General features: G+C 63.9%; 399 protein-coding genes, 1 tRNA gene, 2 other RNA genes, 9 pseudogenes and 1 riboswitch (1 of these 412 cut by a window edge). Of the genes and pseudogenes, 230 read left to right on the forward strand and 181 right to left on the reverse strand.

Annotation, left to right across the window (positions count from 1 at the left end):
• The first annotated feature begins 215 nt into the window (after positions 1-215).
• The 4 genes from IVA93_RS08110 to IVA93_RS08120 all read left to right on the forward strand — a co-directional run bounded on the left by IVA93_RS08110 (position 216) and on the right by IVA93_RS08120 (position 2,411).
• Positions 216-677, forward strand: coding sequence for an Hsp20 family protein (locus IVA93_RS08110; protein ID WP_018454031.1), 462 nt, complete (start codon positions 216-218; stop codon positions 675-677).
• A gap of 133 nt (positions 678-810) precedes the next feature.
• Complete coding sequence (locus IVA93_RS08115) at positions 811-1,146, forward strand: hypothetical protein (protein ID WP_018454032.1); 336 nt, start codon at positions 811-813, stop codon at positions 1,144-1,146.
• On the forward strand, positions 1,146-1,271 hold the full coding sequence (locus IVA93_RS40750; protein WP_018454033.1) for a hypothetical protein: 126 nt from the start codon (positions 1,146-1,148) through the stop codon (positions 1,269-1,271). The genes IVA93_RS08115 and IVA93_RS40750 overlap by 1 nt, the downstream gene beginning before the upstream one ends.
• Before the next feature lie 27 nt (positions 1,272-1,298).
• A complete protein-coding gene (locus tag IVA93_RS08120; RefSeq protein ID WP_018454034.1) occupies positions 1,299-2,411 on the forward strand; it encodes a trypsin-like peptidase domain-containing protein in 1,113 nt (370 codons plus the stop codon).
• A 105-nt stretch (positions 2,412-2,516) separates the two neighbouring features.
• Here the strand turns inward: IVA93_RS08120 and IVA93_RS08125 are convergent, their stop codons facing one another.
• Positions 2,517-3,416: a LysR substrate-binding domain-containing protein gene (locus tag IVA93_RS08125; RefSeq protein WP_018454035.1), complete on the reverse strand. Its 900-nt coding sequence runs from the start codon at positions 3,414-3,416 to the stop codon at positions 2,517-2,519.
• A 198-nt stretch (positions 3,417-3,614) separates the two neighbouring features.
• On the opposite strand from IVA93_RS08125, the gene IVA93_RS08130 reads away from it, so the two are divergent.
• On the forward strand, positions 3,615-4,412 hold the full coding sequence (locus IVA93_RS08130; RefSeq protein ID WP_018454036.1) for a fumarylacetoacetate hydrolase family protein: 798 nt from the start codon (positions 3,615-3,617) through the stop codon (positions 4,410-4,412).
• Between the two features lie 188 nt (positions 4,413-4,600).
• Here IVA93_RS08130 and IVA93_RS08135 read toward each other — a convergent pair whose 3' ends face one another.
• Positions 4,601-5,452, reverse strand: coding sequence for an HpcH/HpaI aldolase/citrate lyase family protein (locus tag IVA93_RS08135; protein WP_026232655.1), 852 nt, complete (start codon positions 5,450-5,452; stop codon positions 4,601-4,603).
• Positions 5,452-5,955, reverse strand: a complete 504-nt coding sequence (locus IVA93_RS08140) for a MaoC family dehydratase (protein ID WP_346016064.1) — start codon at positions 5,953-5,955, stop codon at positions 5,452-5,454. Before IVA93_RS08140 ends, IVA93_RS08135 begins: the two co-directional genes overlap by 1 nt.
• A 179-nt stretch (positions 5,956-6,134) precedes the next feature.
• Between IVA93_RS08140 and IVA93_RS08145 the strand changes: the two genes are divergently transcribed.
• Positions 6,135-7,301, forward strand: a complete 1,167-nt coding sequence (locus IVA93_RS08145) for an acyl-CoA dehydrogenase family protein (protein ID WP_007613843.1) — start codon at positions 6,135-6,137, stop codon at positions 7,299-7,301.
• A gap of 69 nt (positions 7,302-7,370) precedes the next feature.
• Here IVA93_RS08145 and IVA93_RS08150 read toward each other — a convergent pair whose 3' ends face one another.
• The 3 genes from IVA93_RS08150 to IVA93_RS41130 all read right to left on the reverse strand — a co-directional run bounded on the left by IVA93_RS08150 (position 7,371) and on the right by IVA93_RS41130 (position 10,302).
• Positions 7,371-8,954, reverse strand: coding sequence for an AMP-binding protein (locus tag IVA93_RS08150; protein WP_018454039.1), 1,584 nt, complete (start codon positions 8,952-8,954; stop codon positions 7,371-7,373).
• A 33-nt stretch (positions 8,955-8,987) separates the two neighbouring features.
• On the reverse strand, positions 8,988-9,623 hold the full coding sequence (gene upp / locus IVA93_RS08155; RefSeq protein ID WP_018454040.1) for a uracil phosphoribosyltransferase: 636 nt from the start codon (positions 9,621-9,623) through the stop codon (positions 8,988-8,990).
• A 478-nt stretch (positions 9,624-10,101) separates the two neighbouring features.
• Positions 10,102-10,302, reverse strand: a complete 201-nt coding sequence (locus tag IVA93_RS41130; protein WP_371258506.1) for a hypothetical protein — start codon at positions 10,300-10,302, stop codon at positions 10,102-10,104.
• A gap of 487 nt (positions 10,303-10,789) precedes the next feature.
• On the opposite strand from IVA93_RS41130, the gene IVA93_RS08165 reads away from it, so the two are divergent.
• The 6 genes from IVA93_RS08165 to IVA93_RS08190 all read left to right on the forward strand — a co-directional run bounded on the left by IVA93_RS08165 (position 10,790) and on the right by IVA93_RS08190 (position 18,938).
• Entirely contained in the window at positions 10,790-10,879 is a 90-nt protein-coding gene (locus IVA93_RS08165; RefSeq protein WP_018454042.1) for a K(+)-transporting ATPase subunit F, read from the forward strand.
• Between the two features lie 31 nt (positions 10,880-10,910).
• Positions 10,911-12,614 carry a potassium-transporting ATPase subunit KdpA gene (kdpA, locus tag IVA93_RS08170; protein ID WP_026232658.1) on the forward strand — a complete coding sequence of 568 codons (1,704 nt, stop codon included), beginning with the start codon at positions 10,911-10,913 and terminating at the stop codon, positions 12,612-12,614.
• A gap of 49 nt (positions 12,615-12,663) precedes the next feature.
• Positions 12,664-14,778 carry a potassium-transporting ATPase subunit KdpB gene (gene kdpB, locus IVA93_RS08175; protein ID WP_018454044.1) on the forward strand — a complete coding sequence of 705 codons (2,115 nt, stop codon included), beginning with the start codon at positions 12,664-12,666 and terminating at the stop codon, positions 14,776-14,778.
• A gap of 110 nt (positions 14,779-14,888) precedes the next feature.
• Positions 14,889-15,491, forward strand: coding sequence for a K(+)-transporting ATPase subunit C (locus IVA93_RS08180; RefSeq protein WP_018454045.1), 603 nt, complete (start codon positions 14,889-14,891; stop codon positions 15,489-15,491).
• Positions 15,492-15,528: 37 nt separating this feature from the next.
• Complete coding sequence (locus IVA93_RS08185) at positions 15,529-18,252, forward strand: DUF4118 domain-containing protein (RefSeq protein WP_247337735.1); 2,724 nt, start codon at positions 15,529-15,531, stop codon at positions 18,250-18,252.
• Positions 18,249-18,938, forward strand: a complete 690-nt coding sequence (locus tag IVA93_RS08190) for a response regulator transcription factor (RefSeq protein WP_018454047.1) — start codon at positions 18,249-18,251, stop codon at positions 18,936-18,938. Before IVA93_RS08185 ends, IVA93_RS08190 begins: the two co-directional genes overlap by 4 nt.
• A gap of 144 nt (positions 18,939-19,082) precedes the next feature.
• On the opposite strand, the gene ku is transcribed toward IVA93_RS08190, so the two are convergent.
• Positions 19,083-19,967, reverse strand: coding sequence for a non-homologous end joining protein Ku (gene ku, locus IVA93_RS08195; protein ID WP_018454048.1), 885 nt, complete (start codon positions 19,965-19,967; stop codon positions 19,083-19,085).
• 116 nt (positions 19,968-20,083) lie between these two features.
• Here ku and ligD point away from each other — a divergent pair, with 116 nt between their 5' ends.
• A complete protein-coding gene (gene ligD, locus IVA93_RS08200; RefSeq protein WP_018454049.1) occupies positions 20,084-22,771 on the forward strand; it encodes a DNA ligase D in 2,688 nt (895 codons plus the stop codon).
• 103 nt (positions 22,772-22,874) lie between these two features.
• Here ligD and IVA93_RS08205 read toward each other — a convergent pair whose 3' ends face one another.
• The gene (locus IVA93_RS08205; RefSeq protein WP_018454050.1) at positions 22,875-23,039 is read right to left on the reverse strand and encodes a DUF3309 family protein; all 165 of its coding nucleotides are present in this window, start codon (positions 23,037-23,039) and stop codon (positions 22,875-22,877) included.
• A 186-nt stretch (positions 23,040-23,225) separates the two neighbouring features.
• On the opposite strand from IVA93_RS08205, the gene IVA93_RS08210 reads away from it, so the two are divergent.
• On the forward strand, positions 23,226-23,543 hold the full coding sequence (locus tag IVA93_RS08210) for a polyhydroxyalkanoic acid system family protein (protein ID WP_026232659.1): 318 nt from the start codon (positions 23,226-23,228) through the stop codon (positions 23,541-23,543).
• Between the two features lie 3 nt (positions 23,544-23,546).
• Here the strand turns inward: IVA93_RS08210 and treY are convergent, their stop codons facing one another.
• From treY to IVA93_RS08240, 6 genes are read right to left on the reverse strand one after another with little or no spacing between them, the layout of a single operon-like run.
• A complete protein-coding gene (treY, locus tag IVA93_RS08215) occupies positions 23,547-26,333 on the reverse strand; it encodes a malto-oligosyltrehalose synthase (protein WP_018454052.1) in 2,787 nt (928 codons plus the stop codon).
• A gap of 1 nt (position 26,334) precedes the next feature.
• Entirely contained in the window at positions 26,335-28,089 is a 1,755-nt protein-coding gene (treZ, locus tag IVA93_RS08220; RefSeq protein ID WP_026232660.1) for a malto-oligosyltrehalose trehalohydrolase, read from the reverse strand.
• A complete protein-coding gene (glgX, locus tag IVA93_RS08225; RefSeq protein ID WP_018454054.1) occupies positions 28,086-30,164 on the reverse strand; it encodes a glycogen debranching protein GlgX in 2,079 nt (692 codons plus the stop codon). The genes treZ and glgX overlap by 4 nt, the downstream gene beginning before the upstream one ends.
• A 3-nt stretch (positions 30,165-30,167) precedes the next feature.
• Entirely contained in the window at positions 30,168-32,306 is a 2,139-nt protein-coding gene (gene glgB, locus IVA93_RS08230) for a 1,4-alpha-glucan branching protein GlgB (protein WP_018454055.1), read from the reverse strand.
• Positions 32,299-35,592 (reverse strand): maltose alpha-D-glucosyltransferase, encoded by a 3,294-nt coding sequence (gene treS, locus IVA93_RS08235; RefSeq protein WP_018454056.1) that lies wholly within the window; start codon positions 35,590-35,592, stop codon positions 32,299-32,301. Before treS ends, glgB begins: the two co-directional genes overlap by 8 nt.
• A gap of 11 nt (positions 35,593-35,603) precedes the next feature.
• Entirely contained in the window at positions 35,604-37,550 is a 1,947-nt protein-coding gene (locus IVA93_RS08240; RefSeq protein WP_247789742.1) for a maltotransferase domain-containing protein, read from the reverse strand.
• A 204-nt stretch (positions 37,551-37,754) separates the two neighbouring features.
• Between IVA93_RS08240 and malQ the strand changes: the two genes are divergently transcribed.
• A complete protein-coding gene (gene malQ, locus IVA93_RS08245; protein WP_018454058.1) occupies positions 37,755-39,716 on the forward strand; it encodes a 4-alpha-glucanotransferase in 1,962 nt (653 codons plus the stop codon).
• A gap of 42 nt (positions 39,717-39,758) precedes the next feature.
• Positions 39,759-41,561: a glycoside hydrolase family 15 protein gene (locus tag IVA93_RS08250; RefSeq protein WP_018454059.1), complete on the forward strand. Its 1,803-nt coding sequence runs from the start codon at positions 39,759-39,761 to the stop codon at positions 41,559-41,561.
• Between the two features lies 1 nt (position 41,562).
• On the opposite strand, the gene IVA93_RS08255 is transcribed toward IVA93_RS08250, so the two are convergent.
• Genes IVA93_RS08255 through IVA93_RS08280 form a run of 6 tightly spaced genes read right to left on the reverse strand, consistent with a single transcriptional unit; the run spans position 41,563 to position 49,077 of the window.
• Positions 41,563-42,375 carry a Cof-type HAD-IIB family hydrolase gene (locus IVA93_RS08255; RefSeq protein WP_018454060.1) on the reverse strand — a complete coding sequence of 271 codons (813 nt, stop codon included), beginning with the start codon at positions 42,373-42,375 and terminating at the stop codon, positions 41,563-41,565.
• A 34-nt stretch (positions 42,376-42,409) separates the two neighbouring features.
• The gene (locus tag IVA93_RS08260; RefSeq protein ID WP_026232661.1) at positions 42,410-42,940 is read right to left on the reverse strand and encodes a gluconokinase; all 531 of its coding nucleotides are present in this window, start codon (positions 42,938-42,940) and stop codon (positions 42,410-42,412) included.
• Complete coding sequence (gene pgl / locus IVA93_RS08265) at positions 42,927-43,679, reverse strand: 6-phosphogluconolactonase (protein ID WP_026232662.1); 753 nt, start codon at positions 43,677-43,679, stop codon at positions 42,927-42,929. The genes IVA93_RS08260 and pgl overlap by 14 nt, the downstream gene beginning before the upstream one ends.
• Entirely contained in the window at positions 43,676-45,187 is a 1,512-nt protein-coding gene (gene zwf, locus IVA93_RS08270; RefSeq protein ID WP_247789743.1) for a glucose-6-phosphate dehydrogenase, read from the reverse strand. The genes pgl and zwf overlap by 4 nt, the downstream gene beginning before the upstream one ends.
• 28 nt (positions 45,188-45,215) lie before the next feature.
• On the reverse strand, positions 45,216-46,214 hold the full coding sequence (gnd, locus tag IVA93_RS08275) for a phosphogluconate dehydrogenase (NAD(+)-dependent, decarboxylating) (RefSeq protein ID WP_018454062.1): 999 nt from the start codon (positions 46,212-46,214) through the stop codon (positions 45,216-45,218).
• A 13-nt stretch (positions 46,215-46,227) separates the two neighbouring features.
• A complete protein-coding gene (locus IVA93_RS08280) occupies positions 46,228-49,077 on the reverse strand; it encodes a bifunctional transaldolase/phosoglucose isomerase (protein WP_018454063.1) in 2,850 nt (949 codons plus the stop codon).
• Positions 49,078-49,385: 308 nt separating this feature from the next.
• Here IVA93_RS08280 and IVA93_RS08285 point away from each other — a divergent pair, with 308 nt between their 5' ends.
• From IVA93_RS08285 to IVA93_RS08300, 4 genes are all read left to right on the forward strand, one after another.
• Positions 49,386-50,036, forward strand: a complete 651-nt coding sequence (locus IVA93_RS08285; RefSeq protein WP_018454064.1) for a hypothetical protein — start codon at positions 49,386-49,388, stop codon at positions 50,034-50,036.
• Between the two features lie 299 nt (positions 50,037-50,335).
• Positions 50,336-52,279, forward strand: coding sequence for a PrkA family serine protein kinase (locus IVA93_RS08290; protein WP_018454065.1), 1,944 nt, complete (start codon positions 50,336-50,338; stop codon positions 52,277-52,279).
• 19 nt (positions 52,280-52,298) lie between these two features.
• The gene (locus IVA93_RS08295; protein ID WP_247789915.1) at positions 52,299-53,576 is read left to right on the forward strand and encodes a YeaH/YhbH family protein; all 1,278 of its coding nucleotides are present in this window, start codon (positions 52,299-52,301) and stop codon (positions 53,574-53,576) included.
• Positions 53,573-55,108 (forward strand): SpoVR family protein, encoded by a 1,536-nt coding sequence (locus IVA93_RS08300; protein ID WP_018454067.1) that lies wholly within the window; start codon positions 53,573-53,575, stop codon positions 55,106-55,108. The genes IVA93_RS08295 and IVA93_RS08300 overlap by 4 nt, the downstream gene beginning before the upstream one ends.
• Positions 55,109-55,323: 215 nt before the next feature.
• On the opposite strand, the gene IVA93_RS08305 is transcribed toward IVA93_RS08300, so the two are convergent.
• The 6 genes from IVA93_RS08305 to IVA93_RS08330 all read right to left on the reverse strand — a co-directional run bounded on the left by IVA93_RS08305 (position 55,324) and on the right by IVA93_RS08330 (position 57,966).
• Positions 55,324-55,761 carry a DUF1801 domain-containing protein gene (locus IVA93_RS08305; RefSeq protein WP_026232664.1) on the reverse strand — a complete coding sequence of 146 codons (438 nt, stop codon included), beginning with the start codon at positions 55,759-55,761 and terminating at the stop codon, positions 55,324-55,326.
• Positions 55,762-55,763: 2 nt separating this feature from the next.
• Positions 55,764-55,982, reverse strand: a complete 219-nt coding sequence (locus IVA93_RS08310; RefSeq protein WP_026232665.1) for a hypothetical protein — start codon at positions 55,980-55,982, stop codon at positions 55,764-55,766.
• Between the two features lie 44 nt (positions 55,983-56,026).
• Positions 56,027-56,458 carry an SRPBCC family protein gene (locus IVA93_RS08315; RefSeq protein WP_247789744.1) on the reverse strand — a complete coding sequence of 144 codons (432 nt, stop codon included), beginning with the start codon at positions 56,456-56,458 and terminating at the stop codon, positions 56,027-56,029.
• Positions 56,455-56,781, reverse strand: a complete 327-nt coding sequence (locus tag IVA93_RS08320) for an ArsR/SmtB family transcription factor (protein WP_018454071.1) — start codon at positions 56,779-56,781, stop codon at positions 56,455-56,457. Before IVA93_RS08320 ends, IVA93_RS08315 begins: the two co-directional genes overlap by 4 nt.
• 82 nt (positions 56,782-56,863) lie before the next feature.
• Positions 56,864-57,313: a DsrE family protein gene (locus IVA93_RS08325; RefSeq protein WP_018454072.1), complete on the reverse strand. Its 450-nt coding sequence runs from the start codon at positions 57,311-57,313 to the stop codon at positions 56,864-56,866.
• A gap of 32 nt (positions 57,314-57,345) precedes the next feature.
• Positions 57,346-57,966, reverse strand: a complete 621-nt coding sequence (locus IVA93_RS08330; protein WP_018454073.1) for a hypothetical protein — start codon at positions 57,964-57,966, stop codon at positions 57,346-57,348.
• Between the two features lie 303 nt (positions 57,967-58,269).
• On the opposite strand from IVA93_RS08330, the gene IVA93_RS08335 reads away from it, so the two are divergent.
• On the forward strand, positions 58,270-59,820 hold the full coding sequence (locus IVA93_RS08335; RefSeq protein WP_026232666.1) for an SUMF1/EgtB/PvdO family nonheme iron enzyme: 1,551 nt from the start codon (positions 58,270-58,272) through the stop codon (positions 59,818-59,820).
• A 17-nt stretch (positions 59,821-59,837) separates the two neighbouring features.
• Positions 59,838-60,281, forward strand: a complete 444-nt coding sequence (locus IVA93_RS08340; RefSeq protein ID WP_018454075.1) for a DUF4399 domain-containing protein — start codon at positions 59,838-59,840, stop codon at positions 60,279-60,281.
• 4 nt (positions 60,282-60,285) lie between these two features.
• Here the strand turns inward: IVA93_RS08340 and IVA93_RS08345 are convergent, their stop codons facing one another.
• The 10 genes from IVA93_RS08345 to pqqA all read right to left on the reverse strand — a co-directional run bounded on the left by IVA93_RS08345 (position 60,286) and on the right by pqqA (position 70,287).
• Positions 60,286-61,341 carry a 2-oxoacid:ferredoxin oxidoreductase subunit beta gene (locus IVA93_RS08345; RefSeq protein WP_018454076.1) on the reverse strand — a complete coding sequence of 352 codons (1,056 nt, stop codon included), beginning with the start codon at positions 61,339-61,341 and terminating at the stop codon, positions 60,286-60,288.
• Entirely contained in the window at positions 61,338-63,185 is a 1,848-nt protein-coding gene (locus IVA93_RS08350; RefSeq protein WP_018454077.1) for a 2-oxoacid:acceptor oxidoreductase subunit alpha, read from the reverse strand. The genes IVA93_RS08345 and IVA93_RS08350 overlap by 4 nt, the downstream gene beginning before the upstream one ends.
• Positions 63,155-64,954, reverse strand: a complete 1,800-nt coding sequence (locus IVA93_RS08355) for an FAD-dependent oxidoreductase (protein ID WP_018454078.1) — start codon at positions 64,952-64,954, stop codon at positions 63,155-63,157. The genes IVA93_RS08350 and IVA93_RS08355 overlap by 31 nt, the downstream gene beginning before the upstream one ends.
• Positions 64,955-65,186: 232 nt before the next feature.
• The gene (locus tag IVA93_RS08360) at positions 65,187-65,864 is read right to left on the reverse strand and encodes a DUF4286 family protein (RefSeq protein WP_018454079.1); all 678 of its coding nucleotides are present in this window, start codon (positions 65,862-65,864) and stop codon (positions 65,187-65,189) included.
• 12 nt (positions 65,865-65,876) lie between these two features.
• Positions 65,877-66,863, reverse strand: a complete 987-nt coding sequence (gene pip / locus IVA93_RS08365; RefSeq protein ID WP_018454080.1) for a prolyl aminopeptidase — start codon at positions 66,861-66,863, stop codon at positions 65,877-65,879.
• The gene (pqqE, locus tag IVA93_RS08370) at positions 66,853-68,052 is read right to left on the reverse strand and encodes a pyrroloquinoline quinone biosynthesis protein PqqE (RefSeq protein WP_018454081.1); all 1,200 of its coding nucleotides are present in this window, start codon (positions 68,050-68,052) and stop codon (positions 66,853-66,855) included. The genes pip and pqqE overlap by 11 nt, the downstream gene beginning before the upstream one ends.
• Positions 68,049-68,360 carry a pyrroloquinoline quinone biosynthesis peptide chaperone PqqD gene (gene pqqD / locus IVA93_RS08375; protein WP_007613770.1) on the reverse strand — a complete coding sequence of 104 codons (312 nt, stop codon included), beginning with the start codon at positions 68,358-68,360 and terminating at the stop codon, positions 68,049-68,051. The genes pqqE and pqqD overlap by 4 nt, the downstream gene beginning before the upstream one ends.
• A 10-nt stretch (positions 68,361-68,370) precedes the next feature.
• Positions 68,371-69,138, reverse strand: coding sequence for a pyrroloquinoline-quinone synthase PqqC (gene pqqC / locus IVA93_RS08380; RefSeq protein WP_018454082.1), 768 nt, complete (start codon positions 69,136-69,138; stop codon positions 68,371-68,373).
• Positions 69,139-69,158: 20 nt separating this feature from the next.
• Entirely contained in the window at positions 69,159-70,088 is a 930-nt protein-coding gene (gene pqqB / locus IVA93_RS08385; protein ID WP_085361488.1) for a pyrroloquinoline quinone biosynthesis protein PqqB, read from the reverse strand.
• A gap of 118 nt (positions 70,089-70,206) precedes the next feature.
• Positions 70,207-70,287: a pyrroloquinoline quinone precursor peptide PqqA gene (pqqA, locus tag IVA93_RS08390; protein WP_007595659.1), complete on the reverse strand. Its 81-nt coding sequence runs from the start codon at positions 70,285-70,287 to the stop codon at positions 70,207-70,209.
• Positions 70,288-70,537: 250 nt separating this feature from the next.
• Between pqqA and IVA93_RS08395 the strand changes: the two genes are divergently transcribed.
• The 5 genes from IVA93_RS08395 to tarD all read left to right on the forward strand — a co-directional run bounded on the left by IVA93_RS08395 (position 70,538) and on the right by tarD (position 74,347).
• On the forward strand, positions 70,538-70,795 hold the full coding sequence (locus IVA93_RS08395) for a DUF6894 family protein (protein WP_007613759.1): 258 nt from the start codon (positions 70,538-70,540) through the stop codon (positions 70,793-70,795).
• 104 nt (positions 70,796-70,899) lie between these two features.
• Entirely contained in the window at positions 70,900-72,300 is a 1,401-nt protein-coding gene (locus IVA93_RS08400; protein ID WP_026232668.1) for an amidase family protein, read from the forward strand.
• A gap of 2 nt (positions 72,301-72,302) precedes the next feature.
• Positions 72,303-72,779 (forward strand): glutathione peroxidase, encoded by a 477-nt coding sequence (locus tag IVA93_RS08405; RefSeq protein ID WP_018454085.1) that lies wholly within the window; start codon positions 72,303-72,305, stop codon positions 72,777-72,779.
• Positions 72,776-73,033, forward strand: a complete 258-nt coding sequence (locus tag IVA93_RS08410) for a DUF3297 family protein (protein ID WP_007613756.1) — start codon at positions 72,776-72,778, stop codon at positions 73,031-73,033. Before IVA93_RS08405 ends, IVA93_RS08410 begins: the two co-directional genes overlap by 4 nt.
• Positions 73,034-73,177: 144 nt before the next feature.
• Complete coding sequence (tarD, locus tag IVA93_RS08415; RefSeq protein WP_247789745.1) at positions 73,178-74,347, forward strand: D(-)-tartrate dehydratase; 1,170 nt, start codon at positions 73,178-73,180, stop codon at positions 74,345-74,347.
• Between the two features lie 189 nt (positions 74,348-74,536).
• Here the strand turns inward: tarD and IVA93_RS08420 are convergent, their stop codons facing one another.
• Positions 74,537-75,889, reverse strand: coding sequence for a malonyl-CoA decarboxylase (locus tag IVA93_RS08420; protein ID WP_085351884.1), 1,353 nt, complete (start codon positions 75,887-75,889; stop codon positions 74,537-74,539).
• A 171-nt stretch (positions 75,890-76,060) separates the two neighbouring features.
• Positions 76,061-76,912: an AraC family transcriptional regulator gene (locus IVA93_RS08425; protein ID WP_026232669.1), complete on the reverse strand. Its 852-nt coding sequence runs from the start codon at positions 76,910-76,912 to the stop codon at positions 76,061-76,063.
• A gap of 59 nt (positions 76,913-76,971) precedes the next feature.
• Here IVA93_RS08425 and IVA93_RS08430 point away from each other — a divergent pair, with 59 nt between their 5' ends.
• Together IVA93_RS08430 and IVA93_RS08435 are read left to right on the forward strand one after the other, a co-directional pair.
• Complete coding sequence (locus tag IVA93_RS08430) at positions 76,972-78,144, forward strand: MFS transporter (RefSeq protein WP_018454089.1); 1,173 nt, start codon at positions 76,972-76,974, stop codon at positions 78,142-78,144.
• A gap of 433 nt (positions 78,145-78,577) precedes the next feature.
• Positions 78,578-80,845 carry a cation:proton antiporter domain-containing protein gene (locus IVA93_RS08435; protein WP_247542057.1) on the forward strand — a complete coding sequence of 756 codons (2,268 nt, stop codon included), beginning with the start codon at positions 78,578-78,580 and terminating at the stop codon, positions 80,843-80,845.
• Here the strand turns inward: IVA93_RS08435 and IVA93_RS08440 are convergent.
• Together IVA93_RS08440 and IVA93_RS08445 are read right to left on the reverse strand one after the other, a co-directional pair.
• Complete coding sequence (locus IVA93_RS08440; RefSeq protein ID WP_018454091.1) at positions 80,842-84,000, reverse strand: efflux RND transporter permease subunit; 3,159 nt, start codon at positions 83,998-84,000, stop codon at positions 80,842-80,844. The two genes, IVA93_RS08435 and IVA93_RS08440, sit on opposite strands and share 4 nt — an antisense overlap.
• A 24-nt stretch (positions 84,001-84,024) precedes the next feature.
• On the reverse strand, positions 84,025-85,218 hold the full coding sequence (locus IVA93_RS08445) for an efflux RND transporter periplasmic adaptor subunit (protein ID WP_085385343.1): 1,194 nt from the start codon (positions 85,216-85,218) through the stop codon (positions 84,025-84,027).
• 255 nt (positions 85,219-85,473) lie between these two features.
• Here IVA93_RS08445 and IVA93_RS08450 point away from each other — a divergent pair, with 255 nt between their 5' ends.
• Positions 85,474-86,268, forward strand: a complete 795-nt coding sequence (locus tag IVA93_RS08450) for an ABC transporter substrate-binding protein (protein WP_018454093.1) — start codon at positions 85,474-85,476, stop codon at positions 86,266-86,268.
• Positions 86,269-86,304: 36 nt separating this feature from the next.
• Here IVA93_RS08450 and IVA93_RS08455 read toward each other — a convergent pair whose 3' ends face one another.
• From IVA93_RS08455 to IVA93_RS08470, 4 genes are all read right to left on the reverse strand, one after another.
• Positions 86,305-87,480 carry a YncE family protein gene (locus IVA93_RS08455; RefSeq protein WP_018454094.1) on the reverse strand — a complete coding sequence of 392 codons (1,176 nt, stop codon included), beginning with the start codon at positions 87,478-87,480 and terminating at the stop codon, positions 86,305-86,307.
• Between the two features lie 154 nt (positions 87,481-87,634).
• On the reverse strand, positions 87,635-88,708 hold the full coding sequence (locus IVA93_RS08460; protein ID WP_018454095.1) for a hypothetical protein: 1,074 nt from the start codon (positions 88,706-88,708) through the stop codon (positions 87,635-87,637).
• A 102-nt stretch (positions 88,709-88,810) separates the two neighbouring features.
• Positions 88,811-90,301, reverse strand: a complete 1,491-nt coding sequence (locus IVA93_RS08465; protein ID WP_247789746.1) for a flavin-containing monooxygenase — start codon at positions 90,299-90,301, stop codon at positions 88,811-88,813.
• A 106-nt stretch (positions 90,302-90,407) separates the two neighbouring features.
• Positions 90,408-90,857 carry a cupin domain-containing protein gene (locus tag IVA93_RS08470; RefSeq protein WP_018454097.1) on the reverse strand — a complete coding sequence of 150 codons (450 nt, stop codon included), beginning with the start codon at positions 90,855-90,857 and terminating at the stop codon, positions 90,408-90,410.
• Positions 90,858-91,044: 187 nt separating this feature from the next.
• Here IVA93_RS08470 and IVA93_RS08475 point away from each other — a divergent pair, with 187 nt between their 5' ends.
• Positions 91,045-92,064 carry an AraC family transcriptional regulator gene (locus IVA93_RS08475; RefSeq protein ID WP_018454098.1) on the forward strand — a complete coding sequence of 340 codons (1,020 nt, stop codon included), beginning with the start codon at positions 91,045-91,047 and terminating at the stop codon, positions 92,062-92,064.
• A 176-nt stretch (positions 92,065-92,240) separates the two neighbouring features.
• Here IVA93_RS08475 and IVA93_RS08480 read toward each other — a convergent pair whose 3' ends face one another.
• Together IVA93_RS08480 and IVA93_RS08485 are read right to left on the reverse strand one after the other, a co-directional pair.
• Positions 92,241-94,100, reverse strand: coding sequence for an ATP-binding protein (locus IVA93_RS08480; protein WP_039798950.1), 1,860 nt, complete (start codon positions 94,098-94,100; stop codon positions 92,241-92,243).
• 142 nt (positions 94,101-94,242) lie between these two features.
• Complete coding sequence (locus IVA93_RS08485; RefSeq protein WP_018454100.1) at positions 94,243-94,875, reverse strand: cupin domain-containing protein; 633 nt, start codon at positions 94,873-94,875, stop codon at positions 94,243-94,245.
• A gap of 216 nt (positions 94,876-95,091) precedes the next feature.
• On the opposite strand from IVA93_RS08485, the gene IVA93_RS08490 reads away from it, so the two are divergent.
• From IVA93_RS08490 to IVA93_RS08520, 7 genes and pseudogenes are all read left to right on the forward strand, one after another.
• Positions 95,092-96,783, forward strand: a complete 1,692-nt coding sequence (locus IVA93_RS08490) for a peptide ABC transporter substrate-binding protein (protein ID WP_018454101.1) — start codon at positions 95,092-95,094, stop codon at positions 96,781-96,783.
• Positions 96,784-96,810: 27 nt separating this feature from the next.
• Complete coding sequence (locus IVA93_RS08495) at positions 96,811-97,761, forward strand: ABC transporter permease (protein WP_018454102.1); 951 nt, start codon at positions 96,811-96,813, stop codon at positions 97,759-97,761.
• Positions 97,762-97,763: 2 nt separating this feature from the next.
• The gene (locus tag IVA93_RS08500) at positions 97,764-98,639 is read left to right on the forward strand and encodes an ABC transporter permease (RefSeq protein WP_026232671.1); all 876 of its coding nucleotides are present in this window, start codon (positions 97,764-97,766) and stop codon (positions 98,637-98,639) included.
• A gap of 58 nt (positions 98,640-98,697) precedes the next feature.
• Positions 98,698-100,026, forward strand: a complete 1,329-nt coding sequence (locus IVA93_RS08505; protein WP_018454104.1) for an NAD(P)/FAD-dependent oxidoreductase — start codon at positions 98,698-98,700, stop codon at positions 100,024-100,026.
• A 13-nt stretch (positions 100,027-100,039) separates the two neighbouring features.
• Positions 100,040-100,966 carry a 2-hydroxyacid dehydrogenase gene (locus tag IVA93_RS08510; protein WP_247542063.1) on the forward strand — a complete coding sequence of 309 codons (927 nt, stop codon included), beginning with the start codon at positions 100,040-100,042 and terminating at the stop codon, positions 100,964-100,966.
• A gap of 9 nt (positions 100,967-100,975) precedes the next feature.
• Positions 100,976-102,845, forward strand: a pseudogene (locus IVA93_RS08515) (ABC transporter ATP-binding protein).
• A gap of 270 nt (positions 102,846-103,115) precedes the next feature.
• The gene (locus IVA93_RS08520) at positions 103,116-104,042 is read left to right on the forward strand and encodes an AraC family transcriptional regulator (RefSeq protein ID WP_018454107.1); all 927 of its coding nucleotides are present in this window, start codon (positions 103,116-103,118) and stop codon (positions 104,040-104,042) included.
• Positions 104,043-104,045: 3 nt separating this feature from the next.
• Here IVA93_RS08520 and IVA93_RS08525 read toward each other — a convergent pair whose 3' ends face one another.
• Positions 104,046-104,972, reverse strand: a complete 927-nt coding sequence (locus tag IVA93_RS08525; protein WP_018454108.1) for a catalase family peroxidase — start codon at positions 104,970-104,972, stop codon at positions 104,046-104,048.
• Between the two features lie 562 nt (positions 104,973-105,534).
• Between IVA93_RS08525 and IVA93_RS08530 the strand changes: the two genes are divergently transcribed.
• Positions 105,535-106,050, forward strand: a complete 516-nt coding sequence (locus IVA93_RS08530) for a hypothetical protein (RefSeq protein WP_018454109.1) — start codon at positions 105,535-105,537, stop codon at positions 106,048-106,050.
• Between the two features lie 317 nt (positions 106,051-106,367).
• Positions 106,368-109,697 (forward strand): adenylate/guanylate cyclase domain-containing protein, encoded by a 3,330-nt coding sequence (locus IVA93_RS08535; RefSeq protein ID WP_018454110.1) that lies wholly within the window; start codon positions 106,368-106,370, stop codon positions 109,695-109,697.
• 127 nt (positions 109,698-109,824) lie between these two features.
• On the opposite strand, the gene IVA93_RS08540 is transcribed toward IVA93_RS08535, so the two are convergent.
• Positions 109,825-111,048, reverse strand: a complete 1,224-nt coding sequence (locus IVA93_RS08540) for a polyhydroxyalkanoate depolymerase (RefSeq protein WP_018454111.1) — start codon at positions 111,046-111,048, stop codon at positions 109,825-109,827.
• A 170-nt stretch (positions 111,049-111,218) separates the two neighbouring features.
• Between IVA93_RS08540 and IVA93_RS08545 the strand changes: the two genes are divergently transcribed.
• Positions 111,219-111,875 (forward strand): glutathione S-transferase family protein, encoded by a 657-nt coding sequence (locus IVA93_RS08545; protein ID WP_018454112.1) that lies wholly within the window; start codon positions 111,219-111,221, stop codon positions 111,873-111,875.
• Positions 111,876-112,154: 279 nt separating this feature from the next.
• Here IVA93_RS08545 and IVA93_RS08550 read toward each other — a convergent pair whose 3' ends face one another.
• Positions 112,155-112,379 (reverse strand): hypothetical protein, encoded by a 225-nt coding sequence (locus IVA93_RS08550; protein ID WP_018454113.1) that lies wholly within the window; start codon positions 112,377-112,379, stop codon positions 112,155-112,157.
• Positions 112,380-112,561: 182 nt separating this feature from the next.
• Between IVA93_RS08550 and IVA93_RS08555 the strand changes: the two genes are divergently transcribed.
• Positions 112,562-112,918, forward strand: coding sequence for a hypothetical protein (locus tag IVA93_RS08555; RefSeq protein WP_018454114.1), 357 nt, complete (start codon positions 112,562-112,564; stop codon positions 112,916-112,918).
• Between the two features lie 9 nt (positions 112,919-112,927).
• On the opposite strand, the gene IVA93_RS08560 is transcribed toward IVA93_RS08555, so the two are convergent.
• On the reverse strand, positions 112,928-114,031 hold the full coding sequence (locus IVA93_RS08560; RefSeq protein WP_018454115.1) for a mandelate racemase/muconate lactonizing enzyme family protein: 1,104 nt from the start codon (positions 114,029-114,031) through the stop codon (positions 112,928-112,930).
• Positions 114,032-114,208: 177 nt separating this feature from the next.
• Between IVA93_RS08560 and IVA93_RS08565 the strand changes: the two genes are divergently transcribed.
• The 4 genes from IVA93_RS08565 to IVA93_RS08580 all read left to right on the forward strand — a co-directional run bounded on the left by IVA93_RS08565 (position 114,209) and on the right by IVA93_RS08580 (position 118,478).
• Positions 114,209-115,042, forward strand: coding sequence for an AraC family transcriptional regulator (locus tag IVA93_RS08565; protein ID WP_018454116.1), 834 nt, complete (start codon positions 114,209-114,211; stop codon positions 115,040-115,042).
• A 135-nt stretch (positions 115,043-115,177) separates the two neighbouring features.
• Positions 115,178-116,104 carry an SMP-30/gluconolactonase/LRE family protein gene (locus IVA93_RS08570; RefSeq protein ID WP_018454117.1) on the forward strand — a complete coding sequence of 309 codons (927 nt, stop codon included), beginning with the start codon at positions 115,178-115,180 and terminating at the stop codon, positions 116,102-116,104.
• A gap of 117 nt (positions 116,105-116,221) precedes the next feature.
• The gene (locus tag IVA93_RS08575; RefSeq protein WP_018454118.1) at positions 116,222-116,815 is read left to right on the forward strand and encodes a GNAT family N-acetyltransferase; all 594 of its coding nucleotides are present in this window, start codon (positions 116,222-116,224) and stop codon (positions 116,813-116,815) included.
• A 16-nt stretch (positions 116,816-116,831) separates the two neighbouring features.
• Positions 116,832-118,478 (forward strand): GMC family oxidoreductase, encoded by a 1,647-nt coding sequence (locus tag IVA93_RS08580; RefSeq protein WP_018454119.1) that lies wholly within the window; start codon positions 116,832-116,834, stop codon positions 118,476-118,478.
• Between the two features lie 408 nt (positions 118,479-118,886).
• Here IVA93_RS08580 and IVA93_RS08585 read toward each other — a convergent pair whose 3' ends face one another.
• Positions 118,887-119,729, reverse strand: coding sequence for an AAA family ATPase (locus IVA93_RS08585; RefSeq protein ID WP_007600695.1), 843 nt, complete (start codon positions 119,727-119,729; stop codon positions 118,887-118,889).
• 248 nt (positions 119,730-119,977) lie between these two features.
• Between IVA93_RS08585 and IVA93_RS08590 the strand changes: the two genes are divergently transcribed.
• The 3 genes from IVA93_RS08590 to sseA all read left to right on the forward strand — a co-directional run bounded on the left by IVA93_RS08590 (position 119,978) and on the right by sseA (position 122,683).
• On the forward strand, positions 119,978-121,153 hold the full coding sequence (locus IVA93_RS08590; RefSeq protein ID WP_018454121.1) for a vWA domain-containing protein: 1,176 nt from the start codon (positions 119,978-119,980) through the stop codon (positions 121,151-121,153).
• Between the two features lie 42 nt (positions 121,154-121,195).
• Positions 121,196-121,609 (forward strand): rhodanese-like domain-containing protein, encoded by a 414-nt coding sequence (locus IVA93_RS08595; RefSeq protein ID WP_018454122.1) that lies wholly within the window; start codon positions 121,196-121,198, stop codon positions 121,607-121,609.
• A 222-nt stretch (positions 121,610-121,831) separates the two neighbouring features.
• The gene (sseA, locus tag IVA93_RS08600) at positions 121,832-122,683 is read left to right on the forward strand and encodes a 3-mercaptopyruvate sulfurtransferase (protein ID WP_018454123.1); all 852 of its coding nucleotides are present in this window, start codon (positions 121,832-121,834) and stop codon (positions 122,681-122,683) included.
• Between the two features lie 2 nt (positions 122,684-122,685).
• On the opposite strand, the gene IVA93_RS08605 is transcribed toward sseA, so the two are convergent.
• On the reverse strand, positions 122,686-123,528 hold the full coding sequence (locus IVA93_RS08605) for a hypothetical protein (RefSeq protein ID WP_018454124.1): 843 nt from the start codon (positions 123,526-123,528) through the stop codon (positions 122,686-122,688).
• A 321-nt stretch (positions 123,529-123,849) separates the two neighbouring features.
• Between IVA93_RS08605 and IVA93_RS08610 the strand changes: the two genes are divergently transcribed.
• Entirely contained in the window at positions 123,850-125,040 is a 1,191-nt protein-coding gene (locus tag IVA93_RS08610) for a L,D-transpeptidase family protein (RefSeq protein WP_018454126.1), read from the forward strand.
• Between the two features lie 156 nt (positions 125,041-125,196).
• On the forward strand, positions 125,197-126,165 hold the full coding sequence (locus tag IVA93_RS08615; RefSeq protein ID WP_018454127.1) for an NAD-dependent epimerase/dehydratase family protein: 969 nt from the start codon (positions 125,197-125,199) through the stop codon (positions 126,163-126,165).
• 4 nt (positions 126,166-126,169) lie between these two features.
• On the opposite strand, the gene IVA93_RS08620 is transcribed toward IVA93_RS08615, so the two are convergent.
• Together IVA93_RS08620 and IVA93_RS08625 are read right to left on the reverse strand one after the other, a co-directional pair.
• The gene (locus IVA93_RS08620) at positions 126,170-127,132 is read right to left on the reverse strand and encodes a D-2-hydroxyacid dehydrogenase family protein (protein WP_247337742.1); all 963 of its coding nucleotides are present in this window, start codon (positions 127,130-127,132) and stop codon (positions 126,170-126,172) included.
• A gap of 104 nt (positions 127,133-127,236) precedes the next feature.
• Complete coding sequence (locus tag IVA93_RS08625) at positions 127,237-127,452, reverse strand: hypothetical protein (protein ID WP_018454129.1); 216 nt, start codon at positions 127,450-127,452, stop codon at positions 127,237-127,239.
• Positions 127,453-127,684: 232 nt separating this feature from the next.
• Between IVA93_RS08625 and ettA the strand changes: the two genes are divergently transcribed.
• Both ettA and IVA93_RS08635 read left to right on the forward strand, forming a co-directional pair.
• Positions 127,685-129,334 carry an energy-dependent translational throttle protein EttA gene (ettA, locus tag IVA93_RS08630; RefSeq protein WP_018454130.1) on the forward strand — a complete coding sequence of 550 codons (1,650 nt, stop codon included), beginning with the start codon at positions 127,685-127,687 and terminating at the stop codon, positions 129,332-129,334.
• A gap of 7 nt (positions 129,335-129,341) precedes the next feature.
• Positions 129,342-130,568: a lytic murein transglycosylase gene (locus tag IVA93_RS08635; protein ID WP_018454131.1), complete on the forward strand. Its 1,227-nt coding sequence runs from the start codon at positions 129,342-129,344 to the stop codon at positions 130,566-130,568.
• Between the two features lie 100 nt (positions 130,569-130,668).
• Here IVA93_RS08635 and IVA93_RS08640 read toward each other — a convergent pair whose 3' ends face one another.
• On the reverse strand, positions 130,669-130,953 hold the full coding sequence (locus IVA93_RS08640; RefSeq protein WP_007613695.1) for a hypothetical protein: 285 nt from the start codon (positions 130,951-130,953) through the stop codon (positions 130,669-130,671).
• A 211-nt stretch (positions 130,954-131,164) separates the two neighbouring features.
• On the reverse strand, positions 131,165-131,509 hold the full coding sequence (locus IVA93_RS08645; RefSeq protein ID WP_018454132.1) for a hypothetical protein: 345 nt from the start codon (positions 131,507-131,509) through the stop codon (positions 131,165-131,167).
• 133 nt (positions 131,510-131,642) lie between these two features.
• Here IVA93_RS08645 and IVA93_RS08650 point away from each other — a divergent pair, with 133 nt between their 5' ends.
• From IVA93_RS08650 to bfr, 3 genes are all read left to right on the forward strand, one after another.
• On the forward strand, positions 131,643-131,942 hold the full coding sequence (locus tag IVA93_RS08650; protein ID WP_018454133.1) for a hypothetical protein: 300 nt from the start codon (positions 131,643-131,645) through the stop codon (positions 131,940-131,942).
• 161 nt (positions 131,943-132,103) lie between these two features.
• Positions 132,104-132,376, forward strand: a complete 273-nt coding sequence (locus IVA93_RS08655) for a (2Fe-2S)-binding protein (protein ID WP_026232673.1) — start codon at positions 132,104-132,106, stop codon at positions 132,374-132,376.
• Between the two features lie 133 nt (positions 132,377-132,509).
• On the forward strand, positions 132,510-132,998 hold the full coding sequence (gene bfr, locus IVA93_RS08660; RefSeq protein WP_018454135.1) for a bacterioferritin: 489 nt from the start codon (positions 132,510-132,512) through the stop codon (positions 132,996-132,998).
• Positions 132,999-133,081: 83 nt separating this feature from the next.
• On the opposite strand, the gene IVA93_RS08665 is transcribed toward bfr, so the two are convergent.
• From IVA93_RS08665 to IVA93_RS08680, 4 genes and pseudogenes are all read right to left on the reverse strand, one after another.
• Entirely contained in the window at positions 133,082-133,684 is a 603-nt protein-coding gene (locus tag IVA93_RS08665; protein WP_026232674.1) for an MSMEG_1061 family FMN-dependent PPOX-type flavoprotein, read from the reverse strand.
• A 51-nt stretch (positions 133,685-133,735) separates the two neighbouring features.
• Positions 133,736-133,927, reverse strand: a pseudogene (locus IVA93_RS08670) (hypothetical protein); the annotation flags it as partial.
• 67 nt (positions 133,928-133,994) lie between these two features.
• Positions 133,995-134,339, reverse strand: coding sequence for a hypothetical protein (locus IVA93_RS08675; protein ID WP_018454137.1), 345 nt, complete (start codon positions 134,337-134,339; stop codon positions 133,995-133,997).
• Between the two features lie 145 nt (positions 134,340-134,484).
• Complete coding sequence (locus IVA93_RS08680; protein WP_018454138.1) at positions 134,485-135,576, reverse strand: alpha/beta fold hydrolase; 1,092 nt, start codon at positions 135,574-135,576, stop codon at positions 134,485-134,487.
• 126 nt (positions 135,577-135,702) lie between these two features.
• Between IVA93_RS08680 and IVA93_RS08685 the strand changes: the two genes are divergently transcribed.
• Both IVA93_RS08685 and IVA93_RS08690 read left to right on the forward strand, forming a co-directional pair.
• The gene (locus tag IVA93_RS08685) at positions 135,703-135,969 is read left to right on the forward strand and encodes a DUF2277 domain-containing protein (RefSeq protein ID WP_018454139.1); all 267 of its coding nucleotides are present in this window, start codon (positions 135,703-135,705) and stop codon (positions 135,967-135,969) included.
• A gap of 96 nt (positions 135,970-136,065) precedes the next feature.
• Complete coding sequence (locus IVA93_RS08690) at positions 136,066-136,281, forward strand: hypothetical protein (protein WP_018454140.1); 216 nt, start codon at positions 136,066-136,068, stop codon at positions 136,279-136,281.
• Positions 136,282-136,290: 9 nt separating this feature from the next.
• Here the strand turns inward: IVA93_RS08690 and IVA93_RS08695 are convergent.
• The 3 genes and pseudogenes from IVA93_RS08695 to IVA93_RS08705 all read right to left on the reverse strand — a co-directional run bounded on the left by IVA93_RS08695 (position 136,291) and on the right by IVA93_RS08705 (position 138,149).
• Positions 136,291-136,804: pseudogene (locus tag IVA93_RS08695) on the reverse strand (collagen-like protein).
• A gap of 111 nt (positions 136,805-136,915) precedes the next feature.
• Positions 136,916-137,164 carry a helix-turn-helix domain-containing protein gene (locus IVA93_RS08700; protein ID WP_018454141.1) on the reverse strand — a complete coding sequence of 83 codons (249 nt, stop codon included), beginning with the start codon at positions 137,162-137,164 and terminating at the stop codon, positions 136,916-136,918.
• A 217-nt stretch (positions 137,165-137,381) separates the two neighbouring features.
• The gene (locus tag IVA93_RS08705) at positions 137,382-138,149 is read right to left on the reverse strand and encodes an SDR family NAD(P)-dependent oxidoreductase (protein WP_018454142.1); all 768 of its coding nucleotides are present in this window, start codon (positions 138,147-138,149) and stop codon (positions 137,382-137,384) included.
• 111 nt (positions 138,150-138,260) lie between these two features.
• On the opposite strand from IVA93_RS08705, the gene IVA93_RS08710 reads away from it, so the two are divergent.
• Both IVA93_RS08710 and IVA93_RS08715 read left to right on the forward strand, forming a co-directional pair.
• Positions 138,261-138,746: a molecular chaperone DnaJ gene (locus IVA93_RS08710; protein ID WP_018454143.1), complete on the forward strand. Its 486-nt coding sequence runs from the start codon at positions 138,261-138,263 to the stop codon at positions 138,744-138,746.
• A 61-nt stretch (positions 138,747-138,807) separates the two neighbouring features.
• Positions 138,808-139,350: an REP-associated tyrosine transposase gene (locus IVA93_RS08715; RefSeq protein ID WP_247789747.1), complete on the forward strand. Its 543-nt coding sequence runs from the start codon at positions 138,808-138,810 to the stop codon at positions 139,348-139,350.
• Positions 139,351-139,580: 230 nt separating this feature from the next.
• Here IVA93_RS08715 and IVA93_RS08720 read toward each other — a convergent pair whose 3' ends face one another.
• Complete coding sequence (locus IVA93_RS08720; protein ID WP_007613673.1) at positions 139,581-139,841, reverse strand: hypothetical protein; 261 nt, start codon at positions 139,839-139,841, stop codon at positions 139,581-139,583.
• Between the two features lie 151 nt (positions 139,842-139,992).
• On the reverse strand, positions 139,993-140,379 hold the full coding sequence (locus tag IVA93_RS08725; protein ID WP_018454145.1) for a RidA family protein: 387 nt from the start codon (positions 140,377-140,379) through the stop codon (positions 139,993-139,995).
• A 449-nt stretch (positions 140,380-140,828) separates the two neighbouring features.
• Here IVA93_RS08725 and IVA93_RS08730 point away from each other — a divergent pair, with 449 nt between their 5' ends.
• Complete coding sequence (locus tag IVA93_RS08730; RefSeq protein WP_018454147.1) at positions 140,829-141,263, forward strand: hypothetical protein; 435 nt, start codon at positions 140,829-140,831, stop codon at positions 141,261-141,263.
• 117 nt (positions 141,264-141,380) lie between these two features.
• A complete protein-coding gene (locus IVA93_RS08735; RefSeq protein WP_026232675.1) occupies positions 141,381-142,109 on the forward strand; it encodes an SDR family oxidoreductase in 729 nt (242 codons plus the stop codon).
• On the opposite strand, the pseudogene IVA93_RS08740 reads toward IVA93_RS08735, so the two are convergent.
• Positions 142,106-142,759 (reverse strand): annotated as a pseudogene (locus IVA93_RS08740) (glutathione S-transferase N-terminal domain-containing protein). The gene IVA93_RS08735 and the pseudogene IVA93_RS08740 overlap by 4 nt on opposite strands.
• A 264-nt stretch (positions 142,760-143,023) precedes the next feature.
• Between IVA93_RS08740 and IVA93_RS08745 the strand changes: the two are divergent.
• Positions 143,024-143,461 (forward strand): VOC family protein, encoded by a 438-nt coding sequence (locus IVA93_RS08745; RefSeq protein ID WP_018454150.1) that lies wholly within the window; start codon positions 143,024-143,026, stop codon positions 143,459-143,461.
• A 193-nt stretch (positions 143,462-143,654) separates the two neighbouring features.
• Here the strand turns inward: IVA93_RS08745 and IVA93_RS08750 are convergent, their stop codons facing one another.
• From IVA93_RS08750 to IVA93_RS08785, 8 genes are all read right to left on the reverse strand, one after another.
• On the reverse strand, positions 143,655-144,167 hold the full coding sequence (locus IVA93_RS08750; protein ID WP_018454151.1) for a mismatch-specific DNA-glycosylase: 513 nt from the start codon (positions 144,165-144,167) through the stop codon (positions 143,655-143,657).
• A 296-nt stretch (positions 144,168-144,463) separates the two neighbouring features.
• Positions 144,464-144,772: a hypothetical protein gene (locus tag IVA93_RS08755; RefSeq protein WP_018454152.1), complete on the reverse strand. Its 309-nt coding sequence runs from the start codon at positions 144,770-144,772 to the stop codon at positions 144,464-144,466.
• Positions 144,773-144,895: 123 nt separating this feature from the next.
• Entirely contained in the window at positions 144,896-146,794 is a 1,899-nt protein-coding gene (gene thiC, locus IVA93_RS08760; protein WP_018454153.1) for a phosphomethylpyrimidine synthase ThiC, read from the reverse strand.
• A gap of 202 nt (positions 146,795-146,996) precedes the next feature.
• Positions 146,997-147,605: a thiamine phosphate synthase gene (locus IVA93_RS08765; protein ID WP_018454154.1), complete on the reverse strand. Its 609-nt coding sequence runs from the start codon at positions 147,603-147,605 to the stop codon at positions 146,997-146,999.
• A complete protein-coding gene (locus IVA93_RS08770) occupies positions 147,592-148,374 on the reverse strand; it encodes a thiazole synthase (RefSeq protein ID WP_018454155.1) in 783 nt (260 codons plus the stop codon). The genes IVA93_RS08765 and IVA93_RS08770 overlap by 14 nt, the downstream gene beginning before the upstream one ends.
• Positions 148,375-148,546: 172 nt before the next feature.
• A complete protein-coding gene (gene thiS / locus IVA93_RS08775; protein ID WP_018454156.1) occupies positions 148,547-148,744 on the reverse strand; it encodes a sulfur carrier protein ThiS in 198 nt (65 codons plus the stop codon).
• On the reverse strand, positions 148,735-149,760 hold the full coding sequence (locus IVA93_RS08780) for an FAD-dependent oxidoreductase (protein WP_018454157.1): 1,026 nt from the start codon (positions 149,758-149,760) through the stop codon (positions 148,735-148,737). Before IVA93_RS08780 ends, thiS begins: the two co-directional genes overlap by 10 nt.
• A riboswitch (TPP riboswitch) is annotated at positions 149,748-149,876 on the reverse strand. It overlaps the preceding gene by 13 nt.
• Before the next feature lie 53 nt (positions 149,877-149,929).
• Positions 149,930-150,478, reverse strand: a complete 549-nt coding sequence (locus IVA93_RS08785; RefSeq protein WP_018454158.1) for a lytic transglycosylase domain-containing protein — start codon at positions 150,476-150,478, stop codon at positions 149,930-149,932.
• 235 nt (positions 150,479-150,713) lie between these two features.
• Here IVA93_RS08785 and IVA93_RS08790 point away from each other — a divergent pair, with 235 nt between their 5' ends.
• Both IVA93_RS08790 and IVA93_RS08795 read left to right on the forward strand, forming a co-directional pair.
• The gene (locus tag IVA93_RS08790; RefSeq protein ID WP_018454159.1) at positions 150,714-150,929 is read left to right on the forward strand and encodes a hypothetical protein; all 216 of its coding nucleotides are present in this window, start codon (positions 150,714-150,716) and stop codon (positions 150,927-150,929) included.
• Between the two features lie 372 nt (positions 150,930-151,301).
• Positions 151,302-151,847, forward strand: coding sequence for a PRC-barrel domain-containing protein (locus IVA93_RS08795; protein ID WP_018454160.1), 546 nt, complete (start codon positions 151,302-151,304; stop codon positions 151,845-151,847).
• Positions 151,848-151,948: 101 nt separating this feature from the next.
• On the opposite strand, the gene IVA93_RS08800 is transcribed toward IVA93_RS08795, so the two are convergent.
• From IVA93_RS08800 to IVA93_RS08835, 8 genes are all read right to left on the reverse strand, one after another.
• Positions 151,949-153,160, reverse strand: a complete 1,212-nt coding sequence (locus IVA93_RS08800; RefSeq protein WP_018454161.1) for an ABC transporter substrate-binding protein — start codon at positions 153,158-153,160, stop codon at positions 151,949-151,951.
• Positions 153,161-153,317: 157 nt separating this feature from the next.
• Positions 153,318-154,148 (reverse strand): ABC transporter permease, encoded by an 831-nt coding sequence (locus IVA93_RS08805; RefSeq protein ID WP_018454162.1) that lies wholly within the window; start codon positions 154,146-154,148, stop codon positions 153,318-153,320.
• Positions 154,145-155,407: an ABC transporter permease gene (locus tag IVA93_RS08810; protein ID WP_247337743.1), complete on the reverse strand. Its 1,263-nt coding sequence runs from the start codon at positions 155,405-155,407 to the stop codon at positions 154,145-154,147. Before IVA93_RS08810 ends, IVA93_RS08805 begins: the two co-directional genes overlap by 4 nt.
• 32 nt (positions 155,408-155,439) lie before the next feature.
• Positions 155,440-156,489, reverse strand: coding sequence for an ABC transporter substrate-binding protein (locus IVA93_RS08815; protein ID WP_018454164.1), 1,050 nt, complete (start codon positions 156,487-156,489; stop codon positions 155,440-155,442).
• A gap of 79 nt (positions 156,490-156,568) precedes the next feature.
• Positions 156,569-157,708, reverse strand: coding sequence for an ABC transporter ATP-binding protein (locus IVA93_RS08820; RefSeq protein WP_247337744.1), 1,140 nt, complete (start codon positions 157,706-157,708; stop codon positions 156,569-156,571).
• Between the two features lie 135 nt (positions 157,709-157,843).
• Positions 157,844-159,412: a DUF4403 family protein gene (locus IVA93_RS08825; RefSeq protein ID WP_018454166.1), complete on the reverse strand. Its 1,569-nt coding sequence runs from the start codon at positions 159,410-159,412 to the stop codon at positions 157,844-157,846.
• Positions 159,413-159,549: 137 nt separating this feature from the next.
• The gene (locus tag IVA93_RS08830) at positions 159,550-160,188 is read right to left on the reverse strand and encodes a Vgb family protein (RefSeq protein ID WP_018454167.1); all 639 of its coding nucleotides are present in this window, start codon (positions 160,186-160,188) and stop codon (positions 159,550-159,552) included.
• Positions 160,189-160,218: 30 nt separating this feature from the next.
• Entirely contained in the window at positions 160,219-161,439 is a 1,221-nt protein-coding gene (locus tag IVA93_RS08835) for a hypothetical protein (RefSeq protein ID WP_018454168.1), read from the reverse strand.
• Between the two features lie 147 nt (positions 161,440-161,586).
• On the opposite strand from IVA93_RS08835, the gene IVA93_RS08840 reads away from it, so the two are divergent.
• Together IVA93_RS08840 and IVA93_RS08845 are read left to right on the forward strand one after the other, a co-directional pair.
• Positions 161,587-162,381 (forward strand): DUF899 domain-containing protein, encoded by a 795-nt coding sequence (locus IVA93_RS08840; RefSeq protein ID WP_018454169.1) that lies wholly within the window; start codon positions 161,587-161,589, stop codon positions 162,379-162,381.
• The gene (locus tag IVA93_RS08845; protein WP_039798961.1) at positions 162,374-162,667 is read left to right on the forward strand and encodes a hypothetical protein; all 294 of its coding nucleotides are present in this window, start codon (positions 162,374-162,376) and stop codon (positions 162,665-162,667) included. The genes IVA93_RS08840 and IVA93_RS08845 overlap by 8 nt, the downstream gene beginning before the upstream one ends.
• On the opposite strand, the gene IVA93_RS08850 is transcribed toward IVA93_RS08845, so the two are convergent.
• Entirely contained in the window at positions 162,643-163,053 is a 411-nt protein-coding gene (locus tag IVA93_RS08850) for a c-type cytochrome (protein WP_247542068.1), read from the reverse strand. The genes IVA93_RS08845 and IVA93_RS08850 overlap by 25 nt on opposite strands.
• A 113-nt stretch (positions 163,054-163,166) precedes the next feature.
• Complete coding sequence (locus IVA93_RS08855) at positions 163,167-163,874, reverse strand: L,D-transpeptidase (protein WP_018454172.1); 708 nt, start codon at positions 163,872-163,874, stop codon at positions 163,167-163,169.
• Between the two features lie 273 nt (positions 163,875-164,147).
• On the opposite strand from IVA93_RS08855, the gene IVA93_RS08860 reads away from it, so the two are divergent.
• The 3 genes from IVA93_RS08860 to IVA93_RS08870 all read left to right on the forward strand — a co-directional run bounded on the left by IVA93_RS08860 (position 164,148) and on the right by IVA93_RS08870 (position 166,705).
• A complete protein-coding gene (locus tag IVA93_RS08860) occupies positions 164,148-165,200 on the forward strand; it encodes a glycosyltransferase family 4 protein (RefSeq protein WP_247453872.1) in 1,053 nt (350 codons plus the stop codon).
• Positions 165,201-165,230: 30 nt separating this feature from the next.
• Positions 165,231-165,920, forward strand: a complete 690-nt coding sequence (locus tag IVA93_RS08865; RefSeq protein WP_026232678.1) for a class I SAM-dependent methyltransferase — start codon at positions 165,231-165,233, stop codon at positions 165,918-165,920.
• 125 nt (positions 165,921-166,045) lie between these two features.
• Positions 166,046-166,705, forward strand: coding sequence for a hypothetical protein (locus IVA93_RS08870; RefSeq protein WP_018454175.1), 660 nt, complete (start codon positions 166,046-166,048; stop codon positions 166,703-166,705).
• Between the two features lie 221 nt (positions 166,706-166,926).
• On the opposite strand, the gene IVA93_RS08875 is transcribed toward IVA93_RS08870, so the two are convergent.
• Positions 166,927-168,591 (reverse strand): aminotransferase class III-fold pyridoxal phosphate-dependent enzyme, encoded by a 1,665-nt coding sequence (locus IVA93_RS08875; RefSeq protein WP_026232679.1) that lies wholly within the window; start codon positions 168,589-168,591, stop codon positions 166,927-166,929.
• A gap of 35 nt (positions 168,592-168,626) precedes the next feature.
• Between IVA93_RS08875 and asd the strand changes: the two genes are divergently transcribed.
• Positions 168,627-169,490 (forward strand): archaetidylserine decarboxylase, encoded by an 864-nt coding sequence (gene asd / locus IVA93_RS08880; RefSeq protein ID WP_018454177.1) that lies wholly within the window; start codon positions 168,627-168,629, stop codon positions 169,488-169,490.
• A 66-nt stretch (positions 169,491-169,556) separates the two neighbouring features.
• Positions 169,557-170,123 (forward strand): NUDIX hydrolase, encoded by a 567-nt coding sequence (locus tag IVA93_RS08885; RefSeq protein ID WP_018454178.1) that lies wholly within the window; start codon positions 169,557-169,559, stop codon positions 170,121-170,123.
• A 189-nt stretch (positions 170,124-170,312) separates the two neighbouring features.
• Here the strand turns inward: IVA93_RS08885 and IVA93_RS08890 are convergent, their stop codons facing one another.
• On the reverse strand, positions 170,313-171,752 hold the full coding sequence (locus tag IVA93_RS08890) for a FecR family protein (RefSeq protein ID WP_039799018.1): 1,440 nt from the start codon (positions 171,750-171,752) through the stop codon (positions 170,313-170,315).
• 319 nt (positions 171,753-172,071) lie between these two features.
• On the reverse strand, positions 172,072-172,842 hold the full coding sequence (locus IVA93_RS08895; RefSeq protein ID WP_247454770.1) for a DUF2147 domain-containing protein: 771 nt from the start codon (positions 172,840-172,842) through the stop codon (positions 172,072-172,074).
• Between the two features lie 193 nt (positions 172,843-173,035).
• Between IVA93_RS08895 and IVA93_RS08900 the strand changes: the two genes are divergently transcribed.
• From IVA93_RS08900 to IVA93_RS08940, 9 genes are all read left to right on the forward strand, one after another.
• The gene (locus tag IVA93_RS08900; protein WP_247789748.1) at positions 173,036-173,848 is read left to right on the forward strand and encodes a DUF2147 domain-containing protein; all 813 of its coding nucleotides are present in this window, start codon (positions 173,036-173,038) and stop codon (positions 173,846-173,848) included.
• 340 nt (positions 173,849-174,188) lie between these two features.
• Positions 174,189-175,379 carry an extensin-like domain-containing protein gene (locus tag IVA93_RS08905; protein ID WP_026232685.1) on the forward strand — a complete coding sequence of 397 codons (1,191 nt, stop codon included), beginning with the start codon at positions 174,189-174,191 and terminating at the stop codon, positions 175,377-175,379.
• Positions 175,380-175,699: 320 nt separating this feature from the next.
• On the forward strand, positions 175,700-176,998 hold the full coding sequence (locus tag IVA93_RS08910) for a M20 family metallopeptidase (protein WP_018454213.1): 1,299 nt from the start codon (positions 175,700-175,702) through the stop codon (positions 176,996-176,998).
• Positions 176,995-177,834, forward strand: coding sequence for an ABC transporter permease (locus tag IVA93_RS08915; protein WP_085349106.1), 840 nt, complete (start codon positions 176,995-176,997; stop codon positions 177,832-177,834). Before IVA93_RS08910 ends, IVA93_RS08915 begins: the two co-directional genes overlap by 4 nt.
• 29 nt (positions 177,835-177,863) lie before the next feature.
• Positions 177,864-178,871, forward strand: coding sequence for a taurine ABC transporter substrate-binding protein (locus tag IVA93_RS08920; RefSeq protein ID WP_247542070.1), 1,008 nt, complete (start codon positions 177,864-177,866; stop codon positions 178,869-178,871).
• A 62-nt stretch (positions 178,872-178,933) separates the two neighbouring features.
• Positions 178,934-180,328 (forward strand): amidase family protein, encoded by a 1,395-nt coding sequence (locus IVA93_RS08925; RefSeq protein WP_247294884.1) that lies wholly within the window; start codon positions 178,934-178,936, stop codon positions 180,326-180,328.
• Positions 180,329-180,360: 32 nt separating this feature from the next.
• Positions 180,361-181,089 carry a Crp/Fnr family transcriptional regulator gene (locus IVA93_RS08930; protein WP_018454215.1) on the forward strand — a complete coding sequence of 243 codons (729 nt, stop codon included), beginning with the start codon at positions 180,361-180,363 and terminating at the stop codon, positions 181,087-181,089.
• 285 nt (positions 181,090-181,374) lie between these two features.
• The gene (locus IVA93_RS08935; protein WP_085385390.1) at positions 181,375-181,563 is read left to right on the forward strand and encodes a hypothetical protein; all 189 of its coding nucleotides are present in this window, start codon (positions 181,375-181,377) and stop codon (positions 181,561-181,563) included.
• Positions 181,564-181,789: 226 nt separating this feature from the next.
• Positions 181,790-182,575 (forward strand): potassium channel family protein, encoded by a 786-nt coding sequence (locus tag IVA93_RS08940; protein ID WP_018454216.1) that lies wholly within the window; start codon positions 181,790-181,792, stop codon positions 182,573-182,575.
• Between the two features lie 152 nt (positions 182,576-182,727).
• Here the strand turns inward: IVA93_RS08940 and IVA93_RS08945 are convergent, their stop codons facing one another.
• Together IVA93_RS08945 and IVA93_RS08950 are read right to left on the reverse strand one after the other, a co-directional pair.
• Positions 182,728-183,063, reverse strand: coding sequence for a DUF6665 family protein (locus IVA93_RS08945; protein WP_018454217.1), 336 nt, complete (start codon positions 183,061-183,063; stop codon positions 182,728-182,730).
• A 53-nt stretch (positions 183,064-183,116) separates the two neighbouring features.
• A complete protein-coding gene (locus IVA93_RS08950; RefSeq protein ID WP_018454218.1) occupies positions 183,117-183,752 on the reverse strand; it encodes a TetR/AcrR family transcriptional regulator in 636 nt (211 codons plus the stop codon).
• Between the two features lie 194 nt (positions 183,753-183,946).
• Between IVA93_RS08950 and IVA93_RS08955 the strand changes: the two genes are divergently transcribed.
• The 5 genes from IVA93_RS08955 (at position 183,947) to IVA93_RS08975 (ending at position 191,807) form a co-directional block, all read left to right on the forward strand.
• Positions 183,947-185,263: an HlyD family secretion protein gene (locus IVA93_RS08955; RefSeq protein ID WP_026232689.1), complete on the forward strand. Its 1,317-nt coding sequence runs from the start codon at positions 183,947-183,949 to the stop codon at positions 185,261-185,263.
• A gap of 25 nt (positions 185,264-185,288) precedes the next feature.
• Entirely contained in the window at positions 185,289-186,875 is a 1,587-nt protein-coding gene (locus IVA93_RS08960; protein WP_026232690.1) for a DHA2 family efflux MFS transporter permease subunit, read from the forward strand.
• 326 nt (positions 186,876-187,201) lie between these two features.
• Positions 187,202-189,001, forward strand: a complete 1,800-nt coding sequence (locus IVA93_RS08965; protein ID WP_247337753.1) for an ABC transporter ATP-binding protein — start codon at positions 187,202-187,204, stop codon at positions 188,999-189,001.
• A gap of 64 nt (positions 189,002-189,065) precedes the next feature.
• Positions 189,066-190,469, forward strand: a complete 1,404-nt coding sequence (locus IVA93_RS08970; protein ID WP_247542071.1) for an MATE family efflux transporter — start codon at positions 189,066-189,068, stop codon at positions 190,467-190,469.
• A gap of 69 nt (positions 190,470-190,538) precedes the next feature.
• On the forward strand, positions 190,539-191,807 hold the full coding sequence (locus IVA93_RS08975; RefSeq protein WP_018454223.1) for an O-antigen ligase family protein: 1,269 nt from the start codon (positions 190,539-190,541) through the stop codon (positions 191,805-191,807).
• Here the strand turns inward: IVA93_RS08975 and IVA93_RS08980 are convergent.
• The gene (locus IVA93_RS08980) at positions 191,804-192,547 is read right to left on the reverse strand and encodes a sulfite exporter TauE/SafE family protein (protein WP_018454224.1); all 744 of its coding nucleotides are present in this window, start codon (positions 192,545-192,547) and stop codon (positions 191,804-191,806) included. The genes IVA93_RS08975 and IVA93_RS08980 overlap by 4 nt on opposite strands.
• A gap of 228 nt (positions 192,548-192,775) precedes the next feature.
• Here IVA93_RS08980 and IVA93_RS08985 point away from each other — a divergent pair, with 228 nt between their 5' ends.
• The gene (locus IVA93_RS08985) at positions 192,776-193,033 is read left to right on the forward strand and encodes a hypothetical protein (protein ID WP_018454225.1); all 258 of its coding nucleotides are present in this window, start codon (positions 192,776-192,778) and stop codon (positions 193,031-193,033) included.
• A 7-nt stretch (positions 193,034-193,040) separates the two neighbouring features.
• Here IVA93_RS08985 and IVA93_RS08990 read toward each other — a convergent pair whose 3' ends face one another.
• Positions 193,041-194,411, reverse strand: a complete 1,371-nt coding sequence (locus IVA93_RS08990) for an aminotransferase-like domain-containing protein (RefSeq protein ID WP_018454226.1) — start codon at positions 194,409-194,411, stop codon at positions 193,041-193,043.
• A 49-nt stretch (positions 194,412-194,460) separates the two neighbouring features.
• Between IVA93_RS08990 and IVA93_RS08995 the strand changes: the two genes are divergently transcribed.
• Positions 194,461-194,925 (forward strand): DUF983 domain-containing protein, encoded by a 465-nt coding sequence (locus IVA93_RS08995; protein WP_449257540.1) that lies wholly within the window; start codon positions 194,461-194,463, stop codon positions 194,923-194,925.
• Positions 194,926-194,997: 72 nt separating this feature from the next.
• The gene (locus tag IVA93_RS09000; RefSeq protein ID WP_018454228.1) at positions 194,998-195,711 is read left to right on the forward strand and encodes an alpha/beta fold hydrolase; all 714 of its coding nucleotides are present in this window, start codon (positions 194,998-195,000) and stop codon (positions 195,709-195,711) included.
• Positions 195,712-195,766: 55 nt separating this feature from the next.
• Here the strand turns inward: IVA93_RS09000 and rnpB are convergent.
• Positions 195,767-196,246, reverse strand: an RNA gene (gene rnpB / locus IVA93_RS09005) — RNase P RNA component class A.
• A 149-nt stretch (positions 196,247-196,395) separates the two neighbouring features.
• Between rnpB and IVA93_RS09010 the strand changes: the two genes are divergently transcribed.
• Both IVA93_RS09010 and IVA93_RS09015 read left to right on the forward strand, forming a co-directional pair.
• Positions 196,396-196,749 (forward strand): YciI family protein, encoded by a 354-nt coding sequence (locus IVA93_RS09010; protein WP_018454229.1) that lies wholly within the window; start codon positions 196,396-196,398, stop codon positions 196,747-196,749.
• 22 nt (positions 196,750-196,771) lie between these two features.
• Positions 196,772-198,004, forward strand: a complete 1,233-nt coding sequence (locus tag IVA93_RS09015; RefSeq protein WP_018454230.1) for an RNA polymerase sigma factor — start codon at positions 196,772-196,774, stop codon at positions 198,002-198,004.
• A 117-nt stretch (positions 198,005-198,121) separates the two neighbouring features.
• On the opposite strand, the gene IVA93_RS09020 is transcribed toward IVA93_RS09015, so the two are convergent.
• Positions 198,122-198,904 carry an N-acetylmuramoyl-L-alanine amidase gene (locus tag IVA93_RS09020; protein ID WP_018454231.1) on the reverse strand — a complete coding sequence of 261 codons (783 nt, stop codon included), beginning with the start codon at positions 198,902-198,904 and terminating at the stop codon, positions 198,122-198,124.
• 524 nt (positions 198,905-199,428) lie between these two features.
• Between IVA93_RS09020 and rsmH the strand changes: the two genes are divergently transcribed.
• The 19 genes from rsmH (at position 199,429) to ligA (ending at position 225,365) form a co-directional block, all read left to right on the forward strand.
• A complete protein-coding gene (rsmH, locus tag IVA93_RS09025) occupies positions 199,429-200,418 on the forward strand; it encodes a 16S rRNA (cytosine(1402)-N(4))-methyltransferase RsmH (RefSeq protein ID WP_018454232.1) in 990 nt (329 codons plus the stop codon).
• A 3-nt stretch (positions 200,419-200,421) separates the two neighbouring features.
• Positions 200,422-200,814, forward strand: a complete 393-nt coding sequence (gene ftsL, locus IVA93_RS09030) for a cell division protein FtsL (protein WP_018454233.1) — start codon at positions 200,422-200,424, stop codon at positions 200,812-200,814.
• The gene (locus IVA93_RS09035) at positions 200,811-202,565 is read left to right on the forward strand and encodes a peptidoglycan D,D-transpeptidase FtsI family protein (RefSeq protein WP_018454234.1); all 1,755 of its coding nucleotides are present in this window, start codon (positions 200,811-200,813) and stop codon (positions 202,563-202,565) included. Before ftsL ends, IVA93_RS09035 begins: the two co-directional genes overlap by 4 nt.
• Positions 202,566-202,649: 84 nt before the next feature.
• Complete coding sequence (locus tag IVA93_RS09040) at positions 202,650-204,122, forward strand: UDP-N-acetylmuramoyl-L-alanyl-D-glutamate--2,6-diaminopimelate ligase (RefSeq protein ID WP_018454235.1); 1,473 nt, start codon at positions 202,650-202,652, stop codon at positions 204,120-204,122.
• The gene (locus IVA93_RS09045) at positions 204,119-205,498 is read left to right on the forward strand and encodes a UDP-N-acetylmuramoyl-tripeptide--D-alanyl-D-alanine ligase (RefSeq protein ID WP_018454236.1); all 1,380 of its coding nucleotides are present in this window, start codon (positions 204,119-204,121) and stop codon (positions 205,496-205,498) included. The genes IVA93_RS09040 and IVA93_RS09045 overlap by 4 nt, the downstream gene beginning before the upstream one ends.
• Positions 205,499-205,659: 161 nt before the next feature.
• Positions 205,660-206,763, forward strand: a complete 1,104-nt coding sequence (gene mraY, locus IVA93_RS09050; protein WP_007600847.1) for a phospho-N-acetylmuramoyl-pentapeptide-transferase — start codon at positions 205,660-205,662, stop codon at positions 206,761-206,763.
• 7 nt (positions 206,764-206,770) lie between these two features.
• The gene (murD, locus tag IVA93_RS09055) at positions 206,771-208,171 is read left to right on the forward strand and encodes a UDP-N-acetylmuramoyl-L-alanine--D-glutamate ligase (protein WP_018454237.1); all 1,401 of its coding nucleotides are present in this window, start codon (positions 206,771-206,773) and stop codon (positions 208,169-208,171) included.
• A gap of 238 nt (positions 208,172-208,409) precedes the next feature.
• Positions 208,410-209,561, forward strand: a complete 1,152-nt coding sequence (gene ftsW, locus IVA93_RS09060; protein ID WP_018454238.1) for a putative lipid II flippase FtsW — start codon at positions 208,410-208,412, stop codon at positions 209,559-209,561.
• 111 nt (positions 209,562-209,672) lie between these two features.
• Positions 209,673-210,773, forward strand: a complete 1,101-nt coding sequence (gene murG / locus IVA93_RS09065; protein WP_018454239.1) for an undecaprenyldiphospho-muramoylpentapeptide beta-N-acetylglucosaminyltransferase — start codon at positions 209,673-209,675, stop codon at positions 210,771-210,773.
• A 138-nt stretch (positions 210,774-210,911) separates the two neighbouring features.
• Positions 210,912-212,315, forward strand: a complete 1,404-nt coding sequence (murC, locus tag IVA93_RS09070) for a UDP-N-acetylmuramate--L-alanine ligase (RefSeq protein ID WP_026232694.1) — start codon at positions 210,912-210,914, stop codon at positions 212,313-212,315.
• 4 nt (positions 212,316-212,319) lie between these two features.
• Positions 212,320-213,240 carry a UDP-N-acetylmuramate dehydrogenase gene (gene murB / locus IVA93_RS09075; protein ID WP_247337758.1) on the forward strand — a complete coding sequence of 307 codons (921 nt, stop codon included), beginning with the start codon at positions 212,320-212,322 and terminating at the stop codon, positions 213,238-213,240.
• A 22-nt stretch (positions 213,241-213,262) separates the two neighbouring features.
• The gene (locus IVA93_RS09080) at positions 213,263-214,249 is read left to right on the forward strand and encodes a D-alanine--D-alanine ligase family protein (protein ID WP_018454242.1); all 987 of its coding nucleotides are present in this window, start codon (positions 213,263-213,265) and stop codon (positions 214,247-214,249) included.
• Positions 214,250-214,599: 350 nt separating this feature from the next.
• On the forward strand, positions 214,600-215,628 hold the full coding sequence (locus IVA93_RS09085; protein ID WP_026232695.1) for a cell division protein FtsQ/DivIB: 1,029 nt from the start codon (positions 214,600-214,602) through the stop codon (positions 215,626-215,628).
• Positions 215,625-216,947 (forward strand): cell division protein FtsA, encoded by a 1,323-nt coding sequence (gene ftsA / locus IVA93_RS09090; protein WP_018454244.1) that lies wholly within the window; start codon positions 215,625-215,627, stop codon positions 216,945-216,947. Before IVA93_RS09085 ends, ftsA begins: the two co-directional genes overlap by 4 nt.
• 87 nt (positions 216,948-217,034) lie before the next feature.
• The gene (ftsZ, locus tag IVA93_RS09095) at positions 217,035-218,840 is read left to right on the forward strand and encodes a cell division protein FtsZ (protein ID WP_018454245.1); all 1,806 of its coding nucleotides are present in this window, start codon (positions 217,035-217,037) and stop codon (positions 218,838-218,840) included.
• A gap of 357 nt (positions 218,841-219,197) precedes the next feature.
• On the forward strand, positions 219,198-220,160 hold the full coding sequence (gene lpxC / locus IVA93_RS09100) for a UDP-3-O-acyl-N-acetylglucosamine deacetylase (protein ID WP_026232696.1): 963 nt from the start codon (positions 219,198-219,200) through the stop codon (positions 220,158-220,160).
• Positions 220,161-220,456: 296 nt separating this feature from the next.
• Positions 220,457-221,362: an outer membrane protein assembly factor BamD gene (gene bamD, locus IVA93_RS09105; protein WP_026232697.1), complete on the forward strand. Its 906-nt coding sequence runs from the start codon at positions 220,457-220,459 to the stop codon at positions 221,360-221,362.
• Positions 221,363-221,375: 13 nt separating this feature from the next.
• Positions 221,376-223,049 (forward strand): DNA repair protein RecN, encoded by a 1,674-nt coding sequence (gene recN, locus IVA93_RS09110; protein WP_018454248.1) that lies wholly within the window; start codon positions 221,376-221,378, stop codon positions 223,047-223,049.
• Between the two features lie 162 nt (positions 223,050-223,211).
• Positions 223,212-225,365: an NAD-dependent DNA ligase LigA gene (ligA, locus tag IVA93_RS09115; RefSeq protein WP_018454249.1), complete on the forward strand. Its 2,154-nt coding sequence runs from the start codon at positions 223,212-223,214 to the stop codon at positions 225,363-225,365.
• A 174-nt stretch (positions 225,366-225,539) separates the two neighbouring features.
• Here the strand turns inward: ligA and IVA93_RS09120 are convergent, their stop codons facing one another.
• The gene (locus IVA93_RS09120) at positions 225,540-226,814 is read right to left on the reverse strand and encodes a multidrug effflux MFS transporter (RefSeq protein ID WP_018454250.1); all 1,275 of its coding nucleotides are present in this window, start codon (positions 226,812-226,814) and stop codon (positions 225,540-225,542) included.
• Between the two features lie 371 nt (positions 226,815-227,185).
• Positions 227,186-229,015 carry an aminopeptidase P family protein gene (locus tag IVA93_RS09125; RefSeq protein WP_018454251.1) on the reverse strand — a complete coding sequence of 610 codons (1,830 nt, stop codon included), beginning with the start codon at positions 229,013-229,015 and terminating at the stop codon, positions 227,186-227,188.
• A gap of 188 nt (positions 229,016-229,203) precedes the next feature.
• Between IVA93_RS09125 and IVA93_RS09130 the strand changes: the two genes are divergently transcribed.
• A complete protein-coding gene (locus tag IVA93_RS09130) occupies positions 229,204-229,383 on the forward strand; it encodes a hypothetical protein (RefSeq protein WP_018454252.1) in 180 nt (59 codons plus the stop codon).
• Positions 229,384-229,407: 24 nt separating this feature from the next.
• Here the strand turns inward: IVA93_RS09130 and IVA93_RS09135 are convergent, their stop codons facing one another.
• Positions 229,408-230,295 (reverse strand): 50S ribosomal protein L11 methyltransferase, encoded by an 888-nt coding sequence (locus IVA93_RS09135; protein WP_018454253.1) that lies wholly within the window; start codon positions 230,293-230,295, stop codon positions 229,408-229,410.
• A gap of 162 nt (positions 230,296-230,457) precedes the next feature.
• Here IVA93_RS09135 and IVA93_RS09140 point away from each other — a divergent pair, with 162 nt between their 5' ends.
• Positions 230,458-230,613 (forward strand): Flp family type IVb pilin, encoded by a 156-nt coding sequence (locus IVA93_RS09140; protein WP_085395715.1) that lies wholly within the window; start codon positions 230,458-230,460, stop codon positions 230,611-230,613.
• Positions 230,614-230,888: 275 nt separating this feature from the next.
• Here IVA93_RS09140 and IVA93_RS09145 read toward each other — a convergent pair whose 3' ends face one another.
• Positions 230,889-232,499 carry a phytoene desaturase family protein gene (locus IVA93_RS09145; RefSeq protein ID WP_018454255.1) on the reverse strand — a complete coding sequence of 537 codons (1,611 nt, stop codon included), beginning with the start codon at positions 232,497-232,499 and terminating at the stop codon, positions 230,889-230,891.
• Positions 232,500-232,667: 168 nt separating this feature from the next.
• On the opposite strand from IVA93_RS09145, the gene IVA93_RS09150 reads away from it, so the two are divergent.
• The gene (locus IVA93_RS09150; protein ID WP_018454256.1) at positions 232,668-234,947 is read left to right on the forward strand and encodes a spermidine synthase; all 2,280 of its coding nucleotides are present in this window, start codon (positions 232,668-232,670) and stop codon (positions 234,945-234,947) included.
• 9 nt (positions 234,948-234,956) lie between these two features.
• On the opposite strand, the gene IVA93_RS09155 is transcribed toward IVA93_RS09150, so the two are convergent.
• Positions 234,957-235,904: a glycerophosphodiester phosphodiesterase gene (locus IVA93_RS09155; protein ID WP_247789749.1), complete on the reverse strand. Its 948-nt coding sequence runs from the start codon at positions 235,902-235,904 to the stop codon at positions 234,957-234,959.
• Positions 235,905-236,124: 220 nt separating this feature from the next.
• Here IVA93_RS09155 and IVA93_RS09160 point away from each other — a divergent pair, with 220 nt between their 5' ends.
• The 3 genes from IVA93_RS09160 to IVA93_RS09170 are packed head-to-tail and all read left to right on the forward strand — an operon-like array spanning position 236,125 to position 239,499.
• The gene (locus IVA93_RS09160; protein WP_245288380.1) at positions 236,125-237,084 is read left to right on the forward strand and encodes an acyl-CoA desaturase; all 960 of its coding nucleotides are present in this window, start codon (positions 236,125-236,127) and stop codon (positions 237,082-237,084) included.
• 44 nt (positions 237,085-237,128) lie between these two features.
• Entirely contained in the window at positions 237,129-238,511 is a 1,383-nt protein-coding gene (locus IVA93_RS09165; protein ID WP_018454259.1) for an MBOAT family O-acyltransferase, read from the forward strand.
• A 25-nt stretch (positions 238,512-238,536) separates the two neighbouring features.
• Entirely contained in the window at positions 238,537-239,499 is a 963-nt protein-coding gene (locus IVA93_RS09170) for a hypothetical protein (protein WP_018454260.1), read from the forward strand.
• A 6-nt stretch (positions 239,500-239,505) separates the two neighbouring features.
• Here the strand turns inward: IVA93_RS09170 and IVA93_RS09175 are convergent, their stop codons facing one another.
• From IVA93_RS09175 to IVA93_RS09185, 3 genes are read right to left on the reverse strand one after another with little or no spacing between them, the layout of a single operon-like run.
• Positions 239,506-241,206 carry a fatty acyl-AMP ligase gene (locus IVA93_RS09175; protein WP_026232700.1) on the reverse strand — a complete coding sequence of 567 codons (1,701 nt, stop codon included), beginning with the start codon at positions 241,204-241,206 and terminating at the stop codon, positions 239,506-239,508.
• 24 nt (positions 241,207-241,230) lie between these two features.
• Entirely contained in the window at positions 241,231-241,704 is a 474-nt protein-coding gene (locus tag IVA93_RS09180) for an acyl carrier protein (RefSeq protein WP_245288381.1), read from the reverse strand.
• A 5-nt stretch (positions 241,705-241,709) separates the two neighbouring features.
• Complete coding sequence (locus IVA93_RS09185) at positions 241,710-242,516, reverse strand: L,D-transpeptidase (RefSeq protein ID WP_085349071.1); 807 nt, start codon at positions 242,514-242,516, stop codon at positions 241,710-241,712.
• A gap of 305 nt (positions 242,517-242,821) precedes the next feature.
• On the opposite strand from IVA93_RS09185, the gene IVA93_RS09190 reads away from it, so the two are divergent.
• Positions 242,822-243,145: a hypothetical protein gene (locus IVA93_RS09190; RefSeq protein ID WP_026232701.1), complete on the forward strand. Its 324-nt coding sequence runs from the start codon at positions 242,822-242,824 to the stop codon at positions 243,143-243,145.
• 48 nt (positions 243,146-243,193) lie between these two features.
• Here the strand turns inward: IVA93_RS09190 and IVA93_RS09195 are convergent, their stop codons facing one another.
• Positions 243,194-243,955, reverse strand: coding sequence for an ABC transporter permease (locus tag IVA93_RS09195; protein WP_018454266.1), 762 nt, complete (start codon positions 243,953-243,955; stop codon positions 243,194-243,196).
• Entirely contained in the window at positions 243,952-244,875 is a 924-nt protein-coding gene (locus tag IVA93_RS09200) for an ABC transporter ATP-binding protein (protein WP_018454267.1), read from the reverse strand. The genes IVA93_RS09195 and IVA93_RS09200 overlap by 4 nt, the downstream gene beginning before the upstream one ends.
• 280 nt (positions 244,876-245,155) lie before the next feature.
• On the opposite strand from IVA93_RS09200, the gene IVA93_RS09205 reads away from it, so the two are divergent.
• Entirely contained in the window at positions 245,156-245,869 is a 714-nt protein-coding gene (locus IVA93_RS09205; protein WP_018454268.1) for a hypothetical protein, read from the forward strand.
• A gap of 410 nt (positions 245,870-246,279) precedes the next feature.
• Entirely contained in the window at positions 246,280-247,269 is a 990-nt protein-coding gene (locus IVA93_RS09210; protein WP_026232702.1) for a zinc-binding metallopeptidase family protein, read from the forward strand.
• Between the two features lie 22 nt (positions 247,270-247,291).
• Here IVA93_RS09210 and IVA93_RS09215 read toward each other — a convergent pair whose 3' ends face one another.
• Entirely contained in the window at positions 247,292-248,143 is an 852-nt protein-coding gene (locus tag IVA93_RS09215) for an alpha/beta fold hydrolase (RefSeq protein WP_247789750.1), read from the reverse strand.
• A gap of 124 nt (positions 248,144-248,267) precedes the next feature.
• Here IVA93_RS09215 and IVA93_RS09220 point away from each other — a divergent pair, with 124 nt between their 5' ends.
• Complete coding sequence (locus tag IVA93_RS09220) at positions 248,268-248,885, forward strand: CGNR zinc finger domain-containing protein (RefSeq protein WP_026232704.1); 618 nt, start codon at positions 248,268-248,270, stop codon at positions 248,883-248,885.
• A gap of 128 nt (positions 248,886-249,013) precedes the next feature.
• A complete protein-coding gene (locus tag IVA93_RS09225) occupies positions 249,014-249,946 on the forward strand; it encodes a LysM peptidoglycan-binding domain-containing protein (protein WP_018454272.1) in 933 nt (310 codons plus the stop codon).
• 336 nt (positions 249,947-250,282) lie between these two features.
• Here IVA93_RS09225 and IVA93_RS09230 read toward each other — a convergent pair whose 3' ends face one another.
• From IVA93_RS09230 to IVA93_RS09245, 4 genes are all read right to left on the reverse strand, one after another.
• Positions 250,283-250,522 (reverse strand): hypothetical protein, encoded by a 240-nt coding sequence (locus tag IVA93_RS09230; RefSeq protein ID WP_018454273.1) that lies wholly within the window; start codon positions 250,520-250,522, stop codon positions 250,283-250,285.
• A gap of 26 nt (positions 250,523-250,548) precedes the next feature.
• Positions 250,549-250,866, reverse strand: a complete 318-nt coding sequence (locus IVA93_RS09235; RefSeq protein ID WP_018454274.1) for a hypothetical protein — start codon at positions 250,864-250,866, stop codon at positions 250,549-250,551.
• 117 nt (positions 250,867-250,983) lie between these two features.
• On the reverse strand, positions 250,984-251,439 hold the full coding sequence (gene hspD / locus IVA93_RS09240) for a small heat shock protein HspD (protein ID WP_018454275.1): 456 nt from the start codon (positions 251,437-251,439) through the stop codon (positions 250,984-250,986).
• A gap of 199 nt (positions 251,440-251,638) precedes the next feature.
• Complete coding sequence (locus IVA93_RS09245) at positions 251,639-252,712, reverse strand: tartrate dehydrogenase (RefSeq protein WP_247789751.1); 1,074 nt, start codon at positions 252,710-252,712, stop codon at positions 251,639-251,641.
• A gap of 134 nt (positions 252,713-252,846) precedes the next feature.
• Between IVA93_RS09245 and IVA93_RS09250 the strand changes: the two genes are divergently transcribed.
• A complete protein-coding gene (locus tag IVA93_RS09250; protein ID WP_018454277.1) occupies positions 252,847-253,764 on the forward strand; it encodes a LysR family transcriptional regulator in 918 nt (305 codons plus the stop codon).
• Between the two features lie 37 nt (positions 253,765-253,801).
• Complete coding sequence (locus IVA93_RS09255) at positions 253,802-254,626, forward strand: aspartate dehydrogenase (RefSeq protein WP_018454278.1); 825 nt, start codon at positions 253,802-253,804, stop codon at positions 254,624-254,626.
• A 3-nt stretch (positions 254,627-254,629) separates the two neighbouring features.
• Here IVA93_RS09255 and IVA93_RS09260 read toward each other — a convergent pair whose 3' ends face one another.
• The 9 genes from IVA93_RS09260 to IVA93_RS09300 all read right to left on the reverse strand — a co-directional run bounded on the left by IVA93_RS09260 (position 254,630) and on the right by IVA93_RS09300 (position 262,954).
• A complete protein-coding gene (locus tag IVA93_RS09260; RefSeq protein WP_018454279.1) occupies positions 254,630-255,934 on the reverse strand; it encodes a PQQ-dependent sugar dehydrogenase in 1,305 nt (434 codons plus the stop codon).
• 142 nt (positions 255,935-256,076) lie between these two features.
• Complete coding sequence (locus IVA93_RS09265; RefSeq protein ID WP_018454280.1) at positions 256,077-256,286, reverse strand: hypothetical protein; 210 nt, start codon at positions 256,284-256,286, stop codon at positions 256,077-256,079.
• Between the two features lie 145 nt (positions 256,287-256,431).
• Positions 256,432-257,058: a methyltransferase family protein gene (locus tag IVA93_RS09270; protein ID WP_007600907.1), complete on the reverse strand. Its 627-nt coding sequence runs from the start codon at positions 257,056-257,058 to the stop codon at positions 256,432-256,434.
• 30 nt (positions 257,059-257,088) lie between these two features.
• On the reverse strand, positions 257,089-258,120 hold the full coding sequence (locus IVA93_RS09275; RefSeq protein WP_018454281.1) for an NAD-dependent epimerase/dehydratase family protein: 1,032 nt from the start codon (positions 258,118-258,120) through the stop codon (positions 257,089-257,091).
• A gap of 29 nt (positions 258,121-258,149) precedes the next feature.
• Positions 258,150-258,686 carry an Mpo1 family 2-hydroxy fatty acid dioxygenase gene (locus tag IVA93_RS09280; protein ID WP_018454282.1) on the reverse strand — a complete coding sequence of 179 codons (537 nt, stop codon included), beginning with the start codon at positions 258,684-258,686 and terminating at the stop codon, positions 258,150-258,152.
• A gap of 154 nt (positions 258,687-258,840) precedes the next feature.
• Complete coding sequence (locus IVA93_RS09285; protein WP_018454283.1) at positions 258,841-259,512, reverse strand: OmpA family protein; 672 nt, start codon at positions 259,510-259,512, stop codon at positions 258,841-258,843.
• A complete protein-coding gene (locus IVA93_RS09290) occupies positions 259,512-259,928 on the reverse strand; it encodes a hypothetical protein (RefSeq protein WP_018454284.1) in 417 nt (138 codons plus the stop codon). Before IVA93_RS09290 ends, IVA93_RS09285 begins: the two co-directional genes overlap by 1 nt.
• Before the next feature lie 88 nt (positions 259,929-260,016).
• Positions 260,017-260,307: a type II toxin-antitoxin system HicB family antitoxin gene (locus tag IVA93_RS09295; RefSeq protein WP_018454285.1), complete on the reverse strand. Its 291-nt coding sequence runs from the start codon at positions 260,305-260,307 to the stop codon at positions 260,017-260,019.
• Between the two features lie 7 nt (positions 260,308-260,314).
• Complete coding sequence (locus tag IVA93_RS09300; protein WP_018454286.1) at positions 260,315-262,954, reverse strand: ATP-dependent helicase; 2,640 nt, start codon at positions 262,952-262,954, stop codon at positions 260,315-260,317.
• Positions 262,955-263,195: 241 nt separating this feature from the next.
• Between IVA93_RS09300 and IVA93_RS09305 the strand changes: the two genes are divergently transcribed.
• Entirely contained in the window at positions 263,196-263,369 is a 174-nt protein-coding gene (locus IVA93_RS09305; protein ID WP_007600914.1) for a DUF1328 domain-containing protein, read from the forward strand.
• 5 nt (positions 263,370-263,374) lie between these two features.
• Here the strand turns inward: IVA93_RS09305 and IVA93_RS09310 are convergent, their stop codons facing one another.
• The gene (locus tag IVA93_RS09310; protein WP_018454287.1) at positions 263,375-263,881 is read right to left on the reverse strand and encodes a thioesterase family protein; all 507 of its coding nucleotides are present in this window, start codon (positions 263,879-263,881) and stop codon (positions 263,375-263,377) included.
• Positions 263,882-263,968: 87 nt separating this feature from the next.
• Here IVA93_RS09310 and IVA93_RS09315 point away from each other — a divergent pair, with 87 nt between their 5' ends.
• Together IVA93_RS09315 and IVA93_RS09320 are read left to right on the forward strand one after the other, a co-directional pair.
• Positions 263,969-265,393, forward strand: a complete 1,425-nt coding sequence (locus IVA93_RS09315) for an FAD-binding oxidoreductase (protein WP_018454288.1) — start codon at positions 263,969-263,971, stop codon at positions 265,391-265,393.
• Positions 265,394-265,443: 50 nt separating this feature from the next.
• Complete coding sequence (locus IVA93_RS09320; protein WP_026232706.1) at positions 265,444-265,806, forward strand: hypothetical protein; 363 nt, start codon at positions 265,444-265,446, stop codon at positions 265,804-265,806.
• Between the two features lie 6 nt (positions 265,807-265,812).
• Here IVA93_RS09320 and IVA93_RS09325 read toward each other — a convergent pair whose 3' ends face one another.
• The 4 genes from IVA93_RS09325 to IVA93_RS09340 form a co-directional block, all read right to left on the reverse strand.
• A complete protein-coding gene (locus IVA93_RS09325) occupies positions 265,813-267,480 on the reverse strand; it encodes a SulP family inorganic anion transporter (RefSeq protein ID WP_018454290.1) in 1,668 nt (555 codons plus the stop codon).
• A gap of 162 nt (positions 267,481-267,642) precedes the next feature.
• Positions 267,643-267,909, reverse strand: coding sequence for a hypothetical protein (locus IVA93_RS09330; protein WP_018454291.1), 267 nt, complete (start codon positions 267,907-267,909; stop codon positions 267,643-267,645).
• Positions 267,903-268,184 (reverse strand): GCG_CRPN prefix-to-repeats domain-containing protein, encoded by a 282-nt coding sequence (locus IVA93_RS09335; protein WP_143273231.1) that lies wholly within the window; start codon positions 268,182-268,184, stop codon positions 267,903-267,905. The genes IVA93_RS09330 and IVA93_RS09335 overlap by 7 nt, the downstream gene beginning before the upstream one ends.
• A gap of 106 nt (positions 268,185-268,290) precedes the next feature.
• Positions 268,291-268,605: a hypothetical protein gene (locus IVA93_RS09340; protein ID WP_247789752.1), complete on the reverse strand. Its 315-nt coding sequence runs from the start codon at positions 268,603-268,605 to the stop codon at positions 268,291-268,293.
• 171 nt (positions 268,606-268,776) lie between these two features.
• Here IVA93_RS09340 and IVA93_RS09345 point away from each other — a divergent pair, with 171 nt between their 5' ends.
• Together IVA93_RS09345 and IVA93_RS09350 are read left to right on the forward strand one after the other, a co-directional pair.
• On the forward strand, positions 268,777-269,487 hold the full coding sequence (locus IVA93_RS09345; protein WP_018454293.1) for a response regulator: 711 nt from the start codon (positions 268,777-268,779) through the stop codon (positions 269,485-269,487).
• Between the two features lie 18 nt (positions 269,488-269,505).
• Positions 269,506-270,852: a sensor histidine kinase gene (locus IVA93_RS09350; protein WP_018454294.1), complete on the forward strand. Its 1,347-nt coding sequence runs from the start codon at positions 269,506-269,508 to the stop codon at positions 270,850-270,852.
• On the opposite strand, the gene IVA93_RS09355 is transcribed toward IVA93_RS09350, so the two are convergent.
• Both IVA93_RS09355 and IVA93_RS09360 read right to left on the reverse strand, forming a co-directional pair.
• Positions 270,846-272,342: a caspase family protein gene (locus IVA93_RS09355; protein WP_247542079.1), complete on the reverse strand. Its 1,497-nt coding sequence runs from the start codon at positions 272,340-272,342 to the stop codon at positions 270,846-270,848. The genes IVA93_RS09350 and IVA93_RS09355 overlap by 7 nt on opposite strands.
• 43 nt (positions 272,343-272,385) lie before the next feature.
• Positions 272,386-272,700, reverse strand: a complete 315-nt coding sequence (locus IVA93_RS09360; RefSeq protein WP_026232707.1) for a hypothetical protein — start codon at positions 272,698-272,700, stop codon at positions 272,386-272,388.
• 68 nt (positions 272,701-272,768) lie between these two features.
• Between IVA93_RS09360 and IVA93_RS09365 the strand changes: the two genes are divergently transcribed.
• Genes IVA93_RS09365 through IVA93_RS09375 form a run of 3 tightly spaced genes read left to right on the forward strand, consistent with a single transcriptional unit; the run spans position 272,769 to position 276,675 of the window.
• Positions 272,769-273,800 (forward strand): TRAP transporter substrate-binding protein, encoded by a 1,032-nt coding sequence (locus IVA93_RS09365; protein WP_018454297.1) that lies wholly within the window; start codon positions 272,769-272,771, stop codon positions 273,798-273,800.
• 7 nt (positions 273,801-273,807) lie between these two features.
• The gene (locus IVA93_RS09370) at positions 273,808-275,685 is read left to right on the forward strand and encodes a TRAP transporter large permease (RefSeq protein WP_018454298.1); all 1,878 of its coding nucleotides are present in this window, start codon (positions 273,808-273,810) and stop codon (positions 275,683-275,685) included.
• A gap of 12 nt (positions 275,686-275,697) precedes the next feature.
• The gene (locus IVA93_RS09375) at positions 275,698-276,675 is read left to right on the forward strand and encodes a hydroxyacid dehydrogenase (protein ID WP_018454299.1); all 978 of its coding nucleotides are present in this window, start codon (positions 275,698-275,700) and stop codon (positions 276,673-276,675) included.
• 6 nt (positions 276,676-276,681) lie between these two features.
• Here IVA93_RS09375 and IVA93_RS09380 read toward each other — a convergent pair whose 3' ends face one another.
• The gene (locus IVA93_RS09380) at positions 276,682-277,848 is read right to left on the reverse strand and encodes an ABC transporter substrate-binding protein (protein WP_026232708.1); all 1,167 of its coding nucleotides are present in this window, start codon (positions 277,846-277,848) and stop codon (positions 276,682-276,684) included.
• A 316-nt stretch (positions 277,849-278,164) separates the two neighbouring features.
• Here IVA93_RS09380 and IVA93_RS09385 point away from each other — a divergent pair, with 316 nt between their 5' ends.
• The 3 genes and pseudogenes from IVA93_RS09385 (at position 278,165) to IVA93_RS09395 (ending at position 284,684) form a co-directional block, all read left to right on the forward strand.
• Entirely contained in the window at positions 278,165-280,555 is a 2,391-nt protein-coding gene (locus IVA93_RS09385; protein ID WP_018454301.1) for a bifunctional diguanylate cyclase/phosphodiesterase, read from the forward strand.
• Between the two features lie 100 nt (positions 280,556-280,655).
• Positions 280,656-281,948 (forward strand): MFS transporter, encoded by a 1,293-nt coding sequence (locus IVA93_RS09390; RefSeq protein WP_018454302.1) that lies wholly within the window; start codon positions 280,656-280,658, stop codon positions 281,946-281,948.
• 151 nt (positions 281,949-282,099) lie between these two features.
• Positions 282,100-284,684: pseudogene (locus IVA93_RS09395) on the forward strand (sensor domain-containing protein).
• A gap of 65 nt (positions 284,685-284,749) precedes the next feature.
• Here the strand turns inward: IVA93_RS09395 and IVA93_RS09400 are convergent.
• Positions 284,750-285,034, reverse strand: coding sequence for a hypothetical protein (locus IVA93_RS09400; protein ID WP_143273233.1), 285 nt, complete (start codon positions 285,032-285,034; stop codon positions 284,750-284,752).
• A gap of 417 nt (positions 285,035-285,451) precedes the next feature.
• On the opposite strand from IVA93_RS09400, the gene IVA93_RS09405 reads away from it, so the two are divergent.
• From IVA93_RS09405 to IVA93_RS09420, 4 genes are read left to right on the forward strand one after another with little or no spacing between them, the layout of a single operon-like run.
• On the forward strand, positions 285,452-285,643 hold the full coding sequence (locus IVA93_RS09405; RefSeq protein ID WP_018454304.1) for a hypothetical protein: 192 nt from the start codon (positions 285,452-285,454) through the stop codon (positions 285,641-285,643).
• A 24-nt stretch (positions 285,644-285,667) separates the two neighbouring features.
• Positions 285,668-286,633 (forward strand): cupin domain-containing protein, encoded by a 966-nt coding sequence (locus IVA93_RS09410; RefSeq protein ID WP_018454305.1) that lies wholly within the window; start codon positions 285,668-285,670, stop codon positions 286,631-286,633.
• The gene (locus tag IVA93_RS09415; protein ID WP_018454306.1) at positions 286,621-288,897 is read left to right on the forward strand and encodes a glycosyltransferase family 4 protein; all 2,277 of its coding nucleotides are present in this window, start codon (positions 286,621-286,623) and stop codon (positions 288,895-288,897) included. The genes IVA93_RS09410 and IVA93_RS09415 overlap by 13 nt, the downstream gene beginning before the upstream one ends.
• Positions 288,898-288,941: 44 nt before the next feature.
• On the forward strand, positions 288,942-290,246 hold the full coding sequence (locus IVA93_RS09420; protein WP_026232711.1) for a glycoside hydrolase family 130 protein: 1,305 nt from the start codon (positions 288,942-288,944) through the stop codon (positions 290,244-290,246).
• 95 nt (positions 290,247-290,341) lie between these two features.
• On the opposite strand, the gene IVA93_RS09425 is transcribed toward IVA93_RS09420, so the two are convergent.
• Both IVA93_RS09425 and IVA93_RS09430 read right to left on the reverse strand, forming a co-directional pair.
• Entirely contained in the window at positions 290,342-291,145 is an 804-nt protein-coding gene (locus tag IVA93_RS09425; RefSeq protein WP_018454308.1) for an isocitrate lyase/PEP mutase family protein, read from the reverse strand.
• A gap of 56 nt (positions 291,146-291,201) precedes the next feature.
• Complete coding sequence (locus tag IVA93_RS09430) at positions 291,202-292,110, reverse strand: alpha/beta fold hydrolase (RefSeq protein WP_026232712.1); 909 nt, start codon at positions 292,108-292,110, stop codon at positions 291,202-291,204.
• A 120-nt stretch (positions 292,111-292,230) separates the two neighbouring features.
• On the opposite strand from IVA93_RS09430, the gene IVA93_RS09435 reads away from it, so the two are divergent.
• Together IVA93_RS09435 and IVA93_RS09440 are read left to right on the forward strand one after the other, a co-directional pair.
• Positions 292,231-292,719 carry a MarR family winged helix-turn-helix transcriptional regulator gene (locus tag IVA93_RS09435; RefSeq protein ID WP_231190451.1) on the forward strand — a complete coding sequence of 163 codons (489 nt, stop codon included), beginning with the start codon at positions 292,231-292,233 and terminating at the stop codon, positions 292,717-292,719.
• Between the two features lie 114 nt (positions 292,720-292,833).
• Entirely contained in the window at positions 292,834-293,289 is a 456-nt protein-coding gene (locus IVA93_RS09440) for a hypothetical protein (RefSeq protein ID WP_026232713.1), read from the forward strand.
• Positions 293,290-293,365: 76 nt separating this feature from the next.
• Here IVA93_RS09440 and IVA93_RS09445 read toward each other — a convergent pair whose 3' ends face one another.
• The 4 genes from IVA93_RS09445 to IVA93_RS09460 all read right to left on the reverse strand — a co-directional run bounded on the left by IVA93_RS09445 (position 293,366) and on the right by IVA93_RS09460 (position 295,559).
• Entirely contained in the window at positions 293,366-293,788 is a 423-nt protein-coding gene (locus IVA93_RS09445; protein WP_018454312.1) for a hypothetical protein, read from the reverse strand.
• A 22-nt stretch (positions 293,789-293,810) separates the two neighbouring features.
• On the reverse strand, positions 293,811-294,164 hold the full coding sequence (locus IVA93_RS09450; RefSeq protein WP_026232714.1) for a hypothetical protein: 354 nt from the start codon (positions 294,162-294,164) through the stop codon (positions 293,811-293,813).
• A gap of 59 nt (positions 294,165-294,223) precedes the next feature.
• A complete protein-coding gene (locus tag IVA93_RS09455) occupies positions 294,224-294,760 on the reverse strand; it encodes a hypothetical protein (RefSeq protein WP_018454314.1) in 537 nt (178 codons plus the stop codon).
• A 187-nt stretch (positions 294,761-294,947) separates the two neighbouring features.
• Positions 294,948-295,559 (reverse strand): TetR/AcrR family transcriptional regulator, encoded by a 612-nt coding sequence (locus IVA93_RS09460; RefSeq protein ID WP_018454315.1) that lies wholly within the window; start codon positions 295,557-295,559, stop codon positions 294,948-294,950.
• A gap of 127 nt (positions 295,560-295,686) precedes the next feature.
• Between IVA93_RS09460 and IVA93_RS09465 the strand changes: the two genes are divergently transcribed.
• From IVA93_RS09465 to IVA93_RS09485, 5 genes are all read left to right on the forward strand, one after another.
• Entirely contained in the window at positions 295,687-296,916 is a 1,230-nt protein-coding gene (locus IVA93_RS09465) for a cytochrome P450 (protein ID WP_018454316.1), read from the forward strand.
• A gap of 139 nt (positions 296,917-297,055) precedes the next feature.
• Entirely contained in the window at positions 297,056-300,679 is a 3,624-nt protein-coding gene (locus tag IVA93_RS09470; protein ID WP_018454317.1) for an AsmA family protein, read from the forward strand.
• Positions 300,680-301,005: 326 nt separating this feature from the next.
• The gene (locus IVA93_RS09475) at positions 301,006-302,124 is read left to right on the forward strand and encodes a DUF2336 domain-containing protein (protein WP_018454318.1); all 1,119 of its coding nucleotides are present in this window, start codon (positions 301,006-301,008) and stop codon (positions 302,122-302,124) included.
• Positions 302,125-302,182: 58 nt separating this feature from the next.
• On the forward strand, positions 302,183-302,425 hold the full coding sequence (locus IVA93_RS09480) for a hypothetical protein (protein WP_018454319.1): 243 nt from the start codon (positions 302,183-302,185) through the stop codon (positions 302,423-302,425).
• Positions 302,426-302,694: 269 nt separating this feature from the next.
• Positions 302,695-303,180, forward strand: coding sequence for a YkgB family protein (locus IVA93_RS09485; RefSeq protein ID WP_018454320.1), 486 nt, complete (start codon positions 302,695-302,697; stop codon positions 303,178-303,180).
• A gap of 15 nt (positions 303,181-303,195) precedes the next feature.
• Here IVA93_RS09485 and IVA93_RS09490 read toward each other — a convergent pair whose 3' ends face one another.
• A complete protein-coding gene (locus tag IVA93_RS09490) occupies positions 303,196-303,693 on the reverse strand; it encodes a GNAT family N-acetyltransferase (protein ID WP_018454321.1) in 498 nt (165 codons plus the stop codon).
• Positions 303,694-303,836: 143 nt separating this feature from the next.
• Here IVA93_RS09490 and IVA93_RS09495 point away from each other — a divergent pair, with 143 nt between their 5' ends.
• On the forward strand, positions 303,837-305,012 hold the full coding sequence (locus IVA93_RS09495; protein ID WP_018454322.1) for a GAF domain-containing sensor histidine kinase: 1,176 nt from the start codon (positions 303,837-303,839) through the stop codon (positions 305,010-305,012).
• 319 nt (positions 305,013-305,331) lie between these two features.
• The gene (locus IVA93_RS09500; protein WP_247542081.1) at positions 305,332-306,993 is read left to right on the forward strand and encodes a hypothetical protein; all 1,662 of its coding nucleotides are present in this window, start codon (positions 305,332-305,334) and stop codon (positions 306,991-306,993) included.
• A 169-nt stretch (positions 306,994-307,162) separates the two neighbouring features.
• Here the strand turns inward: IVA93_RS09500 and feoB are convergent, their stop codons facing one another.
• From feoB to ssrA, 7 genes are all read right to left on the reverse strand, one after another.
• Positions 307,163-309,034: a ferrous iron transporter B gene (gene feoB, locus IVA93_RS09505; protein WP_018454324.1), complete on the reverse strand. Its 1,872-nt coding sequence runs from the start codon at positions 309,032-309,034 to the stop codon at positions 307,163-307,165.
• 20 nt (positions 309,035-309,054) lie between these two features.
• Positions 309,055-309,330: a FeoA family protein gene (locus IVA93_RS09510; protein WP_018454325.1), complete on the reverse strand. Its 276-nt coding sequence runs from the start codon at positions 309,328-309,330 to the stop codon at positions 309,055-309,057.
• 140 nt (positions 309,331-309,470) lie between these two features.
• Positions 309,471-309,725, reverse strand: coding sequence for a ribbon-helix-helix domain-containing protein (locus tag IVA93_RS09515; protein ID WP_018454326.1), 255 nt, complete (start codon positions 309,723-309,725; stop codon positions 309,471-309,473).
• Entirely contained in the window at positions 309,722-309,910 is a 189-nt protein-coding gene (locus tag IVA93_RS09520; RefSeq protein ID WP_018454327.1) for a DUF4169 family protein, read from the reverse strand. Before IVA93_RS09520 ends, IVA93_RS09515 begins: the two co-directional genes overlap by 4 nt.
• A gap of 276 nt (positions 309,911-310,186) precedes the next feature.
• Complete coding sequence (gene fumC, locus IVA93_RS09525) at positions 310,187-311,632, reverse strand: class II fumarate hydratase (RefSeq protein ID WP_244561280.1); 1,446 nt, start codon at positions 311,630-311,632, stop codon at positions 310,187-310,189.
• Positions 311,633-311,731: 99 nt separating this feature from the next.
• A complete protein-coding gene (locus IVA93_RS09530; RefSeq protein WP_018454329.1) occupies positions 311,732-312,247 on the reverse strand; it encodes an SspB family protein in 516 nt (171 codons plus the stop codon).
• Positions 312,248-312,361: 114 nt separating this feature from the next.
• Positions 312,362-312,728, reverse strand: a transfer-messenger RNA (tmRNA) gene (gene ssrA, locus IVA93_RS09535).
• An 84-nt stretch (positions 312,729-312,812) separates the two neighbouring features.
• Between ssrA and IVA93_RS09540 the strand changes: the two genes are divergently transcribed.
• The 11 genes from IVA93_RS09540 (at position 312,813) to IVA93_RS09590 (ending at position 322,511) form a co-directional block, all read left to right on the forward strand.
• Positions 312,813-313,430: a chromate transporter gene (locus IVA93_RS09540; protein WP_018454330.1), complete on the forward strand. Its 618-nt coding sequence runs from the start codon at positions 312,813-312,815 to the stop codon at positions 313,428-313,430.
• Positions 313,427-313,957 (forward strand): chromate transporter, encoded by a 531-nt coding sequence (locus IVA93_RS09545; protein WP_018454331.1) that lies wholly within the window; start codon positions 313,427-313,429, stop codon positions 313,955-313,957. The genes IVA93_RS09540 and IVA93_RS09545 overlap by 4 nt, the downstream gene beginning before the upstream one ends.
• A gap of 95 nt (positions 313,958-314,052) precedes the next feature.
• A complete protein-coding gene (locus tag IVA93_RS09550; protein WP_018454332.1) occupies positions 314,053-314,814 on the forward strand; it encodes a tripartite tricarboxylate transporter TctB family protein in 762 nt (253 codons plus the stop codon).
• A gap of 7 nt (positions 314,815-314,821) precedes the next feature.
• Positions 314,822-316,387 carry a tripartite tricarboxylate transporter permease gene (locus tag IVA93_RS09555; protein WP_018454333.1) on the forward strand — a complete coding sequence of 522 codons (1,566 nt, stop codon included), beginning with the start codon at positions 314,822-314,824 and terminating at the stop codon, positions 316,385-316,387.
• A 221-nt stretch (positions 316,388-316,608) separates the two neighbouring features.
• A complete protein-coding gene (locus tag IVA93_RS09560) occupies positions 316,609-317,403 on the forward strand; it encodes a thymidylate synthase (protein WP_007613362.1) in 795 nt (264 codons plus the stop codon).
• A 5-nt stretch (positions 317,404-317,408) separates the two neighbouring features.
• Positions 317,409-317,894 carry a GNAT family N-acetyltransferase gene (locus IVA93_RS09565; RefSeq protein WP_018454334.1) on the forward strand — a complete coding sequence of 162 codons (486 nt, stop codon included), beginning with the start codon at positions 317,409-317,411 and terminating at the stop codon, positions 317,892-317,894.
• Positions 317,894-318,403: a dihydrofolate reductase gene (locus IVA93_RS09570; RefSeq protein WP_018454335.1), complete on the forward strand. Its 510-nt coding sequence runs from the start codon at positions 317,894-317,896 to the stop codon at positions 318,401-318,403. Before IVA93_RS09565 ends, IVA93_RS09570 begins: the two co-directional genes overlap by 1 nt.
• Before the next feature lie 153 nt (positions 318,404-318,556).
• The gene (gene hflK / locus IVA93_RS09575) at positions 318,557-319,693 is read left to right on the forward strand and encodes an FtsH protease activity modulator HflK (RefSeq protein WP_007600977.1); all 1,137 of its coding nucleotides are present in this window, start codon (positions 318,557-318,559) and stop codon (positions 319,691-319,693) included.
• Positions 319,690-320,586 (forward strand): protease modulator HflC, encoded by an 897-nt coding sequence (hflC, locus tag IVA93_RS09580; protein ID WP_018454336.1) that lies wholly within the window; start codon positions 319,690-319,692, stop codon positions 320,584-320,586. The genes hflK and hflC overlap by 4 nt, the downstream gene beginning before the upstream one ends.
• A 71-nt stretch (positions 320,587-320,657) precedes the next feature.
• A complete protein-coding gene (locus IVA93_RS09585) occupies positions 320,658-320,864 on the forward strand; it encodes a DUF2065 domain-containing protein (RefSeq protein WP_018454337.1) in 207 nt (68 codons plus the stop codon).
• A 144-nt stretch (positions 320,865-321,008) separates the two neighbouring features.
• Positions 321,009-322,511 (forward strand): Do family serine endopeptidase, encoded by a 1,503-nt coding sequence (locus IVA93_RS09590; protein WP_018454338.1) that lies wholly within the window; start codon positions 321,009-321,011, stop codon positions 322,509-322,511.
• Positions 322,512-322,633: 122 nt separating this feature from the next.
• Here IVA93_RS09590 and serB read toward each other — a convergent pair whose 3' ends face one another.
• Positions 322,634-323,539: a phosphoserine phosphatase SerB gene (serB, locus tag IVA93_RS09595; protein WP_018454339.1), complete on the reverse strand. Its 906-nt coding sequence runs from the start codon at positions 323,537-323,539 to the stop codon at positions 322,634-322,636.
• An 11-nt stretch (positions 323,540-323,550) separates the two neighbouring features.
• Between serB and miaA the strand changes: the two genes are divergently transcribed.
• From miaA to IVA93_RS09650, 11 genes are all read left to right on the forward strand, one after another.
• Complete coding sequence (gene miaA / locus IVA93_RS09600) at positions 323,551-324,507, forward strand: tRNA (adenosine(37)-N6)-dimethylallyltransferase MiaA (RefSeq protein WP_018454340.1); 957 nt, start codon at positions 323,551-323,553, stop codon at positions 324,505-324,507.
• 330 nt (positions 324,508-324,837) lie between these two features.
• Positions 324,838-326,613: an acetolactate synthase 3 large subunit gene (locus tag IVA93_RS09605; RefSeq protein WP_018454341.1), complete on the forward strand. Its 1,776-nt coding sequence runs from the start codon at positions 324,838-324,840 to the stop codon at positions 326,611-326,613.
• A 5-nt stretch (positions 326,614-326,618) separates the two neighbouring features.
• Positions 326,619-327,602 carry a threonine dehydratase gene (locus IVA93_RS09610; protein WP_026232715.1) on the forward strand — a complete coding sequence of 328 codons (984 nt, stop codon included), beginning with the start codon at positions 326,619-326,621 and terminating at the stop codon, positions 327,600-327,602.
• Between the two features lie 23 nt (positions 327,603-327,625).
• Positions 327,626-328,168, forward strand: a complete 543-nt coding sequence (ilvN, locus tag IVA93_RS09615; protein WP_007613340.1) for an acetolactate synthase small subunit — start codon at positions 327,626-327,628, stop codon at positions 328,166-328,168.
• Positions 328,169-328,171: 3 nt separating this feature from the next.
• A complete protein-coding gene (locus tag IVA93_RS09620) occupies positions 328,172-328,861 on the forward strand; it encodes a class I SAM-dependent methyltransferase (protein ID WP_007613338.1) in 690 nt (229 codons plus the stop codon).
• A 69-nt stretch (positions 328,862-328,930) separates the two neighbouring features.
• Positions 328,931-329,806 carry an EamA family transporter gene (locus IVA93_RS09625; RefSeq protein ID WP_018454343.1) on the forward strand — a complete coding sequence of 292 codons (876 nt, stop codon included), beginning with the start codon at positions 328,931-328,933 and terminating at the stop codon, positions 329,804-329,806.
• 7 nt (positions 329,807-329,813) lie between these two features.
• Positions 329,814-330,416, forward strand: a complete 603-nt coding sequence (locus IVA93_RS09630) for a LysE family translocator (RefSeq protein WP_018454344.1) — start codon at positions 329,814-329,816, stop codon at positions 330,414-330,416.
• A 147-nt stretch (positions 330,417-330,563) separates the two neighbouring features.
• Entirely contained in the window at positions 330,564-331,583 is a 1,020-nt protein-coding gene (gene ilvC, locus IVA93_RS09635; RefSeq protein WP_007600992.1) for a ketol-acid reductoisomerase, read from the forward strand.
• Positions 331,584-332,055: 472 nt separating this feature from the next.
• Complete coding sequence (locus IVA93_RS09640; RefSeq protein WP_018454345.1) at positions 332,056-332,907, forward strand: SDR family oxidoreductase; 852 nt, start codon at positions 332,056-332,058, stop codon at positions 332,905-332,907.
• A gap of 62 nt (positions 332,908-332,969) precedes the next feature.
• Positions 332,970-333,260 (forward strand): DUF1330 domain-containing protein, encoded by a 291-nt coding sequence (locus IVA93_RS09645; RefSeq protein ID WP_018454346.1) that lies wholly within the window; start codon positions 332,970-332,972, stop codon positions 333,258-333,260.
• Positions 333,261-333,492: 232 nt separating this feature from the next.
• Positions 333,493-335,205, forward strand: coding sequence for a sulfatase-like hydrolase/transferase (locus IVA93_RS09650; RefSeq protein ID WP_018454347.1), 1,713 nt, complete (start codon positions 333,493-333,495; stop codon positions 335,203-335,205).
• Between the two features lie 56 nt (positions 335,206-335,261).
• On the opposite strand, the gene IVA93_RS09655 is transcribed toward IVA93_RS09650, so the two are convergent.
• Both IVA93_RS09655 and IVA93_RS09660 read right to left on the reverse strand, forming a co-directional pair.
• The gene (locus tag IVA93_RS09655) at positions 335,262-336,821 is read right to left on the reverse strand and encodes a glycine betaine ABC transporter substrate-binding protein (RefSeq protein ID WP_247542083.1); all 1,560 of its coding nucleotides are present in this window, start codon (positions 336,819-336,821) and stop codon (positions 335,262-335,264) included.
• Positions 336,818-337,600 carry an ATP-binding cassette domain-containing protein gene (locus tag IVA93_RS09660; protein ID WP_018454349.1) on the reverse strand — a complete coding sequence of 261 codons (783 nt, stop codon included), beginning with the start codon at positions 337,598-337,600 and terminating at the stop codon, positions 336,818-336,820. The genes IVA93_RS09655 and IVA93_RS09660 overlap by 4 nt, the downstream gene beginning before the upstream one ends.
• A gap of 146 nt (positions 337,601-337,746) precedes the next feature.
• Here IVA93_RS09660 and IVA93_RS09665 point away from each other — a divergent pair, with 146 nt between their 5' ends.
• Both IVA93_RS09665 and IVA93_RS09670 read left to right on the forward strand, forming a co-directional pair.
• Complete coding sequence (locus IVA93_RS09665) at positions 337,747-338,565, forward strand: ABC transporter ATP-binding protein (protein ID WP_026232716.1); 819 nt, start codon at positions 337,747-337,749, stop codon at positions 338,563-338,565.
• A complete protein-coding gene (locus IVA93_RS09670; protein WP_018454351.1) occupies positions 338,565-339,350 on the forward strand; it encodes an ABC transporter permease in 786 nt (261 codons plus the stop codon). The genes IVA93_RS09665 and IVA93_RS09670 overlap by 1 nt, the downstream gene beginning before the upstream one ends.
• Positions 339,351-339,395: 45 nt before the next feature.
• Here the strand turns inward: IVA93_RS09670 and IVA93_RS09675 are convergent, their stop codons facing one another.
• Positions 339,396-339,845, reverse strand: coding sequence for a cupin domain-containing protein (locus IVA93_RS09675; protein ID WP_018454352.1), 450 nt, complete (start codon positions 339,843-339,845; stop codon positions 339,396-339,398).
• A 138-nt stretch (positions 339,846-339,983) separates the two neighbouring features.
• Between IVA93_RS09675 and IVA93_RS09680 the strand changes: the two genes are divergently transcribed.
• From IVA93_RS09680 to IVA93_RS09720, 9 genes are all read left to right on the forward strand, one after another.
• Complete coding sequence (locus IVA93_RS09680; RefSeq protein WP_018454353.1) at positions 339,984-341,009, forward strand: ABC transporter substrate-binding protein; 1,026 nt, start codon at positions 339,984-339,986, stop codon at positions 341,007-341,009.
• A gap of 29 nt (positions 341,010-341,038) precedes the next feature.
• Complete coding sequence (locus IVA93_RS09685) at positions 341,039-341,743, forward strand: hypothetical protein (RefSeq protein WP_018454354.1); 705 nt, start codon at positions 341,039-341,041, stop codon at positions 341,741-341,743.
• Between the two features lie 95 nt (positions 341,744-341,838).
• A complete protein-coding gene (locus IVA93_RS09690) occupies positions 341,839-343,161 on the forward strand; it encodes an ABC transporter substrate-binding protein (RefSeq protein WP_247371923.1) in 1,323 nt (440 codons plus the stop codon).
• A gap of 31 nt (positions 343,162-343,192) precedes the next feature.
• Positions 343,193-343,963, forward strand: a complete 771-nt coding sequence (locus IVA93_RS09695) for an ABC transporter ATP-binding protein (protein WP_018454356.1) — start codon at positions 343,193-343,195, stop codon at positions 343,961-343,963.
• A complete protein-coding gene (locus tag IVA93_RS09700) occupies positions 343,963-344,667 on the forward strand; it encodes an ABC transporter ATP-binding protein (RefSeq protein ID WP_018454357.1) in 705 nt (234 codons plus the stop codon). The genes IVA93_RS09695 and IVA93_RS09700 overlap by 1 nt, the downstream gene beginning before the upstream one ends.
• 13 nt (positions 344,668-344,680) lie before the next feature.
• Positions 344,681-345,562 (forward strand): branched-chain amino acid ABC transporter permease, encoded by an 882-nt coding sequence (locus IVA93_RS09705; protein ID WP_018454358.1) that lies wholly within the window; start codon positions 344,681-344,683, stop codon positions 345,560-345,562.
• Positions 345,559-346,578, forward strand: a complete 1,020-nt coding sequence (locus IVA93_RS09710; RefSeq protein WP_026232717.1) for a branched-chain amino acid ABC transporter permease — start codon at positions 345,559-345,561, stop codon at positions 346,576-346,578. The genes IVA93_RS09705 and IVA93_RS09710 overlap by 4 nt, the downstream gene beginning before the upstream one ends.
• Positions 346,538-347,497, forward strand: coding sequence for a polyphosphate kinase 2 family protein (locus IVA93_RS09715; RefSeq protein ID WP_018454360.1), 960 nt, complete (start codon positions 346,538-346,540; stop codon positions 347,495-347,497). The genes IVA93_RS09710 and IVA93_RS09715 overlap by 41 nt, the downstream gene beginning before the upstream one ends.
• A gap of 1,040 nt (positions 347,498-348,537) precedes the next feature.
• Entirely contained in the window at positions 348,538-350,859 is a 2,322-nt protein-coding gene (locus tag IVA93_RS09720) for a mechanosensitive ion channel domain-containing protein (RefSeq protein ID WP_018454361.1), read from the forward strand.
• A gap of 334 nt (positions 350,860-351,193) precedes the next feature.
• Here IVA93_RS09720 and IVA93_RS09725 read toward each other — a convergent pair whose 3' ends face one another.
• Together IVA93_RS09725 and IVA93_RS09730 are read right to left on the reverse strand one after the other, a co-directional pair.
• Positions 351,194-351,913 carry a hypothetical protein gene (locus IVA93_RS09725; protein ID WP_018454362.1) on the reverse strand — a complete coding sequence of 240 codons (720 nt, stop codon included), beginning with the start codon at positions 351,911-351,913 and terminating at the stop codon, positions 351,194-351,196.
• A gap of 106 nt (positions 351,914-352,019) precedes the next feature.
• On the reverse strand, positions 352,020-352,994 hold the full coding sequence (locus IVA93_RS09730) for a zinc-dependent alcohol dehydrogenase family protein (protein WP_018454363.1): 975 nt from the start codon (positions 352,992-352,994) through the stop codon (positions 352,020-352,022).
• A gap of 126 nt (positions 352,995-353,120) precedes the next feature.
• Between IVA93_RS09730 and IVA93_RS09735 the strand changes: the two genes are divergently transcribed.
• Positions 353,121-353,594: a winged helix-turn-helix transcriptional regulator gene (locus IVA93_RS09735; RefSeq protein ID WP_018454364.1), complete on the forward strand. Its 474-nt coding sequence runs from the start codon at positions 353,121-353,123 to the stop codon at positions 353,592-353,594.
• Between the two features lie 449 nt (positions 353,595-354,043).
• On the opposite strand, the gene IVA93_RS09740 is transcribed toward IVA93_RS09735, so the two are convergent.
• A complete protein-coding gene (locus tag IVA93_RS09740; protein ID WP_247285483.1) occupies positions 354,044-355,264 on the reverse strand; it encodes an IS701 family transposase in 1,221 nt (406 codons plus the stop codon).
• 154 nt (positions 355,265-355,418) lie between these two features.
• Between IVA93_RS09740 and IVA93_RS09745 the strand changes: the two genes are divergently transcribed.
• The 9 genes from IVA93_RS09745 (at position 355,419) to IVA93_RS09785 (ending at position 365,551) form a co-directional block, all read left to right on the forward strand.
• Positions 355,419-356,414 carry a tripartite tricarboxylate transporter substrate-binding protein gene (locus IVA93_RS09745; protein ID WP_247789753.1) on the forward strand — a complete coding sequence of 332 codons (996 nt, stop codon included), beginning with the start codon at positions 355,419-355,421 and terminating at the stop codon, positions 356,412-356,414.
• 313 nt (positions 356,415-356,727) lie between these two features.
• A complete protein-coding gene (locus IVA93_RS09750; protein ID WP_083926483.1) occupies positions 356,728-358,380 on the forward strand; it encodes an NAD-dependent malic enzyme in 1,653 nt (550 codons plus the stop codon).
• A gap of 261 nt (positions 358,381-358,641) precedes the next feature.
• Complete coding sequence (locus tag IVA93_RS09755; RefSeq protein WP_018457458.1) at positions 358,642-359,034, forward strand: BlaI/MecI/CopY family transcriptional regulator; 393 nt, start codon at positions 358,642-358,644, stop codon at positions 359,032-359,034.
• Entirely contained in the window at positions 359,031-361,547 is a 2,517-nt protein-coding gene (locus tag IVA93_RS09760) for a M56 family metallopeptidase (protein WP_018457459.1), read from the forward strand. Before IVA93_RS09755 ends, IVA93_RS09760 begins: the two co-directional genes overlap by 4 nt.
• 171 nt (positions 361,548-361,718) lie before the next feature.
• On the forward strand, positions 361,719-363,170 hold the full coding sequence (locus tag IVA93_RS09765) for a DUF1800 domain-containing protein (protein WP_018457460.1): 1,452 nt from the start codon (positions 361,719-361,721) through the stop codon (positions 363,168-363,170).
• Between the two features lie 2 nt (positions 363,171-363,172).
• Positions 363,173-364,423: a DUF1501 domain-containing protein gene (locus IVA93_RS09770; RefSeq protein ID WP_018457461.1), complete on the forward strand. Its 1,251-nt coding sequence runs from the start codon at positions 363,173-363,175 to the stop codon at positions 364,421-364,423.
• 30 nt (positions 364,424-364,453) lie between these two features.
• Positions 364,454-364,675, forward strand: a complete 222-nt coding sequence (locus tag IVA93_RS09775) for a hypothetical protein (protein ID WP_026233375.1) — start codon at positions 364,454-364,456, stop codon at positions 364,673-364,675.
• 93 nt (positions 364,676-364,768) lie between these two features.
• Entirely contained in the window at positions 364,769-365,284 is a 516-nt protein-coding gene (locus tag IVA93_RS09780; protein ID WP_018457463.1) for a septal ring lytic transglycosylase RlpA family protein, read from the forward strand.
• A gap of 111 nt (positions 365,285-365,395) precedes the next feature.
• A complete protein-coding gene (locus IVA93_RS09785) occupies positions 365,396-365,551 on the forward strand; it encodes a hypothetical protein (protein WP_018457464.1) in 156 nt (51 codons plus the stop codon).
• A gap of 19 nt (positions 365,552-365,570) precedes the next feature.
• Here the strand turns inward: IVA93_RS09785 and IVA93_RS09790 are convergent, their stop codons facing one another.
• The 3 genes from IVA93_RS09790 to IVA93_RS09800 form a co-directional block, all read right to left on the reverse strand.
• Complete coding sequence (locus IVA93_RS09790) at positions 365,571-365,876, reverse strand: hypothetical protein (RefSeq protein WP_018457465.1); 306 nt, start codon at positions 365,874-365,876, stop codon at positions 365,571-365,573.
• Positions 365,877-365,964: 88 nt separating this feature from the next.
• Positions 365,965-366,237 carry a hypothetical protein gene (locus IVA93_RS09795; RefSeq protein WP_018457466.1) on the reverse strand — a complete coding sequence of 91 codons (273 nt, stop codon included), beginning with the start codon at positions 366,235-366,237 and terminating at the stop codon, positions 365,965-365,967.
• A gap of 128 nt (positions 366,238-366,365) precedes the next feature.
• Positions 366,366-369,056, reverse strand: coding sequence for a flavin-containing monooxygenase (locus IVA93_RS09800; RefSeq protein WP_026233376.1), 2,691 nt, complete (start codon positions 369,054-369,056; stop codon positions 366,366-366,368).
• 191 nt (positions 369,057-369,247) lie between these two features.
• Between IVA93_RS09800 and IVA93_RS09805 the strand changes: the two genes are divergently transcribed.
• Both IVA93_RS09805 and IVA93_RS09810 read left to right on the forward strand, forming a co-directional pair.
• Complete coding sequence (locus IVA93_RS09805; protein WP_018457468.1) at positions 369,248-369,493, forward strand: hypothetical protein; 246 nt, start codon at positions 369,248-369,250, stop codon at positions 369,491-369,493.
• An 81-nt stretch (positions 369,494-369,574) separates the two neighbouring features.
• Positions 369,575-371,035, forward strand: coding sequence for a carboxylesterase/lipase family protein (locus IVA93_RS09810; protein WP_247789754.1), 1,461 nt, complete (start codon positions 369,575-369,577; stop codon positions 371,033-371,035).
• Between the two features lie 15 nt (positions 371,036-371,050).
• On the opposite strand, the gene IVA93_RS09815 is transcribed toward IVA93_RS09810, so the two are convergent.
• Complete coding sequence (locus IVA93_RS09815) at positions 371,051-371,230, reverse strand: hypothetical protein (RefSeq protein ID WP_007601069.1); 180 nt, start codon at positions 371,228-371,230, stop codon at positions 371,051-371,053.
• Between the two features lie 158 nt (positions 371,231-371,388).
• On the opposite strand from IVA93_RS09815, the gene IVA93_RS09820 reads away from it, so the two are divergent.
• Positions 371,389-372,186 carry a DODA-type extradiol aromatic ring-opening family dioxygenase gene (locus IVA93_RS09820; RefSeq protein WP_247294809.1) on the forward strand — a complete coding sequence of 266 codons (798 nt, stop codon included), beginning with the start codon at positions 371,389-371,391 and terminating at the stop codon, positions 372,184-372,186.
• Positions 372,187-372,230: 44 nt separating this feature from the next.
• Here IVA93_RS09820 and IVA93_RS09825 read toward each other — a convergent pair whose 3' ends face one another.
• Genes IVA93_RS09825 through glgC form a run of 3 tightly spaced genes read right to left on the reverse strand, consistent with a single transcriptional unit; the run spans position 372,231 to position 375,242 of the window.
• Positions 372,231-372,491, reverse strand: coding sequence for an SWEET family sugar transporter (locus tag IVA93_RS09825; protein WP_018457471.1), 261 nt, complete (start codon positions 372,489-372,491; stop codon positions 372,231-372,233).
• 37 nt (positions 372,492-372,528) lie between these two features.
• On the reverse strand, positions 372,529-373,983 hold the full coding sequence (gene glgA / locus IVA93_RS09830) for a glycogen synthase GlgA (protein WP_018457472.1): 1,455 nt from the start codon (positions 373,981-373,983) through the stop codon (positions 372,529-372,531).
• Complete coding sequence (gene glgC, locus IVA93_RS09835) at positions 373,980-375,242, reverse strand: glucose-1-phosphate adenylyltransferase (protein ID WP_007613273.1); 1,263 nt, start codon at positions 375,240-375,242, stop codon at positions 373,980-373,982. The genes glgA and glgC overlap by 4 nt, the downstream gene beginning before the upstream one ends.
• A gap of 335 nt (positions 375,243-375,577) precedes the next feature.
• On the opposite strand from glgC, the gene IVA93_RS09840 reads away from it, so the two are divergent.
• On the forward strand, positions 375,578-376,009 hold the full coding sequence (locus IVA93_RS09840) for a hypothetical protein (protein ID WP_247789755.1): 432 nt from the start codon (positions 375,578-375,580) through the stop codon (positions 376,007-376,009).
• Positions 376,010-376,213: 204 nt separating this feature from the next.
• Here IVA93_RS09840 and IVA93_RS09845 read toward each other — a convergent pair whose 3' ends face one another.
• Positions 376,214-376,393 carry a hypothetical protein gene (locus tag IVA93_RS09845; RefSeq protein ID WP_018457475.1) on the reverse strand — a complete coding sequence of 60 codons (180 nt, stop codon included), beginning with the start codon at positions 376,391-376,393 and terminating at the stop codon, positions 376,214-376,216.
• A gap of 202 nt (positions 376,394-376,595) precedes the next feature.
• Here IVA93_RS09845 and IVA93_RS09850 point away from each other — a divergent pair, with 202 nt between their 5' ends.
• A complete protein-coding gene (locus IVA93_RS09850; RefSeq protein WP_247294805.1) occupies positions 376,596-379,667 on the forward strand; it encodes an ATP-binding protein in 3,072 nt (1,023 codons plus the stop codon).
• A 5-nt stretch (positions 379,668-379,672) separates the two neighbouring features.
• On the opposite strand, the gene IVA93_RS09855 is transcribed toward IVA93_RS09850, so the two are convergent.
• Entirely contained in the window at positions 379,673-380,767 is a 1,095-nt protein-coding gene (locus tag IVA93_RS09855) for a catalase family protein (protein ID WP_026233377.1), read from the reverse strand.
• Positions 380,768-381,148: 381 nt separating this feature from the next.
• On the reverse strand, positions 381,149-382,129 hold the full coding sequence (locus tag IVA93_RS09860; protein WP_247542086.1) for an ABC transporter substrate-binding protein: 981 nt from the start codon (positions 382,127-382,129) through the stop codon (positions 381,149-381,151).
• A 475-nt stretch (positions 382,130-382,604) separates the two neighbouring features.
• On the opposite strand from IVA93_RS09860, the gene IVA93_RS09865 reads away from it, so the two are divergent.
• The 8 genes from IVA93_RS09865 (at position 382,605) to IVA93_RS09900 (ending at position 390,675) form a co-directional block, all read left to right on the forward strand.
• Positions 382,605-383,708, forward strand: coding sequence for an ABC transporter substrate-binding protein (locus tag IVA93_RS09865; RefSeq protein ID WP_085360713.1), 1,104 nt, complete (start codon positions 382,605-382,607; stop codon positions 383,706-383,708).
• The gene (locus IVA93_RS09870) at positions 383,686-384,708 is read left to right on the forward strand and encodes an ABC transporter permease (protein WP_247294801.1); all 1,023 of its coding nucleotides are present in this window, start codon (positions 383,686-383,688) and stop codon (positions 384,706-384,708) included. Before IVA93_RS09865 ends, IVA93_RS09870 begins: the two co-directional genes overlap by 23 nt.
• Complete coding sequence (locus tag IVA93_RS09875) at positions 384,702-385,502, forward strand: ABC transporter ATP-binding protein (RefSeq protein ID WP_018457482.1); 801 nt, start codon at positions 384,702-384,704, stop codon at positions 385,500-385,502. The genes IVA93_RS09870 and IVA93_RS09875 overlap by 7 nt, the downstream gene beginning before the upstream one ends.
• Complete coding sequence (locus IVA93_RS09880; protein ID WP_018457483.1) at positions 385,496-386,668, forward strand: acyl-CoA dehydrogenase family protein; 1,173 nt, start codon at positions 385,496-385,498, stop codon at positions 386,666-386,668. Before IVA93_RS09875 ends, IVA93_RS09880 begins: the two co-directional genes overlap by 7 nt.
• A 29-nt stretch (positions 386,669-386,697) precedes the next feature.
• Positions 386,698-387,798 carry an LLM class flavin-dependent oxidoreductase gene (locus IVA93_RS09885; protein ID WP_018457484.1) on the forward strand — a complete coding sequence of 367 codons (1,101 nt, stop codon included), beginning with the start codon at positions 386,698-386,700 and terminating at the stop codon, positions 387,796-387,798.
• 405 nt (positions 387,799-388,203) lie between these two features.
• On the forward strand, positions 388,204-389,049 hold the full coding sequence (locus tag IVA93_RS09890; RefSeq protein WP_247294798.1) for a CmcJ/NvfI family oxidoreductase: 846 nt from the start codon (positions 388,204-388,206) through the stop codon (positions 389,047-389,049).
• Between the two features lie 102 nt (positions 389,050-389,151).
• On the forward strand, positions 389,152-389,463 hold the full coding sequence (locus tag IVA93_RS09895; RefSeq protein ID WP_026233379.1) for a septal ring lytic transglycosylase RlpA family protein: 312 nt from the start codon (positions 389,152-389,154) through the stop codon (positions 389,461-389,463).
• A gap of 42 nt (positions 389,464-389,505) precedes the next feature.
• The gene (locus IVA93_RS09900; protein ID WP_026233380.1) at positions 389,506-390,675 is read left to right on the forward strand and encodes a Gfo/Idh/MocA family protein; all 1,170 of its coding nucleotides are present in this window, start codon (positions 389,506-389,508) and stop codon (positions 390,673-390,675) included.
• Between the two features lie 270 nt (positions 390,676-390,945).
• Here the strand turns inward: IVA93_RS09900 and IVA93_RS09905 are convergent, their stop codons facing one another.
• The 10 genes from IVA93_RS09905 to IVA93_RS09950 form a co-directional block, all read right to left on the reverse strand.
• Entirely contained in the window at positions 390,946-392,256 is a 1,311-nt protein-coding gene (locus IVA93_RS09905) for an ABC transporter substrate-binding protein (protein WP_018457488.1), read from the reverse strand.
• 153 nt (positions 392,257-392,409) lie between these two features.
• Positions 392,410-394,923 carry an excinuclease ABC subunit UvrA gene (uvrA, locus tag IVA93_RS09910; RefSeq protein WP_026233381.1) on the reverse strand — a complete coding sequence of 838 codons (2,514 nt, stop codon included), beginning with the start codon at positions 394,921-394,923 and terminating at the stop codon, positions 392,410-392,412.
• Positions 394,924-395,098: 175 nt separating this feature from the next.
• The gene (locus IVA93_RS09915; RefSeq protein WP_026233382.1) at positions 395,099-396,340 is read right to left on the reverse strand and encodes an ABC transporter substrate-binding protein; all 1,242 of its coding nucleotides are present in this window, start codon (positions 396,338-396,340) and stop codon (positions 395,099-395,101) included.
• 41 nt (positions 396,341-396,381) lie between these two features.
• Positions 396,382-397,863, reverse strand: a complete 1,482-nt coding sequence (locus IVA93_RS09920; protein WP_026233383.1) for an ATP-binding cassette domain-containing protein — start codon at positions 397,861-397,863, stop codon at positions 396,382-396,384.
• Complete coding sequence (locus IVA93_RS09925; RefSeq protein WP_018457492.1) at positions 397,863-398,789, reverse strand: branched-chain amino acid ABC transporter permease; 927 nt, start codon at positions 398,787-398,789, stop codon at positions 397,863-397,865. Before IVA93_RS09925 ends, IVA93_RS09920 begins: the two co-directional genes overlap by 1 nt.
• Position 398,790: 1 nt before the next feature.
• Positions 398,791-399,666: a branched-chain amino acid ABC transporter permease gene (locus tag IVA93_RS09930; RefSeq protein WP_018457493.1), complete on the reverse strand. Its 876-nt coding sequence runs from the start codon at positions 399,664-399,666 to the stop codon at positions 398,791-398,793.
• A 104-nt stretch (positions 399,667-399,770) separates the two neighbouring features.
• Positions 399,771-401,012 carry an ABC transporter substrate-binding protein gene (locus IVA93_RS09935; RefSeq protein WP_026233384.1) on the reverse strand — a complete coding sequence of 414 codons (1,242 nt, stop codon included), beginning with the start codon at positions 401,010-401,012 and terminating at the stop codon, positions 399,771-399,773.
• Positions 401,013-401,262: 250 nt separating this feature from the next.
• A complete protein-coding gene (locus tag IVA93_RS09940; RefSeq protein WP_018457495.1) occupies positions 401,263-402,366 on the reverse strand; it encodes an NAD(P)/FAD-dependent oxidoreductase in 1,104 nt (367 codons plus the stop codon).
• Positions 402,367-402,376: 10 nt separating this feature from the next.
• Positions 402,377-403,555 (reverse strand): calcium-binding protein, encoded by a 1,179-nt coding sequence (locus IVA93_RS09945; protein WP_026233385.1) that lies wholly within the window; start codon positions 403,553-403,555, stop codon positions 402,377-402,379.
• A gap of 198 nt (positions 403,556-403,753) precedes the next feature.
• Positions 403,754-404,974 carry an SMP-30/gluconolactonase/LRE family protein gene (locus IVA93_RS09950; protein WP_018457497.1) on the reverse strand — a complete coding sequence of 407 codons (1,221 nt, stop codon included), beginning with the start codon at positions 404,972-404,974 and terminating at the stop codon, positions 403,754-403,756.
• Between the two features lie 276 nt (positions 404,975-405,250).
• Here IVA93_RS09950 and IVA93_RS09955 point away from each other — a divergent pair, with 276 nt between their 5' ends.
• The 5 genes from IVA93_RS09955 (at position 405,251) to IVA93_RS09975 (ending at position 409,774) form a co-directional block, all read left to right on the forward strand.
• The gene (locus tag IVA93_RS09955; RefSeq protein WP_018457498.1) at positions 405,251-405,514 is read left to right on the forward strand and encodes a hypothetical protein; all 264 of its coding nucleotides are present in this window, start codon (positions 405,251-405,253) and stop codon (positions 405,512-405,514) included.
• Between the two features lie 429 nt (positions 405,515-405,943).
• Positions 405,944-407,506, forward strand: coding sequence for a 2-isopropylmalate synthase (locus IVA93_RS09960; RefSeq protein WP_018457500.1), 1,563 nt, complete (start codon positions 405,944-405,946; stop codon positions 407,504-407,506).
• Between the two features lie 170 nt (positions 407,507-407,676).
• Complete coding sequence (locus IVA93_RS09965) at positions 407,677-408,681, forward strand: TRAP transporter substrate-binding protein (protein ID WP_018457501.1); 1,005 nt, start codon at positions 407,677-407,679, stop codon at positions 408,679-408,681.
• Between the two features lie 193 nt (positions 408,682-408,874).
• Entirely contained in the window at positions 408,875-409,498 is a 624-nt protein-coding gene (locus IVA93_RS09970; RefSeq protein WP_018457502.1) for a Spy/CpxP family protein refolding chaperone, read from the forward strand.
• A gap of 200 nt (positions 409,499-409,698) precedes the next feature.
• Positions 409,699-409,774 (forward strand) — tRNA-Lys (locus IVA93_RS09975).
• 61 nt (positions 409,775-409,835) lie between these two features.
• Here IVA93_RS09975 and IVA93_RS09980 read toward each other — a convergent pair.
• Positions 409,836-410,858 carry a tyrosine-type recombinase/integrase gene (locus IVA93_RS09980; protein WP_247294793.1) on the reverse strand — a complete coding sequence of 341 codons (1,023 nt, stop codon included), beginning with the start codon at positions 410,856-410,858 and terminating at the stop codon, positions 409,836-409,838.
• A 706-nt stretch (positions 410,859-411,564) separates the two neighbouring features.
• Here IVA93_RS09980 and IVA93_RS09985 point away from each other — a divergent pair.
• On the forward strand, positions 411,565-414,915 hold the full coding sequence (locus IVA93_RS09985) for an adenylate/guanylate cyclase domain-containing protein (RefSeq protein WP_247789756.1): 3,351 nt from the start codon (positions 411,565-411,567) through the stop codon (positions 414,913-414,915).
• Between the two features lie 143 nt (positions 414,916-415,058).
• Here IVA93_RS09985 and IVA93_RS09990 read toward each other — a convergent pair whose 3' ends face one another.
• A complete protein-coding gene (locus IVA93_RS09990; RefSeq protein WP_247542089.1) occupies positions 415,059-416,372 on the reverse strand; it encodes a patatin-like phospholipase family protein in 1,314 nt (437 codons plus the stop codon).
• 1,355 nt (positions 416,373-417,727) lie between these two features.
• Between IVA93_RS09990 and IVA93_RS09995 the strand changes: the two genes are divergently transcribed.
• From IVA93_RS09995 to IVA93_RS41135, 4 genes are all read left to right on the forward strand, one after another.
• The gene (locus IVA93_RS09995) at positions 417,728-418,198 is read left to right on the forward strand and encodes a Cif family virulence factor (RefSeq protein ID WP_018460466.1); all 471 of its coding nucleotides are present in this window, start codon (positions 417,728-417,730) and stop codon (positions 418,196-418,198) included.
• 383 nt (positions 418,199-418,581) lie between these two features.
• Positions 418,582-418,890: a type 1 periplasmic-binding domain-containing protein gene (locus IVA93_RS10000; RefSeq protein ID WP_157643160.1), complete on the forward strand. Its 309-nt coding sequence runs from the start codon at positions 418,582-418,584 to the stop codon at positions 418,888-418,890.
• Entirely contained in the window at positions 418,887-419,225 is a 339-nt protein-coding gene (locus IVA93_RS10005; protein ID WP_018460464.1) for an ABC transporter substrate binding protein, read from the forward strand. The genes IVA93_RS10000 and IVA93_RS10005 overlap by 4 nt, the downstream gene beginning before the upstream one ends.
• Before the next feature lie 787 nt (positions 419,226-420,012).
• On the forward strand, positions 420,013-420,252 hold the full coding sequence (locus IVA93_RS41135) for a hypothetical protein (protein WP_083926619.1): 240 nt from the start codon (positions 420,013-420,015) through the stop codon (positions 420,250-420,252).
• A 269-nt stretch (positions 420,253-420,521) separates the two neighbouring features.
• Here the strand turns inward: IVA93_RS41135 and IVA93_RS10010 are convergent, their stop codons facing one another.
• Positions 420,522-420,737 carry a hypothetical protein gene (locus IVA93_RS10010; protein ID WP_247294782.1) on the reverse strand — a complete coding sequence of 72 codons (216 nt, stop codon included), beginning with the start codon at positions 420,735-420,737 and terminating at the stop codon, positions 420,522-420,524.
• A 1,384-nt stretch (positions 420,738-422,121) separates the two neighbouring features.
• A complete protein-coding gene (locus IVA93_RS10020; RefSeq protein ID WP_094183477.1) occupies positions 422,122-422,520 on the reverse strand; it encodes a hypothetical protein in 399 nt (132 codons plus the stop codon).
• A 1,026-nt stretch (positions 422,521-423,546) separates the two neighbouring features.
• Between IVA93_RS10020 and IVA93_RS10025 the strand changes: the two genes are divergently transcribed.
• Positions 423,547-423,771: a hypothetical protein gene (locus IVA93_RS10025; protein WP_247789757.1), complete on the forward strand. Its 225-nt coding sequence runs from the start codon at positions 423,547-423,549 to the stop codon at positions 423,769-423,771.
• 1,436 nt (positions 423,772-425,207) lie between these two features.
• Here the strand turns inward: IVA93_RS10025 and IVA93_RS10035 are convergent.
• From IVA93_RS10035 to IVA93_RS10050, 4 genes are all read right to left on the reverse strand, one after another.
• Positions 425,208-425,420, reverse strand: coding sequence for a hypothetical protein (locus IVA93_RS10035; RefSeq protein WP_204512002.1), 213 nt, complete (start codon positions 425,418-425,420; stop codon positions 425,208-425,210).
• 480 nt (positions 425,421-425,900) lie between these two features.
• Positions 425,901-427,646: an ATP-binding protein gene (locus IVA93_RS10040; protein WP_231190465.1), complete on the reverse strand. Its 1,746-nt coding sequence runs from the start codon at positions 427,644-427,646 to the stop codon at positions 425,901-425,903.
• Positions 427,647-427,651: 5 nt separating this feature from the next.
• Positions 427,652-428,809 carry an FIST signal transduction protein gene (locus IVA93_RS10045; RefSeq protein WP_247299815.1) on the reverse strand — a complete coding sequence of 386 codons (1,158 nt, stop codon included), beginning with the start codon at positions 428,807-428,809 and terminating at the stop codon, positions 427,652-427,654.
• A gap of 610 nt (positions 428,810-429,419) precedes the next feature.
• Positions 429,420-431,633, reverse strand: coding sequence for a VCBS domain-containing protein (locus IVA93_RS10050; protein WP_247789758.1), 2,214 nt, complete (start codon positions 431,631-431,633; stop codon positions 429,420-429,422).
• 295 nt (positions 431,634-431,928) lie between these two features.
• Between IVA93_RS10050 and IVA93_RS10055 the strand changes: the two genes are divergently transcribed.
• Together IVA93_RS10055 and IVA93_RS10060 are read left to right on the forward strand one after the other, a co-directional pair.
• Positions 431,929-432,549 carry a FecR family protein gene (locus IVA93_RS10055; RefSeq protein ID WP_026234035.1) on the forward strand — a complete coding sequence of 207 codons (621 nt, stop codon included), beginning with the start codon at positions 431,929-431,931 and terminating at the stop codon, positions 432,547-432,549.
• A 23-nt stretch (positions 432,550-432,572) separates the two neighbouring features.
• Positions 432,573-433,370, forward strand: coding sequence for a tetratricopeptide repeat protein (locus tag IVA93_RS10060; RefSeq protein ID WP_245288580.1), 798 nt, complete (start codon positions 432,573-432,575; stop codon positions 433,368-433,370).
• A gap of 749 nt (positions 433,371-434,119) precedes the next feature.
• Here the strand turns inward: IVA93_RS10060 and IVA93_RS10065 are convergent.
• The 4 genes and pseudogenes from IVA93_RS10065 to IVA93_RS10085 form a co-directional block, all read right to left on the reverse strand.
• The gene (locus tag IVA93_RS10065) at positions 434,120-435,259 is read right to left on the reverse strand and encodes an FAD-dependent oxidoreductase (protein ID WP_083926610.1); all 1,140 of its coding nucleotides are present in this window, start codon (positions 435,257-435,259) and stop codon (positions 434,120-434,122) included.
• 202 nt (positions 435,260-435,461) lie between these two features.
• A complete protein-coding gene (locus IVA93_RS10070; protein ID WP_026234034.1) occupies positions 435,462-436,247 on the reverse strand; it encodes a hypothetical protein in 786 nt (261 codons plus the stop codon).
• 390 nt (positions 436,248-436,637) lie between these two features.
• Positions 436,638-437,749 (reverse strand): annotated as a pseudogene (locus IVA93_RS10075) (IS3 family transposase); the annotation flags it as partial.
• 764 nt (positions 437,750-438,513) lie between these two features.
• Positions 438,514-439,098 (reverse strand): annotated as a pseudogene (locus tag IVA93_RS10085) (Hsp70 family protein); the annotation flags it as partial.
• On the opposite strand from IVA93_RS10085, the gene IVA93_RS10090 reads away from it, so the two are divergent.
• Positions 439,094-439,600: a protein-L-isoaspartate O-methyltransferase family protein gene (locus IVA93_RS10090; RefSeq protein WP_083926605.1), complete on the forward strand. Its 507-nt coding sequence runs from the start codon at positions 439,094-439,096 to the stop codon at positions 439,598-439,600. The pseudogene IVA93_RS10085 and the gene IVA93_RS10090 sit on opposite strands and share 5 nt — an antisense overlap.
• A gap of 1,445 nt (positions 439,601-441,045) precedes the next feature.
• On the opposite strand, the gene IVA93_RS10095 is transcribed toward IVA93_RS10090, so the two are convergent.
• Positions 441,046-442,026 carry a LysR family transcriptional regulator gene (locus IVA93_RS10095; RefSeq protein WP_018460432.1) on the reverse strand — a complete coding sequence of 327 codons (981 nt, stop codon included), beginning with the start codon at positions 442,024-442,026 and terminating at the stop codon, positions 441,046-441,048.
• 102 nt (positions 442,027-442,128) lie between these two features.
• Between IVA93_RS10095 and IVA93_RS10100 the strand changes: the two genes are divergently transcribed.
• The 12 genes and pseudogenes from IVA93_RS10100 (at position 442,129) to IVA93_RS10155 (ending at position 451,449) form a co-directional block, all read left to right on the forward strand.
• A complete protein-coding gene (locus IVA93_RS10100) occupies positions 442,129-443,073 on the forward strand; it encodes a ketopantoate reductase family protein (protein ID WP_026234030.1) in 945 nt (314 codons plus the stop codon).
• 4 nt (positions 443,074-443,077) lie between these two features.
• Positions 443,078-443,464, forward strand: coding sequence for a VOC family protein (locus IVA93_RS10105; protein WP_026234029.1), 387 nt, complete (start codon positions 443,078-443,080; stop codon positions 443,462-443,464).
• A gap of 13 nt (positions 443,465-443,477) precedes the next feature.
• On the forward strand, positions 443,478-443,948 hold the full coding sequence (locus IVA93_RS10110) for a MaoC family dehydratase (protein WP_018460428.1): 471 nt from the start codon (positions 443,478-443,480) through the stop codon (positions 443,946-443,948).
• Positions 443,945-445,171: a CaiB/BaiF CoA transferase family protein gene (locus IVA93_RS10115; RefSeq protein ID WP_018460427.1), complete on the forward strand. Its 1,227-nt coding sequence runs from the start codon at positions 443,945-443,947 to the stop codon at positions 445,169-445,171. Before IVA93_RS10110 ends, IVA93_RS10115 begins: the two co-directional genes overlap by 4 nt.
• A gap of 3 nt (positions 445,172-445,174) precedes the next feature.
• Positions 445,175-446,002: a shikimate dehydrogenase gene (aroE, locus tag IVA93_RS10120; protein WP_018460426.1), complete on the forward strand. Its 828-nt coding sequence runs from the start codon at positions 445,175-445,177 to the stop codon at positions 446,000-446,002.
• Between the two features lie 15 nt (positions 446,003-446,017).
• Positions 446,018-446,872 (forward strand): shikimate dehydrogenase, encoded by an 855-nt coding sequence (locus tag IVA93_RS10125; protein ID WP_247299819.1) that lies wholly within the window; start codon positions 446,018-446,020, stop codon positions 446,870-446,872.
• Between the two features lie 51 nt (positions 446,873-446,923).
• Entirely contained in the window at positions 446,924-447,592 is a 669-nt protein-coding gene (locus tag IVA93_RS10130) for an amino acid ABC transporter permease (protein ID WP_007601261.1), read from the forward strand.
• 12 nt (positions 447,593-447,604) lie between these two features.
• Entirely contained in the window at positions 447,605-448,261 is a 657-nt protein-coding gene (locus IVA93_RS10135) for an amino acid ABC transporter permease (protein ID WP_018460423.1), read from the forward strand.
• A 51-nt stretch (positions 448,262-448,312) separates the two neighbouring features.
• Positions 448,313-449,140, forward strand: a complete 828-nt coding sequence (locus IVA93_RS10140; RefSeq protein ID WP_018460422.1) for a transporter substrate-binding domain-containing protein — start codon at positions 448,313-448,315, stop codon at positions 449,138-449,140.
• 62 nt (positions 449,141-449,202) lie between these two features.
• On the forward strand, positions 449,203-449,949 hold the full coding sequence (locus IVA93_RS10145; RefSeq protein WP_018460421.1) for an amino acid ABC transporter ATP-binding protein: 747 nt from the start codon (positions 449,203-449,205) through the stop codon (positions 449,947-449,949).
• Between the two features lie 13 nt (positions 449,950-449,962).
• Positions 449,963-450,409: a type II 3-dehydroquinate dehydratase gene (gene aroQ, locus IVA93_RS10150; RefSeq protein WP_018460420.1), complete on the forward strand. Its 447-nt coding sequence runs from the start codon at positions 449,963-449,965 to the stop codon at positions 450,407-450,409.
• Between the two features lie 6 nt (positions 450,410-450,415).
• A pseudogene (locus tag IVA93_RS10155) lies at positions 450,416-451,449 on the forward strand (Gfo/Idh/MocA family protein).
• 1,316 nt (positions 451,450-452,765) lie between these two features.
• Here IVA93_RS10155 and IVA93_RS10160 read toward each other — a convergent pair.
• Positions 452,766-453,959, reverse strand: a pseudogene (locus IVA93_RS10160) (IS256 family transposase).
• Between the two features lie 265 nt (positions 453,960-454,224).
• Between IVA93_RS10160 and IVA93_RS10165 the strand changes: the two are divergent.
• Positions 454,225-455,477, forward strand: the 5' portion of a protein-coding gene (locus IVA93_RS10165) for an ABC transporter substrate-binding protein (RefSeq protein ID WP_018460419.1). Its footprint extends 49 nt past the window's final position; the window shows 1,253 of its 1,302 coding nt (coding positions 1-1,253); it begins with the start codon at positions 454,225-454,227; the stop codon falls past the right edge of the window.

The raw sequence follows: 455,477 nt of genomic DNA on the forward strand, positions 1-455,477 counted from the left end.
GCCGCGTCCTGCCGGTCGGCCTCTGCGCCCGAAAAATTTTTCGAGGGGCCCTCTTGAAGTCGACTTGCGTTCTTCTAAATCATTTTCGCCGCGAGAGCGGTGTGCCGGGTGCCCGCGAGGGGCCCGGAGCGGGCGCCGGGCCGGTGTCTTTGGACCCGTCTAAAACCCTGTCCTGCGCTCCTTCGTATCCATCTTGCTCTTTGGAGGACTTGGTTATGAGGACCACGTTTGACTTCGCGCCCCTGTGGCGCTCCACCGTCGGCTTCGATCATCTGGCCGGTCTCGTCGACAGCGCGCTGCGCCAGGCGAGCGAAGACAACTATCCCCCCTATAACATCGAACGCTCCGGCGAAGATCACTACCGGATCAGCCTCGCAGTGGCGGGCTTTGGCGTCAACGATATCACGGTGACGGCCGAACAGAATGCGCTGACCGTCGAGGGCAAGAAGCCCGAAGGTGCGACGGGCGAATATCTGTACCAGGGTATCGCCGCACGGCCGTTCCGGCGCGTGTTCAACCTGGCCGATTATGTCCAGGTGAAGCAGGCGTCCTTCCAGGACGGCCTCTTGATCATCGACCTCGTCCGTGAGGTTCCGGAAGCGATGAAGCCGCGCCGGATCCAGATCGCGGGCGCGGCCTCTCCTGCAACTCAGATCGAGCAGAAGAAAGCAGCCTAAGCGCTCGATCGAGGGGAATGGTGGAACGCGGCGCTCAGATATGCGCGCCGCGCTCCCACATGCATGAGAGAACGGCCATTCGATCATCAGCACATCCATCCCTTCGAAAGGAGCGTCAGGGGAGGCCCAACCGATGACAAACGTGAATACGAATTCCGGAAATCTCAACCCGCTGTTTCATCCCGCGGTTCACTACGGTTCGCCCGCGGATGTCCTGAATGCAAAGGAGCTCTCCACGCCGGAGAAGCGGATCATTCTGTCGTCATGGGCGTCCGACATGTACGCCGTCGAATCCTGTCCCGCTTTGCGTGAAATTCCCGGCATGAACCGTACGATTCGGCTCGCCGATATTCTCGCGGCCCTGCGCCGGCTCGACGGCGACAATGACGACGACGACCCGCCGCGCGGCGGCGGTGTCCCGATGCGCTTGCGGCGGCCTTGGGCCGCCGCAGAACGGCGAGGCGCGTGATGCTCACGCAGGCCGTTCTTGCTCTGGTGCTGGTCGGCCAGGTCTCCGCGGCCTGGGCCATTCCATTTCTAGCCTTGCAAGGCTGGCTCGACGTGCCGCCAGACAAACGTGAAGCGGCCCTCTGATTTCAATCTCAGACGATGCGACTGGTCATGAAGACGATTGCTATGCGTTCGTTCTCGCTTGCGTTGCTGGTGCTGATACTGACGGCGTCACATCCCGCCGCAGGCCAGATCCCCGATCTGAAGCCGGGCGGCTCGGTGCCGACTTTGGCGCCTCTGGTTCGGCAGGTGACGCCGGCGGTGGTCAACATCTCGGTGCACGGCCGGGTACGCGAGGACAATCCGCTCTATCGTGACCCGCTGTTCCGCGAATTCTTCGACGTTCCGAGGCAGATCGAGAAGGAAGTCAGCGCGACCGGCTCCGGCGTGATCGTCGATGCCCGGAGCGGCTACGTGCTGACCAACAACCACGTGGTCGAAGGCACCTCCGCCCTCCAGATCACGACCAAGGACGGCCGGCAGTTTTCCGCAAAGGTCGTCGGCCGCGACTCGCCGACGGACGTCGCCGTGCTCCAGATCCAGAATCCGACCGGACTGAAGGCGCTTCCCCTCGGTGACAGCGACGCACTGGAAGTCGGGGACTTCGTGCTCGCGATCGGCAATCCCTTCGGCCTCGGCCAGACGGTGACGTCGGGCCTCGTCAGCGCCCTAGGCCGAACCGGCCTCGGCAAGCAGGGTTATGAAGACTTCATTCAGACCGACGCCGCTATCAATCCCGGCAATTCCGGCGGCGCGCTGGTCAGCCTGCAGGGCGAACTGGTCGGCATAAATTCGGCCATCATCTCGCCCGCTGGCGGCAATGTCGGTATTGGCTTTGCCATTCCCGTCAACATGGCGCGCAAGGTGATGGAGCAGATCATCGCCACCGGCAGGGTCGAGCGCGGTCGCATCGGCATTTCGCTGAAGGACCTCCACCCGTCCGTCAACAAGGGACGCACCGAAGGCGCGCTCATCGCCGAAGTTGCCGCGGATTCGCCGGCCGAGAAGGCTGGCCTGCACAAGGGCGACATTGTCACCACGGCGGAGGGCCGCCCGATCCGCACCGCCGCGCAGCTGCGCAATACCATTGGTCTTGCGCGGGTCGGCGACGAGGTGAAGCTCGCTCTGCTGCGCAACGGCACACCGCTCACGGTCCTCGTCCGAGTGGCTCCAGCAACCGAGCCGCGCAATGCCAATGCAGGAAGCAACCGCCTCGTTCGCTAGGCCAATCAAAGAGGATATCACCGCAGCAAGCCGGTCGCTCTTTGTCTGCGATCGTGGACCCGGGACGCAGTTTGGGACGACCACTGCGCGAACGTCCGGATGGCTTTATCCCAGCTCGATCGGCTCGCCGCGGCCGCTGAGCTCCTCGTCGAGGCGCAGATAGTGCGCGAGATAGTCGTGCAAGGCGGTCGCCGCCTTCGAGGTCGCGCCGCTCGACTTGTAAAGCAGCAGCTCGATCTTCGGCAGCGGCGGCAGGCCCTCGTTCGGGCCGATCTCGCGCATCGCCGGCACCAGCGCGCTGCGGCCGAGTACGGTCACGGCCATGCCGGCGAAGGCCGCCGCCTGGAGGCCGCCGACGCTTTCGCTGACGCAGGCGATGCGCCAGCGCAGATTCGCACGTTCCAGCGTGTCAATCGCGTAGTCGCGATAGATGTTGCCGGGCGGCAGCAACGCCAGCGGGATAGGCCGTTCCTGGTGCGCGGAGGACTGCTCGCCGGTCATCCAGACCAGTTGCTCGCGCCGTACCACCTGGCCGCCCGTAAAATCGTTCATGCGGGTGACGAGCGCGATGTCGACATCGCCGCGCTTGACGAGGCCCACCAGCGGCGTCGAGAGCGCGCAATTGAGCTCGACCTGGACGCGCGGGAATGATTTTCGGAACACGCTGAGGATCTGCGGCAGCATGAAGGCGGCATAGAGGTCGGGCGTGCCGAGCACGACCTGACCCTCGATCTCCTGTGACGCCAGCTGCGAAATCAATTCGTCATGCAACCTCAGGATGGATTTGGCGTAGGTGAGAACCGTGGTGCCGTCCTCGCTCAGCGTGAGCCGGCGCCCGACATGCTCGAACAATTGCTTGCCGGTGAGCTCCTCCAGCCGCTGCAATTGCAGAGTGATCGCCGGCTGAGTGCGGCCCAGCCGCCGCGCGGTCTCGGTGATGCTGCCGGTCTCGACCACGGAGATCAGCGACCGGAGCATGCGGATATCGAGGCTGATGAGGTTCATGCGGCGTCCATGTCGCCCAGAATTTATGCAAGTTCCATGCTAGGGCGAAAGGGAGCGGGTTTCGGAAGGCTCGGCTGCAGCCGGCCTGTTCTCAATTAGACGACCTGCCGGTCCAGCATTGCTGGCATACTGAATATTGATTATCAGGCGGCTCGGCGCGCATGATGCGCCCAACGAACATAAAAAGGGAGCACAACCATGAAAGAGACATCAGCAACGCGACGGGAACTGCTCGCAATTGCCGCGGCGGCAAGTGCTGCCTCAATCGCGGAAGTTGCGCCGGCCGCGGCGCAGGCAGGGCCGAAGCCGATCTTTCCGGTGCCGATGGTCACCATCCCGATCGTCGGCGAAACCCAGGTGTTCCAGGTCCGCCGCATCTACTGCATCGGGCGCAACTATGCGGCGCACGCGATCGAGCGCGGCTCGGACCCGAACCGCGAGCCGCCGTTCTTCTTCCAGAAGCCGACCGACGCGATCCAGAACGTCGCTGTGGGCGAGGTCGCCGATCATCCCTATCCGTCGCTGACCAAGAACTATCACCACGAGGTCGAACTGGTCGCCGCGTTGAAATCCGGCGGCAGCAACATCCCGGCCGAGAAGGCGCTCGACCATGTCTATGGTTATGCGCTCGGCCTCGACATGACCCGGCGCGATCTCCAGAACGGCATGGCCGCGGAGAAGAAGCCGTGGGAGATCGGCAAGAGCTTTGACCACGCCGCGGTGATCGGTCCGATCCACCCGGCCAGCAAGACCGGGCATTTCGACAAGGGCGCCATCTCGCTGGCGATCAACGGGACGGTGAAGCAGAACTCGGATCTCAGCAAGATGATCTGGAGCGTGGCCGAGCAGATCGCAAAACTGTCGGAAGCGTTCGAGCTCAAGGCCGGCGACATCATCTATTCCGGCACGCCGGAGAATGTCGGCCCGGTCGTGAAGGGCGACGTGCTGTTGTGCAAGCTCGACGGCTTGCCGGATATGTCGATCAAGATCGTCTAACGCTCCCCTCTCCCCGCCTGCGGAAAGTGAGGGGCCGGACGTTTTCGCTTCGTCATGCCCGGGCTTGTCCCGGGCATCCACGTTTTGGGTGCCGGTTGCGTGGAAGCCCGTGGATCGCCGGGACAAGCCCGGCCACGACGACGCTGAGAGTGGCTTCGATCCCATCTGTCGCAGCGCGGCGTCCTGATCTAACTCTGGCCGAGGATCTTCTTTGCGGCGCGAAGATGCGGCTTGTCGATCATCTGGCCGTCGAGGCGCAGCGTGCCGGAGTTCGGATTGCTCGCGAACGCCGCGATCACCTTCTCGGCCCAATTGCGCTCGGCCTCGGTCGGCTCGAACGCCGCGTTGACCACGTCGACGTGCTTGGGATGGATCAGCGCTTTCGCCGAAAAACCGTCACGCCGCGCCGCGCGCGTTTCCTGTTCGAGTCCGGTGAGATTGTCGATGTCGGTAAAGACGGTGTCGATCGGCGCGACCTCGGCCGCGGCGGCCGCCATCAGGCAGAGATCGCGGGCCAGACGATAAGGGCTGTGGAACACGCCGCCCGCCGCTTTCTCAGTCGCGCCGAGCGAGGCCGAGAGATCTTCCGCGCCCCACATCAGGCCCGCGAGGCGAGGAGAGCAGCCCTTGTAGCTGCCGAGCCCGAAGATCGAAGCTGCGGTTTCGGTCGCGACGCAGACGATGCGTGTTGAGCCAATGGCGATACCAGCCGCAGCTTCCAAAGCTTCCAGCCAGGTCGCGACCTGTCGCACGTCGTCGCCGCCCTGCGATTTCGGCAGCACGATGCCGTCGGGCTGGCCCGGAATCACCGCGGCAAGGTCGGCGAGCGTCATGCCGGTGTCGAGCGCGTTGACGCGGACATAGAGCTGGTGGGGCTTGTTGCGGCCCTTCAGCATCGTCAGCGTCAACCCGCGCGCCTCCGGCTTCTTGTCGGTGACGACGGAATCTTCGAGATCGATGATCAGCGCGTCGGCGTTGCCTTCGCTGGCCTTCTCGAATTTGCGCGGGGAGTCGCCCGGCACGAACAGCATCGAACGCATCAGACCGGCCTCTTGTGCATCATCGCCATGCGGCGGCATTTGCCGACGATCTCGTCGTTCTGGTTGAGAGCGTGGTGCTCGAACTCGACGATGCCCGCCTTGGGGCGCGATTTGGATTCCCGCAACGAAAGCACCTTTGTCGTCGCCCGCAGCGTATCGCCATGGAAGACCGGTTTCGGAAAAGTGACGTCCGTCATGCCGAGATTGGCAACGGTGGTCCCCATGGTCGTATCATAGACCGTCATGCCGATCATGATGCCGAGGGTGTAAAGGCTGTTGAAAATGCGCTGGCCGAACTCGGTCTGGGCCGAAAAATGTGAGTCGATGTGCAGCGGCTGCGGATTGAGCGTCAGCAGGCTGAACAGGGTGTTATCCATCTCCGTGACGGTCCGCGTCAGGGGATGCCTGAACTCCTGGCCCACCGAAAACTCCTCGAAATAAAGTCCGGCCATCGCGGTTTCCTCCCTGCGAAATAACGGCGCGCTCGCATCCTCGCGCCGCATGACCCTATGCATGCTACACACAGTTGATAGGGAAATTCACGTATCTGTACCCTGCTTTTCAAGTTAAAGAACGCAAGCGAAGGCACGTTCGGGCGCACCAATCCGCCACGGCCTTCGCGTGGGGAACGCGACGAGGGGGAGATTGCGCGTTCGCTTCTCCCAAGAAGGAGATCAAGAATATGGATTTCGCGCTCACCGCTCAGCAGGAAGCCATTCGCGACGCCGTCGCAAAGGTTTGCGAAGACTTTCCCGACGCCTATTGGCTGAAGAAGGACCACGACGGCGGCTTCCCGCACGACTTTCACAAGGCCATGGCGGACGCCGGCTGGCTCGGCATCTGCGTGCCGGAGGAATATGGCGGCTCCGGCCTCGGCATCACCGAAGCCGCGATCATGATGCGCGCCATCGCGGAATCCGGCGCCGGCATGTCCGGCGCCTCCGCGGTGCACATCAACGTGTTCGGTCTCAATCCCGTGGTCGTGTTCGGCACCGAGGAACAGCGCAAGCGCATGCTGCCGCCGATGGTCGAGGGCCGCGAGAAGGCGTGCTTTGCCGTGACCGAGCCCAACACCGGCCTCAACACCACACAGCTCAAGACCCGAGCGGTGGCCAAGAACGACCGCTATATCGTCAACGGCCAGAAGGTGTGGATCTCCACCGCGCAGGTCGCGCACAAGATCCTGCTGCTGGCGCGCACCACGCCGCTGGAGGACGTGCGCTCGCCGACGCATGGGCTGAGCCTGTTCTATACGGACTTCGACCGCAACAGGATCAAGGTCCACGAGATCGAGAAGATGGGCCGCAAAGTCGTCGATTCCAACGAGCTGTTCTTCGAGGACTTTGAAATCCCGATGGAGGATCGCATCGGCGAAGAGGGCAAAGGCTTCCAGTACATTCTCGAAGGCATGAACCCCGAGCGCATTCTCATCGCCGCGGAAGCCGTCGGCCTCGGCAAGCTCGCGCTGTCGCGCGCGACCGAATACGCCAAGACCCGCGTGGTGTTCAACCGGCCGATCGGCAAGAACCAGGGCATTCAGCATCCGCTGGCTGTAAACTGGGTCGAGCTCGAGGCGGCCTGGTTGATGGTGATGTCGGCGGCCTGGCAATACGACAAGGGCATGCCTTGCGGTGGCGCCGCCAATGCCGCGAAATACATTGCGGGTGAGGCCGGATATCACGCCTGCGAGCAGGCGGTGATGACCCATGGCGGTTTTGGCTATGCCAAGGAGTTTCACGTCGAGCGTTACTTGCGTGAAGTTCTGATCCCGCGCATCGCGCCGGTCAGCCCGCAGCTTGCGCTGAGCTTCATCGCGGAAAAGGTGCTTGGACTGGCCAAGTCATACTAAGCTCGAACACGTACCATTGCCGGGCGCCGCGATATTCGCGCCCGATCACCGCGACGCGCTACGGCAGAGCTATTCGGCCGCGATCCGCTCCATCGCCATGGCCCGAAGTCGGGCGCGCTGGATCTTGACGCCGTTGGCGCTGTCGGTGACGGGGAAGGCCTCCACGACATAGATCCGCGCCGGGACCTTGTAGCCGGCGAGCCGCTCGCGCAGGCGGGCGATCAACGCGTCCTGCCGCGGCGGCTCGTGGGGTTGCTGGGCGGGGATCACGAAGGCAACGCAGCGGGCGTTTCCCTTCAGATCGACCGCGACGACCTGGGCGTCGGCCACGCCAGCGCACGATTTGAGTTCGTCCTCGATCTCGCCGGGCGCAACCAGGAAGCCGCCGAGCCGCATGGCGTCGCCCGCGCGGGTTTCGTAGACGAAGGAGCGGTCGCCGCGCAGCTGGCCGATATCGCCGGTGCGGAAGAAGCCGTCCGCGGTGAAGGCGTCGCGCGTCGCGTCGGGATTGTTGTAGTAGCCGAGAAAGAGTGATGGCGCACGGATCTCGATCTCGCCGGAGACGCCGCGAGGGGCGAGTTCGCCGGTCTCGGTGTCGCGCACCCGGACCTTGGCCTCCGGCGACATCGGCCAGCCGCCGCCCTCGATGCGATCGGCGAAGCCATCACTCGAGCGTGCGATCGAGAACAGCGCCTGCACCTCGCTCGAACCGTAGAGGCCGTGCAACGGCATGCCGCGCGCTTCGGCCTCCGCCGCAAGCTCGCGCCAGCCGGGCTGGAACGCGGCAAAGCCGCATGCCTCGAGATGCGGAAATGGATGCGGCGCGTCGGTGAGGGCGAGGATGCGGCGGAACATCTCGTCGGAACCAAAGGCGTGCGTGATCCCGCACTTGCGGAGAATCTTTAGCGCCGGCGCGGCCTCGAAGGCGTCGAGCGCATGGACGGCCGCGCCCGCTGCGACGAAGCCGAGCAAGCTCGTCATGCCAAAAGTGCCGCAGAACGGCAGCATCGCCAGCAGCGCATGGCGCTGCGGCGAGAGCTTGAGCGCCTTGGCAACGGCGGCGGCGTGCGTGGCCAATGTTCGCTGTGAATGCGCGACAAGCTTCGGTCCCTTGGTGGTGCCCGACGTCGTGTAGAGCAGCAGAGGCAGATCGACGTCCTCCTCCTCCGGCGTAGCCGGCGGATAAGGCTTGTCGAAGGCGTCGAAACGTACGCATGGCCATTGGGCGGGAATCTCATCCGCGCCGACCACCGCGAGTTCTCGCAGCGCGGGCACCTCGTCCTTGGCGACGTCGGCGAGAATAGCGGCAAAGTCGATCGAGCGGAACGCGGCTTCGATCACCATCACACGGGCGCCGGACAGCTTCAGGAGATGCGCGACCTCCGCGCTGCGGTAGCGTGTATTGACGGCGGCGACGATTGCCCCACGCCGGGCGGCGGCGAACAGCAGTGCGATCCATTCGATTCGGTTGACCAGCCAGACCGCAACGACGTCGCCCTTGCCGATACCCTGCGCGGCAAGCCAAGCGGCGGTCTGCTCGATCTTTTCCGAGAACTCCGCGCGCGAGACCGGCGTGCCGTCGAACACGAAGGCGGGATCGGCGGCGGCCTCGGCCCGGATCAGCGATTGCTGCGAAAATTCGTTGGCGCCCATGGCAATCGAACTAACCCGATCGCGCGCACCTGTCTACTTGGTGCCGAACATCCGGTCGCCGGCGTCGCCCAGCCCCGGCACGATGTAGCCGTGGTCGTTGAGCCGCTCGTCGATCGCGGCGGTCCAGACCGGCACGTCCGGATGCTCGCTCTGGAACTGCGCGATGCCCTCAGGCGCGGCCAGAAGGCAGACGAAGCGGATGTCGCGGGCGCCGCGCGCCTTCAGCAGCGATGCGCCGGCACAGGCCGAATTGCCGGTCGCCAGCATGGGGTCCATCAGGATCACGGTGCGATCCGACAGGTCCTGCGGCGCCTTGAAGTAATACTCCACGGCCTGCAACGTATCAGGATCGCGGTAGAGCCCGATATGAGCGATGCGCGCCGAGGGCATCAACGCCAGCATGCCGTCGAGGAAGCCGACGCCGGCGCGCAGGATCGGCGCCAGCGTGAGCTTCTTGCCGGCGATCTTGGGCGCCCGCATCGGCGCAATCGGCGTCTCGATCTCGACCAGCTCCAGCGGCAGGTCGCGCGTCACCTCGTAGCCGAGCAGCATCCCGATCTCGTTCAGGATTTCGCGAAAGCTCTTGGTCGAGCGGTCCTTCTCCCGCATCAGGGAGAGCTTGTGCTGGACCAGGGGATGGGCGACCACGTTGACGTTGCTGATGCTCATGAAACCGATCTACACGGTTCCGTGAAACTGCGCCAGATCGGCCGAGTGTTTTTGGTGCGGGAGACGTGCCCTCAGCCGGGCGTCGCGACCGCGCTGCGGAGCCGGTTGCTCGCCCCGTAGGCAGCCATGGTCAATTCGCGGTCGATGGGCGTGACGGTTTATGCTCCGAGCCCGCGCGCCACGAGTGTGATGACGAGCGTCAGGACCGCGCCCACTAGCCGAAATTTTCGCAGCCTACCGGCTCGTAGAGCGGGTCAGGCGCGGGGCGAACAGCGGGAACACTCGGACGCGAAACTTCCAGGGCCAATGCCCGACCCTCGATGAAAGCCGACAGCAGTGCGAGCGCGAGAGGAGTAGCGCGCCTCGACCGCGGCGTCGAGCCAGTCCGGCAATTCGCGCTCGCGCGAGAGAGCGCAATGCCATTCACCCTCGTCATAGGCGATGCGGCGGACTTGCCAGAGCGGCAGCTCCAGCTCCATCAGTGCGCGGCATCGGCCCAGGCCTCTGCTTCGATCAGGCGCGTGACGCGCGCGGTGGGCTCGATCTGTCCGAGCGAAGGGAAGTGCCGACACGCCTTGTCGATGATCTCGAGCATCAACGGTTGCGTCATCACCTGCGCATTGCGCAAGCGGTTGCCAAGTGACGGTGGATCGTAGTGTCGGAGAGCGGCGGTGGTCATGTCAGGCCTCCTGGAGGTGGCGTCGGTCAGTCGGCGGGCCTCTCCAAGATGGCCAAAACGGCATTTGAAAACGAGATGGGGGCGGGCGGGAGATATAGGGATTTCATAAGTGCGGGATGGGGGCGGTCGCGCGCCATTCTCCGCCTTCGCCGGGACGACGATGTGATGTGCCTCGCGAGCGTTGTCCGACCAGGCCAGCCTCGGCCTTTTATGAGATTCCTATAACTTCGCCACGGCCCTCGTCTCGAAAACCTATGCCTGGGGTGGCACTTCAGCACGGTCAAAGGTCCCGGTGGGCGCGGTGGAAATGCACTGGCATTTCCTTTCACGCGCCGACCGGGTCTCCCGAGAAACGGTTGCGTCCAAATCAATGGCGCAACGAGGAGTATCTCCATCATGGACATTCTGATGCTGGCGCTGGGCTTCGGCTTCTTCGCCCTTGCGATTGGCTACACCTACGCCTGCGAACGGCTTTGAAGGAGCGGCCATGATCTTCGATTATTCGCTCGCCGGCGCCGTTTCGCTCGGCCTCCTGTTCTACCTCACTTACGCGCTGCTGCGGCCCGAGCGGTTCTGACCGTGCTCACGAAGCCTGAAGGGTTGATATCATGACTATGATCGGTTGGCTCCAGATCATTCTCTTTTGCGTCATTACCGTCGCGCTCACAAAACCGCTCGGCTGGTACATGACGCGCGTGTTCAACGGCGAGCGGACCTTCCTGTCTCCGGTGCTGCGTCCGATCGAGGCCGGCATCTACCGGTTCTCCGGCGTCGACGAGAAGCGCGAGCAGCATTGGCTGACCTATACGGTCGCCATGCTGTTGTTCCATGTCGGCGGCTTCCTCATCATCTACGGCGTGATGCGGTTGCAGGCCGTCCTGCCGTTCAATCCGGCCGGCCAAAGCGCTGTCGCCGCGGATCTCTCCTTCAACACCGCGATCTCCTTCATCACCAACACCAACTGGCAGAATTACGGTGGAGAGAGCACGCTGTCCTATCTCGTGCAGATGCTCGGCTTGACGCACCAGAACTTCTTGTCGGCGGCAACCGGCATCGCGCTGGCGGTCGCCCTGATCCGCGGCTTCTCGCGCGCGTCGGCGCGCACCGTCGGAAATTTTTGGGTCGACGTCACCCGCTGCAGCCTCTATGTGCTGTTGCCAATCGGTATTGTCTATACGCTGTTCCTGGTCTGGCAGGGCATCCCGCAGACGCTCGGTGACTATGTCGAGGCCACCACGCTCGAGGGTGCCAAGCAAACCATCGCGGTCGGCCCGGTCGCCTCCCAGGTCGCGATCAAGATGCTCGGCACCAATGGCGGCGGCTTCTTCAACGCCAATGCGGCGCATCCGTTCGAAAATCCAACCGCGCTGTCGAACTTCGTGCAGATGCTGTCGATCTTCGTGCTAGGTGCGGCGCTGACCAACGTGTTCGGTCGCATGGTCGGCAACGAGCGCCAGGGCTGGTCGATCCTGTCCGTGATGGGCGTGCTGTTCGTCGCAGGTGTCGTCATCACCTATTGGGCGGAGGCCAACGGTACTTCGACCCTGCACGCGCTCGGCCTGACCGGCGGCAACATGGAAGGCAAGGAGGTTCGCTTCGGCATCATCGCGTCCTCCCTGTTCGCCGTGATCACGACGGCCGCCTCCTGTGGCGCGGTCAACGCCATGCATGACAGCTTCACGGCGCTCGGCGGCATGATTCCCCTGATCAATATGCAGCTCGGCGAAATCATCGTCGGCGGCGTCGGCGCCGGCCTTTATGGCATGCTGCTGTTCGTCGTGCTCGCGATCTTCGTGGCAGGCCTGATGGTCGGCCGCACGCCGGAGTATGTCGGCAAGAAGATCGAGGCGCGCGAAGTGAAGATGGCGATGCTCGCGATCCTGGTGCTGCCGCTGATGTATCTGGGATGGACCGCGGTCGGCGTGGTCTATCCGGCGGCGGTCGCCTCGATGGCGAATGCCGGGCCGCATGGCTTCACCGAGGTGCTCTATGCCTTCACCTCGGCGACCGGCAACAACGGCTCGGCATTCGCGGGCCTTACCGGCAACACCTTCTTCTACAATCTCACGCTCGCAAGCGCGATGTTCGTCGGCCGCTTCTTCATGATCATCCCGGCGATGGCGATCGCGGGTTCGCTGGCCGCCAAGAAATCGATCCCGCCGTCCGCGGGCACCCTCCCGACCACGGGCGGGCTGTTCGTCGGCCTCGTCGTCGGCGTGATCCTGATCATCGGCGGCCTCACCTTCTTCCCGGCCCTCGCCCTCGGCCCCATCGTCGAGCATCTCGCGATGAACGCCGGCCAGGTGTTCTGAACGACTAGTGTTCTGATCGACCGCCTTCTGATTGTTTGGAGGGACCTCCATGGATACCACGAAACTGCAAAAACGCGCGTCCGTCTCGGCGATGCTCGATCCCAAGATCGTCGTGCCTGCGATCCGCGCGTCCTTCATCAAGCTCGATCCGCGCTTGATGATCAAGAATCCGGTGATGTTTGTGGTCGAGATCGTGGCCGCGCTCACCACTGTGATCTTCCTGCGCGATCTCCTCACCGCCGGTGAGAATCTCGGCTTCACCTTCCAGATCATCGTCTGGCTCTGGTTCACGGTGCTGTTTGCCAACTTCGCCGAAGCGGTGGCCGAAGGCCGCGGCAAGGCGCAGGCGGAATCGCTGCGCAAGACCCGCACCGAGAGCCAGGCCAAGCTACTGACCGGCTCTGACCGCACCTTCAAGTTGGTGCCCGGCACCAGCCTCAAGGTCGGCGACATCGTGCTGGTCGAGGCCGGCGATACCATTCCCTCCGATGGCGAGGTGATCGAGGGCGTCGCGTCCGTCAACGAGGCCGCCATCACCGGCGAGTCCGCACCCGTGATCCGCGAATCCGGTGGCGACCGTTCGGCGGTGACCGGCGGCACCCAGGTGCTGTCCGACTGGTTTCGCGTGCGGATCACGGCAGCGCAGGGCTCGACCTTCGTCGACCGTATGATCAAGCTGGTCGAGGGCGCCGAGCGGGCGAAGACTCCGAACGAGATCGCGCTCAACATCCTGCTGGCGGGCCTCACCATCATCTTCGTGTTCGCCACCGTCACCATCCCGAGCTACGCGGCCTATGCCGGCGGCTCGATCTCGGTGGTTGTGCTGGTCGCGCTGTTCGTGACGCTGATCCCGACCACGATCGGCGCACTGCTGTCGGCGATCGGCATCGCCGGCATGGACCGTCTGGTCCGCTTCAACGTGCTGGCGATGTCCGGCCGTGCGGTCGAGGCCGCCGGAGACGTCGACACGCTACTGCTCGACAAGACCGGAACGATCACGCTCGGCAACCGCCAGGCGACCTCCTTTCGCCCGGTGCGCGGGGTCACCGAGCAGGAGCTGGCGGACGCGGCCCAGCTCGCCTCGCTCGCCGACGAGACCCCGGAGGGCCGTTCGATCGTGGTGCTGGCCAAGGAAAAATACAGTATCCGTGGCCGCGACATGGCCGAGTTGGGAGCCACCTTCATCCCGTTCACGGCGCTGACCCGCATGAGCGGCGTCGACGCCGGCGGCTCGTCGGTGCGTAAGGGCGCGGTCGATGCGATCCTCAACTATGTCGGTGGCGGTAGACCGCTGGTGGTCGCCTCCGGCAACACGGCTCGTTCCATCCAGCCCGCCGGGCTCTCGGACATCGGCCGCGAGATTCAGACCATCGCCGACGACATATCGAAGGCCGGCGGCACGCCGCTGGCGGTCGCCCGGGACGGCAAGCTGCTCGGCATCATCCAGCTCAAGGACATCGTCAAGGGCGGTATCCGCGAGCGCTTTGCCGAGCTGCGACGCATGGGCATCCGCACCGTCATGATTACCGGCGACAATCCCATGACGGCGGCCGCGATTGCAGCGGAAGCCGGCGTCGACGACTTCCTGGCGCAGGCAACTCCCGAGGACAAGCTCAAGCTGATCCGCGACGAGCAGGCCAAGGGTAAGTTGGTGGCGATGTGCGGCGACGGCACCAACGATGCGCCGGCGCTCGCGCAGGCAGATGTCGGTGTCGCCATGAACACGGGCACCCAGGCGGCTCGCGAGGCCGGCAACATGGTCGACCTCGACTCCAATCCGACCAAGCTGATCGAGGTGGTCGAGATCGGCAAGCAGCTCCTGATGACGCGCGGCGCGCTGACTACATTCTCGATCGCCAACGACGTCGCGAAATATTTCGCGATAATCCCGGCGATGTTCCTGGCGTTCTACCCCCAGCTCAATGTGCTCAACATCATGAATCTGTCGAGCCCGCAGAGCGCCATCCTGTCGGCGATCATCTTCAACGCGCTTGTTATCATCGCGCTGATCCCGCTGGCGCTGAAGGGCGTCGCCTATCGCGCGGTCGGGGCCGGCGCACTGCTCCGGCGCAACCTGCTGATCTACGGCCTCGGCGGAATCGTCATTCCCTTCATCGGCATCAAGGCGATCGACCTCGTGGTGACCGCTTTGCATTTGGCCTAACCCCGTCATTGCGAGCGAAGCGAAGCAATCCAGAATTCTTGCCGCGGCTGAGAGACTGGATTGCTTCGTCGCTTCGCCCCTCGCAATGACGAAAGAAATAGGAGAAACACATGCTCAGAGAAATCCGCCCCGCCATCGTCCTGCTGCTGGTGCTCACCGCCATCACTGGCTTAGCCTATCCGCTCGCGATGACCGCTATTGCCGGCGCGATCTTCCCCGCGCAGGCGCAGGGCAGCCTGATCGAGCGCGACGGCAAGGTGGTCGGCTCCGCCCTGATCGGGCAGGAGTTCAAGGACGACAAATATTTCCACGGCCGTCCCTCGGCGACGGTGGCGCCGAATCCGAACGATTCGACCAAGACGGTACCGGCGCCCTACAACGCCGCGAATTCGGGTGGCTCAAATCTCGGCCCGACCAGCAAGGCGCTGGCCGACCGGCTGCAGGAAGACGTGGACAAGCTCAGGGGCGAGAATCCGAATGCCGCCGTGCCGGTCGACCTCGTGACGACCTCAGCCAGTGGCCTCGATCCGGATATCTCGCCGGAAGCGGCGCAATTCCAGGTGCCGCGCGTCGCGAAGGCGCGAAACGTGCCGGAGGATCAGGTCAAGCAACTGGTGGCTTCCAACACCCAGGGCCGCCTGCTCGGCCTGATCGGCGAGCCCCGGGTCAACGTGCTGACTCTGAATCTCGCGCTCGATCGTGCCACGAAGTAGTCTAGGCTGGGTCCGCGCGGATGATTATATTGATCTGATGGTCCGAGAGCGCCGCGATCCCGAACAACGTCCTTCGCCCGAGGCGCTGCTGGAGGCCGCGCGCCGGGAGGAGGGCGTGAGCGGCAAGCTGAAAATCTTCGTCGGCGCCGCTCCCGGCGTCGGCAAGACCTACGAGATGCTGCAAAGCGCCCACGCCAAGCGCAAGGCCGGCATCGACCTCGTGGTCGGCTTCGTCGAGACCCATGGCCGGGCCGAGACAGAGGCGCTGGTGCGTGGGCTGGAAGTGATCCCGCGCAAGAAGCTCGACTACCGCGGCCAGATTGTCGAAGAAATGGATCTCGACGCCGTGATCGCGCGCCGCCCGAAAATCGCGCTGGTCGACGAGCTCGCCCACACCAATGCTCCCCTTTGTCGCCATCCAAAACGCCATCTCGATGTCGAGGAGCTGCTGTCCCACGGCATCGACGTCTACACCGCCGTCAATATCCAGCACATCGAGAGCCTGAACGACGTTGTCGCGCAGATCACCCATGTGCGGGTGCGCGAGACCGTGCCGGATTCGGTGTTCGACCGCGCAGACGCCATCGAGCTGATCGACCTCACGCCCGACGACCTGATCCAGCGCCTGAAGGAAGGCAAGGTCTATGTCCCCAGGCAGGCCGAGCGGGCGCTGGAGCATTATTTCTCGCCGGGCAACCTGACCGCGCTGCGTGAACTCGCGCTGCGGCGCACGGCCGAACGGGTCGACGAGCAGCTACTCAGCCACATGCAGGCGAACGCGATCGCCGGTCCCTGGGCCGCAGGCGAGCGCATCCTCGTCTGCATCAGCGAAGATCCGCGCGCGGCCAGCCTCGTGCGTTACACCAAGCGGCTGGCCGACCGGCTGCACGCGCCGTTTATCGCGGTGTCGATCGAGACGCGGCGGTCCCTGCAAATGTCCGATGAGGAGCGCGACCGGCTCGCCGATACGCTGCGGCTCGCGGAATCGCTCGGCGGCGAGGCACTGACGATTCCGGGCGTCGGCCGCCGCCTCGCCGACGACGTGGTCAACTTCGCGCAGGGCAACAACGTCACCCAGATCGTGATCGGAAAGTCCACGCGCTCGCTCTGGTTCGAGATGACGCGCGGCTCCGTCGTGCGCGATCTGGTGCGCCGCGCCGGTAACATCAGCGTGCATGTCATCCCTGGCGACGAATTCACGAACGAGCCGCCGCCGAAGACGGCGGTACAGACCGCAACGCGATCGGACCCGTTCGATGGGCGGCCCTATCTGAAGGCGGTCGGGATCACCGCGCTTGGCCTCGCTGCCGCCGTGGCGATCAAGCCGTATTTCGGCATTGAGAACGTCGACCTGATGTTTCTGACCGCCGTGGTGACGGTTGCCGTGCGCTACGGATTGTGGCCGTCGTTGCTTGCGAGTGTCGCGGCGTCCCTCGCCTACAATTTCTTCTTCCTGCCGCCGGTCTATACCTTCACCATTACCGATCCGACCAATGTCGCGGCGTTCTTTTTCTTCATGCTGATTGCGTTCGTGGTGTCGAATGTGGCGGGGCGGGTCCGCACCCAGGCTGATGCTGCGATCGGCCGCATCCGGACCACCGAGCAGCTCTATGCTTTCAGCCGCAAGCTCGCCGGCACCGGCACGCTCGACGACGTGCTGTGGGCGACCGCCTACCAGATCGCGCTGATGCTGAAAGTCCGCGTGGTGCTGCTGTTGCCGGACGAAGGGCTGCTCACGGTGAAGTCGGGCTATCCGCCCGAGGACGATCTCGATCAGGCCGACCTTGCGGCCGCCAACTGGGCCTGGAGCAATGACCGGCCTGCAGGCCGCGGCTCGGACACGCTGCCTGGTGCAAAACGGCTATTCCTGCCGATGCGCACCGGGCGCGGCCCGATCGGGGTCATCGGAATCGACAACGACCGCACCGGTCCCTTGCTGACGCCGGACCAGCGCCGGCTGCTCGACGCGCTGGTCGACCAGGGCGCGCTGGCGATCGAACGCGTGCTGCTGGTCGAGGACGTCGATCGCGTCAAGCGCTCCGTCGAATCCGAGCGGCTGCGTTCCGCATTGTTGACCTCGATTTCACACGACCTGAAGACGCCGCTCGCATCCGTGCTGGGTGCGGCCTCGACCATGCGCGATCTCGCCAGCGCGCTCTCCGACACCGAGAATCGCGACCTGCTCGCGACGGTCATCGACGAATCCGAACGGCTCAACCGCTTCATCGCCAATCTGCTCGACATGACCAAGCTCGAATCCGGCGCCATCGTGCCCAACGCTGCGTTGCACGATCTCGGAGAGATCGTCGGCAGCGCGCTCCGGCGGGCAGCCAAGATCCTCACCGCCCACAAGGTGGAGCTGGAGTTGGCCGCAGACCTTCCTATGCTCCAGCTCGATGCGGTGCTGTTCGAGCAGGTGCTGTTCAACCTGCTCGACAACGCCGCCAAATATTCGCAGCCCCACGCGACGGTCTCGATCCGCAGCCGGCGCGACAGCGATCATGTGGTGCTCCAGATTGCCGACGAGGGCGACGGCATTCCGTCTGAGGAGCTCGAGAGGGTGTTCGACAAGTTTTATCGCGTGCAGAAGGGCGACCATGTCCGTCCCGGCACCGGGCTCGGGCTCGCCATCTCCCGCGGCTTCGTCGAGGCGATGCGTGGCACGATCTCGGCGGCGAATCGCAGCGACCGGAGCGGCGCGGTTCTGACCATCCGTCTGCCCATTCCCGCCCGGACCCGTGCATTGGATACCGCCGCATGAGCGCCGCCCCGATCAAAGTGCTGGTCATCGACGACGAGCCGCCGATCCGCAAATTGCTGCGGATGGGGCTCTCGACGCAAGGCTATGAGATCCTGGAGGCGTCGAACGGCAAGACCGCGCTGGAGAAGCTCAGCGAGGATCCCGCGCTGATCATCCTCGATCTCGGCCTGCCCGACATCCAGGGCCATGAGCTGTTGCGTACCATCCGCGCCCGCAACGAAGCTGTGCCGATCGTGGTGCTGTCGAGCCGTGGCGATGAGGCCGGCAAGGTGCAGGCGCTGGATCTGGGTGCCGACGATTACCTGACGAAGCCGTTCGGCATGGACGAGCTGCTGGCGCGCCTGCGCGCCGCGCTGCGCCACCAGCTTCAGATCCAGGGCGAACGGCCGGTGTTTCGTGCCGGCGATCTCTCGGTCGATCTGGTGCGCCGGGTCGTCAGGGTCGGCGAGCGCGACGTCAAACTGTCGCCGAAGGAATATGACCTCCTGCGTGTGCTGGTGCAGCACGCCGGCAAGGTGCTCACCCACCGCTTCCTGCTGAGGGAGTTATGGGACGAGCTGACCGACGCGCAATATCTCCGCGTCTATGTCCGCCAGCTCCGGCAAAAGATCGAAGCGGATCCGGAACGGCCGCAACATGTGCTGACGGAGACGGGGATCGGCTATCGGCTGAAGGCGGGGGATTGACGCTGCATCCCTCATCCTGAGGAGCGCGGAACGCGCGTCTCGAAGGATGAAGGTCCCGACTGTTGCAGCGAGGCCTGCATGGTTCGAGACGGCGCTTCGCGCCTCCTCACCTTGAGGGAAGAGAGTGAGGTGCGCGGTGGAGAGCTAACCCGCCTTCCTCTGCCGCGCTGTCGACCGATGCGTCTTCTTCGCGGCGCCCGTTCGCCCCGACGCCCGGCGCGCATGGGACTTCGCCGCCGTCTTCTTCCCGCCGCGTCCCTTCAAGCTCTGCTTCAGCGCATCCATCAGGCTGACCACATTGCTCGGCTTCTCCTCGGGCTCCGGCAGTTCGATTGTCTTGCCGCTGGCCTTGCGCTTCACCAGGGCCTTCAGCGCGGTCTCGTAGTCGTCCTTGAACTTGCTGGGATCGAAATGGGAGGTCTTGGTCTGGAGGATATGGCCGGCGAGCTCAACCATGTCCTTGGTGATCTTCGGGCTCTTGATGTCGTCGAAGAACTGGTCCTCGTCGCGCAGTTCGTAGGGGAAGCGCAGCGTGGTGCCGAGCAGGCCCTTGCCGAGCGGCTCGATCGCGATGATGTGCTCGCGATTGGTGAGCACGATCTTGGCGAGCGCGACGCGATCCTGGTCCTTCATGGCGTCGCGGATCACGGCAAAAGCATCGACCGCGGCCTTGCCGTCGGGCGCGATGTAGTAGGGGTGGTTGAGATAGCGCTGGTCGATCTCGTCGCTCGGCACAAAGCTCTCGATGTCGATGGTGTGGTTGCTCTCGATCTGGACCGCTTCGAGCTCCTCCGGCTCGATCTCGACATATTTGCCCTTGCGCAGCTCGTAGCCGCGCCCCTTCTGGTCGCTCTCGACGACGTCGCCGGTCTCGGCGTCGATCATCTGCTGCTTCAACCGGTTGCCGGTCTCCCGGTTGATCATGTGAAACCGCGTCTTCTCGGCCGCGGTGGTCGCCGGATAAAGCACAACGGGGCAACTGACCAGCGAGAGCTTCAACGTTCCCTTCCAATAGGCGCGCGGTGCCATTCCGTTCTCCAGCGTCTGCGAGTCATTTTGGAACCCCAACCGTCCCGCGGGGTTTTGGTTCCGGGTGGGATGCGGGCCGTGATAGGCTTCACGCCAAAGAGAATCCGGGACCAGTCGTGCTGCAAAAGCTCTCCAAGTATCGACAGAAACGTGATTTCGAGAAGACGCCCGAGCCATCGGGCAAGACCGCGGTGGCGCCGTCGAAGCAGCGCCGCTTCGTGATTCAGAAGCATGACGCTTCGCGGCTGCACTACGATCTGCGGCTCGAGTTCGATGGCGTCTTCAAGTCCTGGGCGGTGACAAAAGGGCCCTCGCTCGATCCGCACGACAAGCGGCTGGCCGTCGAGGTCGAGGACCATCCGCTCGACTATGGCGACTTCGAAGGCACGATTCCGGAAGGCCAGTACGGCGGCGGCACGGTCATGCTGTGGGATCGCGGCACCTGGGAATCCGATGATCCCGAACGCGGTTTCAAGAAGGGCGATCTGAAGTTCACGCTGCACGGCGAGAAGCTGCACGGCAGCTGGGTCCTGGTGCGCATGCGCAACGACCGCACCGGCGGCAAACGGACCAATTGGCTCCTGATCAAGCATCGCGACGAATATGTTCGCGAGGGCGCAGACAACGACATTCTGGAGGAGGACAAATCGGTCGCCTCCGGCCGCGCGATGGATCAGATCGCCGAAGGCAAGGGCCGTGCGCCAAAACCGTTCATGCTGGCGAAGGGCACCAAGGCCAAGGCCGACGCGGTCTGGCAGTCCAACCGGGCGGACGAGGCGAAAGAGCGCACGGTCAAGCCGGCGCCCCGCGCGGCGTTGAAAACCGGCAAAACAGTCAAGAAGAAAGCGACGACCGCGACGACCGCGAACAAGGCGGCGGAGATGCCGGATTTCGTGGCGCCGCAGCTCTGTACGTCGGTCGAGCGCCCGCCGGGCGGCGACGGCTGGTGCCACGAGATCAAGTTCGACGGCTACCGCGTGCAGCTGCGGGTCGAGGGCGGCAAGGCGACGTTGAAGACGCGCAAAGGCCTCGACTGGACCGAAAAATTCGCAACTATCGCGAAGGAGGCGGGCGCGCTGCCGGATATGATGGTCGACGGCGAGATCGTCGCGCTCGACCACAATGGAGCACCCAATTTTTCGTCGCTCCAGGCGGCGCTGTCGGACGGCAAGACCGAGGAGCTCATCTTCTTTGCGTTCGACCTGCTGTTTGCGGAAGGCCTCGATTATCGCCGGCTGCCGCTCGGCGAGCGCAAGGCGCGGTTGAAGGAGCTGCTGGAAGCGCGTAAGCGCAAATCGAGCCAGATTCGCTATGTCGAGCATTTCGAAAGCGGCGGCGACGCCGTGCTGCAATCCGCCTGCAAGCTCGAGCTCGAGGGCGTGGTGTCGAAGAAGCTGGACGCGCCCTATCGTTCGGGGCGGACAGAAAGCTGGACCAAAGCAAAATGCCGCGCCGGCCATGAGGTCGTGATCGGCGGTTACAAGACCACCAATGGCAAATTCCGTTCGCTGATGGCCGGCGTGCACCGCGGTGATCATCTCGCCTTCGTCGGCATGGTCGGCACCGGCTTCGGCGCGGACAAGGTCAAGCGCATCATGCCGTCCTTGAAGGCTATGGAGGCGAAGCAAAGCCCCTTCGGCGGCAAGAACGCACCGAAAAAGACGCGCGAGGTGCACTGGCTGAAGCCGGAGCTCGTGGCGGAGATCGAGTTCGCCGGCTTCACTGCCGACGGCAATATCCGCCAGGCCGCCTTCAAGGGTCTGCGGCAGGACAAGCCGGCGGAGGAGGTCGAGGCCGAGACACCGGTCGATACCGAGCTTGCCGAGCCCTCGACGAAGCAGCGCGCGAAGCCGCGCGCGCAAGCGAAGACCGGTGCACGAACAGCGCAAGCCGGCACTGCCGAAGTGATGGGTGTCGTGCTCTCGAAGCCGGACAAGGCGCTGTGGCCGGACGACGGCAATGGCGATCCCGTTACCAAGCTGGATCTCGCGCGCTACCTCGAAGCCGTCGGCGAATGGATGATCGTGCATCTCAAGGGCCGGCCGTGCTCGCTGATCCGCGCCCCTGACGGCATCAAGGGCGAATGCTTCTTCCAGCGCCACGCCATGCAGGGCACCTCGAACCTTCTGGAGCTCGCGCGGGTCTCCGGCGACCGCAAGCCCTATTTGCAGATCGACCGCATCGAAGGGCTCGCGGCCGTGGCGCAGATCGGCGGCGTCGAGCTGCATCCCTGGAATTGCGCGCCCTACGCCTACGATACCCCGGGCCGGCTGGTGTTCGATCTCGATCCCGCGCCCGACGTCGTCTTCGCCGAGGTCGTTGAGGCCGCCAAGGAGATGCGGCAGCGGCTGACCGACATCGGCATGGAAAGCTTCTGCAAGACCACCGGCGGCAAAGGTCTGCACGTCGTGGTCCCGCTGCGTCACGGCGCGCGCGACCAGGTGAGCTGGAAGGAGGCCAAGGCCTTCGCGCAAGGCGTCTGCCAGTGGATGGCGGACGACGCTCCCGAGCGCTATCTGCTCAACATGTCGAAGAAGCTGCGCAACGGAAAGATCTTCCTGGACTATCTGCGCAACGATCGGATGTCGACGGCGGTGGCGCCGCTGTCGCCGCGTGCGCGAGATGGTGCGACTGTGTCGATGCCGGTCACGTGGGCGCAGGTGAAGAGCGACCTCGATCCGAAGCGGTACACGGTGCGGACGGTGCCCGGCTTGCTGGCGCGATCGAAGGCGTGGGATGGTTATGACGATGCAGCCGCGTCGATCAAGGCGGCGATCAAGAAGCTCGCCGGGAAAACGAAGTAGGGTGGGTAAAGTGAAGCGTGCCCACCATCTTCTCTCAGCCGAGCAAAAAGGTGGGCACGGCGCATTGCGCCTTTGCCCACCCTACTAGATCTTCGTTTGGTGGCTAGATCCGTCCCAGCAGGAGCAGGATCAGCAGGATCACGATGAGGAGCCCGAGACCGCCGCCGCCGTAATAGCCGGTGCCGTAGAACGGGCCGCCGCCGATGCCGCTGAAGCCGCCGAGCAGCGCGATGACCAAAATGATCAGAATGATCGTACCGATAGACATGCGGAAATCTCCTCCAGCCCTTCGTTAGAAGGGTCGTTTGCAACCTGTCCCGTGGTGCGAGGGCAACTTGCCGCAGGTTCTAAAGTTCCGCCAATGAAACACCGGGTGCACGCGCAACTTGCATGGAACCTTTGTGGTACCGCCGGGCATGACTATGTGAGGTTCAATCACTAACCGGGCAGAGCCATGTCAGCACCGCTTGTCGTCTCCATTCCCCACCGCTTGGGCCGCGAGGAGGCGGTGCGCCGGCTCAAGACTGGGCTAGGCCGCGCTGCGGCGAGCATTCCCGTGATGCAGGTCGAGGAGGAGAGCTGGAGCGGCGACAGCATGAATTTCCGCATCCGCGCGCTCGGGCAGATCGCGACGGGGCAGGTCGACGTCGCCGACGACAATGTCAAGGTGCAGGTGGTGCTGCCTTGGCTGTTGCAGCGTTTTGCGGAGATGGCGCAGGCCACGATCCGCAAGCGCGGCCAGCTGCTGTTGGGCAAAGACACGAAAAGTTAGCGCTCAAGCGCGGGCGCGCTGCCGCACCGGCTTCGCCGCACCCGCGGGGCGCGCCGGGATCACCGAAGCTGGAAAACCGCGAAGCGCCTGCGCGAGCGGCAGATCGTTGCCGGCGAAGCCCGGCACGTTATAGCCCGTAACGTCGATGGTGGCGTCGGCCCCATCGAGCGCCGGCCATTCGCGTCCTGCTTGCGTGAAGGGTGCGAACTGGCGCCCGACCGCGACGATCGCCGCAGCCCGGCCGTGGCGGCGGGCAAACGCTACGACATGGTCGGCATGTGCGCCCCGCACCTGAAGCGGCTGGTAGTCACCTCGCGCGAAGACGTCGGGCAGCTCGTTGCGCAGCTTGAGTAGGTGCCGCGTCCAGGCCAGCTTGAGCTGACCGTCCGGCCAGCTCTTGATTAGGTGATTCCAATCCGGATTCTCCAGCCTGCCCAGCGCCGCATGTCGCGCGGAAAAATCCACCGGGCGGCGGTTGTCGGGATCGACCAGCGACAGGTCCCAGAATTCGGTGCCTTGGTAGAAGTCGGGTACGCCCGGCAATGTCGCCTTGAGCGTGAGCTGGCTCAGCGCGTTCAGCGCGCCGAGCAGCGCGACGCGGCGAGCCAGCGTGTTCAGCGCCTCCAGGAATTCGCCTGATTGCGCGGGATCGAGGATCTTCGCAATGAAGCTCTTGACGCCGTTCTCATAGGCCTCGTGCGGGTTGAGCCAGCTGGTCTCCTCCTTGCCCTCGCGCGCGGCCTTGAGCGCGTAGGCCTGGATACGCGCGACGAAACCGGCATCGGCCGGCTCCTGGAGGGAGCAGGCGCCGAGCAGCGTCTGGTAGAGCATGTATTCGAACGTTGCCGACGGAGCGCGCAGATTGCCGTCGAGCGCGAGGTGCGGCGCGTTCAGGACTTTCCAGCGTGCCACGGCGCTGGTCCATTCGCCGGGAATTTCACTTAAGGCAGCAATCCGCGCGCGGGCGTCCTCGCCACGTTTGGTGTCGTGCGTGGCGGTCGCCGTCATCCCTTGCGGCCATTCCCTGGCGCGGGCCTGCATGGTCTCGTGGAAAGCGGGAATGGTGAGGCCCTTGCTCGCGGGATCGCCGCCGACTTCGTTCAGGGCGAGCAGCCGGTGGAATTGATAGAAAGCGGTGTCCTCCAACGACTTCGCCATCATCGGCCCGGTGAATTGCTGCACCTTCAGCGCAAAGCGGCGCACCCGCGGGGCGCTGTGCGGGGGACGACCGGGCTTGAGCAGGTCCATGGTGAGGGCGTCGCGCAGGAAGTCGAAAATGCCTTCGTCCGCGGCGAACCATTCCCGGCGAGCGTGCTCGATGGTGTTGTCGATCAGCTTACGATCGTTCGCCGTTGGCGCGCTTGTCGTCAAATAGGTGCGGTACACCGGGAAATGCAGCACATAGAGCTCGAGCGCCTGCCGCAGGCTGTCAGCGGAAAAGTCGCGGGTCGAGTAGTGCCCGTTGGCGATGCGCGCAAGCAGGCGCGTCAGAACCGTGAATTCGCTGGTCAGCAGCGTCTCCAGCACGCGCCGTTTGGCGTCCTTGACGTAAGGCGCGAGCCGCGGCGGCCGGTTGCTGATCTGCCGCCAGGTCTCGTCCATGGCCTCCAGCCCCTTGGCGTCGACCAGAACGTGAGTGATGGCGTTCATCCACTCATAGCCGGTGGTGCCCTGGACGCCGGCGAAATGCGGCAGGCGCTCGTGCTCGCACAGGATTTTCTCGATCACCGTATAGAACGGCTTTGTGGTGCCCTGAGCGTCGCGCACCAGCCGGCGCAGCCGCTGGCAATATTGCGCGGGATCGCGCAGGCCGTCGATATGATCGAGCCGGATGCCTTGCAGTTTGCCGTCGGCAATGAGTTGCTTCACCAGCCGGTGCGTGGCGGCGAACGTGCCGGGATCCTCGACGCGCATGCCGGCGAGCCCGTTGACGTCGAAGAAACGTCGATAGTTGATGTCGCTGGAGGCAAGCCGCCAGTGCCCCAGCTTGTAGTGCTGGCGCTCCAGCAAATGATGCAGCGCCAGCGTCTGCGCGGGACGGTCCTTGGCCGCGCGATAGGCGCCGAGGCCGCGCCCGATGATATCGGCGCTGCCTGCGATCTCCCTGAGCTCCGCCTTGAAGCCGGGTGCTTCCTTGCGGTTGGGGCGGCGCAGTCCCGTGTAGCGCGCCGCGAGCGACAGCAGGCGCTTGCCCGTCTCGGTCTCGGCGGCGTCGGCGTCCTTCACGATCATCCGCAGCACCTCGCCATAGCGCTCCGGCGCGATCGGCAATCGATGTTCGAAATACCAGGCGGAAAAACTACCTTCGTTGGGATCGTAGCGCAGCTCGATATCGCCGCTCTCGAGCGCTTCGCCATAGGACGCTCCGAGGATCGGCAGCAGCACGCCGCCGCGGGCGCGGAAGGCCAGTTGATCCCAGTCGATATCGAAGGAGACGGCGTGCGGCGAGGCCTGGCCCCATTCCAGCACGTCTAGCCACCAAGGATTGTCGGCGAAGTGCACGCCGACATGGTTCGGTACGAAGTCGATGATGAGGCCGAGGTCGTGTCGCGTCAGCGCCTCGCTCAGCCGCGCGAAGCCGGCCTCGCCGCCGAGCTCCGGATTGAACTGGCTGTGGTCGACGGTGTCATAGCCGTGCGTCGAGCCCTTGCGGGCCTTCATCACCGGCGAGGTGTAGAGATGCGTGATTCCCAGCGCCTTCAGGTAGGGCACCACCGCGGCGGCCTTGTCGAAGTCGAAATCCGCGGTGAGCTGAAGCCGGTAGGTTGCGAGAGGAATGGCTGGAGCCATCTCAACCTCCGAGGCGCCAGACCACCGACCAGCGCGCAAGCCGGTCGCCGGCCGCGCCGCCCCAGATCAGGGTCCCCACACCGGCGTCGGAACACGCGATGTCCTTGTCGGAGAGATTGGCCACGAGGCGCAACGTCGCGCCATCTCCCATGTGCCAATGTGCGGTGAGCAGGCCGCTATCGGCCACGGCGGCATCACCGAAGCGCGCACCTTTCAGTCGTGGCGCGATCTCCTTGTGGCGGAGTGCGAGCAGCTCCCGCACCAGCGCGAGACGCGCATCCTGCTCCGGCGTGTGGTCGGTCCAGTCGAGCACGGCCGATTGCAGTGTTGCCGGATCGAGCGGGTCGGGCACCTCGTCGCCGTACTTTTCATAGGCCCAGGCGTATTCCTGCCTGCGCCCCTTGCGGACGGCATCAGCCAGTCCGCCCTGGAAGTCGCAGAAGAACGGGAAGGGCGCGATGGAGCCCCACTCCTCGCCCTGGAACAGCATCGGCACCATCGGTGCGAGCAGGGTCACCGCGAGTGCGGCTTCGATCTGCTCGGGCGATGCCAGGCTTTCGAGCCGGTCGCCAAGCGGCCGGTTGCCGATCTGGTCGTGGTTCTGCAGGAAGTTGACGAAGGTTGCCGGCGGCAGCTCGCCGCTGTTCTCGCCCCGCGGCTTCTTGCCCCAGAATTCCGAGATCTCGCCCTGATAGACGAAGCCGGAGGCGAGCGCGCGTGCGAGATCGAGCCGCGGCGTTTGATAGTCCGCATAATAGCCGGCGAGCTCGCCCGTCAGCATCACGTGCCAGACGTGGTGGTAGTCGTCGTTCCACTGGCCGCGATATTTGCCGTTCGGAGGCTCCTGCGCCGCGTCGAGCAGGCTCGCGCGGTTGTCGCCGTTCTCCAGCACGAGATGGATATGGCGCTCCGTCGCCTTGGCAAGCTCGCCCGCGGCGACGCTAAGGTCTTGCAGCATCGATTGCTCGCCGGGGATCGCCATGATGTGATTGGCGGCATCGAGCCTCAGGCCGTCGAAGCGATAGTCGCTGAGCCACGACAGCGCGTTCTCGACGGCAAAAGCGCGAACCTGCGGCACGCGATAATCGATCGCACTGCCCCATGGCGTGTGCGCGTCGGTGAAGAAGGCCGGCGCGTAGCGGCCGAGGTAATTTCCCTCGGGGCCGAAATGATTGTAGACGACGTCGAGGAACACCATCAGCCCGCGCAGATGGGCTTCGTCGATCAGCGTCTTCAATTCATCGGGATGACCATAGGCGCTGTCGGGCGCGTACCACAGCACGCCATCATAACCCCAGCCGCGGCGACCGGCGAAGTCAGCCAGCGGCATCAGTTCGATCGCGGTGATGCCGGTCGCGACGAGATGATCGAGCTTGTCGATCATCGCACGATAGGTGCCTTCCGCAGTGAAGGTGCCGACATGCGTCTCGATCAGCACCGTCTCTTCCCAGGGGCGGCCGCGCCAATCGGATGCGCGCCAGTCGAAGGCGTCATGATCGATCACCTCGCTCGGGCCGAACACGTCGTCGGGTTGGAATGCAGACGCCGGATCGGGCACGTCGATCTCGTCATCGATCCTGAATTTGTAGTTGCTGCCGACGGGCAGATTGGCAATCTCGGCGACATACCAGCCATCCTGCCGGCGCTGCATCGCGTGTCGTCTGTCGAGCAGGAGATCGACACGGCGCGCGGCAGGCGCCCACAGCCGGAACGATACGCCGTCCCTCGTCGGCCTCGCCCCGAAGGATGGCCTCATAGCGCCCCCGCGAAAGCGAGCACGGAGCGCGGCGGCGCCTTGCTGTCGCTCCCGGGCTGGAAGTCGATCGTATTCAGCTTGGCGTCGGTCGTGTTCAGGATCTGCTGCCAGCTCTTGTATTCAGTCATTTTTGGCAATTTGAATGCGATCTCTTCGGGGGCTGCGTTGAGTACGATAAAGATCGCGGCGCTGCCCGGTTCCATCGGCCCCATCACATAGGAGAGGAACCGCCCTTCCGGGAATTTCCAGTCGCTTTCCGTCATTTCGTCGCCGGCCGGCGTCAGCCACAGCGCGCCATAGGAGATGCCGTCCTTGGGGCGGCCGTCGAGCCAGCGATGGCTGCGAAGCTGCGAGAACCGGCGGCGGATATCGGCGAGTTCGGCGACAAAACCGACCATGTCGTCGCCGTCCTTGCCGAGATTGTCCCAGCCGACCCAGCCCACCTCGTTGTCCTGGCAATAGGCGTTGTTGTTGCCTGATTGCGAATTCCCGACCTCGTCGCCTGCGAGGATCAGCGGAATGCCCTGCGCCAGCATGAGGCAGGCCAGTACGTTCTTGCGAAGCTGCCGGCGCAAGCTGACGATTTGGGGATCGTCGGTCGGACCCTCGACACCGCAATTGTTGCTGTGGTTGTCGTTGGAGCCGTCGCGATTGTCCTCGCCATTGGCCTCGTTATGCTTCTCGTTGTAGCTGAAGAGATCGGCCAGGGTGAAGCCGTCATGCACGGTGATGTGGTTGATGCTGGCGCGCGGCCGCCGTCCGTCGTGGTTGAACAGGTCGGAGGACGCCGTCATGCGGCTGGAGATATCGCCGATCAGGCTGCCTTCGCCGCTCCAGTAGCGGCGCATGGCGCTGCGGTAACGGTCGTTCCACTCCGACCATTGCGAGGGAAATGCGCCCACCTGATAGCCGCCAAGGCCGAGATCCCAGGGTTCGGCGACGAGCTTGACGCTCGCCAGCACCGGGTCCTGGCGGATCGCGGTCAGGAACGAGCTGCCTCGATCATAACCGTTCGGTCCGCGGGCCAGCGTGGTGGCGAGGTCGAAACGGAAGCCGTCGACGTGGCAGACCTCGACCCAGTAGCGCAGTGAATCCATCACCATCTGCAGCACGCGCGGGTGGGTGAGGTTCACCGACGAGCCGCAGCCGGTAAAATCGTCGTAGTAGCGCGGGTTTTCGCGGTTCAGCCAGTAATAGGAGGCGTTGTCGATGCCGCGATAGCACAGCGTAGGACCGAGATGATTGCCCTCGGCGGTGTGATTGTAGACGACGTCGAGCATCACCTCGATGCCGGCATCGTGCAGACGTGCGATCGTGGTGCGGAAGGAATCGAGAGCGTTGTCCTGGGCGTAGCGCTGCTCGGGCGCGAAGAAGGACAGGGTGTTATAGCCCCAGTAGTTGACGAGCTTCTTCTCCACCAAGATGCGGTCGTCGACGAAGCTGTGCACCGGCAGAAGCTCTACCGTGGTGACGCCGAGCTTCTTCAGGTGCTCGATCATCGCGGGCGAGGACAGGCCGCCATAGGTGCCGCGCAAATTCGGCGGCACGTCGTCGCGCTTCTGTGTCAGTCCCTTGACGTGGGCCTCGTAGATGATGGTATCTTCCCAGGGAATGTTGGGCCGGATCTCGCGGCGGCCCCAGTTGAAGGTCTCGTCGACGACGACGGCCTTCGGCATGCCGCGCGCGTTGTCGCGCCGGTCGAACGACAGGTCTTCGCGCGGGCTTCCGGTGCGATAGGCGAAATGCGCGTCACTCCAGACCAGCCGCCCGGAAAGCCGCTTGGCATAGGGGTCTAGCACGAGCTTGTTGGCATTGAAGCGGTGGCCGTGCTCCGGCTCGTAGGGGCCATGCACGCGGTAGCCGTAGAGCTGGCCGGGCGAGACGTCGTTGAGATAGGCGTGCCAGACATCCTCGGTGCGCTCCGGCAGCTCGACGCGCTCGAGTTCGCGGCGGCCCTGCATGTCGAACAGGCACAGCTCGACCTTCTGCGCGTTGGCGGAGAACAGCGCGAAATTGGTGCCGCGTCCGTCCCAGCTTGCGCCGAGGCGTGCGGGCGATCCAGCAGTCAGGCGCATCGTTCAGCTTTCCGGAACGAGGAAGATCGCGGCGAGCGGCGGAATGGTGAGGCGGAGCTCGCCATTGACGGCGTGGACTTCGCCGATGTTGCCGACATTGCTGCCGCCGTAATGGGCGGAGTCCGAGTTGAACACTTCCTTCCACTTGCCACCGAACGGCGCGCGAACGCGGTAATTGCGATAGACATTGGGTGAGAAGTTGACGATCACCATGCACCGGGCGTGCTCGTCAAATCCCTTGCGCAGCCAGGCGAACACGTTGCGGTTGGCGTCGTCGGTGATCAGCCATTCGAAGCCGGCCTGCTCGCAGTCCATCTGGTGCAGGGCGGGCACCGCGCGATAGAGCCGGTTGAGATCGCGGATCAACGCCTGGATGCCTGAATGGGGCTTGTACTCGAGCAAGTGCCAGTCGAGCGATTGGTCGTGATTCCATTCTCGGCTTTGCGCGATCTCGGCGCCCATGAACAGCAGCTTCTTGCCGGGATGGCCGAACATGAAGCTGTAATAGGCGCGCAAATTCGCGAAGCGCTGCCATTCGTCGCCGGGCATGCGCCCGAGGATAGAGCGCTTGCCGTGCACGACTTCGTCGTGCGACAGCGGCAGGACGAAGTTCTCCGAGAAGGCGTAGTGCAGGCCGAACAGGATGTCGCCGTGATGATGCTTGCGGTGGATCGGGTCCTTGCTGATGTAGTTCAGCGTGTCGTGCATCCAGCCCATATTCCACTTGTAGCCGAAGCCGAGCCCTCCGAATTCGACCGGGCGCGAGACCTGCGGCCAGGCGGTGGACTCTTCGGCGGCCGTGGTCGCCTGCGGGAAACGCGCGAACAGCTCGGTGTTGAAGCGGCGCAGGAACGCGATCGCCTCGATGTTCTCCCGGCCGCCATGCTGGTTCGGAATCCACGCGCCGGGCGGACGGCTGTAGTCGAGGTAGAGCATGGACGCGACGGCATCGACGCGCAGTCCGTCGATCGCGTAGCGCTCGAGCCAGAACAGCGCGTTCGAGACCAGGAAGTTCGTCACTTCGGTGCGGCCGTAATTGTAGATCAGCGTGCCCCAATCGAGATGCCGGCCCTGGAGCGGATTGGCGTGCTCGTACAGCGCTGTGCCGTCGAAGCTGCCGAGCCCGTGCGGATCGTCCGGGAAGTGGCCGGGCACCCAGTCGAGCAGCACGCCGACGCCCTCGCGGTGGCAGGCATCGACCAGCGCGGCAAAATCCTCCGGCGTGCCGAAGCGGCTGGTCGGCGCATACAGCCCCGTCGGCTGATAGCCCCACGAGCCGTCGAAAGGATGCTCGCTGACGGGGAGGAATTCGAGATGGGTGAAGCCCATGTCGCGGGCGTAGGCCGGCAGCTGCTCGGCCAGCTCGCGATAGGTCAGCCATTCATTGCCGTTCTTGCGCCGCCATGAGCCGAGATGGACCTCGTAGATCGACATCGGCGCGGACAACGCGTTGATGCCGTCGGGCGCCGGTCGCGGCCGGGGCAGATGTGCTTCGTCGAACACGATAGAAGCGGTCTTCGGGCGCACCTCGCTTGCAAAAGCCATCGGATCGGACTTCAGCGGAAGCAGATGGCCATGCGGTCCGATAATTTCGAACTTGTAGTGGTCGCCGGCCTTGGCGTGCGGGATGAACAATTCCCAATAACCCGCGCCGCGCACCCGCATCGGATGGCGCCGTCCGTCCCAAAAATTGAAATCGCCGACCACGGAGACGCGCCGGGCGTTGGGCGCCAGCACCACGAAGCCGATGCCATCGATGCCTTCGAGCCGCATCGGATGCGCGCCGAGCTTGTCGTAAAGGCGCTGGTGGGTGCCTTCGCCAAGCAGATAGAGGTCGAAATCGGTCAGGATCGGCGGAAAGCGATAGGTGTCCTCGAATTCGATGACGTTGTCGCCGAACTTCGCGCGGAGCTGGTAGTGCTTCGCGCCGTTCGGCAGAGCTCCGATGAACAGGCCGGCATCATGGACGCGATCGAGCTTCGCCACCTCGCCGTGCTCGCCCACCGCCTCGACGTTGGAAGCATCGGGAAGAAACGCGCGCACCACGCTCTTGTCGCCCTCGGGATGCAGCCCGAGATAGTGGAACGGATCGGAGTGACGACCCTCGATGATCGCATAGGCCTCGGCAGGGAGTTTAGGCATGGGCTTCGCTCTCGATACTGGACAGAATGCGAAGCAGTCCGGACAGCGGCGCATGGAGCCCCTCAGGCCGGTGGGACAGCTCGTACTCTACTTCCTCGAACGCTTGATCAAGCAGGAAAAACCTTAACAGGCCAGCCGCAGATTGCGGATCTTCCGGCCACAGCCGCCGATCGGTCATGGCTTCGCGGTAGGCGGTGAGGAACGTCGCGGTGGTGCGCTCGCGCCATTCGTCGAGCGCAGCCGTGAGACGGCCCTGTTCGTCGGAGGCGCCCGTGAGCGCGCGGTGAAGCGCCGCGTTAACCGAAAGATCAATCGAGCGGATCAGGCCGGCAACGTCACGCGCCGCAGGCAGCTTGCGCCGCTTGTCGGCCAGCGGCAAACGCGGATCTCCGTCGAAGTCGATGATGAAGATATCGTCCTTCACGATCAGAGTTTGCCCGAGGCGGAAATCGCCATGATGACGGATGTTCAACCCGCCGAGCTCGGAAGGTAAGAGCGCGTTGAGCCGGCCGGACAGGGTCGCGCGCTCCGCGGCGAGCTGATTGATCAGCGGTCGGTCCACCTCCCGCAGGCGGTCGGTGCTGGCGGCCAGCCGCTCGAAAACCCGCTCGGCCCGTGTCTCGAGCTCGGATGACCAGCGCTTGACGTGTGCGGAGCCAATGGGCTCCGGCGCGAGATCTCCGGGCTTTGCAGCGGCCAGAGCCACATGCAGCTCGGCGAGCCGTCGGCCGATCTGCGCAATGAAGTGCAGATAGGGCGCTTGCTCCTGGGTCTCGCGGGGCATCTCGCCCGGTGGCAGCACCCGTTGCTCGTCGATATAGCGGTCGAGATAGCCCGCGGTGACGCCCCAGCCGTCGCCCTGATTCTCGACATAGGCGTGCAGCACGCCGACTGCGCTGCGACGGTCGTCTTCGACCAGCTCGACGCTGCCGAGCAGTGCCGGCGTATTGGCAAAGCGGGCGATCTCGGTGAGGTAGGAGCCGATCTCGATCTCGGGATTGATGCCGGCTTCGAGCTGGCGATAGATCTTGGCGACATACTGGTTGTCGACCAGCGCGGTGCTGTTCGACTGCTCGATCGTGCGGATGCGTTCGGGCTCCTTGATGGTGTACTCGGCAAACCGGCTGGTCGCCTTGAACTCCAGCCGCAGATTGTTTTCTTCCACCACCAGATTCTGCGACAGATTGCGCAGGAACAGGCCGATGAAGATCTGCTCGGTTGCCACGTCCAGCAGCGTGCCTTCGCGGGCCCCCTGACGCACGGCGGCGAGCGCCCTGGGATTGAAACGTTCGCGGTCGAAGCGCACCCATTCGATCTGCATCGGCAGCACGTAGCGCGTGGTGACGTCGCCCTGCGCGGCCTCGAAGAATGCGATCCAGGGCCTGTTGTCGCCGATGTCGCAGAACGGTACTGCCGAGGTCAGCGTCGGCTTGATGTGCTTGGGATTGTGCTCCGGATACCAGCGCGTGCGCGACAGGAATCCCGGCAGCACCTCGTGCTCGAACACGCCGCGCTCGCGCGCCAGCGACACCCAGGTCGAGTTCACCGGCACCACCAGCGTCTCGAATTCGGGCACTGCGCGCGGCGTCACCGGCTCGGACTTGTCGCGCTCGGTGAGCTGGAACCAGTAGAAGCCATAGGGCCCCAGCGTGACCATGTAGGGCAGTTCGCCGATCGCCGGAAAACGCGTGCGGCCGAGCATCTCCTGCGGGATGCGGTCCTTCCAGGGCGACAGATCGAGCTCGGTCGCCTGGGCCGCGCGCGACAGATTGGCGACGCAGAGGATCACCTCGTCGCGGTACTGCCGGACATAGGCCAGCACGGCGCGGTTGGCCGGGCGGATGAAGGTCATGGTGCCGCGGCCGAAGGCGAGCGTCGATTTGCGCACCGAGATCAGACGCTTGGTCGCGCTGAGCAGCGAGGACAGGCTGCGCGACTGCGCCTCCACGTTCACCGATTCATAGCCGTAGACCGGATCCATGATCAGCGGCGCGTAGAGGCGGGCCGGGTCGCAGCGCGAGAAGCCGCCGTTGCGGTCCGGGCTCCACTGCATCGGCGTGCGCACGCCGTTGCGGTCGCCGAGATAGATGTTGTCGCCCATCCCGATCTCGTCGCCGTAGTAGATGATCGGCGTGCCGGGGAAGGACAGCAGCAGCGAGTTCATCAGCTCGATCTTGCGCCGGTCGTTGTCCATCAGCGGCGCGAGGCGCCGGCGGATGCCGACATTGATGCGGGCGCGCGGATCGTTGGCGTAGGTGGTCCACAGATAGTCGCGCTCGACGTCGGTCACCATCTCCAGCGTCAGCTCGTCATGGTTGCGCAGGAACAGCGCCCATTGGCAGCTCGCCGGAATATCCGGCGTCTGGCGCAGGATGTCGGTGATCGGGAAACGGTCCTCCTGGGCGATCGCCATGTAGATGCGCGGCATCAGCGGGAAGTGGTAGGCCATGTGGCACTCGTCGCCGCGGCCGAAATATTCCTGCACGTCCTCCGGCCATTGATTGGCCTCGGCCAGCAGCAGCTTGCCCTTGGAGTAGGAATCCAGCTCGTGGCGGAGCCGCTTGATGATGGCATGCGTCTCGGGGAGGTTCTCGTTCGAGGTGCCTTCGCGCTCGCAGAGATAGGGAATGGCGTCCAGACGGAAGCCGTCGACGCCGGCATCCAGCCAGCGCTTCATCACCTGGATCAGCGCGCTGACGACGCGCGGATTGTCGAAATTGAGGTCCGGCTGGTGCGAGAAGAAGCGGTGCCAATAAAACGCCCCGGCCTCGTGATCCCAGGTCCAGTTCGACTTCTCCGTGTCGGTGAAGATGATGCGGGTGCCCTGGTATTTCTGGTCGGTGTCGCTCCAGACATACCAGTTGCGGGCGCTCGAGCCTGCCGGGCTGCGGCGAGCACGCTTGAACCAATTGTGCTGGTCCGAGGTGTGGTTGACGACGAGCTCGGTGATGACGCGCAAGCCTCGCTTCTGCGCCTCCTGGATGAAGCGCTTGAAATCCTTCATCGTCCCGAAATCGGGATTGACGGAACCGTAGTCGGCGATGTCGTAGCCGTCGTCGCGGCCGGGCGAGGGATAGAACGGCAGCAGCCAGAGCGCGGTGACGCCGAGCTCCTGGAGATAGGGCAGCTTCTCGGTCAGCCCGGCGAAGTCGCCGATGCCGTCATTGTTGCTATCGGCAAACGCCTTGACGTGAAGCTGATAGATAATGGCGTCCTTGTACCAGAGCTCGTCCACGATCTCGGCAGCCTCGGCTTTCTTGGTGTCGACGGAAGACAATACGTTCATGGCGTGCGCCCTTACGCCAGGCAGCGGAACAGCAGCGCCGGATCGCGCTCGGGATCGATACGCAATTTGATCCCGCCCCATTCGATGCGGGCCTGTTCGCCGGTGAGGGGGTTTTCGAGTGCCGACACATGGTGTCGCTGCCCGCCGGCGTCAACCGTGACGTCGCCGAGCGGCAACCAGAATTCGCGCACGTGGCACGAGAGCGCAACCACGGCCACGACGATGTTGGCCGGGTCGGTCGCTTCCTTGACGAAGGCGATCGTCTCGCCCTCTTCGATGCCGAGGAAGCGCAGGTTCGCCGTCCGCTGAAGCGCAGCATTCTCGCTGCGGATGCGATTGAGCTCCGTGATGTAGGCCTTGATGTTGCCGGGCTTGTTCCAGTCGCGCTGCTTGATCTGGTATTTCTCGGAGTTGAGATATTCCTCGCGGCCGGGGATCGCGTCGTGCTCCAGCAGCTCGAACCCGCTGTAGACGCCGTAATTGCCGGACAGCGTCGCCGCCAGCGCGACGCGCGATTTGAACGCCCATGTCTCGCCGCCCTGGAGATGATAGGGCAAAAGATCGGGCGTATTCACGAACAGGTTCGGCCGATAGAAGTCACGTTCGGGATAGCGCGTCAGCTCGCCGAGATATTGCTCCAGCTCCCACTTCGCCGTGCGCCAGGGGAAATAGCTGAACGATTGCGCAAAGCCGAGCTTGGCGAGGCCCTTCATCAGCTTCGGGCGCGCGAACGTCTTGGAAAACAGGATCACCTCGGGATGCCGGCGGCGGATGTCACGGATCAGCCACTCCCAGAAGGCGAGCGGCGCGGTGTCGTGATTGTCGATCGCGAAGATGGTGACGCCGTGGTCGATCCAGAACAGCATGGCGTCGCGAAACGCGTTCCACAGTCCAGCCCGGTCGACGGACGCGAAATCGGGGATGACGATATCGGAATAGGGCCCGTCAGCCGTCCGCACCGACCGATCCGGGCGCCATTTGAACCATTCCGGATGCTGCGTCAGCCACGGGTGGTCCGGCGAGCATTGCACGGCGAAGTCGAGCGCGAGTTCGAGGCCGTATTCCAGGCAGGTCGCGACCAGCGCGCGAAAATCCTCGATCGTGCCGAGTTCGGGGTGCAGCGCGTCGTGCCCGCCCTCGATGGCGCCGATCGCATAAGGCGAGCCGGGATCGCCGTCGCCCGCCACCGGCATGTTGTTGCGGCCCTTGCGCCGGGTGCGGCCAATAGGATGGATCGGCGTGAAGTACAGCACGTCAAAGCCCATCGCGGCGATGTCGGGCACGCGCGCGATGCAGTCGCGGAGCGTGCCATGCTGTCCTGGCACCACGCTCTGGCTGCGCGGCATCATCTGATACCAGGCGCCGAAGCGTGCCTTGTCGCGGTCGACGAACAGTGGGAATAGCGCCGAGCGCGTGAGATCAGGCCGCAACTGGCTCTCGGCCATGGCTGCGCCGAGCTCGGTTGCCAGCAGCGGGGCAACGTCGCCGGTCTGAAGATAGTCCTCGCATCGCCTGACGATGACGGCGGCGGCGTCCTGCTGCGCGCCATGCGCCTTGGTCAAAAGGCCGGCGCCCTCGATCGCATCGAGCGTGACGTCGGCACCGGAGCGCTGCTTGCGCGCGACCGCGTGCGACCAGGTGGCGAATTCGTCGGTCCAGGCTTCGATCGCATAGACATATTTGCCGGGCTCGACGGGTGTGAACGCGCCGGACCAGCGGTCATTGCCGTGAGGGATCATCGGCTCGCTCTGCCATTCGCGGTCCTGCTCCTGTCGCCAGATCAGCGCTGCGCCGATCACGGCGTCGCCGTCCCGGTAGATGTCGGCCCAGACCTCGACCGGTTCGCGCGCGATCCGCTTCACGGGGAAGCGCCCGCCGTCGATCAGGGGATAGACGTCCTCGATGAGGAAAGTGCTGCCGGCTGCGGCACTCTCGACAGTTTGAATTGTCTTGTTCACGGTGATGCCATTGACAAGAAAGCAGGAGCCCGTTTCCCTTGCCGGGAACCTACGCTTGATACCACTATAGAAAGCCGCTTGTGTGTCATTGGTTCCCTGGGGAACGGCAGGCGCGGCTCGCGAGTTAACCCTGACTAACCTCTTCCGCGACCTCGTTAAAATCGATGCCCCCGGCCACAAAATGGCCTGCAAGCTGCGTGCCGAATGGATCTTTTAGCTCAAGCCCGGATCAAGGGCGTTCAATCCGAATTCGTCGATGCCCTCGGAAAGCTGCGGGTCACCGATCCCGTGGCCCTCAAATCCATCCTCGACGCCTTGCCGGAAAAGCGGGTTTACCGCTTCGTCAGCGGGCCTGTGGTGGTACGCGCCTTGGGCCATCCGCGCACCGAATTGGTGACGATCGGTGCGCCGCCGCTCAAATGGAAGATGACCGGCAACGGCAATTTGATCGCGCAAGGTGAGACGCGCGAGCCCGTGATTGCCTGGCCGGCCGGCCTGCCGCTCGGCTATCACCGGCTGACGCTGACGGATGCCGGAGGCGTGACGGAAGAGGTGCCGATGATCGTGGCGCCGGAGCGGGCCTTCGGCGGCGATTTCGACCGGGGCTGGCTGCTTGCCGTGCAGCTCTACAGCGTCCGCTCGGACCGCAATTGGGGCATCGGCGATTTCACCGACCTCGCCGGTCTGGTCCGGCTCGCGAAGCAGTTGGGCGCCGACGGCGTCGGGCTCAATCCCCTGCATGTGTTGTTCGATGACCATCCGGCCGATTGCAGCCCCTATTCGCCGAACAGCCGGCTGTTTCTCAATCCGCTCTATATCGACGTCGAGGCGATCCCGGAATTTTCCCCCGACCTCGTCCCCGATGCGGCCGCGACCGCCGCGCGGCTCCGCGACGGTGATCGTGTGCCCTATCCGGACATGGCGGCCTTGAAATGGTTGGCCTTGCGTGCCGCCTTCGACAGCTTCGTGAAAACCGCGAGCGGCGTCCGCCGCAACCAGTTCGACGCCTTCCGGGCGGCTCGCGCGCCGCTGTTGTCCCGTTTTGCCTGCTTCGAGGTGCTACGCCATCGCTTTGCGGCGCCGTGGTGGGAATGGCCGCAGGAATGGCAAAAGCCGGATGAGACGAAATGCGCCGAGCTGCGCAACGGCCCGGACAAGCACGAGGTCGAGTTCGTCGAATTCGTGCAATGGACCGCCGATAGCCAGTTGCATGCGGCCAAGGAGCTGGCCGGCCAGCTCGGCATGCGGGTCGGGCTCTATCTTGACGTTGCCGTCGGCGTGCAGTCGAACGGCTTCGATGCTTGGAACGAGCAGGAGGCGATTTCTCGTCATCTCGCCGTCGGCGCGCCGCCGGACGTGCTCAATACCATTGGCCAGGATTGGGGCTTGGCCGGCTTCAATGCCGGCGGCCTGGAGGCGCAATCCTTCGTGCCATTCGCCGATATGCTCGCGGCTTCGATGCGCCATTCCGGAGCCATCCGTCTCGATCACGTGCTCGGCTTGAAGCGGCTTTATCTGGTGCCGCGCGGCTTCAAGCCCGACAACGGCGCCTATGTGCAGATGCCGTTCGAGGCGCTGCTGGCGACCGTGGCGCGGGAGAGCGCGGCCCATAAGTGCATCGTCATCGGCGAGGACCTCGGCACGGTGCCGGAAGGTTTTCGCGAGACCATGCAGGATTTCGGCATCTGGTCCTACCTCGTCATGATGTTCGAGCGCGACGATGCCGGTCACTTCCGGCCCGTCGATCACTACCGGCCCAACGCGCTGGTGACGTTGAACACGCATGATCTGTCGACCTATGCCGGCTGGCGCTCTTTCAGCGATCTCAAGATGAAGCGCTCGCTCGGGCTCGATCCCGGCGAGAACGATCAGGCCCGCTGGGATGCGCTCGGCCTGCTCGACGAGATCCTGCGTGCCAACGGCATCCGTGCCAATGATGTCTATTCGGTGCTCGCCTTCCTGTCGCGCACGCCGTCGCGGCTGCTTGCGGTGTCGCTGGAGGATCTGCTCGGCGTGATCGACCAGCCCAACATTCCCGGTACGATTGACGAGCATCCGAACTGGCGCCAGCGCCTGCCTGTGACGCTCGACAAGATCGTTTCGAAGGTCGATGTCGCAGCCTTGAAGGCCGCGACACGGGAACGCTCGTTACCCGGCGGGCGTTGATCGCCGGGGTCTCCGGACGTCGTTTTCGAGGCTCGCACGACATTGTCTCAGAGGATTGAAGATTATGCGCTGATCGGCGACTGCGAGACCGCGGCGCTGGTCGGCCGCAACGGCTCGATCGACTGGCTGTGCTGGCCGGCCTTCGATTCCGATGCCTGCTTTGCCGCGCTCCTCGGCACGCACAAGAACGGCCGCTGGCTGATCGCGCCGAGCGAGGACGTCACCGCGACGTCGCGCCGCTATCTCGGCGACACCCTCATCCTCGAAACGCGCTTTGAGACTGACGGCGGCACCGTTGCGCTGATCGACTTCATGCCGCCGCGCGGCAAGGCCTCCGACATCGTGCGGCTGGTCCGCGGTGTCAGCGGCACGGTGAAGATGCGGATGGAGCTCGTCATCCGCTTCGGCTTCGGCGTCGACATCCCGTGGGTGCGGCGGATCGACCATTCCCTGCTGGCGGTCGCCGGGCAGGACATGACCGTGCTGCGGACACCGGCCAAGACCCGAGGCGAGGATCTGACCACGGTTTCCGATTTCGAGGTGAAGGCCGGCGAGACCGTGCCGTTCGTGCTGACCTACGGCCCCTCGCATCTCGAGCCGCCCGCGCCAATCGATCCGGAGGTCGCACTCAAGGAGACCGAGAAATTCTGGCAGGACTGGTGCAGCCACTGCAATCGCGATGGCGACTATCGCGACCTGATCGTGCGCTCGCTGATCACACTCAAGGCGCTGACCTTCGCTCCGACCGGCGGCATCGTCGCGGCGCCGACCACCTCGTTGCCGGAGAAGCTCGGCGGCGCCAGGAATTGGGACTACCGCTTCTGCTGGCTGCGCGATGCCACCTTCACGCTGCTGGCGCTGATGAACTCGGGTTACACCGAGGAAGCCTCGGCCTGGCACAATTGGCTGTTGCGTGCGGCGGCAGGCTCACCGGCGAACATGCAGATCATGTACGGCATCTGGGGCCAGCGGCGGCTGCTGGAATGGGAGGCCGGTTGGCTCGATGGCTACGAGGGCGCACAGCCGGTGCGCGTCGGCAATGCCGCGCATGCGCAGCTCCAGCTCGACGTCTACGGCGAACTGATCGACGCCTTCCACCAATCGCGGATGGCCAAGCTCAAGCTCGACGACGAGAGCTGGGCGCTGGAATGCGCCGTGCTCAAGCATCTCGCCGAAGTCTGGGACCAGCCCGATCACGGCATCTGGGAGCGGCGCGGACAGCCGAAGCACTATGTCTTCTCCAAGGTGATGACCTGGGTCGCCTTCGACCGCGGCATCAAGAGCGCCGAGACCTTCGGCTTCAAGGCGCCGCTGCTGCACTGGCGCACCTTGCGCGACGCCATTCATCGCGACGTCTGCAACCGGGGCTTCGACGCGGAGGAGAATGCCTTCGTGGAGTCCTACGGCTCGAAGCTGCTCGATGCCAGCGTGCTGCTGCTGCCGTCCGTTGGCTTCCTGGAAGCGTCGGATCCGCGCATTCGCGGCACCATCGCGGCGATGGAAAAGCACATGATGCCTGACGGCTTTGTGCTGCGGCACGATCCGCGCGAAGTGTCCGAGGAGAAGCAGCCGATCGAGGGCGCCTTCCTCGCCTGCAGCCTGTGGCTGGCAGATGCCCATGTACTGGCGGGCGATCTCGACAAGGCGCAAGCGTTGTTCGATCGCGTGGTCGGTGTCGCGAATGATGTGGGACTGCTGGCCGAGGAATATGATTCAGGCGCCAGGCGTCAGACCGGCAATTTCCCGCAGGCGCTGACTCATATCGCGCTGGTCAACACCGCGCATAACCTGTCGGCCGCAAGGCAGGGCAGCAAGAAGCCCGCGATGCAGCGGTCGAAGCAGTGACCTAGGTGACCTCGTTCCGCTTCAAAATCATCTCCATCGCTTCCGCAAAACCGTCCTGCTCGTTGGTCGCGGTGACGTGGGTCGCCTGGTCCTTGACGTTGTCGGCCGCATTGCCCATTGCGATCGAAACGCCGCTGACGCGAAACATCGCGAGGTCGTTCTGCATGTCGCCGATGGTGGCGACCGCGTCCGTTGAAATGCCGAGGCGCTTGGCCATGGCTTGCACGAATGTGCCCTTGTCGAAGCCGGGCGGGGTGATGTCGAGGTAATAGGTCTGCGAGCGCACCGCCATCGCCTCGCTGCCGAGCGCCTTCTGCATCGCCTTCTCGCAAGCTTCGAGGCCGGCTGCATCGGCGCTGGCCCCGACGATCTTGCAGGCGCTCGCGAGATACGGCGAGAAATCCGTCACGATGGTCGGGTCGGAGCGGATGGTGTGCTGCTCATGTGCCACGTATTGGCCATCAGGCTTGTCGATCAGCCATTTGTCGGTGGTGAACAGCCAGATGTCGGCGCCGAAGTCCCGCAGAATTTGCAAGCTTCGCTCGGCCGCCGCGGCGGGGATGAGATGCTGTTCGACCGGAGTCATCTCGGGGTCGACGATCGAGGAGCCGTTGAACGGGCCGACCGGCAGCCAGAGCGCCAGCGGTTCGATCAGGAAACGCATGCCGATCGCGGGGCGGCTCGACGTAATCGTGAAGCCGATACGGGCCTGGTGCAGACGCTGAACCGCGGACCTCGCGCGGTCGGTCAGCGTCTTGTCCTTGGTCAGCAGCGTACCGTCGACGTCGGAGACGACGAGCGAGATTTTTGTCATGACGGTCCCTTGGGTGTTTCTTGGGTGTTTGGCCTCAGCGTTTCGCGCCGCCCAGTTTCAACTGCCGCACCGCGCCATCTACGATCGCTTCCACGGATTCGTCGATCGAGACTGTGATCACGTGCTCGCCAGCCTCCGGCGGCTCCAGCGTGTTGAACTGGCTCGTCAGCAGGCCGGGCGGCATGAAGTGCCCCTTACGTTGCGCGAGGCGAGCGGCGATCAGCTCCTTCGTCCCCCTCAGGAAGATGAAGCGGACGTCGTCGCGTCCGCGCAGGAGCACGTCCCGATAAGTATGCTTCAGCGCCGAGCAGGCGATGATGACGTGCTCGCCCTTGTCACAGACCCTCGCGATCTCGTCGGCAATGGCGTTGAGCCAGGGCCAGCGGTCCTCGTCGGTGAGGGGATGGCCGGCCCGCATCTTCTCGACATTGCTGGCGGGATGAAAGCTGTCGCCGTCCTCGAAACGCCAGCCGAGGCGCTCGCCGAGCGCTTTTGCAACCGTGCTCTTGCCCGAGCCCGACACGCCCATCACGATCAATGCACAAGGTGCTTCAACGCCCGCCACGAATTCCCTCCGGAAGCGCGGCCTGGTCGACCAGCCAGACGGTCTCGCCATTCGAGCGCGCGCGTACAACCGGCAGAGTCTCGCCATTGAGCAGGCGCGTCAAGATCGGCTGCTTGTCGTGCCCCGCTATCTCGAACAGCATTTCGCGGCAGGACGCCAGCGCGGGCAGGGTGAGCGAGACCCGCGGCACGAAGGGGGCAACATTGGCCTTGGGGACGCCGACCACCCAGCCTCCCATCTCCTCGATCGCGGGGTAGCCCGGGAAGAGCGAAGCCGTGTGGCCGTCCGGCCCCGCGCCCATCAAGACCATGTCGAACAGCGGCCGTGCCGGATCCAGGCTTTCCGCGCCGTAGAAAGCCTGCAACTCGCGCGCATAGGCCTCGGCGCTCTGATCAGGGTCGTCAGCCGTCGTCGGGATCGGGTGAACATGGCCGGAGGGCGCGTTGCGATCGAGAAAGGTCGCGCGCGCGACCGCCATGTTGTTGAGGGGATCGCTTTCGGGCACGAAGCGCTCGTCACCGATGAACCAGTGCACGCGCTCCCACGGGATTTTTTCGCGCCAAGCCTCGCTGCCCAGCAGCTGGTAGAGCCTCTTTGGGCTGGAGCCGCCGGTCAGGCAGATCGCAATGCGCCCGGGATTGGCCGCGATTCGCGCCATCACCCGTCCGGCCGCGGTCCGCGCGAGAGCCTCGGCGTCGGCCTCGACGATCAGCTTCGGCTGTCCGGCCGTCGCCGTCACGAAAATTTACGCCAGCTTCGGCCGTCGCGGCGGAGCAATTCATCGGCGCAGGCGGGGCCGTCGCTGCCGGCTTGATAGGTCTCGATGCCGTTGCTGCCCGCGTTCTTCCAGGCGTCAAGGAACGGCTGCACCGCCTCCCATCCGGCTTCGATGCCGTCGGCACGCTGGAACAGGATGTTGTCGCCGATCATACAGTCGTAGATCAGCGTCTCGTAGCCGGTCGAGGGATCGGCCCGGAAATAGTCGCCATAGCGGAACTTCATCTCGACGCCGTCGATGGTGACGCTCGGCCCCGGGATCTTGGCGTTGAACTGGAGCTCGATGGTCTCGGTCGGTGCGATGCCGATCGTGAGGAAGTTCTGAGAGAGACGATCGACAGCCGTGCCTGAGAACATCGACAGCGGCGCCTGCTTGAACTTGATCGCGACTTCGGTGCGCTTGTGGCCGAGCGCCTTGCCGGTGCGCAAATAGAACGGCACGCCGGCCCAGCGCCAATTGTCGATCATCAGCTTCAGCGCGACATAGGTCTCGGTAGTGCTGCCGGGTTTGACGTCCTCGGTCTTGCGATAGTCCGGGATCTCATCGTCGCCGATGCGCCCTGCGAGATATTGGGCGCGCACCGAGCTCTTCAGCGCTTCCTCTTCGCTCGGGCACTGAATCGAGGTCAGAATCTCGGCCTTCTCGGAGCGCACGGAATGGGCGTCGAAACGCGCCGGCGGCTCCATCGCGACCAGCGACATCAGCTGGAACAGGTGGTTCGGCACCATGTCGCGTAGCGCGCCGGTGGCGTCGTAGAAGCCGCCGCGATGGCCGACGCCGAGCTTTTCCTCCACCGTGATCTGGATGTGATCGATATGGTTGCGATTCCAGATCGGCTCGAACATGCCGTTGGCAAAGCGCAGCACCAGGATGTTCTGCACCGTCTCCTTGCCGAGATAGTGATCGATCCGGTAGATCTGGTGCTCGTCCATGATCTTCAGCAGCTCGCCATTCAGCGCGCGCGCCGAGGCGAGGTCGGTGCCGAACGGCTTTTCGATCACCAGGCGCCGCCACGCCCCGTTCTCCTTCATCATGCCGGTGCGGCCGAGCTCGCGCGCGGTCGGCGCGAACGCAGCCGGCGGGGTCGCGAGATAGAACAGCCGGTTGCCGCCGGTATCCTGCGCGCATTCCAGGGAATCCAGATGCTCACGCAGGCGATCAAAGGATGGCGGATCCTTTGCGTCGGCTTCGACGAAGGTCACGCATTCCAGCAGCTTCTTGGCAATGTCGTCGTCCACCGGCCGGGTCGCGAACTGGCGCAAGCCCTTCAACAGGCTGTCGCGCAGCTCGTTGTCCGACTGGCCCCGGCGGGCGACGCCGACCACGCAGAACTTTTCGGGTAACAGATGCTCGGCCGCCAGATTGTAGAGCGATGGCATCACCAGCCGATGGGTGAGGTCGCCGGTGACACCAAAGATGACGAAGGCGCAATTTTCCGGCTTGCGCTTGGCTTGCGGGTCTTTTGTCACGAACTACTGGCCTTCGCTCTGCTAATTGCTATTTCGGCTTCGAAGCGGCCGGCTGCTTCGGCTCCTTGTGGCCGCCGAAGCCGGCTCGCATCGCTGAGAGAATTTTCTCGGCGAAAGTGTGTTCCTTGCGGGAACGGAAACGTGCGAACAGCGCCGCGGTCAGGACTTCGGCCGGCACGGCCTCGTCGATCGCCGCGTTCACGGTCCAGCGTCCTTCGCCGGAATCCTCCACGAAACCCGAATACTCCGCCAGTGCAGGGCTATCCGCGAGCGCGGTCGAGGTAAGGTCGAGCAGCCACGACGGGATCACGCTGCCACGCCGCCACACCTCGGCGATATCGGCGAGATCGAAATCGTAACGATGATCCGCCGGCAAGGCCTCGATGTTGGCGTTCTTGAGGATGTCAAAACCTTCGGCGTAGGCCTGCATCAGGCCGTATTCGATACCGTTGTGGATCATCTTGACGAAATGACCGGCGCCGACGGGGCCGGCATGGATGTAGCCCTGCTCGATGCGGGGATCGCGCCCCTCACGTCCCTCCGTGCGCGGAATGTCGCCGGCGCCGGGCGCGAGCGCGGCGAAGATCGGATCGAGCCGATCGACCACCTGTTTCTCGCCGCCGATCATCATGCAATAGCCGCGGTCGAGGCCCCAGACGCCGCCGGAGGTGCCGACGTCGACATAGTGGATGCCGCGCTCCTTCAGCGCCTTGCCGCGGCGGACGTCGTCCTGCCAGAACGTGTTGCCGCCGTCGATGATGACGTCGCCTTCCTGCATCGCGCCCGCGATCGTGTCGATCGTGGTCTCGGTGATGTGGCCGGCCGGCAGCATCACCCAGGCCGTGCGCGGCCGCTCCAGTTTCGCAATGAACTCTTCGAGCGTCGCCGAGCCGACCGCGCCGTCTGCCGCAAGGCCGGCGACGGCCTTGGCGTCCTTGTCGTAGACCACGGTCGAATGTCCCTGGCGCATCAGTCGGCGAACGATATTGCCGCCCATCCGGCCGAGGCCGATCATGCCGAGTTGCATTTGAAGAATTCCCTTAGTTCAGTGCCTCGTTGAGCGCCGCATTGAGCGCCGCGAGGCCCTTCTTGAGCCCGCCCTTCAAGTGGACCCGCAGCGCGCGCCGGCCGCGCTCGGTAAGCACGTCGAAGTCGCCGCGCGCCTGCGCGGCCTTGATGACGCCGAAGCTGGCCTTCTGGCCCGGCACCGGCAGGTCCCTGGCATCGTCGGCGGTGATCTGGAGGAACACACCGCTGTCCGGCCCGCCTTTGTAGGCTTGCCCCGTCGAGTGCAGGAAGCGGGGGCCGAACTCGGCGCAGGTCGCAACGTGTCGTTTCTCGCGCACCTCGAGCCGCATGGCCTGGAGCGCGTCGATCGTCGCCTTGTCGCGGGCGATGTAGCCGAGCAGGGCGACATAGTCGCCATGATTGGAGCGCGACAGATGCGCCTTCAGCCAGGAGGTGAGGTCGCCGTTGGCGCCGGCAGCGCGCAGGGCTGCGGCATTGGTCTCGTCGGTGTAGAGATCGGCCTCGGTGGTGCTGACCACCGGCTGCTCGGCCGGCAGCGCGCCGGTCTTTTCGAACGAGGCGGTGAGCTCTCGGGTCTTGATCTTGGCCGCTTCCACGTCCGGCTGGTCGAACGGGTTGATGCCGAGGATGCTGCCCGCGACCGCCGTTGCCATCTCGAAGCGGAAAAACTCCTGGCCGAGATGGTCGATCGACTTCATCACGATGCGCACGACGGGATGGCCGGCCGCTTCGATCGCAGCAAGCTGCGAGTCATGGGCGGCGTCCGCTTCGCCCTCGATACGGATGTCGATGAAGAGCCGGTCATTGCCGTAGACCGCCGGCTCGCCCAGCGGCTCGCCGTCGATCGGGATCAGGCCCTTGCCGTCCTTGCCGGTCGATTCCGCGATGAGCTGCTCGGCCCAGGCGCCGAAATCGGCAATCTTCTTCGACGACAGGATCGTCACCTTGTCGCGGCCTTCGAGCGCTGCATGGCCCATGGCAAGGCCGAGCTGCACGCCGGGGTTCTCGGCCGGCGGCACGTCCGGTCCGCAGGAGCGGGCCATCGCAAGCGCGTGCTTGATGAAGGTCTTGATATCGACGCCCGCGGTTGCCGCCGGCACCAGGCCGAATGGCGAGAGCACCGAGTAGCGTCCGCCGATGGAGGGCTCGCCGTGGAAGATGCGCGCATAGCTTAGCGTCTTCGCCGCCGTCTCCAGCGACGATCCGGGATCAGTGACCGCAATGAAGCGATGGCCGGTCTTGACCTTCGGTCCGACCGCCTGCGCGACGCGCTGGTGGAAATAATCCTTCATCGCATTCGGTTCGGTGGTGCCGCCGGACTTGCTGGAGACGATGAACACGGTGTTGGCGATGTCGATCCTGGCCTCCATTGCCCGCACCTGCGCCGGATCGGTGGAATCCAGCACGTGCAGCTTCGGGAACCCGGGCTTCTTGCCGAAGGTCTCGGCCAGCACCTCCGGCCCGAGGCTTGACCCGCCCATGCCGAGCACGACGGCGTCGGAGAATTTCTGGCCTTTCACGCGGCTGGCATAATCCTCATAATCGGCGACGTCGGCCTTGGCGGCGCTGTCGAGCCAGCCGAGCCATTTGTCCTCGTCGGTGCCGGTCCAGACCGATTTGTCCCGTTGCCACAGCCTGCGGATCTTTGCCGACGCGCGCCATTCCTCGGTGCTCTTGGCCACGGCCTTGCCGAGGCCGTCGCCGAGCGAGAGAAGCTGGCGGTCGATCGCAGGCCCGAGCACGGTGGCGCGCTTGTGGGCGACAGCGCCATAGAGCTTGTCGGCGGCGTCGGCGAACTGCTTGACGCCGTCCTTGACGAGTTCCTCGGTGATAGCATCGAGCGAGACGCCGGAGCGCTCCAGTTCTTCCAGCACGCGCCTGGCGTCGTCGACATTCTCTTCCAGGCTGTCCCGCGGCGTGCCGTGGTCGCGGAACGCATCCAATGTCGCCGGCGGCACGGTGTTGATGGTGTCGGGACCGATCAATTCCTCGACATAGAGGACGTCGCTGTAGTCCTTGTTCTTGGTGCCGGTCGAGGCCCACAGCATGCGCTGCGGCTTGGCGCCCTTGGCCGCGAGCTTGTCCCAGCGCGGACCTGAGAACAGGCGCTTGTAATCCTGGTAGGCGACCTTCGCATTGGCGATCGCGACCTTGCCCTTCAGCGCGGCGAGCCGTTCCTTCTCGCTCGGGTCGTTGGCGCGGGCAATCTTCTCGTCGAGCTGCTTGTCGACCACCGAGTCGATGCGGCTGACGAAAAAGCTCGCCACGCTCGCCACGTGCGAGGGATCGCCGCCACCTGCGACGTATGTCTCCAGACCGGCGAGATAGGCCTCGGCAACCTGCAGATAGACGTCCCTGGAGAACAGCAGCGTGATGTTGATGCTGATGCCGTCGCCGATGAGGGTCTCGATCGCCGGCAGGCCCTCCGGCGTTGCCGGCACCTTCACCATCAGGTTCTTGCGGTTGACGTCCTTCCAGAGCCGCCGCGCCTCTGTGACCGTTTCACCCGTGTCCATCGCCAGATAGGGCGAGACTTCCAGGCTGACATAGCCGTCGCCGCCCTTGAGGCGGTCGTAGACCGGGCGCAGCACGTCGGCGGCGTTCTGGATGTCCTCGACCGCGACGGCCTCGAACAGATCGGCGACCGACCGATCGCCGCGCTTCAATGCCTTGCCGATCGGCGCGTCGTACTCGTCCGAGCTGCCGATCGCTTTCTCGAAGATCGAGGGGTTGGAGGTGACGCCTTTGACGCCGTCGGTGTCGATCAGCCGCTTCAGGTCGCCCTTGGCGATGAAGCCGCGGGCCAGGAAGTCCAGCCAGACGGCTTGTCCGTGCTTTTCCAGTTCTTTGACGGGATTCATGATGCTAATTTATCTCCAAGCCTGCGGGCGAGGGGTTTCCGCGCCGGTCCTGACGCGCTATCCTCTAGCTTACATGCTTCCTTGAGGGAACCAATCAAGGGTATGGGCGTCATATCCTCCAGTGTAACTCCGTCGCGATCATGGCGATCCGCGTAGAGGGAGCCGAGTTGCGTAAAAGGTCGTTGGCCGTGAGGAATCGGCTAGGCCCTTGTTGTGTAACGCCAGCTGCCTCGCCTCGCCGCCAGTGGCTGCGCGGAGTACTCATCAGCGGATTCCGGTCCGCCTGATGCATCGTGGCTCGGTCGCGAATGGCCATGCTGGGGGAAAGCATGCAAGCACATCATGACCGTCTGGCGCTCGCTGTCACAGACAGCCCCCAGTCGGTCACGTCGACCGGATGCGTCGATGCGTCCCACGATCTCGAAATCGGTCCATGTACGACCCAACTGCGGTTGCTGATCGTTGCGGGTTTCGCCATGACGCTGCTCAGCGCAACGCTCGCCTTGGGCTGGTGGAATGCTTTTGGCGATTACGACACGACGGTCGGCTATGCCGGCGTGGTGGCGTTCGCCGCGATGACCGGCCGGCTGATCTGGATGCTCCCCGCCGAGCGGGCATCGGTGGTGATCGTCACCCCCTATGGCATTCGCGACCTTCGCATCGGCAATGAATTTCTGCTGTGGGACTCGATCGCGGAGATTTCGGCTGAAGAACGCCGCGGGCGCAAGGTGATCGTGCTGACGCCGACGCCGGCCTTGCAGAGGCAGCTCTGCAGCATCCGCGGCTTGGCCCGCGGTGCGACGGACGATCGCATCGTCATCCGGTCGGAGGGCCTGGCGACCGATTTTGATACACTGCTGCGCGTTTGCCGCGACTGTCACGCCGCCGGCGGTCCACGCACCGCATTGCAGCAGGAAGATGAACGCGCCATGCAAGGCTTCGCCGCACAAGCGTCATAAGATCGCCGTTCGCAGACGGCTATGATGCGGCGCCGGATGAACGCATCCCCGGTAATGCCCGGATGTTGCGAGCGAGTGACATTTTCTGGAAATGAGCCAATATAGACAAAGATTCGCTCAAATATCAGGCAGGTGCCTGTTCGTAACTCACCCTGTGCCTACGTTGTGCGTTGCGCCGAGAAGGCGCCCGGGTGTCGAATGATCGTCATGTGCTCACGCTGATTCGAGAGTGGCGCTAAGGAACGGTCCGGTCGCTGCTTTCGTTCAATTGTGTAGCGGAACTCACGCGGAGAGGGATCATGTACAACGATTCTCTATTCAACGCTTTCGCTAAGTCGTTCGAGGCGAGAAGCCAACACGACATGTCGATGGCGGAATATCTGGAATCGTGTCGAAGCGATCCCATGAAATACGCAAACGCGGCCGAACGACTGCTAGCAGCGATCGGTGAGCCCCAGACGATTGACACGGCCAAGGACCCACGCCTTGGCCGTATTTTTTTGAACCGCACGATCCGTACCTATCCGGCCTTCGCCGGTTTCTACGGCATGGAAGAAACCATCGAGCGCATCGTCGGTTTCTTCCGTCACGCGGCGCAGGGCCTCGAAGAGCGCAAGCAGATCCTGTATCTGCTCGGTCCGGTCGGCGGCGGCAAATCCTCGCTCGCTGAGCGGCTCAAGTCGCTGATGGAAGTGCATCCGATCTACGTGCTCAAGGCCGGCGACGAGCTCTCGCCCGTGTTCGAAAGCCCGCTCAGCCTGTTCGATCCGGATCAGCTCGGCCCGATGCTGGAAGAGAAATACGGCATTCCGCGCCGCCGTCTCACCGGCCTGATGAGCCCGTGGTGCTACAAGCGGCTGGAAGCCTTCGGCGGCGACATTTCCCAGTTTCGGGTTGCAAAGATCCAGCCGTCGCGGCTGCGCCAGATCGGGATCGCCAAGACCGAGCCGGGTGACGAGAACAACCAGGACATCTCCTCGCTGGTCGGCAAGGTCGACATCCGCAAGCTCGAAACCTACGCGCAGAACGATCCCGACGCCTACAGCTATTCCGGCGGCCTCAACCGCGCCAACCAGGGCGTGCTCGAATTCGTCGAGATGTTCAAGGCGCCGATCAAGATGCTGCACCCGCTGCTCACCGCGACGCAGGAAGGCAACTATATCGGCACCGAGAACATCGGCGCGATCCCCTTCACCGGCGTCATCCTTGCGCACTCCAATGAAGCCGAGTGGTCGAGCTTCAAGGCCAACAAGAACAACGAGGCCTTCATCGACCGCATCTGCGTGATCAAGGTGCCGTACTGCCTGCGGATCACGGAGGAGCAGAAGATCTACGAGAAGCTGATCCAGGGCTCCGAGCTCGCGGCCGCGCCTTGCGCGCCCGCGACGCTGGAAACGCTGGCGCGGTTCTCGGTGATGTCGCGCCTGCGCAAGCACGAAAATTCCACGATCTACGCCAAGATGAGGGTTTACGACGGTGAGAGCCTGAAGGAGACCGATCCGAAGGCGCGCAGCGTCCAGGAATATCGCGATGCCGCCGGCGTCGACGAGGGCATGGACGGTGTTTCCACCCGCTTTGCCTTCAAGATCCTGGCTGCGACCTTCAACCACGATCCGCAGGAAGTCGCCGCCGACGCGGTGCATCTGATGTACGCGCTGGAGCAATCGATCAAGCGCGAGCAACTGCCCGAGGAAGTCGAGAAGCGCTACCTCGAATTCATCAAGGCCGACCTTGCGCCGCGTTATGCCGAGTTCATCGGCAACGAGATCCAGAAGGCTTATCTCGAATCCTACTCGGATTACGGCCAGAACCTGTTCGACCGCTACGTCGACTACGCCGATGCCTGGATCGAGGACCAGGATTTCAAGGACGCCGACACCGGCCAGCTGCTGGATCGTGAGCTTTTGAACCAGGAGCTGACCAAAATCGAGAAGCCGGCGGGCATCGCCAACCCGAAGGATTTCCGCAACGAGGTGGTCAAATTCTCGTTACGGTCGCGCGCCCAGAACGGCGGCAAGAATCCGACCTGGATCTCCTACGAGAAGATTCGCGATGTGATCGAAAAGCGGATATTCTCCCAGGTTGAGGACCTGCTTCCGGTCATCTCCTTCGGGTCGAAGAAGGACGGCGAGACGGAGAAGAAGCACGGCGAGTTCGTCGCACGCATGGTGGAGCGCGGCTACACCGAGCGTCAGGTTCGCCGGCTCGTCGAATGGTACATGCGCGTGAAGCAGGCCGGTTGAGGCGGATGGAAAAGTGCCGATTCACATTATTGACAGGCGCCTGAATCCAGGCGGCAAGAGTCTCGAGAACCGGCAGCGGTTCTTGCGTCGGGCCAAATCCCTGGTGCAGGGCGCCGTCAAGAAGACCTCGCAGGAACGCGACATCAAGGACGTCCTGGAGGGTGGCGAGGTCACCATTCCGCTCGACGGCATGCACGAGCCGCGTTTCCGCCGCGACGGCGGAACGCGCGACATGGTGTTGCCCGGAAACAAGAAGTTCATCGAGGGCGACTATCTCCAGCGCTCCGGCCAGGGCAGTGCCGAGGATTCCGGTCCGGGCGAAGGCGACAGCGAGGACGCCTTCCGCTTCGTGCTCAGCCGCGACGAATTCGTCGATCTCTTCCTCGATGACCTCGAACTTCCTGATCTCGCCAAGCGCAAGATCGCGCAGACCGAGAGCGAGGGCATCCAGCGCGCCGGCTACACCACGTCGGGCTCGCCATCCAACATCTCGGTGAGCCGGACGGTTCGGCGCGCAATGGCGCGCCGTATCGCGCTCAAGCGTCCCAGCAAGGAGGAGATCGAAGAGCTTGAATCCGCCATCGCTGCCTGCGCAGATGAGGACGAGCGTCTGCTGCTGCTAGCCCAGCTCGAAAAACTGAAGGCGAAATCCAAGCGCATTCCCTTCATCGATCCGCTCGACATCCGCTACCGCCGCTTCGAGACGGTTCCAAAGCCCGTTGCCCAGGCTGTGATGTTCTGCCTGATGGACGTGTCGGGCTCGATGTCCGAGCACATGAAGGATCTCGCCAAGCGCTTCTACATGCTGCTCTACGTATTTCTGAAGCGCCGCTACAAGCATGTCGACATCGTCTTCATCCGCCACACCGATCGCGCCGAGGAGGTGGATGAGCAGACCTTCTTCTATGGCCCGGCTTCCGGCGGCACGCTGGTCTCCAGCGCGCTGCAGGCCATGCACGAGATCGTGCGCGAACGCTTCAGCCCGTCGGACTGGAATATCTACGCTGCGCAAGCTTCCGACGGCGACAATTCCTATTCCGACGGCGAGCTCGCGGGCATGCTGCTGACCGACAAAATCCTGCCGGTCTGCCAGTTCTTCGCCTATCTCGAGGTCGGCGAGTCCGGCGGCAGCGCCTTCGATCTGTCCGACTCCTCGCTCTGGACCCTCTACGAGCGCTTGCGCAACAGCGGCGCACCGCTCTCGATGCGCAAGGTCAGCGAGCGCAGCGAAATTTTTCCGGTGTTCCACGATCTGTTTCAGCGCCGCGACACTGCCCAGGAGAAAGCCGCTCCATGACGGAACGCTTGTTCGAAGGCGCCGATTGGGATTTTCACACCTTGCAGCGCATCACGGATGCCTGCGAGGAGGTGGCGACGAAAGATCTCGGGCTCGACGTCTATCCGAACCAGATCGAAGTCATCACCGCCGAGCAGATGCTGGACGCCTATTCGTCGGTCGGCATGCCGCTGTTCTACAAGCACTGGTCGTTCGGAAAGCACTTTGCGTATCACGAGGCCTCATACCGCAAGGGCCTCATGGGCCTCGCCTATGAGATCGTGATCAACTCCTCGCCCTGCATCTCCTACCTGATGGAAGAGAACACGGCGACGATGCAGACCCTGGTGATCGCGCACGCCGCCTTCGGCCACAATCACTTCTTCAAGAACAACTATCTGTTCAAGCAGTGGACCGACGCCGACGGCATCCTGGACTATCTGGATTTCGCCAAGAACTACGTCATGCAATGCGAGGATCGCTACGGCCGGGTGGAGGTCGAGCGCACCCTCGATGCCGCGCATGCGTTGATGTCGCATGGGATCGACCGCTATCCCGGCAAGAAGAAGCTCGACCTCCGCGCCGAAGAGAAGCGGGCAGGGCGCCGCCGCCAGCACGAGGAGGAGGTCTTCAACGACCTCTGGCGCACCGTGCCGGCGGGAAAGAGCAAGACCCGGTCCGCGCTCAGCATCGAACGCCGCCGCAAGCTGCTCGGCCTGCCGCAGGAGAACCTGCTGTATTTCCTCGAGAAGAGCGCGCCGCGGCTGGCGCCCTGGCAGCGCGAGCTGTTGCGCATCGTCCGCCACATCGCGCAATATTTCTATCCGCAGAGCCAGACCAAGGTGATGAACGAGGGGACGGCGACCTACGTCCACTATCGCATCATGACCAAGCTGCATCAGCAGGGCCGCATCAGCGACGGCAATTTCCTCGAATTCCTGCAGTCGCACACCAATGTCGTGTTCCAGCCCGAATTCGATGACCAGCGCTTTTCCGGCTTTAATCCCTATGCGCTCGGCTTCGCCATGATGCAGGACATCGAGCGCATCGTCACCAGGCCGGAAGACGAGGACCGCGAATGGTTCCCGGACATCGCCGGCAAGAACGACGTGATGGGCGTGCTGCGCGACGTCTGGGCCAACTACCGCGACGAGAGTTTCATCGCCCAGTTCCTGAGTCCGAAGCTGATGCGGCACCTCCGCATGTTCCACCTGCATGATGACCCCGAGGAACGCGCCGGCATCCGGGTCGACGCCATTCACGACGAGCGGGGCTTCCGCCGTGTCCGGCGCGAGCTGGCACGGCAGCACGATGTCGGCTACATCGACGCGAATATCGAGGTGGTCGACGTCGATCTCTCCGGCGACCGGCGGCTGATCCTGCATCACCATGTCATCAAGGGCGCGCAGCTCAACGAGACCGACGCCAAGCGCGTGCTCCAGCATCTAGCCGATCTCTGGACCTACGACGTCGCACTGATCGAGGTCGACGCCGGTGACAAGGTGCTGCGCGAATATGTCGTGAGCCCGCGCCCGATCTCGGCGGTGGCCTGACGCTGCTGACTATGCGGAGCAATACGGCGAGATGCGCGTTGATGCGCCCTCGCCCCGTGTGGGAGAGGGCGGCGACGCTCGGAGACACAAGCTCACTGCGGTGAGGGGTATCTCTCAACGTTTCCCGTGTCGATAGAGACCCCTCATCCGGCGCTTCGCGCCACCTTCTCCCACAAGGGGAGAAGGAAAGCGTTCGTGGCTCCACAACGGCTGTTCTATCCGGAACGTTTCGCCGGCTTCTTCTTGGACGCATTCAGCGCCACGGCTGCGCGGATCAGCGCCTTCAACGCCTTCTCGTTGATCTTCTCGCCTTCGCGAATATCGATCGCGCGCCGCACGTTGCCGTCGAGGCTCGAGTTGAACAGGCCGGCTGGATCGTCCAGCGCTGCGCCCTTGGCAAAGGTCATCTTCACCACGGCCTTGTAGGTCTCGCCGGTGCAGATGATGCCGTCGTGCTCCCACACCGGAACGCCGCGCCATTTCCATTCCTCGACGACGTCAGGATCGGCCTCCTTGATCAGGCCGCGGATTCGTCCGAGCATGTCGCCGCGCCAGTCGCCGAGCTCCTTGATCCTGCCGTCGATCATCCTGGATGGCGAAGCGCCATCCGCCTTCGTCGCGCTGCTGTTTTTCACGGTGATGGCCTTCTTCATGTTCACGCCTCTTGTCGGGCGCCGCGGCTGCGGCCGAGATATGGCAGCGCGAACATGTAGAGTCCGGTCGCAAGCAATGGGATCAATGGGACGAAGGCGAGCAAGCCGATCCACGTCGCCTGGACTTGCAGCGTCAGGGCGACGATGTTGGCGATGACGGCAAGCGTGAAAGCGATCGACAGCCAACGATGGATCTGTCGAACCCACATGTTTCCGGTCAATGAAACCTCCTCTTGAGATGATTGAATGAAGGCCGGCGGCCAAGCTAGTCTGCCCTTGCCAGCAGCTCGTCCAGCTTGGCGAGAAACTGCTTCCAGCCGGCATGCGCGCCGCCAAAAGCCTGCTTCTGCGTCGGGCTGAAGCCCGCTTGCTCGACGCGCAGATGCGTGCCTGCGCCCACCGGCGTCAGCGTGAAGGTCACGACGCTCTTGAGATCGAACGCCGCGTCGTCATGCGAGAAATTCCAGGTGTAGGCGAGTGTCTTCTGCGGCTCGATGGTGAGGACCTCGCAGTCCAGCACGCCGCCCCACTCGCCGCGAAGGTTGAAGCGGTGGCCCACGTTCGGCTTGAAGTCGTTCTTCATCAGCCATTCCTCGATCAGATGTGGCTGCGTCAGCGCGCGCCAGATCCGCTCTGCCGGAAAGGCAAATTCGCGCTCGACGACGACAGATCGGGTTTCGGTGGGGGATTCGTTCATTGGTCCATCCTCTTCAGGAGATCGTCGAGCGCATCGAGCCGGTTCTGCCAGAATCCGGTCATCTGGCTGGTCCAGTCGATCAGCGGATTGAGCGCGCCGGGCTGGGCGCTGTAATGCGTCTGCCGCCCTTGATGCCGGTCGCGCACCAGGCCAGCCTGCTTCAGCGCGCCGAGATGTTTTGAGACTGCGGGCTGGGAAACGCCCGACAGTGCTGTCAGGGCTCCGACCGTCTGTTCGCCCTCGCGGCACAATCGCTCGAAGATCGCCCGACGAGTGGGGTCGGCGAGCGTCCTGAACAGAAGGTCGTGAGCGGTGGCGGGCATAAAATCCATAACCTGCAAGTTATGGATATATTCATAACCCTGGGGTTATGGGTACGTCAAGGGGGATGTCGAGCGCGCGCTCCTACGGCCGCAGATAGAGATAACCCTGCGACTGGAGCTCGGCCAAACGGACGACGCCACCCTTCTCCGCGCTGACGAAGCCCGGCAGGAGATCCGTGAGCGTGACGTTCTGCGCCTTCATCGTGTTGCCGCAGGCGGCAAGCTCGACGCCATCCTTGGAAAAATCACCGACGCGCTTGCTAATGTCAGGGTTGGCCTGCGCCGAGTGAAACGCCTTCAGTGCCGGGCCGTGGATCACCAGCGCGATCGTCACATGGTCGGGGCCGCCGACGCCATCGATGTGGTTCTGGATGTTGCCGAGGACGAAGTTGACCTTCTCGGCATCGCTCAGGTGATAGACCACCTTCAGCTTGTTGCCCGTGCCGGCCTCGGTCGAGGCCTTCGCGCTGGAGGCGCCAAGTGCCGCGCCCAGGCCTGAGACGGCGCTCCACAAGATGTTCCGGCGGTTCATGACGATCTCCCCTCGATTGTGCCGGACACATATCATTTGTGGCGGAGCGCGGCGAGTTCCTTGCGGTCGGTCACGAGCGAGGCGCATTCCTTATTGTCCGTTCGATCTAGGCGGAAAATCCCGTCGTCGGCCCCGGCGACCAGTGACAGTTCGGCATCGTCGTCCGGCTTGTTGTTCTGCCAGACCCTGACCCGCGCCAGCCGCACGATCGCCGATTTGTCGTCCTTCGAGAGCGCGACGCCGATGCCGCCGCCCTCGCAGTCGACGCCGCAACCGAGGCGGATTTCGGTGCCGTCCTTGGTGAACACAGCGTGATGACAGGAGCCGCTGGAATCGAAATCGCCGGAGCGGTGACGATATCTGAAGCCGAGGCGGAAGGAGTTGTGGAACTGCTTGTCTTCGGTGTCCATCTCCGCCGAGATCAGCAGCTTCATCGAGGCGACCTTCTGCTTCGGATGGTGCGCCAGATGCTCGGCATCGTAGCGGCGCACGAAGCAGGCATAGGCCTTGTTGCCGGGTTCGCCGGCATACATGCGCGCGTTGAAGGTTTCGGCTTCGGCCTTGATGGCCTCACGGATATCGTCGGCCTCCTCGGCGTGAGCGGCGCCGCCGAGCGCGGCAAGGAAGACGGCCGCAACGAGAAAAGACTTCATGATGGCCTCGCGTGCAGCAGCTGAGCTGTACGCTGTAGACGCAGCCCCGGTGCGACGCGTTCAACGTCCGCACAGCTGACAGCATCATCGCAGGGCGGAGCGAGGTGATTAGTTCCACGCCGGGCATTAGTCGTCGGTGGGGTCCTGAAGGTTCATTCGACGTGACGCCTTCGCCTTTCGGAACTCGGCGCCTGCGATTCCACGGACATTGCCCGATTCCATCGATGTGATAGCCTTCACAGACGATCGCCTTTGGCAGTCGTAGGCTGGGGTCTGCCTTTGCAAGTTTGTGGAGTCCCCGCAATGGGCGAAATTCGCAACTTCAGATCCGGGAATGACGAGCCGCCTTCGCACGGCCCTATGCCTCGTCGCCTCGCGGCCATCATTGTCGGTGACATCGCTTCCTACAGCCGCCTGATGCAGGCCGACGAAGAGGGCACGCACGTCCGCGTCAAGCGGATCGAGCGGGATCTCATCCAGCCCAGCATCGTCGAGCACAACGGAAGTCTGGTGAAGACGACGGGCGATGGCTTCATCGCGATTTTCGACAGTCCGGTCGAGGCCGTCCGATGCAGCATCGTCATCCAGCAGAATCTCATCGGCCGCAACGCCTCGCTTCCGAAGAACACCCGGATCGAGTACCGGATTGGCGTCAATCTCGGTGACGTCATCGTGGAGCCTGACGACGTCTACGGCGACGGCGTCAATATCGCCACGCGTATCGAGGGCATCGCCGAGCCAGGCCAGGTCTTTATCTCCGGCGCGATCTACGAGCAGATCAAGCACAAGGTCGTGTGCGGTTACGAGTCGCTCGGGGACCGCAAGGTCAAGAACATCACCGATCCCGTGCGCGTTTATAAAGTGCTGCCGGATGCAGACGCGGTCGGCAGGACGCGGGGGCGGCGCGAGAATGCCCTGATCTTTCTCCTGGGTATCACGCTGTCGGTGATGGCCGCCGGCGTGCTGTGGTATCTTCTGGCTCAGGCGCCGGGCAGGGTGGGCGAGCAGGCCGCCGTCACTCCCGCCTCTCCTGCCGCATCGCCGAGCCCGCAGCCTCCGCCGCGCGAAGCGGCGCCGCAGACGCCGCAGCCTTCTCCCTCGTCGGCTTCATCATCTCCATCGCCCGCTCCGGCGCCAAGTCAATCGACGAGTCAATCGGTAAGTCAATCGCCGATTCCCGTCCGCGAACCCGAGATGGTCGCCATTCGCGGCGGCAGCTTTGCGATGGGAAGCAACGACGACCCGACCGAGCGTCCCGTCCATCAGGTGACGGTGAAGCCGTTCTCGATCAGCAAATATCCCGTGACCGTGCAGGAATGGAACGAGTGCGCCGCTGCAAAGGCGTGCAGCTTCACCGCCATCGGCAAGGACGATGCGCCGGTCAGCAATGTGAGCTGGACCGACGCGCAGCAATATGCGGCCTATCTCGCCAAGGCGACGAAGAAGACGTATCGGCTTCCGAGCGAAGCCGAATGGGAATATGCCGCGCGGGGCGGAACGCAGACCAGATATTGGTGGGGCGACAAGCTGCAGCCGGGCATGGCCGGTTGCAAGGATTGCGGTGATCTCGCGGCCGAGCAGCCAGCGAAAGTCGGCAGCTTCAAGCCGAACCCGTTCGGGCTCCACGACATGGGCGGCAGCGTCGATCAGTGGGTCGAGGACTGCTGGCACAAGACCTATCAGGGCGCGCCCACCGACGGCTCGGCATGGAGCAGCGGGGACTGCAGCGCTCATGTCCTGCGCTCGGGCTCCTGGAAGAACGATTCGAGATATGTGCGGCCGTCCAACCGCGATGGCTACGACACCAATGTTCGTTACCCCACGCACGGATTCCGCGTGGCGCTCAGTCCTTAAGTGGTGGAGTTGGTTTGATGCAGATCCTTCGTTGCGTCGCGCTGGCGGCGGCGCTCGCATTGCTTCCGGGGGCAGCCTTTTCGCAGGGCAAGGCAGCGCCCAAGGACGCAAAGCTCTATTTCATCACCCCGCGTGACGGGCAGAAGGTGCGCGGCGGATTCTGGGTCCGGTTCGGCTTGCGCAACATGGGAGTGACCCATGCCGGCGACGAGTACCAGAACGCCGGTCACCATCATCTGCTGATCGACGTCAACGACCCCATCGATCCCAAGGAGCCGATCCTGCAGGACAAGTCGCATCTGCATTTCGGGGCAGGGCAGACCGAAACGCTGCTCGAGCTTCCGCCCGGGACGCACACGCTTCAACTCGTGCTGGGCGATGCCAAGCACTATCCGTTCGAGCCGCCCATCGTGTCGGAGAAGATCACCATACGCGTCCGGCAGCCGGCCGCGGCGCGATAGGCAATCACCGCAGGCTGGCGTTGAACTTGTCCAGCGCCGCCGAGCCCGGGCAGAGCGTGTCGGCTTCCAGCGTGTTGAGCGGCGTTTCGACCGTGTTGAGATGCTCGTGCAGGTCTTCCGCGTCGGGATCGACATAGAGCAGGCCGGTGACGATCTGTCCCTTGGCGGCGTGCTTTTGCAGGAAGGTCTGGGCGCCGAGCCGGTCGTGCGGATCGTAGTCGGCGTCGATCTTGCGCAGCGCGATCCTGCTGCCGTCATGCTGCTCGACCATTTGCACGGTGCCCGGTGCGTAATCCACCGCAATCGGATCGCGGCCGACCAGCACATCGAGCCGGTTCACCGCGTCATTGTGCTCGCGGACATAGTCGAAGCTCTTGGTCGAGCCGGCATGGTTGTTGAAGGCGATGCAGGGGCTGATGACGTCGATGAACGACGCGCCCTTGTGGCGGATCGCGGCCGCGATCAGCGGCACGAGCTGGGTCTTGTCGCCGGAGAACGAGCGCGCGACGAAAGTCGCTCCCAACTGCAGCGCGATCGCGACGAGGTCGATGGCGTTGTCGGTGTTGGTGACGCCCTTCTTGGACTTCGAGCCGCGGTCGGCGGTCGCCGAGAACTGGCCCTTGGTCAAACCGTAGACGCCGTTGTTCTCGACGATATAGGTCATGTTGACGCCGCGCCGGATCGAATGCGCGAACTGGCCGAAGCCGATCGAGGCGGAATCGCCGTCGCCGGAGACGCCGAGATAGATCAGGTCGCGATTGGCGAGATTGGCGCCGGTCAGGACGCTGGGCATGCGGCCGTGCACGGAGTTGAAGCCGTGCGAATTGCCGAGAAAATAGTCCGGCGTCTTCGACGAGCAGCCGATACCCGAAATCTTGGCGACCCGGTGCGGCTCGATCGAAAGCTCATAGCAGGCCTCGATGATGGAGGCCGTGATAGAGTCATGGCCACAGCCGGCGCACAGCGTCGAGATCTTGCCCTCGTAATCGCGATGGGTGTAGCCGAGCTCGTTCTTCTTCAGCCCGGGATGGTGGAATTTCGGCTTTGCAATGTAGGTCATGACACGGTCTTGCGGAGCGGGGTCACCTTGATGTGATCCTGGTGGTCGCCAATGGCTTTTGCGATGAAGCGGGCGGTGATCGGCGAGCCGTCGTAATGCACGATCGGCACCAGCCGCACCGGGTCGATGCCGTTTTCGTTGACGATGAGCTGGCGCAGCTGGCTGTCGCGATTCTGCTCGACCACATAGACGAAATCGTGCTCGGCGAGGAAGCTCGCCACGCTGGAGTGGAACGGGAAGGCGCGGATGCGCAGGCGGTCGAGCTGATGCCCGCGCGCTTCCAGCAATCCGATCGCCTCGTCCATCGCCGGCGTGGTCGAGCCGAAATAGATCACGCCGTATTTGGTTGGCCGTTCCGCATTGGCCTGGAGCGGCCGCGGCACCAGATCCTGCGCGGTCTCGAACTTGCGCATCAGGCGCTGCATGTTGTCGGCGTAGACCGAGCCCTCTTCGGAGTAACGCGCATAGCGGTCGCGCGACGTGCCGCGGGTAAAATAGGAGCCCTTGGTCGGATGCGTGCCGGGATAGGTTCGGTAGGGGATGCCGTCGCCGTCGACGTCGAGATAGCGGCCGAAATCGCGGCCTTCGTCCAGCATCTCCGCGGTCATCACCTTGCCGCGGTCATATTGCTTGGCGTCGTCCCATTTCAGCGGACGGCAGAGCCGGTGGTTCATGCCGATGTCGAGGTCGAGCATCAGGAAGATGGTGGTCTGAAGCCGCTCGGCGAGATCGAAAGCCGCGGCCGCGAACTCGAACGCTTCGGCGGGATCTTCGGGGAACAGCAGCACATGCTTGGTGTCGCCATGCGAAGCATAGGCGCAGGCGATGATGTCGCATTGCTGGGTGCGGGTCGGCATGCCGGTCGAGGGACCGGCGCGCTGGATGTTCATGATCACGGCCGGGATTTCGGCGAAATACGACAGCCCGATGAACTCGGTCATCAGCGAGATGCCGGGGCCGGAGGTCGCGGTGAAGGCGCGCGCGCCGTTCCAGGAGGCGCCGATCACGATGCCGATCGAGGCGAGCTCGTCCTCGCCCTGCACGATGGCGTATTTCGCCTTTCCGGTCTCCGGGTCGTGCCGGTACTTCTTGCAGTGGGCGGTGAAAGCTTCTGCCACCGACGAGGACGGCGTGATCGGATACCAGGCGCACACCGTGGCGCCGCCATAGACGGCGCCAAGCGCGGCGGCGCTGTTGCCTTCGATGAAGATGCGGTCGCCGACCTTGTCGGACTTCTTCACCCGCAGCCCGGTCGGGCATTTCAGGTTTTGCACCGCCCAGTCGCGGCCGAGATGCAGCGCGTGGACGTTGGACGAGAGCAGCTTCTCCTTGCCCTTGTACTGCTCGCCGATCAGCTGCTCGATCAGCTTCGGATCCATGTCGAGCAGCGCCGAGAGCGCCCCGAGATAGATGATGTTCTTGAACAGCTGGCGCTGGCGCGGATCGGTATAGGTCGAGTTGGTGATCGCGGTCAGGGGGACGCCGATCACGGTGATGTCGTCGCGGAATTTGGTCGACGGCATCGGCTTGGTGGAATCATAGAACAGGTAGCCGCCGGGCTCGATGCCGGCGACGTCCTTGTCCCAGGTCTGCGGGTTCATGGCGACCATCATGTCGACGCCGCCGCGGGCGCCGAGATGGCCGTCTTCGGTCACCCGCACCTCGTACCAGGTCGGCAGGCCCTGGATGTTGGAGGGGAAGATGTTACGGGGGCTCACCGGAACGCCGTGGCGCAGGATCGCGCGCGCAAACATCTCGTTGGCGCTGGCCGAGCCGGATCCGTTGACGTTGGCGAAGCGGACGACGAAGTCGTTTACGCTGCTGATCGGCTTTTTGTCGGACATGCTGAACCTGCGTGAGTCATCTCGATCAAATATTTCTGCATGTCCCAGGCGCCGGTGGGGCAGCGCTCGGCGCACAGCCCGCAATGCAGGCAGACATCCTCGTCCTTCACCATCACGCGCCCGGTCTTGAGGTCGCTGGACACATAGAGATCCTGGTCCGGATGCAGCGAGGGTGCTTTCAGGCGCTGACGGAGATCGCCTTCCTCGCCGTTGTCCGTGAAGGTGATGCAATCCATCGGACAGATGTCGACGCAGGCATCGCACTCGATGCAGAGCGAGGTCGAGAACACGGTCTGGACGTCGCAGTTCAGGCAGCGATGAGCTTCGCCCAGCGCCAGCTTGACGTCATAGCCGAGCTCGACCTCGGTGCGGATGTCCTTCAGCGCGATCACCTTGTCGCGATGCGGCACCTTGTAGCGCTTGTCGTTGGAGATGTCGTTGTCATAGCTCCATTCGTGGATGCCCATCTTCTGCGAGGAGATGTACACGTCGGGCAATGGCCGCTCGGTGATGTCCTCGCCCGAGAGCATTTTGTGGATCGACAGCGCGGCGTCATGGCCCTGCGCCACCGCCCAGATGATGTTTTTCGGCCCGAACGCGGCGTCGCCGCCGAAGAACACCTTCGGGTTGGTCGAGACGAAGGTTTGCGGATCGACCTTGGGCATGTGCCATTTATCGAACTCGATGCCGCAGTCCTGCTCGATCCAGGGGAAGGCGTTCTCCTGGCCGACCGCGACCAGCACGTCGTCGCATTCGATGGTCTGGTCCGGCTCGCCCGAGGGGACGAGGTTGCGGCGGCCCTTGGCGTCGTATTCGGCCTTCACCTTCTGGAAGGTGATGCCGGTGAGCTTGCCGTTTTCGTGGACGAACGCTGTGGGAACGAGGAAATTGAGGATCGGAATGTCTTCGTGGAGCGCGTCTTCCTTCTCCCAGGGCGAGGCCTTCATTTCCTCGAAGCCGGAGCGCACGACGACCTTCACCTCTTCGCCGCCGAGGCGACGCGCAGTGCGGCAGCAATCCATCGCGGTGTTGCCGCCGCCGAGCACGATGACGCGCTTGCCGATCTTGTCGGTATGACCGAACGAGACCGAGGACAGCCAGTCGATGCCGATATGGACGTTGGCGGCTGCTTCCTTGCGTCCGGGGATGTCGAGTTCGCGGCCGCGCGGTGCGCCGGAGCCGACGAAGATTGCGTCGTACTTCTCCGCGAGCAGCGCCTTCATGCTCTCGATGCGATGGCCGCCCTTGAAGTCGACGCCGAGACCCAGGATGTAGCCGGTCTCCTCGTCGATGACCGAATCCGGCAGGCGGAATTTCGGGATCTGCGAGCGCATCATGCCGCCGGCTTGGGCATCGGCGTCGAACACGGTGCAGTGATAGCCGAGCGGCGCGAGATCGCGGGCGACCGTCAGCGAAGCGGGACCACCGCCCACGAATGCAACGCGCTTGCCGTTCTTGGCCGAGGGGCGCGGCAAGCGCTGCGTGATGTCGTCCTTGAAGTCGGCGGCGACGCGCTTCAGGCGGCAGATCGCGACCGGCGTCTCCTCGACGCGTCCGCGGCGGCACGCCGGCTCGCATGGACGATCGCAGGTCCGTCCCAGAATTCCTGGAAACACGTTCGATTTCCAATTGATCATATAGGCGTCGCTGTAGCGGCCTTGGGCGATCAGTCGGATGTATTCGGGAACGGGAGTGTGCGCAGGACAGGCCCATTGGCAATCGACCACTTTGTGAAAGTAGTCGGGGGCCGCAATATCGGTCGGTTTCATTCCTACCCTGTCCGCGCAGGCTCAAAGACCCCGCGGCCTTTTCTTGAGCTTGCGAACGCTAACGCGCGGCGATCTGGTTTCTGAATGACGTCATTGGGTTAGCTTATTAGAACCGCTCCGAAGTACAACGGCAAATTTCGCGCTTCCCCTCTTTCATGGGAGCTACGCGCGCACAGATTAACGGCCGTGCGCAGTATGTCGCGGTGCAGCATGTTGCGATGCGTCCAATGGCTTAGTTGCGCGCGATGTCGCTCTTCGCGAGGTCCCACATCAGGCAGTAGGAGCCGACCGACACGGGAAGCGGGAATGGCGAGGCGGCAGGGCCGGTGAAGCGCTCGGCGATCACGGACGAGACCGCGCCGACATGCGTGCCGTCGATCAGCACGAACCAGTCGCGCGCGCCTTCGTTGCGCACCGCCGGAATATCCGCGGTCGCGCCTGATAGTTCCGGCTCGCTTTCGAGCAGATGCATGGAGATGATGCCGTCGTGTTTTTCCGGCGCCAGCCGTTCTTGCAGTGCGTCACGCCACGCGACTGCATTGTCCGCCGTCGGCCGCAGCCGCACGAGGCCGAGCGCCGCGCCGCGTCCGGTACCGTTGCTGATCGTGATGCGGGCGACCACGCGGAGCATGTCCTTGAAATGCGCCATGCTCCGCCGCGACCATTCGGTCTGACTGGCGAGCCTCGCCCGGTAGGCGGGACTGTCGAGCACGTCGAGCGTCGCGGTTGAATACAGCGAGAGATATTTGGGATTGGCGGCGTGCGCGACATAGCGCCGCGCTTCGAGAAAGCCCTCGATCGCAACGCGCTCTTCCAGATGCTCGCGATCGTACCAGCGGTTGAAATCGGGTTCATTTGGAACGTCGATATTCATCGACGTGAGCAACATGCCCTTCCCGGCGAGTGGCATTTTCTTGTCCCGCTATCGCGAAATCTTCGAAGCGATATCTGCGATCGACTTCATGACCGCGTCCCGCACGCCGGTATCATAGAGCGAATGGCCGGCTTCTTCCACGATGCGAATCTCGGAACCCGGCCACACTTTCGCGAGCGCCTGCGATGTCTCGGGAGGGCACAACAGATCGTAGCGGCCCTGGACGATGATGCCGGGAATGCCGTTGAGCTTGCCGGCGTTCCGCAACAACTCGTTCTCCGTCATGAAGCTGTCTTGGACGAAATAATGCGCCTCCATGAACGGCGTCGCCGGCAATGTGCGCCACACGTTCAGCGACGCCAGATCCAGCCGTGTCTTTGCCGCCTTGTGCTCCGACAAGGCGCGTTCGGTATCGTGCCAGGCGCGCGAGGCCGGGCCATGCACCGCCGGATCGGGATCGAGGATGCGGCGATAGTAGGCTTCCACCGGTTGCGCGCGCTCCTCTACCGGCAGCACGCTCAGAAAATCGTCGTAGAGCGCGGGGTAGAATTGCGACAGGCGCGAGGTGAAGGCGATCTCGACTTCAGCACGCGTGCCGAGAAAGGTCGCGCGCAGCGCAATTCCGGAGACGCGCTCGGGATGCGCCTGCGCATAAGCCAGCGCCAGCGTCGCGCCCCAGGAGCCGCCGACCACCATCCAGCGCGCGACGCCGAATTTCTCGCGGATCTTTTCCATGTCCGCGATCAGATGCTGCGTGGTGTTGTGTGCGCGCGATCCCTTCGGCCGGCTGCGACCGCAGCCGCGCTGGTCGAACAGCACGGCATGAAAACGGTCGGGATCAAACAGCCGGCGGTGGTCGGGCTGGCAGCCGCTGCCGGGGCCGCCATGCAGATAGACCGCCGGGATTCCGTCGGTGCGGCCGACGCTCTCGACATAGAGCTCGTGGCCGCCGCCGACGTCGAGCATTTCGGAGGTCAGCGGTGCAAAGGGATCGGCGCGCTTGACTGAGCTGGCCGCGTCGGCGTCAGGCACCATTCTCGGATTCCAGGGTGCCGCCGGCGAAATTGCGATAGAGGAAGCGGTTGGTTTCGCCCTCAGCCTCGCGCTCGGCCTGCTTGAAGATGGTCTCGTGCAGCGGCGACAGCGCGCAGGCGGGATCGGTGTTGGCGGCGTCGCCGGTCAGCGCAAAGGCCTGGCAGCGGCAGCCGCCGAAATCGATCTCCCGGAATTCGCAACTCTTGCACGGCTCCTTCATCCAGCCGGTGCCGCGGTAGCGGTTGAAGGCGTCCGAGTTCTGCCAGATCCAGGCGATCGAATGGTTGGAGCGCACGGATTCGAAGTCGAGCCCGGTGATGCTCTCGGCGGCGTGGCAGGGCAGCACCTTGCCGGCCGGCGAAATGTTGAAGAACTGCCGACCCCAGCCGCCCATGCACTTCTTCGGCCGCAGCGCGTAATAATCGGGCACGACATAGTCGATCGTGAGCCGGCCCTTCAGCCGCTCGCGCGCCTCCTCGACGATGCGGGTGCACTCGTCGAGCTGCGCCACCGTCGGCATCAGCGCGGCGCGGTTCTTTAGCGCCCAGCCGTAATATTGGACATTGGCGACCTCGAGCCGGTCGGCGTCGAGGTCCACCGACATCTGGATGATATCAGACAGCTGGTGCAGGTTTTGCCGATGCATCACCGCATTCACGGTGAGCGGCAAATCGAGCTCGCGCGTCCATTTTGCGACTTCGAGCTTCTTGCGGTGCCCGTTTTTGTAGCCGCCGACGCGGTCGGCGAGGGCTTCTTCAACGCCCTGAAAACTGATCTGGACGTGGCAGAGCCCGGCATCGGCAAGTTCGCTCAACCGCTCACGCGTCAGCAGCACCGCCGAAGTGATGAGGTTGGTGTAGAGCCCGACGTCGCTCGCATGCTTGACCAGCTCGACGAGGTCCTTGCGCGCCGTCGGCTCGCCGCCGGAGAAATGCACCTGCAGCACGCCGATCTCGGCGAGTTCGCTCAATACCTTCTTCCATTCCTCGGTCGTCAGCTCCTTGCCCGAGCGGTCGAGCTCGACCGGGTTGGAGCAATAGGGACATTGCAGCGGGCAGCGATGGGTGATCTCGAGCAGCACGGCGAGCGGAATGCCGAACGTCTCTGCCGTCGAGCGGCTCTTCTCCAGCACCGCGAGGCTGTCGCTGGCGTCGGGCGGGATGGTGGGATTGCCGAGCACATCGCTCATGACGTCTTCTCCCGGGCCTCCGTGAGAAAGCCCTTGTCGGCGAGATCCTGCAGCATGACGATGACGTCGGCCAGGATCGCCTCGCGCGGCGCGGCGTATTTTGCCGCGAGTTGGTCGGACATTTCGCCGACATTGCGCTCGCCGTCGCAGAGCTGCAAGACCTCGACCGCGATCTCGTCCGGCGCCAGCACGCGTTCGGGCGCCAGGATCACCCAGACTTTTCGCGTCTCGTCATATTTCAGCTTGGCGTGCCGCGGCAGAACCGGCCTGCTCGTCTCGCTGACGCTGATGTGACGCGGCCCGGCCATCGCTCGTTCCTCAGCTCGCCTTTTGGTGTTCTTGGGGCACGAACGCGCCCGGCGGAATATGGCCCTCGACATAGGCGTGTTGCAACGCGTCGAGCTGCACCCATAGCACGTTGGTCTTGAAGATCAGCGCATTGCAGACGGACGCGCGTTGCTCGGGCGTGACGGCATGCGCCTTGACATAGTCGAGCGCAAACCCGGCGTCGCGCGGCGCCTGCGCCAGCCGGCGCTTGAAGTAGCTCATGATATCAGGATTGACGAAGTCGTAGTGCTCCAGCATCCCGGAGATGCGCTCTTCGTGCAGGTTCGGCGCGAACAATTCGGTGAGCGAGGACGCGATCGCCTCCAGCGGCGACTTCTCGCGGCAATAATGCACATAGGCTTCCACCGCAAAGCGCGTCGCCGGCAGGATGCCTTCGGTCGATTCCACGTAAGCTGTGTCCAACCCGAGGCCTTCGGTCAGCTTCAGCCAGCGCTCGATACCGCCTTCGGAGCCGATGTCGCCGTCATGATCCTCGATGCGGTGGCGCCATTCCAGCCGCGTGGCGCGGTCGCGGAAGCGCGAGATCACCACCGCGTCCTTGATCGGGATGGTACTCTGGTAATAGTAGCGGTTCAGCGCCCAGGCCTGCACCTGGCCCTTGTTGAGCTTGCCGCCATGCAGCAGTCTATGGAACGGATGCAGGCTGTGATAGCGCGTCGCACCGATGTGACGCAGCGTCGCCTCCAGCTCCTCGGCGCAAGTGAGCCTGATGTCCTTGCCGATCGAGAGCGCGGTCATTCCAGTCAGTGACGCGGCATTCACAGCACGATCTCCGTTCCGTCCGCGGGTATCTGCCAGCCCGCCGCTTCAGCGGCCTTGCGCTCCGGGGAAGCGGGCAGCAGCGCCGGATTCGAATTATTGATATGCAGAAATATCTTCCTGTCGAGTGTGAGGTCGGCGAGCCGCGCGATGGCGCCGTGGTCGCCGGACATCGCGACGTGGCCCATGCTTTTGCCGGTCTTGTGGCTAAGCCCGGCCTTGATCATCTCGTCGTCCTGCCACACCGTGCCGTCGAAGAACACCAGCGCAGCGCCGTCGATCTCGGCCTTGAGCGCGTCGGTGACCTCGGCGCAGGCGGCGATGAAGTAGAAGCATTTGCCGGTTGCTTTGTCGGTGATCTTCAGCCCCAGCGTATCGCCTTCGCCGCTGTCGCCGCCCGGATGCGTCTTGCCTTCCAGGTACCAGGCCGATTTGCCCGAGACCGCGAAGGGCAGCACCTCAAGTCCTGAGCGCGCCCCGTCCGGCAGCCGCGGCTCGAACGGCTCATTGATGTCGACCGGCAGGCGCTGCACGTTTTTCTCGTTCAGCACATTGAAGATGCTGTTCGCCTTCAGGATCGCCAGCACCTTCTCGTGCGCATAGACCGTGAAGGGCGAACCCTCGCGCATCGACAGCAGGCCGGCCACTGCGTCCACCTCGCTGTTGGTCAGGATCACGCCTGCGATCGGCGTATGGCGCAGCGCGCCTGCCTTCGGATGCAGCTGTGGCGTCGCATTCAATTGCTGGCGGAGGTCGGGGGAGGCGTTGATCAAGAACCAGTGCTCGCCGTCGCCGCTGAAGGCGACCGAGGCTTGGGTCCGTTGCAGCTCTTGGCCGTTATCACGGGCCGTCCGGCAGCCCTCGCAGCCGCAGTTCCATTGCGGCACTCCGCCGCCGGCTGCGGCGCCCAGGACGACGACGCGAAGCATGATCCGTCTCCTGGAGGCAATGTCGCGAGGTGGACCTCACGCAAACACAAATCCTGTCTTCCGGACATGCATCGTGACCGAAAGATCCACCTGCGCAGAACGCGAACTCACCAACCGCTTACTTGCGGGTGGCGCTCACATACATGTTGATTTCCATGCCACAGGGCACTTCGACGATCTTCGGGGCTTTCCAGGCCATTTTCGGCTCTCCATTTTCGAGAATTCGGACGTATCCGCCCAACCCTTAAGTTAGTGCGGGTGGAAAAGTTCGCCAGTGAAATTTTCCCGAGAAAGCCATGTTGCGGCGCGAAAAATGCTGCCGGAACGATACTTGCTGGTGATGCTGCCTTGCGCCCGGCGCATTCGGTCGCGAACCCTGTCCTGATAAAGCGGTTGTGAGTGCAGTGCAGCTTTCAATCCGGTACAGGCGACCCAACTGGAACTCCGTGATGCCCAGATATTTCTTCAACACCCGTATCGGCGACGAACTGATCGTGGATCCTGAGGGAGAGGATTTGCGCAATCCCGATCGCGCCTGGGAGGTTGCCCGCCAGATGATTCTGGAGGTGCTGAGATCGGAAGGCACCCAGCCGGCCCTGCTTGAGGCCGTCATCGAGGTCACCGACCGCGAAGGCGAGATCGTGCTCGAATTCCCCTTCACCGAGGCACTCCTGGACATTCCGGACCAGTCCGCCACCCGGCATTAAGGCTTGCTCTCGCCACCGTCGCAATGGCGGAGGAATCCCTGCGAAATCCGCATGGCTTTGCCGCGTTCCCGGGGCTAAAAGACGCCGGTTACACGGAGCAAGTCATGCAAGATCTCTGGCGCCTGTCGGCGGCCGACCTCGCCAATCTCGTCAAAACCAAAAAGGTCTCCGCCAGGGAGGCCGCGCAGGCCGGCCTCGCCCGGCTCGACGCCGTCAATCCGAGCCTCAACGCCGTGATCGACCACCGGCCCGAGGACGTGCTCAAGCAGGCCGACGCCGTCGATGCCGCCATCGCCAGGGGCGAGGACCCCGGCATGCTGGCCGGAGTGCCCGTGACCATCAAGGCCAATGTCGACCAGGAGGGCTTTGCCACCACCAACGGCCTCAAGCTCCAGCGCGACCTGATCGCGCGCGAGGACAATCCGGTGGTCGCCAATTTCCGCAAAGCCGGCGCCGTTCTGCTTGGGCGCACCAATTGCCCGGCCTTCTCCTATCGCTGGTTCACCACCAACCTGGTCCACGGCGACACCAAGAACCCCCGCGACGCCTCGCTGACGCCGGGCGGCTCGTCCGGCGGCGCGGGCTCGGCGGTCGCGGCCGGCATCGGCCATATCGCCCATGGCACCGACATTGCCGGCTCGATCCGCTATCCCGCCTATGCCTGCGGCGTGCATGGCTTGCGCCCGACCTTGGGCCGCATCCCGGCCTTCAATCCGGCCCTGCCGGAGCGCCCGATCGGGCCGCAGATCATGGCGGTGTCGGGGCCGCTGGCGCGCACCGTCAACGACATCAGGATTTCGCTCGCGGCCATGTCGGCCCGCGACATCCGCGATCCCTGGTTTGTGCCGGTGCCGCTGGAAGGCCCCGCGCGGCCGAAGCGCGCCGCGCTCTGTCTCGACCCGGACGGCCTGGCCACCGCGCCCGAGGTGAAGGCCGCCGTCATCGACGCCGGCAAGCGGCTCGAACGGGCCGGCTGGACCGTCGAGACAATCGAGAACACCCCGCCGATGCGCGAAGCGGTCGAGTGGCAGATCAAGCTCTGGCTCGGCGACGGCTATGAGGCGCAGCTCGAGATGGCCGAGCGTGAAGGCGATCCCGGCGCGCTGGCGTGCCTGCGTGGCAACCGTGCCAGGGTCACGCCGATGGACCAGGCCAATTACGCCAAGGCATTGACCCGCCGCGCCAGGCTGACCCGCGACTGGATGCTGTTCTTCGAGACCTATGCCGTGCTGCTGACGCCGGTCTCCGGCGAACTGCCGTTCCCCGATCATCTCGACCGCAAGGACGACTCTTCCTTCAAACGCGTCTGGGAAGCGCAGTTGCCGCAGATCGCCATTCCCTTCATGGGCCTGCCGGGCCTCGTGGTCTCCACGGGCCTCGTCGGCAAGGCGCCGGTCGGCGTGCACATCGTGTCGGGCCGCTATCGCGAGGATCTCTGCCTGCTCGCAGGCGAGGCGATCGAGGCGGGCGGCGTGCCGCCGTCGCCGATCGATCCCGTAGGTTAGCGATGTCCGCGATCTACGACTTCAAGGCCAACTCGCTTCTCGGCGAAGAAGTGCCGATGCGCAGCTTCGAGGGGCAGGTGCTGCTGATCGTCAACACCGCGAGCAAATGCGGCTTCACGCCGCAATATCGCGGGCTGGAGGATCTGCATCGCGACCTGTCCCCGCGCGGCTTCTCGGTGCTCGGCTTTCCCTGCAACCAGTTCGGTGCGCAGGAGCCAGGGCAGGCGAGCGAGATCCAGGCGTTCTGCTCGACCAATTACGACGTCACCTTTCCCCTGTTCGAGAAGATCGACGTCAACGGCAGCAATGCCCATCCGTTGTATGAGTACCTGAAACGCCAGCAATCCGGCCTGCTGGGCGCCTCCATCAAATGGAATTTCACGAAATTCCTGGTGGACCGCGCCGGCAAGGTGGTTTCGCGCTATGCGCCGACCGCGCGGCCCGAAGGATTGCGGCAGCAAATCGAGACCCTGTTATGAGCGAGACAATCATGAGCGACGAATTTCCGGACCGCCTCTCGGTCGATCCGAACAGCCCCTTTTACAATGCGGACATTCTGGCGCGCGACGTCGGCATCCGCTTCAAGGGTGTCGAGAAGACCAATGTCGAGGAATACTGCATCAGCGAAGGCTGGGTCCGCGTCACCGCAGGCAACGCCAAGGACCGCCACGGCAACCCGCTGACCATCAAGGTGCACGGCCCGGTCGAGCCGTATTTCAGGGATAAGAAGTAGTTTTGGAATGCGAAGCGTGCTTGGGGCACGCCGTCATGCCCGGGCTTGTCCCGGGCATCCACGTTCTTCGAGCGGCTAAGACGTGGATGGCCGGGACAAGCCCGGCCATGACGAGAGGAGGGAGCCCGCAGAAAGCCAAACCCCATGTCCGTCCGCATCGTCGACGTCCGCGAGATCACGAAGCCGATCTCTTCGCCGATCCGCAACGCCTATATCGATTTCACCAAGATGACGACGAGCCTGGTGGCCGTCGTCACCGACGTCGTTCGCGACGGCAAGCGCGTCGTCGGCTACGGCTTCAACTCCAACGGCCGCTACGGGCAGGGCGGCCTGATCCGCGAGCGTTTTGCCTCGCGCATCCTGGAGGCCGATCCGAAATCGCTGCTGAACGCGGCCGGCGACAATCTCGACCCCGACAAGGTCTGGGCCGCGATGATGACCAACGAGAAGCCGGGCGGTCACGGCGAGCGCTCGGTCGCGGTCGGCACCATCGACATGGCGGTGTGGGATGCGGTCGCGAAGATTGCGGGCCAGCCGCTGTTTCGCCTGCTGGCTGAGCGTCACGGCGTCAAAGCCAATCCGCGCGTGTTCGTCTACGCTGCCGGCGGCTACTACTATCCCGGCAAGGACCTCTCGATGCTGCGCGGCGAGATGCGAGGCTATCTCGATCGCGGCTACAACGTCGTGAAGATGAAGATCGGCGGCGCTGATATCGAGGACGACCGCACCCGCATCGAAGCGGTGCTGAAGGAAATCGGCAAGGACGCGCAGCTCGCCGTCGACGCCAACGGCCGCTTCGATCTCGAGGCCGGCATCGCCTATGCCAAGATGCTGCGGGATTATCCCTTGTTCTGGTACGAGGAAGTTGGCGACCCCCTCGACTACGCGCTGCAGGCAGCCCTCGCCGAATTCTATCCGGGCCCGATGGCAACAGGCGAAAACCTGTTCAGCCACCAGGATGCCCGCAATTTGATTCGCTACGGCGGCATGCGCCCCGACCGCGACTGGCTGCAATTCGATTGCGCGCTGTCCTACGGCCTGTGCGAATACCAGCGCACGATGGAGGTGCTGAAAACTCATGGCTGGTCGCCGAGCCGCTGCATCCCCCACGGCGGCCACCAGATGTCGCTCAACATCGCAGCCGGCTTAGGCCTTGGCGGCAACGAGAGCTACCCCGACCTGTTCCAGCCCTATGGTGGCTTCCCCGACGGCGTCCGCGTCGAGAACGGCCACATCACCATGCCGGAGCTGTCAGGCATCGGCTTCGAAGGCAAGTCGGATCTCTACAAGGAGATGAAGGCGCTGGCGGAGTAGGGGGCGCGACGGCCACGCCATGCTTTCCGCTGTCATGCCCCGGCTTGACCGGGGCATCCAGTACGCCGTGGCGAATGTGGCGAGAGCGAGCGCTTCAACGGAGGCCTCTGGAATACTGGATCGCCCGGTCAAGCCGGGCGATGACACCGAGATTGTGGACGAACCAACGCAATCAGCCGAGGTCGTCCCTTACGACAGTCGCATATCCAACAGCCGCCGCCCTTCGCCCTTCAAGAGCTTCTTCACCGCGCTCGAGGCCACGACTTCGCCGTCATTGGCGTAGGCTTCGTGGTTCTTCTCGATGTCGTCGAGGCGGTAGAGGTAGTTGACCATCACGCCGGCGGACTCGCGCACGCCCTTCGGCGAGAGATCGCCTAACCAATTGATGCGCTCGAGGCGGGCGCCGTTGCCGAGATGGAAGCGCGCGACGGAGTCGATCAGCTTGCCTTTGGGTGTGCGCGCCTTCAGGAAATAGTGCGCCGCGAGCGGTTCGATCACGCCACGTAGCAGTGTCGTTGTCTCGGGGTTCTCGAACCATTTGGGATCGTCGAGGCGCTTCAGGATCTCGCGGTCCTCGTCCGACAGCGGCAAATCCTTGTCCTGCTTCACCCATGGCATGAAGCCCGGCACCGGCGACAGCGTCACGAAATTGTCGAGCTTGGGCAATTCGCGGCGCAGCTCCTCCACCACCTGCTTGATCAGGAAGCTGCCGAAGGAGATGCCGCCCAGACCGCGCTGGGTGTTGGAGATCGAGTAGAACACGGCGGTACGGGCGCGCTCGATCGGGACGGATGGGCGATCGACCGCGAGCAGCGGCGCGATCGCGCCGGGGATCGTCTCGGTCAACGCGACCTCGACGAAGATCAGGGGCTCGTCCACCATCGCGGGATGGAAGAAGGCGTAGCAGCGGCGGTCGACCGGATCGATGCGGCGGCGCAGATCGTCCCAGTCGCTGATCTCGTGCACGGCCTCATAACGGATGATCTTTTCGAGGATGTTGGCCGGGGTCGACCAGTCGATCCTGCGCAGCACGAGAAACCCCCTGTTGAACCATGACGAGAGAAGATGCGAAACGTCGCGATCGAGTGCGGCGAGATCGGCGTGCCTGTTCATCATGTCGAGCAGGTCGGCGCGCATCTTGACGAGATCGCCGGTGCCGCCGGGTGCGCGGTTGAGGCGGCGGATCAGCTCCTGCCGGCGCGGCTCGGAGGCGAAGTGCAGGGCGCTGGCATCCTCGTCGGCCGGCTTGGCGCGCCATGTCTCGATCGCCTTGGACAGGCGTTCCCGATCCGGGCCGAAATCGCGCACCAGGGCTTCGAAAAAGGCGCGACGTCCCGCCGCATCCAGGTCCTGGTAGATGTCGAGCACCTCACGCGCCATGGCGGTGCCGGAAGCTTCACCCCGGCCCGACAGCAGCGCGCCACAGAGCTCGATCAGCCCATCGGCGTCCGGCTTGGTGTCGGCAGAATCCCCGCGGCGAAGCAGCGTGCGGCCGCGCTCGGAGATGGTAGTAAGTAAGTCGGAGAAGAAGGCGTTGGCCATCGGGGCTTTCGTGTCGGGTTTGTGCGGTGCGGGAATCTTACACGGGATTTGGGCGGAATCCGATCACAATCAAGCGGGGGATTTTGGCAAGTTTAGCGGGGCTATGCGCCCCAAGTGAGTTGTCATGCCCCGGCTTGACCGGGGCATCCAGTACGCCGCAGCTTTTCGCTTCTAGCCGCGCCGTCTCGGAGTACTGGATCGCCCGGTCAAGCCGGGCGATGACACCGAGTGTGTGGCAAACTCCGTCGGCGTCCGTCCCGTCACCTGACGGAACGCGGCCGAAAACGCCGGTACGCTGGCATAGCCGAGCTGGGTCGCGAGCTGCTTCACGGACACATTGGCATCGGTGGACAGCCGCTGGATCGCCGCCGCAATCCTCGCACGCTGGCACCAGCTCTTGAAGCTCAGCTGCGTCTCTGTCGAAAACAGCCGCGACAGTGTGCGCGCGGAGGTTCCGACCTCGCGCGCCAGCGCGTCGATGTCGTGCAGGCCGGTGGGATCGTCGAGCACGATCATGGCCGCGCGCCGGCAGCGCGGCTCGTGTGGCAGCGGCACGAAGGTCGCGGAATCCTCGGCCCGGACCAGTTCCAGCATCACTAGCCGAACCAGCAGATCGGTCCGCTCCTCGGTATTTTGCGCGTCGAACAGCGCGAGGATCGCCTGGTTCAGCAGCGGCGACACCCGCACCACGAATTCCTTGGTCAGTCCCTCATGGCGCTGCGCGCGCTTCAGCCAGGCCAAGTCGAAATACAGCGTCCGCATCTCGATGTCGGCGAGCAGATCGATGGCGTGCTGGAGCCCGGCGGGGACCCAGACCGCGCGGTCCGGCGGCACCAGCCAGCGCCCTCCGGGCGTCGTCACCTGCATGGTGCCCCTGGCGGCATAGATCAGCTGTGCCTCGCGGTGCATATGCGGATCGATCCGCATGCCCTTGGGATAGTCGCGTGCGACCAGATGCACGCCCGCGGGCGAGCGATGATTGCTCCGGACCGCCCGGAGGATTGGCGTCTCGACGACAGTCATTGGCAGCATCCCGTCATGCCCAAGACATATAACTCATTTCGGAGCAGGAGAGGATTCCCATGAACAGCCCCAGCCGGGTGATCAGTTTCGTCAACGCGGGCCATTTCATCGACCATTACGCGATGCTGATTTTCGCCGCCGCGGTGATCATCATGGGACCGGCGCTCGGCATGGCCTATTCGGAACTCCTGCCTTACGCGACGCCGGGCTTCGTCGCCTTCGGCGCGGGCTCGCTGCTCACCGGCTGGCTCGGCGACCGCTGGAGCCGTCGCCACATGATGCTGATCTTCTTCGTCGGCATCGGCGCCTCCATGATCTCGGTTGGCTTCGTGCAGACCCCGGCCCAACTCGGCGCGGCGCTGTTCGCGATCGGCATTTTTGCCTCGATCTATCATCCCGTCGGCACTGCCATGATCGTCTCCTACGCTGACAGGCTCGGCCGCGAGATGGGCATCAACGGCGTCTGGGGCAATCTCGGCGTCGCTTCGTCGGCGCTGGTCACCGGCGTGATCGGCCAGTATCTCGGCTGGCGCTTCGCCTTCATCGTCCCCGGCATCGTCACCATCCTGATCGGCATCGCGTTCGCGACGATGGTCGTTCACGAGGACCGCAAGGGCTCGAAGCAGGCGGCAGCGCAGGCGCGGGTCGCCAAGCAGGACATGTGGCGCGTGATCCTGTCGCTGCTGATCGTGGTGATCGCGATCTCCACGACGTTCAACGCCGTCACCGTGGCGCTGCCAAAGCTGTTCGCGGAGCGGCTTGCCGATCTCACCAAAAGCCCGGCGCTGCTCGGCGTCATCGCGGCCTGCGTCTACGTGTTCGGCGCGATGACGCAGTATACGATCGGCCGGCTGCTCGACCGCTATTCGCTGAAGACAGTGGCGCTGCCGCTGTCCTTCATGCTGGCGCCGTTCCTGTATCTCGCCGCGAGCCTGTCCAATCTGCCGCTGATCCTGGTCTCGATCGGCATCGTCATGGGCGCGTTCGGACAGGTCACGGTCAACGACGCCATGGTCGGCAAATACACCAGCGAGGAATGGCGCTCGCGCGCCTATGCCGTGCGCTATTTCATCGGCTTCACCGCGGCCGGCGCCTCGGTCGGCCTGGTCGCCTGGCTCTACGAGCAGGGCGGCTTCGTCACCATGCTGCATGCCTTCGCCGCACTCTGCCTGCTCGCGATCGCAGCCGCGATCATTCTCCCGCGCGAGATCAGGACACCGCAGGCGGTGTGAGGGATCGGCGTGAGGCGCGCGCCCGTTTCAATCCCGTCATTGCGAGGAGCGTAGCGACGAAGCAATCCAGAATCTTTCGGCGGACGGATTCTGGATTGCTTCCGCCTTCGCTAAAGGTTCGGCTGTCAAGTCGCCGCGCCCGCAATGACGTGGGAGTGGCGGCGGCTCGCGTAGTCTGCCGATGATGCCATCATGCCAGTGTTTTGCCCGACGGGGCAAGCATTTTCGGCAAAGCGAAATTAGATTTCGGCAAAGACGAAATTTTCTCCAGTCTTTTCAACCTCATCTCTACTGTGCATGGGGTTGTTTTCGCGTTTTTTTTGTTGAGGCCCCTTACCCGCCGCGAAGTCAAGGAACTCCCGTTGCCTGCCGCGGGTTCTATCCCCGTCATCCCGGCACCTCGCCGGGGCAGATGAAGGGGTAAAATTCCTGCATGCAGTGGAGCCTGCTCCGACCGGTCGGCCTTGTCCCCGCGGCGCTTGTCCTCACCACCGTTGCGGCCAGCGCCGAGGGCGGCAAATCGGCCGGTCCCTCGGAATTCCTGCTGGTGGCCCAGATCGTGCTGTTGATCGCGGTCGGCCGCGGTCTCGGCGAGATCATGCAGCGCCTCGGCCAGCCCTCGGTGATCGGCGAATTGCTCGCCGGCATCCTGCTCGGTCCCTCGCTGTTCGGTTGGGTCTGGCCTGACGCACAGCAGGCAATCTTCCCCAAAACGCCCGAGCAGAAAGCGATGATCGACGGCATCGCGCAGTTCGGCATCCTGCTGCTGTTGCTGCTGACCGGCATGGAGACCGACCTCAAGCTGGTCAGGAAGGTCGGCAAGGCCGCGATCGCGATCTCGATTGCCGGCATCCTCGTGCCCTTTGCCTGCGGTTTTGCGCTCGGCGAATTCCTGCCAGATGCGCTGTTGCCGAATCCGCAAGCCCGCCTGGTTGCGTCGCTGTTCATGGGCACGGCGCTGTCAATCTCCTCGGTGAAGATCGTCGCGGTGGTTGTGCGCGAGATGAACTTCATGCGCCGCAATGTCGGCCAGATCATCGTCGCCACCGCCGTCATCGACGACACCATCGGCTGGATCATCATCGCCGTCATCTTCAGCCTCGCTTCGCACGGCGCGCTGGATATCGCCTCGGTGGCGAAAGCTGTGCTGGGCACGCTGGCCTTCCTCGCGATTAGCTTCACCATCGGCCGCCGCATCGTGTTCCAGCTCATTCGATGGGCCAACGACAATCTCGTCAGCACCGCCCCGGTCATCACGGTGATCCTGCTGCTGATGTGCGCGATGGCGCTGGTCACGCATCTGATCGGCGTCCACACCGTGCTCGGTGCCTTCGTCGCCGGCATTCTGGTCGGGGAGTCCCCGATCCTGACGCGGCAGATCGACGAGGGGCTGCGCGGGCTGATCTCGAGCTTCTTCATGCCGGTGTTCTTCGGTTTGGCCGGCCTGAGCGCCGACCTCACGGTGCTGCGCGATCCCCATCTGCTGATGCTCACCGGCCTGCTGGTCGTGATCGCCAGCGTCGGCAAGTTCGGCGGCGCCTTCGTCGGCGGAACCGTGGGCGGGCTGAACACAAGGGAGTCGCTGGCCCTCGCAAGCGGGATGAACGCGCGCGGCTCGACCGAGGTGATCATCGCCACCATCGGTCTTTCGATCGGCGTGCTCAGCCAGAACCTGTTCACGATGATTGTGACCATGGCGATCGTGACCACGATGGCGATGCCGCCGATGCTGCGCGCCGCGCTGGCAAAGCTGCCGATGAACAAGGACGAGCAAGAGCGCCTGGAGCGGGAAGAATTCGAGAAGCGCGGCTTCGTCGCCAATCTCGAACGCCCCTTGCTCGCCGTGGACGAGAGCGTGAACGCCACCTTCGCTGCCCACATCGCCGGCCTGATCGCCGGCATGCGCGGCTTGCCAATCACCGTGCTGCACATCGGCAAGCGCGCCAAGGATCAGGAGAAGGGCCGCGATGAAGAGGAAAGCGCGGAAACCGTGGTGAAGAAGGCCGCCGAGATCGTATCGGCCCATGGCGATGGCGATGTCGGCAGCGTCGACGTCGTCACCCGGGCAAGGCGTGCGGAGCTCGGCGAGTCCATCGCCGACGAAGCGCGCAAGGGCTTCGATCTTCTGGTCATCGGCGTCGACAAGGTTGCTGCCGCCAAGGATCGCTTCGATCGGAGGATCGAGGACATCGCAGCGAAGTTCGAGGGACCGCTCGCGGTCGTGGCGGCCAAGGGCAAGCACCTGAAGCAGCCGACGCCCGAGGCGCTCAACATCCTCGTTCCGGTCTCCGGCAGCGGCGTCTCCAAGCGCGGCGCCGAGGTCGCGGTCGCGCTGGCGCAGGCGGGATCAGGCTCGCTCCGGGTGATCTATGTCGCGACGACGCGCGACAAGGGCGCGCAGCGCGGCGCCTCGCGTGGTCTGAACCAGGAGGCCGGCATCCTGAAGGACGCCAGCGATCTCGCCGCCCGTTACGAGGTCGACATCACCACGACCTTGCGCGCGAACCGGGCGCCTGAAGCGGCGATCCTGCGCGAGATCGAGACCACCGCCGTCGATCTCGTGGTGATGGGGGTCGATCGCATCCAGGCCGATCATCTCTCCTTCGGCGGCGTCGCCGACGCCGTGCTCAGGCAAGCGAAGGTGTCGGTGCTCCTGGTCTCGAGCGGGGAGGCGCGGCCGACGTCCACGGAGAAAGCCTAGGATTTCACTTCGGCCACTGCCACCGCCTTCGGCGTTTTCTTCGACGCACGCCAGTTCTCGAAGCGCTGCACCACCACGAAGAACGCCGGCACGAACAGCACCGCGAGGCAGGTCGAGGCCAGCATGCCCGAGAACACCGTGATGCCGATCGACTTGCGCGCGCTGGCACCGGCGCCGGTCGCGATCACCAGCGGCACCACGCCGAGGATGAAGGCGAACGACGTCATCAGGATCGGGCGGAAGCGGGCGCGCGCAGCTTCGACCGCGGATTCCAGCACCGGCTTGCCATCGCGGCCGTGCAGCTCGAGCCCGACCTCGACGATCAGGATGGCGTTCTTGGCCGACAGCGCGATCAGCAGGATCAGGCCGATCTGGCAATAGAGGTTGTTGTCGATCTTCAGTGCGTTGAGGATCAGCATGGGGCCGAGCAACGACAGCGGCACCGCCAGGATTACCGAGATCGGCGCGTACCAGCTCTCGTACTGGCCGGCGAGCACGAGATAGACCAGCAGCATGGCGAGCCCGAACACCCAGTAGATCTGGTTGGAGACGGCCTTCTCCTGATAGGACATCGCGGTCCATTCGAAGCCGGTGCCCGGCGGCAGCGTCTTGTCCGCGATCTCCTCCATCAGCTTCAGCGACTGGCCAGAGGAGTAGCCCTGCGCCGGCAGGCCGATCACGGTCGACGATGGATAGAGATTGTAGAGGCTGATCAGCGACGGGCCGGTGGCCGGCGTGATCGTGGCAACCGTGCCGATCGGGATCATGTCGCCGTTCGAGTTGCGCACCATCATGTTGGCGATGTCGCGCTCGGTGACGCGGAAGGCGGGATCGGCTTGCGTGTAGACCTGGAACACGCGGCCGAACTTGTTGAACTGGTTGACATAAGACGAGCCGAGATAGGTCGACAGCGCCGCGAACACCTGGTCCGTCGTCACGTGCAGCGTCTGGGTCTTGATGCGGTCGATCTCGACGTTAAATTGCGGAACCGAGGAGCGGAACGAGGACTGGACGCGCTGCAGGGCGCTCTGGCTCTGGCCGTTGGAGACCATCGCGCCCGTGATGGCCTGGAGCTTGGCAAAATCGCTGTTGCCGTCACGCAGTTCGACCTGCATCGAGAAGCCGGCGGCGTTGCCGATGCCCTGGATCGGCGGCGGCGGCAGCACAAGCGTGCGCGCTTCCATGATGGCCGCGAGCTTGTCGTTCAGCCCGTACACCAGCGAACGCAAATCCTCGCCCGGGCCTTTGCGCGCGTCCCAGTCCTTCAGGATGATGTAGGCGACGCCGGCATTGGCAAGGCTGGCGCTGTTGTCCAGCGCGGAGATGCCGGCGATGGTGATGACTTGCTGGACTCCGGGCGTGTCCTTGATCAGCTCGCTCGCTCTGTCGAGCACCTTCTGGGTCCGTTCCAGCGCGGCACCGTCAGGCAGTTGCACGGCAGCGATCAGATAGCCCTGGTCCTCGATCGGCAGGAAGCCGGTCGGCACCCGGGACAGGCCGTAGCCGCCGATCCCGATCAGCACCAGCGCGGGCGCGACAGAGATCGTGCTGTTCCTGCACAGCACGCCGATCAGTCGGATGTAGCCGCGCTCGACGCGGTTGTAGACCGCGTTGAAGCCGCGATAGAAGAAGTTGCGCTGCTCCGGCGGCACCGTCGGCCGCAGCCAGAGAGCGCATTGCGTCGGCTTCAGCGTCGCCGCGTTGATGGCGGACAGAAGCGCGGTCGCCGCGATCACCAGCGCAAATTGCGAATAGATGCGGCCGGTGAGCCCGGCGAGGAACGACGCTGGCAAAAACACCGAGATCAACACCAGCGTGATGCCGACGATCGGCGCGAACAGCTGGTCCATCGCCTTGATCGCGGCGTCATGGCCGTTCATGCCCTGCTCGATGTTGTGGGCCGCGCCTTCCACCACGACGATGGCATCGTCGACGACGATGCCGATCGCTAGCACGATCGCGAACAGCGTCGACATGTTGATGGTGAAGCCGAGCGCGGCCATGGCGGCGAAGGCGCCGATGATGGTCACCGGCACAGTGGTCGCCGGCACCAGCATCGCGCGCCAGTCCTGCAGGAACACCAGGATCACGACCAGCACCAGCAGGCCGGCCTCGATCAGCGTCATGTAGACCTCGTGCACCGAGGCCTGCACGAATTTGGTGGTGTCGAACGGCGTGTCATACTTCATGCCCTGCGGGAAGGCCTTTGCGAGCTGCGCCATCTTCTTCTCGACGGCCTGCTCGACCTGGAGTGCGTTGGCGCCGGGTGACTGGAACACGCCGATGCCGGTGGCAGGCTGCTTGTTGAGCGAGAAGATCTGGCTGTAGGTCTGCGCGCCCAATTCGACCCAGCCGACGTCGCGCACCCGCGTGACGTCGCCGCTGGTGCCTGATTTGACAATGATGTTCTCGAACTCGGTGGTATCGTCGAGCCTGCCGTTGACGTTGAGGGTGTACTGGAACGCCTGACCCGGCGGCGTCGGCGGTGCGCCGACCTGGCCGGCGGAGACCTGCTGGCTCTGCTGCTGGATCGCTTGGATCACGTCCTGCGGCACCAGGCCCCGGACCTGCAGCTTGTTCGGATCGAGCCACACCCGCATCGAATACTGACCGGCGCCGAACACGATGACGTTGCCGACGCCGGGCAGGCGCGAGAGTTCGTCGCGGAGGTTGATGGTGGCGTAGTTGCTCAAATAAAGGCTGTCGAACGTCTTGTCGGGCGAGGTCAGCGTCACGAACAGCAGGATCGACGTCGACCGCTTCTGTACGGTGACGCCCTGGTTCTGCACCGACTGGGGCAATTGCGACAGCGCGCTGGAGACGCGGTTCTGCACCAGCACTTGCGCGAAGTTCAGGTCGGTGCCGATCTTGAAGGTCACGGTCAGCGTATAGGTGCCGTCGGAGCCGCTGTAGGACTGCATGTAGAGCATGTCCTCGACGCCGTTGACCTGTTGTTCGATCGGCAAGGCAACTGTGTCGATCACGGTCTTGGCGCTGGCGCCGGGATAGCGTGTGGTGACCTGCACCGTCGGCGGCACCACGTCGGGATATTGCGCGATCGCGAGGTTGAACAGCGCGACGCCGCCGATCAGGATCATCAGCAGCGCGATGACGTTCGAGAGGACCGGCCGCTCGATGAAGAATTTTGAGATCATGGCCGGCGCTCCTACTTGCAGATCTTACTTGGCAGACGCCTGCGGCTGCTCGATCTTCGTCACCTGCGGGTCGATCTTCTGGCCCGGAATCACCCGCAGCAGTCCCGCGGTCACCACGCGGTCCTCCGGCTTCAAGCCGCTTTCGATCACGCGCAAGCCGTTGTCCACGGGACCGATCTGCACCTTGCGCTGCTCGACAACGTTGTCGCCATTGACGACGAGGAGATAGCGGCCGCCCTGATCGCTGCCGAGCGCGGTGTCGGGCACGAGCAGGGCGTCCTTCTCCTGAGTGAAGGGCACGCGAACGCGGACGAAATAGCCGGGCAGCAGCACCCGCTTGTCGTTGGGGACAAGGCCCCGCACTGCGAGCGTGCCCGTCGACTGGGTGAGGGTCGGGGCGACATAGTCAAGCTTGCCCTCATGCGGATAACCGGCCTCGGTCTGCAAACCGACTTGAATCGGAAATTGCTTCATGTCTGCGGCGGTGAGCCCGCGGCGGGCGGCCTCGGCACGGATGCGCAGCACGTCCTGCTCGTTGACGGTGAAATTCACATAGATCGGGTCCATCGCGACGATGGACGCGAGTTGAGTTGGAGAGGAGACGCCGACGAGTTCGCCGACCGAGACCATGTGAGCGCTGACGATGCCGTCGAAAGGCGCGGTCACGTTGGTGTAGCCGTAGTTGACCTGGGCGAGCTTGGTGTTGGCCTCGGCCTGCTGGAGATTGGCCTGCGCGTTATCGCGCGTCGATGTCGAGGTGTCGAGCGTGGCCTGCGAGACGGCCTGGCGCTGCACCAGCTCAGCCTGCCGTTTGTAGTCGGCTTCCGCCTGCCGGACTGAGGCCTGCGCGCCGGCCTCGGCCGCCCGCGCCTGGTCGAGCTTGAGCTTGTAGGTCTCGGGCTCGATCGTGAACAGCTGGGTGCCCTGCTTGACGAAGGCGCCGTCCTGGTAGTCGATCGATTGCAGGAATCCCTGCACGCGCGCGACGAGATCGACATTCTTGATCGGCGCGGTGTTGCCGGTGGCCTCGACATAACGGGTCACCGGGCGCTGCACAGGCGCGGCGACGTCCACCTTGGGCGGCGGCGGAGCGACGAAACTGTTCTTGTCCTCGCAGCCGGCGAGCGCGGCCACGGCCATCGCGGCGGCCAGTGCCTGCCCGACATGTCTCCACGCTTCGTTGCGCCGTGCGGGAGATGCGGGATTCGCGCAGGTCATTCGGTGGCCCCCGGTTGCTGTCTGTCGAGGCGGGAGGCTACCAACAAATGCCCGGACGTGGAACACCATAGCCATGGCAGTCGTCGGCCTTGCGCTGCGGACCGCGCTGTGGCCTTTGGCAGTTTTGCCATCACAAACCGCTTTTCATCGCGCACCCGATCGACCAGAATTATGTCACAGGCCGAGCGACGGCGCGCGAAGCGGTCGGGACGAACAAGAGAAGAATACAAGAAGAAAAGGTCGGGAGATCATGACATGCCCACGTCGGTCCTTAAGTCGGTCCTTGCCGGCCTCATTCTCGCAGCGGCGGTCGTCATGCCCGCGCTAGGCGATGGACTTAAGGACGAGATCGCACCGACCGGCAAGCTGCGGGTCGCGATTGCGATCAGCCTGGCTGGCGGCGCGTTCTGGTCCACCAAGACCGGAGACGGCTATGCCGGCGTGCCGGTCGATCTCGGCAGGGAGATGGCCGGGCAACTCGGCGTGCCCGTTGAATATGTCGTGTACCAGAATTCAGGGCAGATCACTGACGCGGCATCGAACGGCAACTGGGACGTCACCTGGTTGCCCAAAGATCCTGAGCGCGAGAGCAGGATGATGTTCGGCCCGATCTACGAGGTCGCGGACGCCACCTACATCGTCAAATCAGGCTCGAACGTCACCAATTTCGCCACGCTCGATCAGGTGGGCATCAAGGTCGCGGCCGTGAACGCCACGACCACGATGCGCGGCGCGGCCGCGCATCTGAAGAATGCGAAGGTCACGGGCTATCAGACCTATGACGAGATCTTCGGCCTCCTCAGCAGCGGCCAGATCGATGCGTTTGCGCTGTCGCGCGACCAGCTCAACAAGATGGCGCAGAAGATCCCGGGCACGCGCGTGCTCGACGAGACCTTCAAGAAGACCGTCACGGCGGTCGCTGTACCGCTCGGCCACCCCCAAGCGCTGACCTTCGTCACCAAATTCATGAACGAGGCGGTGACGAATGGCACCTTGCGCAAGGCCTACGACAGCAATGGCCTGAAGGACGCGCCGATCCGCACCGAATAGGACGGCGGCGCAGGATGACTGCGCCGCGCTCCGGCCCTACGGCTCCGCGGTGCGGATGCCCGCGGGGCTCACTTGCATCTTGAGCGTGGATGTCTTGTTCAGCGCCTTGCCATCGAACGAGAAGGCGATCAGCTCGTTTTCGACCATGCACTGGGCCACGACATATTTGGACTCCTTGGACCACACCATGCCCTGGCACCAATGGCCGATCTTCGCTTCCGTCACCGGCGTAAGGTCAGTGCCCGAAATCTTGTAGACCTTGAGCAGGCCGAAATCGTTGAAGAACGGCGACGCCGACGGCTTGTTCGAACCGTTCATGACGGTCACGGCCACGTAGTTGCCGTCCGGGGACATCTTCACGGCTTCCGGCGTCTGCCCGACGGTGACTGTCGTGACGACGCGGATCGGTTTCGCCGTCATGTCGATCAGGCTGATCGAGTCGTTGTCGCCGCTGCTGGCGCCGACATTGCCGACGATGGCGGCGGCGCTGCCGGTGACATCGATGTCGTAGGGGCGGATGCCCGCGGAGAGATCGCGCTTGGCGTACTCGACCTTGCTCCCGTCCACAGTCAGAAGCGAGATCTCGCTGTCTCCGTCGCGCGTGACCAGCGCGGTCGCGCCGTCATGGGAAAAGACCGCGTGGCTGGGGCCTGATTTGGCGTCGCCGAGCTGGATCTTGCCGACGGGCGCAAGCGTGCCCCCGCTGATGGTGAAGACCGAGACCGTTCCTTCGCTGCGGTTCGCAACCAGCGCCAGCGTGCCCGCGCGGTTGATCGAAACGCCGGCAGCGCCCGCGCCGGCTTGCAAGGTCGCCAGTACTTTGGGCGGCGTGGATTTCAGGTCGATGACCGAAAGCTTGTCGTCGGGCACCGTCTTGGTCGGATCCGCGGGATCGAGCTTCATCGCGCCGGTAACGAGGGCGAACGCGCCATCCGGCGCAATTGCCACGCTCGGCGGCGGTCCGACGACGCTGGCCGGGGCGGGCACCTCGCCTAGAAGTTTCAAGGCACCGTCGGTGAAGTCGATGACGCTCACCGTGTCCGGCAGTGGTTGCTTGCGCACCAGGGCGCTGCCGTTCTCGAGCACCATCTTGCCGTCATTGGCCGTGACGACGATCTCGGCGTGCGCGGCGAAATTGGCGAGGCCCGCCAGGGATGTTGAGATCAAAGCACATGCGGCACGGCGCGTGCGCTTGCGAAGAGCGGCTGTCATATGTCCCCCCGAGATTTGTTCTTGTCCGGAGAAGCTAAATGCACCGGGCGCAGGACGCAATGACCAGGTGGCGAGCGTTTGCCTTTGAAGACGCCGACGGACGGCTACAAGGCGGGAGCTAGCCTCTCAGTCGCGTGCCACGCGGCGAGGCCCCTCAGCGTGGCTTGATCTCCGCGTATTTCGCCATCGCCTTCTCGAACTTCCGCTTGAACAGCCACATCGCGCCAAGGATTTCCCGGAAGCTTGCCGAGGTGCGCGCCCGGTCGGCCTGTCCGAATGCGAAGATGCTGTTGTTGCGCAGGTGCTTCATGATCGTCGGACTGGACACCCTGTAGTTCAGGAGATCGCCGGACCTGAGCGCCGCCCGCGTCGGCGTGGGAACGATCTGGATCAGCTCGAACAGCTTCATTTGGTCGATCGGGTCGGGCAGCGTCTTCACGATTCCTGGGATCTCCCGGAAAATATCCGCATGCGCGTTCATCAGGCCGTCGCGCACGTTGGTCCAGTGATTGAAGCGATGATCGGTGCCGCGGGCCCGCGCCTCCTCCTTGTCGTCGCGCGCGCTCAACCCGGGATCGGCGGCCGCGATCTCGCCCTTGATGGCGTCCCATTTCCTATGGCCGTTGCGGTCCTCGGACGGGCCGGTCTGGAAGCTGCCCATATAGGTGTTCGAGCGCCCGTTGCGGACGTTCTGCTTGCCGTTGGTCTCGGCGAAGAACAGCCCCAGACTGATCCGGCCCGCGGCTTCGGCGTGGTCAGGCGCCAACCCCTTGGCGCGTGCGATCGCGACCGCGAGATCCACCACGTCCTTGAACGGTGTCGCCGAGTTCTGCGCGCCGGCCGGCGGCGCTTCCATGATCTCGAACAGCTTTGAGTATTCGTCCACCAGCGGTTCGATGTCGGCATCGAAATAGGCCGGCGGGATCTCGAACTTGTTGGGCCTGCCGGTCCGCGACGGCATGACGTCGGTGAGATCCTTGTAAGCACTGATCACGGCGACGCGTGCCAGATAGAGCGCCTGGCCCGGCAGGTTCGGCAGCGGCTGTTTGGCGTCGATCTGGCGGCGCCGCTCGGAGAGAATCGCTTTGAAATCGCCGAGCGCACGCTCGTAGGTCGCAACCGCCTCCGATTGCCTGGCCGTGAGCGTTTGCGCCAGGCTCGGGACGAAGGTCGCAAGGATCAGCCCAAGCGCCGTTATGACTGCGGCGGCGCGATGTCGTGCTCTCATGGCCGGTTCCCTGGGCCTGTCGATTCGATGGCCAAGGGGATCGTAAGCATCGGAGGCGAGGGCTGGCGAGCGGCAAATCCCACTCGGCCCGAATTCGCGGCCTCACGCCGCTTGGTAATCCGGCACGGAGGCGAGAAACCGCGCATAGGCGTCCGCGTCCGGCGGCCGGAAGTGGCCCGCGAGCCCGCCGCGCTTCTGCTCCTTGGCGCCGATGTCGGCCATCAGCTCGTCGAAGTGACGGTAGTGATAGGGCGCGACGCAGAGGCCGCCATAGACGCCCGCAGCCGGCCGTTCGACCCGCTTGAAGTGCAGCATCATCTCGATGTTGTCGCGCATCTGTTGCGCGGTCGGCTGGCGTGCGAGCTGTCCGTCGGCGTAACGGACCAGCCAGTTGGCGGCGAGGTCGGCGCAGAGCACGGTGCAGAACGAGGAGTTGAAACCGACGAAACCGAGCTCCGGCAGGTCGGGATTGGCGATCAGGCGATAGAGCCGGTACTGCCCATCCGCATCGACCAGTTTTGCCTGGTACGCGGCGGGCAGGAATGGCACGCCGAGCTTGTAGCCGATCGCGAGCACCGCGACATCGGCCGCCACGCGCTCGCCGCCGCTCATCACGATGGTGTCACCGTCGTAATGATCGAAGCTGCCGAACACGGCCTTGATGCGGCCGTCGGCTACCATCGGATGGAAGCCGGGTGTTGCGATCGGCACCGAGCAGTTGACTCCGTCCTCGATCCGCTCCTTCGGCACCATGTTGCATTGCTTCAGCTTGAGCTGCGCCTTCAACAGGCTTTCCAGCCCGCGCCAGTTTGCCCAGACGAACGGTGCTGCGATGCGATGCGCAAGGCGCGACATCGCGCCGATGCCCCAGCCCGGAAACATCTCCTCCTGCGCACGGATGTAGAGGATGCGCTTGAAGTTCACGAGACCGCCGATGAAATAAGGAATGCGCCAGACCGGCTCGCGCATCACGATCGTCACCTCACGCGCGCCCGCTTTCACGGCGTTCACCGCGATGTCGGTTGCCGATTTCGATCCGCCGAGCACGACGACGCGCCGTCCTTTCACCACTTGAGGATCGTTGTATTTCGATGAATGCAGGATCTGCCCGCCCTGTGCTAGAAAGCCGTCTTCGCCTGGGCAGTGCAGCTCCCGCGGCTCGTTGAACTGTCCGGTGCAGACCGCGACGAAGTCGAAATCCTCAGCTGTGCTGGCGCCGCTCTTGTCCGAGAGCGCGAGCGTCCAGCCTGGTCTGCCGTCGGCGCGTCGCGCCATGCCCGACACGCTGGTGTTGAAACGCAGCATACGGTCGAGGCCAAAAATTCGTGCGTAGTTGGCGAGGTAGGCGTGGACTTGCGATCCGGTCGGCCATTCCGGATAGGCTTCGGGCATGGCGCGGTCGGTGTAGCGGTAGAGCTCCTTCGGGCTCTGGGTCTGCACCTCCGGATAGGAGCGCGCCGGCTCCCAGACGCCGGCGAGATCGGCGCTGCGTTCAATGATGGTGACCCGGTGACCGCGGGTCGAGAACGCCTTTGCGGCGGCAAGGCCGGAGACGCCGGCGCCGATCACGCAGACATGCTTTGGGTTGACCATGGGATTGCTCGCGAGCTCGAATGTTCTGGGCACAGCAGGCCGCGTTCGGCCGCGCTGCGCGGCCGCTGGACCTGCGACGAAACAGAAATGGGAGTGGGGCGGCCGCCTAGTCGTTGGCTTCAGGCGGCAGGAAGTCGACCTCGTGCAGGGCCGAGATGCGCACGACCTCGGCGGGGTCGGCCAGATTGTGGAGCTGGTTGAACAGCGCCTCCAGCTTCTGCATCGGCGAGACCCAGAACAGCGCGCGGGCCGGCTTGTCGGACTTGTTGAAATAGCCGTGCGGGATGCCGCGCGGCAGGCGCACGAGATCGCCGGCGTTGGCCTTGACCCATTTGCCGTCGAGCTTGAGGTCGAGCGTGCCCTCCTGCACCAGGATGAATTCGTCCTGGGTCGGATGGATGTGCACTGGCACGAACTGGCCCGGCTCGCTGTTGGTCTCGAAGGCAAAGGTGGAATCGGTGACGGCCTTGGGAAAATAGACCTGGCCCAGAATATTCCAGGTCTTGCCGCCATAGCCCGTGCCGTTCGCGGTAATGCCCTTCTCGAGTGCAGTCATGGCTCGCCTCCATCGTGGATCCCGACGAGGGTGGAGCTTCGGTCAGGCGCGGGCTGCTGTCTATCCGCTAAACCAATCCGGACACGTCCTGTGCCGTGCGGCACGACGTTTTTGCGACAGGGCTCTTTCCGGGGACGGGGAACTATTATAGGTTTAAAATATTCCGTGATGCCAAGCGTGGTCGGCGATGTCCGCAGCCGAGCTGGAAATGAGCACGCCTCGATCCGCGGCCGAAAGGCTCGCGGCTTTCGCCCGCGTCACCACCGACGACGCCGACGAGGCGGCCGAGCAGGTCGGGCGCATCTTCTGCCCGCATGATCTGACGCCGATGCGGAGGTCGGGCTTCTCGGCCAGGCACAATTGTGCCGCCTTCGACGGCTTTTCCATCAACTATGTCGCCTATGGCGGATCCGTCACCATCGATCCCGGCTGCCTCGACCGCTTCTTCCTGGTGCAGATCCCGCTCGCCGGCACGGCCCGTATCCGCGCAGGTACCCGCGAACTCGACACAGCGCCGGAACGGACGGCGTCGCTGTTGTCGCCGACCATCCCGACCCGGATGATCTGGACCGAGTCGGCGCAAGCGATCCTGCTGCTCGACCGCCGCATGGTCGAGCAGCGCGCAGCGGCATTGTCGGGCAGGGCGACCGGCGCGGTCGAGTTCGACCCTACGCTCGACCTGAACGTGCCGGCCGCGCGCGGCCTCGCGGCGAAGCTCGTCGAGCTGATGATGCTCGCCGAAGGTCTCGGACCGTCCGGCAGGCTTTCACCGGTCGCGACCGCGGGCTGGCGCGAGGCGCTGCTTCATTACCTCCTCGACGGCCAGCGGCACGGCCTGTCCGACGCGATCAGAACGTTCTCGGGCCAGGGCGAGCGTCTGCCGCGCGCGCTGCACACTGCGCGGGACTGCCTCGCGGCGAATGCCTGCGAGCCGCTCGACGTTGCGCACCTCGCCTGTGAGTCCGGGATCGGCATCCGCGCGCTACAGCTCGGTTTCCGCCGTCATTTCGGCGTGTCGATCTCGCAGATGCTGCTCGACATGCGCCTCGCCAATCTCCACACCCGGCTCACGCAAGCCGAGCTGGACACTTCGATCACCGAGATCGCCTTCGATCTCGGCTTCACCCATCTCGGCCGCATGGCCGGCGCCTATCGCGAAAAATTCGGCGAGACGCCGTCAGCGACGCTGCGGCGGAAGATGAGCTGATGCGCCGGCGGCTTCCCGATGTCGGTTGGGGAGCGCGCGGCGCGAAGACGCGGCATCATTTGAACGTCGTCGCCTGAGTAACATCGCCCCAGCAATACTGATCGTCGCAGTCTTTTAGCTTGTCGTTGATTGACCATTCAACCATGCCACCCGCGTTGGAATTCGCAGCGGATGGCCTAGGTCTTCCGCGACCTTGTCGCGCCATCGCGTTCAGCCGCCTGCCTGCGCAGAAAGCCTTCGAGATCGGCCTGCACGGAATAGGGCGTCGGGATCGGATCGCCCGCGTCGTCGACAGCGGTGTCGAGAGAGCGGCGCAGCATGCGCGCGAGCTCGGCCTTGCGGTAGGGCTTTGTCAGAAGCGGTGCGCCCTTGGTGGCGCGCCCCTGCGCATGCGGGGCGTCGTAGGCATAGCCCGACGTGAAGAGCACCCGCAGCGAGGGGCGCGATGCCACCATCTCGTCGGCGAGCTCTCGTCCGTTCAAGCTGCCGGCCATCACGATGTCGGTGAAAAGCAGGTCGAAGGGCGTGCCTTCGGCCGCGATGGCCAGTGCCTCGGCTGCATTGGCGGCCGGGATGACCTTGTAGCCGAGGCTTTCGAGCTGAACCGTGACGTACTGGCGGACGTCGCGGTCGTCCTCGACACAAAGAATGGTTTCCGTCCCGCCCACGACCTTGCGCTCGTCATAGCCGGTGGGGCGAAGCGTGCTCGCCTCCGCCTTCGGCAGATAGATCGTGAAAGTCGTGCCGCGTCCTTCTTCGGAAGCGACCTTGATTCCGCCACCGGACTGCTTGATGAATCCGAACACCATGCTGAGCCCGAGCCCGGTGCCCTTCCCGATGTCCTTGGTCGAGAAGAAGGGATCGAAGATCCGCTCCAGAATGGCCGGCGGAATGCCAGTGCCGGTATCGCCTATCTCGATCTCGACATAGTCGCCGGCATAGCCGGCCCCGACCGCCACGGCCTCGCGGACGCCGAACACGACGTTGCGCGTCGTCAACGTCAGTCTGCCGCCGTCCAGCATCGCGTCGCGGGCGTTGATCGCGAGGTTGAGAAGCGCCGAGCTCAATTGGCCGCGATCGACGAGGGCGAGCCAAATGTTGCCGTCGAGCCGGGTCACGATCTCGATCTTCTTGTCGAAGGTTGCCAGCAGCAGCTTTGCGAGCTCTTCGAGCAGCTCGTTGATGTCGCTCTCGGCCGGCTTGAGCGCCTGCTTGCGGGCAAAGGACAACAGGCTCGACGTCAGCGCGGCGCCGCGATCGGCGGCGTCGCTGATCAGCTTGGTGATGGTCGCGAGCGGCGGATTATCCTTCACGGCGTCGGCGAGGATCTCGATCGTGCCCGTGATCACGGTGAGCATGTTGTTGAATTCGTGCGCAATGCCGCCGGTGAGCTGACCGATCGCCTCCATCTTCTGGGCCTGGATCAGCTGCTCCTCGGCGGCGCGCTTCTGGGTGACATCCTTGACGAAATTGTTGATGAGGGTGCGCCCCCCGATGTGGAGCGCCGTGCTGGAGGCCTCGATCAGGATCTCGTCGCCGTCCCGGTGCAGCAGGGTCGCTTCGAACCGGATGCCGATTGGCGTATCCGACAATTCCGGCAGCAGCCGCATCATGCGTTGCCTGAAGCCGTCGCGCAGCGGCTCGGCGATGAGGAGATTGACGACGTCCGTGCCGAGCGCCTCCTTGTGCGTCCATCCCGTCAGGGCCTCGGCCTGAAGGCTCCATTCCAGCACGATGCCGTTCTGGTCGGTCTGAACGAAGGCATCGAGCGCGGTCTTGATGACCGCTTGCGTCATCTGTGCGCTGGCCCGCGCCTGCTCGGTCAGTAGCGCGGCGGCCCGTTTTTCCTGCGCCGTTTCGATCGCGCGCGTGCACAGACGAGCGAGCAGGACCGCAATGGCGCCGCTTGCGAGCATGGCGACGATCTGGGCAATGCCGAACCCGGTTCCGGTCGCGGCATAGGAGACGAGGAGAGCCGCCGCGGTCACGATGACCTGCGCGGCCATCGCGAGTGTCAGAAGCCGCCTGAGTTTCATGGTCTCACACCAACGCGTCAGTGGCAGACCCTCGTGTCCGCCCTGTCAATGACCGGCTCCACGTGAGCTACAGATGTGAGCTACAGATTCCGCGCGGCAGCGTCGAGGGGCAATTTGCGGTGGTGCCGGGCTGGCGGCGCTTTCAACCTGCCGGCGAATCGGTCTGGCGCAGCGTCGTCACCCAGATCACGCGGGCCGTCTGCTGGGTCGGGTTGTCGAACATGTGCGGCACGATGCTCGGAAAGCGAAAGCTGTCGCCGGCGTCGAGCAGATGGGCCTGGTTGTCGAGCCACAGCCGCAGGCTGCCTGAAAGGATGTAGCCCGCCTTCTCGCCGGTGTGCTGCAGGAAGTCGGTGCCGGACGAGGCGCCGGGATTGAGCGTGAGCTCGTAGAATTCGAGCTGGCCTTTGTCTGCCGGCGTCAGCGCTTCCTTGACGACGCCGCTGGCGGTGAGCCGCAGCAGGCGCCGGCCGTTCTTGCGCACGATATAGCGCTGCACGTCGGCGGGATCGGTGGTCTCGAAGAAATAGGAGATGGGAACGTCGAGCGCGATGCTGAGCAGGCGCAGCGTGCGTATCGACGGCATGGCGCGCGCGCGTTCGAGCTGGCTGATCATGCCGTTGGAGAGGCCGGTCTTCTTGGCGACGTCCTGGATCGACAGGCCCGCGCGCTGCCGCAGCAGCCGCACGGTCTCGCCGAGGCGCTGGTCGACGGCATCGTCGGCTTCGGTCGGCGGGGCATCCTTCGGATCGTTGATCTCGCCGCGACCATCCATGTCGCTCTCCCATGCATCATCTCAGCCCGGACAATGACGTTCCGGAGCTTCAGTCGGAGTGAAAAGGTCGCGCATCCTAGCAATATGATTGACAGCTGTATTTAGTCGTGATGAACTTTTGATAGAAAATTTAGAAGCACTAAAGCCCATTCCTGTCCCTTTGCCGGGGTCTCGGGGCCCGGGAGACGGTGCCGCGTGCGACAACGGAGAGTGGTCATGGCGGACGACACCGGGAAGTTCGGCGTTGGGGCACTGCATCTCGGCAATCCGAATCGCCGTCAGATCTTTCAGCTCGGGGCCGGCGCCGCGGCGGGATGGACGCTATCGGGCAACGCATTTGCGCAGACAGAACGCCCGACCAATCCGCCGGACAAGCCGCGCGGACAGGTGATCGCGGCGCTGTCGCAGGAGCCGACGGTCTTTCATCCCCTGATGCCGGGCATCGAAGTCGATCAGGGCATCTGGTGGCAGGTGTTCTCGCCGCTCTGGTTCATCGATCCCGACGGCAAGTTCGTTCCCGACCTCGCCCGCGAAGTCCCGACGGTCGAGAATGGCGGCCTCTCGGCCGACGGCCTGACCTGGAAGATCAAGCTCCGCAGCGACGTGAAATGGCACGACGGCACGCCGTTCACGGCCGAGGACGTGAAGTTCTCGCTTGAGCTGATCAACAACCCCGATTTTCGCGCGCGCAGCCGCGTCGGCCATAGTCTCGTCAAGGACATCAAGATCGTCGCGCCCGACGAGATTCACTGGCGCATGGAAGCTCCCTATTCGCCCTATATGTCGATCCTGGGATCGCTGACCTTCATCGTGCCCAAGCACATCCTGGAGAAGGTGACCGATCCGAACGCCTCGCCGTTCCACAATGCGCCTGTCGGCACCGGACCGTTCCGCTGGGGCGAGCGCGTGCCGGGCGACCACATTCAGTTGAATGCCCATACCGCCTATCACGCCAAGGGACCCTACGTTGAGCGCGTGGTGTTCAAATACATTCCAGACCTGACCGTGCTCTACACCCAGTTCCGCACCGGCCAGGTCGATTACACCGGCCTGCAAGGCATTCTGCCGAACTTCGTGCAGGAAGCGAAGACGCTGAAGGGCCGCAAGATCTTCGTCTCATCCACGTCGTCGGTGGAGCACATCGCGCCCAATCTGGAGTTCGGCGCGTTGGCGGACCGCACGGTGCGCGAGGCGCTGTATCTCGCGATCAACAAGCAGGCGATCATCGACGCGCTGAACTACGGCTTGCCGACGCAGACCGAAAGCTTCGTGCCGCAACAGGCCTGGTCGTTCCAGCAGGGACTGCCGCAGCACAAATACGATCCGGCCAAGGCCAACACGCTGCTCGATGCGGCCGGTTGGGTCCGCGGCGCCGGCGGCGTGCGCGAGAAAGGCGGCGTCAAGCTCGAATTCACCAATTCAACGACGTCGGGCAATGCGGTGCGTGAGCAGACCCAGCAGCTGCTGATCCAGGACTGGCGCGCGATCGGTGCCGCGATGCGCGTCAACAACATGCCGGCCGCCGTGATCTGGGGCGACTTCTGGCAGCAATCGAAATTCAATTCGGTGATCGTGGGAGTGAATTTCATGCTCGGCAGCGACCCCGACGTGACGCCCCGCTTCGGCTCCGGCGCCATTCCTGCCAAAGGTGGCCGCGGCTACAACACCTATCAGTATCGCAACCCGGAGGCGGATCGGCTTCTCGCCGAAGGTGCCAAGCAGTTCGATCTGGCGCAGCGCAAGACGACCTATGGCGCTCTGCAAAAGCTCATCCGCGACGACCTCGCGATCCTGCCGCTGTTCCAGGGCTTCATCGCCGAAGGTGTGAAGGAAGGGCTGCAAGGCTTCCGTCCCAACATCAACATGTCGATCAACTGCTGGAACATTCGCGAATGGTATTGGGCCTGATGGTTCAGGCGCGCGAGATCGCCTGAGATGGCCCGTTACGTCGCCAATCGCCTGGCGCAGGCGATCATGCTGCTGGTGATCGTGTCCGCGATCGGCTTCGCCATCCTGCATCTGGCGCCCGGCGGTCCGCTCTCGCAATTCGCGGCGTCCGCGCAGATGACGCAGGAGGATCTCGACCGCGTCACGCGGCAACTCGGCCTCGATCGTTCGCTGCCGATCCAGTATCTCGATTGGTTCGGCCGGATGCTGAGGGGCGATTGGGGCCGCTCGTATCGTGACGGCGAGGCGGTGCTGGCGGTGATCTCGTCGCATCTCGGCGCCACGCTGGAACTGATGGCGACTGCGACCATCATCGCGGTGCTGCTCGGCTGCTGGATTGGCGTACTCGGTGCGCTGCGCCGCTATTCGCTGTTCGATTCGCTCGCAACCGTCGGCGCCATGATCGCATTGTCGATCCCGACCTTCTGGTTCGGCCTCGTCACCATCTATGTGTTCTCGGTGAAGCTCGGCTGGCTGCCGGCCGGCAACCGGCAGACCGTCGGCGATGGCTCCCTGCTCGATCTGCTCCATCATCTCATTGCGCCGGCGCTGGTGCTGGCGCTGGTGGAGACCGCGATGTGGGGCCGCTTCATGCGCTCCTCGATGCTCGAAGTCATCAACCAGGACTACATTCGCACCGCGCGCGCCAAGGGCATGCCGGAATGGCGAATCCTTACGGTTCACGCCTTGCGTAACGCGCTGCTGCCGATGATCACGGTGGGCGGCCTTCAGTTTCCGACGCTGCTCGGTGGTGCGCTGGTCGCCGAGACCGTGTTCACCTGGCCGGGCATGGGCCGGCTGTTCCTCGATTCCATCGGATATCGCGACTATCCCGTGGTGATGGGCATTCTGATGTTCTCGGCGATCATGGTGCTGATCGGGTCGCTGCTGGCCGACATCCTCTATGCCGTCGTCGATCCGCGCATCCGGGTGGGCTAGGGATGACGACCGTAGACTTGTCCAGCGCTCAACCCGCACCCGGCCAGGCCGCGTGGCGGCGATTTCGTCGGCACCGGCTTGCGCTTGCAGGCGCGGTGATCATTCTCGCCCTTGTTCTCGGTTCGGCATTCGGCCCGTACCTCCTGCCGTTCGACGACACCTACATCGATATCATGAAGCGGTTCGCACCGCCGCTGTCGGGCGCGCACATCCTCGGCACCGACGAACTCGGCCGCGACGTGCTGGCGCGGCTGATGATGGGCGCGCGCGTCTCGCTGTCGATCGGCTTCGTCGCGATGGTGATGGCGATGGCGGTGGGCATCGTCGTCGGGGCCTTCGCCGGCTTCTATGGCGGCGTGGTCGGCGCGGTGCTGATGCGGCTCGTCGATGCCATGCTCTGCTTTCCGACCATCTTCCTGCTGCTTGCGCTCGCGGCGCTCATCGAGCCCGGCTTCGTCACCACCACCGTGCTGATCGCGGCAACCGCCTGGATGTGGGTGGCCCGCGTCGTCGAGGCCCAGGTGCGTTCGCTGCGGGAACGCGAGTTTGCGGTTGCTGCACTCGCGTTCGGCTCGTCGAACCTGCGGATCATGTTCCGCGAGCTCGTGCCCAATGCGATTGCGCCGATCGTGGTGGCGGCGACGCTGAACGTCGCCAAGGCAATTCTGCTGGAATCCTATCTCAGCTATCTCGGTTACGGCATTCAGCCGCCGGCCGCGAGCCTCGGTAACATGCTCAACAACGCGCAGATCTATCTCACCAGTGCGCCCTGGCTTGCGATCGCGCCGGGCCTCGCCATCACGCTTGCCGTGACGAGCTTCAACTTCCTCGGCGACGGCCTGCGCGATGCGCTCGATCCGCGAATGAACATCCCATGATCTGCAAACTAGCGATGAGCAAGCTTGCTCCGATCGAACTGAATATCTGGAGTGTCCTATGTCCCCGCCGCTCACCCGTATAAACAGCGACGAGCACCTGCCGGCGCAGGTGGATGTCGTCGTCATCGGCGGCGGCGTCATTGGCGTCTCCGCGGCCTATCATCTCGCGAAGAAGGGCCTCTCCGTCGCCCTGGTCGAGAAGGGCCATGTCGGCGGCGAGCAGTCGAGCCGCAATTGGGGCTGGTGCCGCCAGCAGGGCCGCGCGCGTGAGGAGATCCCGCTGGCCCGCGAGGCACTGCGACTGTGGGAAGACATGCAGAACGATGCCGGCGTCGATGCCGGCTTCCGCCGCACCGGCGTGCTGTTCCTGACCAAGAGCAAGGACGAACTCGCCAGCTGGGAGCGATGGGCCGTAACGGCGCGCGAGATGCAGGTCCACTCCACGGTCCTGACGCCGGCGGAGGTCGCCGAGCGCCTGCCCGGCAATGCCGAAAAATGGGTCGGCGGATTGCACACGCCGAGCGACGGGCGCGCCGAGCCCTCAATGGCCGTGCCGGCGCTTGCGACCGCCGCGCGAAAGCACGGCGTCACTATTCATCAGGGCTGCGCCGCGCGTGGGTTGGAGACGCAAGGTGGACGGGTGAGCGCCGTCGTCACCGAGAAGGGCACCGTTCGCACGCAATCGGTGCTGCTGTCCGGCGGCGCCTGGTCGTCGCTATTCTGCCGTCGCCACGGCATCGAGCTGCCGATCGGCCTCGTCAATGCGACCGCGTGCCGGACCACGCCGGGGCCGGAGATCACCTCCGGTGCGCTCGGCACCGATTTCTATTGCATCCGCCGCCGCCTCGACGGCGGCTTTACCCTGGCGCTACGCAACCGCGGCACGGTCGAACTGTCGCCTGATCTGTTCCGGTACGCGCGAACTTTCTGGCCGACCTATCTGCATCGCAAGAACGGGTTGAAACTGTCGTTCGGCAAATCCTTCTTCGACCAGCTCATGCGCGGCACGAACTGGAGCTTGGACAAGCCGTCGCCATTCGAGACCGAGCGGGTGCGCGATCCCGCGCCTGACATGTCGCTGGTCAATGCCGCGCTGGCTTCGCTGATCAAGTCGAACCCTGAATTGAAGGACATCGAGATCGCGGAAGCCTGGGGCGGGACGATCGACTGCACGCCGGATACCATTCCGGTCATCTCGCCGGTCGATGCCATGCCCGGCTTCTTCCTTGCCACCGGCTTCTCCGGCCACGGCTTTGGCATCGGTCCTGCGGCCGGCAAGCTCGCGGCGGACATCGTGACGGGCGCGACGCCGCTGGTCGATCCCGCGGCCTACAGCCACAAGCGCCTGATCGACGGCCGCCGGCTCGCGCCGGTCAGCCCGTTCTGAGAGTTTTGGCGGCATGACGGTTCTCTACAAGGCCAACATGGTTCGGGGCGCTGAATGGGCGGGCTTCTTCGCCGAGCGCGCGCCCGATGTGCCATTCCGGCTCTGGCCCGACATCGGCGATCCCGCCGACATCCGCTATCTCGTGGCGTGGGTGCCGCCGGACGACATCGCGACGACTTTCCCTAATCTCGAACTCGTTTTCTCGGTCGGTGCGGGTGTGGACCAGTTCGACCCGTCAATAGTTCCGCCGCACATTCCGCTGGTGCGCATGCTTGAGCCCGGTATCGCCGAGACCATGGTCGAATACGTCACCATGGCTGTGCTCGCGCTGCATCGCGATCTCCTGCACTTCATTGCTCAGCAGAAGGCGCAGGTCTGGCGCGAGATCCGGATCACGCCGGCCAAACGTCGTCGCGTCGGCGTGATCGGTCTCGGCCAACTCGGCCAGGCCGTGCTCGAACGCCTCACGGCGTTCGGCTTTCCGCTTCTCGGCTGGAATCGCTCGCCGCGCGAGATCGAGGGCGTCACGAGTTACGCGGGCATGGAGACGTTGCCGGATTTCCTTGCTCAGACCGACATTCTCGTCTGCCTGCTGCCTTTGACCGACGAGACCCGCGGCATCCTGAATGCGGACTTGTTCGCGCGCCTGCGGCGCGGCGCGTCGCTCGTCAATGTCGGGCGTGGCCCGCATCTGGTCGAAGCCGACCTTCTCGCGGCGCTCGACAGCGGCGCGTTGTCGGGTGCTGTCCTCGATGTCGCCGAGCCGGAGCCGCTGCCTGCGGGTCACCCTTTCTGGAGCCACCCGCGCATCCTGGTCACGCCGCACAATGCCAGCATGACGACGCCGGATACGGCGGTCGATTTCGTGCTGGATGTGATTGCGCGCCACCGCCGCGGTGAAGAATTGCCGGGGCGTGTCGATCGTAGTCGTGGCTATTAGGACACTGGCATGAGCATGGGCGCAAGCGGAGCTGATCAAATCGCTGCCAACGCGCAGTCGCCGGTGCTGTCGGTTTCCGGCCTGACGACGTCCTTCCTGCGTGAGCGGCAATGGATTCCCGTCGTCTGCGACGTGTCGTTCGATATTGCCTCGCGGGAAACCGTGGCGATCGTCGGCGAGTCCGGTTCGGGCAAGAGCGTCACTGCGCTCTCGATCATGCGGCTCATTCCGAAGGAGAACGGCCGGGTCGAAGGCAGCGTCCGGCTTGCCGGTCGCGACCTGCTGACGCTGCCCGAAGCGAGCATGAAGGATGTTCGTGGCAACGAAATCGCCATGATCTTCCAGGAGCCGATGACGAGCCTCAATCCGGTGCTGACCATCGGCTTCCAGATTGCGGAAGCACTGATCCAGCACCGCGGCCTGTCGCGCGCGGCGGCGGAGGTCGAGACCATATGCCTGCTCGACCGCGTGCGGATACCTGCGGCGAAATCGCGCTTCCACGAGCATCCGCATCGCTTCTCCGGCGGCATGCGCCAGCGCGTAATGATCGCGATGGCGCTGGCCTGCAAGCCGAGGCTGCTGATCGCAGACGAGCCGACCACCGCGCTCGACGTCACGATCCAGGCCCAGATCCTAGAGCTTCTGAAGGAGCTTCAGCAGGAAGAGGAGATGTCGATCCTCTTCATCACCCACGACATGGGGGTGGTGGCCGAGATCGCGGACCGCACCGTGGTGATGTATGGCGGCCAGGCAGTGGAAACCGATGCGACCGCGCGCATCTTTGCTTCACCCTCGCATCCTTATACCCGCTCGCTGCTCGCGGCCGTGCCACGCCTCGGCTCGATGGACGGGCGGACGCGGCCGATGCGTTTTCCGACCGTCGACAAGGTGACGGGGACCTCTGACGAGCCGGCGGAGACGCCCGATACGGTCTCGATTGCCGAGCGACCGCTGCTCGAGGTCTCCAACCTCACGACGCGCTTTCCAATCCGCTCGGGCCTGTTCGGCAAGGTCTCGGGCCGCGTCCATGCTGGTCGAGAACATCTCCTTCACCTTGCGCGCCGGGGAGACGCTGGCGCTGGTCGGCGAATCCGGCTGCGGCAAGTCGACGACGGGCCGCTCCATTCTCAAGCTGACGGAGCCGGACAGCGGCACCGTTCTGGTGGACGGGCAGGATGTGCTGGCGATGAATGCCCGCACCTTGCGTGACTTTCGCAAGCAGATGCAGATCGTGTTCCAGGATCCGTTCGCGAGCCTCAACCCGCGCATGTCGGTGGGAACGGCGATTGCGGCCCCATTGCTCGCCAACGGGCTCGTCACGGCGTCGCAGGCACGGGAGAAGGTCGCCGACCTGCTTGTCCGCGTTGGTCTCACCGCCGACATGGCCGCGCGCTTTCCGCACGAATTCTCCGGTGGCCAGCGCCAGCGCATCTGCATTGCCCGCGCGCTCGCGCTCGGACCGAAGCTGATCGTCGCGGACGAAGCGGTCTCGGCGCTCGACGTTTCGGTCAAGGCGCAGGTCGTCAATCTGATGCTGGACCTTCAGGCCAGCATGGGACTTGCCTATCTCTTCATTTCCCACGATATCGCGGTGGTCGAGCGCATGAGCCATCGCGTCGCGGTGATGTATCTCGGCGAGATCGTCGAAACCGGTCCACGCGCGGCCCTGTTCGGAAATCCGCAGCATCCCTATACGAAGAAGCTGATGGGGGCCGTGCCGGTGCCCGATCCAGCGCGCCGCGGCACCAGGCGCGAGGCCACGAATGACGAGATCAGAAGCCCGGTGCGCGCGCCCGATTACCAGCCGCCCGTGCGTCAATATCGTGAGGTGTCGCCGGGCCATGTCGTCCAGCTCTGGGGCGAGGAATGGTCCAACTGACGTGCGCAGGCCACAGATCATTTCCAAAATGCACGATGAAGTCGCCCCGCGATCTGCCGGGCAGGTCAACGGTGGTGTCCTTCGCGACGCCAGGCCGGTGACATCACGCTGAAATCACAATGAAATCATCGCGGCACGGCCCGGTGCGACGGCCGGCCGCGCCAGCTTCGTGTTATGCGCTGCAGCTGGACCGTCGGCCGGCGATCTCCGATAATGTGCGGATCTCGGGAAGGCCGGCGAAGACGTGCCTTTACGGATGGATTTACTAGAATGACACACGCAGGCGTCTACGGGCAGAGGCTCGGGCAGGGCCTTCGCTCCAAGCAAGCACCGGTCCTGATCACGCGTTCGCTGCACAGCGCCGAGCTCGCGGTCACCGAAGTCCGCAACGACGATCCGACACCGGATATTTCCGGCTCGCTGGCTGCGGAAGATGCCTATCTCCTCAGCCTGAAACTCCGCGACTATCCGGATTGCGAATGCTGGGAGGAGGGCCGCTGTGTCACCAAGGCGGATGTTCGCGCAGGTGCGACCTATCTGTACGACCTCAAGCGTGACCCGCGCTATGTGATCGACAAGCCGTTTCACTCGCTCTTCTTCTATTTGCCGCGCTCTGCGCTCAACAGCGTTGCCAGGCAACCGGGCGGGCCGCGCGTAGGCGAGCTCAGCTACGAGCCCGGTGTCGGTCATGACGACGAGGTCGTTCGACATGTCGGTGCCTCGTTGCGGCAAGGACTGTGTCGGCCCGACGAGACCAACCAGCTTTTCGTCGATCACATGATGCTCGCGCTCACCGCCCATGTCGCCCAGACCTATGGTGGGCTGAAGCCAGCCGCAGAACCGAGCCGCGGCGGTCTTGCGCCATGGCAGGTGAAGCGTGCATGTGACCGGCTCGATTCCGATCTCTCGGGCAAGATCGCGCTACAGCTGATCGCGACCGAGCTTGGGCTGTCAGTCAGCCACTTCTCACGCGCGTTCCGGATCTCCACCGGCCTGCCGCCGCATCAATGGCTGCTCCAGCAGCGCGTCAAGGCGGCCAAGCAACTGATGACAGTCCGCGACCTGCCGTTGTCCGAGATTGCCATCTCGGCCGGATTTGCCAATCAGAGCCATTTCACGCGGGTGTTCTCGTCCATCGTCGGCGTCAGTCCGGGCGCGTGGCGCCGCGAAACGGATGGCGGACGGGACAAGACTTGAATTTTACCGGCGCTTTGCCAGCGAGATCGTGTAGGCCGTGCGGCGCGCCGCAAAGATCTCGTCCGGCGGATGGCCGATGCCGTCGGCAAGATTGGCTGGATTGAAGATGGAGCCGTCGCAGGCCGCGTTGGCTTCGAGGCTGGTGATGACGATCGTCCCCAGCCGCACCTGCTCACGGTTGTCCTCGTCCGGCCATCGCAGGGTCACGTCCATGGTGGGATCGCCGGGACGGTCGAGCAAGGCCATCACGTTGAATCGGACATCGCCGGCTACGATCCTCCGCGCGAGATCGTCATGCAGGAAATCGGCCGACTTCGCCCTCGCTTCGTCCTCGCTCAAGGTGACGTCGCCGCCGACCGGCGAGACCTTGAACTTGATGAAGCGGGTCTCATCCTTCGCGTTCGTCGCGGGAAAGGAGTGCACGCCCCAATAGGTCGTGCCGGCAAAGCTGCCGGGCAGCCGGCGTGCCGCGACGTAATTCGCCTGGTTCAGTGTTTCAGGATTGGCCGCCGAAAAGGCCCGGACCTTCTCGATGTCGGGCTTGCCGTCCGCACCCGGAATGCGCGCCTCGAGGAAGGCGAGCATCTGGTCGAGCGTCCGTGCAAAATGCACCGGAGCGGTTTCCGTCAGGATGTCCGAGCGATGGGCGTCGTCGCCCAGCCTGAAGCTGAAGCCGCGCAGCACGAGGTTGTTGGTGTCGGTCATCCCAGGATTGCCGCCGCCGACGGAGAAGCGCGCCAGCACGCGCGACGGTTTTGTGAAGCTCAGCGATCGCGTAATCTCTGCCGCGCGGTCGGACGGGGCATAGGTCCCGCGCACACATCGACCCTTGGCGAAGCTCGCGCGCACCTTCGGCGGATTGCCTGCGACCGCCTTCAATGCATCGACGACCGCGGCGGGTGTTGCAGCGGGGGTGGGAAGTTCGGACATGGCTTGGCCTCCGGCAAAAGCGGCATGTCCGTGTGTTAGGGCTGGCGGAGCGCCGGCGTCTTTCCTAAAGCCGCGCTGCCTTGTCCGATCCTGCTGATTGCTTGCTCGCGCTTCAGGAATTCACGTGCACGAAACACGGTATGAGGGGATAGATCTGATGTCGGCGAGACGCGGGACAACTTGTTTACTGATTCAGCTCCCGTGCTCCCGGGTCTCGCGACGATGCAGACTTGTCCTCCGGAAATTGTGATCGGATAGAGCGACGGGGAACCGCGTTATGTGAACCGTCTCATATTTCATCACTCTCTTTCGAGCTATCACTCCCGCAAGAAATTGCCGCACCCGGACCTAACTGACCGACACGGGTGAGATGCAATGCCTGCGTAGCCGCGTGCTCGCAGCTTTGGATTGGCTCTCGTCTTGCTCACGAGCAAGCCAGCCCCATCACTCAGCACAGATTTTTCAGAAATTGGAATCAAGGCAATCGCAAAACGCGTCCACGAGGCTGCCTCTATTCGGGGTCGGCCGGTAGGCCGCTACTTACCTAAGAAGGAGACCCCCAATGAAAATTAGTGATGCAGTTTCCAGCGCATTTTCCCTAACGAGGGGCTCCGGCAATCTTCGGATCGCTCGTTCCGGTCTGATCAGGTCGGCCCATCTTCTTGAAAGAATTGGGCTCGCAGCCGTTGGGGCCTCCTGTGGCCTCTATGTGGGTGCGACCCTGTTGCGTGAGAAAGGCGGACTGTTTGAAAGCGGCTGGATCGTGCTGATAACGATGCTCTACGGAGCTCTCAGCTATTATGTCGGAATTGATTTGTCTCGCAGTGTCGCGCGGAAGTCGATCTCGAGCAACTTGGAAGAGTGGAATGGTTCCGAGCCGGCTGAGATCATGAGTGCGGCTGGAACGTTCGGCGCCGCGATTGCCGCAACTCTGTCCGTCAGCATCCTTGTCCTTGATCAAAACCCAGCCAATGGCCTGATAACCTTTGTTGCCGGCTGTTGGGTGGTTGGTTCCTCGCTCCAAGTTGCGGCGGGCATGATGGCTCGCAACTACGAAGCGCGCATGGACAAGCAATGAAGGAATTGTGCTCACGCAAGAACGTCTGCTTGGCGTCATGACGAGTGCACAAGCCGCAGTGTTGGATTCGATTTCAGGTCCGGAGTGAGTAGTGACCACTCATCGCAACCTCTGTCGTCCAACGCTGCGGGAAGACGATTTTTGGTAGCGCAGTCGTTCGCATCGGGCGGCGACCCGGCTTGGAAGCCGTGTCGGTACTGAGTAACCTAAATTATCGCACAACAAACAAGACGTGCCATCATGGCGGTGTTGGGATATCGTCCCCGCGCCGTGGTCCAAAATCCTGCTAACCGCCAACCACACGATCGGTGGAGCCAATGCAGATTGCGGAGTGGCTCGAGAAACTGGGGCTTGGGCAATACGCAGAGCGTTTTGCCCAGAATGGAATCGACGTGGGCGTCCTCCCCGAACTGATGGACGAGGACTTTGAAAAGCTCGGAGTCCTGCTAGGCCATCGCCGCAAAATGCTGCGTGCTATTGCCGACCTCGATCCAGCCGCGTTGATCGCATCGCCGACCCCTCCTCAGGACGCCGAGCGGCGCCACCTCACTGTTATGTTTTGCGATCTGGTCGGCTCGACCGCGCTCTCGGCGCGTCTCGATCCCGAGGATATGTGGGAAGTGATCCGGGCCTACCGCGCCGCCTGCGCGAGCGTCATTGCCGCTTATGACGGCAGGATAGCCAGGTTCGTTGGCGACGGAATACTCGTCTATTTCGGCTATCCTCGCGCGCATGAGGATGATGCGGAGCGCGCAGTACGAGCTGCCCTCGACACTATCTCCGCAATTGGGCAGCTCAAAACGGGCGCCGACGAACGGGTTGAACTGCGCATCGCAATTGCGACAGGGCTTGTGGTGGTCGGTGACCTCATCAGTGGAGATGCATCAGAGGAGCAGGCAACCGTCGGCGACACACCAAACCTCGCCGCTCGGCTCCAGAGCCTGGCGGAACCGGGCGCGGTCGTCGTTGCTTCGTCGACGCGCCGGCTGCTTGGTGATCTCTTCACGTTTCGCAATCTCGGCCGCCGTGAGGTCAAGGGGATAGCCGAACCAATCGCAGTCTGGGCGGTGGAGGGGGCGATCGCATCCGAGAGTCGCTTCGAGGCGGTCCGCGCGGTACGCTCGATCGGTTTTGTCGGCCGCAGGGACGAGATCGAGTTCACTCTCTCGCGCCAGCGGCTGGCATGGCAGGGGCAGGGCCAGATGGTATTGATTTCTGGCGAAGCGGGCATCGGCAAGTCGCGCATTGTCGCAACCCTGTCCGAAAGCCCCTCGTTGGGGGCGCACCGCCGGGTGCGATATCAGTGTTCGCCCTACCATACCAACAGTGTGCTCCATCCCTTTGTCGCGCAGCTCGAGCGCGCCGCCGGCATCCGGTCGCACGACACGCCTGGGCAAAAGCTCGACAAGCTCGAGGCAATGCTGTCGCTTGGAACACAGCAGGTCGCCCAAGCGACACCGCTCATTGCGGCTCTCCTTTCGATTCCCACTGGCGACCATTGTCCGCCGCTGGCTTTGAGCCCGGCGCAGCAGCGGCGACAGACATTTGCCGCCCTTCTGGATCAGCTTGAGGGGTTGGCGCGAGAGCAACCCCTGCTGATTATCTGCGAGGATATGCATTGGGCCGATGCCACGACACTTGAACTGTTCGATCTCGCGGTCGATCGTATCAGAGGACTGCCGATACTCGTGCTCATGACATCCCGGCCAGAGTTCGAGCCCTCCTGGTCGGGCCTTGCCAACGTCAGTCTGTTGCGGCTCGACCGACTCGATCGGCGGGACTCGCGCGCGCTGGTCGAACAGGTGGCCGTTGGTCGCCAGCTGCCACGCGAGATGATGAAGCAGATCATCGATAGGACGGATGGCATCCCACTATTCGTCGAGGAATTGACCAAGATGGTGCTGGAGTCCGGGCTACTCGTCGAAGATGCCGGGCGCTATCGTCTCGATAATCCGCTCCCGCCGCTCGCTATTCCCGCGACGCTGCAGGATTCGCTGATGGCGCGGCTTGACCGGCTGGCCCCCGTCAAGGAGTTAGCGCAGATAGGCGCCGCCATCGGTCGCGACTTTTCATACGCGCTGCTGAGATATGTGGCGGGACGCGATGATCTGACGCTGAGCGCTGCGCTAGCGCAACTCGAAGAGGCCGAACTGCTGGTGCGTCGCGGGGCTCCGCCCGAAGCAAACTATAGTTTCAAGCACGCCCTCGTTCAGGAAGCGGCCTACGAGAGCCTGCTCAAGAGCAAACGGCAGGTGCTTCACAAGCGCATCGGCGATGTCCTGCGCGAGAAGTTTCCAGTCGTCGCCGAGACTGAGCCGGAAGTTCTGGCACACCACTTCACTGAGGCGGGGCTGAGCGAGGTCGCCCTCGAATGGTGGCGCAAGGCGGGCCTGCAGGCGCTGAAACGCTCCGCTTATTCCGAGGCGATTGCACATCTCGGCAAGGCGATTGCCATCGCCGATGACCTGCCCGATGAGCACGACCGGATGATGGGTAGGCTACATCTTCAAATCGCATATGGCCGTGCATTACGGGGCAGCCTCGGGCACAGCGCTCCCGAAACGGTCGCCGCATGGACGCGCGCCCGACAGTTCGCAGCCGACATCAATGATCCGGTTGAACTTGCGCCGGTCCATTCGGGTCTCTTCAATGCCTGCCTGACACACGGCGAACTCGCGCCGATGCAGGCGCTGGTGGATGCCATCGTGAACGCCGCTGACCGGCGACCGGCCTCACCGGTGGCCGCCGTCGTTGCACATTGGACGGGCGGGGTTACCTGCTGGTTCGGGGGCGACTACTTGAACGCGAGAGTACATCTTGAGAAGGCACTAGAGATCTATGGTGACGAGCCGGATCCCGCGACGTTCAGGGGCTCGGCGCTGGATCTCCCATTCGTGATCATGAGGTTCCTTGCCCTGGTGCTTTGGCCCCTTGGCAGGATCGCCCGCGCACGCCGCCTCGCCGCGGAAGCGATAAGTGCTTCCGGAGAAAAACGGGCGCTTTCTCAGGCCAATGCGCTTGTTCATCGAGCTGTGTTCGACGGACTATGCGGGGGCATGTTGCAGCAAACAGAGACGATCCTGGCGCTTGGTCTCGCTCGCGACCACACGATGCCGCTGTATGTGGCCGCCGGCACTTACCTGAATGGCCTGGCCAAGTGGCGCGCTGGCGACGGAATGGCCGGGCTAACGGAAATGCGTCGCGGCTGGACCTTGCTGCACGAGAATGACTGCTACCTCTGTGAGCCGTTTTGGGGGATGCATGTCGCCATGGCGGATGCAGAGTCGGGCCAACTCGAAAACGGGCTGGAAATCTTGAGCGGATTGATCGCATGGGCGGGGCAATCCGGTCAGCATTGGCTTGATGCCGAGCTGCATCGCGTCTACGGGGAGCTTTTGTTGCGTCATGATCCTTCGGACCTAGCCAGGGCCGAAACTGCGCTAAGCCGAGCGCTTGAAATCGCACGGCACCAACGGGTGAAGACTTTCGAGCTGCGCAGCGCCATTGGACTTGCACGCCTGCATAAGACAAATGGCGGAGCGGGCGCGGTATCCGAGGTGCTCGCTCCCGTGCTCGCTGAATTCGATGCGGAGCGCAATCTTCCCGAAGTCGTTGAAGCCAGAGAGCTGCTCAAGCAAGTGCATTAGGCACGTGCGGTTTGTTTAGCTAGCCGTTTGGTCAGGAGAGACGTCTCGATCCTGACCCATCTCCGGTCGCCTCACTGCAATTGCGCGTTGAGGTTCGCACGTGACGTACGGGCCAGGGGCTGACGGGTTACGAATTCACGTGCACGAAATCCCGCAAGAGCGGGTAGATCTCGTTGTTCCAGCGTTTGCCCGAGAACACGCCGTAATGGCCGACGCCGGCCTGCATGTGGTGGACGCGGCGGTAGGCGCGTACGCCGGTGCAGAGGTCTTGCGCGGCCAGCGTCTGGCCGATCGAGCAGATGTCGTCCTTCTCGCCCTCGACCGTCATCAGCCCCATGCGGCTGACGGCCTTGGTGTTCACCGGACGTCCCCGATGCATCAGCTTGCCCTGGGGCAGAAGATGCTCCTGGAACACGTCTCGCACGGTCTCGATGTAGAATTCCGCGGGCAGGTCCATCACGGCGAAATATTCGTCGTAGAAGGTCTTGATGCTGGCCGCCTTCTCCTTCTCGCCCTTGGCGATGTGATCGGCGAGATCGATGTGCTGCTTGATATGGCGCTCGAGATTCATCGAGACGAAGGCGGTGAGCTGCACGAAGCCGGGATAGACTTTCCGCAGGGCACCGCGGCACTGCATCGGCACGTAGTTGATCAGGTTCTGCTCGAACCAGTCGATTGGCCTGCTCTTGGCGAATTCGTTGACCCTCGTCGGCTGGATGCGCGTGTCGATCGGGCCGGCCATCAGCGTCAGCGTCGCCGGCCGCGAAGGATGGTTGCCCTCGCACATGATCGCGGCGGCCGCGAGCGCGGAGACCGAGGGCTGGCAGATCGCGACCATATGCGGGCGGGGGCCTAATTGGCCGAGGAAGTCGATGAGATGCTCGGTGTAGTCGTCGAGCCCGAAACGGCCCTCGCTGCGGGGAATGTCGCGTGGATTGTGCCAGTCGGTGATGTAGACGTCGTGATCCTGCAGCAGCGTCTTCACGGTGCCGCGCAGCAGCGTCGAAAAATGGCCGGACATCGGCGCCACCAGGAGCATGCGCGGCTGCTCGCCCACGCCTTCCTTCTTGAAACGCAGCAGCGAGCCGAACGGGGTCGCGTAAGCGATCTCCTCGGTTACGGCGACCTCGCGATTGCCGACCATGACGCTGTCGATGCCGTAGGCGGGGCGGTGATAGGTGAGGGTGGAGCGGGAGATCAACTCCAGCGCGGCCGACAGCCGGCCGACGACCTGATCCGATAAGCCCTGCGGCACCAGATTGAGGAATTTGAGTGCGGACGAAGCCCCCGACCGCCACGGCGCCGTCAGGTCCATATGGTTCTGAAAGGCCTGATAATACATCGACATCATACTGAAAAGCCCACCTGTCCCCGTGCTGCTATGCAATATCGGAGCCAAACCGGAGATGGGCCGTCCTCAAGATTGGCACGTCGCTTGCTGCTCTTTTGGCGGGAAGCACAGGCGGTGCGCACTCCCGCAGTCCAGGCGGGGTGCAAGTCTTAGGCGTGAGGGAAGGCCATATGGCGAAGGCGACACTGACCATCAGCAGCAAGAACTATTCGTCCTGGTCGCTGCGTGGCTGGCTGCTGACGAAATTTTCCGGGCTCGATTTCGAGGAGATCGTCACCGCGCCGGACGACGCGTCGGCGCGTGCCGAAATCCTGCTGTTGTCGTCGTCGATCCTGGTGCCGTGCCTGCGGCACGACGGCGCGATCGTCTGGGATACGCTGGCGATCGCCGAATATCTCAACGAGGCGATGCCGGATGCCGGGCTGCTGCCCGCGGATCGCGTTCAGCGCGCGCATTGCCGCTCGATCTGCGGCGAAATCCATTCCGGCTTCACCACCTTGCGCGCCTCGCTGCCGGTCAATCTGAAGGGGCACTTCCCCGGCTTCAAGATCTGGTCGCGCGCGCAGGCCGACATCGATCGCGTCTGGGCGATCTGGCGCGACTGCCTGGACAAATCGGGCGGGCCCTTCCTGTTCGGCGAGACCCGCACCATGGCTGACGCGATGTACGCCCCGGTGGTGACGCGCTTCGTGACCTATAACGTCAAGCTCGAGCCACAGCTGCAGGCCTATGCCGATACCATCATGGCCATGCCGGAGATGAAGGAATGGATCGCGGCGGCACGGGATGAGCCGGCCGAGATCGAGGAGCTCGAGGTCGAATATTAGGCAGGCCGGGTGCCATCTGCCTGTTTTGGGAGCGAGCATCCAACCGCCGCACCCCGCGGTCATGTCATTGAAGGCGTTAACGTTTGACGCCCGTGGTGGGCTGAGCCCGCTCACGCGCTGTGCAGATATTGTATGCGCGCGCTGGCCGGTTGCGACATCTAGCCGTGAACAGGCGCGTACGGGGCGCTACGGCTGATTCGGACGTGATTCGTTCGGGCCGCGTTCCGAAGGTTAAAGCCGGGACGCGGCCCCGTTGCATTTTGAGACAGAAATCAGTGCTCAGGCCACGCCCGAATGCTTCATGCGCGGGACGCGCCAGCCGATGACGGTTGCTTCAACTGCGACGCCGGCCGCGTGGTTCTGCCAGCGTCCCTCGATATAGCGGCAGGCGAACGGCAGCTGATACGTTCCGCTGTGGTCCTCGCACAGCACTTCGACTGCAAGGCCGGGCGGCGGTTCTCCGGCGCCGTCGAATTCCGCCAGTCGTCTGTCGCGCGTTGCCATCAAAAAACTCCCTTAAACAAAGCCGCGGAAAGAGTGCCCATTTCCTCCGCGTGCAGATCATCGCTCCCCGTGCGAGGGAACAGCCGCAAGCTCAACGCGAGAATGCGGTGCGAGTGTGGTAGCCTCGACAGGCTGCGTGCAAAAAGCGCACATTGCCGTGATTGATTTGACGAGGAACCTGTATGCTGCTTCGAAGCGCCGTCGTTTGTTTCGCGATGTTGCTGCTCGCTACGCTGGCGATTGTGCCGGTCCGCGCGCAGGACGTGCCCGGTATCGAGATCTGCACCGTCGAGAAGACCATGGAGCGCCGCACCAGCTGCCTCCAGAGCAACGTCGACTTCCTCCAGAAGACGATCACCAAGCTCAACCTCGATCACCAGCAGAAGCTGGACGCCGCGGCTCGCCAGATCGATGCGTTGAAGACGACCGTGGCCGGCTTGCAGAAGATGCTCGGCGATCTCCAGGCCGCGCAGGCGAAGACCGCGGAGGATGTGAAGAAGAAACAGGATGCGCCGCCGCCGAAGGATGCGGCGAAATAGGCGCCGCGCTCAGGCGACGCGATATCGCTCCATGACGCTGCGGTCGGGCTCATAGCCGAGCCCAGGTCCGGTCGGCACCGCGACATGGCCGGTGGCATCGACATCGGCGCGGCCGCCCCAGAGGCAGGCCTCGCGCTTCAGGTAAAACATCTCGACCAACCCGTCGTTGCGCCCCGCCAGGAGATGCAAGGTCGCCAGCAGGCCGGGGCCGAAATACGGGGAGTGCGGAACGATCTTGACGCCTTGCCGATCCGCGAGCGCCGCAACCTTCAGAAATTCCGTGATGCCGCCGACCTTGATCACCGACGGCTGGGCGTGGCTGACCGCGCCCGCCTCCATCATCTGGCGGAATTGATATTCCGTGCAGGCGTTCTCGCCGGCGGCGACGCCGAGCCCGCCCTTGCTGCGGACCTCGGCGAGCGCCGCAAAATCCTCCGGCGGCCAGACCGGCTCTTCCAGGAACATCGGCTGCGCGTCCCCGCATGTCCTGGCGAACGCGACCGCCTGCTCGCCTGACAGCGGGCAGTTCATGTCCACCATCAGCGGAATGCCGGGCCCGATCGCCGCGCGCGCGGCAAACACCGCCGGCGCCGTGGTCTCGTGCAGCTTGATGGCGCCATAGCCGAGTGCGAGCGCCTTCTTGCATTCGGCGGCGATGTTGTCGGGCGAACCGATCCGCAACAGGCTCGCATAGGCCGGAATGGCCGAGCGCCTGGTGTCGCCGAGCAGGCGGTTCAGCGGGACGCCCTCGATCTTGGCGGCGAGGTCCCACAGCGCGATGTCGAGCCCGGAGATCGCGAACATGGTGATGCCGTAACGGCCGAACAGATGCAGATTGCGCTGGATCTGGTCCATCACCGCGGGGATGCCGGCGGCATCGGGAACCTCCAGCCCATGGGCTTGTGGTGCGATCATTTCCTCGACGGCACTGCGCGTGGTGCGGGGGCAGACATAGGCGAAGGCATCGCCCCAGCCGGTGAGCCCGGCGTCGGTGGTGACCTCGAGGATCACCATGTCGAGGGCGGTGATGGCGGAGGCGCCCTGACGGAAGCTCGCGACACCAGCGTCATAGGGGATGCGGATATGGTGCGCCCGCACATCGGTGATTTTCATGACGCGGTTCCTCCTGCTTTCTTGTGAGCGGTTTCAAGGACGTCCCGAGTGTAGCCATGAACGCCCGGACGTTGCCAGTGGCTGTTCCGGCGTTATCCTCCTGCGGGACCGCAACGCCGATCAAGCGAAACCCGCGGACTTCCGTGCATCATGGTCGCGCTTCGAACGAGAAACGCCATGAACCCAGCCCAGCGCGCGCTCTGGTATGTCGAGAGCCATCTGGCCGAGCCGATGACGCTCGACGAGATCGCTGCGATATCGGGCGTGTCGCGGTTCCACATCGTGCGCGCGTTTGCCGTAGCCACCGGCCTGCCGGTGATGCGGTACGTGCGCGCGCGGCGGCTGAGCGAAGCGGCGCGCAGTCTTGCGAATGGCGCGCCGGACATCCTGTCGCTGGCGCTGGAGGCCGATTACGGCTCGCACGAAGCATTCACCCGTGCGTTCCGCGACCAGTTCGGCACCACGCCCGAAGCGGTGCGCGCCGCGCAATGCACCGGCCATCTCAAGCTCCAGGAGCCGATCCTCATGGATTCAACCATCTCGGACAAACTCGCCAGCCCGCGCTTCGAAACCACAAAGGCCTTCCTCGTCGCAGGCATCATCGAGCGCATCTCCTGCGACAACGGCGCGGCCATTCCTGGACTGTGGCAGCGCTTCCACCAGGAGGTCGCCGCCATTCCCACGCGCGTTGGAGCGGTCGCCTATGGCGTCTGCTGCAACGGCGACGATGCCGGCAATTTCGACTACATTGCCGGCGTCGAGGTCGCCGATTTCTCCGAACTGCCGCGCCCCTTCGGCCGTATCCGCATCCCCGAGCAGCGCTATGCGGTGTTCACCCACACCGACCACGTCGCCTCGATCAGGCGCACCGTCAACGCGATCTGGAATCAGTGGCTGCCGGCCTCCGGCCTGAAGGCTGCCGATGCGCCGAACTTCGAGCGCTACGACGAGAAATTCGATCCCGCCACCGGCAATGGCGGCCTGGAGATTTGGATACCCGTGCGAGATTAGCGCGCAACGCTGGCATACCATCCGGCTTGCTTGGCAAGCCCCGGTGACTTTGTCATAACCGCAGGCAATCTTGCGTGTGGGGCCCGTGCCGGACATCCCGCGCAAGTCATAACAAGCAGCCGGGAGGGTCCCCACATGTCCAACGTCCGCGTTCTCGCCACCGACCTCGAATTTCCCGAAGGGCCGGTCGTGATGCCGGACGGCTCGGTCGTGCTGGTGGAAATCCGCGGCCAGCGCCTGACCCGAATCCATCCCGACGGGCGCAAGGAGGTCGTCGCGAAGATTCCGGGCGGCCCGAACGGCGCAGCCCTCGGCCCCGACGGCAAGATCTACATCTGCAACAATGGCGGCTTCTCCTGGATCCCGACCCGCAACATGATCATGCCGGGTCCGCAGCCCGACGGCTATCTCGGCGGCTCGATCCAGCGCGTCGATCTGCAATCCGGCCAGATCGAAACCGTCGTGACCAGATGCGGCGAGCACGATCTGCGCGGGCCGAACGATCTGGTGTTCGACAAGCAGGGCGGCCTCTGGTTCTCCGATCTCGGCAAGCGCCGCGCGCGCGAGATGGACGTCGGCGGCATGTACTATCTCAAGCCCGGCATGAAGGAGATCGTCGAGGTCGTCCACGGCGTGTTGCCGGCGAACGGCATCGGCCTCTCGCCGGACGAGACCACCGTCTACATCGCGGAGACGCCGACGGGCCGGCTCTGGGCCTACGAGCTCTCCGCGCCCGGCACGCTCAAGCCGCGCGACGCGATCTATCGCGGCGAGCGGGGCAAACCGATCTGCGGCCTCGGCGGCTACCAGATGTTCGATTCGCTGGCGGTCGAAGCCAACGGCAATGTCTGCGTCGCCACCCTCGTCTCCGGCTGCATCTCGGTGATCGCGCCCGATGGCACGCTGGTCGAGCAGATCCCGACCGGCGACCGCGTCACCACCAACATCGCCTTCGGCGGCCCCGAGCTGAAGACCGCCTACATCACCCTCTCCGGCAAGGGCGAGCTGATCGCCATGGACTGGCCGCGCAGCGGTTTGCCGTTGAATTTCCTTAACAAGTAAACGGTGCTAGTGACCATCATTGCAACCGAAGCGAAGCAATCCAGGAATGCGTCCGCGGTGACAGTCTGGATTGCTTCGTCGCTTCGCTCCTCGCAATGACAAAGGAGAGAGTTTCAAATGCCCTGGCCTGATCCCATCACCCTGCGCGGACAGCATGCCGCTCTGGAGCCGCTGTCGCATCAGCACCGCGAGGGGCTGAGCGAGGCCGTGAAGGATGGTGAGCTCTCCACCATCTGGTACACCGCAATCCCGACGCCGGACAACATGGGCAAGGAAATCGACCGCCGGCTCGGTCTTCAGGCCGCCGGCTCGATGCTCCCCTTCACCGTATTCGATGGCAGCGGCAAGATCGTGGGCATGACGACCTACATGAACATCGATGCGGCCAACCGCCGCGTCGAGATCGGCTCGACCTGGTATGGTAAGAGCGCGCAACGCGGCCCGCTCAACACGCAGTGCAAATTGCTGCTGCTCACCCACGCCTTCGAAACCCTGGACTGCATCGCGGTGGAATTCCGCACCCACTTCTTCAATCACCAGAGCCGCCGCGCCATCGAGCGCCTAGGCGCCAAGCAGGACGGCATCCTGCGCAGCCACCAGGTCGCGCCGAACGGCACGCTACGCGACACCGTGGTCTACAGCATCACCGCGGCCGAATGGCCTACGGTGCGAACGCATTTGAATTATCAACTCAACGACAAGCCGCGCTAGAGGCGGCCGAGGCACCATGGACAGATTTGATTATGTGATCGTCGGCGCGGGCTCCGCCGGTTGCGTGCTCACCAGCCGGCTGAGCGAAAACCCTGCGACCAGCGTTTGCGTGCTCGAGGCCGGCCCGAGCGACTGGCATCCCTACATCCATCTGCCGGCCGGCTTCATCAAGACCTTCCACATGAAGAGCATCAACTGGGCCTACCAGCAGGAGGTCGGACCCTGGACCGGCGGCCGCAGCATCTACGCGCCGCGCGGCAAGACGCTCGGCGGTTCGTCCTCGATCAACGGCCACATCTACAACCGCGGCCAGCGCATGGATTTCGACACCTGGGCGCAGATGGGCAATCGCGGCTGGGGCTATGCCGACGTGCTGCCCTACTTCCGGCGGCTGGAGAAGCGGGTCGGCGAGGGCGAGGACATTTATCGCGGCCGCGAAGGCAATCTCACCGTCACCACCATGAACTGGCGCGATCCGCTTTGCGAAGCCTTCATGGAAGGCGCGGTGAGCCTCGGCATTCCGCGCAACCCCGACTACAACGGCAAGACCCAGGAAGGCGTCTCCTATTGCCAGCGCACCATCGACAAGGGCTTGCGCGTCTCCGGCGCCACCGCTTTCCTCAAGCCCGCGATGAAGCGGCCGAACGTGCATGTCCGCACCCACGCGCATGCGACCGAGATCATCTTCGAGGGCAAGCGCGCCGTCGGCGTGCGCTACATGAAGGGCGGTCATGGCGGCACGCCGGTCGAGGTCCGCGCCAACAAGGAAGTGATCCTCTCCGGCGGCACCTATAATTCGCCGCAGCTGCTCCAGTTGTCCGGCATCGGCTCACCGGATCTGTTGCAGGCCCACGGCATCGCCGTGCGTCACGCGCTTCCGGTCGGCGAAGGCCTGCAAGATCACTACGCCCCGCGCACGGTCGCGCGCGTCAAGGACATCAGGACCATCAACGAGCTCCGCCGCGGCTGGCGTCTCTGGGTCGAGGCGATGAAATGGGCGACCGCGCGCAAAGGCCTGCTGTCGCTGTCGCCGACCATGGTCTACTGCTTCTGGCACTCCGGCGAGAGTGCGGAGAGCTCCGACCTCCAGCTCACCTTCACACCGGCGAGCTACAAGGAAGGCGTGCAGGGCCAGCTCGAGGACGAGCCCGGCATGACGGTGGCGTCCTGGCAGCAGCGCCCCGAGAGCCGCGGCTATGTCCGCATCCGCTCGGCAGATCCGTTTGCGCCGCCGATCATCCAGACCAACTATCTTGACGCCGAGCTCGACCGCCGGGTCATCGTCGGCGGCATGAAGCTCGCGCGCAGGCTTTTGAAGAGCGCGCCGCTGTCGCCCTATTACGCCTACGAGGATTTCCCCGGACCCAACGTCAATACCGACGACGAGTTTTTGGCGGCCGCCACCGAGCGCGGCACCACCACCTTCCACCCCGGCTGCACCTGCCGCATGGGCCCGGCGGATTCCACCTGGGCGGTGGTCGACGATCAGCTCCGCGTTCACGGGTTGCAAGGTCTCCGCGTCATCGATGCCTCCGTGATGCCGCGCATGATCTCGGCGAACCTCAATGCCTCAACCATGATGATCGCCGACCGCGCCTCGGACTTGATCCGCGGCAAGAAGCCGATGGAAGCCGCGCGCGTGCCGGATGCGGCGGTGGCGTAGCAAGGTCTCGTGCTCCGGACGCAGCGCTGCGCTTCCCCGGCGATGCGAAGCATCGTCCGGTGCAGCTGTGCGCTGCAGAGCCGGAGGCCCATCTCACGCGACCTTGGTCGCCCCTCGCGATTTGAAGCGCGAGTTGGAGAGGGCGATGCTCACCCTTGCTCCGTCATCCCGAGCGCAGCGATGCAATCCAGGATCTTTCCGCGGAGGCAGCCTGGATTGCTTCGCTGCGCTCGCAATGACGAGGTGGAGAGAGTGCGCCACACTCTCGGTGTCATCGCCCGGTTTGACCTGGCGATCCAGTATTCCAGAGGCGGTTATGATTGATTCGAGAAGCCGCGGCGTACTGGATTCCCCGCCTTCGCGGGGAATGACACCGGAAGGTGGGGCGGCAGCGGAGTGCGCTCGAACCTACACTTCCCTCCGGCTCAGGAACGCCAATCGCTCGAACAGATGCACGTCCTGCTCGTTCTTGAGCAGCGCACCGTGCAGTGGTGGGATCAGCTTGCGCGGGTCGCGCTCGCGCAACTGCTCGACGCTCATGTCTTCGTTGAGCAGCAGTTTGAGCCAGTCCAGAAGCTCTGAGGTGGAGGGCTTCTTCTTCAACCCGGGCACTTCGCGGACCTCGAAGAAGATGCGCAGGGCTTCCTCGACCAGCCGCTTCTTGATGCCGGGGAAGTGGACGTCGACGATCCGGGTCATGGTGTCGGCATCGGGGAACTTGATGTAGTGGAAGAAGCAGCGGCGCAGGAACGCGTCCGGCAGCTCCTTCTCGTTGTTGGAGGTGATCATCATGATCGGGCGCTGCTTGGCCTTGATCGTCTCGCCGGTCTCGTAGACGTGGAATTCCATGCGGTCGAGCTCAAGCAGGAGATCATTTGGGAATTCGATGTCGGCCTTGTCGATCTCGTCGATCAGCAGCACCGGGCGCTGCTCGGCGGTGAAGGCATCCCACAGCTTGCCGCGCTTGATGTAGTTCTTGATGTCGGACACGCGGGCATCGCCAAGCTGGCTGTCGCGAAGGCGCGATACCGCGTCGTATTCATAGAGGCCTTGCTGTGCCTTGGTGGTGGACTTGATGTGCCAGGTCAGAAGCGGGGCGTTCAGCGCCTTCGCCACTTCCTCCGCCAGCACCGTCTTGCCGGTGCCGGGCTCGCCCTTGATGAGCAGCGGGCGCTCCAGCACGATCGAGGCATTGACCGCGACCTTGAGATCGTCGGTCGCAACATAGTCCTTGGTGCCGGTAAATTTCATCGCGCGTCCTTGTTGGTCGTCGTCCCAGGAATTGCCAGTTTCATGGCCCTGGTCCAACAAACGGAACGGCCGCGCGTGGCGGCCGTTCCTGGTTCGGTCAGGCTTTCAGACCCGTTTTATCAGCGAAAGGATGACGAGCACAATCGCTCCGCCAATCCCGCCTGGCGGACAATCCTGCCCAGAGCTCGTCGGGTGGGGTCTCCGAGGCGCCCCTTGACGCCGACAATCCAAAGGGCAATCTGTCACCCATGTTCCTGCAATTCTTCACTTCTCTGCGCGATGCGCAGGTCCCCGTGACGCTGCGCGAATACCTCACGCTGATGGAGGCGCTCGACGCCGACCTCGCGGACTACTCGGTCGAGAATTTCTACTATCTCTCGCGCACCTCCCTGGTGAAGGACGAGCGCAACCTCGACAAGTTCGACCGCGTCTTCGGCACCGTCTTCAAGGGGCTGGAAAGCCTGCTCGACGCCATGGAGGGGGCCGAGATCCCCGAGGAGTGGCTGAAGAAGCTCGCCGAGAAATACCTGACCGACGAAGAGAAGAAGCAGATCGAGGCCATGGGCTGGGACAAGCTCATGGAGACCCTGAAGAAGCGTCTCGAGGAGCAGAAGGGCCGTCATCAGGGCGGCTCGAAGTGGATCGGCACCGCCGGCACCTCGCCGTTCGGCGCTCATGGTTACAATCCCGAAGGCATTCGCATCGGCCAGGACAAGAACCGCAACAACCGCGCCGTCAAGGTGTGGGACAAGCGCGAGTTCAAGGATCTGGACGGCAATGTCGAGCTCGGCATCCGCAACATCAAGGTGGCATTGCGCCGCCTGCGCAAATTCGCGCGCACCGGCGCGCCGGATGAACTCGATCTCGACACCACCATCCGCGAGACCGCCAATCACGGCTATCTCGACGTGCACATGCGGCCCGAGCGCCGCAACGCGGTGAAGCTGCTAGTGTTCTTCGACATCGGCGGCTCGATGGACGCGCATATCGAGCAGGTCGAGGAGTTGTTCTCGGCGGCGAAGAGCGAGTTCAAGCACATGGAGTATTTCTACTTCCACAATTGCCTCTATGAAGGCGTGTGGAAGCAGAACAAGCGGCGCTTTACCGACCGCACCCCGACCTGGGACGTGCTGCACAAATACCCGCACGATTACAAGATCGTGTTCGTCGGCGACGCCTCGATGTCGCCCTACGAGATCATGGTGCCCGGCGGCTCGGTCGAGCACGTCAACGAGGAGCCCGGCTCGGTCTGGCTCGACCGCATCATCCGTACCTATCCGCATTCGGTGTGGCTGAACCCCGTGCAACAGAAGCACTGGGACTATTCGGAATCCACCACCATCATCAAACGCATTTTCGCCAACCGCATGTATCCGATCACGATCGAGGGACTTGAAGGTGCGATGAAGGAATTAACGCACTAGCTCGCGCTCCGCGCCGGGAATGACTACAAGAGGGAGAACCACGTGCCCCAGACCATCACCCGTGGCATCAAGGCGCTGATCGACGAGGCCAATGCCGAGATCGAGACGCTCACCGCCAAAGACGCCATCGAGATCTCCAAGAACGGCGACGTCGTCATCGTCGACATCCGCGATCCCCGCGAGATCGAGCGCGACGGCCGCATCCCCGGCGCGTTCGCCTGCACCCGCGGCATGCTCGAATTCTGGATCGATCCGCAGAGCCCTTATGCCAAGCCGGTGTTCCAGGAGGACAAGAAGTTCGTCTTCCATTGCGCCGGCGGCTTGCGCTCTGCGCTCGCCGCCAAGACTGCGCAGGACATGGGCCTCAAGCCCGTCGCCCACATCGCGGGCGGCTACGCCGCCTGGCGCGACGCCGGCGGGCCGACCCAACAGTGGGAGCCGAAGAAGAAGGGGTGAGGGTGCTGCGCTGCCGCTCCAATCTCCGGCGTCATTCCCCGCGAAAGCGCGGAATCCAGTACGCCGCGGCCTCTCGGCTCAATTACAATCGCCTCTGGAATACTGGATCGCCCGGTCCTAGTGCGCAATTGCGCACTGGCCGGGCGATGACAGCGGAGTTGGATGCGCACTGCTTCAACCTCGCTCACGTTGCGCTCGCGCGGAATAATAGAAAGATCTCGCATGCCCACCGATCCCCTCATCTCTACCGAATGGCTCGCCGCCCACATCAATGACGCCAACGTCAAGGTGCTCGACGCCAGCTTCAAGCTGCCGGGTGTGCTGCCATTGCCGAAGGACGATTATCTCGCCGCGCATCTGCCGGGCGCGGTGTTCTTCGACGTCGATGCGATCTCGGACCATTCCAACCCGCTGCCGCACATGTATCCGAGTGCCGAGCAGTTCGGCCGCGACGTCGGTCATCTCGGCATCTCCAATGCCGACACCGTCGTGATCTATGATGCCGGCGGCTGGGTCGCTGCTCCCCGCGCGTGGTGGATGTTCCTGGCTTTCGGGCACGGCAATGTGCGCATCCTCAATGGCGGCCTGAAGAAGTGGCGCGCCGAGGGGCGTCCGGTCGAGAGTGGCGAGGCGAAGCCGAAGCCTGCGACGTTCACGGCCAGCTACGATTCAAAACGCGTGCGCAGCATGCAGCAATTGATCGCCAACGTCGAAAGCCGTGCCGAGCAGGTGATCGACGCGCGCGCCGCCGACCGGTTCGAGGGCCGGGCGCCGGAGCCGCGCGCAGGCATCCGCTCCGGCCATATCCCGGGCGCGCGCAACGTGCCCTACAATCTCCTGTTCGACGCCGCGACCGGCACGATGAAGCCGCTTGATGATCTCCGCGCTGCCTTTACCAACGCCGGCGTCAGGCTCGATGCGCCGATCGTGACGAGCTGCGGCTCCGGGGTCTCCGCCGGCGTGCTGACATTGGCGCTCTATCGCCTCGGCATCACCGACACCGCGCTCTACGATGGCTCATGGTCGGAATGGGGCCAGGAAAAGGGACCGCCGATCGCAACCGGGCCGGCGTAACCCTACTGACGTGCGCGCGCGGTCGTCGTTGCGGCGAGCGTGGGTTGCGGTTGTCCGAACGGATCGAGTTGCTGAACCGGCGGCGGCGCGCGCCAGACAATGCGGCGGCGCTTCTTGACGCGATGCGCCCGCGGCTTGGTCGCCTTGCTCTCCGGCGACCTGCTGTCGGCCTTAGAGCCGGCCTTGGCCTTCGCCGGCGGACCCTCCCAGGCCGTGGTCGCCGGGTCGTTCAATGCGGCGAACTTCGCGCTCGCCATGTCGAACCTGGACGAAGCCGAGGCTCCGCTGGGGGCGGCAGGTGTTGGTTTGCTCGCGAGAGCGATCGAAACGGGCTTGGCCTCGGCGATGGATGCGCTGGCGTCGGCCGGAGTAAGCGTGTTGCTTGAGGCCTGCACCGCGGCGTCCGTCGTCGTCTCGGCCTTGGTCTTCGCATTGGCCGGTTCGGCCGGGACGTCAGCCGGAGGGGCAACGACCTGCGGCTGACCGTCGGTCTCAGTCGTCAGCGCGACCACTTGTTCGGGCTCGCTCATCGGCAGTGCGATGGTCGGGACTTGATCGCGCAGCGACGGCGTCGGATCGGTGGCCGCTTCCGGCTCGGCGCGGAGGACCGCGAGCACCGGCTGGGCCGGCTCGGGAGCTTGTGCAAACACCTGCTCCTGCGGGCCGTTCCGCCAGGAGGGGTTGCTGACATACTGCTCGTGGCTCGCCCGCAGCAGCGCGGCGGCGCCCAGGCCGAATACCAGGATGGAGGCTGACAGCAGGATCGCGGCAAACAGGAAGCGAAAGCCGGGAAGCATCGAGGGATTGCGAATTTCCGCCCCGGCGGTGAAGTGGCCAGGGCCCATGAGCCATCTGAACGCGGTGACGGTACTGCTTGCCGCGTTCGCCACGCGGGGATCGAAGCTCAAAGCGGAGGCGAATCAGGCTGATTCGAACATACCGCAACGATTCCGCGCCGTTCCGTAAAAAACGGAGCCGGCGACTCCGGCGATCTCGGGCGTGGGCTGATTTTCGCCCCGTGATGCAAGGAGGCAACGGTAGTCTTGCGGATCACAAATCGGCAAATCAGGCACAAATCCGCCTGTAATGTCTTGAATGTGCCGCTATCTTCCGTCATCTGGCCGTTAACGGTCCGGACGGGGCCCGGGGACTATACAAGAGCGATGATGATCAAACATTTTCTGACGATATGCGCTGCCGCAACAGTCGCTGCGGCGGGAACCTCGCTCGCACAGGCCCAGAGCTATCCGGTCCAGCAGGCGCCGAGCTATGGCGCGCCGCCGGCCGAATATCGGCCCGGCGACCGCGCGCCGAGTTTCGACGCGCTCGACGATGAAGATGATGCGATGCCGCAGGCAGCGCTGCCGCCGCCCGGTCCGGATCCGCGTTACGGCCGTCCGCCCGGCGCTCCCCCGGTGTATTCCGCCGCGCCGCCGCAGGGTCCGGTGATGTCGCCCGATGATCCGCGTTATGGCCGTCCCGCAGGTGCCCCCGTCTACTCGGCCGCGCCGCCGCAGGGTCCCGTGACGTCGCCCGACGACCCGCGCTACGGCCGCCCTGCCGGCCCGCCCGCGGTGATCTACGCCGATCGTCCGACTCAGGCGCCCGGCAGTGACGGCCTGCGTCCGCCCGAGGCGGTCGGTGGTCCCGCCGCGACCGGAACGGTCCAAGCCGGGCAGCCACCCGTTGGTGCCGACGGTCGGCCGATGGCGATCGCCTCGCTGCCGCCCGAGGAGCAGCCTGACGCTGCTCCGGCGCAGCTGCCGCAGAACCTGCGCCGTCAGGAGGTCTCGCTGGCGACCAAGGAGCCGGCCGGAACACTCATCGTCGATACCCCGAACACCTACCTCTATTACGTGCTGGGCAACGGCCGTGCGATCCGCTACGGCGTCCGCGTTGGCCGGGACGGCTTCACCTGGACCGGCGTGCAGAAGATCACCCGCAAGGCCGAGTGGCCGGATTGGCATCCGCCGACCGAGATGATCGAGCGCCAGCCCTATCTGCCGCGTTTCATGGCCGGCGGTCCCGGCAATCCGCTCGGCGCCCGCGCGATGTATCTCGGCTCGACCGTCTACCGCATTCACGGCACCAACCAGCCCTCGACCATCGGCAAGTTCGTGTCCTCCGGCTGCATCGGCATGCTGAACGAGGACGTCTCCGACCTGTTCGATCGCGTCAAGGTCGGCACCCGCGTGGTCGTGATGCCGGGTGGTCCGTCGCCGGGAACTGCGACCGCATCCGCCGCGCCCGTGCCCGTCGCTGCAGGCCCCGCGCCAATGGCCGCGCAGACCGGTCCGGTCGGAGGCACCCAGCCGACAGTGGTGCCGCCGTTGCCCGCACCCGTCACCGTGCGCTGAATCGGCCTCGCAAGAATTGATCTGATGACGGCGCGTGACCTTCGGTCACGCGCCGTCATCATTTGACGCATGCGTGCAGGTCGCACTTGCGCATACTTGAACGGCTCCGCAGCTCGACTACGTCCGGGAGGATTGCAACGAATTGAGGAGCACAGGATGCGCATCTTTGTTGCGGGCGCGACCGGCGCGGTCGGTCAGTATCTTGTTCCGGCGCTGGTCGCCGCGGGTCATTCGGTGATCGGCACGACACGGAGTGCGGCAAAAACAGACCTTGTACGGCGATTGGGTGCGGAGCCGGTCGTTGCCGACGGCCTCGATGCCGACAGCATGCGCGCTGCGGTGATTGCGGCAAAGCCCAACGCCGTCATCCACCAGATGACAGATCTCGCGGCCGCCACGGACCTCCGGCATTTCGATCGGGCTTTCAAGCGAACCAACGAGCTCCGCACCCGCGGAACCGACATTCTGCTCAACGCCGCGCGCGAGGCCGGCGCCAAGCGCTTCATCGCGCAAAGCTTCTGCGGCTGGACCTTCAGTCGCGCCGGCGGAACGGTGAAGATCGAGACCGATGAACTCGACTCGAATCCACCGCGAGAGCTACGACGCACGCTCGAGGCAATCCGCTATCTGGAGCGAATCATCACCGCTTCGACGAAGCCGGAGGGAATCGTGCTGCGCTATGGATTCTTCTATGGACCCGGCACCGGCACGCTCTCGCCGGCGATGATCGACCAGCTGCGCCACCGGCGTGTGCCGGTGATCGGTGACGGCGGCGGCACGTGGTCGTTCATTCACACCGAAGATGCAGCCTCTGCCACGCTCGCCGCGCTTGAACGCGGACGCACCGGCAGCATCTACAATATCGTCGACGATCATCCGGCGCCGGTGAAGGATTGGTTGCCCGCGCTGGCCGAACTCCTCCGTGCCAAGCCGCCGCGTCACATCCCCGCCTGGCTCGGGCGCCTGCTTGCGGGCGAGCATATGGTTGCGATGATGACGGAGGTGCGTGGAGCCTCCAACGGCAAGGCCAAGCGCGAGCTCGGTTGGCTGCCGGCGCATGCCTCCTGGCGCGACGGCTTTGCCGATGCGGCACGGCAGCCCACCAGCCAGCGCTCGGCGGCCTGAGGCATCACGCCAGCTTGCGCGGCAGCTCACTGCCCTTGGTGAAGGCGTCGATCGCCTCGACCATCTGGCCGTAATGGATGCGCAAGCCGTCCTCGGTGGCGTAGCCGAGGTGCGGCGTCAGCACGAGGTTGTCGAGCTTGCGGAAGGGATGGTCCGTCGGCAGCGGCTCGACCGAGAATACGTCGATGCCGGCGCCTGCAATCCTCTTCTGCTGCAACGCCTCGAGCAGTGCCTGCTCGTCCACGATCGGCCCGCGCGCGGTGTTGACGAGGAAGGCCGTCGGTTTCATCCGCGCGAGATCGGAAGCCCCGACCAGCCCGCGCGAGCGCTCGCTCAGCACCACATGGATGCTGACGATGTCGGCCTTGGCGAACAGCTCCTCCTTGGTGGCGTAGCCGACGCCGGCGTCCTTGCACTTCTCCGGGGTCAGGTTCGGGCTCCAGGCGATCACGTTCATGCCGAACGCCTTCGCGATATCAGCCATCTTGCTGCCGAGCTTGCCGAGCCCGACGACGCCGAGCGTCAATCCCTCGATCTCGACGCCGGCAAAGGCCTGCCAGGGCTCGCCCGCATGCATGCGCGCGTTCTCGCGGCCGATGCCGCGGGTCAGTTCCAGGATCAGGCCCATGGTGAGGGGCGCGGTCGGATCGCGCGAATATTGCGTGCCGCCGATCGTGACGCCCCGCGCCTTGGCGGCCTCCATGTCGATCGAGGCGTTGCGCATGCCTGACGTCAGCAGGAGCTTCAGCTTCGGCAGGCTTTCGAACAGGCTCTTGGGGAACGCGGTGCGCTCGCGCATCGCGCAGACGATCTCGAAATCGGCCAGCGCGCTCGCCGCGGCCTGCTCGGAGGCGAAGGGATGGCTGAACACGGTGACGTCGATGCGGTCGGACAGGCTTTGCCAATCGGCGACGTCGAGGGCGAGGTTGAAATAGTCGTCGAGAATTGCACAGCGCAGCCGCGTCATCAGCGTTCTTCCATGGCGAGAGGTGGAACCAGGCCATGGTTGCGCGCAATCAGGACCGTGCGCAAGCCGTTCGCGTCTTCAAAAATCCGACAGGTGATAAAGGCTCAGAGGTCGCGGGGCTTGAGCCGGAACGGCGCATTCATGCCGTGCTTGGCGCGCCAGGCCGGGCCGGGGCCGCGCATGTAATGCAGTTCGGGCCGGTAGGGGTTGAAAGCGGTGGCAAAGAAGCGCTTCCAGAAGCCCTTGATCTCCGAGGCAAATGCGGAGGCGCTGCCGGCTTCCGCCGGAACGGGAAGGGAGTTGGTCTCGATCATGGCCATGACGCTGTCTCGCTGTGCTCCCGTTCATTCTGAGCGGGTGGCGCTGTTTCCGCGCGAAACCGAGCTTTGGCCTGATTTATTAAAAGATGGTTTCAATTGTCCGGATCGGCGGTGGGATGGTGTCCGTTCCGTATTCATCCGTGGTGAACGGAGGGAAAACATTGCCCTTTGGGGGCGGGGTCGCTACATCGGCGGCAAGCAAATTTCCTCAAATCGAAGGTTTTCGGGACCGATGGCGCGCCAGTTCATCTATTTCATGCAGGGCCTGACCAAGAGCTACCCGACTCGGAAGGTGCTCGATAACATCCATCTGAGCTTCTACCCGGACGCCAAGATCGGCGTGCTCGGTGTCAACGGCTCGGGCAAGTCGACGCTGCTCAAAATCATGGCCGGCCTCGACAAGGAGTACAACGGCGAGGCCTGGGTCGCCCAGGGCGCCCGCGTCGGCTATCTCGAGCAGGAGCCGCATCTCGATCCGGCATTGAGCGTGCGCGAGAACGTCATGCTGGGCGTCGCCAAGCAGAAGGCCATCCTCGATCGCTACAACGAGCTGGCGATGAACTACTCCGAGGAGACCGCCGACGAGATGACCAAGCTGCAGGACGAGATCGAGGCCCAGGGCCTCTGGGATCTCGACAGCAAGGTCGACCAGGCCATGGACGCGCTGCGCTGTCCGCCCGACGATGCCGACGTGTCGAAACTCTCCGGCGGTGAGCGCCGCCGCGTCGCGCTCTGCAAGCTGCTGCTCGACCAACCCGAGCTTCTGCTGCTGGACGAACCGACCAACCATCTCGACGCGGAGTCGGTGTCGTGGCTGGAAGGCCATCTGCGCAACTATCCCGGCGCGATCCTGATCGTCACCCATGACCGCTACTTCCTCGACAACGTCACGAGCTGGATTCTCGAGCTCGATCGCGGCAAGGGCATTCCCTATGAGGGCAATTACTCGTCCTGGCTGCAGCAGAAGCAGAAGCGGCTCGAGCAGGAGGGCCGCGAGGACGCTGCGCATCAGAAGACGCTGGCCCGCGAGCAGGAATGGATCGCGTCCTCGCCGAAAGCCCGCCAGGCCAAGTCCAAGGCGCGCTATCAGCGCTATGACGAACTGCTGAAACAGGCGAGCGAAAAGCAGACACAGACCGCGCAAATCACGATTCCGGTGGCCGAGCGACTCGGTCAGAACGTGGTCGACTTCGAAGGGCTCAGCAAAGGTTTCGGCGATCGCATGCTGATCGACGATCTCACTTTCAAGCTGCCGCCCGGCGGTATCGTCGGCGTGATCGGCGCCAACGGCGCCGGCAAGACCACGCTGTTCAGGATGATCACCAAGCAGGAGGAGCCGGACAAGGGCACCATCACGATCGGCGAGAGCGTTCATCTCGGTTACGTCGACCAGTCGCGCGACGCGCTCGACGGCAGCAAGAACGTGTGGGAGGAGATCTCCGGCGGCAACGAGCTGATCCTGCTCGGCAAGAGAGAAGTCAATTCACGCGGCTATTGTTCGTCGTTCAATTTCAAGGGCGCCGACCAGCAGAAGAAAGTCGGCGCGCTCTCGGGCGGTGAACGCAACCGCGTGCACCTTGCGAAAATGCTGAAATCCGGCGCCAACGTTCTGCTGCTCGACGAGCCGACCAACGACCTCGACGTTGACACGCTGCGTGCGCTCGAAGAGGCGCTGGAGGATTTCGCCGGCTGCGCCGTCATCATCAGCCATGATCGCTGGTTCCTCGATCGCATCGCGACCCACATCCTGGCCTTCGAAGGCGACAGTCATGTCGAATGGTTCGAGGGCAACTTCCAGGACTACGAGAAGGACAAGATGCGCCGGCTCGGCCAGGACAGCATCATCCCGCACCGCGTGAAGTACAAGAAGCTGACGCGGTGATCTCAGCATGATGCGGCGGGTGCTGATAGCTGCGGTGATCGCTATCACCTGCGGCCTGTCGCCCGCCGGCGCTGCCGACGCCGCCTTCGCGCAGTTCATCGCCTCGCTGTGGCCGGAGGCGGAGGCCGCCGGCGTGTCGCGCGCGACGTTCGAGCGAGAGACGCGCGGGCTCGAGCCGGACTACAAGCTGCCGGATCTGATCCTGCCGGGGCGTCCTGCAACGGGGGCGCCGTCGCAGGCCGAGTTCGTGCAGGTGCCGGCTGACTATGTCAGGGAAGCCTCGATCGCGCGGCTTGCGGGCGAGGGGCAGCGGTTGCTGCAAAAATATCGTCAGGCGCTGACCGAGATCGAGAAAAACTCCGGCGTGCCTGCTACCGTGATGCTGGCGATCTGGGGCCGCGAGACCGACTATGGCCGCTATACGCTGCCTTACGATCTCGTCCGCGTGCTGGCGACGCAGGCCTATGTCGGCCGCCGCAAGGACAGCTATCGCAACGAGTTCATCCTCTCGCTGAAAATTCTCGGTGACGGCGTAGTGACACGCAAGGACATGCGCTCGTCCTGGGCCGGTGCGACTGGGCTCACGCAATTCCTGCCGTCCGAATATTACAAGCATGGCGTCGATTTCGACCGCGACGGCCGCATCGACATCTGGCACTCGGTGCCGGATGCGCTGGCCTCCGCCGCGCAGCAGCTCGTCAACAAGGGCTGGCAGAGCGGTGTACGCTGGGCCTACGAGGTGCAGGCACCGGCCAAAGTCGATTGCACCGCCGGCGTGCCCGAGGTGACGAAGCCGATCGGCCAATGGCTGCGCGAAGGCTTTGTACCGGTGCGTGGACAAAAGCTCACTGCCGCCGAGCAGGCACAGCCGGCCTCCCTGCTGCAGCCTGAAGGCATCTACGGCCCGTCCTTCCTGACCACGAAGAACTACTTCGTGATCAAGGAATACAATTTTTCCGACCTCTACGTGCTGTTCGTCGGACATCTCGCCGACCGCATGACGAGCCCGCAACCGTTCGCGACCCCATGGTCTGCCTCGAAGCAATTGCGGACCAAGGACGTCGAGGCGATGCAGCGGGGGCTCACGCGCGTCGGGCTCTACAAGGACAAGGTCGACGGCAAGGCCGGCATGCAGACGCGCGCTGCGCTCGGCGCCTACCAGAAGTCGGCAGGCCTCAAGGTCGATTGCTGGCCGAGCGAAGAGGTGCTGCGCTCGATCCAGGCGGCGCGATAGGTGCGCAGGGCTGATAACGCAGGGTTGGCAAAAGAAAAAGCCCGGCCGAGGTGCTCGGCCGGGCTTCGATCGCGGCGCTCATGAGCGCCATGCGATCAGATCAGTAGCAAACGCGAACCGGGCGGACGGTCCAGCCGTAGCCATCCCAGTAGCGCTGGCGCTGCCAGTAGCAGGGCGGGGGCGGCGGGCCGGGCTCGGCCACATAAACCGGTCCACCATAGGCGGGACGGCTCGATGCGATGGCGCCGCCGACGATCGCGCCGCCGATCAGGCCGGCTGCGATGCCGACGCCGACCCCGTCATGGGCCTGGGCGGACGGCGTGGCGGTCACCAGCGAACCGGCGATCGTCGCAACCGTGAGGGCGGCAACTAAAGTCTTCTTCATACTCTTGGCTCTCCTGAGAGATGGATGCTCCTTGTTAGGAGCGCCCGGGGTTCAAAGGTTCACGCAGACTCTGATGGAATTGGCCTTGCAGCTAGGAAGCGCGCAAATGGTCAATCCGCGGTAAACGCACACGGAGCTGTGACGAGAAAAAGCGGTCTTTTTCAGGCCCCTAAATGAACGGCGCATCTGGAATGAGCCAGTTGGGGCGACTTCAGCCACAGACTCTGGCGCGGCGGACGCGCCAGGCATAACCGTCCCAGAAGCGCTGCTTCTGCCAGACGCAGCCGTTGCCGTAATAGTCGTCCGCGACGTAGCCCGGGCCCGGCGCATAGTAGCGCGGCGGATAGTAGCCGGCGCCATATCCGGGACCATATGCGTAGCCCGGGCCAGGGCCTGGACCGTAATAATACGGAGAGGCCAGCGCCCCACCGACAATGGCGCCGCCGATGATTCCGGCTGCCACACCCGCGGCGACGCCGCGTTGCGCCTGGGCTGGTGTAATGGCGCTAAGGGCCACAGCGGCGACGGCAGCAATTGCCAGGAGCGACTTCTTCATTGGCTGACCTTTCGAGCAAACACGCGGGAACTCTTTGAGGGTAAAGTTCCATACTTCGTTTGAATGATCAATGAACGGCACCTTTGCCGGGGCGACCAATCGGTAAGGACCGCAGCCCAGCCAGGGGAGGGCGATGATGGGTAACGCGATGATAAATGCATTGATCGCTGCCGGGATCGTCTTCGCGATCGGCTACGGCTGGATTACCCATCTCCAGAACCGCGGCCAGCGCGGCTCCCGCGCCGGGGCCAGCGTCAATGGCGGCGGCGACACCGCCACCGGCACGAGCGACGGCTTCTCGTTTGGGAGTTGGTTTTCCAGCGATAGTTCCGGCTGCGCGACCGACGGCGGCAGCTGTTCCAGCAGCGATAGCGGCAGTAGTGGCGGAGATTGCGGGGGCGGCGGCGATGGTGGAGGCGGTGGGGGCGACTAGGTCCGCCGCAATCTTGATCCAGTGCAAGGCCCTATTTTAGAGCCGTTCTAGGCTGTTTCCGGGCTAGTTTGGAATAGCTTCAAATTCCGCTTTTTCCTTTTGCATCCGGCCGGCCCCTTAAATATCGATGATGGCGCATCACCAAAGGGCCTGCCGCTTCCATGATCGTTTGTTCCTGTAACGTGCTGAGCGATGACGACATCCGCGCCGCCGTCGCCGAGTCCGACGACGCTGTGCGCCATGCCAAGCAGGTCTATGGGTGTCTCGGCTGTAGCGCCGAATGCGGCCGCTGCGCTCGGACGATCAAGACCATTATCGACGAAGCGCTTGGCACCTGTGCCACGTCCTGCTGCTCCGGCTGCCCGCACAACCACACTGTGGCGGCGAACGACGAGACGGCCCAGCCGGCCGAGTTCGCCCTCGCGGCCTGCTGAAATCCTCCGCAACCCTGGCTGAGCTTTTCCCCGGCTGCGTCCCCGTAGTCGGTTGCTCCAGTCTTCAAACTCATTTAGAAGCGTTCTAAATTCGGTTTACGGCCGATTTGGACTGCAAGAGCTGGAGTGAACCATGCAGGGCGACGCAAAAGTTATCGACTATCTCAACAAGGCACTGCGTCACGAGCTGACTGCGATCAACCAGTATTGGCTGCACTACCGCTTCCTCGACAATTGGGGCCTGCGGGACATGTCCAAGGTCTGGCGCAAGGAGTCCATCGAGGAGATGGAGCACGCTGATAAGCTCACCGAGCGAATCCTGTTCTTCGACGGCTTCCCGAACATGCAGGTGCTCGATCCCTTGCGCATCGGCCAGAACGTCAAGGAGATCATCGAGTGCGATCTCGCCGCCGAGATGAGCGCGCGGGCGCTCTATCAGGAAGCGGCGACCTACTGCCACAGCGTCAAGGACTACGTGACGCGTGATCTGTTCGAGAAGCTGATGAGCGACGAGGAGCACCACATCGACTTCCTCGAGACCCAGCTCGACCTGATCGGCCGCATCGGCCTCGAACTCTACACCCAGAAGCACGTTGGCGGGCTCGAGGGGGACGGGCATTAGTTCGGCGCGTTAGCGATGGCACAACTCCGTATCGGCCTGATGCGCGATTGCGCACCAGGCCGGGACGACAGCCTGGACGCCAGCTACAACTGCGTCTTGTAGAGCTCTTCCACGATCTCCTGACTCTGCGGCTCACCAAGGCCGGTCTGCTCGTGGACCACCTCGACGATGCTCGGCATCACCGAGCGCGGCACCTTCTCGGACGACCAAAGCTTCGAGCGCATCAGTGCCTTGCCGCAGTGGAAATAGACTTCGCTGACGGCGACGTTCAGCACCGCGCGCGGCGACTTGCCAAACTCCACCATCGAGGCGAGCAGGTCCGGATCGGCGGACAGCGAGCCGCGGCCGCCGACGCGCAGCGTCTCGTCGATGCCGGGGACGAAGAACAACAGATGCACGAAGCCCGAGCCCTCGACGACATTTCGAAAACTGTCGATCCGGTTGTTGCCGGAGCGATCAGGCATCAGCAGCTGGTTGGGGCCGGCGACGTGGACGAAGCCAACGCCGCCGCCGCGTGGTGAGGCATCGACGCTGCCGTCCGCTCCCGATGTCGCGAGCACGCAGAACGGCGACATCTCGATGAATTTCTTCGCATGCGTGTCGATTGCGGGGCGCGCTTTCGCGATCACGCGCGGGCTCGGCTGGGCATAGATGGTGGCGAGGTCTTCGGCGCAAAGATCAGTCACGAAGGTCTCCCTGGTGGAATGCCCCGAGAATATCATCTCTCGGCCCGATCGCTATCCCCCTTTGTCACGCCGCCGCGTCCAGTCGATCACGCCAGCGCAGTTCAGAGCCCACCAGATCAGGACTGGCTGCAGCGCCAGCCGCGGCCCGTGATAGAGCCAGCTGTTGGGGATGGGTGGAAGGTCGATGCCCTCCAGGACCTGCTTGATGCTTGCCGCCCACACGCAAGGCGGATAGAGCGCGAGCTCGCGTTCTGTCGTTCACAGGAGCTATCGGCCGAGCTAGCACGCGCCGCGTCGAGGCGCTATCGCGCTACACCGCATCCGCCGGCACGAAGCAACTGATGATGATGGCGCCGCGGTGACGGACGTACCACACAACGGCCTGACCGACCGGATTGCCGCGGTCGCGGATGATGGCGCGCTCGGGCACCTCCATCCATTGTCCCTCGATCGGCACCCAATAGGCGCCGCTGCGCACGTCGTACTCCGTGCGATGGCCGTCGGAGACGTCACAGCAGGGCACGCCGTTCGGTGCGATCACGCTCTTGAACCAGGCGCGGATGTCGGGCGGGACGTGATCGTATTGCCCGTTGTCGAACGCGAACGCGGCGCTCGTCAGCGTGGCCAGCCAAACGCACAGTGCGAGCCTGTGCATGCGATCCTCCTCATCGCGTGTCGTGCCGTTGGCGCGCGATTATCCCGCGCGTCGATTCGGACATCGACGCAATTAAGCCCGAGCCGTCAGTGTAATGCATGCTCAAATAATATGCGGGCTAGACGGCCGTTGATGCGATGCAAAATCAGCGGCGCGCAGATTCGATCGTTTGCTGCGGCGCGGCTTGCAGAAATTGCTGGACCTGCTCGCTGTAGAATTTGGCGTTCCCGGTGGTGCCGTGGCCGCGCGTCTCGGTGCTTGCCGGAATGAGATACAGTTTGCTGTTCTTGACCCGCGTCATCGCAGCGTCCGTGATGCCGGTCTCAGGCGGGTTGCGTTCGTCGTCGGCTGAATTGATCAGCAGCAGCGGCGCTTCGATGGCCTCCAGCTTCTCGCCGGCATTGTAGTTATGCGAAGACTCCCACTGGTAGACGAAGTCGTTGGCATCTGCCGTGATCGGCATGGCCAGCCGCTCGTCGACGATCTTGTCGGCCTTCGCCGCCGTCGGCGCCTGCGATTGATAGGCCAGCGTTCCACCGATGCTCGCGATGCCGTAGGCGGTGATGGCGTATTTCATCATGCGCGGCTGGCTGGTGTAATTCCCGCCGTTGTAGTCGGGGTCGCTGCGGATGGTGTCGAGCATGATCCGCCGCAGCATCCAGTTTCGGGATGCCATCTCGGTCGGCTGCGAGGCCATCGGGATCAGCGCGTCCATCGCCTTCGGATATTTCTCGCCCCACAACCAGGTGTGCATGCCGCCCATCGAATTGCCGATGACGAGCCGCAGATGCTTGACCCCGAGCCCTTCCGTCACCAGGCGATACTGAGCTTCGACCATGTCGTCGTAATCGTATTTCGGGAAGCTCGTCTTCATCCCGTCGGACGGTTTTGACGATTTGCCATGGCCGATGTTGTCGGGGATGATGATGTAATATTTGGAGGCATCCAGTGGCTGCCCCGCGCCGAACAGCTCGCCGCCGAAGGCCGGCGACAGCATGCTCGCGCCCGAGCCGCCGGTGCCGTGCAGCACAAGGACCGGCTGGCCGCTCGGCTCCCCCACGGTGGTGTAGTGCAGCTTCAGCTCCGGCATGGTCTCGCCGGTGTGGAACTTGAAATCCTTGGCGATCCAGTCGCCCTGCTTCGGCGCCGGATAATCGGCCGCCCATGCGGACGTCGAGATGGCCGCCAACGAGACGGACAACAGGATGGCTGACAGCGCCGCGCAGGAAGCTTTCATGTCTATTTCCCCCGTGCGGCTCTGGTCGGCGGCCGCGTTGCGGCGGAACTTAGCAGAACTGTGCGGAAGGATGTAGGATTTCGTTTTCGCCGGTCGTCCTTTGGGGGAAAGGTCAGGAGAGACTGCATGTGCCGCAACATCAAGACGCTGTTCAACTTCGAGCCGGAGGCGACCGAGGATGAGATCCACGCCAGCGCGCTCCAGTTCGTTCGAAAACTGTCCGGCTTCAACAAGCCGTCGCAGGCCAACGAGGCGGCCTTCGATCGTGCGGTGGCGGAGGTCTCGGAGGCTGCGCGAAAACTCCTGACGTCGCTGCACACCCATGCGCCGGCGCGTGATCGTGAGGTCGAAGCGGAAAAGGCCAAGGAACGTTCGCGGCTGCGGTTCGGTTAGGCGGCTCGAAGGTCCGTTCCGTGACCTGCCTCACGGTGACAACGGTCTCAGCGCGCGATGATGTTCGCCGGGCTTTTGACACCCCGGAGCACGACCATGAGCCGCCCCCTTCTTCCGCTGAAAGCAGGTGCCATCGTTTTCACGTTGCTGTGGACCGCGTGGATGACGTGGTGGAGCGGCTCGTTCTCGAGCGCGAACGTCGTGATCCTGGCCTTGTGCGGCGCAGCGGTCGGCTATCTCTGGTACCGCGCCATGCGCTGGCAGTTCGAGCGCATGGGCATGCTGCCGCGACGCGAGAATGGGACGAAATAGATTCGTCCGTCAGTCCTTGTGGCCGTGCTTCTTCTTTTTCTTCTTCTTCCTGTGATCGCCTTCGCTGTCCTCGTCTTCGTCATCGAGGGGCGCGTCGTCAGTCTCCTGCACCGCGGCTTCCAGCGCCTCGCGCTCGGCAGCCTCATGCTCGCGCTGGCGGCGGCGTTCGTCCCAGGCGTCGAACAGCTGATCGAGCCACGGCAGCACCTGTTCGATCGACGGCAACTGGCCGGGCGGACCGGCCTCGCCGCGCGGGCCCTGCGGCCCCGCCGGCCCCTGCGGTCCGACAGGTCCCTGTGCACCGGCCGCCCCGCGCGGGCCGGCTTCGCCCTGCTTGCCTTGCGGACCGCGCTTGCCCAGCGGTCCAGGCTTTCCGATCGGGCCCGGCTTGCCCTGCGGACCTGGCTTGCCACGCGCCATCGGGCCCGCGCTTGCCTGGATGACCCTGCGGTCCCGGCCGCCCCGGTTCGCCCTGCCGTCCGCGCGGTCCCTGAGGTCCCTGCCGTTTTTGTTCGTCTGCCACGCCGCTGCTCCCTTGACCGGAAGCAAGTAATTAGCGGCGTTTGACGACAGCAGCAATTCCACTCGGACAGCGCGCCGGCTGGATCAACATCAATCGGCGGCACGTCGCGCGCTAGTCGTGATAGGCCGGCACCTCGATGCCGGAGGCGGCGTAGAGCCTGATCTTGTTGCGCAACGTGCGCACCGAGAGGCCGAGCACGCGTGAGGCGCGCGTGCGATTGCCGTCGCAGCGGGCGAGCGTCTGCAGCACGAGCTCACGCTCGACCTCGTCGACGGTCGCGCCGATCAGCAGCGGAACGATCTGGTTCGGTGAAAGGACATACGCGCCCGGTTCGGACGCAGCGACATGAACAGTGGTCATCGACACACTCCCCGATCAACGCCCGCTTCCGTCTTTGGAAGCGGATCGAGAACAAACGACCCCCAAGCCGTAGATCTACGGTGGGCGGGTTTGGTTAACGAAAGGTTAACAGCGGGCGATCGCACGAATTGACCTTGGGAATGCCGCCGCGCCGCCGCGATTGGCACGGATTGCATATTCCTGCGAGCATACCCCGCAAAGCAGGCATCCCTCCCGCTCACACCGTCCGGTATCCGCCATCCACCATCACGATCGTTCCCGTGACGTAGGCCGACATGTCCGACGCAAGGAAGATCGCGGGACCCACGATGTCCTCGGGCTTGCCGGTGCGCGCCAGCGGGGTGTGATCGACGAAAGCCTGCACCAGCGCCGGATTGGTCGCACGCACATTGGCGTTGATGTTAGTCTCGATGAAGCCCGGCCCGATTGCATTGACGCGCACGCCCTCCTTGCCGAGCTCGACCGCGAGCGCCTTGGTGAAGCCGAGCACGCCGTGTTTCGAGGTGGTGTAGGCCGCCGAGCTCGGCGTGCGCAGATGCACGAAGGACTGGATCGATCCGATATTGACGATGCGGCCCTTGGCTGCTCGCAAGGGCGCGAGGAACGCCTGCGTCATGTTGAAGACGCCGTTGAGGTTGAGCGAGATGATGTCGTTCCAGTCCTTTGCCACCGTTTCCGGCTCCGCGGTGAAGGCGTTGCGGCGGGTGATGCCGGCATTGTTGACGAGGATCGAGACCTGCCCGACCTTGTCGGCGACTTGCCTGGCGAGCGCGAAGCAGTCGTCGCGTCTGGTGACGTCGAGTGCAAAGCTCTCGGCCTTGCCGCCGGACTTGCGGATCCCCTCGGCGGCTTCCGCGACCGTGTCGGCGTTGACGTCGAGCAGCACCACCTGCGCGCCCTCGCGGGCGTAGCCGGCCGCGATGGCCCGGCCGATGCCCGAACCGGCGCCCGTGATGACGGCGATATGGTTTGCGAGCAATGCCATGACAATTTCCTCCCGATTTCTTTTCGAAGTTTCATGAAAGGCTAACTCGAAATTAAGGGGTCGGAAACGGCGCCCTTGGCATACTGATCTTGATTGCTAAACGTTGCGCGCATGATGGAACGGCTCGAATCCTGGAAACTCGCACTCGAACGCCTGCGGTCGGTGGACGGCGCCGATTGGGCCGAGGCCGGACGGCTGGTGGCCGAGATCGCGCGGATGAGCACCGATACCATGCTGCGTCAGGCCGCTGAGCAGGCGCTTCCTGTGCTGCGCCAGGCCGTGGACAATGACGATCACAGCGTCACGCTGGCGGCACGGCGCCGTCTCGGCGTGGTGCTCGATGTCGTTCACGACCTGACCGCGCCGCGCTTCGGGCGCCGCAATGCTGCGCCGAAAAAATTGTCCAGCGAGGATCGTGCCCGCAAGGTGCTCGGCCTGCCGCTCGCGGTGCAGCTCACCTGCGAGGACATCAATCAGGCGTATCGCCGCGCCGCCAAGGGCATGCACCCCGACCAGGGCGGCAGCGCGGAAGCGTTCATCGACCTCGCCGCCGCGCGCGACCTCCTGATCCATCCCGGCGCGTACAAGGACGCGTGAGGGCTCATGTGCTATCCTGTAGCCCGGATGAGCGAAGCGAGATCCGGGACGGGTCTAGCCCATGGTTTTGTATCGCAGAAATTTTCTTCCCGGCGGCACCTACTTTTTCACTGGAGCGCTCTTCGACCGCAGATGGACCATTTTGATTGAAAACGTTGGCGCCCTGCGTGATGCCTTCCGGGCCGCTCGCAGGGAGCGCCCGTTCGAGGTCGATGCGATCGTGATCCTTCCGGACCATTTGCATGTCGTCATGAGCCTCCCGCCGCATGACGCCGATTTCGCGGGACGTTGGCGAAGGATCAAGGGGCATTTCAGCAGCGCACTACTGCATGCGGGTATCGACGTACCCCGCCACTCCAATGGAGAATTGGCTCTGTGGCAACGACGCTACTGGGAGCACACGGTTCGCGACGAAGATGATTTCGCCCGCCATGTGGATTACATTCACTTCAACCCCGTCAAGCATCGCTACGTCCAGCGCGTTTGTGATTGGCCACATTCGTCCTTTCACCGATATGTGCGGGCGGGATTGCTCTCGGAAGACTGGGCGGGCGATGCCGGCGGAAGCGGGATTGCTTTCGGTGAGCGAGCCGAGGGAGGCTGACCCGGAATTCCCGGATATCGCTTCGCTCATCCGGGCTACGGACGTCAGACTTGGAGTCGGACGCTGGTGCGCCCCGGACAAGATGTGAGTGGGTCCGCCAGCAGGCCAGGTTCAAAGCGGGTGCGCGGAAAGACGCGCGATTTCGGCCGAAAAACCAGCGGCGCGTCCAAAAGAAAAGGGCGGACCGCTTGCGCGATCCGCCCTTTGAAATCCGGTCTGTCGCCTCACGCCTAAAGCGTGCAGCGGCGCTCCGCGCGAAGCTTGATCTGGAGCTCCGAGGCGGCCGTGAAGGTCGGGAGCGGCTTGCTGACGACCTTGTAGGTCGACACGCCCCACTGGAACGGCTTGTACTTGAGGTCCTCGTTCCAGACCTGGCAAATGCCGGTGTTGTCCCAGCGGATCACGTAATAGCCGACTGCCGCAGAGGCCGGCACGGCGAACACGGAGGTGGCGATGCCGGCAACGGCACAAAGGGCGAGAACGCGACGCATGAAATATCTCCTGATGGGAACGTGAGAGGAAACTGGTGCGGCAAATCTGCGTGGCTGGCAAGCGGGGCGGCGACCGTTCACGGATATGTCAGCCGTTGGTCGGCTGTTCGGACGACCCTTATCCCTTGACTATCGCCTGACGATCACACGTCTAACTCTTGGCCAGCGACGCCACCGCCTCGATCTCGATCAGCATCTTCGGATCGGGCAGTGCGTGGACCACGCAGGTGGTGCGGGCAGGGTAAGGCGGCGGGCCGAAGGCGCCGGCATAGAGCGCGTTCATGGCGGCCACGTCGGAGGCGCGGGTCAGCAGCACGTTGACCTTGACGAGATCGCGGATCTCGGCGCCGGCCTCCGCCAGCACGCGCTTGATGTTGATGGCGACATTGGCGAACTGCGCCTCGAAGCCGTCGGGCAGCGCGCCGTTCGCGTCGAAGCCGGGAATGCCGGAGACGAACAGGAGATCGCCTGCGCGCGTGGCAAAGGACAGCGGCGGCGCCTTGACGTGCGGCGGGGGCGCGAAATGCTGGATCGGCATGGGATCACCTCGGATGGAGGGCTGGAAGCGCAAGCGTAGCGGCAGGCCGGGGCGCCTCCAACAAAAAACGCGAAAACAACCCCATGCACAGTAGGCATCCAGCAGGAATCATTGAGCTTTCTTTTTCACTTCGGGAAAACAAAATAATCGTTGCCCCGTCGGGCAAAACAGGGGCAGAATGGCATGATGGCGGGTGAGCGTCTTGTCGCGCCAAACTGCGCCGTCATGCCCCGGCTCGACCGGGGCATCCAGTACGCCGCGGCTTTTCGGTTCACTATCGCTCTCTCTGGAATACTGGATCGCCCGGTTGAACCGGGCGATGACAGTTGAGTGTGTTGCTACAGACCGCGACTCACGCCCATCCCATCATGTTGCCGCCCCGATCCATCGGATAGATTCCGCTCGTTCGATTCGTTTCCCTCCTTGAAGAATAGCCCCCGGAGACTCCCATGAAGTTCGCATCCACCCTCCGCGCCGCGCTGGTCGGCATTGCCGCGCTTGCCGGCCTCTCGACCTCGGCTCTGGCCGACGGCGGCACCGTGGTGCTGACGATCTACAAGGCGGGCTGGATCATCGGCGGCTCCGGCGGCTCGGGCGTGCTGAACTTCCGCGGCCGCGCCTATTCGCTCTCGACCGGCGGGCTCGACTACGGCCTCGTCTTCGGCGGCTCCAAGACCGTGCTGCGCGGCCGCGTCTCCAACATCAACCGGCCCTCCGACATCGCCGGCGTCTATGGCGCCGCCGGTGCGGGCATCGCAGTGGGCCGCGGCGCGCGTGCGATCGTGCTGACCAACCAGAAGGGCGCCGTGCTCGAGCTGTCCGGCACGCAGGTCGGCCTGATGGCGAATGCGGATCTGAGCGGGCTTGCGATCACGCTGCGGTAAGGCCGATGTCGTAGGGGGAAATGGGGCGCAAGCGCCGCGCCCACCATCTCTTCCCGACAATTCCGGCCGGGGTCGCTATACTCACGATCCCAGTGACCTCGGCAAGATGGGGATCCCATGGCGAGAGAGTTGGACGGCAAGGTGGCGGCCGTGACCGGGGCTGCGTCGGGCATCGGATTGGCCAGCACCGAGGCGATGCTGGCCGCCGGCGCGCGCGTGGTGATGGTCGACCGCGCTGAGGCCGCGCTGAAGGCGCTCCGCGACAAGCACGGCGACGCGGTGATCCCGCTGCTCATCGATCTGCTGGACCCAAAAGACTGTGCAACGCTGCTGCCGCGCGTTCTGGAGCAGGCCGGCCAGCTCGATATCCTGCATGCGAATGCCGGCAAGTATGTCGGTGGCGATCTGGTCGATGCCGACACCATGGCGATCGACCGGATGCTGAACCTGAATGTCAACGTCGTGATGAAGAACGTGCATGACGTGCTGCCGCACATGATCGCGCGTGGGACCGGCGACATCATCGTCACGAGCTCGCTGGCGGCGCATTTTCCGACGCCATGGGAGCCGGTCTATGCGTCGTCCAAATGGGCGGTGAACTGCTTCGTCCAGACGGTGCGGCGCCAGGTCTTCAAGCATGGCATCCGCGTCGGCTCGATCTCGCCCGGGCCCGTCGTCAGCGCACTGCTGGCGGATTGGCCACCCGAGAAGCTGAAGGAAGCCAGGGACGCGGGAAGCCTGCTGGAGGCGAGCGACGTGGCTGAGGTCGTGATGTTCATGCTGACACGGCCGCGCGGCATGACCATTCGCGACGTGGTGATGCTGCCGACCAATTTCGATCTTTAGGGCGCCAAGCGTGCCCCGGTGAACACCGCCAATTGCGCATCGAACGCCCGCCTGAACGCGGGCCGCGCTTCGCCGCGAGCCACATAGGCGGCGATATCGGGATATTCATCCAGCAGGCCTCATGTGTTCAACCGGCGCAGCACCGTCACCATCATGAGATCGCCGGCGCTGAACGCACCGTCGAGCCAGTTGGCATCGCCGAGTTGGCGGGACAATTCACCGAGCCTGACACGGACGCGATCCTGCAGCATCGGCAGCCGCGGCGCGTACCAGCTCTTGTCGCGCTCGAACAGCATGGCCATCCCGAGCTCGACGATCGGCGGCTCCAGCGTGCTCAGCGCGGCAAACATCCACGCGATCGCGCGGGCGCGGGCGTGCGGCTCCGTCGGCAGCAGCCCGGCGTGACGCTCGGCGACATGGAGCACGATCGCGCCGGACTCGAACAGGGCGAGATCGCCGTGCTCGTAGGTCGGAATCTGCCCGAATGGATGCAGGGCGAGATGCGCGGGCGCCTTCATGTCCTCGAATGAAACCAGACGGACGTCGTAAGGCTGCCCCACCTCTTCAAGCGCCCAGCGCACCCGCATGTCGCGGGCCTGTCCGCGGCCGCGGTCGGGCGAGTTTGCGAAGGCGGTGATGGTGGGGGGCATCGGGAGGGGCTCCGGGGTTGATCGCGTTTTGCGTTCGGAGGACGAATGGAATGAGTGGATTCCGACAGGTTAATGGGTTTTCGTGGACCCCGTAGCCCCATGAGCGATAGCGATATGCGGGGCAGCTGCGGGCCCCGGATGTCGCTGTCGCTCATCCGGGCTACAAGAAAATCCCGCGGCCACTGTCGGATCGTTGCCCCTGCCTCGTCCTTGGAACACTGGCACCCTGCGGCGCGTCCAGCCGAGGCGAAAGGATACACGTTAATGACATCCATCACGCCGTTTCTCTGGTTCGACAACAACGTGCCGGAGGCCGTCGCCTTCTACAAATCGGTGTTCCCCAACGCCAAGGTCGAGACCGTCAGCGACTTCATGGCGGTGTTCGAGCTCGAAGGCCAGCGCTTCAACGCGCTCAACGGGGGCCCGCAATACAAGTTCAACGAAGCGGTGTCGTTCTTCATCAGCGTGGAGACGCAGGCGGAAGTCGATTATTTCTGGGACAGGCTCACCGCCGACGGCGGCGAGGAGTCCCGCTGCGGCTGGCTCAAGGACAAGTTCGGCCTGTCCTGGCAGGTGATCCCATCAGCGCTCGGCCGCTACCTCGGCGACCCCGACCGCAGCAAGGCGAACCGCGTCATGCAGGCGATGATGCAGATGAGAAAGATTGTGATTGTGGATCTGGATAGGGCGTATGCGGGGTGAACTTGTCGCGGGATACGTTGCCTATTAGGCAGCGTCGTCCCGGCGAAGGCCGGGACCCATACCGCGGAATCCATCGATTACGAATGGTCACTGTACCGGACCTCGAGTCCCCGCCAAACCACTCCCTGGGGTTATGGGTCCCGGCCTTCGCCGGGACGACGCCTGAGGGGGCGAGCGCTATCGCAAATTCACGCTACGCCGCGATCCACGCCGCAAGCTCGCGCCACGGCTCCAGCGTCCAATGCCCTGACGCAGCACCCGACGGCGAGGGCAGGACGAAAATCTCCGGCAAACTCTCATCGCGTGGCTGCCGCCCCAGCGCAATCACGCTCGACGGCGTGCCGTAAAACAAGCTCGCGGCCTTCTTGCTCGTGAACGCAATTGTCCGCGGTCGATACTTCTCGATCTTGGCCCTGAACCCCGGCACGTCGATTGTCTCAGCCGCGATCTGGTGATCCATCCCGGCGCCCGACTTGGAGAGATCGGTGAAGCCGATCCCGAGCTCCAGCAGCGCCGCAAACTCGCCTGGCTGATAGCGCCGCGGCGTGATCCCGGCCTCATGAATCGCGCGCCAGAAGCGGTTGCCGGGATGGGCGTAGTAATGCCCGAGTTGGGCCGAGCGCGTGCTGGCGGCAGTGCCGACGAAGACGAGGCGGAGGTTGGGACGGAGCTGGTCGGGGAGGCGGTGAGGGGATGTATCGGGCACGTCAATTATCCGCGGCTGTAGCCCGCATGAACGGAGTGATATGCGGGGCGGCAAAGACCCGGATGTCGCTGCGCTCATCCGGGCTACGCTTGCCCGCGCTAGTCCGATTTGCGCGTCACACGCACCGCCCGAGCCGCATCTAACTCATAAACTCCGTCGGTGCAGTGGTCTGTCAAAAGATCGAGGCTGAATGATACCCAAGAGTCTCCAATTGCAGACCATGCTTCGCCGGTAAGTTTGGTTTCGTGGACATTGATACTGCGGAAGCTATCCCACGAAATCCGCGGACTAATCCATCACAGGTCATCTGACCGAACCGCGCTAAAATCGACCAACCCTTGGAAAACCACCAGTCCAAGAGCCGGTACCGCAATCACTTGTCCGGTGTCACTTGCAATGTGATCTCTAACTGCACGGTCTTCCGGATCGATAATGCAGGTGTCGCCACACGCGACAACGATCACGTCCCTTCCGTTGGGATGATCGAGCACAGTGGTGCAATCGAAGATGCCTCCCACGAAATTGCCGATCCATGGATCGGAACCCTTGGGATAGAAGCGGACAACCAAACCTTCCCGAAATTCGCGCTCACCGTGTCCGGTCAAAGAGATGGCCGGAGGTCCGTACGGTGGTAGTCTTGGTAGTATTTCAGACCGCATGGGCCGTTCGCATTGCGTTTCCAACTTTGGGGGCGACGATCGTCGCCCCCAAAGTTCGCACGGGCCCGCTCACAACACCCGATTGCTCTCCTTCACCTTCTCCGCATCCAGATACAAGTTCTCGCCCATCTCCTTGAACTTCGCGCTCATCTTAGCCATGCCGTCCTCGGCAGTCCCGCTCATCGACATGCCCACGCCGTTCGGGTCGTTCAGCGTCGCCGCATAATCCCGCACGTCCTGGGTGATCTTCATCGAGCAGAACTTCGGGCCGCACATCGAACAGAAATGCGCGACCTTGTGGGCTTCCTTGGGCAGGGTCTCGTCGTGGAAGTTCTTCGCGGTGTCGGGGTCGAGGCCGAGGTTGAACTGGTCGCTCCAGCGGAAGTCGAAACGGGCGCGGGACAGGGCGTCGTCGCGCAGCTGGGCTGCCGGGTGGCCCTTGGCGAGGTCGCTCGCGTGGGCGGCGATCTTGTAGGTGATGACGCCGACCTTAACGTCGTTGCGATCGGGCAGGCCGAGATGCTCCTTCGGGGTGACGTAGCAGAGCATGGCGCAGCCGAACCAGCCGATCATGGCGGCACCGATGCCCGAGGTGATGTGGTCGTAGCCCGGCGCGATGTCGGTGGTCAGGGGCCCGAGGGTGTAGAACGGCGCTTCGCCGCACTCCTTGAGCTGCTTGTCCATGTTGATCTTGATCTTGTGCATCGGCACGTGGCCGGGGCCTTCGATCATGACCTGGCAGCCCTTGTCCCACGCGATCTTGGTGAGTTCTCCGAGCGTCTCCAATTCGGCGAATTGCGCGCGGTCGTTGGCGTCCGCAATCGAGCCCGGACGCAGGCCGTCGCCGAGCGAGAACGAGACGTCATACTTGCGCATGAGGTCGCAGATCTCGTCGAAATGGGTGTAGAGGAAGCTTTCCTTGTGATGCGCCAGGCACCACTTCGCCATGATCGATCCGCCGCGGCTGACGATCCCGGTGACGCGGTTGGCGGTGAGGTGGATGTATTGCAGGCGCACGCCGGCGTGGATGGTGAAATAGTCGACGCCCTGCTCGCACTGCTCGATCAGCGTGTCCTTGTAGAGTTCCCAGGTCAGCTTGACCGGATCACCGTCGCACTTCTCCAGCGCCTGATAGATCGGAACGGTGCCGATCGGCACCGGCGCGTTGCGCAGAATCCATTCGCGGGTGGTGTGGATGTTGCGGCCCGTCGAGAGGTCCATCACGGTGTCGGCGCCCCAGCGGATCGCCCACACCATCTTCTCGACCTCTTCCTCGACGGATGACGTCACCGCCGAGTTGCCGATATTGGCGTTGATCTTGGTCAGGAAGTTGCGGCCGATGATCATCGGCTCGAGCTCGGCATGGTTGATGTTGCAGGGAATGATGGCGCGTCCCCGTGCGATCTCGCTGCGCACGAACTCCGGGGTGATGAAGGCGGGGACTTGGGCGCCAAAGCTTTCGCCGTCGGCAAGCGCTGCCTCGGCGCGCTCGAGCTGCTCCTTGCGGCCGAGATTTTCACGCGCGGCGACGTAGATCATCTCCTTGGTGATGATGCCGGCGCGGGCGAATTCGAGCTGGGTGATTTTGTGGCCGTCGAGGCCGCGCAGCGGCTGGTGATAGGCCGAGAAGGCACGCGCGGCCTTGTCGGTGGAGACGCTGCCATTGTCCTCCGGCTTGATCTGCCGGCCCTGATATTCCTCGACGCCGCCGCGCTCCAGCACCCAGGCCTTGCGGCCGCGCGCGAGGCCGGCGTTGACATCGATGGTCACGCTCGGGTCGGTGTAGGGACCGGAGGTGTCATAGACGGGCAGGTTCGGCTCGCCGGCGCCTTCAGAGAGGATGATCTCGCGCAGCGGCACGCGCAGGTCAGGCGCGGCGTCGGGCGAGGCGAAGATTTTTCGCGACGAGGGCAGCGGGCCGGTGGTGACGGCGGGGACGGTCTTGTCGGGGTTGGAGCGGATGTTCATGGGATCCTCCGGTTTAATTCGTTGATGTCGCTGTGCGAGAGGCAAATACCGCTGTCATCCCCGCCTAGTGCGCAATTGCGCACGGGAGCGGGGATCCAGTACTCCGAGACGGTGCGGCTGAAGCCGAGAAGCCGCGGCGTACTGGATCGCCCGGTCAAGCCGGGCGATGACAGTGGCGTGCGGGGTGAGAGAGTGAGGCGCATCACGCCGCCTCCGCGGACAGGCCGAGCCATTGCCGCACCCGCGCATCCGGGTCGGCATTTTGCGTGACGTCGGAAACGACGGCGATGGAATCCGCGCCCGCGGCAAAGATCTCCGCGGCGTGCTCGAACTTGATGCCGCCGATCGCGACCAGCGGGATATTGCCGATGCGCTTCTTCCATTCCGTGATCTTTGGAATGCCTTGGGGTTCGAAGCGCATCGATTTGAGCGTGGTGAAGAAGATCGGGCCCAGCGCGACATAGTCGGGCTCGGCGGCGAGCGCGGTGTCCAGCTCGGCATCGTCGTGGGTGGAGACGCCGAGCGACAGGCCGGCCTCGCGGATGGCAGCGAGGTCTGCGTCGGCAAGATCCTCCTGGCCGAGATGCAGATACTTTGCACCGGCGACGATCGCGGCGCGCCAATAGTCGTTGACGACGAGCTTGGCTTGCGTGCCCGCGGTGATCGCCAGCGCATCGGTGACCATCTGCAGCGACTGGGAGTCGTCGAGGTCCTTTGCGCGCAGCTGGATGGTGCCGACGCCGAGCTTGGTCAGGCGCTCGACCCAGGCGAGGCTGTCGACGACGGGATAAAAGCGATCAGGATACGGCATGCCAGAACGGTGTCCCAACGACAGGGGTGGAGGGGGAAGCGAAATCGCGGGCGTTCATCAGCCCGGCCTCAAAAGCGGTGCGTCCGGCCTCGATCCCGAGGCGGAAGGCGTTGGCCATGGCGACGGGATCGGCGGCTTTTGCGATGGCGGTGTTGAGCAGCACGGCGTCGTAGCCGAGCTCGAGCGCCTGCGCCGCATGCGAGGGCGCACCGATGCCGGCGTCGACCACCAGGGTGATATCAGGCAGCCGCTCGCGCATCAGCTTGAGCGCGTCACGGTTGGTAATGCCTTTCGCGCTGCCGATCGGCGCCGCCCACGGCATCACCACCTTGCAGCCGGCATCGACCAGGCGGTTCGCGATCGAGAGATCCTCGGTGCAATAGGGGAACACCTCAAAACCGTCCTTGATCAGGATGGTCGCGGCTTCGACCAGGCCGACCACGTCGGGCTGCAGCGTGTCGTTGTCGGCGATGACTTCGAGCTTGATCCAGCTCGTGCCGAATAGTTCGCGCGCGAGCTTGGCCGTCGTCACCGCCTCGCGCACGCTGCGGCAGCCGGCGGTGTTCGGCAGCACGGTGACGTCGAGCTCGCGGATCAGATTCCAGAACGCATCGCCGGTCTTGCCACCAGCGGATTCGCGCCGCAGCGACACCGTGACGATGTTCGAGCCCGAGGCGCGGATCGCCGACTGCATGATCGCAGGCGAGGGATAGAGCGCGCTGCCGATCAGGAGGCGGGAGGGGAAGGTTTTGCCGTAGAAGGTCACCATGGGGTGTCTCTCCAAATGACACTGTCATCCCCGCCTAGTGCGCAAATTGCGCACGGGGGGCGGGGATCCAGTATTCCAGAGGCGGTGCGGTTAGAACCGAGACGCCGCGGCGTACTGGATCGCCCGGTCGAGCCGGGCGATGACAGCGGAGTGTACGGCGAGCGCATCCCCGTCACCCTCCCTGCCGCGGCGTGATGATCTCGATCTCGTCGCCGGCCTTCAGCGCCGTCTCGGCCCAGCGGCTCTTCGGCACGACGTCATAGTTGAGTGCGATCGCGAAATGGGTGCCCTCGTAGTCAAGCTCGGCGAGCAGCGCATCGACGCTGGCCGAGTTTACCTCGCGATGCTCACCGTTCACGATCACGCGCATTGCATCACCTCATTGTCGATCTGGCCGCGCTCGACAAAGCTCAGCGTCAGCTCGGCAAGCGCCGGCGCGAGCAGGAAGCCGTGGCGGTAGAGGCCGTTCACGCTGATCGTGTTGCCGCGAATGCCGATGCGCGGCAGATTGTCGGGAAAAGCGGGGCGCAGGCCGGAGCCGAATTCGACGATGCGGGCCTCGCCGAAGGCGGGATGCACGGCATAGGCCGCGCCCAACAGCTCCAGCGCCGAGCGGACGCTGACGCCGGTGTCCTCGGCCTCGATCGAGGTCGCGCCGAGCATGAACAGATTGTCCTCGCGCGGGATCACATAGAGCGGCCAGCGCGGATGGATCAGCCGCACCGGCCGCGCAAGCTGCACCTCGCTGGTCTCGATCAGGATCATCTCGCCCTTGACGCCGCGCAAGCCAGGCTGCTCGTCGCGCGCAGCAAGGCCGCGGCAGTCGATCACGATGCCTTTAGGATCAAGTTTTGCGAGTTCGGCCGGGGCGACATCGCTTTCGAATTTGATGGTGCCGCCGGCGGCGCGGATGCGCTCGTGCAGTTTCGGCAGCACGCGGCGCGGCTCGACATGACCCTCGGTCGGGAAGAACAACGCGTCGCGGAAGCGGCCTTCGAGCGACGGCTCGAGCTCGGCAAGGCCGGCGGCATCGAGCCGGCGATGGCCTTCGGTCATCCGGGCGAAACGTTCGAAATCGTTGCGCTCGCGCGGGTGGGCAACGACCAGCGAACCGTTGAAAGGCGTGTCGGGCAATTCGCGCCGCCAGATGTCGAGCGAGCGCAGGCCGAGCCTGGAGATGATCGGTTCGGAAACTTCCGCCTCGCAATAGGGCGCGAGCATGCCGCCGGCCCAATGGCTGGTGGCATCGGTCATGTCGGCCTCACCGCGCTCGTGCAAGGTGACGGCGTGGCCGGCCTGCGCGAACAGCAAGGCCTGCCAGGCGCCTGCGATGCCTGCGCCGATGATGGATACCGGGGAATCCGGTCGCTTGGTCGTCTGCAACATCCCTGTCCCTTCGCCGGCATGACCCGGATCAGGTTCAAAGGGTCACCGCGGTCCTGGGCGGATTTGCCCATTTAGCGGTATCTCAGCTCCTCCTCGGAGCACCCCTCGGAACGGCTCTAATGTATGCCAGCAGGGCAGGGTGGTCAACGCGCTTGGGCGGGAACCGCGCTTACCTGGGCGCCTGCGCCCGGGCGTTGCGGACGCGCTGGGCGAGCTTGCGGTGCGGCGCGGCGCCGAATATCGGCTGCGGATTGCCGTTCGGCTCGAGCCAAGGGGCGCCCATATTGGCCTCGCTCGTATTGGCGACCTGCACGGCCTCCTGCCGCTGCCGCTTTGCGGCGTAGTAATAGCCGCCGGCGAAATAACGCACGGCGCGGGCGTGATCGCCATTGGCGGCGTGATAGGCGCCGGCGAGATATTTCACGGCATAGGTGAGGTTGGTATTGGGATCGCGCAGGCCGGCGGCGTCGCCGGTGTAGCCGACCCCGCGCGCGGTCGCGAGCTTGATCTGGATCAGCCCGATGGTGCCGCCATGGCCGATCAGGCCGGGCTGGTAGCGGCTCTCGCGCATGATGACGCGATGCACCAGCGCCTCCGGCACACCGTTGGCGCGCGCATGGGCCGCGACCATCTCGGCGTACTCCGTCTGGCCCGCGAATGCGGCCTGCGGCAACGTCAGTCCGGCCGCGAGCAGCGCGGCAACATGTAAAATTTTCATCAAATGTTCCTCGGCACCGCTCACCTGCGCCCGCTCGCGTTAGGCCCCGCGAACGCGGCGATGATGTGGCGAAACGCCTCCGATTACGTTTTTGCAGCGCAGAGCCGTCATTCGGACGCAAGGCCGGCGTAGGGCTTGTCATGCAGACGAAGCCGTCATTCGCGACAGCGGGCCTGTCTATTCGCGTGTGGGCCCGAAAGCGAGTAAGAGAGCGGCGCAAATCGGGAGAGGTGCCATGACAAAAGCAAACGTGGTGAAGGCACACATCGGCGACATTCCCAGGCAAAATCCCTGTGCGCAATGCGGCGCGCCGATCCCCCAACCTGATTGGATCGAGGCGGGCGACGGACGCATCTCCTATCTTTGGACATGCCGTGCTTGCAATTATCGCTTCGAGGCGGTTGCGATTTTTGATGAGGGAGCCGTCGCGCACCCGCCGCTTGCGGCCTGAGGTTTAGTCTTCGGGCATGATCTTTTCGGAAAACCGCTGCACACTTTGCGCTGGCGCGGCCCTTCGGGTCCGGATCATGGCTTAAGCCGCAAGCTGCGGCTGCTGCCGTACCGGCAATTGCATCCGCACGATCGGCCCATGCGGCTCCGGGTCGTGCAGCGACAGTTCGCCGCCGTGGGCGATCGCGATCGCGCGCGCCGCATGAATTTATCGACGAAATCGTGCGCTGCGAAATGTTCCTGAGTGACTTAGGAACAATTGAACGCAGCCCAGATGCTCGCGCAGCACGCGACGAAATTGCAGCACGCGCGGAACTGGGACTGATCCGAGCTGTTTTCTCCGCACAAGTTTTCTGCTGAAGGAGAGGACAATATGTTGATGAAATCGATCGCGGCCGGTCTTGCCGGTACCGCACTGCTCGCAACCGTTGCGTTCGCGCAAAATCCGACCGCCACCACCGACAAGGCGCCGGCTGCCGCGGCGACGACGACCACCACGACCGCGTCGGGACAGTGGCGTACGTCCAAGATGGACGGCATCAAGGTCTATAACGACGCCAATGAGAACATCGGCTCGATCAACGATCTGCTGATGGACAAGAGCGGTAACATCAAGATCGCCGTGATCGGCGTCGGCGGCTTCCTCGGCCTGGGCGAGCATCTGGTTGCGGTGCCCTTTGAGAAGCTGAAATTCGTCAACGAGGCGGTTGCCTACACCGGCGCTGCCGGGAACAACCCGAACAGCGCAGCCAACCGGCCCGCGGCGACTACCACGACGGGTGCTGCGACCGGCACCGACAACAAGCCCGCGACGACGACGACGGCCACGTCCGCGTCGAAATGGTATCCGGACCACGCCGTGTTCAATGCGAGCAAGGACGAGTTGAAGAACATGCCCGAGTTCAAATACTCGGAGTAACGCGGCTCTGAACGGCTAAACGAAGCGCGCCCGGTTTTTGCCGGGCGCGCTGTCGTGCTCTTCCCAACCTCTCCCCGCAAGCGGGAAGAGGGAGAAGAACTTCAGTGCGTCACCAGCGGGCAGCCGCCCTTGTCGAGCGGACGGAAGGCCTCGTCGCCGGGCACGGTGGCGATCAGCTTGTAGAGGTCCCACTCGCCCTTGGAGTCCTCGGGCTTCTTGACCTCGAACAGATACATGTCGTGGACCATGCGGCCGTCGATGCGGATCTTGCCGTTCTTGGCGAAGAAGTCGTTGACCGGTGTCTTGCGCATCTGCTCCATCACCTTCGGTGCCTCGTCGGTCTTGATGGCGTCGATCGCCTTCAGGTAATGCATGGTCGCGGAATAGAGCCCCGCCTGGATCATGGTCGGCATGTGACCGACCTTCTCGTTGAAGCGCTTGGAGAAGGCGCGCGTCTCCTCGTTGGTGTCCCAGTAGAACGCGTCGGTGATGATCAGGCCTTGCGTCGACTTGATGCCGAGCGAATGAACGTCGGTGATCTCCATGAGCAAGGCGATCATCTTCTGGCCGCCCTCCGTCAGGCCGAACTCGGCCGCCTGTTTCAGCGCATTGGTGGTGTCGCCGCCGGCATTGGCCAGTGCGACCACCTTGGCCTTGGAGGCCTGGGCCTGGAGCAGGAAGGAGGAGAAGTCCGACGAGTTGAGCGGATGGCGGACCTCGCCGAGCACCTTGCCGCCGCTCTCCTTGACGACGTTGGCGGCGTCGCGCTGCAGCGCCATGCCGAAGGCGTAGTCGGCGGTGACGAAGAACCAGGTGTCCTCGCCGCGCTTGACCATCGCCTTGCCGGCGACGTTCGACAGCGCATAGGTGTCGTAGGTCCAGTGCACCGTGTTGGGCGAGCAGGCGACGCCCGTGATATCGGATGAGCCGCCGCCGGAATTGATGTGGATCTTGTTCTTCTCGCGCGTCAACGCCGAGATCGGCAGCGCCACCGACGAGGTCGGCACGTCGAAGATCGCGTCGACCTTGTCGTTGTCGTACCAGTTGCGGGCGATGTTGACGCCGACGTCGGGCTTGTTCTGGTGATCGGCGGAGACCACCTGCACGGGCTTGCCCGCGACTTTGGCGCCGTAATCGGCGACCGCCATCTCCACGGCGGCGAGCGAGCCCTTGCCGGTCGCGTCCGCATAGAGGCTCGACATGTCCGTGAGCACGCCGATCTTGACGACGTCGTCGGAAATCTGCGCCTGGGCGGCGCCTGACGTGGCGGCGAGCGCGAGACCGGCCGCGATCGCGGCGATGAGCTTTTGCATTTTGTTTCTCCCTCAGCGTTGTTGTTTGGGTTTTGTTGCGGGGACCGTTCTAACGACAATCGGTCCCCGGAGCAAAGCCCGAGAATGCGCGAGGAGGGTTGAGAAATAAGCAGGGCGCGGCAGTGTTTTCACCCTCTCCCCGGGAGAAGGAAGAAGCTCACGCGCTGCTGCCCTTGAGCCGTTCGTTGCGCCGGCGCAGGCCTTCCAGGGTGGCGAGCAGGATGACCGAGACCGTCGTCAGGATCACCGCTGCCGCCGTGATGGTCGGGCTGATGTTCTCGCGGATGCCGCTGAACATCTCGCGCGGCAGGGTGCGCTGCTCGGGACCTGCCATGAACAGCACGATCACCACCTCATCGAAGCTGGTCGCGAAGGCGAACAGGGCCCCCGATGCCACGCCGGGCAGGATCAGCGGCAGGATCACGCGGCGGAAGGCGTCAAGCGGCGAGGCACCGAGCGAGGCGGCAGCGCGGGCCAGATTGGTGTCGAAGCTCTGCAGCGTCGCGCCGACCGTGATGACGACGAAGGGCGTCGCCAGCGCGGTGTGGGCCAGGATCAAGCCGAGATAGCTGCCGGTCAATCCGATCGGCGCGAAGAAGAAATAGAGACCGACCGCGGTGATAACCCCGGGCACGACGACCGGCGACAGCACGAAGGCCAGCACGAGCGGCTTGAACCGGCTCTTCCACTGCGCCAGCCCTAACGCCGCCAGCGTGCCGAGCACCATCGACAGCAGGGTCGAGGCGACACCGATGATCATGCTGTTCTTCAGCGAATTCATCCAGCGCGGCGAATTGATGAAGTCGTCGTACCAGCGCAGCGAGAGGCCCGGCAGCGGATAGGTGAGGTACGAGCCCGAGCTGAACGACAGCGGCATGATCGCAAGGATCGGCGCAATCAGGAAGATGAACACCAGCGTGGAGATCACGATGGTCGCGGTCCACGCAATGCGCTGGCTCGGCGTGCGGATGGAGGAATTGTCGCTCAATTCTTCATCCCTCCCGTGACCTGCTGTCCCTGCACCAGCTTTCCGTAGACGAGCGCGAGCAGAATAGTGGCGAGCAGCAGCACCGCACCCAGTGCCGAAGCAAGGCCCCAATTGGCCGTCTCGGTCGTGTAGAGCGCGATGAAGTAGCTGATCATTTGATCGGCGGCGCCCCCGACGAGTGCCGGCGTGATGTAATAGCCGAGCGCCAGGATGAAGACGAGCAGGCTTCCCGCGCCGATGCCCGGCAGCGTCTGAGGCAGGTAGATCCGCAGGAAGGCGGTGAGGGGTGGTGCACCGAGCGAGGCGGCGGCACGCATGTAAGCAGGCGAGATCGCCTTCATGCTGCTGTACAGCGGCAGGATCATGAACGGCAGGAGAACGTGGGTCATGGCCACGCAGACACCAAAGCGGTTGTAGATCAGGCGCAACGGCTCGTCGATGATGCCAAGCCAGAGCAGGCTGTCGTTCACGACGCCTTTGCTCTGCAACAGAACGATCCAGGCGCAGGTGCGGACCAGCAGCGACGTCCAGAACGGCAGCAGGACGAAGATCATCAGCAAATTCGACCGGCCGGGCGGCAGCGCGGCCAGCAAGTAGGCGACCGGAAAGCCAAGGATCAGGCACAGCACCGTGACACTGAGGCTGATGAGGAAGGTGCGGACGAAAATGTCGCGGTAGATGGCCTGATCCGGCGGGGCTGCGACAATCGCGCCGTCGACGTTCCGCGTCAGATCGAGCGCCGACAAAAGATAGAAGCCGGTCATGGGACCACTGGCGTCCTTGATCGTGGTCCAGGTGGCGCGTTCGCGCCAGGCCGGATTGATCTTGCCCAGCGTCTCCCTGGCCGTGCCGGGCTCGGGCGCAGTCTTCAGATTGCGTGCGGTGCTGGTCAGGATCGTGCGGAAGCCGTTCAGTGCGTAGTTGAGCCGCTTGGCCGCGATCGCAATGGTGCCGGAATCGCGCGCCGCCATGATGTCGCCCGCCAGCGCCGCGTAGGCCTTTTCGTCCGGCAGATCCCTGCCGTCCCAACTGGCGAGAGCCGAGATGGTCTGAGGCAGAACCAGACGCACCTCGCGGTCATCGACGGCACGCCACAGCATGCCGGCGATGGGCCCAGCGAAGGTGAAGAGCAGGAAGACGAGAAGCGGCAGAACCAGCGCCAATGCTTTGACCTGGCGTGCTCGCTCCGCCCGCCGCAATCGGCGCTTGAGCGGCACCTCGGTCGGGCCATGGGCGCCGGTCAAGAGCGCATCCGTCATTGGTTTAACCTTGGGTCGAGCTTTGTGGGACGCTATTTCGCGGCCCATTTGTTGAAGCGCTCGGTCAGGCGGTCGATGTTCTCGAGCCAGAAGGCAACATTGATCTCGACCGCATTCTTGATGTTGTCAGGCGCTGTCGGCAGGTCCTTCAGAACAGCAGGCGCGAGCAGGGCGGCTGCGTCCTTGTTCGAGGTGCCATAAGCAATGTTCTCCGACAGTTTCGACTGGTTCTCAGCCTTGCCGACGAAGTCCAGGAACTTGTAGGCCGCGTCCTTGTTCGGGCTGCCTTTCAGGATCACCCAAGTGTCGAGGGTGAAGAGCGCTCCGTCCCAGACCATGCCAAAATTCTTCTTCTCGTTCTTGTTCGCGGTGTCGATGCGGCCATTGTAGACCGAGGTCATTGCCACCTCGCCGGAGGCGAGCAATTGCGGCGGCTGAGCGCCGGCCTTCCACCAGACGATGTCGCCCTTGATGGTGTCCAGCTTCTTGAACGCGCGCTCGACGCCCTCGTCGGTCGCCAGCACCTTGTAGACGTCCTTCGGCGCGACGCCGTCGGCCATGAGGGCGATCTCCAGCGTGGTCTTCGGCCCCTGACGCAGGGCACGCTTGCCCGGGATCCTCTTGGTGTCGAAGAAGTCGGCCCAGCCCTTCGGGGCCTCCTTGAGCTTGTCCTTGTCGTAGCCGAGAACGAAATCGTAGAGGATGGCGCCGACGCCGCAAGGATTGACCGACGGTGGGATATAGGCGGCCTCGCCGCCGATCTTCGAATAGTCGAGCTTTTCGAACAGGCCTTCCTCGCAGCCAACCGCCAGCTCGTCGCTCTCGACCTGGACGACGTCCCAGGTGGCGGCACCACCCTGCACCTTGGCGCGCAACACGCCGACGCCGCCGTCCCAGGACTCGTCATTCAAGGGAACACCGATCGCTTTCTTGAAGGGCTCGAAATAGACCTTCTTCTGGGCATCCTGATAGGCGCCGCCCCACGACACAACGGTGAGGTCACGCGCCTGCGCGACCGTGGCCAGCGTCGCGCTGGCGGTGAATGCCGCGGCCAAACCCAGAATAATCTTGCGCTTCAGCATGTCTTTGTTCCTTCTTCACGTGACGTTGAGCTTGGTCGGTGCAGGTCCGCCCACGGTGGAGCGATGCTGCATGGTCGGATCAGACGGGATCGAGGGCCAGGCAATCCTCCGGGCGGAAGGTGATGAACACGTCATCGCCAGGTCTCAGGCTGTCAGCTGTGAGGCTGCCAGCTCTCAGGCTGTCATGCGTCCCCGGCTGAAGCTTGACCATAAATTCCCTGTTGTCGGCGACGTCGAGCACGGCCAGCGCGTGGTCGCCGAGGTAGATGGTGTTCTGCACCTTGGCCGGCAGTCGGTTCGGTTCGTCGCCGGAGGTGCCATCCGGGATGATGGCGATCCGCTCCGGCCGCACCGACAGCGAGGTCGATGCGCCCGCGCCTGATACGTTGACCGCTCGTGCGGTCACGGCGCCGCCGCCCGCCAGCACAACGCGGCAATATTGTTTCTCGACCGTCTCGACGGTGCCGGCCAGCACATTGTTCTCGCCGATGAAATGGGCGACGAAGCTGTTCACCGGATGCTCATACAGCGCGGCGGGCCTGTCGATCTGCTGCACGATGCCGTCGTTGAATACGGCGATGCGATCCGACATGGTGAGCGCTTCACTTTGATCGTGGGTGACGTAGACGACGGTGATGCCCATCGTCTCGTGCAGTTGCTTGATCTCCAGTTGCATCTGCTCCCGCAGGCGCTTGTCCAGGGCGCCAAGCGGCTCGTCCATCAGCACGAGTTGCGGATTGAAAACCAGGGCGCGGGCCAGTGCCACGCGCTGCTGTTGACCGCCGGACAGCTGCCCGGGCCGCCGCTGCGCCAGAGTTTCCATCTTGATCATGCGCAATGCCGCTTTGACACGATCCTGCGCTTCGGCCTTGTTCGTGTTGCGAACGGAGAGCGGGAAGGCGATATTCTCCGCAATCGTCAGGTGCGGAAACAGGGCATAGTTCTGGAACACCATGCCGATGTCGCGCTTGTGTGCCGGCACGTTCTTGATCGGTCGGTCCGCGAGGAAGATCTCGCCATGGGTCGGAACCTCGAAACCCGCCAGCATCATCAGGGTGGTCGTCTTGCCCGAGCCCGACGGACCAAGCAGGGTGACGAACTCGCCCTTCCTGATGTCGAGATCGAGGTTTTTCACCACGAGGTGCTCGCCATCATAGGTCTTCTGAATGCCGGAAAAGCGCACCAGCGCCGGCGCAGGCGTAACCATGCCGGCTTCCATGTCGTCCTCGCGTTGTCAGCCACAGTGCTGTCAGCACCCCGTCCCCGGGGTGCGAGGAACAGCTTAGCATCGTCCGACCAGATTGCCAGCGGCGCAAGCGACTGCGCGCACGGACCCGTCGGGAAAAGGCGCGCGCTACATCCCCGACAGCTTCGTCACGGATACATTCAGCGAGCCCCCGGCTTCCGCGATCACGCGCAGCGTCTTGGAGTCGAAGGCGATGTCGGCGAGGCTCAGGCTGTCGATCTTCGCCTCGACCTTGATGCCATCCTCGTTCTTCTGATAGTCGGCGATCGCGGCGGCGATCTTCTCGCGTGCATTGGCGGCAATCGGCTTCAGATCGACCGTCGCTTTCTGCACCAGCGCCTGCTGCATCTGCGGCACCACCGCGCGCGCCGCGGCACCCAGCAGGCCGAAGGCCGCCTCGGATTCCACGGCGAGCTGGATGTCGGCGAGCCGCAGCGTCTGCTGCGCCTGGTCGAGCATCGGCCGGCCCCAGATGTGCACGGTCGCTTCGGCGCCGAGACCAAGCCAGCTCTTCTTCTCCTTGGCGCGCACCAGCAGCGAGATCAGGAGGCGCTCGCCCGACGGGATCACGTTGACGCTCTTGACGGTGACATCGACCGGGCCGGAGCCGTCCTCGGGATAGGTGTGGCCGACCATCTGCGCCGCGATGAGCTTGTTGATCTCGGTGAAGGGCACGTCGATCGGCACGCCAATGTTCACACCGGTGCCGGTCGGCGGCACGATCGAGATCTTGTCGGGGAACGGGCAGTCGGGCTTGGTCGGCGTCGAGATCACGCGCGTCTCGAGCTCGAGGCCAAGCAGCAGCGTCACGTTCTGTGCGTCGACGCGCGGCTGTGCCGCGATGGCGCGGGTCGGCTTCATCTCGAGCCAAAGCGGCGGCAGCGCGGCGGAAGACCCCGAGCCTTGCAGCGGGATCGAGCGGCAGGCCTTGGCCCATTGCAGCTTCGCGTTGTCCCGCAAGGTCGGATCGTTGCGCATGCGTTCGGAGACGGCGTTGATCTGTTCGCCGACGGTCTTGTCGATCAGCGGCTTCACCTGCGCAGGCACGTTGACCTTGGCGCCCGAAATGTTGAGGTTGGTATCGCCAAGATTGACCTGGGCGCCGAGATTGGGCTCGAGATGCCAGTTGGCGGCGAGCTTCGGCCGCGAGGTAACGACGACGTTGCCCTTGATCTCGGCGCTGGCGTTCAAATTCTTGATGTTGACCGCGCCGATCTGTTTCGCGGCATTGCCGCCGAGCACGCTGCCGAGCGCCTCGCCGAGCGCGCCGGTGGCTTTCGACGACAGCGAGCCCGTCACGTTCAGCTTGCCCGTGAGCGGCGTCGAGATCGTCAGCACGTCCTTGTCGCCGGCAGTCGCCATCGGTCCGCGTACCGCCGACCAGCCGATGTCGCCGTTCTCCAGGATTTGCGAAATCGGGTTCTCGGCCTTGCCGGCGAAATTGCGCGGAGCGGCCTTCTCGGCCTGCTCGCGGATCGCCGACAGCGCGATGGCGACCGGCGCCACCACGATCGAGCTCTTCGAGACCGGCGGCAGCGGCGGCAATTGCGCGACCGGCGGTGCGGAATTCGTCGCCCGCGGCGACAGCCAGTCCATCGCCTTCAGGCTGATGAAAAACGACGCCGCGAGCACCGCGACGGCGATCAGGACAGTTTTTAAGTTCAGCGTCAGTCGCATCAATCCCCCAGGCCGCCCCGGGGCAGAAGTCTACAGGGCAGGCAAGGAGGGCGCTAGAGCCCACCGATGGGGTGGAATTGGGGCAAACATATTAACGGCCGCGAACGCACCGTTGCCGCGCATTCGTCCTCGCGTACCTAGCCGCGCTTCGGACGGCGCACCGCCCTCACATTGCCGCGATCTCCGCCACCGCAGAAGAAACGGTCGCCGCCATCGGACTCCAATCCTGACACCATCGTCCCGGCGGGCAGGTCGAGTTGCTCCAGCACCTTGCCCGTCTCGGGGTCGATCCGCCTGATGTCGCTGTCCTCGCCTTCCCAAGTGCCGTGCCAGAGCTCGCCGTCGACCCAGGTCACGCCGGTGACGAAGCGCTTGCTTTCGATGGTGCGGAGAATTTTTCCCGTCTGGGGATCGACCTGATGGATCTTGCGCTCCCGATACTGTCCGACCCAGAGCGAGCCCTCGGCCCAGGCCAGTCCGGAATCGCCACCGCCGCCGGGTGCCGGGATGGTGGCGAGCACCTTGCCGGTCACAGCGTCGATCTTCTGGATGCGGTCCTCGGCGATCTGGAACAGGTGGCGGCCGTCGAACGCCGTTCCCGCATGCGCGGCGACATCGATGGAGCGGGTGATGTTGCCATCGGCCGGGTCGACCGCGTTCAATCTGTCGCCGGATGCGAACCACATAAGGCTGCCGTCATAGGTGACGCCGTGCACGGCTTCGACGCCTGCATAGGGCCCGTATTCCCTGACGATCTCGGCGGCTGAACGTTTCATCTGCTCGGTCCCTGCGGTGTGAATCCCACTTTACGTCTTCATGAGCGGTCCGGGGAGTAACAAGCCTGTCGGGAAACCCGGCACGGGCGGCGTCATCCAGCGCCGCGCCCGTCCGTGTCCGAAGGACTGCACCTTGTTCGATCGCGCCAGCTCTTCGAGGGCCCGTTGCACGGTGCGCGCGCTCGTTCCCAGCGCCAGCGCGAGCGCCGAACTCGACCAGGGCTCGCCGTCAGAGAGGAAGGCGAGCACATTGGCGTGCTTCTCCTCGACGGGCCGTGCGAGGACGAGAACCTGCCGCGTGTTGCGCGGCGTCAGCGCAAAACCTTGCCTGGTCGCGCTGACGTCGGCCAGAGGCTTGAGCTTGGTGCGGAGCCGCCCGATTTCGACGCGCAGCCGGGCGCGATGCGATTCGTCGACGTGCCTTGCCTGAAACGCTCCCGTGATCAACGCTTCCCGCGAGACATCGGCCGGCCAGGCCTGCACCAGGATGCGCGCGAGCGCGAACAGCACCGGCCGCGTTCCGAGCGGCACGAGGATGCCTCGCCTGCGAACCGCGTGATGGAACGTGTCCACCACGAGCGCCTCCGATGTCGCGAGGTCCTCGACCTCCTCGAGCAGTAGCGGCCGTTCGTGCCCGCGCGTGATCAAGCGCGCTGCGGGCGTGTCGAGCACGCGGCTCGTGCCTTCGACCTCCGCCGCAAGCGCGGGAATGCCGGCCTGTCGTGCTGCGCTCGCCGCGCGCCCGAGCGCCGCGCGCGCGTCTTTCGTTCGGAGCCGCCGGATGGCGATGCCGGCAATCACGAGCTCGCGGGCGACCTGCGCAGCCGGGGGCAGCGGTGTGGTCTTGATCTCGGCCAGCGTGCGCTCGGCCTCGTCGAGGCGCCCGAGAAGGAGAAGTCTGCGCGCCTCGATGTGACCCGCATAGGCCGCGTTGGCGAGGTCACCGTGGCTTGCGAGCGTCGCCCGCGCGACCACGAGCGTGTTGGCCGGCCAATTCAGGTCGCGCGAGACGAGTGCGATCTCGGCCTCCGCCACCACGCATCTGGCGCGCGCGACCGCCTCTTTCGGGCCGAAGGCGCGTGCGGCGCTGCGCAGCAACGTCTTCGCCTTGGCGAGATCGCCGAGTTGCGCCATCGCGATGCCGCGCAGCGCCAGCGAAGGTGCATCGTTGCGCAGCGCAACGCGGTTCAGCGCGCCGAGCGGATCGCCGGCTTGGAGCGCGCGCGCCGCGGCCGTGATCAGCGACTCCATTCAAATCCCGCCACACTTGTTACTCCCACCACGCAACCGTCCGGTGCGAGAGATCGTTGACGGCCGACAATGTGCGGCGAGGGGCGAGCGGTTCCGCATCTCACACAGCGAGATTCGGAACGGCCGCCCGGGAAAAGTTGGAGAGCCATGATGACATCAGCTGACAACGCAGGAAACAACGGACAAGCCGCCATGCAAACACCGCCGGTGGTATCGCCGCAGGACTGGGAGGCCGCCCGTCAGCAACTGCTCGTGAAGGAAAAGGCGCATACCCGTGCCCGCGATGCCCTGGCGGCCGAGCGCCGGCGCATGCCGTGGATGGAAGTGACCAAAACCTATGCGTTCGAGGGGCCCGGCGGCAAGGTCAGTCTGCACGATCTGTTCCAGGGCCGGCGGCAGCTGATCGTCTACCGTGCGTTCTTCGAGCCGGGCGTGTTCGGCTGGCCGGATCATGCCTGCCGGGGCTGCTCCATGGTGGCCGATCAGGTCGCGCATGTCGCGCACCTCAATGCCCGCGACACCACGCTGGTGTTCGCCTCGCGCGCACCGCAGGCCGATATCGCGCGACTGAAGCAGCAGATGGGCTGGACCATGCCATGGGTCACCGTCACCGACAGTTTCGATGCGGATTTCGGCGTCGACGAATGGCACGGGACCAACGTGTTCTTCCGCGACGGCGACCGGATCTTCCGCACCTATTTCGTCAAGAGCCGGGGCGACGAGCAGATGGGCGGCACCTGGAATTACCTCGACATCACGCCGCTGGGACGGCAGGAGGTCTGGGAGGATTCGCCGAAAGGCTATCCGCAGACGCCGACCTACAAATGGTGGAACTGGCACGACAGCTACACCGAAGGTGCGGCGCCCGACAAGAAATGGGTCGAGATCTCGACCGCGGGCGAGAAGGCTTTTCGCGAGGAGGCGGCTGAAGGACGTGACTAGTCCCGTCAGCGCAATGGCCGGCGCGAGCCGCAACGGTGTGGTGGCCGCGCGCCACCTCGCCAGATGGTTGGGGCTGGCGGCGACGCCGACCTTCGCGATCATGGCCGTGCTGACGGCCATGCTTGATGGCCCGGCGGACATGCTGTGTGGCTCCGGACATGGGGCGATGCTCGGCGGGATGGTGCCGATGTATCTGCTGATGAGCGCGTTTCATTCGGCGGCGTGGCTGAGGCTGATCGCAGATCGGCGGGGCCGGTGGCCCTACTGCGAAGCCGCCTGCAAATAGGCAACGATCTTGCCCGCTTCCTCCGCCGAGACGCCGCCATAGGGCTGCATCTTGTTGCCGGAGACGACCTCGTCCGGCTTGAGCATGAAGCGGGTGAGTTTGTCCTGGTCCCAGACGAAGCCGGCTTCCTTCATCGACGAAGAATAGTTGTAGTTCGGCAGCGCGCCGGCCTTGCGTCCGACGATTTTGTTGAGGGTGGGGCCCAGACGATTGTCGCCCTCTTTCACCGAGTGGCAGGTGCGGCAGGAATTGTTGAAGGCTTGCTGGGCTGCATCGTCGCTCCCCGGCTGCTGTGCGCGCGAGGTGGGCACGGTCAGCAGCAGTGCCACGGCGGCAGCGATCGCGCGCAGGCATTTGCCTTGCGGCGTTTGCGGACGTGATTGCATTCGCGCCTCCATCGGGGATCGCGCCGCAGCACGCGCGCGCATCGGTATGCAGAGGGCCAACGAAAACGGCCCCGGTGGGTTCCGGGGCCGTTTGCGTCACAATGTCCTGTCGCTTACCGCGTTGCGGCTCCGAGTTCTGCGCGGCGCTCCGTCATCGGCAGCACGATCACCTTGGTGCCGACGTTGACGCGGGAGTACAGGTCCGCGACATCGTCATTGGTCAGGCGGATGCAGCCGGAGGAGACGTGCTTGCCGATGGTGTCGGGTGCGTTGGTGCCGTGGATGCGGTAGATGGTGCCGCCGAGATACATGGCGCGGGCGCCGAGCGGATTGCCGGGACCGCCGGCCATGTGGCGCGGCAGATAGGGTTGGCGGGCGATCATCTCCGGCGGCGGGGTCCAATCCGGCCACTCCGCCTTCTTGGTCACCGACTGGGTGCCGGACCAGGTGAAACCGTCGCGGCCGACGCCGATGCCGTAGCGCATCGCCTGGCCAAGGCCGAGCACGAGATAGAGATAGGTGTTGGGCGTATCGATGATGATGGTGCCCGGCGCCTCACGCGTCGCATAGGAGACGGTCTGGCGGCGGAAGCGGGCCGGCGTTTCGACCGCGTCCTGCTCCTCGGACGGCGCGGCCCGATAGGGCGTCGCTTGATAAGGCTGGTACGGCTGCGGCGCTGCGATCGGCGGCAGCGGCCGGAAGAAGGGGAAGAGCTGCACAGGCGCGGCCTTGGCCGGGCCGGCAAACGCGATCGCGGTGACAGCCACTGCGCCAAACGCAACGGCGCGCGAATAAGTCTTCAACGTCTCCAGATTGATCATCGGTCGCCCCTGTTTGCGCGGTGTTTCTTGGTCACCCGGCACCGTTGCGGTGCTCTGTTGCCTAGATCACTAACGGCAAGAAGTTTCGGGACGTTTGCGCGGAAAACCGAAAACGGTTTCGTGGCGGAAAGGATTGTTTCATGACGGTTTCGTGGCTGCGCGGACCCGTTAACGAACAAAACAGCGGGCCGACACTTCCATGACGTCACACGCCTGAAATATCCGTGGTTGATGGTCCTAAGCCGAGAATCATAAAAATCTCGGGATTTCCCCATGCGGGTATTAATCGCGACTGACGCCTGGCATCCGCAGGTCAACGGTGTGGTGCGGACGCTGACCTCGCTGGCTGGCGCGGCCAAGGCATTGGATGTCGAGATCGACTTCCTGACGCCGGACGGCTTTCGGTCATGGCCGTTGCCGACCTATCCAGGGCTGCGCATTGCGCTGCCGAGCGGCAGGGAGATTGGGCGGCGGATCGAGAGGGCGGCGCCGGAGGCGCTGCACATCGCGACCGAAGGGCCGATCGGCTGGGCGGCGCGGGCTTATTGCCGTCGCAACCGGCTCGCCTTCACCACCTCCTACACCACGCGCTTTCCCGAATACGTCTCGGTGCGAACCGGCATCCCCGCGAGCGTCGGCTACGCCGTGCTGCGCCACTTCCACGATGCCGCCGCGATGACGATGGTCGCGACGCCCTCGCTGCGGCAGGAGCTGTCCGAGCGCGGTTTCAAGCGGCTCGGCTTCTGGACCCGCGGCGTCAACACCGAGCTGTTTCATCCGGACTCTCCAGCCAAGCTCGATCTGCCCGGGCCGATCTTCATGACGATGGGCCGCGTGGCGGTGGAGAAGAACCTCGAGGCTTTCCTCTCGCTCGACCTGCCCGGCACCAAGGTCGTCATCGGCGACGGTCCGCAGAAGGCCGGCCTTGAAAAGAAATATCCCGACGTGGTCTTCCTCGGCGAGAAGAAGGGCGCTGACCTCACCGCGCAGCTCGCCGCCGCTGACGTGTTCGTGTTTCCGAGCCTGACCGACACGTTCGGCGTGGTGCAGCTCGAAGCGCTCGCCTGCGGCACGCCGGTTGCGGCGTTCCCGGTGACGGGTCCGAAGGATGTCATCGCAGATCACCCGATCGGCGCGATCGACCACGATTTGCGCGCCGCGTGCCTGCGCGCACTGACCATGTCGCGCGAGACCTGCCGCAACTTCGCGCTGGAGCGCTCCTGGGAAAACAGCGCGCGCCAATTCGTCGGCAACCTCACTTCACTTCAGCCCAGCCGTGCCTTGCGCGCCTCGCCTCGCATGGCGCGGCGGCCGGTGCGCGGCTGATCCCGTTCGACCACAGCGAGAACCTCATCGATGGCTAAGATCATGAACCTTGACGGCACCCAGCAGCTCGACCTCACCCGTGGCACGGTCGAGCAGGCCTATGACCGCTGGGCGCCGGTCTACGACCTCGTGTTCGGAGGCGTGTTCGCAAAAGGCCGGCAGGCCGCGATCGCGGCCACCAACAAGATCGGCGGCCGGGTGCTCGAGGTCGGCGTCGGCACCGGCATCTCGCTGCCGCTCTACGCGCCGCATCTGCGCATCTTCGGCACCGACATCTCGGAGGCGATGCTCGACAAGGCGCGCCAGCGCGTCGCCGAGGGCGGCCTAGAGAACGTCGAGGGCCTCGCGGTGATGGATGCCGAGAAGCTCGAATTCCCCGACAACTCCTTCGACGTCGTGATGGCGCAATACGTCGTCACCGCCGTGCCGAATCCGGAAGTCGCGCTGGACGAATTCGCCCGCGTGCTGCGCCCGGGCGGCGAGCTGATCATCCTCACCCGCGTCAGCGCCGATACCGGCATGCGCCGCTTCATCGAGCAGAAGCTGCAGCCGGTGGTACGTCCGCTCGGTTTCCGCACCGCCGAGTTCGCCTGGTCGCGTTATGCCAAATGGCTGGCCGGTGCCGACGGCATCGAGCTCGCCGAGCGCCGCCTGATCCCGCCGCTCGGTCATTTCTCGCTGGTGCGATTCCGCAAGATCGACGTCGCCAAGGCGGCTTGATCCAAGCTCACGTAACCCGTGCGTCATCGCGCCGCTGCGCATCGTCACATGACAAAATGATGATGTCACACGGCCTACATCGAATCCCTGTAAATCCTGAACCCGAAAGCATTTTGGGGGAGAGCATGATCAAGAACTATCTCGAGCAGCTGCGGATCCAGCGCTGGGACGACCATCGCTACTATCACCACAGCCGCATCAATCAGAGCCTGCACTTCGTCAGCGCGCTGAGCTTCCTGTTCGCCTATGTCTGGCTGTTCGTCGATCCCATGATCTCCGCGCTGGTCGGCTGGCTGGTCTCGATGACCTCGCGCCAGGCCGGCCACTTCTTCTTCGAGCCGCACGGCTACGACCAGATCAACCAGGCGACGCACGAGCACAAGGAAGAGATCAAGGTCGGCTACAACCTTCGGCGCAAGGTGGTACTGATGTCGATCTGGGCGCTGTCGCCGGTGGTGCTGTTGGTCGATCCGACTCTGTTCGGACTGTTCACGCCTTGGGCGGGCGCGACCGACTTCATGCGGCAGGTCGGCAAGATCTGGCTCGTCGTCGGCGGCGGCGGTCTCATGTTCCGCACGGTGCACCTGTTCTTCATCCGCGACATCGGGACCGGTCTTGTCTGGATGACGAAGATCCTGACCGACCCCTTCCACGATTTGATGCTCTACCGCAACGCGCCGCTGGCGCTGATGCGTGGCGAGCTGATGGATCCCGGCCTGCATCTCAAGCCCGAGCACACGCTGGGCCTCATCGGCGAGCCCACGCTCGAAGAGCAGCACGCCTGAGCGCGCCGTTCTCACCAAGGCGTCCGATGTCTGATGGTTGCGTCATGCCCGGGCTCGTCCCGCCTGTGCGGCCGAAGCCGCTTCGGCGAGGCGAAGGCCCGGGCATCCACGTCTTGGAGTTCTCGCGCGGAGACGCGTGGCTGGTCGGGCATAGGCGAGCGGAAGCGACGCCGTCCTTCGGACGGCTGTGCCCGGCCATGACGCCGTTGGAAGAACCAGCCTCAGCGCCCGAAGCGCTTGGCGAGCATCTCTTTCAGGATCTGCCGCTTGATGGTCTTGTTGGTGAGGACGCCATCGTGCCACCAGAAGCCGTCGGCCTTCATCTTCTCGGCCGCGCGGACGAAACGCTCGGCGACCTCGGTGAAATCGGCGTCGGTGTAGTTCAGGCTGAAGATCAGCCTGCCGGTGCCGACCCAGCTCAAGGACAGGCCTTCAGCGCGCAGGTAATATTGCAGCATCCAGTTGTAGCGGGACGGCGTGGTGTATTTCACCGTCCAGATCGACGAGAAGTTTGCGAACCGCACCGGCAGGTCGGCATCGCTCATCATTTGGTTGAGCTTTTGCGCGCGGCCGTTCCAGGTCTCGTCCAGTCCGTCATAGACGGCGCGGAAATTCGGGCTGGCGAGCCGGCTCAGAAACTCGTCCATCGCCGTCATGACGTAGGGGTGCGAGTTGAAGGTGCCGCGGGCGAAGCAGACGTCGGCGGGGCGGTCGTCGCGGAAGCGGCGCATCAGCTCGCGTTTGCCGCAGACCACGCCGACCGGCAGGCCGCCGGCGAGGCTCTTGCCGTAGGTCACCATGTCGGCCTTGACGCCAAAGTATTCCTGGGCGCCGCCGGCAGCGAGACGGAAGCCGACGAAGACCTCGTCGAAGATCAGCACGATGTCGCGCTCAGTGCAGACCTCGCGCAGCTGCTTGAGCCATTCGGTGTAGGCCGCGCGGTCGAAATTACCGCCCCGGGAGGAATCGACCAGCGAGGAATCGCCGGGCGCGTTGCCGTTCGGATGCAGGCCCTGCAGTGGATTGACCAGCACGCAGGCGATGTCCTTGCGCGTGCGCAGCACGTGCAGCGTCTTCTCCGACATCTCGGCGAGGGTGTAGGTCTCGTGCGCGGGAATCGGATTGCCGACGCCGGGCTGCACGTCGCCCCACCAGCCGTGATAGGCGCCGGCGAAACGGACCAGATGCGTGCGCCTGGTGTGGTAGCGCGCGAGCCGCACTGCCTGCATCACGGCCTCGGTGCCGGACATGTGGAAGGAGACTTCGTCGAGGCCCGAGATCTGGCACAGCCGCGCCACGTTCTCGAGGATGACGGGATGGTAGGGGCCGAGCACCGGCCCGAGCGCATGCGCCCGCTTCTCGGAGCCCTCGATGCACTCCTTGTAGAAGTCGTTGCCGAAGATGTTGACGCCGTAGGACCCCGTGAGATCGTAGGAGGTGTTGCCGTCGACATCCGTGACGGTGACGCCGCGCGAGGACTCCACGAAGGTCGAGGTGCCCAAATGCTCGCGAACGAGACGCGAGAACTGGAAAGGCACGCGGTAGGTCTCGGTGAAGTGCAGGTCAGAGATCTTTTCCGCCGCTTCCTTCGTCATCGCGCGGCCCTTGGGGTAGCGCTCGGCGTAGAGGCTTGCGAGGCGGAAGAAGCCGTCCCTGCGCAGGCCTGCGATGTTCGCCGGCGCGCCGTCGCAGGCAAAGTAGGCATCGCCTTCGAATTCGTAGAACGGAAGCAGCTTTGCCACCCGGCGCGACATCTTGGAGTGTCCGGCGAGCGAGCGGTGCTTGGCGCGGGACAATTCGATCCGCGCCTTGATCTTCGGGAAGGCGGCGGCAGCAGACGCTGCGGCGGCCACGGACAAAGAAAGAATCGGGAGTGTCGTTTCCATGACAACAAGCGCTAATACTGTGGGCTGACAGATTCATGACAGTCAAAGCCCTCATCGCCTCTTTCACCCAGCAGGAAGACCTCAACTTCCTGTTGACCAACCGCATCCCGCGCGCCGCGTTGACCCGGTTCATGGGCTGGTTCTCCAAGATCGAGAACCCGCTGGTGCGGGACGGCTCCATCGCGCTGTGGAAGCTGTTCTCCGACCTCGATCTCACGGAGGCGCGCAAGACCCATTTCCGGAGCCTGCACGACTGCTTCACCCGGGAGCTCAAGCCTGGCTTGCGGCGCTTTGATCCGGACCCCTCCATTGTCGCCAGTCCGTCCGACGGCATCGTCGGCGCCCATGGCCGGATCGCCGATACCGAGCTGTTCCAGGTCAAGGGCGCGCCGTACTCGCTGCTCGATTTGCTCGGCGATTCCGTGCTGGTCAACCAGCACCGCAACGGCTCCTTCGTCACGCTGCGGCTGACCTCGAGCATGTATCACCGCTTCCACGCGCCCTTTGACGCGCATATCGAACGCGTCACGCTGATCCATGGCGATGTCTGGAACGTCAACCCGATCGCGCTGAAGCGGGTCGAGCGTCTGTTTTGCAAGAACGAGCGCGCGGTGATCCGCACGCGTTTGCCGACGGGCGAAGCCGTGACGCTGGTGCCGGTCGCCGCGATCCTGGTCGCAAGCATCCGTCTGCATTTCCTCGACATGGTGCTGAATGCGCAGACCAGGGGGGCGATCAATTTTCCCTGCGACGTCAAGGTGAGCAAGGGCGAGGAGCTCGGCTGGTTCGAGCATGGCTCGACCATCATCATCCTCGCGCCCGGCGATTTCAGCTTCTGCGACGGCATCGCCGAAGGCACGCGCATTCGCGCGGGTCAAGCGTTGCTGAGAAAAAACTAGCCTTCAATCCGCCGCGCCGACCGCCTATATCGTTCGTGGGGACGTTCTACGACGACGGATTGGGTGATGGCGCGGGCGCCGGTCATGGCGGCGGGTGGTATTGTGCTGCGGCGAGGTGCGCCGCCGCTGATTGCCGTCGTCCGCCAGCGCAAGCGCAACGAATGGGTTTTGCCCAAGGGCAAGCTCGACGACGGCGAAACGCCGAAGCAAGCCGCGCATCGCGAAGTGCGGGAAGAGACCGGCCACGACGTCGCCATCCACGAATTTTTGGGTACGCTCGTCTATCAGTCAGGTGGCCGCTCCAAGGTCGTGCATTTCTGGCGCATGGAGGCCGGGGGCGGTCCCGTCCGCAAGCTGATGAACGACATCAAGGCGGTCGACTGGCTGACGCTGGAAGACGCGCTCGCGCGCCTGTCGCGCGAGGACGAGCGCGTGTTCCTGACCCAAGTTGGCCCGATCGCGCTCGCCGCGGCGGGGCTTACATCTTCGCCTGCGCCCGAGCCGCCACCGCTGGCGATCGACGATGTCGATGCGGCTTTGCAGACACTGACACCGGCTGAAGCAGCCTCGGTGGGCGAGTTGCGGCACGGTCTGTTGCAGAAGATGAAAGCCTGGCTACGCGGAGAGGCGTGAGTTTTCTTCACCTCGCCCCGCGTTGACGGTGCACCCTCGCCCCTTGTGGGAGAGGGTGGCTCGCCGCGAAGCGGCGAGGCGGGTGAGGGGTGTCTCTCCACGCGCGAAGCTGTCGCAATGGATTCGCGGTGAGAACCCCTCATCCGGCGCTTCGCGCCACCTTCTCCCACAAGGGGAGAAGGAAGAAAGTCACCGCCGCTCCTTCTCCTTCGGAACTGGCGCTGGCCGTCGCGGCGCTGCGGGGCGTTGTGCGGCGGGGAGGCGCTGCTGGAATCCGCCCGGGCGTTGCAGGCCCGGCTGTTGAGCAGCGGGCGGCTGGCCGGGTTGCATGCCGGTGCGCGGCAGTTGCGGCTGCGGACCGGGCTGCTGTTGCGTTCCGCCCGGCTGCGGCGGCGCGACTCCGCCGGGCTGCGTCGGACTCTGTCCACCGCGTCGCGGCCGGGTTTGCGGGGTGCCGTCAGGCTGCGTGCCTTGACCGGCGCGCGGTGGGCCTGCCGGACGTCCCGCGCCTTGTTTCTGGCCTTGTTGCTGCTGACCCTGACCTACGCGCGGCGTGCCGGGCTGCACGGCGCCACCTTGGCCCGGCGCTTGGCCCTGCCGCTGTGGCTGGGCGCCTTGACGGCCTGGCGTGCCTGGCTGTTGCTGCCCTGGACGGTTGTTCTGACCGGGCTGGCCGTTCGGCCGCTGCGGCTGTTGCGGCTGTTGTCCTGGCGCCGTGTTCGGCCGCAATTGTTGCTGTTGCGGCGGCTGGAACGGCCGCGGAATGCGCGGGCTCGCGGTCGGATTGGCGCGGCGGAAGTCGCGCTGCTCGGTGACGATCTGCCGGCCCGTGGTTTGCGCCAGATGCACCTGGCTGACGAAGCCGCGGTCGCGCGCGATCTGCTGTGCGGGAATCGTGATCGGCACCGCGGCAAAGCGCATGACGCCGGCCGCGGCTGCGCCCGGCCGGATCGCAAAACCGCTCGCGCCTTGCGTCAGCGCGCCGAGCCGGGTCCCACTTGTGCGGTCGTCGACGTCGATGTGTCCGACCCGGCCATCGGCGTCGGGATAGAGCTTGATGTTGACGTTGTTGGTCTTGTTCGCGGCCGCGCCTTCCGGCACCTCGACCACGCCCGTGGTGCCGCGGATGCCGAGCGTGGCCGTCGGCGTCGTGATCTTCATGTCGCCGGTCTTTGCCACCGCCGCCGCGACGAAGGCGACCGTGCCCTTGCCTATGTCGAAGATGCCTGCGTTGTGCTTGCCGCCGTCCTCATAGACGTAAGTGTCGATGGTGATCTTCGTGCTGGCGGAGAGGTTGAACGTGGTCGCGTCGTCGAAGGTGATGCCGAGCGATGAGTTCGACGAAGTCTGCACGACGTCGTTGAGATAGATGTCGTCGCGCACGCGCAGCGGATAGGAATTTTTGTCGCGGATCACGGTCGCGATGCCCGTCACCGTCGCAACGTTGCCGATCGGCTCGACGGCAGCGGGCTGCGCCTCGGTCGCGGGAGCGGGTGAAGCCGATGGCGTCGGCGAAGGGGCGGGCGACGGCTGCGCTTCTGGCTGCGCCTGCGCAAGCTCGATCGCATCGAATCCGAACGCAACGCTCGCGCCGGCCGGCGGCGACGCCAGCAGCACAAGCGCGAACATGAAGCGGCGCCAGGCCACGGTAAGAGTCACGAAGAATCCCGGTGAGAGATCGACCGATATCAGCCGCGTACAGCTGAACGGCGGATGAATGTCTATCGCACGGAGGCGGTGAACGTTCAAACGGTACGCGATGCTAGCTTGCGGCCAAGCCTCTCCACCGTCATGGCCGGGCTTGCCCCGGCCATCCACGCCTTGAAGCGCGGGACTAAGAACGTGGATGCCCGGGCCTTCGCCTCGCCGAAGCGGCTTCGGCCGCGCAGGCGGGACAAGCCCGGGCATGACGAAGAATGTGCATGTGTTGGAGACGACGCCTGCGGCGTCAGCTCACGCGCTTCCAGGTCTGGCCGCCGCAGAACATGCCGCCGAAGGCGCAGCCCTGCACGCGCATTGCATTCGGGCCCTTCATCGCGATCGTCGAGTTGTAATTGCGGCCGGAGTCGGGATCGTGGATACGGCCGCTCCACTTCGCGCCGTCGGGCTTCATGTTGATCAGGATGCGCTCGTTGGTCTTTGCGGCGTAGCCGCAGAGATTGACGCCGCACTGTTCGACGCGGACATTGCCCTTGTTCTCTTCGGTGGCCCAGACGCCGATCGGTGTGTTGGCAACCGCGACAGGCGCGGCGGGCACCGGGGCCGGAGCAACCGCGACCGGCGCGGGCGCAGGAGCGGGAGCCGCAACGGGCGCGGTCTGCGTCGTGGCGTCGTAACCGACGGACGGAACAGCGGCAACCGTCGTGCTCGGTGCTGCGATAGCGGGCGCTGCCGGCGCAGTCGCCTGCACCGGGGGCTGCTGCACGGGATGCTGCTGCACCGGAGCCGGCGCGGGCTGCGCGGTCGTGGCAGGAGCCGGCGTGGTGTCGACGTCATCGTCTTTGGAGCCAAGGCCCTTGAGGTTGATGTTGTTCAGCTTGATCGGCTTGTCCGAGAGGCCCGGCGCGACGATGGTCACGCAATTGAGCGAGGCGCAGTTGCGTGGCGTCTCGATGCGGATGTTCTGGCCTTCGATCTGGAACGAGATCGCATTGCCGGCATGCGCGGCGGCGGTGGACGCGAGGAAGAGGGCGGTGGCGGCGATGGTGAGCTTGTTCATGACAACCTCCGAAGATGTGTGGTCCCGATGGGACTGAAGTCGCGGGTGGATGAAGCGTGGTTCGACCCTACGCCGGGCTGGCCGGACGTTCTGTGATAGACGTCACAACGGCTCGCCGCGGCTGGGTGACGCAGCGCACATTCGGTCGCGATTCCATTTGCGTAACGTCGTCGCCACACAGAGGGAGGCGCCGATGACGCGGCTTGTGACTTCGCTTGGCACATTGATCGCGCTGCTGGCGATTGCGCCCGCAGCCGAGGCCGGGTCTTACGCGTTCTCGATTGGCGGTCATCGATTTCAGGTCGAGGCGCCCAGGAATTGCCGATCGGCTTCCTGTGTCTCGGTTTCCTCCCATCGCAGCTTTCGGCCTGACGTCGACACGACGCCAGCCCCTGCGCCGGTGCTTCCGCCGCCGCAGCCGCTCTATCCCGTGGCTCCGGTCAGGCCAGCGCAAGCGATTGCGGTCGCGCCTGCGACGGCGCAGACGGCTCCTGTCCTTGCCTCAACGACCTCGCAGCCAATTGTCCTGCCGCAGGCGCCAAGCTCCAATCCGCCACGGGTGGAGCTACCGCAGACGGATCCGCCGAAGACCGTCGCGCTCGATCCGCCGCGCATGGAGGCACCCGTCGTCGCGCCAAGGCCGCAGCTCGAGCAGGCCGTGACGAGCCCTGAGCGCGGCGACGACGAACTCTCCTATTTGCCGCTCGGCGAATGGGAGAGCGCAGGCGCCAAGGGCACGGTCCGCATCGAACGCTGCGGTCCTGCACTGTGCGGCTTCGCGCTGACTGAAGCATCGACCAGGGGCGAGAGCGTGCTCGTCAACATGAAGCCGAAAACGCACGACGTCTGGACCGGCAACATCTACAGCCGCTCCAGCGGCAGTACCTATTATGCGAGGATGACGCTGAAGAGCTCCGGCAAGCTTCACGTCGAAGCCTGCGACTGGGCCATTTCTGGTGTTCCGGCAACGACTGGACGCGAGCCGAAGAGCGGCCGGAGAAGCTGATCGCGACGTCGCGGCAGTGGAGCGCGCGGTCGTAAGGGAAGCGTTCGATACCTCCGGCTGAAGCCGCTAGATCATGCCGAGCACGATGGCACCGACAAAGGCCATGGCGAGGTACGCGGTGATAACGCTCAGTCTCCCGGCGAACGTCATGAGGTCGCTCCCGCTGTCGCGCCGCCTTGCGCGAGAGGATCATGGTTAACAGAGAGTCTCTTTTCGAAAAAGTCAGCCTTGCTGTCGCTCGTCACCGGCAGCGCTCCTGCTGGCGCCGGCCGACATGGTTAAAGAACACTGAAATCAACACGTTGAAGAGTCTTTAAGTAAATTCACCGAACGTGCGTGCATGACGCGCGGAGTTCGTTTGTATCTCGTCGGCTCCATCGTCCTTGTTTCGTTTGCGGGTTGCGGACGCGGCGTCTTCCAGGCCGAACGTGAACCGTGGCGGGCCGAGGCCGAAGCCGCATGCCTGAAATCAGGCGCGGTGAAAGAAGGGCCGGATCTCGTCCGCATCGACCCGATTTCCGGGCCGGGCATGTGCGGCGCGGAGTTTCCGCTCAAGGTCGCCGCCCTCGGCGAAGGCTCGAGCAGTTACGGCTTTGCCGATGAGGATTTGCGACCACCCGGGAGCATCGGCAACCAGCCGCGCTGGCCGGTGACGCAGCCCCGATCGAATTACCCGCAAAGCCAGAACTATCCGCAACGCTCGAACTATCCCGAGAGCGCGGTGCGGCAGCCTTCCGGCTATGGCGCTTCGCCTGGCCCGATGCCGTTGAATGCGCCCGGCGTGGCGCAGCAGGAGGACGAGATCGATTTGCCGCCCGAGGGCACCGATGCCGCGGGCGCGTCGCGCTACATGAATGCGCCGAGCTATCCAGCGCGGCCGGCGCCGTATTCGCAGGCGCCCGCGCAGCAACCGCCGCCGCGTCTTGGTCCGGCACGGGGCGATCCCGTCACCGCCGTCGGCCCTGTTGCGATCAAGCCGGTTGCGACGCTGGCCTGTCCGATCGTATCCGAGCTCGACCGCTGGCTCGCCGACACCGTGCAGCCCTCGGCGATGCGCTGGTTCGGCACCCGCGTCGCGGAGATCAAGCAGATCTCCGCCTATTCCTGCCGCGGCATGAACGGCAATTCGCATGCCCATATTTCCGAGCACGCCTTCGGCAATGCGCTCGACATCGCCGCCTTCGTGCTCGCCGACGGCCGCCGCGTCACCGTGAAGGATGGCTGGCGCGGCATGCCGGAAGAGCAGGGCTTCCTGCGCGACGTGCAGTCGGGCGCGTGCGTGCATTTCACCACGGTGCTGGCGCCGGGCTCGAACGTCTATCATTACGATCACATCCACGTCGATCTGATGCGCCGCGCCAGCCGCCGGCTGATCTGCCAGCCCGCCGCCGTCTCCGGCGAAGAGGTCGCCGGGCGCGCGGGCGGGCGCAATCCCTATGCGAATGCACGCGATCCCTCCGTGACCGGCTCGCTGGGTACGCGCAAGAGCATGGCGCGAAAGCACGAAGAGGACGAGTACGCCGACGATTGAGGATTGCGCGTGGCCCGTAGCCTGGATTACGGGCGGCGCAATCCAGGCAAGGCGTTCCCGCATTCCGCTTCGCTCCATGCGGGCTACGACCCCATGCCGGCCCGCCTCGCGCTGAGCCCTGCCTGTTCAGTCGACGCCGCGTCTTTGGCAGAGCGCATCTCGGGCGCAAAAATTTGCGCACGCGCAAATCTCGCCTAAGCCATTGAAATCATCAATACAATCCTGCCGTGACGGGCTTTTCCCGCAGTTGGCACGGTCGCTGCAATGAGGAGGCCGCCACGAAGCGGCGCTGCCGGCGCCGTGAGCCAGCGGATCCCGTCATGCAGATGCCTGTCAGCCCTCCTTATTCGGATCTCGAACAGCGCGTGCTGTCGCGCATCACGGAGGAGCGCTGGCTTGAGCTGGCATCCGAGCTGATCCGCACCGGTCAGCCCCGTTCCGGCAATCCGCTGGATCCCGATTTGCCGCCCGCCGAGGAAGAGGCGATCTCGATGCTGGTCGCGGGCAAGCTCGAAGCGCTCGGCATGGAGGTCACCAAGCACAGCGCGCAGCCGCACCGGCCGAACGTGCTGGGCGTGCTCAAGGGACGGGACGGCGCCCCCTCGCTCATTCTCAACGACCATCTCGACACCTATCCGGCCGTCGAGCCCGAGAAATGGCACATGACGGATTTCGATCCGTTCAAGGCGACGCGCCACGGCGATCTGCTCTATGCGCGCGGCACGTCCGACACGCGCGGAAACCTGGCGGCATCCTTGCTCGCCGTGCAGGCGCTGACCGAAGCGGGCGTGAAGTTCGATGGCACCTTGATGTGCTGCTACACCGTCGATGAGGAGCGGAACGGCACCGAAGGCTCCATCTACATGCTCAACAAGATTGGCCTGACCGCCGACTACGAGATCACCGCCGAGCCGACCGCCTGGGGCGACGTCAACACGGACTGGGGCATGAACCTGTCGGTGGCCAATTCCGGCCACTGCCTGATCGAGCTCACCGTTCACGGCATCAAGTCGCACATCTGGCGACCGGACATCAGCGTCAACGCCATCATGGAAGCGGCAAAGCTGTTGCCGAGGTTGAAGGACATGGCGTTCACCCATGTCCCCAGCAAGTTCATGGGGCATACGCCGCCCTGCTGCGCCGTGGTGCGGATTCGGTCCGGCCTGCCCGGCGAGATGCAGTTCTCCCCGGATGCCTGCACCATCACGCTCGCCGTGGTCGGCATCGTGCCGGGCATGACGCTATCGAGCGTGATTGCGGACATCGAGCGTCTCGGACGGGACACTTTTGCGGGCGTGAACGACGTCAAGGTCGAGGTGCGCCAGGTGCCGGGCTCGCTGTTCGTCAACGCGACCGAACCGGTGCCGGTCGAGGAGGAGCCCTGCCGCTCCTTGCGCGCGGTTTACCGGCGTCTGATGGGCCGCGAGCCCGGGGTCAACCGCAAGAATGCCTTCAACGACACGATCCGCTTCCGCGAAGCCGGAATCAATGCGGTGACGTTCGGTCCCGGAGAAGACGGCTGGGCCGTCGACAACGAGAACATCTCGATCACCAAGTCGGTGATGGCGACGCGGATCTACGCGCTGACCATCATGCAGATCCTGGGAGTGCGGACATGAGCGTCGAGGCGACCCATATGACGATTCCAATCTCGCCGGATCGCACCCGACGCGGCAGCTTCCGGCTGCGGCTTCCGAAGGTCTCGCGATCGGTGCTGCTCTCGACGCTGACCGTGGCCGTGCTGCTGGCCGGCTGGGCCATCGTCACGGAGATGGGCTGGGCCAACGAGCTGTTCCTGCCGAAGCCGCAGGCGGTCTGGGCCGCGTTCGTCAAGACGATGACGAAGGGATATCAGGGCGCGACGCTGCTTCAGCATCTCGGCGCAAGCCTCTATCGTATCCTCACGGCTTTCACGCTGGCCTGCCTGATCGGCATCCCGCTCGGCGTCCTCATGGGCGTGTCGCGCAACGCACGCGCGCTGCTCAATCCGTTGATCGAGTTCTACCGGCCACTGCCGCCGCTCGGACTTTATACGCTGCTGGTGATGTGGCTCGGCATCGGTGAGAGCTCGAAGCTGTCGCTGCTGTTTCTTGCCGGTTTGCCGGGCATCGTCATCTCGACCATCCAGGCCGTCACCAGCGTGGACCCGGTCTATGTGCGCGCCGCCCAGTCGCTCGGCGCGACCCGGCGCCATTTGCTGTTTCACGTCTATTTGCCGGCGGCGGGACCGCTGATTCTGGCCGGCATGCGTATCTCGCTCGGATTCACCTACACCGTTCTCGTCGCCGCCGAAATCGTCGCCGCCTCCGCCGGCATCGGCTGGATGATCTGGGACGCCGCGAAATTCCTGCTCTCCGACGTCGTGATCATGGGGCTGATCGTGCTCGGCCTCACCGGCGTCGTGCTCGACCTCATGATGCGCGGCATCGCGAAACTGTTGATGCCGTGGGCCTGAATCCAATTCTGATCGTAGGGGAGACCTCCATGAAGAGACTGATTGCGACGCTCGCGGTAACCACGTTGGCGCTCACGGCCGCAGTCCGCGCCGAGGACAAGCCGGCGAAGGTGACCGTCGGCTATCTGAACCTGGTGAATGCGCAACTGGTCACCAAGCATCTTGGCCTGCTCGCCAAGGAGATGCCGGGCGTCGACATCAAATACGTCAAGATCGGCGGCGGCGGCGACATGCTGCGCGCGATCGCCGGCAGCGACGTCGACTTCGGCGGCCTCGGCAACCCGCCGACCGCGATCGGCGCGACGCGCTCCCTGCCGATCAAGGGCATCCTGGTGATCAACATGCTCGACTACGTCGAGTCGATGGTGGTCCGCGCCGACAAGAACATCACCTCGCTCAAGGACCTCAAGGGCAAGACGGTGGCGGCGCCGTTCGGCTCCACGACGCACTACCTCCTGCTCCAGGCGCTCAAGGAGGAGGGTGTCGATCCCGCCTCGATGAAGATTCTGGACCTCGCGCCGTCGGACATCGCGGCGGCCTGGCTTCGCGGCGACATCGACGCGGCCTGGTTCTGGGAGCCGAATCTCGGCAAGGCCGTGAAGAACGGCGGCAAGATCCTCGTCACCTCGGGCGAGATGACCAAGCGCGGCTACCCGACCTGGGACATCGGCGTCGTCATGAACGCGTTCGCGGAGAAGTATCCATCCTACGTCGACAAGTTCATCAAGGCCGAATGCGAAGGCATCGATTTCTGGCTGAAGAACCCGGAGAAGACTGCCGAAATCATCGCGGAAGAGCTTTCGCTGCCTCTCGAGGACGCGCAGCGAATGATGAAGGGCACCGGGATGATCCCCTGCAGCACGCAGCTCACGGAGGAGTATCTCGGCACATCCGCGAAAAAGGGCAAGTTCGTCGACACGCTGATCTCGACCGCCGATTTCCTGGTGAAGCAGGAGCGCCTGCCGAAGCTGCTGCCGCGCGCCGACTTCGAAGCCTTCATCCAGCCCGCCTATCTGGAGAAGGTGATCGGCCGCTAGGGTCGGTGCCGGCGGGCTTGCCTCGCCGGCACATTGTCAATTCCTGCAAGCACGTGACCGACATGAATCTCGCACCTCGCCACCTCCGCGCCGCCTATCGCAGCGGCGAGCTCAAGCCGTCCGATGTCGCCGCGCACGTGTTGTCGCGCCTCGATGACGCCGACCAGAGCGGCGTCTGGATCTCGACGGCAAATCCGCAAGGCGTCATGGCGAAGGCCCGCGCGCTCGATGCCCGCATTGGCGAGATCGGCGAGCTGCCGCTCTACGGCCTTGTGTTCTCGGTCAAGGATTGTATCGATGTGGCCGACGAGCAAACCACCTCGGCCTGCCCGGAATTCGCCTACACCGCGAAAGACACGAGCCCGGTTGTCGCCGACGCCATCGCCGCCGGCGCGATCTATCTCGGCAAAACCAATATGGATCAGTTCGCGACCGGCCTCGTCGGCGTGCGCTCGCCCTATGGCATCGCCCGCAACCCGCACAACCCCGACTACATCCCCGGCGGCTCCAGCTCGGGCGCAGCGGTATCGGTCGCGACGGGCACCTCGTCCTTTGCGTTCGGCACCGATACCGGCGGATCGGGCAGGGTGCCGGCGTCCTATTGTGGCGTGACCGGCTTCAAGCCGGCGCCCGGCGCCTTCAGTCAGCGCGGCATGGTCTACGCGTGCCGTAGTTTCGATACCATCTCGCTCTACACGTGCGATCCCCGCGATGGCCACGAGATCTATCGCGTGTTGGCGCGGCGCGATGTCGAGGACTGTTTTTCACCGGTGGATTCCGCCGGATGGACGGAGCAGGCATCTCCGGCGCGGCCGCTCAACATCGCAACGCCGCGTCCGGATCAGCTCAGGTTCTTCGGCAATGCGGAGACGGAGGCGCTGTTCGGCGATGGACTCCGCAAGCTGCGGCAGCTCGATCTGTCGGTCGCATTGGTCGATTTCGCGCCGTTCATTTCGGTCAACGATTTGATGTTTTTCGGACCTTTCCTCGCCGAGCGGGACGTGTCGGTCGGCGCATTCCTCGACGCCAACCCGGAGGCGGGCGTGAAGATCGTGCGCGACCTCGTCATCGGCAGCCGCAAGTTCACGGCGGCCGACGCCTATCGTGCGCTCTACAAGGTCAAGGAGGTCCAGCGGTCGCTGCGCGATTTCTGGCAAGTTCATGATGCGCTGGTCGTGCCGACGGTCGGCACCGTGCTGAGCATCGACGACGTCGCGCGCGATCCGCTGACGGCCAACTTCAACAACGGCTATTACACCAACTACGCCAACCCGCTTGGGCTGGCCGCCATCGCCGTTCCGAACGCCGTCACCGCAGCCGGCGTGCCCTATGGCATCACGTTCCTGGCGCCGGCCGGCCGGGAGCGCCTGCTCACCGATCTGGCTTGCGCTTTCATGGGGGCTTCGGCCGAGCCAGAACATCTGCGCCGCGTTGCAATCCGAGCGGAGACCTCCTAGCCTTCGAGCCGTCACTCGAAGGGAGACCGATCGTGGGGCGCAGCGATGCGCATGAGGTGGCCGATCCAGTTGAGCCGCGCGCCGACCTGCCACGGCCCGGGACCGGACGTTATGTGCTGAAGGCGTTGGACAAGCCCGATCTGGAGCTCGTGATGCGAACCGGCAGGCTCGCGACCTACCAGAACCGCGAATATCTGCTGCGGGAGGGCGAGCCCGCAAACGGCATCCACATCATCCTGAACGGGATCGTCGAAAGCACCCATGCCGGCACGCAGGGGCGCGAACTGATGCTGTCGACCTGGGAGGCCGACGACTTCGTCGGCGCGCCCTATATCCTCGGCGATCACCGCCACAGCTGGTCGGCCCGCGCGCTCGGGCGCGTCGAAGCACTGCATCTCGACCAGGATGCGGTCCGCCGGTTGATCGCGCAGTCGCCGCCGTTCGCAGTCGCGCTGATCGAGTGCCTCGGCTTCAAGGGCGAGACCTATTCGATGCTGGCGCAGACGCTGGCCGGGCAGAAGGCGGCGGAACGGTTGGTGCTGCTGCTGGTCAAGCTGTGCGAGAACGCAGCCCAGGACGAGAGCGGCCCGATCTCGCTCGGTCGCATCACGCAGGCCAATCTCGCGCGCATGATCGGCGCGACGCGCCAATCGATCAGCCTGATCCTCAGCCGCCTCCAGAACGACGGCATCATCTGGACCGGCCCGACCAAGATGGTCGTCAACGATCTCGCTGCGTTGAGGAAGCAGGTGGCGGACTAGGCGTGAACCAATAAGGTCAGCTTACCGACGCAACGGAAGTGTCCGCCTTGAGCATGATGGGCGCTTGTGACCGGAGCGCACATGCTGTTTGTAATCTTCGATAGTCCTTTAGCGCACAGGGACTGCGCGGCTCGTCTGACATCAGCTTTGGGCCAGCAAACGCACTAGCTTCAACCGAACTGGAACAATCTCCAAGCGATCCGGTTGAAGTTTGTTATGGCCAATCTGGGACAGGCACGGATTAGTCCTGGAGAAGCGTGTTGTTTATCAGGAAAGGTGCTTCACATGGATGACGAACGAAAATCGTCAAAAGCTGGGGAACGCGCCGCTGAAGGCCTGCGCGAGGCGGCTGCTAAGGACGAAGCGAAAAACGAGAGCAAGACGGGACACGATTTAGCGAAGGGCGCTGACCGCTTCGAAGAACGCTCCAAAAGCTCGGATGGAAGAAGCGCGGAAGAGAAACAAAAAGGGTGAATGTCTACAGCAGATCCGGCGCTGCGTTTCAGTGGAAGAAAGCAGGCGAACTTGGAGCCGATAGCATCGAGGTTGTGCCGACGACAATCCATCCCGGTAACAGCCACCTGACGCTTGTGCTGCGGACTGTCACGGAAGCGTCGACTAGCTCGAACTCGTCGCACTGACTTAGATCTCCCAGGGCGCGAGGTTGTCCCAGCTGCTATCATCTGTGCAAACTGCGAGCATGGCAGCTGTGAACCACACCTCCCTGAGAAGCCGCGTCCGTCGCCTCTACGAGGGTACAACGCCCAGCGCCGTTGGTTTCCGCTATGCTTTGCTCGCGTTTGATGTTGTGACCATACTGTTCATCATCGGGACGTCGTTCCTGCACCCCAGTGAGATCATCGAAACCTTCGACCTGCTATTCGGCGCAATGATATTGGCCGATTTTTCAGCACGGCTACTCGCCGACCGGCATCCGCTTCGAAAGTTCGGCCGCCTCTCGACATGGGCTGACATGGTCGCCATCGTTTCATTCCTGGCGCCCCTGGCTGGCGAGGCTGGCGGCTTTCTGCGGATTTTGCGGACGCTGGGAATGCTTCGTGACTACCAGATGCTCGCCAGGTTGCGCATGGATTCGTCGTTCTTCCGTCGCAACGAGGGGGTCATCTTTGCCGTCACCAATCTTGCGGTTTTCATATTTGTCATGACGGGGATAGTCTACGAGACCCAGAAGTTTCGTAACGATCAGATTCGGAATTATGCTGACGCGCTGTATTTCACTGTGACCGCGCTGACGACGACTGGCTTTGGCGATATCACCCTGCCAGGCACAATAGGTCGTTTGATAACCGTCGTGATCATGATTTTCGGCGTAACCCTGTTCTTCAATCTTGCGCGCGCATTGTTGAGTCCGAACAAGGTCAGATTTCCTTGCCCAACTTGCGGACTGCAGCGGCATGAGAGCGATGCCGTGCATTGCAAAGCATGCGGCGCTGTTCTCAATATTCCCGATGAAGGTTTGGCGTAGCTGTTGCTACCTCGGCGATCGAAACGTATTGCCATCATCAGAATCTGTGCCCAAGCGGCCATTCGACCATGGCCTCTTTCTAGGCGCTCGCAGCCATCGCAATCGTTGCCGTGGTAACGGCTGGCCTTGTCTAGCGCCCCGTAGAAATCATTTCAGGCCGGCTTCGACGCTGCCGGCACCAGCCCCATGCAGCACTGCACCTCGGCCGGGACATTGTAGGTCCGCATGATGTGGCGGCTGTCGCGCAAGCCGGATGCCTCACGCTGCACCACCAACATCCAGAGCGCGTGGCCGGCTTCCATCACCAGCTTGCGTCGGGCCGGCTGCATCGCGGCCGGCACCTCGGGGAGGGCATGGGCGGCGTCGAACTCGCGCAGGCGCGCCAGCGCCTGTTCGAGCGTGCGGCCCATCCGTCCGAGCGCGGAGGCCTGTTCCTGGACAATCTCGTAATGGAGGATATCGATGGGCGGGCGGAGATCACGGGACATGAGCCCGAATATAATGCCGCCGGAGCGGCCTGCAACGCAGGCCCGCCTTGCCGCTACTTCGCCCGATACGCTGCCAGGAACATCCGCGTCGCGCTGTCGACGACTTCGCTCATGCGCTCTTCCGACGGTGCGGGCGCGGCCTGGAAGACGAAGGGCAGGAACAGCGAGGCCTTGCACAGTTCCATGAACTGCGACGCCGCCAGATCGCAATCGTCGATATCGAGATCGCCGGCGGCGGCGTGGGCTTTGAGATAGTCGGAGAGGCGGTTGATCGACTTGTCCAGCACCCGCGCATAGTAGCGGCGGCCGAGATCGGGCATGCGCTCGGCGATCGCCATCACGGTGCGGATCGCCGATCCGCCGCCGGGCCGGCACAGCAGACGGTTGTAGGCCCGGCCGAAATCCTTCAGCGTGGTTTCAACATCGCGTGCCGGATCGAAATTGAACGCGACCTGCCCGTGCTGGAGCGCCTCCTGCTCGAGGATGGCTTCGAACAGCGCGCATTTGTCGGCGAAGTAGACGTAAAGCGTGCCCTTGGAGACCTGCGCAGCGCGGGCGATCTCGCCCATGCTGGCACCGTCAAACCCGAGATCCATGAACACCTTGCGGGCCCCGTCCAGGATCTGGCGGCGTTTGGAACTGTCCTCCTCCTGGACGACGTGGAGATGTTCGCGGCCGGGTACAACCATTGGTTCAGGGTCTCGGAAAGTTTTTGCATCGGTCCAGGGTGATGAAACCGAAATAAAGGATTCGGGCCGGTAGGGTCCGTTCGGGTATTATCTATATTGACCGAACCGTTCGGTCAATGATATTTGGGATGGGTGAGAGGGAACCGGCCGTAGGGCGGGGTTGTCCCTCATCGCGCTTTTTTGGGGAGGCCTCCATGGCCGTAGTGAGAGACCAGGCTGCGCGCGTCCTTCGCCCGGACGCCGTGGAGACGCCGACGCCCGCGGGTGGTGACGCTGCCACCGAGACGTCTGTGGCTCTCGCCGAGCAGTTGCGCTCTCATGTGGCCGAGGAAACCAAGCGCCGTCCCAGCGAGGCGCCGGAGAAGCCCGTGACCGACAAGCCGGCCGCAGCCCCAGACGCGCCCGCCGCCGGCGCGCCGAAGTCCGGCAAGCGCAAATTCGTCATGATGGGAGTAGGCCTCGTGCTGGCGCTCGCGGCGGCGAGCTATGCCGGCTATTACACGCTGGTCGGCCGCTTCTACGTTGCGACCGACGACGCCTATGTCCGCGCCAACAACACCATGCTGGGCGCGCGTGTTGCCGGCCACGTCTCCGCGATCCTCGCCGGCGACAACACGACGGTGCGCGCCGGCGACATCGTCTTCCGCATCGACGACGGCGACTACAAGATCGCGGTCGACGCCGCCGCGACCAGGATCGCGACCCAGCAGGCCACCATCGATCGCATCGGCCGCCAGGTCGCGGCGCTCGACAGCCAGGTCGCGCAGGCCAGGGCGCAGCTCGTCTCCGCCGAAGCCGGCCTCAAGCGCGCCGACCTCGATTATGAGCGCCAGCAGGCGCTGAGCAACAAGGGTTTTGCCTCGCGCGCCACCTTCGAGAGCTCCGAAGCCGGACGCGACCAGGGCGCTGCCGCGGTCAAGGCCGCGCAGGCCGCTTACGACGTCGCGCTCAGCAATGTCGACGTCGCCAAGGCGCAGCAGGCCGAAGCGCAGGCGCAGCTCGCCGAGCTCAAGACCACGCTGGCCAAGGCCGAGCGCGATCTCGCTTTCACCGCGGTGCGCGCGCCGGTCGACGGCACGTTCTCGAACCGCCTCGTCAGTGCCGGCGATTTCGTCGCGGTTGGCCAGCGGCTCGGCAACGTCGTGCCGCTCGATAACGTCTATATCGACGCCAATTTCAAGGAGACCCAGCTCAAGCGCATCCGCCCCGGCCAGCCTGTGACGATCAAGGTCGATGCCTACGGCATGCGCAAGTTCTCCGGTGTCGTCGACAGCATCGCAGCGGGCGCGGGCTCGGTGTTCACGCTGCTGCCGCCTGACAACGCCACCGGCAACTTCACCAAGATCGTGCAGCGCGTGCCGGTCCGCATCCGGGTGCCGAAGTCGGTCGCGAAGCAAAACCTGCTCCGCGCCGGCATGTCGGTCACTGCGACGGTCGACACCAACAAGGGCGCGGCCGACGCCGACAGCGAGGTCGATCTCGACGACGCCACCATGATCCATCCGCAGTAGCGCGCCTGCGCCGCGAGGTCAGACCATGGCGAACGTCACGACCGCTTTACCTGCCATGATGGCGGACCCCGCCTCGGAGCGCATCGCGCCGAAGCGGCTGTTCGCTTTCATCATCATGGTGTTCGGGATGTTCATGTCGATCCTGGACATCCAGATCGTCTCGGCGTCCCTGAGTGAAATCCAGGCCGGCCTGTCGGCAAGCTCTAGCGAGGTCTCCTGGGTCCAGACCGCCTATCTGATCGCCGAAGTGATCGCGATCCCGCTGTCGGGATTCTTGTCGCGCGCCTTCGGCACGCGGCTGTTGTTCGCAATCTCGGCGGCAGGCTTTACCGCATCGAGCCTGCTCTGCGGCTTCGCCACCACCATCGAGGAGATGATCCTGTGGCGCGCGCTGCAAGGTTTTCTCGGCGCCGGCATGATCCCGACGGTGTTCGCCTCGGCCTACACCGTCTTCCCACGCACCAAATTCCACATCGTCGGTCCCATCATCGGGCTCGTCGCAACGCTGGCTCCGACCATCGGGCCAACTGTCGGCGGCTACATCACCGACCTGATGTCCTGGAACTGGCTGTTCTTCATCAACATCGTGCCTGGCATCGGCATCACCATCGGCGTGCTGGCGCTGGTCGATTTCGACGAGCCGCATTTCGAGTTGCTCGACCGTTTCGACTGGTGGGGGCTGCTGTTCATGGCCGGCTTCCTCGGCACGCTGGAATACGTGCTGGAGGAAGGCCCGCAATATGAATGGATGCAGGACCCCTCGGTCGCGATCTGCGCCTGGATCTGCGGCATCTCGGCGATCGCCTTCTTCTGGCGCGTCTTCACGGCGGCCGAGCCGATCGTCAATCTACGCACCTTTTCCAACCGCAATTTCGCGATCGGCTGCGTCCTTCAGTTCTGCATCGGCATCGGCCTCTACGGCCTGACCTACATCTATCCGCGCTACCTCGCCGAAGTGCGTGGCTACAGCGCACTGATGATCGGCGAGACCATGTTCGTCTCGGGCATCACCATGTTCCTGATCGCGCCGGTGGTCGGGCGTCTCATGGCGAAGTACGACATGCGCTACATGATCGCGTTCGGGCTCGTCGTGTTCGCGCTCGGCTCCTACCAGATGACCTGGATCACGCGCGACTACGATTTCTATGAGTTGCTGATTCCGCAGATCCTGCGCGGCATCGGCATGATGTTCGCGATGGTGCCGACCAACAACATCGCGCTCGGCACGCTGGCGCCCGACCGGGTGAAGAACGCCTCGGGCCTCTTCAACCTGATGCGCAATCTCGGCGGCGCCGTGGGTCTCGCCGTCATCAACACCGTGCTCAATGACCGCACCGACCTGCACATTACGCGCCTGCAGGAGCGTGTGACCTGGGGCAACGCGACCGCGACCGAAACCCTGACTATGTTCATGCAGAAGTTTCAGGGGCTTGGCGATTCCACCCTAATGGCGATGAAGCAGCTCAGCCAGCTCGTGCATCGCCAGGCCGTGGTGATGGGCTTCGGCGATGCCTTCTTCATCCTGACGCTGTTCTATCTCGGCCTCACCCTGCTCGTCACACTGTTGAAAAGGCCGGCCTCGCCGTTCGGCGCCAGCGGCGACGCGCACTAATTTGCAACACTCGTGCGTGATCTCGCGCGAGCCCCGTTGCAAATCACCACTGACACATCTATAAAGCGCACCTCATTCCATCGAACCGGGAGGATTTGCATGATTTCGTCGCATTCGCAGATCGCACGCCCGCGCTCGATGATGTTCTGGCTCGGTATGTGCTCGGCCTCCTAGAGGCCTCTTCCGCCAGCTTCGATTGGGCTCCTAGTCCCGATCGCTCCGCTTCCCAAGTCAAAACCAACTTTAAGTGACGCCGTCTCGGCCCTCGCGGCCGGCCTGTGTCCATCAATGGAGCCGGCCCGCGACATAAGCGGCCGGATGATGCCATGACCGCTCTGTCAAAAAGGCCCGCGGCGATACGCGTGGTGCTGCCCTTCGTGTTCCGGCACTGGCTGAAGCAGCCGGGGCGTACCCTCGTCGTCGCCGGCGGCTTGTTGGGTGCGACCATCGCCGACCTGTTCATGCCGGTCTTCTCCGGACATCTGGTCGACGCTCTGACGCGCGGCCCATCCGATCCCGCCGCGCGTGACGCTGCGCTGATGGCATTGGGCGGTATCGTGGCGCTGGGCGCAGCCTCCATGGTGCTGCGGCTGACCGGCCTCCAGGCCATCGTGCCGTTCTCGCTGAAGATCATGTCCGAGGTCGCGCAGGAAGCCTTCATGCGCGTGCAACGGTTCTCGACCGACTGGCACGCCAACTCCTTTGCGGGATCCACGGTGCGCAAGGTCACCCGCGGCATGTGGGCGCTCGACCTGTTGAACGACACCATCTTGATGGCGCTGGCGCCGTCGCTGCTGGTGCTGATCGGGTCGATGATCCTGCTCGGCCTGCACTGGGCCTCGCTTGGCGCGGTGATCGCGCTGGGCGCGCTGGCCTATGTCACGATGACGGTGCTGTTCTCGACGCGCTACATCGCGCCGGCCGCGCGCATCTCCAATGCCTGGGACACCAAGGTCGGCGGCACGCTGGCGGATGCTCTGACGTGCAACGCGGTGGTGAAATCGTTCGGCGCGGAAGCGCGCGAGGATGCGCGGCTTGCCCGTGTCGTCAACCGCTGGCGCGTGCGCGTGCGGCGGACCTGGCTGCGCTACAACTACACCAACCTGGCGCAGCTCTCGGTGCTGCTGGCCCTGCGTGCCTCCGTGATCGGCGGCGCCGTGCTGCTGTGGATGTCGGGGCGAGCCTCGCCCGGCGACGTCACCTATGTGCTGACGAGCTACTACGTCATCCATGCCTATTTGCGCGACGTCGGAATGCACATCAACAACCTGCAGCGCTCGGTCAACGACATGGAGGAGCTGGTGGCGATCCACGACGAGCCAATCGGGATTGCGGATGCGCCGGACGCGCGGTCGATCGCGATCGAGCGCGGCGAGCTCGTGTTCGACGACGTCACGTTCCATTATGGCGGCCATCACGCGCCGCTCTATGACGGATTGTCGGTCACGATCCGCGCCGGCGAACGCGTCGGTCTCGTCGGCCGCTCCGGCTCCGGCAAGACCACCTTCGTCAAGCTGGTGCAGCGGCTCTACGACGTCACCGGCGGCCGCGTTCTGATCGATGGGCAAGACATCGCCAAGGCCACCCAGCATTCGCTGCGCAGCCAGATCGCGATCGTGCAGCAGGACCCGATCCTGTTTCACCGCTCGCTCGCCGAGAACATCGCCTATGGCCGGCCCGGCGCCAGCCTGGAGGCGATCGAGCAGGCGGCACGGCTGGCCAATGCGCACGACTTCATCGTGCGCCTGCCCAAGGGCTACGGCACGCTGGTCGGCGAACGCGGCGTCAAGCTCTCCGGCGGCGAGCGACAGCGCGTGGCGCTGGCGCGCGCCTTCCTGGCGGACGCGCCGGTGCTGATCCTGGACGAAGCGACCTCGAGCCTCGATTCGGAATCCGAGGCGCTGATCCAGCAGGCGATGGAGCGGTTGATGCGAGGCCGCACCTCGATCGTGATCGCGCACCGGCTCTCGACGGTGAAGAGCCTCGATCGCATCCTGGTGTTCGACCGCGGCGAGATCGTCGAGCAAGGCACGCATGCCAAGCTCGCGGCCAGGCCCGGCGGCATCTATCGCGGCCTGTTCGAGCGCCAGGTGGTGGAGCTCGGACAGATCGCAGCAGCGGAATGAGTGGCGCGCGGCCGGCGGACCAATGTCGGCCGCGTCGCCAAGGAATCGGTCAAGGATGGGTGACATGAAAGACCTGACCAACGGCTCCGTCGCGAAGCACATTCTGGGCATGGCACCGCCGATCATGGTCGGTATGGTCACGATCATGCTTTGCCAGCTGGTCGATCTGTACTTCGTCTCCGGCTTGGGCGATGCCGCGGTCGCGGGCGTGGCGGCGGCCGGCAATGCCGGCTTTCTCATCAACGCGCTGATGCAGGTGCTCGGCGTCGGCGCGGTGTCGTTGATCGCGCATGCCGTGGGACGCAAGGATCGGCCGGATGCCAATTTGATCTTCAATCAGGCGATCGTGCTGTCGGTGCTGTTCGGACTGTTGACCCTGGTCGCAGGCGCGGCGCTGTCGCGCGCCTACATGCATGCGATCGCCGCGGACGAAGCCACGATCGAGGCGGGGACCACGTATCTGCTGTGGTTCATGCCGGCGCTCGCGTTGCAATTCGCGAGCCAGGTGATGGGATCCGCGCTGCGCGCTACCGGCATCGTGCGTCCCACGATGCTGGTGCAGGCGCTTGCGGTGGCCATCAACATCGCGCTGGCGCCGGTTCTGATCGCGGGCTTGGGCACGGGCCATGCGCTCGGCGTTGCCGGTGCGGGGCTGGCGAGCTCGATCGCGGTGTTGATCGGCGTCGTGATGCTGCTTGCGCATTTTCGTAAGGTCGAACGCTATGTCGCCTTCAATCCGGCGCAGTGGCGTCCGCAGGCGCAGCATCTGAGGCGCATCCTCAATGTCGGCCTGCCTGCCGGCGGCGAGTTCGCGATGATGTTCATCCTCATGGCGGTGGTCTATTTCGTGCTGCGCGATTTCGGTGCGGCGGCGCAGGCCGGTTTCGGGATCGGACAACGGGTCCTGGGCCTGATCCAGATGCCGGCGCTTGCAGTTGCGCTCGCCGCTGGGCCGATCGCCGGCCAGAACATGGGCGCCGGAAAAGGCGAGCGCGTGCGCGAAACCTTCGTCAAGGCGGCGCTGATCACCAGTGTCGTGATGATAGGCTTCATGTGCCTCGCGCAGTTGAAGCCGCAGCTCCTGCTCTCGGGGTTCTCGAACGACCGCGAAACCATGGAGATCGCGTTCCTGTTCCTGCGGATCATCTCGCTCAACATGGTGGCGCAGGGCGTGATCTTCACCTGCTCGAGCATGTTCCAGCTCGGCAATACCAAGCCGGTGCTGTGGAGTTCGGCAACGCGCGTGCTCACCTATTCGCTGCCGGCGATCTGGCTGTCGACGCGGCCGGGCTTCCGGATCGAGCACGTCTGGTACCTGTCGATCGCGGCAACCACGCTGCAGGCGGCCCTGAGCTTGTGGCTGCTACGGCGTGAATTCAGGAAGCGCCTTGCCACGCTCCGGCATGAGAAGTCCCCGGAGCCGGCTGCGCCCAAGCGCGTGGCGTCTCCTGTACGCGCGCCAGCGTAGCGATCGCTTGTCCCCGCCCCACGGCTCCGGCAAACTTGCCGCGCCGTGGGGATCGGCTGCAGGGGCCAAATGACCGAGGTGTTGAATGAGCAGCGGCCCAATTCCTGGCTCGCCGCGATCTGGGCGGCATGCTATCGCACGCCAGCCCGCTCCGTCGCGCTGATCGCGTTGCTGTTGCCGTGGACCACGACCGGGCTCATTTTCGCGCTCATTCCCTGGCTGATCGCGTTCGCGTTCCTCGACCTTCGCGAATTTCCGCGTTCGCTGCTTCGGGCAATCTGCCTGCTGCCGATTGCGCTGGTCCTACTCGCCGCCATCGGCACGCTCTGGTCGGATGCGCCCTGGCCGGACCGAATCCATGCGATCGGCCCGGCGGCGAAGCTGCTGGTGATTCCGCTTCTGATCTACCAGTTCGAGCGCTGGCCCTTTGGCGGCTGGGTGTTTTCCGCGTTCCTGGTATCCAGCACGGCGCTGATGCTCTATTCCTTCGCCGTCGCCGTCGATCCCGCATTGTCGCTGAAACTCTATCTGTCGCGCGGGCCTTACAAGGTCGAAAGCGGGATCGCGGTGCGCAATTATATCGACCAGAGCCAGGAGTTCGCGCTCTGTGCGATCGCGCTGGCCTATCCCACCGTGTCGCTGCTGCGACAAGGCCGTTACCGCATCGCAGCGCTGTTCGTGGCGCTCGCGATCGGATTCCTCGCCAACATGATGTTCGTCGTGGTCTCACGGACGGCGCTGGTGACGCTGCCGATCCTGATCGTGGTCTTCGCGCTTTTGCATTTGCGCCGCCGCACCGCACTCTTCGCCGTCAGCGCGATGGGGCTTTTGGCCGTGCTGCTGTGGACCGCCGCGCCGCGTCTGCGCGCAACAGTCGCCAAATTCAACGGAGACTATGAGGTCAGCATCGCCGGCAATGATGTCAGCGGCATGGGGTCACGACTGGAGTTTTGGCGCAAATCGCTGGCGTTCACCGCGGACGCGCCGCTGCTCGGTCACGGCACCGGGGCGATCCGCGGCCTGTTCGCGCGCGCGGCTATCGGCGAGAGCGGGGTTCGAGCGGAAATCGTCGGTGATCCCCACAACCAGACGCTCAATGTCGCCGTGCAGTGGGGCGCGTCGGGCGTCGTGATCCTCTATGCGCTCTGGTTCGCGCACCTCTCGCTGTTTCGCGGAGAGGGGCTGGCCTGCTGGGTCGGCCTTCTGGTGGTGGTGCAGAACATGCTGTCCTCGCTGCTCAACTCGCATCTGTTCAATTTCGCCGAGGGCTGGATCTACGTGCTTGGCGTCGGCATTGGCGGCGGCATGGCGCTCGCCGCGAAGACAATACGGGGTTAGTGCGTGCCCAAACTGTTCCAGACCAGGCCGAGGCCCGACAGGAACAACAGACCGAGCACGACATCGCCGAAATGCTTGTCGCTCAGCGCATGATAGACGCGCGCGCCGGCCCATGCGCCGATCAGCGTGCCCGGAAATGCGATCACTGCGAGCCAGACCACCTTGAACGCGACGAGGCCCGAGGCGGTCTGCAACACCAGAGCGGCGGCGAGCACGGTGAAATTGAAGAGCTGGAAGATGGCGCGCCGCTCGTGCTTATTCCAGCCGCGGATGTTGGCCCACAGTATCGGCAGCGGCCCCGACAGTCCGGCAAGGCCACCCAAGATGCCGCCGGCAAAGCCGATCGCGCCGTCGGCAATGCGGCCGCCGAACGTGACGGCGAGCGGCCGCTTGTTCAGATAGAGAGCGGTCGAAAACACCAGGATCAGCACGCCGACGCTCAGCTTGAACACTTTTGGATCGGCGGAGGCGACCAGCATGGTGCCCAGCGGCACGCCGATCAGTCCTCCAATTAGGAACGGCCAGACCAGCGAGAGATCAAAACTTTTCCACATCGACGGCAGCGTCGAGCTCTGCGCGATCACCGAGCAGATCAGCACCAGCGGCACCGCGAGCGAGGGCGGCAGTACGTAGAGCCAGATGCCGAGCGCCATCAGCGCCGTGCCGAAACCGGCAAGGCCCGAGACGAAGCCTCCGGCCAGTGCGCCGAGCAGCAGCAGCGCGTAGGTGAGTATTTCCAACAGATTGTCCCTGTTATCTTGACGATCCCGAACTGTTGATCGCCATTGCTCGCATAGCACAGCTGCGGCCGTGCAGGTCAATTTCAAAACCGCACGCAAGCGTGATCCCCAGTGGCGGGCGTTCGCGAAAGACAGGCCTACATGATGCTCGTACTTCAATTGGGGGCCCGCTCGACGCCATCATGCGGTCGATCGGCCAGTCTCCCGAATGAGATATGGAGAAGGACGATGACCCGCACGAAGATTGCCGTCGCGGCCGCGCTAGTGTCGGCGGCGGCCTTGATGCCGACAATGGCGCAGGCCCAGTTTTCCGAGCCCGCGGCCTATCAGGCTGCCCATCCCGACCGCGACGTTCTGAATGGTGGCCAGCTCACGCCCGCCGCGCGCGGGGCTCTCGGCCAGCCGAGCGATGCCTACGCATCGCAAGCTTATCCATCGGCTGTTGCGCCGGTCGTGCGCTCCCACCATCGCCGGCAGCATCGATAGGTATTTGCTAGACGATCTGCCGGGTGTCGGCGGGCCTGTGCAGCGCGCTGATAAGGATGCGAAGCGCTTCCGTCAATTCCGCCCTGTTGCGCGCCGCGCCAAGCGAGACGCGTGCCGCGTGTGGCGCGGTCCCGTCGACGGTGAAAGCCTCGCCGGCGACGACTGCGAGCCCATTCCGCAGCAGATGCGCCGCGACGTCGGCACGGCCCTCCGGCAGCCGCAGCCACAGATGGTGAGCGGCGGGCTTGGCCTGAAACTCAAAACCCTTGAGCGCCCGTTGCGCGAGCTGCTGGCGGCCGATCGCCTCGTTCCTGATGGCGGTGATGATGCGATCGGCGATGCCGGTCTCGATCCAATGCGTCACCAGCGCGACCATCAGCGGCGCCGGCATCTGCACCGTCGCCTGCAAATAGTTGCGCATCTCCCGCTGCGAGCTGCCGTCGGGCGTCACCAGATAGGCGACCCGTAGTGCGGGCGCGATACATTTTGACAGCGTGGCCGCGAGATATGTCCGATCCGGAATGAGATTGGCAATCGGCGATGCCGAGCGATCGAGCAGCCCGTAGGCATCGTCCTCGATCAGAATCGTATCGGCATCGTTGATGATCTTGGCGATGGCGCTGCGGCGCTCAGGGAGAAGCGTCGCGGTGGTTGGATTGTGCAGCGTGGGAATGAGATAGACCGCTTTCGGCTTATGCATGTGGCAAGCCTTTGCCAGCGCGTCGGGCAGGATGCCGCCGTCGTCCATCGCGACGCCGACGAGTTTGACGCCGAGGCGTGCGGCGGCGGCCCTGATGCCGGGGAAGGTGAGGACCTCCGTCAGCACCACATCGCCGGGCCTGGCGATATGAGCGAGCAGGTTGAACAGGATCGTCTGTGCGCCGGGAAAGATCACGAGCCTGTCGGCATGGGCATGCGGCACGCGGGCGCGCATCCATCGCGCCGCGACCTCGCGCTCGTGTGCGCTGCCGCCGGGCGGCTGGTAGTTGAGATGCGCGGTCAGGCCCGATTGCGCGCGGATGGCTTCCATCCCGGCGATGATGCGCTCGTCGAGCTGCGCTTCGAGTGGCTGCGGCGGCACGTTCATCGAGAGGTCGATCGCGACGGGATGCGGCAGATCGACCACGCGGCGCGCGCTGGTCTCCGACACGAACGACCCCTGGCCGACCCGGGCCTCCATGATGCCGCGGCGCCGCGCCTCGGTGTAGGCGCGTGTCACCGTGGTGAGGTCGATGCCGAGCGCCTTTGCCAGCGCCCGCTGCGTCGGCAGTTGCTGGCCGCGCACCAGGCGGCCGGCGGCGATATCGGCCTCCATGGCCTCGACGATGCGCTGATAGCGCGGCCCGCTCAGCTCCGAGATTGTAGGGGTCCAATCCATGCAATGAAGGCCTATATCCTTTGAATGTATGGATACAAGATATTATTGTATGGATCGTAGAAAAGGAAGAGGTGGGGTCATGGCAACCGGTTCAGTCTCTCTGGCAAAGGCGATGTGGCGCGGATTTCGCGGCAAGTGCCCGAATTGCGGCGAAGGCCATGCGTTCGGCCGTTTCCTGAAGGTGGCGGATACCTGCGACCATTGCGGCGAGGAGCTGTTCCACCAGCGCGCCGACGATTTCCCGGCCTATCTCGTGATGGTCGTCGTCGGCCATCTCGTGGTGCCGGCAATCCTCGCGGTCGAAACCGCCTATGCGCCGGCCGTCTGGCTGCAACTGGCGGTGTGGCTGCCGGTGACGTTGTTGGCCTCCCTCGCGCTATTGCAGCCGACCAAGGGCGCCATCGTCGGGCTGCAATGGCAGATCGGCATGCACGGCTTTGAGGCCGGTAAGCTGCGGCGCGAAGCTGGTCGGCCTGCACCCGTCCTTGTGAAGGTGAACGCGCGCGCGGCTTAAAGGGCAGCAGCGTTTACATCGCGCGGTCGGCCGCTACACTCCATCGAACAAACAAGAACGATGGAAACACCGATGGCCGCACGCGCAAAAACCTTCCTGCTTTGTCACGGCGCGTGGTCCGGCGGGTGGGCCTGGAAGAAGATGCATCCGCTGATGGCGCAGGCCGGCCATCGCCTGTTTGCGCCGACCTATACCGGACTGGGCGAGCGCGCGCATCTGGCCAGTCCCGCGATCGATCTCGGCACGCACATCCAGGACATTCTCAACGTCATCAGGTTCGAGGACCTCGAGGACATCGTGCTGCTCGGTCACAGCTATGGCGGCATGGTCGCCACCGGCGTCGCCGATCGCGCGCGCGAGCGGGTGACGCAATTGATCTACCTCGACGCCTTCGTGCCGCGTGACGGCCAATCGCTGTTCGATCTCCACGAGGGCGGGCGCGAGCCGATGCGCAAGGCTGTAAGCTCAGGCGATGGCTACCGCATCCCGCCGAACCCGCCGCCGCCGGATACGCCGCAGGCCGATCTCGACTGGCTCAACGCACGCCGGATCAACATGCCGATCAAATGCTTCGAGACGAAGCTAACGCTCGAACATGGCGAGCCGGCGATGCCGCGCAGCTACATCTATTGCACGCGCATTCCGCCGGGCGACGTGTTCGGGCAGTTCGCGAAGCGCACCAAGACCGAGGATGGCTGGCGCACTTTCGAACTCGATGCGAGCCATGCGCCGAATGTGACAGCGCCGGAGGCGCTGATGGGTGTGTTGCAAGAGATCGTCGGATAGCAAGCCCCCAAATGGTGAGGGGCCCGATGCAGTCAGCATCGAACCCCTCGTTGAAGATATCAGCCGGCCTCTAAGCCGGGTTCTGTAGGGCACCGTCCGCTTGCGCGAACGATACGTGACGGCCATTCCTCTGGGACCATGTTTGCACATGGCCTCGAGCAACCTACCCGGACGGCGGGCCTGACATCGCCCCGCGGCGTTATCGCTTTCGCGAACACTCCGCTATGCCGTCCCTATTCGGTTTTGCTCCCGGTGGGGTTTACCATGCCGGCTCCGTTGCCGCAGCCGCGGTGCGCTCTTACCGCACCTTTTCACCCTTACCTGCCTACGCAGCTTGCGCTGCTACGGCACGGCAGGCCCGAGGGCTTGCCGCGCCAAAGCCCCGAAGGGGCGACGGCGGGCGGTTCGTTCTCTGTGGCACTTTCCCTGGGGTCGCCCCCGCCGGACGTTATCCGGCACCGTATGTCAAGGGAGCCCGGACTTTCCTCCCCGACGGCCTTTCGGCACTTGCCGGAGCGGCCGTCCGGCCGACTGACGGCTTACGCATGAAGCATTTGTGTCGGTTCCGCAAGCCGATATCGCCATGCACGGTTCGCCCGAAATAATTTATCCTGAAGATGTCGTTGGGCGCGTGTCCCGTTCGACTGGATGTCGGCGATCCAGCCGTGCAACAGGAGTTAAGCGATGCAGTATTTGCTGATGATCTACCAGAACGAAGCCGAGTACGCGAATATGCGTCCGGCGGCCGGCCAGCAGATGACGGCGGAATATCAGACCTTCACGCAAGGCATCATCCAGAGCGGCAATTTCAAGGCCGGCGACCGTTTGCAGCCGACCACGACCGCAACGACCGTCCGCGTGCGCGACGGCAAGACGCTGACGACCGACGGCCCGTTTGCCGAAACACGCGAGCAGCTCGGCGGCTATTACCTGGTGGAGGCCAAGGATCTCGATGCTGCGATCGAGATCGCGTCGCGGATTCCGTCGGCGCGTATCGGCTCGATCGAGGTGCGGCCGATCTGGGTCTACGACAAGTGACGGCGCCGTCGCGCATCGGCGCATGACGCTGTCCGAGATCGACAAGATCTTCCGCGACGAGGCGGGGCGGGCGCTGGCCACGCTGATCCGCCTCGTCGGCGATTTCGATCTCGCCGAGGACGCGCTCCAGGACGCCTTTGCGGTGGCACTGGCGCGCTGGCCGGCGTGCGAGGTCCCCGACAATCCGCGTGCTTGGCTGGTCAATGTCGCCAGGCACAAGGCGATCGACCGTATCAGGCGCCAGGCCGTTTTCCGCGGCAAGGAGCAGGCGCTCGTGCACGAGCTCGAGCTGAACGCGCAGGCGCCCGCCGAGCCGCCGGCAATGCTCGACGACGACATGCTGCGGCTGATCTTCACCTGCTGCCATCCTGCGTTCGCGCCCGAAGTCCAGGTCGCGCTGACACTGCGCACCGTCTGCGGGCTCTCCACGGCGCAGGTCGCGCGCGCCTTCCTCGTCAGCGAGGAGGCGATGGCGCAGCGTCTCGTCCGCGCCAAGCAGAAGATCAGGCTCGCCGGCATTCCCTATGAGGTCCCCGAGCGCGACACGCTGGTGCCGCGGCTCGACGGTGTGCTTGCCGTGATCTATCTCGTCTTCACCGAAGGCTACGTGGCGACGTCCGGTGCGGATTTGATGCGACCCGATCTTGCCGCCGAGGCGATCCGGCTTGGCCGCTTGCTCGACCGGCTGCTACCCGATCGAGCCGGGATCAAGGGCCTGCTGGCGCTGATGCTGCTGCACGATGCGCGCCGCGCAGGGCGCCAGACCGCCGCCGGCGACATCGTGCTGCTGGAAGAGCAGGATCGTTCGCAGTGGGACCATGCACAGATCGAGGAGGGTCTCCATCTGGTGGACGACGCACTGCGCGTGCCCGGCCGGCCGCAGCCCTATGCAGTCCAAGCCGCGATCGCTGCGCTGCATGCGCGCGCGCCGAGCTATGAGCAGACAGACTGGCCGCAGATCGCCGGGCTCTACGAAGTGCTATTGCGCATCAACCCGTCGCCGGTGATCGAGCTCAACCACGCGGCGGCGGTGTCGATGGTCGATGGGCCGGCACGTGCGCTCGATCTCGTGGATGCGACTACTGCGCGCGGCGGGCTTCGTGGCTACGAGCTGTTGCCGGCCGTGCGGGCGGATCTATTGCGACGGCTCGGCCGGAAGGAGGAGGCACGCGAGGCCTATCGCGCGGCGACGGAGGCGACAAAGTTGGAACCGCTGCGAAGGCTTTATGCGCGAAGGGTGAGGGAGATGGAGTAGCCGCCACATGCTCCGTCATTGCGAGGAGCACTTGCGACGAAGCAATCTAGATTGCTTCCGCGGAGGCAGTCTGGATTGGTTCGCTTCGCTCGCAATGACGGGGTGTGGCAGTCGCCGTCACTTCGACGCGATAGTCGCTGTCTCCTGAGGGAGACTCCCCAACAGCGCCTGCAAGGTCGACAGCGTCGAGTGATCCGCGACCCCATCCAGTCGCGCCGGGCGGAAATGGCGCTGGAACGCGGTGACGACTTCCATGGTCGCGGCGTCGTATTTGCCGGTGAGGGGAACGCCGTAGCCGTATCTGGCGAGCGCTTGCTGCAGGCTCAGCACCTCATCGCTGATGGTGCCGAGCATCAGGCTTTCGCCGCGCACCACCGGCGCGGGCGTGACCCAGTGTCCGACGCCGGAATTGGCCAGCGAATGCCACGGAAATTTTTCGCCGGGATCTTTCTTGCGCGCCGGCGCCACGTCGGAATGGCCGAGCACCCGGTGCGCGGGCACCTTGCGGCGGAGCATGATGCCGCGGCACAGCGCGATCACGGCGGCGATCTGGCGCAGCGGAAACTCCGGATAGCCCCAATCGTGGCCGCGATTGACGATCTCGATCCCGATCGAGCAGGAATTGATGTCGTCCTCGCCGGACCAGGACGAGACGCCGGCATGCCAGGCGCGCCTGGCCTCCGGCACGCATTGCACGATGCGGCCGTCTTCCAGCACGACATAATGTGCCGACACCTCGGTGCCCGCGGAGCAGAGCCGCGCCAGCGCACCTTCGACGTCGGGCATGCCGGTGTAGTGCAGCACAATCATATCGGGTTGGCGGCCCTTGTTGCGGTCGCCATGGTTCGGTGAGGGGATGATGTCGGAGACGATCGAGGAATCCGGCTCGAACGTCCGCATGTTCGCGGCGGCTTTGGGAACCGGCAGAACGCGTTGACGCTTCGAATCAGATCCAGACGGCGTGGACGAACCGGACGACATAAATAGCTCGAGACAGACAGAGAGTGGGCCAAGCCCTTCTCTTTACTATTCCTTTACCCTCCACCGTGCGCAACCGCGCGACGAGGTTAACGGATGCATTTTGGCGCATGTGTGTGGATGAAGCATCACCAGCCGCGTCAGCTTTTCGACTTGTCGCGAGCCGATCAACGCTTTCTTAACGCTAAGGGCCGTTACTGAGAGATGAAGAGCCGACCCGCGTCCGGAGGCGGCCAAAGCGTATTTTGGCTCGAAATCCCATGGCTGCCCGACAAATTCCAAGGGGAATACTGGGTTGGTGGCCCGGGACCACCGGGCACGGTAACCATATCGGACGGGGGTTGGGTCGTGGAACCGCCGCGACGCGGAATCATTCGAGGCGTTATGAGCTTGTTCGTCCCCGATCTCACTTGGGAGTCCGGCGGGGCGATCGGCAGGCCTGGCGCATGAGCTCGGCTCCGCACATCCCCGTTCTTGGCCGCGAGGCCATCGACCACCTCGCCCCGCGCGAAGGCGGCCTTTATATCGACGCGACCTTTGGTGCCGGCGGCTACAGCCGCGCGATCCTCGACCTGCCGGGAACCCAGGTGATTGCCATTGATCGCGACCGTACTGCGATCGAGGGCGGCGCCGAGCTCGTCGCACGCTCGGCGGGCAGGCTGACCCTCGTTGAAGATCGTTTCTCCAACCTCGCCGAGGTCTGCGCGGCTCAAGGCATCGATAGCGTCGACGGCGTCGTGATGGACGTCGGGGTATCCTCGATGCAGCTCGACCAGCCCGGCCGCGGCTTCTCGTTCCGCCTCGATGGTCCGCTCGACATGCGGATGGGGCAGGCAGGCCCGACTGCGGCCGATGTCGTGGCGCGCGCCTCGGAAGGCGATCTCGCCGACATCATTTATCTTCTCGGCGAAGAGCGGCAGTCGCGCCGGATCGCCCGCGCTATCGTCGCGGACCGTCAGGAGACGCCGTTCACGACCACGCGCGCGCTCGCCGAGCTCGTCGGCAGGGTGGTTCGGTCCAAGCCCGGCGATATTCACCCGGCGACGCGGACGTTCCAGGCCCTGCGCATCTTCGTCAACGAAGAGCTCGAGGAACTCCAGAGCGCGCTCATCGCTGCCGAGCGCGTGCTCAAGCCCGGTGGTCGCCTCGTTGTCGTCTCGTTCCATTCGCTGGAAGACCGCATCGTCAAGAATTTCCTTAGCCTGCGCAGCAAGACGGGTGGCGGCTCACGCCATTTGCCGGAAGTGTCTCAGGCGGTGCCGAGTTTTCAGCTGCTGACGCGGCGGCCGGTGATCGCGGGCGAAAACGAAGTCGCGCATAACCCGCGTGCGCGATCGGCAAAACTGCGCGCCGGCGAGCGCACCTCGGCGCCGGCGCATGACGAGCGCGAGCAATCGTCCTGGCCAAAACTCTCCGACCTCATGAGAGGTGGCTAGCGCATGCGCTTCATCCACCTCCTCGTCATCGGCGCGCTGATCTTCGCGGCAGCCTATGTCTATAGGATCAAGATGGACTCCACGGCGCGCACCGAAAAGGTGCTGCGGCTGCATGCGGAGATCCGCGAGCAGCGCGATGCGATCGCGGCGCTGCGCTCCGAATGGGCCAAGCTCGATGCGCCCCTGCGCCTGCAGGGCCTGTCCGATCGGCATCTGCAGCTCAAGCCGGTCAACGGCACGCAATATGACTCACTGAAGAATCTGCCCGAGCGCCCGCCGCGGATGTTCAGGCCGGGCGAGCCGGATCCGATCGGCGCCATGCTCAACACCATCGAAGCCGCCAGCGATCCCGATAATGTGACGGGCGCCGTACCTCAGCCCGAGGACAAGCCATGAATGCTGTGACCCCGGCCAAACCGGCAGAAAAGCCGACTGAGCCTTGGCGCCAGCGCCTGATCCGCAGCCTGCTGTACGGGCGCAACGTCGATCGCGCGGCCAAGGCGCGGGCGCGCGTCGGCCTGGCGATGCTCGCCTTTGGCGCGGTCTACGCCCTGATCGGCGGCCGGCTAGTGATGTTCGCGATCGGCGCCGACGCCCACGGCGCGCGCCGCGCCGCGGCGCAGGAGGTGGTCGCGACCGCGCGGCCCGACATCGTCGATCGCAACGGCGCGATCCTCGCGACCGACGTCAAGGCGTCGAGCCTGTTCGGCGAGCCGCGTCGCATCATCGACAAGGACGAGGCAATCGAACTTCTGACCGCCACGGTGCCCGACCTCGACGAGGCCGAGGTGCGCGAGCGCCTGAAGACGCGCAAGGGCTTCGTCTGGCTCAAGCGCGAGATTACGGCGAAGCAGCAGCAGGACATCCACAAGCTCGGCATTCCCGGCATCGGTTTCCTGCGCGAGAACAAGCGCGTCTATCCGACCGGCAACGAGGTCGCCCACCTCATTGGTCTCGTCAACATCGACAACCAGGGCATCGCCGGCATGGAGAAGTGGCTCGACAATCAGGGGCTCGCCGATCTCCACCGCGCGGGCTTTGCCACCGACCGGCTGCAAAAGCCGATCGAGCTATCGGTGGATCTGCGGGTCGAGCACGCACTGCGTGACGAGCTGCTGAAGGCCAAGGAGAAATACCACACCAAGGCCGCCTCCGGCATCGTCTCCAACGTCAAGACCGGCGAGATCGTGGCGATGGTCTCGCTGCCGGATTTCGATCCCAACAATCCGAAGGAAGCGCACGATCCCGACCGCATCAATCGCCTGACCACCGGCGTCTACGAGATGGGCTCGACCTTCAAGGCGTTCACGCTGGCGATGGCGCTCGATTCCGGCAAAATCAATTTGAACTCGATGTGGGATGCACGGGGAAACCTGCACTACGGCAAGTTCACCATCCATGACAGCCACGCGCTCGGACGTTTCATCAACACCAAGGAAGTGTTCACGTTCTCGTCCAACATCGGCGCCGCGCGGATCGCGCTCGGGCAGGGCGTCGAGGCGCACAAGGCATTCCTCGGCAAGATGGGCCAGTTGACGCGGCTGCGCACCGAACTGCCGGAAAGCGCGGCTCCGCTGATACCGCGCCGCTGGGGCGAGCTGAACACCGTGACCATCGCGTTCGGCCAAGGCATGTCGGTGGCGCCGCTGCAGGCGGTGATGGGCATCAACGCGCTGGTGAACGGCGGCTATTTGATTCCGCCGACCTTCATGAAGCGCAGCGAGGCCGAAGCGGCGGCGATGGCCAAGCGCGTCATCAGGACGGAGACCAGCGACAAGATGCGGTTCCTGATGCGGCTCAATGCAGAAATCGGCACCGCCAAGACCGCCGACGTCAAGGGTTACTACGTTGGCGGCAAGACCGGCACGTCCGAGAAGGTCATCAACGGCCGCTATGCCAAGAAACGGGTGCTCAACTCCTTCACCGCGATCATGCCCTGCGACGATCCGAAATATCAGATCCTGATCATGCTGGACGAGCCCCAGGCCATTCCCGAAACGAAGGGTTTCATCACCTCGGGCTGGAACGCGGTGCCCACGGGCGGCAAGGTGATCGAGCGGATCGCGCCGCTTCTGGGTGTCGAGCCGCGGTTCGACCTGCCGCCGTCCGAGCGCCTTATTCTTGCAGCATCCAGGACAACCCAGTAATCAACCGGGTGGGCCGTTGCCGCTGCTGAGTCGGGATTTCCCTGCAGATTCGGCGATCCGGTCCGGCATGTCGACTGGAAGACCATGAAGCTGCGCGACCTCCTCGATCAGGACGTTCAGGGCAATGACGCCGCAATCGAGCCCGCGGTCGCGGCGCTCGACGTGACCGGCGTTGCGCTCGACAGCCGCGCGGTCAAGCCAGACGATCTCTTCTTCGCACTTGCGGGCAGCAAGACCGACGGTGCGCGCTTTATCGATGCCGCGATTGCCGCAGGCGCGGTGGCGGTCGTCGGCGACCATGCGCCTGACGGCTGCAAGGTGCCGTTCATCACAGTTGCCAATCCGCGCCGCGCGCTGGCGCTGGCCGCGGCAAGATTTTTTCCCGCGCAGCCTGCGACAATTGCGGCGGTGACCGGCACCAGCGGCAAGACCTCGGTCGCCGCATTCACCCGGCAGATCTGGGAACGGCTCGGGCACGCCTCCGCCAGTATCGGAACCATCGGCCTGGTCTCGCCGAAACGTACCGTCTACGGCTCGCTGACGACGCCCGATCCGATCGCGCTGCACCGGCAGTTGGACGAGATCGCGCGCGAGGGCGTCACGCATCTCGCCTTCGAGGCCTCTTCTCACGGGCTCGACCAATATCGCCTCGACGGCGTGCGCGTGTCCGCCGGCGGCTTCACCAATCTCTCGCGCGACCACATGGATTACCATCCGACCGTCGCGCATTATCTCGCGGCCAAGCTCAGGCTGTTCCGCGAACTTGTCCCGCCGGGGGGCGCGGCCGTGATCTCCGCCGATCATGATTGCTCGGCGGAGGCGATCAGTGCTGCGAATTCGCGCGGCTTGCGCGTGATGGCAGTCGGTCGCAACGGCGACGGGGCGGGCGAGGGCATTCGTCTCGCCGGTGCGGAGGTCGAAGGATTTTCGCAAGTGCTCGCGCTCGAACATCGCGGCAAGCGGTATACGATCCGGCTGCCGCTGGTCGGCGAGTTCCAGATCGAGAATGCGCTGGTGTCGGCTGGCCTCGCCATCGGCACCGGCGGCGACGCCGCGGACGTGTTCGCGAGCCTCGAACATCTCGAAGGCGCCAAGGGCCGGTTAGAGCGCGTCGGAGAGCGCAACGGTGCGCCGATCTTCGTCGACTATGCGCACAAGCCCGATGCGCTGGCCAAGGCGCTGCAGGCGCTGCGTCCCTACGCCAGGCGCAGGCTGGTCGTCGTGTTCGGCGCCGGCGGCGACCGCGATGCCGGCAAGCGTCCGATCATGGGCGAGATCGCCGCCGGCAACGCCGACGGTGTCATCATCACCGACGACAATCCGCGCAGCGAGAAGCCGGAATCGATCCGCGCCGAAATTCTCGCCGCCGCCAAGGGCGCCCGCGAAATCGGCGACCGGGCCGCGGCGATCCGCACCGCGATCGCCGAATTGGAAGATGGCGATGCGCTGCTCATCGCCGGCAAGGGCCACGAGACCGGGCAGATCGTCGGCGGAGAGGTTTTGCCCTTCAGTGATCACGAGGCGGTCGCCGCCGCATTAGCGTCGAGGATTGCATGAGCGCGCCCATATGGACGGTGGCCGAAGTGGCGCGCGCGCTGGGCGCCGCCGGATCGTTCCCGGACACGCCGATCGACTTCGTCACCCAGGACAGCCGGCTGGTGAAGCCGGGCAGCCTCTTCGTCGCGCTGAGCGGCACCCCGAGCGGCGGCTTCATCTCGGCCTTCGCCAGCGCGCGTGACGGCTGGGAGTTCGCGGACAAGGCGGAAGCCTCGGGCGCGGTCGCGATGATCGTGCCGCACGAGATCGCGGGCATCCGCATTCCCCAGATCGTCGTGAAGGACACGCTGATCGACGGCCTCTGGGGCCTTGCGCGCGCGGCACGCGCGCGCTTCAACGGGCCGGTGATCGGGCTCACCGGCAGCGCGGGCAAAACCAGCACCAAGGAATTCCTCGCGGCCTATCCCAATGCCTATGCCAGCCCGTCGAGTTTCAATAATTTCTGGGGCGTGCCGCTGACGCTGTGCAATGCGCGCCCCGATGCCAATCTCTGGGTCGTCGAGATGGGCATGAACCAGGCCGGCGAGATCGCGCGGCTCAGCGAACTGACGCGGCCGACGGTCGCGCTCGTCGTCAACGTCCAGCCGGTGCATCTGGAGAAGCTCGGCTCGCTCGAAGCCATCCGTCGCGAGAAGGTGTCGATTGCACTCGGCCTGCCCGCGGAAGGCGTGCTGGTGCTGCCCGCCGGGATCAAGGCGCCGGACTGGAAGGGCAAGGTCATACGCTTCGGCGAGAAAGCCGAGGTGCATGAAGTCGCGCACGCGCCGCACGGCGACAGCTGGCAGGTCGTGGCCGCGCTCGGCAAGAAGGAGATCGCGTTCAGCCTGACGCCGGGCGCGCCGCATCGCGTTCAGAATGCGCTGGCCGCGCTCGCATCGATCCGTGCGGCCAACCTCGATGCGGCGACGCTTGCGATCAAGCTCGACCGGGTCGGTATCATGAGCGGCCGTGGCGTCGAGCAGGCGGCCGGTGGCGTCACCGTGATCGACGACAGCTTCAACGGTAATCCGGCCAGCGTGGCTGCCGCGCTGCAAAGCTTGCAGGCGCGCAACACGACCGGTGGCCGCCGCATTGCCGTGCTCGGCGACATGCTGGAGCTGGGCGACGGCGCACCAACCTATCACATCGACCTCGCCAGGCATCTCGACGGCATCGACGGCGTCTATTGCGTCGGACCCCTGATGCGTCACCTGTTCGAGGTGCTTCCAGCCGGCAAGGGTCTCGGTTGGCACGACGACCCCGTCACGCTGAAGCCGGGCGAGGTCGCAAATCTGCTGAGGGCAGGCGATGTCGTGGTTGTCAAGGGCAGCAAGAAGATGTTCTGGGTCAACAAGTTTGTGCCGGGCCTAGTGGCCGCCTTGCAGGCAAGGGCGTAAACTGCTTGGAAGGCGCTGTTCCCGAATCCCCTTTCCGGCGCGAAGCCGTTCGTTTTCTTTAGAGGTCGCCCGACCCGATGATGAAGACCAGCGAATGCGCGTGAGGCAGGTTGACAAGGCCAAGATCAAGGCGCGTGCAAAGGCGCCATAGGACCGTCTGAATGTTTTACTGGCTGATCGAGCTCTCCAACACATTTCCGGGCTTCGGTGCCGTTCGCACCTTCCTGAACGTCTTCCGCTACATCACCTTCCGCACCGGCGGCGCCGTCGTCACCGGCGCGCTGTTCGTATTCCTGTTCGGACCCTGGATCATCGACCATCTGCGCATCCGGCAAGGCAAGGGCCAGCCGATCCGGGCCGATGGTCCGCAATCGCATCTCGCCAAGAAAGGCACGCCCACCATGGGCGGGCTGATGATCCTGTCCGGTCTCACGGTCGGCACGGTGCTGTGGGCCAATCCGCTCAACCCTTACGTCTGGATCGTGCTGGCGGTGACGCTTGGCTTCGGCTTCGTCGGCTTCTATGACGATTATCTCAAGGTGACGAAGCAGACCACGACCGGGTTCGGCAGCAAGCTTCGCCTGCTGATCGAGGCGGCGATCGCGCTGGTGGCCTGCTACGCGCTGGTGCGGCTGAACCGCGATCCCGCGTCGACCGCGCTGACGATTCCTTTCCTGAAGGACACCGTGCTGCATTTCGGCTGGTTCTTCGTCGTGTTCGGCGCCTTCGTCATCGTCGGCGCCGGCAATGCGGTGAACCTCACCGACGGTCTCGACGGCCTTGCCATCGTGCCCGTGATGATCGCGACCGCGAGCTTTGCCATGATCGCCTATCTCGCCGGCAACGCGGTGTTCGCCGACTATCTCCAGATCAAATATGTCGCCGGCACCGGCGAGCTCGCCGTGCTCTGCGGCGCCCTGCTGGGCGCGGGCCTCGGCTTCCTCTGGTTCAACGCGCCGCCGGCCTCGATCTTCATGGGCGACACCGGCTCGCTCGCGCTCGGCGGCATGCTGGGCGCGATCGCAGTGGCGGTGAAGCACGAGATCGTGCTCGCGGTGATCGGCGGCCTGTTCGTGCTGGAGGCGGTCTCCGTCATCGTGCAGGTGGTGTCGTTCAAGATGACGGGAAAACGCATCTTCCGGATGGCGCCGATCCATCACCATTTCGAGCAACTCGGCTGGACCGAGCCGCAGATCGTGATCCGGTTCTGGATCATCTCGGTGATGCTGGCGCTCGCCGGCCTATCCACGCTGAAGCTGCGGTGAGCGCTCGATGATCCCTGTCACGTCCTTTGCCGGCAAGACGGTCGCGGTGTTCGGCCTCGGCGGCTCGGGACTCGCCTCCTGTCACGCGTTGAAAGCGGGCGGCGCCGAGGTGATCGCCGCCGACGACAGCGCCGAGAATGTCGCCAAGGCCGCGCAAGCGGGCTTCATCACGGCTGATTTGCGCAACGTCTCATGGGCGAATTTCGCCGCGCTGGTGCTCGCGCCCGGTGTGCCGATGACCCACCCAGTCCCGCATTGGAGCGTGCTGAAGGCGCGCGAGGCCGCTATCGAGGTGATCGGCGACATCGAGCTGTTCTGCCGCGAAAGGCGCCGGCACGCGCCGGATGCGCCGTTCGTCGCCATCACCGGCACCAATGGCAAATCGACGACGACGGCTTTGATCGCGCATCTCACCAAGGTCGCCGGCTATGACACCCAGATGGGCGGAAATATCGGCACCGCGATCCTGTCGCTGGAGCCGCCGGGCATGGGCCGCGTCCACGTCATCGAGATGTCGTCCTATCAGATCGACCTCACGCCTTCACTCGATCCCTCCGTCGGCATTCTGCTCAATGTCAGCGAAGACCACATCGATCGCCACGGCACCATCGCGCATTACGCCGCGGTGAAGGAGCGACTCGTTGCCGGTGTGCAGGCCGGCGGCACCGCGATCGTCGGCGTCGACGACGGCTTTTGCCGCGATATCGCCGACCGGCTCGATCGCGCCGGCAAGAACGTGGTGCGGATCTCCGTCAAGAATCCGCTGGCCAGCGGCATCCATGTCGAGCACGGCCATATCGTGCGCAATTCGGGCGGCGCGCGCAGCGAAATCGCGGCGCTCGGCGGCATCGGTTCTCTGCGCGGCTTGCACAATGCGCAGAACGCGGCGTGCGCGGCAGCCGCCGCGCTCGCGATGGGCATCGGCCTCGACGTCTTGCAGAACGGCCTGCGCAGCTTCCCCGGCCTTGCGCATCGCATGGAGCAGGTCGGCCGCCGCGGCAACGTGCTGTTCGTCAACGATTCCAAGGGCACCAATGCCGACGCCACCGCGCATGCGCTGTCGTCCTTTTCGGACATCTTCTGGATCGCGGGCGGCAAGCCGAAGGCCGGCGGAATCACCGGCCTCACCGGCTACTTCCCGCGCATCCGAAAAGCCTATCTGATCGGCGAGGCCGCGCAGGAATTTTCGGGCACGCTCGGCACGAAGGTGCCGCACGAGATCAGCCAGACCCTCGACGTCGCCGTCGAGCAAGCCGCATGCGATGCGGAGGCGTCAGGCATCGCTGACGCGGTCGTCCTGCTGTCGCCCGCCTGCGCCTCCTTCGACCAGTATCGCAACTTCGAAATTCGCGGCACCAGGTTCCGCGAGCTGGTGCAGGCGCTGCCGGGCATGAAGCCGGTGGTGTAGGGACGCTGCTGGTTGTTGCTCCGCTGTCGTCGCCCGGCTTGACCGGGTGATCCAGTATGCCGCGGCTGTGGTTATGAACCCTCGACGTCTCTGGAATACTGGATGCCCCGCTTTCGCGGGGCATGACGGGCATTTGAGGTAAGCGCTCGCCTTCATCTCCAATCATCCCCGTTTCCTTAACCCCCCGGTAACCAACCTCGGCGACCAATGGACCGATCTCTGTCCGAAAGCGGCCGCCATGCTCTCCCGTGAAGAACGCACCCCCTTTTCCGAGTGGTGGTGGACCGTCGACAAGCCGCTGATGGGTGCCATCCTGGCGCTGATGCTGACCGGCGTGATCCTGTCGCTGGCGGCGAGCCCGCCGGTTGCGACCCGCATCGGGCTCGATCCCTTCCACTTCTTCAGCCGCCACGTGCTATTCCTGGTGCCGTCCTGCATCGTGCTGCTCGGGGTGTCCTTCCTGTCGCCGCGGGCGATCCGTCGCTCGGCGCTGATCATCTTTGCGGTCAGCATCGTCCTGATCGTGCTGACGCTCGCGATCGGCCCCGAAGTAAAGGGCTCGCGGCGCTGGATCACGCTACTCGGCCTCAATATCCAGGCCTCCGAGATCGCAAAACCGTCGTTCGTCGTCATGGCCGCCTGGCTGTTCGCGGAATCCACTAGGCGGCCAGAAATGCCGGCGACCTCGATGGCGCTGGTGCTGCTCTTGATGCTGGTCTCGCTGCTGGTGATGGAGCCCGACTTCGGCCAGACCATGCTGATCCTGATGGTGTGGGGCTCGCTGTTCTTCATCGCGGGCATGCGGATGATCTGGGTGTTCGGGCTCGCCGGCCTCGGCGCCGCCGGACTGTTCAGCGCCTATCTTTTTGTTCCCCACGTCGCCGGCCGCATCAAGCGCTTCATGAATCCGGCCTCGGGCGACACCTTCCAGGTCGATACCGCCATGGAGGCCTTCTACAATGGCGGCTGGTTCGGCCTCGGACCGGGCGAGGGCATCGCCAAGCGCAGCCTGCCCGACAGCCACACCGATTTCGTGTTCGCGGTTGCCGCCGAAGAGTTCGGCATCATCCTGTGCCTCGCGATGCTGGCACTGTTTGCTTTCGTCGTCATCCGGACGCTGTCGCGCGCCTATGCCAACGAGGACATGTTCTCGCGCTTCGCGGCCTCGGGCTTGGCGATCCTGTTCGGCGTGCAGGCCGCCATCAACATGTCGGTCAATCTCCAGCTCATCCCCGCCAAGGGCATGACGCTGCCCTTCATCTCCTATGGTGGCTCCTCGATCGTGTCGCTGGCCTATGGTGTCGGCATGATGCTCGCGCTGACGCGGCTGCGCCCGCGCACCGAAGTCGAGGCGAGCGGCCACGCCGAGGCGATGCGCAGCTACGCATAGTTTTTCGTCATTGCGAGCGAAGCGAAGCAATCCAGAATCTCTCCGCGGTGGCAGTCTGGATTGCTTCGCTGCGCTCGCAATGACGAAAGAGTCCTTGTAAAACTCGCCACCATGGACACCTCCCCCCTGATTCTTCTCGCCGCGGGCGGCACCGGCGGCCATCTGTTTCCGGCCGAGGCGCTCGGCGTCGAGCTGATCCGGCGCGGCTTCCGCGTCCGCCTCGTCACGGACGAGCGCGCGCTGCGCTACAGCGGACTGTTCACCAAGGACATGATCGACGTCGTCTCGAGCGAGACTGCGCGCGGACGCAATCCGCTGCAGCTCGCCTATGCCGGCCTGACGCTCGCGGCCGGCACGCTGTCCGCCTACAGCCTGATCAAGCGACTGAAGCCGGTCGCCGTCGTCGGCTTCGGCGGCTATCCGACGCTGCCGCCGCTGGTCGCCGCAAAATTCGCCGGCGTGCCCGGCATCATCCATGACGCCAATGCGGTGCTCGGCCGCGCCAACCGGTTCCTGTCGAGCCGCGTCCAAGCCATCGCGACGTCGTTGCCCGGCGTGCTCGATCGCGATCCGGCGCTTTCAGGCAAGACCACGACGGTCGGCACGCCGATGCGTCCGGCGATCCTCGCCGCAGCTGGCGTGCCATATGCTGCGCCTGAAGTGAACGGTCCGCTGCGCCTGCTCGTCGTCGGCGGCAGCCAGGGCGCGCGCATCATGGCCGACATCGTGCCGGGCGCGATCGAACGCCTCGAGCCTGCGCTGTGGAGCCGGCTCGTCCTCACCCAGCAGGTGCGCGACGAGGATATGGCGCGCGTGCGTGCGGTCTACGACAGACTGAAGATCAAGGCCGAGCTCGCGCCGTTTTTCACCGATCTTCCGGCACGGCTGGCCTCCAACCATCTGGTGGTGTCGCGCTCAGGCGCCGGCACCGTGGCGGAACTTGCCGCGATGGGGCGGCCCTCGATCCTGGTGCCGCTGCCGGGCGCGATCGACCAGGACCAGTTCGCCAATGCCGGCGTGCTGGCCAAGGTCGACGGTGCGATCCGCATTCCGCAGACCGAGTTTTCCTCCGATCGCCTCGCCGCCGAGATCTCCGCCTTCGCCGCCGAGCCCGCGCGTCTTGCCGCCATGGCGCAGGCCGCCCGCGGCGCCGGCCGGCTCGACGCAGCGGAGCGGCTGGCCGATCTGGTGGCCAAAATCGCGGGAATCTGACGCGAAATCGGCCGGAATTCCTACTTTTGCCGTCATGGCCGGGCTTGTCCCGGCCATCCACGTCTTGCAAGAAGTGGTAAGGATTCGTGGATGCCCGGGACGAGCCCGGGCATGACGAAGGGAACTGCGGGATACACAATGAGACTGCCGCGCGAGATCGGACCTATCCACTTCGTCGGGATCGGCGGGATAGGCATGAGCGGAATCGCCGAGGTGCTGCTCAATCTCGGCTATTCCGTGCAGGGTTCGGACGCCTCCGACAATTACAATCTCGACCGCCTGCGCAAGAACGGTGCGAGGGTCTCGGTCGGCCACAAGGCGGAGAACGTCGACGGCGCCGAGGTCGTCGTGGTTTCTACCGCGATCAAGCGCGACAATCCGGAACTGACGGCGGCGCGCGAACGGCGCATCCCCGTGGTGCGCCGCGCCGAGATGCTGGCCGAGCTCATGCGGCTGAAGAGCTGCGTCGCCATCGCCGGCACCCACGGCAAGACCACCACGACCACGATGGTCGCGACGCTGCTCGACGCCGGCGGCCTCGATCCCACCGTGATCAACGGCGGCATCATCAATGCCTACGGCTCCAATGCGCGTCTCGGTGCGGGTGACTGGATGGTGGTCGAAGCGGACGAGAGCGACGGCACGTTCCTGAAGCTGCCGACCGAGGTCGCGATCGTCACCAATGTCGATCCCGAGCATCTCGATCACTTCAAGACCTTCGAGGCGGTGCAGGACGCCTTCCGCCATTTCGTCGAGAACCTGCCGTTCTATGGCTTCGCCGTGATGTGCATCGATCATCCCGTGGTGCAAACCCTTGTCGGCAAGATCGAGGATCGACGCATCATCACCTATGGCGAGAATCCGCAGGCCGATGTGCGCTTCGTCGACCTGACCCCGACGGGCGGCGGATCGAAGTTCAAGGTTGCCTTCCGCGATCGCAAGACGGGCGCCGTGCACGAGATCTCCGATCTCATGCTGCCGATGCCGGGGCGCCACAATGCCTCCAACGCGACCGCCGCGATTGCGGTCGCGCGCGAGCTCGGCGTGTCGGACGAGGCGATCCGCAAGGCGATCGCCGGCTTCGGCGGCGTCAAGCGCCGCTTCACCAAGACCGGCGAGTGGAACGGCGTCACCGTCATCGACGACTACGGCCATCATCCGGTCGAGATCGCGGCGGTGCTGAAGGCGGCGCGGGAATCCACCAACGGTAAGATCGTCGCGGTGGTGCAGCCGCATCGCTACACCCGCCTGCAGTCGCTGTTCGAGGAATTCTGCACCTGCTTCAACGATGCGGATGCGGTGATCGTCGCCGAGGTCTATGCTGCGGGCGAGACGCCGATCGAAGGCATCGATCGCGACCATTTCGCCGCGGGCCTGCGCGCCCACGGCCACCGCGAGGTGATCCCGCTGCCCGCGGCGTCCGATCTCGCTGGCATCGTCAAGGGCGTGGCGAAGTCCGGCGATCTCGTCGTGTGTCTGGGCGCCGGCAACATCACGCAATGGGCGTATGCCTTGCCCGGCGAATTGAAGGCGCTGGGGTAGCGCAGTGAGCTTCCCCGACATCACACCCGACCTCAAAGCCGTGATGCCCGATCTTCGCGGCCGGCTGCTGGCGAACCAGTCGCTCGCCGAGCTCACCTGGTTTCGCGTCGGAGGTCCCGCGCAGGTGCTGTTCACGCCGACGGATGAGGACGATCTCTCTTATTTCCTCGCGCATCTCGCAAGCGACATTCCCGTCTATGTCGTCGGCGTCGGCTCCAACCTGATCGTGCGCGACGGCGGCATGGCGGGCGTGGTGATCCGGCTTGCGCCGCGCGCCTTTGGCGAGGCGAGCGCGAGCGGCGATGTCGTCACCGCGGGCGCAGCCGCGCTCGACAAGCGCGTGGCGGAAGTCGCCGCGTCGGCCAATATCGGCGGGCTCGAATTTTACTTCGGCATTCCCGGCACGATCGGCGGCGCGCTGCGCATGAATGCGGGCGCCAATGGCGGCGAGACCAAGGACGTGTTGATCGAGGCGCGTGGCGTCGGGCGCGACGGCACGAAGCACATCTTCTCCAATGCCGACATGAAGTTTGTCTACCGCAACAGCGGCGTCGATGCTTCCATCGTCTTCACCTCCGCGCGTTTTCGCGGCGAGATGGGGGATGCCGAGGCGATCCGCGCGCGCATGGCGGAAGTGCAAACCCATCGCGAGACCGCGCAGCCGATCCGCGAAAAGACCGGCGGCTCGACCTTCAAGAATCCGCCCGGCCATTCCGCCTGGAAGCTGGTCGATGCCGCCGGCTGCCGCGGTTTGCGCGTCGGCGGTGCAGAAGTCTCCGAGATGCACTGCAATTTCCTGATCAACACGGGCAATGCCACCGCGCACGATATCGAGACGCTGGGCGAGACCGTACGTGAACGGGTGAAGGCAAATTCCGGAATTGAGCTACACTGGGAAATCAAGCGGATCGGAATTCCCGGCTAATTTGGACAAGCGACGAGAGAACATGCGCATCACCATCCTCTTCGGCGGCTCCAACCGCGAACGTCTGGTTTCCGTCGCCTCAGCCCAGGCGCTGCATCAGGCGCTGCCCGAGGCCGATCTCTGGTGGTGGGACGTCGAGGACAAGGTGCATGTCGTGCAGTCCAAACAGCTGCTCGAACATGCCCGCCCGTTCGAGGACGAGTTCAAGCCGGGCACGTCGGGCATTCCGTTGGAGCAGGCGCTCGACCAGGCCAGGGCGGAGGACCGCGTGCTGGTGCTCGGCCTGCATGGCGGGCGTGCCGAGAACGGCGAATTGCAGGTGATGTGCGAAGCGCGCGGCGTGCCGTTCACCGGATCGAGCTCGGCCTCCTCGCATCTCGCGTTCGACAAGATCGCGGCCAAGCATTTCGCCGCGCTCGGCGGCGTGACGCCGCCGGCCAACATTGCGCTGGACCAGATCGACGAGGCCTTCGCCGAATACGGCCGGCTGATCGCAAAGCCCGCCAGGGATGGCTCGAGCTACGGCCTGATCTTCGTCAACGCCAAGCAGGATCTCGTCGCCGTTCGCAATGCGGCCAAGCACGAAGAGTACGTGATCGAGCCCTACATCTCCGGCGTCGAGGCGACCTGCGGCGTGCTGGAGCGGCCGGACGGCTCGATCATCTCGCTGCCGCCGATCGAGATCATTCCGGGCGAGGGCAGTTTCGACTACGCGGCGAAATATCTTTTGAAGTCGACCCAAGAGATCTGTCCCGGCCGTTTCGCACCCGAAATCACCGCCGCGCTGAAGCACCAGGCGATGCTGGCGCACCGGGCGATGTCGTGTACCGGCTATTCCCGTTCGGACTTCATCGTCTCGGACAAGGGGCTGGTCTATCTCGAAACCAACACGCTGCCCGGCCTGACCAAGTCCTCGCTTTACCCCAAGGCGCTGAAGGCCGAGAGCATCGAGTTCGTCGACTTCCTGCGCGGCCTGATCGAGCTCGCTGTGGCCGGTGTGCGAAAATAATTAGGACTGGTTAACGGCCGAACTGGCGAAACGGCCGGTTTTGGAACCCAAAACCGGTAAAATGCCGGATATTGCGGCATAAATGCCTCACAGGCCTGGGCAAAAAGCTCACGTCGTTAACGAACTTTACCTTTTGTTTACCAGGACGTCCGAAGGTTAACGCTGGCGGCGCATATGACGCTTTGGCTGCCGGCGCGTGGACCGTTGCGGGTGTTGTCACCCCCAGCGAACGCTCTGAAGGGGAGAGGTTTTCTTCTGCTGAAGACCAGCACCCGGCCCGGCAAGTCCGAGACGTCATGTTCGCCAGGACCCGCGCGATGTCGCGGGCAAACTGTTGACGAGCTCGTGCAATGGATGGAGCAGGAAGCCTCACTCGGTCGCTTTTCAGATCGCTGAGGCCCCAAGCTGACCTGAAGGCGGCCGCTATCGGAGCGGTCGTGCTTCTGCGCGAGTGGGTGCAGGACAAGCGTCAGGAAAGAGTTCTCGGCGCCCGTGCTGCCGCCAAGGAAAAGACCAGGGCCAAAGCCATCGTCGAGCGCGAGCCGCCGCCGCGGTTGGTCGCGCTGGTCGAGCGCTATCTGCCGCGCCGGGTCGGGATCAGCATGACGGTGCTGCTCCTGATCGGAAGCTGCGGCTTCGGTATCGTCAAGGGCGGCCATCTCCAGGATTTCATCACGGCGGTCAACGACACCCGCAACGCGCTGGCCAATTCCGCCGGCTTCCGCATCACCTCCGTCGTGATCAACGGCCGCAAGCAGCTCAGCCAGGACGAAATCCTCGCGATCGGCGGCGTCAGCGGCCGATCCTCGCTTCTGTTCCTCGACGCCGACGCCGTGCGCGACAAGCTCAAGGCCAATCCCTGGATCGCGGATGCGACCGTGCTGAAGCTCTATCCGGGCCAGCTCATGATCGAGCTCACCGAGCGCAAGGCGTTCGCGCTGTGGCAGGAGGCCGGCCGGCTCTCCGTCATCGCCGATGACGGCGCCGTGCTCGAACCCTACGTCTCGCGCCGCTTCCTGTCGCTGCCGCTCGTGGTCGGCAAGGGCGCCGAGACGCAGGCCCGCGATTTCCTCGCTTTGCTGGCGCGCTATCCGCAGGTCAATTCCATTACCAAGGCCGCGATCTTCGTCGGTGAGCGGCGCTGGAACCTGAGGCTCAAGGACGGCCTCGACATCCGCCTGCCCGAACAGGACGTCGGCAACGCGCTTGCGATGCTGTCCAGGCTCGACAAGGAGGACAGGCTGTTCTCCCGCGACATCGTCGCCGTCGACCTGCGCCTGCCCGATCGGCTCGTCGTGCAGCTGTCCGAGGACGCCGCCAAGGCGCGCGACGATTTGTTCAAGGACAAGAAGAAGAAAAAGGCCGGGGACGCTGCATGACCGGTCTTGATCGCACCCAGACACCGAAGACACGCCCGATGCCGCACAAGCGCGGCGGCCTCGTCGCCTGCCTCGACATCGGCACCAGCAAGATCGCCTGCATGATCGCGCGGCTGAAGCCGTCGGCGCCGAGCGAAGCCCTACGCGACCGGACCCATGCGGTGGAGCTGATCGGCTACAGCCAGATTCAGTCGCGCGGCATGAAGGCCGGCGCCGTGATCGATCTCGGCGAATGCGAGCAGGCGGTGCGACAGGCCGTCGGGCTTGCAGAGAAAATGGCCAAGGTGCGGGTCGAGTCCGTGCTGCTGTCGGTCTCCGGCGGCCGGCTCTCCGGTCAGCTGGTCGAAGCTGCGGCCGACATCCGCGGCGGCGCCGTGACACCGGCCGATGTCAGCCGCGTCACCTCCACGGGCATGCGCCACGCCACCGGCGAGGGCCGCACCGTGCTGCATGCTCTGCCGGTCGGCTACACGCTCGATGGCGTCAAGGGCATCCGCGACCCCCGCGGCATGGTCGCGCATCAGTTCGGCATCGACATGAATGTCGTCACCTGCGACGCCACGGTGGCGCGGAACTTGATGCTGGCGGTCGAACGCTGCCACATCAACGTCGAAGCCATGGCGGCAAGCCCCTATGTGGCAGGCCTGTCGGTGCTGACCGACGACGAGGCCGATCTCGGCGCCGCCGTGGTCGAAATGGGCGCGGGCACCACCACGATCGCGGTCTTTTCCGGCGGCCACTTCGTGCATGCCGCGGGTTTTGCGGTCGGCGGGCAACACATCACGATGGATCTGGCGCGCGGACTCTCCGCGACCATTGCCGATGCCGAGCGAATCAAGACGTTATACGGGACCGTCATCACCGGCGGATCGGACTCGCGTGAGCTGATGTCTGTACCGACAGCCGGTGACGAGCAGGATCTGCCGCAGATCGTCTCCCGCGCTACCATCGCCAACATCGTCAAGCATCGTGCCGAGGAAGTCTTCGAAATGGTTCGGGACAAGCTGAAGGATTCGCCCTTCGCCTCGGAGCCGAACGGCCGCGTCGTGCTCTCGGGCGGGGCCTCGCAGCTCACGGGTCTCGTTGAGCTCGGAACGCAGATTCTCGGCCGGCCCGTGCGGGTCGGACGTCCGCTCGGTTTCGGCCGGCTGCCCAACGAGGCGAAGAACGCCGCCTTCGCGGTGCCGGCCGGACTGCTCGTCTACCCGCAATATGTTCACCACGAACATGTCGAACCGCGGCATACGCGGCAGCAGGTCAGGACGGGGACCGGCGGGTATTTCGGAAAGGTCGGACGATGGCTACGCGAGGGCTTCTGATGACTCCTTCCCGCAATATTCGATTTTCACCAACTCCCGCGGCCGCCGGCCGGGGCGAACCCACGCGCGCGTGATCGAGAGGCAAACATGACCATCAGCATCAATGTTCCTGATATTCACGAACTGAAGCCCCGCATCACCGTGTTCGGCGTCGGCGGCGCCGGTGGTAACGCCGTCAACAACATGATCACGGCGGGCCTCCAGGGCGTCGACTTCGTGGTCGCCAACACCGACGCGCAGGCGCTGACGATGTCGAAGGCGCAGCGCATCGTGCAAATGGGCACGGCGGCCACGCAAGGGTTGGGCGCAGGTTCGCAACCGGTGGTCGGCGCGGCCGCGGCCGAAGAGGTCATGGACGAGCTGCGTGACCATCTCTCGGGCGCCAACATGGTGTTCGTCACCGCCGGCATGGGCGGCGGCACCGGCACCGGCGCAGCTCCCGTGATCGCCAAGATCGCGCGCGAGATGGGCATCCTCACCGTCGGCGTCGTGACCAAGCCCTTCCACTTCGAGGGCGGCCGCCGCATGCGCACTGCGGAAGCGGGCATCAACGAGCTGCACAAGGTCGTCGATACGCTGCTGATCATCCCGAACCAGAACCTGTTCCGGGTCGCGAACGAGAAGACCACCTTTGCCGACGCCTTCGCGATGGCCGACCAGGTGCTCTATTCGGGCGTTGCCTGCATCACCGACCTGATGGTCAAGGAAGGCCTGATCAATCTCGACTTCGCCGACGTCCGCGCCGTCATGCGCGAGATGGGCAAGGCGATGATGGGCACGGGCGAAGCCTCCGGCGACAAGCGCGCGCTGACCGCCGCCGAAGCCGCGATCGCCAACCCGCTGATCGACGATAGCTCGATGAAGGGCGCCAAGGGCCTCCTGATCTCCATCACCGGCGGCAAGGATCTCACCCTGTTCGAGGTCGACGAAGCTGCGACCCGCATCCGCGAGGAAGTCGACCAGGACGCCAACATCATCGTCGGCGCCACCTTCGACGAGGCCCTCGATGGCCTGATCCGCGTCTCGGTCGTCGCCACCGGCATCGAACAGGCCGCGATCGCGCGCAACAGCCAGGCCACCAGCGCTCCCGTGGCGAATCCTGCTCCGCAGGCGCAGCAGGCTCCCGCCGCTCCCGCCGCGGCTGCCGAGAGCCGTCTTGCCGATCTGACCGCGCGGCTGCGCGCTGACAATCAGCGCATGGCCGAGCGCGCCCAGAAGTTCGAAGGACAGACCCCGGCCACAGGAACGGGCCAATTTGCCGCCGCTCCCACGGCTCCGCGTCCGAACGTCGAGCGCGCTGCGCTTGCCGCCATCGCCGCCGCCGTTGCGGACGTTCCGCAGGCTCCCGCGCCGATGCAGACCTATGGCGACGTTACCGTGCGCCCGATCGCGCAGAAGCCCACGCTGTTCCCCGAGCCCGAGCAGGCGCCGATGGCCATGCAAGAGCCGATGACGCCGGAAACCTTCATCCCTCCGCAGGCCGAGCGTGCACCGGTCCGCACACCGCGGATGCCGCGGATCGAGGAACTTCCGATGCCCGCCCAGGCCGAGCTTCGCCAGGCCCGCGGCGAGGTCGAGGAGGAGACCCCGCAGAAGACCCGGCTGTCGCTGCTGCAGCGCCTCGCCAATGTCGGCCTCGGCCGTCGTGACGAGGAGACCGAGGCGCCGATCGCGGCCCGCACCGCCGGTCCCGCGATGCCGCCACTGCCCGATCGCCGCCCCCAGAAGACCGTGGCGCAGCAAATCGCTTCTACCGAGCCGGTGTCCGAGTATGCACGTCGTCCCGCGCCGCAGGGCCTGGACATGCACGGCCGTCCCGCGCCTGTTGCCCCGGCGCCACAGGGAGATGACCATCTTGATATCCCGGCCTTCCTGCGGCGGCAGGCGACCTGAGGATTGTTACAATAAGGCGGACGAAAAAAGGTCCCGGCGGGAAGCTTGCCGGGGCCTTTTCTTTTGCCCCGTGCATATCCGGATTGCGTGGCCAAACAACTGATTTTAAATCATTAATTACGTATTCGATGGTTCAGTAAAACTACCGAAAACGGTCCCGAACTCCGGTCCAATTTGGTTAAGCCTTGGCGCGAATACGGCGGGTTTGGGGTAACAATCGGTAAAAAAGCGTGAGTTGGCGCTGTTTAGGGCAGTGACTATGGTTTGCCGTGACTTGGGGATACGGATTCGGAACAGCGGTCTAGGCCGCAGTCGGGTTCAGTATAAGTCGCGATGGTCGTAGTGGGGCGGTTCCTGATGAAATTTAGCCGGCAAACAACGCTTCGCGCGCAAGCCAGTGTGGCAGGCGTCGGCGTTCATTCCGGTCTTCCCGTCACGCTCACGCTTGGACCCGCGCCTGTCGACGCGGGCTTTGTTTTTATCCGCACCGGGCTCGAGGGAAGCGACCGCGAAGTTCAGGCCACCGCCGAGCAGGTGATCGCGACGGATTTCGCCACCGTCCTCGGTGATCGCAACGGTCCGCTGGTTTCCACCGCCGAGCATGTCCTTGCTGCGCTGCGGGGAATGGGCGTCGACAACGCCATCATTGAGATCGATGGGCCGGAAGTGCCGATCATGGACGGCAGCGCGGCAGCCTTCGTTGCGGCGATCGACCAGGCCGGCATCGTGACCCAGCCGGCGCAGCGCCGCTTCATCCAGGTTTTGAAGCCGATCTCGGTCAAGATCGGCGACTCCTTCGGTGAGATCAGGCCCTATGCCGACGGGTTCCGCGCCGAGGTCGAGATCGACTTCACCAATCCTGTCATCGGCCAGCAGAGCTATGCCTTCGACCTCAACCCGGAGCGTTTCCGCCGCGAAGTCGGCCGGGCCCGGACTTTCGGTCTGATGTGCGACGTCGCGCGGCTCTGGAGCGCCGGCTATGCGCTCGGTGCCTCATTCGACAACACCGTCGTGTTCGACGAGGAGCGGCTGCTCAACACCGAGGGCCTGCGCTACGCCGACGAATGCGCCCGCCACAAGGTGCTGGACGTGATCGGCGACCTCGCGCTGGCGGGTCTGCCGCTGCTCGGCGCCTACCGCTCGGTACGTGGCGGCCACAAGCTCAACCACGCCGTTCTGACCGCGCTGCTCGCCGACCGCACCGCTTGGCGGGTGGTCGAGGGCGAGGCAGCCCGCCGCACCACGCGTCCGGTGGCCGAAACCGGTCGCGGCATCGTCGGTGGCCGGATCGCCGCGGTCTACGGGCCGGACGTTTCCTGAAGAGAGACGTTTCCTGCAGCGGACGTTTCCTAGACGAGAGACGCGTCCTGAAGAGACCCGTCGCCGCGGGCGTTTGGCGGCGGCTTTCCCCGGGAAACTCCTGGTAACGATGATCGGCTAGGATTGCGGCGCGTTCGCCTTAATCCGGGCGGAATGCCTGCCTATCCGGTTGGTTGAAGATCGTTTTTCGGTTACACCGGCGTGGTCGCACGGCAGGCACCACGGCTATATTTCGCGCCCAGGACGGGGTTCATGGGCTGGCGGACACCGCACCACAGGGCGTCAGGGCAATACTCATGTCGGCACAGCGTATGACGCGCGGATATCTTCAAGTCCCGTCTCGAGAAGTCTCGTCTCGAGCCCGTGGGCTGCTTCAGGTTGTCGCCCTCTTCGTGCTCGCGCTGCCGCTGGCCGGCTGCGGCACCGGCGCGCTTTGGGACAAGTTCACCGCCAAGGACGACACCTTCGTCGAGGAGCCCGCCGACAAGATCTACAATGAGGGCCTGTACCTCATGAACGAGAAGAAGGACATGAAGGCGGCGAACAAGAAGTTCGAAGAGGTCGACCGCCAGCATCCTTATTCCGACTGGGCCCGCAAATCATTGCTGATGTCGGCCTACGCGTCCTACCAGGGCGGGGATTATGACAATTGTATCGGCGCGGCCACCCGCTACGTCACGCTGCATCCCGGCAGCCCGGATGCGGCCTACGCGCAATATCTGATCGCCGCCTCGCATTACGACCAGATTCCGGACATCAGCCGCGACCAGACCCGCACCGAGAAGGCGATCGCCTCGCTGGAAGAGGTGGTGCGCAAATATCCGACCTCCGAATATGCGACCTCGGCCAAGGCCAAGATCGAAGGTGCGCGCGACCAGCTCGCCGGCAAGGAAATGAACGTCGGCCGCTATTACGCGCAGAAGCGCGACTACACGGCGGCGATCAACCGCTACAAGGCCGTGGTGACGCAGTACCAGACCACCCGCCATGTCGAGGAGGCGCTGTACCGCCTGACCGAGGCCTATATGGCGATCGGCATCGTTGGCGAGGCCCAGACGGCCGCCGCCGTGCTCGGGCACAATTTTCCTGACAGTCGCTGGTACAAGGACGCCTATAATCTTGTAAAATCAGGCGGTCTCGAACCGAGCGAGAATCAGGGGTCCTGGATTAGCAAGACCTTCAAGAAAATGGGTCTCGGCTAGGAAATAGAATTCCATGCTGGCGCGTCTGTCGATCCGTGACATCGTCCTGATCGAACGGCTCGATATCGAATTCGCACCAGGCCTCGCGGTTTTGACCGGCGAGACCGGTGCGGGCAAATCCATCCTGCTCGATGCCTTTGCGTTGGCGCTCGGCGGCCGCGGCGATGCCGGCCTCGTGCGGCATGGGGCGGAGCAGGGGCAGGTCACTGCCGTATTCGATATCCCAAAAAACCATCCCGCGGCCAAAATCCTCGCGGAGAACGGGCTGGACGATACCGGCGAGATGATTCTCCGCCGGGTCCAGCTCGCCGACGGCCGCACCCGCGCCTTCATCAACGACCAGGCGATCAGCGTGCAGACGCTGAAGGCTGTCGGTGCCGCCCTGGTCGAGATCCACGGTCAGCACGATGAGCGCGCGCTGGTCGATGCCGCCACCCACCGCCGCCTGCTCGATGCCTTCGCAGGTCTCGAAAAGGACGTCTCGGCGGTCGAGACGCTCTGGGACGCGCGCCGCACCGCCAACACTGCGCTGGAGGAGCATCGCGCCGGCATGGAGCGCGCTGCGCGCGAAGCCGATTACCTCCGCCACGCCTCCGACGAATTGAAGCAGCTCGCGCCCAAGGACGGCGAGGAGACTTCGCTGGCCTCCCGTCGGACCACGATGATGCAGGGCGAGAAGATCGCCTCCGACCTGCGCGAGGCGCAGGAGGCGGTCGGCGGCCACCATTCGCCGGTCGCCTCGCTGTCGGCGGCCGTGCGGCGGCTGGAGCGTCGCGGCGTCAACTCGCCGGCGCTGGTCGAACCCGCGGTGAGGGCGATCGACATCGCCATCAACGCGCTGGAGGAAGCCGACCAGCATCTCCAGGCGGCGCTTGCGGCAACCGATTTTGATCCCTCGGAGCTCGAACGCATCGAGGAGCGCCTGTTCGCGTTGCGCGCCGCCTCGCGCAAATATTCGACGCCGGTCGACGGGCTCGCCGCGCTCGCCGCAAAATACGCCGCCGATGTCGTTCTGATCGATGCCGGCGCCTCACGGCTGAAGAAGCTGGAGCAGGCCGCGATCGAGGCCGATGCGCGCTATGCGGCGGCTGCGAAGAAGCTGTCGATGGCGCGGCAGAAATCGGCGGAGAAGCTCAACAAGGCCGTCAATGCCGAGCTCGCGCCGCTCAAGCTCGAGCGCGCAAAGTTCATGACCCAGGTCGAGACCGACGAGGCAGCTCCGGGCCCGCAAGGGTTCGACCGCGTCGAGTTCTGGGTGCAGACCAACCCGGGCACCAAGCCGGGGCCGCTGATGAAGGTCGCCTCCGGCGGCGAGCTGTCGCGTTTCCTGCTGGCGCTGAAGGTCGTGCTGTCCGACCGCGGTTCGGCGCCGACCCTGGTCTTCGACGAGATCGACACCGGCGTCGGCGGCGCGGTCGCGGACGCGATCGGCGGGCGGCTGGCGCGGCTCGCCGGCAAGGTCCAGGTGATGGCCGTCACCCACGCCCCGCAGGTCGCCGCCCGTGCCGACCAGCATTTGCTGATCTCAAAGGACGCGCTGGACAAGGGCAAGCGCGTTGCGACCCGCGTCAATGCGCTTGCCGCCGACCACCGCCGCGAGGAGATCGCGCGGATGCTCGCCGGTGCCGAGATCACCGCCGAGGCGAGGGCTGCCGCGGACCGTCTGCTCAAGGCGGCGACGGCTTGATTTCGTGTCCCGGACGCGCGCAACCGCGAGCCGGGACCCAGAATGTCGCCCCGATGGGCCCCGGCTCTGCAGCGCACCGCCAAAGAAGCGCTGCGCTGCGTCCGGGGCGCAAGACCTCAACACGCCTTTACCCTCCCGCCCGCTCCATCGTATCCAAGCACCATGGCCAGAGCAGCAAAATCGAAACCAACACCGCTTCGCGACGTCGCCGACCTCACCAAGGCGCAGGCCAAGGTCGAGCACATGCGGCTCGCGCTCGAGATCGAGGGGCATAACGAACGCTACTACCAGGACGACGCGCCCACCGTCACCGACGCCGAGTATGACGCGCTACGCCAGCGCTTCAACGCGATCGAGAAGCGCTTTCCGGAATTCGTCAGCGCGGACTCTCCGTCGCAGAAAGTCGGTGCTGCACCATCAGGCCGCTTCAAGAAGGTGCGGCATGCCGTCCCCATGCTGTCGCTCGACAACGCCTTTGCGGAAGAGGATCTGCGCGACTTCGTCGGCCGCATCGTGCGCTTCCTGAAGCTCGACGACGACAAGATCGATTTCTCGGCCGAGCCGAAGATCGACGGCCTCTCGATGTCGCTGCGCTACGAGGGCGGTGAACTCGTCACCGCGGCGACTCGCGGCGACGGCGCGGTCGGCGAGGACGTCACCGCCAACATCCGCACGCTCGAGGACGTGCCGAAGAGGCTGAAGGGCCGCAACGTCCCCGATATCTGCGAGGTGCGCGGCGAGGTCTACATGACCAAGAAGGCCTTCCTCGCGCTCAACGAGCGGCAGAAGGCGGAAGGCAGCACCATCTTCGCCAATCCGCGCAATTCGGCCGCGGGCTCGCTCCGGCAGAAGGATCCGACCATCACCGCCTCGCGCCCCCTCGGCTTCTTCGCCTATGCCTGGGGCGAGATGAGCGCGATGCCGGAGGCCACGCAGAGCGGCATGATCGGCTGGTTCGAGCGCTGCGGGTTCAAGACCAACCCGCTGACCAGGCTCTGTCACTCCGTCGAGGAGCTGCTGGCGTTTCATCATGCGATCGAGGAGCAGCGCGCAAAGCTCGACTACGACATCGACGGCGTCGTCTACAAGGTCGATCGCATCGACTGGCAGGAGCGGCTCGGCTTCGTCTCGCGCACGCCGCGCTGGGGCATTGCCCACAAATTCCCGGCCGAACGCGCCACGACGGTGTTGCGCGACATCGAGATCCAGGTCGGCCGCACCGGCTCGTTCACGCCGGTCGGCAAGCTCGAACCGGTCGGCGTCGGCGGCGTGATCGTGCAGAACGTCACGCTGCACAACGAGGACTACATCAAGGGTATCGGCAATAAGGGCGAAGTGCTGCGCGAGGGCCGCGACATCAGGATCGGCGACACCGTCGTGATCCAGCGCGCCGGCGACGTCATCCCGCAGGTGGTCGACGTCGTCCTCGACAAGCGGCCGAAGGCTGCCAGGGAATTCCAGTTTCCGAAGAAGTGCCCGTGCCCGTTGCACACCGACGTCACGCGCGAGGAGACGGCGGCGGGCGAAGAGGGCTCACGCGCTCGCTGCACCGGCGAGTTCGCCTGCCCCTACCAGAAGATCGAGCATCTGAAGCTGTTCGTGTCGCGGCGCGCCTTCGACATCGACGGTCTTGGCGAGAAGCAGCTCCAGTATTTCTTCGACGAGGGCTTTGTGAAGGAGCCAGCGGACATCTTCACGCTGGAAAAGCGCAATTCGAAACTCAAGCTCGAGGACATCGAGGGTTACGGGGCAACCTCGGTGCGCAATCTGTTCAGCGCGATCGAGAGCCGTCGGAAGATTGCACTGGAGCGCTTTATCTTCGCGCTCGGCATGCGCCATATCGGCGAGACCACGGCGCTGGCGCTGGCCCGCGGCTACGGCTCCTGGGACGCCTTCCACGATGCCAGCCTCAAGGTCGCCAAGGGCGACGAGGAGGCGATGGCCGAGATGGACGCGCTCGACCAGATCGGCGAGACCGTGATCAAGAGCATCGCCGATTATTTCGGCGAGAGCCACAATCGCGGCATCGTCGAGCGGCTTACCAGGGAGGTCGAGATCATCGACGCGGAGAAGCCGAAGAGTAACTCCGCCGTCGCCGGCAAGACCGTGGTGTTCACGGGCTCGCTGGAGAAGATGACGCGCGACGAGGCCAAGGCCACCGCTGAGCGGCTAGGCGCAAAAGTGTCCGGATCGGTGTCCAAGAAAACCGATCTCGTCGTCGCAGGCCCCGGCGCAGGTTCGAAGCTCGCGGAGGCCAACAAGCATGGCGTCAAGGTGCTGACCGAGGACGAGTGGCTGGCGCTGATCGGGGAGTGACTCTTCCCTTCTCCCCTTGTGGGAGAAGGTGGCGCGCAGCGCCGGATGAGGGGTTCTATCCTCGAATTCAAGCTTTGAGAGGGGACCCGTGCGGAGAGAGACCCCTCATCCGGCGCGCTACGCGCGCCACCTTCTCCCACAAGGGGAGAAGGAAGAAGGCCTCACCGCGCCCGATCACATCATCCCGCTCTCTTCCTCTTCCGCCTGCTCGATCAGCGTCTCGCTCACCATGACCTCGCGGCGGGGGACGACGAAGATCATCGTGCAGGCGCAGAGCAGGGAGATCGCCAGTACCGCGGCGGTGAGCGGCAGCGTGGTCGCGGAATGGCCGCCGAGATAGGCGCCGAATTGCGACATCAGCGCGCCGATGCCTTGCTGGAGAAAGCCCATCGCACCTGATGCGGTGCCGGCGGCCTCGGGACGGATGCTGATCGCGCCGGCGGCCGAGTTCGCCATCACGAAGGCATTGCCGACCATCACGATCATCTGCGTGCCGAACAGCCAGGCGGGCGCCTCGTTCCAGCCGGTGAAGCTCCAGAGCAGGTTCAACAGGCTGCCGCAAAGCTGAAGCGCGAGGCCGAACCAGATCAACTTCTCCAGCGAGTGCCTGGGCGCGAAGCGCACGCAGAGCAGATTGCCGACGAGATACGCAAAGCCCGTCGTCGCGAACCACGCGCCGTATTCGGCGCTGGTCCTGCCCATCTGCGTTACCACGATATAGGGGCCGCCGCCCGCGAAGGTGAAGATGATCTGCGAGGCCAGCACCTGGCACATCACGTAGCCGACGAAGGCGCGGTTGCGGATCAGGATGCCGACATCGCCGCGAAAGCCGCTGCCGGCGACGCGGTCTCGGCGGGTCTCGGGCAGCGCGAATGCGATTCCGACGGCGACAATGATCGCGGCGACGGTGATGGCGTAGAAGATCGCGCGCCAGCCGAACGCGGTTTCGATCAGGCCGCCGGTGAGCGGAGAGACCATCTGCCCGATCATCAGCGCCGCGACCACGAGGCTGATCATCGAGGCGACGCGGTCGCGCTCGTAGATGTCGCGGATGATGGCGCGGCTCACCACCATGCCCGCGGCGCCGCCCAACGCCTGGAAAAAGCGCGCGGCGATCAGCTGCGGCAGGGTTTCCGCGAAGATGGAGGCGGCGCTGGCGACCACCATCAGCGCCAGTCCTCCGAGCAGCACCGGTCGCCGCCCGAAACGGTCCGACAGCGGGCCCATGATGAGTTGCGACAGCGCGATGCCGACCATGTACAGCGACACCGTCATCTGCGCGACCGAGATGTCGCTGCCAAAGGTCGTCGCCAGCACCGGCAGCGCCGGAACCAGCATGTAAAGCGAGATCGGCGCGATGCCGGTCATGACGACGAGCAGCAGCAACACCACGCGCGAGGTCGCGAGGTTCTTCGCCGTGTCCGGCGGCTTGCTGATCATGCCGTGCATGCGTGTCCGTCTCGTAGAAATTCGAATCGGACTGTAGCGCGCTCGCGCAAGACGCATATCGGCGTTTCGGAATGCGGCTATACGGATTCCGGGACGGTTATGATGAGGGCGCCATAGCGCCGCTTGGGCGCGTTGCTCGCGTCAAAAAGTCGGTGTCATCGCCGGCTTGACCGGGCGATCCAGTACGCCGCGGCTTCTTCGCATGCGTTTCCTGTCTCTGGAATGCTGGATTCCCCGCCTGCCGCCTTCGCTAAAGCTTCGGCGCCCCTAGACCTCACCCCGGCGTAGCCGGGTCGCGGGGCATGACAGCTGTGGTGGAGAAGCAGCCTTGCGCAAAGCGCGTGGAGCCATGCGGCTTTGCGACGACGCGCTTACGCCTTCAACTCCGCCGTGGCCTGGTCCAGCCAGGCCTTGGTCGTCTCGTCCAGCGCCGGCCGCACCTCGGCCCTGACGCGCGCGTGGTAGGCGTTGAGCCAGTCGAGCTCGTCCTTGCTGAGCATGCCGACATCGATCAGCCGGCGGTCGATCGGCGCCAGGGTCAGCGTCTCGAACGCGTTCATCGATTTTTCCGCGCCCTTGATATCGGCTTCGACCACCAGTTCGAGGTTCTCGATGCGGATGCCGAAACCGTCTGTCTTGTAGTAGCCGGGCTCGTTGGACAGGATCATGCCGCGCTTCAGCGGCGTAGTGCCGAGCTTCGAGATTCGCGCCGGCCCCTCATGCACGCTCAGATAGCTGCCGACGCCGTGGCCGGTGCCATGCTCGAAATCGACGCCGGCGGCCCAGAGATATTGCCGTGCGAGTGTGTCGAGCTGCGCGCCGGTGGCGCCGTCGGGAAAGATCGCCCGCGCAATCGCGATGTGGCCGCGCAGCACACGCGTGAAGCGGTCGCGCATCTCGTCGGTCGGCTCGCCCACGGCCATGGTGCGGGTGACGTCGGTGGTGCCGTCTTCGTATTGTGCACCTGAATCGATCAGCAGCAGATCGCCGGGGACGATCCGCCGGTTGCTCTTGCGGGTGACGCGGTAGTGCACGATCGCGCCATTCGGGCCGGTGCCCGATATGGTCGGGAACGACACATCTTTGAGCGCGCCGGTGTCGCGGCGGAATGTCTCCAGCGCCTCGACCGCGTCGATCTCGGTGAGCTTGCCGCTTGCCGCCTCGCGGTCGATAAAGGCGAGGAAGCGTGCCAGCGCCACGGCGTCGCGCCGGTGCGCCGATTGCGTGCCCTTGATCTCGGTCGTGTTCTTGACCGCCTTGAGCAGCGCGATCGGATCGCTGCCGCGCACCGGCTTGCCGCCGGCGCCCGTGATCAGCCGGCTGAGGGCGTCGGCCGCGGTCGCATTGTCGAGCGCGATCGATCCGCCGCTCTTGGCGAGCGCCATCAGCGTCGGCGCCATCGCATCGGGCTCGCGCACGTCGGCGGACTGCTCGAGATGGTCGCGGGTCAGATTTGAGAGCTTGCGGTGATCGATGAAGATGGTGGGACGGCCGTCCTTCGGCACCAGCGCATAGGACAGCGGCAGCGGCGTATGCGCGACGTCGGCGCCGCGGATGTTGAAGGTCCAGGCCACGGCATGGCTGTCGGACAGCACCAACGCATCGACGCCGAGCTTGCCGATCTCGCTCCTGATCTGCGTCAGCTTCTCGGCTTCAGTCACGCCGGCATGTTGCATTCCGTGCACCGTGACCGGCGCAATCGGCGGCTGTGGCCGGTCTTGCCAGATCGCATCGACCGGATTGCTGTCGACGGCGACCAGTTCGGCACCGGCCTTGGTGCAGGCGGCGGCCAAACGCTCGGCTGCTGCAAAAGTGTGCAGCCACGGATCAAATCCTAGGCGGTCGCCGGCCTTCAGGTGTGCCGACATCCAGCTTTCCGGCGGGGGATCGATCAGAGATTCCACGGCCCAGGCCCTTGAATCGACCTGCTTGGCCGCTTGGATCGTGTAGCGGCCGTCGACGAAGACCGCGGCCTCGTGCGTCAGCACCACCGCCAGTCCCGCCGAGCCCGTAAAACCGGTCAGCCAGGCGAGACGTTCTTCGGACGGCGGCACGTACTCATTCTGCTGCTGATCGGCGCGTGGAATCACGAAACCGGTCAGCTTGCGGCGGGCGAGTTCTTCACGGAGCGCGGCCAGCCGGGCTGTCAATGCGACGCCGGCCTCGGGCTCCTCGAATGTCTGGAAATGCGCTTCGAACATGGTGGATCACTTTAGGATCATGCGGATCAGTCCGCAATGTAGACGCATTTGAGGTCGCATCTGGCATGGACTGTGCTTGAACAAGTTCCATTCGAATTGAGTGGAGTACAGGATGCGGCAGTTGCGCTTCGTCCAGATGACAGGGAAATTCGAGCAAGTTGTTCATCTCAACGACGAGGGGACACTCGATGCCAGCGTTCACGTTTGAAAAGATTACGCCGCCGGTGCGCCGCGCCCCGGCTGCGGCAACACCGAAGAAACCGCGCGGCCTGATCAGCCAGATGATCGACCGTTTCGCCGAACGCCGCGCGAGGCGCGCCTCGCAGGCCGAGCGCGCGATGCGCCGGGACGAAGAGACGGCAAAGTAGCGGCATCTACGGCAGCAGCCGTACTCACCCCATCTTCCGCAGCAACAGGCTGCTCCATCCCTGGATTCGCATGTGCTTCAGAGGCACGAGGCCGCGCGCGCGGTAGGCGGCGATCACGGCGGGGACCTGGGGCGTCAACAGGCCGGAGAGGATGACGCGCCCGCCAGGGGCGAGGTGGCGCGTCATCGGGCCCGCCAATTGCCGTAACGGATTGGCAAGGATGTTGGCCAGCACTAGGTCGAACGGGCCGCGTCTGCCGAAATCAGCCGCCGCGAAGCCGATGGCGCGGATCACTCGCACATGGTGACCGACCTCGTTCAACACGGCGTTCTCGGCTGCCACCTTGACCGAGGCCGGGTCGATGTCGGAGGCCAGCACCGCGCGATGCAGCGCTTTCGCCGCCGCTATCCCGAGCACGCCGGTCCCGGTACCGAGGTCGAGCACGCGGTCCGGCCGGGTGCGTTTCAGGACATGGTCAAGCAGGAGTAAACAGCCGCGTGTGGTGCCGTGATGGCCAGTGCCGAAGGCGAGAGCCGCCTCGATCTCGATGGCGAGCTTGTTCGGGGCCACGCGGTCGCGGTCATGGCTGCCGTGGACGACGAAGCGCCCGGCCGGCACCGGGACGAGATCTTCCAGGCTCGACTTGACCCAGTCCCTGGCTTCGACGGTGTCGAAGGCCAGCGTGTCCGCGATCTCATTTCCTGCTGATGTTGCAACGAGTTCGCGCAGCCACGCCCGGTCCGGCGCGTGGGCGAAATGCAGCGCGACGTCCCACTGTCCGTTCGGCTGCTCGAAGGCGGCGACCGCCGCATCATCCTCGAAGAACATTTCGGTGAGGACGTCGACAATGCGCCTTGCGGCGATCTCGCTGCCGATCGAAAAATTGGCGCGATGGGTGGGGGCAGGCTGCATCTCAGGGTTCCGTCCGGTTCAATTTTTGGAACTTTTGTTCCCGATTTTTCTAATAACTTGCATTTATGAGGTTAACCCGACCGCAGGTTGTGCCACGTAGAATTGCGGGTGTTGGGCAACCCACACAGCTTGAAATGGAAAAGGAGGCGAGACTTGAAGCGCATGATTTTGAAATTCTGGACCGACGATTCAGGTGCAACCGCAATCGAGTACGGCCTGATCGCAGCCGGCATCGCGCTGGCGATCATCACCGTCGTGAACGGACTGGGCACCACCATGAACGACAAGTTCACTTCGATTAGCAGCTCCTTAAAGTAATTTCCGCCTCCCATTCCCGGCGGGGCAATTCTCCATACGACTGCTTTCGAGCCGCGCCCGCCGGGGGAATTGCCCCCTGGCGGGCGAAGTCGTTTTGGGGAGAGGTTTTCACAGAATGCCCACAGGCTACCCGCTGGTTTGTCCGGACTTTGTCCACGGATTATCCCGCCGCTCATTCCCGGATTTTCCACCGATTTGTAGCAGGCTTTGAAGGGGCATAACCCACCGCCCTTTCACAGCTTTGCCAACAGTCTGTCCACAGCCCATCCACAGGCTTATCCACGGCTTCCGAACAACGACCGGTGATCCCTCAGGATTGCCTGGGCGGCGTTGTGGCCAGGCGCGCCGGTGACGCCGCCGCCGGGGTGGGCGCCGGAGCCGCAATGATAGAGGCCCTTCACGGGCCCGCGATAATCGGCGTGGCCCAGCATCGGCCGCGCCGAAAACAGCTGGTTCAGCGTCAGCGCGCCGTGGAAGATGTCGCCGCCGAGCAGGCCGAACTGCCGTTCGAGGTCGAGCGGTGACAGGATCTGGCGGCCGAGCACGCTTGTCGCAAAACCCGGCGCGTATTTGTCCACCGTCGCGATCATGAGGTCGGCAACCTCGTCGCGATGGTCGTCCCACGACTTCCCATCGGGAAGCTCCGGCGCGACGTGCTGGCAGAACAGGCTTGCGACGTGGTGTCCTGCGGGCGCGAGCGTGTCGTCGAGCGTCGAGGGGATCAGCATTTCCACGACCGGCTCCCGGCTCCAGCCGTGCGCGCGGGCATCGAAAAAGGCGCGCTCCATGTAGCCGAGATCAGGGGCCAGGATAATGCCGGAGGTGAGATGATCGCCGTCGCCCGGCAGCGCCGTGAAGGAGGGCAGGCGGTCCAGCGCCACGTTCATGCGGAAGGTGCCGGAGCCGTTCTTCCAGTGCCGGATGCGGGCGAGGAAGTCTTGGGGAAGCGCATCGGCGGCGACCAGCCGCGTGTAGAGCAGTTTCGGATTGACGTTGGCTGCGACATATTTCGCGCGGATGGTCGTACCGTTCTCCAGCGCCACGCCGACCGCGCGATCGCGCTCGACGATGACCTCGCGCACGCCTGCATCGGTGTCGATCACAACGCCGCGGTCGCGTGCGGCGCGCGCCATGGCCTGCGTGATCGCACCCATGCCGCCGATGGCGTGACCCCAGACGCCCTTCTTGCCGTTCACCTCGCCGAAGGCGTGATGCAGCATCACATAGGCCGAGCCCGCGGCGTAGGGGCTGGCATAATTGCCGACGATGGCATCGAAGCCGAACAGCGCCTTGACCAGATCATGCTCGAAACGTTCGTCCAGCATCTCGCCGGCCGAGCGGGTGAAGAGATCGAGCAGGCTGCGGCTCTGCTCCAGCGACAGCCCGCGCAGGATGTTGGCGCTCTGGAATGCGTTCACGGCTTCGCGGATCGAGGCCGTGCCGAAACCATCGAGCAGGTTTGGCGGCGCGCGCAGCACGAATTGCCGAAGCACGTCGGCGATATCTTCCAGTTCGCGCGAAAACCCGTCGAGTGCATTTGCGTCATGCGGGCTCAGCCGGGCGACGGACGCCTGCGTCCGCCCCTCGCCGGTGAGAAGATAGCTGCCGTCGGGGGCGGGCAGAAAATTCTGCGCGCGCCGTTCGACGATGCGCAGGCCCTGTTCGGCCAGCTTCAAGTCACGGATCACCAGCGGATTGAGCAGGCTCACGGTGTAGGCCGCGACCGAATTGCGGAAGCCGGGATGAAATTCCTCCGTGACCGCGGCCCCGCCGACCACCTTGCGGCGCTCGACCACGCGCACGCGCAAGCCGGCCATCGCGAGATAGGCCGCGCAGGTGAGGCCGTTATGGCCAGCGCCGATGATGATGACGTCGGTTTCGATCATGAAGGGGTCAGCTGTTCCACGCCCATTCCGGGATGGTCTGAACGACCGGGCTCGGGACATCTGTATATCAAGCATTCCCCGCTGCAACATCACGAGACCCTTTATTGCCCGTTCAGGCGCCTTGTGCTCCATTGCGCGCGCCCGGCGCCCGCCGGGGCTGGAGCTTCCATGGATTCGATCGTGCAACCCGCCGCCACGGAGCAGCCGTCCTCGTCACGCAACCGGCTGCTGCTGACGGTCTACACCGCCGCGATCTTCGTCAGCGCGCTGTTGCTGTTCTCGGTGCAGCCGCTGTTCACGAAAATGGTCCTGCCGCGGCTCGGCGGCTCGCCGGCGGTGTGGTCGGTGGCGATGGTGTTCTTCCAGTCGCTGCTGCTGGCGGGCTACGCCTATGCGCATTTGTTGATGCAGGTGAGGAACCGCATCGTTCCGGTGGTGGTGCATCTCCTGCTGCTGATCACGGCGTTCGTCACGTTGCCGCTCGGCATCGCCTCGGCCTATGGCGATCCGCCCGCTTCGGGCTACGCGATCTGGCTGCTCGGTCTGTTCGTGATCTCGATCGGGCTGCCGTTCTTCGCGCTTGCCGCCAACAATCCGTTGCTGCAGGCCTGGTTCGTCCGCACCGGGCATCCTGCCGGACACGATCCCTATTTCCTCTATGCGTCCTCCAACATCGGCAGCTTCCTCGCCCTGCTGTCCTATCCGTTCCTGCTGGAGCCGATGTTCACGCTGCACACGCAGAACCGGCTCTGGACCGGCGGTTACGGCATTCTGATCGTCCTGATCGCCGCCTGCGGCGTGCTGCTGTTGCGCTCGCCGAAACTGGCCATGGTCGATGCGCGAACCGAGGATTTGAATGCGCCGGCGCCCGGTCTCATGACGCGGCTGCGCTGGATATTCCTCGCCGGAGTGCCGTCCGGCCTGCTCATCGCCGTCACCGCGCACATCTCGACCGATGTTGCGGCAGCGCCGCTGCTGTGGGTGCTGCCGCTGTCGCTGTATCTCCTGACCTGGGTGGTGGTGTTCCAGTCGCGGCCGTTACTGCCGCACAAATGGATGCTGATGCTCCAGCCGGTCGCGATCGCGGGCGTCGTCTTCCTGCTGGCGTTCGGCGGCGAACAGAACCTGCTGCTGACGCTCGGCGGTCATCAATTGTGCTTCTTCGTCATCGCGATGGCCTGCCACGGCGAATTGGCGCGAACCCGGCCGGCCGCCAAATATCTCACCGGATTCTATGTCGCGCTATCGTTCGGCGGCATGGTCGGCGGCCTGTTCGCAGGGCTCCTTGCGCCGTTCACATTCTCCTGGATCGCCGAATATCCGATCCTGGTTGCGCTTGCCGCGCTGTGCCGGCCGCCCGCGAACGAGCGGCTGGCGGGCATCGTCAAATGGTACTGGCTGGCGCTTGCCGCGCTCGCCGTCGTGCTCGTTGTGCCGTCCACCACGACGGGCGGGCTATCGACCTGGTTCGAGGATCACCGGGTCTGGATGGCCGGCGGCGTCGGCGTGCTCGCCGCGCTGCTGGCGCTGGCGGTCAACGCCGGCCGCTGGAAGATATTCGCCACCGTCGCGCTCGCGCTGGCGTTGATCCGGGTTTATCCGGCGGACGAAGGCCGCGTCACCACGGTGCGCAGCTTCTTCGGCGTGCACAAGATCGTGGTGACGCCCGGCGGCTATTTCCACGTGCTGATGCACGGCACCACGATTCACGGCGCCGAGCGCTTCCTCAACAATGACGGCACGCCGGTCACCGGCCGGCCGGAGCCGATCACCTACTATCACAAGGACGGCGGCATCGGTCAGGCCGTGACCGCGATGCGCGAGCGCAAGGGCGCGCCGCTGAAGGTCGCGGCGATCGGCGTCGGATCGGGCACGCTCGCCTGCGCCGCCGAGCCCGGCGAGAGCTGGACATTCTTCGAGATCGATCAGTCCATGGTCGACGCGGCAAGCGATCCGAAGAATTTCCGCTACATCTCGAGCTGCATGCCGGGCCTGAAGCCGGTGATCGGCGATGCCCGCCTCACCTTCGCGAAGGAGCCGGACGGTGCCTATGATCTCATCATCGTCGATGCCTATTCGTCGGATGCGATCCCGATCCATCTTGCGACCGAAGAGGCGATGAAGATCTACAAGGACAAGCTCGCTCCGCACGGCGCCGTGGTGATGCACGTCTCCAACCGCCACCTCGATCTCGAGACGGTCGTGGTCGGTATCGCCGATGCCAACGATCTCAAGAGCTGGGTCTACAACGAGGATTCCGGGCGCGATGGTGACTACATCTTCTCGACCGACGTCGTCATCTCCGCCCGCGAGGATGCCGACGTCGGCAGGCTCGCATCGTCGAAAACATGGGAGCAGACCGAAGCCGACGACCGGGTGCGGGTCTGGACCGACGATTACTCCAACATTTTGGGCGCGCTGTACCGGCGCTTGCGGGACGGGGAGTAGGGCCCGCTTCTACGGCTCCACCGGCGTCCCCGCGGGCAACGCGATTGCCTTCTCGCCAGCGACCTGCCGCAACAAATCGGGCCTGTCGGAGATGATCCCGTCGACGCCGATCTCGATCATGCGCGCCATGTCTTCGGGTTTGTTGACCGTCCAGACCACGACACGCAGCCCGAGCGCATGGGCCTCGGCGATCAGTGCCGCGGTCACATCGCCGAAATAGGGTGACCAGACCGCGCCGCCCGCCGCCTTGATGGTCCCCGGCAGCGACCCGCCGTGATCGGCCGGGCTGAAGCCCGCCGTCCAATTGGTCGCCTTGTCCAGCGCCACCGTCTGGCCCGAGCCGCGCTGGAGCGTCAGGTACACCGTCGGCATCTTTGGTGCCCGCTGCTGGACGAGCAGCAGGGTCCGCCAGTCGAACGACTGGATCATGACGCGGTCGGAGAATTTCTCGGCTTCGATCACGCCGAGCAGTTTGGTGACGAAAGATTGCGGATCGAGCGTCTCGTCCGGATGGTTCGGATCGATCTTGGTCTCGATGTTGAAGCGCACGCGCGTATTGCCGGATTGCCGCACCAGCGCGAACAGCTCGCTCAAGGTCGGAATACGGGTCCCGGGCATGGCGCGCTGGTCGGGGAATTGCTTCGCGTAAGGGCTGTCTGGCCGGATCTGGCCGACGTCATAGGTCCTGACGTCGGCGAGCCGCAGTTTCACGAAGGGCGTGCCGGGAGGCGTGACGTAGGCGCCGCTCGCATCCCGCGTGATATCAGGATTGAGCCCGCGCTCATGCGAGACGACGACTTCGCCGTCGGCGGTGATGCCGACATCGAGCTCCAGCGTGTCCACGCCGATCGACAGCGCGTTGGCGAAGGCCGGAAGCGTGTTTTCCGGCAGCAGTGCCCGCCCGCCGCGATGGGCCTCGAGGTCGAAAGCCGAATCAAATGCCGAATCGAATCCCATGGCCGGTCCCGCAATGAGAAGTGACAGTACGGTCAAGATCGTCGCAGCACGTGACGGCATGGTGGCTCATGGGGCAAGGGGAAAGGGGCGATATTTCAACGCGTTTGGCGCGTCCGTCCTATTGTATAGGCTTTCCTGGCTGTTGAAACCTTGGGCGGTGGCTTGGGTTGCGCCCGCCGCGGGGGTATGTACTCATAGTCGGTGCCCTGGAATCCCGCCCGTGCAGCAGCAACGCGATCATCGAATTATCCGCAGCCGGCATTTTCGCCGGATGCAGCGCCGGCATTTCATGATCTTCGACGTTTTGCCCTTCGTCGGTACGCTGCTGGCGCTGGTCCTTCTGTTCTACCGCCCGATCGGCGCGATGGAGCTTGGCCTGTTCGTCGGCTTCTGGCTGGTCACCGGCCTCGGCCTTACCGTCGGCTATCACCGGCTCTTCACCCACCGCGCCTTCGCGACCTCCACGGCGATGAGTGCGATCCTGGTCGTGATGGGATCGATGGCCGGCCGCGGTGCCATGCTGTCCTGGGCGGCAATGCACCGCCGGCACCACGAATTGTCCGATCACGACGGCGATCTGCATTCGCCGCGGCTGCACGGCAAGGGCCCATTCGGCCGCCTGCGCGGCTTCCTGCACGCGCATTTGACCTGGATGATCGAGCACGATTATCCCAATGTTGCGCACTATGTCCCGGACCTGATGGCGGATCGCAGGCTGGTTGCAGTCAACAGCTACTATTACAGTTGGGTCGGTCTCGGCCTGGTGCTGCCGGCCGCGATCGGCGGCCTCGCCACGATGAGCCCGTGGGGCGCGCTGACCGGCTTGCTCTGGGGCGGCGTGGTGCGCATGTTCGTGGTCGAGCAGACCATGTCCGCCATCAACTCCGTCATGCATAGCTTTGGCGCGCAGCCGTTCGTCACCCGCGACGACAACAGCCGCAATCTCGGCGTGGTGGCCTGGCTTGCCTGGGGCGAGGGCTGGCACAACAACCACCACGCCTTTCCCTATTCCGCGGCCTTCGGCTTGCGCTGGTTCGAGTTCGATCCGGGCTTTGTCTTCATCAGGGCGCTGGAAGCGCTGGGACTGGCCTGGGACGTCAAGGTGCCGAGCGAGGAGAAGATTGCGCGACGCATGCTGCGGCAGCCGGGTGACGCTGCGCCCGACCTCGAAACGGGCTGAGCATCATCGCCGGCTCACGCCGGCGATGGCGCGGCTGTGAACCGATGCTGTTCAACGACTATCCCTTTCTCCTGGTCTTCCTGCCCGCGGCGCTGCTGATCTATCGCTTGGCCGACCCCTATCCGGGCTTGCGCATCGGCGTGCAGGTCGCGCTGTCGCTCGCCTTCTATGCCTGGGGTAGTCCGTCCTTCATCCTGCTCCTGATCGGCTCGATCGCGATCAACTGGCTCGCCTCGGTTGCCTATGGGCGCGTGAAATGGCCGGTGCTGCTGACGCTGGTGATCGGGCTCGATCTCGCGGTGCTGGCCCTGTTCAAATACGCCAACTTCGTTCTCGCTAATCTGGGTCTCGTGCTCGGTACGACGCTGCCGGTGCTCGACGTCGGGCTGCCGCTCGGCATCTCCTTCTTCACCTTCCATCACATCATGTATCTGGTCGACCTGAAGCGCGGCAGGGCGCCGCTCTATGCGTTCGACCGCTATGCGCTCTACATCGCCTTCTTCCCGCAGGCGATCGCCGGCCCCCTGGCGCGCTGGTCGGAGGTGATGCATCAGTTCGGCAGGCAGGTCTACGTTCCGGGCTGGCAGCGTCAGTTCTGCATCGCCACCTGCTTCATCGCGATCGGCCTGTTCGAGAAAATCGTGATCGCCGACGGCCTCGCGCATCTGCTCGATCCCATCTACGCGCAGGCCGCGAACGGGCCGCTCGCGGGCGGTGACGCCTGGCTCGCCTTCTGCTTCTCCTTCCAGATCCTGTTCGATTTCTCCGGCTATTCCGACGTCGCGATCGGCCTCGGCCTGCTGTTCGGCGTGCAGCTGCCGTACAATTTCGATGCGCCGCTGCGCTCGACCAACATCCAGGATTTCTGGCAGCGCTGGCACATCACCCTGATGCTGTTCCTGCGCGATTACGTGTTTTATCCGCTGGTCAATCTGCGCCTGCTGCCGCGGCGCTGGCTGCCGGTGCAGTTTTTCGGCGCGATGATGATCACGATGGCGCTGTGTGGCCTCTGGCACGGCGCGAGCTGGACCTTCGTGCTGTGGGGCGTGCTGCACGGGCTTGCGCTGGTCGCCTGCACGCTGTGGCGTCGCTATGGCCCGGAGTTCCCGTCATGGCTCGGCTGGGCGCTTACCGTGCTGTTCGTGCTCGCGACCGGCGTGATCTTTCGTGCGGGATCGGTGGAGGCGGCCTGGCATGTCTTCGCCGGATTGGCTTCGCCGCTCCCGCTCGAGCGCGGAAAGCATTTGTGGCCGCTAATCGCAGCGCCGCTGTTCGCCTTCCTGCTGCCGGCGAGCCAGGACATCGTGGCGGTGCTCACGCGCCGTCCCAATCCGTGGCTCGCGGGTCTGCTCGGTCTTGGGCTATTCGCATTGCTGCTTCACATGGGTGGTCGGGATCTCCATGAGTTCGTCTACTTCAAGTTCTGAGACCGATCCCGGCTGGGGCCGGAGCTTGCTGGCGTGTCTGGGCACGCTGATCGGGGCTGCGCTGCTGGTGCTCGCATTGATGGTGGCGGTCGATCCCTATGACAGCGGCAAGCTCGGCCTGCTTGGCATCGACGGCGTCGATAATCGTCTGACCAAAATCACGGCCGCGAGCCGCGCGCGGGATCCGGATTTCAATGCCGCGATCCTGGGTAATTCGACGGCGCAGATGATCGAGCCGGCGGAATTGTCGCGCGCAACCGGCCTGCGATTCGTGCAGCTCTACATGACCGGTGCGTTCCCCCGCCAGGAACTCGCGGTGCTGGACTTCTTCCTGCGGAATCACCGGGAGGTCGGCGCACTGGTGATCGTGACTGACCCTGGCTGGTGCACGCATGCACGGGCGAAGGAGGAGGGCGGCGTCCCATTCCCCGACTGGCTCTATGACAGAACCGTCGTCACTTACGCTGCACGCCTGATCTCCTGGCAGGCCATCGAGCACGCCTTTCAACGCATCAGCATCGGCCTTGGCCGGCGACCAAGGATGAACCCCGACGGCTTTGTCAGCTACGAGGACATCTGGCCGCCGGGCCAATTCAAAGAAGTCGGCTGGCCCAGGGATCCGGCGCCGGCCTCGTCTGCCGAGATGCGGGCGACATTTCCCGAGATCGCTGCGCTGGCAGATATCGTCAGGGCATTGCCGGCCGATGTGCCCGTCGTCATCATCGTGCCGCCGACCTTGGCGACCACCGTGCCGAAGCCCGGTACGGAAGCCGCCTTGGAGCGCAGCGCCTGCGATGCCGCGCTGAAGAAAGTGGTCGCGGGCCGACCGCGCAGCAATTTCATCAGCTATCGCGTCGACAACGATCTCACGCGCGACCGCGCCAATTTTGCCGACTTCATCCATTATCGCCCAATTCTCGCGCGCAAGATCGAGCAGGGGATCGATGCGAGCCTGCGCGATGGGGAGAGCGCGAAGATCGATTTCTGAATCGTCTCAGCCGAGCTGTTCGAACCCGCCATCGAGCCAGAGCTTGCGTGCCAGCTTGCGCTGGATCTTGCCGCTGGTGGTCTTCGGCAGCGTGCCGGGCCGGATCAGCGCGATGTGACGCGCGGAGAGTTCGTGGTTGTCGGCGACGGCCTCGCGAATTCGGCCCTTGATCGCTTCGGTGTCGATCGAGTGGCGCGCGGTGCGCTCGATTTCCTGGACGATGACGAGCATTTCTTCGCCGGTCTCGTCCGGCACCGAGAACGCCGCGCCGCAGTTTTCGCGCAAAGCTCCATTGAGCGATTGCACCGTGCGCTCCACGTCCTGCGGATAATGGTTGATGCCACGGATGATGATGAGGTCCTTGATCCGTCCCGTGACGAACAATTCGCCTGTGACGTCGATGAAGCCGAGGTCGCCGGTGCGCAGCCACGCTCCGTCTTCGCCGGCAATCTGCGCATTGAGCCCCTCGCGCGTCGCCTCGTCGTTGCGCCAATAGGCGCGGGCAATATTGGCCCCACTCACCCATATCTCACCGACGCGGTCCGCGGGCAGCCGCGTGCGGTTGTCCGCGTCCACGATGGCGATCCGTTCGCCGGTGAGCGGGCGCCCGCAGCCGACGGCGACCTGTGTATCTTCGGCGTCGGAAGGCGCCTGCGCCGCATGCGCCTGCAGCGCCGTGCGGCTCACGCTGCGTGTGACATGACCGCCGCCACGGCGTCCGCCGGAAATCAGAAGCGTCGCTTCCGCCATTCCGTAGGCGGGATACATTGCGCGCGGATCGAAGCCGTGGGGCGCAAATGTCTGGATGAACCGCTCGATGGTTTCCGCATGCACCGGTTCTGCGCCGTTCAGTGCGATCCTGAGCGAGGACAGCTCGATGCCTTCCATCTGGTCGGCGCGATAGCGGCTGACGCAGAAATCGAAGCCGAAGTTCGGGCTGCATGCCACTTCCGCGCGATAACGCGCGATCGCGCGCAGCCAGCCGAGCGGCCGCTGCATGAACGCGTTCGGCGCCATCAGTACGCAGGTCGCGCCGACATAGAGCGCTTGCAGCGCGTTCAGGATCAGCCCCATGTCGTGATAGAGCGGCACCCAATTGACGTAAGTCGATTGCCGGCTGTTGCCGAGCGCGAGCCGGATCATCTCGAGATTGGCGAGCAGATTGGCGTGGCTCACCATTACGCCTTTGGGCGCGGACGTCGAGCCGGAGGTGTATTGCAGGAAGGCGATGTCGTCCGGCGCCGGCTCGGGTAGTTCGATTGTCTCACCTTCGGCCGCGGCGAGATCGACCTCGATCCAGCGAATGTGCTCATGCGCGAAGCGTGCCCGCAAATCACCGCGGAGCGCGACGGCCGAATTGGTCAGCGCCACCGCCGGCGTGCAATTGGCGAGGATCGGGGCGCTGGCATCGCGCGCGCCGTTTCGCCGCGGCATCATCATCGGCACGGCGATGATGCCGGCCATCAGACAGCCGAAGAACGCCACCATGAATTCGATGCCGGGCGGAAACACCAGGATGGCGCGATCGCCGGGACGCGCGGCCACGGTCAGTCGCGACGCGAGCGCGCCCGCGGCATCGTGCAGCTGTCGAAAGCTGAGGACAGCGTCCTCCGTCCCGCGATCGGAGACGAAGACATAGGCGCGGTCGTCGGCCTGCTCCGCCGCACGCCGGGCCAGCAATGCCACGAGCGAGCGGAAGGTTTCCATGGGTTGCGCCGACTTCAACCGCCCTCAGGCGGCGGGGCGGATTGCGCGCTTGTCGGCGAGAAACCGCGACAACGCCTCAACGGTCGGATGGTCGTAGAAGTCGTCCGTCGACAGCTCGAGGTCGAGCTTCTCCTCGAGTTCCATCATCAGGTAGACCAGCATCGCCGAATCGAGGCCCAGGCGGCTGAATTTCGTGCCGATATCGACGCGGTCGCTCGAAATTCGCAGGATATTTGCCAGGGCGGTAACGCAGAAATCCGAAATCTGCTCGCGTGTCATGTCATGTCCCAGAAACAATGGGAACGACAATAGGGGCGACCCCCTGGTTGTCAATTTGGTCGGAACGCCGCCGCGTTGAAGGTTGTGGACTGTTGCTTCCTTGCGTCGGCCGGTGCCCAATCCGTGCACGGGCTGGCGCCATTTCCTGCGGTCGATTGCGGCAAGCGCCCGTCGCGGCAGCGGCTTCCTGATTCGCTGGCGCGGCAACGCCGCGTTCAAGTAGGTCAGTTCTGGTAGTAATAGCCACGCGGTTGGTAAACCTGCCGGGGCTGCGGCTGATAGTAGGTGCCCTGCTGGCCGTAGCCCTGATTGTAGTATTGCTGCGGCTGCGGCTGATAGACCTGCGCGTCATAGAGCGGGCGGCTGCCGCGCGGCGCGGGGTAGCGCGCGCCGGTGTCGCTGCCGTCGGCCGGATAGATGTAGTTGTCGTCTTGCGGCATGTAGCGGCGGGCAGGTGCGGCCTGAGGCGTCAGGTTCACGGGATCGCCTGATGTGGCGTACTGCTCTTCGGCGGGCTGCGGCGCGCGGGCCACTGCCGTGGGATTGCGGCCACGCGGATTGCGGGCGAGCGCCACCTGCGCCGAGCCGGTCAGCGTTACCGTGGTGTTGAGCACGCCCTGCTGCTGCACCAGCGCGTAGAGCGTGGTGGCATTCTGGCGCGACAGCCGCACGCAGCCATGCGAGGCGGGCGTGCCGAGCCGGCCGACCGAGTCGGTGCCGTGGATGGCGTGCCCGACCTTGGTGAAGAAGATCGCGTGCGGCATCGGCGCGTCGTCGAATTCCTTGGAATAGTGATCCTCTTCCATGCGGAAGGCGCGGAACGCGCCGTTCGGCGTCTCCCGCGAGGGGATGCCTGTCGACACCGGCCAGTGGTAGCGCGCGACGCCGTCGACGGCGACGGTCATCTGCTGATTGTCCTTGTCGACGGTGATGTCGACCTTGGCCTGCGCGGCGCCCGCGCTCAAAAGCATCAGGGAGGTGAAAGCAATAAAAAACGAACGCATCTGACTCGTGGCCTCCGGCCTGTTCATACTAGGCGCCGCGGCTCTCCGTCCCCCGGCGTGCATTATGCCTGCAATCGCGCTTTCGTTCCAGCGGCCTGCAAAGCAAACCTTATTGCCATCGTTAACGGGACGCCCGGCGTAAGCAAGGCCGCTTTGTGCCGCAAAGCGAGCGGCAGCGCTGACATTTTCGCGAGCGGGAGATGCGTTCACAACGCCGACAATTCATCACAATGGTGCAACCATCCGGGGCGCAACCATTTGGCCGCATCGGCGTTGACGATCGCTGCCTCGACCGGCCGCTTCCGCGGCCGGTTTTACCTTTGGGAATGAAGATGAACAAAGTCTGCGTCGCCGCCGCTTCTCGGCCGGCTGGTCTGCCTTTCCGTGTGCTCTTCGCTGGCGCCGCCGTTCTGGCCGCGCTGTCCTGCGTCCCCCAGCCTGGCCATGCCCAAGGCATCGTTCGGGGCGCCCAGGAAGGTTCTTATGAAGGCAACCGGATCGCCGGCCCCGTCGGCGGCGTGGTTGGGGGCGCGGTCGGCGCCGGTGTCGGCGGTGCCGTCGGCGCGATCGAGGGGGTGTTCGGCATTCCCCATCGCGGCCACCGTCGGTGTCGCGGCTATTACGACGGATACAACCGCTTCCACTGCTATCGGTAGAGCTTGCGATTCCGGGGCGCGCGCGTGCCCCCCGGAATGACGGCCGGATCAGTTCTTCAACCGATATCCCGTGCGGAAAATCCACCAGATCACGACCAGGCAGATCACCAGGAACGCCGTTGTCATGCCGATGCTGACGGCCATGCTGACGTCCGCGATCTCGTAGAAGCTCCAGCGGAAGCCGGAGATCAGATAGACGACCGGATTGAGCAGCGCCACCGTGCGCCAGGCGGGCGGCAGCATGTCGATGGAATAGAAGCTGCCGCCGAGGAAGGTCAACGGCGTCACCACCAGCATCGGGATCATCTGCAGCTTTTCGAATCCGTCGGCCCAGATGCCGATGATGAAGCCGAACAGGCTGAACGTCACCGCCGTCAGCACAAGGAAGGCCAGCATCCAGACCGGATGATGGATGTGCAGCGGCACGAACAGGCCAGCCGTGGCGAGGATGATCAGGCCGAGGATGATCGATTTGGTCGCGGCCGCGCCGACATAGCCGAGCACGATCTCGAAATAGGAGATCGGCGCCGACAGGATCTCGTAGATCGTGCCGGTGAATTTCGGGAAGTAGATGCCGAACGAGGCGTTGGCGATGCTCTGCGTCAGCACCGAGAGCATGATCAGGCCCGGCACGATGAAGGTGCCGTAGCTGACGCCCTCGACCTGACTGATGCGCGAGCCGATCGCGGCGCCGAACACCACGAAATACAGCGAGGTCGAGACCACCGGCGAGACGATGCTTTGCAGCAGCGTGCGCCAGGTGCGCGCCATTTCGAACAGGTAGATGGCGCGGACAGCGCGGTAGTTCATGACGCCCTCACGAGATCGACGAAGATGTCCTCGAGCGACGATTGCGTCGTGTCGAGATCGTTGAAGCGGATGCCGGCTGTACGGAGATCGCCGAGCAGGCTGGTGATGCCGGTGCGCTCGCCCTTGGTGTCGTAGTCGTAGACCAGCGTCGCGCCGCCGTCGCAGAGGTCGAGCTCGTAATGCCTGAGGCTCTCCGGCAGCGCATCGAGCTTGCCTTGCAGATGCAGCGTCAGCCGCTTCTTGCCGAGCTTCTGCATCAAGGTGGCCTTGTCCTCGATCAGCACGATCTCGCCCTTGTTGATGACGCCGATGCGGTCGGCCATCTCCTCGGCTTCCTCGATGTAATGCGTGGTCAGGATGATGGTGACGCCGGATTGCTGGAGCGTGCGCACCACCTCCCACATGCCCTTGCGCAGTTCGACGTCGACCCCGGCGGTCGGCTCGTCCAGGAACAGGATCTGCGGCTCGTGCGACAGCGCTTTGGCGATCATCACGCGGCGCTTCATGCCGCCGGAGAGCGTGATGATCTTGCTGTCCTTCTTGTCCCACAGCGAGAGGTCTTTCAGCACCTTCTCGATATGATCGGGGTTCTTCGGCTTGCCGAACAGCCCGCGGGAGAAGCTCACGGTCGCCCACACGCTCTCGAAGGCATCGGTGTGCAATTCCTGCGGCACCAGCCCGATCAGCGAGCGCGCCTTGCGATAGGAGGTCTGGATGTTCTCGCCGCCGACGAGGACCTTGCCTTCGCTCGGATTGGCAATGCCGCAGATGATCGAGATCAGCGTGGTCTTGCCGGCGCCGTTGGGGCCGAGCAAGGCGAAGATTTCGCCGCGCGTGATGTCGAGATTGACGTTCTTGAGCGCCTTGAAGCCGGACCCATAGGTCTTCGACAAATTGGCGACGGAAATGATGGAGGACATGATGGCCGCAAGTCTGAGGGGCTAAGGCTGGGGAGGGGAGGCTGGAACCTACCGGGAGGGGCGGGTCAGCGGAGCCCTGACATAGGAAGGCCCTTGCGCGGCTGCAATTAGCGGGAGAAAAATGGCCTCGAAACAGCTCCTTCCGTGGCAGGTTTCGGGCAAGTGTTGCGCGATGGTCACGGCTTGATGCTAAGATCGTCGTTCACGCGGCTCTTTGTTGCGTCTGCGAGCAGGCCATGGCTACGATTCCGGCCGAAGCATATTCCCAGGGAAAAGATCGATGAGACCGAACGGCCGTCACACCGCTGGCGTCAGCCAGTTGTCCGCCCTCCGTGCCTGGGCGATGGGCCTGCTCCTGCTGTCAGCTGTTGCCATCAGCCCGACCACCGCCAAGGCGGCGCCAAGCCAGGCTGCCGTCGCGACCACGCATGTCTACCTGCTCCGCGGCGTGCTCAACATCTTCTCGCTCGGGCTCGACACGATCGGCGCCCGGCTCCAGGCGCAGGGCATCCCGGTGACCGTGGCGAATTTCGTGTCCTGGTCCTCGCTCGCGGATGAGGCCGCGACCGCCTACAAGGCCGGCCGGCTCAAGACCATCGTACTGGTCGGGCACTCCTCCGGCGCGACTGCGCTGCCAGACATGATCGCCAAGCTCAACCGTCTCGGCGTGCCCGTGAAACTCGCGATCGGGCTCGACTCCGTGTTCAAGACCAAGCTGTCGACCGGCGCGGAGCGCTACATCAACATCTATATCGGCGACGGCCCCGGCGAGCCGGTGAAGCGCGCGGACGGTTTTCGCGGCAAGCTCGACAATGTCGACGTCCGCGGCTCCGGCGTCGGCCACATCTCGATCGACAAGAACGAAGCGATCCAGCGCCGCGTGATTGCCGAGATCGACGCCGCAATCATGCGCTCGCGCGCACCGGCTCCGGTTGCCGAACCCGGCGCGCCCAGGTCGGCGCGCTCGGCGGCGGCAACGGCTCCCCGGAATTAAGCCGTTCGCAAGCAGGTGAATTGACAATGCCGCCGTCACGCCGACGGCGGCATTGTCGTATCTGCACAAGCCAAGCTCGATCACCTGCCGGTCGAGGAAGGGAACTCGGCGTACGATCTGGTGTTGTTACAGCATGACAAGCGGACGAAACGTCGGCCCCATGGCGGTTCAGCCCGAGCGGACGTGGGCCGGTCGGCCTGTTTCCGAAAATGTCCTTGAGAAAAAGCCGCAGCCTCAATCGAGCCAGTTGAGCGCGACGCGAGCCGGCTTGTTAAGACAGCACGCGCTGCGGACGCAGCGTGCGTTGCTCGCCGGCAACAGCGACGGTCGCAAGAGTTCCTCGAAGTGCAAGAGTTCCTCGAATTGACAGGCCGGCCTTCCGGTGTGCCGTCTGTCTGGGGCCAGTCCACGTGAAGATCTTTCAGTGCCCGTCATGCCGCCATCCTGTCTCGTTCGAGCACATCGCGTGCGCGAATTGCAGCACTGAGCTGGCGTTCGACTCCTCGCGCATCGAGATGACTAGGCTTGCATCCCATCAATCTTGCCGTAACCGCGAGATCATCGGCTGCAACTGGTGTGTCGAGGGCGCGGACTGGTATTGCGGCTCGTGCCGCCTCACGCGCACAATTCCAAACCTCGGCAGCACCAGAAACATCATGCTCTGGCGCCGTATGGAGGAAGCCAAGCGCCGTCTTCTCTATGATCTCAGTCGCCTCAAGCTTCCGCTCGCATCGCGCACCGGCGCAGAATTGGCTTTCGACATTCTTTCGGACGAGGTCGGTCCGATCGTGACGGGGCATCTCTCGGGCCTGATCACGCTCAACCTTGCGGAGGCCGACGATGTCGAACGGGAATCTCGCCGCGTGGCGTTCCGGGAGCCGTACCGCACGCTGCTCGGGCATTTCCGGCACGAGATCGGTCACTTCTATTGGGACCTGCTCGTCGACGGCACGACATTCCAGGCCCCGTTCAAGCTGATCTTCGGTGACCAGGCGCAGGACTATCAGGCCGCGATCAACTCCTATTACAGCCGCGCCGATCGTTCATACGACCGAAGCGGCTTCATCAGCGAGTACGCCACGTCCCACCCTTGGGAGGATTGGGCGGAAACGTTCGCGCATTTCCTGCATATCGTGTCGACGCTCGACTCGCTGGCAGGTTTGCCGTTGGCGCTGGACGAGCGCGCCCGGCAGACCCTGACGGATCCCTATCTCGAGAGCGACTTCGAGGCACTCTTGGCACTGTGGATGCCGCTTGCTCGCAGCATCAACGAACTCAACCGCTCGCTCGGGATGAGCGATGCATATCCCTTCGACATATCGCCGGCGGTCAAAGGCAAGCTGCATCTCGTCCATATGGCGATCAGCGCATTCCGCGCTCAGCAGAGCCTGGCGGCGTAACTTTCGCGGAGGACAGCCCCCGTTACGTCAGGAAGGTACGAATGCTGTCCGCGATTTCCTTCGCGTGCGTCTCCAGCGCGAAATGACCGGTGTCAAAGAACTGCACCACGGCGTTCGGATTATCGCGCTTGAACGCTTCGGCGCCGGGCGGAATAAAGAATGGGTCGTTCTTGCCCCAGACCGCGAGGAACGGCGGCGTGTGCTTGCGGAAATAGTCCTGGAAGGCCGGATAGAGCGAGACGTTGCTCTTGTAGTCGCCGAACAGGTCGAGCTGCACGTCGTCCGAGCCCGGGCGCGCAAGGTAGAAATTGTCGAGGTTCTGGCCGTCCGGTGACACGGTCATCGGATCGGGGACGCCATGCGTGTACTGCCAGCGCGTCGCTTCCGGCGTGAGGAGCGCGCGTAGCGCGTCGCGATTGGCCGGCGACGGATCCTGCCAATAGGTCTTGAGCGGAGTCCAGTCGTCGCTGAGCCCTTCCTCGTAGGCGTTGCCGTTCTGTGAGATGATTGCCGTGATCCGCTCGGGGTGACTGAGCGCAAGCCGGAAACCAGTCGGCGCGCCGTAATCGAAAACGTAGACCGCGAAACGGTCGAAGCCGATCATTTCGGTGAAGCGTTCGATCACGCGCGCGAAATTGTCGAACGTGTAACGGAAGCTTTCGCGCGAAGGCATGTCGGATTGGCCGAAGCCGGGAAGGTCGGGCGCTACGATATGAAACCTGTCCGCCAGCAGCGGGATGAGGTCACGAAACATGTGGCCTGCGCTGGGGAAGCCGTGCAGCAGCAGGAGTTTTGGCGCTCCGACACGACCGGCCTCGCGATAGAACACCTTGAAGCCCTCGACATCCGCGGTGCGGTACGCGATTGCGGCCATGACATTCTCCATTTTAGTAACCACTAAATTGCCAAATAAGAGGTTACGTCCCCTTACCGTAACTTGTCAACGCCGTTCTATCAGGTTATCTGAGTCCATGCTCCCGACCGGCCAAGGACCGCTCATGGACCGCCCGCCCGCCATGTTCATCGCCGACTCTCTCGGCCTCGACTTCCTCAACTCGGTGGCGACGCCGCTCGATACGCCGGTCGACTGGATCGATGATGGTCATGCCCTGATCGACTGGCTGGCGCAGGCGAAGCTGGTGCCCGCGGATGATCTGCACGCGCTGACGGCGCGCGCCACGCCGGACGAGCTGGACAAGGTTGCGGATCAGGCGCGCGCCTTGCGCGAATGGTTCAGGGGCTTCGTGCGCAAGCATGCAGGCCGACCGCTCACGACGGATGCATTGCGCGAGCTCGATCCGTTGAACAGCCTGCTGGAGCGCGACGAAGCGTTCAGCCGGATCGAGCCGGGCCATGCCGATGGCGGCGCTCTGGCATTGCGAATGAGGCGGCGCTGGCGATCGCCGGAGGCGCTATTGCTGCCGGTTGGCGAAGCCATGGCGAAGTTCGTTTGCGACGAGGATTTTTCGAACGTCAAGGCGTGCGAGGGGCACAACTGCACCATGCTGTTCGCCGACCACACGCGCAGACGCGCGCGGCGATGGTGCATCATGGCGGTCTGCGGCAACCGCGCGAAACAGGCCGCACACCGCAGCAGGCTCAAGAGCATGCAGTGATTGGGGGGCGAGATGCTGGAATGAGCGCGGATCGAGCCCCGGTTCCGTGCCCCAAATTCCACCCAATCGACCGTCACTAAGCGCCTTTGGGGGAGGCTGCAGCCTCCCGGAGTGGGACTGCTGGACTGATGATCGATTTGAGGCGACTTCTCGCGCTGGCAGCCGTTGCGCTGCTCGCCTTGAGCACCGGGACGACCGCTGCCTCACCTGCCAAGACGAAGCCCGCCGCGGCCGCACCCGCCGCGCCGCCGCCCCCACCGTTCGAGCCATTGCCGCCGCCGAAGATCTACCTGTTCCGTGGCGCCATGGGGCCGTTCTTCTCCACCGGCATGGACCGGCTCGAAGAGAAGCTGACGCAGGCCGGCTTTTCGGCCAACGTCTATGAATTCACCATCTGCCGATGGATCGGCGATCGTGCGATCTCCAGCTACAAGGAAGCGCCGGCGCCGATCGTGCTGATGGGGCATTCGATGGGCGGGCTTTGCTCGATCGTCATCTCCGAGATGGCGGCCAAGGAGAACATCCCGATCAGCCTCGTCATCACCATCGATCCCGCGCATGCGACCGGCGACGTGCCGCTCAATGTCGAGCGCTTCATCAACATCTATCTCTCCGACAGCGTGCTCGGCGGCGGCAACGTGGTCGCGGTGCCGGGCTATCGCGGTCACTATGCGAGCTATGACCTGAAGGAGAACGCGCGGGTCAGCCACATCAACATCGAGAAGTCCGACGACATCCACCGTCAGATCGTCGACATGGTCACGCAGTTGCCGCGCATTCCGCCCCAGACGCAGGTCGATGCCGTGCCGCTGCGTTATCTCGTGCCGGCGAATACGCTGGTCGAATTGTGGGACAGTGGCGTGCGGCTACCGGTGCGCCGCGGCGACACCATGGAGAGCATCGCGGCAGCCAATCGCGTGCCGCTGTGGTCGCTGGCGCAGAGCAACTCGCTGCCGGAGAACGCGACGCTCACCCCCGGCCAGTCCATCATCGTTCCACGCCACCTGACGCCGCCGGAGCCGACAGCCGCCATGGCGACCCCCCCGCCGGGACGGCGGTAAGCAGTCAGCAACGGAGATGGTCGGGATGGGCTGATGCAGGCACCATCCCTCGCGGCCCCTGTCATTCACGCATCTTGTGCCGCGGCAGCCATCTTGATGCGGGTGTCGCCAAGGAGGAGCGAGCCGTGGCGGAAGCCCGGCCCGCCGGGCGATAGGGCGCGGCGAGAAGCATCATAAACAATGCCCTGTCAGCCGCATATTTGGCAGCGGGTCGGCCATTTTCGAAGCCGTGCATGACCAGGCGTCCTTCCGTCGTGCAGACACGCCATCGCCATGTCCTTCGACCGCACTTCTTCAGGAACACTTCGAATGTCGGGAGGTGTTCGGGCATGTCGATCACCCGTGCCGGCTTGCCGTCAGGCGCGTGGTGGCGTTCCCCATCGCCCGGCTCGGAGCCTGAAAGGTGAGCGGAAAGGCGGAGACGGCGAGCTTCTCGATCGCCGAGCGCTCCTCGGACACACGTCTCTCGATGAACCGCCGTTCGAACTCGGTCAGCTCGGTCTTGAGCAACCGCTGATAGCGGCTGATGTTGCTGCGGTGGCCGCGCAACAAGGCCAGCTCTTCATCAAGCATCATCGCAATCCCCGTCGAGCTGTCATTGCCTAGGCTGCGAGGCCGGTTCGTTCGACCGATCGCGTGCGGACCGGCTTGCCGCCCGGAGGGCCCTTCGGATGATGGTCGAGGCTCGCGAGCGCTTCCAGAATTTCGTCGATGGTGACGGCTTTGTCCGAGCCGGGCAGCTCCCGCAATGTCGGGCTCGAGGCGACACTGGCTGCGTCCGAAGCCCAGGACGCGAGGATCGCGCGCTTCTCGCCGATCGACAAAGTTGGATCGGCTATGACGTCGCGGGGATGATCATAGACGGAGCCAGGGTGCAATATCGCGTTCAGATCGATGATGTTGTCGGCATGATCGAGCATGAGAGGTCCTCCTCCTTTCTCTAAAACCTCTGACTTGCATTCGGGTACGCGATCGAAGGCCATGGCCCATCCCGCCCGACGATCGGGCGGGATCACCGGGCCTCCGACAGACCGAATTCAGGCGGCTTTGCCCTCGAGTTGATGCACGTTGCCGGACGGCGCGGCATTGATGGCAATTCGCCGCGGCTTCATGGCTTCAGGGATTTCTCGGACCAGTTCGATCTTGAGCAAGCCGTTCTCGAACGAGGCGCTGTGCACCTGAACATACTCGGCCAGGTTAAACTGCCGCTTGAACGGTCGCGCGGAAATGCCCCGGTAGAGATATTCGCGTTCGGTTCTGTCCGGCTTGTTTCCCTCGACGGTCACCGCATTCTGCTCGGCCGTCACCGCGACCTCGTTGGGTGAGAAACCCGCAATCGCAAGCGAAATCTGGTAGCGATCCTCGCCGAGACGTTCGATGTTGTAGGGAGGATAGTTGTCCTCGCCGGCACGCTGTGCCGTTTCAACGAGGTCGAAAAGGCGGTCGAAGCCAACGGTCGAACGCCACAAGGGAGAGAAGTCGTAAGTGCGCATAGCCAGATCCTCCAAGGAGCAAAATGGATACGAACGACACCGGACACGACCGGTGCCCGTCTCAGCTTCCCGACCCTCCAGGCGTCGGGAACGCCACCTCTCGGCGGCAGCGGAAAAATAAAAAAAGCCCGTTTTGGTTTCAAGAGGGGGGCTCAAAATTTTTCGGAAACCCTGGCGCCTCCCGCTGACGTAGCTCGGATTACACGTTCGATCCGTGGATCGCTTCGATCACGGCATCGGTCACGTCCTTCGTCGTCGCCTTGCCGCCGACATCGGGCGTCAGCACGCCGGCCGCGCAGACGCGCTCCACCGCCGCCATCAACCGCACCGCCGCGTCCTTCTCGCCCAGATGCTCCAGCATCTGTGCGCCGGTCCAGAACGTCGCGACCGGGTTGGCGATGCCCTTGCCGGTGATGTCGAAGGCCGAGCCGTGGATCGGCTCGAACATCGAGGGGAAGCGGCGCTGCGGGTCGATATTGGCGGTTGGCGCGACGCCGAGGCTGCCCGCCAGCGCCCCGGCGAGGTCGGAGAGGATGTCGGCGTGCAAATTGGTCGCGACAATGGTGTCGAGGCTCTTCGGATCCAGCGTCATGCGCACCGTCATGGCGTCGACCAGCATCTTGTCCCAGGTCACATCGGGGAATTCGGCCGCGACTTCGGCGGCGATCTCGTCCCACATCACCATGCCATGGCGCTGCGCGTTCGACTTGGTCACCACGGTCAGGAACTTGCGCGGGCGCGACCGCGCCAGCTCGAACGCATAGCGCATGATCCGCGTCACGCCGACGCGGGTGAACACCGCGACCTCGGTGCCGACCTCTTCGGGGAGACCCCTGTGGGCGCGGCCGCCCATGCCGGCATATTCGCCCTCGGAATTCTCGCGCACGATCACCCAGTCGAGGTCGCCGACGCCGACATTGCGCAGCGGCGAGGCGACGCCCGGCAAGATCTTGGTCGGCCGCACATTGGCGTATTGGTCAAAGCCCTGGCAGATCGGCAGCCGCAGGCCCCACAGCGTGATGTGATCGGGCACGTCGGGCACACCGACCGCGCCGAAATAGATCGCGTCGAATTTCTTGAGCTCCGCGAGACCGTCGGCCGGCATCATCACGCCGTGCTTCTTGTAATAGTCCGAACCCCAGTCGAAGGTCTTGATGTTGAAGGCGAGGTCACCGCTGCGGTTGGCCAGCGCCTCCAGCACGCGGACGCCGGCGGAGATGACCTCGGGGCCGATGCCGTCCGCCGGTATCGCTGCAATCGAATGGGTACGCATGAAGGGCTCCGTCCAGATGTCGGTGGGGTTGCGTAACGCTAGCGAACCTAGGCGGGGAAGGGGCCGGGACTCAATCGGCGCTGGTTTATACAAAAAAATGATATAATCCCGTCACAGGATCAGAGGACCGGTGGATGGAATTGCATCAGTTGCGATGCTTCGTGGCGGCGGCCGAGCAGTTGCATTTCGGCCGCGCGGCGCAGCATCTCCAGATGCTGCCCTCCGCGCTCGGCCGCCAGATCAGGCTGCTGGAGCAGGATCTGGGCACGCGGCTGTTCGCGCGGACGACGCGTGCGGTGTCGCTGACGGAAGATGGCGTGACGCTGCTGCGTGATGCCCGTGCCATCCTCGCCCGCGTCGAGGCGGTCGAGACCAACCTGCGCAATCGCGCGCGCGCGGGGGCTGCTCGAAAACTCCGGGTCGGCGCCATCGACAGTGCCGCGGCGGGGCTGTTACCGGCGCTGCTGCGCGATTTTCGCGCAAAGCATCCCGATATCGCAGTGCAGCTCCTGGAAGAGAAGACCGTCCGGCTGCTGCCGAAGATCCTGACCGGCGCGCTCGATCTTGCCTTCGTGCGTCCACCGGCTCAGCGGGACAAGCGGCTCGAATTCCGCGATCTGCTGCAGGAAACAGCCATCGTGGCCTTCCCGCAGCGCCACGCGCTGGCCAAACGCAAGTCGATCACGCCGGCGGAGATCGCCGAGGAGGCGATGCTGGTGCCGGATCGTCGCTCGCGGCCGCACAGCCACGACCTCACGATAAGACTATTCGAGCAGGCAGGCCTCACGCCGCGCGTCGTGCAGGTCGCCGACGAGAAGCAGACCATCATCAATCTCGTCGCAACCAGGCTCGGGGTCGCGATCGTGCCGCGCTGGACCATGCGGATGGCGGTGTCAGGCGTGCGCTTCGTGCCGCTGCGGCCAAAGCAGATCGGGCCCGTCGGCCGGCTGCCGCTCGCTGCCGCATGGCTGCGCGGCTCGCGCGACCCCGCCCGCGACGCAATGCTCTCCGTGCTCGAGACGCGCCTGCGCAGCTATGCGCGCGACGCCTGAGGCGCTATGACATCGACTTGGCGAGAGGGGTGATGCGATGGCTGAACGGACAGCTTCGAACGAATTGCGGGTTGCCGTCGCGGGGCTCGGCTCGATCGGCACCAAGATCGCGACCGCGCTCGATCAGGGCATCGAGGGATTGACGCTCTCCGCCGTGGCGGTGCGCGATCCTGCAAAGCATCAGAAATTGCTCGGCAGCCTGCGTCGTCCGCCATCCCTACTGCCGCTCGACCAGCTCGGCGACGCCGCCGATATCGTGGTGGAGTGCGCGCCGAGCAGCCAACTCCGCGCGATCGTCGAGCCCGCGGTGAAACGCGGCAGGGCCGCGGTCGTTGTCAGCGTCGGTGGGCTGCTCGACAATTTTGATCTCGTCGATCTCGCCCGGGCCAATGGCGGCCGCATCCTCGTGCCGACCGGCGCGCTGATCGGGCTCGACGCCGTCAACGCCGCCGCGATCGGCACAATTCACTCGGTGAAGATGGTGACGCGCAAGCCGATCGACGGCTTGAAGGGCGCGCCGTTCATCGTCCAGAACAACATCGATATCGACAATCTGCGCGAGCCGCTCAAGCTGTTCGAGGGGACCGCGCGAGAGGCAGCGAAAGGCTTTCCGGCCAATCTCAACGTCGCGGTCGCGCTGTCGCTCGCGGGCGTCGGGCCGGATCGCACCCAGGTGCAAATCTGGGCCGACCCGACTGTGACGCGCAATGTTCACCGCATCGAGGTCGAGGCGGATTCGGCGCGCTTCTCGATGTCAATCGAGAACATCCCCTCCGAGAATCCTAAGACCGGATTGATCACGGCGCTGTCGGTGATCGCGCTGCTCCGCAAGCAGCGCGCCACGTTGTGTGTGGGGACGTAACTTTCAAGCGCCCGTCACGCGCCAGATCACGTTGCCGACGTCGTCGGCCATCAGCAGCGATTTCTTGTCGGGACCGATCACGACGCCGACCGGACGGCCGTAGGATTCTTTCTCGTCCGGCGCGAGGAAGCCGGACAGGATGTCGCGTGCTGGACCCGAAGGCTTTCCGTTCTCGAACGGGATGAACACAAGCTTGTAGCCGGACAGCGTGCTGCGATTCCACGAGCCGTGCTGGCCGATCGCCATGCCGTCGGGGAAGCCCGGCAGCGTGCCCGCGGGCATCCAGCACAGGCCGAGCGAGGCGGTGTGGCCGCCGAGCGCGTAGTCAGGCGTGAGTGCCTTGGCGACCATCGCCGGATCCTGCGGCACGCGGTCATCCACCGTCTTGCCCCAGTAGCAATAGGGCCAGCCGTAGAACCCGCCGTCGCGTACCGAGGTCAGGTAGTCCGGCGGCGTTTCGTCGCCGAGGCCGTCGCGCTCGTTGACGACGGTCCAGAGCACACCGGTCGTCGGCTCCCAGGCGAGACCAACCGGGTTCCGCAGGCCGGCGGCGAAGATGCGGTGCGTACCGGCGACGAGGTCGAGCTCGTAGACCGCGGCGCGGCCTTCCTCGACCTCCATGCCCATCTCGCCGATGTTGCTGAGCGAGCCGACGCCGGCATAGAGTTTCTTGCCGTCGGGGCTTGCGAGCAGGCTGCGGGTCCAGTGGCCGCTCGGCTTGAAAGTGGTGAGGCGCTTGCCCGGCGCGGTGATGCGATCGGCATTCGCCACGTACGGGAAGGCCATCACGCCGTCGGTGTTGCCGACATAGAAGGTGTCGCCGACCAGCGCCATGCCGAACGGCTGGCTGAGGTTTTCCATGAACGCGCCGCGATACTCCGCGACGCCGTCGCCATCCTTGTCGCGCAGCAGCGTGATGCGGTTGGCGCTGACGCCGAGCGCGGCGGCGCGCCGCATCGTCGCTTGCATTGCGTAGTGAAACACGGACCGCGGCGCCCCCGCGATCTGCGTCGCCTCCGCGATCAGCACGTCGCCATTGGGCAGCACCTCGATCCAGCGCGGATGGTCGAGGCCGGTCGCGAACGCATTGACCTTGAGCCCGGGTGCGACCGTCGGCTTCTGTCCTTCGCTCCAGCCCCGCGCCGTCGGCATCTTCAGTGTCGGAATGGCGCCTTGCGGTTTTGCTTCGGGAATCGCGGGCGACTGGCCCCAGGCCGGCGCAGGCACGGTGCCTGACAGCTTCCGCCATTGCAGCGCGATGCCGCCGAGAAGCGCAACGAACTGCGCAAAGATGCTGGAAAACGTCATGAGAAGCCCCTGTTTGCGGGCGCATCCAACGGGCTGGCGGGGCAGACGTCAACCTGTGCGATGGGCCGCGGGGCTCTATTCCCGTGGAATGGCAGCCGTTCGAATTTGCATGGGACGAATGCCGGCAAGCGGGGCCCGGAGATCAGTGGCCGATCTGCCGCTCTGCCCGGCGCGCCGCGCGAAAATCATCCAGATGATGGATGTTCGGCGCGAGCGCGGCCTCCCTGGACAGGAGATGATAGACACGCGCCACGGTGCGCTGCTTCTGCTTCGGCCGCCCCGGCGGCAGCGCCCGCGCCTTGCGGACGGCGGCGATCGCGTGCTCGCGAAAATAATCGTAGGCGTCGGACATGGCTCGATGCTCTGCGGTCAGTGGCAGGTATCGAGAGGCTAACGGCCTGGAGGGAAGGCAGTTCCTCTCGCTGTCGTCCCGGCCTAGTGCGCAATTGCGCACGGGGGGCCGGGACGACAGCGAATGTGGGGCGCGTCCGCCGCTCTCAGCGCGGCGACAGGAACGGGATGATCATCGGCACGCGGCGGCAATAGGCGCCGTAGGCGTCTTCGCCGAGCTCCTTGGACAGGAACACTTCTTCCATCCGGCCCTTCTGCCACATGCCGAGCGAGATCAGGATCGCGCCGAGCATCGCGGTCACCGTGCCGACCGCGATGCCGGTCACCAGCATGCCGAGGATCAGGCCGGTGTAGATCGGATGGCGTACGATGCCGTACGGGCCGGTGTCGATGACGCGGTGGTCTTGCTTGTGGGTGATGGTGTTGGACCAGAATTGTCCGAGATGCAGCCGTCCCCACCAGGTGAAGGAGATGCCGGCCAGCACGATCAGCGCCACCACGTAGACAGCTGTATTGCTGAACACCCAGAGCGGCTTCTCGCCGAGCACTTCCGCGGTCCATGGCGTGAACAGGATGCCGCCGACCAGGATCGGGATGCGATAGCGGCCGGACTCCAGCGTCATTACCTGCTTCTGGGTGCGGCCCTGCCAGAACGAGGCGCCGACCCAGCTTGCGAGCCAGGCGAGCCAGATCAGGGCGAGCAGTTGCGTCGGCCAAGTCGTGGTCCAACCACCCCAGGCGACAGAGAGAAGCTTGCTGAAATCGAAGGACATGCGGAAAGGTTCTTTGGGTTGGGCGGCAGCTCAGCTGGCGCGCGAGGAGAGCGCGTGATGCTCGATGGCGCCGGAGGCAAGCGCGCCGCCGCGGGCGAGAAGATGGGTGATGGTTTCGCGCAGGACCGGCTCGATGGGGCGCGGCGCGTAGCCGAGTTCGGTGCGCGCCTTGCTGATCGAGAGGTCGCTCGCGGCGAGCGCAATGCGCACGCCCTCGGCGGTGCCGTTGGGCGGCCTGCGCGTGATGCGGTCAGAGAGATATTCGAGCATGATGCCGGACAGCTCGGCCATCTTGCCGGGAACGACGACCGGGAATTGCCGGCGGCCGCTCATCGCGGACATCATCCGCAGAATCTGGCCGAGCCTGACGCAGTCGCCGCCGAGGATGTAGCGCTGGCCGTTACGCCCGCGTTCCATGGTCAGCACGAGGCCCATGGCAACGTCGCGAACGTCGACGAGATTGACCGGGAAGTCGAGATGCGGCTGCACTTTCTTCTGCAGGAAGTACCACAGCATCGCAGTCGGCGGCGTCAGATTGTGGTCGGCAGCACCGATCGGCATGGTCGGGGTGCCGATCACCAGCGGAAAACCTTCAGCTGCGGCCTTCGCGGCGCAATGCTCGGCCAGCGATTTCGACCGCGTGTAGGCGCCCGGCATCGCATCGGCCGGCTGCAGCGCCTCTTCGGCGGGAACACCGTTGAGGTCGGAATAGGGGAATAGGATCGATTCCGTCGAGCAGTGCAGAAAGCGCGAGACCCCGCGCTTCATCGCGGCCGCGAGCACGATCTCGGTGCCGCGGCAATTGACGTCGTGAAAGGCCTGCTTGTCGGCGACCCACATGCCGGGCAGGCCCGCGAGGTGATAGACCTGATCGACCCCAGCAATCGCGGCATCGACCGCGGCACCGTCGAGCACCGAGCCTTGGGCATATTCAACGTCGGCATACGGCGCGGCAGGCGCACGGACGTCGAGAACACGCACCCGCTGCCCACGGGCGCGGAGCGCTTCTACAAGATGATGTCCGATGAAGCCGCTGCCACCGGTAACCAGTACGAGAGCCATGCAGTAGGTTTGCTGTTTCGCGTCTAGAACTATCGGGTTGAAAGGGAATTGGTCGGAGCAGGCGCCAGAATCGCGGCAAGGTCGCGACGGAAGCCCAATGCAATGAATAATTTTGCCATGACAAACATCGGTCCAAGCAGAAAATGCGTGGGGTGGTCGACCATCGACGGCTGCCGCTCCTCGAAAACCTTGTGACCGACGATTTGCGACGCGACGCCGAGCCCGATCAGCACCACAAAAATCGACCACATCATGACGATCGAGACCTGATTGCCAATCGCGGTTGCGACCGAAAGCAGCACGATCATCGAGGCGAGGATGCCGAGCCCGATCCCGGCGTCCAGCATCAGCCAGTAGGCCAGCACCGGCAGGGCAAGAACCATGGCCAGGCTGACCTCGATCCCGAACACCGGGAAATGGACCAGCGTCAGCGGCAGCACGGCGCCGGTGAAGAGCAGGAGGATGCCGACCACGTGCATCGCGCAGTTCCAGGGATCGCGATGATATTCGACGTAGTCGGCCAGCTGACGTTGAAAATAACTGGCCATCTCGGTCTCGTGCAGCATGGGGTCGGGCAGGGCGAAAAAAGCCTATAGCACCTGATAGGGCGGTGCACAAACCGGCGTAATTGTCGCGCGAAACCGCGCTGTTGCGCTGTGAGACAGGTCACAAAAGAAACGTGACTTCAAAGGGTTGCGTCAGACGCCGTGGCGCGTCCGCTCAGCGCTTCTTGGCGGGCTTTTTCGCTGCAGGCGCAGGTGTCGCAGCCGGATGCGCAGGCGCTTCCTCCGGTACCTTGGCGTAGGTCAGGATTTGCAACTGGGCGTTGGCGGCTGAGGTCGGCCTGGCCCGGTCGAGAAACTGCTCCTCGCCGAGGCCGATCGGATGCAGCCGCTTGGTCGAGATCTTGAACGTGTTCACCAGCACGTCGCGTATCGCGTCCGCCCGGCGCTGGCTCAGGATCGCGTTGGCCTCGCGCGTCTTCGCGTTGGATTCGACATGGCCGACGATCAGGAACGTGTAGGGCAGCAGCGAGGCATGGACCAGCGCATCGGCGAGGCGGCCGACGGTCTGGTAGGACGCCGGCTGGATGATCGGCGTGTCGGCGTCGAACTGGATCTGCGCAGTGAAGGTCGGCAGATTGACCAGATCAGGCGCGATCAGCGGCCGGTTCACCGGACCGGGATCGTTCTTGATCCTGGCCTTGGCCCGCTCCATCACCTGCAGCTTCAGCGCGGGGAGATCGATCTCGGCGGCTTGTTCGAAATGGTTGAGCTTGCCGACGATGTCGTCGCGGGTTGGCGGCGCCGTCTGCGCTTCCGCTGTGCCCGCGAGCAAAGCGAGGCCGAGCGCGATGCATATTCCGGCGGTGGAAAGCCTCGTCGCTGGCATCACCGATACCCCGCGTCGTCAACGGCCTTCAGGCAATTGTTGCTGATGCCCTTGGGCGTCGAGACCAGGCAGGGGACCGCCTTGCTGGTCTCCTTGGTCGAGCCGCCGCAGACCTTGACGATCTCGCGCTGGCAGACGTTCGCCACGGTGACACGGGCTGCGACGCGCTTCTGGATGGCGTCGAAGGCACCGAGATAATCGCTCTGGCACTGCTGCGAGAGCACGTCGCGGTTGCGCGAGAGGCACTCCTTCAGGCGGGTCGAATCCGGGTTGACGCCGCGGCAATTGGCGACGATTTCCGCGCCGCAACTTTTCGCCAGCAGCCCGATCGCATCGCCAAAGCTCATGGTCTCCGCCGCCGCAAGCGACGGCATACCCAATGCCAGCAAGATCAGTGTGATGGAGCCCCGGACCATGGCCGCATCTGATACGGGGAAGTTCACGGTGGTCAAGGGCTGTTCGGACCTGAACTGTCGAGAGTCCGACCAGTGCGGCGAACAGTCCTCACTCCGTGGCCTCAGTGAGGGGTGGCCATTCGATCAGGGCGACCGTGTGCTTCCCGAGCTCGTCGGCGACATCAGGGTCGGCCTTGAGCTCGTCCAATGTCCGCGGCGGGGGAAGCTGGCGGCCGTCCGCGGTCAGTTCCTGTGCATAGAACGCGAGTGCCTCGGGCGCATTCTCCAGGGCCTCATCGACGTCGTCGCCGCCGGAAATGCAGCCGGGCAGGTCCGGAAACCACACGCCGACGGCTTCGTCCGGGCCGGCGTCCTCGATGATGGCGATGTAGTGCGGCATGCAGGCCTCACGCCCGCTGCACAAAACTGTCCACGACCTTCTTCTCCCCCGCCTTGTCGAAGGCGATGGTGAGCTTGTTGCCGTCGATCTTGGTGACGCGGCCATAGCCGAATTTCTGGTGGAAGACGCGGTCGGAGAGGGAGAATTCCGAGGTCGTGCCGGTGGATTTGGCCACCAGCTCGCCCTCGATCGTCAGCGGCCCGCGGCGGCGCGAGGAGAAGCTGCCGAAATCGGGCGAGGACGACTGGGACGAAAACGACGAGGCCTGTTCCTCGAAACTGCCGCGGCCGCCATTGCCGCCGCCACCGCCGCCGCGATTGCGATTGGCCTGGGCGCGCTGCCAGCCCGGGGTCGAATAGGTGGAGCCGAACGCTTCCATGTCGTCGAAGCGGGAGGCGCCGTAGCCGCCGGTGCCGCCCCAGGCCGAGCCGCCCTTGGATTCCGTGATCTCGACATTGGCCGCGGGCAGTTCGTCGAGAAAGCGCGAGGGGATCGTGGTCGACCAGGTGCCGTGGATCCGGCGGTTGGTGGCAAAATAGATTTTGGCGCGGCGGCGGGCCCGGGTCAGGCCGACATGACCGAGCCGGCGCTCTTCCTCGAGGCCGGCGCGGCCCTGTTCGTCCAACGTGCGCTGGCTCGGAAACAGGCCTTCCTCCCAGCCGGGCAGGAACACGTTGTCGAATTCCAGCCCCTTGGCCGAATGCAGCGTCATCAGCGACACCGCGTCCTCGTCGGCGCCGCTGTCGCGGTCCATCACCAGTGAGATGTGCTCCAAAAACCCTTGCAGGTTCTCGAACTCCTCCATCGAGCGCACCAGCTCCTTGAGGTTTTCGAGCCGACCCGCGGCGTCCGCCGAACGGTCCTTCTGCCACATCTCGGTGTAGCCGCTCTCGTCGAGCACGATCTCGGCGAGCTCGGTGTGCGAGGTGACCTCGCGCTGGGCGCGCCAGCGGTCGAACTGGGCGACGACGTCGCGCAAGGAGCCGCGCGCCTTCGGCTTCAGCTCATCGGTCTCGACCACCGCGCGCGCCGCCTCGAACAGCGGGATGCGGCGCTTGCGGGCGTGATCGTGCAGCATCTGCACGGTGGCATCGCCCAGGCCGCGCTTGGGCGTGTTGACGATGCGCTCGAAGGCGAGATCGTCGGCCGGTGAATTGATGACGCGGAGATAAGCCAGCGCATCGCGGATCTCGGCGCGCTCGTAGAAGCGCGGGCCGCCGATGACGCGATAGGGCAGGCCGAGCGTGACGAAGCGGTCCTCGAACTCGCGCATCTGGTAGGAGGCGCGCACCAGAATCGCGATCTCGTTGAGCTTGTCGCCCTGGCGCTGGATCTGCTCGATCTCCTCGCCGATGCCGCGGGCTTCCTCTTCCGAATCCCAAGAGCCTGTTACCGTGACCTTCTCGCCGTCCTGGTCCTCGGTGCGCAGCGTCTTGCCGAGCCGGCCCTCGTTGTGGGCGATCAGGTGCGAGGCGGCGGCGAGGATGTGGCCCGTCGAGCGGTAGTTGCGCTCGAGGCGGATGACCTTGGCGCCGGGGAAATCATGGTCGAAGCGCAGGATGTTGTCGACCTCCGCGCCGCGCCAGCCATAGATCGACTGGTCGTCGTCGCCGACGCAGCAGATGTTTTTGACGTGGCGCGTCTGCTCCTTCTCCCCGCTTGCGGGGTCGCGACGAGCTTCGCTCGCGCTGAGAAGGTCAGGATGAGGGGCTGCCTCCACGAGCTCAGCTTGCTGAGAGTCCCCCTCACCCGGATCGCTCGGGCGCGCAATTGCGCTGCCGGGCGATCCGACCTCTCCCCGCACGCGGGGAGAGGCAAAAGAAGTCGGCGCTTGGGACAGCAGCCGCAGCCACAGATATTGAGCGACGTTGGTGTCTTGATACTCATCGACCAGGATGAATTTGAAGCGCTGCTGGTACTGCCGCAGGATATCCGGGTGCTCGCGGAAGATGCGGATGTCCTCGAGCAGCAGATCGCCGAAATCGGCGGCGTTCAGGATCTTCAGCCGCTCCTGGTAGCTCGCATAGAGCTTGCCGCCCTTGCCGTTGGCGAACACGGCGGCTTCGCCCGACGGCACCTGCGACGGCGTCAGGCCGCGGTTCTTCCAGCCGTCGATCAGCCCGGCCAGCATGCGCGCCGGCCAGCGCTTGTCGTCGATATTGTCGGCTTGCAGAAGCTGCTTGAGCAGTCGGACCTGATCGTCGACGTCGAGCACGGTGAAGTTCGACTTGAGCTGCGCCAGCTCGGCGTGGGTGCGCAGGATGCGCCCGCCGATGGAGTGGAAGGTGCCGAGCCACGGCATGCCTTCGACGGCATGGCCGAGCATCTGGCCGAGCCGATGTTTCATTTCGCGCGCGGCCTTGTTGGTGAAGGTCACCGACAGGATTTCGGATGGGCGGGCGCGGCCCTGGCTCAGGATGTGGGCGATGCGCGTGGTCAGCACGCGGGTCTTGCCGGTGCCGGCGCCGGCCAGCACCAGAACCGGCCCGTCCAGCGTCTCCACAGCCTCGCGCTGCTCCGGATTGAGCCCGGACAGGTATTGCGGGCCTACCGAGGCGCGCGCACGCGCGGCGATGCCGCCGGCTGCGGGCTGGTGGTCGGGGACGCTCTGGGACGTGATCTTGCTCGGCTCGGTCATGCGAATCATTTGCCCCACGTTGGCACCGCGGGGTGGTGAAAGGGGAGCCTTCTTAACAGGGATTGGTCCCTATATGGGGCCGCGGACAGGGGTTTTCCACGTGCGCCGAAAGCCAATTTGTTCCTGTCGGTCAGGCGAATTTCCGGCTTCAGCGGCCCGGAACCATTGTTCCGAGTTGGCGATTGGTTCTGCAAGTGAGGCGCGTCAGCCGCGCCGATCGCAGACAGACATCGAAACAGAGGTTCGGATCATGCTTAGCTGGGTAGTTACGTTTCTGGTTATCGCCCTGATCGCCGGTATCCTGGGCTTTGGCGGCCTCGCCGGCGCGTCGATCGAAATCGCCAAGATCATCTTCTTCATCGCAGTCGTGTTGTTCCTGGTCTCGGCCGTTGTCGGACTGGCACGGGGTCGTAACAGGGTTTAGCGCGCTTACCGCTTCGAGGGCATCGCCACGTTCCGGCCGATGCCCTCGGGCCGCGGGACGGCGCTGTGGGCCTTGACCACCGCTGCGATGCGCTCACGGATGTCTGGGGGAAAAGCCGCCACCTTTCGTGAGCCCATGTCGATGTGAAGCGACATGTTTTCCGATGTGGCGGACAGCCATCCTTCGGTCGCGTGCCGCAGCTCCTGGAAGGTGTGCAGCCGCTTGTCGTCGGCTTCCAGCAGCCAGACCGAGACCTGCACGGGATCGTCGAGGTGGATTTCGCGCAAATACCGCACGTGGCATTCGGCGGTGAAGGTCGAGCCGCCGCGCTCCTTCATGTAGCCCGGTCCGATCCCGAGCGTCAGCCACATCTGGTCGATCGCGCGGTCGAACATCACGTTGTAATAGGCCATGTTGAGGTGGCCGTTGTAGTCGATCCATTGCGGCTCGATCTGCATGATTGACGAGCGGAACGGCACGCCCTCGATCGTTGTGGCAGCAGTCTCCGGCATGTGTCCTTCCCCAGCTATGCGTCCGGTCGCTTGACTTGACCGGTGAGATGTCCTTTGCCACGGTTCGTCTCGTCGGGAGGAACGTCCGTGGGTACGACCATCACCAATAATCCGCCGCGGCCGGCGCCGAAAGCCCTCGCGAGCGCGCTGGAGCAACTTGCCGCGCGGTTCGGCAACCGCCTCATCACCTCGCAAGCCGTCCGCGAGCAGCACGGCCATACCACCACATGGATCGTGAACCAGCCGCCGGACGGCGTGGTGATGGCGCAGGAGACTGCCGACATCCAGGACGTGGTGCGGATCTGCGCGAAAAACGGCGTGCCTGTCATCGCCTTCGGCACCGGCACCTCGCTCGAGGGCCAGGTCAACGCACCCGCCGGCGGAATTTGCATCGACCTGCGCGACATGAACAAGGTGCTCGCGGTGCATGCCGAGGACCTCGACTGCGTGATCCAGCCCGGGGTGACCCGCAAGGCGCTCAACGAGCATCTGCGCGACCAGGGCCTGTTCTTCCCGATCGACCCCGGCGCGGACGCTTCCCTCGGTGGCATGGCCTCGACCCGCGCTTCCGGCACCAATGCGGTGCGCTACGGCACCATGCGCGACAGTGTGCTGGCGCTGAAAGTGGTCCGCGGCGACGGCGAGATCATCACGACCGGCACGCGTGCGAAGAAATCATCCGCCGGCTACGACCTGACGCATCTGTTCGTCGGCGCCGAGGGCACGCTCGGCATCATCTCGGAGCTGACCATCCGCCTGCGCGGCATCCCCGATACGATCGCGGCCGGAGCGGTGTCGTTCGAGACCGTGCACGGGGCGTGTCAGGCCGTGATCCTGGCGATCCAGACCGGCATTCCCGTGGCGCGCATCGAGCTGCTCAACGCCGCGCAGGTGCGGGCCTGCAACGCCTATTCGAAGTTGACCCTGCCCGAAACGCCGCTGCTGCTGATGGAATTCCACGGCAGCGAGATCGAGGTCGCCGAACAGTCCAAGGCCTTCGGCGAGATCGCCAGGGATTGCGGCGGCGGCGACTTCTCCTGGACCACCAAGCCGGAGGATCGCACAAAGCTGTGGCAGGCGCGGCACGACGCCTATTGGTCGGTGAAAGCGCTGCGGCCCGGCGACAGCATCGGGGTGGTCGCGACCGACGTCTGCGTGCCGATCTCGCGGCTTGCCGAATGCGTCGGCGCGACCGAGGAAGATCTCAAGCGCCTCAACCTGTTGTCGCCGATCGTCGGCCATGTCGGCGACGGCAATTTCCACTGCTCGCTGGTCTGCGACACCAACGATGCCGACGAGATGGCGCGCGGCGAGGAGTTCATGCATCGGCTGGTCGAGCGCGCGCAGGCGATGGACGGCACCTGCACCGGCGAGCACGGCATCGGTCAGGGCAAGCAGAAATACCTCAAGGCGGAGCTCGGCCCCGAGGCGATCGACGCGATGCGGGCGCTGAAAAAGGCGCTCGATCCGCAGAACATCTTCAATCCCGGGAAGATCGTACCGGAGGCGTAGCGCGCGGCGTGGCCGCCGTTTATGCTCGCTCCCTCACCACGGAGCAGGCAATGCAGTGGTTCGCGCGCAAGACGCGTCAGGACGTCTGGGACGAAGCGATCGAACGGCCGCTCGGCGACATCGAGGCCGCCGAGCGCATCCGTGCGATCTGTGACGCCGCTGCGGCGAGCGCGGCAGGTAGCGCGCGCAGCGACAAGCGCGACAGCGAGCGCTACGAGCGCGCGGCGAAAGTCGCGATGGAAATCGCGATGAAGATCTCGGATGGACTGATGCGCGACGACGCAGTCCGTCGCATCGTCGATCTCTGCATGAAGGCGAACGACCTCAAGACGGCGCAAATCCTGTTTCGCGCGATCCATGCCAGCTGGATCCGCGAAACGATCCAGCGCGATCACCCGCCATTGGCGCAGTGAGCCCAGTTATCGCGCCAACTTCCGCACGGCCTCGTCGACGCTGTGGAAGACACGCTCTCTCGGCAGGGCGTCGAACAATCTAAACCGCTCGAACGCGTCCTGCGCGCGCACTGATTCCAGCCGGGCCAGCGCGACGGTGACGCCCTGTTCGCTGCACGCCCTGAACACGTCCAGCAGGATCTGCGCGGCGGTGAAGTCGATCTCGACCATGCCGCTCGCCTCCAGCACCAGCAGCTGTGGCGGCATCGTGCCGAGCACCTTGATCACGTCGCTGCGAAAGCCGGGCGCGTTGAGGAAGGACAGCGGCGCCTGCAGCCCGAGCACGGCGACGCCGGCGATGCGCTCGCCGGCGATGTGCGGATGTGCCGGCCACCAGATCGTGGTGCCCGGCACGCGCTCGAACTCGACCAGCCGCGCGCGCGTCGTGCTCCAGATGCCGTGCAGCAGCGACAGCACGATGCCGAGGAACGCGCCTTGCTGGATCGGCAGCACGATGATCAGCGCGGCGGTGGCGGCGATCAGCAGGAATTCGCTGGGGGATTGGCGATAGATCGTGACGATCTGCTTCACGCGGATGATGCGCAGCGCGACGAACAGCAGGATGCCGCCGAGGGCTGCGTCTGGAACGTGCTGCAGCAATCCCGTTCCAAACGCGAGCAGCGCCAGCACGATCGCAGCGGCGGCGAGACCCGCGAGCTGCGATTGTCCGCCGGTCTCGGCGACAATGCCCGTCCGCGGCGGGCTGGCGTTGACCGGAAACGCGCCGAACAGGCCCGACAGCACGCAGCCTACGCCCGCGCCGAGAAAATCGCGATCGACATCGGCCGGCTTGTCGGGATCGGACGGGAATGAGCGCGTCGTCGCCGCGGTCTGCACCATCACCACGACCGTGATGACAAAGGCGAGCGGCACGAGGCGGACCCATTGCTCCGGTGCAAGCTCGGGGAAGGTCGGCCGCGGCAGCGTCCCCGGCACGAGGCCTACGACATTGACGCCCTTGCTCTCGAGGCCGAGCGCGATCGTGGCCAGGGTCGCGGCGACGAGCCCGATCAGCGCGCCCGGAATTTTTGCGCTGATCTTCTCGGCGACGAAGACCACGGCCAGCACACCGAAGCCGATGCATAGCGTGAAGGGATTGGTGCGGCCGAGCTCGCTTGCGAGCACACCGATGCGATCGAGCGTCGGCCCGTTCGGCGAGTCCAGGCCCAGCACGCCCGGTAATTGCGACACGATGATGTGGACGGAGATGCCGGCGAGGAAACCGACCATGACGGGCACGGACAAGAGATTGGCGATGCCGCCGAGGCGGAAGGCGCCGCCGGCCAGCATCATTGCGCCGACCATCAGTGCCAGCGCGATCGCGAGGCCCTGATACTCAGGCGAGCCGGCGGCGGCCAGCGCCGCCAGCCCGCCGGCGAAGATCGGCGTGATCGTGGAATCGGCGCCGCAGGACAGGAAGCGGTTTCCGCCGAGCATCGCAAAGCCGAGCGATCCCGCCATGAAGGCGAAGAAGCCGATCTGCGGCGCGAAGCCGCCGAGCCGCGCCGTGGCCATCTGCTCTGGGATCGCGATTGCCGCGAGCGTCAGGCCGGCCATCAAATCGCCCGGCAGCGAATAGGACGCGAGTGAGCGAAACAGCGGCCATGATGTTGCGGTGTGAGCGTCCTGCGCCATCAGCAGCGAATCCCCGAAGTGTTCCGTTGGTCGACCAGACCACAGCTGCCGGTCGTCGGCAAACATGGGGTTGCCGGCCTCGCCTGTATATCGTGCGACACCGCAGGGCTCGCGGCACTTATCGCGTCTGCGAGCCCCACGCGCACTCCCGCGAGGCACGCCCTATGGCTTCGACGCCTGCGCCTGCTTCAGCGCGCTCTTGCAGCCATCCGACAGCTGGTTGAAATGCTCGATCATGCACTGCTTGACGCGGCCGCCTCCCGGCATGATGCCGGAGCACAGCGCGCGCATGTCCGCGGTGCACGCTTGGCGTATCTCCTGTCGCGGTTGCTGGGCGGACGCGGCGCCCGCGGACGATATCGCGACCAACGCGGCGATGATGGCCGCGATCGCGCGTCGCAGCTCCCGTAGCTGTACAGGTCTCACCATGCGCAGACCCTCCGCACGCCGAATGGCGTGCTGGTCCACCAACAGGCCCCAGGATAGGGAGGCGCCGCATAGGCATAGGGTGGATGGGCGTAGGGCACGATGGTCCGCCGGCACAGGCCGTTGGCCGTCAGGTGCCAGCCGGGTCCGCAGCCGCCGCTGACTTCGGTGAGGCCGTCGGACATGCCGGGGTGAGGGCTGGGGGTGAAGGCTAGCGCGGTCGAACCTGCGGCCAGTGCGGCTGCCGCGGCCGACGCCAAGATCGTCAATCGTCGCATTCGAGATATCCATGCTTGCAAGTTGGAGGAAGGCAGTCCGCGGCCAGTGTTCTGACCCCGGCCGGAATTCCGCGGTCGTGCGGCGCGAGGGTCAGTACCGGTATCCCTAATAGGGATGAGTCCCGACCGTGCCGCTGCGCGTCACGCTGTTGCCGTTCGGACCCGTCGTGGTGCGCGTGTAGTCGAATGCATGCGGAGCGACGCGCGTGATGCTGCCGCTGCGTGCGATCGTGCCGCCATAAGGTCCCGTCACCGAAGCCGAACGCGAGCAGGTTCCGCCGGCGCATCCGCCGCTGGCGCTGCCGTAGTAGGTACCTCGCCAAGTCGTGACGCCGCCGCTGCGAACCCAGGCGTTTGCACCGGAGGCTCCCGTGAGGGCCAGCACCGTTGCGAGTGATAGCGAAGCCAGAATGGGTTTCATCGGATACTCCTGTTTGTGAGGACGCGCCGGAACGAGACCGGTCGCCGCATGGGGCCAATCTCGCCTCGATCTTTTGCCGTGATATTGCCGGCGAGGCCGGAAGTGTAACGTTTTGTAACGAGTGACGGGGTCGCCACATTCCTGCCAGCGGGCTGCTCGATAGAGGCCGCGATGGACACTCGGACGATCATGATCGTGGAGGACGACCGCGAGATCCGCGCGCTCTTGGCGGACCTGCTGACGCGGGAGGGCTATGCGCCGGTTTGCGTCGAGAACGGCGCGGCGATGGACCGGGCGCTGATGCAGGCATGCCCGGATCTCATCGTGCTTGACATCATGCTGCCGGGCGAGGACGGACTGTCGATCTGCCAGCGCCTGCGCAGCAAGAGCCGCACGCCGATCCTGATGCTGACGGCCAAGGCCGACGATGTCGACCGCATCATCGGCCTGGAGCTCGGCGCCGACGATTATCTGCCGAAGCCTTTCAATCCTCGGGAATTGCTGGCGCGCATCAAGGCCGTCTTGCGGCGTGTGGACGGCCCGCTGCAGATGCCGCCGCCGCGGCGAATTGCTTTCGGCAGGCTGGTGGCCGATCTCGACGGGCGCAGCCTGACCAACGACCAGAACCGTGTCGTCGAGTTGACGGCAGCGGAGTTTGATCTGCTGGCATGTTTCCTCGAACGGCCCAAGCGGGTGCTGTCCCGCGACCAGTTGCTCGACTGGACGCGCGGCCGGACCGCGGATCCGTTCGACCGCGTCATTGACGTGTCGGTCAGCCGGCTGCGCCGCAAGCTCGTCGCCGCGGATCCCAAGGCTGCGTTCTCGATCAGGACCGTGCGCAATGGCGGCTATCTCTTCAGTGCTGACGTTCGCCCGCTCTGAGCACGGAGCCTGTGCGGAATGAGCAGGCTTCACATCGCCGCCCGCCTCGGCCTTATCGTCGTCGGCGCCATCATTCTCGTGCAGTTGCTGTCGGTCGCCATCTATTTGGTGGAGCAGCGCGGCCGCGGCGAGCCGTCCGGATTTGCCGCTTTGCTCGCGCAGGTCGCCGCCTTGGCGGAGGCGATCGACAGGGTCCCGCGCGACGATCGCGACCTGGTGCTGCGCGCGGCCACGACGGCGCGATTTAAGCCGGTCGTGCGTCAGGACGTGCCGCCCAACCCGTTGCATGGCCGTTTCCTGGGCAGCGCGGAGCAACGGTTGCGCGCGCTGAGCGGTGTGCCAGCGGAGCGGCTGGTCGCACTGTCCTTCGTCAACGTCAGGGACGGCCAACAGGTGGCCCGCTTGCGTGATCTCGTCACCTCGCGCCTGCAAGCTGTCATTGAACTTGCTGGCGGCGGCTATCTGGTGATCGAGACCGCAGGTGAGCTCAGCCTTCGCCTGCTCGGCATTCCTGTCGGCCTGCTGGCCGGAATTCTCGGCTTCGTCGTCGCTTTGGCGGCCTTGCTCGCGGTCCGCCACGAGACCAGGCCGCTGTCCGAGTTGACCGTCGCCATCGAGCGCTTCGGCGCTGCCATGGAGACCATGCCGGTCAGCGAGCGGGGTGCTCCCGACGTCCGGGCGCTGATCCGCGCCGTCAACGCCATGCAGGCGAACATCGCCGAACTGCTGCGCAGCCGCACCCTCGTGCTCGGCGCGATCAGCCATGATCTGCGCACTTATGTCACGCGGCTGCGGCTACGTCTCGAGCTGCTGCCCGAAAGCGTGCAGCGGGACAAGGCAACCGTCGATCTCGACGACATGCAATCGCTGATGGATGATGCGCTCGCCTTTGTCCGCGCCTCGTTCGCAGGCCCGTCGGCGGAAACCGTCGATCTTGCCCGCGTCGCGCGGACCGAGTACGAAGCGCGCAAGGGCGCCTGCGCAGCGCTGACGCTCACCTGCGAAGATCCGGCTCTCCTCATCCGCGGCTCGGCTGCGGGCATGGCTCGGGTCGTTGCCAATCTCGTCAACAACGCGATCCTCTATGGTGGCGCCGCGGACATCTCGTTGTACGCCGAGACCGATGTGATCGAACTCCTGGTCGAGGACCGCGGGCCGGGAATCCCGGTTGACGAACGCACCCGCGTATTCGATCCATTCTACCGGCTGGAGACCTCGCGCAGCCGCGAGAGCGGCGGCGCAGGATTGGGACTCACAATCGTGAGGCAAGTTGTCGAAAGCAACGGCGGCACGGTCGCCATTGAGGATCGTCCCGGTGGCGGCACCCGTGTCCGCGTCCGGCTGCCGCGCGAGCGGTCTCAGTAACGGCTGCGGTAGCCATCGCCGTGTCCCGGGCCGCCGTAGTTGCCGCCTCGACCGCCCATGCCCATGCCAATTCCGATGCCTATTCCGACACCTAAGGCTTCTGGCGGCGGGCCGCGATCCGGTGGCGGCGCGCGCTCGTAGATCACCTCATCAGGCGGCGGCCGGCGCGGCCTGGGCGGCGTGTCGACCACCTTGCGCTTCGGCGGTGTGTCGTCGACGCGCTTCTTGATCACAGGCGCGATCGTCGGGTTGATCGGCGAAGCCGGTGGTGTGGGCGTCGAGCACGGGCAGGTCGGGGCCATCGCGACGGCGACCGGGGCAGGAGCGGCCGCGACCGCGGCAGGCAAGACGTAGTTGCGGTTCTGCACGCGGAGCAGCAGCCGGCGTGCGGTCGCGGCCAGATCGCTGTTGTCCCAGTTCGCCAGATACGCCTCGAACGAGGCGCGGGTGTTGATCGCGGTGGCGCGCTCCCACGCCAGCATCTGGCGCCGGCGCTCCACAATCGTGCGCAGCCGCGGCGTACGGGTATCCTGAGCGTACAACTCGATATAGGCCTGATACGCCGGCACGGTGTCGTCGGTGATCACTATCTCATAGGCGACCATGGCCGGCTTGCCCTGCAAATCCTTGCGCCAGTCCTCGAGGCTGCGCGTGCCGCTCGCAAGTGCCATGGAGGATGCGCCAGGAAGCGCAGTCTGACTGCCGCTGCTGTCGCCGCCGAAGAACTTGAAGTCAGTCGTCAGCGACGAGCTTTCCCAGGGGATCTGGCGTCCGTCGGTCGATTGCGCCACGGCGACGCGAATGCGCTTGAACACTTCCTCGATCGGCAGATTGGGCTGCTTGGCGACGGTCAGCGCCGCGGTGGTATAGGGGCTGTCGATGCCGGAGCCATCCTCGGCTTCGGAGCCCGGCGAGGTCGAATAGGAAATGAAGGAGCCCGGCGCGCCGGCCTTGGTGTCGACGATCGCAAGCCCGTGTCCGGCGCCGCTGAGCGCAGGGAAGGGATTGTTGCGGCAGGCATCGAGCATGAAGATGCGCGCCCGCGTCGGCAGTGCGCCGAGCGTGTTGAGCAAATCGTTCAGTCGCACACCCTGCAGCGGAATGTCGGCTTCGCGCTTGGGGTCGAGATCGACGGGAACGAGATAGTTCTCGCCGTCGATCTGGAGGCCGTGGCCGGCATAGAACACCAGCGCGACGGTGTCGGCGCCGCTGGCGCTGACCTTGCCGGCGAAATCCGAGATCGCCTGACGCATATCGTTTTGCGCCAGATTGGATGCCGTGGTGACGGTGAAGCCGGCATTGCCGAGCAGCTCCGTCATGCCCTTGGCGTCGTTGGCTGCGTTGGGGAGTTCCGGCACGGTGCGATAGGCCGATTGGCCGATCACCAGTGCGAGCCGCGCTTCGGCCGCGGCCCCCATCGGCATCGTCAATTGCGTGAGCGCGAGAAGAGCGGATGCAAGAAACAAATTGCGAAAGACTGGACGGCGCATGGTGTCACCTCCATCGGCAATGCGCGCGATGATGTCACCTTTTCTAGGTGGCCGCCATGCGTCTGTCTGTGCACTGGATCACGTTGAGCTGCGGCAAAATGGGGCAGAAGGTCTGCCAGAGCTGGTGCGGCATCGTTCTGGCGCCATCCATGTGAATTGCGCATTGATCCATGCGCCAATTGGATCGATGCCCAACGCTGCGCGAAAGCATCTTCTCGCGCATCGGCCCCATGCCGATCTGATCGAGAATCCCGCAAAAACATGGCTGTTTTGCCGCGCGCTGATGCCGTTGATCCTCGCGACACGCCGCTTTGCAACGGCCGGCCGCAAGCCTTGCCTGCGCCGTCGCTTTGGCCATACAGTCCGCGCAACGGGCTGCGGCAACGACCGTTGCTCGAAAAACAATAATTGGGGAGAAACCGCATTATGTCCATCGTGCCCGTGAACCGTCGCGCGTTCATCAAGTCGTCGACGGGACTTGCTGCCGGCCTCGTGCTTTCCCCCGCACTCATCGGCCGCGCCGAAGCCGCGACGCTGAAGCTGAAATGCTCCTCGTCGCTGCCGAACGATCCCAAATTCGCCAACGGCCGGGTCTACTACGACAATCTGGTGAAGAACCTGAAGGCGAACGGCCTCGGTGAGCAGGTCGAGGTCGCGTTCTTTCCCGACAACCAATTGGGTCAGGAAATCGACGTCATCAACTCAGTGAAGCTCGGCGTCATCGACCTCATGGTGTCGGGCTCCTCGATCTCGGCGAATCTGGTGCCGCTGGTCGGCACCTACGACCTCGGCTTTCTGTTCTCGAGCTTTCCGCAGCAGACCAAGGCGTTCGACGCTGGCGCGGCCAAGCCGATCGAGGACGCGCTGCTCAAGGGCAGCAACATCCGCATCATCGCCTGGGCCTATAATTTCGGTTCACGCAGCGTACTTGCGAGGAAGCCGGTGAAGACGCCGGAAGATCTCGCCGGTCTCAAGATCCGCACGCTGCCAAATCCCGTCATCACGGAATGCCTGCGCCTGATGGGAGCCGCCGCGACGCCGCTGGCGTTCGGCGAAATCTACACGGCATTGCAGGCCGGCGTGCTGGACGGGCTAGAGCACGACCCGCCGACCATCCTGGCCAGCAAGTTCTTCGAAACGGCGAAATTCTATGCATTGACGCAGCACAATTTCGCGCCGCTCGCGATCTATTTCAGCGACACGACCTACAATCGCATGGATCCGAAGCTGCGCGAGGGATTTCTCGATGCCGCGAAGAAGGCTGCGGCCGACACGCGGACCCACGGGCTCGCCGTCGAGAAGGAAGCGCTGTCGGCCTTGACCGAAAAGGGCGTGACGGTGGCCGAATGCGACCGCGAGGCGTTCAAAAAGCGCGTCGCGCCGCAGATCGAGAACTTCATGAAGGCGCGGCCGGAATCCAAGGCCGTGATCGACATCATCCGCGCCACGCAGGCCTGACGTGGCAATGACAGCTGCCGTACCTCTCTCGGGCGGCCGCCACGGGAGCATCGCCCTGCTGCTTCGCTTCAGCGACGCGATCGCGGCCATCCTGCTGGCCACGGATCTCGTCGTCGTCTGCGGTTCCGTGCTGCTGCGCTTCTGCTTCAACGCGCCGGTGGAGTGGTCCGACGACGTCGCGCGCGGACTGATGGTCGGATCGGCCTTCTTCGGCGCGGCGAGCGCGCTCGCGCGCGGCGAGAATGTCGGCGTCTCTTTCTTCCGCGATCTGGCTCCGGTACGGCTGCGCGCGCTGGTCGACGCCGCGAGCGCGCTGCTGGTGGTGCTGATTTCGGGCTACGTCGCCTACAACGCCATCAAGCTCGGCTCGCTGACGGCGGGCCAGACCACCGGATCCGGCCTGCCGCTGGAGCTGACCTTCTACCCGATGGGCGCCGGCGCGCTGTTCATGACGGTGTTTGCGATCGACCAGCTCTGCGCCAGGCCGCTCCCTGACATCGTCAGAGGCCTCGTCGCGATTGCCGTCGTGACCGGCCTTTATCTCGCCTGGGATTATCTGTCGCCCGCCACGGTGCCGTCGGCGGGCACGCTGATGCTGATCGGTTTCTTTGCGACGTTGGTCGGTGGCTTGCCGATCGGCTTTGCACTGGCGCTGGCCGCGCTGATCTTCATCTGGGTCGAGGGCGCGCTGCCCGGCGTGATCTTCGCCCAGCAGATGGCGCGCGGCATCGACAATTTCGTGCTGCTCGCGATTCCGTTCTTCATTCTCGTCGGCTACCTCATGGAAGCCAACGGCATGTCGGTGCGGCTGATCGAGCTGTTGCAGCGCGGGGTCGGCCGCATGCGCGGCGGTTTGAACGTCGTGATGGTGGCCTCGATGGTGCTGTTCTCCGGCATTTCCGGCTCGAAGATGGCCGACGTCGCCGCGGTCGGCTCCGTGCTGATTCCGGCCGCGCGCCGCTCCAAGCAGAATCCGGGCGGCGCCGTGGCGCTGCTCGCAGCCTCCGCGGTGATGGCGGAGACTATTCCGCCCTGCATCAACCTGATCATCCTGGGCTTCGTCGCGAACCTGTCGATCGGTGGTCTGTTCGTCGCAGGGCTGTTGCCCGCGGCGCTGATGGCGCTGGCCTTGATCGCCGTCTCCATCATCTTCGGCAAGACTCCAATTGAGACTCCAACTGAGTCTCCAGCTGATGCCGAGGTCATCGCGCCGCAGATGCCGGTGTCGGGCCTGTGGAGCGGCGCGATCGCCTCGTTCGGCCTGATCTTCATGATCTTCTTCGGCTTCAAGAGCGGCTTTGCCACCGCCACGGAAATCTCGGCCTTCGCCGTGGCTTATGCACTCGTCGTCGGCAGCGTGGTGTTCCGCGAACTCAGCTTCACATCGGCTGCGCACAGCTTCGTCCAGGGCGCGACGCGCGCGGGGCTCGTGCTGTTCATCGTTGCCGCAGCGCAATCGCTGGCGTTCACGCTGACCCTGCAGCAGGTGCCGCATGCGGTCGGCGATTTCATGCTGGGATTGTCCAAGACCAGCGGCACCTGGCTGTTCATCCTGCTCGCGATCGGCGTGCTGATCGTGATGGGCTCGGTGCTGGAGGGGGCGGCCGCGCTGATCATCTTCGGGCCGCTGCTGCTGCCGGTGGCCGTGCAGCTCGGCATCGATCCCCTGCATTTCGGGGTGGTGCTTGTGATCGCGATGGGCATCGGCCTGTTCGCGCCGCCGCTCGGGCTCGGGCTTTACGGCGCCTGCCTGATCGGCAATGTGCCGATCGAGCAGACGGTGAAGCCGATCATGGGCTATCTCGGCCTGTTGTTCCTTTGCCTGCTCGTGATCGCGTTCGTGCCATGGCTCAGCACGGCATTGCCGCGCGCGTTCGGCTATTGAGGGAGTATCGCCGTGAAAGTCCTGCTGGCCCACACGCCGGAGATGCGCCGCAATTACTACGGCGATCGCAGCCTGAACGGCTTGCGCGCGACCGCCGAGGTGATCCTGCACGAGAGCGATGAGACGCTGGTCTCAGCCAGCCTCGTGCGCGCTGCGCAAGATGTCGACATCATCGTGGCCGATCGCATGACCGAGGGACGCGGCGAGATCTTTGCGCAACTGCCGCGCCTGCGCGCCTTCGTCCGCTGCGCCGTCGACATCCGCAACGTCGATGTCGAGGCGGCCTCGAACGCCGGCGTGCTCGTGACCCGCGCCGGGCCTGGCTTCGTGCAAGCCGTTGCCGAGCTCGCGGTTGGCTTCATGGTCGATCTCTCCCGCGGCGTATCGCGAGCGACGGCCGATTATCACGCCGGCCGCAAGCCGGAAGCGCGGATGGGCCGTCAACTCGCCGGCAGCAAGATCGGCATCATTGGCTATGGCAGCATCGGGCGCTATCTCGGGGAAATCGCCAAGGTGATGCGCATGGAAGTGCTGGTCGCAGATCCCTTTGCGACCGTGACCGACGGTGCCATCCGGCAGGTCAGCCTCGACGAGCTCCTCGCCGCGTCCGACTATGTCGTCTGCCTTGCCATCGCCAACGAGCAGACCGAAAATCTGATCGGCGAGGCGGCGCTGGCGCGGATGCAGAAGCATGCGGTCTTCATCAATCTCTCCCGCGGCAACCTGGTCGACGAAGCGGCGCTGGCGAAGGCGTTGCTTGAAAATCGAATCGCGGGTGCCGCGATGGATGTGGGCCGCGCGCCCGACCAGATGCCAAGCCCGGAGCTTGCGAAGCTTCCCAACGTCATCGCCACGCCCCATGTCGGCGGCCTGACGCCGCAGGCGATCGAATATCAGTCGCTGGAAACCGTGCGGCAGGTCGAAGCGATCGTCAAAGGCGAGATCCCGCAAGGCGCCGTCAACGCCGACCGCTGGACGCGGCGGCCGTGATCTGCTCTATAGCCGGTCCACAGCTTTGAACGTCCCGTCCTTCTGGATCACCGTCAAAAACACCTTCGGCGGCGCGTCGAGCATGCGCATGCCGACGGTGATGGTGCTGCCGCTGATGTCGAAGCGGCCGACATCGTTGATGGTGCGCAGCAGGCTCGCGCGCGTCGGTTGCGGTCCGGCTTGTTCCAGCGCCGCGGCCGCGAGACGGCCGGCGATATAGCCTTCGAGCGCCACGAAATTCGGTGTCAGCGCCGGGTCGAACGCCGTCTGCGCCGCCTGGTAGTCGGCGACCAGCTTAAGCGAGCGGTCCCAGGGAAACGGCACGACCTGCGTGACGACGACGCCTTCGCCCTCGGGGCCGAGCTCCTTGGCGAGCGCAACGGCGCCGACAAAGGAGATGTTGACGAAGGTCGGATTGGCGCCGCTGCGGTGCGCGAGCTTGATGAACTCGGCGCAGGGACCGTAGGTCCCGACCATGACGATCGCCTCGGGTTCGACGCGCTTGATCGTGCGCCAGGCCGACGCGACGGCGCGGGTGTTGCGCTCGAAGGTGCCTTCGGCGGCGAGCTCGAGGCCGCGCCTGGCAAGCGCGCGCTTCACGCCGGAAAGACCGTCGCGCCCGAACGAGTCGTCCTGGTAGAAAATGGCGATGCGGGTGAAATGGCGATCCTCGGTGAGATGCTTGACCCACGCCTCGGCCTCGGCGCCATAGCTTGCACGGATGTTGACCACGTTCGCAAGCTCGAAGTCGCGCAAGAATTCAGCGCCGCTGAAGGGACCGATGAAGGGCACGTTCCTGGCGCTGGTGATCGGTATCGTCGCCACCGCGGTCGGCGTGCCCACCGCGCCGATCAGCGCGAACACCTTCTCGTCCTCGATCAGCCGCAGCGTCTGCGCCAGCGAGCGGTCGGGGTCGTAGCCGTCGTCACGGCTGATGAGCTGGAGCTTGCGGCCGTGGACGCCGCCTTTGGCGTTGATCTCGGTGAAGGCTGCGACGATGCCCTGCCGCATGCGCTGTCCGAGTGTGGAGGAGGGACCCTCGAGCGCTGCGGCTTGGCCGAACAGGATCGCATCCTCGCTGACGCCGATCTCGTCGGCTTTCGCCGGCAGCATGATTGCTGCCAGGACGGCGACGGTCATGACGATGCATGTCGCAGATCGAGATCGATACATCAGAAAAGTCTTGCTGGGTGCGGTGAGTAGCTTCGTGAAAGCTATCGCCACGGGATGAATCGGCGATGTATCGACGGCTCCGTACTACTCCGGGGAAAACCGGCAACTTGCTTCGACAGAGCCCGCATCATCCTGCACTTCATTAACTAAACCGGGTAATGCGGAAAAGCCGGGTTCCGAAATTGTGCAGTTCTTAACCGCGGTCCTGTTCCGATAGTGGCTCCGGCGGCTCAACCACAGGTTCGGTTGAGCGGGACAGGGGACGGCGGTTTTTGGAATGGGCGGTCGGGATCAGAACGATCAGGATCGGGGGCGTATGACCGGATGGTGGCGTGCCGCGCCGCTGCTCGGGCTCTATCGCCCTGCGCTCGTCGCAGTCGGCGTCGGTCTTCTGTTCTCGGTCGTGGCTGCAGCCGCCGTGGCGCGATGGGAAGGCCGCGTCAACAAGATCGAGTTCGAGAACGCGGCCGAGACCGAAGTGATCGTCATGCAGAACGGCATGAGCGAGTACATCTCCAGGCTCGTCGCGCTGCGCACGCTGTTCGAATCGACCAATCAGGAGATCACCCGCAGCGAATTCGAGACCTTCAGCGCCCGCCTGTTCGAGCGCCATCCCGGCATGCTGCGCATCTCCTGGGTGCCGCGGGTGAACCGCAAGGAGCGCGCCGAATACGAGGCCGCGGCGATCACGGACGGCGTGTCCGGCTATCGCATCAAGTCGCTCCAGGGCGATGCGTTCGCGACCGCGCCGCAGAGCGACGAATATTTTCCGGTGTTCTACTCGACCCAGCCGAAGACGTCTCCAGTCTACGGAATGGACTACGCGACCGTTCCGGAGCGCCGCGCGGTCCTCGAGCGCGCGCGCGACACCGACCGGATAGGGGCCATTCGCACCCGCCTCTACGAGCCGAAGGAGGGCGGCCGGTTGCCCGACGTCCTCGTCGCCATTCCCGTCTACGCCAAGGGAACGTCGCGCGACGCGGTCGTGGACCGGCGCCGCAATCTCGCCGGCTTCGTCGTCGGCGTCTTCGACCTGCCGCTGCTGATCCAGTCCATTCGCGTGACCACCGGGGCAAGCCCCGCGGTCAGCGTCAACGTCTATCCGCCGTTCGCGGGTCAGATCGTCGGCCTGGAGCAAATGCTGCCGGATTACTCGTCGGCCGCGACGGCGCCGCAGACGATGCGGGACGTCGCGCTAGCCCTGCACTGGTCGGGCAATCTCAAGATCGGCGACACCGATTGGCAGGTGCGGGCGGTTCCGGCTGCCGGCGGTCCGCTGGAGACGACTTACGATCGCGCGGGTGCGGTGCTGATCGTCGGCATGCTGCTGACGCTGTCGCTTTCGACCTATCTCATGCTCGCAACCCGCAATTCGCAGCGGCTGTCACTGGCGAACCGGCGGGTGCTCGAACTCGCCCAGACCGACATCCTGACCGGATTGCCGAACCGCGCTTTCTTCCTGGCCCGGCTCGACGAGCTCAAGGGCCGTTTGAAGGACGCCGGTCCGACCTTCTCGATCCTGATGCTCGACCTCGACCGCTTCAAGAACGTCAACGACTCGCTCGGTCACGGTGCCGGCGATGCGCTGCTGCGTCAGGTCGCACAGCGGCTGAAATCCGCTTTGCGCACCAGCGACGTGCTGGCCCGGCTCGGCGGCGACGAATTCGCCATCATCCAGGAAGCTTGCGAGGATCAGCGCGTCTGCTCGACCGAACTGGCGGGGCGGATCGCCAAGCTCGTGGCCGAGCCGTTCCTTCTTCCCGGACACCGCGTCGAGATCGGTACCAGCATCGGCATTGCGATCGCGCCCGATCATGGCAGCGATCAGGAGCAGCTGCTGAAGAAGGCGGACCTGGCGCTCTACCGCTCGAAATCGTCGGGCCGCAACTGCTTCACCATCTACGACAAGGCGATGTCGGCCGAGCTCGAGGCGCGCAGCACGCTGGAAGGCGATCTGCGCGACGCCATCGCGCGGTGCCAGCTCGAGGTGCACTACCAGCCGTTCGTCGACGCCCTCAGCGGCACGCGGCGCGGCTTCGAGGCGTTGGTGCGCTGGCGGCATCCGACGCGCGGCTTGATTGCGCCGGACCAGTTCATCCCGCTTGCGGAGGAGACCGGGCTGATCGTGCCGCTCGGCGAGTTTGTGCTGCGGCGCGCCTGCGCGGACGCGGCCGGCTGGCCGTCCGATCTTGCGGTCGCCGTCAACCTGTCGCCGATCCAGTTCAAGGAGGCCGAGCTGTTCGAGATGATCAGCGCGGCGCTCGCCGATTCCGGATTGCCGCCGCAGCGGCTGGAGATCGAGATCACGGAATCCGTGCTGCTGGAGCGTGGCGTCGAGAACCACGCCTTCATGGAGCGGCTGAAGAGCATCGGCATCGCGCTCGCACTCGACGATTTCGGCACCGGCTATTCGTCGCTCAGCTATCTGACCGCTTTCCCGTTCGACAAGATCAAGATCGACAAATCGTTCATCCGGAACCTCACGCATCAGCCGCGCAGCTCCGCCATCATCTCCTCGATCGTGACGTTGGCGCGCGGGCTGGACATGTCGGTCACCGCCGAGGGCGTCGAGACCCGCGAGGAGTACGAGCGGCTGAAGGCGCTCGGCGTCAATTTCGCGCAAGGCTATCTGTTCGGCCGCCCGCAGCCGATCGAACGGATCCTGTTCGACGCGCCCGCCAAATCGTCGCAACGCGACGCGGCCTGAGGGCGGCCGCCCAAGGATCGCTCAATGAGGCATGCGCGAAAAGCGCTTGACCCGGGCAGTCCTGGATGGTCGGAAGGACCGTCCAGGGATGAAACACACAATGCGGCTTCCGTTCTTCTACGGCTGGGTCGTGGTCGCGGTGACCTTCGTCACCATGGCCATCGGCGTCAACGCGCGCACCGCCTTCTCGCTGTTCTTCCCTCCCATCATCTCCGAATTCGGCTGGGAGCGCGGCGTCACCGCGGGCGCCTTCTCCTTCGGCTTCGTGGTGTCGGGCATGGTCAGCCCGCTGATCGGCCGGCTGATGGACCGCGCCGGCCCGCGCGCGGTGATGGAGCTCGGCGTCGTTCTGATGGGCGGCGGATTGCTGCTCGCGCCGCTCACGAGCCAGCCATGGCATCTCTATGTCACCATCGGCGTCATGGTCGGCGCCGGTTCGGTGTGTCTCGGCTATTCCGGGCAGTCGTTGTTCCTGCCGAACTGGTTTATCCGCACGCGCGGCCTCGCCATCGGCATCGCCTTCGCCGGGGTCGGCATCGGCTCGGTCACGCTGCTGCCATGGGTGCAACACATGATCGAAGGGACCGGCTGGCGCACCGCCTGCACGGCGATGGGCCTGATGATCCTGATCGTGCTGGCGCCGATCAATCTGTTCCTGCATCGACGTCCCGAGGATATCGGCCTTCGGCCTGACGGCGATGCGGCCCCGGCCGCAGGCGCCGCAAAACCCGCCTCCAACGTCGTCGATCCCGTCTGGGCCGGGACCGAATGGACACTCCGGAAAGCGGTCGCCACGACACGGTTCTGGTGGATCGCGCTCGGCTATTTCTGCGGCCTCTACATCTGGTACGCGGTGCAGGTGCACCAGACCAAATTCCTGCTCGACATCGGCTTCAGCCCGGGTGTCGCGGTGTGGGCACTCGGCATCGTCAGCCTGCTCGGCATTCCCGGCCAGATCCTGCTCGGCCATGTCTCCGACCGGATCGGGCGGGAATGGGTGTGGGCGATCAGCTGCGCGGGTTTTGCGATCTCTTTCGCGGCGCTGATGGCCCTGAAATTCCAGCCGTCATTGTGGCTGGTCTACCTCATGGTGTTCACGCAAGGCGCGCTCGGTTACGGCCTGACCTCGATCATGGGCGCAGTGGTGTTCGAGATTTTTCAGGGCAAGCACCAGGGCAGCATTTTCGGCACGATCATGCTGGCGGCATTGGCCGGCGGCGCTGCCGGTCCCTGGGTCACCGGCTTGCTTTACGATCGGGTCGGCGACTACACGCTGGCCTTTGGCGTCGCCATCATCGTGAGCGGATTGTCGGCGCTCTCGATCTGGCAAGCTGCGCCCCGCAAGGTGCGCGCCGTTGCCGGCAAGCTTCAGGTGGAAACCGGCGCCGAATAGGTTCCGTGCGCGCCCAATTACCTTCGTTTCTTTCGCGGAATGTTAATCATGTCGCGTCTTGGCGCGGTGCGAGGGGACTGCAAAAAGGACTTGGACACCATGGTGGCGCTAGCGTCGGTTGCATATTTTCCCGATGCCTCCGGGTCTAGCGATGTCCGCCTCCGATTGTGCCATGACAGAAACTCCGGAAGTGCTGTTGGCCGCGCTCGAACGCGCCGACGAGGGCATCGTCATCGTCGACAGCGCGCATCGCATCACGCATTTCAATGCCGGTGCGGAGCGGATTTGGAAACTCGCACGCGCTGATGTGCTCGGTCACGACGCCGAAATTCTCACCCTCAAATGCCTTCAGGCCGATCCGGTTGCAGAATTCCGTGACGAGATCAGCCTCGTGCGAAACGACGGCAGCCGCATCCGGGCGGCCATCTCGCTTTCATCCATTGCAAGTGAAGGCATCACCTATCGCATCGTGTTCGCGCGCGACGTCACCGCGAATGCCGAACGCCGCGCCAGGATCGGGCTTCTCCACGCCGTCTCCGACCAGACCAACCGCGCGGTGCTCATCACCGACACCGACCAGAGCATCGTCTACGTCAATGCCGCCTTCACGACGCTGTTCGGCTACACCAGCGAGGAAGCCGAGGGCCGCCGTGCCAGGGGCCTGCTCGCCGGCCGCCACACCGATCGCAAGGCCGTTGCGAAGCTCGTCAAGCGCCTGATGGAGGGTGGCCACCGCGGCGAGGTCGAGATGCTCGCCTATGACAAGGACGGCGAGGAGATCTGGGTCTGCGCCCGCATCGATGCCTTCCGCGACAGGAGGGCCAGGTCAAGCACATCTTCGCGCTGCTCGAGGATATCACCGAGACCAAGCAGCTGCGCTCGCTGCAGCAGCTCATCATGGGCGCGCTCGCCGACGAGGTTCCGATCGGCGAGATTGCCGACCGGCTGTGCCGCCGTGTCGAGCAGATCGCGCCCGACGTCGTCTGTTCGCTGCTTCATATCGATGCCGCGGGCCTGATCCATCCGCTCGGCGGCCCAAGTCTGCCCGAGGACTATTCCCGCGCACTGGACGGCGTTGCCATCGGCCCCAATGTCGGCTCGTGCGGAACCGCGGCCTTCTACGGCGAGCCGGTGCTGGCGACGGATCTGGAGACCGATCCGCGCTGGCGGCCGTACAAGGCGATGCCGCTCGCGATTGGCCTGCGCGCATGCTGGTCGACGCCGGTCAAGGCCAAGGACGGACGGGTCATCGCCACGTTCGCCTTCTACTACCGGGAGCCGCGCGCGCCGAGCAATTGGCATCGGCGCATCGTCGAGGCCTGCGTCAATCTCGGCGCTTTCGCGATCGAGCGCAAGGAAGCGCGCGCCGAGATCGCGCGGCTCGCCTATCACGATATCCTCACGGGCCTGCCGAACCGCGCGCAATTGCGGCGCCTGATCACCACCGCCATCGATGCCTGCCCGACCGGCAGCCACGTCGCGCTGGCCTTCCTCGACGTCGATCATTTCAAGGACGTCAACGACACACTCGGTCATGCCGCCGGCGACGAGCTCCTGATCCAGCTCGCGCAGCGCCTGCGCGAGCAGATCGGGCCCGAGGACATGCTGGGGCGACTCGGCGGCGACGAGTTCGTGATCCTGCTGCCGCAGCGCAACGCCGAGGGTGCCGAGCGCGTCGCGGCCGGAATCACCGAAGCGCTGGCCGCGCCGCTGCGGCTCGGCTCCAGGCAACTGCAGATGTCGGCGAGCATCGGCGTCAGCCTCTATCCCGATCACGCCACCGACATCGACACCCTGATGCAGCAGGCGGACGCGGCCATGTACATGGCCAAGCAGGCCGGCCGCTCGACCCATCGCCTGTTCAGCGCCGAGATGAACGGGCTCACCGAGCAGCGGCTGGCCTTGATTGCGGCGCTGCGCCGCGCCATCGCCGAGGGCACGCTGACCCTCCGCTATCAGCCGCAGATCCGCAGCTGCGACGGCGCGATCCATGGCGTCGAGGCGCTGGCGCGCTGGCACGATGCCGAGCTTGGCGACGTCTCGCCGGCAAAATTCATCCCACTCGCCGAAGAGTGCGGCCTGATCGAGCAGATCGGCCTGTGGTCCGTGCGCGAGGCCTGCCGGCAGATGGCGAGCTGGCGCCGCGCTGGGCTGAACATTCCATCCGTGTCGGTGAACCTGTCGCCGATCAATTTCCGCAACGTCACGCTGGCCGCGCGGCTCAAGGATATCCTCGCCGAATACGATCTGGCGGCGGATGCGCTGATGCTCGAGATCACCGAGGGCGCGTTCATGCAGGACAGCGTCGCCGCGCTCGAGACGATGAACGCGATCCGGGAGCTCGGCGTCGGGCTTTCCGTGGACGATTTCGGCACCGGCTATTCCAGCCTCAGCCGGCTCGCCCATCTGCCGATCCGCGAGCTCAAGATCGACCGCAGCTTCATGCGCGACATCGAGCGTGACGCTGGCGCGCTCGCGATCGCCACCGCTGTGGTGCGCGTCGGGCAGGGCCTCGGCATGACTGTCGTCGGGGAAGGAGTTGAGACCGAGGCGCAGCGCAAGGTGCTGGCCGAGCTCGGCTGCGACGTCGTGCAAGGCTTCCTCTACGCGCCCGCGCTCGCGCCCCTAGCGTTCGAGCGCTGGCTGATCGAGCACTGCGCCGAGCAGGCGCGGGCGATGCTCGCTCGTCTCGACATTGCACCGGCCGGCGCGACCGCGGTGAAGCGGTCGGCGTAGGGCGTCTACTCTCGGAGCCGCCACGGCAGCAACGACCGGCTAGTCATCGAAATCAACGAAACGCGTTACTTCGATCGTGTCTGGTTTGATTTTGCTCGGCATTGACGCGGCAATGCATAGTGAACGGTCAGCAGGCTTTCGTTCCTGTCATCGAAAATCAAATGATCGGTCAAGGCCATTTCCGCGCGCATCGCGTTGCAGCAGAAGATCATCCATCGATTGAACGTGGGCAGCTGGCTCATGGAGCGGTAAAGCTCGCCACACTCGATGGTCAGGTTCGGCCGGCCTTGCGCGTTCGCCAATTCGAGCCGGGATCGAATCTCTTGCCGGAAACGATCCGTTGAAACCATGCGACATCCGATTGCCGAAAACCCTTCTGAGAGGGGGATCAGCCGGCCAATAATGAAATCGAGCGAGGAACCCCGTCAACTCAGACGCCAGGCCGCGTGACCATAGAGCAATGCCAACACAAAGATACAGCTAATAAAGCCGATCGGATTGATGCGCTCGTCTCGCTATTGGGTGACGGCGTTCCTATATGCTCGAGATCACCGCCCGCCCTTGGCAGTTATCGGTGACTGAGAGCATTTCGCTCCCGCCTCAACCACGCAGGCGGTCGCATGTCCGATATCCCAAAATACAAATCTCCTGGACCGATTGGTATCTCGGGTGCCGGTGCGGGTCGCTGCGTCGGCCTGCATGCAGCGGAATCCATTTTCAATTGATCTGCGGCAGCGATCTCGCACGCAGATCGTCAGGAGGTTTACGTGGCAAACACAGCAACGATCCGAAATTCGAACGGACTTCCGGCCACATTCACGGGATCGAAGACCGGGCAGGACGACGCTCCGTTTGTCTTCGTCAAGGTCGGCGATGAAGAGCGCCGCATGCGAAGGGCCGAATGGGATGCGCTTCCGCCCTGGACCGGTCCGCGCCCGGCACGAACAGCCAACGACTGATCGCACAGCCTTGGGGAGGCCCGCTTGACGGTCGAACATGCCATCGTGCGAACCAAGCCGAAGCCCTGGGGCAGTCTCGATCTGCGGCCCTGGAGTGAGACGTCGACGAGCGACGGGCCGATCGGGGAATTGTGGTTCGAGCGCCCGGGTCTTGCTGCGCCCAAGACGACGTTGCTGCTCAAAATGCTCTTCACCACCGAGCCGCTGTCGATTCAAGTTCATCCGGATGATGCGTTCGCGCGTTCGATCGGGCTTGCCAATGGCAAGACCGAAGCCTGGTATATCGTCTCCGCGATCCCCGGCGCCCGGGTCGCGGTGGGATTGAACCATTTGCGCTCCGCCGCGGAGTTGCGAACCGCGATCACTGATGGCTCGATCGCCGATATCGTGGATTGGCAGCCGGTTCATCCAGGCGACGTCATTCTCATTCCTGCTGGAACGATCCACGCGATCGGCGCCGGCATCGTGCTCGTGGAAATCCAGCAGCACAGCGACGCCACGTTCCGGCTGTTCGACTATGGACGAGCGCGCGAACTGCACATCGACCATGCCGTCGCGGTGGCGACGGCAGGCCCACGCCAGATTCAATCGCCGTCCGAACGCCTGAGCGGCGCGCGAACGGTCCTCACGGTCAATTCCTATTTTGCGCTGGAGCAGACGGACCTTGCTCCTGGCTCCGTTTGGATGCTCGACGCACCGAAAGAGACCTGGCTGCTGGCGATAGAAGGCCAGGCCCAACTCGGCTCGACGAGGCTGGCGCCGGGGGACGCGATCTTCCTGGAAGCCGACCATGCGGAAATCGAGGTCGGTGCGAGCGGCTTGAAAGCGCTGCTGGCCTATCCCGGCCCGAAGATAAACCCTGCTGCGCTAACAGAGCGCAGTGCCGCGAGCGCCAGTCTCGCACCGCACGCCTTTCCCGGCACCCTGGTCCCGTCTCCCTTCGAGACCGCCACGCTCAAACAATCGGAGACGCCAAATTGGCTGCCGTAAATCGTATCGCATTCATCGGCAATTCGCTTCCCCGCCGCTGCGGCATCGCGACCTTCACTACTGACTTGCAGAGCGCCGTTGCGGCGTCCCGGAGTGATCTGGAGACGGTCATCGTCGCGATGACCGATCACGGCCAGGTCTACGATTATCCTACCACCGTGGGCCTGGAGATCGACGACGACAGGCAAGATGATTATGTCCGTGCGGCTGCCTATCTGAACAGCGGCGGCTTCGAGGCCGTTTCGCTGCAACACGAATTCGGAATTTTCGGCGGCGAAGCCGGAGGCCAGATCATGGCGCTTCTGTCGCGCCTGACCATACCGATCGTGACAACCCTGCATACGGTCTTGTCCGAGCCGACAGAGGCTCAGCGCGACGTCATCACGCGCATCGTCGAGTGCTCGTCCAAGATCGTCGTGATGGCTGAAAAAGGTCGGGAATTGTTGCGCTCCGTCTATCACATGGCTGACGAGAAGATCGAGATCATCCCGCATGGCATCCCGGAATTTGCGTTCGTCGAACCCGACGCGGCCAAGGCTGCGCTCGGATTCAGCAACAAGTCGGTCATCCTGACCTTCGGATTGCTGTCGCCGAACAAGGGTATCGAAGTCATGATCGATGCGATGCCTTCGATTCTGAAGACCCGACCCGACGCCGTTTACGTCGTCCTCGGTGCGACGCATCCCAACCTCGTGCGCGACCGTGGCGAAGCTTATCGTGAGTCCCTGATGGCGCACGCGCGCCAGGCTGGCGTCGAGGATCACGTCGTGTTCCTCGATCAGTTCGTCGACAAGAAAACGCTGCTCGATTTCATCTCGATGTCTGACGTCTACGTGACGCCGTACCTCAGTGAGGCCCAGATGACCTCGGGCACGCTGGCCTACAGTTTTGGCCTCGGTAAAGCCGTGGTGTCCACCCCGTATTGGCATGCCCGTGAACTATTGGCCGAGGGCCGCGGCATCCTGGTTCCGTTTGGCGACGCGGCAGCGCTCGGCATTGAAATCGCCAAGTTGCTCACCAACGACGTGCTTCGGCAGGCGATGCGCAAGCGCGCCTATTCGAGCAGCCGCGCGATGACATGGGAAAGAACCGCCGAGCGCTATATGTCGGTCTTCGAGAACGCCGGCCGCCGGCATCGGCTCAAGACCATCGCGCGTATGGATACTGGCACGCTGCTGCGCGACAGCCGCGCCCCGCCGGAAATGCAGCTCGGCCATTTCCTGTCGATGTGCGACGACACGGGACTGTTTCAGCATGCCGTTCATAGCGTGCCGGATCGTGCCCACGGCTATTGCGTCGACGACAACGCCCGGGCGCTGCTCGTGGCCTGTGCGCTCAACAATCCGGGTGAAGAGCGGCTGCCGGATGCGCTGACGGCACGATTTGCCGCTTTCGTCCAGCACGCCTGGAATCCGGATACACGACGATTTCGCAATTTCATGGGCTTCAACCGCTGCTGGTTGGAGGACAAGGGGTCGGAGGACAGTCACGGACGTACGCTCTGGGCCTTGGGGGTGTGCGCGTTGACCGACGCCAGCTCGTCGCGGCGCTCATGGGCCGGGGCCTTGTTTTCCGAAGCAATGGCGACAGTGGAAGATTTTCGTTCGCCCCGTGCGTGGGCGTTCGTATTGCTGGGCCTCGATGCTTACTGCTCGGCTGTCCCGGGCGATGTCCAGGCGACCCGCCTGCGTGCCGTGCTTGCCGATCGCTTGATCTTGATCTTCGACACCGTGGCAACCGGCGATTGGGTCTGGTTCGAGGACGGGTTGGCCTATGATAACGCGCGCTTGCCCCAGGCGCTGATCATAACCGGTCTTGCCAGCAAGACATCGCGCTATGTCAATATCGGGCTGGAGTCGTTGCGCTGGCTTGTGAAGCGGCAAACCTCAGCGAAAGGCCAATTCCGCCCGATCGGCACGGCGGGGTTTGGCGATCGACGCCAGCCGTCGCAAGCCTTCGACCAGCAGCCGCTGGAGGCCGCGGCGACCATCGCGGCATGCCTCGCCGCGTGGCGGGCCGATCACGATGTCGAGTGGAAAGCCGAAGCCGCGCGGGTCTTCGCGTGGTTTCTGGGCAGCAACGACCTGTCGGCCTCGCTGGTCGATCTGGAGACCGGAAGCTGCCGGGATGGCCTGCATCCCGATCGTCCCAATGAGAACCGGGGAGGGGAATCCGTGGTGTCTTATTTGCTTGGGCTTTCCGAGATTCGGCAAATTGCCCGCCTGAGCGAAAGCCGGGCCAAGCCTGCTCCTCTCGTCGCTTGACGGAGCAGGATTACGATTTCCTCCTTCAACCCATCGAGGCCGTCTTGTCGCAATCTCCCTTCCTCAAACGTCAAGCCCTTCAGCTGCGGCCTGATCCGACCCGTGTCATCGTTCGGCCTTTCAAGCCGGCAACAGAGCCGCGCGACCTCAATCCGACGGACAAGACCCGCGCCAACCATATCGTCGAACGGGTCCTCGCGCTCGATGCCGAGACGGCTGACCGGCAATTGGCCGACGTTCTGGAGAATTTCCTCGGCCGTCACCGCAACCTGTTGCAGATATTCGAGACACGCGCCGCGGAAATGGAAGAGGCGCTGGCCGACCATGCTGTATTCACGCAGGTGCAGCGCCAACTCGCGGGCGCCTATTTTCTCAACGAATATTCGTTCGAGGCCTCGGCATTGTTCAATCCGAGTATCGTGCCGCATCCCGATCAATCCGGAACGCCGGAAGGCAGCCTTCGCTTCATCCTAAGTCTTCGTGCCGTCGGCGAGGGTCACGTGTCGTCCCTGACATTTCGCTCGGGGCTTATTGCGGCAGACGGGACCGTGACCATCGACCCGACGGCGCGCCTTGCATCCAGCCCCGATCTCGTCAAGCTGACATCGGGCGCCGGCGGCGACGAGATTGATGTTACATTTGCGGCCGGCCAGGATCTGAGCGAGCGGGTGATTTTCCCGGTCACTGAAGCGCAGTCGAACGGGATCGAGGACGCCCGCTTTGTGCATTTCAGCAACGCCGGCGAGACGATCTACTACGCGACCTACACCGCTTATAGCGGACGGGCGATCCGGTCGGAGCTGATCGAGACGTCCGACTTTGTATCGTTCCGGCTATCGACCCTGAAGGGCAGTGCCGCGCGCAACAAGGGCATGGCGTTATTCCCGCGCAAGATCGGGGGCAGATATGCAATGATCGCGCGCCAGGATAACGAGAACCTCTATCTGATCTTTTCCGACGATCTCCAGACGTGGGATGGCGGCCAGCCGATTCTGAAGCCGCGATACCCCTGGGAATTCGTGCAGATCGGCAATTGCGGATCACCCATCGAGCTCGACGTCGGGTGGCTGCTGCTGACGCACGGCGTCGGACCTTTGCGAAAATATTCGATCGGGGCCGCGCTGCTGGACAAGAACGACCCTTCGAAGGTGCTCGGCCGCCTGCGCGAGCCACTATTGCGCCCGGACCCTTCCGAACGCGAAGGATATGTTCCAAACGTCGTCTACACTTGCGGCGCGATGCGCCACCACGACAAGATCATCTTCCCCTACGCGGTCTCCGACAGCTACTGCAATGTCGCGACAATCGAGATCGGATCCTTGATCGCGGCCATGGACAGGAGCGCATAGGAACTGCGCTGACCGTTCTCGACATCCATCCGGTGGATTGGAAAAGCGTGAAGCGGTCGGCGCAGAACACTGCGTCGAGCTGGTGATATCCGGGCTCAGGCATCCGGTTGCAGGAACGTGCCGTACTGCTTGGTCGCGGCGACCGCGGCCGCGGCCTGTCCGATCATCCGCATCGCGGCCATCATCGGCCACGGCCCGAGGCTGACCCGCCGAACGCCGACGCGAGCCAGATCCGGAAGTGCGGGAACGCCTTGTGTCACCATGATGTTGACCGGCAGAGGCGTGAGCTGAACCAACTTTTCAATGAGAGCGAGATCGGTGAGGCCGGGGACGAAAATTCCGTCGGCGCCGGCCTCGGCATAGACCTTCGCCCGCCTTGCCGCTTCGTTCATGCACTCGTCCGGCGATCCGAATTTCAGCAGGAACGGATCTGTTCTCGCATTGATGAACAGCTGAACTCCAAGATCTTTCGCGGCGTCGCGCACGGCCTTGATCTTGGCGGCATGGAGTTCGGGATTGACCAGTTGCCGCTTTCCCCCCGATAGCCCGTCCTCGATATTGATGCCGACGGCGCCGGCTTTCAAAATCTCGGTCGCCGATCTGGCGGCGGCCTCCGGGGTGTCGCCATATCCTGCCTCCAGATCGATTGAGACTGGAACTGACACGGCCGCAGTCATCCGCGATACGAGGCCGGTCACCATGTCGAACGGGACATTTTCTCCGTCGGCGTATCCAAGTGCGGAGGCGACCGCGCCGCTGCTGGTCGCGATGGCCGGAGCGGTCTTCGCGATGGCTTTGGCGGTGGCGGCGTCCCAGGCGTTGAACAGGACGAGCGGATCGCCCTTCCTGTGAAGGGCATGAAAGGTCTCGGCATATTGATGTTGTGTCTTGGCGTCCATTGCGCGCACTCCAGATTAGAAAATCGAAGGATGTTGTGGGCCACCGCCCTCTGCGTTCAGTCAGGCGCGTGCGTCTTGAACCAGTCCATGATCAGGCCGGTGACTTCTTCCTCACGCTCGAGGTGCGGGAAGTGCCCGACATCGGGCAGGACAATCCGCTTGTGCGGCCCCTTGAACAGCGGCTCCTCCTTGACCGAGTACCTCGCTGTCGGATCGTTGCTGCCATAGATCGTCAGCGTCGGCGTGTGCATGTCATTGATCGGCAGCCGGCCCGTGAGCCCCGCATCGGTCAGGCCTCCGTAATATTTCAGCGCCGCGGCCATCGTGCCGGGCGAGCTGAGTGTCTCCTTGATCGAACGGATGTGCTCGGCATTGTTGAATGTCGGTGACCACAGCTTCCAGAGATAGTCGACAAAGGGGAGGCCCTCGGTATTGACCGCGGATTCGGCGCCGGGCAGCTGGAAAAAATAGACGTGGAAGACGGCTCGAACGAGCTCCGGATCCCGTCTGATGCTCGAAATTGTAATCGGGTGCGCGGTGTTCATGACCACGGCGGCCTTGATTGCCGATGGCGCCGTGGCCAGCGCCTGAAAGGTCGAGGTGCCGCCCCAATCCATGCCGACGACGCGTGCCTGTCCGTCGTCGCTCAGCGCCGCGATGAGGGCTTCGAGATCCTTGCCCAGTGCGATCGGATCGAAAATGCCGTCCGCCGGAATCTCGGTCGGCGCATAGCCACGCAGGAACGGCGCGACGGCACGATACCCGGCATCCGCGAAGACCTGCAGCTGCTTTCGATACGACCAGGCATTGTCGGGAAAGCCGTGCAGGAACATGACCAGGGGGCCATCGCCCTGTTCGAGATAGGCGAAGCGCACGCCGTTGGCCTGCACGTATTTCAAGGCGGGTTCGGTGCCCCTGGTATCCGCTTGGGCATTCGCTTGTCGTGCCGCGCTCCGAGTATTCATCGTCATTCTCCATGTGATCGAGCCCCGCGATCCAAATTATGTGCGGAGCGCACATATCGTCAAGTTGTTTTTTGTGCGCTCCGCACATATTGTCGGTGTATGGAAATTGGAATCGCAAATTTGCTGGGGGCGCTTTCGCTCGCCGTCATGGATCGGATCGAGCAGGGCGCGCGCGAGGTCATCGGCCGCGGTGGCGAGACCCCTGCGGCACTGGTCGTCATCGGCTATGGCCAGGGCATGACCAACGACAAGCTGCGGCGGATCCTTGGCCTGTCGCATTCAGGAACGGTCCGGCTGGTGGACCGTCTGGTGTCGGATCGGCTGGTCGAACGTCGGCCCGGACAGGACGGCCGCGAGGTTGCCTTGCACCTGACGGCGAAGGGCGCCGCAACCCGCAACGATTTGATGACTTCGCGGATTTCGGCCGTCGCGTCGCTTCTGGATGTACTGTCGCCGGCTGAAACGAAGCGCCTTGAAACGCTGCTCCATGAGTTGTTGGCTCGGCAGGATACCTCCGAGATGGATCGCTTCACGATCTGCCGCATGTGCGACGACAGCGCTTGTACGAATTGCCCCTTGCCCACGGACAAGGGCAAACGCGCTCGCTAGCGGGCGCGCTCGAGACTATCATCCGGCTTGGGCGCAACGCGCGTTCACATCGCGGAAAGGAACGTCCGGCGTTTCCCCACGTTGTCGGCCCACCAGCACAAGCCGGTCCATACGATGAAGAAGATCGCCACCATCCTTGTCATGCTCTGTGCCTTTCCGGCGGCCGCCCGCGCGGACAGCTGGAGTGGCTATCGCATTCCCGAGACCGGGACCAGCGTCGATATCCCTTCGTCCATCTTCACCGAGCAAGCCGGCCGGCCCGACGGCTATGGCATGCAGTACCGGACCAGCGACGGCCGTGCGGATTTGACGGTGCAGGCCGTTCCCAATGACGGCAGCTCACCGGCCGCTTTCCTGGCGCGGAAGAATCCGCCGCCCGGCATCACCTACAAGCGCATCACGCCGCGCTTCTTCGTGGTCTCCAGCACCCGGGGCGGCAAGATCTGGTACGACCGCTGCAACTTTGGCCGCCGCTACGTGCATTGCGTGCTGATCAACTATCCGGCCGCCGAGAAGCGGCAGTGGGATGCACTCGTGACCCGCGTCAGCCGCACGCTGAGCGGCGGTTGATCCGTTCACCAACGAAAAACCTGCTCACAAAGAAAAACTGCCCGCAGGTTGCGGGCAGCAGTCTCGTGAGGATGGTTCAGCGCACGTTGGTCGATGTCGTCGACATGGTCGGCTTGGAGCCCGGCACGTGCGACATGGTCTTGGTGGTCGACCCGACCTCCTCGCCCGCCTTGACTTTCGTGCGGGTGTGGGAGCGGCTGAACGTACCACCCTCATGCGCCTGCGCGCGCGCATTGGAATTGAGCACCGGACCGTTGCCCTTGTTCATGCTGGTGCCGGACTGCGCCTTGCCGTTGGCAGACGCGGCGCTGCCGCCCGCTGCAATCGACGAGCCGGTCTGTCCGGAGCCCGACGTCGACGTGCCGCCGGTGCCGAGCGTGCTGGCCGAGGTGCCGCCGGCCGCGGCCGAGCCCCCGGTGCCGCCGGTCATGCTGGTTTGCGCCGACAACGGCGAGGCGGCGGCGAGCAGAAGTGCGACCGACGAGGTCGCGATCAACATTCTCATCTGTGAAATCCTTTTGCTAGGGCGACGATGTCGAGATGGTGCAGCCGTTGACCGTGACGGTGCTCGCGCTGGTCGAACCCGGGCCGCCGGCCGTCGAGGACGAACTCGACACGTTGCCGCCACCGGCCTGGACGTGCACCGACGATCCGCCGGCCGAGCTAGAGCTCGACAGCGAGCCGCTCGATGAGGTCGAGCCGGTGGTGCCCGAACCCGATGACCCCAGCGCGGTAATGCTGCCGTCGGGATGTTTTTCCACCGTGACCCGGCAGGTCTCGCCGGACGCGGTCTTGCCGGTTTTCTGCATGGTTTCCCCCGCAGCGGCGCTGCTCATCAAAGTCAAAACTGCGATCGCAACGATTGGTCTGTTCATGCCAGTCCTCCTCAGGAAGGACGAAGGAGCGGCATTGCTGCCGCTCCGCCGGCCGGATGTCAGTCCTTGTCCTTCTTCATCTCGTCCTTGTGGTGGCCTTTGCCCTTTTCCATGCCCATGTCGCTGGCATGTCCCGCGGAGGAGCCGGCCGCTCCCACGGTCGAGCCGCTCTTGCCGCCGCCGGCCGACGAGCCGCCCGTGCCGACTGTCGATGCCGAGTTGGAGCCGGAGCCTGCCGCAGAGCCGCCGGTGCCGACGCTGGACGAACTCTTGCCGCCACCCGCCGACGAACCACCGGTGCCGAGCGTCGAGGCCGAGCCTGAGCCGCTGCCGGAGCCTGCGGCGGAGCCGCCGGTGCCGATCGACGAACTGCTGGTGCCGCCGCCCGCCGACGAGCCGCCGGTGCCAAGCGTCGAGGCCGAGCCCGATCCGCTGCCCGAACCCGCCGATGAACCGCCCGTGCCTACGGTCGAGTTGCTGGTGCCACCGCCGGCTGACGACCCGCCAGTGCCGACCGTCGAACTCGACTGCGCCACGGCGAGCGCGGTACCGGCCAGCAGCGCAGCTGCGGCCGCAGACAATTTCAGAATCCTCATCGCTGTCTCCTCGAATGATCAAATTGCCAAAACAGGCACGGGATAAAGTGGCAAGCTGCAGAAACGTTCCTTGGATCGGTATGAGGATGTGGAAAATGCGCGCGAGAATTGCGACGAGGTTCCAGCGGCGCGGCGCGCCGATGCCGAGCGGGAACAGCGAAGCGCGACGATCTGAAGAAAACAAACGCTACTTCAACGACAATCCCGTCCTGCGCCGCAGATCCGTGATCGCGCGCAGAAAACTGTCGGCCGGCGTCGTCTCCGGATCGATCAGGCGGTGCAGGCGAAAGCCGTCTTCCAATGCCAGCACGACGGAGGCCATCCAGGGGGGATTGAGCGTGTCGCCCTTCGCGTTGCTCTTCAGCGTTGCCTCGATGATGTCGGCGACCAGCTTGCGCCGCGCGCGCAGGCGCTTTGCAAGCTCCGGTCGGCGCTTCTCGGCGCGGGCGACAAACAGGATCATCTCCATGTGGAGCAGCGGCGAGCGGCCGAGCGGATCCTGCCTTGTGCGATCCATCGCCTTCAGCGCCGCGATGAAGTCGTCGAGATTGTCGTGCTGCGCGAGGATGTCCATGTTGCGCCGGATCGACTGCGCGACATGCTCCTCGAGCATGGCGATAATCAGCTCGTCCTTGCTCTTGAAGTTGGAATAGAACGCGCCGCGGCTAAATCCGGCCGCCGCCGCGATCGCCTCGATGCTGGCGCCGCCGATGCCGTCCTGCTCGAACACGCGCGCCGCCGCCTCGAACAGCCTGTCGCGCGTGTCGTCCCTGGTCGGCCTGGTTCTCACCCTTGACATCGGGGCAGTTTAGGGCAAAATGCAACTCGATACAACAATGTATCGAGTTGATAATTCCGGGATGGTTACGCTGCGCAAGAGGGGCTGCGGCGTATGCGATTCATGCGGCAACCGATATGAGGTCACCATGAACGAGCACGTGCAGGGCACCGGCGGTCCGCTGTTCAACCCGCTGTCGCCGGACTTCATCCGCGATCCCTATCCGCATTATGACCGGCTCCGCGCGATCTACCCGATTCACGTGACGCCGTTCGGCCAGTTCGTCGCCAGCCGCCATGCCGATGTCAGCCTCGTGATGCGCGACAAGCGTTTTGGCAAGGATTTCGTCGAGCGCTCCAAGCGCCGCTATAGCGAGAAGATCATGGAGGAGCCGGTCTTCCGCAGCATGAGCCACTGGATGCTGCAGGCCGATCCGCCTGACCACACCCGCCTGCGCGGCCTCGTCGTGAAGGCCTTCACCGCCCGCCGCGTCGAGGACATGCGGCCACGCATCCAGGAGATCGTCGACCAGACCATCGATGCCGTGATCGACCGCGGCCACATGGACCTGATCGAAGACTTCGCCTTCCGCCTGCCTGTCACCATCATCTGCGACATGCTCGGCATCCCCGAGGACCATCGCGAGACTTTCTATAACAGCTCGCGCGATGGCGGACGGCTGCTCGATCCCGTGCCGCTGTCGCCGGAGGAGATCGCCAAGGGCAACGCCGGCAACATGATGGCGCAGATGTATTTCCAGCAGCTGTTCGAGCTTCGTCGCAAAAATCCCGGCGACGATCTCATTACCCAGCTGGTGCAGGCCGAGGAAGACGGCAACAAGCTCACCAACGAGGAACTGACCGCCAACATCATCCTGTTGTTCGGCGCCGGCCACGAGACCACGGTCAATCTGATCGGCAACGGCCTGCTGGCGCTGCATCGCAATCCGGACCAGCTCGCGCTTTTGAAGGCGCGGCCGGACCTGATGGTGGGCGCGATCGAGGAGTTTCTGCGCTACGATTCCTCGGTGCAGATGACCGGGCGGGTCGCGCTGGAGGATATCGACGATCTCGGCGGCGCCAAGATCCCCAAGGGCGAGACCGTGCTCTGCCTGCTGGGCTCGGCCAACCGCGACCCGGCGGTCTATCCTGACCGCCCCGACCGGCTCGACGTCACCCGCCAGAATGTGAGGCCGCTGTCGTTCGGCGGTGGCATCCATTTCTGCCTGGGGGCCCAATTGGCCCGCCTCGAGGCCGAGATCGCCATCGCCACGCTGTTGCGTCGGCTGCCCGACCTGCGCATCGACGACGTCGAAAACCCCGAATGGCGGCCGACCTTCGTGCTGCGCGGCCTGAAGCGGCTGCCTGCGAGCTGGTGATGGCTGCCGGCGTTAACCTCCGCGCGCAACAGTCGCTGTGACTTCGCCACACTTCCCCCTATATAAGGGGCTGTTCCGGTACGTCTGAGGCCCTGCGGCTCAGGCAAGGCCCGCATCCGGTTTGGCCGAGGGGAGACCCGTGCAGACGACGCTGCTCGGATTGGCGATTGCCTTTATCTTAGCGCTGCTGGCCGCTCTGATCGGACCGTACTTCGTCGACTGGAACCAGTTCAGGCCCCAGTTCGAAGCAGAGGCCGGCAGGATCATCGGCGTGCCGGTGCGGGTGGCGGGCGAGCTCGACGCGCGGCTGTTGCCGGCGCCGACGCTGCGGCTGCGCGCGGTCACCTTCGGCGGCAACAACGATCTCGGCCGCCTGCGCGCCGACAAGCTCGATGTCGAATTCAGCCTGAGCTCGCTGATGCGCGGCGAATGGCGCGCCACCGAGCTTTCGGTCAATGGCATGGCGGTCGATCTCGGCCTCGACGCGCGCGGGCGGGTCGATCTGCCGTCCACCGCGAGCGGGAGCTTCAATCTGGCATCGCTGGCGATCGAGCGGCTGAATCTCACCGGTCGCATCGCCCTGCATGATGCCGCCAGCCATTCGACACTGGAGCTCAACGACATCGCTTTCTCCGGCGATGTGCGCTCGCTGGCCGGCTCGGTCCGGGGCGACGGCAGTTTTGCCCTCAGCGGCGTGCGCTATCCGTTCCGCGTCTCCTCCGGCCCGAGCGCCGACGGCAATGCCACCCGCCTCCACCTCAACATCGATCCCGGCGAGCGCGCGATCCTCGCCGATCTCGAAGGCGTGCTCGCCTTCGACAACCGCCTGCCGAAATTCGAGGGCGCGCTGACGTTCGCCGTGCCGGCGCCGAAGAAGCCGGGCGAGGCGGGGCCGATGCCCTGGAAGCTCACGACGAAACTCAAGGCTGATCCGGCCGGCGCCAAGTTCGAGCAGGTCGACGCCAGCTTCGGGTCCGAAGACTCCGCGCTGAAGCTCGGCGGCGTCGGCGATATCAGGTTCGGGGCTTCGCCGCTGCTGCGTGCGGTGCTGTCGGCGCGCCAGGTCGATGCCGACAAGCTGACCGGCAAGGACGAGCCGCAGCGCATCCTTCCGGCGCTCCGCGCAGGCCTCGCCGCAATCCCGCAGGCGCCGATCCCGGCACAGATCGAGTTCAACTCCGACCAGATCATGCTCGGCGCACGGCCGCTCCAGAACATCACGGCCGAGCTTGCGACCGACGGACGATCCTGGACCTTCCAGCGGCTCGAGCTGCGCGCGCCGGGACAGACGCAGCTCTCGCTCAACGGCGCGACGCCCGGCGCCGACAGCTTCAGCGGCCGTCTCAGCGTCGATTCCTCCGATCCCGATACGCTAGTGGCCTGGCTCCAGGGCCGCAGCGAGGTCAACCGCCGCAGCACGCGGCCGCTGCGCCTTGCCGGTGACGTGACCATCGCCGCCAACCATTTCGCCATCGACAGGCTGAAGGCCGAGATCGACGGCGGCGCGGTCGAAGGCCGCATCGCTTTCGTCCAGACCGGCGCGAGCAAGGGCTCGCGGATCGACGCGGAGCTCAAGGCCGACCGCCTTGACCTCGATGCGGCCGCAAGTTTTGTGCGCGCGCTTTCGGGACCGCAGGGCGAATGGCCGGAGGAAGCGAAGCTGTCGCTCGATATCGGCCGCGCGATCTCGGCCGGGCAGGAGCTGCGGCCGTTCACCGCGAAACTCGGCTACGGCCCCGCATCGCTCTCGCTGGAGCAGTTGCGGTTCGGCCAGGCCAGTGGCGTGACCACGGAAGCAAGTGGCAGCTTCGACCGCGCCAAGGCCACGGGCAAGCTCGCGCTGAAATCCTCCGCCAATTCGCTGCGCGATCTCACTGCACTGCTCGAGCCGTTTGCGCCATCGGTGCGCGCGCGCTTCGACGCCATCCCGTCGCTGCCGGCTGCGACCCGCCTGAAGCTCGACCTCAGCCTCGACAAGAACGCCGAGCACGCCGATCGCAACGACGCGCGCGCTGTCCTCGAACTCGACGCGCCGCAGCTCAAGGCCACCGCGACGCTGGCTGCGCAGACGCCGGTGGCCGCCGTCAACGGCATCGACGTCGACCGCTTGCGCAACAGCGACTTCACGCTGGACTCGAAAGTCGCGACACCGCAAGCCAGTGCACTGCTGGCGTTGCTCGGGCTCGATCGCGTGGTGGCCGCAGGCGAGGGCGCTTCGCAGTTCGAAGGCCGCTTGAGCGGCGCGTGGCGCCATCAGCTGCAATTGAATGCCAAGCTTAGCGGCGGCGGGCTGGATGCGGACGCACAAGGCAACGTCGAATTGTCGGAGCCGAAAGGCAGCGTAAATTTGCGCGTGCGCAACGCCAATCTGGGGCCGCTGTTCGGGACCAGCCCGGCCGATAAATCGGTGCAGAGCGTCAATCTGTCCTCGCGCGTCGGCCTCTCCGGCAACCGCCTGACCTTCAACGATCTCGAGAGCACCCTGGCCGGCTCGCATTTGCGCGGTCATCTGGCGGTGACGCTCGATCAGGAGAAGACCGTCGACGGCGAAGTCGGCCTCGATACGCTCGACCTCGTGCCCGCGCTCGCGATGGCCATCGGCGCGGCCGGACACGATGCCAATGCGCCGCTGAGTGCCGGGCTTCTCGGCGGCTGGCGCGGCCGCGTCGCCTTCCAGGCGTTGCACGGCACGTTGCCCGGCGGCATCGAGCTGCGCCCCTTCGGCGGTACGGTCCGGAGCGACGGTCAGTCGCTCGCGCTCGACGCAATGAAGGGCGGCGTCGGCGGCGGCGAGATGTCGGCGAGCCTTGATGCGCGCAATGGCGCCAATGGTCTGACGCTCAACGCGCGCATCGAGCTCGGCAATGTCGACGCGGCGGCGCTGCGCTACCGCGACCTCGCGCTGCCGAAGGGACGAGCCTCGGCGCAGATGGCGCTGACCAGCCAGGGCCGTAGCGTCGCGGCGCTCACCGGTGCGCTCGCCGGCAACGGTACGGTGACGCTCGAATCCGCTGAAATCTCCGGCCTCAATCCACGCGCCTTCGAAATCGCCATCCGCGCCAGCGACGGCGGCCAAATTGCCGACGACAATCGGCTGCGGCAGCTGGTCGAGCCCGCGCTGTCGGCGGGTCCGATTGCAGTGGCCTCGGCGCAGATCCCGTTCACGATCCGGGACGGGCGCCTGCGCGTCGGCGCAACGTCGCTAGAGGCGAAGAACGCGCGTGCCATCGTCTCCGGCGGTTACGACATCCCCGCCGACCAGGCCGACATCCGTGCCAGCCTGACGCCGATCATGACCGGGCTCTCCGGCGCGCCGCCCGAAATCCAGCTGTTCGCGGCCGGTCCCCCCGACAGGCTCAATCGCACCGTCGATCTTGGGCCGCTGTCGTCGTGGCTCGCGGTACGCACGATCGATCGCGAGACGCGCCGGCTGGACGCCATCGAGCGCGGCGAGCCGCCGCCGGCCACCGCCGCGTTGCCGACGCTGGTGTCGCCCGAACCGGCGCCGGAGCCGTCGCTCACGGATGTGCCGATGCCCGGCCGCGATCCGCGCCGCGCGCCGCCGCCGAAGCCCAAGTCCGATATCAGGGTTGCGCCGACGCCAAAGGCGCCGCAGGCCGCTCCCGCGGCACCAAGCCCGCCGCTTGCAAGCACGCAGATCGCGCCGCTGCCTCCGCCGATCGACGTCAGGCCGGCCCCGGGCCCGCCGCCCGCAAAGCCCAAGCCAAAGCCGCCGCTGGTGCTGACGCCGTCAAATCCGTAGGCGATAGTCCGTCATGCCCGGGCTTGTCCCGGGCATCCACGTTCTCCGTCCCAGGCGGTGAGACGTGGATGGCCGGGACAAGCCCGGCCATGACGCCGGAGAGACACCCTCACCCCAACCCTCTCCCGCAAGCGGGAGAGGGGGCGCAGCTTCCTCGTGACGTACCGGTAAACTCATTCTCTCGCTTTTTATCGAATTTTCCGCGGCAAAACTGATCTGCCGACTTTACCGGATTCTCGCGTTTGTTCCCTAGCCTCTGTTCCCAGAGGAACTCGGCGTCCTGCCGGCACAAGCAGGATGGCCAGCCAAGAACTGGGGTCATCGGGATGAACGGCGCGACAACACTTCTGCAGGATCTGGACGACGCAATCGCACGCGGCACCGACGAAAGCCGGACCAAGGCGTTGTGGCATGCGACCGACATTCTGATCACCGGTCGCTACAGCGACGACGAGATCAGCACGTTCGGCGAAGTCATCGGCCGGCTCGCCGACGAGATCGAGGTCGCCGCACGGGTGCAGCTCTCCGAGGTGATGGCAGCCTGCGATCACGCTCCGCTCAATGTCATTGCGCAACTCGCGATCGCCGACGAAATCGAGGTCGCCGGTCCCGTGCTGCGCGATTCCAATCGTATCGACGAGAAGCTGCTGGTCGAGAGCGCCATGACCAAGAGCCAGTCGCATCTGCTCGCGATCGCCCAGCGCAAGTCGATCGGCGAGGCCGTCACCGACGTGCTGGTCAAGCGCGGCGACCAGGAGGTCGTGACGTCGGTCGCCAAAAACGAGGGCGCGCGCTTTTCAGGTTCGGGTCTGCTCCACATGGTCCGCCGCGCCGAGGGTGACTCGATTCTCGCCGAGCAGCTTGGCCTGCGCAAGGACGTGCCGCGTCACATCTTCCAGCAACTGATCTCGAAGGCGTCGGAGGACGTCCGTCGCCGGCTCGAGCACGAGCGCCCGGAAATGATGGCGCAGATCCAGAGCTCGGTAAGCGACGTCACCGGCGATCTGCAGTCCAAGTTCGGCCCGTCCTCGCGCAGCTATTTCGTTGCCAAGCGCGTGGTGACGACGCAGTACCGGCAGGGCAACCTCAACCAGGACTCGATCTCGAACTATGCTCGCCAGCACCGGTCCGACGAGGTGCAGATCGGCCTGTCGCTGTTGTCGTCGCTGCCGGTCGACGTGATCGAGCGTGCGATGATGGACCGCAATCGCGAGATGATCCTGGTGCTGTGCAAGGCGCTCGACTTCTCCTGGGACACCACCATGTCGCTGCTGTTCCTCGGCGCCAAGGATCATCTGATCACGGCGCGCGAGCTCCACGACAACGAGCGCGATTTCGGCAAGCTCAAGATCGAGACCTCGCGCAGCGTCTTGAAGTTCTACCAATCGCGCAAGACCGGCACCGATCCCGTCACGGGTCGTCAGCCCGAGCTGCAGGTGCACTGAGCGGTACACCGAACAGGTACACCGAGCATCATCCGGGAATTGGCAGGGAGTATTTTCAATGTTGCCTCAATTCGGCACCGCAGTTCGCAAGAAGAACCTCAACAACGCCGCAGCCGGCGAGATCGGCGGCGGAGCAGCGGACCAGGCCTCGGTCGATGCGGCATGGCTCGTGCTGGAAGCCGCCAACGACCTCGGCGACCATGCCGCGATCGAGGCTTGCCGCCGCGTCATCGACGCCGAGCTGAACGGCACGGCGGCCGGCAGCGCGGATGTCGATCTCGTGCTCGGGTATTTCAGGTAGACTCCGCGGGCGTCCGCTCCATCCGCGCGATAGCGGCTGTTTCCACACCGTCATTGCGAGCGCAGGGCACCGCCGTCGCTCCTTCAACGGCACATTAACGCGCCGACAGCCCCAGACCGGGCGGCCATCCCGCGAACACGCGCATCGCACGCAGCTGTGATCTCCGGAACCGGCCGACGCGGGTAACGACCGAAGCTCCCCTTCGTACAGCCTTCAGCGAGCGTAGTCTCGCAGAGCTGATGGATGTGAAACCGGGGAGACATGGTCGGATGAAAGAGTTCAACGTCGCTGAGGTCGGGGGCGGTTCCTATCGTCCTCTTGCCATTCTGCGCTGGGTCATGGTGATCATCTTCGTATCGTTTGGCATGCAGAAATTCACGCCGCAATCTGCGCAGGGCATCGCGCAGTTCATCAGCAACAGCCCGTTCATCTCCTGGCTGTCGGTGTTCGGCCTGAGGGGAGAGGCCTATGTCCTCGGTGTCGCTGAATTCGTGATTGCGGCGCTGCTCGCGGCAGGCAGCTTCAGCCCGGTTTCGTCCGTCCTCGGTTCATTCATGGGCATGGTGACCTTTGCGATCACCTGGTCGTTCTTCTTCACGACGCCCGGTGTGGTCAAATGGAGCCTTTCATCCGATCCGATGGCGTGGAATCTGACCGGCGAATTTCTGTTCAAGGACATCGTCCTGCTGTGCGTTTGCGCGGTGTTGTTTCTGGCCTCCCTGCCGCAATCGGTTGTCCGGCTGCGCACCGGGTGATCGTCAGGCCGTCTCTCACCGCCGGATCCGGTAGAGGACGCCGTTCTCGCCGTGACGGAACGTGGTTCGCTCGAGGAGATAGTTGGACTTCTCCAGAACTCGGCGCGATGCGCCATTGCCGACATAGACCAGGCCAATGAGGGACGGCAGCTCATGGTGTAACAGTCCAATATCGGTGAGTGCGGTCGCGGTCTCGCTTGCAAGGCCACGGCCCCAGAATTCGCGCTTGAACGCGTAGGCAATCTCGATCTCGTCGACATCGTCCACGAGGATATGCCTGATGCCCGCTCGCCCGGCGAATGCCCCGTCTTTCGTTCGCAGCACCCACAGACCGAAGCCATGCTGATCCCAATGCGCCATATTGGCGTCGAGATAGGTCTTCGTCTTCTCCGCCGAACGGACGCCGCCGAGATAGCGCGAAACCTCGGCATCGAGATGCAACGCGACGAGGTCGGCGAGATGATTTTCACGAAGCCTTTCGGCGCTGAGCCTCGCCGTTCTGAAATGTTCCATTGGGAACAGATAGCCGCTTCCGAGGTGGGGCGTCGAGTAACATTGACGCGGAATGACTTGGCTGGCAGTGCTTTTCACCGTTGCAAGGACGCGCTTTCAGTTGGGCGGCCGGCCCGGGGCGAATGTTCCCAAGCGGAGTGGCAATGGATTTCGAGCGCGACATAGCCAAGATCAGCGGGATCGCTGCGGTCTCGACCATCCTCGACGTGGTCAGCCGGACCACCGGCATGGGGTTTACGGCCGTTGCCCGCGTCACCGAGGACAGGTGGATCACATGTGCCTCGCGTGACGAACTTGCGTTCGGGCTGAAACCCGGTGACGAGCTCAAGGTCGAGACCACGATCTGCCATGAGATCCGGCAGAGCCGCGAGGCGGTCGTCATCGAGAATGTCAGCAAAGACGCCGGCTACTGCAAGCATCACACGCCTGCACAATATGGCTTCCAAAGCTACATCTCCGTGCCGATCATTCTGCCCGACGGTTCATTCTTCGGAACTCTTTGTGCGATCGATCCGAAGCCGCGCAAGCTTCGGACTCCCGAAGTCATCGGCATGTTCAAGCTTTTTGCCGAGCTGATCGCGTCTCATCTCGACGCGGCCGAGCGCGTCGAACTGATCGAGAACAGGCTCGCGCTGGAACAACGCAATGCGGAACTGCGCGAGCAGTTCATCGCCGTGCTCGGTCACGACCTCCGAAACCCTCTTGCCTCGATCCAGGGCGGCCTGCGGCTTCTGAACAAGAAGGTCGATGACGAGGGGAAGAACTGGATCAACCTCCTGCAGGGAAGCGTGGGCCGGATGGCGGGCCTGATCGACAATGTCATGGACTTCGCCCGCGCGCGGCTCGGCGCCGGGATGCAGCTCAAGTTGAAAGAACAGCCACTCGAGCCTGTCATCAGGCAAATCGTCGCGGAGTTCGAGAACGTGCACCCGGATCGCGTCATCGAAACGGTCGTCAACGTTCCGGGACCTGTGAGAATCGACGCCGACCGCATAGGTCAGATGCTGTCCAATCTTCTCGGCAACGCGATTTCCTATGGCGCCGCCGACAAGCCGATCAGGGTGCTGGCGCAGACGACCGGCGCTGGCTTTGATCTCAGCGTTGCCAACAAAGGCGCGCCAATTCCGGCTGATGCGATCCCGCGCCTTTTCACTGCGTTCGATCGCGGCGACGTTCTGCCGAACCAGAAAGGGCTTGGGCTCGGACTGTACATTGCCCAAGAGATCGCGCGCGCCCATGGCGGGTTGATCGTCGCGTCGTCGATGCGAGATGAAACGGTGTTCACCGCGACGTTTCCGGCGAGCCCGGCCCGCGGCTGAGAAGGCGTGCTACGCCGGCCTAGCTTGCCGTCACGAAGCGTCGCGCCAATTCTCCGACAATACCATCATGCGCCTGTTTTGCGCGACGGTGCAACCGGCGAACAGCTGATAGCGCTGATTGTGCGAGGCTCTTTCCGGATGCGGTCCGGCGATTTTCTTGCGGGCAAGGCATTGTGCCTCTTCAGAGAGAGAGCTGCACGAAAACGTCCAGAGGATGTGAATTGGTTCACACACACGTGGTCGCTCCGGATTTACGGTACGCCTAATTCCGCGTAGAGCGGCCCGTTCGAACTATCTCGCTCAAGAGGGAGTTCAGGCTATGGCTAGCATCGTGTTGGGAATTGTCATTTCCATTTTACTATCGACACAAGCCTCCGCAGATCAGGTCCGTGACGCCGCGTCCGACCTGGTTCCTTCGCTGGTGCGCTGGTCCATCACGTTGTTGGGCCTGGTGGTGGCAGGCCGGTTGGCCTGGCAGGCTTTTGGCCGCGCGGTCAACATTGCCGAAGTCCCGACTTTCCCGCGATACATGACGACCCGGCAGCAGTATCGATTGGGCGGGTTCATCTTTGTCGTATTCTCATGCGGCTTCTTCCTTCTTCTCATCCATGAGAACCGCGACGTCATTGCCCTGGCGCCGCTGGTTCCTGCATTTCCAGTAGCCTTCATAGAGGCTGCGAAAAGTCAGTCTGCTCCGTACCTGACCGTCGTCGCCGCAATGGGGATCGTGTATCTGTTCCTCCTGACGAAGGAGGCTCAATGGAACGTCCTGCTGATGGTGCGCGATGTGATCCAGAGCTGGATCAGCGTGCCTCAGCTCGCGAAGCAGATCATGGCGCAAATCCGCTTTTCGCTGCGTGTGCCGCAGGAGGTGCTCTCGAAAGTCATCGCGAATTCTCCAGATGTCGTCGATCAGGACTTCCGCAAGGATCCGAACCCCCCGGATCGGATGTGGGCGGAAATCTGTTACATGAAATGGTGGCTGACGCAGGGACGCGACACCGGAGATGACGCCACCTTCTTCACCGAGGACAGCTTTGGTTTCGACAAGCTGATGGCAGACTTCCAGCAGGGGGCGCCGACGATGAGCCAGTGGAAGGCTGGGACGTTGACGGGCCTTGCTGCGCCCCAGGCCACGCAACTGATCAAGGACCTCTACAACCGATTTGCCCGGCTTGTCGCGTGTTACCTGATCTATCGCAACGGCTCCCGCATCGACCTGCGCAATGAGGCCAGCAAATTCGGCATCGAAATCGATGCGCCCATTCACGACAATCCGCTACGGTACTGGATCGTCTATATCATTGCCTTGATCTGCTCCGTTTATCTGGGCGTGACCATTTCGGCCGTGATTTATGACGTGCTGCAAGGCAGAGGCGTCGTCTGGGCGCAGGACCCCAATCGCTCGATTGCATGGGTCATGTATTCGCTTTGCAATTATGGATTGGCAATCGTCGTCGTTCTCTTGCTTCGATTTGCGATGTCATCTCTGGGAAGCGATTCAGATCAGTCCCACCTCACCACTTATTGCTGGAGCTTCCTGGTCGCGCTCGCCGTAGGGCCCGCTGGTCTGACGTTGGCCGTGCATAACTTTGGCGAGGGCAATTTGCGGGAAATGTCCCTTGCCAGCCTTTACTTTGCGATGTTGCGGTGGGGCCTCGGGCCGGCGCTCGTGACAGTCTATATTTCGTACTATCTCGACAGGCAGAGCTGCTCCGATCTGCCGGACATCGACAATTCGATGCGAACGGTCGCGTGGCGGCTGTTCAATTGCTTCGGCTTTGCGGCAACCAATGTGTTCTTGCTTCTGCCCCAACTGCTGTCGCTGATGGCACAGGAGGGGGCAATCTGGGAAACCAATAAGCTGCGCTTCATTGCGGCTGGGACGACGTTCTGCCTGGCATTCGGCCTCGCATTGGCCGCGCAGTTCGCGCTCAAGAAGGAGCGGATTGGAACGGTGCTGGCGCATAAACCGGCTTGACGCCAGATATGGTCGGTCGTGGCGATGATGGCATCATGCTCCTGTTTTGCCCGACGGAGCAACTGGCGCAGCCCTGCGGCCGGACGATTTTCGCACAAGTGTAAGTCATTGATTTCACAACACCCGTCTACTGTGCATGGGGTTGTTTTCGCAGTTTTTTGTTTGGGGCCTACCCCGCCCCGAACGCGACCGCGACATTGTAGGTCAGAAGGCTCGCGGCATAGGCCAGCACCAGCATGTAGAAGAAGGTGACGGCCATCCAGGTCCAGCTTCCGGTCTCGCGCCGGATCACGGCCAGCGTCGATGCGCATTGCGGGGCAAAGATGTACCAGGCAAGCATCGACAGCGCGGTCGCGAGCGACCATTTCGTCGCCAGCACCTGGCCGATCTGCTCGGCCGCTTCCTTGCCGCCTTCGATCGCATAGACGGTGCCGAGCGCCGCGACCGCGACCTCGCGCGCCGCCATGCCGGGGATCAGCGCGACCGCGATCTGCCAATTGAAGCCGACCGGCGCCAGCAGCGGCTCGAGTGCCTTGCCGATGATCGCAGCGAGGCTGAAATCGATCGCCGGTTCGGTGGCGCCTGCGGGCGGCTGCGGGAACGAGGCCAGGAACCAGATCAGCACCATCATCGAGAAGATCGTGGTGCCGGCGCGGTGCAGGAACATCTTGGCCCGCGTGTAGACGCCGATCGCGATCGATTTCAGCCGCGGCATCTTGTAGTCCGGCAGCTCCAGCATGAACGGCGCCGGCGCATAGTCGCGCAGCATGAAGAATTTGATGAGAAACGAGACCAGCAGCGCGCTGATGATGCCGGCAGCGTAGAGGCCGAACATCACGAGGCCCTGGAGGTTGATGAAGCCCCAGACGTCTTTGGCCGGAATGAAGGCGGAGATGATCAGCGTGTAGACGGGAATGCGCGCCGAGCAGGTCATCAGCGGCGCGATCAGGATCGTGGTCAGCCGGTCGCGCTTGTTGTCGATCACGCGCGTCGCCATGATGCCGGGGATGGCGCAGGCGAAGCTCGACAGCAGCGGAATGAAGGCGCGGCCGTGCAGGCCGGCGCCGCCCATGATGCGGTCCATCAGGAACGCGGCGCGCGCCATGTAGCCGAAATCTTCCAGCAGCAGGATAAACAGGAAGATGATGATAATCTGCGGAAGGAACACGATGACGCTGCCGACGCCTGAGATCACGCCGTTCTGAAGGAAGCTCTGCAGCAGGCCGGCGGGTAAGGTCGCGTGCACGAACTCGCCGAGGGAGTCGAAGCCGGAATTGAGCAACTCCATCAGCGGCTGCGCCCAGGCGAACACCGCCTGGAACATCACGAACAGGATCGCCGCGAGCACGATCAGCCCCCCGACGGGATGCAGCACGACCGCGTCGATCCGCGCCGTCCAGGTGTCGGGCCGGCTGGGCAGGCTGACGCAGTCGGCGATGATGCGGTCGGCTTCGCGCTGGGTGGCGCGCAAGTCGGCCACGCTGAGCGCCCGCCAATTGTTCTCTCCCGGCTCGGCGGCGAGCTTTGCCGAAATCTCGTCGGTCAGCGACAGCAGGTCGGCCGTGCCGCCCTTGCGCACCGCGATCGAGGTGACCACGGGCACGCCGAGCTCCTTGGCGAGCCGCTCGACGTCGACAGTGATGCCGCGGCGGGTCGCGATGTCGAACATGTTGAGCACGAGGATCATCGGCCGGCCGGTGCGCTTGAGCTCCAGCAGCAGGCGGATGGTCAGGCGCAGATTGGTCGAGTCCGCCACGCACAGCACGAGGTCGGGCACGATCTCGCCGGTGGCCTTGCCGAGCACGAAGTCCCGGGTGATCTCCTCGTCCGGGCTCCGTCCGCGCAGCGAATAGGTGCCCGGCAGGTCGACCACGGAGACCTGGCGTCCCAAGGGCGTGACGAAGAAGCCTTCCTTGCGCTCGACGGTGACGCCGGGATAGTTCGCGACCTTCTGCCGGCTGCCGGTCAGCGCATTGAACAGCGAGGTCTTGCCGCTGTTTGGCGTGCCGACCAGGGCGAGATGCAGCAGGGGTGCTTCCATGGAATTGGGGTCCGGTCGCTTCAGGCGACGATAATGGCCATGGCTTCGCGACGGCGGACCGCGATGGTGATGCTGTCGACCCGCACGGCGATCGGGTCGCGGCCGACCAACCCCTCGTGCAGGATCTCGACCCGCGCGCCCTCGACGAAGCCGAGCTCGATCAGCCGACTCTCGAGTTCGATGTCCGAGAGTGCCGAGCCTGCGTCCTTGGGGGAAAGGTGCTGGATGACGCCGGTATAGCCGCGCTGGGCCAGGCCCAGCGGCATCTGCGGACGCGTATCATGGATGTCGGTCATGCCCTGTATTTTCAACGCAGGGCATCGAGGTCAAGCGCGCTCGGTCGCTGAAACTGCACCTTAGAGTGATTTTAAAGTACCAGCTTCGTGACAGAAGCGATCGGCGCCAGGATCGGCATCAAGGATCGGCGCAAAGACGGCTACTGGGCCGGGACCTTTTCCGCCTGGATGGCGGCCATGGCGCGGCTCTTGAAGTAGTCGAGCACGAACAGGCGGATCGCCGAGGACAGATTGCCCTGCTGGCGGTTGCTGTCGATCTCGCCGACCAGCTCGGACAGCGTCATGTTGCGCAGGCCCGAGATCTCCTTCATGCCGTTCCAGAACGCCTCTTCCAGGCTGACACTGGTCTTGTGGCCGGCGACGACGATCGACCGTTTCACGACGGGCGACTTCATGGCTGCTCCTCGCAATCGATCCGGTGCTGGTCCAGGTGCGTCTTCGCCTGATCCGCGCGCGTCTCCTCCGCCGACCGCTCCGCCTTCGTGCGGCCGAACTTCGTTCGGTTGGCGTCCGCCTGCTTCGCCGTGGCTTCCCGCTCGGCGCGCTTCCGGAAACGATTCAGGTTGATGACGTTCGCCATGTCGCGTCTCCATCATCCGATCCTCCGTGGGCAGGATGAAACATTCAGAAACTGTGCGCCGAATTGCGCCCGATGAGACTTGATCGCCATTCGCTTGTCCTCGTCAATCGACCCTTGGGCCATCAAACGATGAATTCCGCCCCGTGGGGGCGGAGGGGCTACGTAACACGCAATCCCGCCGCGACATTGACGGTAATCAAATCCCGTCCTTTAAGCCCTACATTTAATGGAGCTAGGGGCTCCGTATCATTACGGATGGCTATCGGAATTCGGAATTTATCCCGGGCTGGTCATCTTCTCGGGGCGCACCAGGCGGTCGAATTCCTCGCTTGAGACGAAGCCAAGCCGCAGCGCCTCTTCCTTCAGGGTGGTGCCGTTGGCATGCGCCGTCTTGGCCACCTTGGCCGCGTTGTCGTAGCCGATCTTGGGGGCGAGCGCCGTCACCAGCATCAGCGAGCGCTGCATCAGTTCCTTGATGCGCTTCTCGTCGGCGCGGATGCCGCTGACGCAATGCTCGGTGAAGGAGCGCGCGGCGTCCGCCATCAGCCGGATCGAGTGCAGCATGTTGTAGGCCAGTACGGGCTTATAGACGTTGAGCTCGAAATGGCCCTGGCTGCCGGCGACCGTGATCGCGGTGTGATTGCCGAACACCTGGCAGCACACCATCGTCATCGCCTCGCACTGCGTCGGATTGACCTTGCCCGGCATGATCGAGGAGCCCGGCTCGTTCTCCGGCAGCATGAGTTCGCCGAGGCCCGAACGCGGACCCGATCCGAGCAGGCGGATGTCGTTGGCGATCTTGAACAGGCCTGTCGCGACCGAATTGATGGCGCCGTGCGCCGATACATAGGCGTCGTTCGAAGCCAGCGCCTCAAATTTGTTGGCCGCGCTGGTGAACGGCAGCTTGGTAATCCCGGCAACGTGCTTTGCGAACAGTTTTGCAAAGCGCGGCTTCGAATTGAGGCCGGTGCCGACGGCGGTGCCGCCCTGCGCCAGCGGATAGAGCTCCTTCACCGCGACCTTGAGCCGGGCGATGCCGCTTTCGACCTGTGCGGCATAGCCGGAAAATTCCTGGCCGAGCGTCAACGGCGTCGCGTCCTGGGTGTGGGTGCGGCCGATCTTGACGATCTTTGCGAACTCCTTCTCCTTCTTGCGCAGTGCACGCAGCAATTCGCCAAGGGCAGGGACCAGATCGGCGGTAATGCGGCTTGCCGCCGCGATATGCATCGCGGTCGGGAACGAGTCGTTCGACGACTGGCTCATGTTGACGTGATCGTTGGGATGCACCGGCTTCTTGGCGCCAAGCTCGCCGCCCAGGATCTCATTGGCGCGGTTGGCGATGACCTCGTTGAGATTCATGTTGCTCTGGGTGCCCGAGCCGGTCTGCCACACCACCAGCGGAAAATGATCGTCCAGCTTGCCCTCGATCACCTCGCGCGCAGCGCGGATGATGGCGTTGGCGCGGCGCTGGTCGAGCAAACCGAGCTCCTGGTTGGACTGCGCTGCGGCGAGCTTGACGATGCCGAGCGCATGCACGAGCGAGATCGGCATGCGATCGATGCCGATGCGAAAATTCTGGCGCGAGCGTTCGGTCTGCGCGCCCCAATAACGATCGGCGAGGACCTCGATCGGGCCGAAGCTGTCGGTCTCGGTGCGGGTCGCCGGGCGCGAGGAGCCGTCGGTCTTCGAGGGGGAAGTCTTCGAGAGGGAAGTTTTGGCCATGAGCACATCCATTCCGCCGCGCGAAATGCCGCGCGGCCTCATCATGTGCCTCTATATAGGGAGTTTGGCCGCCTGCGACGGGCGCCGACCCGATCTAGATCATTTCTTGCGGAAACGATCCAATCGCACGACTTCGGCGCCGCCCTGGTTCGGAGCCGCCGGCTCCTCAGTGCCTTCCGCAGGGTCAGTGGCAGGGGCCACCGCGACCGCGGACGGGGCGGGAGCGGCCGGCAAGGTCTCGGCCGAGACGTCGGCGACATCGGAGGTGTCGAACTGGAGGCCGAATTTCACGGACGGATCAAGGAAGCTCTTGATGGCGCTGAACGGCACGATCAGCCGCTCCGGAATGCCGCCGAAAGACAGGCCGACCTCGAAGCGGTCCTCGAGCACGGTCAAATCCCAGAACTGGTGCTGCAGGATGATCGTCATCTCTTCTGGATATTGGGCCAGCAGCCGCGACGACAGCTTCACGCCCTCCGCCTTCGACACGAAGGTGATGAAGAAATGATGCTCGCCGGGTAGTCCCTGGGACGCGGCGTCGGTCAGCACCTTGCGCAACACGCCGCGCAGCGCGTCGCGGGCCAGCACATCGTATCGGATATGATCGGTCGCCATGGTGGTCCTGTTGCATTCCAGGAGCTGGGCCCTGCCGGCCCGACTCGCCAAGTCGCAATAGTACCGCGCCTGACGGGTCAGCAGGAGTCCCCGCGGGGTAGGAAATAAGAGGTAAGTGGAGGCTTCTGTTGCCAGGTGCCTCCGAACCCCGCCTAACGGAGCTTAACCCGTTAGGACTTCAGAATGGTCTTTCAAACTGCGTTACGCAGCCTGAGCAACCGGAGCAAAGTTGTCGTTGGCAACTATTGCATAGCCCGATAACGGCGGAACAATACCGGGAAAAAGAACGCCCTTTACGCCCTCGTCGATCCTATTTCGCCCCCGCCAAAGCCCGCTTTCAGGGCCAGCCCGCTGGTGGGCTTTGGTGGAGGCGCCGGGTACCGCCCCCGGGTCCGAATGGTTTATTGCGACGACCGTTTATTTCCATAGCCGGCGAACCGGCACTCCCAATATAGGGGGCAAACGTTTCAAATAACAGGTGTTTCGAGGGATCATTCCGAGGTTCCCTCTGGATAGGTTCCCGGCAGGCTTGGCCGCCTGCCGGCCGGCGTTCTAAGCTCCTGACATGTCCGAGGATTCCGCACCGGTCGCGCAACAACCAGTTCAAGAGCCGGACGGTCCAGCCACCAGCGCCGTTCCGCCGGGCTTGCTCGCGCTGTTCCTCGCCTTCGCCAGGATGTCGCTGGCGGGCTTCGGAGGGGTTTTGGTATTCGCCCGGCAGGCCATCGTCGAGCAGCACCGCTGGATGACGGCGGACGAGTTCAACGAGACTTTTGCGCTCTGCCATTTCCTGCCCGGGCCCAACATCGTCAATCTCTCGATGGTGTTCGGCGCGCGGCTGCGCGGGATCGCCGGCGGCATTGCCGCCTTTGCAGGGCTGTTGCTGCCGCCCACGCTGATCATGACGGTGCTCGCGATCATCTACGCCCGGTTCGGCGATGTGGACGTGCTGCGCCGCATCCTCGCGGGCATTTCCTGTGCGGCCGTCGGCCTCTTGATCGCGGTGGTCTTCCGGATGATGACGCCGCTGCTCAAGCGGCTGGACGCCTTGGCGCTCATCCTGATGCTGGGCGTGTTCCTCGCCATCGGCGTCCTTCGCCTGCCGCTCCAGGCCGTGCTTTTGGTCGCGATCCCCGTCAGCGTCGGCGCCACTTTCCTGATGCGGCGGAAGGTAGCAGCATGAACGCGGAGAACCCGATCTGGGGGCTGATCTCGACCTTCGGTCTGATGTCGCTGTTCGCGGTCGGCGGTGCCGCGGCGGCGGTGCCCGAGATGCACCGCATCGCGGTCGATGTGCATCACTGGATGACCGACAAGCAGTTCGCCGATGCCTATGCGATCGCGCAGCTCTCACCAGGTCCGAATGTGCTTATCGTCACGTTGATCGGCTATGCTGTCGCCGGCATCCCCGGCGCCCTGGCGGCGACTTTGGCCATGTGCCTGCCCACCGCGTTGCTTGCCTATTATGTCAGCCGGCTCCTCAACCGGCCGAACCAATCGCGCTGGCCCGGGCTGATCCAGGCTGCACTGGTTCCGCTCTCGATCGGCCTGATGGCGGCGAGCGCCCTGATCCTCGCCGAGTCGACCGATCGTACGCTTGCTGCGCTGCTTCTGACCGCGACGGTTGCAGTGGTCGCATCCGTCTCGCGCATCAATCCACTATGGATTTTGCTCGTCGGGGGCTTGTTGGGTTTTGCTGGCATTGTGTAATGAAAATGGCTAGGCAGGGATCCGGGCGGGGGCATCGATTTCCAGCCGATTAGAACAACAGTGCTCGTGGCTTACGGGTCGCGGAGGAGACATGCATGGCCGATACGATGGGCCACTCGGCGACAGCCAACCGAAACACCTCGGTGGTGATCAGCTTTTGTCTGCTGGCCATAGCGCCGCAGATTTTCGAATTCATCTGGTCGTTCGGGACGATCTTTGGCTGGGGCGCTGGACGCGGGCCGGCCGCCGTCGTCATCAGCCACGCGACTGCGCTGCTCGCGGGGGCGCCCGGCGCGTTGCTCGGGGCGGTCGGCGGTGACACCAAGAAGGCGTCATCCGATGTGCTGCTGGCGCTGATCTATTCCTATCCGATCTTTGCGGTGGCGATTCTCACGTTCTTCATGACGATCAGGTCCGCGCAGGACTATGTCGGCGGAATCGTGCTGATGGCGCTCGCCTTGTTCGCACTGTGGGCCTCTAGCGATTTGCAGGGGATGCGGGGCTTCTCCTTTGGCGCCGGCACGGCGCCGCGGATGTTTGGCGGGCTCCTCGTCGCACTTGGCGCCGGCATCGCGTTGACGGGGCTGCTGACCGACGGGCCCAGCATGGCGCACTATGCCTGGCGTGGGCCGCTCTTCGTGATGTTCTCGATCGTCTTCTTCGCGCTGGCGATTCGTCCGCTTGGGGTGGTGGTAACGGCGTTCGCAAGCTTCATGATCGCGGCGATGGGTACGCATGAGACACGCTGGGTCGAAGCGCTCATTGTCGGCGCCTGCCTGACGCTCGGCTGCGCGCTGCTCTTCCCCTACGTGCTAGGCCTGCCGATGCCGATGTTCCCGCGCTTCCTGGTTCAGTGAGGGTGTGATGTTCGATCTCTTCCACAATCTGGGCCTTGGTTTCGGTGTGGTGTTTCAGATCTCCTGGTGGTCACCCTGGTGGCTCTACGGTCTGTCGCTCCCGATCTCGATCAATATTCTCATGTGCCTGATTGGCGCATTGGTTGGCACACTGGTCGGCGTGCTGCCCGGTATCGGCACCGTCGCAACCGTGGCGATGCTCCTGCCGATCACGTTCGGATTGCCGCCGGTCGGCGCGCTGATCATGCTCGCCGGCATCTATTATGGTGCCCAGTACGGCGGCTCCACCACCTCGATCCTGGTCAATATTCCCGGTGAGGCGACGTCGGTCGTTACCGCCATCGACGGTCACCAGATGGCGAAGCAAGGCCGTGCCGGCCCGGCGCTGGCGATCGCGGCGATCGGCTCGTTCTTCGCCGGATGCGTTGCGACCGTGCTCATCGCCGTGCTCGGTGCGCCGCTGACCAAGCTCGCTCTGGCGTTCGGCCCGGCGGAATATTTCTCGCTGATGGTGCTCGGCCTGATCTTTGCGGTGGTGCTGGCCAAGGGCTCGGTCCTGAAAGCGATCGCGATGATCGTGTTCGGCCTGATGCTGTCGATGGTCGGCTCCGACATCGAGACCGGCGCCTCGCGCATGGCGTTCAACATTCCGGAGCTTGCCGACGGTCTCGGCTTTGCGACGGTGGCGATGGGCGTGTTCGGCTTCGCCGAGATCATCCGCAACCTCGACGCCGGCGCCGAGATGAACCGCGACCTCGTGCAGCAGAAGATCACCGGCCTGATGCCGACCAGGAAAGACCTGATCGACTCGGCGCCTGCGATCCTGCGCGGCACCGTGCTCGGATCGATCCTCGGTATCCTGCCGGGCGGCGGCGCGGTCATCGCGTCCTTTGCGTCCTACACGCTCGAGAAGAAGATCGCCAAGAACCCGTCGCGGTTCGGCCGCGGTGCGATCGAAGGCGTGGCGGCGCCGGAAAGCGCCAACAATGCCGCGGCGCAGACCTCCTTCATCCCGCTGCTGACACTCGGCATCCCGCCCAATGCCGTGATGGCGCTGATGGTGGGCGCGATGACCATCCACGGCATCGTGCCCGGTCCGCAGGTGATGCAGAAGCAGCCGGAGCTGGTTTGGGGCATGATCGCCTCGATGTGGATTGGCAATCTGATGCTGATCATCATCAACCTGCCGCTGGTCGGAATCTGGGTGCGGCTGTTGCGCGTCCCTTACCGGCTGATGTTCCCCTCGATCGTGATCTTCTGCGCGATCGGCATCTACTCGGTGAACAACGCGCCGGTCGACGTCATCCTGGCAGGCGTGTTCGGTCTGGTCGGCTACTGGCTGATCAAGCACGATTTCGAGCCGGCGCCGCTGCTGCTCGGCATGGTGCTCGGACCGCTGATGGAAGAGAACCTGCGCCGCGCGCTGCTGATCTCGCGCGGCGACTGGAGCGTGTTCCTGACGCGTCCGCTGTCGGCCGTGCTGCTCGGCATCGCCGCTTTCCTCCTGGTGCTCACGGTGCTGCCGGCGTTGCGTGCCAAGCGCGACGAGGTGTTCACCGAATCCGAAAACTAGGGGCGCCGCCAGCGTCGGCGCGCCGTGACCCGAACCCAAGCCGGCAAGTTGGCCAGCAGGATCAATCTGATAGACAAGGGGCGGGACGCTGAGTTCCGCCCCTTGTCGTTTGCACCGGGAGCGCTCACTTTTCCGGGTATAATGCGCATGGATGGCGAATCGCCGCTGTCGCAGCGCGGGGGCGGCCGCTAAGTTCGCCGCCTCCCCAAAGGCTCACGCACATGCACCAGTATCAGGACCTGCTCGAGCGGATTCTTTCAGACGGCGCCGAAAAGACCGACCGGACCGGCACCGGCACGCTGTCGGTGTTCGGCCATCAGATGCGCTTCAACCTGTCCGCCGGTTTTCCGATGCTGACGACAAAGCGCCTGCCGCTGAAGGCGATCGTGCACGAACTGTTGTGGTTCCTGAAAGGCGATACCAACATCAAATATCTGCGCGACAACGGCGTCACCATCTGGGACGAGTGGGCCGACGCCAACGGCGATCTTGGCCCCGTCTACGGCCACCAGTGGCGCTCCTGGCCCGCGCCGGACGGACGCAGCATCGATCAGATCGCGAATGTGATCGACATGATCAAGCGCAACCCGGACTCGCGCCGCCTGATCGTCTCGGCCTGGAATCCGGCCGAGGTCGACAAGATGGCGTTGCCGCCGTGCCACTGCCTGTTCCAGTTCTATGTCGCCAACGGCAAGCTGTCGTGCCAGCTCTATCAGCGTTCGGCCGACGTGTTCCTCGGCGTCCCCTTCAACATCGCCTCCTACGCACTGCTCACCATGATGGTGGCGCAGGTCACGGGCTTGAAGCCCGGCGACTTCGTGCATTCGTTCGGTGACACCCATCTCTATTCCAACCATCTGGAGCAAGCGAAGCTCCAGCTCACGCGCGCACCGCGCGCGCTGCCGGTGATGCGGATCAACCCCGACGTGAAGGACATCTTCTCCTTCCGTTACGAGGACTTCGAGCTCGTCGGCTACGATCCGCATCCGCACATCAAGGCCGCGGTCGCGGTCTGAAGTCGATGCAGCTCAACATCCGCCGTGTGCGTCCCGGTGAGGCCGGGCTGGTTCTCGCTTTCATCCGCGAGCTCGCCGAGTACGAAAAACTTTCGCACGAGGTCGAGGCGACCGAGGCTGACATCGCCGACGCACTGTTCGGCGAACGACCGCAACTCCATTGCGCTCTCGCCGAGTGGAACGGCGAGCCGGTCGGCTTCGCGGTGTGGTTTGCGAATTTTTCGACGTTCAGCGGCCGCCACGGCATCTATCTCGAAGATTTGTATGTGCGGCCATCGCATCGGGGCAGGGGCCTCGGCAAGGCTCTGCTCGTGCACCTCGCCAGGGAATGCGTCGAGAACGGCTGGTCCCGGCTGCAATGGGCGGTGCTTGACTGGAACGCGCCGTCGATCGCGTTCTACAAATCGCTCGGTGCCATCATGCTGGAGGACTGGACGCTGTGCCGCGTCACCGGTCCGGCGCTGACGCGGCTTGCCGGGAGCGCGACCTGATGGAGATCGTCTTCGTCGTCGCGATCGCGGAGAACGGCGTCATCGGGGCCGGCAACGCAATGCCGTGGCGAATGAAATCCGACATGGCGCGCTTCAAGGCGCTCACGATCGGCAAGCCCGTGATCATGGGCCGCAGGACCTTCGAATCCCTGCCCCGGCCGCTTCCCGGCCGCACCAACATCGTCGTCACGCGCGATGCGGATTATCGCGCCGCCGGCGCCATCGTGACGACATCGACTGCCGCCGCAGACGCCATCGCGCGCGGCGATGCCCTGCGGCGTTCGGTCGCCGAGATCGCCGTGATTGGCGGCGCCGAAATCTTTCGGCAATGGCTCGATCGCGCCGATCGCCTCGAGATCACCGAAGTGCATGCCCGGCCCGAAGGCGACACGCATTTCGACATCGACAGGGCAGAGTGGGATGAGGTTGAACGCATCCGTCATCCTGCCGGACCCCACGACAGCGCCGACTACTCCTATGTGACATATCGTCGGCGGGCAGGCCATTAACCGCATTTGCCAATGTTAACATTGACTTTTCTGCCCCCAAGCTTAGCTCGGAGGGCGGCGAGGGCTGCGTTGTAAGGGACCTGCCTGTCCCCTATAAAGCCGGACCGGACAAAGCGGGCGGGGGCAATTTCACCCTGCCGAGGAGAGCGTCGAATGCCGTGGAAGAATCAGGGCGGTGGCCCATGGGGCTCGGGTCCGAAGGGACCATGGGGCAACGGCCCGCAACCGGTCGGGCCAAGGCCGCCGGATCTGGAAGATCTTCTGCGGCGCGGCCAGGATCGCCTCCAGCAGATCATGCCGGGTGGCTATTTCTCCGGCATCGGCATCACGCTGATCGTGCTGCTCATCGTCGCGTTCTGGCTGCTGTCGGGCTTCTTCCGGGTGCAGTCCGAAGAGCTCGGCGTCGTGCTGCGCTTCGGCAAGCATGTCCGCACCGTGGAGCCCGGCCTGAACTACCATCTGCCCTATCCAATCGAGACCGTGCTGCTGCCAAAGGCCTTGCGCGTTTCCACCATCTCCATCGGCATGACGCTGATCGACGACCCGGCGCGGCGCGGCCGCTCCATTCGTGACGTGCCGGAAGAGAGCCTGATGCTGACCGGCGACGAGAACATCGTCGACGTCGACTTCACCGTGCTCTGGCGCATCAAGCCCAACGGCGTCGGCGATTTCCTCTTCAACATCCAGAATCCCGAAGGCACCGTGAAGGCGGTCGCCGAGAGCGCGATGCGCGAGGTGATCGGCCGCTCGCAGATCCAGCCGATCCTGACCGGCGCGCGCAACGTTACCGAACAAGGCGTGCAGGAACTAATCCAGAAGACCCTGGACAGCTACGGCGCCGGCATTCAGATCAGCCAGGTGCAGATGCAGAAGGTCGACCCGCCGGCGCAGGTGATCGACGCCTTCCGCGACGTCCAGGCGGCGCGCGCCAATCTCGAGCAGCTGCAGAACGAGGCGCAGACGTATGCCAACCAGGTCGTGCCGCAGGCACGCGGGCGTGCGGCGCAGATCATGCAGGCCGCCGAAGGCTACAGGGAGCAGACCGTCGCCGAGGCCAAGGGCCAGAGCTCGCGCTTCCTGAAGGTTTACGAGGAATACAAGAAGGCGCCCGACGTGACGCGTGAACGGATTTATCTGGAGACGATGGAGCGCGTGCTCGGCGGTTCGGAAAAGCTCATTTATGACGGCGGCCAGTCGGGCCAGGGCGTCGTGCCTTATCTGCCGCTCAGCGAGTTGACGGCCAAGCGGCCGCCTGCAACCGGCCAGCAGACGACCGGAGGCAACCGATGAGATCTCCGGTCACAGGTATCGTCACGCTGCTCGGCCTCCTGCTCGTCGTGATCGTGGGCTACATGTCCCTGTTCACGGTGGCGCAGACCGAGCAGACCATCGTGCTGCAGTTCGGCAAGCCCGTCGATGTCGTTACCGCTCCCGGCCTGCACTTCAAGGCGCCGTGGAATTCGGTGATCAACATCGACAAGCGCATCCTCGATCTGGAGAACCCGTCGCAGGAAGCGATCGCGTCCGACCAGAAGCGGCTCGTGGTCGACGCCTTCGCGCGTTACCGCATCAAGGACGCGCTCCGCTTCTATCAGAGCATCGGCTCGATCCAGGCCGCCAACATCCAGCTCACCACGCTCTTGAACGCTGCGCTGCGCCGCGTGCTCGGCGAGGTCACCTTCATCAACGTGGTCCGCGACGACCGCGAGAAGCTGATGCAGCGCATCCGCGATCAGCTCGACCACGAGGCCGACGGCTACGGCATCCAGGTCGTCGACGTCCGGATCCGCCGCGCCGATCTGCCGGAGCAGAACAGCCAGGCGGTCTATCAGCGCATGAAGACGGAACGCGAGCGCGAAGCCGCCGAGTTCCGCGCGCAGGGCGGCCAGAAGGCCCAGGAGATCCGCTCCAAGGCCGACCGCGAGGCGACCGTGATCGAGGCGGATGCAAGGTCGCTGGCCGAGCAGACGCGCGGCGTCGGCGATGCCGAGCGCAACCGTCTGTTCGCCGAAGCCTACGGCCAGGACGCGGATTTCTTCGCCTTCTACCGTTCGATGGCGGCCTATGAGACCGGGCTGCGCGCGAACGACACCCGCTTCCTGCTGCGCCCGGACTCGGATTTCTTCCGGTTCTTTGGTAACCCGTCCGGCAAGACGGCGACCACGACGCCAGCGAAGCCGTAAGTGAGACAAGGGCGGCAAGTCTGGCCGCCCTTCGTCCAGACAAGAACAGCACAACGGGAGGTTCCAATCCGATGAGGTCCATTGCGTTCGCCGACTTCCTCATCGGTTTGGGCATCCTGTTCGTGCTGGAAGGCTTGATGTTCGCGGCAAGTCCGGCCTGGATGCGCAAGGCCATGAAAAGCGCGATGGCCACGCCGGATAACGTCCTGCGGGCGGTCGGCATTGGTTCGGCCGTGGCCGGCCTGGTCCTGATCTGGGTTATGCGACGTCCAATTTAGCCGTCGCACCAACGCCAAAGTGAAGGCGAGGGACCGGTTTTCGCCTTATTATCCGGGTCTTGAGGCCCGTTAAGGTCCGCGCTTGCGCCGTCCCCCCGTTCGAGCGCAGTCTTGACGTCGAATCCTTGTTTCCTGGAGATCACAATGACCGCTGCCACCATTGCCCCGACCCGTTTGCGCTTAGGGCTGGCCGCGCTCGCCGTCGGCGCTTTCAGCGCACTCGGCACACCGGCCTATGCGCGCGGACCGGATGGCATCGCCGACGTCGCCGAGAAGGTGATTGACGCGGTCGTCAACATCTCGACCTCGCAGACCGTCGAAGCCAAGGGCGGGGGCGGCGGCAGCAATGCCATGCCGCAACTGCCGCCCGGTTCGCCCTTCGAGGAGTTCTTCGACGACTTCTTCAAGAACCGCAAGGGTCCCGGCGGCGGCAGCAAGGGCGGCGAGAACAGCCCGGCGCCGCGCAAGACCAACTCGCTCGGAAGTGGCTTCATCATCGACACGTCAGGCGTCGTCGTCACCAACAACCATGTCATCGCGGACGCCGATGAGATTAACGTCATTCTCAACGACGGGACCAAGATCAAGGCCGAACTGGTCGGAGTCGACAAGAAGACCGACCTTGCCGTGCTCAAGTTCAAGCCGTCGAAGCCGCTGGTGTCGGTGAAGTTCGGTGATTCCGACAAGCTGCGCCTCGGCGACTGGGTCGTCGCGATCGGCAATCCTTTCAGCCTCGGCGGCACCGTGACGGCCGGTATCGTTTCGGCGAAGAACCGTGACATCTCCTCAGGTCCCTACGACAGCTACATTCAGACCGACGCCTCCATCAACCGCGGAAATTCCGGCGGTCCGCTGTTCAACCTCGATGGCGACGTCATCGGCGTCAACACGCTGATCATCTCGCCGTCCGGCGGCTCGATCGGCATCGGCTTCGCCGTACCGTCGAAGACGGTGGCGGGTGTCGTCGACCAGCTCCGCCAGTTCGGCGAATTGCGCCGCGGCTGGCTTGGCGTGCGCATCCAGAGCGTCACCGACGAGATCGCCGAGAGCCTCAACATCAAGCCGCCGCGCGGCGCGCTGGTTGCCGGTGTCGACGACAAGGGCCCGGCCAAACCGGCCGGCATCGAGCCCGGCGACGTCGTCGTCAAGTTCGACGGCAAGGACGTCAAGGACCCGAAGGATCTGTCTCGCGTGGTCGCCGACACGGCGGTCGGCAAGGAGGTCGACGTCGTCATCATCCGCAAGAGCCAGGAGGAAACCAAGAAGGTCACGCTCGGCCGGTTGCAGGATGCCGACAAGGTGCAGGCCGCGGTGAAGACCGACGAGCCTCCGCCTGAAAAGACCGTGACACAGAAGGCGCTCGGCCTCGATCTCGCCGCGCTGAGCAAGGACCTGCGTGCGCGCTACAAGATCAAGGACAGCGTCAAGGGCGTGGTCGTCACCAATGTCGACGCCAATTCGGATGCCGCCGAGAAGCGCCTCTCGGCCGGCGACGTCATTGTCGAGGTGGCGCAGGAGGCCGTCTCCAGCGGCGCCGACATCCAGAAACGGGTCGACCAGCTCAAGAAGGACGGCAAGAAATCGGTGCTGCTGCTGGTGTCGAACGCCGACGGCGAGCTGCGTTTTGTCGCGCTGAGCGTGCAGTAAGAGCGCTCGCTTTCACCTCTCGTCATGGCCGGGCTTGACCCGGCCGTCCACGCCTTGCCATGCGGACGAGCGTAACGTGGATGCCCGGGACAAGCCCGGGCATGACGGCGGAGAGGAGGAGGCTACGCCTCCACGAACTCCTCGCGCCGATACCCCTGCGCGTACAGCAGCGCGGTGAGATCGCCATGATCGATCCGCGCCGCCGCAGCGGCGGCCACCGCGGGCTTGGCGTGATACGCCACGCCCAGCCCCGCCGCCTGGATCATCGCGAGATCATTGGCGCCGTCGCCGACCGCCAGCGAGTCGATGTCGTCGAGATCGAACGATTCCATCAGATCCACCAGCGTCGCGAGCTTTGCCGCGCGCCCCAAAATCGGCTCCTTCACCTCGCCAGTGAACTTGCCGTCGCGGACGACGAGCTCGTTGGCGCGGTTCTCCTGGAAACCGATCCTGGTGGCGACCGCGCTGGTGAAAAGCGTGAAGCCGCCGGAGACGAGGCAGGCATAGGCGCCATGGGCGCGCATGGTCGCGACCAGTTCGCGGCCACCCGGCGTCAGCGTAATGCGCTTGGCCAGCACCTCGTCGACGGCACTGGCGGGAAGGTCCTTGAGCAGCGCGACGCGCTCGCGCAGCGCCGGCTCGAACTCGATCTCGCCGCGCATCGCGCGCTCGGTGATGGCGGCCACATGGGCCTTCACCCCGACGAAATCGGCGAGCTCGTCGATGCATTCCTGACCGATCATGGTGGAATCCATGTCGGCGAGAAAAAGCTTCTTGCGCCGGAAGCCGACTGGCTGCACCACGATGTCGATGGGCAGGTCGCCGCGAAGCTCGCGGAGCCGCTGCTCGATGGCGTGACGGTCGCCTTCGAGGTTACTGTCGGCGCCGAACGGGATGTCGACTGCAACCCCGTCGAACAGCCAGTGCGCGGGAGCTGCCTGAGGCAGCACGGCGCGGGCGCCGTCGACGATGGTCGAGTCGAGCGCGGGATTATTCGGGTTGCAGATCAGCGTGGCAACGAGGGACATTTGAGGTTTTCGTGAGCGAGGGGCAAGTCGGCAGAAGGCATGTTGGCAAGGCGGTGCTTATCGCAGGCCCGACCGCCAGCGGCAAGTCGGCGCTGGCGCTCGAGCTTGCGCTCGCTGCGGGCGGGGTCGTGATCAATGCCGATTCCATGCAGGTCTACCGTGACCTCCGCATCATCACCGCGCGCCCCACCCTTGGCGACGAGGCGCAGGTGCCTCATCGCCTGTACGGCCATGTCGATGCGGCCGTGAATTTTTCAGCCGGTGCCTGGGTGGGCGACGCGGCCAAGGCGCTCGAAGCGGCGAAAGCCGAAGGGCGCCTGCCGATCTTCATCGGCGGCACCGGGCTCTATTTCAAGGCGCTCACGGCGGGCCTTTCCGTGGTGCCACCGATCCCTCTCGAGGTGCGCGAGGACGTCCGGGCGCGGCTGGAGCGGAACGGCGTCGAAGCGCTGCACGACGAACTCGCAGCCTCCGATCCGCGGGCGGCCGAGCGCTTGAACCGTCGCGATCGCACGCGCATTGCGCGCGCGCTCGAAGTGGTCGAAGCCACCGGCCGTTCGCTGCTGGACTGGCATCATGAGGGCCAGCCGCCGCTCTTGCCCAAGGACAGTTTTCGGGCGGTGTTCCTCGCGCCCGAGCGCGACGAGCTCTATGCGCGCATCGACGCCCGCTTCGACGCCATGTTGGGTGCCGGCGCGCTAGAGGAGGCGGTGCGTCTCGCCGCCCGAAACCTCGATCCGCTACTGCCGGCGATGAAGGCTCATGGCGTGCCGGCGCTAATCCGGCATCTGCGCGGTGAGCTCAGCCTGGAGCAGGCGGCGACCATCGGCCGCGCCGACACCCGCCACTACGCCAAGCGGCAGTTCACCTGGTTCCGGCACCAATTGCCCGAATTCGAGTGGGTGAAGCCGGGGGAGATTCGGGGCTGGCTGGCGGCGATCGTGAACGCGGCGCGGGACCAAGGCTGACACGCTTTTGTGCCTCGGCTCCCGAATTTACCTCTCGCCCAACCCCGGGAACACCGCTACACTGCCAAAATCGCGCGGGAACGGCCGCATTGCCTTGACATCGGGGCGCTGGCCGCTATGTTTCGCGCAACCTTTGGGAAGCCGGGCACCTGCCATGCGTAACATTATTACCAAACTCCTTATCGCCGTCGTACCCAGGCACACCGCCGGGGGTGGCTAGCTGCCATCCACATGACAGGCGGTGTGCATGGGCCCTCTTCGGGGCCTTTTTTATTTCCGAAAACCCGACACGAACGAAGCCGCTGACAACAGCGCATCCGGAGCAAGCCAATGAGCGACAAGAGCCACGATCCGAACCAGATGACCGGCGCCGCGATGATCGTCCGCGCGCTCATCGATCATGGCGTGACCGACATTTTCGGCTACCCCGGCGGCGCGGTGCTCCCGATCTACGACGAGATCTTCCAGCAAAGCGAGGTCCAGCACATCCTGGTTCGGCATGAGCAGGGCGCGGGCCACGCCGCCGAGGGCTATGCGCGTTCGACCGGCAGGCCGGGCGTTGCACTGGTGACCTCCGGCCCCGGCGCCACCAACATGGTGACGCCGCTCACCGACGCGCTGATGGACTCGATCCCGCTGGTCTGCATCTCCGGCCAGGTGCCGACGCACCTGATCGGCAACGACGCGTTCCAGGAATGCGACACCGTCGGCATCACGCGCCCCTGCACCAAGCACAACTGGCTGGTGCGCGACGTCAACGATCTCGCAAAGGTGCTGCACGAGGCGTTTTACGTTGCGACCACGGGTCGGCCGGGCCCGGTGCTCGTCGACGTGCCCAAGGACGTGCAGTTCGCGACCGGCACCTATCATCCGCCGCGCAAATCCGACGTGCATCGCTCCTACGCGCCGCGCGTGAAGGGCGATGCGACGCAAATCCGCAAGGCCGTCGCGCTGCTCGCAGGCGCCAAGCGCCCCGTGATCTATAGCGGCGGCGGCGTGATCAATTCCGGTCCCGAGGCGACCAGGCTGCTGCGCGAGCTGGTCGAGGTCACCGGCTTTCCGATCACCTCCACCCTGATGGGCCTCGGCGCATATCCCGCCTCGGGCAAGAGCTGGCTCGGCATGCTCGGCATGCACGGCACCTATGAAGCCAACATGACCATGCATGATTGCGACGTCATGCTGTGCGTCGGCGCGCGCTTCGACGACCGCATCACCGGCCGCGTCGATGCGTTCTCGCCGGGGTCGAAGAAGATCCACATCGACATCGACCCGTCTTCGATCAACAAGAACATCCGCGTCGACGTGCCGATCATCGGCGACTGCGGCAACATCCTCGGCGACATTCTCCAGGTGTTCAAGGCGGAGGCGAAGAAGCCCGACATCAAGGCCTGGTGGCAGCAGATCGCGCAGTGGCGCGCCCGCAACTCGCTCTATTTCAGGAAGAGCAACGACGTCATCCTGCCGCAGCATGCGATCCAGAGCCTGTTCGAGGCGACGCGCGGCAAGGACACCTACATCACCACCGAGGTCGGTCAGCATCAGATGTGGGCCGCGCAGTTCTACGGCTTCGAGGAGCCGCATCGTTGGATGACCTCGGGCGGTCTCGGCACCATGGGCTACGGCCTGCCGGCCGCGGTTGGCGTGCAGGTTGCCCATCCCGACAGCCTCGTCATCGACATCGCGGGTGATGCCTCGGTGCAGATGACGATGCAGGAGATGTCGACGGCTGTGCAGTACGAGCTGCCGATCAAGATCTTCATCCTGAACAACCAGTACATGGGCATGGTGCGGCAGTGGCAGCAGCTGCTCCATGGCAACCGCCTGTCGCATTCCTATTCGGAGGCGATGCCGGACTTCGTCAAGCTCGCGGAAGCCTACGGCGGCGTCGGCCTCCAGGTGCACAAGCCCGGTGATCTCGACGGCGCCATCCAGGAGATGATCTCGGTCAAGCGCCCGGTGCTGTTCGACTGCCGCGTCGCGTCGCTGGAAAACTGTTTCCCGATGATCCCCTCCGGCAAGGCGCACAACGAGATGCTGTTGCCGGAGCAGGCCAACGACGAAGCCACCGCGAAGGCGTTCGCCGGCGGTAAGGCGCTGGTGTGAGCGTGATGTTCGACCTGAACGAGCTCGAACGCGCACATGCGATCGTGGGGCAGGCGGTGCCGGCAACGCCGGCGCACGCCTGGCCGCTGCTCGCCGAGCGGCTCGGCACGCAGGTCGTGGTCAAGCACGAGAATCACACGCCGACGGGCGCCTTCAAGGTGCGCGGCGGGTTGGTCTATCTCGATCGGCTGAAGCGCGAACGGCCGAACATTCCGGGCATCATCTCGGCGACGCGCGGCAATCATGGCCAGAGCCTCGCCTTTGCGGCGAGCCGCCATGGCGTAACTGCCGTGATCTATGTGCCGCGCGGCAATTCGGTCGAGAAGAACCGCGCGATGAAGGCGTTCGGCGCCGAACTCGTTGAGCACGGCGAGGACTTTCAGGCCGCACGCGAGGAAGCCGGACGCCACGCGCAGTTCGCCGGGCTGCACATGGTGCCGTCGTTCCATACGGACCTGGTGCTGGGCGTGGCGACCTATGCGCTCGAATTGTTCCGGGCCGCGCCCGATCTCGACATCCTCTATGTGCCGATCGGGCAAGGCTCGGGGATCTGCGGCTGTATCATGGCGCGCGATCTGCTCGGCCTGAAGACCGAGATCGTGGGCGTGCAGTCGACCGAGGCGCCGTCCTACGCGCTGTCGTTCGCGGCGGGTCAGGTGGTGACCACCGAGACCAGCAACACGCTCGCGGACGGCATGGCGACGCGGATTCCCGATCCGGAAGCGCTCGCGGTCATCCTCAAGGGCGCCTCGCGTATCGTCCAGGTGACGGACGATGAAATCGCGCTCGCGATCCATGCGCTCTGGACCGACACGCACAATCTCGCCGAAGGCGCCGGCGCCGCCGCGCTCGCCGCGGCGCTTCAGGACAAGACAGGATTGTCGGGCAAGCGCGTCGGTCTCGTGCTGTCCGGCGGCAATATCGATTTCGATCTGTTCCGCGGTTGGGTCGGGACGGATGCGCCGGTCGCTCATCAGGCGACGGCGTAACGACGAGAATGAAGGGGACGACAATGAACCAGCCCGCATCTGCCTATTTCATCGAGGAGCGCCACGACCCGAACGAGACGCATACGCTTTCGGTGCTCGTGCAGAACGAGCCCGGCGTGCTCGCGCGCGTCATCGGCCTGTTCTCGGGGCGCGGCTACAACATCGAGAGCCTCACGGTCTCGGAGACCGAGAGCCAGAAGCATCTCTCGCGCATCACTATCGTCACCACGGGTACGCCCATGGTGATCGAGCAGATCAAGCATCAGCTCGACCGCATGATCCCGGTCTATCGCGTCGTCGACATGACGCTGACCAAGCGCTCGATCGAGCGCGAGCTGGCGATGGTCAAGGTACGCGGGCAGGGCGAGCATCGCGTCGAGGCGCTGCGGCTGGCGGACGCGTTCCGCGCCCGCGTGATCGATGCCACCACCGAGAGCTTCGTGTTCGAGATCACAGGCAATACAGACAAGATCAATCAGTTTATCGACCTGATGCGTCCGCTTGGCCTTGTCGAAGTGTCGCGCACCGGTGTTGCCGCGATTGGTCGCGGGCCTGAGGGAATGTGAGCCATGCTGGCGCGCGACTGGTATTACAACGAGCGGAACCGGATGGGGATCGGGCCTGCAGTGGCCTCGATCTACGACAGTCATGACGATGCCGATCTACGGGCGCGCGCCGCGCTGAAAATGCTCGGCGTCCAGCGCGGCTGGCGCATTGCCGATATCGGTTGCGGCAACGGCGTGCTCGCGACCGAGGCGGCGCTGATGGGCGCCGAGGTCGATGCCATCGACATCTCGCCCGCGATGCTGGCGCTCGCCGAGATCTACGCGCGCGACCGCAAGGCGCCCGTGCGCACGCAGTCCGCCGGCCTGCTCAGCTTCGCCTACCGGCCGGAATCCTATGACCTGATCGTCAGCGAGTTCACGCTGCACCATCTGCCGGATTTCTGGAAGGCGGTAGCCATGTCGCGGATCTATCGCGCGCTCAAGCCCGGTGCCACTTTCTATTTGCGCGACATCGTCTACGCCTCGATGCCCGATGCCGTCGAGCGCGACGTTGACCAATGGGCCGACTTTGAGATCAAGAACCACGATGTCCCGCGTGAAAGCGTCGTCACCCACATGCGCGACGAGTATTCCACTTTCGGCTGGGTCATGGAGCGGATGCTGACCGACGTCGGCTTCACGCTGGTCTCGGCCGATTACCACGCCCCGATGCACGGCACCTATCTGCTGCGGAAACCCAATTCCTCCACGTAACGGCCGGCGAGCAAGGCTCGACCAGAACAACAAACAGGGCTGCACGACAGGGCAGAACCGGGAACGACAATGAAGCCGGCCGACATCCTCATCGCCATCCTGGTGGCGGTCATCTGGGGGCTTGCCTTCGTGGCGAGCCGGATCGCGCTCGACGAATTTTCGCCGGAGCTGATGACGGCGATGCGCTTCACCATTGCCGCGGTGCCGTGCCTATTCATCCGCAAGCCCAAAGTCGCCTGGTCGCTCCTGATCGCGATCAGCTTCACGCTCTTTCTCGGCCAATTTCTGAGCCAGGCCTATGGCATCGCCCATGGCGTGCCGGTGGGGCTGACCAGCGTCGTCGTGCAGAGCCAGGCGCTGTTCACGATCGGCTTTGCCGCGATCGCATTCGGTGAGCGGCCGACGCCGGTGCAGACGCTGGGCATCGTCATCGCAGCCATCGGCCTTTTGATGATCTGCGGCACGGTCGGCTATGATTTCAGCGTCGGTGCCTTCGCCGTGCTGATGATCGCGCCGGTCAGCTTTGCGGTCGGCAATGTCCTGCTGCGCGGCGCCCGCGGCGTGCCGATGTTCGATCTGTTCGCCTGGTTGTGCCTCGCCACCGCGGTGCCGCTGTTCGCGCTCACGCTGGTCGTCAACGGACCAACGCCGACCTGGCAGTCGCTGATCCACATGTCGCTCACCGGCCTCATTTGCCTGCTGTTGATCGGCGGCATCTCCACCAGCATCGCCTATTGGCTGTGGGGCCGGCTGCTACGTGACTATCCCCCTGCGCAAGTGGTGCCGTTCGCGCTGCTGGTGCCGTTCGTCGGCTCGGCTGCGTCCAGCATCGTGTTCGGCGAGCGGTTCGGCCCGCTGCGTCTCGCCGGCATGCTCACCGTGATCGGCGGTATCGCGGTGATGGTGCTCGCGAAGCGTCCGCAGGTCCTGCCGAAGACCGCGTGAGGTGACTATGGCCTATTCGCTCTTCTATGCCTTCCTCGCCTTTATGGTCGTGATGTATTTCACGCCCGGGCCGAACAACATCATGCTGCTGGCCTCGGGCCTGACCTACGGCTTTCGGCGCACCATCCCCCACATCGCCGGTATCGTCATCGGCTTTGCTTTCATGATCGCCGCCGTGGGTCTCGGGCTCGGCACAGTGTTTCTGGCCTATCCGATCCTTCAGACCATCCTGAAATACGCCGGCGCGGTCTATCTGATTTACCTTGCCGCCGTGATTGCTTTGTCCGGCCCGACCACGCCGGACGGCGAGACCGGCCGCGGCCCGATGACCTTCTGGGGCGCGGCGATGTTCCAGTGGATCAACGCCAAGGGCTGGGTGATCGTGATCGGCACAATCACCGCCTACGCGGCGATTGCCCGATTCCCCATCAATATCGCGATCCAGACCCTGGTCAGCCTACTCGTCGGCGCGGTCTCGACCGTGGTCTGGGTCCTGTTCGGCACTGCACTACGGCCGGTGCTGACCTCCGAGCGGCTGGTCCGCGCCTTCAACATCCTGATGGCGATCCTGCTGCTGGCGTCTCTCTACCCCGTCGTTATGGATGCATGATGCCTCAGCTTTCCATGCAGAAACGGGTTTCCCAGGGGGCCGAAAATGCTCTAGACAGCCCCCGAAATCCGCAAATTTCACCGTCCGAGACCTGACCGACAAGACCTGACCAACGGCCGATTCCGGCCCCTGAACGAGGAAACGACCATGCGTGTTTATTACGATCGCGACGCCGACCTGAACCTGATCAAGGGCAAGAAGGTCGTCATCGTCGGCTATGGCAGCCAGGGCCACGCCCATGCGCTGAACCTGAAGGATTCCGGCGTCAAGGACGTGGCGATTGCGCTCCGCAAGGGTTCGGCCTCGGCCAAGAAGGCGGAAGCTGCCGGCTTCAAGGTGATGGAAGTCGCCGAGGCCGCCAAATGGGCCGACCTGGTCATGATGCTGACCCCGGACGAGCTCCAGGGCGACATTTACCGCGAGCACCTGCACGACAACATGAAGAAGGGCGCCGCCCTCGTCTTCGCGCACGGTCTCAACGTCCACTTCAACCTGCTCGACCCGCGCGCCGATCTCGACGTTCTGATGATCGCGCCGAAGGGCCCCGGCCACACGGTGCGTTCGGAATACCAGCGTGGCGGCGGCGTGCCCTGCCTGATCGCGATCGCCAAGGACGTCTCGGGTAACGCCCACGACCTCGGCCTGTCCTACGCCTCCGCCGTCGGCGGCGGCCGTGCTGGCATCATCGAGACCACTTTCAAGGAAGAATGCGAGACCGACCTGTTCGGCGAGCAGGTCGTGCTCTGCGGCGGCCTGGTCGAGCTGATCAAGGGCGGCTACGAGACGCTGGTCGAAGCCGGCTACGCCCCGGAGATGGCCTATTTCGAGTGCCTGCACGAAGTGAAGCTGATCGTCGACCTGATCTATGAAGGCGGCATCGCCAACATGAACTACTCGATCTCCAACACCGCGGAGTACGGTGAGTACGTCACCGGCCCGCGCATCGTCACCGACGAGACCAAGAAGGAGATGAAGCGGGTTCTGAACGACATCCAGTCCGGCAAGTTCGCCCGCGACTGGATGCTCGAGAACAAGGTCAACCAGACCTCGTTCAAGGCGACCCGCGCCAAGCTCGCCGAGCACCCGATCGAGGAAGTCGGCGCCAAGCTGCGCGACATGATGCCCTGGATCAAGAAGGGCGCGCTGGTCGACAAGTCGAAGAACTAAGCGGCCGTTCGGATGCGGCGTATCGGTTGCGCCGCATCCGGACACGCGAGCGAAAACACAAGCTTCGCTCGCCAAACCAATTCTTAAATCTTCGCGATTATATTCGAGCGAGATCGCAACCAGCGGTCTCGCTCTTTTCGTCTCGCGCGAAGCATTGCTGCTTCATTCAAATTCTTCGCGAGCTGAAGTGCTCCCTGAGCATGAAGAACTGACGCTTAAACCACATTCTTGGTCTCGCGTTGTTTTCGGAATTTCTCAGAAGCTCCCGATCCTCAAAAGCCCAGCGTCTTCAGGGTCAAGGATTCGGCTCTTCATCCATACCTTCAGGATGCAATCAATCGCACGTCGCGAGGTTCGCACCTCGCCTTCAACTTAAGAACTGACACCCGCGGCGTCTCCTTGAGCGGTGGACGGCATTGCGCCCCGGCACCTTTCGCCTGCATGATCGCGGGAGCTCTTGGGGAGGAAGATCATGCGATCCGTCGTCGTCACCGGCGCGTCCACCGGCATCGGCTGGGCCATTGCGAAGTTTCTGATCGGGCGCGGCTATCGTGTTTTCGGTAGTGTCCGCAAGCAGGCCGATGCGGATCGGCTCATGGGTGAATTCGGTACGAACTTCACGGCGCTGCTGTTCGACGTCACCGACGAGGCGGCGGTCCTCGCGGCTGCGCGAAAAGTCCGCGAGGCGCTGGGCGGCGAGACGCTGGCCGGTCTCGTCAACAACGCCGGCGTCGCGGTCGCCGGTCCCGTGCTCGAATTGTCGGTCGACGACTTTCGCCGGCAGATGGAGATCAACGTCATCGGCCCGGTCATCGCGACGCAGGCCTTTGGGCCGCTGCTGGGCGCCGACCCGTCGCTGGAGGGACCGAAGGGCCGGATCGTGATGATCAGCTCGGTCGCGGGCAAGAACGGCAATCCGTTGTCGGCGCCTTACTGCACCTCCAAGCATGCCATCGAAGGTCTGTCGGAGAGCTTGCGCCGCGAATTGATGCTGTTTGGCATCGACGTCATTATCGTCGCACCCGGCGCCGTCAAGACGCCGATCTGGAGCAAGGCCGAGCAGATCGATCTTTCGGTCTACCAGAACTCGCCTTATCTGCCGGCGCTGAACAAGGTCATGGCGTTCATGATGAAGCTCGGCGAGACCGGGCTGCCGGCCGAGCGGATTGCCGAGGTCGTTTTCGAGGCGCTCACCGCCGAGAGGCCCAAGGTTCGCTACCAGATCACGCCGGACCGGATGCGGCATTTGATGACGGCCACGCTGCCCAAGCGTGTGGTCGACCGCATCATCGCCAAGCGGCTCGGGCTGCTGCCGCAGGGCTGAGCCTCCGAGGTGAGACCATTGCCGGACAGGTGATCAATTTCCGATCGTGGGAGCGTCTTGAGATGCCGGCTTATGTGATTTTCGACGTCGAGATCAGGGATTTGCAGCAGTACCAAAGCTTCATGTTGGGCGTGAAGCCCGCCCTGGAGGCCGCTGGAGCTCGATATCTGGCGCGAGGGGGCGCCCACAAGGTCTACGAGGGAGACTGGCAGCCCCGCAGGATCGTTCTGCTGGAATTCCCATCCGTCGCAGCCTGGGAGGCATTTTACACAGGCGCGACCTACCAGGGTCTCAAAGCGGTCCGGGACGCTTGCAGTTCTGCCCGCCTGGTCAGCGTCGAAGGCCTCGACTAGACGGCAAGTCGGTTCTGCACTGCGGGATTTGCCCTAGGGACGAATTGGGCCCGGAGACCGATCGGCTTCCGCTAACATTAAGCGAAGGTCGGACCGCGACACGCGTTGCTTGTCCGTGACCGTTCAATTACAGTTTTATGACACGGTGCAGGCCTTCCGGCTGCGCCGAACGCCGCAGGCCCGGTCAGCCGGCTCGGCATCACCGTGCCGGACCAGCAGTTGCGTGTCGTCGATGGCGTCCGCGCCCAATCCAGGTCCTTCTGCCACGACCGCCGTGCTGGCAAGCGTCGCTGCGCTCGGCATCTGGCGGCTGCTCGCGGTTGCAGCGCCGCATCTCGCGGCGCTCGTCCTGATGTACGAGACCGAGACGGATTTCGGCGCACGGCTCTCCTTCGTGCTGGCCTGGGGCATCCTCAACTTCTTCTGGATCGCGCTGCTGCGGCGGCCGGCGCTCTCGGGTGCGCTGTCGCTGACTATGGTCGTGGTGCTGGTGCTGCTGTCACGGCTGAAGCACGACGTCGTGCAGATGACGGCCAACTTCATCGACCTGATGATGATCGACCGCGACACGGTGGCGTTCCTGTTCACGATCTTCCCGAATTTGCGCTGGTCGGTGATCGGGGCCGGCCTGGTCACGCTGCCGCTGATGTATGCGCTGTGGTGGCTCGACCCATTCCGCATCCGTAGGCTACCGGCGCTCGCCTCGATGCTCGCCTGCCTCGCCGCGCTGGTCGGCTATTCGCTCCACCATCCGGACGAGGCTTGGCGCGGCTATTACGACGACGGCTATCTCTCGAAGTTCTTCCGCTCCGGCGTCAGCGCGGTCTCCGACTTCGCGCAATACGGCTTCATGGAGTCGGCCGCTTCGACCAACGAACGGCTCAACATGCCGCTGGTCGATGCCTGCCATCCTGCCGGCCGGCGGCCGAACATCATCATGGTCCATGATGAATCGAGCTTCGACATCCGCGCCGCGCAGGGCATCAAGGTGCCGGCCGGCTACGGCAGCCATTTCAAATCCTGGGACGGCAAGGAGCGCGCGTTCCTGGCCGAGAGCAATGGCGGGCCGAGCTGGTTCACCGAATACAACGTGCTCGCGGGGTTGTCGTCGCGCTCGTTCGGCCGCTTCGCCTATTTCGTGACGCGCATTGCAACAGGCCGTGTCGAGCGCGGCCTGCCGCTGGCGCTGCGCCGCTGCGGCTACGACACGATGTCGCTGTACCCCGCCTATGGCGGCTTCATGGCCGCGCGCAGCTTTCAGGTGACGACCGGCATCGAACGCTTTCTCGACTCCAAGGATCTCGGCGCCAAGGATGTCGAGCCGGATAGCTTCTTCTACGACAAGGCGCTCCGGCTGATGGGCGAGCGGACGCCGAACAAGCCGCTGTTCACCTTCATCTATCTCGGCGCCAATCATTTCCCCTGGGAGACGCGCTTCCGCCCGGATCTGCTGCCGAACTGGCGCGCACCGGGCAATGTGCCGTCCATCGACGAGTACCTGCGGCGGCAGGCGATGAGCGCCGAGCAGTACAACGCTTTCCTCGCGGGCTTGAAGAAGAAATTTCCCGGCGAACCCTTCCTGATCGTGCGCTACGGCGATCATCAGCCGGAATTCGCGCCCGGTATCCTCGAGCCCGGGCTCGACGAGGGCGCTCTCGGCAAGAAGCTCGACGCCTACGACGCACGTCTCTACGCGACTTACTACGCGATCGACGCCGTCAATTTCGAGCCGGTGAAAAGCGAGGCCGTGATGGACACGGTCGACGGCCCGTATCTGCCGCTGGTTATCCAGGAAGCCGCCGGCATCCCGCTCGATCCGTCCTTCGCCGAGCAGAAGGAGATCATGCTCCGCTGCAAGGGCATATTCTACGGATGCAAGGACGGGGCCGAAGCGCGCCGGCTTAACCGGCTGCTGATCGATGCGGGGATGATCAGGGGGCTGTAGCGTCTCTCCAACGTCGTCCTGGCGAAGGCCAGGACGACATCGAACGAATGGCGCGGCTACCGCCCACCCACCTTCTCCCACAGCCATTTCGCCACTGCATCCGGCGACGAATTCGCGTCATTGCCGGCGGCGCGCAAATTAGCTTCGCGCATGGTCGCGATGTCGATCTTGCCGAGCAGCGGCTTCACCGCGGCCCGCAGCCGTTCGTCGCCGGCGCGCTTTGGGGCCAGCAGCAGGATCGCATCGTAGGGCGGGATCGCGTGCCTGGGATCGTCGAGCGCAACGAGATCGTATTTTGCGATCAACCCGTCGCTGGTGTAGCCGGCGATGACATCGACCTCGCCGCTGGCGACGGCCGCATACATGAAGTCCGGCTGCATCTGGCGCTGGGCGCGGAACGAGAGGCCATAGGCCTTTTGCAGCGCCGCCCATTCGGGTCGCGAGAAAAACTCATAGTCGCCGGCGATCGACAGGGTCGAAGCATGCGCGGCGAGATCGGCGATGGTGCGGATGCCAAGCGCCTCGGCGCGCTTCTTCGGGATCACCAGCGCATAGGCGTTCTCGAAACCGAGCTCGCCGAGCAGGGTGATGTTCTCCTTCGCAAGCGTTGTCTGCAGCTCCGCCAACAGCTCCGCGCGCGGCTTGATGTCCGTGCGGTGAAGCTGATTGGCCCAGAGCGTGCCGGAATAATCGACGTAGAGATCGATATCGCCGGCTTTCAACGCCTCGAAGATCACGCTTGAGCCGAGACCGGAGCGTGCGACGGCGGCGAGACCGGCGGCCTGAAGCCGGTCCCGCATCAGCGCCGACAGCACATACTGCTCGGCGAACGTCTTGGCGCCGACGACATAGTTCTGTGACGAGCGCCCCATCGTCGGCACCAATGTTGCGGCGACCAGTGCCGCGATCCCGGCCGCGCCAAGCGCCGCACGCACGCGGCTGCGCCAGCGCAGGCCGCTCTCGACCAGGCCGAGCAGTTGATCGACGGCGAGCGCCAGCAGGGCCGAGGCAAAGCAGCCGAACAGCACGAACACCCAGTTCTGGGTCTGGAGCCCGGCAAAGATGTAATTGCCGAGGCTGGTCTGCCCGATCGGGGTCGACAGCGTCGCGGTGCCGATCACCCACACCGCGGCGGTGCGGATCCCCGCCATCATGACCGGCAGCGCCAGCGGCAGTTCGACCATCACCAGCGACTGCCGCGCGGTCATTCCGACGCCTTTGGCAGCCTCTATCAGCGCGGGATCGATGCCGTTGAGGCCGGTGATGCCATTGCGCAGCACCGGCAGCATCGAATAGAGCGCCAGCGCCAGCATCGCCGGCAGGAAGCCGAAAGCGGAGAAGGAGACGTCGAACCAGGCCAGCGCCACGGAGGCCGCGAGCAGCAGGAGCGGATAGAACAGCGCGAGCAGCGCCAGCCCGGGCACCGTCTGCACGATGCTGGCGAGCGCGAGCAGCACAGCGCGCGGCGTGGGACGGTTGCGCGTCAGAATCGCCAGCGGCAGGCTGACGATCAGGCCGAGCGCAAGCGCGGCGAGACTCACCCGCACGTGGTTGCCGAGATAGTCGGGCAAATGCGCCAGCGCTTCGCCCCAACGCGGATCCGTGAAAAGGCTCATGCCGCCCCGCCCTTTAGCAGCAGCGCGTTCAATCGCTCGACCTGGCGTCGCGGCGTCCGCAGCAGCTCCAGCACGTAGGCGTCGCTGCTTTTCGAGAGCTCCACTGGCGTGCCCTGCGCCAGCAGCTTCCCGCTGCGCATCACCGCGATGCGGTCGGCGAGCAGGATCGCTTCCGTCATGTCGTGGGTGATCATCACGGTGGTCAGGCCGAGCTTGCGGTGCAGCTCGCGAAAATCGTCGCCGAGCGCATCGCGGGTAAGGGGATCGAGCGCGCCGAATGGCTCATCCATCAGCACGATGCGGGGCCTTGCCGCAAGCGCCCGCGCCACGCCGACACGCTGGCGCTGGCCGCCCGAGAGCGCATCCGGCAACCGCCCGCGATGGGCGGCCCGGTCGAGCTGCACGAGCTCGAGCAACTCATCGACCCGTGTTGCGATATCCGCTGCCGAGACGCCGAGCAGCTTCGGCGTGATCCCGATATTGTCGGCGACGCTCAGATGCGGGAACAGTCCGCCGCTCTGGAAAACGTAGCCGATGCGGCGCCGCAGCGCGACCGGATCGACGGATTGCACGTCGTCGCCCTCGACCGTGATCGTGCCCCCATCCGCCTCGATCAGGCGGTTGGCGAGCCGCAGCAGCGTCGTCTTGCCCGAACCCGAGCCGCCGACGACGGCTACAAATTCGCCTTCGGCGATGTCGAGTGACACATCGTCCACGGCCTTGAGCGCGCCGAAGCTCTTGGTGACGTGGGCATAGCCAATCATCGGCCTGGACGGCATCGGGCGGGGCTCACTGCGCTGACCCGCCCCACGGAAGGGAGGGGGAAGGGAGGGGATGACAAGGCCCATGCGTAGCACGCTTGGCGGCTTGATTGAACTTGGTCGCGCGAGCGGCTAAGGCATCGGGCCAAGTTCGGAGGAAGCATATGATAACGCCTACGGCAGTGGCGCTGGAAGATGCCAAGGTCGCGTTCCAGTTGGGGGACGGGCGGGTCTATACGGCGGTGGAGAAGGCGCATCTGACGGTGGCGCAGGGCGAGTTCGTCGCCATCGTCGGCCCGACCGGCTGCGGGAAATCAACACTGCTCAACGTCGCGGCCGGGCTGCTGAAGCCGGCTGCGGGGAGCGTCAGGATATTCGACCAGCCACTTGCCGGGCTGAACCGGGACGCCGGCTACCTGTTCCAGGCCGATGCGCTGTTCCCCTGGAAGACCGCGCTCGACAACGTCGCGATCGGGCTCGAAGTCAGCGGCACGCCGCGCAGCGAGGCACTGCCGCGGGCGCAGAAATGGCTGACCTCGGTCGGCTTGGGTGCCTTCGCCAACCGCTATCCGCACATGCTCTCGGGCGGCCAGCGCAAGCGCGTGGCGCTGGCGCAGGTGCTGATCCGCGATCCAAAGATCCTGCTGATGGATGAGCCGTTCGGACCGCTGGATGCACAGACCCGGCAGGTGATGGGCAACCTGTTGCTCGACCTCTGGAACGCTGACCGCAAGGCCGTGCTGTTCGTCACCCATGATCTGGAAGAGGCGATCGCGCTCGCCGACCGCGTCGTGATCATGTCGGCGGGGCCGTCCTCCCGCATCATCGGCGACTGGCGCGTGAGCCTGCCGCGCCCGCGCGACATTTTCGAAGTGCGGCTGGACAAGGAATTCCATGCGCTTCATCGCGAGATCTGGAGCGTGCTCAAGGACGAGGTCATGAAGGGCTATGCGCAGTCCACGCAAGCGGCGGAGGCGGTCTGATGTCGCGCGTCACGCTGCTTACGCTGCAAGTGCTGGTCGCGGTGGTCTGCCTCGCGCTGTGGCAATTGCTGTCGACCGTGCCCGTGTTCGGCAAGATCCTGCTGCCGCCGTTCTTCTTCTCCAATCCGGTCGATGTCTTCGCCCAGATCGTCAAATGGTTCTCGTCCGGTGTGATCTGGAAGCATCTCGGCATCACGCTGACGGAATCGATCCTGGCCTTCGTGATCGGATCGGCCGGCGGTGTGCTGATCGGCTTCTGGTTCGCGCGCCAGCCGCTGGTCGCCGCGGTGTTCGATCCCTACGTCAAGATGGTCAACGCTCTGCCGCGTGTGGTGCTGGCGCCGATCTTCGCGCTGTGGCTTGGGCTGGGCATCTGGTCCAAGGTCGCGCTCGGCGTGACGCTGGTGTTCTTCATCGTGTTCTTCAACGTCTATCAGGGCGTCAAGGAGGTCAGCCGCACCGTGCTGGACAACGGCCGCATGCTCGGCATGAGCGAGCGGCAGCTGATGCAGCACGTCTATTGGCCTTCGGCGCTGTCGTGGATGTTCTCCTCGCTGCACACGTCGGTCGGTTTTGCCGTGGTCGGTGCCGTCGTCGGCGAGTATCTGGGATCGGCGGCGGGGCTCGGCTACCTCATTCAGCAGGCCGAGGGCATATTCGACGTCGCCGGCGTCTTCGCCGGCATGTTCGTGCTGTCGGCCTTCGTCATCCTGATCGATTTTGGCGTGACATTGGTGGAGCGGAGACTGCTGGTCTGGCGCCCGACCGTGGACGGGCGTGGCTAAGCCGCGAGGGGCCCGCGCACCGCGCGAGCCCCGGATCGCGAAAGCTCAATCCAGCAGCTTGGTGTCATCGGGGGCCTGCGGCGGCGTCTTGATCGCGATCGCCTTGACCTGTCCGCTGATCGGCTTGGTGCCGCCATGCGGCGTCCCCTTCGGGATGATGACAAGGTCGCCCGGCTTCACCGTGACCTCCTTGTCGCCGAACCAGATCGTGCCGGTGCCCTCTAAGATGTACTGGATCTCGTTGGTGTTGGGATGCATGTGCTTGGGCACATTGCCGACCTGGATCGAGATGGTGGCGCCATCGGCGCTTGCGAACGTCTTGGAGCGGTAGCCGACGGCGTTGGCATTCCCGAGCGCGTCGCCCTCCATCTCGCCGGTGTGGATGATCTGCGGAGGGATGTTCTCCGCGGCCAGCGCCGGCCGCAGCAGGTGGGTTGCGCCGCATCCGGCGGCAAAAGCGGTGGCGATCGACAGTCCGATTGCAAGGCGATTCATGGATGATCCTCCCCATCAAGAATTGTTCTTGTGGGCTTCATGCTATTGCGCCGAAAGGCCGATGGCCAGCGCCTTCGGTCCTGCTTCTCAAGCCAGCCCGGCTGCTTTATGGTGCCGCCAGCCGAACGGAGGAAACCAATGAAGAACACGATAGCCAGGCTCGCGGGCGCGCTGCTCGCGCTGACGCTCACCACCGGTCTTGCCGCGGCGCAAAGCAAGGTCACGATCGCGATCGGCGGCGGCTCCTGTTTGTGCTATTTGCCGACGGTGCTGGCAAAGCAGCTCGGCGAATACGACAAGGCGGGTCTCGACGTTGAGCTCGTGGACCTCAAGGGCGGCTCGGACGCGCTCAAGGCCGTGCTCGGCGGCAGCGCCGACGTGGTCTCCGGCTATTTCGACCATTGCGTCAACCTCGCGGCCAAGAAGCAGGAGCTTCAGGCCTTCGTGGTCTATGACCGTTATCCCGGCCTCGTGCTGGTGGTTTCGCCGTCGCACACCAACGAGATCAAGTCGATCAAGGACCTCGCCGGCAAGAAGGTCGGCGTCAGCGCGCCCGGCTCCTCCACTGACTTCTTCCTGAAGTATATGCTGAAGAAGAATGGCGTCGATCCCGCCAGCACCGCCGTGATCGGCGTTGGCCTCGGCGCCACTGCGGTCGCCGCCATGGAGCAGGGCCAGATCGATGCGGCCGTGATGCTCGATCCCTCCGTGACCGTGCTCCAGGGCAGCCACAAGGATCTGCGCATCCTCTCGGACACCCGCACGCAAAAGGATACACTTGAGACGTTCGGCGGCGAATATCCGGGCGGCGCGCTGTACTCGACCGCGGCCTGGGTCGCCGGCCACGAGAAGGAGACGCAGGCGCTGACCAACGCGATCCTGGGCACGCTCGCCTGGATCCACTCGCACTCGCCCGAGGAGATCATGGCGAAGATGCCGGAGGAGACGGTTGGCAAGAACAAGGACCTCTATCTCGCGGCACTGAAGAACACGATCCCAATGTTCTCCGAGACCGGCAAGATGGACCCGAAGGGCGCCGACGCCGTGCTCGCGGTGTTCAGCGTTGGATCGCCCGAGGTCGCCAACGCCAAGATCGACGTCAGCAAGACCTTCACCAACAAGTATGTCGAGCAGGCCAAGAAGACCACGGGAAGCGTCAAATAACTGACGCGAAGGTGTGGTCATCAGGCGTCATGACGTCACCAATCATTCATCGGGTCACGACGCTTGAACTTGCCGTGCGGCCGATCGTCTGGGCGTTCGCGGAGGAGCGGCGCGCCGAGATCGCCACGCATTTCGCCGAGAAGCAGCGCGAGCGGCCAAAGATCTGGAACGGTCGCGTCCTGCTCGGGCGTGATGCAACGTTCGCCGACGGGCATCTTTCTGCGACCTATTTCGAGACCGATTTCGCGAGCTTCCTCGCCTGGCGCGATTGGGGTTTTCCCGACAAGGCCGTGTTCAACGGTTTTGGCATGGGCGCGTTGCGCGCCTCCGACGGCGCCTTCGTCATGGGTGAGATGGCGCAGCACACCGCCAATGCGGGCCGGATTTATTTCCCGTCCGGTACGCCCGATCTCGAAGACGTCAGGGGCCACACGCTGGACATTCCCGGCAGCGTGATCCGCGAACTCGAGGAAGAGACCGGCCTGACCGCCGCCGACTATCGGGTCGAGCCGGACTGGCACTGCGTCGTCACCGGCCCGACGATTGCGATGTTGCAAATCGTCAACCTGGACATGCCGGGTGATGTGGCGCGTGCGCGGATCGAAGCCAATCTGGCGGACGAGGCCGAGCCAGAGCTCTCGGCCATTCATCTCGTGCGCGGGGTGAGCGATCTCACGCCGTCCATGCCGCGATTTGTCACGGCCTTCGTCGAGCAGCAGTTCGCGTTGCGCTGATGCGCGAGGCTTGACATCGCTGCGCTCAGCCCATGTGATGGGCGAAAATATAAAACCAAAAAGAATGCAATGCACAATCGTCCAGGGAGGTTTTGATGCGCGTGCGCATGGCTGCCCGTTTGGTACGTGGGCTGTTGGTCGCGGTATCGGCGACAGGCTTGGCGCTGTCCGCCCAGGCCCAGGATCAAGGCAAAGAGAAGAAGATCAAGATCGGCGTCGTTTTCGATCTGACCGGGCCTCTCGCCGGCGGTGGCTCTGAACTCGGCTATATCGGCGCAAAGATCATTCTCGACCATTTCGCCAAGACCGGCGTCGAGGGTTACAAGATCGAAGCGGTCTATGCCGATGCGCAAAGCAAGCCCGACATCGCGATCAACGAATCCGTCCGCCTGCTCGAGCAGGAAAAGGTCGACATGGTGCTCGGCTTCTTCTCCTCGGCGCAATGTGTGCCGGTCGCGGCCCGCGTCGAGCAGCTCAAGAAGTTCATGTGGATGACGACTTGCATCTCGTCGGCCGTGTTCAACGAGAAGGGTTACAAATACGTCTTCCGCCCGCAGGCGAGCGGCGACCAGTTCGGCATGATGACCATGGATTTCATCGCGCAGAATGCCAAGGCGAAGTTCGACAAGGAGCCGAAGGATCTGCGCGTCGCCATCATTCACGAAGACGGCGCCTATGGCGTCGACGTGTCCAGGGGCAACGAGGCCGGCGCGAAGAAGGCGGGATTCAACGTCGTGATGAAGGAGGGTTATTCAGCCACCGCGCCTGACCTCTCCGCGCTGGTGACCAAGCTGAAGCGCGCCAAGCCTGATGTCATTTTCCACACTGGCTACAACCCTGATATCACGCTGTTGCTGCGTCAGGCGCGCGAGCAGGGGCTGAAGTTCGGCGCGCTGATGGGGCACGGCGCGGGTTACGGCGTCTATGAAAAACTGAAGGAAGGCATGGGAGCCGATGCCACCTACATCTTCAACACAGACCCGATCTCGATCTGGCTTGTCAACCAGAAGACCATGGATCCCAAGCTCCCGCCTGTGATCAAGATGGTTGGCGAGGAATTCGACAAGATCCGGCCCGGCGTCGCGATCCGCTCGGCGCATGTCGGCATCGGTGCGTCCAACACCTATGTGTTCATGAATGACGTGCTGCCGCGCGCGATCAAGAAGTATGGCGGGGTCGATCCGGATGCGCTGCGCAAGGCTGCCCTCGATACTGATATTCCCGAAGGGGGCACCATGCTCGGCTTCGGCGTGAAGTTTTACGGCGAGGGCACGCCGATGGCCGGGCAGAACGAGCGCTCGTTCCCGGTCGTGATCCAGTACATCGACGACAAGTCCTCCGTGGTGTGGCCCAAGAGTCAGGCGCAGCGCGAGGCTGTGCTGCCGCTGCCGAAGGGCACCACCTACAGCAATCAGTAGCGCAAATGCGCGCAGAGAGGAGAGCGGGACGGTGCTGGAAGTCAGCGGGCTGGTGAAGCGGTTTGGTGGCTTCACCGCCGTCAACAATGTGTCGTTCAAAGTCGATCAGGGCGAGATCCTCGGCCTGATCGGCCCCAACGGCTCGGGCAAGAGCACGATCTTCAATATGCTCTCGGGTACACTGGCGCCGACGTCCGGTTCGATCCTGTTCGACGGCTCCGAGATCGCGGGCCTTCCGCCGCACCGGATCATCAACAGCGGCATCGGCCGCACCTTCCAGATCCCGCGACCATTCCGCCGCCTGACGATCTTCGAGAACGTCGCGCTCGCCGGATTCTATGGCCAGGGCCGCCACAGCCGTGCCAGGGCCGAGGAGGCGGCCGAGCGCTCGCTGGCGATGGTCGGCTTGCCGACCGATCGCCATGCCAGCGTCGACGGCCTCGGCGCAGCCGGCCTGAAAAAGCTCGAACTGGCGAAAGCACTCGCCACCGCGCCCAAACTTCTGCTGGCCGATGAGAGCCTCGGCGGCCTCGACGAGGCCGAGATGGGGCAGGCGGCTAACATGCTCCGCAACATCCGCGACGAGCTCGGCATTACCATCATCTGGGTCGAGCACATCATGGGCGTGCTGATGCGCGTCGTCGATCGCGTCATGGTGCTCGATCACGGCGAGAAGATCTCGGAAGGTTTGCCGAGTGCCGTTGCCGGCGATCCCCGTGTCATCGAGGTCTATCTCGGCACCGATGCCGAGACCACGCAGGCTGCGGCCGCCGCAGCGCGCCGCCGCGCGGGGGTGCAGTGATGTTGGAGCTCCGCGGCGTCAATGCCGGCTATGGTACCTTCCAGGCACTGTTCGACGTCGATCTCGACGTGAGGGCGGGTGAGGCCGTCGGCGTCATCGGTCCCAACGGGGCCGGCAAGACCACCCTGATGCGCGTCATCTCCGGCCTGATCCGCCCCTCGCGTGGGGCGATCAGAATGGAAGCCGTCGACGTCGTGGCCACGCCGCCGCACAAGATCGTCAGCCTCGGGATCGCGCATGTGCCGGAGAACCGGCGGCTGTTTCCGCAGCTCTCGGTCGACGACAATCTCAAGATGGGCGCCTTCATGCAGGAGGCGCGCGGCCACTATGCCGAGCGGCTGGACGTGGTGTTCGAGCTGTTTCCGCGCCTGAAGGAGCGCCGCCACCAGATGGCGGGCACCATGTCCGGCGGCGAGCAGCAGATGTGCGCGATCGGCCGCGCGCTGATGTCGAATCCAAAGCTGCTGCTGCTCGACGAGCCGTCGGCGGGGCTCGCGCCGGTCGTGGTGCAGCAGGTGTTCGAGCTGGTGAAGCGGATCCGCGCCAGCGGGCTGACCGTGCTGATCGTCGAGCAGAATGTGCAGCAGGTGCTGAAAGTGGTCGATCGCGCCTATCTGATCGAGGCGGGTACGATCAGGTCCTCAGGCACCTCGGCCGAGATGCTGGCGAGCGACACGGTCAAGGAAGCGTATCTCGGGGTGTGAGGTTCATGCAGGCATGCAAGCATTTCTGGACATTTTCGACATCTACCTGCTGGAGGCCGTGATCAACGGCATCCTGCTCGGCGGCGTGCTGGCGTTGCTCGCGCTCGGGCTCAATTTGATCTTCGGCGTCATCGACGTGACCTGGATCTGCTACGCAGAGCTGGTGATGATCGGCATGTACGCCATGTACTTCCTGGTGCAGTATTACGGCATCAGCTATTTCGTCGCCGCGCCGCTCACCATCCTGCTGGTCGCGGTGCTCGGCGCGGCGCTGCATTACCTCGTGATCGCGCCGCTGCTCACGGCGCCGCCAATCAACCAGTTGCTGGCGACCGGCGGGGTGCTGTTCGTGCTGCAGAGCTTTGCCACGGTCGCCTTCGGCATCGACTTCCGTAACCTCGGCATCCGCCTGCCGGTGCTCGCCTTCGGCGACATGAATTTCAGCTACGCGCGACTGCTGTCCTTCCTGGCCGCGCTGGTCGGCATGGTCGCGGTCTATCTGTTCATGACGCGGACCTTCACAGGGACCGCGATCCGGGCGATCTCGCAGGACCGGCAGATCATGGCGCTGATGGGCGTCGACACGAAGCGGATCTATCTCATTACCTCTGCGATCGGCGGGGGGCTGGCCGGGCTCGCAGCATGCCTGCTGGTTCTGCAATATGACGTGCATCCCTTCGTCGGCCTGTCGTTCGGCCCGATCACCTTCCTGATCTGCGTGCTCGGGGGCCTCGGCAATTTCATCGGCGGCTTCATCGCCGCCTTCGTGTTCGCCGAGATCATCTCGCTCGGCGGCCTGTTCTCCGATCTCGAATGGGGCTATGTGCTTGCCTTCGCGTTCTTCATCGTCATGATGTTCATCCGGCCCGCGGGCCTGCTCGCGAGGCGCCGATGATGGGGCGGGGACGGCTTGCAGCCTGGGGGATCGGATTGGCGGCGCTGGTCGCGCTGCCTTTCGTCTATCGCGATCCCTATCATCTGCACATCCTGGTGCTGATCCTGATCTGGTCGTTCGCCTATACGTCCTGGTCGATGATGGGGCGGTTCGGCCTCGTCTCGCTCGGCCACGGCGGTTTCATGGGAATCGGCGCGTATGTCACCGCGCTACTCTGGAATCACCTGGGCTGGTCGCCCTGGATCGGCATCCCCATCGGCATGGTCGCGGCCGGCGCGCTGGCGCTGATCGTCGGCTATCCCTGTTTCCGCTTCCGCATCACCGGGCACTATTTCGTGCTGGTGACGCTCGCGCTCTCCGGCATCGTGCTCCAGGTCATTACGGCGACGCGCGACTACACCGGCGGCTCGCTCGGCTACACGCCGAACCGGGCCGCGGGCAACAAGCTCTGGTCGCTGCAATTCGACGACAAGATCACCTGGTACCTGATCGCGCTCGGGGTCTGGCTTTTCGGCATCGTGGTCTGGCACTGGGTCGACCGCAGCATGGCCCGCTATGCGCTGGAGGCGATCTCGGAGGACGAGGACGCCGCGGCCGCCGCCGGCGTCGACGTCACCGCGGAGAAGCTGAAGATCACGCTGCTCAGCGCGCTGATGACGGCATTGGCCGGCGCGCTCTACTGCCAGTACCAGATGTTCATCACGCCTGATACCGTCAGCGGCATCGCGGTGTCGCTCCAGATGGTGTTCGCGGCCATCGTCGGCGGCCTGTTCGTCTCGCTCGGCCCGACCTTCGGCGCTATCATCACGATTATGCTGGCCGAGACCCTGCGCATCGGCTTCGGCACCAAGGCGGTCGGCTGGGACAATCTCGTCTACGGCGTGTTGCTCGTGCTTTTCATCATATTCCTTCCCAAGGGTATCCTTGGTAGCTTGCTCGACCGATTGAAGCCGCAACGCAAGGTGTCCCGCGCTCATGAGCAAGAAGTCGTCCAAATCGCTCGCCCAGGAACTTGACCGCTACATCACGCCGTTCCGCTACGATGGTTCGGGCAAGTTTCATCTCAAGGATCACAAGACCAACGAGAAGGGCGACCTCGACAAGGAGAAGGCCCAGGAGATTCTCGATGCCAACATGAAGCGGCTGATCGCGTTTCAGGAGAAGCTCTACGCCCAGGACCGCTGGTCGGTACTGATCGTGTTCCAGGCGATGGACGCCGGCGGCAAGGATTCCGCGATCAAGGCGATCTTCGAGGGGATCAATCCGCAGGGCTGCGAGGTCAGTGCCTTCAAGGCGCCGAGCAGCAAGGAGCTCGATCACGATTTCCTCTGGCGCCACGTGGTCGCGCTGCCGGAGCGCGGGCATATCGGCATCTTCAACCGCTCCCATTACGAGGAATGCCTGGTGACGCGCGTGCATCCGGAGGTCCTCGCCAAGGAGAAGCTGCCGTCAATGCTCGTCACCAAGAACATCTGGAAGGAGCGGTTCGAGGACATCTGTGCGTGGGAGCGCTATCTCGCGCGCAACGGCACCGTGGTGCTGAAGTTCTTCCTCAACCTGTCCAAAGACGAGCAGCGCGAGCGCTTCCTCGACCGGCTGGAGGATCCGTCCAAGCAGTGGAAGTTCTCCATGGACGACATTAAGGAGCGCGCGCTGTGGCCGCGCTACCAGGCCGTCTATCAGGACATCGTCCGGCACACGGCAACGCCTCATGCGCCGTGGTATGTCGTGCCGGCCGACCACAAATGGTTCGCGCGCGTCGTGATCGGGTCGGCCATCGTCGCGGCGCTCGAAAAGCTCGATCTGCGCTTCCCTCGCGCCGACAAGGCCTCGGCGGGTGAATTCGACGAGGTGCGCAAGGCGCTGGAGAAGGAGGAGAAGGCGGGCAAGAAACAAAAACGCGAAAACAACCCCATGCACAGTAGCCGGGGATAACGAAATCAATGACTTGAAGGTCAGCGCGAGCGCTTGCGGATTTAACGAAATCGTTTGACTCGTCGGGCAAAACAGGGGCATGATGTGATCATCCCCAAATTCCTCAGTACTCGCGTCCACCGGTAGCAGAAGCGTTCTACATTGGCGGGAAGGGCGGCCTCGCAATTCGCCCACTTCTCGCATTTCGCTGCAAGCGAATCCGTCGCAGTCAGATGGAACGCGCCCTCAAATGTGATTTGCGCGCCGTTGATCTTGCTTGACAGTTCTTCGTCACGGGAGGACCATCTCAATGGTCGCAAACAAGCGACGCGCAACGTCCACATCAAGAGCAAGGGGAGGTCTATGACACCACCTCCGCAGATCCAGCCGCGTTAAGTGCGATGGAGCTCGTTCGGACTATCGCATAGCGGCAGAAAACCGCGAACGGCACGCCGGGCCAAGGTTTAGAGGGCTGCATCAGTGTGGCATAGCCCCTACCTGCCCGGCGCTGTATTGTGCATCACATCGATTGCACACCGATCCACGTCGGAGGGCCGTGACGCGGCCGCCGTGCTTTTGACATCGTGCTTCTCTCTTCCTCCTCCTCACGGCCGTCATTCCGGGCCGACTCCCGGAATGACGGAGGGCTGTCGCATATCAGGGCTGTCGCATATGACGTCTCAGCGGCGCCTGAGCGAGCGCCTCGTCCTTCGAGACGCCGCGTTCTGCGGCTCCTCAGGATGAGGCTCAGCTGCATCCATCTGCGTTGAAATGTTGCCGCATATTCATCCCTCATCCTGAGGGCTCGCCGCAGGCGGGCGTCTCGAAGAATGGCCGCGGTTGAGCTTCCAGCCGCGTGCCTGCATTCCGATCGCTGCACGTCCTGCCTTGAGACCGCGGTTCCCGTTTACTGCACCGCGGCAAATGCCAAGAGAATGTCGCCTCATTGGCCAACTTCCGACACAGCGCCCGGGCGAATAGCGTCGATCCGACATGATGCATGTGCTTCGGCGGTGACGGGCCCGACGTCGCCGTCGCATTCATTTTCCCAGGGATCCCTCGTGTCGCATAAGCTTGCCTCCGCGCTTCTCGCCGCGCTCTTGATCGCGATCTCATCTCTCTCCTGCGCCCGCGCCGCGCCGCCGACGAGTAGCGCTGCCGCGTTGTCGCCCGATGAGGCCAAGCGCGCGCTGGAAACGCTGCAGGACGACAAGAAGCGCGCGCAGATGATCGACACGCTGCGCGCGATCGCCAATGCGTCCGGTGCACAGCAGCCCGCGCCCGAGCCAAAATCGCCGATCCCGCTCGCGGCCGACGGCCTCGGTGCGCAGCTCATGCTCACCGTGTCCGAGGAAATCGGCGAGATTTCGCGAGACGTCGCCGATATGGCCAGGACGCTCACGCACTTCCCGGCGTTCTATTACTGGATCGTGCGGACCGCGAACGATCCCGCGGCCTACAATCTCCTGATCGAGATCGCCTGGAAGCTTGCGCTGGTGTTCGGCTGCGCCTTCTGCGCCGAATGGGTGATCTTCCGTCTGATCCGCCGCCCCGTCGTGTTCCTGGAAGGGCGCATGCCGCAAACGGCGCGTCTGCCGGTGCAGGTGTTGCCCATTGCCGATCCGCCGTCATCCGTGGCCGATGTCACCCCGGCGCCCGAACTGCACATGCGCCGCCACAGCCTGGCGCGGGCCTGGCAAATCATGCTGCGGCTGCCGCTCGTGCTGGGACGCTTCCTGCTCGAGCTGCTACCCGTGTTGGTCTTTGTCGGCGTCGCCACGGCGCTGCTCGGCACCGAGATCGGCGGGCCCACCACCGTCCGTCTCGTGATCCTCGCCGTCGTCAACGCCTATGCGTTCTCGCGCGGGCTCTTCTGTGTGGTCCGTGTGCTGGCGGGACCGTTCGGCTTGTTTCCGGTCAAGGCCGAAACCGCCGCCTATATCGAGATCTGGGCGCGCCGTATCGTCGGTGTCGGCGTCTCCGGCATCGCCTTTGCGAATGTGGCGCTGCTGCTCGGCCTGCATCGCGGCGGCTACGCCGCGCTCCTGCGCATGGTGATGCTGGTCGTGCATCTCTTCATCGTCGTCATCATCCTGCAATGCCGCCGCCAGGTCGCCGAAGCGATCCGCGCGCCGGCCGACCGGCAGGGGATCGCGGCGCGACTGCGCAACCGCATCGCGGGCGGCTGGCACTATCTCGCCATCGCGCTCGACCTTGCGCTGTGGGCCGTGTGGGCGCTGAACATTCGCAACGGCTATTCGTTGCTGCTGCAATATTTCGTCGGCACCATCGCGGTGGCGCTGATCACGCGTGTCGCCATCATGCTGACGCTGGGCCTGATCGACCGCGGCTTCCGCATCAAGCCCGAGATCCTCCAGCGCTTTCCGGGCCTCGAGATCCGCGCCAACCGCTACCTGCCGCTGCTGCGCAAGATCGTATCCGGCGTGATCGCCTTCATCGGCCTGGTGGCCGTGCTCGAAGTCTGGGGCGTCGACGCCATCGTATGGTTTTATGGGGGCCAGATCGGCAGCCGGCTGATCTCGGCGGTGGTGACGATCGGACTTGCCGTGTTCATCGCAGCTGCGATCTGGGAAGCCAGCAACGCGCTGCTGGACCGCCAGATCAATACGCTGTCGCGCGATGGGCACTATGCCCGGGCCGCGCGGCTGCGGACCTTTCAGCCGATGCTGCGCACGGCCTTGCTGTGCGTGATCGCCACTGTCGTCGGGCTCACGGCGCTCAGCGAGATCGGCGTCAACGTCGCGCCGCTGCTGGCGGGCGCCGGCATCGTCGGCATCGCCATCGGCTTCGGCTCGCAGAAGCTGGTGCAGGATCTCATCACCGGCCTGTTCCTGCTGCTGGAGAACACCGTCCAGGTCGGCGACAGCGTCAGCGTGTCCGGGCTATCGGGCGTGGTCGAGAACGTCTCGATCCGCACGATCAGGCTTCGTGCCGGCGACGGTGCCGTGCACATCGTGCCGTTCAGCGCGGTCACGACTATCACCAATGCCAGCCGCGGCGCCGGCAATGCGTCCGTCAGCGTCAACGTCGCCTACAAGGAGGATACCGACCGCGCCGGCCAGATCCTCAAGGACATCGTCGACGAGATGCGCCGCGAGGTGGAATTCCGCAGTCTGATCCGCGGCGATCTCGAGCTCTGGGGCATCGACAAGGTCGACGGCGCCATGGTGTCGATCGTCGGCCAGATCCGCTGCACCGAGGCCGGCCGCTGGCCGGTGCAGCGCGAATTCAACCGCCGCATGAAGCAGCGTTTCCAGCACAACGGCATCGAGGTCGCATCCGCCACCCAGACCATCCTGATGCACATCGCGCCGCCGGCTGATGGCGCCGCTCATCTGACGCCAAGGCGAGCGGTCGGCTAGAGAGTCTGTCCATAAACGTCGGCTTGCCAATCGAAAGCGGAAGTGTCCGACCTTACGTGTGATCGGCGGCTCGTGATCCAAACCGGAAGTCGGCATGCCAACGATAACTCAGAACAGAGGAGGTGGCGCCTTTTGGCCCCGCCTTGCCCTTAAGTTCGTTTGTGTCCACGCCATGAACGTACTCGCGCGTGTCCTTCAAACGTTTTTCTTGGATGTACGCGCTCCTCAAGTCGATTGTGTCTACCCCAATCGCCGATGACACCCACGGCGCGCGCCATGGGGCAGTCGGGGGGTACCCATTTGCTTGCGTGCTTCCTGCCGTCTGAATGCTTTTTTAAGTCAAAGCAATTGCAGAGATATCGATACCGACGAGGACAGATTCGGTATTTATACTTCCGTCCGGGTTTCTCCTGAACGCGCGCCGTTTGGTTGGCATCATAATCCCTTGAATGTTCTTGTACTCGGACATGTAGTGCGCGGCTGGAGCACCACCTGCCACGAGTGTGGTATAATCCAAACGAGCGATGAGCCCGTTTTCATCGACGTGGAATATCTGGTCCGGACAGTGAGTTCCAACCTTCTCGGGAAAAGTGATCTTGAGCCGCCGGCGTACCGTGCCTTGGTCGGTCGCCGGGTCTATCTCTTCCGCTTTGGCACTCTCAGTGACAAACATAAATGGAGTATTCAGATAATTCCAAAGTGCATACCCGGTAAAGTAAGCCAGATGCAGCCTATCCCACGTCGTCTGAAGAGTATGTCCTTCAAACGCATTTCTTGGATGTACGCGCTCCTCGATAAGCTTCCCGTCGATTGTCTCTAGCCGAACACGATCCGGTTCGTAGATGCTTTGCACGCCTTCTTCGGTAAAGTGCGTAAAGCAAGTTCGCTGTTCTTTCGTTTGCGCCTTCAATTGAACATTTTCGAAGACACCATCCCATCCCTTTCTAGTCCAGTGCGAACCATGCATCGAGAGGTTCACGTCGATCGCGTTGAATTTTCGCCATCGTTCAAGAGTTCCGTGAGACTCAAGCACCAGATCTAAAAGAGCAGTCATGTGTCCTCCGGTTCGCCCTATTGGAATTAGGGCCATCGCTTTCGATATCGCACTAGCTGCGGTTTCAGGCGCTTAGAATTCAGGGCGCCTGACCGTTGATCATCCATTAGTTGGGTTTCAGAAGGACTTTCCCGCCTTTTTGCGCATGCGCCATGGCCTGAGTTGCCTGCTCGAGCGAATAAACGCCGGCGACCGGAACGTGCAGTTTGCCTTCGGCGATCAGTCGCTCGGCTGTCCGCGTATGAGCCGCAAGCTTTTCGTGTGCATCTCGAAAGCGCGGAAATCCCAGCCAAAACCCTTCCAGGGTCATCTGCTTGAAAATGATGTTCAGAGGACTCATGGCCGCGGGCTTTCCGCTGACGCCGCCATAGACGACCATCTTGGTGTTCGACGCGAGGCAAGACGCTACCGAGTGCGAGGACTCGCCACCCACGCCGTCGATGCCCAGCTTGATTTTAGCCTTGCCGGTCGCCGCTGCGACCTGCTTCACAACGTCGGGTCCATCGACAAGGACGACGTCAGCTCCGGCTGACTTCAGCTCATCCACCAGCTCGGGTCTGCGCACGAGGCTTACCGAGCGCAGTCCGAACTCCTTTGCAAACGCAATGACGCTGCGTCCCACACCGGAATTGCCGGCGTTCTGGATGACCCAGTCGTCCTTGCCGAGTTCGACATACTCGGTTAGGAGCAATGCCGCTGTGAGCGGATTGATCCGAAGCATTGACATCTGTTGGGGATCGGCTTGCTCAGACAAGACGATGAGATCGGTGGCCGGCACCGTGATGGCCTGTCTCCACACGGGAAGCCCGATCGGAATGGCCACACGATCGCCAGTCCTTACATTTTTAACCGAGGCTCCTACGGCGACAACGCGGCCAATAGCTTCGTTCCCGAGCGGCGCGGGCGGCTGCGGCCTGATCGCATACATGCCACGGATCATCAGAAGTTCAGCAAGTCCGATCGCTGAGTATTCGACCGCGACCGTGGCTTCATTTGCTGCCGGCGGTGGGGGTGGATCGCTTTCGACAACTTCAACCACCTCGGTGGGTTTGCCAAACTTAGACATTTGCAGAAACTTCATTGTCCCCTCCGCGAGAGCTGTATGGCTCATTCCGCCAAGTAATCTTACGGTTCCCTGACCGCTCGACGCCAAACCATGCTAAGTTCATATAACGAACTGTCATTAACGTCAACCTGTGTATGAAAAATGAACTCAGAAAAAGCGCATTCGCCCGAGCTGGATCTTCGCTTGATGTTGGAGCTAAAAAACAACTGCTCCATCAAGCGAACGCTCGAGATTGTTGGTGAAACCTGGACCTTGTTGATCTTGCGCGAGGCCTCATGGGGGGTTCGCCGCTTCCAGGACTTTCAAACGTTTTTGGGCATACCAAGAGCGGTGCTGTCTGAGCGCCTGGAAAAACTTGTTGAGTACGGAATCTTTGAAAAAACTCCTTACAAGGAGCCGGGGGCGCGAAAGCGCTATCAATACGAACCCACCAAAGCCGGCATCAAGCTATTGCCTGTGCTGATGGCATTGAGCCAATGGGGAGATGAGCATCTCGGCAAAGGATCTGCCCGCATGATCGACAAAGCGACTCGGGAAGAAGTGTTTCTGAAGGTCGTCAGCAAAAACGGCGACCATGTCCCAGTGGAGCGGGTGCGACCAGTAGTGCGGAGGTAATCACACGTTTGTGGTCAATAATGTTGATCGGCTTGCTGAAAGTAAGAAAGAAGTTCTTGAGCGATTGAGCAGGCGGGGTCCCATCGTGCGATTTGCCGAGCCTGCGGATCATCGGTCGGACACGCGCCAATGAAGCACTAACGCCAGCTGAGCGGGCCCCACGCGATTTCCACACATGGCCCAACTCGGACCTAGGGTGAGGTGCGCCAACGCGGCCGGTATCGGAGGCAGAGTGGACCTCAGACGAAGTGCAGCGCGAGTTTATGAGTACATGTCCTAACATTACAGTTGCTTTTTTGATTTGAAGTGGGCGCGTTGAGCGGCAGCCTGGTGAGCTCTGCGCCAGAAGGACCATGCGATGATGTGTGCGGGTTGAATCCGCTTCCGCGCAAGTCTGATAGCAATGCGGCGGATTTCCTGGATTGACCAACGGATCAGTGGTGGGGTGGTTATGTTTTGGCTTTTGCCGGGGGGCGCCGTTTCGTTTTTTTGGGCGGTGGCGGATTAGCGCGATGTCGGATCGCGGCCATCATGGCGAAGGCGAGCATCACCAAGGACACATGACGGTGCCAGCCATGCCAGGATCTGCTCTCGTTGTGATCGAGCCCGAACTCGTTTTTCGCCGTTTCAAAGCTGTCCTCGATCGCCCATCGATGGCCTTCGACCGCGACCAGCGTTTCAATGGCTGTTCCCGCTGGGCACCAGGTGGTGAAGAAGGCGAGGTCATCATCGGCAATGCGACGACGGATCAGTAGACCGCGTGTCCACAAACCGTCATTTGCACTGTTGGACTGCTCGGCCTCGAGATCCGCCAATTCGAGATAACACCAATCGTGCAGCCGCGGTCCTTTGGTTCCGGCTCCCGCCGACAGGCGCTTCCAGTCGGATGAGCGCCGCGTCCGGGCGAGGTCTGCAGCCGTACCGGCGACCGGCGGTCGCTTGCCCCAGGATCGAAACACATGAGCGCTGCTGACCCCAAGCACGTAGCCTTTGCCTGCCCGACGTAGTTGCTGTTCGATGTTGCCAACACCGTAGACGGTATCACCGGCAACCCACTTGAATGGTACAGACCCGGCTATCGCGCGTGCGATCATTCTCGTCGCAAGCTTTGGTTTGGTCGCAAAGCCGACATCGGCAGGCACATATGTGGCTTCCAGACGATCTGGATCGTCGGTCCATTCCTTCGGAAGATACAACGCGCGATCGATGAACGCATGGCCATGACGCGAAACGTAGGCAGCGAAGACGCCGATCTGGCAGTTCGTGATCTTTCCTGCCGAACCAGTGTATTGCCGCGCCACTCCGCATGACGCTTTGCCCTGTTTGAGAAAACCGGTCTCGTCGATCACGAGCACCGCATCGTCATCCGCCAAATGCTCGATGACATAGTCGTGCACGATATCGCGCAGGGCATCAGCGTCCCAGTCTCCACGACCCAGAATCGCCTGCTGCCGCCATGGGCCGGGATCGCCAGCCGCCTCCGCGCGCATCCAACCGGTCTTGCGCTGCTCATCTCCGAGCAGACCTTCCAGGAACAGACCTGCATTCGTCGCAACACGCTCTTGCGTGAACAACGGACGTATCCGTTGCTTGATCTCTCGAAGCGACGCCGCCCACAACGCAAGCGTCGCCTCAACCGACGCGGCCCGCGCCCACGACATTCGAATCATGGTTGCCCATGGATTCAGAAGCCCGCAACAAAAGCAACTGTAATGCTAAGCTGTCCGACATCATTTTCAGCTTGCCTCGGCCCGCGCCGCAGCGTTCACTCCGGCTCCAGCCTGCTGACAACATGCGGGCGACAAAAAGCGTGGGGGGAGACTGATGCGGGGGCTGTGGGCCGGATTGCATAATCATGCGATCGTCATTGCTGGGCTGATCGCCTATGGGTTGATCGCGCCGCTAAGCGCCCAGCCGTTTCCGTCGCGGCCGATCACCCTCGTGGTGCCGTTCGCGGCGGGCGGTCCGACCGATACGCTGGCGCGCATCCTGTCCGAACGCATCGCCGCTGAATTGCACACGTCGATCGTGGTGGAGAACATCGCCGGCGCCTCCGGCAGCATCGCCGGCGCCCGCGTCGCGCGCGCAACGCCTGATGGCACCACGATCACGATCGGCCATTGGGGCACGCATGTGCTCAACGGCGCGATCTTCAAGCTGCCATACGACGTGATCGCCGATTTCGAGCCGGTCGCGACGATCGCGATGGGCACGCAGCTCATCGTCGGCCGGAAGACGCTCGAAGCCAACACTCTGAAAGAGATGATCGCGTGGCTGAAGGCCAACCCCGGCAAGGTGACTGCCGGCACGGCCGGCGCCGGCACGGGGGCCCACGTCGCCGGTGTCTTCTTCAAGGAGAGGACCGGCACCGACTTCCAGTTCGTGCCGTATCGCGGCGCGGGGCCCGCCATGATCGACCTCGTGGCCGGGCAGATCGACATCATGTTCGATCAGGCCTCGAACTCGCTGCCGCACTACAAGAACGGTGCGATCAAGGCGTTCGCGGTGACGTCGCCGACGCGGCTCGCCTCCGCGCCCGATATCCCGACGGTCGACGAGGCGGGGTTGCCCGGTCTCTACATCTCCTACTGGCACGGCATCTGGGCACCGAAGAACACGCCGAAGGAGATCGTCACAAAGCTCAACGCGGCCATTGTCACCGTGCTTGCCGATCCCACCGTCAAGCAGCGGTTTGGCGAATTGGCGCAGGAGATTCCTCCGCCCGATCAGCAGACGCCCGCAGCGCTCGGAGCCTTCCAGAAGGCCGAGACCGAGAAATGGTGGCCGATCGTGAAGGCCGCCGACATCAAGGCGGAATAATACCACTGCCTCATCCTGAGGAGCCCGCGGAGCGGGTGTCTCGAAGGATGCGCCGCAAGCGAGAGCAGGGCCTGCGTGGTTCGCCCGGCGATGCAAAGCATCGTCCGGAGACGCGCGTTCCGCGCTCCTCACCATGAGGAGAACGACAGCCTCGCGGCGTTAACCTTTTCGTGCGCACGACGACCGGTCTGTCACCAAAACCTCGCTGCGGTGCGGGATCACAATGCTTGCCGCAGTTTTCTGCGTCCTTGATCTCAGGTGAGTGCTGGCCGACAATGCTCGCCCTTCAATAAGAAACTCCCTGGGGGAATTCGTGAATAGACCTGCTCGGGTCAGCGCCCATTCGACATCGTCCGATTCCGTGCACGGCATGGCGCTGCTGCGCGATCCCCTGCTCAACAAGGGCACCGCCTTCTCCGCGCAGGAGCGCGACGATCTCGGCCTGCGCGGCCTGCTGCCGCCTTGCGTGCTGACGATGGAGACCCAGGTCGAGCGCGTGCTGGTCAATCTGCGCACGCTGCCGACCGATCTCGAGAAATATGTCGCGCTGAATGCCTTGCACGACCGCAACGAGGCGCTGTTCTTCCGCGTCGTCGTCGACAATATCGACGAGATTCAACCGATCATCTACACGCCGACGGTCGGGCTCGCCTGCCAGAAATACGGCCTGATTTTCCAGCGGCCACGCGGCATGTTCATCTCCTCGCGCGATCGCGGCCAGATCGCCGAGATCCTGAAGAACTGGCCCTATCCGGCCAAGCTGATCGTCGTCACCGATGGCGAGCGCATCCTCGGCCTCGGCGATCTCGGCGCCAACGGAATGGGCATTCCGGTCGGAAAGCTCTCGCTCTATTCGGCCTGCGCCGGCGTGCATCCCGAAACGTGCCTGCCGATCGTGCTCGACGTCGGCACCAACAACGAAGAGCTCCTGAAGGACCCGTATTATCTCGGCCTGCGCGAGCGGCGGCTCACGGGCGAGGCCTATGACAGCTTCGTCGACGAGTTCATGGTCGCCGCGCGAAAGACCTTTCCGGGTGTGCTGATCCAGTTCGAGGATTTCGCCAACCACTCGGCGTTCAAGCTGCTGCACAAATACCGCGATGAGGCCTGCGTCTTCAACGACGACATCCAGGGCACGGCTGCGGTGGCGCTCGCCGGCCTGTTTTCGGCGCTGCGCGTCAACGGCGGCAAGCTGAAGGACCAGCGCATCCTGTTCCTCGGCGCCGGCGAGGCCGCGACCGGCATCGCCGATCTCGTGACGTCCGCGATGATGGCGGAAGGTGCCTCTGAAGCCGAGGCGCTTCGGCGCAACTGGCTGGTGGATTCCCGCGGCCTCGTCGTTGGCGCCCGCCAAGGCCTGTCCGGTCACAAGCTCCGTTATGCCCATGCCGGTCAGGCGCCGATCGCCGATTTCCTCACCGCGATCAGGACGCTGAAGCCGACCGCCATCATCGGTGTTGCCGCGGTCGGTGGCGCCTTCACGCCCGACGTGCTCAAGGCGATGGCCGAGCTCAACGAGCAGCCGATCGTGTTCGCGCTCTCCAATCCGACTTCGAAGGCCGAATGTTCGGCGGAGGACGCCTACCGCTACACCGGAGGCCGCGCGCTGTTTGCCTGCGGCAGTCCGTATGACCCCGTCAAGCTCAACGGCCGAACCTTCGTGCCGCGCCAGGGCAACAACTCCTACATCTTCCCGGGCGTCGGCCTCGGCGTCATCGCCAGCCGCTCGCGGCTGGTCACGGACGAGATGTTCATGGCGGCCGCCCATACGCTCGCCGATTGCGTCGGCAAGGACGATCTCGCGCAAGGCAGCCTCTACCCGGCGCTGCCACGCATCCGCGAAGTCTCGGTGCGTATCGCCGCCGCCGTCGCCGATGTCGCCTTTCAGCGCGGGCTCGCGGACGGACCCGCGCCGAACGACGTGAAGGGACTGGTTCAGTCCCAGATGTACGAGCCGCAGTACTGAGGCCTCCGCCTCGTCATGGCCGGGCATAGCCGTCCGAAGGACGGCGTCGCTTCCGCTCGCCTATGTCCCGGCCATCCACGCCTCGCCGGATGGTACGAAGAACGTGGATGCCCCGGACAAGCCCGGGCCCGACGACCGCTTGAAGCAAGCCACGTTAGGTCAGCACAGCGATACCATTTCAGGTAGAAACCCGGTTGCGCGGCGCGGCCGTATATGCGACGCTCTGTAGCGTTACAAGAAATTCAATCAAGGTAAGCCGCCATGGACGATCGTTTGCCCGAACTGGGCGACCTCGAGCACGAGGTCATGCAACTGGTTTGGGCCCATGGTCCTGTGACGGCCGAAATTGTGCGCGAGAAGCTGTCGCGTCGGCTGAAGGAATCGACAGTCCGCACGGTGCTGCGCCGGCTGGAAGAAAAGGGCTATGCTCGGCACACGGTGGACGGACGCACCTATGTCTACCACGCAGCCGAAGAGCGCGCGCGGGTTGCGGCCAAGGCGGTGCAGCGCATCGTCGACTGGTTCTGCAACGGCTCGATGGAGGAGGTCCTCGTCGGCATGGTCGACAATGCGATGCTCGATCAGCAGCAGTTGCGCACACTGGCCGACCAGGTGGCCAAGGCGAAGAAGGCGAGGGGAGTGAAGAAAGAATGATCGCAACTCTGGCGGAGGCGGCGCTGCGCTCCCTTGTGCTGGGAGGCGTCGTCTGGTTCGGCCTCAACCTGTTTCGCGTGCGCAATCCGCACGTCCACATGACGGCGTGGGTCGTCGTGCTGCTGGCGTCGCTGGCGATGCCGTTCGTGATGCATTGGCCGACGGTCACGATCACCCGGCTGCCATCGCCGGTATCGGTGCCGGCTGATGTCATGCCAGTTGATATCTCGACGTTCGAGATGCCGCAGCCCATGCAGCCGATGACGCCCGGCGCGGCGATTCCGCCGTCGAAGAACGGCGTCTCAATCAATTGGTGGCTGATCGCTACCGTCATCCATGCCGGCGTCGCCAGCCTGTTGCTGCTGCGGCTGGCCATCGGCCTCTGTCTGACCTGGCGCCTCGCGCGCGCGGCAAGGCCGATCAACGGTCCGCGCATGGTCGACGCCGATGTGCGCGTCAGCCGCGACGTCGGCGGTCCCGTCACGTTTGGCTCGACCATTCTGGTGCCGCCGCAATTTTCCGGCTGGGACGCCAAGAAGCGCCTCGCGGTGCTCGCGCATGAGGGCGCGCATGTCGCCAACCGCGATTTCTATATACTCCTGCTCGCCTCCCTCAATCGCGCGGTGTTCTGGTTCAGCCCGTTCTCGTGGTGGCAGCTCGCGCGTCTGGCCGAACTTGCCGAGATCATCAGCGACGCCGAGGCCATCGAGGTGATCGACGACCGGCTGTCCTATGCGGAAATCCTGCTTGATTTTGCAAGCACGGTAAACCCGCGGCCGGTCGAGCTCGCGATGGCGCGGGCCTCGACCGTGCGCGCCCGCGTCGAGCGCATCATCGCGGCCGCCGCGATGCCCGTCGCGGTCGGCTGGCGCAAGCGGGCGTGGATCGCGGCTGCGATCGTCCCGGCCGTGATCGTGTCCGCCGGCATGATCGCCTATCGCACGCCGGAGCCTGCGCCGCTCGCCGCGGATAGTGGAGAGGTGCCGGCCCAGCATTACCGCCCCTTCGTCAATTTCTACGCCATGGGTCCGACCTCGGTGTTCGCGATCTTCCGCGACGGCGACGAGGTCTACGGCCAGCTCACCGGGCAGCGCAAATTGCGCCTGACGGTCGGCACTGACGGCATCGCATCCTACCCCGCCTCGTCCGGTGAGATCACGTTCCCGCTCGATGCGGAGCGCCGCTCCGCCGAGCTGATGCTGCGCATGAATGGACGCGACATCCGCGCACTTCTCGTTGCCGAGATGCCGACGGCGGCCACCGATTCCGGATCACTCGATCAATATGTGGGCTGGTACAGGATCGCACCGAACCGCGTGCTCACGGTGGACCGCGACGGGGATCGGCTCCAGGTGCAGGAAACCGTACAGGGCCGGGCTGCGCTCCTCGCTGAGGGGGCCGACGCCTTCTCGATCCGTGGCGACAATCTGCTGGTTTTCCTGCGCGACGAGCAGGCCAGGGTCTCGCGCGTGCTGGTCCAGAACGCGGTGTTCGGCGCCCGCCTCGCACCGCGGATCGATGCGGCCGCGGCGCAGGCGATCGAGGCCGACTTCGCGCGTCGCGTTGCGGAAGTCCCCGATCGTTTCCGCGAGCAGGTCCCGGTCGCCGGCGGCAAGGAGATGATCCTGCGCGGGATCGAGGATCTGCGCAGCGGCACGCCGAACTACGACCGGATGAGCGCACCGCTCGCCGCCAAGGTCCACCGCCAGGTCGACGAGTTGCACGCGACCTTCGTCGCCCTCGGTCCGGTGGAGTCGCTGTTCTTCCGCGGCGTCGGACCGGGCGGCTACGACATCTATGGTGCGAAATTCGAGAACGGCACGGCGGAATTCCGCCTGCTGCTCGAGCCAGACGGCAAGGCCGGCGACGTCATCTTCCGGGCCGACGGCAATGATGAGCTCGGCGGCATCGTCACGTGCGCCGAGGAGGCGAATGTGCGCGGCCGCGCCGGCACTTCGCCGATCCGGATCATGGTCTACAACGAGATGGGCGAGGACATCCGCGTCTTCAATCTCGATGCCGACGGCAATCGCAAGGCCCAGAGCGTGGTCCGGCCCAACATGAGCTGGGCGGCCACGACCACGGTGAACAATCCCTGGGTGATCGCCGACAAGTCCGGACGGTGCCTCGAGGTGCTGATGCCGGGTCGGCAGACGCGCTTCCACAATGTCGAGGCTTCCAACATGGGCGCGAAGCCGGGGCGCGCCGCCCGCCGCGCCGTTCCGATCGCCAATGGCGAGGATATGCTGCGCCGCTATATCGCTGATGTCGGCAAGGGCCAGCCGGACTACGAGCACATGACGTCGGAAGTCGCCGACATCACGCGGCAGCAGCTTCCGTTCGACCAGGCGATCCTGGCGAAGCTCGGCGCGCTGCGTGCGGTCTCGTTCCGCGGCGTCACCGCGCTCGACAGCGACATCTACATCGCCCAGTTCGCCAACGGCTCGGCGGAATGGCGGATCGGCGTCAGGAACGGCACGATCACCAAGATCGCGCTCGGGCCGAATTTCTAGGAGCGTTGCGGCCGTCCATCAGTCACGCCGGATGGGCGGCTCGCGATATCGGACGGGACAGCGCAATCTCTGCTTGCGGGCCAGCACCGCAAATGCTACGATATGTAGCATTACGGTTCGTAGCCTTGCGCGGCGTGCCGCTGGCAGGCTCGAGAAAATCAGGCGTTCGCGATGACCAATTCCGCAAAGGCCGAAGCTGTGCTGGCGCTTCATCGCTTCGGGATGGGGCCGCGACCGGGATCGATCGCCGCCGTCGGCACCGACCCGCGCGGCGCACTGATCGCCGATCTCGACCGGCCGCTCACGCTGACCGCCGCCGCCGTCCTTCCCACCAGCGCAAAGGCCTATCGCACCGTTGCCGACGCCAATGCGCGGCGCGCGGCTAGGGCCAAGCAGGCGCAGCAGCAGGCCAAGAGGCAGCAGACGGCGTCCGCGCCGACAATGTCGGAAGACCAGACGCAAGGGCAGGGTGCGGACAAGGACGCCGCCGAGATGGCGGCCAAGCAGGCGGCCGAGGCCGTGCCCGATCCCGGGCGTCCGATCTATTTGCAGGAAGCCAAGCTGCGCACGGAAGCCGCGCTTGCCGCCGAGATCGGCTTCGCCGAGCGGCTGGTGTGGTTCTGGTCCAACCATTTCTGCATCTCGGCCAACAAGATCCAGAGCATGTCCGGCGCCTATGAGCGCGAAGCCGTTCGCGCCAATATGCTCGGCCGCTTCGTCGATCTCCTGTTGGCCGTCGAGGGCCATCCGGCGATGCTGTTCTATCTCGACAATCTCGGCTCGATGGGTGCGAACTCGATCGCCGGCATCAACCGCAGCCGCGGCCTCAACGAGAACATCGCGCGCGAGATCATGGAGCTGCATACGCTCGGCGTGCGCGCCGGCTACACCCAGGACGACGTCATCAGCTTCGCCAATGTGTTGACGGGATGGACGCTGGTGCCGCCCGGCGACAATCCCGAGCACGGTGGCGAGTTCACCTTCAATCCGCGGCTGCACGAGCCCGGCGGGCAAACCGTGCTCGGCAAGCGCTACGAGCAGGAGGATGCCGAGCAGGGCCGCGCGGTGCTGCGCGATCTCGCCGCGCATCCGGCGACCGCAACCCATATCGCGACCAAGCTCGCGCGCCATTTCGTCGCCGACGAGCCGCCGCCTGTGCTGATCGAGCAGATGGCGAAGACTTTTCGCGACACCGAGGGCGATCTTAAGCAGGTCGCGATCGCGATGGTGTCCTCGGACGAGGCCTGGCGCGGGCCGCCGTCGAAGCTCAAGCGTCCCAGCGAGTGGGGCGTTGGCATGGTGCGCGCGACCGGCGCCACGACGGTCGATCCAGTCCGCTTCACCGGCGGGCTGGAGCTGCTCGGCGAGGCGCTGTGGCGTCCATCCGCGCCCAAGGGCTATCCGGACGACGAGGCGAGCTGGATCGACGGCGTCGGCCGGCGGCTCGACATCGCCAACAATTTTGCCGAGCGCCTCGCCGGTACGGCTGATCCGCAGGCGATCATCGAGGACGTCTTCGCATCGGAGATATCACCCGAGGTGAAGCAGGCCGTCGGCCGCGCCGAGAGCCGGCAGCAGGCGCTCGCGCTGTTGTTCATGTCGGCGGATTTCCAGAGGAGGTGACCATGGGCTTTGACCATCATCTGCCCACGCGGCGCGAGCTTCTGGTCGGCTCCGGCGCGCTGTTCACGTGGAGCCAGATGCCGCGGATCGCGCGTGCCGAAGGGCGCGATCCGCGCCTGCTGGTCATTGTGCTGCGCGGTGCGCTCGACGGCCTTGGCGCGGTTGCGCCGGTCGGCGATCCCGACTGGATCTCCTTGCGCGGCGATCGTGCGCTGGTGCTGGACGGCAAGCCGCCCGCGCTGCCGCTCGATGCCTTCTTCGCGCTCAATCCGGCGATGCCGAATCTGCATCGGCTCTACAAGAGCGGCAAGGCTGCGATCGTCCATGCCGCCGCGACGCCCTATCGCGAGCGTTCGCATTTCGACGGCCAGGACGTGCTGGAAAGCGGGCTCGTCAAGCCGGGCATGACCAGCTCGGGATGGCTCAACCGCGCGCTGCTCGCGCTGGAATCCAGCGGGCGTGTCGACCCGCGCGGCAGCCGCGCGCTCGGCATCGGCTCCGTGACGCCGCTGGTGGTGCGCGGTTCGGCGCCCGTCATGACATGGGTGCCGCAGAGATTGTTGCCGGCGAGCGAGGACACGCAGAACCGCCTGCTCGATCTCTACCAGCACACCGATCCGAAGCTTGCGACCGTGCTCCAGGCCCGCATGAGGCTCGCTTCGCTCGGCGGCGCACCAGGCGCGGGCGATCCGATGTCCGACGATCCGACCTTGCCGCCGCCCGGCATCGCGCGCGTGCGCGCCTATTTCGCCGAAGCCGCCGGCACGGCCGCGCGCTATCTCGCCAAGCCTGACGGCCCGCGTGTCGGCGCCATGGGCTTCGTCGGCTGGGATACGCACATCGCCGAGGGCGTGGCCTCGGGCCAGCTCTACAATCTGCTCGGTGCTCTCGACGGCGCCTTTGCCGCGATCGAGAGCAATATGGGCGAAGCGTGGCGCGAAACAGTCGTGGCCGTCGTCACCGAGTTCGGGCGAACCGCGCGCATCAACGGTACGCAGGGTACCGACCACGGCACGGGCACGGTCGCTTTCCTGATCGGCGGCGGGCTCAACGGTGGTCGCGTGATCGCGGACTGGCCCGGTCTGAAGCCGGCGCAACTCTTCGAGGATCGCGATCTCAAGCCGACCACGGATTTGCGCGCGGTGCTGAAAGGCCTGCTGAGGGATCATCTGCGCGTCGAGGAGAAGGTGCTCGCAGAAGCCGTCTTCCCGGGCAGCGCCGACGTCAAACCGATGGGAGGCCTCGTCGGCTGACGACGCGGCTCTCGCAACCGGATCGGGTTCATGATGTGCACGCTGACACAACGGGAGCTCGACTTTCTCGCCAGCTTGAAGACCGGCTGGCAGCGGCTCTATCGGCGCGAGCTCGCGCGGCTCTCGAGGAGCGGCGCCGAACCTGACGAGGTTCCGCCGGAGACGCGCCCGATCTGGCGCGTCGTATCGGGCTTATCCCACGAGCCTGTCTCGATTCAGGACAAGCCAGTGTGGTGGAATCGCCACAGCTAACCCGAAACGGCTGCGGCCTCAGGCGCGCTTTCGTTCCGACAAGGTTCTGCCCTCATTGCCCACCGAAACTCGGGGCCATTCGGAGGGCGCATCATGTCTTGCTTTGCACGTGCCGAAAATGCCCGGATTTCGCCGGCAAGCCTGTGCCGGATCCTGCTCGCCACCATCGGCGCGGCGTCGCTTGCGGCGTGTGCGCAATCGCCGGTCGGCCACCAGAAGGCCGATCTCGGCACCCACCGCCAGGCCGCTGTCGAACGACCGCACAGGGTGGCGGCGCTGCATCCGCGTCCGATCAGCCGGGCGCGCATCCCCGACGGTGATGCAAAGCAGAGCGTCTCCCACGGCGTCGCCAGTTTCTATTCGGACACGGAGACGGCGAGCGGCGAGAGGTTCGACAAGAACGAATTGACCGCGGCCCATCCCAGCCTGCCGTTCGGCACCAAGCTGCGCGTCACCGATGTCTCATCCGGCCGCTTCGTCACCGTCAGGATCAACGATCGCGGGCCGTATGTTCGCGGACGCGTGGTCGACGTCTCTCCCTCCGCGGCGGAGGCGCTCGGCATGGTCGACAAGGGTGTCACCAATGTCCGGCTCGACGTGGTGCAATAATTTGCGGCTGCATCGATCCGAAGCGCTGTGCTTAACCGGCTGTTAGCCGCCTCAAGCCACCATGGATACCCAATCATTCGGGACTAGATCTAAGCTCTTGGGAGGCGGCGTTTGACCACGATCCAGTATCTCGAAGATCAGGCCGCACGCGCCGAGCGGCTGGCCAAACGGATCACGGATACATTGACGATCGAAAAGCTCCTGACCTTCGCGCACGAACGCCGCCGCGAGATCGAGGTCATCGCCGGCAAGTACCGGCGCGCCTGATTCTCATCCCCATGCGCGCTCAGCTGTGGCTTTCGACGAAGTCGCTGAGATAGTCCGGCAGCGTCATGCCATCAATGTCACAGCGCGCCCGGATCTCGCCGGCGACATCGGTCGAGATGTCCTTCATCCAGTGCTCCAGCGTGTTGAACGAGATGACCTTGATGGGGTCGTTGAAGCAGCCAGCGACGAGCTCGCCGATCGTGGCGTCGAGATCGCTTCGCTCGACGCGAATTTCGGTCGCCTTGTCGAGGCGGTCGATCACCACGAACAGGGTCTGGTCTGCGCCATAGGGCACGACAGGGGCTGGCACGCCGGCTTCAAGCATGTGAGGCACTCACGCCTTCGCTTCCGATCACCATCAACGGGAAAAACCGGCAGAAGGTTCCCGCGCTCAGCCGGTGCTTCTGCGAGGATCAGAGAAATTCGCGCAGCCGCGCCAGCTCCGTGATGTGCTCGGGCGAGAGAATGTCCGTGACCAGCGGCGGTTGCGCGATGGTGCGGATCTCATAGAGATGCCTGGTCGCCGCCGGCTTCGCCATGAACGCCGAGATGCATTCGTCGAGCGTACCCTCGATCACCTGGTAGGACGCTCGGTCCGACCGTCGCTGGTTCGCAAGCGACGGCCATTTATGCAGCACCGCAAGGACACCAAAGTCGACCTTTGAATCCCCAACCACGTCCCCCATCGTCCCGCCTCACGCAAAAAGACCCCGGCACACGATCGTGCGTACCGGGGCCTACACCCATTACTGCATCTCAATGCCTCAGCACCAAACGCGATGACCGGGAAATAGTTCCCGGCAAATGTTTGCTTTCAGCTCGCGGCCGCCGCGATTTTATGGCCCGGGCTGGTGTGCCCGTGGCTGGTCTCATCGCCGCGACCAACTTCGGGCGGAAGCCCGGCAAAGCGCCGCAAGGCCTCGGCCATCTGCACCCGGCTCGGCGCGCCGGTGATGATCACGTCCACCATCGTGAAGGACGAATGGAAATGGCCACGCGCCTTGAGTTGCTCGACCGGGACGCCGGCGGCTGCCATCGCCTCGGCATAGGCGATGCCTTCGTCGCGCAGGGGATCGAATTCGCAGGTGACGACGAAGGCCGGCGGTAGCCTTTCGACCTTGCCGCGGAGCGGCGAGGCGCGTGGATCGGTGCGGTCGGTCGGCGAGCAGTAGAGGTCCCAGAACCAGTACATCAGCGAGCGCGTCAGGAAATAGCCGGTCGCATTGTCGTTGTAGGAGGGGCGGTCGAAGGTGCAGTCGGTGACCGGGCAGATCAGGAGTTGGCCCGCGATCTCAGGGCCGCCGCGATCGCGCGCAAGCTGGCAGGTGACGGCGGCGATGTTGCCGCCGGCGCTCCAGCCCGCGACCAGCACCGGGCCCGGCCTGCCGCCGAGCTCGGCGGCGTGCTCGGCGATCCAGCGCGTCGCCGCATAGCCGTCTTCGGCCGCGGCCGGGAAACGATGCTCGGGCGCATGACGATAGCCGACGCTGACCAGCATCATGCCGGTCCGCCGCACCATGTCGCGGCAGAACGGCTCGTCCGACTGCTCGTCGCCGAGCACCCAGCCGCCGCCGTGGAAATAGACCACCACCGGATGCGGCCCCGGCGTTGCCGGCCGGTATACCCGGTAAGGCAGCGGACCGTCGGCGCCTGTCAGGGTGCCGTCGACGATCTCGCCGATCGGCCGTCCCGCCGGGCGGCCCTTGTTGAACTCGTCGACGAAGGCGCGGGCGCCGAGGGCGCCCATCGACTCGATCGGCGGCAGGTTGAGTGACGCCAGCAGGTTCAGCACCAGCCGCACGTCCGGCTGCAGCCGCACCACCTCGCCGTCATTGCATTGCGCGGCGACGTCGGGGCCGGTCAGCTTGAAGCCGAGCATGCCGCGGCTGACCACCTCGTCGCAGATGCTGCGATAGGGACCGACGCCGCCGGTATAGGGCATCAGGCCCTGCACCTTGCCGGGCACGTTGGCGCCCGTGTACCAGGTGTTGGCGAGCCGGTGCAGCGTCACCATCGAGCAATCGGCCATGTGCCTGTTCCAGCCGGCTTGCGCCGTCTCGGTCGGCTCGATCGTGGTGAAGCCGCCGTCGCGCAATGCTTTGAGCCGGTCGACGACCCAGTCGACATGCTGCTCGATTGACACCGCCATGTTCGACAGCACCGACGGGCTGCCGGGACCGGTGATCATGAAGAAGTTCGGGAAGCCTGCGACGGTGAGGCCGAGATAGGTCTGCGGCCCCTGCGCCCAGACGTCGGTGAGCGACTTGCCGCCACGTCCGGTGATCGGATGCACGGCGCGGATCGCGCCGGTCATGGCGTCGAAGCCGGTCGCGAACACGATCACGTCCACGTCGACGCTGCGCTTGGCCGTCGTGATCCCACTTGCGGTGATCGCCTTGATCGGCTCCTGACGCAGATTGACCAGCGTGACGTTCGGCCGGTTGTAGGTCGCGTAATAGTTGGTATCGAGGCAGGGGCGTTTGGCGCCGAACGGATGATCGTCCGGCATCAGCGCCGCGGCGGTCTCGGGGTCTTTGACGGCGGCGCGGATCTTCTCGCGGATCAGGTCCTGGACGATCTTGTTGCCGTCGATGTCGACCGCCTGGTCGGCCCAGAGCTGGGTCAGGATGTGGACGAGGTCGCCGGCCGCCCAAGCGCGTTCGAACCGCTCACGACGCTCGGCATCGCTTAATTGCCAGCTAACGACCGTCTGCTGCGGATAGGGCACGCCGGCCATCGACTGGCGCGCCTGCTCGCGATAGGCCGCGCGATCGCCTTGCAGCAGGCTCATGCGATCGGACGGCGCGGGACCGTTGTGCGCCGGAAGCGCGAAATTCGGGGTGCGCTGGAACACGGTCAGGTGCGCAGCCTGCTCGGCGATCAGCGGGATCGACTGAATGGCCGACGATCCCGTGCCGATCACCGCGACGCGCTTGCCGCCGAGATGGACGCCGTCATGCGGCCAGCGTCCGGTGAAATAGACCTCGCCCTTGAAGTCCTTCACGCCGTCGATCTCCGGCGGCTTGGGCGCCGAGAGGCAGCCGGTGGCCATGATGTAATGGCGGCAGGAGACCGGCGGGCCATTATCGGTGGTGAGCTGCCAGCGCTCGATCGCCTCGTCCCATTTCGCTTCCGTGACCTTGGTCTTGAAGCGGATGTCACGCCTGAGATCGTAGCGGTCGGCGACGAAGCCGAGATAGCGCAGGATCTCGGGCTGGGTCGCATATTTCTCCGACCAGGTCCATGCGGTCTCGAGGTCGGGATCGAAGGTGTAGCTGTAATCAATGGTCTGGATGTCGCAGCGCGCCCCGGGATATCGGTTCCAGTACCAGGTGCCGCCGACGTCGCCGGCTTCTTCGAGGCCGACCGCCGTCAGGCCGGCCTTGCGTAGCCGATGCAGAAGATAGAGGCCGGCAAATCCGGCACCGACCACGGCAACATCGACCTGCTGGCTGGTTCCGCGCCCCGTGTCCGAGGCACGTGCAGCAACCATTGCATCAGGCATGGCATTTCCTCCCGTGTGTTTTGTTTTGCCCGCAGGCTATCGCTGCAGGTTCGGCTTGTCATCACGGCATGTGCAATCTTCGGTAGCCATTTGCGGCGTCATCATGGCCGCGTGAATGTTGCGGCGGCACACGCATCGCGATGCACAAGGGCCGTGATTTCCCGGGCTAATCAGGGTCGATCCACCTGTGTATGCTCTTGTTTTTGCCACGCGTGCAAACGGGCGTCATGACAGAGTTGAGTGAGCGGACCAAAGCGAACATGGACGTCGTCCTGGAGGAGACGTGCCGCCAACTGCCTCACGGCGGCGATCACGACAGCCGCAGGTTCATCGCCGAGCGGCTGATCGAGGCGGCGCGGTCCGGTCACTCCACGCTCGGCGAGCTCGGCATCATCGCACGGCACGCACTGGCGGAGCTTGCCGCCAAGCGGAGCTAGGCGCAGCCGCGGCGCTTGCTTCGCGGCGGGCCACGGACATAACCTGCCCAAAATCCTTCCGCGCGTCGAGATGCTCCGAAGATGCGGTCCGTGTTCGCGCTTTTTGCGACGTCACTCGTCCTCTGTTGCGCCGGCTCGGTCGTGGCCCAGCCGGTCGGCCAGTTTCCATTTGCGCTGACGCGCGAAGGACAGATGCTTGGCGCCGTCGAAGGCGAGGTGGCCTCGTTCAAGGGGCTGGCCTATGTGGCCGCGCCGCTCGGACCGCTGCGCTGGCGTCCGCCGCAGGCTGCACCCGAGAGTTCGGAGATGCGCACCGCCTATGCCTATGGCGCGCCGTGTCTTCAGCCCTCGCTGCCGGGATCGAGCGAGGATTGCCTCACGCTGAACGTGTTTCGTCCGTTCGGGGTCGACGGCCCGCTACCGGTGATGATGTTCATCCACGACGGCGCTTTCGTCAGCGGCACCGCGAATGATCCGCTGTTCGACGGTGCCGGGCTCGCGCAAGCCGGCCTCATCGTGGTGACCGTGAATTTTCGCCTCGGCGCGTTCGGCTGGCTCAGCGATCCCGCGCTGTCGGAAGGCGGCTCCGGCAATTTCGGCCTGATGGACCAGATCGCGGCGCTGCATTGGGTGCACGACAACATCGCGGCCTTCGGCGGTGATCCCACCAACGTCACCTTGTTCGGCAGTGGCGCAGGCGCAACGTCGATCGCGCTGCTGATGCTGTCGGAGCAATCGCGCGATCTCTTCCAGAAAGCCATTCTGCAATCGATCCCCGGCCGTGCGCGCCTGCGTTCGGCACAAGAGGCCGAAATTGTGGGGCGGCAATTCGTGGCGGTGCTGGGGCGACAGGCCGATTTACGTACAGCCGAACCGCAACGCCTGCTTGCCGTCGAAAAACATTTCCTGGAAAAATCGCCGCGCAGCTTCGCGCCGACGATCGATGGGAGTCTGGTGAGCGAGGAGGTCGCCGCGGGCTTCGCAGCTGGACATGAGAGCCGCATCCCCTTGATCATCGGCTCGAACGACGACGAGACCGGTTTCGACGGCGAGCTGGATATCCGGGAAGAGCTGGCATCGTCAGGCACCACCAGCGATGAGCTGCGCAGGCTCTATCCCGATCTCGCCAGACCTTCGGACCGCGCGGCAAGGTTCTACACCGACAGGGTCTTCTCCGAGCCAGTGAGACTGCTGGCGCGCCTGCATGCCGCCAGCGGTGCGCCGACCTTTCGCTATCGCTTCACCTATGTGCCGGAGGCACGGCGCGCAAACCCCGAGGGCGGTCACGGGCGGGAATTGCAGTTCATCTTCGGCGTCGAAGGCATGCCCGGTGCAGGCATCTTGTCAGGAGCCGATCGCGAGGTCGCAAATCGCATGCGCGCCTACTGGATCAATTTCGCCAGGAGCGGCGATCCCAACGGTGCGGACCTGCCGCATTGGGATTCGGCCGCAGGCAGCGATCGCCTGCTGCTGATCGCGAACGATGGCATCGCGAGCGGAGACGACCCCTGGTCGGAGCGTCTGGACCGGTTCGCGCATTAGAGGGATGAGTTGGACTTAAGCCGCGAGCTCGACGCGCGGCGCCGGGCTTAGCCGGTCTTCCTCCAGATAATCCATCGCGCCGTCTTTCTCGACGGCGTAGAACTGCTGGCCTTCCTTCGACTTGTAGGCGGCGCGAACGACGCCGCGGCGGCCCTTGTCACTGTTGACGACATCCCCCAACGCAAACTTCTTCATTTCACGTCCCTGGCTGCTGGCCGACTCCTTCGGCTACGCCCGGGATTCTGGGCAGCAAATCGTTAACGTCTTGCTAACCATACGGGTTTGCCTATGCTCGCGGCCGATCGCGCGGGCAACTCGCACGCGCATGTTGCCAACGAAACGAGCCTTCGCCCATGGTGCGATTTCCCACCTTCTTCCTGTCGCATGGCGGCGGTCCGTGGCCGTTCATGGAAGACAGGCGGGTGCAATACGCGAAAACCGCCGAGGCGTTCGGCCGGCTGCCACAGCTCTTGCCGGAGAGGCCCAAGGCCGTGCTCGTCATATCAGGACATTGGGAGGCTGACGCCTTCACCGTGTCGACTTCCGCGCATCCGCCGATGGTGTACGATTATCACGGTTTCCCCGAGCACACCTATCACCTCAAATACCCGGCGCCGGGGCGGCCCGAGCTCGCCGCGGAGGTAAAGGCGCTGCTCACGCGCGCGGGTGTTGATTGCCGGGAGGATCCCAACCAGGGGTTCGATCACGGCACCTTCGTGCCGCTCGGGCTGATGTATCCGAACGCCGACATGCCGATCGTGCTGCTGTCGCTGAGATCGAGTTACGATCCGGCCGAGCACATCAGGATGGGGCAGGCGATTGCCTCCCTACGCGACGAAGGCATTCTGATCGTCGGCAGCGGACTCACATATCACAACATGCGCGGGTTCGGCCGTGCCGAATCGAAGCCGGTCTCGTATGATTTCGAGGCTTACCTGAACGAGGCGATCAGCCACAAGGACGCGGCGCGGCGCAACGCGATGCTGGTTGACTGGGAGAACGCGCCGAGTGCGCGCCTGGCCCATCCGCGCGAAGATCATCTGCTGCCGCTGATGGTGGCCGCCGGCGCCGCCGTCAGCGACACGGGCAAGCGCGTCTTCGTCGACGAGGTCGCGAATGTCGCGATGGCGTCGTATGTGTTTGGCGGGTGATCTTCTCCTCTTCCCGCAAGCGAGGAGAGGTGAAGAAGAGTGGCTCACCCGTATTTCAGCTTCATGAACAGGATGCCGCCGGCGAGCACCATGGTGATGGCGTTCGCGGCGACGAGGGGCGCATCGCCCGACAGCAGGCCATAGACGAGCCAGAGCGCCAGCCCAAGCACCATGACCAGGAACATGCCGAGCGAAATATCGCCGGTGGAGCGGGTCTTCCACACTTTGATGGCTTGCGGCGCGTAGGCCACGGTGGTGCAGGTCGCGGCGGCAAAGCCGATCAGCTTGATCAAGAACGGGTCCATGGCGGCTCTATAGCATTGATTCGAGGATGGTCGCGCCTCAGGCGCGCGCGGTCATGAGGCCGCGATAGAGCGCGGCATAGTCACCGGCGCGGTTGCGCCAGGACACGTCGGTCGCAAGGCCGCTCAGTTGCAGCCGGCGCCAGGTCAGCTTGTCGTGGAAGGCGATGTTGGCCTTGCGCAGCGTGCCGGCGAGGGCATCCGCGGTGACGGGTGCGAACTTGAAGCCGGTGGCATCGCGGCCTGATTTATCGGCCTCGCCGATATCGACGATGGTATCCTCGAGGCCGCCGACCCGCGAGACGATGGGCACGGCGCCGTAGCGCAACGCGCAGAGCTGGGTCAGGCCGCATGGCTCGAACCGCGAGGGCACGATGAGCGCGTCCGAGCCGGCCTGGATCAGATGCGCCATGATCTCGTCGTAGCCGATCACGACCCCGATCCGGCCAGGGTTCGCGCGCGCTACGGCCTGATAGCGATCCTGGAGATCGCGATCGCCGCTGCCGAGCAAAGCGAGCTGCATGCCTTCGCGCAAAATGGTCGGAATGGCTTCGAGCAGGAGATCGAGCCCCTTCTGCCACGACAGGCGGCTGATGACGCCGAGCAATGGCGCTTCGTCCGAGGAATCCAGATTGAACTGTTGCTGAAGCACCGCCTTGTTCGCGGCCCGGAACGTGAGGTCCTCCGCGCCGAAGCGGTAGGCGATGTGCGGATCTTCTTGCGGATTCCAAACGGATACATCGATGCCGTTGAGGATTCCGCTCAGCGCGTTCGCGCGGGCGCGAAGCAGGCCGCCGAACCCCATGCCGCCCTCGTCGGTCTGGATCTCCTGCGCATAGGTCGGCGAGACCGTGGTGATGCGATCGGCGAATTGCAGGCCGGCCTTCAAGAAACTGATGCCGCCGAAATATTCGAGGTCGTTGACGCCGTAGGCGCGCCACGGCAGGCCAATCGAACCAATCAGCTCGGGCACGAACTTGCCCTGATAGGCCATGTTGTGGATGGTCATCACGGTGGCCGGCCGCGGCCGATTGTCATAGTGCAGATAGGCCGGCGCGAGCCCGGCCTGCCAGTCATGGGCATGCACCACGTCGGGCACGAAGGCGGGAACGAGGCCGTGGCCGATATCGGCCGCGATGCGCGAGAGCGCGGCGAACCGCACGCCATTGTCCGGCCAGTCGACGCCTTCGGGCGTCACGTAGGGGTTGCCAGGCCGTGCGTAGAGATGCGGCACGTCGAGCACGAACAGATCGAGGCCGTCATGCGAGCCGGCGAGCAGACGTCCGGGTCCGCCGAAATAATCCGGCCAGCGCCGGATTTCGTCGGCTCCCCCCAGCACCCGCATCACGTCAGGATAGCCTGGCATCAAGGTGCGCATCTCGACGCCATGCGCCTTGAGCGCAATCGGCAGCGCGCCCGCGACATCGGCGAGACCGCCAGTCTTGACGATGGGATAGACTTCAGAGGCGACCGCGAGGACGCGAACAGGCGTCATGTATTGAGCCTGTCGAGCATCGGCTGGGTGATGAGCGAAATGCCCTGCTCGGTGGTGCGGAAGCGTCTTGCGTCCAGCTCGGGATCTTCGCCGACGACGAGCCCTTCCGGGATCTCGACGCCGCGATCGATCACGACGTTCTTCAGGCGCGCGCCGCGGCCGACATTGACATAGGGCATGATCACGGCGTTCTCGACATTGGCGTAGGAGTTGACGCGCACGCCGGTGAACAGCAGTGAGCGCCGCAGCGAGGCGCCGGAAATGATGCAGCCGCCCGAGACCAGCGAGCTCACGGCCTGGCCGCGCCGGCTCTCCTCGTCGTGGACGAATTTTGCCGGTGGTGTGATCTCGGAATAGGACCAGATCGGCCAGGCGCTGTCGAACAAATCGAGCTCGGGCACTACGTCGGTGAGGTCGATATTGGCGGCCCAATAGGCGTCGACCGTGCCGACGTCGCGCCAATAGGCGCGGGGGTCGCTGCCCGAGCGAACGCAGGAGGTCGAATACTGGTGCGCCATGGCGCGGCCGTTCTTGACGAGGTAGGGGATGATGTCCTTGCCGAAATCGTGGTTGGAATTCGGATCCTCGGCGTCGCGCTTGAGCTCTTCGAACAGGAATTTTGCGTCGAACACGTAGATGCCCATGCTGGCGAGCGAAACGTCCGGCTTGCCCGGCATCGGCGGCGGATCTTTCGGCTTTTCCAGGAACTCTTTGATCCAGCCGTTCTCGTCGATATGCATGATGCCGAAGCCGGAAGATTCCTGGCGCGGCATCTCCAGGCAGCCGACGGTGACGTCGGCGCCGCTGTCGACGTGCTGGCGCAGCATCACCTCGTAATCCATTTTATAGATATGGTCGCCGGCGAGAACGACGATGAAGCGGCAGGCGTGGGATTCGATGATGTCGATGTTCTGGTAGACTGCATCGGCCGTGCCGACATACCACATGTTTTCGGAGACGCGCTGGCTCGCCGGGAGGATGTCGAAGCTCTCGTTGCGCTCGGGGCGGAAGAAGTTCCAGCCCATCTGAAGGTGCCGGATCAGGCTGTGCGCCTTGTACTGGGTGGCGACGGCGATGCGGCGGATGCCCGAGTTCACCGCGTTCGACAGCGCGAAATCGATGATGCGGGATTTTCCGCCGAAATAGACCGCAGGCTTGGCGCGACGGTCGGTCAGCTCCAGCAGCCGGCTGCCGCGTCCGCCGGCCAGGACAAACGCCAGCGCCTGACGGGCAAGCGGCTCGGGTCTCGCGGCACTCATGTCATCCTCCCACAACTCTTGCGCTCGCGAGAAGCCTCCCGGCCGCGCTCATTTGGAACCGATAGTAACGGCACGAATAGTAAATCGGGAAGGTGGTTGTTGGTTGCGAATGCGCCGGAAGCTTAATGCTTTGCCGCCGTGATCGGGCCCCAGGCACCGTCCTGCCGGTGTCACTCGCGGCAAGGTTGTCGAGCCCGTCAGGTACCGGTTGATCAGAATGGAGGCATGCGTCTTGTGCGGTGCACGCAAAACTCGAGGCTTTGACCTCGCGCCAGGATGCCCGATGATGGCGCTGCGATCCATGTCCAAGCCAAACGTCAGAAAGGAGTAAGACGATGAGGGTCTGGAAAACGGCAGTCGCCGGTTCGCTCGCCGCCGCGGTCATGGCGGGGGGGATTCAGCAGGCGGCGGCGGCTCCGCTGCCCACCAATGTCGCAACCATGAAGGCCGCCGTCGGCGACGATGTCACGCAGGTGCACTGGCGCGGCCGAGGTTTTGGATGGGGTCTCGGCGGCCTTGCCGCTGGCGCGATCATCGCAGGTGCCATCGCCAGCAGCGCGCCCTATGGCTATGGCTACTATGGCGGCGGGCCCTATTATGGCGGCTACGGATACCCGCGCTACGGCTATGGTTATGCGCCGGCCTATTACGGCTATGGTCCGGCCTATGCTTATCCGCGCTACTATCGGCCTTACCGCCCGTATTTCGGCCCTCGTTACGGCTACTACCGGCCGTATTACCGGCACTATCACCGCGCGTATTGGTGATCGATCAAACGGGCGGACCCGCTCGCCGCAGGGCGACGACGCTGAAGAGGTTTGAGGGCCGCTGAATGCAAGCGGCCCGATCGGCTTGCGCGCGCTGAACCCGGTGATGCGGCACGACGAGCCGGCCATGCCCGCCCACGACAATCCCGATGCAGATCGCGACGATGATCGCGATCTCGATGCACCATTCGAGCGGTCCCGAGCTCATGGCAGCGCGATGGCGTTGGCGAGATCGAACTCGGACAGGCCCGGGCCGCCGCACGCAAGGTAGATGGCGACGAGGAAGATGCGGCTGAGGACGGTGAGGCCCAATATGACCCTGATGTCGTAATGGCGAATGGCAAAAGCGAGAGGCGAGATCGCCAGATGTTTTAGAATGCTCATGGCCAACTCCTTGCCAAAATTCAGGCATCGACTGCCTGCCGACTGAAATGACAGCGTGATGAAAAGGCCGTCCGACGCCTTGCCGGCGTCTCTGAAATGGACAGGCCAATGCTAGTGCCGGCGCAGGGCGCAGGTCTTTATCGCGTCCTTACATTTGGCTGAGCTTTCCCTTAAGATGGGCGAGCATCCGGGGGTCTGAGCCGTGCGTAGAGACGCGCTTGCCTTTGGTGAATTCCGCCTCGACCGTGCCAACGCGCTGTTGTGGCGAGGCGGGGAGCGGATCGCGCTGGCGCCGAAGCCGTTCGAGGTTCTTTGCTATCTCGTCGGTCGGCCCGGTGAGCTCGTCACCAAGGAAGAGTTGCTCGACGCGGTCTGGTCCGATCTGCACGTCAGCGAGTCGAGCCTCGCCGTTGCCGTGAACGCGCTACGCTCGGTGCTCGGCGACGACAGGCAGTCCCCCAATTACATCGAGACGGTCACGCGGCGCGGCTATCGTTTCATTGCGCCGGTCGCGACCGCCGACTTGCCTGCGATCGAGCGGGCGCCCGAAGAAGAGACCGCTTCCGTCACGGAGCAGGTCGTCGATCGACGCCGGCACTGGAGAGTCGGGCGCACCGGGGCACTCGACACGCTGGAGAAGGCATTGCAACTCGCTCGCACCGGACAGCGTCAGGTCGTCTTCATCACCGGCGAGGCCGGGATCGGCAAGACCACCCTCTTGCAAATGACGCTCGACAGGATGAACCAGCAGGGACTGGGCGTGCTGCATTGTAGCTGCAACGAGTTGTTCGGCACCCATGAGGCCTTTCTTCCGCTGATCGGAGCGCTGAACGAGTGCTGCCGTCGCACCGATGGAGCATCGCTGCTGACGTCCATCCGCGAGCACGCGCCGACCTGGCTCGCGCAGATGCCCGGTTTCCTCGGCGAAGCAGAGCGGGCCACATTCCAGCATGAGGTCTTTGGCGCAACGCGGGAGCGCATGCTGCGCGAATTTTCCGATCTCATGGAACATCTCGCTGTCACGCGACCATGGGTGATCATCCTGGAAGATCTGCATTGGAGCGACTTTGCCACCGTGGATGTGCTCTCCCGGCTGGCGCGGCGGGATCGGAGGGCTTCTATCCTCGTGCTCGCCACCTACCGGCCGATGGAAGTCGCCGTCGGCGGACATCCTATCCGTGCCGTTCATCAGGACTTGCGGATTCACGGACACGCCACCGAGCTCGCGCTCGATCGACTGACCGGCACCGACGTCGAACGCTATCTGTCCCTGCGCTTCAACTCGGCCGATTTTGCCAGAGAGCTGGTCGAGCGCATCTTCGCGCGAACCGGCGGGCATCCTCTGTTCGTGTCGTCTCTGCTCGATCATCTCGTGGCGCAGGGTGCACTGGTCGAGCACGAATTGGGCTGGCGGCTGGTCAGCGAAGACGCGGCCTCGCATGACAGCATGCCGCGCGATCTGGAAGGAATGATCAAGCAGCAGATCGATCACCTCACCGAAGACGAGCGCTGCCTGCTCGAGGTCGCCAGTGCGGCGGGAGCGGAGTTTTCCGCGCTCCATATCGCCGGTGCGCTGGACCGTCCCGTGCTGGATGTCGAGCAGATGTGCGAGGACCTGGCACGGACCGATCGCATTATCGTCGGGGCCGGCATGACCGAGTGGCCGAACGGAAGCGTCTCCGGTCGCTATGCGTTCCAGCACGCGCTTTACCAGGAGATCCTCTACCAGCGGCTCGCACCAGCGCGCTGCGCGAAAACCCATGCGCTGCTTGGGGCGGGGCTCGAGCAGGGCTATGGGCCGCAGGCTGCGGAGATCGCCGCCGTTGTCGCGCGCCATTTCGAACTGGGCCGTGATTTCCCGAAAGCGATGCATTATCTGGGCGCGGCGGCCGAGGGCTCGGCGCGAAGGTTCAGCACGCGCGAGGCCGCCAATTACCTGTCCCGCGCCTTGGAGCTGGTGCCGCATCTGCCGCCGGAATTTCGGGTGACGACACGTCTGAAGTTGCTGCTTCAGCGCGCCTGGGCCTGGCGGGCCAGTGGAGATTTCCTGAATTCCCTGCAGGATCTCAGCGCTATCGTGGCGCACGCGGCGGAGAACGGGCACGTGCGCGAAGAGGTGAACGCGCTGGTCGATCTCAGCAGATTCTGTCTTTACGTCGATCGGCGCCAGAGCCTGCCTGTTGCGGAACAGGCCCTTATCAAAAGCAGGGCGATCGACGACGCCGCATTCAGCGCTCTGGTCCAGGGCAACGTTGCCAATCTGAAGCTGATGCTCCGCGGCTGGGATCGTGAGAATGCGGACCTTGCCGAGCGTGCGTCAGCACTGATCACCGGAGAGCAGGATCTGAGCATGCGGCTGCGACGCTGCTCGATGGAAATGGTGCTGGAGTTTCTGCGCGCGAATTATCCGGCCTGCTGCGATGCGACGACCAGGGGAAAGGAGCTCGCCCGCCTGGTCGGTGACGTCTATCTGTTCGTGCTTTATGAATCGGTCGAGGCGTTTGCCCAGATTTATCTCGGCGAATGGGGCCAGGCGCAACGAAACCTCGTCTCCGCGTTGGCTATCTCGGAGCGGAATGCAAATCCGCAGGCCGTCGCGCTGTGTCATCTCGCGATCGGATGGCTGTACTCCGAGGCGGAGGAATATGGCAGCGCGTCACGGCGTGCGGAGGATGCGCTCGGCCCGATGATCGAGGCCAATCCGTTCACCTTCTTCGTTGGCAGGAATCTGCTGGCGCGAGCTTATGTCAGGATGGGCGACCTGGCTCGGGCGCGGCAGCATCTCGATGCGATGGAGCGGCGAATGGAGGTCGACCGGGTGCCGATGGAGTCGCTGGTCATCCCCCATTATCTGCTGACTTGCTGCGACTATTGGATCGCGATCGGCGATCTGGACCGTGCCCAGGGCTCGGCCAGCCAGTTTCACGAGGTGACGAGCGCGGCACCTGACCGGCCGTTTCTCGCGCTGTGCTACGAGGCCATGGCGAGAATTGCGATGCTGAAGCACGATGCGCAACTCGCCGGCGGGCATCTGTCGGCGGCCATGTCGATCCTCCGCCATGCCAGGTTGCCGCATGCCACCTGGCGGGTTTACCGCACGACCGCGGGGCTCTATGAGAGCCTCGGACAAGCGCAAAGGGCTGCCAAGTGGCGGGACCGCTCCTGCCAGGTGATCGCATCGCTGGCAGAGACGCTTGATCCCAATGATCCGCTGCGCTCGGCATCCTTTTTCGACGCAGGCCGGGACACCGGGCCCGATATTGCGGGACGCTGATCGGCTCAATCCGGCAGGTCCGCGATCTCTCGCGGTTCGCCGGGCCGTTGCTTGACCTTGAATTGATTCTGCTGCTGCCGCAGCGTGCGGGAGGCACGGTAGGCATCCCTGCGCAATCGCATGATCGAGCCGAGCGGCTGATGCGCGGCGAGACATCGCCATGGATCGAACGAAAGCACCTCGTCGGAATAGACGCGACGCGCGGGGCTGTCGGCGGTCTGGCGCGGAAGCGTGATCTTGCCGAGTGCTTGCGGCGGCGCGACGTCTTCAGGCCAGTCGATCGAGGCATCTTCGATCGGTGTTCGCTCGAGGTCGGTGCAGAGCTGGGCGAATAATTCGTACTCGGCCGCATTATCCTTGAAGAAGGCAACGACGCTGTTCAGCACGGCATCATCGGCATCGTGGCAGGGTCGGCCGGTGAGTTGGCGAACCGACGCCGACATCGGCATCAGGCGAAGCCTTGCGATATAATCGCCAAACCGCAATGCACCCTCGGTGTGAAAGGTCTCTCCGAGGATGTTGCTGCCGGCATCACCGAGCGCTTTCAAGACGATCGGGATCGGAATGCCTGTTCTGTCCGATGCGGCGACCAGGGCGCGCGCCAAAAAGCCTATGGGTCCGTACGCCAGATCAGGCAGGAACAGGGTGTGCTCGACCTTGTGCTGTGCGCGCATATAGGCCATCGCATCCGCGAAATAGCTGGGGTGATTGACGAGCAGGAGATCCTGGTTCGTCGAATCGTCGTCGCCGAGCGCCTTAGCCCCCGTCACACCCAAAACCTTGATGGCAAACCCTCGCGGCGAACGTACACGATCGCTCCTGTTGAATGCGGTGGAGAGGCGGACGATGATCGGGAAGTGGCCAGCCTGCTTGAACAGGCCTTGGCGCAGATGATCCGGCAAATTGTCGTAGACGATCAGCTCGCCCCGGAGATAGCCGGCGCCCTTGGCGTGCTGCTGCCGGGTCCCATGCTTGTTTTTGCGAAAAGTGCGATCACTCGTTCGCGAAATCGAAGCAACGATCTCCTCGACCGCCGCCGCTTCCTCCGGCAGGATGTGTTCGACGGACGGATCGTAACGAAGATACTGATCGGCTGACATGGCGCTGATCTCCAGCCCGAAGGTCGCCTTCCCATTGCAAGCGTCGACGGCCGCAGGGCGGATCACTGTAAGCCCGTCCAGTCGGGATCGGCAACCCGAGAGCGAGTTGTGATTGCCTGGACAAGCCGCGGGATGAGGCATCCTGTTACCGACGCGATCACACGGTCGATGCTAGGCCAGCGGCGTCTCGTAAGTCCTTATGGGTTCCTTATGTTGTCCTGATTTTTTCCTTAAGGCCGGGCCGGCGAGCGGGGGTCCTGGCTGGCGTCTAAAGCGACAGCCACACGATCAGGCTCATGCAGGCCAAATGCGCGAGTAAGATCGCGGCGAGATGCAGCGGGCCAGCGTTGAGACGGAGCCCGCGCATCCCGCCGCCTCCGCCTAGTTCGATCCCGCGGCCGCAGCGGTGAAGCTGCGGTCGACGGCTTTGCTGACGTCGAGCTTCTTCGGCAGGATGCCGTAGCGCGTCGAGCGGTCGGAGGCTTCCTGCACCTCCTTCACGACGTTCTCGTCGATCGGAATCGGGCTGGTGCGCTGCGCGGTGTAGGCCGAGAGCAGCACATCCTCCGGCAGCTTGGTCAACTCGGCCGTGCTCTTGGCGTACTCGCCGAGATGATCCAGCGACCACAGCCGCCCCTTGTTCAGCCGCTGCACGAGGTCCTGCACCGCTGCGCGCTTGGTGGCGATGGCGTTGTCGGAAGCGACGATGAAGGTGATGGTCGGCGTCAGGCCCTCGCCATTGGCGATGACGCGGGCCTTGTCCTTGAGCGTCGCGAACGAGACGTAGGGCTCCCACACCGCCCAGGCGTCGATCGAGCCCGCAACCAGCGCGATCTTGGCGTCGACCGGGCCGAGCGGCGCGAAGGTCGCGTCCTCCAGCCTGATCTGCGCCTTCTCCAGCGTGGCGTCGATCAGAAACTGGCCCCAGCCGCTGCGCGTGCCGGCGAGGCGTTTTCCCTTGAGGTCGGCGGCCGATTTGATCGGGGAATCCTGGCGCACGAGGATGGCTTGTGTCTTGGCATCCGACCTTGTGCCGCCGATCGCCTTGATCGGCGCGCCGGCCGCGTAGACGGAAAGGAACGAAAGGTCGCCGGTATAGCCGACGTCGAGCGCGCCGGCGTTGAGCGCCTCCAGGATTGGAGCTGCCGCGGGGAATTCCGACCACTCGATCTTGTAAGGCAGATCCTTCGCGTAGCCCGAGATCTCGAGCAGCGAACGATTGCCGCCCTTCTGGTCGCCGACCCGCAGCACGACGGCATCGGCTGCGAACGACGCCGCGGCCGTCGACAGGGTGATGGCGGCGGCAAGCAGCGATGCAGCGAGCCGGCGCGCGATGGAATGATCGAGGGAGTTGATGCTCATGTGGCCTGTCTTGTTGCTTTGCCCACGACGCGTGAGCGAACGATGCATCGAGACGATCAAGTCTATGGCCGCATGATGCGCGGTCAATGAAATGGCTAACCGTATTGCGCGCGCGATCGGCAAGGACGTTTCAGCGAGGCGCCGATTTCGAGAACGTGCGGTATGCGCCACTGATGCTGCGCAAAAATGAAGCAGGAGAGGGAGTAGCCCCGTGCTCCGTCAATCGATCCATCGGCGGAAATCCTTTCGTCGTCCTCGCACGCACCGGTGGAGAGAATGACTTCGCTTCGTGCCACATTCGAAATTCCATTTCATTGACGATACGGCGAACGCGCCGCATGATTTGCGCATCGCATCAAGGCACCGAGCAGGCGCCGGCGAAAAGATTTTCTCTCGACGCAGGTCCGCACGGAACAGGCGCAACGCAAGCTGTTGTGCCGATGGCGGAGCCGTGCCAGCGCAGGAGTGGAGACGGATGAACGACGACGACAAGCGCGACGGATCGAGGCTCGACCGGCGCCATTTGCTCCAGGCGGGATTAGCTGCGGCATTCGCTGCGCCGCTCGGTGCCTTCGGTGCGGCACAGGCCTTTGCGCCGCGGACAATCGCGCCCGGCGTCGATCTCTCGGAGTTTCCGCTGTGCCGGACTGCGTCGGATGTGCCCGCGCTCACCGGCGCGCCGCGCAAGCTCAAGCTATCCTGGAACGCGGGCGCGGTCTGTCTCGCCCCGGTGCCGGTCGCCATCGAGCACGGCTTGTTCCAGAAGCATAATCTCGACATCGAGCTCATCAATTATTCCGGTTCGACCGACCAGCTGCTCGAGGCCATCGCAACCGGCAAGAGCGATGCCGGTCTCGGCATGGCGCTGCGCTGGCTAAAGCCGCTGGAGCAGGGCTTTGACGTCAAGATTGCCGCCGGCACCCACGGTGGCTGCATGCGGGTCCTGACCCGCGCCGATTCCAGCGTGAGCAAGCTTGCCGATCTCAAGGGCAAGATCGTCGCGGTCGGTGATCTCGGCGGCCCAGACAAGAATTTCTTCTCCATTCAGCTCGCCAAGCTCGGTATCGATCCGAACAAGGATGTCGACTGGCGCGCCTATCCCGGCAACCTTCTCAACGTCGCCGTCGAGAAGGGCGAGGTGCAGGCATTCCTGTCGTCCGACCCGCTGGGTTATCTCTGGCTCAAGGACAGCCAGTACAAGGAGGTCGCCTCCAATCTCGATGGCGAGTATCGCGACAAGAGCTGCTGCATCCTCGGCCTGCGCGGCAGCCTGGTGCGCGAGGAGCCGCTGGTCGCGCGCGCCCTGACGCAGGCGCTGCTTGATGCCGCGATGTTCACCGCGCAAAATCCGTCTGTGACGGCGAAATCGTTCCAGCCTTACGCGCCGAAGACGGCGTCGCTCACGGATATCGAGGGCATGGTGCGCTACCACACTCATCACCATCACCCCGTCGGCGAAGTGCTAAAGCGCGAGCTCAAGGCCTATGCCGACGATCTCAAGAGCGTGCAGGTGTTCAAGCAGAGCACCGATACGGCCAGATTCGCGGAGCGCATCTATGTCGACGTATTCGCTGTCTGACGGCCTTGCCTCCGGCGCGCCGCGCCTCTCGCGCGCACCCTGGCTGACGAGCTGGGTCCGGGACTCCGGTGCCGGCATTCTCGCCAGCGTGGCGTGGATTGCCTTCGGCCTGTCCTGCCTGTGGTGGGAGGACGTCGGCGACTGGTCGCGGACCCATTCGCTCGGCATTGCCGCGTTTGTCATCGCAGCGATCGCGTTGTTCGGGACGGTCGGCGCCGATTACCTCGGTTCGACGGGCCGGGCCTTGCGCCAGCGCGCGCCGTGGCTCGTCGTGCTCGGCGTTGTCCTGACCCTGTGGGAAGTCGCGACGGCAAAATTCGCCTGGCTACCGTTGCCGTTCTTTCCGCCGCCGCAATCGATCATCGAGGTCTACACCGACGATCTGCCAAAACTGCTCGACAGCGTGTTCGCCTCGGTCAAGCTCCAGCTCGGCGGCTATCTGATCGGCGCGACGGTCGGCTTCCTGACCGGCGTCTCGATCGGCTGGTCGCGCGCGGTCGGCTATTGGGTGCATCCGGTGCTGCGCTTCATCGGCCCGTTGCCGGCGACCGCCTGGCTGCCGATCGCCTTCTTCACCTTTCCGTCGAGCTGGAGCGCATCGAGCTTTCTGATCGCGCTGGCAACCGGCTTCCCGGTCACCGTGCTGACTTGGTCGGGTGTCGCGAGCGTGAGCAACGCATATTACGACGTCGCGCGGACGCTCGGGGCGAAGCCTTCCTTCCTGGTGCTGAAGGTCGCGATCCCCGCGGCCTTGCCGCACGTTTTCGTGGGCCTGTTCATGGGGCTCGGCTCGTCCTTTGCCGTGCTCGTCGTCGCCGAGATGATCGGCGTCAAGGCAGGACTCGGCTGGTACCTGCAATGGGCGCAGGGCTGGGCCGCCTATGCCAACATGTATGCGGCGCTGATCGTGATGTCGTTGCTCTGCTCCGGCGCGATCACGCTGCTGTTTGCGATCCGCGATCGCCTGCTGGTTTGGCAAAAGGGGACAGTGAAATGGTAGCCGCAACCGCACTGGCTGACTTCGACGCTCACCCGGCGGCCGGTGCCGCGCTCGACATCGAGCAGGTCAGCCACGCCTTCGACATCGACGGCGCCGAGCTGCCGGTGCTCAGCGACGTCAGCATCTCCGTCGAGCCGGGCGAGTTCGTTGCGCTGCTCGGCCCCTCCGGCTGCGGCAAGTCCACGCTGCTGCGCCTCGTCGCAGGCCTCGACAAGCCCCGGTCCGGAACGCTGCGCGAGGACGAGGCGCGCATCACGCGACCGCACCCGTCGCGCGTCGTCGTGTTCCAGGATCCCACCTTGTTTCCTTGGCGCACGGTCTGGGACAACGTCGCGCTCGGGTTGGAGGCGCAGGGCATCTTGAAGAGCCAGCGTCATCGCGTCGATGCCGCGCTCGATCTCGTCGGGCTATCGTCCTTCCGCAATGCCTATCCGCACCAGCTCTCGGGCGGCATGGCGCAGCGCGTCGCGCTGGCCCGCGCACTGGTCAATGATCCCAAAATCCTCATCCTCGACGAACCGCTCGGTAAGCTCGACTCGCTGACCCGCATCACCATGCAGGCCGAGCTGGTCTCACTGTGGCAGCGCAAGGGTTTTACCACGCTGCTGGTGACGCATGACGCCGAGGAGGCGCTGGTGCTCGCCAACCGCGTCATCGTGTTCAGCGACCGCCCGGCGCGTGTGAAGGCAGACATCCGTGTCGACCGGTCCTATCCGCGCCATCGCGGCGATCCGTATCTGGTGGATTTGCGCCGCCAGATCCTTGGCCTGCTCGGATTGGACGCCACATGGTGACTTCGATCGCCAAGGGCCGCGCGGCGCATCACGAGCCCGACTACATCGCACGTGCCGAGGCGCTGGCCGAGGCTTTCGCCGCCCGCGCGGCCGAGCACGATCGCACCGGCAGCTTCCCGTTCGAGAACTTTCGCGAGCTTTCCGAAGCAGGCCTGCTGTCGCTGACGGTGCCTGCCGCCCATGGCGGGGCCGGAGCTGGCGCACGATACGCCGCCCGCGTCCTCGGCATCATCGGCAAGGCCGATCCGTCGACAGCGCTGGTGCTGTCGATGCACTACATCAACCATCTGGTGATGGCACGGAGCCCGACCTGGCCGGCGCGGCTGTCGCGCAAGCTCGCGCGCGAGAGCGTCGAAGGCCTTGCGCTCGTCAATGCGCTCCGCGTCGAGCCCGAACTGGGCTCGCCTGCGCGCGGCGGCCTGCCCGCGACCATTGCACGTCGGACCGAGACCGGCTGGCGGCTCTCGGGGCACAAGATCTATTCGACGGGATCGCCGATCCTGAAATGGTATCTGGTCTGGGCGCGGACGGACGAAGCCGAGCCGCGCGTTGGACAGTTCCTGGTGCCGGCGGGCCTGCCAGGCACGCGCATCGTCGAGACATGGGATCATCACGGCCTGCGGGCCAGCGGCAGCCACGACGTCATCTTCGAGGACGTCGTGATACCCCTCGATGCCGAGATCGATGTGCGCGAGCCGGCGGACTGGCGCGCACCTGATGTGGCGCAGGCGACGGTCCACACGATCTTTGTCGCCGCGATCTATGACGGCGTTGCGCGGGCTGCACGCGACTGGCTGGTCGGGTTCCTGAAGCAGCGGGTCCCTGCCAGCCTGGGCGCGCCGCTTGCGACCTTGCCGCGGGCGCAGGAGATCCTTGGCGCGATCGAGGCGCGGCTCATCGTCAATGCACGGCTGATCGCATCCTTTGCCGGTGATTTCGATGACGGTGTCGCGCTTTCCGCGGCCGAGTCCAACGTCATCAAGCTGGCCGTCACCAATAACGCCGTCGCCGCGGTCGAGAATGCCTTGTCGCTGACCGGCAATCACGGCCTGTCCCGCGCCAATCCGCTGGAGCGGCACTATCGCGACGTCCTGTGCGGTCGCGTGCACACGCCGCAGGACGATTCCACGCGCACCGGCCTCGGCCGTGCCGCATTGGGCCTCTAGCCTGCCGCCAAACATTCAGGGAGAACATCATGTCGGTCGAGTTCATCGGCTTTATCGCCAACAGCAATGCTTCCGAGACCATCGTACGCCAGGGCCCGGTGCTCGATGCCGCCTATATCGAGACGGTGGCGAAGGCGCATGAGCTCGCGGGTTTCGATCGTGCGCTGCTGGCGTTCCATTCAACCACGCCCGATGCGCTCCAGGTCGCACAGCATGTGCTGACCATCACCAAATCGTTGAAAGTGATGATCGCGCAGCGACCGGGCTTTACCGCGCCGACGCTGCTCGCGCGGCAGCTTGCGACGCTTGACCAACTCTATGGAGGCCGCGTCTCGCTCCACGTCATCACCGGCGGCAATGCAGCCGAGCTTAGGCAGGACGGCAATACGCTCGACGACAAGGACGAGCGTTACGCCCGCACCAGCGAGTTTCTCGACGTGGTGAAGCTGGAATGGACCAGCGAGAAGCCGTTCAACTACAGCGGAAAGTACTACAACGTCGAGAACGGTTTTTCGCAGGTGAAGCCGCTGCAGAAGGCCGGCATCTACACCTTCGTCGGTGGTGGCTCTGACGCTGCGATCGACGTCGCGGGCAAGCATGCCGACACCTTTGCGCTGTGGGGTGAATCCTATGCGCAGGTGCGCGACGTCACCTCGCGGGTTCACAATGCGGCCGTCAGGCAGGGCCGTCGGACGCCGCGCTTCAGCCTCTCGGTGCGGCCGATCATCGCTCCGACCGAGAAGCAGGCCTGGGAAAAGGCGGACGAGATTCTTGCGCGCGCCACCGCGCTCCAGGACAAGACCGGCTATCGCAAGCCCGCCGACGGCCATGCCACCGCTGGCGCGCGGCGTCTGCTCTCGCTCGCCGACCAGGGCAGCCGCATCGACAAGCGGCTGTGGACCGAGATCGCAAAGCTCACCGGCGCCAACAGCAACACCACCGCGCTGGTCGGCACGCCCGAGCAGGTCGCCGAGGTCTTCGGCGACTATTGCGACCTCGGCGTCAGCCATTTCCTGATCCGCGGCTTCGATCCGCTTCCCGATGCCATCGAGTATGGCCGTGAGCTGATCCCGCTGACGCGCGAGCTGATCGCCAAGCGCCAGCCTGTTCGCGGCGAGGCGGCGGAATGATCCGTCTCATGCTGGCCGACGCGATAATGTTCGGCTGGTCGCGGACGAGCAGAGCGAAATCGACCTCTACCTTCACTGGGGTCTGATCAAGCAGAAGCTCGAGGCGGCCGAGATCGCTACTGCGCAGAGCCGGGACCCATGCCGCACAGATGCTCCCGGTGAGATAGGCCCCGGCTCAGCAGCGTACCACTGCGTGATGCGCTGCGTCCGGGGCACGAGATCTCAAAAGGCTCTCAAGCATCCGTGAAGCGGGCAGGGCGCATTCCAACCCGGCCGGATTTCGCGATGCGTTTGTTCTGCGTTTCATGCCAGCGACAGCACTCGCATTGCTATTTGCACCAACTCCCTTGCAGTACGCCCGGTGTCTTCAAAAATCATCCAGACGACCACATCGGGAGACCGGCCATGGGCCTACAAGAAACAAAAATCGAATCGCTTCCCTTCGTCACCGCTGAACTCAATTACCTCGCGCCGGTTTCGGGCAAGCCGCGCACTTACGCCTTCGATCCACCGCCTGGCGAGCCCAAAAGCACGTCATTGCCGGAGCCGCATCAGGTACCGATCTTCGATGCCCGGCTGATCGCACAAAACATCTCGCTCGACCGCGAAGGCTTTGCGCTGGTGCGGCATCCACATCAGGTGAAGGACTTCTCTAATGAGGAGGAAATCAAGGCGGTCTACTATCCCGCCGTCGAGGCCTTCCTGCGCGCAACGCTGAAAGCCGACCGCGTCGTCATCTTCGACCATACCGTGCGCAGGCGCGTTGAGGGTGCCGCGGACATCCGCGACGGTGGCCCGCGTCAGCCGGCAACGCGCGTCCACGTGGATCAGACCGCCGTCTCAGGCGCCAACCGCGTGCGCGAGCATCTGCCCGACGAGGCCGAAGAGTTGCTGAAGGGCCGCGTCCAGGTGATCAATCTGTGGCGGCCGATCCGCGGTCCTTTGCGAGATTCGCCGCTGGCGATGGCCGACGGCACGACGGTTGCGCCCGACGATCTCGTCGCCTCGGATCTGATCTATCCCAACCGTCGCGGCGAAATCTATTCGGTGAAATACAATCCGAACCATCGCTGGTTCTATTTCCCCGAGATGACGGCGGACGAAGCACTGCTGCTCAAGTGCTACGATTCCGCAACCGATGGCCGCACCCGCTTCGGGCCGCACGCCGCGTTCGTCGATCCGACCACGCCGGCCGATGCCGCGCCGCGCGAGAGCATCGAGGTTCGGACGCTCGTATTCCACAAACAGTAACAGAACTGTGATGGCACTGCCGGGCGCGGCCCGGCAGTGGCTCAGGAACCCACGGGAACCGACAAACGTTTGCGCCCGGGCAGGCCAACCCGGAGGGGTGCCGTGCGAGCGCAGACCACGTTATTTTCTTGCCTTGCTACGTTTTCGCTTTCTGCAGTTTCCTTTGCCCAGGCCGAAAGCGGGCTTGCCTCCTATTACAGCTACGGAAAAGCCGGGAAAGGTGAGCTGACCTGCGCGCACCGGACGCGTCCGTTCGGAAGCGTGCTGAGGGTGTCCTACGGCAGCCGCTCGATTCAGTGCCGCGTCAACGATCGCGGCCCCTTCATCCGCGGCCGCATCGTCGATCTCTCGGTGCCGGCTGCCAAGGCGCTGGGCATGATGAGCGCCGGCGTGGTGCGGGTCTCGGTGGAATAGACCTGCCAGCACGCTATAGTGCCGCCCAAAGCGGGGGGCGCTATGGCCAGGATCAGGGTGGGACTCGTCGGCTGCGGCTTCGTGTCGGAGCTGCATATGTATGCGTTCCGGCGCGTCTACGGGGTGGATGTCGAGGTCGCGGCGGTCGCTGCGCGCGGCGACCATGTCGTCGAATTCGCCGGCCGCCACCAGATCCAACGGGTCTATCGCAGCTTCGCCGAGCTGATCGCAGACCGCGAGCTCGATGTCATCGACATCTGCACGCCGCCCAATCTTCATGCGGGGATGATCGTCGCCGCCATGCAGGCCGGCAAGCATGTGATCTGCGAAAAGCCGTTCGCCGGCTATTTCGGCCGCGACGGCGACCGGCAGCCGATCGGCAGGCATGTGGCGAAGGCGCTGATGTATGAGCGCGTGCTGGAAGAGATGGACGCCACGCGTGCCGCGATCGAGCGCACCGGAAAGCTCTTCATGTATGCCGAGGACTGGATCTACGCGCCGGCCGTGACCAAGACCGCGGAGATTCTGAGAGCGACCAAGGACAAAATCCTGTTCATGAAGGGCGAGGAGAGCCATTCCGGATCGCATGCGGCCCATGCCGCGCAATGGGCGATGACCGGGGGCGGCTCGCTGATCCGGATGGGCTGCCATCCGCTCTCGGCGGTGCTGTATCTCAAGCAGGTCGAGGCCAAGGCGCGCGGTGAAACCATCCGCGTCGCCAGCGTCAGCGGCGATGTCGGCAATGTCACGGCCATCCTCAAGCCGGAGGAGCGCACCTACATCAAGGCCAATCCTGTCGACGTCGAGGATTGGGGCACGCTGACCGCGACGTTTTCGGACGGCACCAAGGCCACCGTGTTCTCCGGCGACATGATCATGGGCGGCGTGCGCAATCTGATCGAGACCTACACGTCAGGCGGCTCGCTGTTCGCCAACATCACGCCGAATGATCATCTGATGAGCTACCAGACCTCCGAGGAGAAACTCGCCTCCGTCTACATCACCGAGAAGGTCGACCGCAAAACCGGCTGGCAATATGTCTGCCTCGAAGAGGAGTGGACGCGCGGCTATCTCCAGGAGATCCAGGACTTCATGGAATGCGCCGCGACGGGACGGCAGCCGCTGTCGGACCTCGCGCTGGCGTACGAGACAATCAAGGTGAACTACGCGGGATACTGGGCGGCGGAGGAGGGACGAAGGGTGATGATGTAGGGCGTGATGAACTCACTGAGCTAGCCGCAGGCACGGTGCCAATCCTTCTCCCCTTGCGGGAGAAGGTGGCATAGGCGGCCTTCGGCCGCCGTTCTCAAGAACGCCGAAGCGTAGCTTCGGCTATAGCGCCGGATGAGGGGTTCTCTCCGCGGTTTAAAATGAGAGAGGTTTGCTCGCGGAGGCAACCCTCACCCGTCTCGCCGTTTCGCGGCGAGCCACCCTCTCCCGCAAGCAAGGGGAAAGGGTGCACCGTCGGCGCGGCGCGTAGCCTCACGTCCCGTAGGTCGAGCCCTTCGGCAGCGGAAACACCGGGTCCCGCGTCCGGATGTTCGTCGGCCACACCACCGAGATGTGTTCGCCGGCATTCTGCATCACCACCGGGGTCGAGCGCTCGTTCTGGCCGGACATCGGCGTGCCCGGCGGGAAGAATTTCACGCCATAGCCCTGGATGGTGCCGCCGGCTGGAATGTCGACGTCGAGCGCGGCCTTGCGAATGGCCTCGGGCTCGAAGCTGCCGTACTTCTCCTTGGCGACCGGCAGCACGTTGTTGAGCAAGATCCAGGTCTGGTTGAAACCCATCGAGCAATGCGGCGGCACGTCGGTGGCGCTGGTCTTGGCCTGGTAGCGCGAGACCATGGTCTTGGTCAGGTCGCCGATTCCAGGCGCGAGCTTGGAGGCATCGAGCAGTTGCGCCGGCACCGGATCGATGTTGCAGAAATTGTCGATGTCGGGGCCGAAGGTCGCGCGCAGCTTGTCGAGCTGGCTGTAGCCGGCGCCCGCGCCGAACAGCATCTTGAAGCGCAATCCGCTCTCGCGGGCCTGGCGCAGGAACAGGGTGATGTCGGGGTTGTAGCCGGCGTGCGAGATCACATCGACCTTGGCGCGCTTGAGCTTGGTCACGAGCACCGAGAGATCGGGCGCGGAAGCCGAATAGCCTTCGCGCATCACCACCTGGATGCCCGCCTGCTTGGCATAGGCCTCGTCGGCCGCCGCGACGCCGACGCCGTAAGGGCCGTCCTCGTGGATCAGCGCGACCTTGACGTCCTTCGGGTCCATGCCGAGCTTGCCTTGCGCGTGCTCGGCGACGAAGCCCGCGAAGGCCTGGCCGTACTGATCGGAATGGATCTGCGCGCGAAACACATATTGCAGGTTCTTGTCCTTGAACACGGCGGTCGAGACCGCGGTGGTGATCCAGAGGATCTTCTTCTGCTGCTCGACCTTCGCCGCCATCGGCACCGCATGCGCGCTGGAATAGACGCCGTTGATGATGTCGATCTTTTCCTGGCTGATCAGCCGCTCGGCCTCGTTGATGGCGACGTCGGCCTTGCTCTGAGAGTCCGCCGCGACCGGCACGATCTTGGTCTTGCCGCCGATGCCGCCCTTTTCGTTGACGAGGTCGATGGCGATCTGCGCGCCGACCGAGGAGGCGACCGAGCCGCCGGCGGCAAACGGACCGGTGAGGTCGTAGATCAAGCCGATGCGCAAATTCTCGGCTTGCGCCTGGGCCCGTGTCCAATCGAGGCTGAGTGCGGCGGCGGCAGCCGCCGAGCTCTTCAGCAGCTGCCTGCGTGAAGTGGGCATCCTATCCTCCCTCAAAGATCGTCTTATGATTTGGTCTTGTTATTCTTTTTCGAAGTATGGGGAGCGGGGCGGCGGAAAGTCAACATGGCGAAAGTCGGGGTCCGGTCTCCGCGACGCAGAACGCAATTGCGAAATGGGTGATGAGCGCGCCCGTTACTGTTTCAAGCGACGGGCAAGATAGCCAGCGGTCTTCCCGCCGGCCGCGGCGACCTCTCGCGGCGTCCCCGACGACACGATACGGCCGCCTTCCTCGCCGGCGCCGGGACCGAGGTCGATGATCCAGTCGCTATGAGAGACGACATCCATGTCGTGCTCGACCACGACCACGCTGTTGCCGGCGTCCACGATGCGCTCGAGTTGGGCGATCAGCCGCTCGACATCCCTGGGATGAAGACCGGTGGTCGGCTCGTCCAGGACATAGAGCGTGTGACCGCGTTGCGGCCGCATGAGCTCGGTCGCAAGCTTGATGCGCTGGGCTTCCCCGCCCGACAATTCGGTGGCGGACTGACCGAGACGAATATAGCCGAGCCCGACCTCGCGGACGACCGATAGGGACCGGTTGAGGGTTGGATCTTCGTGGAAGAATTCGAAGGCTTCGTCGACGCGCATCGCCAGCACATCCGCGATGGATTTTCCGCGGATCTTCACCTCCAGCGTCTTGTCATTGTAGCGCGCGCCCTTGCAGGTCGGGCAGGGCGCATAGACGCTGGGAAGAAACAGAAGCTCGACGCAGACAAATCCTTCGCCTTCGCAGGTGCTGCATCGGCCCTTCGCGACATTGAAGGAAAAGCGCCCGGCATCGTAGCGGCGGGACTTTGCCTGCGGCGTCACGGCGAACAGCTTCCGGACGTGGTCGAACAGGCCGGTATAGGTTGCAAGGTTGGATCGCGGCGTGCGGCCGATCGGCCTCTGATCCACCACGACGAGACGATCGACCTGGTCGAGGCCGGCGACGATCTCGCCGCCCAATGTCTCGACTGTGGGTGCCAGGCTATCGTCGTCCGCGTCCGCAGCCCGTGCATGGCCGAGATGCTCCGCCATGGCATCGACGAGGAATTGGCTGATCAGGCTCGATTTGCCGGAGCCCGACACGCCGGTCACGCTGGCGAGAACGCCGAGCGGGATATCGACGTCGAGGCCGCGGAGATTATTCCGGGTCACACCCCGGACTTTCAGATGCGCCTTCGGCTGGCGGCGGACCATCGGCAGCGGCTTTCGTGGATGCGCGAGATAATGGGCGGTTCGCGATTGCGCGACCTGCCCGAGTCCTGAGGGCGGTCCGCTATAGAGGATGTTCCCGCCGCCTTCGCCGGCATCAGGCCCGACATCCACCAGCCAGTCGGCATGCTTGATCACCTCGATCTCGTGCTCGACCACGAAGATCGAATTGCCCGCGTGTTTCAGCCGGTCCAGCGCCCGCAGCAGCGCCTCGGTGTCGGCGGGATGCAGACCTGCCGACGGTTCGTCGAGCACATAGACGACGCCGAACAGGTTGGAGCGAACCTGGGTCGCAAGCCGCAGCCGCTGCAACTCGCCGGGCGACAGCGTTGGCGTGCTGCGCTCGCAGGCGAGATAGCCGAGGCCGAGGTCGAGCAGGACGGCCAGCCGCGCCGACAGATCCTCGCAGATGCGCCTGGCGACGATGGTTTTCTCCGATGCTCCGACGGTCGAAGTCTCCGCGAAAGGGTTCATCACCTCCTGCAGCTTCTCGAGCGGCAGATGAGACATCTCGGCGATATCAAGTCCGGCGAATTTGACCTTGAGTGCCTCGGGCTTCAATCGCGTGCCATGGCAGGTCGGGCAGTCCTGGGTGATCATGAATTGCGCGACGCGGCGCTTCATCATCGCACTCTCGGACTTGGCAAAGGTCTGCATCACGTAGCGCTTGGCGCCGGTGAACGTGCCCTGATAGCTCGGCTCCTCCTTGCGGCGCAGGGCCCGTTTGACCTCGGCCAAGTCGTAACCGGCATAGACCGGAACGGTCGGCTGCTCCTCCGTGAACAGGATCCAGTCGCGGTCCTTCCTGGGCAGCTCACGCCAGGGCTTGTCCACGTCGTAGCCCAGCGTGGTCAGGATGTCCCGGAGGTTCTGCCCCTGCCAGGCACTCGGCCACGCCGCGACGGCGCGCTCGCGAATGGTGAGGGTGTCGTCGGGCACCATGGACTTCTCGGTGACGTCGAGCATCCTGCCGATACCGTGACAGGTCGGGCAGGCTCCTTCCGGCGTGTTCGGCGAGAACGATTCCGCATAGAGCATCCTTTGTCCGCGCGGGTATTCGCCGGCACGGGAATAGAGCATCCTGAGCAGGTTCGAGATGGTCGTCACGCTGCCCACGGACGACCTCGTCGTCGGCGCGCCGCGCTGCTGCTGGAGCGCTACGGCGGGCGGCAGGCCTTCGATGTCGTCCACCTCAGGGATCTGCATCTGGTGGAAGAGGCGCCGCGCGTAAGGCGACACCGATTCCAGATATCGCCGTTGCGCCTCGGCGTAGACCGTTCCGAAGGCGAGCGAGGATTTTCCGGAGCCCGACACGCCGGTGAACACGACGAGGGCGTTGCGCGGAATACTGACGTCGACGTTCCTGAGATTGTGCTCACGCGCGCCCCGCACGCGAACGAAGCCGTCATCCTGCATCAGGTCATCGGGGTGTCTTGATCGGTCGTCCATCTCGCTGCTCCGGCCCACGCATGGGAGATAACGGCAGGATCGCAGGATGGGTCCACAGATGCCAGCGCATCGGTTGCGTTCTGCACAAAGCGAAGGCCCGCCGCGATTGAAGCGACGGGCCATGCAAGGGCGATGGGGCGCTCGGGACGGGGCCCTGGTGCCCCAGCGTGGCGTGTTACTGCGACAGCTTCACGAAGCTCGGAAACTTCAGCTTGCCCTCCGCGATCTTCTCGGGCCAGACCACGACCTGCTTGGAGTCCTGCCACTGGAAGACCAGACCGGATACGGTCGTGGGACCGGACTTGATGCCGTGGGTGAACTCGTCGTCCTTGCCGTAGAACTGGATGCGGCCGATCGTGCCCTCGTAGTCGGTCTTTTCGAGCTCAGCGACCATCTTGTCCGGATCGGTCGAGCCGGCGCGCTTGATCGCCTCCGTGATGAAGTAGACTTCGTCATAGGCGGTGTAGCCGGTGTAGGCCGGCGGCGAGCCGAACTTGGCCTTGAAGGCGGCCGCGAACGGCTTCGTCTTGGAGGTCACGGCGACGTCGGGCGTTGCGACCGCCAGCGACGGCACGCCGTCGGCGGCGCCATTGGTGTCCTTCCAGAAGGTCGGGCTCAGCGCCTGCGCGCTGATGCCGAACATCGGGACCGGCACCTGCTGGTTCTTCCACTGCACCGTCGGCTGCACGCCGACATGCGAGATGCCGGTGACGATCACGTCCGGCTTCTTGGCCTCGATATTGTTGAAGATCGGCGTGAAGTCGGTGGTATCGGGCGAGAACCGCACGTGCTCGACGACCTTGAGGCCTGCTTTCGGAAGACAGGCTTCGTAGCCGACGTCGAGCGGCTTGGTCCAGGCGGCGTCCTCGCTCATGATCGCGGCCGTCTTGAACTTGAGCTTCTCGACCAGCAGATCCTTGGCGGCGTCGCAGACGAGCTGCGCTTGTGCGGCCGAGGTCAGATAGCCGTGGAAGGTGTATTTGTTCTTTTCGTAGTCGTTATGGATCGCCTTGGTGATCTCGTTCGAGGCCGCGCCGGGGGTGATCAGCGGCATCTTCAGCCGCGCTGCCCAGGGCTCGAGCGCCAGCACGACCTCGCTGATATAGCTCGCGATCACGGCGGAGACTTTGTCCTCGCTCACCGCGCGCTGGAACGCGCGCACCGAGTCCGCCGAGGAGCTCTTGTTGTCGTAGGTCACGATCTCGATCTTGCGGCCGAGAATGCCACCCTTGGCGTTGATCTCGTCGGCGGCGATCTGCGCGCCGCCGGGCGTCGCGGCACCAGCGATCGACTGCACCTCGGCGATGACGCCGATCTTGATAGGATCGTTCGACTGCGCATAGGCGGGAGCAGCAAGGCACAGCGCCAGCGCGGAGGCGAGGAGGAAGCTGCCGCTCAAACTCTTCGATGGTCGCATGGTCGTTTCCTTTTGCTTGTTTTGTTGTTGGTATGGGCGAACTAGAGAAAATCGGCGCCAGCCTCCGCGGCGAAGCGGCCCGGATCGCCCTCCCAGACGATCCTCGCATGCTCGAGCACATAGACGCGGTCGGCATGCGGAAGCGCGAAGGTCACGTTCTGCTCGCCGAGCAGCACCGTAATCGACGTCGTCTGCCGCAGCCTCGTTAGGGCCTTGGACAGGAGTTCGAGGATGACGGGGGCGAGACCCAGCGTCGGTTCATCCAGGATCAGGATCTGCGGCTGCATCATCAGCGCGCGGCCGATCGCAAGCATCTGCTGCTCGCCGCCGGAGAGCGTTTGCGCCATCTGGCCCTGACGCTCTTTCAGGATCGGGAATAGCTCGAACAGCCAGGCGAGCTGTGCCGCGCGCTTGTCGTCGGCCAGATGTTGCCCGCCGAGATCGAGGTTTTCGCGCACGCTCATCTCGCCGAACAGCTCGCGCGATTCCGGGCACTGCACGAGGCCGCTGCGGGCGATCTTCGCCGGCGTCGTGCCGCGCAGCTTCTCGCCGTTGCGCACGATCTCGCCGCTATAAGGCAGGAAGCCCGAGATGGTGTTGAACAATGTGGTCTTGCCGGCGCCGTTGAGACCGACGATCGAGACGAACTCGCCCTCATGGACGTGGATCGAGACGTTCTCCAGCGCCTGCGCCTTGCCGTAGAACACGCTGACATTCTCGACCTGGAGCAGCGGCACCTTGTCCTTGAAGCTGGTCTCGGGCCGCGCATGGGTCTCGATGGCGCCGCCGAGATAGACCCGCCGCACCGTCTCGTTCTTCATGACGTCCTCGGCCTTGCCGGTGACGATCTCCTCGCCGAGATACATCGCGAGCACGCGGTCGACCAACGCCGCGACGCTCTTGACGTTGTGGTCGACCAGCATCACCGCGCGGCCCTCGTCGCGGAAACTGCGGATCAGGTCGGAAAACATTTCGACCTCGGCCCGCGTCAGCCCGGCAAAGGGCTCGTCCACCAGCACGACCTTGGGATCGCGCGCGATAGCCTTGGCCAGCTCGAGCCGGCGCAGGTCGGCGAAGGGCAGCGTCGGCGGGCGGCGGTTCATCACGTTGCCGAGCCCGACGCGATCGGCGATCCATTTGGCGCGCTCGAGCAGCGCCTTGTCCGGAAACAGCATGAACAGGCTGTCCGGCAGCAGCGCGACCATGATGTTCTCCAGCACAGTCTGCCGGTTCAGCGGTCGCGAATGCTGGAACACCATGCCAAAGCCCTTGCGCGCGATCTTGTGCGCCGGCAAGCCCGCGACGTTCTCGCCCTCGAATACGACTTCGCCTGATGTCGGGCGCTCGATGCCCATGACGCTCTTCATCGCGGTCGATTTGCCCGAGCCGTTCGGGCCGATCAGGCCAAAGATCTCGCCGCTATTGACCTCGAAGCCCAGGTTCTTCACCGCCGTCAATCCGCCGAAGCGCTTGGTCAGGCCGCGGACTTCGAGCACGGCCCGGTTTGAAGATCGCATATCCATCACGAGCGCGCCTCACGCGAGAGGGCCGCTCCGAGGAAGCCGCCGGGGAAAAACAGCACGACGAGCAGCGCGACGGCCGAGACGATGAAGGTCGCAAGCTCGCCGGTGGGCCTGAGGAACTCGCCGGCGACGATCAGGAAGATCGCGCCGAGTGCCGCGCCAAGCACGGTGCGCCGGCCGCCGAGCACGGCTGAGACGATCACGTTGACGCCGACCGCGACGTCGACGACGGTGCCGACCGAGGCGGTGCCGAAGTAGAACACCAGCAGCGCGCCTGATAACCCCGAGAAGAACGCACTGACGATGAAGGCGGCGAGCTTGTGCTTGACGATGTTGAAGCCGAGCGCGCCGGCCTGGACCGGGTCCTGGCCGCTGGCTTGCAGCACCAGGCCAACAGGCGATTGCGACAGGCCATAGAGAATGGCCGCCGAGATCGTCATGAAGCCGAGCGCGATCCAGTAATTGACGCCGGCGTTGATGGAGATGACGTCGGGAATGGTCAGCCCGATCTCGCCACCGGTGAGGTCGGCAAACACCACGATGAAATTCTGCAGCATCAGCACCGCGACCAGCGTGGTCAGGCCGAAATACGGTCCGCGCACCCGAAGCGCCGGCAACGCCAGCACGAGGCCGGCGATGACGGAGGCGAGCGCGCCGAGCACGATGCAAGCGTAAACCGACCAGCCGAACTGGGCATTCAGGATGCCGGCGGTGTAGGCGCCGACGCCGATCAGGAAGGTCGGCCCGAAATTGACCTCGCCGGCGAAGCCGAACAGCAGGTCCCACGCCATTGCGAACACGCCGAAATAGAAGGCGACGGTGAGAAGCCCGAGCACGTAGCCGGAGACGTAGAGCGGCAGCGTCGCCGCGATGACGACGAGCGCGAATGAGATGAAGAACAGGCGTGTCGTAAAGAAGCTGGCCATCTCAGCGCCTCCCCAGAAGGCCCTGGGGCCGGATGTACATCACGAACACGAGCAGCAGCAGCGCCGGAATGGTGCGGTAGGCCGGCGAGACCAGATAGGCCGTGAGCGTTTCGAGATAGCCGACCACGAAGGCTGCGATCAGCGAGCCGGAGACGCTGCCGAGGCCGCCGAGCACGACGATCGAGAACGCGCTCGCGGTCAGCGGTCCGACGCTGTAGGAGCTGACGCCGAGAAACATTCCGAGCAGCACGCCGGCGATGCCGGCGAGGATGCCGTAGATCGCCCACACCACGACGTAGATGTTGGTGAGCTCGAGGCCGAGCAGGGTGACGCCGCGTGGGTTCATCGAGGCCGCCAGCACCGCCTTACCGGTGCGGGTGCGGTTCACCAGGAGCCACAACAGAGCGATGACGAAGCAGCACACGATCGCGGTAAAGATCTCGTTCCTGGGCGTGCGGACGCCGAGAATCTCGACCACGCCCTCGACGATCGGCAGCACGGTCTTGGCGTTGTTGGTGAACAAATAAGCGATCACCTCCTGGATCATGATCCCCCATAGCAGCGTGCCGGTGAGGACGAAGATCTCCTTCTCTTCATTCGGGATGCGCCGGGAATCCTGGATCGGCTTCACCACCGCGAAATAGGTCGCAAAGGATGTAAGGAGGGCGACACCGACGCCGATCAGTGCGCCGGCATAGGTGCCGACATTCAGGATGCTGGCGGCAGCCCAGGCCGCCACCGCTGCCGCCACCATGATGGCCCCGTGGGAGAGGTTGAGGACGCCGGAGACGCCGAAGATCAGCGTGAAGCCGGTGGCACCGAGAGCATAGAGAGCGCTGATGGCAAAGCCATCGATCAGAATCTGGAAAGCACGCATCTAGGGTTGGCAATCCGATTTATGAGAGACGATGTTGCTGGAGCAACGTGCTGCGGGGGCCGCATGTGGAAGCTCCCGGGAGCTGGTCCCGGGAGCGTGTCCTGCTAGTTCGAGAGCTTGATGAAGCTCGGGAACTTGACGTCGACCTTGGCGACTTCCTTGGGCCAGACCGCGCTCTGCTTGCCGTCCTGCCATTGCAGCATCAGCCCGGTGATCAGGCCCTTGCCGTATTTGATCGAGTGCGTGAACGGATCGTCCTTGCCGTAGAACTGGACACGGCCGATCGTGCCTTCCCAGTCGGTCGTCTCCAGAGCGGCGACCAGCTTGTCGGCGTCGGTCGAGCCCGCGCGCTTCACCGCATCGGCGATGTAGTAGACCTCGTCATAGGCGGTGTAGCCGGCATAGGAGGGATAGTTGCCGAACTTCTTCTTGAAGGCTTCGGCGAACGGCACTGATTTCGGCGTCACCGCGACGCCTGGGCCGGAGACGCCCTGGTAGAGTACGCCCTCGGCCGCCTGATTGGTGTCCTTGCCGAAGGTCTCGTTGGTGGCCTGCGAGGAGATGCCGAACATCGGGATCGGCACCTGCTGGTTCTTCCACTGCACCGTCGGCTGCACGCCGACATGGGAGATCCCGGTGATGATCACGTCGGGCTTGGAGCCTTCGATCTTGTTGAAGATCGGCGTGAAGTCGGTGGTATCGGGCGAGAAGCGGATGTGGTCGAGCACCTTCAGCCCGATCTTGGGCAGGCATTCCTCGTAGCCGATGTCGAGCGGCTTGGTCCAGGCGGCGTCCTCGCTCATGATGACCGCGGTCTTCATGTGCATCTTGTCGACGAGCAGGTCCTTGGCGCCGTCGCAGACGGAAAGCGCCAGCGCGGCGGAGGTCAGATAGCCGTGGAAGGTGTACTTGTTCTTCTCGTAGTCGGCATGGACGCTCTTGCTGATCTCGTTGGAGGCGGCACCGGGCGTGACGAACGGCGTCTTCAGCCGCGAGGCCCAGGGCTCCAGTGCCAGCACGACTTCGCTGATGTAGCTGGCGATGACCGCATTGACCTTGTCCTCGTTCACCGCGCGCTGGAAGGCGCGCACTGAATCTGCCGAGGAGGAATGATTGTCGTAAGAGACGATCTCGATCTTGCGGCCGTCGACGCCGCCATTGGCGTTTATCTCGTCGGCGGCGAGCTGTGCCGCCTGGGGGATGGAGGCGCCGGCAATCGCCTGCGCTTCCGCGATCACGCCGATCCTGATCGGGTCGGCCGCAAGCGCCGCGCCTGACGTCATCAACACAGCGGCCGCGGCGGTACCGAGTGCTATTCGCAACGCAACAGAGAGCGGTTTCTTCATCTTGTTCTCTCCCTTAACAGGCCTCTTATGAGCCATTATGCCGCGACTATACCGGCGGAGACATTCTCGGCAAGTGAAACCGCGTTCAGGATTGTGAGGCACGAACTAAAGTCTAGCGCTGGGCAATAGCGGGCAGGAAAGCTGTCGGACCCGTTTCACGCGGAGGCATGCAGATTTCGTCGGTAGGCATGCGCAGCTATCGCGGGCGCACAGCAACCGGAACGCTGAATTGCGATGCCGTCGCGTCGGCTCAGCGCGCTTGCAGCAGCGATGGATCGAGCGGCGCGAGCCGGGCCGGATCGAATGGCGAGATGTCGACGTTGCGCGTCGCACCCTCCGCGATCAGTTGCGCCATGACCTCGCCCGTGGCGGGCGCATTCAGGATGCCCCATACATTGTGCCCCGTCGCAACATACAGACCTTCACTTCGCGGCACCTTGCCGATCAGCGGCAGGCCGTCCTGTGTCACCGGCCGGAAGCAGGCTTGTTGCGCAATGATCCTCTCGGAGCGGAACAGCGGCGACAGCCGCTCGGACATGGTTTGCAGGCGCGCGATCGCGTCCTTGTCCGGCGTCACGGCCGCCGGATCGAGCGGAAGCGGCGCGATGTCGGAGAGAGCGGTGATATGCGTGCTGCCGTCGGCGCGAGGAAAGACCTCGATCGACACGGCACTGCCATTCTCTTCATACTCCAGGAACAGCGCATCGGCCGGCGCATCCGTGCCGGTGTCGTACACGATGCTCGGGCTGCGCTGGCCGTAGACGGCGGGCAGGCTCATCCATTGCGCCGCGAGCAGCGACCATGGTCCCATCGCGATCACGACGGCGTCCGCCTCGACGATGCCGCCGTCGACCTCGACGCCCGTCGCGGTGGTGCCGTTCGCATCGCGCATGATGCCGGTCACCTGGCCGGGACGAAACTCGGCGCCTTCCGCGAGCGCCGCGTTCATCACGGCTGCGGTGAATTTTTTGGGGTGAACGATCGCGGCGGTCTCCATCGTGCCGATGCGTTGGGCGATGATGACGCCGTTGCTGAGCCAGCCGAGCGCGGACGGTGCATCCCGGCGCGGGTGGCCATCGGCGGCAACGAAGCCGCTATAAGCGGTCATCGGGCGATAGCCCCAATCGCCTGCGATCTGTTCCGGCAGCTGCGCATGGATCGCAAAGCTCCGTCGCGCCAGCGCATCGAGCGGCGAGCCCTCGCACCAGTCGCGCGCGAGGAAGCCGCCCGCCTTGCCTGACGCCGCGGCCGCGACGCCCGCCCGCTCCACGACGACGATTTCGATGCCACGGCGGCGGAGAAACCAGGCGATGCAGGCGCCGATCACGCCGCCGCCGCAGATCACAACGCGCATGAATGCTCCCTTACACAATGAAATCCTTCGCATGGAGATCCGCGGTATGGATTCGCGCCAGCGTAATCGTATCGGTCGCCGTCAGGTGGATCACCGCGTTTCCTGTGCTGTCATCGCTGATCAGGCTTTTCAGCGCCGCCCAGTCTGCGAAGCCGTAATCGTGCAAATTGATCAAATCATGCTCTCGCGCCGTGCTGCCGACAGCCTTGTTGCCCTGGTCGAAATCGTTGATCACGTCCAGGCCCGAATTTTTGTCGAAGACGAATCTGTCGTCGTTCGGTCCGCCCCAGAGCTGGTCATTTCCGCCACCGCCATTCAACATGTCCTTGCCGCCGGTGATCGAGCCGGCTGTGAACGGAGCGTAGGTCTGTGCGTCGCCATACAGGAAATCGTCGCGGCTGCTGCCGAGGAGGATATCATCTCCGCCATGCGCATTGCCTGACATGTTCGAGGCGTCTCCGACGAGCACGATGGACGTGGAGTCCGGGTTGCCGTCGACGGTCGCGATCAGGATATCGTTGCCGCCACGGGTATCGTCGCTCATGTAGCCGGCGTCTCCGACCAGAGACGCGCCGCCGGATCGGGCTGGGGCACCGACGGTGTAGATGAGCATGTCGTTGCCGCCGTGCGCATCGCCGCTCATGGAGACGAGGGCATCGCCGGAGATTGAAGCGCCGCCGTAACTGCCGCCCTGGGTCACGCTGAGGATATCATTGCCGCCACGCGCGTGATCGCTCATGGAACTGCCGGAATCTCCGCCGAACGTGCCGGACGATCTGTTTCCCATCGATGCAATGACGACGTCATTGCCGCCCCCCGTGTCGGCTGACATGGCGGTTTCGGCATCGCCAAAAATGCCGGCGTAGATCGATGTCGATGCATCGACATGAAGTACATCGTTGCCGCCATGGGCGTCGCCGGACATCGCCTGCGCATCGCCGTCCAGGAACACGTAGTCCCCGAAGCCTGTGACGGTCGCGGCGAGATGGTCGCCTCCTCCGTGAGAATGTCCTTGGAGGGTCTGGTCGTCGCCAACGAATATCAGGACCGCGTTGCCACCGTCGACGGTCGCGATCATCTTGTCGCTGCCGCCGCGGCCTCCGTTCGGAAGGCCCGGGTCTCCGAACTCCGTCACGAATTGCTGGTTCCCCACGCTGACGATGATGGTGTCGTTCGGCATACGGCGCATCGCGCAACTCCCGGTTCAAGTCGGGCGCGAGAACGAAGAGCATCATGCCTTTGCACCGCGCTGCGGCCTTGCCGCGCGATTCAATCTTCGTTGGATTAATGGCGGAGATTTGCCCGCGGCGTAATTTGATTGCGATCAGGGAACCGCGGGCGCCGGCGATCCACGCCGACGCCCGTGCTTGCGATCTTGCGCGCGGGCTCAGCCCGGTCCGGCGCCTTGCGTGGCCGTGTACACCGCATAGAGCGATTGGCTCGCCGCCATGAACAGGCGATTGCGCTTGGGGCCGCCGAAGCAGACGTTGCCGCACACTTCGGGCAACCGGATGCGGCCGAGCAGCTTGCCCTCCGGCGACCACGTCGTCACGCCGCTGTAGCCGACGGCGCGGCCGGCATTGCTGGAGGCCCAGACATTGCCGTTGACGTCGCAGCGCACGCCGTCCGGTCCGCACTTCACACCGTCAATCACGCACTCGCTGAACCGCTTGTGGTTGGTGAGCTTGTTGTCGGCGCCGACGTCGAACACGAATATTTCGCCCTTGCCGCCGGGGCCGGTGTCGCCGGGTCCCTTGCCAGTCGAGACGACGTAGAGCTTCTTGAAGTCCGGCGAGAAGCACAGCCCGTTGGGATCGGGCACCTGCTCCTCGGTGACGACGAGATCGACACGGCCGCTAGGGTCGATGCGATAGCAATTGGTCGGAAGCTCGCGCTTGCCCGGTGCGAAGCCGGCCGGCTGTCCAATCCGAGGATTGAGCTTGCCGCCGGAATTGCTCGGACCGCCCACGGCATCGGGCTCACCTTCGTAGAGCTGGCCGCCATAGGGCGGATCGGTGAACCAGTAGCTGCCGTCAGGATGCGCGACGACGTCGTTCGGCGAGTTCAGCTTCTTGCCGTTGTAATTGTCGCAAAGCACGGTCGCGGTGCCGTCATGTTCATAACGCGTCACCCGCCGGGTCAAATGTTCGCAGGAAAGTTGACGGCCCTGGAAATCGAACGAGTTGCCGTTGGAATTGTTGGACGGCGAGCGGAACACGCTGACGCGACCGTCGTCTTCGCTCCAGCGCATCTGCCTGTTGTTGGGAATGTCGCTCCATAGCAGATAGCGGCCCTGTGCACTCCACGCCGGGCCTTCAGCCCACAGCAAACCCGTATAGAGACGCTTGATCGCAGTGTTGGGCTGCGCGAGATCGTTGAAGGACGGATCGACTGTGACGACATCGGGGTCCCAGAAATAGGTGGTCGGCGCGCCGTTGGGACCGAAATCGCGTGGCGGGGTGGTAATCGTCGTCGGCGGTGCGGCTGGTCCGGTCTGGGCCAGCGCGGAGCCGGCGCCGGCAAAAGTGGCGGCGCCGAGCGCAAACCCCTGAACGAGCGTTCGTCGTGAAAGCGCAGCATCCTGGTCACGCTGCTTTTGGCGTGTCATCGCGTCCTCCCGGTCATGTTCGGCTAGCCGGTTGATCCGGCCGAGCAGGGCAAGGTTAGTCCGGTCCGATGACGGTTGCGAGGGGGAGGTACGCATCCTCAGCGAGATCGGGGCGGCAAAGCGCTGCAACGTCGAACATGGAAACGACAAATTCATCAGGCGTGACGGGGTTTACCGGAGCTGTCTTCGGGACATTGCCAAGCAGGGGAATGTCAAGCCTTGACCTCCTGCGCGATGCTGGCAGAACGTCATTCGGGGCGTAAGTCGGAGTTTACTGTGGTCGCTGTCGTCGTACTGGTTTTGCTGCTCGGGATTGCATTTGCGGCCGGCTATTTCACCCGCGACTACGTCTCCCGAAAAAGACGAGCCGAGGCGCGCCGCTGGCGTGAGTACAGCGAGCCGGATTGGCTCAGTGCCAACGCACCAGCCAACACCAACGATATCGCGATCGCTGGCACGGCTACGCCGGTTGCCACCAGCGAGCTCGGTCAGATGCTGAACCGCTGGGAGAGCAGGGCTCGCGCTCGCCGCTCGGCATAGCTTGACCGCCTTGCCGGCGTTCGGTCGGCCAAACAATTGGCACCGGTCACGCATCCGGCGCTGCGATCATGTCAGCCCTTCTGTCCATCTTTTGGCGTTGCGGTTGCTGCCATTTCTCGTCTAGAAACGACGCATCGAGCCTCCCGGCAACCAACCGTCAACGGTTTTGACCGAGGATTTGAGGGCTCAAAGGGTCCGGTAATGCTGATTCGCGGCCAAATCGATGGGATTTCGGGGGAGGTGGCTCTTGCCGCCGCCGCGATCCCGGCCGCGCTGCTGCCTACCCTCCTGATTGGCGGGCTTCTTCTTACTTGCCCCTGAGGGCCGGCTGGGCGCCATGCGCCTGGGCGCTCAGGGGTTGGTCGAGATCACCGGACACCTCAAGCGCCCAGAAGACTGACGGCGCAAAAAGCTCAAAAGGAAATTCAAATGGCCCCCGTGAACAAGTCCGATAAGGACCGCGTCATCATTTTCGACACCACCCTGCGCGACGGCGAGCAGTGCCCCGGCGCCACCATGACCTTCGAGGAGAAGCTCGAGGTCGCCGAGATGCTGGACGATATGGGCGTCGACGTCATCGAGGCCGGCTTCCCCATTACCTCGGAAGGCGACTTCCAGGCGGTCAGCGAGATCGCCCGCCGCTCCAAGAACGCCGTCATCGCCGGTCTGTCGCGTGCCCATCCGGCCGACATCGACCGCTGCGCAGAAGCGGTGAAATTCGCCAAGCGTGGCCGCGTCCACACCGTGATCGCGACGTCGCCGCTGCATATGCGGGTGAAGCTGAACAAGACCCCGGAGCAGGTGCTCGAGACCTCGGTGGCCATGGTCGCGCGCGCCCGCAACCAGATCGACGACGTCGAATGGTCGGCCGAAGACGGCACCCGCAGCGAGATGGACTATCTGTGCCGCATCGTCGAAGCCGTCATCAAGGCTGGCGCCACCACGGTGAACATTCCTGATACCGTCGGTTACACCACGCCCGACGAATACACCCACTTCATGAAGACGCTGATCGAGCGCGTGCCGAACTCGGACAAGGCGGTGTTCTCCGTGCACTGCCATAACGACCTCGGCATGGCGGTGGCGAACTCGCTGGCAGGCGTCATTGGCGGCGCGCGCCAGGTCGAGTGCACCATCAACGGCATCGGCGAGCGTGCCGGCAACGCCGCGCTGGAAGAGATCGTGATGGCGATCAACGTGCGCAACGACAAATTCCCTTTCTGGAATAAGATCGACACGACGCAGCTGACCCGCGCCTCGAAGGTGGTGTCGGCGGCGACCTCGTTCCCGGTGCAGTACAACAAGGCCATCGTCGGCCGCAACGCGTTCGCGCATGAGAGCGGCATCCATCAGGATGGCGTGCTGAAGGACGCTTCCACTTACGAGATCATGCGGCCCGAGATGGTCGGCCTCAAGCAGTCCTCGCTGGTGCTGGGCAAGCATTCCGGCCGCCACGCCTTCGTGCACAAGCTGGAGGAGATGGGCTACAAGCTCGGTCCGAACCAGCTGGAAGATGCGTTCACGCGGATGAAGGCGCTGGCCGACCGCAAGAAGGACATCTACGACGAGGACATCGAGGCGCTGGTCGACGAGGAGATGGCGGCTTCGCACGACCGCATCAAGCTGACCTCGCTGACCGTGATCGCCGGTACCCATGGCCCGCAGCGCGCGACGATGAAGCTCGATGTCGACGGCCAGATCAAGATCGAGGAGGCCGAAGGCAACGGGCCGGTCGATGCCGTGTTCAACTGCATCAAGCGCCTGGTGCCGCACGAAGCCAAGCTCGAGCTGTACCAGGTCCACGCCGTGACCCAAGGCACCGACGCGCAGGCCGAAGTCTCGGTGCGGCTGTCGCACGAGGGACGCGCGATGACCGCGCGCGCGGCGGATCCGGATACGCTGGTGGCCTCAGCAAAGGCCTATCTCGGCGCGCTCAACAAGATCGTCATGAAACGCCAGCGCGACACCGTAACGACCGCGGCGGCGAGCTGAGGTGGCTACTACCGCCTCTTCCGGAAGCGGGAGAGGCGGTGCTTGCGGCGTTCACCATGAATGGCTGCCCTGCTAACGACCAATAGCAGCTGGTGATGTCGACCTGTATTGATGCTGACGGCATAGGCCACCCGCGCGCCCGGTGGCCCAAATAACAACAGGGAGAGATTATGCGCACCTTCGCGATCGCTGCGTCCATCGCGGTCCTGGCACTTGGCTTGACCGGGCCGGCATCGGCCCAGTCGCCCATCATCATCAAGTTCAGCCACGTGGTGGCCACCGACACGCCGAAGGGCAAGGCGTCGGAGAAATTCAAGGAGCTCGCCGATAAGTACACCGGCGGCAAGGTCAAGGTCGAGATCTACCCGAACTCGACGCTTTACAAGGACAAGGAAGAACTCGAGGCGCTCCAGCTCGGCAGCGTGCAGATGCTGGCGCCGTCCAATTCCAAGTTCGGCCCGCTCGGCATCCGCGAGTTCGAGGTATTCGATCTCCCCTACATCCTGCCTGATCTGAAGACGCTGCGGAAGGTGACGGAAGGTCCGCTCGGTGCCAGGCTGCTCAAGCTGCTCGAACCGAAGGGCATCACCGGCCTCGCCTATTGGGACAACGGCTTCAAGCAGATGAGCGCCAACAAGAAGCTGGTGACGCCGGCCGACTATCAGGGCGTCAAGTTCCGCATCCAGTCCTCGCGCGTGCTCCAGGCCCAGTTCAAGGCGCTCGGCTCGCTGCCGCAGGTGATGGCGTTCGGCGAAGTCTACCAGGCGCTGCAGACCGGCGTCGTCGACGGGCAGGAGAACACCTGGTCGAACATCTATACCCAGAAGATGCACGAGGTGCAGAAGTACATCACCGAGAGCAACCACGGCTACATCGGCTACGTCGTGATCGTGAACAAGAAGTTCTGGGACGATTTGCCGGCCGACATCCGCGACCAGCTGACGAAGGCGATGAAGGAAGCGACCGACTTCAACAATACGCAGTCGCAGAAGGAGAACGAGGACGCGCTCGCCGAGATCAGGAAGAGCGGCAAGAGCGAGATCATCAAGCTCACGCCGGAGCAGGACGAGGCGATGCGCAAGGCCATGGAGCCGGTCTACAAGGACGCCGCAGGCCGCGTCGGCCAGCCGCTGATCGACGAGTTCCAGAAGGAAGCGAAGAGCACGACGAACTGATTTGAACGGAGGTTGAAAGGGGCTTCCGTGCCTGGCGCGGAAGCCCCTTTTGTTGCGAATGATTCCGATTGCGACTGAACTAAAATTCAGGAGCGTTACATCTTGGAAAGGACTCGCTCCCTGTCCAAGTTGTAAGTTGCGCGTAAGCCGCGCTGCGCTCATCCTCACGACATCCTTCCAGAGGAGAGTTCGCATGAGGAAATTCACCATCGCCGCCATCGCCGTGCTCAGCATCGCCGGCTCGGGCGCGGTCTATGCCCAGTATCATCGCCCGTGGATGCACGAGCACATGCGCCACATCCGCATGAACCCGGAAGACCGCGCCGCCATGGTCGACGCGCGGATCGCTGCCGTCCATGCCGGGCTGAAGCTCAACGCCGACCAGGAAAAGCTGTGGCCGCCGGTCGAGGCCGCCGTGCGCGACTTCGCCAAGCTGCGCATCGACCGCGCCAATGCGCGGATGAATGCCGGAGCCGGCGATGCCGGCAAGGACGCTAACAAGGACGCCGTCAGGCCGGAGGATCCGGTCGCCCGCCTGCGTCAGCGCGCCGAGGACATGGGGGCAACGTCGGCGGCCCTGAAGAAGATCGCCGATGCCGCCGATCCGCTCTACAAGACCCTCGACGAGGGCCAGAAGCGGCGCCTCGCCGTGCTGACCCGTCACCGCGGCCCGTTCGGCGGCGGCGAAGACGGCCCGCGCCGCCACTTCATGGAGCGTGGCATGGACCGCATGATGGAGCGCGGCATGGACCACTTCCACCGCGACCGTTTCGACCGCGACGATGGCCCGGACCGGGACCGCGAGGGCCGGCTCTGAGCCTACAAGGGTTGCCGCGATCAACCCTGGCGAAGCCGCTGGAATCCAGCGGCTTTTCGCTTTTTTGGGGGATGTGGGCACGCCCTTGGCGTACCCTTGGCGTACCCTTGGCATACCCTTGGAAAACTTACGTGCCATCGCTTGCCAGACCCGGATCGCTTTGCTAAACGACCGGCCTCGCAAGGCTTTAACCGCCTTTCGGGCGCATAGCTCAGTTGGTAGAGCAGCTGACTCTTAATCAGCGGGTCCCAGGTTCGAGCCCTGGTGCGCCCACCATATAATTCAAACACTTTGCGGGCTGAGCAAACGGCAAAACCAGCGCCGTTTACACCACCGTTTACAGTTTTGTTCTCGCTTCGAGCTTCACCACCGCAGCTTCAGCGAGCTGAATGTCGCGACCGAGGTAGTGCGCATCGAGAATGGCCTCGACGTCTTTCAACGAATGACCTGTGACGGCTGCGATCTGTGGCACGCTGGCGCCTGCGATTGCGAGGCGCACCACTGCCGTGCCGCGCAGGTCGTGAAAGGTCAGTTCACCCATACCGGCGCGCTCACATGCCCTTCCCCAGGACGTGCGAAAGCCGTCCGACGTCCATGGCCGACCGAGCGTGTTGGTCAGGATCAGGGGGCCTCGGCGCTCGGTGATATCGAGAAGGGTTCGCAAAGGCGCGCCGGCTGGCATCGCGACGCGCCGCCCGCCTTTAGACTGGCGCAGGCGAATGTAGGGGTTCTCGTAGGCGGACCAGGGCAGTCGCAGCAAGTCGCCTTGGCGCTGGCCACTCCACAACGCCAGGACTAAGGCGGGCTGGATCTCGCTAAAGGCGATCGCAAGAACCGCTGCGATGTCCTGCTCGGTCCAAATCTTGTCTCTGCGGTCTGCTACGTAGAGGCGGCCCCCGCGCTCGCATGGGTTGGTCGCGATGATGCCGCGGTCTTTTGCGAACGACATGATCCGCGCCAACGTGGTCCAGGCGTAGTCCGCCTTACGTGGTGTCTCGGCGAACAGGTCGCGCCAGGCCTTGAACTCACCACGCACTCGACGATCGGCCAGAGCTGCCACCGGCAGGTCGCCGAATTCATCTTCGATCAGCTTAATGTAGGCGAGGTACGCACGACGGGTCGATGCCGCTAGTCCGGTGAACTCTGGTGCGGCCTTGTACTGCGCAACGATCGTCATGAAGGTGCCGGCGCGGGGCTGCCGAAGGCTCGCATGCGCATCGTGATACTCTCGAACGAAGTCTGGCGCACCGGGCTGCGCATGGATGGCGGGGCCCCCACGCCATGCGTAGCAATGTACTTTCGTCTCGCCATTTGCGAGCCGTCTCTTGACCTTATGAATTCCTTTCAGAACGACGCGCACGGTTCATCCTCCATTCGTCCAAGGCCGCACCCTCTGTCTCGCAGTTTTTGGCGTCGCCTACGCCGCTCAGGGTCTGTCGCTCGGCACGGATATGCTGGGCCCATTTCCTCTGCGAGGAACTGGAGCCTTACTTTGGCTACGACAACACCACTAGGGCGACCGATAGGAAGGTTTTCTTCTTCACCCTAGTCGACATCAACTGTGCGAGGTCGCTGAACGAACGCAAGGTCGATCTGAAGCCGATAGCGTGCAAGCTGCAGCGGGGGCTAGCCGACTGCATCGGCCGCCAGGATCGTCGTCAGCCGTCGATTTGGCCGCTCTATCGCCAAATCTCCCTCCTGGCTCGGTCGGACCCAGTCTACGCATTTAGCTCCAGGTGCCAAGGGATTCGGTGATGAGGGGGAGCTGTTCGGTATGAGGGCTTCTGGTCCCTTAACGAGGCATGCATTGATTGCCCGCTTATGGCCCGTTAGCGAAGTACCGGCACATCTCGACTAGGTCCGCTTAATGAGGCATGGCGGACCAGATTTGCTTAGGTTGAGTTCTTCGCACTTTGACCCCTAACAGACATCGCGCCCAGCGGCGTTCACTTTTCGCCTGGGCCACTGTGTTACATTGGGCAAGACGTCCGGCGCTTCGGTCGACAGATGTGCCTTCGCAAGCCTCTCCAATGTGCTATTCTCATCGTATAAGCCATAGGTATACCATGGCAGGTATTGCAGAGTGGCTAGCATCGATCGGTTTGGGCGAGTACGCCGAGCGATTCCGCGAAAACGCCATCGACCTCTCGGTCGTTCGCGATCTCACGGAGCAGGATTTAAAGGATTTGGGCGTCCTGCTTGGGCATCGCCGCAAGATGCTGCGCGCGATCGTAGAACTTCAGAGAGAGGTCCTGCGAACGCCTCAAGCGGGCGCTAAGCCGGCCTCGACGGATCACGCCGGCCGGCGTCAGCTTACAATCATGTTTTGCGATTTGGTCGGCTCGTCGGCACTTGCGGCCCGCCTTGATCTGGAGGACCTGCGGGCCGTAATGGGCACCTATCACCGCTGCATCGCGGAGGTTGTTGCCAGGAATGAAGGGGTTATCGCGCGGTACATGGGAGATGGCGTGCTCGCCTATTTCGGTTATCCCCAGGCCCACGAGGATGATGCCGAACAAGCGACACGCGCCGGGCTGGCGCTGGTCGATGCCGTAGCTAGCCTCCGGACAGAACCCGCCACCGAGCTGCAGGTTCGCGTTGGCATCGCTACCGGTATGGTGGTCGTGGGCGATTTGACCGGCGAAGGTTCAGCTCAAGAGCAGACGGTCATTGGCGAGACGCCAAACTTGGCTGCGCGCCTGCAGACCTTCGCCAATCCCGGTACCGTGCTGATTTCCGAAAGTACGCACCGGCTCACTGATGGGCATTTCGAGTTCCGCAATCTCGGCCCTGTCGCGCTTAAAGGATGGGCCGAGCCAATGCCAGCCTGGCAGGTACTGGGAACAACCGAAGTGGAAAGCCGCTTCGAGGCACAGCACAAATCTCGATTGGCGCCGCGAATCGGGCGTGACGAGGAAATCGAGATGCTCTTGCGTCGCTGGCAGCACGCCAGGCGTAGCGAAGGTTGCGCGGTGATGCTCACCGGAGAGCCCGGTATCGGCAAGTCGCACATTGCGGTGGCGCTTGAGGAGCGGCTCCAAGGCGAACCGCATATAACGGTGCGCCAGTTCTGCTCGGCGCACCACACCAACAGTGCGCTGTATCCTTTCACCCGCCAGCTCGAACGCGCTGCCCGGTTCGAGCGGGGCGACCCGCCCGCAGAGAAGTTCGCTAAGCTCGAGGCTCTGCTCGTGCGGGCTGATGCCGACCGCGTGTTGCTACCTCTGGCCAACCTTCTGTCCCTTCCACCGAGTAACCGCTACCGTATGCCAGAGCTGAGCCCGCAGAAGCGCAAGGAGCTAACGTTAGCGGCGTTTTTGTCCCAGCTAACTGGCTTGGCCGCAAGACAGCCGGTGTTCGTCATTGTAGAGGATGTCCATTGGGCAGATCCGACGTCGCTGGAGCTGCTCACGATGACCTTGGAACACCTACCCCGGCTTCGGGGGCTGCTGCTCATCACGGCGAGGCCAGAGTTCACTCCGCCGTGGCCAGGTCATGCGCATGTGACGACGATCTCGCTCACGCGGCTGAACCGACGCAACGGGGCGGCGTTAATCGAGCGCGTCACCGCTGGCAAGACGCTCCCGGAAGAGGTAATGGACCAGATCCTCGCCCGCACCGATGGCGTGCCCCTATTCGTGGAGGAACTGACCAAGACGGTGCTCGAAACCGGGCTATTAAATGAACAGGACGATCACTACGTCCTCAACCGTCCTCTCCCCCCGATGGCGATTCCAACGAGTTTGCACGCATCGCTGATGGCAAGGCTCGATCGATTGGCTCCAGTGAGGGAGGTGGCTCAGATCGGCGCTGTGGTGGGTCGCGAGTTCTCCTACGAACTGCTGAGCACCGTAGCCGGGTTGTCAAAAGAGAGACTTGAGGAGGCGCTTGCTCAGTTGGTTCGCTCGGAGTTGATATTCTGCCGGGGCGAGATACCGCAGGCAATCTATACCTTCAAGCACGCGCTTGTGCGGGACGCTGCCTACTCGGGACTCCTGAAGAGCCGACGCGCAGCGCTGCATGCTGCGATCGCGGGTGCCTTCGAGCAACGGTTCCCGGACCTTGTGGAGACTCAACCCGAAACTCTTGCGCATCATCTGACAGAGGCCGGCCTGTTTCAAAAGGCGGAGGCATATTGGCTGCAGGCAGGCAAGAAGGCCGCCATGCGCTCGGCCAACCTTGAAGCCATCGCACACTTGCAGCGGGGTATCGAGGCCTCGGGCCATCTGCCAGAAGGCGCCGGAAAGGATAAGCTGGAACTTGCCTTCCACTTCGCCCTTGGGCCCTGCCTGATCGCTACGCAAGGGCCAGCCTCGAACAAGGCGATGGCAACCTTTGCCCGCGCGCGCGAGCTGTGCGAGCGCCTGGGAGACCCTCCCGAGCAACTCCAGGTGATGTTCTGGTTGACCACTGCGAGCGTAATGCGCGGTGAGTTGCCGGTCGCCGAGGAAACGATCGCGGCCCTGCTCCAGCTCGCCGAAGCGCGCGACGATCTACCGGCGTTGCTCAACGCGATGCGCGGGCAGGCAATGATCCGCCTCTTCATGGGACAGCTTACCGGTGCCCATGAAGCGATTGGACGCGCCTATGAAGCGTTCGAGGCGAGCAGCGAGGACGACAGGCTGGCGGCGCGTTCGGCCGGCCAGGATGCCGGCGTGGCGGACCTGGCGCTGATGTCGTGGGCGCTCTGGCTGCTCGGCCAGCCCGATACGGCAATTGTGCGAATGGACGCTGCCATTCGGCGCGCAGACGCTATAAGTCATCCGCATTCCCAGGCGTATGCCTGTTACTACGCATGCATTCTTCACGCGCTTCGCGGCGAGTTCCTGGTCGCGCAAGGTCATGCCGAACGTTGCATCGCCCTTTCCGAGGAACATGGATTCCGGCAATGGCGCCTGGCGCGCGCCCTTCGGGGCATATGCGTGGCTTCGCTCGATCCTTCACCCAGCGCACTGGGGGAGATCGGTGCCGTCTTGGACGGATATCGCAGCGCCGGTTATCAGCTGGCCATCACCGCGCTCGACGTGTTGTTGTGTCCGCCATTGTTAAATAGTCACGACTACGAGGCCGCGCTGGAGTTGATCGAGCACGGCCTAGCTACAGCTAACCGTAACAGCGAACGAATCCTAGAAGCCGAACTGTATCGTCTAAAGGCACGGGTGCTGGTCGCCCGCGGTGGACCGGCCGTGGAAGCCGAGGCGCAGGCGCTGCTCGACCGGGCATTGAGCACGGGAAGAAGTCAACACGCCAGGACGCTTGAGCTCCGCGCCGCAACGGACCAAGCTGCTCTGTGGATCCATCAGGGCAGACGCGAGGAAGCGCTCAATTTTCTCGCGCCGATTTATGCCAGCTTCACCGAAGGGTTCGAGACGCATGATCTAAAGGTGGCAAAGGTGCTTCTCGATGGGCTACGGTGATCAAGCCGGGACAACGCTTGCGCAGATTTAAATCGCAACGCGATCTGCTTACTTGGGCTTGGCACCACTAGCCGCCCTCTTTAGAGCCGCATAAGTACGATCTCGCAGCTCTAACCAATTCGGGTCGTCCTGTGGATTCTCGTTTACGAAATGGGCTTGAGCAGCTTGTCGTCTTTACTATTCGCCTTAATCTCGTTTTCCGCTTTGTTAAATGCATCGATTGCTTGTTTAGCGGCGGCGTATCCTAGCGTTATCGAATTTTCGAGATTGCTGTGGTTCCACTTGAAATTGATGTGCCCCGGCACGTGAATCTCGACGACTACGCCTCTCCAAGGCGTTTTCCCGTTCCTCCTGTCCACGGCTGGTTTGTCGAGCATCCCGCACTCGACCGCTTTCTCGAGTATTCCGGCTTCGGCTGCTCTGTCGAGTGTGTGCGCCTCTTTGACGTGATATTTGAAAAGCTTGACGTCATCCTCACCGACCGTTGCCGCAAACAGTTGGCAGAGATTTGCTAGTGCATCGTGAAGATTTTCCGGAACGCGGATTTGCTTCGCATCGACGATCCGGCTCACCCAGATTTCATCCAAATCAGGGTGCTCCTCGAGCAAGCTATCGAAGTTCACAGTATCGACTAACGCCCCTTCGCAATATGTAACTTGGTCGATCTCAACCGTCCCTTCGACGAAGGGAAGAGACGAACACGCACACAGGCTGCGTGAGTCGATAGCTCCCCTGTACTGCTTTTTCTCGTCCTCCTTCATCCGACGATTGGAAAACAACGCCAGCTTCTGTTCGTCGAGATTCCAGGCGTTGTGATAGATGTGTGGCATACCGTCCTTTTTCAGCTCGTCGAAGTTTATGCTCTTCATAAACTCGCTATCCGGATAGTTGATCCTGGATAGGCCGTTGACCTTGGACAAGTACACCAGGGAGGTGAGGTATCGGACAAGTGGATTAGGTGCGAGCACCTTATTGAGTATCCAGTTGTTGATGTCTCCTTCGCGCCATTCCTTGAAGGGTTGTTCACCACGAGGCAGACGATTGAACCAAGCGGACATGTTGCCCTGGATCTGTTCCATCATTTTGTACGGTTGCCATCGGAAATCACTGTAACTTTTGGGATCGGTGACGAAGTCCTGGAAGGCCTTGATGTTGGCGTTCCAATCCGTCCCGAATACGGTGTTTATGGGGAAACGCTCATAGCCTTCATCGTCCCGAAACACGCCGTCCCTGAAGAATTCATAGGTCAGCTCGGCTCTGCTTTTGTTTTCTTTTTTGATTTTTTCTTCATCGAATTGATTGTAGACGATGCCAACCCAGGCGCCGATGCAGGACAACGCCCACACATCAGACTTATCGTCGAACGTCTTGCCGTCCTCAGCAAGTGCTTTCAGAACCCCGATGTGTAGCCCTGCTGCCGGTCCGCCGCCGCCGAGCGTAATCGCTCTCTTCACCATTGGTTCCTCCCATCTATTTTATCGTGTGGCTTATTCTCCGATCGAGTTTCCGAATTGCGTGAAGAGGAAGAGATTAATCGTTTTTGGGATCATTGGAAAGCGCGGTTGAGGTGGATATTCGACGCTTTCTTGGACCTTCGCATCGAACTAGCGCACATACGCTAGGAGCGCGAGGACTTGGTATCGTGCGATTACGTTTGACCCTCTCGTACAGGTGTGAACCAGTTCGCGTTAGATATTAATCGCTGACGGTAGTAGGAGTAGCTGTAGTCCATTTCGTGACTTCCGGTAATGGCGCGTCAGCGAACTCGCTGAGCGCTTCGTTGAGGTCCGCTCTGTACGGCAAGGCGGACCAGATTTGCTCCGGTTGAGTTCTTCGCATTTTGACCCGAAGTCGTCCTTGGACGGAGCATGCGCTGACCTCCATGGAGAGCGCACCTACGATCGATAAAATCCACTCTCTAAGAGAGACGTGCCTTTGCGACCAAAAAACAATCCTACACATCGTCGCGGGCGTTTTGATGGCCCGGCAAATGACGCCCGAGTACCGAACGAACGTAGGTTACAGTCGCCGCGCAGTGAGATCGCCCGCGGCTATGTCGAAGATGTTGGCAAACTGTGAGGTAGTTTATATCCCTGCATTCTTGGCCCACCCTAATGTGGCAGAGGCTTCTTACTTTAAAGGAGGCATCCAATGCTCGCCGCAATCAAATGGAACTCCCGATATAGCGCTCGCGAATGGGTGATGATGGCTGGGGTGCTCGTCGTCCAACTCCGCACACTGAATGCAAACCGACAGAAGGGTGAAAGCAAGCCAAAGCGGCCACTCTGGAAACACTTCGACGACACTCATCATTGGGACTCAACCGCGGAGGAATGGGTCCCCGACAAGATCAGTGATAGTGCAACGCATTATGCGTCCCGCAGGCCGAGTTCCGAGACTCCCTCTCACTAGTGGGCCTATCGAGCGGTGCGGTCGCGCACAAGTAGCTGGATCGGGATGTGCGTGCCTCTGGCCGCTTGATAGCGATCCAGCAATTGCTTGGGCCGTTTGCCGGCCGCTTTGGTAAACAATCTGGATAACAAGGCCATCGCGCGCGTCGAGCAAGACACTTTCATCTGTCACATGCGTCAACTTGCCTGTCTTTCCCGACCGCATTCGCCGCATTCTCGAAGGAATGCCGCCTCCGTCGTCGATGATCAAAGTTGGCGCGCGCCAAGCCGTGCAAAGTGGCATATACTCGTAGTATTACAGCCTAACGAAAGAATGCCCCCCGGAACAAATGCAACGCGACGTCCTACGTCAGGAGGACGTCGCGATGCAATTGTGCATCACAACCAGAGGGGAAGTTGCTATGAAGCGACGTTCATTGCTCTTGGCATTGTGTTCTTCCGCCTTCATCTCTGCACCGGCACTGGCCGATGAGGTCAAGCAGGAGGCCGAAAAATTAGCCGTCGCCTACACCGACTGCGTCGCCAAGAAAGACGCGGCCTGTGTCGCTGCGCTCTATACAAAGGACGGGGTCCAGATCAACCCGGGCGGTGTGTTTTCCGATCTCAAGACCGTATACGAAAACAACTTCAAGAACGGCACCGATCATATAGAGATCAGAGTCGGCAACATGTCGGTCATCAACAACGATCTGGTCGTTGCCAACGGCGAGACCGACATCTTCGGTAAGGACCCTAAGAGCGGCGACGCCACCAAGGTTACAGTGTTCTGGGGCGCCATCGACATACGTGAAGGCGGCGCTTTAAAAATCCGCCAGTTGACCGTCGGCATGAAGCCGCCTCCAGCTAAGGAAGCCAGCGCCGAGAAGAAGTAGGACGTCATCATGTCGTAAGTCACCACGCGCCCATCCTCTTTGAGGGTGGGCGTTTGATCTTGCTGCACGCGTCCGAAAGCGAAATACGGTTGCCTCGAAATGCACACCGCTCGCGCGATGTCTGCAAGTGGCCCATCCACGTCTCATTGAGGTCCGTTCCATGGGGCTTAGCGGACTGAATATGCTCGCGTTGAGGTTTTCGCTTTTGAACCCGCACCGCACATCGCGCGGCTGGCAGGCGTACTCGAGATTCTGTGGCAGAAGTCATGGCCGGCCAGTCCCAATGTGTTAGTTTGGGGCGAGTGATAGGTTGTCTCTACCTTTGCCGAGGCATCAGACATGAAGCGGCGCGAGTTCATAACGGCACTCGGCGGCGCTGCGGTGTGGCCGCTGGCGGCTCAAGCGCGCAATCTAAAAAGATTTACCGCATTGGATATCTGACGGCTAATTTGAGCAGCTATCCTTGGGTAAACGGCTTCGTTCGCGAATTAAGTGATCGCGGCTATTCGGAGGGCAACAATCTCACCATCGAATGGCGGGAGGCAAAAGGACATTCGGAACTTCTGCCTGGGATGGCTGCCGATCTGGTCCGGCAGAATGTCGACGTGATCGTGGAACGTTTGAAGTTCGTTCACCGCCGGAATTTGAGGTCGCGTTTGCTTCAATCCTGCGCAAAAGGCAGGATCCGATGATTGATGCGATGACTACCGTCACCGATCCGATGTTCGTCTTTGATCGGAAGAGGATTGTCGACTTCGGAATAGAAAACAAAATTCCGAACGCCCATGAATATCGAGAATGGGTGCAGAGCGGCGGACTGCTTGCCTTTGGTCCTACAATTGATGGAATATGGCGTCGGGGCGCATATTTCGTCGAGAAGATCCTCAACGGGGCAAAGCCAAGTGATTTGCCCGTCGAAGGGCCGAGCGAATTCCATCTTGCGATCAACCTCAAAGCTGCCAAAGATATGGGCCTATCTGTTCCTCAGCATTTGGTCGCGAGGGCTGACGAGTTGATTGTCCGCTAATGACCACCGATTGCAGACCTCCGGGTTGAGGACCGGGAGCATTCCGATGTTCTCGAAGGTCAAGGCGCTCGGCATCGATCTCCCTGCGACGCTGCTCGGCCGAGGTGATTGAATAACGATCTTCTGCGCTGCACGAGTCTGCTGTTGGGCCCATCTCGGACATTCTGACCGGCGCTGATGATGGTCCCCGGAGCTCAAGCGGAAGTAAGCAGCCTGGGACACCAAAGGCCGCTCGTGACCCACTCTAGACGTCATATGCTTCAGGACCGCCTTGCCGTTGAGAGCGTAGCAGCGTCGCGGCGCATAGCGGGGCAGGTGGTCGCCTGCGCTCAGCAGCCCGCGAGATCAAAATGCGAGGGGTACGCGGATATGTCAGTTGGCCGAGGTTTGCATCCAGCCTAGGCCAATGCTACGGGTTTACCAGCGTCCCCTCGTCGGAAACGCGCCACGCTGCCAAGCCGAAACATAGCGTTAGCATCAAGTTGGCCAGCAAGAGCAGGACCGAGGCAAAGTGGCTCACACGCGCCTCGGGAACAGAACGTCCCTCCAGTCCGGAGACAGGTGGATGATTCGAAAAATGCAGCTGTGCTGACCTGGTTGTAGTTTGTAAAAATGCTGGATCAACAGCTTCGAACGGGGAGCGCATCCATCGAGCGGTTCGTGGGGAGCCGGGGACTTCGCGCCGCGCTGATCGTAGCTAAGAGGCACGGCAGGAGTTATGATCTGTTCCTTCTCGCTCGGGTCATTCGCTTCGAAGGAGTCTGGCGTGATAAAAATCTTACAAGGAATGCTCCTCGCGACCACGGTTCTGGCTGCTGCTAGTGGGGCGCACGCAGCGGGTGGCTGTGGCGAGGGCTGTCATAGGACAACCGGTGGCGCATGTGTCGTCGACGGCTGGGGCACGGGAGCCAAGGTTCGGAACGAATGCCCGGCGACCGCTCGCCCCCGTCCACCCTGCGGCGGCGGGGATTTCATCTGGGACCGCACCAAACAGGCATGCTTCCAAAATAACCGCACCTGGTTCTGATCTCGCGCCCCATTCAGGCGGGCTCTACACAGCGCAATCTGATCTCAGTGCGATGGCCTCAGAGCGGGTGACAACGAGTTCAGACGGGAACAGCTTGGCCCTTATCTCGGCCAGTGCGTTGCTTCATGGCCCGCTGTCGGCGCCGGCGCTGACGGGCTCGGTTCACGTGCTTCGGATCAGGTGCGGACCTCCAGGCACGGGAGCCGGATAGGGCTGGACTGCTATGATGGTTGTGCGGCCCTGCCGCTGGCTTACAGCTCAACTGCGGACTAGCCGTCTTGGCAGGGAATACCGAAGTTGTCACAAGCGAGAGCGAATGACTCTTTTGCTTTTGTATCCTCGAAGCAAAAGCGAGTGCCGACCTCTGCCTGATCGATCCACCAATCGACGTTACTGCCTTTTGCGATGCGGGAGGCTTCGTCGCGTAACAGGTCCAGTTGTCTTCCCGCAGCACGAACAATCAGGCAATTTTTCTCTTTGGGCATAATACCTTCTCCAATGGCACAGGACGCGAAGTCATTGGTACTAAGAGCCGTGATCACGAAGGCCGCAGCAGGGGGACTGCTGCTGCGGCCCGCGCGGTCAAAAATTCCGGGTCAAAAACGACTAGGTGAAATATGCAGCCAGCCCCGGTGCGATGATCGTACCGCAGCATCTCTGGCTCGCAATATGATCAGTTTCACAATCGGCAGAAGGCTTAACGTGCATCAGTGCCCCGGCTCTCAGGTCCATGGGGATCGGGAACATTCGGCAATCTGGGTGCGTTCGCCTCCAGCTCCGGGCGATGTCTCGGAGCGGACGCGTAGAACTTCCGGCCTCAGGAATCATCTGCCTGGGGCCGCTTTTTCCAGGACCGTCTTGGCGCCCAGTTTGATTTAGCGGTCGCCTATGTCAATTTGGCAGATGAAAGGGTGGCGGTCGGAAGCTATCCGGGATATGTTGGCAGCGGAAGCTGGCGCACTGAGAGACGACCCCGGCTTGGGGGCTTGAGGGTTGATGCCGGGGCCGCTCCGCCAGCTCGAAGAAGAGAGCTAACAAAACCTGCAATTTTTCCTCTGCGCGTTCGTTCCTCCAACGAGCGCTCGATCTCGCAAACTGCGGCGGCTTGCCGGTGCTAAAATCCGGTCTGACCTGAGCCCCTCGGTTGCCGCATCCGGCGCATACACAACGCGCCTCGATATCAGACAGGCGAACATCGTCCGACCAGCGAGCGGCGCTGAGTGCAACGTTGTGGCCGGAGTGGCAGCAGACCAGGACACCGCGTAGGCCCATCTCGCGCATCTCGCCGAAGGTGATCTTGAGCGCTCGGCCGTTGGCGTGTGGCGTCTAGCAGGAGGGGACATGCCACCATCAAAGCGGAAGTACCTCGCAACCTATTGAATGCTCCGACGTAGCCGCCCTAACCGGGCCGCTTTTTCGTTGTGTCGGCTCGGTTTGACCCGACGGGGGGCACTTCCCCATCTAGCCATTCCTGCTCCTCGGCTAAAGCTCGCCACGCCTCTTCCATGCGCCGGTACCGCTTGTAAGCCGGACTATTCTTAGATGGTTCCCCTTCAGCGAGCGTTGCGCAGTTGTCTGCGTTCTCTTTGTAAATCTCTGATGGCTTCATCATCGGCCTCCTGCGTAATGCTTAGGAGAGGAGTCTGAAAGAAATGTGGTTTCGCCCGTCCCAGTTCGAGACGTGAAAGTAACCGGCTAGAAAGCTTCAGCCGTTGTAAAGGCATCGCATTGGGGGATCACAAGGTTCTACCCCGACTGTCAGGACGGCCGGGCTGTGAAGGACGAACACGGGGAGGAAGACCCGAGCGCCGCAGAAGTAAAGCATGAGTCGTTTCTGGTGGTCGCAACGAACTGCTCCGCGAAGGAGCGCTAGCGCTTCGATTTACTCTTGCTCTTCTTCGCGGTCTTCTTAGACGCAGAATTCTTGGTCGCCTTCTGTGGTGCGGCTTTCTTTGCAGCCTCCTTGGGTGGCGTTTTAGCCGGCTTCTTGGCAGACTTCTTCGCCGCGGATACGGTCTTCTTTGTACGAGCAGCTGCGACCCGTCTGTTAGCTCTCATAGGGGCAGGAACGCGCTTCTTCTTCCGAGTGATGATCGGCGGCGGAACAGCGGCAGCATCGGTCGCTTCAGGAATGTAGACTTGCTCGTTGGTCACTCCGGCAACCGCTTCTGGATCGGGCTTCATAGCATCCGCGGCTGCAGTCGAGGCGGTGTCCACGATCTCTTTTACAGTGTCTGAAATTCGTTCGACTATTGATTTTTTAGCCATGGGAGGCTCCCTGAGTCGGGGCAGGATATCTCATTTTTGCGTCGGGAGGGATTGGTGCCGTTCTGGCATCTCCGAGGATTCATTCGAAAGAGGGAAGCGGGATTTAGCGCCCGTTCTATCAAATGATACACCAGCTAGGTATTGCCGGAAGCAAGATGGCAACGGCGCGCTGCTTCGGTGGCACGTCGGGCGGCCCCGGCGCGTCCGGCGCCAGCCCCGGGACGACCGGGGTCGTTCCCCGTGCGCAGCGCGGACCAAAAATTGTGGCTGGTCGACGATCGAATGCCGGATGCGCGGCAAATTCGTACGGCCATCACCTCAGCGGCATCTCCGCTTCGCACGGCCGAAACTAGGCTCAAGGCCGCAACGAAGACGGACCCGGCATAGATAAAGAGGCAGATCAAGAACGCCGCCACAATGCTCACGAGCCATCTTATGGACCGGCAAATCAGGGTGGAAAGGGCATTATTCCAAGATGCGATCGGCAAGGACCTTTGACGCCTCTTGCGCGGCTGTCACCATGGATCGATCTGTTCGTCAAGGTCGCGCTTGGAGCGGCTCAGGGGGAAGCCCATCATCCATCGGGGAATGGCTCAAGCAAGGTCCGATCGATTTGGTTGTCGTTGTCAGGAGGGCTGAGAGCTCCTGCGTTCCAGCTTGGTGGCGTGAGGCGGCGGAATGGGACAGAGAGGGCGCTCGGTTTGCGACTTCGAAGGCGGCGCGAAGTAGGGCGTGTGAAGCGAAATGGGGGCACACCGCGGGCGTGACGCTCTGCTTCGTCGACCAGACCTCGAAGATCTTCCAATTCTGAGAGCTGAGAAGTGAGTTCGCTAAGTTGTTCGACGTAAAGGATTGCGCGAGAGCCTCGCATAAATGTCCTCCCCAGCACAAAAAAGGCACTATCAGGACGGCGTCAGAGCAAAAGATCGCGAGTAGTAAAAGTAAAAGACTACCACAGGTAAAATAGCTGACTGATTCGTCAGGCTCACTGCGTCAGGGTGTCGCGCTTGAGCCGCGGTCCGGTCGTTGGGCCGTCCGCCGGCCGGCACGAGCTGCTCGGTCCGAACGGCCGGGATTTCGTTGCCCGTCGTCGTACTGATCGCTTGCGATCTGCTCGATGGTCTACCGATGCCTTTTGACCGTGCCGGCAATATCATTCGGATCGGCGCGGTCGGCGGCGGCACGTTCGCGCAAGGCTGTCCATTCGACCCTGCAACCAATACGGTCCTCGGCGCCGAACATCGTGAATAGAGCTTCAGGCGCCCCTCAGCGAAATCGCCGGATGGGTCAGGGGTAGGGGTATTTCGAACTCCGGACTCGGGGCCGCGAGATGCCAAGTATCGACTCCGCCCGTCGATCCTATTTTGCTCTTTCAGGGGATAGCCGGCCAAGGTTGTGGCGCCATCTCTCAGGAGAATGCGATACAATCGAAGCGGGAATCAGCTCAACCAGGTCCGACGGAATATTGCGATGACCAGAACTTTTCCTGCCGTCGGCCTATTTGCCGGACCGACGTTGGCGCAAGAAGGGCGACTGCCTTTCTGTGCCGAGCAACAGTCGTAGAAGCTCCTGCAGCTCCACTGATTGCTGCACGAGGCATCGGTGAGCGGCGAAGATCCGCTCACCGTGCTTCCGGGGTGCTTCCGGCGCGAATTTTGCGGAGAGCACGATGGAGGTAAGTGTTTGAATTAGCTGGTGCTGCCAGACAGGATTGAACTATGATCACAATCCTGCTTTTCATTGATTTTATTGATGTTTTCGGTCCGGCGATCTGTTTTTGTGTGGCACTCTTGCGTGGCGCCGTAGCACTGAAATTAGCTTAGAGCAGCCGCGATTGCATCACCTTTATTCACGTCGAATGTGACATGAGCAGTCTCGGCGCGAAGGTCGATCTCAGGACACCTGATGGCCCTCCCGCTGCATCGAACCCGCGCGGCTGCCTAGGGAAGTTAGTGGCTTCCATCGACTATCAGATCGGCAGGCCAAACTGCGGCTCTGCCAAGCCCTCCCCTTGCAGCGAGGAGAGTGAGACGTCCAACAGCCGGACCAGCCTGGGAAGCGGCATCGCGTTTTGAAGCAGTGCGATGGACAGCGCTCGAGGTCGTCTCTGCTCGAGACCACCACGGAGACAGACCGCTGCGGGTGATGATCCCGAAGTCCTTGAACTTTATCTTCAGCGTGTCCGTCCGGCCCGGTGCGCCCTTGTCCTCGCAGTGGGGCTTAGACTGATCCCGGATACGCAATCAGCGGGCCCGTACTCGCCGAACAGGCCGAAAGGCTTGCCACGGAAGCCTCCGCAGGATCATATTCGAAGTTCTCCTGAGTTAGCCAGCGCGTCGAATCCCTTCAGCTAAATTCTCTGCACGGCTCCTGCGTCTCGAACCCGATGCCGCGCTCCATTCCCGCCTGTCCGGGTTGCAAGAAGCCGAAAGTTGCAATTGCAACGCGCCCTCGACGTGGCGCTGCTTCAAATGCGAATCCGCCGGCTGATTCCGCTCTGTGCCTCCGGCATCGCACCCTCTCCCCCGGCGTTCCTGGAGAGTGCTGCTTTCAGCATATTCTCAATTCTCATTTTCGATTTCTTCGAGGGGCACTGCTGGCACTCTTGATTCCCGGCCGAGTTCGTGGAGCGGGTGAGAGTGATCTCATCACAAACGGCCTTTGAGGTGGCTGCTGGCGCCGGTGCCTCAGGCCTCGCCCGGTCCGGAGAAGATCGATGGCGGTGGCGTTGTGCGCGGCCCCGGGAGCGGCCGCTCGCTTGCTCCGGACCGGGACGCCGGCTTGCCCTTCGCATCGTATCGCTTGGCGAGATCCAGCAACCGACGGCGGGTGAACGGATCGGCCTTCGGGGCGATGGCGCGGACCCGCTGCGCGAGACCCTGGTAGAATTCCTGCTCCATGACGCACCTCGCAACATCACTGCTCTCAGTTGAGTAGGCTACGGTTGCGAAGTCAAGAAGAGCCGACGCACCCGCGCAACTTTCTGCGACCGACTTGAGATCGCAGTGGCGAAGGACGTTGATGGGCAGCGCGGGGAATCAGATGGCAGTGTCCTATCCATTCCGGAAGGCTTGCCCGGCCGGCCGATAACGGCTGCTTCCGATGAAACCGTGAAGGGGAGGCTGCGGTTCAGCGGATTAGACTCGCACTGAAAATGCAAGCGCCATTTCAGAACTGGCCTGGCTTCAAACAGATACGTCTCGCGTAAGTCGTTGCGCATGCAACCCCGAAATTATTGGACGAATGATGGCGAATATTTATGTCTCGCGATTCCGCAGAGGATTTGAGCATTCCGGCATCTGGAAAACGATCAACTTCGGGAGGAGAAGGACGGCACCCATCCGAAGGCCGGCAAATGAATAGCCTCGATCCGATTTCAGTCATGTTTGTTCGTCAAGAATTCTTCGTACTTTCTCCGCCAGACCGCGAAAGGTAAATGGCTTGCTCAACAAGTTGACCCCCGCATCAAGTCGACCGTTGTGGACTATCGCATTCCGTGTGTAGCCCGTCGTGAACAGCACCTTGATCATTGGATGCAACCTTCTAGCCCGATCTGCGATGTTACGTCCGTGAAGGCCATCCGGGAGCACGACGTCGGTGAAGAGAAGATCGATGGTGCGAGATGATTCAAGGAAAGCAATCGCTGATGCCGCGTCGGCTGCTTCGAAAACTTGATATCCGAGATCGCGGAGCACACCGGATGAATACGCGCGCAAATCGTCATGATCTTCCACAACGAGGATGGCCTCATTCCCCCGTAACATTGTTGCTGTCGGAATACTGCGATCTTCCTGCTTGTCGGGTTCAGTCTTGGACCGAGGAAGATAGAGTTTGACCGTCGTGCCATGCCCCGGTTCGCTATAAATCCTAATGTGGCCACCCGTCTGTCGCACGAACCCGTAAACTTGACTTAGCCCCAGCCCAGTTCCTTTGCCGACCTCCTTAGTCGTGAAGAACGGCTCGAACACGCGATCCAGGGTTGCCTTATCCATTCCGGTTCCAGTGTCGGTGACAGCAACCAAAACGTATTGGCCGGGAGGCACGGGTTCTGGGAGCGCGGCAACATACTCATCATCCAGCCAGGTGTTGCCGGTCTCGATTGTAAGTCGTCCGCCGCCGGGCATTGCATCCCGCGCGTTAACCGCCAGATTGAGGATGCCATGTTCTAGTTCCGATGCGTCAGCAAAGGCGCTCCACAAACCGGCATTGCCAACTATCTCGATCCTGATTTGCTCTCCTAAAGTGCTCTTGAGCAGTTCGCTCATTCCCCCGAGCAAGCGATCTACATCAATGGACTTTGGATCCAGCGGTTGGCGACGTGAAAAAGCTAGCAAGCGGGCGGTGAGTGTGGCCGCGCGCTGGGATGCATGATGGGCCATCGCCTGCGCTCGCATGATGCGCCCAAACTGTGGCGCATCGGACATGCTTGCGATCTGCCGTCCGATCGTATCAAGACCACCCATGATCACCGTAAGCAGGTTGTTAAAGTCGTGTGCAACACCGCCGGTAAGCTGACCGATGGCCTCAAGCTTTTGAGCTTGGCGCAGCGCTGCTTCGGCCTCCGTTCGACGCGCGATTTCTTCCGCTACACGCTGTTCCAGCGTCGCATTGAGTTGCTGTAGCTTTAAGGACGTAGCGGACACATCTTTACGCGCACCATCGAGTGCTCTCGCAAGATGCGTTGCGTGAGTAGCCGCCTCCGTGGCAGAACTTGCGCGCGCTAGGGCCATATGAACCCGCGCTTCAGTCTTTAGTAGTTCAATTAAAAGCGGAAGGCTCGATTCGATATCATTCCAAGGGATAGACAAGTTCCTGCCGACAAATACCAGGATTGCCGCAGGGGTCGAACGAGCGACCGCGGGAACGAGCGTGTTAGCGTCGGGAAATGCTACCTCTCCGAAGAACTCACAGCAGCTTGATGCTTGCTTCAAAAACGCTCGCCAAGACGGGCCGCCAGGCAGGCGCTGGTCAAATCCCTGAGCTGGCGTAAAACTCCCCGTTTCTTCATCCTTCAAGAAAATGAGGAAAGCATCGCCTCCCATAAACTTGGCTAATCGCGCGGCAGCTTCTCGCCTCCCGTTGGCGTTGGCAAAACCACTTAAAAGATGAGCCCCGTCATCCTTCAAGTGACCTACTCGGGAAATACGCAAACGACTGCAGTGCAGTTGTGAAAGCCACTGAACTGCCCCTCCGCTCGGGCGATTTGACCGTGGGTGTTACACCCCGTCAACGGCACTTCCGAAAATCGTTCTTGCAGGCTTGAGAGTTCCAACCCGAACTCGTCTCCCATACGGAGGCGAGTAGCGACGCAATCAAAGAAAAGGGCCGCCGCTGGGGGGCCGCCTAATGCATCCAAAGCAGCATTTGCAGCCTGCTTCGCGGCAGAAACTGCGGATGCCGTGCTAGTCTTCATAATTCTTACAACTGAACCAACGGGGACCTCAGCGGCGCACACAACTGCGCCTTCCTCATCCACAGCCAGAGGAACACGCAAGCGATGTTCAGCTCCGCTATCAACCCCAATAATATTGTGCAGGAAGAATGGTAACGGTTCTTTCCGATCCAAGTTCTGATGAGTCTCTTCCGCGTGTTCTACGAATGCTTCGATCGCTGGAAACCCATCAAGGCTTATCACTTTCATGCCGTCGCTCGCCGTGACGCGATAGGCTCGGGACGCAGGTTTCCAGCCGTGACTAACACCCACGCCGATCGGCTTCGAGGAGAGAATCTCCAATGCCACCGCGGCGTCGGACAAAACTTCTTCTCCACAAAATACAGTGGTCTTTTGAAATTGAGCGTTGTCCCCCGCTCCTCCACCAAAAAACTGATACTGACCGGCTGTAGCTAACGTCAACTGATCTACTAAAATATCAGCATGCCCAGCTAGAGCATCAGCTAGAACGAGAGCAGCCCGAAACGGAAATCGTCCGGGCGGTGTTGGTGTAAACCTCGAAACTATCTCCTGGGCTGCCGCAGTGGCATCCATCGCGAGGTTACGTCCAACACTATGTGAGAAGACCACATCGTCGCCCACCAACCCCAGTGCACACGCCAAGCCTTGACCACTGCTCACATTCGTAAACTCGCCGGCAGATGAAGCTCCAACAACGATGGTATCGGGCAGCTCCTTTTTTATGGCAGAAAGTATCGCTCCGTGGTCATGCTGAGGAGCTGCAAATAACACCAAGGCAGCAGGCGGTGTGCTTAGGGATCTTCGTATTTCGGTGGCCAGAAATTCGCCTGCAGTCGAGCTATCGCTCGAATCCGTCGAGACTACCGACGCTTTCATTGTTTCCCCCACTTAGACAACAGCAGTAAACAACCTCCGAAAGGATAAGTTCCAAGTAGCTCGAAAATATCAAGGGGCCTCGAGGCGGCAAAGTGACGTAAACCTTTTGGGGCTTTTACTCTGCAATCTGCCAATTCTCACCGTCGGTAATCAAAGGTTTAAAGCGAAGTTGGTTCGGGGTGTCGTAACGCTTTAGTCGGGACGCTTTCCTTCTGGCGACCCAAAGCGGACAGCTATCCGCGATCGAGCCGTGGTCGGCTGGACCTTTTTTCGGAGCGGCGGCCTGATGCGAATGTCTGCTGTCGGGCCGACGAGAAGTGGTCAACCGAACGGCCGACCGACGCGATTGACCCGAAGCGGACATCGCGAATCCTGCAAGTGCTGCTCCTGTCGCCTTTCCGAGTATGATTTTGGAGGTTACAATGACTCATTATTATCGTGCCTCGGAGCGGAAATGAAGTAGCGCCCCTTCATGGCTCTTGATGGCCGTGCAGCTTCTTGATGGCCGTGCAGCTGATGGCGGTGCGGGTCCATGAATGTGATCGGCGCAGCCATGGGAGCGCCCCGGAAAACGCCAATCAGCCGGACGCGACGAAGGCGTCGGCGGCTCTCAGAGGATCAGATCGTGTTGGAAGGGTAGCTGTCCGCCCTTGCCAGCAGCCTCCCCGTCGAAACGCCAACCCTCCGGCGCCTCATCGGCCGGATGGGGCCATGCGGCCGCGGCGGAATCGTACTCCGGATTGAGCGCGGCGACGGGTACCGAGGAAGTGACCGCCGGGGGCGTCGAGCTGGCATGCTGCTGTTCCGCACCCGCCTCGAAATGGAACGCGGGCTCGGCCCGGTTGTCAAAGCCTTGGTCGTCGGCGCCCTGAATGACCACGGTCACGATCTGCGGCGTGCCGTCGATCGTGGTCACGGTGAAGGTGTCGGTCAGCGCGTCACAAGACCTCAAGGCCTGGACCGCGGGATTGTCGGGGTTGAGGACATATGTCCACGTGCCGCAGGTCGTCATCGTGAAACTGCCGTAGCCGTGGTCGCTCGCCTGCGGACATGTCGTGGCCGTGAAGGTGTCGTCGGGATTGTCGACGTCCCGCTCGGACAAGGTGCCGCTGGCGCTTGGCGGGGGTTCGCAGGAATTGCTTGGCTCGGTCACGCGTCCGCAAATATCGCCGCAGACGACCGCGGCGTCGTTGGCGCCCTCGATGGTGACCGTCACCGTCTGTGCCGTACCGTCCGCGGCCCTCACGGTGAAATCGTCAGTCAGCGATTGACCTGCGTTCAGCGCCTGCACCGCGCAGTTGCCGTTGTCGAGCGCGAAGGTCCAGTGCCCATCCGCGGTCATGGTGAAGCTGCCGTAACCGTGGTCGCTCGGCTCCGGACATTTGACGGGATCGAACGCGTTCGACGGGCCGTCGACGTCGGTGGCGGTCAAAAGGCCGCACGCGGTTGGGACGCCCTGCGCGGAATTGTCGGCTCCGCCTGCTTCGACCACGCGACCATGCGTGTCCCCGGAGATGACGGCCGGATCGTCGGCGCCTTGGATGGTCATCGTGACGACCTGCGGCGTGCCGCCGATGGTGGTCACGGTGAAGGTGTCTGTCAGGGTCTGGCCCGCCGTTAGCGCCAGCACCGCGGCGCTGGCGGAATCCAGCGCATAGGTCCAGTGCCCGTCGGACGTCATCGTAAAGCTGCCATAGCCTTTGTCGCTGGCATGCGGAGAACTCACCGCCGTAAACGTGTTGGCCGGATCGTCGACATCGGTGTCGGCGAGTTTGCCGGTCGCGGTTGGGACGTGGTGCGCCATGGCCGCCGCCGCGATTGCGGCGGCAGTCATGGCGATCGTGGCGACGGATCCGCCGGTCTCGCCGCTTATCGCTGCCGCGTCGTCGGTGCCGGCGATGTCGATCGTGAAGGTTTGGCTTGCCGAGGCAAAGTCGTCGGACGCCGTGATCGTGAAGCTGTCGGCGTTCGGCGCCTTCAACGCGTTGATAGCGTCGTTGTTCGGTACGTAGGCGTAGGCGCCGGTCCCGCTGTTCAAGTACAGGATTCCGAAGGAGCCGGCCTTCTCGACGTCGTAGCTTGCGCCCGCGACGGTGAAAGCGCCGATCGCGCCGCCCGCGATGCCGAAGGTCGGGGTCGTGCCGGAGCCGAAGCTCGTGGCCGAGAAGCTGCCGCTGCTCGCCGAGAACTCATCGAACGCGACTGTGTCGATCTCGACGGGGCCCGACCCGAGCGTCAGTGTCGGTGGCGAATGGATCAACGGCCCATCCGGCACGAAGCTGGCCGGCACCACCAGCCCGGGAAGGGCATGTTGTGGATTGGGCCCGTCCGGCGCGTGGAAATCGATCGGCTGCAGCGTCTGATCGACCGCTTCGCCCGGAGGCGTGCCGGATCCGGACGGCCCATGGTCCTTCGAGTAGTTGTCGAGCACGTCCTGCTGCCGGCTCTGCAGGTCCTCCATCCGCGAAGCGTTGTTGGCGACCTGCGCGAAGCTGACGGACGATCCGGTCTTGCTGAGGATGACCGTCTGCCCGGGATCGTCCACGATGATGTGGCGCGGCACCGCCTCCTTCGTGATGAGTTCGAAGGTGCCATGCTCGAAGCCCTTGTAGGTGATGGAGGCATCGTCGAACAACGCGAGATCGGGATCGGCGGCCCACGCTTCTTTCAGCGCCGTCAGGATCAACGGGACGAAAGACAGCGCTCCGGCCCATCCGAGTCTCGCGACAACCGCCGACTCTACAGCGCGCCCGCCGCGGACGGACGACGGACTGCGTTGGTTCTGCGCCGGCCAAACACCGGTGAAGACACGTGCGAGCGACATCTTGAACGCCTCGCATGCTGCCCGCTTCCGCCGAAGCGGCCGGACCCATGGATCGCGTGTGAGTCCACCCGCCGAGGTGTCCGGTTTTGCGCATCAGACTACGCTTTGTCATCCCGAGACCCCTTCACGAAATGTTGACTGAGTGCGCGCAAATGCGCTCTTTTGTTGGCGCTGAGCGGTCGGGACCATCGTCCGTTGCGACTAAAGAGTGGCGGTCGCAACATGCGGTATGGTGCGCCGGGCGCGCTCTGGCATCATTCCGCCGAAGCGGGCACTTCACGGACGGGAGCGACGCATGCACGGACTAAGGACGGTCGCAGGACTTCTCTGCCTTTTGCTCGTTGCAGTGGCGTATCCGCCTGCGCCGCTTCGGGCGCAGGACGTCAAGCCAATCGGCAAGGTCGTGACCGTCGCTGGCAAGGCAGTGATCGAGCATATCGATGCCGCGGTTGTGCAGGCGAGACTGTCCGAGAACGGGGCCAGCGCGAAGGTCGGCGATCCAGTCTATCGGGGCGACGTCGTCAGGACGGGCGCCGACGGGCGCCTCGGTATCAATTTCGCCGACGGCAGCTCCTTCAGCCTGTCGAGTAACGCCAGCATGGAAATGAGCGAGTTCGTCTACGATCCGGACGGCAAGGACAATTCAACCCTGATCAGCCTGACCAGAGGCACCTTCACCTTCGTCGCCGGCAGCGTCGCCAAGACCGGGAGCATGAAGGTGGACACGCCGGTGGCGACGTTGGGGATCCGGGGCACCACGCCCCACATCGAGATTTCGGACGACGGCACGGTCAAGTTCGCCACCCTGATCGAGGAGGGCAAGGATGCGGTCATGAAGCGGAAGGCCGGTCCGACCGTTGCGCCTCCCCGGCAGCGGAGGGCCGACCGCGCTCTCGGCATCTGCCGGGGATGCTGAAGGTCTTCGGGACGGCGCTAGTTATGATCCTGCTGCTGGCCGCCCCCGCGTCGGCGCAGAAGCCGGAAGGTCAATTCCGGAACGTCGAGCTCTGCAACGCCGCTTCGTCCCCCGACCGGAGGATCGAGGCCTGCTCTGCCTTCATCGCAGCCGGCCGTGGCGGGCCACAGGCCTTGGCCATCGCCCACAACAACCGCGGCATCGCCTACGCAGCGAAGGTCGACTACGACCGCGCTGTCGCCGACTTCGAGGCGGCCATAGGCATCGATCCGACCTTCGCCAAGCCCGTCAACAACCGCGGCGCGGCGAGACTGAGGACAGGCGACTACGACGCCGCGATGGAGGATTTCGACCGAGCCATCGCCCTCCAGCCGGCATACCCCGGCGCCTTCGTCAACCGCGCCCAGGCCTGGCTGAAGAAGGGCGATCTCGTACGCGCCGAAAGCGACTACACCGCCGCGACTCGTCTGAACGCCGACATGGAAGTGGCTTGGAGCGGCCTTTGCTGGATCCGGGCGAGCACGGGCGACCCGCAAGGCGCGGTGGAAGCCTGCGACAAGGCGATCGGGTCGGGCGCGCATACGGCTGCGACCTACGATTCCCGCGCGCTCGCCCACCTCAAGGCTGGACGGACCGATGCGGCCATCGCCGACTACGACGCCGCGCTACGCATCGACCCCACGCTCGCCGCCGCGCTGTACGGTCGCGGCCGGGCAAAGATCCGCCGCGGCGAGACGGCTTCGGGAGAAGCCGATGTCGCGGCCGCGAAAGCTGTCCGGGGCGACATCGCCGAGGAATTCGCGCGCTACGGCGTACCGTAGTCCGTCCTCAACGCGTGCCCGTCGGAGAATGCCATCTCTCCCCTACCGAGAGAACCTGAGCTGCAGCAGTCGAGCAGTTTTTTTATTGATTTTTCCCCCAGCGAGCGATACCCGAAAAATGCTAAACGGTTCTGCTTCCTACAAAACCGATAAGCAGACGTACGAAACAGAGCCAGATGGCGAACTCATCAGCTTTCGAGTCAAAACGGGGTCAGTTGATCGACTGATAAGCTTTCATACGAAGCGGAGTCAGCTGGCCAACTGATAAGGTAATACGCAAAACCTTATCAGTGCTCCGCTGGTCCGGAATGTGGACGAGTACGTATCCCGCCTACCCGAGGATCACCGCTCCTCCAAACGGGAATGACCAAGGCGTTGAGGATTCTAAAATTTTCGGTGGGGTGAGGCGCGGTTGACGTGACTAACTACGGTTACAAGCTACAGGATTTGCTCGCCGCTGCGAGACCACCGCGGCACGTCCGGCCGACGAGCGTGCAGGTCGGCGGAAGGCCGGGATGTGAATCGGCATCGAAGCATGCCCCCTCCAATGTGATGTGAATCAGAGACTTATCGTGCCGATCAGCCTCGGGCCACGCCGATTCACACCACGGCTCAAGGCTCAATTCGCGCTTCAATAGTCTTCGCGCGCGAATTCGGAGGTCCCGCGCCGAAGCTCGCCGGCGCAGAACATATCGGCCAGTGACACCGCTAGGGTAACGTAGCCGATCCGGCCACGCCGCGATATCCGCTCAGGCGAATTGAGAATATCGGGAAAGCTGAAAGAAGGACTCCGCTTCGTAGGACGGATCGGTGGCCAGTCGGGCAAGCCTTTGCCCGATGGCAGGCGCGAACTTCGCACCGTGGCCTGAACACGCGGAGCAGACGATTAGGCGGGAATCCGGCCAGCGATCGATGATGAATTCCTCGCCCGCATCGGGCAGGCGGTCGGCGGGCACGGTGTTGGTGTAGAGGCAGACGTCTCGATCGATGATTGGCCCGGCCGCGCCCGGGACAAGGGCCGCCAACGCATCGCCGACCGGGCGGAGTTCGGCCTCGGTGGCCTGCGGACCCCAGTCGTCGGGGCCGACCACGGGCCCGTGGTTGTGAGGCGCCGCTTTGACGCCGCGCTGTTCGAAGTCCGGAAAGCCGTAGACCACGTCGTTCGGACCTCGGTCCAGAATGAAGATCGGGAAACGACCGAGCGCCACAGTGTCAGGGCGGGTCGGCTTGAACCAGCCGACCGCCTGTCGGGTCACGTTGAGCAGCGCGCCCAGTGTCGGGAGTGCGCGACCGAGCCATGGACCCAGCGCCAGAATCGCGCGCTCGGCGAAGAACTCTTCGGTCACCGTGCGGATCGATACGCCGTCGTGGTGCGGCGTGAAGCTCGCGCGTTCCGGAATCACACGGTTGCCGGCGCGTGAGCGCATCAGTCTCATGACGACACCGGTCCGCAGTATCGCGCCACCGTCTTGTACTACGACGTCCCAGTCGTCGGGCAGGGCGAAAGCCGGAAATTCCTTGTTCGCTACGGTCGCGGTCAACATCGGATCAGGGCGCCCTTTCGCGATCGCGGCCGCGCGTGACGACGCCACCATCGCAGAGCCGGGGAGGCCTGCCTCCAAAACAGGGGTTTCCGTCAGAACCGTTTGACGGCTTTCGGCCTGCAGCCGGATCCAACCGGCATGAGCCTCGTCGCTCAGGCTGGTGTAGTTGGGGTTTTCGAAATTGAAGCGACGGAAAATTCGACATGAACCATGTGACGAGCCTCGATCCGAACCGGGTCCGACAGGGTCGAAGCCGAGCGCATCGACGCCGGCATCCAACAATGAGTTGAGCGCTGCTCCGCCCATGAGTCCTAGACCCAGCACGGCGACTTCGCATTTTCGCATGAAGGCCTCGCGAGCGATGCTACGACTCGCCGATCATCCTGATGATTTCGCGGGTTTACAAGGTCTACGGGAGGGCGATTACGTAGCGAAAGGGACCGCGGGGCGACAGCGGGCCAGATCCGAAAGTCTGAATAGGAGCCGCAGTCAACGGCGCCCGTCTCCATAGCTTTAGTTTCGGCCGCAGGAGCAGGTCGGTCGCGGCTTAGCGCGACCATGGCCACGATAACGACGGTTGCGGTTTTATAGCTTGCGGTCTGGCAATTGGCGCCGGCTTTGGCGCCTGGGCAACATTGGCCGACTGCCGTGGACGCGGCAATGGTACTTCCTGCATGACCTGTGGCTTTTCTGGGATTGCGTTCGTACCTTCAGGCATCATCTCCTTTGGTGCTGAGGCGTTCGCCGTGGCGCGGGCGAGTTGCTCCTGGTTTGCGTTGAGGCGATCGGTGAGCGTTTGACTTTCGCGGGCCATCTGGATCTGGATCCCTTTGACATCGTCGATGACACGGCTGTTACGTGCGAGTTCTTCCTGGCCTGTCTTGAGTTGGCGCGCCACATTTTCATTGTCGTGGACCAATTTCTCTTGCGTCACGTTAAGCTGTTCGACTGCTTGCCTCAAGGCAGCGAGATCGCGCGTCATCGACTGCAGCTGCTGCGTCAAGTCGGAAACCAGGGCGATTGCAGACGGCGCCGCGTCTTTCGGCGCCGCAGCATCTCGGGGGCCCCGCGTCAGGGGTGCAGGGTCCGAAGGGGCCCTCATCGCCGGTTGTGCGGAGGACGACCACCACCACCAAGCAGCAAAGGACACAGCCAACAGAGAGCAGACGAAGGCCACGTGGGGCTGTTTCGTCGGTTGATGGTTCGTTGCCGGTGCGCGAGACGTCTCCATGGTCGGCTGGACCGAGGCACCGTCTTCCGCCTTGCGCGTCAGGTGCGAAAGCTCCTCCGCGATCTGCCGTTCCGCGACGCTGTCGTCCCGCGTGGAAGCCATTTGGTGCTCCATGTGAACCCTTGACGATGGTGCTGACTTTCGTTGTTTAGCACAGTTTTAGCCTGTGCGCTCGGGCCCAGCGCTGCGCGCGAAGGCGCCGTCGGCAAATGAGTCCGATCGCCGAAAGTTCGAGGCTGATCGAGGCAGGAAAAAGCGCCTAAACTCCAGAGCGGCGTGTGCTTATGCCGATGTATAGAAGTGGACCCCGGAGCGGGGACCATGGATCGCCAAAGTTAAGGTGTGATCCGGCCTGCCTTGTCGTTCAAATCAAGCAGCTTTCTTCTGCTGCTGTTGCGTCTGCTGTGGGTATGTGGGCAACGCGTTTGCGTTGTCCAAGCGAAGCGGCATATCCACAGTCCTCGCCGCCTCGATCCTGTCGATGCCGGCACGCCATGCCGCCATCGGAAACTGGTTATTCATCGCCTGGTGCGGGCGGCGATGATTGTAAAAGCTCATCCATGATCCGATGCCATCTCGCGCTTCGCGTCCGTCGGCATAGGCTTTCAGATGCACTTCCTCGTACTTGATCGAGCGCCACAGCCGTTCGATGAAAATATTGTCCATGAAACGACCGCGTCCGTCCATCGAAATCGCAATGCCTACAGCCTCAAGCCTGCTGGTGAAGGCTGAGCTGGTGAACTGCGCGCCCTGATCCGTGTTGAATATTTTAGGCCGGCCGTGCCGCGCCAGCGCTTCGTCGAGCGCGGCGATGCAAAAGCCCGTATCCATCGTGTTCGACAGACGCCACGCCAGTACCGCCCGGGTAGCCCAGTCGATGATCGCCACCAGATACAGGAATCCCTGCGCCATCGGAATGTAGGTGATGTCGCTGGCCCAGACGTGATTGGGCTCGGTGATGCCGACGCCGCGCAAAAGATATGGATAGATCTTGTGGCCGGGCGCTGCCTTGCTGGTGCCGGGACGCGGGACCAGCGCCTCGATTCCCATCACGCGCATCAGCCTTTGCATGCGCTTGCGGTTGATGCCGTAGCCTGCCTGGTTGAGTTCGAACACCATTCGTCGCGAGCCGTAGAACGGCCACTTCAGATGCAATTCGTCGATCCGTCGCATCATGGCCAGATCGTCGGAGCTGGTCACCGGCTCGGAGCGATAGACGCCCGAACGCGCCAGATTCAGCAGCTCACATTGCCGCCGAACCGACAAATTCTCGCCAGGGCGCTCGACCATCGCCCTGCGCTCGGGGACGGTCATCGCCCGGGCCTCTTGGCCAAGAAATCCCTTTCAACCGTCAACTGGCCAATCTTCGTATATAGCTTCGCCGTCTCACGCTCATGCTCCTCCTCGCCATCTCCCAAAGCCGTCGCGCCACGCACGAACAGGCTCGCCAAATTGTCGAGGACTTGCTTCTTCCAGCCGTAGATCTGGTTCGGGTGAACGCCGTGCCGCTTCGCCAGTTCAGGCACCGTCGCGACCTCGCGCAGGGCCTCCAGGGCAATCTTGGCCTTGAATGCGGCATCGAACTTCTTGCGTGATTTCGTCATATCCGTGCTCCGTCGGTTCAAACAGAGCAGGACGCTTCACACCTTAACGTTTGGTCCTATTTCCGGGGTCCACTTCATATGACGTCGAATGGCAGGCTCGCGTGTCTTGCAGCGGGCGCACTCAACCTCCAGCCAGGCGAGTCCGCCACTAAGCATTGATCGATCGTCGGGCAGGGCTGCGCAGGGCCCCCGTAGCATTCCATGCGGACGGACCAGGCTTCCGCCTCCGCCCGTCGGCTTCTCGAACGGCCTCCTGGGCGCGCTCGCGGGCTCCTTGCGCATCATCATCGCGCCCATAATCCGGCCGCTCCAGACTACCTCTCCACACTTTTCGCGGAGGATTCCGCAGGTGGCTTGTGAGGCTAGAGCAGCTTGCCGTTCTCGCGCCGGCCGACGTAAAGCGAGGCCACTTTCCGGGGGCGCGCCCCTAACTTCTCCACGAACGCGACGATCGGAAAGGCGTCGCTCTTCTTGCACTTGAGCTTGATCCAGCTCTCCTGTCGGCCCGAGCGATAGGGCTCGCCGAGCCGCTTGCCGATCAGGCCTTCCAGCCCCAGCTGGCACCCTTTTTCGAAGATTACGTTGCCGTCGCCCGCAAGCGCCTCGACGTACATGAACGTCTCGGGCGCGTCCTTCAGAAGCCGCTGCAGCAAACCGCTTGCGCTCTTCGTACACGACGCCACGCAGGTCATAGCCGTCGAGGTACAAGAGATCGAAGGCGTGATAGCGCACGCGCTCGCTTTGCTTCGGGCCGAGCTCTCGCCTGCCGTCGAGAACACCTGGCTGCGTTTTGCGGGAATTGTGGTGTTGCGGTTGATCAGCTTCGTCATCACGCCGCCGAGCGTCTCGATACCCAGGGACAGGGGAGTGACGTCGAGCAGCAGCACGTCCTTCACGTCACCCTGCAGCACGCCGGCTTGAATGGCGGCCCCGATGGCCACGACCTCGTCGGGGTTGACGCCCTTATGCGGCTCGCGCCCGAACAAGGCCTGGACGGTCTCCTGCACCTTGGGCATGCGGGTCTGGCCGCCAACCAGCACGACTTCATCGATCTGACCAGGCTCCAGACCGGCGTCCTTCAGGGCAGCCCGGCATGGTGGAATGGTTTTCTGGATGAGGTCGTCGACGATCGCCTCCAGCTTGGCTCGCGTCAGCCTGATGTTGAGGTGCTTGGGTCCGTGCTGGTCCGCGGTGATGAACGGGAGATTGACATCTGTCTCTGTGCTACTCGACAGCTCGATTTTGGCCTTCTCCGCAGCGTCCTTGAGACGCTGTAACGCCAGGCGGTCGTTCCGCAGCTCGATGCCACTTTCTTTCCTGAATTCATCTGCGAGGTAATCGATAATGCGCTTGACGCCCCTGTGCTGGAACTCCTCGATCTCTTGCTCGCGGCACGAGCGGCATCGGCCTCGCCGGCGCGATGAGGACGGCGCGCCGCCGATCGCGCACGCCCAGACTGTCTCCCAGCCCTACATTGTCGCGCTGATGACCGAAGCGGCCGCACTGAAGTCCACGGACAAGGTGCTCGAAATTGGAACCGGTTCAGGCGCGCGGAGCTCAGTGAACTGCGCGGATCGGACGGCGGACGGGCTTCCGCATCACGCAGCCCGTGCACTTTCTCCGGGTCTTGCAGAGCATACGGTCGGAAGCTTGGACAAGGGAGCCGTGCCGCCGTCGAGATCGATCAGCGCATCAATGGCCTCATTGAGCTCCGAGGCCGCATCCGACTGCATGCCTTGCTTCGCGGACGCTACGAGGCGGTATGCGTCTAACGCCCACCGGCGGAGCAGATCTCGCTTCTGCTCCTCGCATAATGTCGGGTCGCGCAGAACCTCGCTCGGTCGCGTATAGCGATCGCAAGTTCGACCTGCACGCTCTCCTCGGCCGCTAGGCCTTTTGCGGCCGCAGGTTGAGGTGGCTTTCTGGCGACGGCACTCGCCGAAGCGCGTAGCGCGTCTTGCCGGTCGCCACACCCACTGCCGGATTGTCTGACATTTGGGATCTTGTTCGGCATAGAATCCTCCCGATACAGCGGGAGCAGGGGTCAAATGGTATCAGTCCCAATACACCTCCAATGGCGTTGCGCCGCTGGGTGTCTGAGCCAAACGCCGGCGAAGGGCGACAAGCAACTAGTGAGCAGCCAAGGAATTTCAAGAAGGACACCAAGCCTCATTACTCCACAAGATTTCCGAAGCCTGAGGAGTTTGCCTGCAGAAACTTCTCGGGAGCGGGTTGGCTATGCCGTCAGCCGCCGTGCCTTTTGGATGAGCAACTGCCGCAGGCGTTGAGGGTCAGGCATCCCCACAGGTCCGTCGTCCCCAACATGATTGGGCTGCCATCCAGGACCTCTGAGGGCGCGTCCGCAGCGAGCGGCCCCTTCAGCCGCCGTGCGGCGGAGCCGTCTGCGAGTTGGCCCCGAATCCACCTAGGATCACGCGGGGGCGGGCGCCCCCTGCGCACCGGCAAATGATGGGTCCGCGATCCAGCCAAAGGTCACTCCTCATACTCTTGAATCGGTGTCGCCGTAGGCGGGTGCTCGCCGACGCCCCCGTTACTACCCCCAACTTGTATCGTTGTGTTGGGCAAGAGCGAAACGCCCGGGCGGCCGGCAGGCACGGCGAGGATCGCAGGATACGTGAGGTGTAACTTAGCGTGCGATAAATTCGCATCTAGAATTTGCGCGGGTTGTCGTTCTAGGTCCTCGTTTGTCTCAGCCACAACACACAGTTCGTACGCGCGGTGCCGATTACTGTTCTCGGCCACGAATTCGGATCGGAGTCCGAGTCCCTCCCGCCATGCCAGATTGAACAGCCGACGGCATTAGGGACGACAAGGTGGGTGCAACGGACCAAGACAATCGATTGGCGGCGCGTCTTGCGCATTGTCTCACGGACGTGTATTACAGCCTCAGCAAGGCAGCGTGAAAAGCACGATTTTTCATAGGGTTACGTAGGAGTCTTCGGAGGTTCGATCCCTCCCGCCCCAGCCAGATGTCAAGCTGTTGAGTTCATTCGGTAAGCAGTTTCACTTTGGGCGCGTTTGGAAACACAGATTTTAAGGCTCGGTCCAGAATCGAACTAAACGGCGTGGCCATGCTGGCTTATCTCCGAGGCTTCCATCCGAACATATACCGTGGAAGCTGGGCGGGCAGGTGTTTTGCCCTCATCGTAGAATAGGGTGCTACGGCGAACGAAGCGGACAACCGGTCCAGATGCGCATGTGCGGAATTGCAGCCGTGCCGCAGTCGGCCCGGCCGGTGGCCTCGGGCGCGGTCGTTGCCCCGCTACCGGGGACCATTACGACTGCAAATCGCGTGGCCTTCGTTTCCTTGGCCGACCGGAACGATATAGACCCCGCACTTCCTGCTGTTGAAAGAGCTCCGCGCAGACGCCACGCAGCCATTGGCTTGCCGGGTCATGATGGAAGCGGGCGTGCCAGTATTGCTTCACCGTAAATCCGGCGATTGCCAGCGGGCAGTCGAGCACGCGCAGTCCGTAATAGTGAGCCAGCGTTTCACCAATGTGCCTTGGAAGGGTGGCGATCAGGTCAGTCGTCCCGACGATTGCAGGCAACCCCAAAAAGCCGGGTAGCTCCAGCCCAACGTCTAGGACTAATTTCTGCTCCTGCAGCGCAGCGGCGAGCAACTGATGCCCGGTGCCGGAGCGAATGAGGACGTGTGCCTCACGCCTGAAATCCTTTGCCGTGATGCGGTCGCGGATCCGGGCATGTTTCGCGCTCGCCAGGCAGACCCAATCCTGCGGAAACAGTGCCTGTTGGAAGTGTCCCGCGTCGAGATCCGAGATGTAGCCGAGCGCCAGATCGGCCTTTCCGGACTGCAGCATTCTTGGGGTGTCGGGGCCGATCTGTGTCGCCTCGATACGAACGCCAGGCGCAACGCGACGGACCTGAGCGAGAATGGAGGGAAGCAGCGTGACGTGACTTCCATCCGTCATGCAAATGGCGAAACGGCGTTTCGCGGTTGTCGGATCGAAGTCGCTGCGAAGCTCGGCCAGGCGACGCAGCATCTCCAGCGCCTGCCTCGCCGTGCCGATCAGAGCCTCCGCGCGCGGCGTCGGCAGCATGCCGTCTGCTGACCGGACGAAGAGCGGATCGTCTAATTCCTTTCGCAGACGGGCCAGCCAGATCGAAATGGTCGGCTGACTTTGACCGAGCTTCTCGGCTGCCTTGGTGACGCTACCCGTTGCGAACAAAGCGTCGAACAGCCTGAGCAGGCGCGGGTCCAGCAGGTTGGTCTCGATGGGATCCTGGTGCTTCATTGCGATTCACAATAATTGCTATAAAGATCATAATATATCTAAATATCGAGCGGCCGGCTACCGTGCTTCCAACGCCGAGAATGGCGCGGGAGAAGCGTTCGGATGAGGATCTGCTTTATCGGAGCGGGAGCCTTGGGCTCGACCATCGGCGGTACGCTGGCGCGCGGCGGGGCCGAGGTCTGGCTGATCGATCCGTTCCAGGCTCATGTCGACGCTATCAATGCCGGCGGCCTACGGGTGCTCGAAGTTGGCGCCGAGACCGTTGTGAAGGTCACTGCGTGCACTTCCGCGACCCAGGTTGGCGTAGAGGCAGACCTCGTCATTGTCCTCGTCAAATCCTACCACACGCGGGATGCCATCCGTGCCGCGGCGCCGATCATCGGGCCGCGGACGGTCGTGATGTCGCTTCAGAACGGTCTTGGTCACGAGGACATCCTGTCGGAGGAGGTTGGTCGTGACCGGGTCATGGCGGGCAAGACCTACGTCGGCGGTGTGCTGCTCGGCCCTGGTCATGTTCGTTCCGGGGTCCTCGGCAAGGAGACCATCATCGGCGAGCTTGACGGTCGCTTGACGGAACGTGCGCAGCTAATCTCCGGGACTTTTAATCGCGCCGGAATTCTCACGCGGCTCAGCGACAACATCTTGGGCACGATGTGGGACAAGTTGTTCATCAACGTCGCCGGAGGAGGAATTACCGCCGTTACCGGGCTGACTTATGGCGGCCTGTATTCGCTGCCAGTTCTGGAAGATTGCGCGCTGGCCGCAATCTCGGAGGGCATCGCGGTTGCGCAAGCTGCCGGCGTGAAGATCTCGATTACCGATCCGCGACGCGCCTGGACGATGGCGTCCGCCGGACTTCCGCCCGAGTTCAAGACGTCGATGCTGCAGAGCTTGCAGTCCGGCAATCTGACCGAGGTTGACTACATCCACGGCTCCGTCGTGCGTTGGGGCGCCAGGCTCAACGTGCCGACCCCCGTCAATTCCACCCTCGTCGCGCTGGTCAAAGGCATCGAATACGCCCGCAGCGACTATCCTGGAAGGTCTTGAGACAATGTCATTGCCCCGCGCTTATGTCGAACACGTCGCGATCCGTGTGCCGGACGTTGATCGTCACGTCGACTTCTTTCGTGAGGTGCTTGGTCTCGCCAATCGCGATGAGCAACCCGCCGATGGTACGCGCCCGCGTCAGGTTTGGGTGCTCGGAAGCGTGCAACTCATTGAAGATCCGAATTTCGTCGGACCAGAGGGGCGTCTCGCCCATCTCGGCATCATGGTCGACGATTACGAAGGTGTACTCACCCGTGCCGCCGCCTGGGGCGCCAAGGCGTTGCCCGCCGGGCCGAACTGGCTCGAGCTGCCGGGCGGGCTCAACGTCGAAATCTTGCAAGCCAGCGCAGGCGCCGTGGAAGCCGCCCTGGCGATCAATCCCCGTGCCTAGAGGAAGACGCGATATGACAGATGAGCGCTACTGGGACGATGCCAAGGTCGGCGATGAATGCGTTACGCCACCGGTGACGGTCACAGAAGGAATGGTAAATGCCTACGCCGAACTGACGGGCGATTTCACGCCGGTCCATGTCGACGAGGAGTACGCGAAGACAACGCCGTTCGGCACGCGCGTCGCGCACGGGCTGTTTGGTCTGTCGCTGGCCGACGGTTTGAAGACCCGTGCCTACTACCGCTTCCTCCCGGGAATGTCGCTGGGCTGGACGTGGGATTTCAAGCTGCCGATCAAGCTCGGGGACACCGTGCACGTGAAGTTCCGCGTGGGTTCAATGCGCGAGACAAAGCGGGACGGGTGGGGCATCGTGGTGCTGCCCTCGGAGCTGATTAATCAGCGCGGCGAAGTGGTGCAGCTCGGTGAGCATCGGCTGATGATTCCGATGCGCCCGAAGACCGGCGTCGCGGGAGAGCGCGCATGACCGCGCAAGATCTGCCGCTCAAAGGCGTCCGCGTCATCGACTACAGCCATTTCCTGGCCGGCCCGTTCATGGGCCGTTGCCTCGCCGCGATGGGCGCGGAGGTCATCAAGGTGGAGCGTCCAAAGGGCGGCGACGCAGGCCGGGCCCATGGATATTTCAAGGACGAACAATCCGGCTACTTCCTACAGCAGAATATGGGGAAGCAGGGACTTTGCATCGACCTGCGCGACAAGCGTGGTCTCGACATGATGATGAAGCTGGTCGACACAGCCGATGTCTTCATCGAGAATTACCGACCCGGCGCACTCGAACGTCTCGGGCTTGGTTACAAAGCGCTATCGGGGCGGAATCCGAAGCTGATCTATTGCTCGGTCTCCGCCTATGGTCACACCGGTCCCTATGCCGATCGTCCGGGCTTCGGCCTGATCGCAGAGGCGATGTCGGGGGCCCTGGCGCAATTGGGCAATCCCGGCGAAGCGCCGCCACTGCTGCGGATGCCGCTGGCCGATATGTACACTGGCATTCATGGCGTCGCTGCTATCAATGCGGCGCTGGTTGGCCGTGCGTCGTCCGGGCGCGGCCAACATATCGATCTGGCGCTGTACGATTGCATGGTCTCGATGCACGACTATGCGGTTCAGCGTTACTTCCTCTCGGGCGGCGCTGACCTGCCGAAGCAAACCGGCAGCGGACAGCCGGACTCGACCGTTTACGGGGTCTTTCCGGCCAAGGACGGCAATCTTGTCATCGCTGCGCAAGTCGATGATGCGTGGCGACGATTGGCGAGCCTGATTGGAGGAGACACGCTGGCATTGGACGAGCGTTTCGCCAAGCCCGCCGCGCGGAACGCCCATTATGCTGAAGCCATGGAGATTGTGCGCAACTGGACGCTATCACAGCCGTCTCGGGATGCGTGTCTTGCGGCACTCGAGGAAGCAGGTGTGCCGTCCGCTCCCGTGCAGACCATCGAAGAGGTCGCGAGGGATCCGCAGATCCATGCGCGCGGCATGCTGGTCGAGCAGGAGCATCCGGTGCTCGGCAAGGTAACGCTGCCGAACCTGCCGTTCCGGTTCTCCGATTGCGACACTACGGTGCGTACTCCGGCGCCACTGCTTGGGCAGGACAATCGCCGCATTGCCGCATCGCTGGGACTGTCGGCCGAAGCCGTCGACGCGATGGTGCGCGACGGCGTGCTTTACAACGAAGCTGCAGTGCGGGAGTGAGCGATGAGCGATCGTTATGCGGTGATTGGCAATCCGATCGGCTTCAGCAAATCACCCTTGATCCATGGCACTTTCGCCAGAATGACGGGACAGGATCTCGTCTATGAGGCGATCGAGGGACCTATCGATGGCTTCAGCCGACGGGTCGACCAATTCCGGACAGAGGGTGCCAAGGGGCTGAACATCACCGCCCCTTTCAAGCTCGATGCCTTCGCTTATGCAAATGAGCTTTCAGAGAGCGCCAGACGGGCAGGTGCCGCCAACTGCCTGAAATTCGAGGGCGACCGGATCATCGCCGAAAATTTCGACGGGGTAGGGCTGGTGCAGGACATCACTGCCAATCTCGGCGTCAAAATGGCCGGTCGGCGCGTCCTGATGCTCGGCGCCGGGGGAGCGGCGCGTGGCGCGTTGCTGCCTTTCCTGCGCCAGCAACCGTCCGAGTTGGTTCTCGTCAATCGAACGCTGTCCAAAGCCGTGGCATTGGCCGAAGAGTTTGCCGGCTGTGGTCCCCTGATGGTGAGCGGCTACGCTGAACTGGCGGACCTTGCCGAGGGCTATGACGTCGTGGTCAACGCGACCTCTGCCAGCCTGCGAGGTGAAATGCCGCCGCTTCCGGGGAATGTCTTCCAGGGCGCGGAGCTGGCGTACGAACTTGCCTATGGCAAAGGATTGACTCGCTTTCTGCAAGCGGCCCGCGCCGAAGGCGTGGCCAAACTGGCTGACGGCGTCGGCATGCTGGTCGAGCAGGCGGCGGAAGCCTTCGTCTGGTGGCGCGGCGTGCGACCGAGCACGGCCCAGGTCATCGCCGAATTGACTGTTCCATTGAGCTGACGGACGACGCCGACAATGCATCGCAAACCCGGCTTTCTCGTCGGCCTGATCGGCAGCGGCATCTCGGCGTCTCGCACGCCGCCCATGCACGAAGCGGCCGCCGACGCCGCTGGCATCCGCTATCTCTACAAGAAGATCGATCTGACCGAGTTGAACCTCGGCGTCGAAGCATTGCCGGAATTGCTCACGGCCGCAAGGCGGATGGGCTTTGACGGTTTGAACGTAACCCATCCCTGCAAGCAGGCGATCCTTCCACTGCTGGACGAGCTTTCGCCCGACGCCGAGGCGCTTGGTGCGGTGAACACCGTGGTCGTCAGGAACGGCCGAATGACCGGCCACAACACCGACTGGTTCGGCTTCGCGGAGAATTTCCGCCGCAACATGCAAGGTGCACCACTTGGTCGCGTCGTGCAATTCGGCGCAGGCGGCGCCGGTGCGGCGGTTGCTTTCGCGCTGATGAAGCTTGGCGTGCAGGAACTGACCATCATAGACGTCGACCTGGCCAAGGCGCAGAGCGTGGTCGACGGCTTGTCCTCTCGATTTGTAGAAGGGCGCTTGAGGGTCGGCCAGGATGTTGCCGCCGCCGTGGCGGCCGCAGACGGAATTGTCAACGCGACGCCGATCGGCATGGACAAATATCCGGGAACGCCGCTGCCGCTGGCGATGCTGTGTTCCGGTCTCTGGGTTGCCGAGATCATCTACTTCCCGCTGGAGACCGCGCTGCTGCGCGCGGCGCGGGCCCTCGGCTGCCGCACGGTCGATGGTGGCGGAATGGCTATCTTCCAGGGCACCGAAGCGTTCCGCCTGTTCACGGGCGTCTCGCCTGATCCAGACGTCTTCTTCGCAACTTTCGCATCCCTGGGAGGGTGACACCCGGCCGATGGGCGAGCGGCACGCACAACGCCCGAGAGGAAACGCAAGATGGGCTACACGCTCGATTTCTCGGTGGTTTGGCACGCAATGCCCGCGTTGCTGTGGGGTTGCGTGGGGACGTTGGGTTTGGCGCTTGCTGGCATGACGCTCGCAATGATCATCGGCGTCGCGGGCGTCGCGGCCCGCGATGCGAAGGCGGCCTGGTTGCGCGCCATCGTGATCGGCTTCGTCGAAATCGTGCGCAACACGCCGTTCCTGGTGCAGATCTTCTTTCTGTTCTTTGCACTGCCGCTCGTCGGGGTAAAGCTCAATCCGACCGCCACGGCCATTATCGCACTCGGCGTCAACGGAGGCGCGTACGCCATCGAGATCATCCGCGGCGGCGTGCAATCGATTCACAAAGGGCAAATCGAGGCTGGCTACGCGCTCGGACTGCACAAAGGGCAGGTATTCCGTTCCATCGTACTCAAGCCCGCGCTTCGCGCGATCTATCCCTCGCTCACGGGACAGTTCATCATGCTGACGCTGACCTCGTCGATCTGTTCGGCTGTGTCGGCTTACGAATTGACGTCGGTCGCGCAGCGAATCGAAAGCGACACATTCCGCAGCTTCGAGGTCTATTTTTTCGTCACTTTCCTCTACCTCGCGATCTCCTGGCTGCTGATGGCGGGCTTCGCAATCATCTCTCACCGCTTCTTCTCATATCCGACGCGCTGAGGAGCACAGATCATGACACCGCATTTCGGCGTTCCCGAGTTCGGCTTCCTCCTGCGTGGTCTGCAATGGACGGTACTCCTGACGCTGGTTGCATTCGTCGGTGGCTGTACCGCCGGCCTGGTCGTCGCATTGTTGCGCACCTGCGGTCGCACGACCGTGGAATGGATAGTTCGGATCTATATCGGAATCTTCCAGGGGACACCGCTGCTGCTGCAACTGTTCGTGGTGTATTACGGCTTGGCGCTCCTCGGATTGAAGCTGTCAGCATTCGTTGCGGTCGCGATTGGGTTCACCGTCAACGCCTCGGCTTTTCTGGGCGAGATCTGGCGCGGCGCAATCCAGGCCGTGCCTCGCGGTCAGACCGAGGCCGCGATGGCGCTCGGTCTACACTATTCCGCGCGCATGCGCGACATCGTGCTGCCGCAAGCCATTCGCATCGCGCTGCCGGCGACCATTGGCTATCTCGTGCAGCTCATCAAGGGTACCTCGCTCGCTGCCATCGTCGGCTTCATCGAACTCGCCCGCGCCGGTCAAATCGTGTCGAACCAGACCTACCAGCCGTTGCTCGTCTTCGGTGTGGTCGGCGCGATGTATTTCATCCTCTGCTGGCCACTCTCGTGGTGGGGCAGTCGGATGGAGGCCAGGCTCGCCCTGGCCGGTCAAAGGTAGGTTCGGCGCACCTACTCAATCAAACACAGCCATCACCAGGAGGAGATACTCATGTTGTTTTCGCTCAATCGCCGCCAACTCGGCGTTACGCTGCTGACGCTGTCGGCCATCGTTGTCGCAGGCGGCTCGCAGGCGGGCACTCTGGAGGACGTGAAGAAGAAGGGCGTCGTCGTCATCGGCATTCAGGGCGATAATCCGCCCTGGGGCTATGTCGATAGCTCAGGAAAGCAGGATGGGATCGATGCCGACATGGGGCGTGCCTTCGCTGAATATCTCGGCGTGAAGGCCGAGTTCGTCCCGCTGGCGGTGGCCAATCGTATTCCGGCGCTGACCACAGGCCGCGTAGACATTCTGTTCGCGACCATGGCCATGCTGCCCGAGCGTGCGAAGGTGGTACAATATTCCAAACCCTATGTTGCCAATGAGATTACACTTGTCGCTGCCCAGGCAACGCCGATCAACAGTAACGCCGATATGGGGAAGTACGTTATCGGCGTCCCACGCTCCTCCACGCAGGACACCCAGGTAACCAATAATGCTCCTGCGGGCGCCGAAATCCGCAGGTTTGATGATGACGCGGCCACGATCCAGGCACTGCTCTCGGGTCAGGTGCAGGCGGTCGGGGCAAACAGCTTCTACCCGCAGCGTCTGAACGCTGCAAAGCCGGAACTTGGGTTCGAGCCCAAGCTTCACTTCACCGCCTTGTACAACGGGGCCTGCACGCGCCTCGGAGAGAAGGAGTGGAACGAGACGGCGAACAAATTCGTCGACCAGATCAAGTCCAATGGCAAATTGGCCGCTTTCTACGCCAAGTGGATGAAGGCGCCCGTGCCGGTCTTCCCCGACTCGGTCCCCGGCGTTCCGTTCACAGTTCAATAGTCACTGCAAGCGGCCGACGCGCTGGGCGCGTTGGCCGCCGTCCGATAACGGAGGCCGAATCCATGCAGGACCAGATCCTGATCGAAATGAAGGGCGTGCAGAAATGGTACGGCGGGTATCAGGCTCTCCGCAACGTTGACCTCACTGTGCGCAGAGGGGAAAAGATCGTGCTTTGCGGTCCGTCCGGTTCGGGCAAGTCGACGCTGATACGCTGTATCAACCGCCTGGAGGCAATCCAGCAGGGCAGTATCGTGGTGAACGGTCATCGGTTTGACGACAGCATCAAAGCCATCGATGTCGTACGCCAGGACGTCGGCATGGTCTTTCAGAGCTTCAACCTTTTTCCGCATATGACGGTCTTGCAGAACTGCATGCTCGCGCCCATTCGCGCGCGCCGCATCAGCAAGACCGAAGCGGAGGCGAGCGCGCGAAAATATCTCGAGCGGGTGCGCATTGGCGAGCAGGCCGAGAAGTATCCGGCGCAACTCTCGGGCGGTCAGCAGCAACGTGTCGCGATCGCGCGTGCTCTCTGCATGCAGCCCAAGGTCATGTTGTTTGATGAACCGACTTCGGCTCTCGATCCGGAAATGGTCAAGGAAGTGCTCGACACGATGATTGGCCTCGCCAACGACGGCATGACCATGATTTGCGTCACCCATGAAATGGGTTTTGCCCGCCAGGTTGCCGACCGTGTCATCTTCATGGCTGAAGGGCAGATCATCGAAGAAGGTGTGCCCGACGCTTTCTTCCGCAATCCGCAGCACGCTCGCACCAAGCAGTTCCTTGGCGAGATCCTCGCCCATCACTGAACGGAGTTATTCCATGAGCCGTCTTGTCTACGTCCTCAACGGGCCAAATCTCAATTTGCTTGGCAAGCGTCAGCCCCACATCTATGGCCACGAGACGCTTGCGGATGTGGAGCGAGATTGTCGGGGGCTAGCCACGGAGCTGGCTCTGGAGATGCGCTTTCACCAGTCGAACAGGGAATACGAGCTGATCGACTGGATCCACGAGGCGCGCGAGACGGCTGTCGGCATCGTCATGAATCCCGCGGCTTTCACCCATACCTCGGTCGCCATCCTAGACGCTTTGAACACGTTCGAGGGGACAGTAATCGAGGTGCACATTTCCAATGTGCACAAGCGCGAGGAATTCCGCCACCGCTCGTTCGTTTCCAAACGAGCTGATGGCGTTATTGCAGGCTTCGGCACTCAGGGTTATCTGCTCGGTTTGCGTCGGTTGGCCAAGCTGCTCGATGAGAAGGGATAGAATCGTATGAGTGCACCCGTCCGCCTGACGGTCATGGGAGCGGGTCTCATCGGCAAGCGACACATTGAACATATTCTCGCGCGGCCGGAGGCGGTCTTATCGTCAATCGTCGATCCGATGCCGGTTGCACGGGAGTTGGCGGTATCGCTCAAGGTGGACTGGTTTTCGTCCGTTCAGGACATGATCTCTGAAAACCGGCCGGAGGGGGTGGTTGTCGCCACCCCCAACCAGATGCACGTGGCCAACGGCATGGATTGTATCGCTGCGGGCATCCCGGCGCTGATCGAGAAGCCGTTAGCGGATGATATCGTGGCGGCACAGACGTTGGTCGAAGCATCCGAGCGGGCGGGCGTGCCGCTGCTAACCGGCCACCACCGTCGCCACAACCCGATGATCCAGCGCGCCAAGGCGGAGATCGACAGCGGCAGGCTCGGTCAGATCGTGTCAGTGCATGGCATGTTCTGGCTGATCAAGCCGGACGATTATTTTGAAGTGCCCTGGCGCGGCGAGAAAGGAGCGGGTCCCGCTTTCGTGAATCTCATCCACGATGTCGACCTGCTGCGGTACCTGTGCGGGGATATCGTGGCGGTACAGGCTGCCCAATCCAATCGGCTGCGTGGAAATGCGGTCGAAGAGACCGCGGTGATCATCCTGCACTTCGCGTCCGGCGCGCTGGGAACGGTCAATGTCTCCGATACCATCCAGTCGCCTTGGAGCTGGGAATTCACCACCGGAGAGAATCCGGCCTACAGCATACGCTGGAGACCTGCTACCAGATCGGCGGCACGAGGGCATCGCTGGCCATTCCGCAACTCGATCTGTGGCATCACCCGAGCAAGGCCAGCTGGTGGGCGCCGATCGAGCGCGAGCGGCTGAGGTTCGAGAAAGAAGACCCGCTTGGCCTGCAGATCGCAAATTTCTGTGGCGTTATCCGCGGCACGGCCACGCCTGTGGTGAGCGGGCGCGAAGGGCTAAAAACGCTCAGGGTGATCGACGCGGTCAAGCGCGCAGCGGAAACCGGAGATCTCGTGTCGTTTTGACTCTGGTAAGCACAGGTGTCTACGCTGAAGTATCGATATTTTATTTGGCGAACCATCAAGGTGCCGCTGATAGACAATGCTGGGAGCACTATGATCCTGCGACGAAGGCCCGTTTTCGGCCGGATAAACCCAGTGGTGCGATTGGTAAGTCATTGATTGTTCTCTACCCGTCGCTATCTCTTAATCAGCGGGTCCCAGGTTCGAGCCCTGGTGCGCCCACCAAATAAATCAAGACCTTAGCAAGAGAAACCGTTTGAGACCGACGGACTAAAACGGTTTTTCAAACGGTGTTCTTGACGGCCAGCCGGCGAGTCCACCGGCATTGTGATCTACTCTGTCCGTCTCGACGGAGGCCAAGGCGACTCGAAGGCCGTCCGGCAGAACCACTTCCTTGATGTTGTATGTAGATCAGAGCCGCCCGACATAGCCGGCATTCTCCACTTCTGTTCAATTTCATCAGCGACGCATTGGGTAGCCGCGCAGCGCCTCCACCGAAATAGTGCTTGAAGTCGATGTGAACTCTTATGTTGTCTGGCCAATAAGCCGCCATGCGGTCATAGAGGAGAACCGATCCGGTCTCGAAGCGCCGATAGACCGATTTGTGCATCGGCGATTTTGATTCCGCCATTCGGAGGTTCGATCTCTCCCGCCGCAGCCAAGCAGTCACTCAATTATAGAGAGTGGGACCGTATTGGCTGAAAGTGCCGCATTTTACGGGATTTTTGTGCGGCTCTCTAAAGTCTCTGCTCCTCTGAAACCGGCAACCTTGGCGAGAAGTCGTCGAAAGTCTCCAGCCCAAACCGCAGAAATTACCTTTTTCCGTGGAGACGATTGGCAGAGACCGGTTCGATCACCACTGGACAGTGGGGGTGGCAGTGAATTTTGACGGTTTCAAACCGCTCGACGACTATTGGCTCTGCGATGGCGATAGCTATTCTGCAGAAGCGGAAAACGGAACTCGAAATTGCTAAACGGCTCTGTCGAACGATTGCTATCGCATGCGCGGCAGGGCTCACAGGGGACAGTGGTGATGCGACAGCGCGTTCGCTTTGAAAGCGAGTGCAACCACACCCTTTAAATTGATCACTTCTCTCTCCAGAGGCATACGTAGCCAAGCGCGCATTCACGCTTCGCAGTCGATAACCGCTCCGAGTGGGGGCAAGTGGGACGGTCGGTAAGGTTCATGAGCATACTGAACCAATCTCATTATATACTGTCGAGCCGCGGAAGCCCTTCCCACCAGCACCGATCGTGTCCCGTGGCGTGGTGTAGCTGGCGGCGGGTCACCGCGTTCGCCGGCTGGAGAGCCGGGCTGGTCAGCTGGCGATAGCCGTGATGCTGACGCTCGGATCATCGCTCAACGGCGCGATGGTTTCCAGTGCCATGTAGCGGGCACGCTGGACGGCCCATTCATCATTCTGTTCGAGCAGGATCGCGCCGATGAGGCGAGTGATGGCGTCATCGTTGGGGAAGATGCCGACCACCTCGGTCCGCCGTTTGATCTCGCCGTTGAGACGCTCGATCGGGTTGGTCGAGTGCAGCTTGGTCCGATGCTGTGCGGAAAGGTCATGTAGGCGAGCACATCGGTCTCGGCCTCGTCGAGGAAGCCGGCAAGTTTGGGCAGCTTGGGGCGGAGCTGGTCGGCGACCTTGCGCCACTGGGTTCGCGCGGCCTCGGCGTCGTCCTGGGCAAACGCTGTGGCGATGAAGGCGGAGACGACGCGCCGCCCGCTCTTGCCGGCATGCGCCAGCGCGTTGCGCATGAAGTGGACGCGGCAACGCTGCCAGCTGGCATCGAGCACCTTGGCCACGGTGGGCTTGATGCCTTCGTGGGCGTCGGACACGACCAGCTTGACGCCGCGCAGGCCGCGGCGGGCGAGCTGGCGCAGGAACGCCGTCCAGAACGTCTCGGCCTCGGAAGGGCCGATGCCAATGCGGAGGACCTCGCGTCGGCCGTCGCTATTGACGCCAACCGCGACAATCACCGCGACTGAGACGATGCGGCCATTCTGGCGCACCTTCACGTAGGTGGCGTCGATCCACAGATACGGCCAGTCGCCCTCGATCGGACGGGCGAGGAAGGCCTTCACCTTGTCATCGATCTCGCCGCACAGCCGGCTGACCTCGCTCTTGGAGATGCCGGTCATGCCCATGGCCTGGACGAGGTCGTCCACCGAGCGGGTCGAGACGCCCTGCACATAGGCTTCCTGCACCACGGCGGTGAGCGCCTTCTCGGCCATGCGTCGCGGCTCCAGGAAGCCCGGGAAGTAGGAGCCTCGCGCAGCTTGGGAATGTGCAGCTCAACCGCGCCGGCGCGGGTCTCCCAGATCCGGTCGCGGTAGCCGTTGCGCTGGGCCAGGCGTTCGGGGCTCTTCTCTTCGTAGGCCGCCCCGGTCTGGCCTTCCACAGCTCCATCAGGCGCTGGGCGGCAAAGCCGATCATCTCGCGCAGCAGATCGGCGTCGGGGGTCTTCTCTACGAGCGTGCGCAGGTTCATCATGTCTTCGGTCATCGGTGGTTCCTCGGTTGCGTTGGCGTGTCGCAACCCGATCCTACCGGAGAACTGCCGGTGACCACCGCAAAGCTGCCCGCCCGCTACGGCGCTATTTGAAGGCGCGCATCCGGGCGGCTTTGCTCTACCGAGCTACACCACCACCGGGGACACGACCCCAGCAACTAGTAAGTGCTGGCAATATTTCAGAATTATAAGTAGCGTCGCGGCAAGAAAAATCGCGATGGCCGCCCGGTCAACGCAAGTTAAAAATGGGGAGATTCAAATGCTTTTGCTGAAAGCCGCAGTTGCAGCCGGTCTAGTCATCACAGCTTTTACGGGCGCTGCGCTTGCGCAGAGCAAGCCGCCGGAAATCAAGATCGGTATCACCACTTTCCTGTCGGGACCGGCTTCCGTATTCGGCGTACCGGCAAAGGCCGCGGCCGAGATGATTGCAGAAGACCTCAACAAGAAGGGCGGAATCGGCGGTGTACCGGTAAAACTGTCTTTCATCGATGAAGGCGCCGGCGGCGAGGCATTGGTCTCGAACTACCGGCGCATGGTGCAAGACGAAAAGGTCGACGTGACTTTCGCCTCCATCTCCTCGGGCAGCTGCAATCAGCTTGTCCCGGTCGCCGAAGACCTCAAAGTCATGAACTTTATGTGGGATTGCGGTGCGGCTTCTATTCTGGAGACGAAGAAATATCGCTACAATTTCCGCACGCAGGCTAACGGCACGCCGGAGATGCTGGCGGTGCTCGTCTATCTCCTTAAGACAAAGCCCGACTTTAAGACCATCGCGGTCGTCAATCAGGACTACGCGTGGGGCCGCGAAAGCTGGGAAATCTTCTCCACCGCATTGAAGGCGCTGAAGCCCGACGTTCAGGTGTTGGCGGAGCTTTTTCCGAAGTTCGGTGCGCCGGACTATTCCACCGAAGTTTCGCGCTTACTGGCATTGCGGCCGGATGTCGTTCTAACCACCTCCTGGGGCGGCGATCTCGACACGCTGGTCCGTCAGGCCGGTCAACGCGGCCTGCTGCAACAGTCGACCTTCGTGTTGGGCATCGGCGAATCCTCGATCCAGCGACTGGGCAAGGATCTGCCGGAAGGCCTGATCGTCGGCGCGCGTGGCGATCATTGGTTCCTGCATCCTGAAAAGAAGAACGATCCGGCCTTCAAGGCGTTTGCCGAGGCATTCAAGGCAAAGACCGGCGCCTGGCCGATTTACCCCGTCTACCACATGGCGCAGGCTTTCACGGCGCTGCAAGCTGCCTATGACAAGGCGATCAAGGCCAATGGCGGCAACTGGCCGACACGGGAGCAGGTCGTAGACGCAACCTCCGGCACCGAGTTCGCGACCGGTTTCGGCCGGCCGATCACGCTGAGGCCCGAGGACAACCAAGGTCTGGAAGCGCAGCTCGTCGGCGTCACCAAGTCTTTCCCGGGCTATGACTTCAAACTGCTCGACAACATGATGATCTTTGATCCGAAGGTGATCACCAATCCGGCGGGCGTGCGCTCGGTCGAGTGGCTGAAGAC

It is taken from the genome of Bradyrhizobium sp. 155, assembly GCF_023101105.1.
Classification (GTDB): Bacteria; Pseudomonadota; Alphaproteobacteria; order Rhizobiales; family Xanthobacteraceae; genus Bradyrhizobium; species Bradyrhizobium canariense_D.

Excerpts from the sequence above, each read along its gene's own strand:
- IVA93_RS08345 (WP_018454076.1), bottom strand. The coding sequence starts at position 61,341 with ATGACCTACATTGCAAAGCCGAAATTCCACCATCCCGGGCTGAAGAAG.
- IVA93_RS08675 (WP_018454137.1), bottom strand. The coding sequence starts at position 134,339 with ATGCACAGGCTCGCACTGTGCGTTTGGCTGGCCACGCTGACGAGCGCC.
- IVA93_RS08820 (WP_247337744.1), bottom strand. The coding sequence starts at position 157,708 with ATGGAAGCCGGCATGGTTACGCCTGCGCCGGCGCTGGTGCGCTTTTCC.
- IVA93_RS08875 (WP_026232679.1), bottom strand. The coding sequence starts at position 168,591 with ATGGAAACGACACTCCCGATTCTTTCTTTGTCCGTGGCCGCCGCAGCG.
- IVA93_RS08865 (WP_026232678.1), top strand. The coding sequence starts at position 165,231 with ATGGCTAAGATCATGAACCTTGACGGCACCCAGCAGCTCGACCTCACC.
- bfr (WP_018454135.1), top strand. The coding sequence starts at position 132,510 with ATGCAGGGCGACGCAAAAGTTATCGACTATCTCAACAAGGCACTGCGT.
- IVA93_RS08700 (WP_018454141.1), bottom strand. The coding sequence starts at position 137,164 with ATGACCACTGTTCATGTCGCTGCGTCCGAACCGGGCGCGTATGTCCTT.
- IVA93_RS08560 (WP_018454115.1), bottom strand. The coding sequence starts at position 114,031 with ATGAAAATCACCGATGTGCGGGCGCACCATATCCGCATCCCCTATGAC.
- IVA93_RS09810 (WP_247789754.1), top strand. The coding sequence starts at position 369,575 with ATGCGGTCCGTGTTCGCGCTTTTTGCGACGTCACTCGTCCTCTGTTGC.
- IVA93_RS08465 (WP_247789746.1), bottom strand. The coding sequence starts at position 90,301 with ATGGTCAACCCAAAGCATGTCTGCGTGATCGGCGCCGGCGTCTCCGGC.
- IVA93_RS09705 (WP_018454358.1), top strand. The coding sequence starts at position 344,681 with ATGCAAGCATTTCTGGACATTTTCGACATCTACCTGCTGGAGGCCGTG.
- IVA93_RS09565 (WP_018454334.1), top strand. The coding sequence starts at position 317,409 with ATGCAGCTCAACATCCGCCGTGTGCGTCCCGGTGAGGCCGGGCTGGTT.
- IVA93_RS09865 (WP_085360713.1), top strand. The coding sequence starts at position 382,605 with ATGAACGACGACGACAAGCGCGACGGATCGAGGCTCGACCGGCGCCAT.
- aroE (WP_018460426.1), top strand. The coding sequence starts at position 445,175 with ATGAGCGATCGTTATGCGGTGATTGGCAATCCGATCGGCTTCAGCAAA.
- IVA93_RS09215 (WP_247789750.1), bottom strand. The coding sequence starts at position 248,143 with ATGGCCGCAATCGCGTACCGCACCGCGGATGTCGAGGGCTTCAAGGTG.
- IVA93_RS08715 (WP_247789747.1), top strand. The coding sequence starts at position 138,808 with ATGGTTTTGTATCGCAGAAATTTTCTTCCCGGCGGCACCTACTTTTTC.
- IVA93_RS09020 (WP_018454231.1), bottom strand. The coding sequence starts at position 198,904 with ATGCGGACGTTCGAGCCGGATTCCTCGATCGTCTCCGACATCATCCCC.
- uvrA (WP_026233381.1), bottom strand. The coding sequence starts at position 394,923 with ATGGACGACCGATCAAGACACCCCGATGACCTGATGCAGGATGACGGC.
- IVA93_RS09250 (WP_018454277.1), top strand. The coding sequence starts at position 252,847 with ATGGAATTGCATCAGTTGCGATGCTTCGTGGCGGCGGCCGAGCAGTTG.
- IVA93_RS08315 (WP_247789744.1), bottom strand. The coding sequence starts at position 56,458 with ATGAACGAATCCCCCACCGAAACCCGATCTGTCGTCGTCGAGCGCGAA.
- IVA93_RS09940 (WP_018457495.1), bottom strand. The coding sequence starts at position 402,366 with ATGCGCGTTGTGATCTGCGGCGGCGGCGTGATCGGCGCCTGCATCGCC.
- IVA93_RS10090 (WP_083926605.1), top strand. The coding sequence starts at position 439,094 with ATGCGCTTGACGCCCCTGTGCTGGAACTCCTCGATCTCTTGCTCGCGG.
- IVA93_RS08530 (WP_018454109.1), top strand. The coding sequence starts at position 105,535 with ATGAAAATTAGTGATGCAGTTTCCAGCGCATTTTCCCTAACGAGGGGC.
- IVA93_RS09275 (WP_018454281.1), bottom strand. The coding sequence starts at position 258,120 with ATGGCTCTCGTACTGGTTACCGGTGGCAGCGGCTTCATCGGACATCAT.
- IVA93_RS09040 (WP_018454235.1), top strand. The coding sequence starts at position 202,650 with ATGAAGCTGCGCGACCTCCTCGATCAGGACGTTCAGGGCAATGACGCC.
- IVA93_RS08855 (WP_018454172.1), bottom strand. The coding sequence starts at position 163,874 with ATGATCAATCTGGAGACGTTGAAGACTTATTCGCGCGCCGTTGCGTTT.
- IVA93_RS08340 (WP_018454075.1), top strand. The coding sequence starts at position 59,838 with ATGCAGATCCTTCGTTGCGTCGCGCTGGCGGCGGCGCTCGCATTGCTT.
- IVA93_RS10110 (WP_018460428.1), top strand. The coding sequence starts at position 443,478 with ATGACAGATGAGCGCTACTGGGACGATGCCAAGGTCGGCGATGAATGC.
- IVA93_RS08610 (WP_018454126.1), top strand. The coding sequence starts at position 123,850 with ATGATCAAACATTTTCTGACGATATGCGCTGCCGCAACAGTCGCTGCG.
- IVA93_RS09570 (WP_018454335.1), top strand. The coding sequence starts at position 317,894 with ATGGAGATCGTCTTCGTCGTCGCGATCGCGGAGAACGGCGTCATCGGG.
- glgC (WP_007613273.1), bottom strand. The coding sequence starts at position 375,242 with ATGAGTGCCGCGAGACCCGAGCCGCTTGCCCGTCAGGCGCTGGCGTTT.
- IVA93_RS09985 (WP_247789756.1), top strand. The coding sequence starts at position 411,565 with ATGGCAGGTATTGCAGAGTGGCTAGCATCGATCGGTTTGGGCGAGTAC.
- IVA93_RS09465 (WP_018454316.1), top strand. The coding sequence starts at position 295,687 with ATGAACGAGCACGTGCAGGGCACCGGCGGTCCGCTGTTCAACCCGCTG.
- IVA93_RS09755 (WP_018457458.1), top strand. The coding sequence starts at position 358,642 with ATGGACGATCGTTTGCCCGAACTGGGCGACCTCGAGCACGAGGTCATG.
- IVA93_RS08305 (WP_026232664.1), bottom strand. The coding sequence starts at position 55,761 with ATGAAGAAGGCCATCACCGTGAAAAACAGCAGCGCGACGAAGGCGGAT.
- IVA93_RS09645 (WP_018454346.1), top strand. The coding sequence starts at position 332,970 with ATGCCGGCTTATGTGATTTTCGACGTCGAGATCAGGGATTTGCAGCAG.
- IVA93_RS08205 (WP_018454050.1), bottom strand. The coding sequence starts at position 23,039 with ATGTCTATCGGTACGATCATTCTGATCATTTTGGTCATCGCGCTGCTC.
- IVA93_RS09965 (WP_018457501.1), top strand. The coding sequence starts at position 407,677 with ATGCGCACCTTCGCGATCGCTGCGTCCATCGCGGTCCTGGCACTTGGC.
- IVA93_RS09660 (WP_018454349.1), bottom strand. The coding sequence starts at position 337,600 with ATGCCGTCCAGGCCGATGATTGGCTATGCCCACGTCACCAAGAGCTTC.
- IVA93_RS09125 (WP_018454251.1), bottom strand. The coding sequence starts at position 229,015 with ATGTTCGAAGCGCATTTCCAGACATTCGAGGAGCCCGAGGCCGGCGTC.
- IVA93_RS08525 (WP_018454108.1), bottom strand. The coding sequence starts at position 104,972 with ATGTCCGAACTTCCCACCCCCGCTGCAACACCCGCCGCGGTCGTCGAT.
- IVA93_RS09560 (WP_007613362.1), top strand. The coding sequence starts at position 316,609 with ATGCACCAGTATCAGGACCTGCTCGAGCGGATTCTTTCAGACGGCGCC.
- IVA93_RS09120 (WP_018454250.1), bottom strand. The coding sequence starts at position 226,814 with ATGCACGGCATGATCAGCAAGCCGCCGGACACGGCGAAGAACCTCGCG.
- IVA93_RS09035 (WP_018454234.1), top strand. The coding sequence starts at position 200,811 with ATGAATGCTGTGACCCCGGCCAAACCGGCAGAAAAGCCGACTGAGCCT.
- IVA93_RS10070 (WP_026234034.1), bottom strand. The coding sequence starts at position 436,247 with ATGGCTTCCACGCGGGACGACAGCGTCGCGGAACGGCAGATCGCGGAG.
- IVA93_RS10060 (WP_245288580.1), top strand. The coding sequence starts at position 432,573 with ATGATCCTGCTGCTGGCCGCCCCCGCGTCGGCGCAGAAGCCGGAAGGT.
- IVA93_RS09045 (WP_018454236.1), top strand. The coding sequence starts at position 204,119 with ATGAGCGCGCCCATATGGACGGTGGCCGAAGTGGCGCGCGCGCTGGGC.
- IVA93_RS09140 (WP_085395715.1), top strand. The coding sequence starts at position 230,458 with ATGATTTTGAAATTCTGGACCGACGATTCAGGTGCAACCGCAATCGAG.
- IVA93_RS10130 (WP_007601261.1), top strand. The coding sequence starts at position 446,924 with ATGGGCTACACGCTCGATTTCTCGGTGGTTTGGCACGCAATGCCCGCG.
- IVA93_RS08800 (WP_018454161.1), bottom strand. The coding sequence starts at position 153,160 with ATGCAAAAGCTCATCGCCGCGATCGCGGCCGGTCTCGCGCTCGCCGCC.
- malQ (WP_018454058.1), top strand. The coding sequence starts at position 37,755 with ATGGATCTTTTAGCTCAAGCCCGGATCAAGGGCGTTCAATCCGAATTC.
- IVA93_RS08655 (WP_026232673.1), top strand. The coding sequence starts at position 132,104 with ATGATCGTTTGTTCCTGTAACGTGCTGAGCGATGACGACATCCGCGCC.
- IVA93_RS08985 (WP_018454225.1), top strand. The coding sequence starts at position 192,776 with ATGACCCGCACGAAGATTGCCGTCGCGGCCGCGCTAGTGTCGGCGGCG.
- IVA93_RS09390 (WP_018454302.1), top strand. The coding sequence starts at position 280,656 with ATGCGGCTTCCGTTCTTCTACGGCTGGGTCGTGGTCGCGGTGACCTTC.
- IVA93_RS09685 (WP_018454354.1), top strand. The coding sequence starts at position 341,039 with ATGACGTCACCAATCATTCATCGGGTCACGACGCTTGAACTTGCCGTG.
- IVA93_RS08490 (WP_018454101.1), top strand. The coding sequence starts at position 95,092 with ATGGCGGACGACACCGGGAAGTTCGGCGTTGGGGCACTGCATCTCGGC.
- IVA93_RS09845 (WP_018457475.1), bottom strand. The coding sequence starts at position 376,393 with ATGAGCATTCTAAAACATCTGGCGATCTCGCCTCTCGCTTTTGCCATT.
- IVA93_RS09385 (WP_018454301.1), top strand. The coding sequence starts at position 278,165 with ATGACCGGATGGTGGCGTGCCGCGCCGCTGCTCGGGCTCTATCGCCCT.
- IVA93_RS09310 (WP_018454287.1), bottom strand. The coding sequence starts at position 263,881 with ATGCCGGAGACTGCTGCCACAACGATCGAGGGCGTGCCGTTCCGCTCG.
- IVA93_RS09915 (WP_026233382.1), bottom strand. The coding sequence starts at position 396,340 with ATGCGACCATCGAAGAGTTTGAGCGGCAGCTTCCTCCTCGCCTCCGCG.
- IVA93_RS08910 (WP_018454213.1), top strand. The coding sequence starts at position 175,700 with ATGCAGATGCCTGTCAGCCCTCCTTATTCGGATCTCGAACAGCGCGTG.
- IVA93_RS10055 (WP_026234035.1), top strand. The coding sequence starts at position 431,929 with ATGCACGGACTAAGGACGGTCGCAGGACTTCTCTGCCTTTTGCTCGTT.
- IVA93_RS09880 (WP_018457483.1), top strand. The coding sequence starts at position 385,496 with ATGGTGACTTCGATCGCCAAGGGCCGCGCGGCGCATCACGAGCCCGAC.
- lpxC (WP_026232696.1), top strand. The coding sequence starts at position 219,198 with ATGAAATTTAGCCGGCAAACAACGCTTCGCGCGCAAGCCAGTGTGGCA.
- IVA93_RS09710 (WP_026232717.1), top strand. The coding sequence starts at position 345,559 with ATGATGGGGCGGGGACGGCTTGCAGCCTGGGGGATCGGATTGGCGGCG.
- IVA93_RS08575 (WP_018454118.1), top strand. The coding sequence starts at position 116,222 with ATGCCCTGGCCTGATCCCATCACCCTGCGCGGACAGCATGCCGCTCTG.
- IVA93_RS40750 (WP_018454033.1), top strand. The coding sequence starts at position 1,146 with ATGCTCACGCAGGCCGTTCTTGCTCTGGTGCTGGTCGGCCAGGTCTCC.
- ftsA (WP_018454244.1), top strand. The coding sequence starts at position 215,625 with ATGACCGGTCTTGATCGCACCCAGACACCGAAGACACGCCCGATGCCG.
- IVA93_RS08505 (WP_018454104.1), top strand. The coding sequence starts at position 98,698 with ATGTCCCCGCCGCTCACCCGTATAAACAGCGACGAGCACCTGCCGGCG.
- IVA93_RS08185 (WP_247337735.1), top strand. The coding sequence starts at position 15,529 with ATGGTCCGAGAGCGCCGCGATCCCGAACAACGTCCTTCGCCCGAGGCG.
- IVA93_RS09690 (WP_247371923.1), top strand. The coding sequence starts at position 341,839 with ATGCGCGTGCGCATGGCTGCCCGTTTGGTACGTGGGCTGTTGGTCGCG.
- IVA93_RS08850 (WP_247542068.1), bottom strand. The coding sequence starts at position 163,053 with ATGCAATCACGTCCGCAAACGCCGCAAGGCAAATGCCTGCGCGCGATC.
- IVA93_RS08495 (WP_018454102.1), top strand. The coding sequence starts at position 96,811 with ATGGCCCGTTACGTCGCCAATCGCCTGGCGCAGGCGATCATGCTGCTG.
- ftsZ (WP_018454245.1), top strand. The coding sequence starts at position 217,035 with ATGACCATCAGCATCAATGTTCCTGATATTCACGAACTGAAGCCCCGC.
- IVA93_RS09970 (WP_018457502.1), top strand. The coding sequence starts at position 408,875 with ATGAGGAAATTCACCATCGCCGCCATCGCCGTGCTCAGCATCGCCGGC.
- thiC (WP_018454153.1), bottom strand. The coding sequence starts at position 146,794 with ATGAACATCCGCTCCAACCCCGACAAGACCGTCCCCGCCGTCACCACC.
- IVA93_RS09305 (WP_007600914.1), top strand. The coding sequence starts at position 263,196 with ATGCTTAGCTGGGTAGTTACGTTTCTGGTTATCGCCCTGATCGCCGGT.
- IVA93_RS09290 (WP_018454284.1), bottom strand. The coding sequence starts at position 259,928 with ATGGTCCGGGGCTCCATCACACTGATCTTGCTGGCATTGGGTATGCCG.
- IVA93_RS09190 (WP_026232701.1), top strand. The coding sequence starts at position 242,822 with ATGAACAAAGTCTGCGTCGCCGCCGCTTCTCGGCCGGCTGGTCTGCCT.
- IVA93_RS08500 (WP_026232671.1), top strand. The coding sequence starts at position 97,764 with ATGACGACCGTAGACTTGTCCAGCGCTCAACCCGCACCCGGCCAGGCC.
- IVA93_RS08720 (WP_007613673.1), bottom strand. The coding sequence starts at position 139,841 with ATGCGTCGCGTTCTCGCCCTTTGTGCCGTTGCCGGCATCGCCACCTCC.
- IVA93_RS08745 (WP_018454150.1), top strand. The coding sequence starts at position 143,024 with ATGACATCCATCACGCCGTTTCTCTGGTTCGACAACAACGTGCCGGAG.
- IVA93_RS08300 (WP_018454067.1), top strand. The coding sequence starts at position 53,573 with ATGACGGAACGCTTGTTCGAAGGCGCCGATTGGGATTTTCACACCTTG.
- IVA93_RS09360 (WP_026232707.1), bottom strand. The coding sequence starts at position 272,700 with ATGGCCAAAGCGACGGCGCAGGCAAGGCTTGCGGCCGGCCGTTGCAAA.
- bamD (WP_026232697.1), top strand. The coding sequence starts at position 220,457 with ATGTCGGCACAGCGTATGACGCGCGGATATCTTCAAGTCCCGTCTCGA.
- ilvC (WP_007600992.1), top strand. The coding sequence starts at position 330,564 with ATGCGTGTTTATTACGATCGCGACGCCGACCTGAACCTGATCAAGGGC.
- rsmH (WP_018454232.1), top strand. The coding sequence starts at position 199,429 with ATGAGCTCGGCTCCGCACATCCCCGTTCTTGGCCGCGAGGCCATCGAC.
- IVA93_RS09800 (WP_026233376.1), bottom strand. The coding sequence starts at position 369,056 with ATGCCTGATGCAATGGTTGCTGCACGTGCCTCGGACACGGGGCGCGGA.
- IVA93_RS10065 (WP_083926610.1), bottom strand. The coding sequence starts at position 435,259 with ATGCGAAAATGCGAAGTCGCCGTGCTGGGTCTAGGACTCATGGGCGGA.
- IVA93_RS09825 (WP_018457471.1), bottom strand. The coding sequence starts at position 372,491 with ATGGACCCGTTCTTGATCAAGCTGATCGGCTTTGCCGCCGCGACCTGC.
- IVA93_RS09150 (WP_018454256.1), top strand. The coding sequence starts at position 232,668 with ATGGATTCGATCGTGCAACCCGCCGCCACGGAGCAGCCGTCCTCGTCA.
- IVA93_RS09380 (WP_026232708.1), bottom strand. The coding sequence starts at position 277,848 with ATGTATCGATCTCGATCTGCGACATGCATCGTCATGACCGTCGCCGTC.
- treS (WP_018454056.1), bottom strand. The coding sequence starts at position 35,592 with ATGAACGTATTGTCTTCCGTCGACACCAAGAAAGCCGAGGCTGCCGAG.
- ftsW (WP_018454238.1), top strand. The coding sequence starts at position 208,410 with ATGCTCTCCCGTGAAGAACGCACCCCCTTTTCCGAGTGGTGGTGGACC.
- IVA93_RS09195 (WP_018454266.1), bottom strand. The coding sequence starts at position 243,955 with ATGAACTACCGCGCTGTCCGCGCCATCTACCTGTTCGAAATGGCGCGC.
- murG (WP_018454239.1), top strand. The coding sequence starts at position 209,673 with ATGGACACCTCCCCCCTGATTCTTCTCGCCGCGGGCGGCACCGGCGGC.
- IVA93_RS09015 (WP_018454230.1), top strand. The coding sequence starts at position 196,772 with ATGACGCTGTCCGAGATCGACAAGATCTTCCGCGACGAGGCGGGGCGG.
- ftsL (WP_018454233.1), top strand. The coding sequence starts at position 200,422 with ATGCGCTTCATCCACCTCCTCGTCATCGGCGCGCTGATCTTCGCGGCA.
- hflK (WP_007600977.1), top strand. The coding sequence starts at position 318,557 with ATGCCGTGGAAGAATCAGGGCGGTGGCCCATGGGGCTCGGGTCCGAAG.
- IVA93_RS08835 (WP_018454168.1), bottom strand. The coding sequence starts at position 161,439 with ATGGAGTCGCTGATCACGGCCGCGGCGCGCGCGCTCCAAGCCGGCGAT.
- IVA93_RS09890 (WP_247294798.1), top strand. The coding sequence starts at position 388,204 with ATGGGCCTACAAGAAACAAAAATCGAATCGCTTCCCTTCGTCACCGCT.
- IVA93_RS08545 (WP_018454112.1), top strand. The coding sequence starts at position 111,219 with ATGGCGAAGGCGACACTGACCATCAGCAGCAAGAACTATTCGTCCTGG.
- IVA93_RS09185 (WP_085349071.1), bottom strand. The coding sequence starts at position 242,516 with ATGAACAGGCCGGAGGCCACGAGTCAGATGCGTTCGTTTTTTATTGCT.
- IVA93_RS08110 (WP_018454031.1), top strand. The coding sequence starts at position 216 with ATGAGGACCACGTTTGACTTCGCGCCCCTGTGGCGCTCCACCGTCGGC.
- IVA93_RS09555 (WP_018454333.1), top strand. The coding sequence starts at position 314,822 with ATGTTCGATCTCTTCCACAATCTGGGCCTTGGTTTCGGTGTGGTGTTT.
- IVA93_RS09775 (WP_026233375.1), top strand. The coding sequence starts at position 364,454 with ATGATGTGCACGCTGACACAACGGGAGCTCGACTTTCTCGCCAGCTTG.
- IVA93_RS09625 (WP_018454343.1), top strand. The coding sequence starts at position 328,931 with ATGAAGCCGGCCGACATCCTCATCGCCATCCTGGTGGCGGTCATCTGG.
- IVA93_RS09930 (WP_018457493.1), bottom strand. The coding sequence starts at position 399,666 with ATGCGTGCTTTCCAGATTCTGATCGATGGCTTTGCCATCAGCGCTCTC.
- IVA93_RS09995 (WP_018460466.1), top strand. The coding sequence starts at position 417,728 with ATGAAGCGACGTTCATTGCTCTTGGCATTGTGTTCTTCCGCCTTCATC.
- IVA93_RS09440 (WP_026232713.1), top strand. The coding sequence starts at position 292,834 with ATGAAGAAGATCGCCACCATCCTTGTCATGCTCTGTGCCTTTCCGGCG.
- IVA93_RS09425 (WP_018454308.1), bottom strand. The coding sequence starts at position 291,145 with ATGGACGCCAAGACACAACATCAATATGCCGAGACCTTTCATGCCCTT.
- recN (WP_018454248.1), top strand. The coding sequence starts at position 221,376 with ATGCTGGCGCGTCTGTCGATCCGTGACATCGTCCTGATCGAACGGCTC.
- hspD (WP_018454275.1), bottom strand. The coding sequence starts at position 251,439 with ATGCGCACTTACGACTTCTCTCCCTTGTGGCGTTCGACCGTTGGCTTC.
- pqqB (WP_085361488.1), bottom strand. The coding sequence starts at position 70,088 with ATGCTTCGCGTCGTCGTCCTGGGCGCCGCAGCCGGCGGCGGAGTGCCG.
- IVA93_RS08150 (WP_018454039.1), bottom strand. The coding sequence starts at position 8,954 with ATGGGCGCCAACGAATTTTCGCAGCAATCGCTGATCCGGGCCGAGGCC.
- IVA93_RS08120 (WP_018454034.1), top strand. The coding sequence starts at position 1,299 with ATGAAGACGATTGCTATGCGTTCGTTCTCGCTTGCGTTGCTGGTGCTG.
- IVA93_RS08410 (WP_007613756.1), top strand. The coding sequence starts at position 72,776 with ATGAGCGAGACAATCATGAGCGACGAATTTCCGGACCGCCTCTCGGTC.
- IVA93_RS08680 (WP_018454138.1), bottom strand. The coding sequence starts at position 135,576 with ATGAAAGCTTCCTGCGCGGCGCTGTCAGCCATCCTGTTGTCCGTCTCG.
- kdpB (WP_018454044.1), top strand. The coding sequence starts at position 12,664 with ATGGATACCACGAAACTGCAAAAACGCGCGTCCGTCTCGGCGATGCTC.
- IVA93_RS09770 (WP_018457461.1), top strand. The coding sequence starts at position 363,173 with ATGGGCTTTGACCATCATCTGCCCACGCGGCGCGAGCTTCTGGTCGGC.
- IVA93_RS08810 (WP_247337743.1), bottom strand. The coding sequence starts at position 155,407 with ATGACGGATGCGCTCTTGACCGGCGCCCATGGCCCGACCGAGGTGCCG.
- IVA93_RS08840 (WP_018454169.1), top strand. The coding sequence starts at position 161,587 with ATGATGACATCAGCTGACAACGCAGGAAACAACGGACAAGCCGCCATG.
- IVA93_RS09925 (WP_018457492.1), bottom strand. The coding sequence starts at position 398,789 with ATGGCCAGCTTCTTTACGACACGCCTGTTCTTCATCTCATTCGCGCTC.
- murD (WP_018454237.1), top strand. The coding sequence starts at position 206,771 with ATGATCCCTGTCACGTCCTTTGCCGGCAAGACGGTCGCGGTGTTCGGC.
- IVA93_RS09430 (WP_026232712.1), bottom strand. The coding sequence starts at position 292,110 with ATGAATACTCGGAGCGCGGCACGACAAGCGAATGCCCAAGCGGATACC.
- IVA93_RS09130 (WP_018454252.1), top strand. The coding sequence starts at position 229,204 with ATGCCAGCGTTCACGTTTGAAAAGATTACGCCGCCGGTGCGCCGCGCC.
- aroQ (WP_018460420.1), top strand. The coding sequence starts at position 449,963 with ATGAGCCGTCTTGTCTACGTCCTCAACGGGCCAAATCTCAATTTGCTT.
- IVA93_RS08520 (WP_018454107.1), top strand. The coding sequence starts at position 103,116 with ATGACACACGCAGGCGTCTACGGGCAGAGGCTCGGGCAGGGCCTTCGC.
- IVA93_RS41135 (WP_083926619.1), top strand. The coding sequence starts at position 420,013 with ATGCTCCTCGCGACCACGGTTCTGGCTGCTGCTAGTGGGGCGCACGCA.
- IVA93_RS09205 (WP_018454268.1), top strand. The coding sequence starts at position 245,156 with ATGAGACCGAACGGCCGTCACACCGCTGGCGTCAGCCAGTTGTCCGCC.
- IVA93_RS09530 (WP_018454329.1), bottom strand. The coding sequence starts at position 312,247 with ATGGCGACCGATCATATCCGATACGATGTGCTGGCCCGCGACGCGCTG.
- IVA93_RS08765 (WP_018454154.1), bottom strand. The coding sequence starts at position 147,605 with ATGCCGTATCCTGATCGCTTTTATCCCGTCGTCGACAGCCTCGCCTGG.
- IVA93_RS10020 (WP_094183477.1), bottom strand. The coding sequence starts at position 422,520 with ATGGCTAAAAAATCAATAGTCGAACGAATTTCAGACACTGTAAAAGAG.
- hflC (WP_018454336.1), top strand. The coding sequence starts at position 319,690 with ATGAGATCTCCGGTCACAGGTATCGTCACGCTGCTCGGCCTCCTGCTC.
- IVA93_RS09495 (WP_018454322.1), top strand. The coding sequence starts at position 303,837 with ATGGATTTCGAGCGCGACATAGCCAAGATCAGCGGGATCGCTGCGGTC.
- IVA93_RS08950 (WP_018454218.1), bottom strand. The coding sequence starts at position 183,752 with ATGGTTGTACCCGGCCGCGAACATCTCCACGTCGTCCAGGAGGAGGAC.
- IVA93_RS08475 (WP_018454098.1), top strand. The coding sequence starts at position 91,045 with ATGTCCGCAGCCGAGCTGGAAATGAGCACGCCTCGATCCGCGGCCGAA.
- IVA93_RS08975 (WP_018454223.1), top strand. The coding sequence starts at position 190,539 with ATGACCGAGGTGTTGAATGAGCAGCGGCCCAATTCCTGGCTCGCCGCG.
- IVA93_RS09820 (WP_247294809.1), top strand. The coding sequence starts at position 371,389 with ATGGTGCGATTTCCCACCTTCTTCCTGTCGCATGGCGGCGGTCCGTGG.
- IVA93_RS08585 (WP_007600695.1), bottom strand. The coding sequence starts at position 119,729 with ATGAAATTTACCGGCACCAAGGACTATGTTGCGACCGACGATCTCAAG.
- IVA93_RS08915 (WP_085349106.1), top strand. The coding sequence starts at position 176,995 with ATGAGCGTCGAGGCGACCCATATGACGATTCCAATCTCGCCGGATCGC.
- IVA93_RS08730 (WP_018454147.1), top strand. The coding sequence starts at position 140,829 with ATGAAGTTCGCATCCACCCTCCGCGCCGCGCTGGTCGGCATTGCCGCG.
- IVA93_RS10135 (WP_018460423.1), top strand. The coding sequence starts at position 447,605 with ATGACACCGCATTTCGGCGTTCCCGAGTTCGGCTTCCTCCTGCGTGGT.
- treZ (WP_026232660.1), bottom strand. The coding sequence starts at position 28,089 with ATGAGGCCATCCTTCGGGGCGAGGCCGACGAGGGACGGCGTATCGTTC.
- IVA93_RS09235 (WP_018454274.1), bottom strand. The coding sequence starts at position 250,866 with ATGCTCGATCATGCCGACAACATCATCGATCTGAACGCGATATTGCAC.
- IVA93_RS08900 (WP_247789748.1), top strand. The coding sequence starts at position 173,036 with ATGACGCGGCTTGTGACTTCGCTTGGCACATTGATCGCGCTGCTGGCG.
- IVA93_RS09255 (WP_018454278.1), top strand. The coding sequence starts at position 253,802 with ATGGCTGAACGGACAGCTTCGAACGAATTGCGGGTTGCCGTCGCGGGG.
- IVA93_RS09740 (WP_247285483.1), bottom strand. The coding sequence starts at position 355,264 with ATGATTCGAATGTCGTGGGCGCGGGCCGCGTCGGTTGAGGCGACGCTT.
- IVA93_RS08815 (WP_018454164.1), bottom strand. The coding sequence starts at position 156,489 with ATGCTGAAGCGCAAGATTATTCTGGGTTTGGCCGCGGCATTCACCGCC.
- IVA93_RS09320 (WP_026232706.1), top strand. The coding sequence starts at position 265,444 with ATGCAGTGGTTCGCGCGCAAGACGCGTCAGGACGTCTGGGACGAAGCG.
- IVA93_RS09280 (WP_018454282.1), bottom strand. The coding sequence starts at position 258,686 with ATGCTGCACGAGACCGAGATGGCCAGTTATTTTCAACGTCAGCTGGCC.
- IVA93_RS08450 (WP_018454093.1), top strand. The coding sequence starts at position 85,474 with ATGCCCACGTCGGTCCTTAAGTCGGTCCTTGCCGGCCTCATTCTCGCA.
- IVA93_RS09355 (WP_247542079.1), bottom strand. The coding sequence starts at position 272,342 with ATGCGCCGTCCAGTCTTTCGCAATTTGTTTCTTGCATCCGCTCTTCTC.
- IVA93_RS08210 (WP_026232659.1), top strand. The coding sequence starts at position 23,226 with ATGTCAGCACCGCTTGTCGTCTCCATTCCCCACCGCTTGGGCCGCGAG.
- IVA93_RS09885 (WP_018457484.1), top strand. The coding sequence starts at position 386,698 with ATGTCGGTCGAGTTCATCGGCTTTATCGCCAACAGCAATGCTTCCGAG.
- IVA93_RS09510 (WP_018454325.1), bottom strand. The coding sequence starts at position 309,330 with ATGACCGACATCCATGATACGCGTCCGCAGATGCCGCTGGGCCTGGCC.
- IVA93_RS08780 (WP_018454157.1), bottom strand. The coding sequence starts at position 149,760 with ATGTTGCAGACGACCAAGCGACCGGATTCCCCGGTATCCATCATCGGC.
- IVA93_RS08335 (WP_026232666.1), top strand. The coding sequence starts at position 58,270 with ATGGGCGAAATTCGCAACTTCAGATCCGGGAATGACGAGCCGCCTTCG.
- IVA93_RS08460 (WP_018454095.1), bottom strand. The coding sequence starts at position 88,708 with ATGAGAGCACGACATCGCGCCGCCGCAGTCATAACGGCGCTTGGGCTG.
- IVA93_RS09145 (WP_018454255.1), bottom strand. The coding sequence starts at position 232,499 with ATGATCGAAACCGACGTCATCATCATCGGCGCTGGCCATAACGGCCTC.
- IVA93_RS09330 (WP_018454291.1), bottom strand. The coding sequence starts at position 267,909 with ATGGTGAGACCTGTACAGCTACGGGAGCTGCGACGCGCGATCGCGGCC.
- IVA93_RS08430 (WP_018454089.1), top strand. The coding sequence starts at position 76,972 with ATGAACAGCCCCAGCCGGGTGATCAGTTTCGTCAACGCGGGCCATTTC.
- IVA93_RS09475 (WP_018454318.1), top strand. The coding sequence starts at position 301,006 with ATGAACGGCGCGACAACACTTCTGCAGGATCTGGACGACGCAATCGCA.
- IVA93_RS09345 (WP_018454293.1), top strand. The coding sequence starts at position 268,777 with ATGGACACTCGGACGATCATGATCGTGGAGGACGACCGCGAGATCCGC.
- pqqC (WP_018454082.1), bottom strand. The coding sequence starts at position 69,138 with ATGACCGCGCTCTCGATCGGCAAGGACATCAGGCTCACTTGCGCCGAG.
- IVA93_RS08190 (WP_018454047.1), top strand. The coding sequence starts at position 18,249 with ATGAGCGCCGCCCCGATCAAAGTGCTGGTCATCGACGACGAGCCGCCG.
- IVA93_RS08870 (WP_018454175.1), top strand. The coding sequence starts at position 166,046 with ATGATCAAGAACTATCTCGAGCAGCTGCGGATCCAGCGCTGGGACGAC.
- IVA93_RS09370 (WP_018454298.1), top strand. The coding sequence starts at position 273,808 with ATGACAGCTGCCGTACCTCTCTCGGGCGGCCGCCACGGGAGCATCGCC.
- IVA93_RS09620 (WP_007613338.1), top strand. The coding sequence starts at position 328,172 with ATGCTGGCGCGCGACTGGTATTACAACGAGCGGAACCGGATGGGGATC.
- IVA93_RS08290 (WP_018454065.1), top strand. The coding sequence starts at position 50,336 with ATGTACAACGATTCTCTATTCAACGCTTTCGCTAAGTCGTTCGAGGCG.
- IVA93_RS09520 (WP_018454327.1), bottom strand. The coding sequence starts at position 309,910 with ATGGCGAACGTCATCAACCTGAATCGTTTCCGGAAGCGCGCCGAGCGG.
- IVA93_RS09230 (WP_018454273.1), bottom strand. The coding sequence starts at position 250,522 with ATGATGCTTGATGAAGAGCTGGCCTTGTTGCGCGGCCACCGCAGCAAC.
- mraY (WP_007600847.1), top strand. The coding sequence starts at position 205,660 with ATGTTTTACTGGCTGATCGAGCTCTCCAACACATTTCCGGGCTTCGGT.
- fumC (WP_244561280.1), bottom strand. The coding sequence starts at position 311,632 with ATGGCCAAAACTTCCCTCTCGAAGACTTCCCCCTCGAAGACCGACGGC.
- IVA93_RS08280 (WP_018454063.1), bottom strand. The coding sequence starts at position 49,077 with ATGAATCCCGTCAAAGAACTGGAAAAGCACGGACAAGCCGTCTGGCTG.
- IVA93_RS09175 (WP_026232700.1), bottom strand. The coding sequence starts at position 241,206 with ATGGAAACCTTCCGCTCGCTCGTGGCATTGCTGGCCCGGCGTGCGGCG.
- feoB (WP_018454324.1), bottom strand. The coding sequence starts at position 309,034 with ATGGAAGCACCCCTGCTGCATCTCGCCCTGGTCGGCACGCCAAACAGC.
- IVA93_RS08350 (WP_018454077.1), bottom strand. The coding sequence starts at position 63,185 with ATGTCCGACAAAAAGCCGATCAGCAGCGTAAACGACTTCGTCGTCCGC.
- IVA93_RS08165 (WP_018454042.1), top strand. The coding sequence starts at position 10,790 with ATGATCTTCGATTATTCGCTCGCCGGCGCCGTTTCGCTCGGCCTCCTG.
- IVA93_RS08635 (WP_018454131.1), top strand. The coding sequence starts at position 129,342 with ATGATGCGGCGGGTGCTGATAGCTGCGGTGATCGCTATCACCTGCGGC.
- IVA93_RS09135 (WP_018454253.1), bottom strand. The coding sequence starts at position 230,295 with ATGCAGCCTGCCCCCACCCATCGCGCCAATTTTTCGATCGGCAGCGAG.
- IVA93_RS08445 (WP_085385343.1), bottom strand. The coding sequence starts at position 85,218 with ATGACCTGCGCGAATCCCGCATCTCCCGCACGGCGCAACGAAGCGTGG.
- IVA93_RS08960 (WP_026232690.1), top strand. The coding sequence starts at position 185,289 with ATGGCGAACGTCACGACCGCTTTACCTGCCATGATGGCGGACCCCGCC.
- IVA93_RS08965 (WP_247337753.1), top strand. The coding sequence starts at position 187,202 with ATGACCGCTCTGTCAAAAAGGCCCGCGGCGATACGCGTGGTGCTGCCC.
- IVA93_RS09875 (WP_018457482.1), top strand. The coding sequence starts at position 384,702 with ATGGTAGCCGCAACCGCACTGGCTGACTTCGACGCTCACCCGGCGGCC.
- IVA93_RS10010 (WP_247294782.1), bottom strand. The coding sequence starts at position 420,737 with ATGCCCAAAGAGAAAAATTGCCTGATTGTTCGTGCTGCGGGAAGACAA.
- IVA93_RS09590 (WP_018454338.1), top strand. The coding sequence starts at position 321,009 with ATGACCGCTGCCACCATTGCCCCGACCCGTTTGCGCTTAGGGCTGGCC.
- IVA93_RS09460 (WP_018454315.1), bottom strand. The coding sequence starts at position 295,559 with ATGTCAAGGGTGAGAACCAGGCCGACCAGGGACGACACGCGCGACAGG.
- IVA93_RS09725 (WP_018454362.1), bottom strand. The coding sequence starts at position 351,913 with ATGACTGCTCTTTTAGATCTGGTGCTTGAGTCTCACGGAACTCTTGAA.
- IVA93_RS10050 (WP_247789758.1), bottom strand. The coding sequence starts at position 431,633 with ATGTCGCTCGCACGTGTCTTCACCGGTGTTTGGCCGGCGCAGAACCAA.
- IVA93_RS09515 (WP_018454326.1), bottom strand. The coding sequence starts at position 309,725 with ATGAAGTCGCCCGTCGTGAAACGGTCGATCGTCGTCGCCGGCCACAAG.
- glgA (WP_018457472.1), bottom strand. The coding sequence starts at position 373,983 with ATGACGCCTGTTCGCGTCCTCGCGGTCGCCTCTGAAGTCTATCCCATC.
- IVA93_RS08785 (WP_018454158.1), bottom strand. The coding sequence starts at position 150,478 with ATGAAAATTTTACATGTTGCCGCGCTGCTCGCGGCCGGACTGACGTTG.
- IVA93_RS09270 (WP_007600907.1), bottom strand. The coding sequence starts at position 257,058 with ATGTCCTTCGATTTCAGCAAGCTTCTCTCTGTCGCCTGGGGTGGTTGG.
- pip (WP_018454080.1), bottom strand. The coding sequence starts at position 66,863 with ATGGTGCCTGACGCCGACGCGGCCAGCTCAGTCAAGCGCGCCGATCCC.
- IVA93_RS09610 (WP_026232715.1), top strand. The coding sequence starts at position 326,619 with ATGTTCGACCTGAACGAGCTCGAACGCGCACATGCGATCGTGGGGCAG.
- IVA93_RS08325 (WP_018454072.1), bottom strand. The coding sequence starts at position 57,313 with ATGAACCGCCGGAACATCTTGTGGAGCGCCGTCTCAGGCCTGGGCGCG.
- IVA93_RS10100 (WP_026234030.1), top strand. The coding sequence starts at position 442,129 with ATGAGGATCTGCTTTATCGGAGCGGGAGCCTTGGGCTCGACCATCGGC.
- IVA93_RS08625 (WP_018454129.1), bottom strand. The coding sequence starts at position 127,452 with ATGGCCATGATCGAGACCAACTCCCTTCCCGTTCCGGCGGAAGCCGGC.
- IVA93_RS08135 (WP_026232655.1), bottom strand. The coding sequence starts at position 5,452 with ATGCGTTCGATGCTGTTCGTGCCGGGCGACTCCCCGCGCAAATTCGAG.
- IVA93_RS09200 (WP_018454267.1), bottom strand. The coding sequence starts at position 244,875 with ATGTCCTCCATCATTTCCGTCGCCAATTTGTCGAAGACCTATGGGTCC.
- IVA93_RS08925 (WP_247294884.1), top strand. The coding sequence starts at position 178,934 with ATGAATCTCGCACCTCGCCACCTCCGCGCCGCCTATCGCAGCGGCGAG.
- IVA93_RS09085 (WP_026232695.1), top strand. The coding sequence starts at position 214,600 with ATGGATGGAGCAGGAAGCCTCACTCGGTCGCTTTTCAGATCGCTGAGG.
- IVA93_RS09780 (WP_018457463.1), top strand. The coding sequence starts at position 364,769 with ATGTCTTGCTTTGCACGTGCCGAAAATGCCCGGATTTCGCCGGCAAGC.
- IVA93_RS08920 (WP_247542070.1), top strand. The coding sequence starts at position 177,864 with ATGAAGAGACTGATTGCGACGCTCGCGGTAACCACGTTGGCGCTCACG.
- IVA93_RS08795 (WP_018454160.1), top strand. The coding sequence starts at position 151,302 with ATGTTGATGAAATCGATCGCGGCCGGTCTTGCCGGTACCGCACTGCTC.
- IVA93_RS08860 (WP_247453872.1), top strand. The coding sequence starts at position 164,148 with ATGCGGGTATTAATCGCGACTGACGCCTGGCATCCGCAGGTCAACGGT.
- murC (WP_026232694.1), top strand. The coding sequence starts at position 210,912 with ATGAGACTGCCGCGCGAGATCGGACCTATCCACTTCGTCGGGATCGGC.
- glgX (WP_018454054.1), bottom strand. The coding sequence starts at position 30,164 with ATGCGCCTGACTGCTGGATCGCCCGCACGCCTCGGCGCAAGCTGGGAC.
- IVA93_RS09700 (WP_018454357.1), top strand. The coding sequence starts at position 343,963 with ATGTTGGAGCTCCGCGGCGTCAATGCCGGCTATGGTACCTTCCAGGCA.
- IVA93_RS08690 (WP_018454140.1), top strand. The coding sequence starts at position 136,066 with ATGAGCCGCCCCCTTCTTCCGCTGAAAGCAGGTGCCATCGTTTTCACG.
- tarD (WP_247789745.1), top strand. The coding sequence starts at position 73,178 with ATGTCCGTCCGCATCGTCGACGTCCGCGAGATCACGAAGCCGATCTCT.
- IVA93_RS08995 (WP_449257540.1), top strand. The coding sequence starts at position 194,461 with ATGGATCGTAGAAAAGGAAGAGGTGGGGTCATGGCAACCGGTTCAGTC.
- IVA93_RS10145 (WP_018460421.1), top strand. The coding sequence starts at position 449,203 with ATGCAGGACCAGATCCTGATCGAAATGAAGGGCGTGCAGAAATGGTAC.
- IVA93_RS08935 (WP_085385390.1), top strand. The coding sequence starts at position 181,375 with ATGGATGACGAACGAAAATCGTCAAAAGCTGGGGAACGCGCCGCTGAA.
- pqqA (WP_007595659.1), bottom strand. The coding sequence starts at position 70,287 with ATGGCCTGGAAAGCCCCGAAGATCGTCGAAGTGCCCTGTGGCATGGAA.
- IVA93_RS09790 (WP_018457465.1), bottom strand. The coding sequence starts at position 365,876 with ATGCTTGAAGCCGGCGTGCCAGCCCCTGTCGTGCCCTATGGCGCAGAC.
- IVA93_RS08420 (WP_085351884.1), bottom strand. The coding sequence starts at position 75,889 with ATGGCCAACGCCTTCTTCTCCGACTTACTTACTACCATCTCCGAGCGC.
- IVA93_RS09735 (WP_018454364.1), top strand. The coding sequence starts at position 353,121 with ATGAACTCAGAAAAAGCGCATTCGCCCGAGCTGGATCTTCGCTTGATG.
- IVA93_RS09245 (WP_247789751.1), bottom strand. The coding sequence starts at position 252,712 with ATGCGTACCCATTCGATTGCAGCGATACCGGCGGACGGCATCGGCCCC.
- IVA93_RS09870 (WP_247294801.1), top strand. The coding sequence starts at position 383,686 with ATGTCGACGTATTCGCTGTCTGACGGCCTTGCCTCCGGCGCGCCGCGC.
- ilvN (WP_007613340.1), top strand. The coding sequence starts at position 327,626 with ATGAACCAGCCCGCATCTGCCTATTTCATCGAGGAGCGCCACGACCCG.
- IVA93_RS10045 (WP_247299815.1), bottom strand. The coding sequence starts at position 428,809 with ATGAAAGCGTCGGTAGTCTCGACGGATTCGAGCGATAGCTCGACTGCA.
- ettA (WP_018454130.1), top strand. The coding sequence starts at position 127,685 with ATGGCGCGCCAGTTCATCTATTTCATGCAGGGCCTGACCAAGAGCTAC.
- IVA93_RS08890 (WP_039799018.1), bottom strand. The coding sequence starts at position 171,752 with ATGTTCGCGCTTGTGCTGCTGGCGTCGCCGCCGGCCGGCGCGAGCGTT.
- IVA93_RS08605 (WP_018454124.1), bottom strand. The coding sequence starts at position 123,528 with ATGGGCCCTGGCCACTTCACCGCCGGGGCGGAAATTCGCAATCCCTCG.
- IVA93_RS08285 (WP_018454064.1), top strand. The coding sequence starts at position 49,386 with ATGGCCATGCTGGGGGAAAGCATGCAAGCACATCATGACCGTCTGGCG.
- IVA93_RS09960 (WP_018457500.1), top strand. The coding sequence starts at position 405,944 with ATGGCCCCCGTGAACAAGTCCGATAAGGACCGCGTCATCATTTTCGAC.
- IVA93_RS09905 (WP_018457488.1), bottom strand. The coding sequence starts at position 392,256 with ATGCCCACTTCACGCAGGCAGCTGCTGAAGAGCTCGGCGGCTGCCGCC.
- IVA93_RS09325 (WP_018454290.1), bottom strand. The coding sequence starts at position 267,480 with ATGGCGCAGGACGCTCACACCGCAACATCATGGCCGCTGTTTCGCTCA.
- IVA93_RS08735 (WP_026232675.1), top strand. The coding sequence starts at position 141,381 with ATGGCGAGAGAGTTGGACGGCAAGGTGGCGGCCGTGACCGGGGCTGCG.
- IVA93_RS08620 (WP_247337742.1), bottom strand. The coding sequence starts at position 127,132 with ATGACGCGGCTGCGCTGTGCAATTCTCGACGACTATTTCAACCTCGCC.
- IVA93_RS09165 (WP_018454259.1), top strand. The coding sequence starts at position 237,129 with ATGCTGTTCAACGACTATCCCTTTCTCCTGGTCTTCCTGCCCGCGGCG.
- IVA93_RS08645 (WP_018454132.1), bottom strand. The coding sequence starts at position 131,509 with ATGAAGAAGTCGCTCCTGGCAATTGCTGCCGTCGCCGCTGTGGCCCTT.
- IVA93_RS08330 (WP_018454073.1), bottom strand. The coding sequence starts at position 57,966 with ATGAAGTCTTTTCTCGTTGCGGCCGTCTTCCTTGCCGCGCTCGGCGGC.
- IVA93_RS08590 (WP_018454121.1), top strand. The coding sequence starts at position 119,978 with ATGTTCCTGCAATTCTTCACTTCTCTGCGCGATGCGCAGGTCCCCGTG.
- IVA93_RS08895 (WP_247454770.1), bottom strand. The coding sequence starts at position 172,842 with ATGAACAAGCTCACCATCGCCGCCACCGCCCTCTTCCTCGCGTCCACC.
- IVA93_RS08425 (WP_026232669.1), bottom strand. The coding sequence starts at position 76,912 with ATGACTGTCGTCGAGACGCCAATCCTCCGGGCGGTCCGGAGCAATCAT.
- IVA93_RS10140 (WP_018460422.1), top strand. The coding sequence starts at position 448,313 with ATGTTGTTTTCGCTCAATCGCCGCCAACTCGGCGTTACGCTGCTGACG.
- IVA93_RS09920 (WP_026233383.1), bottom strand. The coding sequence starts at position 397,863 with ATGGATATGCGATCTTCAAACCGGGCCGTGCTCGAAGTCCGCGGCCTG.
- serB (WP_018454339.1), bottom strand. The coding sequence starts at position 323,539 with ATGTCCCTCGTTGCCACGCTGATCTGCAACCCGAATAATCCCGCGCTC.
- IVA93_RS08355 (WP_018454078.1), bottom strand. The coding sequence starts at position 64,954 with ATGAAACCGACCGATATTGCGGCCCCCGACTACTTTCACAAAGTGGTC.
- IVA93_RS10115 (WP_018460427.1), top strand. The coding sequence starts at position 443,945 with ATGACCGCGCAAGATCTGCCGCTCAAAGGCGTCCGCGTCATCGACTAC.
- IVA93_RS09350 (WP_018454294.1), top strand. The coding sequence starts at position 269,506 with ATGAGCAGGCTTCACATCGCCGCCCGCCTCGGCCTTATCGTCGTCGGC.
- IVA93_RS09640 (WP_018454345.1), top strand. The coding sequence starts at position 332,056 with ATGCGATCCGTCGTCGTCACCGGCGCGTCCACCGGCATCGGCTGGGCC.
- IVA93_RS08825 (WP_018454166.1), bottom strand. The coding sequence starts at position 159,412 with ATGCGACTGACGCTGAACTTAAAAACTGTCCTGATCGCCGTCGCGGTG.
- IVA93_RS09605 (WP_018454341.1), top strand. The coding sequence starts at position 324,838 with ATGAGCGACAAGAGCCACGATCCGAACCAGATGACCGGCGCCGCGATG.
- upp (WP_018454040.1), bottom strand. The coding sequence starts at position 9,623 with ATGAGCATCAGCAACGTCAACGTGGTCGCCCATCCCCTGGTCCAGCAC.
- IVA93_RS08650 (WP_018454133.1), top strand. The coding sequence starts at position 131,643 with ATGATGGGTAACGCGATGATAAATGCATTGATCGCTGCCGGGATCGTC.
- IVA93_RS10095 (WP_018460432.1), bottom strand. The coding sequence starts at position 442,026 with ATGAAGCACCAGGATCCCATCGAGACCAACCTGCTGGACCCGCGCCTG.
- IVA93_RS09670 (WP_018454351.1), top strand. The coding sequence starts at position 338,565 with ATGTCGCGCGTCACGCTGCTTACGCTGCAAGTGCTGGTCGCGGTGGTC.
- IVA93_RS09490 (WP_018454321.1), bottom strand. The coding sequence starts at position 303,693 with ATGGAACATTTCAGAACGGCGAGGCTCAGCGCCGAAAGGCTTCGTGAA.
- IVA93_RS09480 (WP_018454319.1), top strand. The coding sequence starts at position 302,183 with ATGTTGCCTCAATTCGGCACCGCAGTTCGCAAGAAGAACCTCAACAAC.
- IVA93_RS09665 (WP_026232716.1), top strand. The coding sequence starts at position 337,747 with ATGATAACGCCTACGGCAGTGGCGCTGGAAGATGCCAAGGTCGCGTTC.
- IVA93_RS09500 (WP_247542081.1), top strand. The coding sequence starts at position 305,332 with ATGGCTAGCATCGTGTTGGGAATTGTCATTTCCATTTTACTATCGACA.
- IVA93_RS09220 (WP_026232704.1), top strand. The coding sequence starts at position 248,268 with ATGGACCGCCCGCCCGCCATGTTCATCGCCGACTCTCTCGGCCTCGAC.
- pqqE (WP_018454081.1), bottom strand. The coding sequence starts at position 68,052 with ATGAGCGATGTGCTCGGCAATCCCACCATCCCGCCCGACGCCAGCGAC.
- IVA93_RS09900 (WP_026233380.1), top strand. The coding sequence starts at position 389,506 with ATGGCCAGGATCAGGGTGGGACTCGTCGGCTGCGGCTTCGTGTCGGAG.
- IVA93_RS08710 (WP_018454143.1), top strand. The coding sequence starts at position 138,261 with ATGATGGAACGGCTCGAATCCTGGAAACTCGCACTCGAACGCCTGCGG.
- IVA93_RS10005 (WP_018460464.1), top strand. The coding sequence starts at position 418,887 with ATGATTGATGCGATGACTACCGTCACCGATCCGATGTTCGTCTTTGAT.
- IVA93_RS09760 (WP_018457459.1), top strand. The coding sequence starts at position 359,031 with ATGATCGCAACTCTGGCGGAGGCGGCGCTGCGCTCCCTTGTGCTGGGA.
- IVA93_RS09860 (WP_247542086.1), bottom strand. The coding sequence starts at position 382,129 with ATGAGCATCAACTCCCTCGATCATTCCATCGCGCGCCGGCTCGCTGCA.
- IVA93_RS09630 (WP_018454344.1), top strand. The coding sequence starts at position 329,814 with ATGGCCTATTCGCTCTTCTATGCCTTCCTCGCCTTTATGGTCGTGATG.
- IVA93_RS09450 (WP_026232714.1), bottom strand. The coding sequence starts at position 294,164 with ATGAACAGACCAATCGTTGCGATCGCAGTTTTGACTTTGATGAGCAGC.
- IVA93_RS09550 (WP_018454332.1), top strand. The coding sequence starts at position 314,053 with ATGGCCGATACGATGGGCCACTCGGCGACAGCCAACCGAAACACCTCG.
- IVA93_RS08940 (WP_018454216.1), top strand. The coding sequence starts at position 181,790 with ATGGCAGCTGTGAACCACACCTCCCTGAGAAGCCGCGTCCGTCGCCTC.
- IVA93_RS08770 (WP_018454155.1), bottom strand. The coding sequence starts at position 148,374 with ATGGTGACCTTCTACGGCAAAACCTTCCCCTCCCGCCTCCTGATCGGC.
- IVA93_RS08615 (WP_018454127.1), top strand. The coding sequence starts at position 125,197 with ATGCGCATCTTTGTTGCGGGCGCGACCGGCGCGGTCGGTCAGTATCTT.
- IVA93_RS08535 (WP_018454110.1), top strand. The coding sequence starts at position 106,368 with ATGCAGATTGCGGAGTGGCTCGAGAAACTGGGGCTTGGGCAATACGCA.
- IVA93_RS09335 (WP_143273231.1), bottom strand. The coding sequence starts at position 268,184 with ATGCGACGATTGACGATCTTGGCGTCGGCCGCGGCAGCCGCACTGGCC.
- IVA93_RS08565 (WP_018454116.1), top strand. The coding sequence starts at position 114,209 with ATGAACCCAGCCCAGCGCGCGCTCTGGTATGTCGAGAGCCATCTGGCC.
- IVA93_RS09445 (WP_018454312.1), bottom strand. The coding sequence starts at position 293,788 with ATGTTGATCGCGACCTCGTCGGTCGCACTTCTGCTCGCCGCCGCCTCG.
- IVA93_RS09285 (WP_018454283.1), bottom strand. The coding sequence starts at position 259,512 with ATGCCAGCGACGAGGCTTTCCACCGCCGGAATATGCATCGCGCTCGGC.
- IVA93_RS09225 (WP_018454272.1), top strand. The coding sequence starts at position 249,014 with ATGATCGATTTGAGGCGACTTCTCGCGCTGGCAGCCGTTGCGCTGCTC.
- IVA93_RS08145 (WP_007613843.1), top strand. The coding sequence starts at position 6,135 with ATGGATTTCGCGCTCACCGCTCAGCAGGAAGCCATTCGCGACGCCGTC.
- IVA93_RS09265 (WP_018454280.1), bottom strand. The coding sequence starts at position 256,286 with ATGTCCGACGCCTACGATTATTTTCGCGAGCACGCGATCGCCGCCGTC.
- IVA93_RS08540 (WP_018454111.1), bottom strand. The coding sequence starts at position 111,048 with ATGATGTCGATGTATTATCAGGCCTTTCAGAACCATATGGACCTGACG.
- IVA93_RS09260 (WP_018454279.1), bottom strand. The coding sequence starts at position 255,934 with ATGACGTTTTCCAGCATCTTTGCGCAGTTCGTTGCGCTTCTCGGCGGC.
- IVA93_RS08580 (WP_018454119.1), top strand. The coding sequence starts at position 116,832 with ATGGACAGATTTGATTATGTGATCGTCGGCGCGGGCTCCGCCGGTTGC.
- IVA93_RS08885 (WP_018454178.1), top strand. The coding sequence starts at position 169,557 with ATGGCGCGGGCGCCGGTCATGGCGGCGGGTGGTATTGTGCTGCGGCGA.
- IVA93_RS09765 (WP_018457460.1), top strand. The coding sequence starts at position 361,719 with ATGACCAATTCCGCAAAGGCCGAAGCTGTGCTGGCGCTTCATCGCTTC.
- ku (WP_018454048.1), bottom strand. The coding sequence starts at position 19,967 with ATGGCACCGCGCGCCTATTGGAAGGGAACGTTGAAGCTCTCGCTGGTC.
- IVA93_RS08115 (WP_018454032.1), top strand. The coding sequence starts at position 811 with ATGACAAACGTGAATACGAATTCCGGAAATCTCAACCCGCTGTTTCAT.
- IVA93_RS08905 (WP_026232685.1), top strand. The coding sequence starts at position 174,189 with ATGACGCGCGGAGTTCGTTTGTATCTCGTCGGCTCCATCGTCCTTGTT.
- IVA93_RS09295 (WP_018454285.1), bottom strand. The coding sequence starts at position 260,307 with ATGCCGCACTACATCGCCATCATCGAGGACGCCGGCCCGGACGAAGCC.
- ligA (WP_018454249.1), top strand. The coding sequence starts at position 223,212 with ATGGCCAGAGCAGCAAAATCGAAACCAACACCGCTTCGCGACGTCGCC.
- IVA93_RS08125 (WP_018454035.1), bottom strand. The coding sequence starts at position 3,416 with ATGAACCTCATCAGCCTCGATATCCGCATGCTCCGGTCGCTGATCTCC.
- IVA93_RS09155 (WP_247789749.1), bottom strand. The coding sequence starts at position 235,904 with ATGGGATTCGATTCGGCATTTGATTCGGCTTTCGACCTCGAGGCCCAT.
- IVA93_RS09000 (WP_018454228.1), top strand. The coding sequence starts at position 194,998 with ATGGCCGCACGCGCAAAAACCTTCCTGCTTTGTCACGGCGCGTGGTCC.
- IVA93_RS08480 (WP_039798950.1), bottom strand. The coding sequence starts at position 94,100 with ATGAAACTCAGGCGGCTTCTGACACTCGCGATGGCCGCGCAGGTCATC.
- IVA93_RS09540 (WP_018454330.1), top strand. The coding sequence starts at position 312,813 with ATGTCCGAGGATTCCGCACCGGTCGCGCAACAACCAGTTCAAGAGCCG.
- IVA93_RS08435 (WP_247542057.1), top strand. The coding sequence starts at position 78,578 with ATGCAGTGGAGCCTGCTCCGACCGGTCGGCCTTGTCCCCGCGGCGCTT.
- IVA93_RS09485 (WP_018454320.1), top strand. The coding sequence starts at position 302,695 with ATGAAAGAGTTCAACGTCGCTGAGGTCGGGGGCGGTTCCTATCGTCCT.
- IVA93_RS08945 (WP_018454217.1), bottom strand. The coding sequence starts at position 183,063 with ATGTCCCGTGATCTCCGCCCGCCCATCGATATCCTCCATTACGAGATT.
- IVA93_RS09950 (WP_018457497.1), bottom strand. The coding sequence starts at position 404,974 with ATGACACGCCAAAAGCAGCGTGACCAGGATGCTGCGCTTTCACGACGA.
- IVA93_RS08955 (WP_026232689.1), top strand. The coding sequence starts at position 183,947 with ATGGCCGTAGTGAGAGACCAGGCTGCGCGCGTCCTTCGCCCGGACGCC.
- IVA93_RS08685 (WP_018454139.1), top strand. The coding sequence starts at position 135,703 with ATGTGCCGCAACATCAAGACGCTGTTCAACTTCGAGCCGGAGGCGACC.
- IVA93_RS09715 (WP_018454360.1), top strand. The coding sequence starts at position 346,538 with ATGAGCAAGAAGTCGTCCAAATCGCTCGCCCAGGAACTTGACCGCTAC.
- IVA93_RS09455 (WP_018454314.1), bottom strand. The coding sequence starts at position 294,760 with ATGAGGATTCTGAAATTGTCTGCGGCCGCAGCTGCGCTGCTGGCCGGT.
- IVA93_RS08510 (WP_247542063.1), top strand. The coding sequence starts at position 100,040 with ATGACGGTTCTCTACAAGGCCAACATGGTTCGGGGCGCTGAATGGGCG.
- IVA93_RS09300 (WP_018454286.1), bottom strand. The coding sequence starts at position 262,954 with ATGATTCGCATGACCGAGCCGAGCAAGATCACGTCCCAGAGCGTCCCC.
- IVA93_RS08555 (WP_018454114.1), top strand. The coding sequence starts at position 112,562 with ATGCTGCTTCGAAGCGCCGTCGTTTGTTTCGCGATGTTGCTGCTCGCT.
- IVA93_RS09675 (WP_018454352.1), bottom strand. The coding sequence starts at position 339,845 with ATGAATCGCCTTGCAATCGGACTGTCGATCGCCACCGCTTTTGCCGCC.
- IVA93_RS09340 (WP_247789752.1), bottom strand. The coding sequence starts at position 268,605 with ATGAAACCCATTCTGGCTTCGCTATCACTCGCAACGGTGCTGGCCCTC.
- IVA93_RS08485 (WP_018454100.1), bottom strand. The coding sequence starts at position 94,875 with ATGGATGGTCGCGGCGAGATCAACGATCCGAAGGATGCCCCGCCGACC.
- IVA93_RS09840 (WP_247789755.1), top strand. The coding sequence starts at position 375,578 with ATGAGGGTCTGGAAAACGGCAGTCGCCGGTTCGCTCGCCGCCGCGGTC.
- IVA93_RS08990 (WP_018454226.1), bottom strand. The coding sequence starts at position 194,411 with ATGGATTGGACCCCTACAATCTCGGAGCTGAGCGGGCCGCGCTATCAG.
- glgB (WP_018454055.1), bottom strand. The coding sequence starts at position 32,306 with ATGCCTAAACTCCCTGCCGAGGCCTATGCGATCATCGAGGGTCGTCAC.
- IVA93_RS09795 (WP_018457466.1), bottom strand. The coding sequence starts at position 366,237 with ATGGGGGACGTGGTTGGGGATTCAAAGGTCGACTTTGGTGTCCTTGCG.
- IVA93_RS09545 (WP_018454331.1), top strand. The coding sequence starts at position 313,427 with ATGAACGCGGAGAACCCGATCTGGGGGCTGATCTCGACCTTCGGTCTG.
- thiS (WP_018454156.1), bottom strand. The coding sequence starts at position 148,744 with ATGCGCGTGATCGTGAACGGTGAGCATCGCGAGGTAAACTCGGCCAGC.
- IVA93_RS08180 (WP_018454045.1), top strand. The coding sequence starts at position 14,889 with ATGCTCAGAGAAATCCGCCCCGCCATCGTCCTGCTGCTGGTGCTCACC.
- IVA93_RS08550 (WP_018454113.1), bottom strand. The coding sequence starts at position 112,379 with ATGGCAACGCGCGACAGACGACTGGCGGAATTCGACGGCGCCGGAGAA.
- IVA93_RS08570 (WP_018454117.1), top strand. The coding sequence starts at position 115,178 with ATGTCCAACGTCCGCGTTCTCGCCACCGACCTCGAATTTCCCGAAGGG.
- IVA93_RS08830 (WP_018454167.1), bottom strand. The coding sequence starts at position 160,188 with ATGAAACGTTCAGCCGCCGAGATCGTCAGGGAATACGGGCCCTATGCA.
- IVA93_RS09730 (WP_018454363.1), bottom strand. The coding sequence starts at position 352,994 with ATGAAGTTTCTGCAAATGTCTAAGTTTGGCAAACCCACCGAGGTGGTT.
- IVA93_RS09585 (WP_018454337.1), top strand. The coding sequence starts at position 320,658 with ATGAGGTCCATTGCGTTCGCCGACTTCCTCATCGGTTTGGGCATCCTG.
- IVA93_RS09400 (WP_143273233.1), bottom strand. The coding sequence starts at position 285,034 with ATGGTTTCAACGGATCGTTTCCGGCAAGAGATTCGATCCCGGCTCGAA.
- IVA93_RS09365 (WP_018454297.1), top strand. The coding sequence starts at position 272,769 with ATGTCCATCGTGCCCGTGAACCGTCGCGCGTTCATCAAGTCGTCGACG.
- IVA93_RS08705 (WP_018454142.1), bottom strand. The coding sequence starts at position 138,149 with ATGGCATTGCTCGCAAACCATATCGCCGTCATCACGGGCGCCGGTTCG.
- IVA93_RS08140 (WP_346016064.1), bottom strand. The coding sequence starts at position 5,955 with ATGCGGCGCGAGGATGCGAGCGCGCCGTTATTTCGCAGGGAGGAAACC.
- IVA93_RS10105 (WP_026234029.1), top strand. The coding sequence starts at position 443,078 with ATGTCATTGCCCCGCGCTTATGTCGAACACGTCGCGATCCGTGTGCCG.
- IVA93_RS08725 (WP_018454145.1), bottom strand. The coding sequence starts at position 140,379 with ATGCCGATCCAGCATTTCGCGCCCCCGCCGCACGTCAAGGCGCCGCCG.
- IVA93_RS08970 (WP_247542071.1), top strand. The coding sequence starts at position 189,066 with ATGAAAGACCTGACCAACGGCTCCGTCGCGAAGCACATTCTGGGCATG.
- IVA93_RS09935 (WP_026233384.1), bottom strand. The coding sequence starts at position 401,012 with ATGAAGAAACCGCTCTCTGTTGCGTTGCGAATAGCACTCGGTACCGCC.
- pqqD (WP_007613770.1), bottom strand. The coding sequence starts at position 68,360 with ATGGCCGGGCCGCGTCACATCAGCGTCAGCGAGACGAGCAGGCCGGTT.
- kdpA (WP_026232658.1), top strand. The coding sequence starts at position 10,911 with ATGACTATGATCGGTTGGCTCCAGATCATTCTCTTTTGCGTCATTACC.
- IVA93_RS09945 (WP_026233385.1), bottom strand. The coding sequence starts at position 403,555 with ATGCGCCGTATGCCGAACGACACCATCATCGTCAGCGTGGGGAACCAG.
- IVA93_RS08360 (WP_018454079.1), bottom strand. The coding sequence starts at position 65,864 with ATGCCACTCGCCGGGAAGGGCATGTTGCTCACGTCGATGAATATCGAC.
- IVA93_RS09805 (WP_018457468.1), top strand. The coding sequence starts at position 369,248 with ATGCTCTTGTTTTTGCCACGCGTGCAAACGGGCGTCATGACAGAGTTG.
- IVA93_RS09650 (WP_018454347.1), top strand. The coding sequence starts at position 333,493 with ATGGCGTCCGCGCCCAATCCAGGTCCTTCTGCCACGACCGCCGTGCTG.
- IVA93_RS09680 (WP_018454353.1), top strand. The coding sequence starts at position 339,984 with ATGAAGAACACGATAGCCAGGCTCGCGGGCGCGCTGCTCGCGCTGACG.
- asd (WP_018454177.1), top strand. The coding sequence starts at position 168,627 with ATGACAGTCAAAGCCCTCATCGCCTCTTTCACCCAGCAGGAAGACCTC.
- gnd (WP_018454062.1), bottom strand. The coding sequence starts at position 46,214 with ATGCAACTCGGCATGATCGGCCTCGGCCGGATGGGCGGCAATATCGTT.
- IVA93_RS08790 (WP_018454159.1), top strand. The coding sequence starts at position 150,714 with ATGACAAAAGCAAACGTGGTGAAGGCACACATCGGCGACATTCCCAGG.
- IVA93_RS08130 (WP_018454036.1), top strand. The coding sequence starts at position 3,615 with ATGAAAGAGACATCAGCAACGCGACGGGAACTGCTCGCAATTGCCGCG.
- IVA93_RS09990 (WP_247542089.1), bottom strand. The coding sequence starts at position 416,372 with ATGGTGAAGAGAGCGATTACGCTCGGCGGCGGCGGACCGGCAGCAGGG.
- IVA93_RS09745 (WP_247789753.1), top strand. The coding sequence starts at position 355,419 with ATGCGGGGGCTGTGGGCCGGATTGCATAATCATGCGATCGTCATTGCT.
- IVA93_RS08255 (WP_018454060.1), bottom strand. The coding sequence starts at position 42,375 with ATGACAAAAATCTCGCTCGTCGTCTCCGACGTCGACGGTACGCTGCTG.
- IVA93_RS08405 (WP_018454085.1), top strand. The coding sequence starts at position 72,303 with ATGTCCGCGATCTACGACTTCAAGGCCAACTCGCTTCTCGGCGAAGAA.
- IVA93_RS09655 (WP_247542083.1), bottom strand. The coding sequence starts at position 336,821 with ATGAGCCTTTTCACGGATCCGCGTTGGGGCGAAGCGCTGGCGCATTTG.
- IVA93_RS08640 (WP_007613695.1), bottom strand. The coding sequence starts at position 130,953 with ATGAAGAAGACTTTAGTTGCCGCCCTCACGGTTGCGACGATCGCCGGT.
- IVA93_RS08395 (WP_007613759.1), top strand. The coding sequence starts at position 70,538 with ATGCCCAGATATTTCTTCAACACCCGTATCGGCGACGAACTGATCGTG.
- IVA93_RS09855 (WP_026233377.1), bottom strand. The coding sequence starts at position 380,767 with ATGTCAGCCGATCAGTATCTTCGTTACGATCCGTCCGTCGAACACATC.
- IVA93_RS09010 (WP_018454229.1), top strand. The coding sequence starts at position 196,396 with ATGCAGTATTTGCTGATGATCTACCAGAACGAAGCCGAGTACGCGAAT.
- sseA (WP_018454123.1), top strand. The coding sequence starts at position 121,832 with ATGCCCACCGATCCCCTCATCTCTACCGAATGGCTCGCCGCCCACATC.
- IVA93_RS41130 (WP_371258506.1), bottom strand. The coding sequence starts at position 10,302 with ATGACCACCGCCGCTCTCCGACACTACGATCCACCGTCACTTGGCAAC.
- IVA93_RS10125 (WP_247299819.1), top strand. The coding sequence starts at position 446,018 with ATGCATCGCAAACCCGGCTTTCTCGTCGGCCTGATCGGCAGCGGCATC.
- IVA93_RS08470 (WP_018454097.1), bottom strand. The coding sequence starts at position 90,857 with ATGACTGCACTCGAGAAGGGCATTACCGCGAACGGCACGGGCTATGGC.
- treY (WP_018454052.1), bottom strand. The coding sequence starts at position 26,333 with ATGGCTCCAGCCATTCCTCTCGCAACCTACCGGCTTCAGCTCACCGCG.
- IVA93_RS09080 (WP_018454242.1), top strand. The coding sequence starts at position 213,263 with ATGCGCATCACCATCCTCTTCGGCGGCTCCAACCGCGAACGTCTGGTT.
- IVA93_RS08320 (WP_018454071.1), bottom strand. The coding sequence starts at position 56,781 with ATGCCCGCCACCGCTCACGACCTTCTGTTCAGGACGCTCGCCGACCCC.
- IVA93_RS08440 (WP_018454091.1), bottom strand. The coding sequence starts at position 84,000 with ATGATCTCAAAATTCTTCATCGAGCGGCCGGTCCTCTCGAACGTCATC.
- IVA93_RS08455 (WP_018454094.1), bottom strand. The coding sequence starts at position 87,480 with ATGACAGCCGCTCTTCGCAAGCGCACGCGCCGTGCCGCATGTGCTTTG.
- IVA93_RS08400 (WP_026232668.1), top strand. The coding sequence starts at position 70,900 with ATGCAAGATCTCTGGCGCCTGTCGGCGGCCGACCTCGCCAATCTCGTC.
- IVA93_RS10035 (WP_204512002.1), bottom strand. The coding sequence starts at position 425,420 with ATGGAGCAGGAATTCTACCAGGGTCTCGCGCAGCGGGTCCGCGCCATC.
- IVA93_RS09815 (WP_007601069.1), bottom strand. The coding sequence starts at position 371,230 with ATGAAGAAGTTTGCGTTGGGGGATGTCGTCAACAGTGACAAGGGCCGC.